Below are 414,464 nucleotides of genomic sequence, written 5' to 3'. Positions count from 1 at the left end.
AGCGGGAGGCCGTGGCCGGGGGACCGGTGGAGGCGGCCGGTGGCGGGTCCGGGGATGTGGCCGAGGCCGAGTCCGCTGTCGAACCGGTGCCGGTGCCGGTGCACGGGCGGTCGGGGGAGATCGGTGCCGGAGGCGAGCGGGGGGCCGTGCCGGCGTCCGGGGTCGAGCGGGAGGCCGTGGCCGGGGGACCGGTGGAGGCGGCCGGTGGCGGGTCCGGGGATGTGGCCGAGGCCGAGTCCGCTGTCGAACCGGTGCCGGTGGAGATCGGCGCCGGAGGCGAGCGGGGGGCCGTGGCCGAGGCCGGGGCCGCTGTCGGGCCGTCGGTGGACGACGGGGTCTTCAAGGTACGGCTCGCCAACTTCGAGGGGCCGTTCGATCTGTTGCTCCAGCTGATCTCGAAGCACAAGCTGGACGTCACCGAGGTCGCTCTGTCCAAGGTCACCGATGAGTTCATGGCGCACATCCGGGCGATGGGCCCGGACTGGGACCTGGACCAGACGACCGAGTTCCTGGTCGTCGCGGCCACGCTGCTGGACCTGAAGGCGGCCCGGCTGCTGCCCACCGCAGAGGTCGAGGACGAGGCCGACCTGGCGCTGCTCGAGGCCCGGGACCTGCTGTTCGCGCGGCTGTTGCAGTACCGGGCGTACAAGCAGATCGCGGACATCTTCAACCAGCGGCTGGAAGAAGAGGCCCGGCGCTACCCCCGCACCGTGGGACTGGAACCCCACCACGCCGAACTCCTCCCCGAGGTCGTCATCAGCATCGGCGCGGAGGGCTTCGCCAAGCTCGCGGTCAAGGCGATGCAGCCCAAGCCGAAGCCCCAGGTGTACGTCGACCACATCCACGCACCGCTCGTCTCCGTGCAGGAGCAGGCCGGGATCGTGATCGGACGCCTGAAGGAGCTCGGCGAGGCCAGCTTCCGCACGCTCGTCGAGGACACCGACGACACGCTGACCGTGGTGGCCCGCTTCCTCGCGCTGCTGGAGCTGTACCGGGAGAAAGCCGTCGCCCTGGACCAGGAGACCGCGCTCGGCGAGCTGATCGTGCGCTGGACCGGCGGGGCCGGGGACACGACACCGATGGTCACCGACGAGTTCGACCGACCGCCCGAGGAGCCGAAGGAGGAGAAGAAAGCGTGAGCGAGGACACCGCAGAGCTCCCGGCAGGGCCGCGCACCGTCGCCGACCTCGAGCTCAAGCCCGCCCTGGAGGCGGTCCTGATGGTCGTGGACGAGCCCGCCACCGAGGAACACCTGGCGAAAATACTCCAGCGGCCCCGGCGGCAGATCGCGGACGCGCTGCGCGAGTTGGCCGACGAGTACACCGTGCAGGGCCGCGGCTTCGAGCTGCGCCTGATCGCCGGCGGCTGGCGCTTCTACACCCGCCCCGAGTACGCCGCCGCCGTCGAGGGCTTCGTCCTGGACGGCCAGCAGGCCCGCCTCACCCAGGCGGCACTGGAGACCCTGGCCGTCGTCGCCTACCGGCAGCCGATCAGCCGCAGCCGCGTCTCGGCCGTGCGCGGAGTGAACTGCGACGGCGTGATGCGCACCCTCCTTCAGCGCGGTCTGGTCGAGGAGGCGGGCACGGAACCCGAAACAGGTGCGATCCTGTACAGGACGACGAACTACTTCCTGGAGCGGATGGGCCTGCGCGGCCTGGACGAGCTCCCGGAACTCGCGCCCTTCCTCCCGGAGGCTGAGGCGATCGAGGCCGAGACCCAGGAAGCCGTACCGTCGTTCGATCCGGACGCCCCGGACCCGGACGACGGTCCCGGGACGAACATGCCCAACACGACGACGACGGAACTTTGATGCGAAGCAGCGGTAGCGGCAGCGGCAGGAACGGCGGGCGCGGTAACCACCGCGGCGCGGGCAACAACAGGGACGAGCGGCAGGGAGAGGGCCGTCCCCGCAAGCCCCGCCCCGAGGAGCGCCGCTACGACGTAGGCCCCGGCGCGACCAAGGACGGCCCCAAGTCCGGGCGCGGCGGCGCGGCGCGCGGCGGCGCCAAGGGCGGCCCGAAGCAGCCCCAGAAGGGCGGCCGTACGGACCCCGCGCGCTCCCGCGAGTACGAGACCCGGGTCGAGGAGCGCAACCGCGAGCGGTACGCGGGCAAGAAGGACATCAAGCTGCCCAAGACCTTCCCCGGCGCCGAGCAGGAGGGCGAGCGGCTTCAGAAGGTCCTCGCGCGGGCGGGCTACGGCTCCCGGCGTGCCTGCGAGGAGCTGATCGACCAGGCCCGTGTCGAGGTGAACGGCGAGATCGTCACCGAGCAGGGCAAGCGGGTCGACCCGGAGAAGGACGAGGTCAAGGTCGACGGCCTGACGGTGGCGACCCAGTCGTACCAGTTCTTCGCCCTCAACAAGCCCGCCGGTGTCGTCTCCACGATGGAGGACCCGGAGGGCCGCCAGTGCCTCGGCGACTACGTCACCAACCGTGAGACGCGCCTGTTCCACGTCGGCCGTCTGGACACGGAGACCGAGGGGGTCATCCTCCTCACCAACCACGGCGAGCTGGCCCACCGGCTGACCCACCCCAAGTACGGCGTGAAGAAGACCTACCTCGCCGCCATCGTCGGCCCGATCCCGCGCGACCTGGGCAAGCGCCTGAAGGACGGCATCCAGCTCGAGGACGGCTACGCCCGCGCGGACCACTTCCGCGTCGTGGAGCAGACCGGCAAGAACTACCTCGTCGAGGTCACCCTCCACGAGGGCCGCAAGCACATCGTGCGCCGCATGCTCGCCGAGGCCGGCTTCCCCGTCGACAAACTCGTCCGCACCGCCTTCGGCCCCATCACCCTGGGCGACCAGAAGTCCGGCTGGCTCCGCCGCCTGTCCAACACGGAGGTCGGCATGCTGATGCAGGAGGTCGACCTCTAGGGTTGGTGCCGTACAGCGCGGCAGGGGGAGGACGTCGGCATGAGCACCAGCACGGTCACGGGGAAGCGCCCCGCCACCGGGGCACTGATCGGGCTCGCCCTCGGGGACGCGCTCGGTTTCCCGACCGAGTTCAACGACGTGCCGTCGATCCTCGCCAAGTGCGGGCCGTGGCGGGAGATGGAGTTGCCCAGCCGGGCCTTCGTCTCCGACGACACACAGATGACGCTGGCACTGGGGCGCGGGCTCAGGACGGCGATGGACCGGGGCTTCCTCGCGCCGAAGCGGCTGGAGAGGCCGGTGCGCGAGGAGTTCGTGGAGTGGTACCGGTCGCCGGAGAACAACCGCGCTCCGGGCCGCACCTGCCTGACCGCCTGCGACCTGCTGAAGGAGGACGGGCGGCACTGGCAGGAGGCCAGTCAGGTCGGGTCCAAGGGATGCGGGGCCAACATGCGCGTGGCGCCCGTCGGGCTCGCGCCGGGGCTGAGTGACGAACAGCGCGCGGGGGCCGCCCAGTTGCAGTCCGCGCTGACGCACGGGCATCCCACCGCGCTGGCCGCGTCCGACCTCACCGCGCACGCCGTACGCCTGCTCGCGCAGGGGGCCGAGCCGGGCGGGCTGGTGGCGCTGCTGCGCTCGTACGCCGAGGGCAGCCGCACCCGCTACGACCACACCTGGCTCGGCGACCTGTGGACCCGAGCGCATGATCCGAGCCCCGAGCACTTCATCGCCCGCGGCTGGGACGAGTGCCTGGCGATACTGGAACGGCTCGATCAGGCCGTGGGCACCGTCTCACCGGAGGACGATCCCTGCCTGGCCACCGGCGAGGGCTGGATCGCCGAGGAGGCGCTGGCCACCGGCCTGCTGTGCTTCCTGCTCTTTCCCGAGGAACCGGTCACCGCGCTGCGCCGGGCCGCCTGCACCTCCGGCGACTCCGACTCCATCGCCTGCCTCACCGGGGCCTTCGCGGGTGCGTATCTCGGTGCGGGCGCCTGGCCGGCCGAGTGGGCGGAGCGGATCGAGTACCGAGGTGAGCTACTGGAGCTGGGAGCGCTCTGGGACGCTTAGGTCATGATCGACGATCTCGACATGGACCTGACGCCTGTCATAGCCGAGCAGCCCGACCCCCTGCTGTTCGCCACGGTCTCCGGCGCGCACCTGTACGGCTTTCCCTCGCAGGACTCCGACCTGGACCTGCGGGGCGTCCATCTGCTGCCCGCGGCCGATCTGGTGGGGCTGCGGGAGCCGGAGGAGACCCGGACGCGGATCTGGGTGCGGTACGGCGTGGAGATGGACCTCGTCACGCACGATCTGCGCAAGTTCGTACGGCTGATGCTGCGCCGCAACGGCTATGTGCTGGAGCAGCTCCTCTCGCCCCTGGTGGCGCACACCACCGACGCGCACCAGGAGCTGGCCGCGCTCGCGCCCGGCGTGCTGACGAGCCATCACGCCCACCACTACCGGGGGTTCGCGGCGACGCAGTGGCGGCTGTTCGAGAAGACCGGCGAGCTCAAGCCGCTGCTGTACACCTTCCGGGTCCTGCTCACCGGCATCCACCTGATGCGCAGTGGCGAGGTCCAGGCCCATCTGCCGACCCTGCTCGACCTGGACACCGGCTCGGACGCGCCCGCGTACCTGCCCGACCTGATCGCGGCGAAGGCGGAGCGGGAGCACGGCGGCGCCGAGGTGGACCACGCGCGCGTGGCCGCCGACGCCGAGAGGCTGCACGCGGTGCTCGACGAGGCCCAGGCCGCCTCAGTCCTGCCCGACGCGCCCACCGCGTACGACGCCCTGCACGACTTCGTCGTCCGGGTCCGCCTGGCCGGCTGAGGCGCGGCGGGTACGGAGCAGGAAGTCCTCCACCCGGCGGCGGTCCGGCTCGGCCGGCAGCGGGGTGCGGTGCGACCACTCGTCCGTCTCCGCCCCCAGGCGGGCCATCCAGGCCTCGGCCTCCGGCCAGGAGACCTCGCCCCGCTTCACCGCCAGCAGCGCCTCGCGCCGGTCGCCGACGTCGATCGTCAGCTCGCCCGTGCGCAGCAGGTCGCCGGCGCTCATCAGCAGCCGCAGCAGATGCATCGCGTGCTTCCAGCGCGGGGCGCCGTGGGTGCGGACGTCGGCCTCGAGCTTCCTGCGCTGGCCCAGGGCGTACCGGGTGAACGAGTCGTGGACCCGGCGGGAGAGGAACGCCCCGCGCAGCGACAGCAGTTCGCGGCCGGTGTCGTCGATGTGCTCCACCAACGGCGAGTGCAGGCACTCCAGGACGTTCGGGTTCGCGCGCAGGGCCAGCTCGCAGAGGCGCTCCAGCTCCCAGCTGAACCGCTCCTCGCCCGGGCCGTCCACATGCGTCGGCGGCTTCTCGAAGCGCCAGAACAGGGGAGTGGGAGCGACGAAGACACCCCTGCGGTCGGTGTCGCTGCCCTCCGTGGCCAGCCCGAAGGCGCGCGACCCCATCACGCAGGAGTAGATCGTGTGGTCGCGTACCAGGTCCTCGGGGTGCATGGCCGGGAGCGTACGCGGATCCTCAGGCCAGGCGGATGGATTTTCCGTCCACCGTGATCTTCTTCGGGGGCAGCGGCCTGGTGGCCGGGCCGTGGGCCACCGTACCGTCGGCGACGTCGAACCTGCTGCCGTGGCAGGGGCAGTCGATGGTGCCGTCCGCGATCCGCTTCACCGTGCAGCCGCGGTGCGTGCAGACCGCGGAGAAGGCCTTGAACTCGCCCTCCTTCGGCTGGGTGACCACGACCTTCCGGTCCGCGAAGACCTTCCCGCCGCCCACCGGGATGTCACCGGTCGACCCCAGATCCGTCCCGCCGGAGGTGTTCGCCGAGGACGAGGAATGGTCGTTGCCGCATCCCGCGCATCCCACCGCGAGCGCAGCCGCACCCGTTGCGAGGAACGTGCGCCGCGCCGAACCCTGGATCATGTCGTCACTCCGAACGTGTGGACAGTGAAGGAACCGAAGAGGAAGCAATCCAGAACAGACTGTCACATACCACGCATTTCGCGCGTCTCAGCGGGCGGGCGCCGGACACCGGATGGGCGAGGGCTGACTACGCTGGACGGGCCAAGAACCGAAAACGCACGTCAGCAAGGAGCAGCGCCGTGGCGGTACGAGCGGTCCGGGGGGCCGTCCAGCTGGAGAGGGACGAGGCCGGACACATGGACGAGCAGGTCGGAGCCCTGCTCACCGCCGTCCTGGAGCGGAACGGGCTGACGGCCGACGATCTGATCAGCATCTGGTTCACGGCCACCCCCGACCTGCACAGCGACTTCCCGGCGGCCGCCGCCCGCAAGCTCGGCATCGTCGACGTGCCGCTGATCTGCGCCCAGGAGCTGGACATCGAGGGCGCCATGCCCCGCGTGGTCCGTGTCCTCGCGCACATCGAGTCGGACCGGCCCCGCGCCGACATCGCCCATGTCTACCTCGGCGCCGCGGCCGCGCTGCGCAAGGACATCGCCCAGTGAGGACCGCACTCGTCATCGGCACCGGGCTCATCGGCACGTCCGCCGCGCTCGCCCTCTCCCAGCGGGGCGTCGTCGTCCACCTCGTCGACCACGACCCCGAGCAGGCCCGCACGGCCGCCGCGCTGGGCGCCGGCACCGACGAAGCCCCCTCCGGTCCCGTGGACCTCGCGATCGTCGCCGCCCCGCCCGCGCATGTCGCGGCCGTCCTCGCCGACGCCGTACGCCGGGGCGTGGCGCGCGGCTACGTCGACGTGGCCAGCGTCAAGGGCGGCCCGCGCCGCGAGCTGGAGGCGCTCGGCCTCGACCTCTCGTCGTACATCGGCACGCACCCCATGTCGGGCCGTGAGAAGTCCGGCCCGCTGGCCGCGACCGGCGACCTGTTCGAGGGCCGCCCCTGGGTGCTGACGCCCACCCGGGACACGGACACCGAGGTGCTGAACCTCGCCCTGGAGCTGGTCTCGCACTGCCGGGCGGTGCCGGTGGTGATGGACGCCGACGCCCACGACCGGGCGGTGGCGCTGGTGTCCCACATGCCCCACCTGGTCTCCAGCATGGTCGCGGCCCGTCTCCAGCACGCCGAGGAGGCGGCCGTACGGCTGTGCGGGCAGGGCATCCGGGACGTGACCCGGATCGCCGCCTCGGACCCCGGGATGTGGATCGACATCCTGTCCGCGAACCCCGGTCCGGTCGCCGACCTGCTCACCGACGTCGCCACCGACCTGGAGGAGACGGTGCAGGCCCTGCGCGCCCTTCAGTCCTCCGACGAGGCCAAACGGTACGAGGGCACCGCCGGGATCGAGGACGTGCTGCGGCGCGGCAACGCGGGGCAGGTCCGGGTGCCCGGCAAGCACGGGTCCGCTCCGCGGGTGTACGAGACCGTGGCCGTGCTGATCGACGACCAGCCGGGTCAGCTGGCCCGCATCTTCGCGGACGCCGGCCGGGCCGGGGTCAACATCGAGGACGTACGGATCGAGCACGCGACCGGGCAGCAGGCCGGCCTGGTCCAGCTGATGGTCGAGCCGAAGGCGGTGCCGGTGCTGACGGCCGCGCTGCGCGAGCGAGGGTGGGCTCTGCGGCAGTAGGCGGGCGGCGGGCATGCGCGTCCAGACGAGTGACCCGTACCCAGTAACCTTGTGCAGGGCGCTCTCGCTCCCCGCACCCCGCTCCCCGCACCGCACCAGGAAGGTGTCCCCGTGGAAAACGGCGCCCCGACCGCCAAGCCCGTGATCGTCGCGATCGACGGTCCCTCCGGCACGGGCAAGTCGAGCACGTCGAAGGCCGTGGCCGCGCAGCTCGGCCTGAGCTACCTGGACACCGGTGCCCAGTACCGGGCGATCACCTGGTGGATGGTGAACAACGGCATCGACCTGGAGGACCCGACCGCGATCGCGGCCGTCGCCGGGAAGCCGGAGATCGTCTCCGGCACCGACCCGTCCGCCCCGGCCATCACGGTCGACGGCGTCGACGTGGCCGGCCCCATCCGCACCCAGGAGGTCACCTCCAAGGTCAGCGCGGTCAGCGCGGTGCCCGAGGTGCGGTCCCGGATCACCGAGCTCCAGCGCTCGCTGGCCGCCTCCGCGGAGACCGGCATCGTCGTCGAGGGCCGGGACATCGGCACGACCGTGCTGCCGGACGCCGACCTGAAGGTCTTCCTCACCGCCTCTCCGGAGGCCCGTGCCGCCCGCCGCAGCGGCGAGCTCAAGGGCGTGGACATCCACGCCACCCGCGAGGCGCTGATCAAGCGGGACGCGGCCGACTCCAGCCGCAAGACCTCGCCGCTCGCCAAGGCGGGCGACGCGGTCGAGGTGGACACCACCGAGCTCACCCTCGCACAGGTCATCGAGTGCGTCGTCACGCTCGTCGAGGAGAAGCGGGCCGGGAAGTGACCCAGCTGTCCGTTCCTTCCGAGAAGGGCGCCGAGGTCGGGCGGCGCATCGGCGTCGGCCTGATGTACGGGCTGTGGAAGCCGCGCGTGCTCGGCGCCTGGAAGGTGCCCGCGACCGGCCCGCTGATCTTCGCCGTCAACCACTCCCACAACATCGACGGCCCGATGGTCATGGGCGTGGCGCCCCGGCCCACGCACTTCCTGATCAAGAAGGAGGCGTTCGTCGGCCCGCTCGACCCGTTCCTGCGGGGCATCGGCCAGCTGAAGGTGGACCGTCACACCACCGACCGCACGGCCATCACGCAGGCGCTCGGCGTGCTGGAGCACGGGGGAGTACTGGGCATCTTCCCGGAGGGAACCCGGGGTGAGGGCGACTTCGCCTCGCTGCGCGCCGGGCTGGCGTACTTCGCGGTGCGCAGCGGGGCGCCGATCGTGCCGGTCGCCGTGCTGGGAAGTTCCGAGCGGCCGGGACGGTTGGTAAAGGGGCTGCCTCCGCTGCGCTCCCGCGTCGACGTCGTCTTCGGCGACCCGTTCGAGGCGGGCGACGGCAGCGGGCGGCGTACCCGCAAGGCGCTGGACGACGCGACCGAACGCATCCAGAAGCAGCTCACCGCACACCTGGAAAACGCCAGGCGCCTCACCGGGCGCTAGGCCACACTGAGTAGTGGATCAGTCGGGACAACCCGGGCGATCCACCGATCACCACGAATGAACGACGAGGTACGGACTCCATGAACGACCACATCCAGCCCGACGGCTCGGCCGAGCACGAGTACGAGCACGGGGCGCTCGGCGACGCCGAGTACGCGGAGTTCATGGAGCTCGCCGAGGGGGAGGGCTTCGACCTCGAGGACGTCGAGGGCGCCATCGAGGCGGCGGGCCACGGCCCGCTGCCCGTGCTCGCGGTCGTCGGCCGCCCCAATGTCGGCAAGTCGACTCTGGTGAACCGGATCATCGGCCGCCGCGAGGCCGTCGTCGAGGACAAGCCGGGCGTCACCCGCGACCGGGTCACCTACGAGGCCGAGTGGGCGGGCCGCCGCTTCAAGGTCGTCGACACCGGCGGCTGGGAGCAGGACGTCCTCGGCATCGACGCCTCCGTCGCCGCCCAGGCCGAGTACGCGATCGAGGCGGCCGACGCGGTCGTCTTCGTCGTCGACGCCAAGGTGGGCGCGACCGACACCGACGAGGCGGTCGTCCGGCTGCTGCGCAAGGCCGGCAAGCCCGTGGTGCTGTGCGCCAACAAGGTCGACGGCCCGAGCGGCGAGGCCGACGCGGCCTACCTGTGGTCCCTCGGCCTCGGCGAGCCGCACCCCGTCTCGGCCCTGCACGGCCGCGGCACCGGCGACATGCTGGACGCCGTCCTGGAGGCGCTGCCCGAGGCGCCCGAGCAGAGCTTCGGCACCGCCGTCGGCGGCCCGCGCCGTATCGCGCTGATCGGCCGCCCGAACGTCGGCAAGTCCTCGCTGCTCAACAAGGTCGCGGGCGAGGAGCGCGTCGTCGTCAACGAACTGGCGGGCACGACCCGTGACCCGGTCGACGAGCTGATCGAACTGGGTGGCGAGACCTGGAAGTTCGTCGACACGGCGGGCATCCGCAAGCGTGTCCACCTCCAGCAGGGCGCCGACTACTACGCCTCCCTGCGTACCGCGGCCGCCGTCGAGAAGGCCGAGGTCGCGGTCATCCTGATCGACGCTTCCGAGAACATCTCGGTGCAGGACCAGCGCATCGTGACCATGGCGGTGGAGGCGGGCCGTGCGGTGGTCCTCGCCTTCAACAAGTGGGACACCCTCGACGAGGAGCGCCGCTACTACCTCGAGCGGGAGATCGAGACCGAGCTCGGCCAGGTCGCCTGGGCGCCGCGGGTGAACGTCTCGGCGCGTACCGGCCGGCACATGGAGAAGCTGGTCCCGGCGATCGAGACGGCCCTGGCCGGCTGGGAGACCCGGGTGCCGACCGGCCGCCTCAACGCCTTCCTCGGCGAGCTGGTCTCGGCCCACCCGCACCCGATCCGGGGCGGCAAGCAGCCGCGCATCCTCTTCGGCACCCAGGCCGGCACCAAGCCGCCGCGGTTCGTCCTCTTCGCCTCCGGCTTCATCGAGGCGGGCTACCGGCGCTTCATCGAGCGGCGGCTGCGCGAGGAGTTCGGCTTTGACGGCACGCCGATCCACATCTCGGTGCGGGTGCGCGAGAAGCGCGGCGCGAAGAAGAAGTGACCGACACGGCGAGAGGGCGGTCCCTGACTCGATCAGGGGCCGCCCTCTCGCCGTTCGTACGTCAGGCTCCCCGGCGCGGGCCCGGTGGGAGCGCCGCGGGGACGTGGTGCATCCCGGTGTCGTGCTGTCGTCCGAGCGTCCCGATCCGCTGCCAGGACGGCTGGTGCTGCCCGGTGCCATGGCGGGCGCTGTAGGCGCCCGCGCTGTACGCGCTGTACGAGTTCGAGCCGTACGAACCCGTGCCGGTGCCGTGCGGGGCGTTCCCGAAGGCGGTGAACCCGAACTCCTCCTCCCCGCTTCGGTCGCCCGGCAGCGTCCGGAAGGTCCTGACCCACTCCGCGTAGAGCGTGTCGTAGATCGGCGTGGCCGATGTCCGGCCGGGCGCCTCCTGCCCCGACCGTGCGGACGGAATGGGGGAGAAGGACGGGCGGCGGGGGGGAACGTCGTATGTGTGCACGTATGTCCAAACGACCCCGGGCCTTCGGGGATGCGGCTCGGAAGCGTGCCATTAGGGGTGCGGGAACGCTGTCAGGTGCCCGCGAGCGGCAGCGCGGCCGCGACCAGCTTGCCGTTGGCCGCCGCCTTGTCCAGCGCGTCCCGCAGCAGGTCCTCCCGCGGCTGGCGCCCGATGGAACCGACCGGCGCCGCGAACATCAGCACCTGCTGGTGCTTGTTGGCGGCGGCCCGCCACCCGTCCGTTACCTGAAGCGGCTGGTGCGCCTGCCACCAGGCCACCGGCTGCCCGCCGTTCGTGCCCGGCTGGAGCACCGCGTGCAGCTGACCCGCCGCCAGCAGTACCGACCACCCGTGCAGCACCGGCGGCACGACGGCGAGCTCGGTCACCGGCATGAACCCCTGCTCGATGAGCAGGGGCAGGAAGTCGTCCCCGGCTCCGGTGGTGCCCGGGCGCACGATCGGCGCGGTCGGCTCCACGACGAGCGCCGGGTGCAGCTCCCCGGCGATCAGCACCAGTCCGCTGGTCACCCCGAGCACGGCCTGCTCGGGCGCGGCCTTCTCCGGCCGGCCGCCGGAGGCGTGCGCCTCGCCGCTGATGGAGCGGACGGCGCCCTGCAACTGTTCCTCGGTGACCTGGACGACCTGCGAGGGCAGGCAGCTGGCGTGGGCGAAGGCGAGGACGGCGGTCTCGTCCCCGACGAACAGAACGGTGCTGGTGCGCTCCTGCTCGGAGTCGCCCGGCGTGCGGCAGGACGTGCAGTCGTAACTGCCCGGGGTGTTCTCTCCGGCGAGCAGCCGGTCGGCTTCTTCGTCGCCGATCTCGGCGCGTACGGCGTCGCTGACGTCGAGCATGCGCGGCACGGGTGGCTCCCTCGGGATGCGGTGCTGGGTCGGCCGGGTGGCTCCCGGCCCATGAGTTCCGGGGGTTCCGGGCTCATGAAGAAGACAACGGGCGATCTGTGGCGGGAGTCACGCCCCAAGGGGAACGGAATCGAACCATCCACCGCACAGGGTCACAGCCGGTGCGGAATCGTCTACTCCCCGTCAACTAGGCGCGCTGTCAAGGAAGTTGATCCGGTGAAGTGGGTCACAGATCGCTCGGGCGCTTGGTCGACAAATCAGGAAATCAGCGAATGAAGTGGGTGACCGAAAATCGACGATACCCGCGGTAACGTCGAACTGGCCTGCGACAACACGGAGTTGGTTGATACCGCCCGGTCGGGCTCCTTACATTCCTCGGCCGTGTGCAACTTGCACCGCTCGGGAACGTTCGCCGGCCGCGCCGCTCAGGCACCACCGCGGCGCCGGTCACGGCGGACAGGGCGGAGCGTGCGTACCGCGTCCATACGCGGAACCGCGTCCCGCTCGGGGGGATCCCGGGTCCGTGGAGAGGGAATTACATGTCCGAATGTGCCGATACCACCCGTAGCACCGCTCGTAAGGACAGCGCCCGCAAGGGCCGTACGGCGGCGGTCCTCGCCGGGGCGGCGCTGCTCGCCCCGCTCGGACTGCTGGCCGCGACCGGCGACGCCGACGCGGCGGACAACGGAGTGTGGGACCGCATCGCCCAGTGCGAGAGCGGCGGCAACTGGCACATCAGCACCGGCAACGGCTACTACGGCGGACTCCAGTTCTCCGCCTCGACCTGGCGCGCGTACGGCGGCACGGCCTACGCGCCAACAGCCGACCAGGCCTCCAGGGAACAGCAGATTGCCGTCGCCACCAAGGTCCAGAGCGCCCAGGGCTGGGGCGCCTGGCCGGTCTGCTCGGCCCGCGCCGGAGCCTCCGGCGCCGCACCGGCGGCCGCCTCCACCGGCACCACGGCCACCACGAAGTCGGCCCCGTCGGCCCCGTCGAAGCCGGCGAAGGAGCCGCAGCGCTCGACGGGCCACACCAACCGCAGCTCGTCCCGCAGCGCGTCGCACGGGAACTACACCGTCCGCGAGGGCGACACCCTGAGCAGGATCGCCGAGCGGCACGGGACCACCTGGCAGCGGATCTACGCCGCCAACAAGTCCGTCATCGGCGGTGACCCCGACCTGATCGTGCCCGGTCAGCGACTCGAGGTCTGAGCCGACCCCGGACCGAACGACAGCCGCTGTCCTCATGAGCCCAGCATGAGGACAGCGGCTGTCCGCATCGGCTGGCAGACTCGCATCCATGTTGGAGACCTCGGCACGCCTGCTGCGCCTGCTCTCGCTGCTCCAGGCCCACCGCGAGTGGTCCGGCGCCGAACTGGCCGAACGGCTCGGCGTCACCCCGCGCACGGTCCGCCGGGACGTGGACCGGCTGCGAGAGCTGGGCTACCCCGTGAACGCCAGCCCCGGCACCGGCGGCGGCTACCAGCTGGGTGCGGGGGCCGAACTGCCGCCGCTGCTCCTGGACGACGACGAGGCGGTGGCCGTGGCGGTCGGGCTGCGCACCGCCGCCGGGCAGGGCATCGAGGGCATCGGCGAGACCTCCGTGCGGGCCCTCGCCAAGCTGGAGCAGGTGCTGCCGAGCCGGCTGCGCCGCCAGGTGGGCGCCCTCAACGCGTTCACCGTGCCGATGCTGCGCGGACCGCATCCCTCCGCCGTCGACCCGGCCGTCCTGACCGAACTGGCCAACCTGTGCCGGGACGCCGAGCGCCTGCGCTTCGACTACCGCGCCCTCCCCCACCCCCGAACCGACTCGAGCGGGGGGACCCCCACCGGCACCCCCGGCCGCCGCACCGTCGAGCCGCACCGCCTGGTGTGTACCGAGCGCCGCTGGTACCTGGTCGCCTGGGACCTCGACCGCGCCGACTGGCGGACCTTCCGCGTCGACCGCATCACGCCCAGGCCGCCGCACGGCCCGCGCTTCATCCCGCGCGAGCCGCCCGCCGAGGACCTCGCCGCCTACGTCTCCCGCGGGGTCTCCACGCGCGCGTACGCCGCGCAGGCCGCCGTCCGGCTGCTGGCGCCCCTGGCGGAGGCCGCCCAGCGGATCTCGCCGTCCGCCGGGACGCTCGAGCCCGACGGGGCGGACGCCTGCGTCCTGCGCGCCGGCGCCGCGAACCTGGACGTGATGGTGGTGCACGTGATGATGCTCGGCTTCGACTTCGAGGTGCTGGAGCCCGCAGGCCTCACCGAGGCCATCAGATCGGCCCGCGACCGGCTCTCACGGGCTCTGGGAGAGGTTGCTCCGCGCGGGTGTTCTGTGCCGGATCAGTGAATTTCCTATGCGGTGTCAGCTTGTGCGGCAGTGCCTGGAATCGGAATGGAACGGAAGTTTCCACCGGGCTGTGCCGGGCTATTCGACACGCCGGACCGGCGCGCGGGAATTTCGTTCGATTACCCCGGTAAGCCGTGCGGAAACCCCCGTTCGCGTGACGGAGTTCGGCCGAATCGGGCGTCGTGATCCTGTGACAGAAGTGTGACGGGGAAGGGACGCGCGGCTAGCGTGGCCGTATGGCACCGATTCCCACTCCGTCAGCGGAGCCCCAGGACAGTCCGGAAGGGTACGTCGGCCTCGACGCGGCGCGTGCCGAGCGACTCGCGCGCGAGAGGGGGTGGTCGACGGTGCGGTCGCTGCCGCCGGGCGCGATCATCACGATGGAGTACCGGGCGGGACGGCTGAACTTCGAGGTGCGCGACGGCCGGGTGGCTCGCGCCTGGAAGGGCTGAGAGCCACTCCGAGCCCGCGAGCGGCACGGCGAAGGCCTTGGGTCCTGCGGACAGGACCCGGGGCCTTCGCTCAACGGGGGTGGCTGTGCGTACCGGCCCCGCTGCTTCGCCGGCGGTCAGCCGCCCGTGACGGGGCGGGCCGCCGGGGCCGCACCGCGCGGGACGCGCTCCGGGTGCGGCGGGCGGCGGTTGCCCGCCGGGGTGACCGGGGGGCGCTCCGAACGGGCGGCGTGCGGACTCGGCGTCCGGTGGACCGGGGTCCGGGGCGAGTGGGCCGAGGAGACCGGCTCGCGGGCCGGAGCCGCCCGCTCGGCGGGCGCGGTGCGCGGCTTGAGCGCCACCGGGGTGACCGGGATCGGCGCGGGCGCGGTACGGCCGAGGCGGGCGCGCCAGCGGTCGCGCAGGTCGAACAGGGCAGCCTCGGTCCGGGCGATCGTCGGCTCGCACCACGGCAGCGCCAGCAGGATCAGCAGCCCCGCGGCCCAGCCCAGCAGCACGTCGCTCAGCCAGTGCGTACCGAGATAGACGGTGGCCATCCCGACGCCGAGCGAGGTCACGGCCGAGATCGCGGACAACCAGCGGCGGGCCCTCGGGGTGGAGGCCAGATACGCCAGAATGCCCCACGTCACCACCGCGTTGGCGGTGTGGCCGCTGGGGAATATATCGCCGCCCAGACCCATCTCGTTCGAGCCGATGATCGTGGCGTAGTGCGGTCCGAGACGGCCCATGCCGATCTTGGCGGCGCCGACCGTGATGTTCAGCAGCAGCAGCGAGGCGCCGAGGGCCATCAGCGGGCGGAGCGTGTGCTGCCGCCAGGAGCGCCAGCCCAGCCAGGCCGCGACCATCACGGCGGTGGGGCCGCGCTGGCCGAGCACCACGTAGTAGTCGACGAACCAGTGGATGCCCGACCACTGCTGGTACGGCCGGAAGAACATGACCTGCCAGTCGAGCCGGACCAGCCAGGAGGTGGTCACCACGGCCCACACGATCGCCAGGTAGAAGGCCAGGGTCGCCGAGAACAGGACGACCCGGTGCCGGCTCATCCTCGGCACATCGATGTGGGCCGGCCGTTCCGGCTCACGGTCCAGCCTGGCGAACACCCGGTCCAGACGACGGGTGAGCTTTCGTTCGGTACGCACCCAATCGACGTTACAGCGGGTGAGCTCTCAAGCCGGTCCAATCAGCGGCTTTGTGATGACGATGTGATGTGGGAAACCTCTCAGGAGGGCTGTCAATTACGAGGATTCGACAATCGTCTCCGATCGTATCCGGCAATTCCTTTGATCATGCCGGGTGTTACTTATATAGCGCTTATGAATTCGTTCACCGGGTGATGGGGTGGAATTCTCCGGGTGCTCATCGGACGGGCCGGAACGATCACGGGGGACCGGAACCGTTCAGCCAGAACGCCCCGTAGACCGCGGCGGCCACCGCCAACAGGCCGGTGACCAGCGCGGATCGGGACGTACGCGACCGGGCGAGGGCCGTCGCGAGGGGCAGCAGCAGCGGAAAGGCCGGCAGCAACAGACGCGGCTTGGAGCCGAAGTAGCTCGACGCGCACAGGGCGAGCGCGACGACGACGCCCGTGTACACCAGCAGCGGCAGCGGTTGGCGCTGCCGTACGCCGATCAGGTACAGCCAGATCACCAGACCGACGCCGATGATCAGTCCGGCCCCGGCGAGGGCCGACGGAAATGACGTGAACTTGTCGGCCACGAAGCGGGCGAAGGCATATCCGCCGTCGAAGCCGTTCCGCCAGCCGGCCTGGACGTCCAGATAGCCGAGCGGACCCCTGCCGGTGCGATGGCCGACCCAGAGGACATAGGCGGCGGCGCCGAGGGGAGCGAGGAACATGCCGAGGGCGCGGGACCCGACGAGTGCGCCGGTGGTGAGCCGAGGGGAGTGCGGTGTGGCGGCTGCGCCGTCCGTCGCGTCAGAGGCGCGCTCCCCGCTCCGTGCGCCGTGCGTGGCGGCCGTGCTCCGATCCCGCACGAACGAGACCACTCCGGCCGTCCACACCGCCGCGACCACGGCGAGCCCCACCGGCCGGGTCAGCCCGGCCAGCGCCGCCAGCGTGCCCGCGGTCACCCACCGGCCGGTCAGCACGGCGTACAGCGACCAGGCCGCGAGAGCCGTGAACAGCGACTCGCTGTACGCCATCGACTGCACGATCCCCACCGGCAGCACCGCCCACAGCAGCACCGCGCAGACCCCGGTGCGCCGGCCGTACCCGTGGTCCGCCACCGCGAAGATCCCCCAGGCCGCGGCGAGCGAGGCGAGCAGGCTGACGACGAAGCCGGCGTCGGCGTACGACAGCGGGGTCAGCGCGTGCAGCAGCCGCTCCAGCCAGGGCAGCAGCGGAAAGAAGGCCAGGTTGGAGTGGACGTCGCCGTTGGGCAGCCGCACCTCGTAGCCGTAGCCCAGGTCGGCGACCCGCGTGTACCAGAGGGCGTCCCAGCGGGCGGTGAGCAGCGTGTACGCGCTCTTGCCGCGCGCCGCGCTCCATGCCACCAGGACGAGCAGGCCCAGGGCGCGGACGGCGGCGTACCCGAGGAGGGCCGGGGCCGCCCGGCGCAGGGGTGTGACGCGGGGTGGTGCCACGCGCGTTGCAAGGTCGGTCACGGGCCCGATTATCGGCCCGGCGCGGAACCGGACTTCCCACCGGGGCGCGGTCAAGGGAAGGAGAAGTGGTGTACGCCACATGTTTCCGCGGTGAGGGTGAGAGGTCCGCCACGTGTATGCGGAGCGAACTCGCGTACGCTGACGTGTCACTCGCGTTCGTATGCGCGGGCCGGAGATCCCACCGCTCCTCCGGCCGAAGTCACGGGACACCCCCAGCCCGTGAGCCCGCCGAACCCGAGGAAACTTCTGGGAGGTACGTGCATGTCCGGGACGACCACGGCCGCGTCCGCGCTGCGCCGTCGGGCGGCCGGGGCCGGTGCCAACCGCTGGGTCGTCCTCGTCGTCCTGTGCGTCAGCCTGCTCCTGGTCGCCCTCGACGCGACCGTGCTGCACGTGGCGGTGCCCGCCGTCACAGAGGACCTCAGGCCCGGCGCCATCGAACTGCTGTGGATCGTCGACGTCTACCCGCTCGCCTGCGCCTCGCTGCTGATCCTCTTCGGCACGCTCGGCGACCGGGTCGGCCGCCGGCGGATCCTGCTGCTCGGGTACGCGCTGTTCGGCGTCGCCTCGGCCGTCGCGGCCTTCGCGCCGAGCGCACAGCTGCTGATCCTCGCCCGGGCACTGCTCGGCGTCGGCGGCGCGATGATCATGCCGGCCACGCTGTCCATCCTCCGCCAGGTCTTCCCCGACCGGCGGGAGAGGGCGCTGGCGATCGGCATCTGGAGCGCGGTGGCCGCGGTGGGGGCGGCGGTGGGGCCGCTGCTCGGCGGTTTCCTGCTCGAGCACTTCTGGTGGGGTTCGGTGTTCCTGGTGAACATCCCCCTGATGCTGGTCAGTCTGCCGGTCGGGCGGCTGCTGCTGCCCGAGTCGACGGGTGAGCGGAACGGTCCCTGGGACGTGGTCGGCGCGCTGATGGCGGCCGCCGGGCTGTTCGGGGTGGTGCTGGGGGTGAAGCGGCTCGGGGGCGGCGAGCCGGTGGCCGACGTGCTCACGGTGGCGCCGCTGGTGGTGGGCGCGGGGCTGCTGTTCCTCTTGGTACGGCGTCAGCGGCGGCGGCCGTATCCGCTGGTGGATCTGCGGATGTTCGCGCGGCCGGCGTTCAGCACGGCGGTCGGGTGCATCGTGCTGGCGATGCTCGCGCTGGTGGGGCTGGAGCTGATCGCGGCGCAGTACCTCCAGTTGGTGCTGGGGCTGTCGCCGCTCGCGACCGGCCTCAGGCTGCTGCCGCTGACCATCGCGGCGATGGCGGCCGGGCTGGCGGGGGCGCGGATGCTGCGGCGGTTCGGGCCGCGGCGGATGGTGTGCTTCGGGTTCTGCCTCACGGCGGCGGCCGTGCTGACGCTGACCGGGATGGGCGGGCGGGACAACACCGGGCTGCTGCTGGCCGGGTTCGTGCTGCTGGGATTCGGGCTGGAGACGACGCTGTTCGGGGCGTACGAGTCGATGCTGAGCGAGGCGCCGGCCGAGCAGGCCGGTGGGGCCGCGGCGATCGGGGAGACCTCCTACCAGCTCGGGGCCGGGATCGGGATCGCGCTGCTCGGCAGTGTGATGAACGCGGCGTATGCGCCCGGGCTGGCGTCCGTTCCGGGCGTGCCGGCGCCCGCGGCGGCCTCGGCGGGGCATTCGCTGGGGGAGGCGTACGAGGTTGCCGTGCAGCTGGGCGGGGGCGCGGGGGGTGCGCTGCGGAGGGCGGCGCGGGAATCCTTCGTGCACGGGCTGCACGTGACCTTGCTGGTGAGCGCGGGGCTTTTGCTGCTCGGGGCGGTGATGGCGTTGCGGTTGCCGCGGGTGATGCAGTGCGAGGGTGTTTCTGGTGAGGTGCCCGCGCCCCGTGAGCCTGAGAGGTCCCGCGTGTCCGCCTGACGCCTTGGTCTCCCACCCACGCACCACCTGTGCGGGTTGGTTGAGGGGTGGGGCTCTCCTGTGGGGATTGCTCGTCGTCGGCGACTGCCGCGGTGAGTCCGGCTTTCGCCCGAGCGGGTTGTGTCGCACGGCGCCACGGTCAGCCGCGGGCGGCGGGGAACCCCCACGGGAGACGTCCACCGCCCAGCCAACCCGCACGGGGTGGTGTGCCGGTGGGAGAGTGTGGGGTGGACTGGCCAGGCCGTACGTCGTAACGTCGGGGCAGAAATCTGGCTAGCGGTGCTAGTTTTACCGGAGGGTCCATGTCCGCGTCCTCGAAGTTGCCCCCGTTCGACCCGGCCGACCCGCTCGGCATCGACGATCTCCTGGAACCCGAGGATCTGGCCGTCCGGGAAACCGTGCGTGCCTGGGCCGCGGACCGTGTGCTGCCGTATGTCGCCGAGTGGTACGAGAAGGGCGAGCTGCCCGGCATCAGGGAGCTGGCGAGGGAGCTCGGCGGGATCGGGGCGCTCGGGATGTCCCTCACCGGGTACGGCTGCGCCGGGGCGAGCGCCGTGCAGTACGGACTGGCGTGCCTGGAGCTCGAGGCCGCCGACTCGGGGATCAGGTCCCTGGTCTCGGTGCAGGGGTCGCTCGCCATGTACGCCATCCACCGCTTCGGCGGCGAGGAGCAGAAGCAGGCCTGGCTGCCCCGTATGGCCGCCGGCGAGGTGATCGGCTGCTTCGGGCTCACCGAGCCCGACCACGGCTCGGACCCCGCCTCCATGCGGACGTACGCCAAGCGCGACGGCGGGGACTGGGTGCTGAACGGCCGGAAGATGTGGATCACCAACGGCTCCGTCGCCGGAGTGGCCGTGGTCTGGGCGCAGACCGACGAGGGGATCCGCGGATTCGTCGTACCCACCGACGCCCCCGGCTTCTCGGCGCCCGAGATCAAGCACAAGTGGTCCCTGCGGGCCAGCGTCACGAGTGAGCTCGTCCTCGACGACGTGCGGCTGCCCGCCGATGCCGTACTGCCGGAGGTCGTCGGGCTGGGGGGCCCGCTCAGCTGTCTCTCCCACGCCCGCTACGGCATCGTCTGGGGCGCCATGGGCGCGGCGCGGTCCTGTTTCGAGGCCGCCGTCGACTACGCGAAGTCACGGGAGCAGTTCGGTCGGCCCATCGGGGGCTTCCAGCTCACCCAGGCCAAACTCGCCGACATGGCGGTCGAACTGCACAAGGGGATTCTGCTCGCCCACCACCTGGGGCGGCGCATGGACGCCGGCCGCCTGCGTCCCGAGCAGGTCAGCTTCGGCAAGCTCAACAACGTCCGCGAGGCCATCGACATCTGCCGGACGGCGCGGACGATCCTCGGTGCCAACGGGATCTCGCTCGAATATCCCGTGATGCGGCACGCGACCAACCTCGAGTCGGTGCTCACCTACGAGGGCACCGTCGAGATGCACCAGCTCGTGCTGGGCAAGGCGCTCACCGGGCTCGACGCCTTCCGCTGACCCCGGGAGCGGGGCAGGGCCGGTGAGCGGCCCTGCCTCAGCTCTGGTTGAAGAAGCCGTCCGAGCGGTGGGACCTGGCCTCCCCGCTGACGATCTCGGTGTCCGCGGGCGTCAGCAGGAACACCCGGTTGGAGACGCGGTCGATGGAGCCGCGCAGGCCGAAGATGAGCCCGGCCGCGAAGTCGACCACGCGCTTGGCGTCGGCGGGCTCCATGGCCGTGAGGTTCATGATGACCGGTACCCCTTCCCGGAACAGCTCGCCGATGGCCCGGGCGTCCCGGAAGCTGTCCGGGGTCACCGTGCCGATCCGGCGGCCCCTCTCCTCGGCGACGTCCGTCGCCACCTTCACCCGCGGGTCGGTGACCCAGGCATCCCCGGGCTCGCTCCCCTCGGAGTAGTCGTCGTCGTAGTAACGCTCGTCATCGTTGTCGTCGACGAGGCCGAGCCACGCACTCGCCTTGCGTACCGATCCCATGGACGCCTCCTCTCACAGCGGTCTTCGTTGCTTCCGCATCCCTATGGTCATCCATGATGCGGACGGCGCGCCAAGTGGATAGACGCCGCGCGGGGGGTTTGTGACGGTACTGGTGCACAGCGAATCCGTCGAGAGCCCGTGTGCCCCAAGGGTCCTGCTCTACACGACTGCTGACTGAGAGTGAAATATTATTGTCACCGGCGTACGGGTGACGCGTGGTACGTACGGGTGAGGGTGGGGGCTGCTCCGAACCGACTGTCGGTCGATACGATGCCGCAGCTCAACGTCGCGTCACATCACGGGGGATCATCGTGTTCGGAATCGTCAGGCCCTGTAGTCACCGTCTCGGTGAAAGTCTCAAGACGGAGTGGCTGGCCCATTTGTGCGGGTTGTGCCTCGCATTGCGCGGGGACCACGGGCAATTCGCGCGCATAGTCACCAACTATGACGGGCTTCTCATATCTGTTCTGACGGAGGCTCAGGCGCGGCAGGGCGGCCGTCTGCGGCGTACCGCCGGGCCGTGTCCGCTGCGCGGGATGCGCACCGCCTCCGTGGCCCAGGGTGAGGGTGCCCGGCTCGCGGCGGCCGTCTCGCTGGTGCTGGCCTCGGCCAAGGTGCGCGACCATGTCGCCGACGGCGACGGACTGCTGGCCCGGCGGCCGGTCGCGCTCGCCGCGCGCCGGGTCGCCGTCAACTGGGGACGCGCGGGTGCCCGTACCGGCGCGGACATCGGGTTCGACACCGCCGTGCTCGTCGACGCCGTGGACCGGCAGCTCGGCATCGAGTCCCTCGCGGGCCCGGGAACGCCGATCCTGGCCGTCACCGAGCCCACCGAGACGGCGACCGCGGCCGCCTTCGCGCACACCGCCGTGCTGGCCGGGCGGCCGGGCAACGCCGAACCGCTCGCCGAGGCCGGCCGGCTCTTCGGACGGCTGGCCCACCTCCTGGACGCCGTGGAGGACCGCGCCGCCGACAGCGAGTCCGGCGCCTGGAACCCGCTCACCGCGACCGGCACCTCGCTCACCGAGGCCCGCCGGCTCGCCGACGACGCACTGCACGGCATCCGGCTCGCCCTGCGCGAGGCCGAGTTCGACGACGGGAAGCTGGCGCACCTGTTGCTCGTGCATGAACTGCGCCGCTCGGTGGACCGGGCGTTCGACACCCGGTCCTGCGGGCACGCACCCGAGGCCTCCTTCGGACCGCCCCCGGGCCCGCACGCGCCCCAGGTGCCGGGAAACCCCTACGGCAACCCCTTCGGCGGTGAGCCGCCGCGCCCGGAGAAGCGGGGTTTCTGGGCGGGCTGTGCCGCCGCCCTCGGGCTGTGCTGCACCTGCAAGATGTGCTGCGCAGACGAGTACGAGGGCCCCTGGTCGCGCAAGAAGCGCGAGGGCTGCTGTAGCGACTGCGACTGCTGCGACTGCTGCGACGCCTGCCAGTGCTGCGAGTGCTGCGAGTGTCTCTCCTGCTGCGACTGCGGTCTGTGACGCTCTCTCAGTTCCTCAGCTCCGGCGGGGAGATCCGCGACCGGTCGATCGCCGAACCCGTCGTACCCCACTTCTTCAGGATCTTCCCGTACGTGCCGTCCGCGATGAGCTTGTTCACCGCGGCCCGGAAGGCCGGTGCCAGCTTCGTGCCCTTCTTGAAGGCGAAGCCCACGTCGAGCCGGTGGTACTCGTTGAGGAACTTCAGTCCCTGCTGGTGGGCGACGGCGTAGCGCAGGCCGTTGATGGTGGACATCACGATGTCGCTGCGCCCCTGCTGGAGGGAGGACCAGATGGCGCTGGACTCGGCGTAGGTCTGCACGTTGTAGGCCTTCTTGCCCGCGTCGGCGCAGACCTTCTTGTTGTCCTCCAGTGTCGCCTCGAAGGTCGTGCCGGCGCCGGTGGCGACGTTCAGGCCGCACAGCTGCTTCAGGTCGGTGACCTTCGACAGTTTGCTGTCCTTGCGGGTGGCGAAGCCCTGGCCGTCGTTGACATAGGTGACGAAGTCGATGGTCTTGCGGCGTTCGTCGGTGACGCCGAAGTCGTACTTGCCGCTGTCAAGGGCGGGCAGGATGGCCTCGAAGCTCGCCTGCTCCACCTTGAGCTTGATGCCCAGTACCTTCGCCACGGCCTTGGTGAAGTCGACGTCCTGGCCGGTCAGGGTCTTGCCGTCGGCCAGGTAGGTGGTGCCGGGCGGGGTGCCGTTGACGCTGACGGCGACGGTCAGGCTCTTCACCCCTGAGGGCAGCAGCTCGGCGGCCGACGTGTCCTTGCCGATGCCGGAGGCGATGTCCGTGGTGGGGACCTTGTCGGCCTCGGCCGCGGCGCCCACCGCGTCGGTGGAGTCACCCGAACCGGAGCCGCATGCCGTGAGGAGCAGCGTCGCCGAGGCGATCAGGGCAAAAGGTGCGAAATGGCGTTTACGGGTACGCGTGGGCCTGTGCATCGTGTGCTGTCTCCTGGAAAAGGAAGGCAAGCGGGGGCGCGAGGGGAGGGGTGCGCGTGTGAAGGCGAAGAGGGAGAGACGCGGAAGACGCCCGACCGATCAGGGGATCAGGGCGCGCAGTGGGGTCGGCTCAACAGGAACAGGACCACACACGACCGAAGTCGATGTGGGAGCGGGTGACCAGCCACTGCTGTGGATGCATGGGCCAAGTGGAACAGGCATCCGGTTCCCCGTCAACCGACTTGAGACGTACCGCTCACATCATGGACAGCCTTGACAGTGAGGGGAAACGGCCCCGTACAGTCGACGCACGGCCCTGCTGAGGGGCTCGGCCGTAGCGCGCCGTGCGGCGCGCCCGTGTGAAGGCATCCACCCGTGTTCCATCTGCGTCACGGAGCCTTCCCATGTCTTCCGACACCCTCGCCAAAGTCCCCGCCGCGCCGGACATACCGGAGCAGGCCGACACCCCGCGGATCGTTCCGCAGCGGCGGCTCGGCCAGTGGACGGCCGCCGCCGTCGTCCTCGCCCTGCTCGGCCTCGCGGTCAACTCGGTCCTCCGCAACGAGGCGTTCCAGTGGGACGTCGTCGCCGCATACTTCAGCTCCGACTCCATCCTGCGCGGCCTGTGGCTCACGCTGTGGCTGACCGCGGTGGTGATGGCCCTCGGCTTCGGCCTGGGCACCCTGCTCGCCGCGTTCCGGCTCTCCGCCAACCCCGTCCTGCGCGCCGTGAGTTGGGGCTACGTGTGGCTGTTCCGGTCGATCCCGATCCTGGTGCAGCTGCTGCTGTGGTTCAACATCGGGGCGCTGTACCCGCACATCCTCGGGGTGAGGACGGTCGACCTGCTCAGCCCGGTCGCCGTCGCGATCATCGGGCTCACCCTGCACGAGGCCGCGTACGCCGCCGAAGATGGGGGTCCCCCCGCTCGAGCGAAGCCGAGAGTGGGGGAGCGCGGCGGCATCCTCTCCGTCGACCGCGGCCAGATCGAGGCCGCCCAGGCGCTCGGCCTGAGCCGCCGGCGCCGCTGGTGGCGGATCGTGCTGCCGCAGGCCATGCGCTCCATCGTGCCGCCCGCCGGGAACATGCTGATCGGCACCCTCAAGGGCACCTCCATCGTCAGCGTCATCGCCGTCAACGACCTGCTGTTCTCGGCGCAGTTGATCTACCACCGCACCTACCAGGTCATCCCGCTGCTGATGGTCGCCACGATCTGGTACACCATCGTCACCTCGGTGCTCGGCGTCGGCCAGCACTATCTGGAGAAGCACTACGCGCGCGGATCGGAGCGCACCCGATGAGTGCGTCCAGACCGGCACTGGTGATCGTCGGGGCCGGGCCGCGGGGGACCGGTCTCCTGGAGCGCATCGCCGCCAACGCGCCCGAGCTGTACGCCGGCGCGGGCCTCGACATCCACCTCGTCGACCCGCATCCGCCGGGCGCCGGACGCGTCTGGCGGGCGGCGCAGTCCCCGCTGCTGTGGATGAACTCGCACGCCGAGGACGTCACCATGTTCACCGACGAGACGGTGGAGATGGCCGGGCCGGTGCGCGAGGGCCCCACCCTCCACGAGTGGGCGGGCCTGGACGGACGCACCTTCGCGGACCGCCGGAGCCAGGGCGACTACCTGCGCTGGGTGTACGACCAGGCAGTGGCCGACCTGCCGCCGGGCGTCACCGTCCACCACCACCCCCGCCGCGCCCTGCGCGTCAGCGGCTCGCCCGAGGGCCGCCAGCAGGTGTGGCTGGAGGGCCGCCCGCGCCCGCTCCTCGCCGATCTCGTCGTCCTCGCCGTCGGCCACCTCGACGCCGAACCCGACGCGGAACAGGCCGGTCTGACGGCGTACGCCCGTGCGCACGGCCTGGTGCACCTCCCGCCCGACTACACCGCCGACAGCGACCTCACGGCGCTGAAGCCCGGCGAACCCGTCCTCGTCCGGGGCTTCGGGCTCGCCTTCGTCGACCTGATGGTGCTGCTCACGGAGGGACGCGGCGGGCGGTACGAAGGGGACGCCTACCTCCCCTCGGGCCGCGAGCCGGTCCTGTACGTCGGCTCGCGGCGCGGAGTCCCGTACCACTCGAAGATCGGCTACGACTGGACCGGCGAACGCCCCCCGCTGCCCCGCTTCTTCGGGCCCGCCGAGGTCGGTGAACTGCGCGCGCGGCCGGAGGGCTTCGACTTCCGCCGGGACGTGTGGCCGCTGGTCGAGAAGGAGCTCGGCTTCGCCCACTACCACCGGCTGTTCACCGCCCACCCCGAGCGGACGGCCATCGCCTGGCGGGACTTCGAGGAGAAATACGCCGCGGGGGACGCCGCCGCCATCGAGGCCCTCGTCGCCTCCGCCGTACCGGACCCCGGCGACCGGCTGGACCTCGCCGCGCTCGACCATCCGCTGGACGGGGTGCGGTACGGCTCGCACGAGGAGTTCCAGGACGGGCTGCGCGAGTACATCGAGGGCGACCTGGGCCGACGGCACGACGCCCGGCACAGCGCCGACCTGGCGGTCTTCCTCGGGCTGCTGTCCGTCTACGGTCAGCTGATCCGGCTCGGCTCCGTCGGCCCCTGGTGGCACGGCTTCTTCAGCTACCTCGCCTCCGGGCCGCCCGGACCCCGGCTGCGGCAGATGCTCGCCCTGTCCCGGGCGGGACTGCTCCGGTTCGCGGGCGCAGGCCTGACCGTCGCCGCCGAGGACGGGGTGTTCCGGGCGTCGAGCCCCACCGTGCCCGGCTTCTCGGTCGAGGCACGGGCGCTGGTGGAGGCACGGCTGCCCGAGCCCACCGTCGGCCGGGCCCGCGACAGCCTGCTGCGCGAACTGCATGCCGACGGGGCCGCCGAGACCCCCGACGGGCTGCTCCGGGTGGACCCCGGCGACGGGCGGATCCTCGACCGGGATGGCCGGCCGCACCCCCGGCGCTTCGCTCTCGGCCCTTACACCGACGGCCGTACCCCGGGTGCCTTCACCCGGCCGCGCACCGGCGGGCCCGCCTTCCGGCAGAACGACGCCACCGCCCGGGCCGTGCTGGGCTTCCTGCGGGACCTGGCGCGTCCCGCCGCCGCGTGACCCGGGCCCACCACAACTTCCGCCAGCAAGGGATTCACTCGTTGACCTCCTCATCGCCGTGAACGACGGGGATTCCTTCCCTCGCGGGTCGGGCTTTCTGCTTCACAGCCCGCTGCCGCCTGGGGTTACCAGCGAAGGGACGGTATGCCGCCCACGGTCTTGCACAAGCTCCACAGACCTGACTTCCCGCCGGCCCGGCGGTAGACCCGACGGCTTGGTCATCGCCGCCTGACACGACGCGAAGTATCGCAATCCGCACGCTGCGCGACCGGCGATCCCCGGATCTGTTTCCTCCCCGGCTTGAAGGCCTGGGTTTCCACGCAAGGAGTTTCGATGAGCGACATCGTCGACATGGTCGACATCAGGTCCGTCCACAAGAGCTTCGGCTCGCTCGAAGTCCTGAAGGGCATTGACCTGCGGGTGCGCGCCGGCGAGGTCACCGTCGTGCTCGGGCCCTCCGGCTCCGGCAAGTCGACGCTGCTGCGCACCATCAACCACCTGGAGAAGGTGGACCGGGGCACGATCAGCGTGGACGGCGCCCTGATCGGCTACCGGCGGTCCGGCGACAAGCTGCACGAGCTGCCCGAGCGCGAGGTCCTCAGGCAGCGCACCCGGATCGGCTTCGTCTTCCAGAACTTCAACCTCTTCCCCCACCTCACCGTGCTGGAGAACGTCATCGAGGCGCCGGTCTCCGCGCTGAAGCGGCCCCGCGGGCAGGCGGTGGAGCAGGCCGGCCGGCTGCTCGCCCGGGTGGGACTGGCCGACAAGGCCGACTCCTACCCCAAGCAGCTGTCGGGTGGTCAGCAGCAGCGGGTGGCCATCGCCCGCGCGCTCGCCCTGGAGCCGAAGCTGCTGCTCTTCGACGAACCGACCTCCGCGCTCGACCCCGAGCTGGTCGGCGAAGTCCTCGCCGTCATCAAGGACCTGGCCGCCCAGGGCACCACGATGATCGTCGTCACGCACGAGATCGGCTTCGCCCGCGAGGTCGCCGACACCGTCGTCTTCATGGACGGCGGCCGGATCGTCGAGCAGGGCACACCTGCCGACGTACTCGACCGGCCGCGGCACGAGCGGACACGGGCGTTCCTCTCCAAGGTCCTCTGATCCGGGGCCTCCACAAGCCCCCAGGTCCCCGAGAAAGGGTCCCGCCACATGAGCTCATCGCACGGCCGGGCGCTGCTGCACCTGGCCGCCGCCGTCGACCTGCCGTCGACGTACGACGCCGGTTCCCATGTGGAGCTGGCCCGGCTCGCCGAGAGCGGCGGGCTCGACTTCGTCACCCTCGACGACACCTTCGCCCGCCCCGACCCGGACGCGTTCGCCGTGCTGTCCCGGGTGGCGCCCGCCACCCACCGGATCGGCCTGGTCCCGACCGTCGCGGCCACGCACACCGAGCCCTTCCACGTGCGGGACGCCGTCGCCGCCCTCGACCGGGTCAGCCGCGGCCGGGCGGGCTGGCGGATCGACGTCTCGCCAGACGAGGGCGAAGTGGCCGAGACGGCCGCACGGTTGTGGGACAGCGCGCCCGGGTCCCCGCAGGGCCACCCCGTCCGGGTGGTCGACGCCACCGAGGGGCCCGCCGTGGCGACCGCGGCCCGGCACGCCGACGTCGCCCTGGTCCGCGCCGCCGACCCCAGGCAGGTCGCGGCCGTACGGGACCGGCTGCGGGCGTCGGCCGCCGAGTCCGGGCGGGACCCGGGCAGCCTCCGGGTCCTGGCCGGCCTGATCGTCGACCTCGGCGACGGCGAGCACGCGGCCGAGCCGGGCCACGGCGGGGGCGGCCCCCGGCAGACCGTGCGGGGCCCGCTGTACCGGGGTGGCCCCGTCGACCTCGCGGAGCTGATCGCCGCCTGGCACGCGGACGGCGTCGCCGACGGTTTCCACCTCACCCCGGCCGAACCGCGCCGTGACCTGGAGCGGCTCGTCAACGGCACCGTCGCGCTGCTCCAGCACCGCGGCCTGTTCCGCACCTTCTACCCGGGCAGCACGCTCCGGGAGCACCTGGGCCTGGCCCGGCCCGCCCGTCCGGTGCGGTCCAGCCCGGTATGGAATGGCTGAACCCACATGGAATTGTTGATCAGCATATGGAAGGTTTGAGCACATGACGACGGACGCATCCGACGGCTGGAAGAGGTGGCACGCGGACCGTGTGGACGCGGTGTCCGCGCCCTACGGGCCGCTCGCGCTCATCGGCACGCACTGGATCGAGGATTATCCGGAGGGGCGACTTCCGGACATCCCCGGCACCTGGGCCGTGGACGGTGACGCGGTGCTGCTCACCGCCACCGGGGCCGACGGCCTCACCGTGGACGGCCGGCCCTTCTCCGGCGCGATACGCCTGGCCGCCGACGGCGGGCCGGAGGAGTCGTCCCGGGTCGCGCTCGGCGGGCGGCGGCTGGTCGTGCTGATACGGGAAGGAGTCTGGGGAGTCCGGGACTACGACCCGGACGCCGAGGGCCGCCGAAGCTTCCGGGGCATCGAGGCCACCTCGTACGACCCGCGCTGGTCGGCGCCCGGGCGCTTCACACCGTACGACGGGACGCGCACCGTCCGGGTCGCGGCCGCGGACGGGGTCGAGCGCGGGCTCGGTCTCGCCGGTGAGCTCGCCTTCGCCCTGGACGGGCGGGAGTCGACGCTCCAGGTGGCGCGGCAGGCGAGCGGTGCGCTGTGGGCGGTGTTCGCCGACGCCACCAGCGGCGACACCAGTTACCGGTTCCGGTTCCTGTACCCGGCCGCACCCGACGCCGACGGCCGCACCACCGTCGACTTCAACCGGGCCGTGCTGCCGCCGTGCGCCTTCGCCGACCACTTCCTGTGCCCGCTCCCGCCACCGGGGAACACGCTGGAGGCCGCCGTCGAGGCGGGGGAGCGGCGACTGCTCTGAATCCGCCGCCCTCCGGGGGGAACTGGCAGGGCGTCAATCACCTGAATCGCATCAAGAACACACACAGACGACACGGATCGCACACAGCCGCACGGCCGAAAGGCGCCCTTGCGCCTACCGGCCGTTCGGCCGAATACTCCCCCACAGCGCTTGTCAGGGGCACGGCATGCCCGAAATCCGGGTGTTGACACTCCCTGGCTGCGCCTCACGGGCCCCGACCCCACGCGGGCCCCCGACTTCCCCTGGGAGGGAACGAAAAGTGAGGATCAAGCGCAACACCCCGCGCAGCCCCATCGCGAGACGGACCCGGCTGATCGCCGTGTCCACCGGCTTCGTGGCCGCGGCCGCTTTCGCCGTCCCCACCGCGAGCGCGAGCGACGCCCAGACCTTCAGCACCGCACAGCTCAGCACGGTGAGCGGTTCCGTGCTCAAGGCGGACATCCCCGGCACGGCCTGGGCCGTCGACAGCAAGACCAACCGGGTCGTCGTCACCGTCGACAACACCGTCTCCAAGGCCGAGATCGCCAAGATCGAGCGGCAGGCGGGTGCCAACGCCGGTGCCCTGACCATCAAGCACACCGCGGGCAAGTTCAACAAGCTGATCACCGGCGGCGACGCCATCTACGGCGGCTCCTACCGCTGCTCGCTCGGCTTCAACGTGCACAGCGGGAGCACGTACTACTTCCTGACCGCGGGCCACTGCGGTGAGGTCGCCTCGACCTGGTACAGCAACTCCGGTCACACCACGACCCTGGGCACGAACGTCAGCTACAGCTTCCCGGGCAACGACTACGCGCTGGTCCGCTACACCAACTCCTCGATCGCGCACCCGAGCTCGGTCGGCAGCCAGACCATCTCCAGCGCGGCCACGCCGTCCGTGGGTACGACGGTGTACCGCCGCGGCTCCACCACCGGCACCCACAGCGGCCGGGTCACCGCACTGAACGCCACCGTCAACTACGGCAGCGGTGACATCGTCTCCGGCCTGATCCAGACCACGGTCTGCGCCGAGGGCGGCGACAGCGGCGGCCCGCTGTACGGGGGTTCCGTGGCCTACGGTCTGACCTCCGGCGGCAGCGGCGACTGCACCTCCGGCGGTACGACCTTCTTCCAGCCGGTCACCGAGGCGCTGAGCGCCTACGGCGTGAGCGTCGGCTGACGATCCCTCCGGGTCGGCTCCGGGAGAGCCCCCGCGCGCGAACCCGCGTGCGGGGGCTTTTCCTTGCGCGGCGGGGGCGAAAACAAGCCACGGCTTGATGTCACTGTCCGCTGAAGGTTACTCGCGCGTAGTGTTTGCAGTGCGAATTCCTCTGGGCGGCCGTCGGCGGTCAAGGAGGAAGGGGGCGCGCGGCGCCTTGGTACGCGCGTCCTGAAGTCGACCTTGTGTGCTCCCTGTGCGGTTCGGAAGAGTAGGCGCCCGTCAACCAGCCTTCCGGTCCGCGGGTTCCCCACGACCCCCGGACCGACCCCCCACAGGAGGACGTGAGTTGAAGCACCGACGCATACCCGGGCGGCGGGCGGTCGTGGCAGGTGCGGGTGTCGCCGCACTGGTCGCCGCGGGAGTCACCTTCCAGAGTGCGAACGCCAGCGAGCCCGCGAAGACCGCTGCGCCGCAGACCCTTTCGGCCCCGGCGGCCGGAAAGCTCGCCACCACGCTCGTCGGCGACCTCGGCGCCGACGCCGCGGGCACCTACTACGACGCGAAGGCGAAGAGTCTCGTCGTGAACGTGCTCGACGAGACCGCCGCCAAAACCGTCGAGGCGGCCGGCGCCAAGGCCAGAGTCGTCGCGAACTCCCTCGCCGAACTCGACGGCGCCCGCACGACGCTGAAGCAGGACGCCACCATCCCCGGCACCTCCTGGGCCACCGACCCGGTCAGCGACAAGGTCGTCGTCACGGCCGACAGGACGGTCTCCGGGGCGCAGTGGGCCAAGCTCACCAAGGTGGTCGACGGACTCGGCGGCACGGCCGAACTCAAGCGAAACGCCGGGGAGTACAAGCCCTTCCTGGCGGGCGGCGAGGCGATCACCGGCTCGGGCGGGCGCTGCTCGCTCGGCTTCAACGTGGTCAAGGACGGGCAGCCGTACTTCCTGACCGCGGGGCACTGCACCGATGCCATCTCGACCTGGTCGGACTCCTCCGGCGCCGTGATCGGGAAGAACGAGCAGTCCAGCTTCCCGGGCAACGACTACGGCCTGGTGAAGTACACCTCGGGCACCGACCACCCGAGCGAGGTCGACCTCTACAACGGCTCCGCCCAGCGGATCACCGCCGCGGCCGAGGCCACCGTCGGCATGAAGGTCACCCGCAGCGGCTCGACCACCCAGGTGCACTCCGGCACGGTCACCGGTCTGAACGCCACGGTGAACTACTCGGAGGGCACCGTCAGCGGCCTCATCCAGACCGACGTGTGCGCCGAGCCCGGTGACAGCGGCGGCTCGCTCTTCTCGGGCAGCAATGCGATCGGCCTGACCTCCGGCGGCAGCGGCGACTGCACCGCCGGCGGCGAGACGTTCTTCCAGCCGGTCACGGAGGCGCTGTCGGCCACGGGCGCCCAGATCGGCTGATCCCCGAGCGCACCGGATCGGCTGATCCGCCGAGCGCACGGCCTCCGGAAGTCCCGCCCCACGCGCGAGGGGCGGGACTTTCCGTGTTTGCGCAGGTGGGACGCGCCGGAACGTATGTCGCACACTTGTTCGGGGATGGGGGTATGGTGGGGGTGAGAGTAGGGAACTGATGTTCGAGAGCCGGTCGGGGCTCACGAGGGCGGGAGGTGCGTGTGCCGGGTTTCACGCATCTGCACACCGTCTCCGGGTTCTCCCTGCGCTACGGCGCATCGCACCCCGAGCGGCTGGCCGAGCGCGCCTCCGAGCGGGGCATGGACGCCCTCGCCCTCACCGACCGCGACACCCTCGCCGGCACGGTCCGCTTCGCCAAGGCCTGCGCCAAGGCGGGCGTCCGCCCGCTGTTCGGCGCGGAGCTCGCGGTGGGGGAGCCTGAGGGGCGGGACAGCGCCGAGCGCCGAGACACTGCCGTGTCGACGGAGCGCCGCCGTACCCCCGTCCGCGGCGGTGCCTTCATCGACGAGTCGACACCCCGCGTGACCTTCCTCGCCCGGGACGGGGCCCGTGGCTGGGCCGACCTGTGCCGGCTGGTCACCGCCGCCCACACCGCCGAGGGCACCCCGCTGCTGCCCTGGTCCGACAACCACGCCGACGGTCTGACCGTCCTGCTCGGCCCTGCCTCCGACGTCGGCCGCGCCCTCGCCGCGGGCCGTCCCGACCGGGCCGTGAAGCTCCTCGTGCCCTGGCGCGAGGTCTACGGCGACGCCCTGCGCCTGGAGGCCGTCTGGCACGGCCGCGAGGGCACCGGTCCCGGTTCCCTGCGCCTGGCCGCCCGCACCGTCGGCTTCGCCGCCGAGCAGCGGATCCGGCCGGTGCTCAGCAACGCCGTCCGGTACGCCGACCCCGGCCAGGGTCCGGTCGCCGACGTTCTGGACGCCGCCCGCCGCCTGGTCCCCGTCGACCCCACCAAGGAGCTGGACTCCGGTGAGGCCTGGCTGAAGGACGCGGAGGCGATGCTGCGTGTGGCCGAGCGGGTCGTGGAGGCCGCGGGCTACCGGCGCGAGGCAGCCCACCGCCTGCTGGAGCAGACCCGGGCGACGGCCGCGGAGTGCCTGGTCGACCCCGAGGACGACCTCGGCATCGGCACCGTCCACTTCCCCGAGCCGCACCTGGTCGGCGCCGGCCGCCGCACCGCCCAGCGGGCGCTGGCCTCGCGGGCGGCGGCGGGCATGGTGCTGCGCGGCTACGGCACCCGGCGCGCCTACTGGGAGCGGATGCACCGGGAGCTGGACATCATCGCCCACCACGGGTTCGCCTCGTACTTCCTGACCGTCGCCCGAGTGGTGGACGACGTGAGGGAGATGGGCATCCGGGTCGCCGCGCGCGGTTCCGGCGCGGGCTCCCTGGTCAACCACCTGCTCGGCATCGCGCACGCCGATCCGGTCGAGCACGGGCTGCTGATGGAACGCTTCCTGTCCAAGGAGCGGGTCGTGCTGCCGGACATCGACATCGACGTGGAGTCCGCGCGCCGGCTGGAGGTCTACCGGGCGATCATCGACCGGTTCGGCGGCGAGCGGGTCGCGACGGTCGCGATGCCGGAGACGTACCGGGTCCGCCACGCGATCCGGGACGTGGGCGCGGCCCTGTCCATGGACCCGGCCGAGATCGACCGCGTCGCCAAGTCCTTCCCGCACATCCGGGCACGCGACGCCCGCGCGGCCCTCGACGAACTGCCCGAGCTCAGGGAACTGGCAGGGGAGTGCCAACGGGAAGGGGAGAAGTACGGACGGCTCTGGGAACTGGTCGAGGCCCTCGACGCCCTCCCGCGCGGAGTCGCCATGCACCCCTGTGGGGTGCTCCTCTCCGACGCCTCCCTGCTGGCCCGCACCCCGGTCATGCCGACCAGCGGCGAGGGCTTCCCCATGTCGCAGTTCGACAAGGACGACGTGGAGGACCTCGGCCTGCTCAAACTGGACGTGCTGGGCGTGCGGATGCAGTCGGCGATGGCTCACGCGGTCGCGGAGGTGAAGCGGGCGACGGGCGCCGAGGTGGACCTGGACGGAGTGCCGCCCGGCGACCCGGCGACGTACCGGCTTATCCGTTCCGCCGAGACGCTGGGCTGTTTCCAGATCGAGTCGCCGGGCCAGCGGGACCTGGTGGGACGCCTCCAGCCGGCGACCTTTCACGATCTCGTCGTCGACATCTCCCTCTTCCGGCCCGGTCCGGTCGCCGCCGACATGGTGCGGCCGTTCATCGAGGCCCGGCACGGGCGGGCGCCCATCCGCTATCCGCACCGCGACCTGGAGCGGCCGCTGAAGGAGACGTACGGGGTCGTCGTCTTCCACGAGCAGATCATCGACATCGTCGACATCATGACCGGCTGCGGGCGCGGCGAGGCGGACCGGGTGCGGCGCGGGCTGTCGGATCCGGAGTCGCAGGGGCGGATCAGGTTCTGGTTCGCGCAGCACGCGGCGGCGAACGGCTATGACGCGGAAACGATTCAGCGGACTTGGGAGATCATCGAGGCCTTCGGCTCCTACGGCTTCTGCAAGGCGCACGCGGTCGCCTTCGCCGTACCGACCTACCAGTCGGCCTGGCTGAAGGCGCATCACCCGGCCGCCTTCTACGCGGGGCTGCTCACGCACGACCCCGGGATGTACCCCAAGCGGCTGCTGCTGGCGGACGCGCGGCGGCGCGGGGTGCCGGTGCTGCCGTTGGACGTGAACGTGTCGGGGGTCGCACACCGGATCGAACTGGTGTCTGAATCAGGGGTGTGGGGGCTGCGGTTGGCCCTCTCCGACGTGCACGGCATCAGCGAGGCCGAGGCGAAGCGGATCGCCGACGGGCAGCCGTACGCCTCGCTGCTGGACTTCTGGGAACGGGCCCGCCCGAGCCGGCCGCTGGCCCAGCGGCTGGCCCAGGTCGGCGCGCTGGACGCCTTCGGCGCCAACCGCCGCGACCTGCAACTGCACCTGTCCGAGCTGCACCGGGGCGCCCGGGGCGCGGGCGGCGGCCAACTGCCGCTGGCCGGCGGGCGGAAGACCGCCCCGGCCGGGCTGCCCGACCTCACCTCGGAGGAACGGCTCAGCGCCGAGCTGGGCGTGCTGTCCATGGACGCCTCGCGCAACCTGATGGACGACCACCAGGAGTTCCTCCAGGAGCTGGGCGTGGTCTCGGCACGCCGGCTGCGCGAGGCGCGGCACGGCGAGACGGTGCTGGTCGCGGGCGCCAAGGCGGCCACCCAGACCCCGCCGATCCGGTCCGGCAAGCGGGTCATCTTCACCACGCTGGACGACGGCACGGGCCTGGTCGACCTGGCCTTCTTCGACGACTCCCACGACGCCTGCGCGCACACCGTCTTCCACTCCTGGCTGCTGCTGGTGCGTGGAGTGGTGCAGCGGCGCGGCCCGCGCAGCCTCAGCGTGGTGGGCTCGGCGGCCTGGAACCTGGCCGAGCTGGTCGAACTGCGTGCCGAGGGCGGCCTCGACGAGGTGGCGGCACGGCTGGCGGAACCCGTTCCCCAGCGGCGGGGGGACTCGGCCGAGGGCCGGACGATCCGCATGCCCACGGGGTACGAGATGCACCCCTGGGCCGATCTGCGTCCCGCGGGCGAGGGCCCGGCGGGTGGGAAGAAGCTGTGGCACCAGAGTCCGGGGAGTGCGGGATGACGATTCTCTGCGTACGTTTCCAGCTGCCGCCGACGCACGAGGCGGCCCTGCCGGAGCTGCTCGGCCTCCTCGAGGAGTTCACTCCGGTCGTCGAGGCCCTGCCTCCGGACGGCGCCCTCGCCGATCTGCGCGGCGCGGAGCGCTACTTCGGGCGCGCCGCCGTCGAGCTGGCGGCGGTGATCCGGGTCCGGGCCCTCGCGCTGTACGGCGTCGACTGTGTGATCGGCGCCGGGCCGGGCCCGCTGCTGGCCCGCATGGCACTGCGCGACGCACGGCCCGGGACGACCCGCGCGGTCCCCGCGGACCAGGACGCCATCAGGGAGTTCCTCGCCGACCGCCCCGTGGCCGCGCTCCCCGGCGTCGGCGCCGCCACCGCCCGCACCCTGTGCGAGTACGGCCTCGACACCCTGGGCCGGGTCGCCGCCGCACCCCTGTCCACGCTCCAGCGGCTGGTCGGTGCCAAGGCGGGCCGCGACCTGCACGAGAAGGCGAACGGGATCGACCGCGGCCGGGTGGTCCCGAACGCGGTCTCCCGGTCACTGGCCGCCGAACGCCCCTTCCGGCTGGACGAACTGGACCCCGTCCGCCACCGCGGGGCGCTCCTGTCCGCCGCCGACGAACTGGGCGCCCGGCTGCGCGCCGTGGAGAAGGTCTGCCACACCCTGACCCTCACCGTGCGCTACGCCGGCCTCCCCCACTCTCGAACAGGCTCGAGCGGGGGGACCCCCAACTCGACGACCCGCAGCCGCACCCTCAAGGAGCCGACCGCGCACTCCGCGGCGCTGACCAGGACGGCTTATGGCATGTACGAGTCCCTCGGCCTCCAACGCGCCAGGGTCCGCTCCCTCACCCTGCGCGCCGAGGGCCTCACCCCCGCCGGCCAGGCTCCCTACCAGCTGACCTTCGATCCCGTGGACGAGAAGGTCCGCCGCATCGAGGAGGTCGCGGACCGCGCGCGAGCCAAGTTCGGACCCCGGGCCGTGATGCCGGGGGCGCTGGCGGTCAGTTGGCCCACGGCGGCGTGATGCGGGTGCCGTCGGCCAGCTCGGCCTCCAGACCGACGGAGGTGGTGACCCAGGAGATCGCGGTGTGATCGGTGGGGTTCTCGACGGCGAGGGTGGCGCCGGGGTTGACGATCGCGGTGTCGCCGGCCGTGATCCGCTCGGTGCGGCCGTCGAGTGTGATGAGCAGTTCGCCGATGAGCAGGTGGAAGATCTCCTCGCGGTTGACGGTGTGGGCCGGGGCCTTCGTCCCCGCGGGTATCTCTCCCCGCCAGGCGCACAGCTCCTCGGCGCCGGTGAGCGGGGTGGCGTACGAGACGAAGCGGGCACCGTGGATCTCGTGGGTGGTGGCCTCGGACGAGCGGATGACGGGCATGGGTGTCCTCTGAATCCTCTGGGTCGGCTGGATCGAAACTGGTCAAGTAGCTTGACTACCTGTCTCCATGGTCAAGCTGCTTGACCATTTCGTCAAGGGTGTTTGAATTCCTCCGTGCAGAACTCCGAAGCCATGGCCCTGTCCGCCGCCCTGCTCGCCGTCGCCGGTGACCTCACGCAACGCATCAACGACGGGGTCGTGGCCCGGGGTTTCGAGGGGATGCGGCCCGCGCACGGCTTCGCCTTCGCCCGGCTCGCCCCGGACGGGGCGACGGTCACCGAGCTCGCCGCGCATCTGGGGGTCACCAAGCAGGCCGCCAGCCAGCTCGTCGACGAGATCGTGCGCAAGGGGTACGCCGAACGGCGGCCACATCCGGGGGACGCCCGGGCGCGGCTGATCGTGCTGACCGAGCTGGGGTGGGCCTGCACCCGGGCGGCGGAGGAGGCGGCCGCCGAGGTCGTGGGCGAGTGGGCCGAACTGCTGGGTGAGGGTGAGGTTCGCGTGTTGCGTGATCGTTTGGGGCGTATCGCGCCCTACGGTCCGATCAGGCCAGCCTGGTGACGGCCCGCTCGAAGGCGAGTGGACCGCCGACTATCACTGGAAGTTTTTACTGACGCGTAACTTCACACAACTGCTACCCGTCCGTAACTTGACGAGCGAACAGCATCCCGTGATCCGGATCACAGGGCGTAAGGCCGTCGAACTCCCTTGAGCCGCAAGGAGATCACCCGATGCTGCCCTGGAAGCGTGTACTCAGACCCCTGGCCGCGCTGCTCCTGACCGCCGCCGTCGCCATCGTCCCCGCCGCCACCGCCCACGCCTCGACCGCGCCGAGCTGGGGGTCCCCCCGCTCGAACGAAGCCGAGAGTGGGGGAGGTTGGAACGACTACTCGTGCAAGCCCTCCGCCGCCCATCCCCGCCCCGTCGTCCTGGTCCACGGCACGCTGGGGAACTCCATCGACAACTGGCTGTCCCTCGCGCCGTACCTGAAGCACCGGGGGTACTGCGTCTACTCCCTCGACTACGGACAGCTGCCCGGCGTCCCCGTCTTCTACGGGCTCGGCCACATCGACAAGTCGGCAGAGCAGCTCTCCTCCTTCGTCGACAAGGTGCTCGCCGCGACCGGCGCTGCCAAGGCCGACCTCGTCGGTCACTCGCAGGGCGGCCTGATGCCCCGCTACTACCTCAAGTTCCTCGGCGGAGCCGCCAAGGTGAACGCCCTCGTCGGCCTCGCCCCCGACAACCACGGCGCCACGCTGAGCGGCCTCACCAACCTGCTGCCGTACTTCCCCGGCGCCGAGGACCTGATCAAGGCCACCACCCCCGGCCTCGCGGACCAGATGCCCGGGTCCGACTTCCTCACCAAGCTCAACGCGGGCGGCGACACCGTCCCCGGAGTGCGGTACACGGTCATCGCCACCAAGTACGACGAGGTGGCCACGCCTTGGCGCAGCCAGTACCTGAGCGGCTCGGACGTCACCAACGTCCTGCTACAGGACCTGTGCTCGCCCGACCTCTCCGAACACGTGGCGATCGGACTCTTCGACCGCATCGCCTTCCACGAGGTCGCCAACGCCCTCGACCCCGCCCACGCCACCGCCACGACCTGCGCGTCGGCGTTCAGCTGACCACCGCCGGGGCTTGTCCGGCCTGAGCCGCCGGACAGGCCCCGGAAACCGCCTCGGGCGCGTTGACGGATGGGTCGAATCCCGTGGGGCGAATCCGAAACTAGCGCCAAGGAACCGCGAAATCGCCTGCTGAGAGCCGGTTCCGGAGATCCTTATGCTCGCCTTAAGGAAGCGCTGAGGCTGCGCTCAGGTAGGTACCGTGCGCCACATGACGAACGAACGGATCCGCCCGGCCGGCACCGCCGACGTCCCGGCCGTGAAGGCCGTGACCGACGCGGCCTACCAGCACTACATCGCGCGCATCGGTGTGGTGCCGCAGCCCATGGAGGCGGACCACGCGGCGAACGTGGCCGCGGGGAAGGTGTTCGTGGCGGAGGAAGCCGCCACCGGCCGGGTGACCGGCCTGGTCGTGCTGGAGGCGCGCGAGGACCATCTGTTCCTCGACAGCATCGCCGTCCACCCGGACGCCCACGGCAGGGGCGTCGGGCGACGGCTGCTGGAGTTCGTCGACGCACGCGCGCGTGAACTGCGTCTGCCCGAGGTCGGGCTCTACACGAACGCGATGATGTGGGAGAACCAGGAGATCTATCCGAGGTTCGGCTACGAAGTCACGGAGCGACGCGTCGACGGACCGGACGACCGACTCCACTACCGCAAGCGGCTGGACTGACGCGGCCTCGCCTCGGGTCAGCCGTCCGGCCACCATGTGCGGGCGATGTCCTTGCGCACCTCGGGGCGGCCCGCGGGGAGCTCCTCGGACTCGTCGTGGACGCGGCGGGTATCGGGCCTCTTCAGGGGCTTGTGCACGGTTACGCGGCGCATGGCGGCCTCCTTCAGTGCCTACCGAGTTCCGTGTGGTCACGGAGGTAGACCCTTTCGGGGAGAGTTCCTCATCGGTCGGGGTCTGTCAGTGGCGGCTGTCACGATTCGGATGTCAGTGGCGGGTGTCACGCTTGGGGCATGGCAAACAAGAGTGATGACGCGACCGCGGTGAGTGTCGACTGGGACACCGAGGCCGCCGGATTCGACGAGGAGCCGGACCACGGTCTGCGCGACCCGCAGGTCCGTGCCGCCTGGGCGGCCCGGCTCGATGGCTGGCTCCCGGGCCGGCCCGCCGACGTCCTGGACCTCGGCTGCGGCACCGGCAGCCTCTCGCTGCTCGCCGCCGAGCGGGGGCACCGCGTCACCGGTGTCGACCTGTCCCCGCCGATGGTGGAACTGGCCCGCGCCAAGCTGGCCGGCCGTGACGCGGTGTTCCTGCTCGGTGATGCGGCGGCACCCCCGGTCGGGGAGCAGCGCTTCGACGTCGTGCTGGTACGGCATGTGCTGTGGGCGCTGCCCGACCCCGCCCGCGTTCTGCGGCGCTGGCGCGGACTGCTGCGCCCGGGAGGACGGTTCGTGCTGGTGGAGGGCGTGTGGGGGACGGTCTCCCCGGTCGGCATGGCCGCGGACCGGCTCGTCGGCCTTCTGGAGCCGGTCGCCGGACAGGTGCGCGTGGAACGGCTGTCGGACGACACGGCGCTGTGGGGGAAGGACGTCGACGACGAGCGGTACGCGGTGGTGGCGACGCTGTGAGCCCTGGCAGGCCTCAGGCCAGCAGGGCGTCGAAGCCGCCCCCGCGGGCCAGGGTCTCCAGTTCGTCGAGTGCGGCCAAGGCCGCCGCGGCGGCCTGCGGGTCCCGCTCCGACAGTCCGCTCCCGGCGAACTCGTCCTCGTCCAGCCGCCGTACGTCGCCGCCGTCGGCGGAGCGCCACAGGTCCAGGTCGAGGTCCTCGACGACCAGCTCCGTCCCGGAGACGACCGCCGGGCGGGTGATGTCGCAGTACCAGCCCTTCACGCCACCGTCCGCGGCACGGACCTCCTTCACCGCGTACCAGCGGTCACGCCAGTAGTACTCGGTGAAGACGTCACCGGGCTCGAAGCGCACGAAGCCGAAGTCGCGGACCCCCGCGCCCGCCCAAAGAGCCCGTACGGCGACCCGGGTGCCGTCGTCCCCGATGAGCTCACCCGCGTAACGGATCTTCGTCCGGCCGCCCTTGACGAGCACGACCTCCACCACCGTTGCCGCGTCAGCCGAGTTCGCGGACATGGCGCACCTCCGTCGCGCAGACCTCGTACCCGAACCACTTGTTGATCGCCAGCATCGGGCCGTTCCCTGCGTCGTTGCCGGTGAACGCCTCGGTGCACCCGGCCGCGCGGGCCCGGTGCAGGGAGTCGTTCTTCGCCAGCTTGGCCAGGCCCCGGCCGCGAAAGGCGCGCGCGGTGCCGGTCATGACGGTGCCGTAGCGGGTGCCGCCGTCCGTGCGGGCCACGCTGAAGGCGACGGGGCGGCCCTCCACCACGGCCACCGAGGTCAGTTCGCGGCTGACCAGCGGGTGGTTCCAGCTCTCTTCGAGCCAGGCCTCGTAGTCCGTGAACTCGTAGGCGATGTCGCTCGGCTCGTCGGACATCGTCTCCGCGTCCAGCTCGAACAGCGGACGCGGATCGTCCGCGAAGTCGGCCCCGGTACGGAGCTCTACGCCCGGCGGGAGTTCCGCGAGCGGCGGCAGGCTGCCGTTCGCCAGGTCCAGCCGGAGGAAGTGCGCGGAGCGGCTGGGGCGATAGCCGTGCCGCTCGGCGAAGCCGCGGTTGCCGGGCTCGTCCAGCACCCACGCGAACAGCTTCCTCGCCCCGCGCTCGGCCAGGTGTTCCTCGGCCGCACGGACCAGGAGCGAGCCCGCACCGCGGCGCGTCCGCCCCGGGTGCGTGTACACGTTCACGTAGCCCACGCCGGGCTCCGGGCTGTCGTGGACGATGCCGACCTGGGCCGTGCCGATGATCTCGCCGTCCTCCTCGGCGACGAGCGGGCGGTAGTGGCCGTCGGGGTGGGCGTGGGTGAGGTCGTAGGCGATGGAATCGGGAGTGACCAGGAAGAAGGGGAGTCCGAGCCGCCGGACGAGGGCGAAGCCCTCGGTGTCGGCCCGGACGTCGGGACGCAGGTCGCGCACGATCACTGTCATGGGGCCGCACGGTATGCGGCAGCCGCGCCCGGATGCCTCTCATTTTCCGGCGGGTACGAGAGAATCGGCCCGTGACCTTGAAGATCCACATCGACGACAGCGCGCCGCCGTACGAGCAGGTGCGCTCGCAGATCTCCGAGCAGGCCCGGTCCGGTGAACTGCCGGTGGGATACCGGCTGCCGACCGTGCGCGGGCTGGCCGAGTCGCTGGGGCTCGCGGTGAACACGGTGGCCAAGGCGTACCGGGCCCTGGAGACGGACGGGGTGATCGAGACGCGGGGCCGCAACGGAACGTTCGTCGCCGCCGCGGGCTCGGCGGCGGTCCGGGAAGCGGCGGCCGCGGCTCAGGCCTACGTCGAGCGGGTGCGGCGGCTCGGGCTGGACGAGGCTGCGGCGCTCGCCGCCGTGCGGGATGCCCTGCGGGCGGCTTATGGGGAGGAGTGAGGGGAGTTCGGCACCGCCGGGCAGCCTCGTCGTGGCTGAGCGCCGCTGCGGCGGATACCGGGTTCCGGCGACATTCAGTGCCGGCTGAGTGCCGGTCGCTCCGGCGTGCGGGTCGCCGTCAGGCCCGCCTTCGTCGCCGCCGTGGCGAAGGTCACCGCGTCGGCCACTGCCGCGCCGCCCGGGTCGTTGTTGAAGTACGCGTAGACGTCGTGGGTCCTGGACCAGGTGGTGGCGACGCGGTCGACCCACGTCTCCAGGGAACGCCGGCCGTAACGCGGCCACGGCTGGGCGCGGCCCTCGTGGAAACGGACGTACCCCCAGTCGGCGGTGCGCCAGAGCGGGGTCACCGGGCGGGCCAGGACATCAGCCCAGCACAGGGCGGCGCCCCGGGACTCCAGTACCCGACGGACCCGGGGCGTCCACCAGGAGTCGTGGCGCGGCTCGACCGCGACCCGCGTGCCGGAGGGGAAGCGGGCGAGGCAGGCGTCCAGCAGGTCAGGGTCGGCGCGCAGGGTCGGCGGGAGTTGGAGCAGGACCGGGCCCAGGCGGTCACCGAGGCCCGCGGCGTGGGACATCAGGCGGTGCACCGGCTCCTCGGGGTCCTTCAGACGCTTGATGTGGGTGAGGTAGCGGCTGGCCTTGACCGCGACCACGAAGCCCGGCGGCACCCGGTCCCGCCAGGACTCGAAGGTCTCCCGCGACGGCAGCCGGTAGAACGCGTTGTTGATCTCCACCGTGGCGAAGAGCCGTGTGTACTCCTCCAGCCACAGCCGCGTCGGGACCCCGGCCGGGTAGACGAGGTCCCGCCAGTCCTTGTACTGCCACCCCGAGGTACCGACGAACAGGGTCATACGTCCATCAAAGCACTACAGATACAGCCCCGCGTCCGCCCCGTCCCGCGCCCCCGGCACCGACGTCGGTGACGTGCCCCGGCGCAGCGCGTACAGCTCCGCCAGCGTCGCCCCGTCCCGGCCCACGGCCTCCTCCTGGTCGCCGGCCTCACCGCCGAGCCAGGCCACCGACTCCTGGCGGGTCAGCCTGCCGACCTCGATACGGGCGAGGCAGCGGCCGGGCCGGACCACCGCCGGGTGCAGGCGCTCCAGGTCCTCGTTGGTGGTGACGCCCACCAGGACGTTGCGGCCCTGGCCGAGCAGGCCGTCGGTCAGGTTCAGCAGTCGGGACAGGGCCTGGCCGGCCGTGTGCTTGGCCTCGCCGCGGATCAGCTCGTCGCAGTCCTCCAGCAGGAGCAGCCGCCAACGGCCCTTGCCCGCCGTGTCCTCCTCACCGATCGCGATGTCCATCAGATAGCCGACGTCGGAGAAGAGCCGCTCCGGGTCGAGCACGCAGTCCACCTGGCACCAGTCCCGCCAGGAGCGGGCGAGCGTGCGCAGCGCCGAGGTCTTGCCGGTGCCGGGCGGGCCGTGGAGCAGCAGCAGGCGGCCCGCGATGTCCTCGGGGGTGGTCTTCATCAGGTCGTCCATCGCCTCGGCCACCGGTGCGGTGTAGTTGGCGCGGATCTCCTCCCAGGTACCCGCGGAGATCTGGCGGGTGGTGCGGTGCGGGCCGCGCCTGGGGGAGACGTACCAGAAACCCATCGCCACGTTCTCCGGCTGCGGCTCGGGCTCGTCGGCCGCGCCGTCCGTCGCCTCGTTCAGCACCTTCGCCGCGAGGTCGGCGCTGGTCGCGGTCACCGTGACGTCCGCGCCCCGGTTCCAGCGGGAGACCAGCAGGGTCCAGCCGTCACCCTCGGCGAGGGTCGCGCTGCGGTCGTCGTCGCGGGCGACGCGCAGCACGCGGGCGTCGCGCGGCAGCAGGGTCACGCCGGAACGGACGCGGTCGATGTTGGCGGCGTGCGCGTACGGTTGCTCGCCCGTCGCGAAGCGGCCGAGGAACAGCGCGTCGACGACGTCGGACGGCGAGTCGGAGTCGTCGACGTTGAGCCGGATCGGCAGAGCGTCGTGTGGGTTCGCAGACATGCCGCCATGATCCGGCACAGGACCGCCCGGCGCACCCGGTTTCCCCCGTGCCGCCCCCTCCGTCCTGTTACAAAACGGTGCTCTGCGGGATATCTGCCCCCGGAGCCCTCTCTCCTCCTACTGTTGTCCTTGATGGGACGTCATGGGTGGAATTCGGATTCTCGGCGGTGGCGGCTCACCGCCCTGCTCGGTGTGGGCGTGGCCGCTCTGGCCCTGGTGGTGACCCTGATCAACACGCTTCCCGGCAGCGGGAGCACCGCGGGGACCTCGCGCGACGGCGACAAGGTGCACGGCACTCCGGCCACCCCGGCGAAGCGGCCGGAGCCGTATGTGGGCTGGGGCTTCACCCACACCCAGTACAGCGCCGACGAGGGCAGCGGGACGGCGACGAAGCGCGTGGCGGAGCGGCTCTCGCAGAACGGCGGGCTGCCGCAGAACCAGCACATCATGGGCTGGGGCGCCGACAACCCCGAGCCGGTCAAGGGCCGTTACGACTTCACGGCGATGGACCGGCGCATCGACTTCGTCCGCGCATCCGGCGGCACCCCAGTGATCACACTGTGCTGCTCACCGGACTGGATGAAGGGCGGCAAGGCGGGCGTCGACAACACCGACTGGAGCCGGTCGGCCCTGGAGACCGCCCCGACACCCGCCCACTACCAGGACTTCGCCGACCTGACCGCGACCGTCGCCAGACGCTATCCGGACGTACGCCACTTCATCGTCTGGAACGAGTTCAAGGGCTTCTGGAACAACGCCGAGGGCCGCTGGGACTACGAGGGATACACCCGGCTGTACAACCTGGTCTACAAGGCGCTGAAGAAGGTGGACGCGGACATCATGGTCGGCGGCCCGTACCTGGTCATGGACAGCGTCGACCCCCGCCAGAAGCAGGACGCCTCCACCGCCCTGCGGGGCGCCTGGGGCGCCATGGACCAGCGGGTCCTGGACGCCTTCGGCTACTGGAACGCGCACAAGGCCGGCGCCGACTTCGTGGTGGTCGACGGCTCCAGCTACACCAAGGACGACGACCTGCTGCCGAACGAGTTCGCGGCGACCGACAAACTCACCGCCGTGAGCGAGTGGGTGCGGCGGCAGACCCACGACCTGCCGCTGTGGTGGGCCGAGTACTACGTCGAACCCGCCGACGGCAACGACGACCGCTCGGGCTGGTCCGAACAGCATCGGGTCGCCGTCCAGGCCACCGGCATGATCGCCATGGTCAAGGGCGGCGCCGATTCCGGCTTCTACTGGAACCCGGAGGAGGGGAAGGGGACCGACTGCCCCGGCTGCCTGTGGACGCCGACCGACACCTCGGGCGGCGGCGCGGAGCTCGCCATGTACGGCCTTGTCGAGCGGTTCGGGAAGGCCTTCCCGCCGGGGAGCAGGTACGAGACCGTCTCCGTCGCCCCGGACGACGTGCCCAACGTGCGTGTCCTCGCCACCGACAAGACCGTCCTGGTGGTCAACACCCTGGACCGGCCGATCAGCGCGAAGGTGGACGGGAAGCGGTTCGACATGCGGGCGTACGAGGTGAAGTGGCTCGCCCGGTGAGCCGGACGAGCCACGCGGCTGACTTCACCGTCACTTCATCGTCATGAACCGCTGCACCAGCGAGGCCAGCAGCACCGCGAGCAGCGGCAGCGAGAACCAGAAACTGCCCTGGAGCAACCGCAGTTGCCGCACCCCGGGCCGCACCGCGACCCGGACCATCTCACGCGCGGTGAGCAGCAGCACCAGCGCGACGGCGGCGAGAGCGCCGACCACCGACCACGGGGTCCAGGTCACCTGCGGCCCGATCGGTCCGGGATCCGGCTTCGGCACCTTGCCCGCGGGCTGCTTGCGCAGCGCGTACATGGTCACGTCGTCGTTGGTCAGGACCCGCGTCAGCTCCTGCCGGTCGTCGAGGTTGCGGATCAGCCGGGACTCCCAGGCCGCCGGGTAGCCCACGTCCATGCGCAAGTACGTGACCTGGCTCTTGTTGATCATCAGATACGAGTGGGGTCCCGCGTCCTTGAGCGCCTTGACCAGTCCCGACACCAGCACCGGATCGGTCGGTGCCGGCGTCGGCACGTAGTTCACGCGCTCCATGTCCTTCGCGCCCCACGGCATCGCCGGGGTCACGTTGTTCACCGTGTCGTTGCTCAGCCACAGCAGGCGAACCGTCGGCCTGTCGTGGGCGTAGACGTAGTCCATGGCCGCGACCTCGCCGGGCCGGATCCGTTCGAACGCCTCGTTGCCCCAGCGGGCCATCAGGAAGCCGCCCATGAGCAGCAGACCCGCCAGCAGCGCCGCGAGCGGGGCCAGGCGGCGGCGGTCCTTCTCGCTTTCCCCCGCGGTGGCGCCGGTGCGCGGGAAGAGGGCGAGACCGGCCAGCAGACCGGCGCCGGGAAGGGCGAACATGAAGACACGCAGGGCCATCTCACCGCCGTACGACTGCATGCCGAAGCCCAGGAACGGTACGAAGGTGAGCACCAGCAGCGACCGCTCGCGGTACCTGTTCCAGCGGCGACGCAACCAGCCGAGGCAGGCCAACGCCATCACCCCGCCGGCCAGCAGCACCCGCGCGTACAGGACCAGTTTGTGCGTCGGGTCGCCGCCCTGGATACGACCGGACACGGACGTCGACACATTGCTGCCGACCCCGCCGACCCCGCCGAACAGCTCGTCGAAGTGTCCGGACCAGTAGGGCTCGGCCATGAAACCGACCCACACCGCGACCAGCACCGCGAACAGCATGGGCAGCCCGCGCAGTTCCGACTTGCCGATCAGCACCAGCGCCGCGAGCACACCGAGCATCACGAACGGGGTGAGCTGGTGCGCGGGGACGCTCGCCGCGTACAGGCCGATCAGCACCATGAGCAGCACGGCCCGCTGCCGTCGGCCGGCCGGCTCGACCTCCGCCTCGCCGGGGCGGAACCTGCCCCACAGCGCGTGCGGGGCGCGGAACCAGACCAGGAGGACCGCCACGAACACGAGGTACAGCAGATAGGTGAAGCCCTGCGGGGAGAAGTAGTCCTGGCCGACCCAGCCGCTGAGCACGAACACCCACACGCCGGTCCACTTGGCCCGCCAGCTCGCCCGCAGCGAGCGGGTCAGCAGGAACATCGGGGCCAGGTAGGCGAGTTGGACGGCCAGCGGCCACCAGCGGATGATCTCCGTGAAGTCGGTGATGCCGCAGGCCCTGCCGATGAACGCGGCCGCCGCGAAGAAACCCGGCCAGCTCCAGCGGGCGTCCAGGTCCGGTACGGCCGACCCGGTGCGGTCGATGTAGTCGATGAACCCCAGGTGCTGCCAGGCTGTCGCGAACCGAGGCTCGGTCTCGATCACGGCGGGCAGCGCGTGCAGGGACACCACCGTCGCCAGCAGCGTCACCAGCAGCAGCGCCCGGTGCTCGCGGGCCGGCCGGAGCAGCGCGGCGAACACCACGACCAGCAGTGCCGCGCCGACCAGCGTCGGCAGCGGCAGTACGGAGATCAGGCCGAGCCCGCCCATCCCGTCCAGGCCGGCCTCGTCGAGCCGCAGCGCCGGCACCCAGTACAGCAGGATCGCGGCGATCAGCAGACAGCCGAGGAGGACACCGGTGCGGGTGGGCAGGAGGCGTTCGCCGAGCGAGCGCGGTGGCCGCGGCGGTTCCGGTACGGCCGGCGGTGGGGGAGCCGGTGCGAACGACGGTGGGGGAGCCGGTGCGAACGGTGCGACCGCCGCCGACTCCGACTCCGCCTCCCTCAGCAGTGAGGCCTCGGCGGGGCCCAGCGACGCCTCCGCGCCCGGCTCCCTCTCCCACTCCCGTGGCAGCAGCGCCCAGGCCGGCCGGTGGTCGGCGGGCACCACCGGTGTGCCGGCCGGCGGGGTACCCGGTCCGGGGCGCACGTCGGGGCGGCGTTCCTGGTGGTCGAAGTCGACGTGGATGCCGAGGGCGAGGGTGTCGCCGTCCAGCGCCCAGGCCGGTCCCCGCCTGCGCGGCTCGGACGCGGCGGGGACCTCGCGCGCCCCCAGGTCGGCGAGGTCCCCGTCCGGCGCCGCCGCCTCGGGGACGGTGTCCGGCGCGGCCCTGACGGTCTTGAACAGCTTCGGCGCCGCGATCGCCACGATCACCGTGAGAGAGGAGATCTCGGCCACGCCCGCACCGGTGAGGCCCATGCGGGGGAGCAGCAGCAGCGTCAGCCCGAGCACCAGCACGCACAACAGGCCCTGAAGCCAGGCCAGTCCGGCGGTGCGGCTCTGGGCGCGCAGCACCGCGAAGTACGTCTCCATCACCACGCGCAGCAGCGCGCCGACCGCGAACCAGCGCAGCAGCGGGGTCGCCGCGTGCGCGTACCCCGCGCCGAAGACGCCTAGGATCCACGGCGCTCCGAGGAACAGCAGCCCGCAGATCGGCAGCATGATCCGCGCCATCCGCTTCAGCGCCGCCCGGGTGTTGGCGGCCAGCCGCCCCGGTTCGTGCGAGCCCTCGACGGTCAGGGACGCGCCCATGTTGATGGCGAGCAGGTTGACCGTGCCGCCGATGGTGGTGGTGATGTAGAAGTACGCGTTGTCCTCGGAGCTGACCTGCGCGGCGATGATCACCGGGACCAGGTAGACCACGGCGAGGGAGAACAGCGAGCCGGTGTAGTCCCCGGCGAGGAACCTGCCGATCTCCTTCACCGAGGGCGGCTGGGCGTGCTCCGGGGTCGCCTTCACCTGCCGGGGCACCAGCCGCCGGAACACCAGCAGGCCGAGCGGCACCACGGAGGTGGCGATGGCCAGCACCCAGGAGACGAAGACGCCGGTCGTCGGCATCGTGGCGGCGAGTCCCACCAGCAGCGCCAGCTTCACCGCGGAGAAGACCGTGTTGCCGACCGGCACCCAGGGCGCGCTGCGCAGACCGGTCAGCACGCCGTCCTGGAGGGTGAGCAGGTTCCAGGCGGCGATGGCCATGATGAAGCCGAGGCCCTTGATGGACCCGTGCAGAAACCGGTACGACGGCCCCCAGGTGTCGAGGGTCAGCAGGAAGACCCCGGCCGCGAACGCCACGACGACCGAACTCGCCAGGTACGTACGGGCGATGAGGCGTCCGGTGGAGCGCCCCGACACCGGGATGAACCGGGCCAGGGCGCCCGTCAGGGTCACCGCGGTCAGCCCGGCGAGGAGTTTCATCGCAGCGATCGCGGCCGAGCCCTGGCCCACGGCGGACTCGGAGTAGTAGCGGGCGGCCACCAGCCAGTAGCCCAGGCCCAGGACCGCGGAGATGCCGGTGTTCAGCATCAGCGCGTAGGCGTTGCGGAACAGTTGGTCGCCGCCCGGGGACCGGCCGCGCCCGGGCAGGCGCAGCCGGCGCCCCGGCTGCTCGGGCGCCGCGGTGGCGGTGGTCGCGGCCTCGGTGGTGGTCGTGTCAGACACGGGAACGGATGGCCTTCCGGCGGACCTGGCGGGCTCTGCGGACAACGGCGTACCCCTTGGTGAGGGCACGGTCCCGGGCGAAGGTACGGGCGATCGAACGGCCTTCGAGCAGCCGCGCGAACTCCTCCGCGTCCGTGCTGCGGCGCACGGTGACGCGCCGCAACGCGTACGGGCCCTGGCGGCGGCGGGCGAGCGCGTTGCCGACGGCGAGGGCCTGGGCGAACCCGGCGGCGCGCACGGCCCGGCGCACCCGACGGCTGGAGTAGCCGTACGGGTAGGCGAAGGAGGCGGGCACGGTGCCCAGTTCGTCGGCGACGATCTCCTTGCAGCGGACCAGCTCGGAGCGCAGCGTGTCGTCGTCGAGCTGGTCGAGCTGCGGATGGGTGTGGCTGTGCCCCCCGATCTCCACGCCCGCGCCCGCGAGGTCCCGCACCTGGTCCCAGTCCAGCATGGTGTCCAGGCCGCCCCCGGTGTCGTACGCGCCCCGGATCCAGCCCGTCGAGACGAACAGTGTGGCCGCGAAGCCGTGCTTGGCGAGCACGGGCAGCGCGTGCCGGTGGACGCCCTCGTAGCCGTCGTCGAAGGTGATCAGAACCGGGCGCGCGGGCAGCGGCCGCCCCGACCGCCAACTCGCCGCCAGCTCGGCCGTACCCACCGGGGTGAGCCCCAGGTCTCCGACCATCGCCATCTGCTCCACGAACGCCTCCGGCGCGACCGACAGGCCCCGGGTGGCGTCGTTCGGCGCGGTCGCGACCGAGTGATACATGAGGATCGGCACGGGCCGCACGCCACTCACGAGCCCGCCCCCGCATCCGACGCGGGCGCATCCGACGCGGGCGCCTCCGACGCGGGCGCCGGGTCTGCCGGACGGGCCGGCCGGGGGCGGTGTGGCCGTCGTGGCTCCGGCCTCCGGCGTGGGTGTTGTGGCTGCCGGCCGGGCCCGCAGAGGTGCCTCCAACAGAGGCGTCGTACCTGCCGCTCCGGCCGACGCGGGCGCCTCCGGTGTGCTCGGACCTTCCGGGTTCGGCCCGTTCGGCGTGGCGCATTCCACGCCGGCCGGTGCGCTCGGTTCCGCGACTCCCCGCGGAACGGGTTCCGCCGCTGCTCGCGCGCGTGTCTCCGTCCCGGCCCGCTCGGCGGGGTTCGTGTCGGTCGGTGGGACGGTCGCTGGTCCGGTCCATGTGGCCGGTGCCGCCTGGGGCGGCGGGGCCGTCACGGGCCGGGTGGTTCGGGGCGTCTCGGCCGGAGGTACGGAGAACGTCATGCGGCCGCGTCGGGCGCGTACGCTCCCCACCGCGTAGCCGCCCGCCGCCGTGAGTACTCCGGCGACGATCGCGCCCGCCCGGCCCGCGCCGCCCGGGCGGGCCAGCAGGGCGTCCCGCAGGCCACGGGCGACCCCCGCGGGCAGCACCCGGGTGGCGTACCGGCGTTCAGACTCCAGACCCTTGTCCGCGCCGACGCTGCGGGCGACCAGGGCCTTGGAGAGGCCCTCGGCGTAGGCGCGGGTGCGGAAGTAGGCGAAGTGCTCGCGCGCCCCGGGCACCCGGTGGTGGATCACCGCCCGGTCGTCGATCAGCAGGATCGCGTCGGGCCGGGCACGGCTGAGCCGGATGCACAGCTCGGTCTCCTCGCAGCCCAGCGGGCGCCGGTCGCCGTCCCGGCCGATGCCGGTGGCGAAGCCGCCCGCCGCGTGGAAGGCCGTACGCCGGAAAGAAGCGTTTCCGCCCAGGACGTTGCGCACCCGGACCCGCCCGGCAGGCAGCCCCCGGTAGGTGCAGCCGACCACCCAGTCGAACTCCTCCGGGAACCAGGCGGGGCGCCGCCCCGACGCCCACACCGGCTCCGTACGGCCGCCGACGGCCATCACCCGGGGATCGGCGTACCCCTCGGCGAACCGCCGCAGCCAGTCCCGCTCGGCCACGGCGTCGTCGTCGAGGAAGGCGATCACCTCGCCGCCCGAGGCGGCGATACCGGTGTTGCGGCCCGCGGACAGGCCGCGGGGGCCCGCGTTGGCGAGCACCCGCACGTCACCGGCCTCCTTGTACTCCTTGGCCAGCCGGTCCAGGAGCATCGGATTGTGGTCGACGACCAGGAGCGTCTCCAGCGCCGGATACGACTGCGCGCGCACCGAGGAGACCGCCGCGAGGATGTCCTCCCAGCGGTCCTCGGTATACACGCAGATCACGACGGAGATGTCGGGATCGCTCAAGACACCTCACCCTGCCCGGCGTTCAGCATCGGAGAGTTGTGGGCGGCCATACGGCGCAGGGCACGGCGGTTGGAGCGCTCCCTCAGGATCACCTTGAGCACCCGCAGCCCGTCCCGGACGGCCCGCAGATTGCTCGTGCCGTGGATGCGGAGGTACTCGTGGCTCGGGATCTCCTGCACCTTCAGCCCCGCCTTGACCACCCGGATGTTCATCAGGGTCTCGACCTCGAAGCCGGTGCAGTCGAGGTCGATCTTGTCCAGGCAGTGCCGCCAGAACGCGTTGTACCCGTAGCAGAGGTCGGTGTAGCGCGCGCCGAACTTGCGGTTGACGACCGCGCACAGCGCCCGGTTCCCGAGCTTGCGGATGAAGGTCATGTCGTCCGTGCCGCCGCCGTTGGCGAAGCGCGAACCCTTGGCGAAGTCCGCGCCGGAGACCAGCGCGGACACGTAGCTGACGATCTCCTGCCCGTCGGCGGAGCCGTCCGCGTCGACCATCACGATGATGTCGCCGGTGCACGCCTCGAACCCGGTGATCAGAGCATCCCCCTTGCCCTTGCCCCGCTGTTCGACGACCTTGACCTTCGGCCACAGTCCGCGTGCGACCTCCACGGTGTCGTCCGTGGAATTGCCGTCCACGAGAACGACCTCGTGAATCCAGTCCGGCAGCGTCTTGAAGACGTACGGGAGATTCTCCGCCTCGTTCATGGCGGGAATCACCACGCTCACCGGCGGCGCGATGGCCAGGTGAGAGGAGACGGGCCGGTATGTGGTGGCGATGAAAGGATCTTTGCCCGGATTGGGCGGGTGAAGAACGGAACTCATGAGTCGGTGTCCCTCTCGTCCGGTGGGCCGCCCGCCCCTGGGCGGCCCGCTCTGTGTCCGGTTCGAAAGGGGGGTTCTCACTCACGGCACGGCGAACGGATCTCCGAGCACGCGGGTGAGCTGGCAAAGCTGGCCGGCCTGCCGCAAAACGGCAGCCGGTCGCGCGGCACGGCTCGGTCACCCAATGCGGTCACCGAGCACGGCACCCCCCTACCGCGCCCCGCGCCGGAACGTCGTGGCCCTGAGCCCTCCCCTGGAGCCGTTGTCGACGGACCGATGCGGGTGAGATGTCTGACGGTATTGACGATTGAACCCGTATGGCAAGGCCTGGACCGAAGCCTCACGTTTTTGTTGGTTTAGTCATTACATGTGTTTCGAACGGATCTTTCCCATCCGTTTGAGAATTCTGTCCGCCGGTTCGAACAGTTCCGGCCGCGACATCACCGTGTTGCGCAGCGCCCGGACCGGGGCGCGCCGCACCCGGTGTCCGACCGCCATCGGGTGACGCCTGGTCACCCACCCTTCGGACACGGCGATTTCGCGTGTCTTCAGGGAGTCCTTGTATTCCTTCTGGCCCCGGCCGAGATCGAGATGGGCGATGCCGTCCGCGGCGGCCGCCTCGGCCATCCGCAGGTGCAGGACCAGCCCCGGTGAGTACTTCGCGAACGCCGGGTCGTACGCCGGGAACCAGCAGGCCAGTATCCGTTCGGTGCGCAGCCCGAAGTGGGCGGCGACCGGCCGGCCGTCCGCGTACAGCACCGACAGAATCCCGGCGAACGGTTCGGAGCGGGTGTGGAAGAGCCGGGTCACCAGCCGGGTGATCCACTCGTGCGCGAAGCGGTCGCTGCGCCCCGTCCGGCGGTACTGCGCGGACTTCCACGCCATCAGCGTGTTCAGGGCCTCGGGGTCACGCTCGTCGTGGACGTAGCGTACGGCGCCCGCGTCCCGGCCGAGCTTCCGCTCCTTGGCGAGCGTGCTCCGGGTGAACTTCGGTGCATGGGCGCGAAGTTGGCTCAGATAGACCTCGTAGCCCCGGTCGACGTCCATGACCGGGGACGGGAAGGTGCCGGAGGCCGAGGCCTCGAACGGCTGCTGGCCCTGGACCAGGTGGTCGAACTCCCACAGCACGAGCCCGCAGGCCCGCAGTAACTCATGGGCGTCCCAGCTGAAGCCGGGCCGGTGCACCAGGCCCTGGCAGTCCGAGACGCCGAGACCGACGGCCCGGCCGACGCCGGTGGCGGATCTCTGGTACGGGAAGAAGGCGGCGGGCTCGCCGTCCTCGTGGACCACCGCGATCCGCACGCCGCGTCTGACCCGGCCCACCGCGAGCGCGAACTCCGGGGACAGGAACGGGTTCGCCAGTTCGGGGGTCCCGTGCAGATGGGCCTTGGCCTGCATCGCCGTCCAGGCCGCCCGGTCGGCGGCGCTCAGTTCACCGGGGCGGTACACCCTGATGTCCATGTCACACGCCCTGTCTTCTCGCCGTACGGCCGTGCGGCAGCCGCAGCAGGACCAGCAGGAGAAGGAGGAGGCTGAGCGCGGTCACGACGACGACCCCGCCGCGCACCGACCAGCGGTGCACGGCCAGCATGCCCTGCGTCACCAGCATGTTCACGACCACCGCACCGGCCACCGAGGCGAGTGAGCGGCCGAACGGATCCAGCCCCCGCAGTGCCGCCGCGATGGCCGCGGCCGGGGCCGCGAGCAGGAAGAACAGCACGCACGGGCCGCGCAGGAACCAGTGCGAGCCGGTGAGCGCGAGCAGCGCGCCGACCCCGCCCACGGTCGTGGCGGCCCCCGCGAGCAGCGGCGACAGGTCCCTCCCCGGCCCTGGTCGCGCACGCTCGGCGCCGTCCGTTGCAGCTGACTTGATGCGTATGTTCTGCATTGGCGACTTTGCCCCCCGAAGCGCCGGATGCCGGGCTTCAATGTCGCGCAGCCCCGAGGGGGCCGTCAAGATGCGGAGGCCACTCATACGGCATCTTGTCCGGCTTTAAACATGCCCTGGGGCGACGCTTGAAGGTCGCCTGTGTGTCGGCTTGCCGAACGTAAACAAACAGGCAGGGAACGTACGAAACCGTTCCTGTTGAGGCGTCAAAAGTCTTGGCATGAACACTTCCCGTCAACACGCGTAGTTGCTACGACGGTTGAGGCAGAGATCCTGCTAAAGGGAGGTTCCATGAGACGTTCCCGGTTTACGGCATTCGTGACCTCACTCCTCCTCGCCACCGGCCTCACCCTCACCGGGGCCGCCACGGCGCAGGGGTCCCCCCTCGCCGCGACCGGCGGTTACGTGGCGCTCGGCGACTCCTACTCCTCCGGAGTGGGATCGGGCAGCTACATCAGCTCCAGCGGCAGCTGCGACCGCAGCACCAAGGCGTACCCGTACCTGTGGAACGCCGCGCACGCCCCGTCCTCGTTCGCCTTCAACGCCTGCTCCGGCGCCAGGACGGACGACGTCCTCGCCAACCAGCTCGGCTCGCTCAGCACCTCCACCGCCCTTGTCTCGATCACCATCGGCGGCAACGACGCCGGCTTCGCCGACGTCATGACAACCTGTGTGACCGGATCCGACAGCACCTGCCTGTCCCGCATCAACACCGCGAAGGCATACGTCGACTCGACGCTGCCCGGCAAGCTCGACAGCGTCTACTCGGCGATCAGCAGCAAGGCCCCGTCCGCCCGTGTGGTCGTGATCGGCTACCCCCGCTTCTACAAGCTGGGGGCGACCTGCATCGGCCTCTCCGAGACCAAGCGCGCCGCGATCAACGACGCGGCCGACTACCTGAACACCGCAGTCCAGAAGCGCGCGCTCGACCACGGCTTCGTCTTCGGCGACGTCCGCACCACCTTCTCCGGCCACGAGCTGTGCTCCGGCAGCGCCTGGCTGCACAGCCTCAACCTGCTCGACATCAGCGAGTCGTACCACCCGACCGCGTCCGGCCAGTCCGGCGGCTACCTGCCCGCGTTCACCAACGCGGCCTGATCCGCTCAGGGAGAGGCGGAAGGCGAGGAGGAGGCCCCGTCCGACGGGGTCTCCGTCGTCGCGCAGGTCACCGAGAACGGCACCTGGTCGGACGTCGTACGCACCGGGCTGCGCACCTCGACGCCGATCGCGTTCTCGACCGTCCCGCTCTCCGAGTACGTCGTCACGACCACCTTGTCCTGCTTGGACTTCCCGCCGCCCGCCGGGAACGACAACGTCTTCCACCCCGCGTCCGAGACCGAGCCGTTCTTCCCCACCCACCGGTACTGGACCTGAGCGGGCAGCCGGCCCACCGTGAACGTCGCCGTGAACGCGGGCGCCTGAGCGCTCGGCGGCGGACAGCTCCCGGAGTACTCCGTGTGCGCACCGGTCAGGGTGACGTGCACGGACTGGGCCGGGGCAGAGCTCGCCGGGCTGCTGCTTCGCGAGGGCGGCGGGGCACCCTTGTCGGAGTCGGTGCTGTGGGTGGGGGCCGGGGAACTGAGGCTGCTGTCCTTGTCCGTGCTCGCGCCACCGCTGTTCTTGTCGTCCTCGCCGCCGCGGTCGAGCAGCGCGTACGTCAGTCCGGCCAGTGCCAGGGCGACCGCGACCAGGCCCGCGACCAGGACCACGGCGGCACGCCGGTTGCGGTCCGGCTCCGGCGAAGACGCTGTGGCGGTGCGGGACGGCACGGGTCTCGGCGGCGTCGGGGACGACGGCTGCATCGGGGACGACGGCTGCATCGGACGGGTCGGGGCCGTCGGAGCGTACGACCCCACGGGCACGGTGTCCGCGCGCGGCGCACCGCCCGCGGCGACGAGCCGCAGGTCCTGCTCGGCCAGTTCGGCAGGCAGCCGCTCGGCCGGATCCTTGCGCAGCAGCCCCTCGATGACCGGGGCGAGCGGTCCGGCCCGGCGCGCCGGCGGCAACTCCTCGTCGACGACCGCGCGCAGTGTGCTCAGCGGCGTGTCGTGACGGAACGGGGAGCTGCCCTCGACGGCCGCGTACAGCAGCACGCCCAGCGACCAGAGATCCGACTCGGGACCGGGCGTGCGCCCGAGCGCCCGCTCCGGGGCGAGGAACTCGGGCGAGCCGATCACCTCGCCGGTCATGGTCAGCGCGGAACTGCCCTCGACCGTGGCGATGCCGAAGTCGGTGAGCACCACCCGGCCGTCGTCGGCCAGCAGCACGTTGGCCGGCTTCACGTCCCGGTGCAGCACCCCGGCCGCGTGGGCGGCGCGCAGCGCGGCCAGCACCTCGGCGCCGATGTGCGCGGCGCGCTGCGGGGACAGCGGACCTTCCGCCTCCAACTGGTCGGCGAGGGACAGCCCGCGCACGAACTCCATGACGACCCAGGGCCGGCCGCCCTCCATCGCCACGTCGTACACCGTGACCACATTGCGGTTCGCGACCCGCGCCGCCGCCCAGGCCTCGCGCTCCAGCCGGGCGTACATCCGCTCGACGTCGGGTCCGGGCAGCCCGTGCGGGGCCCGCACCTCCTTCACCGCGACCTCACGGTGCAGTACCTCGTCGCGGGCCCGCCACACGGTTCCCATCCCGCCCTCGCCGAGCGGGGACAGCAGACGGTAGCGGCCGGCGATCACACGTTCACTGCCCGGCTGTTCGGACACGGGCGCCCCCAATCGCATCGGCACGTTCTCGCGACTTACGTGCCCTGCTGCTACTTTGCTCCCGTCGCGGCAGGACATGCCGGAGGGACAACACCGTGTGACCGGTCGAGTGTCCGTGAACCGCAACCCATCGGGTTGGAATCCCCCTCTTCCGGAGGAGGAGGATGTCAAGAAAGTAGCTCAGCCGAGCGCGGATGCCGCCCCCCTGAGTACCAATCCGGCCCCGAGGGCCAGGACAACCAGCGCAGACCCCAGGGGGGCGGCCCGGCGGGCCAGGGCGGCGACCGGGTGAGCAGTCAAGCGGGGGCGCCTGTTCAGCACCCGGTTCATCCCGCTACCCAGCTTGACGACGGCGAACCCGGCCGCGGTGAGTGTGAGCGCCAGCCCGACGCCGTACGCGACGACCAGCAGCAGACCGAACCACGCCTGCCCGAGGGCCGCGGCGCCCACCAGCACCACGACGGCGGACGGGCTGGGTACGAGCCCGCCGGCGAACCCGAGCAGGACCGTGCCGCGCAGGGTGGGGGCGGTGGCGTGGGTGTGGGTGAAGCCGCCGTGGGTGTGCTCGACGGCGCCGTCGTGATGGTGGTGCTCGTGGTCATGGTCGTGCTGGTGGTCGTGGTCGTGATGGTGGTGCTCATGGGTGTGGCCGTGCTCATGGGTGTGGCCATGGCCGTGCGCCTGCTGCCGGTTGCGCAGCGCCCGCCGTACGAGGTTCGCTCCCGCGACGGTCACCAGGAGGCCGCTCGCGATGCCCAGCCAGGCGATCACCGAGGGGGTCGCGGCCGAACCGGCGGTGACGAGGAGACCGAGGGCCACCACGCCCAGGGTGTGGGTGACCGTGACCGAGGCGGCCAGGGGAAGCACGTCCCGCATGCGGGCCCGGCCGCCCCGGGCGGCAGCCGTCGCGGCCATCAGGGTCTTGCCGTGGCCCGGCGCGAGGGCATGCATCGCGCCGAGGCCGATCGCGATGAGCAGGGCCAGGGAGGCGAAGCCGACGGTGAGGTCGTGGCGGGCGACGAGGTCGTCCAGCGCGCGGGTCCAGCGGTCGGCGCCGCGGGGCAGGATGGAGGAGGCGGGGGCGTCCTGGCGCTCCTCGGCGAGAGCCGGTCCGCCGGGCCGCGCGTGCACGGAGGCGGTGATGGTGTCGGCCGGGGAGGAGAGCAAGTCCTTCGGGTACGCCGTCAGTTCGTGGGAGACCGACGTCTTCGGCACGTCCGACGCGGTGAGCGTCATCCGGTCGCCGCGCGCGGTGATCTCCCGCCAGCCCGGTCCCGTGGTCGTGCCCGCGCTGTGGAAGCCGAGGGCCACGGTGTCGCCCTTGGGGAGCGGGGCGGTGAACCGGCACTCCACCCGCAGGGTGTTGAGCCCTGCCTGGCCGGGCCGCAGCTTCGCGTGTGCCGTGCCGGTCGCCAGGGCGGTCTTACGGCCGTCGACGGTCAGCCTGCTGCCCTCGGCGGCCGTGGCACACCGCTGCCGGGCCCACTCGGTCAGGCCCAGCCGCTCGATGTCGGGCTTGGCCTGGGTGGCCGGGATCTCGGCGAGGTCCTCGAAGTGGTCGACGCGGAGCTGTCCGGGGGCGGCGACGAGACCGTCGTAGCGGTTGACGGTGAAGTTGCCGAGCGGGTGGGCGCTCGCTGCCGTGGTGGGCAGGAGCACGAGCGCGCCGGCGGCCAGGGCGGCGGCGAGGAGGCGGCGGGGCTTCACTTGGCCGCCTCCAGCGCCTTGTGGGCCTCGCGGGCGCCCAGCGGGGAGAAGCCCGGGTTGAGCTTCAGGGCCGCGGTGAGCGAGGCGCGGCCGTCCTTCCGGTGGCCGGTGGCCAGTTCGATCATGCCGCGGTGGTAGAGGAAGGAGGCGTTGTGGTAGCCGGTGGCGGTGGCCCGGCGGGCGTGGTCGAGGGCCTCCTGGTCCTTGCCGTTGACGTGCAGGGCCCAGGCCAGGGCGTCCGCGGTGTGCACGGTGTGGCGCCGGGCCCACTCGGCACGGGCGGCACGCAGGGCGGCGGCCTTGTCACCGTGGTCGGCGGCGGCCAGCGCGGTGTCGAGGTCGGCGTTGACCCCGTTGGCGCGGGCGAGGGAGATCCAGGCGTCGACGAGGGCGTACTGGTCCTCGGCCTTGGCCTTGTCGCCGTCCTGGCCGCGTGCCTCGTACAGCTCGCCGAGTTCGACGAGGGGGCCGGGCAGCGGATACCGCGAGACGACGAGCTCCATGCCCTTGATCGCGGCGGCCCGGTCACCGCTCGCCGCCTGGGCACGGGCGCGGCCCTCCAGGGCGGGGAGGTAGTTCTCGTCGGCGGCCAGGGCGCGCGCGTAGTGGTGCAGGGCCGTCTTGTAGTCGCCCTGGTTCCAGGCGAGCTGGCCGAGCTGGGCGGAGACATAGGCGATGTCGCCGCGCGAGGTGGCGGTGGACAGGGCCTGCTCCAGCACCCGGCGGGCCGTCTTCACGTCGCCGCGCAGCTCGTGCACGTACGCGTACCGGGTGAAGACGGGCACTCCCGGCTTGCGCTCGTCGGCCGTGTCGGCGGCCTTCGACGCCTCGTCGTACCGGCCGAGTTCGACGAGCGCGTCGATACGGGAGGACAGGGCGCGTTCGCTGTAGGGGTTCTGCTTCAGCGCCCGGTCGGCGTAGGTGAGGGCCTCGGCGAACTGGTGCCGGGCGGCGGCGAGCGCGGCGAGGCCCGCCAGCGCCTGGTCGTTGTCCGGAGCCAGCCGCAGTGAGCGCTTCAGGGCCTTCTCGGCCTGCGGATACCGGGAGGGGTCGCCCTTGGTCCGCGCCTGCTCGTCGTAGGCCAGCCCGAGGGTGGCCCAGCTGCCGTAGTCCTTGGGCTGGGTGCGCAGATGGGCCTGGAGGGAGGCGATGGTCGCGTCGAGGTCACCGCTCGCCAGCAGCCCGGGGGAGACGGCGCTGGAGGCCGCCACGGGCGCGGGCGAACCGTCCCGCGCGGCACCGAAGGCGATCGCCCCGCCGGTCAGCGCCACCGCCAGCAGCGCCGCGCACCCGGCGAGCCGAGCGGCCCGCCACCGCCGCCCGGCGTCCCCGACCCGCCGCACGGCAGCAACCCGCACATCCGCCCCGGCCTCCGGCGTGGCAGCGGTGGACCCGGTTCGGGAGTCGTGAGGTTCCGGCCCGGAGACCTCGCCGTGGGGCTCGGCCCCGGGGGCCGGCGTTCCGGCGCGAAGGGTGGCGGTTTGGGTGCCACCGGTCGGCGATCCGGCTTCCGCGTCGGCGGGTTCGGCGTCCGTGGCGACGGTGCCTGCCTCGGCGGCGGTGGATGCGGCTCGGGAGTCGTGGGGTTCCGGCTCGGCGGGGACCGGCCCGGAGACCTCGCCGTGGGGCTTGGCCCCGGGGGCCGGAGTACCGGCTCCGGCGTCGGCGGAGTCGCCGTCCGTGGGCGCGGGGACCGCGTCGGCGGCGGGCTGCGTTCCGGCCTCGGCGGACTCCGCCGCGGCAGTGGACTCGGTTTCCTGACCAGGGAGTTCACCCCGCGGGGCGGGGGATGTCCCACCGGTGGGCGGGAGTTCGTCCCCGTCCGCCTCGGACACGGAGTTGTCGTTCGTGCGCGGGGACATGCCCTCTCCTGGGTCGCCTGGTCGTTGCGGGAAGTCGTGGGGCGGCGCGGCCCGCGCGGTGGGGGAATGAATGCGCGGGCCGCGCCAGTCGGTGGGGGTGGGGCGTGGGTCAGTACGGGCGCTGGATGCGCCGGCGCCACCAGGCCACGGCCGCGCCGATCAGCAGGATTCCGGCCGCGCCGGAGGCCGCCGACCCGGCGATCAGGACCTTGTTGTCGGTGGCGCTGCCGCCCGAGCCCGCCGGCTGGAGCGCGTCACCGAGCTGGCTGCGGACGTCGGCGCCGCTGGTCGTGCCCTTGGCGAGCTTGCCGCGCGAACCCGGGGTCGGCTCGGCCACGTACGGGAAGTACTTCTCGAACTTCTTGTCGTTGGCGTTGACCGCGTCGCTCAGGTCGTTCTTGGCGCCGACCAGTTCGCCCTCCATGACCTGGAGCGCCTCGTCGATCACGTCGTCGGTGAGCCGACGGCCGTTCGGGAAGCCCGCGTTGTCACCGTCGAGCACACCGAGCCGCTTGGGGTGCATGGCCGGCTTGATCGAGGTGTTGAGGCGCAGCTGCTCCGAAGCCTTCACGTTCGGCGGCTGGTTGAGGCCCTTGACGCCCTTCAGGAACACGTCGACCAGGTCGTTGCGCGGCTCACTCGGAGCGTCGATCTTGTAGATCGACTGGATCAGCTTCGGCAGCTCGGGGTTGGTCACGTTCTTCAGGAACTGCGCGTCGTACGCCGGCGAGGACGCGTTGAACTTGTCCTTGTCCTTGAGCGGGTTGACGACCTCGTTCACCAGCGGGTTGCCCAGGCGCGAGACCTGCGAGTAGTAGCCCTGCGCGTTCTTGCGCTGCGTGGTCGACCAGATGCCGACGATCGGCTGCTTGTCCGACTCGCGGATCATGTCGTTGGGCACCTGGAGGGCGATCGTGTTGACGTTGTAGCCCTTGAGCGTGTCCCGGCCGACCTCGCTGAGGTTCCCGCCGTACAGCAGGTCGAAGACGCGCAGGTCCAGGAAGAACGGGTCGTCCGCCTGCCCGGCGAAGGTCTGGGCGCCGTTCGACGTCTTGTAGATGGCCTGCGAACGCAGCTTCGCGTAGTCCGGCATCGACGCCTTGCCGACGTCCGACGGGGCCACCGGGACGTCGTCCGCGACCCGCGACTTGTACACCTGCTTGCCGTACTTCAGCTTGATCAGGTCGATGTCGTACGTCTGCGTGACGTTGAGGTCGGGGTCGTTCAGGCTGTCGACCTGACCGGTGTTGTAGAGGAAGGTGTTCTCGTTCTTCCTGTGGGTCTTGAAGGTGTAGCGGAAGAGCAGGTCGTCCTGGGCGTCACCGTTGTTGTCGACATGGAGGTCGTACTGGGCGTCGTCCGCGAACGTGAAGAAGTTCGGTCCGCCGGCCGGGTCCTCCATCGGGATCCAGTTCGCCACGATCGTCGTCGTGTCCGGCTTGTCCGGGCTGACGAACGCGTACACGTCCGTGTTGTCGTACTGCGGGGTCCCCGAGATCAGCGGGGCCTCCCGGTGGCTGGAGGCGGAGGCCGCCCCGGGTTCCAGCGTGGCGACGCCGGCGGCTGCGAGCCCCCCGGCGGCCAGCGCTCCACAAACGAGGGTGACAAGGCCCTTGCGTCCCGCACCGCTCCTGGAAAAGTGAGGTGTCATGCCGTCCGTCCTCAGTCCCAACTTGCTTGACGGACGGGTATACGGAGCTGAGGCCCGGTTCGGATTGGTCTCGAAGAAAAAATCTTTTCCGAGTTCCTGACCCGCGTTTTCGGCCCTCGGATACGTAAGCCCTGCTGGAGGTGTGTCCGTTGGGCAGGGGCGGTGTGACGGGAGCTGGTGTGGCGGGATGGGGCCGGTGCGGCCGTGGAGAGGGGGACGGGGTGGAGGCGGACGAACTCCTGGTGCGCGTGGCGGGCGGTGACCAGAAGGCGTTCGAGCAGTTGTACGGCATGGTGTCCGGGCCGGTGTACGGACTCGTGCGCCGTGTGCTGCGCGATCCCGCCCAGTCGGAGGAGGTGGCCCAGGAGGTGCTGCTCGAACTCTGGCGCTCGGCCGCCCGGTTCGACCCCGCCAGGGGCAGCGCCCTGTCCTGGGTCCTGACCCTCGCCCACCGTCGCGCCGTCGACCGCGTGCGCAGCGCCCGCGCGGCCGGCGAACGGGAGCAGCGCGAGGCACTGCGCGCCTCCGGACCCGCCTTCGACCATGTCGCCGAGGAGGTCGAGGCGGGGCTGGAGCGCGAGTGGGTACGGCGCTGCCTGGACCGACTCACCGCCCTGCAACGGCAGTCCGTCACCCTCGCCTACTACGACGGTTACACCTACCGTGAGGTGGCCGAGCGGCTGTCGCTGCCGCTGGGTACGGTCAAGACGCGGATGCGCGACGGACTCACCCGGCTGCGCCAGTGCCTGGGAGGTGCCGCATGAGCCTGCTCGACCGGCTGCTGCGCCGCGAGGACCTGCACTCGCTCGCCGCCCCCTATGCCCTGGACGCCCTGGAACCCGCCGAGCGCGTCCGCTTCGAGAAGCACCTGAGGACCTGCGACCGCTGCACCGCCGAGGTGCGCGCACTGGCCGAGGACGCCGTGCGCCTGGCCTGGTCCACGGCCGCCCCGCCGCCGGCCGCGATGCGCGACCGGGTGCTGGCGGCGGTCCGGGCCACCCCGCAGGACCGGGCCCAGGCGCCGGTCCGGGAACACGCGCCCCAACTCCCGCCGCACGTCTGGGGTGCGCAGCCCCCTCCGGCCCGCACCCGTGCGCCCCGCTCGCGCCCCCTCTTCGTCCCGTTCGCCACCGTCACGGCCGCCGCCGCGCTCGTCGTGGCCGGGCTCTTCGCGGTCCAGGCCAACCGGACTCAGGACCAACTCGATGCCGCGCGGGCGCAGTCACGTGAGATCGCCCACGTTCTGTCCGCCTCGGACGCCCGCGCGACCAGTGGCAAGGACACGCAGGGACGAACTATCGGAGTGATCGCTTCCGCATCGGAGGGCCAGGCCGTCGTCACGCTCAGCGGATACAGCGCTCCGCCCAGCGGACGGGTGCACCAGCTCTGGCTCATGCGCCCCGGCGTGCAACCGCGCTCCCTAGGGCTCTTCGACGGCGACACGCCCCTGATCGCGACGGGTCTGGGCAAGTCCGCGACGTCACTCGCCGTAACCGTGGAACCCGACGGTGGGTCAGCACGGCCCACCACGCAGCCAATTGCCCAACTCGCGTTGAAATCGGTCGGATTCGGAGAGTAATCGTCAACCCCCTTGCTGGGTAGGTGAATCCTGCGACCGTGATACACGCATGCCTCGTCGGGGCGATAGGGTTACCCTGCCCGGGCCGGGTGGACTCGTACGGGTGGGGAGTGACATGGAGCAGATAACAGTGCGCAGCAGGGCGCGGGTCCCTGCGATCAGCTGCGGGAGCAGCGCGACCAGCTCGCGCCTGGACCGCCATCTGTCGGTATTGGCGGGTCCCGCCATACCGCAGCGGGAGACGGTCGAGGCCACCTCGCTGATGCGTGAGCTGACCGCACGTGAGCCCGCGCACGAGCGCAGCGGCAGGGGTGCCCGGGTCCGCCGGGTCTCGCTCTTCGCCCCCCTGCGCCGACTGCGCCGCTCGCTGTTCGGCGGCAACAAGCACTGAGCCCCGCCCGCGTTCAGGCGATCACACCGTCCCGGCGCAACGCTGCGATCTCGTCGTCCGTCATCCCCACGGCACGCAGCAGCGCACCGGTGTGCTGTCCGAGCGCGGGCACGTCACCCATCCGAGCCTCGTCCCCGCCCGGCAAGGTGATCGGCGGCAGCAGTGACCGCAACGGCCCGACCGGCGAACCCACCTCCCGCCACCGCTCCCGGGCCGCCAGCTGCGGATGCTCCGCGACTTCCCACAGGTCCCTCAGCCGGGCACACGCGATGCCCGCCGCCTCCAGGCGCGCCAGTGCCTCGTCCGCCGTCAGCGCGCCCAGCGCCTTGGCGACGAGCCCATCGGTGCGCTCCCGGTTCGCCACCCGCGCCGGGTTCGTCGCGTACGCGGGATCCGTGCCCAACTCGGGCTGCCCGATGACCTGCTCGGCCAGTCGCCGCCACTCCCGGTCGTTCTGCACCGACAGCAGCACCCGCCCGCCGTCCGCCGTCGGATAGGCGTCGTACGGCGCGATGACGGCATGCGCCAGCCCGGTGCGGACCGGGGGAGTGCCGCCGTGCATGGTGTGGTGCAGCGGATGGCCCATCCACTCGGCGAGCGAGTCCAGCATCGACACCTCCACCGGCCCGCCGCGCCCGGTCGTCCCGCGCCGCACCAGCGCCGCCAGCACCCCCGAGAAGGCGTACATGGCCGCCGCGATGTCCGCCGCCGGGATCCCCGCCTTCACCGGCTGCTCCGGCGTCCCGGTCACCGACACCAGCCCCGCCTCGCACTGCACGAGCATGTCGTACGCCCGCTTGTCCGCGTACGGGCCCGACGCGCCGTACCCCGAGATGTCCACCGCGACCAGCCGCGGGTGGGCCGCGCACAGCGTGGCCGCGTCGAGGCCGAGCCGGGCCGCCGCGCCCTGCGCGAGGTTCTGCACGAACACGTCCGCGTCCGCGACCAGCCGCCGTACGAGATCCAGGCCGCGCGGGTCCTTCAGGTCCAGCGCGATGGACTCCTTGCCGCGGTTGCACCACACGAAGTGTGAGGCCAGCCCGCGCGCCGCGGAGTCGTAGCCGCGCGCGAAGTCGCCGCCGTCGGTCCGCTCCACCTTGATGACCCGGGCGCCCAGGTCGGCGAGCTGCCGGGTCGCGAAGGGCGCGGCCACGGCCTGTTCGACGGCGACGACTGTGATGCCCTCCAGGGGCAGGGGGAGTCGGTCCATGGGGTGGATCATCACCCGTGACCGGCGGCTTTGTCAGCCGTGCGCGTAGCGGCGGACCGCGAGCGGTGCGAAGAGGGCGATCAGCACGGCGCACCACACCAGTGACCCCGCGACCGGATGCGCCACCGGCCAGGCCGCGCCCTCGGGCACGGGTGCGTTGCCGAACAGGTCCCGCAGCGCCGTGGTCACCGCGCTGATCGGGTTCCACTCGGCGAGCGTGCGCAGCCAGCCGGGCAGGTTGCCGGTCGGGATGTAGGCGTTGGACAGCAGCGGCAGCATGAAGGTGGCGCCGCCCAGCTGGCCGGCCGCCTCCTCGCTGCGGGTCAGCAGCCCGAGGAAGATGCCCACCCAGGTGCAGGCGAACCGGAACAGCAGCAACAGCGCGACCGCGCCCACCGCGGCCGGCGCCGAACCCTCCACCCGCCACCCCATGGCCAGTCCGACCAGCAGGAACGGCACCGTCCCGGCGGCCGTGGTCACGAGGTCGGCCAGCGCCTGCCCCAGCGGGACGGCGGCCCGGCTCATCGGCAGCGTGCGGAAGCGGTCCATCACGCCCCGGTGGGTGTCCTGGGCCGCCTGGAACATGCCCGTCATGATCCCGCCGGCGGCGGTCGCCACCAGCAGTCCGGGGACGAGGAAGGAGCGGTACTCCGCGCCGGGCATCGCCAGCGCGCTGCCGAAGACGTAGCCGAAGAACAGCAGCATGCTGATCGGCATCGTCTGGCTGAGGATCAGCAGTCCGGGGTTGTTGCGGCCCCGGCGCAGCTGGCGTCCCAGCATCGCGCCGCCGTCGTACGCCAGCATGCTCATGCCGCGGCCTCCTCGAGGTCGGTGCGGTCGGTGCGGTCGGTCAGACGCAGGAACACGTCGTCGAGGGTCGGGGGCCGCAGGCTCGCGTCGAGCAACGGCAGGCCGGCCGCGTCGAGTTCGCGGACCAGGCGGGGCAGGGTGAGCGTGATGTCGGTGGTGACGGCGCCGACGCTGTGCCGCTCGTGGTCGCACACCGGCTGTCCGCCGGTGATCCGGTCGAGCACGGCGGCGGCCTTCTCCAGACTGCCGGCATCGGCGACGACGACCTCCGCGTACACCCCGATCGCCGCCTTCAGCTGGGCCGGTGACCCCTGGTGCGCGACCCGCCCCCGGTCCACCAGGGCGATGTCGTCGGCGAGTTGGTCGGCCTCCTCCAGGTACTGGGTGGTGAGCAGCACGGTCGTGCCGTCCGCCTTCAGCTCGCGCACGGCGTCCCAGATCCGGTTCCGGCTGGCCGGGTCGAGCCCGGTCGTCGGCTCGTCGAGGAACAGCACGTCCGGGCGGCGTATCAGGCTCGCCGCGAGGTCCAGGCGGCGCCGCATCCCGCCCGAGTAGGTGGACGCGGGCCGGTCGGCGGCCTCGGTCAGGCCGAAGCGGTCCAGCAGCTCCGCGGCCCGCTCGGCGGGGCCCCGCACCCGGTGCAGCCGGGCGAACAACCGCAGGTTCTGCCGCCCCGTGAGGTCGCCGTCGACCGACGCGTACTGCCCCGTGACGCCGATCCGCCGCCGTACGGCCGCCGCCTCCCGTACGAGGTCGTGCCCGGCGACCCGCGCCGAGCCCGCGTCGGGCCTGAGCAGCGTGGTCAGCAGCCGCACGGCCGTCGTCTTCCCGGCCCCGTTCGGGCCCAGCAGCCCGCAGACGGTGCCCTGCGCGACGGCCAGATCCAGCCCGCGCAGGGCGTGCACAGCGCCGAAGCGCTTCTCCAAGCCTTCACTAAGTACAGCGTACGTAGAAGTCATGCGTCGACCATAGCGCACTACGTACGGTGTACGTAACTAAGATGGTGGGGCGAGGTGATGATCGATGGCAGGCCGAGGGGCCGTACCCGAAGTGATCTGGGCGCGCCCCGAGCGCGCCGGGCGAGGTCCGCGGCCGGCGCACACCCGCGCCGAGATCGCGGCCGCCGCCGTACGGATCGCCGATGCCCAGGGGCTGGACGCGGTGTCCATGCGGCATGTCGCGGCCGAACTGGGCTGCGGCACGATGTCGCTGTACAACTACGTCCCCCGCAAGGAGGACCTGTACGAGCTGATGGTGGACGCGGTCAGCGGCGAGCACGAGCTGTGGGAGCCGGCCGGCGACTGGCGCGCCGACATGCTCCGGGTCGCCCACCAGACCCGCGGCCTGCTGCACCGCCACCCCTGGATGCCGCGCCTGATGTCCCCCGTCTACGGCTTCAGCCCCAACGCCCTGCGCTACATCGAGCACTGCCTGGCCTGCCTGGACCCGCTTCCGGCCGCCTGCGGCACGAAGATCGAGCTCGTCGCGATGCTGAACGGCGTGGTGACCACCTACGTCCGCAACGAACTGGACACCGCGGAGCGTGCTCGCTCCCTGCCCTGGTCCGAGGACGAGGAGAACGCGGTCCGCATCGCCTACCTGGGCAGCCAGATCGCCTCCGGCGCGTATCCGCGGATGGCGGCGGCCTTCATGTCGGACCCGGGTCCGATCGACATGGAGGCGGTGTTCCAGCGGGCGCTGGAACGGGTGCTGGACGCCTTCGACCCGGACCGGGGTGGCCACTGACCGACCCGTGGTCCGCTAGATCAGCGCGAACTGGCCCTCCGGGCCCTCCTCGTGGTGGTCGAGGACGGAGGCGGGGCGGTGGGACCACTCCGGGGCCGGGAGTACGCCCGCCTCGCGGAGGTCGGTGGCCGTGGCCGGGGCCGTCGGCTCCAGCTCTTCCTGTCGGGGCTTCAGCTCCGCCAGGAGCGCGAGCACGGTGATCAGTTCCAGCAGCTCCGACGTCCAGGCCTGCGGCCAGGAGCCGGGGCGGACCGCGGCGAGGGTGCCGGGCTCGGCGGGGGCGGTGCGGACCGCGAACCACTGCTCCAGGACCCGGACCCCGGCGACCTCGAAGTCCCATGCCTCCGGGGGTACCGGCGAGATGCGGCCCTCGTCGACGTGCAGGGTCTCCTCGTCGCGGTCGTAGTGGAGGGTGAGCGGGCGGGCGGGCAGGGGCGCGCGGACGTAGGGGCGGCGCCCGCCGGGGAGTTTGGGGCGTTCGCCGTCGCGGCGCATCAGCCGGAGCAGGCGGTGGCCCAGCCGCACGCCCCTGGCCCAGAGTTCGGCGTCGCCGGTGAGCGGGACGGTGAGGTCCGGGCGGGTCGTGGCCAGGATCCAGGCGAGCACGTCCAGCGGGGCCGGGGACAGGCCCAGACGGTCGGCCAGGAAGGCCGGCAGGCCCGGCGCGAGATTCGGTTCCTCGCCCCCCGGCCGCCGGTACAGCGGGCGGATGCGGCCGGGGCGCAGGAGGGGCAGGCGGGAGGTCGCCAGGAGGGGCGAGCCCAGAGCGGGGCTGTCGCCGGCCGTCTCCACGGTGAAGACCTGGTGCTCGTCGGCCACCCGCCACAGCTCGGGGCGGGCCGCGTCCAGCAGGCGGTGGTCGGGGATCAGCCACTGCTCGTCGAAGGGGGCCGCGAGCACGCGCACCGGTTCCGGGCAGGGGCCCGAGGCCCGCACCAGCTTCTCCGTGCCGCTGGACTGGCCGGGCAGCTGCCCCACCGCCGAGTGCGGCGTCCGCGAACGCGTCGGCTCGAACAGGGCCTCCCGGTCCGGACCCTCGGCCTTCAGCAGGGCGTCCCAGCGGGCTTTCAGGGAGCCCGGATCGGGTGCCGTCGGCCAGGCGCGGCCCGGCCGCAGCGGTGCGACGGACCACGGCATGAGGTCCGCCAGCAGCGGAGCGTCGTCGTGCGTCACGCTGGGCATCGTACGGCAGCGCCCGGAACGGGCGAGGGCCCGTATTGGACACACGGTTCCCCCCGCACGGGCGCGCCGCGCCACGACGAACCCGTGGACGCCCGACGGGGCATCGCGGTCTCCGCGCGGACGCGCCCCGTCACGACGAACCCGTGGACGGCCGACGGGGCATCGCGGTCTCCGCGCGGGCGCGCCCCGCCACGGTGAATCCGTGGACGGCCGACGGGGCATCGCGGTCTCCGCGCGGGCGCGCCCCGCCACGGTGAATCCGTGGACGCCCGACGGGGCATCGCGGTCTCCGCGCGGGCGCGCCCCGCCACGGTGAATCCGTGGACGCCCGACGGGGCATCGCGGTCTCCGTGCGGGCGCGCCCCGCCACGGTGAATCCGTGGACGCCCGACGGGGCATCGCGGTCTCCGCGCGGGCGCGCCCCGTCACGACGAATCCCGAACCCGTAGACGGCCGACGGCGCATCGCGGCCCCGTCAGCGGAGCGCTTACGCGTCCAAGGTCACCGTGAAGGAGAAGCGGTCGCCCCGGTAGTGGATGACCGCCACGTCGAGGGCGCGGCCCTCGGTGTCGTAGGTGATGCCGGTGTAGTGCAGGATCGGGCTGAGCAGGGGGACTTGGAGCAGTCGCGCGGTGTCGGGGTCGGCCAGCCTGGCCTCCACGGTGTCCGTGATGCGGCTGATGTCCACCCCGACGACATCCCGCAGCACCTTGGTCATCGGCCAGCGCACCAGGTCGTCCAGCTCGATGCGCTCGGCCAGTTCGGGACGGATGTGGTTGCGGGCGTGGTTGGTCGGCTCGCCGGTCTTCTCGTCGCTGCGCAGCCGGTGGTACGTCGCCACCTCGGCGAGGTCCGGGAAGTACTCGGCGAGTTCGGCCGGCACGGTCGTCCTGCCGTGGTCCAGCAGTTCGGTCGCCATGCCGGACTGCTGGGCCACGATCGCGTCCACCGAGCCCAGCAGCCGCACGGGAGCACCCCGCAGGGCGTCCGGCTCGATGAACGTGCCGCGCCGGCGGTGCCGGGTGATCAGCCCCTCGTCCTCCAGCTCCTTCAGCGCCTGCCGCATGGTCAGCACGCTGACCCCGTAGTGCTCCGCCAGCCGCTCCTCGGTGGGCAGGCGGAGCGGGTCCCGGGGCGAGCGGCCGAGTATCGAGGCGCGCAGCGACTGCGACACCTGGTACCAGAGCGGCAGCTTGCGGTTCAGGACGATGGAGTCGGGGGCGAAGGAGGTCACGGGCTATCCGTACCTGTCGGGAACCGGTCAGCGCAACGGACGGAAGTGCCGCTCCAGGCCCCGCCACACGTCGTCGTACCCCTGCTGGAGATGGTCGGCGTGGGCCGCGTGCGGCGTGAGTGTCACAGGCCAGCGCGTCTCGAACATGAACGCGAGCCCGTCGTCGACCTTCTGCGGCTTCAGTTCGGCCGCGCTCGCCCGGTCGAAGGTCTCCCGGTCCGGGCCGTGCGCCGACATCATGTTGTGCAGCGAGCCGCCGCCCGGCACGAAACCCCCTTCTCCGGCAGTCTTCGCGTCGTAGGCGCCCTCGATCAGGCCCATGTACTCGCTCATCACGTTCCGGTGGAAGTACGGCGGCCGGAAGGTGTCCTCGCCCACCAGCCAGCGCGGCGCGAAGACCACGAAGTCGACGCCGGCCAGGCCAGGGGTGTCCGAGGGCGACGTCAGCACCGTGAAGACGGACGGGTCGGGGTGGTCGTAGGAGACCGTGCCGATGACGTTGAAGCGGCGCAGGTCGTAGACGTACGGCACATGGTTGCCGTGCCAGGCCACCACATCGAGGGGCGAGTGGCCGTATGTCGCCGACCAGAGGTTGCCGCAGAACTTGTTCACCACCTCCACCGGGCCCTCGACGTCCTCGTACGCGGCGACCGGGGCCTGGAAGTCACGGGCATTGGCCAGTCCGTTGGCGCCGATCGGGCCGAGGTCGGGGAGGCGGAAGGGAGCGCCGTAGTTCTCGCAGACGTAACCGCGGGCGGTCGGGCTCTGCCCGCCGTCCGATGCTGTGTCGAGCAGCTCCACCCGGAAGCGCACCCCGCGCGGCACCAGCGCCACATGTCCCGGCTCCGCGTGCAGCAGCCCGAACTCCGTGCGCAGCAGCAGCCCGCCGCGCTCCGGCACGATCAGCAGCTCCCCGTCGGCGTCGCTGAAGACGCGGTCCATCGAGGAGTTGGCGCGATACAGGTGCACGGCCATGCCGGCGCGCTGGGCCGCGTCGCCGTTGCCGCCCAGGGTCCACAGGCCCGCCAGGAAGTCCGTCCCGGCCGGCGGCTCGGGCAGCGGGTTCCAGCGCAGCCGGTTCGGGTCCGGCACGGTCTCGGTGAAGGGGGCCGTACGGATCGCGCCGTTGTCGGTGCGGACGAAGGAGGGGTGGGCGGCCGAGGGACGGATCCGGTACAGCCAGGAGCGGCGGTTGTGCGCCCTGGGCTCGGTGAACGCCGTGCCGCTGAGCTGTTCCGCGTACAGGCCGAGCGGTGCTCGCTGCGGCGAGTTGCGGCCTTCGGGCAGGGCTCCGGGCACCGCCTCCGAAGCGTGCTCGTTGCCGAATCCGGACAGATAGGCCAGTGCCTCCGCGGTCTTCCGCGCGTCCCCGCTCATGATCGCTCCCTTGCGAACCTGATTCCTATGTATCACCGTAGGATTGCGTTTTCGCGGGCGCAAGAGGGAACCGGCGTCCTACGGGGCCCTGAGTCCTACGCGGGTCCTCCGGGAGAGGTAGGGCCGGAACCAGACTTCAGAAGGATCCGCGCCCCGGCGCGCTGTCCTAGAGTCCCGGGCATGTCGTGGAAGCGGGGGCTGCTCGCCGCGCTCGTCGTCTGTGTCCCGCTGCTGCTGGGACCGGCGGGTTGCGGCACGAGCGACGCGAACGAGAGGAAGGACGGGGAGTCACCATCACCGGTGGGCAGACTCCTCGACGAGACGGACCGGGAAGGACGGCACTACCGTGAGGTCGGCAAGGACAAGGCGCCCTATGTCGGTATCGAGGTCACGCCCGACGCCGGCGGCAGCTGGGACGTCCGGCTGACCGTCCGCAACTTCCGCTTCTCCGCGCCGGGCGCGAAGGCGGAGGCGGTCGCCGGGCGGGGGCTGGCCCACCTCTTCGTCGACGGCGGCCAGGTCACCCGGCTGCGCACCCCCGGATACCGGCTCGCCGCCCGACTCGTCCCGCACGGCACCCACCACGTCACCGCCCGCCTGTACGCCGACGACGGCACGGTATGGGCGGTGCACGGCAAGCCGGTGGAGAGCACGGCCGACATCACGGCGTCCGGGGCGGAGTCGTCACCGAAGTCGTCATCGGCGCCGTCACCGTGACCCGGGCGAGATGAGTGCGTCGGCCATCCGTCTCCGTACCAGGGGGCGAGGTTCACCGGAGTCCGGCGGGAAGGCATCATGAAGCCCGTGCCCCACGATGCGACATCGCTGCGTCGCGCGCCCGTGCAGCGGCGCAGCGCCGAACGGCTGACCAGGATCCTCGACGCCTGCGCCGACCTCCTCGACGAGGTCGGCTACGACGCCCTGAGCACGCGGGCCGTGGCGCTGCGCGCCGGTGTGCCCATCGGCTCCGTCTACCGCTTCTTCGGCAACAAGCGGCAGATGGCCGACGCGCTCGCACAGCGCAACCTGGAGCGGTACTCCGAGCGTGTCACCGAGCGCCTGAAGGACGCACGGCGGGGGGACTGGCGGGCGGCGATGGACGCCGTCCTGGACGAGTACCTGGCCATGAAGCGCACCGCGCCCGGCTTCTCCCTCGTCGACTTCGGCAACCAGATCCCGGTCGGCGCCCGGCACGCCGAGCCCAACCACCGCGTCGCGGACCGCCTCACCGACCTCCTCTCCGGCTATCTCGGCCGCGACCCCGACGACGACCTCAGCCGCACCTTCCTGGTGGCCGTGGAAGCCTCCGACACCCTGGTCCAGCTCGCCTTCCGGGTGGACCCGGACGGCGACGAGGCGATCATCCGGGAGATCCGGGAGCTGCTGAGGGCGTATCTGGGGCGGGTGCTGGACTGAGGCGCTGCCCGTGGCTCAGCGCCGACGTCGCCGCGGACGCAGAGCGCTGAGCGTCGCGCACGCCGACGCTCCGAGCAGCATCCCGCCCCACGCCACCCCGCCCGGCCGATGCGCGAGCGTCGCGTAGGTGAAGGCGCCAAGGCCGCCGCCCACCAGGAAGAACGCGAAGCCGCGAAGCGCGAACCGCCATCTCGGGCGGTCCATGTCCGAGGTCATGACGGCATTGTGCACGCTCCGGGCGTCGGGCCCCGGGCCGGGCCGGGGGTCGAGGCGGTGTCGAGCCGGCCACTCCTTCACTCAGCCCCTCCCCATTGTGCATACCGGTCGGTATGCTCGGGTCGCCGAGGCGCCAGCGCCGCCGCCATCCCATCGGGAGGACCCGTGTCCCGCACCGCCCTGCGAATCTGCCCCCTGTGCGAGGCCACCTGCGGCCTGACGCTCACCATCGACGGGACCCGGGTCACCGGTGCCCGGGGCGACCGCGACGACGTGTTCAGCAAGGGGTTCATCTGCCCCAAGGGCGCCTCCTTCGGTGCCGTCGACGGCGACCCGGACCGGCTGCGCACACCCCTGGTCCGCAGGGACGGCGAACTGCGCGAGGCGAGCTGGGAGGAGGCCTTCGACGCCGTCGCCGCGGGGATCCGGCCCGTCGTCGAGCGGTACGGGGCGGACTCGGTCGGCGTGGTCCTCGGCAACCCCAACGTGCACACCATGGCCGGCGGTCTGTACCCGCCTGTCCTGGCCGGCGCGCTGCGCACCCGCAGCCTGTTCACCGCCTCCACGGTCGACCAGATGCCCAAGCACGTCTCCAGCGGGCTGCTGTTCGGCGACGCCAACGCCATCCCCGTGCCGGACCTCGACCACACCGACCACCTGCTGCTCATCGGCGCCAACCCGCTGGAGTCCAACGGAAGTCTGTGCACCGCCCCCGACTTCCCCGGCAAGCTCAAGGCGCTCAAGGCCCGCGGCGGCACGCTCATCGTCATCGACCCGCGCCGCACCCGCACCGCCAAGCTCGCCGACCGGCACATCGCGATCCGCCCCGGCACCGACGCGCTGCTGCTCGCGGCGATGGCGCACGTCCTCTTCGAGGAGGCCCTCGTCGACCTGGGGGACCTGGCGCCGCACGTGGCCGGGGTCGGCGAACTCGCCGAAGCCCTGCGGGACTTCACCCCCGACACCGTGGCCGACGCCTGCGACGTGCCGGCCGACGGGATCCGTACCCTCGCCCGCGAACTCGCCGCCGCCCCCACCGCGGCCGTCTACGGCCGCATCGGCAGCTGCACCGTCCCGCACGGCACCCTCGCCAGCTGGCTCGTGGACGTCCTCAACATCCTCACCGGCAACCTGGACCGCCCCGGCGGTGCCCTCTTCCCGCAGGCGGCGACCGACAAGACGCCCCGCCCCGCCGGACCCGGCCGCGGGTTCGCGCTCGGCCGCTGGCACTCCCGGGTACGCCGGCACCCCGAGGCGAAGGGCGAGTTGCCGCTCTCCGCGCTCGCCGAGGAGATCGACACCGCCACCGAGGAGGGCGAGCCGATCCGCGCCCTCATAGCCGTCGCCGCCAACCCCGTGCTGTCCGCCCCGGACGGCGACCGGCTCGACAAGGCACTGGACTCCCTGGACTTCATGGTCAGCGTCGACCCCTACCTGAACGAGACCTCGCGCCACGCCCACGTCGTACTGCCCCCGCCCCCGCCCTCGCAGAGCCCGCACCACGACTTCGCCTTCAACACCCTCGCCGTACGCAACCAGGTCCGCTACACCCGCCCCGCCGTCCCCCTGGAGCCCGGCCGGATGGCCGAGACCGAGATCCTGGCCCGGCTGATCCTCGCCGCGACCGGCATGCACGGCGCCGACCCGGCGGCCGTCGACGCCATGGTCATCGACCAGACCCTCGGCAAGGCCGTCCAGGACCCCCACTCACCGGTGCACGGCCGCGACCCGAAGGAACTCGCCGCACAGCTCACCGGCGACACCGGCCCCGAGCGGCGGCTGGACATGATGCTGCGCCTCGGCCCCTACGGCGACGGCTTCGGCGTACGAGCGGACGGGCTGAGCCTGGCCAAGCTCCTCGAACACCCGCACGGCATCGACCTCGGCCCGCTGCGCCCCCGCCTGCCGCAGCCGCTGAAGACCAGCAGCGGCAAGGTCGAGCTGCTTCCGCGGCCCATCGCGGACGACCTGCCCCGCCTGCGCGAGGCCCTGCACGAGCGCGCCGACGGGCTCGTCCTGGTCGGCCGGCGCCATCTGCGGTCCAACAACAGCTGGATGCACAACGTGCCCGCCCTCACCGGCGGCACCAACCGCTGCACCCTGCACATCCACCCCGAGGACGCCGAACGCCTCGGCGTGCTGGACGGGGCGGCGGTCCGCGTCAAGGGCGCCGGGGGAGAGGTCACCGCCCCGGCCGAGGTCACCGACGGCGTACGCCCCGGCGTGGTGAGCCTGCCGCACGGCTGGGGGCACAACCGCCCCGGTACCCGGATGAGCCACGCCGCCACCGACCCCGGCGTCAACGTCAACCAGCTCCTCGACGGCAGCCTGCTCGACCCGCTGTCGGGCAACGCGGTCCTGAACGGAGTGCCCGTCGAGGTCGCCGCCGTGACCGAAAAGCTCACCCCCGTGACCTGAGCAAAGCCGTGACCTGGCATTTTGCGCTTATTGCTCGCAGGTCAACGTCTTGTTAACGCCGTTTGAACGGACCTAACGTCAACGCACCGCCTGCCCGGTGGAATGTTCAAGGGCGAACGTTAGGTATCCACTCATGCTGACCATCCTCGGCTTCGCCATGATCGCGACCTTCCTGGTCCTGATCATGCTGAAGAAGATGTCGCCGATCGCGGCGCTCGTGCTGATTCCCGCGCTGTTCTGCGCGTTCGTCGGCAAGGGCGCCAAGCTCGGCGACTACGTCCTCGACGGCGTCACCAGCCTCGCGCCCACCGCGGCGATGCTGATGTTCGCGATCGTCTACTTCGGTGTGATGATCGACGTCGGCCTCTTCGATCCGATCGTCCGGGGGATCCTCAAGTTCTGCAAGGCCGACCCGCTGCGGATCGTCATCGGCACCGCCGTACTCGCCGCGATCGTGTCGCTGGACGGCGACGGCTCGACCACCTTCATGATCACCGTCTCGGCGATGTACCCGCTGTACAAGCGCCTGAAGATGAGCCTGGTCGTGATGACCGGTGTGGCCGCCATGGCCAACGGCGTGATGAACACGCTGCCCTGGGGCGGCCCGACCGCCCGCGCCGCGACCGCGCTGAAGCTCGACGCCAGCGACATCTTCGTGCCGATGATCCCCGCCCTCGCCGCGGGCCTGCTGTTCGTCTTCGCCCTCGCCTACGTCCTCGGCCGCCGCGAGCGCAAGCGGCTCGGTGTGCTGACGCTGGGCGAGGTGCTGGCGGAGGAGCCGGAGCCGGAGACCGTCCTGGTGGGCGCCGGTTCCGGCAAGGGCGCCGCTTCCGGCAAGGGCGGCGAGTACGGCAAGGCCCCCGTGCACACCGGTGGCGCGGGCGCCGGCACCGACGCGGACGCCCCCGAGGACGAGGAGGACGGTCTTCAGGGCCTCGACCCGGAGCGGCCGACCCTGCGGCCCAAGCTGTACTGGTTCAACGCGCTGCTCACCGTCGCCCTGCTCACCGCCATGATCATGGAGTGGCTGCCGATCCCGGTGCTGTTCCTGCTGGGCGCGGCCCTGGCGCTGACCGTCAACTTCCCGCACATGCCCGACCAGAAGGCCCGCCTCGGCGCACACGCCGAGAACGTCCTCAACGTCTCCGGCATGGTCTTCGCCGCCGCCGTCTTCACCGGCGTCCTCCAGGGCACCGGGATGGTCGACCACATGGCCAAGTGGCTGGTGGGCAACATCCCCGACGGCATGGGCCCGCACATGGCCTTCGTCACCGGCGTGCTGAGCATCCCGCTCACGTACTTCATGTCGAACGACGGCTTCTACTTCGGCATCCTCCCGGTGCTCGCCGAGGCCGGCCACGCGCACGGCGTCTCCTCCCTGGAGATCGCCCGCGCCTCCCTCGTCGGCCAGCCGCTGCACATGTCCAGCCCGCTCGTCCCGGCCGTGTACGTGCTGGTCGGCATGGCGAAGGTGGAGTTCGGCGACCACACGCGGTTCGTGGTCAAGTGGGCGGCGCTCACCTCGCTGGTGGTACTCGGCGCGGGAATCCTGTTCGGCATCATCTGATCTCCCCATCCGGTCTCCCAGGGAGGAAACGTCCATGGCGCCCGGTGGGAACCGCGGCTGGCTGCTCCGCCTCGTCATCGCCTTCGGCTTCGCGCAGGGGGCGGTGTCGATGGCCCGGCCCGCCGTCTCCTACCGGGCCCTCGCGCTGGGCGCGGACGAGCGGGCGGTCGGTGTGATCGCGGGCGTGTACGCCCTGCTGCCGCTCTTCGCGGCCGTACCGCTCGGCCGCCGGACCGACCACGGCCGCTGCGCGCCCCTGCTGCCCGTCGGCGTGGTCCTGATATCCGGCGGCTGCGTCCTCAGCGGCCTCGCCGGCTCGCTGTGGGCGATGGCCCTGTGGAGCGGGGTGATGGGCCTCGGTCACCTCTGCTTCGTGATCGGCGCCCAGTCGCTGGTGGCCCGGCAGTCCGCCCCGCACGAGCAGGACCGCAACTTCGGCCACTTCACCATCGGCGCCTCGCTCGGCCAGTTGACCGGGCCCGTCGCGGCGGGTGCGGTGATCGGCGGTCCCGACATGGCGGGCTCCAGCGCGCTGGCCCTCGTGGTGTCGGGGGCAGTCGCGGCGGTCGCCTTCACCTCCCTGTGGCGCATCGAGGACCGTACGGCCGTCCCGTCCCGCGGCGCGGGGGGCGAGCGGGTGCCGGTCGGCCGCATCCTGCGCGCCAGGGGCGTGCCGGCGGGGATGCTCATCAGCCTCTCCGTGCTGTCGGCCACCGACATCCTCACCGCCTATCTGCCGGTGGTCGGCGAGCACCGGGGTATCGCGCCGTCGGTGGTCGGCGTCCTGCTCAGTCTGCGCGCCGGCGCCACCATCGCCTGCCGTCTCGTCCTCACCCCGCTGCTGCGGCTGCTCGGCCGCTCCCTGCTGCTGACGGTGACCTGTGTGCTGGCGGCCGTGCTGTGCGCGGGTGTCGCGCTGCCGGTGCCGGTGTGGGGGCTCGGGCTGATGCTCGTCGCGCTCGGCTTCTGCCTCGGGGTCGGTCAGCCCTTGTCCATGACGACGGTCGTCCAGGCCGCTCCCGACGAGGCCCGCTCCACCGCGCTCGCGCTGCGCCTGACCGGCAACCGCCTCGGCCAGGTCGCCGCACCCGCCGCCGCGGGGCTGGTCGCCGGGGTCGCGGGGGTGGCCGCGCCGTTCGTGATGCTCGGGGCGCTGCTGCTGCTCTCGGCGGGGGGTGCGCTGCGTGGCCCCCGGGCCCCGGAGGCGGTGCCCCGGACGGCGGCGCCCGCCGTGCGGGAGGGCCGTACGGGGCCTGCGTTGCGCCGCCCGGGCGACACCTGACGGCGCGTCGGGCGCCGCTGCCACGAGGGCCGGGGTGGTTGTGAAAGAGAGTCAGATGAAAGGTCGATTTGTATGAAAATCGTCTGACTCGGAGGAGTACCCATGCCCACCTTGACACTCCCACCTGCCATCGGCACCCGGCTCGGAGTCGGTGCCCTCACCGTCCTCACCGCGGCGGGAGCCACCTGGCTGGCGGCGCCGAGCGCCGTGGCCCAAGGGGAGGCGGGTGACATCAGGATCCACCGGGTGGGCGTGCCCTTCGGCGTCTCGAAGGACGACCCCGTGGTCTGCCGGTTCTACCTCGACGCCGTCAACTTCGACACGCTGCCGAGCGTCGCGTACACCATTGTGGCTCAGCCGCCGCTGCCCACCAGTGCCACCGTGACCGGGACCATCGCGCTCGGCCCGGGCTCCGGTGCCGGGCACACCGACCCGTTGGGGCTGGCGGACGGGCAGTACCGGCTCACCTGGACCGCGGGCGCCACGCCGAGGGAGAAGATCTTCCGCGTCGACTGCCACGGCCAGCCGGACCACGGGCCCGGCGGGGACCCCGGCCGCATCGAGGACCACGGGCATGACGCGGTGGCCGCCCCGCACGAGGGTGACGGTCCGCGCGACGAGGGCGACGGGGCGCGCGGCGACGGCGACGGGTCGCGCGGCGACGCCGATGGTCCGCGGGGCGGTGTCCACGCGGGCGGTGGCGGTCTCGTCGACACGGCCGGGGCGTACACCCCGCTGACCGCGGCCGCTGCCGTGGGTCTGGTCGTGGTCTGCGGAGCCGTGTACTTCCGGCTGATCCGCCGGCGCCCCGATGGTGCCGCGTAGGCGCAGACGCAGGCCCTGGCACCGGACCCGCGCCTACCGCCTCGCCAGGACGGCCGTGCTCGTCACCGTCCTGGTGACGGTGGTCCGCTGCGGCGGGCACGAGGAGCCCGCCGGCCCGGCCGGGGCCGGCGGGCCCACGCAGGCCGGGCGGGCCGCACCCCCGCCCCAGCCCCTGCCACGATCACCGGCGACCACCTTGCGGGTCCCCTCGCTGGGCGTGGACGCGCCGATCGTCGGTGTACGGCTCGGCCCCGACCGCCAACTGGAGACGCCGCCGCTGGACAGGCCCAAGCTCGTCGGCTGGTACCAGGACGGGCCCACCCCCGGTGAGACGGGCACGGCCATCGCCGTCGGCCACCGCGACACCCGGACCGGCCCCGCGGTCTTCGCCGCCCTCGCCCAGGTGCCCTCGGGCAGCCGCATCGAGGCCGGGCGCGCCGACGGCCGCACCGCCGTCTACACCGTGGACCGCGTCCGCGTCTTCGACAAGGACGACTTCCCCGACAAGGAGGTGTACGGCCCGAGCCGCCGCCCCGAACTGCGGGTCCTCACCTGCGGCGGCCTCTACAACCGCAGAACGGGCTACACCAGCAACGTGGTCGTCTTCGCCCACCTGACCGCAACCCGATGACCTCCGGCGGTTCACGGACCACGCCGGCCGCCGGTTTCCGGTGCGGCTGACCGGCTGTACTCGGCACCGCCTGCCGACGGCCTCGTCGCGGCGCCTTGGCCCGCGTGCCGGGGGCAGGTGCTTCGGGTGCTCGTGGGCGGGCGTCCGCAGCGGCTGGGCGCGCGGGCTGCGCTGATCCGGTGGCGGGGGCCGGCCGGTGGTTTGCGGTGCGGGGCGCCGGCTGCACTTGACGCTCCTGCCGCCAGGCCTGCCGACGGCCTCGTCGCAGCGCCCTGGCCGGCGGGGGTCATCCACCGATGGCCTCCGGCATGGCGCGGCGACGGCGTGCCGGGTCGCAGGCTTGCGGACCGTCGGTCGGTGGGCGCACGCTGCGCCGCTCGGTGTGGCTTGCCGCAAGGTCCCGAACCGCCGCGGTGACAAGGGCCCCGTGCTGAATCGTGCCGTCCGCTTTCTCGCCTGGCGGACCGGCTCGCCCGATCTCGGCCGATCCCTTCCCCCGGGTGCACACATTCCGTTAACTTCCGTGACTCACAGGCCTCTTACGACCGCCCCCGGGGACAGCTGCCATGACACGCGCCATCTCCCTGCACGATGTGAGCAAGACCTACGCGCGAGGTGTCCGCGTGGTGGACCGGTTGTCGCTGGACATCACGCCGGGGGAGTTCCTCGTGCTGCTCGGGCCGTCCGGCTGCGGCAAGTCCACCGTGCTGCGAATGATCGCCGGGCTGGAGGAGATCGACGAGGGCGAGCTGCTGCTCGACGGCGAGTACGCCAACGACCTCGTCCCGTCCGACCGGGACATCGCGATGGTCTTCCAGAACTTCGCGCTCTACCCGAACATGACCAGCCGCGACAACATCGGCTTCCCGCTGCGCATCGAGACCCCCGGCGCGGACCCCCGCACCCGCGTGGACGCCACCGCCCGCATGCTCGGCATAGAGGACCTGCTCGACCGCTTCCCGAGCCAGCTCTCCGGCGGCGAACGCCAGCGGGTCGCCATGGGAAGGGCCATCGCCCGCCATCCCTCGGCCTTCCTGATGGACGAGCCCCTGTCCAACCTCGACGCCAAGCTGCGCAACCATCTGCGCGCCGAAATATCCCAGCTCACCCGCGAGTTGGGCGTCACCACGGTGTACGTCACGCACGACCAGGCCGAGGCCATGTCGCTCGGCGACCGGGTCGCCGTCCTGCGCGGCGGTCTCCTCCAGCAGGTCGGCACCCCGCGCGAGGTGTACGCGCTCCCGCGCAATGTCTTCGTCGCCGCCTTCATCGGCACCCCCCGCATCAATCTGATACGCGGCCTGGTCCGCGCCCCGCTGGACGGCGCGATGACCATCAGCCTCGGCAAGCAGGCCCTGCCCCTGCCCGAACCCCTCTGCCTGGACCACCGCCTGCTGCGCGTGCAGCAGGGCCGGGAGGTGATCGTCGGCCTGCGCTCGGAGGCCGTCCGCATCGCCAAGCACAAGGCCGCCCGCCCCGGGGAGGTGCCGATCACCGGCCTGGTGCGGCACCTGGAGTTCCAGGGGCACGAGATGCTGGTCCACTTCGACACCGGCTCACGGCCCGCCGTCGTACCGGAGCTGGAGGCCCCGCGCCCGGTCGCCCGACCCGCCCGGCGCCGCCGCAGGGAGGGCCCTGGCGTCCTGGACCGGCTGAGGGAACGGGCGAGCTCACTGCGTGCCGGCCCGGTGGTGGTCCTGGAAAATCCGGCCGGTGCCGACCCCGGACCCGAGCCGCCGGAGGGCCGGCTGCCCGGCGACCTGGTCGTGCGCACCACGCCCGATCTTCAGCTCCGCCACGGCATGCAGATCCCCCTGCTCGTCGACCTCGCCCACCTGTTCGTCTTCGACCAGCACGGCGACCGGATCTCCCCGTCCCCCGCGCGACTGCCGGACCTGGAAGAGTGAGCCCCGAAAAGGGCGTGCTGGCGCACGAAAACTATCGCCGCTAGTTTGTGAGCCGTACGGCGGCCCACGAGCCGGACGACACGCCCCGCCGGGAGGAAGCAGCATGAAGCCACACGACGGCCTCTACATCGACGGCGCCTGGCGCCCCGCCGCCGGCGGCGACCTGATCGAGGTCGTGAACCCGGCCGACGAGCAGGTCATCGGTCATGTCCCGGCGGCCTCCGCCGAGGACGTCGACACCGCCGTACGAGCCGCCCGCGCCGCCCTCCGGGCCTGGGCCGCGACGCCCCCGGCCGAGCGGTCCGCCCGCCTGGCCGCGCTGCGGGACGTGCTCGTGGCGCGCCAGGAGGAGATCGCCGAGACGGTCACCGCGGAACTGGGCTCGCCCCTGAAGCTGTCGCAGGCCGTGCACGCGGCCGTGCCGATCGCCGTCGCGGGCTCGTACGCCGAGCTGGCCGCCACCCACCCCTTCGAGGAGAAGGTCGGCAACTCGACCGTCCACCTCGAACCGGTGGGCGTGGTCGGCGCGATCACCCCCTGGAACTACCCCCTGCACCAGATCGTCGCCAAGGCCGCCCCGGCGCTGGCCGCGGGCTGCACGATCGTCCTGAAGCCCGCCGAGGACACCCCGCTCACCGCCCAGCTCTTCGCGGAGGCCGTGCACGAGGCGGGCGTACCCGCCGGGGTGTTCAACCTGGTCACCGGTCTCGGCCCGGTCGCCGGCCAGGCCCTCGTCGAGCACCCGGACGTCGACCTGGTCTCCTTCACCGGATCCACCGCCGTCGGCAGGCGGATCGGCGCGGTGGCAGGCGGCGCGCTGAAGAAGGTCGCCCTCGAACTCGGCGGCAAGTCCGCCAACGTGATCCTGCCGAGCGCCGACCTCGCCAAGGCGGTCAACGTCGGCGTCGCCAACGTGATGACCAACTCCGGCCAGACGTGCAGCGCCTGGACCCGCATGCTGGTGCACACCGACCGGTACGAGGAGGCCGTGGAACTGGCCGCGACCGCCGCCGCCAAATACGGCGACCGCATCGGCCCGGTGGTGAACGCGCGGCAGCGCGACCGCGTGCGCGGCTACATCGAGAAGGGCCTCGCCGAGGGCGCCCGCCTGGTGGCCGGCGGCCCCGAGGCCCCGCGCGAGCGCGGCTACCACGTCAGCCCCACCGTCTTCGCCGACGTCACCCCGGAGATGACCATCGCCCAGGAGGAGATCTTCGGCCCGGTCCTCACCGTCCTGCGCTACGAGGACGAGGAGGACGCCCTGCGCATCGCCAACGGCACGGTGTACGGCCTCGCGGGCGCCGTCTGGGCGGGCGACGAGGCCGAGGCGGTGGACTTCGCCCGCCGCATGGACACCGGCCAGGTCGACATCAACGGCGGCCGCTTCAACCCCCTCGCCCCCTTCGGCGGTTACAAGCAGTCCGGGGTCGGCCGCGAACTCGGCGCCCACGGACTCACCGAGTACCTCCAGACCAAGTCCCTCCAGTTTTAAGGAAGCCGCGAGTCATGGCCGTACGAGCCGCTGTCCTGCCCGCCATCGGCGCACCCCTGGAGATCACCGGCATCGAGCTCCCCGACCCGGGCCCCGGGCAGGTGCGCGTCCGCCTCGCCGCCGCCGGCGTCTGCCACTCCGATCTGTCACTGTCCAACGGCACCATGCGCGTACCGGTCCCGGCGGTCCTCGGCCACGAGGGCGCGGGCACGGTGGTGGCCGTGGGGGAGGGCGTCACCGACCTGGCCCCCGGCGCACCCGTGGTCCTCAACTGGGCCCCGGCCTGCGGCAGTTGCCACGCCTGCACGCTGGGCGAGGTCTGGCTGTGCGGCAACGCCCTGAACGGCGCCGCCGACGTGTACGCCCGTACCACCGACGGCACCGAGCTCCACCCCGGCCTGAACGTCGCCGCGTTCGCCGAGGAGACGGTCGTCTCCGCGTCCTGCGTACTGCCCCTCCCGGACGGCGTCCCGCTCACCGACGCGGCCCTCCTCGGCTGCGCCGTCCTCACCGGCTACGGCGCCGTCCACCACTCGGCCGGGGTGCAGCCGGGCGAGACGGTCGCGGTGTTCGGCGTGGGCGGTGTCGGCCTCGCCACCCTCCAGGCGGCCCGGATCGCCGGAGCCGCCCGGATCATCGCCGTGGACGTCTCCCCCGGGAAGGAGGAACTGGCCCGCGGCGCGGGCGCCACCGACTACGTCCTCGCCTCCGAGAACACCCCGCGCGAGATCCGCGCCCTCACCGGCAAGCAGGGCGTCGACGTCGCCGTGGAGTGCGTGGGCCGCGCGGTCAGCATGCGCGCGGCCTGGGAGTCCACCCGCCGGGGCGGCCGTACGACGGTCGTCGGCATCGGCGGCAAGGACGAGCAGGTCACCTTCAACGCCCTCGAGATCTTCCACTGGGGCCGCACCCTGTCCGGCTGCGTCTACGGCAACTGCGACCCGGCCCGTGACCTGCCCGTGCTCGCCGAGCACGTACGGGCGGGCCGCCTGGACCTCGGCGCGCTGGTCACCGAGCGGATCGCCCTCGACGGCATCCCGGCGGCCTTCGACAACATGCTGGCGGGCAAGGGCGGCCGGGCCCTGGTGGTGTTCTGAACCAGGTCAGGACACCCGCTCGGGTCGCTGCTCCGGCTCGGCGGCAGCGACCCGGGACGCCCGCGCCCGGGACCGGGACACCGCCACACCCGCCAGACACAGCGCCCCGCCCGCCAGCGTCAGCAGTCCCGGCACCTCGCCGAGCGCCAGCCAGGACATCAGCACGACCAGCGCGGGCACCGCGTACGTGGTCGCGCCCATGCGGCTCGCGGTGGTGCGGGCGAGGGCGTACGCCCAGGTCGTGAAGGCCAGCGCGGTCGGGAAGACACCCAGGTAGACCATGTTGAGCGTGGCCGAGAGCGGGGCGTCGGCCGCGTCGTGCACCAGCCGCCCGGCGAACGGCAGGCAGACCACGGCCCCGACGAGACACCCCCACGTCGTCACCTGGAGCGCGCTCGCCCGGGCCAGGGCGGGCTTCTGGGCGACCACCCCGGAGGCGTACGCGACCGCCGCGAGCAGGCACAGCGCCACCCCGAGCAGCGAGGAACCGCCCCCGCCGGACATCGACAGCCCCACGGTCACCGCGCCGGCGAACGACACCGCCATCCCCGCCAGCAGCCGCGGCGGCATCGGATCGCCGAGCAGCCGCGCGCCGAGCAGGGCGATCAGCAGCGGGCCGATGTTCACGACCAGGGCTGCCGTACCCGCGTCGACCTGCTGCTCGCCCCAGTTCAGGACCACCATGTAGCAGCCGAACCAGAGCAGCCCGGATATCGCGATCCCGCGCCAGGCCGACCTCGGCGGCAGCCCCTCCCGCCGGACCAGACAGATCAGCCCGAGCGCCAGCGCTCCGGACAGCAGGCGTCCGAGCGCCAGCGCGCCCGGCGAGTACGCGGCGCCCGCGCTGCGGATCGACACGAAGGCGGAGGCCCACAGCACGACGGTGACGACGGCCGCGCCGGCGGCGAGCACCTCGGGGCGACGGGCGGCCGGGGACGGGGTGGGGTTCATCATGCTCCTCAGGCTAGGGACGGGCGGGGCGAAGGGCTGGCGGAAATCGGACGGAGTGCGGGGCCGCTCCGACGCGGGGCGAGTCGACCTGCCCAGGGGCGGGGGCAACTGCGCGACGGGCCCACGCGCACCCGCACCCGGCACCCGCACAGCCCCCACCCCCGTGACGCCCCGGCAGGGCTAGCACAGCGCGCCCTCCGCTATCCCCAGCAGTTCGGACAGCGCCCGCTCGCCCGACGCGGTCACCTTCACCGCGCGCTCCGAGCCGATGCGCACGCACCAGCCCGCGTCCAGGGCGTGCCGGCACAGGGCCGCGCCCGCGACGCCCGCGAGGTGGGGGCGGCGCTCGGTCCAGTCGAGGCAGGCGCGGGCCAGCGGCCGGCGGCCCCCGCGCTCCAGGCCGATGCCGACCGAGCCGAACCACTTCAGACCGGCGTCCGTGAGCGCGAACCCGGTCTCCTGTTGCAGCAGCCCGCGCGCGGTGAACGCGTCGGTGACCGCGATGCCCAGCCGGCCGGCGAGGTGGTCGTAGCAGGTACGGCCCCGGGCCATGGCCGACCCGGCGCTGGACTCCCGCAGGGTGTGCGGGCGCCGGGCGGCGGGCGCGACCTGGGCGGCCAGGTCCTCCACCAGCTGCGCGACCCGCGTGCCGGCCAGCCGGACATACCGGTGCCGGCCCTGCCGTTCCTCGGCGAGCAGCCCTCCGGCGACCAGCTTGCCCAGGTGCTCGCTGAGCGTCGACGCGGCGACCCCGGCGTGCCGGGCCAGCTCACCGGCCGTCCAGGCCCGCCCGTCCAGCAGCGCCAGCAGACACGCGGCCCGCGTCTCGTCGGCGATCAGCCCGGCGAGCGCCGCGAGGCCCCGTGCCTGGGGGTCCTTGGTGGTCATGCCTTCCAGCATGCGGCACCGACACTTCGGTGACCGCCGAAGTGTCGCCCGCCCTTGCGGCTACTCACCTCGGCCGACCTGCTCGTACTGCCGCACCAGCCCGTCCAGCAGTGCCGTCAGGCCCGTCTCGAAGGCCCGCTCGTCGATCTTCTCCGGCTGGTCGGCGAGCCGGTGGGCCTGGCCGAGGTGGGGATAGTCCGCGGGGTCGTACGCGCTCTCGTCGTCCACGAAGCCCCCGGCGAAGGAGCCCAGCGCGGAGCCCATGATGAAGTACCGCATCAGCGCGCCGATGGAGGTGGCCTGCGCCGGGGGCCAGCCCGCGTCCACCATCGCGCCGTAGACGGCGTCGGCCAGGCGCAGCGCGGCCGGGCGGCGGCCGGGGCCGCGGGCCAGCACCGGGACGATGTTCGGATGGTCGCGCAGGGCGGCCCGGTAGGAGACGGCCCAGTCGTGCAGCGCGGTCCGCCAGTCCCGGCCGTCCTCGAACATCGACAGCTCGACCTGGGCGCTCACCGAGTCGGCCACCGCCTCCAGGATCTCGTCCTTGGTGCGGAAGTGGTTGTAGAGCGAGGGCCCGCTCACGCCCAGTTCGGCGGCGAGCCGGCGGGTGGAGACGGCCGACAGGCCTTCCGCGTCCACGAGTTCCCGTGCCGTCGCGACGATCCGGTCGGTGCTGAGGAGGGGCTTGCGCGGTCGGGCCATGGCGCACATAGTAGGGCTGCGCACTGAAACTAGCAGTGCTAATTTAAATGTGCAGCTTTCAAATGAGGTGATCTCGTGGTGTACCTGGGGCTCAGTGAGGAGCAGACCGCGGTCCGGGAACTCGCCCAGGACTTCGTGGCACGTGAGATCACCCCGCACGTGGTCGCCTGGGACCGGGCCGAGGAGGTCGACCGCGGCATCGTGAAGCAGCTCGGTCAGCTCGGTTTCCTCGGTCTGACCATCGACGAGGAGTACGGCGGCTCCGGCGGCGACCACCTGGCGTACTGCCTGGTCACCGAGGAGCTGGGCCGCGGCGACTCCTCCGTGCGCGGAATCGTCTCCGTCTCGCTCGGCCTGGTCGCCAAGTCGATCGCCGCCTGGGGGGACGAGGAGCAGAAGCGGCGCTGGCTGCCCGGGCTCACCTCCGGCGAGTACGTCGGCTGCTTCGGCCTGACCGAGCCGGGGACCGGGTCCGACGCGGGCAACCTCGCCACCCGCGCGGTGCGCGAGGGCGGAGACTACGTCATCAACGGCACCAAGATGTTCATCACCAACGGCACCTGGGCCGATGTCGTCCTGCTCTTCGCCCGCTCCACGGACGCCCCCGGCCACAAGGGCGTCTCCGCCTTCCTCGTGCCCACCGACACCCCGGGCCTGACCCGCCGCGCCATCCACGGCAAGCTCGGCCTGCGCGGGCAGGCGACCGCCGAACTGGTCCTCGAGGACGTGCGGGTACCCGCCTCCGCGATGCTGGGCGAGGAGGGCAAGGGCTTCTCCGTCGCCATGTCCGCCCTCGCCAAGGGCCGGATGTCGGTCGCGGCGGGCTGCGTCGGCATCGCCCAGGCGGCGCTGGACGCGGCGGTCCGCTACGCCGGGGAGCGCGAGCAGTTCGGCAGGAGCATCGCCCACCACCAGCTCGTCCAGGAACTGATCAGCGACATCGCCGTCGACGTGGACGCGGCCCGGCTGCTGACCTGGCGGGTCGCCGATCTCGTCGACCGCGGCCTGCCCTTCGCCGTGGAGTCCTCCAAGGCCAAGCTCTTCGCCTCCGAGGCGGCCGTCCGCGCCGCGAACAACGCCCTCCAGGTCTTCGGCGGTTACGGCTACATCGACGAGTACCCGGCGGGCAAACTGCTGCGCGACGCCCGGGTGATGACCCTCTACGAGGGCACCAGCCAGATACAGAAGCTGCTCATCGGGCGGGCGCTGACGGGGGTTTCGGCGTTCTGAGTACCGACCTGAGTACTTCGGCGGATGTGGCGCGGGCCACGTCCGCCGATGCTTCTCTCCATGAGTGACACATCGGGCAAGCAGCAGAACACGGCCGCCTTCTACGGCCAGGCCGTCGCGTCCTTCTCCATCGCCATGGCGGCGACCGCGATCGGCATCTTCAAGCTGAGCGCCGACGCCTGGGTGCGGGCCTTCCTCGGTATCGCCGTCCTGTACCTGGTCACCTCCGCCTTCACCCTGGCCAAGGTGATCCGGGACCGGCAGGAGTCGGCCGAGCGGGCGTTGAGCCCGTTCGAGAAGCTCTGAGCGGGCACACTAAGCGCTCGCTCAGCTTCGGCGGTATGGTGGAGCTCCTGTACCGAGAGGGGCGAACGAGCGATGAGTACGGCGGAGGAGACGGCCGGCGGCGAGATCGAGCCGTGGGAAGAGGTCACCCCTGACGCGGCGCGGCGACTGCTCGTCGCCGCCGTGGAGGCCTTCGCCGAGCGCGGCTACCACGCGACGACGACCCGCGACATCGCCGGCCGCGCGGGCATGAGCCCGGCCGCGCTCTACATCCACTACAAGACGAAGGAAGAGCTCCTCCACCGCATCAGCCGGATCGGCCACGACAAGGCCCTGGAGATCCTGCGCACGGCGGCCCGGGGCGAGGGCAGTGCCACGCAGCGGCTCGCCGAGGCGGTGAGCTCCTTCGTGCGGTGGCACGCCGGGCGGCGGACGACCGCCCGGGTCGTGCAGTACGAACTGGACGCGCTCGGGCCGGACGCCCGCGCCGAGATCCTCGCGCTGCGCCGCCAGGTGGACGCGGAGGTGCGCGGGATCATCGACGAGGGCGTGGCCTCCGGCGAGTTCCAGGTGCTCGACGTGCACGGCACCACCCTCGCGGTGCTGTCCCTGTGCATCGACGTCGCCCGCTGGTTCAACGTGGACGGTCCCCGCACGCCCGAGGAGGTCGGCGCGCTCTACGCCGACCTCGTGCTGCGGATGGTCGGGGCCGGGTAGGACCGCTCGGCCCGCTCAGAGGTAGTAGCGGGCCACCGACTCCGCGACGCAGACCGGCTTGTCGCCGCCCTCGCGCTCCACGGTGAAGGCCACGGTGACCTGGACGCCGCCGGTGACGTCCTCGACGCCGGTGATCTGCGCGGTGGCGCGCAGCCGGGAGCCGACGGGTACGGGGGCGGGGAAGCGGACCTTGTTCGTGCCGTAGTTGACGCCCATCTTCACGCCCTCGACCTTGATCAGCTGGGGGCCGAAGAGCGGCAGCAGCGACAGGGTCAGATACCCGTGCGCGATGGTCGTCCCGAACGGGCCGGCGGCGGCCTTGTCCGGGTCGATGTGGATCCACTGGTGGTCGCCGGTGGCGTCCGCGAAGAGGTCGATCCGCTTCTGGTCGACCTCCAGCCAGTCGGTGTGGCCCAGCTGCTCGCCCACGGCCGCCTTCAGCTCGTCGGGGGAGGTGAAGATCCTCGGTTCCGCCATGTCCAGGGCCTCTCGCGTCACGGTGTCGATGGCATGCCTAAGCGACTGCTTAGCATGGTCGGTGCGGGAGGCGATGTCAACGACAGGCGTCCGGTGGGGGTCGGTAGGCTCGGGGGAGTGCCCCAGATCCCCGAGAAGATCCACGAGCTGACCGTCGGCCAGCTGTCCGCGCGCAGTGGTGCCTCCGTCTCCGCCCTGCACTTCTACGAGTCCAAGGGCCTCATCAGCAGCCGGCGCACGCCCGGCAACCAGCGCCGCTACACCCGCGACGCGCTGCGCCGCGTCGCCTTCGTGCGTGCCGCCCAGCGCGTCGGCATCCCGCTGGCCACGATCCGCGAGGCCCTCGCCGAACTACCCGAGGAGCGCACCCCCACCCGCGAGGACTGGGCCCGCCTCTCCGAGGCCTGGCGCTCCGAACTCGACGAGCGCATCAAACAGCTGAGCCGCCTCCGCGATCACCTCACCGACTGCATCGGCTGCGGCTGCCTCTCCTTCAGCGCGTGCGTCCTGTCCAACCCGGACGACGCGTTCGGTGAACGGCGGGCGGGCTCCCGGCTGCTGGTGGAGTCCCCCCGGCACTGAGCCGGACGGGTGGCGGCCGCGGTGCCGGCGGGGTCGGATGGGCACCGCGGCCGGCTGGGGGCGGCAGCCCCCGCCCCCCGCCGGGCGGCACGGGTGGGCGCGGCGGCACCCTGTAGCGCCGGGGCGCGTCCCTTGCCCCGGGCGCCGGCCCCGGGCAATCGATCGGCCGCCGGCCGGCTCACTCGTACTCCGTCCCACCCTTTCGCGTCAGATAGGCCGGGCTGACCGCCTTGGCGATCGCCCGTCCCCCGGTCACGGGGCTGTACCGTTCCACCGCGGGCCGGATCACGACTCCCTCCCGCAGATGCAGCTCCCGCCCGGACACGGTCTCCCGCCCGCCGGCGAGCTCCAGCACCCGCTCGATGTCGTACGCCCCCTCGAACAGCCGTGGCACCAGAGGCAGTTCCCGCTCCAGCGACTCCGTCGCGTCGAGCCAGCGCACCGCCCCGTCGACCTCGGCGGACACGTCGAACGCCGCGTACCCGAGCGTCTCGCGCCGCCCGTCGGCCCCGTAGGTCAGGTCCTGCACGCCCGAGCCGTACACCTCCCCGAAGATCCCGACCCGTCGCGCCCCCAGCCGCCGAGCGAGCCGCGCGGCGACCTCGGCGACGCCGTGTCCGCGCACCGCCCGCCAGTACAGGTTGCGCGGGTCCTCCTTGAGGGCCAGGGACTTGGCGCCGAATCCCTTGGAGGAGACATACACCCGGTCCTCGTCGGCGACATACGTCAGCAGGCAGGCCGAGCCGTGCAGTTTCTCGGTGAGCACCACCGGCTCGCCCGGCGTGAAGATGCCGGGGTAGCGCTGGATGTTCTCGATGTCGACCCAGGGCAGCAGCTCGGGCGCGGACTCCACGTCGCCGTCCATGGTGGACGGGACCGGCGGCACCCACTTGGTGATGCCCAGCAGCTCCGCGAAGTCGGTGCCCTCGGCCGCGGCCCGCGCCAGGTCGACGTCGGCCAGCGCCTTCGGCCGGCACACGATGCCCTGTGACAGTTCCCCGCGCAGCCGCACGGCCTTGACCCGGTCGTGGTTGCCGCCCGCGAGCCGCCCGGTCAGGCCCAGCTCCTCGATCAGCCCGGTCGGGAGCACGGACTGCTCGGGAATGTAGACGGCGGCCTCACCGGTGCGGTACGCGCCCTTGGCGACGACGGCACGGTACAGGCCCACCTGGGCCAGCTCGAGTGCGTCGGCGTTGGGGTGCTCGTGGACGGTCAGCACTTCGGCGGTGACGCGCAGCGTCGACATCGGGACTCCTGAGGTCGGTCTCTGAGGTCTGCTCAGACGGCTTTCATCGACCCCAACTGTCCGGGCGGGAAAGGGGTGGAGCGACCGGATTTGGGACTGCTAGGGTCCCGGCCGCAGTGCCTCCGTCACCAACTGGGCGTTGGACAGCGCCCGTTGGCCGTCCGGCAGGAGAAGCGTGTCCTCCAGCCCGATCCGCGTCGCCAGCCCCAGCCGTCCCGCCAGCCGCAGCACCGGCCACGCCCCGCCCTCCTCGCCGTGCAGCAGCACCGGCCGGCCGTGGGTCCGGCCGAGACCGGACAGCAGGGAGCGCGCCGACGCCTCAGCGGTGTCCGGATCGGGGTCCGTCACCTCGGCCAGTATGCGCAACACCCTCGGGCGGAGCGGTGACGCCGCGAAACGGGTCGCCCCGTCCGTCCCGGACCAGATCCCCGCTTCCACGCCGACGCCCATGCTGATCAGCTGCTCGGCGATCTCCTCCGCGCCCGGCTCGTGCCAGTTGACCGAGGCGAAGTCGGGCAGCACCGACCAGCCGCGCACCCGGTCGAGCCGGACCGCCGGATCGGGGGCGGCCCAGGCACCGGTGGTCACACCGACCGGCACCGACACCCGCGCCCGTATCGCCTCGACGGTCGCCGCGACCACGCGCGGGGACAGACTGTCCTGGCCGCACGGCGTCCTGGGGTGGACGTGCACCTCCGTGGCCCCCGCCGTGACGGCCTCGGCCGCCGACTCGGCCATCGTCTCGGGAGACAGCGGCACGCACGAGCCGTCGGCGCCCCCTCGGCGCCCGTTGAGACACACCTGCACCATGCCTCCATGGTGCCGGTCACCACTGACAACGGCCCCGTCACAGAAGGGGGGTGCGGCATCCCCGACACACCCCCGCTCGGTCAGGCCGATATCAGCAGCCGCCCGCGCCTGGAGTACGCCAGGGCCTCGGATGTCAGCACGGGACGGGGCACGAGAATCCCGCAGTCCGCGCAGACCGGGCCCGACGAGGGTTCGTGGTCCAGGTCGTACTTCCAGGCGAGGCGGTCCCCGTCGCACACCGGGCAGGCCGAGCCCGGTTCGCGCTCCAGGGCCGCGATCAGGCGCCGCAGCACCTCCGCGAGGGGTTCATCGGGGTGGACCCGGGGGTCGTCGCACCAGGCGACCCCGAAGCCGCCCCAGGTCAGCCGGTGCCAGTCGTCCACGCTGCCCGGCCGGCGCAGCCCGTCGTGCTTCTCCTTCTTGCGGCGCTCGGCGAACTCCACCTCATAGGCGAGCCAGACCGCCCGGGCCTCCTCCAACTCCTCCAACGCGGCCACGAGCCGCGCCGGGTCGGGGGAGCGGTCCTCGGGACCGAACCCGGCCCGGGAGCACAGATGGTCCCAGGTCGCCCTGTGCCCGTACGGAGCGAACCGCTCGAGGCACTTGCGCAGCGAGTAGCGCCGCAGCGCCAGATCGCACCGCGGATCGCGCACCTGTCTCGCCAGACTCCGGAAACCGGCCATCGCCCTGCACCTCCGTCACATCTGCACCTGTACTTCGGTCACTTCGGCGTCGTCGTACGGAGTCCACGTACCGACGTCGACGAGTAGACGTATCGACACACGATCCGGCTCCATACGTTTTCCGATGCCCTCCCATAAGGCGCCCCGGGTTGACCGCCCGGCGAATCCCGAACGTGACTCCAAAAAGTGACGCATGTTCATCTTCAATCTCGGGGATACCGGCGGTAACGTCTGCGCACCCCCACTCCCCAGGAGCTGCCATGGCACGGCGCGTCCCACGCACCACACTCGACAGACTGAGAACTCCTCGCAGGTTCCACGGGTTCCTGAAGTCGGCCTCGATATGCGTTCTCATCGCCGGTCTTGTGTCTCCGCTGACCCAGGCGACCGCCAGCGCGGCCACGGCCTCCAACGACTACTGCGGCGGCCAGTGCTCCGACATCCTGCCGCCCGGCGAGAACGGCAACGCCACCCTCGCCCAGATCCTGCTCAACCAGGCGTTCGGCACCCAGCCCAGCCACGCCGAGGACCAGCTCGGCCCGTACGCCAACCTCGCCACCGGCTACTCGACCCTCACCGACTCGACCATCAATACGTTCTTCAACGACGCTTCGTTCGGCGTGCCCTCCGACCAGGTCGCCTCGACCGAGAAGCCGGCCGGCCGCAGCGACGTGGCGATCGTCCGCGACAAGAAGACCGGTGTGCCGCACATCACCGGTACCACCAGATACGGGACCGAGTTCGGCGCGGGCTATGCCGCCGCTGAGGACCGGCTGTGGCTCATGGACGTCTTCCGGCACGTCGGCCGCGGCCAGCTGACCACCTTCGCGGGCGGCGCCGCGTCCAACCAGGGCCTCGAGCAGGAGTTCTACCGCAACGCGCCGTACACCGAGGCCGACCTCCAGGCCCAGATCGACAACGCCGTCGCGAAGAACGGAGCCCGCGGCCGGCAGGCCCTCGACGACGCCAACGCCTATCTCGCGGGCATCAACTCCTACATCGACGCCTCCGACAGCGGCCGTTACTTCCCCGGCGAGTACGTCCTGACCGGCCACAAGGACGCCATCACGAACGCCGGCACCATCGACCACTTCAAGATCACCGACCTGGTGGCGCTGGGCTCGGTGGTCGGCTCGCTGTTCGGCTCCGGCGGTGGCGGCGAGGTCAACAACGCCCTGTCCCTGATCGCCGCCCAGTCCAAGTACGGCGTGGCGGAGGGCACCAAGGTCTGGGAGTCGTTCCGCGAGCGCAACGACCCGGAGGCCGTCCTCACCGTCCACAACGGCGAGAGCTTCCCGTACGCCTCCGTCCCGGACGACCCGCGGGGCGAGGCCCTGCCCGACGCCGGCTCGGTGACCCAGGAGCCGCTGGTCTACGACCGTACGGGCAGCGCGGCCACCTCCAGTGCCACCAGCGCCTCGGCCACGGCGGCGAAGACGACGCTGAGCTCGGCCAAGCGCGGCATGTCCAACGCCCTGGTGGTGAGCGGCAAGTACACCAAGAGCGGCCATCCGATCGCCGTGTTCGGCCCGCAGACCGGCTACTTCGCCCCGCAGCTGCTCATGCTCCAGGAGATCCAGGGCCCGGGCATCAGCGCCCGCGGCGCCTCCTTCGCCGGTCTGAGCATGTACGTCGAACTCGGCCGCGGCCAGGACTACTCCTGGAGCGCGACGACCTCCGGCCAGGACATCATCGACAGCTACGCTGTCGAGCTGTGCCAGGACGACTACCACTACCTGTACCACGGCACCTGCACGGCCATGGACAAGATCGAACAGAAGAACGCCTGGACCCCGACGACCGCCGACGGCACCGCGGCGGGCTCGTACACGATGCGGGTGTGGCGCACGAAGTACGGGCCGGTGGAGTACCGGGCCACGGTCGGCGGCAAGAAGGTCGCCTACACCACCCTGCGCTCCTCCTACCTGCACGAGGCCGACTCGATCATCGGCTTCCAGATGCTGAACGACCCGGACTTCGTCAAGGGTCCGGCGGACTTCCAGGCCGCGGCCCAGCACATCAACTACACCTTCAACTGGTTCTACGCCGACTCCCAGCACACCGCGTACTACAACAGCGGCGACAACCCGGTGCGCGCGAGCGGCGTCGACGCGGAGTTCCCGGTGTGGGGGCAGGCGGCGTACGAGTGGAAGAACTGGGACCCGTCGACCAACACGGCCGACTACACCCCGGCCTCCGCCCACCCCAACTCCATCGACCAGGACTACTACATCTCCTGGAACAACAAGCAGGCCAAGGACTACACCACCGCCTCCTGGGGCGACGGGTCCGTGCACCGCGGCAACCTGCTCGAGGACCGGGTGAAGAAGCTGGTCGCGGCGGGCGGGGTGACCCGTACCGCGCTGGCGAAGGCCATGGCGGACGCGGCCCTCGCCGATCTGCGGGCCGAGGACGTGCTGCCGAAGCTGCTGAAGGTCGTCAACAGCTCCACGGTCACGGACTCCACGGCCGCGGCGGCGGTGACCAAGCTCCAGGCCTGGGTGACGGCCGGCGCCAAGCGCACGGAGACCTCGGCGGGCTCCAAGACGTACGCCGACGCCGACGCCATCCGGATCCTGGACGCCTGGTGGCCGCTGCTGGTGAAGGGCGAGTTCGAGCCCGGACTGGGCAGTGATCTCTACACCGCCTTCACCAGTAACCTGCCCGTCGACGAGGCGCCGTCCGCCGGGCACGGCCCCACCGGTTCGCACGCCGGAAGCTCCTTCCAGTACGGCTGGTGGAGTTATGTCGACAAGGACATCCGGGCGGTGCTCGGTGAGTCCGTGCAGGGCGGCCTCGCGCAGAAGTACTGCGGTGGCGGCAGCCTCAGCTCCTGCCGGGACATCCTCATCAGCACGCTCAAGACGGCGGCCGGAATGACCGCGGCCCAGGTCTACCCGGGCGACGACCAGTGCTCGGCCGGCGACCAGTGGTGCGCCGACTCGATCGCCCAGCGCGCCCTGGGCGGCATCAAGCACGGCAAGATCAGCTGGCAGAACCGCCCGACCTTCCAGCAGGTCGTGGAGTACACCTCTCACCGGTGACACCGGGGTGCCGGCGGCGGGGTCAGGTGACGCGCCCCGCCGCCAGCACCACCCGGGCCAGCTCCGGGTGCACGATGTCGCTGTGCGCGCCCGCCGGCGGTCCGCCGTGCCGGACGACCGCGGCCGCGTCGACGTTCACGCATCCCGATCCGGGCAGCGGACCGCCCAGCGCCTCGGCCAGCGTCAGCGCGCGCGTGCCCGGCACCGCCTGCACCCCGTCGTGGCCCATCGCGCCCCACTCGGGGCCCAGTACGTGCCCGATGTCGAAGCACGTCACCGACCGCGCGTCGTCCGCCATGCGGGAGGCCAGCGGGTAGAACGTGCCCAGGGCCGCGTCGTGGTGCGAGTAGCAGCACACCACCGGTCCGTCGACGCGCTTGTGCAGATCCCGCAACGCCCCGGCCGCGCGCGGGTCGTGCGGCAGTTCGGCCGCGAAGGCGTAGTGCGAGAAGGCCCCTTGGAGCAGCGTCACGGACTTCACCGCGCGCACCCCCTGGGGCAGTCCGCGCAGCGCGAAGGACACCAGCCGGCCGCCGAAGCTGTGCCCCACCAGATGCACCCGCACCCCGGGCGCCGCACCGGCCAGCCGCCCGATGACCGGGCCCAGTCCATGCTCCCCGACGGTGCCGGCCCGCCGCTTCATCGCGTAGTACGTCGCCTGGCGCAGCAGCTCGCGTGCCCCGTGCCACGGGTTGGGCAGCGAGAACCCCTCGGCCGGGCCCGAGGACTCGAGTGCCGCCAGGGCCTGCCCGAACTCCTCGCACGCCGCCGCCGTGTCCCCGCAGAGCATGCCGGGCTCGCCGTCCGCCGCGGTGTCCGTCGCGCACAGCGCCTGCGGCCCGTCCGGGGCCACCTCCACCAGGAGCCGCACCAGCCGCCCGAACTCCTCCAGTGCCGCCTCCTCACGGGGCTGCCGGTCCAGCAGCCCGGCGATCTGGTCGACCACGGTGGTCCGGTCGGGGAAGGTCCGCAGCAGCGCCTGCCGGGTGTCCTTGTCGAGCGCGGGGCGCGGCGCGGCCTCGGCCTCCACGGCCGCCACGGACTTGGGGAAGTCCGGGATCGGCTCGTCCGAGAACCGCATCGAGGGCCACACCACGCCCACGTACCCGATCCGGGCCTTCGGCGCGAGCCCGGGAATCGGTGCGAAGAAGTGACGGTAGAGCGCGGTCGCGTCCGAGCGGTCGTTGTTCCAGCCGTGCGAGAAGACGATCAGGTCGTGGACGCCGTGGCCCGCGACCTCCGCGAGCAGCCGGTCCCGTTCCCGGCCGTCCACGTCCCCGTCCGCGTCGAAGGTCAGCTCCCAGTAAGGAGTCACACTCATCGCAGGATCCGCCATGACAGGCCCCCTCGTCCCCCGAAGTGGTGCGATGTGGGCGCATCGTCCTACCGGAGGACGGGGTTGGCCATACGTCGCGGCTCACCGGTAGCGGAGGTATTCCTTCCGGATCCGCCGGAACGCCGTCAGCTCCTCCTGCCAGGCGCCGGCCACCTCGTCCGTGCCCGCGCCGGCGTCGATCATCGTGCGGACCCGCGCGGAGCCCGTGAGCTTGTCGATCCAGTTGTCGGACCGCCAGCCGAAGCCGCTCCAGACCCGCTTCGCGGTCACCAGGAGCGCGATCCCGGTGCGGACGGGGTCGTACGCGGCCCGGTCGTGCACATAGATCTGTACCCCGCCGACGGTCTTGCCCTGGAACTTGGAGAACGTCGGCGCGAAGTACGCCTCGCGGAAGCGCACGCCCGGCAGTCCCAGTGCGTTCACCGTGGCCGCCCACCGCCCGTCGATGCCCTCCGCGCCCAGCAGTTCGAAGGGCCGGGTCGTGCCGCGGCCCTCCGACAGGTTCGTCCCCTCGAACAGGCAGGTCCCCGAGTACACCAGGGCCGTGTCCGGCGTCGGCATGTTCGGGCTCGGCGGCACCCAGGGCAGACCGGTGGTGTCGAAGAACTCCGACCGCCGCCAGCCCGTCATGAGTACGGTCTCCGGCGCGACCCGGCCGCCCAGGAACTCCGCGTCGAACAGCCGTGCGAGCTCGGCCACCGTCATTCCGTGCGCCTGCGCGATCGGCTGCCGTCCGACGAAGGTGGCGAACTCCCTGTGCAGCACCGGTCCCACGGCCGACCGCCCGGTCACCGGGTTCGGCCGGTCCAGTACCACGAACCGCTTGCCCGCGAGCGCGGCGGCCTCCATGCAGTCGTACAGGGTCCAGATGTACGTGTAGAAGCGCGCCCCGACGTCCTGGATGTCGAAGACGACGGTGTCCACGCCCGATGCGGTGAAGACGTCGGCCAGCGGCTGCCCGCTCTTGAGGTAGGTGTCGTAGACCGGCAGCCCCGTCGCCGGGTCGTCGTAGCGGCCCTCGGAGCCGCCCGCCTGCGCGGTGCCCCGGAACCCGTGCTCGGGCCCGAAGACCGCCGTCAGCCTGACGCGGGGGTCCGCGTGCATGACGTCGACGATGTGGCGGACGTCCCGGGTGACGCCGGTCGGGTTGGTGACGATGCCGGCCTTCTGGCCGGACAGGAGGGTGTAGCCGTCGGCTGAGAGGTGGTCGAATCCGGTTCGCACATGCTTGCCGGGTTCGGTCGCGACGGGTGCCGCGGGCACTGCTGCCATCGTGGCCGATGCGAGAAGGCTCCGTCTGGCCAGGCGCATGGGTGACCTCCGTGAAGTGTGGAAGGCGCATGCCGAGTGTGGCCGGGTCACCCTTCCCTTTACACATACCGACTGGTTAGTCTGACGCGGCAGAGCCGAGTCGCGTCGTGTCGAAGGAGACCGATGGTGGAAGCCGTGCAGGATGCGGGAGTGGTCGTCACCGGAGCGGGTGGTGGCATCGGGGCCGCGCTGGCCCGCAGGTTCGCCGCCGAGGGGGCCCGGGTCGTGGTCAACGACCTGGACGCCGGGCGGGCCGAGGCCGTCGCCGAGGAGATCGGCGCCATCGCGGTGCCGGGCGACGCCTCCGCGATCGTCGGCGACGCCCGGGACGCGCTCGGCGGCACCGTCGACGTCTACTGTGCCAACGCCGGCGTCGCGTTCGAGGACGCGGGTGCCGGAGAGCCGCTCGACGAGCGGTCCTGGGCGCTGTCCTGGGACGTCAACGTGATGGCTCACGTCCGCGCGGCTCACGCGCTGCTGCCCGATTGGCTGGAGCGCGGTCGCGGCCGGTTCGTCTCCACCGTCTCGGCCGCCGGCCTCCTCACCATGATCGGCGCCCCCTCCTACAGCGTCACCAAGCACGGCGCGCTGGCCTTCGCCGAATGGCTGTCGCTCACCTACCGCCACCGGGGCCTGAAGGTACACGCGATCTGTCCGCAGGGCGTCCGCACCGACATGCTGGCCGCGACCGGCAGCGCGGGCGACATCGTGCTGAAGCCCACCGCGATCGAGCCGGAGGACGTCGCGGACGCCCTGTTCAAGGGCATCCATGAGGACCGCTTCCTGATCCTGCCGCACCCCGAGGTGGCAGAGTACTACCGGGCGCGGGCCACCGACCCCGACCGCTGGCTCGGCGGCATGAACCACCTCCAGCGCAAGTGGGAGGAGGCCCGGTGACCGGTTCCCGTTACGCGGCCAAGCCCTGGCTGGGCCTCCTCGACGACGCCCAGCGCGCCCCGATCGACCCCGCCGACTCCCTCGTGCACGCCCTGCGCCGCGTGGTCGGCGAGACCCCGGACCGCACGTTCCTCGCCTACTTCGACGCCCGTCTGACCTACCGCGAGGCCGACGAGCTCAGCGACTCCGTCGCAGGGCACCTCGCCGCCCGCGGACTCAGGCGCGGCGACCGGGTCGCCGTCCTGCTCCAGAACTCCCCGCACTTCGTGCTCGCCCTGCTCGGCGCCTGGAAGGCGGGCGCGACCGTCGTCCCCGTCAACCCGATGTACAAGTCCGGCGAGGTCTCCCACGTCCTGCGGGACGCGGAGGTGACCGCGCTGATCTGCGCCGACCGGGCCTGGGAGGCGTACCTGCGGGACACGGCCGCCGGCTCGCCCGTGCGGATCGTGCTCACCGCCTGCGAGCTGGACTTCCAGACCCGCGACGACGCGCGCGTGCTCTCCTTCGAGCGGCTGCCCCAGGCCCCGGACGCAGACGACCTCGCGACGGTCGCCCGGCAGGGCGACAAGGCACCCGAGAACCGTGACCCGGTCCCGGACGACATCGCCCTGATCAGCTACACCTCGGGCACCAGCGGCACCCCCAAGGGCGCCACCAACACGCACGGCAACATCATGTACAACGCCGAACGCCAGCGGACCGGACTCGGTCTGCCCGAGGCACCGGTCTACTTCGCGATGGCACCCCTGTTCCACATCACCGGGATGGTCTGCCAGCTCGGCGCCTGCCTGAACAGCGCGGGCACGCTGGTGCTGGCCTACCGCTTCGAACCCGGGGTCGTCCTGGACGCGTTCGCCGAGCACCGGCCGCACTACACGGTCGGCCCCTCGACCGCCTTCATGGCACTGACCGCCCACCCGGCCGTCACCCCGGACCACTTCTCCTCCTTCCGCGTCATCTCCTCGGGCGGCGCGCCCCTGCCGCCCGCGCTGGTGGAGAAGTTCCGGGCGGGCTTCGGGCCGTACATCCGCAACGGCTACGGGCTGACGGAGTGCACCGCGCCCTGCGCGAGCGTGCCGCCCGGCCGGGAGGCGCCCGTCGACCCGGTCTCCGGGACACTGGCCGTCGGCGTGCCCGGCCCCGACACGGTCGTACGGATCGTCGACGACCAGGGCGCGGAAGTGCCCTTCGGCGAGCAGGGCGAGATCGTCGTGCGCGGCCCGCAGGTCGTGCCCGGCTACTGGCGGCGGCCCGACGCCACCGCCGAGACCTTCCCCGGCGGTGAACTGCGCACCGGTGACATCGGCTTCATGGACGAGCAGGGCTGGCTGTACGTCGTCGACCGCAAGAAGGACATGATCAACGCGTCCGGCTTCAAGGTGTGGCCGCGCGAGGTCGAGGACGTCCTCTACACCCACCCGGCGGTGCGCGAGGCGGCCGTGGTCGGGGTGCCGGACGGCTATCGTGGCGAAACTGTCAAGGCGTACATCAGCCTGCGTCCCGGCGCCGAGACGGACCCCGGCGCACTGGCCGCCTACTGCAAGGAGAGACTGGCGGCCTACAAATACCCGCGTCAGGTGGAGATCCTGCCCGACCTGCCCAAGACGGCGAGTGGGAAGATCCTGCGTCGGGAACTGCGCTCCCGCGCGCACGACAGTCAGTAGAACTACAGAAAGGCAGGTGGCGGCAGTGCCCAGGACGACGGACGGAGACGGAACCCCCGTCCCGCAGCGGTTGCTCGCCGCCGCCACTCGGCTCTTCGCCGAGCAGGGCTATGACCGCACCTCGGTGCAGGAGATCGTGGAGTCGGCCGGCGTCACCAAGGGGGCGCTGTACCACTACTTCGGCTCCAAGGACGACCTCCTGCACGAGGTGTACGCGCGCGTGCTGCGGGTGCAGCAGGAGCGCCTGGACGCGTTCGCGAACGCCGACGAGCCCATCGAGAAGCGGCTGCGGGGGGCGGCGGCCGACGTGGTGGTCACCACCATCGAGAACCTCGACGACGCGATGATCTTCTTCCGCTCCATGCACCACCTGAGCCCGGAGAAGAACAAGCAGGTGCGCGCCGAGCGCCGGCGCTACCACGAACGCTTCCGTGCGCTGATCGAGGAAGGCCAGCGGGAGGGCGTCTTCTCCACGGCGACCCCCGCCGACCTCGTGGTGGACTACCACTTCGGTTCCGTCCACCACCTGTCGACGTGGTACCGGCCGGACGGGCCGCTCAGCCCCCAGGAGGTCGCCGACCACCTCGCCGACCTGCTGCTGCGGGCGCTGCGCCCGTAGCAGGACGGCTGCGGTCATGACAGGGCAGCGGTAAGGGGCGGTCGCCATGGCGACCGCCCCTTACCCGTGCCTCACAGGTACTTCTTCAGCTCCCGCCGCGCCAGCGACCGCTGGTGCACCTCGTCGGGGCCGTCCGCGATCATCAGGGTGCGGGCACCCGCGTACAGCTCGGCGAGCGGGAAGTCCTGGCTCACGCCGCCCGCGCCGTGCAGCTGGATCGCGCGGTCGATGATGTCGACGACCGCGCGGGGCGTGGCGATCTTGATGGCCTGGATCTCCGTGTGGGCGCCCCTGTTGCCGACGGTGTCCATCAGCCAGGCGGTCTTGAGCACCAGCAGCCGCAGCTGCTCGACCGTCACCCGGGCGTCGGCGATCCAGTTGTGGACCACGCCCTGCTGGGCGAGCGCCTTGCCGAAGGCCGTGCGGGAGACGGCCCGCCGGCACATCAGCTCGATCGCCCGCTCGGCCATGCCGATCAGCCGCATGCAGTGGTGGATGCGGCCGGGACCGAGCCGGGCCTGCGCGATGGCGAAGCCGCCGCCCTCCTCGCCGATCAGGTTGGACACCGGCACGCGCGCGTGGTCGAAGACCACCTCGGCGTGGCCGCCGTGGGAGTGGTCCTCGTAGCCGAACACCTGCATGGCCCGCTTGACGGTGACGCCCGGGGTGTCGCGGGGGACCAGCACCATGGACTGCTGGCGGCGGATGTCCGGCCCGTCCGGGTCGGTCTTGCCCATCACGATGAAGATCTTGCAGTCCGGGTTCATCGCCCCGGAGATGTACCACTTGCGGCCCGTGATGACGTACTCGTCCGTACCGTCGGTGGCTCGCTCGATGAGCGTGGTGATGTTGGTGGCGTCCGAGGAGGCCACGTCCGGCTCGGTCATCGCGAACGCCGAGCGGATCTCACCGGCGAGCAGCGGCTCCAGCCACTGCTTCTTCTGCTGCTCGTCGCCGAACTGCGCCAGCACCTCCATGTTGCCCGTGTCGGGCGCGGCGCAGTTCAGCGCGGTGGGCGCGAGGTGCGGGGAGCGGCCGGTGATCTCGGCGAGCGGCGCGTACTGGAGGTTCGTCAGCCCCGCTCCGTACTCGGCGTCGGGCAGGAAGAGGTTCCACAGGCCCTGCCTGCGGGCCTCGGCCTTGAGCTCCTCCACCACGGCCGGGGTGTCCCACGGCGAGGCCAGCGCGGCCCGCTGCTCCTCGGCGACCGGCTCGGCCGGGTAGACGTACTCGTCCATGAAGGCGAGGAGCTTGGCGCGCAGTTCCTCCGTGCGCGCGTCGAATGCGAAGTCCATGCCGGTCAGCCTTCCTGAAGAGTGGTCAGTCCGTGGTGGATGAAGACGGGGACGAGCTCGCCGATCCGGTCGAAGCCGCGCCCGACCGTCTGGCCCAGCGTGTACCGGTAGTGGATGCCCTCCAGGATCACGGCCAGCTTGAACCAGGCGAACGCCGTGTACCAGGAGACGGCCGAGACGTCCCGTCCCGAACGCGCGGCGTACCGCTCGATCAGTTCGGCCGGGGACGGGTGCCCGGGGGCCTCGGCGGTGGTGGAGACCGGCGACTCGGGCATGCCCAGCGGCTGGCTGTACATCACCAGCAGGCCCAGGTCGGTGAGCGGGTCGCCGAGGGTGGACATCTCCCAGTCGAGGATCGCCCTGATCGTGTCGTCCGGGCCGATCAGGACGTTGTCGAGGCGGTAGTCGCCGTGCACGACGGTGGGCGCGGGGGAGTTCGGCAGCTGCCGGCCGAGAGAGGCGTGCAGCTCGTCGATCCCGGCCAGCTCGCGGTTGCGCGAGGCGTCCAGCTGCTTGCCCCAGCGGCGCAGCTGCCGGTCCAGGAAGCCCTCGGGCCGGCCGAAGTCCGCCAGGCCCACTTCGGCGGGGTCCACCGCGTGCAGTTCCACCAGGGTGTCGACCAGGGACAGCACCGCGTTCCGGGTGCGCTCCGCGCCGAGCGGGGCGAGCTGGTCGGCGGTGCGGTAGGGGGTGCCCTCGACGAACTCCATCACGTAGAACGGGGACCCGACCACCGCCCCGTTCTCGGGGTTCTCGCACAGCAGCACCGGGCGCGGCACCGGCACGTCCGTCGGGTACAGCGCGCTGATCACGCGGTGCTCGCGCTTCATGTCGTGCGCGGTGGCCAGCACATGGCCCAGCGGGGGCCGGCGTACGACCCACTTGGCGGTGCCGTCGGAGACCGCGTAAGTGAGGTTCGACCGTCCGCCCTCGATCAGCCGGCCCGTCAGCGGGCCGGTCACCAGGCCGGGCCGCTCCTGGTCGAGCAGGCCGCGCAGCCGGTCGAGATCGAGTCCGGGCGGGTGGTCGGGGCTCATATGTCGCTCCTACGAACGGGTGAACAGGATACGACTCATGATGCCGACCGGTCGGTATGTCGTCCAGTAGGAGGGCCAAACGTGATGGGTGCCACGATAGGCCGACCGGCGGGTCAGTGGTCGTCCGGTGGCTGGTGAAGCGCGGTCATGGCGCTCACCTTCGGGGGTACGGGAGGACGTGGACGTCGACGACACCGACGGCGTTGACGACACCACAGGCTGCCACGCAAACGACTCATATCGGATCATCCCGCTTGCGTGGCGTCCGCGTACCCCGGAGGGTCGGTGACATGAAGGGCATCCACTACAGCCGCTACGGCGGAGCCGAGGTCCTCGAGTACGGCGAGCTGCGCGATCCCAAGGTCGGTCCCGACTCGGTCCTGGTGAAGGTGCGCGCGGCGGCCGTCAACCCCGTCGACTGGAAGTGCCGCGAGGGCTATCTGGACGCCATCCTGGACGCCGTCTTCCCGGTCGTCCCCGGCTGGGACGTCTCCGGGGTCGTCGTGCAACCGGGGGCGGCCGTCACCGAGTTCGCCGTCGGCGACGAGGTCATCGGCTACGTCCGCGAGGACTTCCTCTCCCGGGGCACCTTCGCCGAGTACGTGGCCGCCCCCGTGCGCACCCTGGCCCGCAAGCCGCGCAACCTCACCTACGAGGAGGCGGCCGGGCTGCCGCTGGCCGGACTCACCGCCTACCAGGTGCTCGTCAAGACGCTGGAGGTCAAGCGCGGCGAGACCGTTCTCGTGCACGCGGCCGCCGGCGGGGTCGGCTCGATGGCCGTCCAGCTCGCCGCCCACTTCGGGGCCCGGGTCATCGGTACGGCGAGCGAGCGCAACCACGACTTCGTGCGCGGCCTGGGCGGCGAACCGGTGACGTACGGCGACGGCCTGGCCGAACGGGTGCGGGGCCTCGCCCCGGAGGGGGTGGACGCGGTCTTCGACACGGTCGGCGGCGACGCGCTCAAGGCCTCGGCGAACCTGCTCGCCCCCGAGGGCCGGCTGGCGTCGATCGCAGACCCGGAAGTCGTCGGCTACGGCGGCCGCTACTGCTTCGTACGCCCCGACGCGGAGGACCTGGGCCGCCTGTCCGAGCTCGCCGAACAGGGTGTGGTGTCGGTGCATGTGTCCGAGACCTTCCCGCTGGAGCGGGCGGCGGACGCGCACCGGCTGAACCAGGAGGGCCGGACCCGGGGCAAGATCGTGGTGACCGTGGACTGGTCGGAGGGGGCGGAAGAGGATTCCGTTCACTAGCGGGCTTCGGGCGCCGGCCCTACACGACGAGCGCGGCGGCGCACACCGCCATCGCCACCGTGCACAGCACCGCCGCCAGGGCGTGGCGGGGGGTGAGCGCGGCCATCCGCCCGGCCGGGTTCGCGAGCGCGCGGATGCGGTGGTGGGCGACCAGCAGGAAGCCCACCCAGAGGGCGCCGCACAGGGCGCAGGCCACGATCCCGGTGGCCGACGCCCCACCGTGCAGCGCGGCCCGCAGCGCCAGCACGGAGGCGACCGCGTACGACAGCGTCGTGCGCCGCCAGGCAAGCCGGGTCCGTTCCGGTTGCAGCCCGGGATCCCGGCCGGGGTCCCGCCCGGTCGTCACCCGGCCCACCCGGCCAGCACGACCACGACCATGGCGATGGCCACCACCGCGACGACCAGGCTCAGCACCGCGGGGAACCGCGAGGCGGGCAGGTCCTCGCCCCGGCGCATGGCACGCTCGCAGCGCACCCAGTGGTTCACCGCCCTGAGCGAGCACAGCACACCCGCCGCGAGCAGGGCCAGCGCCAGCCCGACGCGCCAGCCCCAGCGCAGACCGGGCAGGAACTGGTCCACCGCGAACCCGCCGCCGATCAACGCCAGCGCGGTCCGCAGCCAGGCCAGGAAGGTGCGCTCGTTCGCCAGCGAGAACCGGTAGTCGGGCGTACTGCCCTCCTCCCGCACCTGCTCCGGCGCGAACCACAACCGGACGTTCCGTACGAACTCGATCACGCGGCCGACCCTACCGGTGTGTCATGGGGCCGCTCGGAACGCCCTCAGCCGCTCGTACGCCGCCAGCCCGTCCGGCACCCACTCCCACTCGCCGAGCCGCCGCTCCACCTCCTCCTCGGGCAGGAAGTCGTACCAGGCCACCTCCTCCACCTGTGGCCGCACCGGCGTCTCGCAGCGGACCTCGTACACCGCCGACCACCAGCTCTGCCCGGCCCCGTCGTCGTACAGGAACTTGAACAGGAACGACGGCCGGGGCAGCCCGCTCACCCCCAGCTCCTCCTCCGCCTCCCGCAGCGCCGCGTCGTCGTAGGACTCGCCCGCCCCGACCACGCCCCCGACGAACATGTCGTGCAGGGAGGGGAACACCAGCTTGGTCGGCGTACGCCGGTGGACGAAGAGCCGGCCGGCGGAGTCCCGGGCCTGGATGAACACGCAGCGGTGGCGCAGTCCGCGCGCGTACGCCTCCCCGCGCGGGTACTGCCCGATGACCTGGTCGTTCTCGTCGACGATGTCGAGGATCTCGTCAGCAGCGTTCATGGCCCCCATGAAAGCAGGGCGGCCCCGCCGGGGGGCCGGGCCGGGTCAGTGCGGCTGGAGGTCCCGCGCCCGCTCCTGCTCCGCCGTGCCGCGCGGCATCGCCGGGTGCAGCCCCAGCAGCATGATCCCCGTGACGATCGCCGCGAGGCCGGCCGCCTCCCAGGCCAGCGCCCCGGTGTCGGTGCGCAGCCGGTCGCCGAGGAAGCCCACCCCGCACAGGATCCCGGCCAGCGGCTGGGTCGCGGTGAGCGCGGGCAGCGACATGCGCAGCGGGGCGGTCTCGAACGCGCTCTGCACGAGGAGCAGCCCGGTCACGCCGAGCGCGACCACCCCGTAAGGCTGCCAGCCGGTGAACACCTCGGCGAGCCCGCCCTCGGAGAAACGCTCCCCGCTCACCCGGGTCAGCGCGTCCTGCACGCCGTACAGAAGCCCGGCCGCGCAGGCCAGCAGGACCGGGCCCCAGCTCAGCCTCGAACGTTTGGCGTACGTCGTCAGCACCAGGGCGACGCCCACCATCACGCCGATGATCAGCCAGTGCCGGAACGGGTCGGCGACGGCGATCCCGCCGCGCGGCTGACCGGCCACGATGAACGCGGTCACGCCTCCCGCGAGGAGTGCGAGCCCGGCCCAGCCCTGGTGGCCGAGGACCTGCCGGGTCCGGTACCGGGACAGGGCGAGCGCGAACAGCAGGTTGGTGGCGAGCAGCGGTTCCACCAGGGAGATCTCACCCTGGCCCAGGGCGATCGCGCCCAGGACCATGCCGGCCACCATCAGTCCTATGCCGCCCAGCCAACTGGGCACTCTCATCAGGTCGAGCAGCAGCCGGAACGACAGGAAATCGCTGAGCGGTGCCTTCTGGGCGGCGGCCTGCTGGAGCACGAACCCGAAGCCCAGGCAACAGGCCGCGCTCACGGCGAGAATCAGAACCAGAACCGACACGCTGCGTACCTCGATCATCCGGCCGGGCCACGGAGTGCGTAGTGGCCGACTGTAGCGCTCCCGGGTCGGCGTTGCCCCTGGGAGTACCCGGAACCGGGCAGTTGACTCGGTCACGCTGCCCGGGGGGACGCGTGCACGGCGGCGATACCTTACTGCCATGGTCCGTTGGCCGGGCCGGTGGCGCCATGGCACACGCCACAGGGTGACCTGCGACGCGCTGTCCCGAGTGGCGCTCGCGGGGGCCGAGTGGATCACAACTGGCCCAGGGAAAAAGGCGGTTGACGCGAGTAACACCTCGCCGTCGCTTGACGGAAACTGTTGGCTGAGGGTTTGCTGTGAGTGATCGGTCGATGCCGGCCCGCCACCCGCCCGGGCGCCGACGACGAGCCCCGCCCCCGAGGAAGGCCCCCCGCTGTCCCCAAGCCGCTCCCGCACACCCCGGGCCACCACCGACACGCGGTCCGCCGGCCGGCCGGATCCCATGCCCGACCCTCCCCGCGACGCCGCTGATGGGCGCGGGGACGAGCAGCCGGACTCCGCGCCCGGGTCGTCCTGCGGCCCCGTACTCGCCACCCGGACCGGCGGCGCGGCCGAGTCTGCGTCCGGCAGTCGGTCGGAGGCCGCGTCTGTGCCGGCGGCCGGCGGCGAGTTGAGCCGCGGGTCCGGGGCCGCGGCCGGTGGCGGATGGGGCGTCGGGAATGCGGGCGGGTCGGGCGCGTTGGGCCCCGGGGCCGTGTCCGCGGTCGGCGGCGGGTTGGACTTCGGGAGCGTGTCCTCAACCGGTGGCGTGTCGGGCGGCCGGCCGGAAAACGTGTCGGAGCCCGCCTCGGCGCCTGACCGAGGCGCCGCCCCCGCCTTCGATCCCGCCCACGACGACACCGAACTGGTCGCCGCCCGCGCCGCCCTGGCGCAGGGTCGTCGTCAGGCCGCCCGCGCGCTTCTGCTGCGCACCGGGGACGACTGGGACCGGCGCGGACACCGCATCGCCGTCCTCGCCCAGAACCCGTACGCCTCCGCCTGGGCCCGCGACTGGCTGAGCGCCGAGCCCCGGTCCGCCGACGCCGCCGCGCTCCTCGCCCTGGCCCTCGTCCACCGCGCCCGGCGTGGCAAGGAGGGGCGCGGCCCGGCCCGGGACGCCTGCCGTGCCGCGGCCGCGCTGGCGCCCGCCGACCCCACCCCATGGCTCGGCCTGCTCTTACTCGAGCGGGCCACCGGCAGCGACGACACGGTGGCCCGGATCTTCGGCGAGGTGCGTGACCGGCACCCCGAGCACCACCATGCCCACCACCTGATGGTCGCCCGGCTCGCCGAGCGCGACACCGACCGCGGCCCGGACCCGCTGCACGAGGTGTACGGGTTCGCCGACCACGTCGCCGCCCGGGCCCCCGCCGACTCCCCGCTCGCCCTCCTGCCCGTCGTCGCCCGCGCCGAGCGCTACCGCGTACTGGCCACGGCCGGCCTGGAGCCCCCCGACCCGGCTGGCTCCGCCCACTGGACGGGGAGCCGCGCCCGGCAGGCGACACGGGCCGCGTTCGACTGGTGGCTGGAGTGGGAGCACGACGACCATCCGCGCCGTCACGTCGACCTGAACTTCCTCGCCCACGCCATGGCCTGCCAGGAGCGGACCGCCGAGGCCGCCGCCCTGTTCCGGCGCATCGGCCGGCACGCCACCCCGGCCCCCTGGTCGTACCCCTGCCACGACCCGTGCACAGCCTTCCGCCAGGCCCGCAGCAAGGCCCTCGGCAGTTGACACGGCTCGCGCCGACACGGCTCGCGTCCGACGCGTCTCCATGAGACGTACATGAGAAGTGATTACGGAATCCTGACGGGAATCCGTGATCACTGGTCCGCCGGGCCGCAAGAGTGCTCGAATGAAAAGGTGAACCCCGAACAACCCGAGGACGAAGGCCGCCCCCTCGGCCGCCGCGTCTTCCTCGGCACTCTCGGCCTGGGCGCCCTGGGCGTGTTCGCCGCGCCCACCCTTCAGCGCGGCATGGAGTCCTTCCTGGGCACGGTGTCCGGCAAGGACCCGACCGGCCTGACCGGCCTCCTGCCGAACGGCGGCGGCTTCCGCTACTACTCGGTGGCCGCCTCCGTCCCCCACAAGGGCCCCACGGACTACCGGCTCAAGATCGACGGCCTCGTCGACCACCCCCACACCTACACCCTGGCCGACCTGCGCGCCCTGCCGCAGACCCGGCTGGTCAAGGACGTGCAGTGCGTCACCGGCTGGCGCGTCCCGGGCACCCCCTTCGAGGGTGTCCGCCTCGCGCACCTGCTGGAGACGGCCGGCGTGCGCGAGGGCGCCAAGGCGATCCGTTTCACCTGCTTCGACGGCACGTACACCGAGAGCCTCACCCTGGACCAGGCCCGCCGCCCCGACATCCTGGTCGCCCTGCGCATGCAGGACAAGGACATCGGCCACGACCACGGCGGCCCGGTCCGCCTGTACGTGGCGCCCATGTACTTCTACAAGTCCGCCAAGTGGCTCTCCGGCATCACCGTCACGGACCGCGTCCAGGAGGGCTACTGGGAGAAGCTGGGCTACGACGTCGACGCCTGGGTCGGCCGCTCGAACGGACGGACCGATGAGCCTACGAGCTGAGACCCCCGCCCCTCCGAGCGCGCGGATCCACCGCTTCAGCCGGGCCGAGCTGTGGGTGCACCGGACGACGGCCGTGCTGATGGGCGTGTGCGTCGCCACGGCGGCCTGCCTCTACATCCCCCAGCTCGCCATCCTCGTCGGCCGCCGCGAGCTGGTCGTGCGGATCCATGAGTGCGCCGGCCTCGCCCTGCCCGCACCGGTCCTGCTCGGCCTCGTCTCCCGCGCCTTCCGCGCCGACCTCGGCTTCCTGAACCGATTCGGCCCGCACGACCGGCTCTGGCTGCGCGCCGCGCTGCGCCGCGACCGGCGGCCCGAAGCCCGCCCGGCGGCCAAGTTCAACGCCGGGCAGAAGATCTACGCCGCCTGGATCGCCGGGGCGACGCTGGTGATGCTCGGCACCGGCCTGATGATGTGGTTCACCCACCTCACCCCGCTGATGTGGCGCACCAGTGCCACCTTCGTGCACGACTGGCTGGCCCTGACCATCGGTGTCGTCCTCGCCGGCCACATCGGCATGGCCCTGGCCGACCCCGAGGCCCGCCGCGGCCTGCGCACCGGTTCGGTGAGCCGGGAGTGGGCGGAACGCGAACATCCGCTGTGGCGGCCCTGATCCACGGCCCGTCCGGCCTGTCAGCCCTGTTCGGCCTCTTCGGCGTGCTGGACCGTGGCCAGCCGTGCCAGCCCGTCGTCGCCGTGGCCCGAGGCCACCAGCCGGTCGGCGGCCCGCCTCGCCGACGCCAGCGCGCCCACGTCCAGGCCGTGCCCGGCGGCCGTGCCGACCAGGTGCGTGAGCGCCGTCGCCGCCGAGGCGACGGTGGAGCGCTCACCGGGGAAACGCCCCGTGGCCAGCTGTTCGGCCCAGCGCGGCGCCATCTCCGTCAGGAGGCCGCCGATACCGGCGGCGTACGGCGCCAGTTCACCGGGAGCGATGCCTTCGGCGCCGGCCAGTGCGAAGGCGTGTGCCAGGCCGTTCACGGAGGTGGCGAACAGGTCGAGCAGCGCCACCTCGTGGGCCACGGCCCGGCCCGGGTCCGCGCCGACGTACCTGCCCGTGCCCCCGAGCGCGGCGATGACCTCCCGCACGGCCTCGTAGACCTCCGCCTGCCCGCTGTAGAGCACAGCGGCCGACGGTGTCCCGATGGCCGGGGTCGGGGAGAGGATCGCGCCGTCCAGATACGGGATGCCGTGCCCGTCCGCCCACCGGGCCAGGGCCCGGGCCCGCGCCGGCTCCCCGCTGCCGAGGTTGACCAGCACACGACCGGTCCAGTCGCCCGGCGGCGGGTCGAGGACAGCCCGTACGGCGGCGTAGTCCCGCAGGCAGGCGACGATCACCCGCCCGCCCCGCACGGCCTCCGCGACACCGCCGGCGACGACGGCACCCCGCCGGGAGAGGCCGTCGGCCCGGCCCGGGGTGCGGTTCCACACCGTCAGCGGGTGACCGGCGTCCAGGAAGGCGGTGGCCAGGGCACGTCCCATGGGGCCAAGGCCCAAGAGGGAAACGGGAGTTGCAGTTGTGGATGATGGCGTCGAAGTCGTCATGCGGCAATGCTGGACAATCACGTTGACGTGAGAGTCAAGTCCCTGTTGCACTCGGTCCCATGAGGATCGGGGAACTCTCCCGGCGCACCGGCGTGAGCCCGCGCGCCCTGCGCTACTACGAGGAACAGGGGCTGCTGACCCCGGCCCGCCGCCCGAGCGGGTACCGCGAGTTCGAGGAGCGGGACGTCGCGACCGTCCGGCGCATCCAGATCCTGCTCTCCGCGGGGCTCGGCACGTCCGCCATCGCGGAGATCGTGCCCTGCGCCGACGACCCGGACGTCGTCCTGGTCGGCAAGTGCCCCGAACTCCTGGACGGCATCGCCCGGGAACGGGACCGCATCACGGCGACGATCGAGGACCTGACGGCGGCCCGCGACATCCTTGACTCCCTGGTCGGCCGGCCCCTGGACGGCACGTTCACAGGACGCTCGTCATTCCGCCGTCGACGTACAGCACCTGCCCGCTGACGAAGTCCGCCGCGGGGGAGGCGAGGAACAGCAACCCGCCCACCAGGTCCTCGGCACGGCCCCACCGGCCGGCCGGGGTGCGCTGCCGCACCCAGGCGCTGAACTCCTCGTCCGCGACGAGGGGTTGTGTCAGCTCGGTCTCGATGTAGCCGGGGCCGAGGCCGTTGACCTGTACGCCGTGCGGACCCCAGTCGGCGCACATGCCCTTGGTGAGCATCTTCAGCGCCCCCTTGGTCGCCGCGTACGGCGCGATGCCGGGGCGGGCCACCTCGCTCTGGAGCGAGCAGATGTTGATGATCTTGCCGTGGCCGCGTGCCGTCATCCGCCGGGCGGCCTCCCGGCCCACCAGGAACGCGCTGGTGAGGTTGGTGTCCAGGATGCGGTGCCAGTCGGAGTCGGTGAACTCCAGCAAGGGTGCGCGCAGTTGCATGCCCGCGTTGTTGACCAGGATGTCCAGCGGACCCACCCGCTCCTCGACCTCCGCTGTTCCGGCGGCCACAGACGGGCCGTCGGTCACGTCGAACGCGGCCGTGTGCACCCGGTCGCCGGGCAGTCCGGCCGCGGCCTCGGCGAGCCGGTCGGCGTCCCGTCCGTTGAGGACCACCGTGCACCCGGCCTGAAGCAGACCGCGGGCGAGGGCGAGCCCGATGCCCCGGCTGGAGCCGGTGACCAGAGCCGTGCGGCCGCCGATGTCGAAGAGGGGGTGAGCCGTCATCGCCGTACTCCTAGATCACGAGGGACAACAGCAGGACCAGTCCGCCGGCGACCACCGAGATGATCGTCTCCATCACCGACCAGGTCTTGACCGTCTGGCCGACGCTCAGCCCGAAGTACTCCTTGACCAGCCAGAACCCGGCGTCGTTGACATGGCTGAAGAACAGCGAGCCGGCGCCGATGGCGAGGACGAGCAGCGCGGTGTGCGTGGTCGACATGTCGGCCGCCAGCGGGGCGACCAGGCCGGCCGCCGAGACGGTCGCCACCGTCGCCGAACCGGTCGCCAGCCGGATCGCCACCGCGATCAGCCAGGCCAGCAGCAGTGCGGGGATCGACCAGTCCTTGGAGATGTCCAGGATCATCTGGCCCACACCGCAGTCGATCAGCGTCTGCTTGAAGCCACCGCCCGCACCGACGATGAGCAGGATGCCCGCGATCGGCATCAGGCCCTTCTCGACGGTCTGCGAGATCCGCTCCTTGGAGAACCCGGCCGGCCGCCCAAGCGTGAACATGCCGACGATGACGGCCGCGAGCAGGGCGATCAGCGGGGAGCCGACGACGTCGAAGACACGCTGGGTGGTGTTCGCGGGGTCGTCCACGACGAGGTCGACCAGCGCCTTGGCGAGCATGAGGACGACCGGCAGCAGCACGGTGGCCAGCGTGGGCACGAAGCCGGGACGCCGCTGAAGTTCCTCGGAGGCGCGCGGCGGCAGCATCCGGTCGGGAACCGGTACGTCCACCCAGCGGGCGGCGACCTTGGAGAACAGCGGGCCGGCGATGATCACCGTGGGGACGGCGACGAGGATGCCCAGCGCCAGCGTCACGCCCAGGTTGGCCTTGACGGCGTCGATGGCCACCAGCGGTCCGGGGTGCGGCGGCACCAGCCCGTGCATCACGGACAGGCCGGCCAGCGCCGGGATGCCGATCCGCATCAGCGAGTAGTTGCCGCGCTTGGCGACCATCAGCACCACCGGGATCAGCAGCACGATGCCGACCTCGAAGAACAGCGGCAGACCGATCACCGAGGCGATCAGCACCATCGCCCACGGCATCGCCCGGCCGCCCGCCTTGGCGAGGATCGTGTCGACGATCTGGTCCGCGCCGCCGGAGTCGGCGAGCAGCTTGCCGAGTATCGCGCCGAGGGCAATCAGCACACCGACACCGGCCACCGTGGTGCCCAGGCCGGTGGTGAAGCTGATGATGGCCTTGTCCAGGGGCGCGCCGGCGACCGCCCCGAGCGTCAGTGACCCGATGGTCAGCGCCAGGAAGGCATGGAGCTTGAACTTGGTGATGAGCAGGACGATGACGGCGATGCCCGCCAGGACGGCGATGCCCAGCTGTGCGTGGCCGGCCGAGGTGATCGGCGCAGGCGCATCCGCTGCCAGCATCTCGACGCTGAGTCTGGTCACGGTTTCCCTTGCAGTTACGGGGGACGGGGGAGGGGGTGTGGGGGGTGGGGTTACCGGGTTACCGGGAGGCCGGGTCGGGGAGCTTGTCGAGCGCCGTCACGGCCCGTTCGGTGATGGCCTCCGGGCCACCGGAGACGTCGACGACGACGCCCGCCTCGTCCGCCTGGAGCGGCTCGAGGGTGGCGAACTGGGAGTCGAGCAGCGCGGTGGGCATGAAGTGGCCCTGACGGTGCGTCATGCGGTCCTCGATGAGCGACCGGTCGCCCGCCAGGTGCACGAACACGATGCCGGGAGCCGCCGCCCTGAGCCGGTCGCGGTACGACCGCTTCAGCGCCGAGCAGCTGACCACCCCGCCGAGCCCGGCCCGCCCGTGCGCCCACGCGCCGATGGCGTCGAGCCACGGCCACCTGTCGGCGTCGCCGAGCGGGATGCCGGCCGCCATCTTGGCGATGTTGGCCTCCGGGTGGAAGTCGTCGCCCTCGGCGTAAGGGACGCCGAGCCGGGCGGCGAGCAGCGGACCGATCGTGGTCTTGCCCGTGCCGGCGACGCCCATCACCACGACGACGTGGGGGGTACGCATCTCTGCCTCGCTGTCTTCGTCGACATCTGACGTCAAACGGACGCCGACGACACTGAACCGATTAGGTACGACTAATTCAAGAGTCTGTGACATATAAGTCTGACTTTTTGGCTCGGTGATCCACCGCGTACGCTGAGTGCATGACCACACCGGGCCGGGGGCTGCACGGCCATGTACTGGACACCCTCGGCCCCGCCATCACCGCGGGCGAGTACCCTCCGGGCAGCGTTCTGCGCACCGACGAACTCGCGCAGAGCTTCGATGTGTCACGCTCGGTGATGCGCGAGGCGGTGCGCGTGCTGGAGTCGATGCACCTGGTCGAGTCCCGCCGCCGCGTGGGCGTGACGGTCCGCGCCAAGTCCGAGTGGAACGTCTACGACCCGCAGGTCATCCGCTGGCGTCTGGCGGGCGCCGACCGCCCGCACCAGCTGCGCTCGCTGACCGTCCTGCGTTCCGCGGTCGAACCGGTGGCGGCGGCCCTCGCCGCGAGGAACGCCACGGCCGAGCAGTGCGCCGAGCTCACCGAGTGCGCCCTCGGCATGGTGGCCAACTCACGCGGCCGGCGGCTCGAGGAGTACCTCGTGCACGACGTCGCCTTCCACCGCGTGATCCTCACCGCCTCCGGCAACGAGATGTTCGCCCGCCTCGGCGACGTCGTCGCGGAGGTCCTCGCGGGCCGCACCCACCACGAGGTCATGTTCGAGGACCCCGACCCGGCCGCCGTCACCCTCCACGTCCAGCTGGCCGAAGCGATCCGCGCCGCCGACGCGCCCCGCGCCGAACAGCTGACCAGGGAGATCACTGTGGGCGCCCTCCACGAACTGGACATCCTGGTGCCCTGATCCCGCACCTGCCGGACAGGCCCTAGCGGTACCGCGCGACCACCACGGTGTATACGCAGGCCAGGAAGACACCGACGGCAGCGATCAGCGCGCAGCAGAGGAGCCCCGAGACGCCGGTGATCGCCGCCCAGCCGAACCGCGTCGCGCGTCGGGCCCGCCGGACCGCCTCGCGGTGATCATCGTCGTCGTACCAGTCACGACCGTCGTCGTACCAGTCACGACCGTCGTCGTACCAGTCACGACCGTGGTCGTACCGGTCCCGATCAGTCATCCGGGAATTCCCCGTCGACGTACATCCACGCCCCGTCCACTCGCTCGAACCGGCTCCGCTCGTGCAGCGAACCACCCCGGTAGGAGGCCCGGAAGGTCACCGTCCCGGTGGAGTGGAAGGCCGACCCGTCCGTGGTGTCCAGCACCTCCAGCCCCGTCCACTTCATCCCCGGATCGAGGTCGAGCCGCGCGGGCCGTGTCCGTGGATGCCAGGTGCGCAGCAGATAGCCCGCGTCACCCTTCACGAACGCGCTGTACCGCGACCGCATCAGCGCCTCGGCGGTCGGCGCGGCGGCACCGATGGGGGTCCCCCCGGTCGAGTCTGTTCGAGACCGGGGGAGATAGCGGCCGCAGCACTTCTCGTACGGCTCGGGCAGCCCGCACGGGCAGGAACGCGAGGTCATGGACGCCATTGTGCAGCACCCTTCAGACCCCTTCAGACGGCGACCCGCGTGTCCGGCAGGGGCAGCGGCGGCAGCCGGGTCTCGTGCAGCCAGGCGGTGAACAGATCGTGCAGCGGCTCGTCCGCGAACCGCGCGGCGTGCGCGGTGAAGGCCGCCGTCGACGCGGAACCACCCCGGTGCAGCCGCGTCCACTCGCGCAGCATCCGGAAGAACGCCTCGTCCCCCAGCGCACAGCGCACCGCGTGCACGGCGAGGCCGCCGCGTTCGTAGAGCCGGTCGTCGAACATCAGCTTGCGGCCCGGGTCGGCCAGCCGCAGGTCCTGCGGCAGCGAGGACAGCAACCGGTGCGCCGAAGCGGCGTGTTGATGCGCGCTGCGGCCGCCCGAGCGCTCCGACCACAACCACTCCGCGTACTTGGCGAAGCCCTCGTTCAGCCAGATGTGCCGCCAGTCGGCGATGGACACGCTGTTGCCGAACCACTGGTGCGCCAGCTCGTGCGCGACCAGCCGCTCCGAACCCCGCGCCCCGTCCACGTGGTTGGCGCCGAACAGCGACAACCCCTGCGCCTCGACGGGCACATCGAGCTCCTCCTCCGTGACCACCACGGCGTACTCGTCGAAGGGGTACGGGCCGAACAGCTCCTGGAACAGCTCCATCATCGCGGGCTGACGGGCGAAGTCCCGGGAGAAGCGGGCCAGCAGATGCGCCGGTATGTGCCCGTGCTGCGGGACGCCCCCCGGTCCGGGGTCGCCGAGCAGCACCGTCTGGTACTTGCCCATCGCCAGCCCGACGAGATAACTGGACGTGGGCGCGGACTGCTCGTACACCCACGTGGTCGTCGAGGCCTTCGTCGTACGGGTCAGCAGACGCCCGCCCGCCACCACCGCGTACGCCGACGGCGTGGTGATCGAGATCTGGTACGACGCCTTGTCGGAGGGCCGGTCGTTGCACGGGTACCAGGACGGCGCGCCCACCGGCTGGCTCGCCACCAGCGCCCCGTCCTCCAGCTCCTCCCAGCCGATCTCGCCCCACGGGCTGGTGACCGGCTTGGGGTTGCCCGACCACTGCACCTCGACTGTGAACGCGGCCCCGGCGCGGACCGGCTTCGCGGGGCGGACACGCAGCCTGCCGGCCCGGTGCGTGTAGTGCGGCTGACGGCCGTCCACCCGGACCCGGCCCACCCGGAAGTCGGCCAGGTTCAGCTGGAACTCGGTGAGCGGCGAACGGCCCGCTATGGCGTTGATACGGGCCGTGCCCGACAGCCGGTTCGGACCCGGGCGGTAGTCCAGCGCGAGCTCGTAGCGGTGCACCCGGTACCGGAAGTCACCGTTGTCCGGGAAGTACGGGTCCTGCCCCGCCGACTGCTGAACTGCCACCGCTGTTTCCGCTCCCTGCGCCGCGCTGCCACTCCGTGCCGGAACACCGCTCGTAACACCGTTCGCCTCCAGGGCGCCGAAGCCGGCGTCGGGAGGGCGATCGTGCTCGACCCTTCGGGCCTCCGCGCGTTCGCCCTCCCGACGCCGGCACGCCCCTTCGGCGGGCTCCGAGTGGCCCGCCCTCAGGGACGCCATGCCTCGATCGGGTTGCCGAGCCAGCGGGTGCCGTCCGGAACGGACTCCGCGGCCATGACGAGCGACGCGGGACCCAGCGTCGTACGGGCCCCGACCGTGCTGCCGGGCAGCACGATCCCGCCAGGGCCCAGCGTCGCGCCCTCACGGAGGACCACAGTATCCGTCCTCAAGATCCGGTCGTGGAAGAGGTGCGTCTGGAGCACGCAGCCACGGTTCACGGTGGCCGCGTCCTCCAGGGTCACCAGGTCGGTCTCGGGCAGCCAGTAGCTCTCCACCCACACCCCCCGCCCGATCCGCGCGCCCAGCCCGCGCAGCCACGCGGTCATCACCGGCGTACCCGGCACCGAACCGGCCAGCCACGGCACGGCCACCACCTCGACGAAGGTGTCCGCCAGCTCGTTGCGCCACACGAAGCCGCTCCACAGCGGGTGCTCACCGCTGCGGTGCCGGCCCACGAGCAGCCACTTCGCGGCGACCGACACGAGCCCGGCCGCCGCACCCGCGGCGAGCAGCACCAGCCCGGACAGCAGCGGGGCCCAGACGCCCAGCAGGCACAGCGCCGCCACCGTCAGCCCGGCCAGCGCCGCCGAGCACAGCACCGGCACGATCCGGCACAGCTCCACCAGACCACGCGCCCACAGCAGCCAGGCCGGCGGGTCGTACGTACGGCTCTGGTCGCCGGCGCTCGCGCTGCGCGGCAGCTTCACCGGCGGCAGCCCCAGATAGGAGCTGCCCTTCTTCGCCTTCTTCGGGGTCGCCGACAGCACCCCCACCAGCCCGCCGTCCGGCACGGACCGGCCCGGCGCGGTCATCCCGGAGTTCCCCAGGAAGGCCCGCCGCCCGATCTCCGCGCGGCCGATCCGCAGCCAGCCACCGCCCAGCTCGTACGGCGCGGTCAGTGTGTCGTCCGCCAGGAACGCGCCCTCACCGACCGTGGTCAGGCTCGGCAGCGCGAGCACCGTGGACACCTCGGCGCCCCGCCCGATCCGCATCCCGAGCAGCCGCAGCCACACCGGCGTGACCAGCCCGGCGTACAGCGGGAACAGCGTCTCCCGGGACCGGTCCATCAGCTGCGTGACGGTCCACGCCTGCCAGCCGATCCGGCCGTGGGTGGGGTGCATGCCTTCACGCAGACCCAGACTGAGCAGCCGTACGGCGACGAGGATCAGCAGCGCGTACGCCAGCCCGAAGGCCAGCGTGGCCGGGACGAGCGCGAGCGCCGCACCCCGCAGGGCCGCGCCGAGCCCGGCGCCGGGCGCCACGAACAGCCCGGCCACGGCGAGCGCGGCGACACCCGCGGCCACCGGCAGCAGGCTCAGGGAGGCACCCGTCACGCCGTACACGAACCGCCAGCGCGCGCCCCGCGGCGGCCGCTCCTTCGGCCAGTTCCGCTTGGCCTTGCCGAGCTTGACCGCGGGCGCGCCCGCCCAGCGCTGACCGGTCGGGATCTGGCCGGTGACCGCGGAACCGGGCGCCACCTCGGCCCGCTTGCCGACCCGGGCACCCGGGAAGAGCATGCTGCGGGTGCCGACGACGGCGTGCGCGCCCACCTTGACCGGGCCGACCTCCAGGCGGTCGCCGTCCAGCCAGTACCCGGACAGATCGACCTCGGACTCCACGGCCGCGCCCCGGCCCAGCTTGAGCATGCCGGTGACCGGCGGCAGCGAATGCAGGTCCACGTCCTGCCCGACCTTGGCGCCCAGCGCCCGCGCGTACCGCTCCAGCCAGGACCCGGTCAGCGAGGTCGCCCCGCTGAACTCGGCCAGCCGCTCGGCGGTCCACAGCCGCAGGTGCACGCCGCCGCCGCGCGCGTAGCGCCCGGGCCGCACACCGCGCAGCAGCAGCCGCGCCCCGCCCGCGGCGATCGCCAGCCGGCCCGGTGGGCTGAACAGCAGGACGGCACCGGCCGCGACCAGCCACCACGGGGCGGTCGGCAGCCAGGAGTACCCGGGCAGCAGATTCCCCAGCGCGGCCAGCGCCACCGTCCAGCGCAGGCCCAGCAGCGTGAACAGCGGTACGAGCAGCAGCAGCTGGATCACCTTGGCGCGCGTCGGCACCGGGGCGATCGTGCGGTGGGCGCCGTCGTCCTGCGCCGACTTCTCCAGGCGGCGGGTCAGCTTGCGCAGGGTGGGCTGCTGGTAGATGTCGAGGACGGCGGCGCTCGGGTAGCGGGTGCGCAGCCGTGTCGTCAGCTGGGCGGCGGCCAGGCTGCTGCCGCCGATCGCGAAGAAGTCGTCCGAGGTGGTCACCGGGATGCCGAGGACTTCCGTCCACTGCTCGGCGAGCCAGGCCTCGGTGCCGTAGAGCTGCTCGGCCGGACCGCCGGTCTCCAGGCCCTCCAGCGGCCAGGGCAGCGCGTTGCGGTCCACCTTGCCGCTGGTCCGGGTGGGCAGGTCGGCGACCGGCGCGAGCAACGGGACCAGCGCCGCGGGCAGCTCGGCGCGCAGCTTCTCGACGGCCGCCGCGTGGTCCCAGCCCTCCTGGGTGACGATGTAGCCGACCAGGAGCTGATTGCCGCTGCGGGCGGTGCGCACGGCGGCGGCCGCCCCCGCGACGCCGGGCAGCGCCTGGAGGGCGGCATCCACCTCGCCGAGCTCGATGCGCCGCCCGCCGAGCTTGATCTGCTCGTCGGCCCGCCCGAGGAACACCAGCCCCTCGGGCTCGGCCTTGACCAGGTCACCGCTGCGGTACGCCCGCTCCCAGCCCAGCGACCGAAGCGGCGCGTACTTCTCCGCGTCCTTCTCGGCGTCGAGGTACCGGGCGAGCCCCACCCCGCCGATCACCAGCTGGCCGCTGCCGCCCATCGGCACGGGCTCCCCGGCCTCGTCGACGACGGCCAGCTCCCAGCCGTTCAGCGGCAGCCCGACGCGGACCGGCTCCTCGCCCGACATCAGCGAGGCGCAGGCGACGACGGTCGCCTCGGTGGGCCCGTACGTGTTCCAGACCTCGCGGCCTTCCGTCACCAGCCGCTGCACCAGCTCGGGCGGGCAGGCCTCGCCGCCGAAGATCAGCAGGCGTACGTCGCCCAGGGCCTCCGGCTCCCACAGGGCCGCCAGCGTCGGCACCGTCGAGACGACGGTGATCTCCTGCTCGACCAGCCAGGGCCCGAGGTCGGCACCGCTGCGGACCTGCGACCGGGGCACCGGGACCAGACAGGCCCCGTACCGCCACGCCAGCCACATCTCCTCGCAGGACGCGTCGAACGCCACCGACAGCCCCGCCATGACCCGGTCGCCGGGCCCGATCGGCTCCTCCGTGAGGAACAGTGCGGCCTCGGCGTCCACGAACGCGGCGGCGCTGCGGTGTGTGACGGCGACGCCCTTGGGCTTCCCGGTGGAGCCGGAGGTGAAGATGATCCACGCGTCGTGCCCGACGCCCGGCCGGGCGGCCGGGACATCACTGCGCCCGGTGACGGCCAGCTCGTGCCCGGCCCCGACGACGGCCCGCACCTGAGCCTCCCCGAACACCAGCTCGGCCCGCTCGTCCGGGTCCTCGGCGTCCACGGGAACGTAGGCGGCGCCCGCGGCGAGCACGGCGAGGATCGCGACGTACAGATCGTTGGTGCCGGACGGCACCCGGACGCCCACCCGGTCACCGCGGCCGACCCCGGCGGCCGCGAGCCGACGCCTCAACAGCTCGACCTCCGCCGCCAGTTCACGGTAGGTGAGCTGCGTCGTGCCGTCGTCCAGGGCGAGTTCGTCCGGATACGAGCGCACGGACGCGTCGAAGATGTCCACGAGCGTGCGCGGAGAGGCCGCCTGGCCCCCGGAGAAACGTGCCGTGTCGCCGAACCGTTCGCGGATCTCTTCGTCGAGCAGGCCAAGAGCACTGCTCTCGTGTATGGCTGCCATCGGTCCTCGCGTCTCGATCCCGGAAGCCTCCGGGGCGCTGGCGGGTCCGCAGGTCTGCCTGGGGTTGTCCGGCTCCAGCTCCGTAACAAGCCGGAAATATTAGTACGACGGTAGGCTTCGGGCCTGTTCACGGCCACTTGGATGGGCCGTACGGGGGATGCGTGAGAGCCGGTCAGAAGCCGGTGACCTGGCGGTCTTCGGTCAGGACGAGAGATGGCCCACACGGGGCGCCCGGGACCGCGAAATTCCCGTCGCGCGGCCCGGGAACGGACCACGACAATGACGCGATGATCGGCAGACGCATCACCTACCGCACGGCAGACGGCAAGCGAGTACCCGGGACCTGGCGACACGCCTTCATCCGCAACTTCGACTATCACCTCACCGACTTGTTCATCTACGCGGACGGACTCGTCGACTGCTGGGGCCTGGTGACCCTCGAGGAGTTCGAGGAGAAGCTGCGCAGCGGCTGGGTCGCCACCGAACTCCCGGAAGGCGCCAGGGCGTCCGGGCACGAGCTGGCCGCCTGGCGGTTCAGCGAGCCGCAGACCTGGCTCACCCCCGAACTGCTGCTCGCCGAGATACGCGACACCATCGACGAGCTCAACGGCCGCCCGGATTCGACGGATCGGTGCCTCGAGGCCGTCGACGCGTTCCTGGCCGACCGGACCGAGGAGAAGCGGGCCGCGGCACGGGCCGCCTACCTCGCCATCCCCGAGACGCGGCGGCACTACGCGCTCGGGGACATGGACCGCAAGGACCGACCGCTCCAGGCCCTGGTGGCCGGACCCGGCGGGCGCATGGAGTGGCCCGACGCGGTGGTCACGCGGGAGCTGTACGACGAAGCGGTCGCCTACTTCGAGGACCGGGCGAGATGGATCGCCGAACGGCCCTCACGCGTCCCGGCGGACGGACCCGCGACCCCGGTCGCCCCCGCGATCCACCTCTACGAGAGCTACCCGGTGAAGGCATCGGACGATCCGGGTTCCGAAGCCCTCCGCAACGACTACCCGGCACCGGTCGACATCGAGGGCGTCACCTATCCCTCCGCCGCCCACGCGTACTGGGCCCTGTCGACCGACGACGCCGAAGCGCGCGCGGCGATCACCGAGGCGGACACCTTGTTCACCGCCAAGAACCTGGCGGCCCGCGCCGGCCGGCGCGACGGCTGGGAGCAGGCCCGTACGGCCGTGATGGCCGGCCTGCTGCGGGCCAAGTACGCCCAGCACCCGGCCCTGGCCCGGATTCTGCTGGCCACGGGCGACGCGACCCTCGTCTACGACGACAGCGACTCCGGCTTCTGGGGCGACAACGCCGGCCGCGGCCGGAACTGGACCGGCCGCCTCCTGGAACTCGTCCGCTCGGAACTGCACGCTGCGCGGACGGCCGCGCCACAGCCCTGACATGCGAAAGACCCCTGCTCAGCAGGGGTCTCAGCTGGTGTCCGAGGGGGGACTTGAACCCCCACGCCCGATAAAGGGCACTAGCACCTCAAGCTAGCGCGTCTGCCATTCCGCCACCCGGACAAGGTGTCTGTCGTGCGGGGTTTCCCCCCGCGGCGACGAAGGAAACATTACCAGGCTTTCAGGGGTGGCCGATCACACCCTGTTCCCGGCCGCGTCCGGCGTGAACGGCGTGTGACGGACCGGGGCCGGTCTTGGGGCGGCACCGGGCGGGGAGGCAGGATGAGGAGGACCGACCAGCAGTCACAGCGGGAGGAAGCAGCGTGAGCGAGACGGACACGGCCAAGGGCGTCACCGGCGAGGACGAGGTCGTGGACCTCTGCCGCGAGCTGATCCAGATCGACACCAGCAACTACGGAGACCACTCGGGCCCGGGCGAGCGCACGGCCGCCGAGTACGTCGCCGAGAAGCTCGCCGAGGTGGGGCTGGACCCGACGATCTTCGAGTCCCACCCGGGACGGGCGTCGACGGTGGCCCGCATCGAGGGCGAGGATCCTTCCCGGCCCGCGCTGCTGATCCACGGCCACCTGGACGTCGTACCCGCCAACGCCGCCGACTGGACCCACGACCCCTTCTCCGGGGAGGTCGCCGACGGGTGCGTGTGGGGGCGCGGCGCCGTCGACATGAAGGACATGGACGCGATGACGCTGGCGGTCGTCCGCGACCGGCTGCGCAGCGGGCGCCGGCCGCCGCGCGACATCGTCCTGGCCTTCCTCGCGGACGAGGAGGCGGGCGGCACCTACGGGGCGCGGTACCTCGTCGACAACCACCGTGACCTCTTCGACGGCGTCACCGAGGCGATCAGCGAGGTCGGCGGGTTCTCGTTCACGGTCAGCGAGCAGCGGCGGCTGTACCTGATCCAGACCGCCGAGAAGGGCATGCACTGGATGAAGCTGACCGTGGCCGGCACCGCCGGACACGGGTCGATGATCCACCGGGACAACGCGATCACCGAGCTGTCGGAGGCCGTGGCACGCCTGGGCCGCCACAAGTTCCCGGTGCGGGTCACCAAGACCACCCGCGCCTTCCTCGACGAGCTCGGCGACGCGCTCGGCACCGAGCTGGACGCCGAGGACATGGAGTCGACGCTCGCCCGGCTCGGCGGCATCGCCAAGCTGATCGGCGCGACCCTGAGCAACACGGCGAACCCCACGCAGCTGGGCGCCGGTTACAAGGTCAACGTCATTCCGGGCGAGGCCACCGCGCACGTCGACGGGCGCTTCCTGCCGGGGCACGAGGAGGAGTTCCTCGCCGACCTCGACCGGATCCTCGGGCCGAAGGTGAGGCGGGAGGACGTGCACGCCGACAAGGCCGTCGAGACCAGCTTCGACGGGGCACTGGTGGAGGCCATGCAGTCCGCGCTCGTGGCCGAGGACCCGGCCGCCAAGGCGATCCCGTACATGCTCTCCGGCGGCACGGACGCCAAGTCCTTCGACGACCTCGGCATCCGGGGCTTCGGCTTCGCGCCGCTGAAGCTGCCGCCGGAGCTGGACTTCGCGGGCATGTTCCACGGTGTGGACGAGCGGGTGCCGGTGGACGGGCTGAAGTTCGGCGTGCGGGTGCTCGACCGGTTCATCGACGCGTCCTGAGGTACGCGTCGTGAGGTACGCGTCGTGAGGCAAAGGGCCGAGCTATTCGGGCGCCCGTACGAGGTCGACTGAGAAGAGTGAATGCGACGATAAGCTCGTAGCTCGATTACTCCCTCCTCGTTACATGTAATGCGATCAGCAACACGGGATCGCTTTTGCCAACAAGGAGGAATAATGCTCAAGAAGGTCGTCGCTGCTGCGGCTGCCACCGGTGGTCTGGTTCTCGCGGGTGCGGGCCTGGCCGTCGCCGACTCGGGTGCTCAGGGTGCCGCCGTGCACTCCCCGGGTGTCGTTTCCGGCAACGTCGTCCAGGTGCCGGTGCACGTGCCGGTGAACGTGTGCGGCAACACCGTCAATGTGATCGGGCTCCTGAACCCTGCCTTCGGCAACACCTGCATCAACAAGTGACGTCGTCTCTCTGAGGGACGTCCGTGCGGTCGGCCCCGGAGCGCGCGCCATGCGCTCCGGGGCCGACCGGTCTTTTCGGGAAATGCAGGATGTGAAGGCAGGGGGAATTCAGTAATGCGACAGGGTACCCGTAAGGGCCTGATGACTGTGGCGGCCGCCACCGGCGTGATCGCCGCCGCGAGTGGCTACGCCCACGCTGACGCGGGCGCGAGCGGCTCCGCGTCCAACTCGCCGGGCGTACTGTCCGGCAACACCGTCCAGGCGCCGGTGCACGCGCCGGTGAACGTCTGCGGCAACACCGTGAACGTCGTCGGGGTACTGAACCCCGCGATGGGCAACCATTGCGTCAACCACGGCGGTTCCGGCGGTTCCCACGCGCGCGGACATGCCAGTGGCTCGCCCGGCGTCGGCTCGGGGAACCACGTCCAGGTGCCGATCGACGCGCCGGTGAACGTGTGCGGCAACAGCGTCGACGTCGTGGGGGCCTTCAACCCCGCGGTGGGCAATCATTGCGCCGACCACGGCGGTGGCAGTGGCTCCTCGGGCGGGTACGGCGGTTCCGGTCACGGCGGTTCCGGCGGTTCTCACGCGGGCGGTCACGCCGGTGGCTCGCCCGGTGTGGGCTCGGGGAACCATGTCCAGGTGCCGATCGACGCGCCGGTGAACGTGTGCGGCAACAGCGTCGACGTCATCGGCGCCGGCAACGCCACCGTGGGCAACGACTGTGCCAACGGCGGGGGTGACGGCGGCGGCCACGGGACCCCTCCGGGGGGTGGCGGCGGTACGACTCCGCCCGGGCAGCCGGGGAACCCGGGTCAGCCGGGGCAGCCGGGTAATCCCGGCCAGCCGGGACACCCGGGTCATCCTGGCCAGCCGGGCACGCCGGGCCACCCCGGCAACCCGCAGCACCCGGGCACACCGGGCACGCCGGGACGGCCCGGCCACCCCGGTGGACCGGGCGGCTCCTCGCACGTCGGCCAGCAGGGCGGACGTGCCGCCGCCCAGTCGTCGGCCGCCGCGCAGCTCGCCCACACCGGCAACGACCTGCCGCTGGGCATCGCCCTGCCCGCGGGCGCCGGCGTGCTGCTGGCGGGCGCGATGCTGTACCGCAAGGCGCGGGCCTCGGTGTGACGCACGTCCGGTGACCCCGGCGGCCGGGAAACGGAGCGGGCCCCGCCATGCGGGGCCCGCTCCGTCTCAGTCGCTCTGCCTCACCACGTGGCGCGCACCTGGCGGATGATCCGTCGGCGCAACCGCACCCTGCGGCTGCCGTCGCGCAGCAGGCTCAGTCGGTCCAACTCCCAGTTTCCGTACTCGGCATGGTCCGTCAGCAGGCGTGTGGCCTCCCTGCGGGAGACCCCGCGAGGCACGTACACGTCGACAAATTCGTATTCCGGCATCGCATCTATTGTGCGGGCTGGGGCCCGGTACGGATAGCGTCTGCACTATGTCTGATGCTGCGCAGCCCACCGCTGCCGAGGTACGCGCCGCCGCCGAGGCGGTCAAGACCGCGCTCGACCGCCACCTGGCGGCGGTCGAACGCAGGTCGGGTGAGGACGACCCGGCCGTCTACGAAGCGTTCAACCAGCTGGCGGCGGCCGCCGAGGCGTACGACGAGCTGCTCTACGACCGCTACGACGAAGTGACCCCCTTCGAGATCCCCGCCGCGGAGGACTCGCTGCCGCCGTACGCGGGCCCCGAGGAGCCGAACGCGATCAGCGTGCTGATCCGCCGCGACTACGCCGTCGCGGAACCCCAGCGGCTCCAGGCGCAGGCCCAGCGGGTCGAGGCGGCGGACTACGACGACGGCATGGATGTCTCCGGCACCGTCCACGGCGCGCTGGGCGTCCTGTTCGGCGAGTTCGAACCCGACGAGATCGCCTCCCGGCACAAGGAGTTCGGCCTGGAGGAGGGCGACTCCACGCTCTGGGTCACCGCCGCCGACGAACCCGCCGAGCCCGGCGAGTGGCTCGAGGCGCCCTTCGAGCAGATCGATCCGCAGCGGGTGGTCTGCCGGTTCGACGTCAGCGCGGTGTTCGACGAAGAGACGGACGACGATCACGACGATCACGACGACCACCACGACCACGACGACCATGACGACAACGACGGGGCCGACGACTTCGAGGACGCCCTCGACCTCGACGGGGACGAGGACCTCGAGCCGCTGGACGCCGAACGCTGATCCGGGCGGCGGTGCCGTACGGCCCTCGGGCCGGTCCGGCACCGCCGCGACCGGTCAGTCCGCCGCCGGGACCTGCGTTCTCAGCAGCACCGGCAGGCGCGTCGTCCGTGGCTTGGCCGGAATCTCGGCGACGGCCTTGGGCAGGGCCTGCTCGACGCCCTGCACCACGGACAGATGCCGGCTCGCCCGGCCGAAGGCCGTGTACACCCAGGGCCGGCTGAGGGCCTGGGCGGCGTCGCCGGGCAGCACCACGACCACCGCGGGCCACCGCACACCGACCGCCTGGTGCGCGGTCAGCGCCCACCCGTGCCGCACGGACTGTTCCACCCGTTCCCTCGGTACGACGACGGAGGCGCCCGCGCACGACAGGTGCAGCCCGTCGGCGTCGGCCTTGACCACCTGGCCGGGCAGCGTACGGCCCGGGGCGGGGGAGTAGGCGATCCGGTCGCCCGGGTCGAAGCCACCGAAGCGGCCGGGGCCCGGGTTGAGCCGCTCCTTGAGCGCCGTGTTCAGCGCCCGGGTGCCCGCGGCGCCCCCATGGCCGGGGGTGATCACCACCGTCTGCTCGGGCGGCACTCCGATGGCCCGGGGCACGGAGTCCGCGACCAGCTGCACGGTCCGGTGCACGGCCTCGCCCGCGTCCCGGACCGGCACGATGACGATCTCCTTGCCGGGCGCCTCGACCTGGTTCAGCTCGCCGACGCCGATGCCGGAGACCAGCTCGCCGAGCGGGCCCGGATCGGGGACGCGGGAGGCGACCTGCGGGCACGCGCGCGCGGCCAGCAGGTCGGCGAAGACCCGGCCGGGCCCGGCCGACCACAGCACGCCCGGGTCCCCGGTGAGCACGAGGCGGGCCCCGTCGGGCAGCGACTCCACGATCATCGCCGCGCTCTCCACATCGAGCTGCGGGGCGTCCAGCACGATCAACAGATCCAGGTCCAGGCTGCCCTCGGCGTCCCGGCCGGGTCCCTCGGCGCCGGCCAGCAGACCGGGAACGGTGACGACGGACTCGACGCCCTCTCCCTCGTCCCCGGCGCCGAGCAGGGCCGCGAACCGGTGCCGTCCGTCCGGCGTGTGGCAGGCCGCCACGGCCCGCAGTCCGGCCGCCCGGGCCGCGGTCAGCAGGGCCGCCGGTTCGGCGCGCGCCGCCTCACCGCCCGTGTGCAGCACCAGACCGTGCCCGGCGACGGCCCGCACCAGCTCCGCGGCGGCGCCGGACGCGGCCACCGCCTGCCACTCCTCGGCGGCCTCCTTGGGCAGCGAGTTGACCAGACGGGCCAGCCCGTCGGCGAGGCTCTCCTCGGCGAGCGCGTACCGCTCCAGGCCGACGAGCACGCGCACCGGCCGCTGCTCGTCGCTCTCCTCCCCGTCCTCCCCCTCCGCCGGCCGGGCCGGGGCGCCGGGCTCCTCCAGCGCGTCCTGGAAGACCAGGGCCTCGCCCTCCGCGAGGGCGCTCTGCACGGCCGCGTCCGGATCGGGCACGCCCTGCCGGCCCAACGCGGCGGTGAGCGCGGGCAGTTCCAGGGCGGTGTGTCCGGCCAGGGCCGCCTGCTCCAGCAGCCAGCCGGTCACCGCGCGCACCCGCCGCTCGTCGTCCGGGCCGCACTCCGCGCCGAGCAGCGCCCGCGCGAACCCGTCGGCCTGCTCGGGACGCACCCCGGCGACCCGCAGCAGCTGCCAGGGGTCCTCCCGCAGCACGGCGTCGGCACCCTCGCCGAGGGCCGCGGCGACCTGCGGCGCGAGCGCCTCGGGCGCGCCACCGTCGGTCAGCACGCGCCCTACGGCCGCGACGGCGTCCGGCGGGGGTGCGGCGGGTGCGGCGGCGGCCGGGGCGGGCTGCGGACGCCGCACGGGTTCCGGGGCGGGCCGCCGTGGCGCCGGCGCCGACTCGCCGAACACGGTGGCAGCGGGCTTCTCGCCGCTCTCCACCGCCCGCACGGCCGCCAGCAGCTCGGCGGCCTTCCCACTGAGCTTGATCCCGCCGGCGATCGGCCCCGCCTTCTCGGCCTTCCGCCGCTCGATCCGCTCCCGCTCGACCCGCTGCGCCGCCAACTCGGCCTCCGCCTCGGACATCTGGGAGGCCGCGTCCCCGGCTTCCTCGGCCGGCCTACCCGTGCCCCCGGCGCCGGCATCGGAGGCAGCGGCCTCTCCAGCCCCTTCGCCGATCCCGGTCCCGCCGGGCGGGCCGTCCGGGTTTCCGGCGCCTCCCGCCGATTCGTCGGAGCCCCGGGCGCTGCCCGCCTCGGGCGAGGCGTCCTCGGGCGCCGAGGCGTCCTCGGGCGAGGCCGCCTCGGCGTCCGCTCGTCCGGCGGGTGCGGCGGGGTTCCCGGCTTCCTCCGCCGATCCGTCGGAGGCTCCCGTGGTCTCCGGGTCCGTGCTCACAGCGTGCTCCAGTCGTGATCGGGATAGCGGTGCACAGGCGCCGACACGTCGTCGAGCGCCCGGCAGATCTCGTCAGGAAGACTAAGGGCCTCCACTGACAGCGCGGCCGTGAGCTGCTGCGCGGTGCGTGCTCCGACGATCGGGGCGGCCACGCCCGGCCGGTCGCGGACCCAGGCGAGGGCGACCTGGAGCGGGGTCACCGCCAGCCCGTCCGCCGCCGTCGTCACCGCCTCCACGATGCGGGTCGCCGTGTCGTCGAGGTACGGAGCGACGAACGGCGCCAGGTGCTCCGAGGCGCCCCTCGAGTCCGCGGGAGTGGAGTTGCGGTACTTGCCCGTCAGCACTCCCCGCCCGAGCGGCGAGGACGGCAGCAGCCCCACACCGAGGTCGAGCGCGGCCGGCAGCACCTCGCGCTCGACTCCGCGCTGGAGCAGCGAGTACTCCAGCTGCGTGGCCGCCAGCCGGGTCCGCGTCCCCGGCGCCGCGAGCTGCCAGGTCGCCGCCTTCGCCAGCTGCCAGCCGCAGAAGTTGGAGACGCCCACGTAGCGGGCGCGCCCACTGCTCACCGCCAGGTCCAGCGCCTGGAGCGTCTCCTCCAGCGGGGTGTCCGGGTCGAAGGCGTGGATGTGCCACAGGTCGACGTAGTCCGTGCCGAGGCGGGCCAGGGAGGCGTCGAGCGCGGCGAGCAGGTGACCGCGCGAGCCGTCGAAACGCCGGTCGGGTTCGGGCACGCTCCCCGCCTTCGTCGAGATGACCAGGTCCCGGCGCGGCACGAGCCCTTCCATGAGCTGCCCGAGCAGATACTCGGCCTCGCCGGCGCCGTACACGTCCGCGGTGTCGACGAGGGTCCCGCCCGCCTCCCAGAACGCCTTCAGCATGTCCGCGGCGTCGTGCTCGTCGGTGTCCCGGCCCCAGGTGAGGGTGCCCAGCCCGATCCGGGACACGCGCAGGCCGGTACGGCCCAGATGCCTCTGCTCCATGCTGGCCGAGATTACTGGCCAGAACTGGGCCGTGGGTCGCCTGTGGATAACCGATTTCCCACCCTGACCGGAGCCCACGGGCACCCCGCGCGACCCCATCGCCCGCCCACCCGCGCTAGGGTCGCCCCGACAAGGACGTTACTGATGGGTAAGGGGAATCGGCCATGCAGCTCGGGATCAACCTCGGCTACTGGGGCGCGGGAATGGACGCGGACAACCTGGCCGTCGCGCAGGAGGCCGACCGGCTCGGCTACGCCGTCTGCTGGGCCGCCGAGGCCTACGGCTCCGACGCGGCCACCGTCCTCTCCTGGGTCGCCGCGCAGACCGAACGCATCGACGTGGGCTCCGCCATCTTCCAGATCCCGGCCCGCCAGCCCGCGATGACCGCGATGACCGCCGCGACGCTCGACTCGCTCTCCGGCGGCCGCTTCCGGCTCGGCCTCGGCGTCTCCGGGCCGCAGGTCTCCGAGGGCTGGTACGGCGTCAAGTTCGACAAGCCGCTCGCACGGACCCGCGAGTACGTGGAGATCGTACGGAAGGCGATGACCCGCGAGCGGCTGTCGTACGAGGGCGAGCACTGGACCCTCCCGCTGCCCGGCGGCCCGGGCAAGCCGATCAAGCTGACCGTGCACCCGCAGCGCGAGCACATCCCGCTCTACATCGCCGCCATCGGGCCGAAGAACCTCGAGCAGACCGGTGAGATCGCCGACGGGGCGTTGCTGATCTTCCCCTCGGCCGAGCACCTCGAGGACACCACGATCAAGTACCTGCGCGCGGGCCGGGAGAAGGCGGGCAAGACCCTCGACGGCTTCGACGTCTGCCCGACCCTGCCGCTCGCCGTCGGCGAGGACACGGACGTGCCCCGGCTCGCGGACGTCTTCCGCCCCTACACCGCGCTGTACGTCGGCGGCATGGGCAGCGCCAAGCAGAACTTCTACAACCAGCTCGCCCGGCGCATGGGTTACGAGAAGGAGGCCGCCGAGGTCCAGGAGAAGTACCTCTCCGGGGACAAGCAGGGCGCCGCGGCGGCGATCCCGCACGACCTCATCGACAAGACCACCCTGCTGGGCTCCGTCGACCGCATCGCCGACCGGATGAAGGCCTACGCCGCCGCCGGTGTCACCACGCTCAGCCTCGCCCCGGCCGGCTTCACCCTCGAGGAGCGACTCGCCTCCCTGCGCGCCGGCGGTGAGGCCCTGGAGCGCGCCGGTCTCGCGTAGCGGGCTTCCGCGGCCGTGGTGGGGGCTCGGGGGGTCTTCCCCGCCACGGCCGTCAGGAGGAACAACGCGCCGGGGCCCGCGCGGTTACGCTCCCGCCGCGACCCCGATGCTCCTTCTTCCGGCCCAGTCGGCCGCCGCAACTGTTGCGGCACCCGCGATGCCGCATTTGACTCGTTCTTTGCGGAAACCTGCGGAAAGGTGCCCCCATGCTTTCGGCGAAGAGTGTGTTCCAGGAGATCCTCGACAACGACGAGTCCTTCCGGCTCTTCTGCTCCATCGCGGCCAGCGGCGAGGCACAGGGGGGCTGGGAGAACGGACGGATCGCCGCGCTCGTCCCCGAGGGCGAACAGGCGCTCGTTCCCAAGATCACACGGCACGGCGCCGACGAGGACAAGCACGGACGGATCTTCAACGCCCTCATGCGCAAGCGCGGCCTGGAACCGGTCCCCGTCCCGCCCGAGACCGACTACACGATGCTCCTGGAGCGGCGAGGCATCGGCCTCGCCCACGACAGGCTCCGGCGGGGCGAACCGCTGAGCGTGCAGGACATCATCGTCTACCTGGCACACAGCCGGGTCACCGAACAGCGCGCCGCCGAGCAGATGCTGCTGCTCCGCAAGCACTTCGCCGACCACCCCGAGGTGGGCAGGGCCGTCCGCGTGATCTCCCACGACGAGGACGACCACCTCGCCTACACCCACGAGGAACTGCTGCGCTTCGCGGCCTCCGGCTACGGCCGGCTGATCCAGCGCACCCTGCGCGAGTGCGCGCTCGCCGAGATCCGCGTGCACCGGGACGTCAGTCTCGCCGTCGTGCCCCGGATGGGCGGCCTCCTCGGCTGGTCCAGGGCCAGGCGCGCGGTGCTCGCGGCGGGCATCCGCGCCGTCTACCTCTACGAGCGCGCCGCGGGCTGGCGGCGCATGGTGTCCCTGCGCATGCCCGAGCGCCGCAACCCCCTGGGCGGCCCCGCGACCACCGCCCCCGAGTTCGCCTGAGGCGCCCGGTCACAGCCAGCCGCGCCGCTTGAACAGGCGGTACATCAGGATTTCCAGGGCGGCCATCACCAGGATCACGGCCGGGTACGACCACACCCAGTGCAGCTCGGGCATGTGGTCGAAGTTCATGCCGTAGATTCCCGCGATCAGCGTGGGGACCGCGGCCATCGCCGCCCACGCGGAGATCTTCCGCATGTCGTCGTTCTGCCGGATGCTGGTCTGCGCCAGATGGGCCGACAGGATGTCCGAGACCAGCCGGTCCAGGCCCTCCACGGACTCGTTCACACGCGTGAGGTGGTCCTGCACGTCCCGGAAGAAGGGCCGGGCCCTGTCGTCCACGAAGGGCACCCCGCCCTCGCCCGTCGGCACCGTGCCGGCCAGCCGTGTCATCGGCAGGGCCAGCGGAACCGTCGCCCGGCGGAACTCCAGGACCTGCCGCTTGAAGGTGTAGATCCGGGAGGCGGTGTTGCGCGAGCCGGCCAGGTCCGGCGAGAACACCTCCGCCTCCAGCTCCTCCATGTCGGTCTGAAGCTCGGTCGCCACCTCCAGGTAATGGTCGACGGTGGCGTCGGAGATCGCGTACAGCACCGAGGTCGGCCCCTTCTCCAGCAGCTTCGGCTCGTCCTCCAGCCGGCGCCGCACGGCCGCCAGCGGCGAACCGGCGCCGTGCCGGACGGTCACCACGAAGCCGTCCCCGACGAAGACCATCACCTCGCCGGTGGAGACGGCGTCGCTCTCCGGTTCGTAGGCGACCGGCTTGAGCACCATGAACAGCGAGTCGTCGTACACCTCGAGCTTGGGCCGCTGGTGGGCGTTGAGGGCGTCCTCCACCGCCAGCGGATGCAGCCCGAACTCCTCGGTGACCCGGTCGAACTCCTTCTCCGACGGCTCGTGCAACCCGATCCAGACGAACCCGCCCGCCGCCCGCGCCACCGCCAGCGCGTCGGACAGGTCCTCGGGACCCTCACTGCGGAGCCCGTCCCGGTAGATGGCACAGTCGACGATCAAGAACCCCAACCTCCCATCGCCCACGCGCCGCGGCCAGGGCCTGTACGAGGGCTTGTACCCGGCTTGCCGAGAGCATGCACCGACGTGCACCTCAGCCGCTGCCGCGGCGGGCGAGAGTCCCGTCCTCCCGGCGGACGACGGGACTCTCGCAGCAGGCCCCGGGCCGCCTGCGCCTACGCTGGTCCGCATGCCCACGTTGATCCTCGTAAGGCACGGACGCTCCACCGCCAACACCGCCGGACTGCTCGCCGGCTGGACGCCCGGCGTCGCCCTGGACGAGCGCGGGGCCGCGCAGGCCGCCGCGCTGCCCGGGCGGCTCGACGGGCTGCCTCTCTCGGAAATCGTCAGCAGTCCGCTCCAACGCTGCCAGGAGACCCTCCAGCCGCTGCTGGACGCCCGGCCGGGCCTGCGCCTGCACACCGACGAACGGATCGGGGAGTGCCACTACGGCGACTGGTCCGGCCGCAAGCTCGCCGAACTCAAGGACGAGCCGCTGATGGAGGTGGTGCAGACGCACCCGTCGGCGGCCGCGTTCCCCGGCGGCGAGTCCATGCGCGCGATGCAGACTCGCGCGGCCGAGGCCGTACGGGAGTGGAACGCGCGCGTGGAGCGCGACCACGGCGCCGACGCCGTGTACCTCATGTGCTCGCACGGTGACATCATCAAGTCTCTCGTCGCGGACGCGCTCGGGCTGCATCTCGACCTCTTCCAGCGGATCTCCGTGGAACCGTGCTCCATCACCGCGATCCGTTACACCCGCCTCAGGCCGTTTCTCGTTCGTCTCGGGGACACCGGGGATTTCGCCTCCCTTGCGCCGCGCGAGGAACCCACGGGGGATGACGCACCGGTGGGAGGTGGTGCGGGCGCACCGTGATCGTCGGGCGCAGTAGGGTGAAGCGTCGCGTTCGCACACACCCCCCCACGCACTCCCGATTCGCACTCTCGATCCAATGGAGACAGGACGTGTCCCGTCAGGTGTTCCTCTACGACCCACCGGACCGCTTCGTGGCCGGCACAGTGGGCCTGCCCGGGCGCCGTACGTTCTTCCTCCAGGCCTCCGCCGGCCCCCGGGTGACCAGCGTGATCCTGGAGAAGACCCAGGTCGCCGCGCTCGCCGAGCGCATGGACGAGCTCCTCGACGAGGTCGTACGCCGCAGCGGCGGCCAGGCCCCGGTGCCCGCGGTGGCCCCGTCCGAGGTCGCCGACACCGAACCGCTGGAGACTCCGATCGAGGAGGAGTTCCGCGTCGGCACCATGGCACTGGCCTGGGACGGCGAGGAACAGCGGATGATCGTCGAGGCCCAGGCACTGGTGGAGCTGGACGCCGACTCCGAGGAGGACCTCGCGGAGGCCGAGGAACGGCTGCTCCAGGACGAGGAGAACGGCCCCCCGATGCTGCGGGTCCGGCTCACCGGCTCGCAGGCGAGGGCCTTCGCCAAGCGCGCCCTCGACGTCGTGAACGCCGGGCGGCCGCCGTGCCCGCTGTGCAGCCTCCCGCTCGACCCGGAAGGACATGTATGTCCGCGCCAGAACGGATACCGCCGCGGAGCGTGACCGGCGCCGCCCTCCTCGCCGAGGGGGAGCTGACCGTGCGCGGACGCATCCGCGACGCCTCCAACGCGGCGCTGTACTGCACGGTGGCCTTCGACGGCCAGGAGGCCGCCTGCGTGTACAAGCCGGTCGCCGGGGAACGCCCGCTGTGGGACTTCCCCGACGGCACCCTCGCCGAGCGCGAGGTGGCGGCGTACGAGGTCTCCGAGGCGACCGGCTGGGACCTGGTGCCGCCCACCGTGCTGCGCGACGGACCGTACGGCGAGGGAATGGTCCAGTTGTGGGTCGAGGCGGCCCCCGACGCCGAACTGCTCGCCCTGGTGGACGGTGAGGAGCCGGAGCCGGGCTGGAAGGCCATCGGCTTCGCCGAGGTCGGTGAGGGACGGACCGCGCTGCTCGTGCACGCCGACGACGAACGGCTGCGGCGCCTCGCGGTGCTGGACGCCGTGATCAACAACGCCGACCGCAAGGGTGGCCACCTGCTGCCCACCCCCGGGGGACGGCTGTACGGGATCGACCACGGGGTCACCTTCAACGTGGAGAACAAGCTGCGGACCCTGTTGTGGGGCTGGGCGGGGGAGCCCCTCACCGGCGAGGCCGTCGGCGTCCTCAAAGGTCTCAAGGACGCCATGGCCGACGGAGGCCTCCTGGGCGCGCGACTGGCCGGGCTGATCACGGCCGCCGAACTGGACGCCACGCGCGCGCGGGTCGACGCGCTGCTCACCTCCGGCAAGCATCCGGAGCCGAGCGGTGAGTGGCCGGCGATTCCCTGGCCACCCGTGTGAGCACACCGAAGGCCGGAACACAAGATCGCCTTTCCGGCCATCCGGCCTGGTCCGGTTCGGTCACGGCACTTGCGGGCGGTTAGGCTCATGTACATGCATGCCTGGCCCGCTTCCGAGGTCCCCGCCCTGCCTGGTCAGGGTCGCGACCTGAGGATCCACGACACCGCGACCGGTGGTCTCGTCACCCTTGACCCCGGTCCCGTCGCCCGTCTCTACGTCTGCGGCATCACCCCGTACGACGCCACGCACATGGGGCACGCGGCGACCTACAACGCGTTCGACCTGGTGCAGCGCGTGTGGCTCGACACCAAGCGGCAGGTTCACTACGTCCAGAACGTCACCGACGTCGACGACCCGCTGCTCGAGCGGGCCGAGCGGGACGGCGTCGACTGGGCCGCCCTCGCCGAGAAGGAGACGGCCCTCTTCCGCGAGGACATGACCGCCCTCAGGATGCTTCCGCCGCGGCACTACATAGGGGCCGTCGAGGCGATACCCGGCATAGTCCCGCTCGTGGAGCGGCTGCTCGACCTGGGCGCCGCCTACGACCTCGAGGGCGACACCTACTTCTCCGTGGAGTCCGACCCGAACTTCGGCAGGGTCTCGAACCTCGACGCCGCGGCCATGCGGCTGCTGTCCGCCGAGCGCGGCGGCGACCCCGACCGGCCCGGCAAGAAGAACCCGCTCGACCCGATGCTGTGGATGGCCGCCCGCGAGGGCGAACCCAGCTGGGACGGCGGCTCGCTGGGCCGGGGCCGGCCCGGCTGGCACATCGAGTGCGTCGCCATCGCCCTGGACCACCTCGGCATGACCTTCGACGTCCAGGGCGGCGGCTCCGACCTGGCCTTCCCGCACCATGAGATGGGCGCCTCGCACGCCCAGGTGCTCACCGGCGAGTTCCCCATGGCCCGGGCGTACGTGCACGCGGGCATGGTCGCCCTGGACGGCGAGAAGATGTCGAAGTCCAAGGGCAACCTGGTCTTCGTCTCCCAGCTGCGGCGCGACGGAGTCGACCCCGCCGCCATCCGGCTCACCCTCCTCGCCCACCACTACCGGGCCGACTGGGAGTGGACCGACCAGGTGCTGGCGGATGCTGAGGACCGGCTCGGGCGGTGGCGCGCCGCCGTGTCCCGGCCCGACGGACCGTCCGCCGAGACGCTCGTCGAGGAGATCCGAGAGGCCCTCGCGAACGACCTCGACGCCCCGGCCGCCCTGGCCGCCGTCGACCGGTGGGCCGCGCTCCAGCAGGAGCGGGGCGGCACCGACACCGGCGCCCCCGGCGTCGTCACCCGGGCCGTGGACGCGCTGCTGGGCGTGGCCCTGTAGCCCGCCGCTTCCCGGGGCCGTCGTACGGCGAAGGGGCGGCACGCGTGATGCGTACCGCCCCTTGCGCAGGTTCCCCGCGTATCAGTCCTCCGAGGAGTCGTCGTCCTCGGAGTTCGGCTTGGGCGGCTTCGGCGGCCGGGTGCGGCCGCTGGGGTTGTCCCTCAGATACGAGGACGGCGACCCGTCCCCGCCGTCCGCCGTCGCGTGCCCGCCAGGCGGGTTGACGTCCCGGCGCCGCAGATACCGCTCGAACTCACGGGCGATCGCCTCGCCCGACGCCTCCGGCAACTCGGCGGTGTCCCGGGCCTCCTCCAGCGTCTGCACGTACTCGGCGACCTCGCTGTCCTCGGCGGCCAGCTGGTCCACACCCACCTGCCAGGCCCGCGCGTCCTCCGGCAGCTCGCCCAGCGGGATACGCAGGTCGAGCAGATCCTCCAGACGGTTGAGCAGGGCCAGCGTCGCCTTCGGGTTGGGCGGCTGCGACACATAGTGCGGGACCGCCGCCCACAAGGACACCGCCGGGACACCCGCGTGCGTGCAGGCCTCCTGAAGGACGCCGACGATGCCCGTCGGACCCTCGTACTTGGTCTCCTCCAGGTCCATCCGGCGGGCCAGGTCCGGATCGGACGTGACCCCGCTGACCGGGACCGGACGCGTGTGCGGGGTGTCACCGAGCAGGGCGCCCAGGACGACCACCAGTTCAACCCCCAGCTCGTGCGCGAAGCCCAGCAGCTCGTTGCAGAACGAGCGCCAGCGCATGGAGGGTTCGATGCCGCGGACCAGCACCAGGTCGCGTGGCTTCTCGCCGCCGACCCGCACCACCGACAACCTTGTCGTCGGCCAGGTGATCTTGCGCACTCCGCCGTCCATGAACACCGTGGGGCGGTTCACCTGGAAGTCGTAGTAGTCCTCGGCGTCCAGCGCCGCGAACACCTCGCCCTTCCACTCCCTCTCCAGATGCGCGACCGCGGTGGAGGCGGCGTCGCCGGCATCGTTCCAGCCCTCGAACGCGGCCACCATGACCGGGTCGATCAGCTCGGGAACCCCCTCGAGCTCGATCACCCAGCGCCTCCTTCCGACGTGCCCTCGCGTACGTCCCAACCTTACGGCGTCCGACGGGGGCGCCCGCAGCCCCCTTGCGCGGGGTGGTGCACGGATCACTGCCCCGATCGACACCCCTGGACACCCCCAGGCCGAACGCATCCTCACGGTTCCCGCGCGGGTTCCGCACAGGGCTCTCACAGGCCCCTGTCACAGGGTGCTGCGCAACCACTGCTCCACGCTCGCGATGTGCACGGTCGCCCACGAGCGTGCCGCCTCCGCGTCCCGGTCGCGCAGGGCCGCCAGGATCGCGCGGTGCTCGCGCAGGGTGCGGCTCACCGCGTCCTCCTGGGTCAGACCGCGCCAGATCCGGGCCCGGGTGGTCGGCCCCGACAGGCCGTCCAGCAGCGAGCACAGCACCGAGTTGCCGGAGCCGCGCACGATGCCCCGGTGGAACTCCAGGTCGCAGGCCACGAGTTCCTCCACCGAGGGCGCGGCACCCAGGGCGTCCAACTGCGCGCTCAGCGCGTCCAGTTGCTGTTCGCTGATCCGCGAGGCGGCCATCGCCGTGGCGGCCGGCTCCAGGATTCGGCGCACCGCCAGGAACTCCAGGACCGTGTCGTCGCGGTGGAAGTCGACGACGAAGCTCAGCGCCTCCAGCAGCAGTTGCGGATCCAGGCTGGTGACGTACGTCCCGTCGCCCTGCCGCACGTCCAGGATCCGGATCAACGACAGCGCCCGCACGGCCTCCCGCAGGGAGTTGCGCGAAAGCCCCAGCTCGGCGGCGAGCTCGCTCTCCTTCGGCAGCCGGTCGCCGGGCCGCAGCGCACCGGAGACGATCATTCCCTTGATCTTCTCGATCGCCTCGTCGGTGACCGCCATGGCGGGCCTCCTGTCGCTCAGACCTCCGATGTGTCAGCACATTATGGGGGCAGATCACCAGGTCGGCGCTCGCGAGCGGGCGCACGCGAAAGGGGCGGCTCCATCGGCGTGGAGCCGCCCCTCCCGGTTCCCGGCCCCGGTGCGGCGAGGGCCGGTCAGCGATGCCGGCCCTGGTCAGGGAAAGAGCCGGTCACCGTGGCCTACTTCTTGTCGAGCAGGTCCTGCACCTTTGCGCGGACCTCGTCCGTGGCCAGGCCGCGGATCGTCAGCGTCGTACGGCGGCGCAGCACGTCGTCCGGCGTCTCGGCCCACTCGTGGTCGCGGGCGTAGACGACCTGCGCCCAGATCTCCGGGGCGTCCGGGTGGACGCGCTCGGCCAGCTCCGGGTTGTCGTTGGCCAGCCGGGCGATGTCGAAGGCCAGCGAGCCGTAGTGGGTGGCCAGGTGCTTGGCGGTGTCGGCGGCCATGCGCGGGCCCGGCGCCGGGTGGTCCACCAGCAGGCGGTGGGCCACCGCGCGCGGGTTGGCGACGCCCGGCAGCGGCAGCTTCTTCGGCAGGGAGGAAATCGGCTCGAAGTCGTCGCCCAGCGGCTGACCCGGCAGCGCCTCCAGCTTCTGCATGACCGTCCGGCCGATGTGCCGGAAGGTCGTCCACTTGCCGCCCGCGACGGACAGCATGCCGCCCCTGCCCTCGGTGACGACCGTCTCGCGCTTCGCCTTCGCAGTGTCGCCCGGGCCGCCCGGCAGCACACGCAGTCCGGCGAAGGCGTAGGTGATCAGGTCGCGGCTGAGCTGCTGGTCCCGGACGGAGAACGCGGCCTCGTCCAGTATCTGGGTTATGTCCTTGTCGTTGACCGCGACGTCCGCCGGGTCACCCTCGTACTCCTCGTCGGTGGTGCCGAGCAGCAGCATGTCCTCCCAGGGGAGGGCGAAGGTGATGCGGTACTTGTCGATCGGCGTGGCGAGCGCGGCCTTCCAGGGGGAGGTGCGCTTGAGCACCAGGTGCGCGCCCTTCGACAGGCGGATGGACGGCGCCGCGTTCGGGTCCTCCATCCTGCGCAGGTGGTCGACCCACGGGCCGGTCGCGTTCAGCACGAGACGGGCGTTGACGCCGAACTCGTCACCGGAGGTGCGGTCGCGCAGGTCGGCGCCCGTCACCCGGCCCTTGGTGAAGCGCAGACCGGTGACCTCGGCGTGGTTGAGGACGGCCGCGCCCGCGTCGACGGCCGCGCGGACCGTCATCAGCGCCATGCGCGAGTCGTTCATCTGGTCGTCGCCGTACACGGCCACGGCCTTGAGGTTCTCGGTGCGCAGCTCGGGCACGTCCTGCGCGGCCTTCGCCGGGCTCAGCAGGTGGCCGACGCCGTCACCGAAGGCGGAGAGCGCGGAGTAGGCGAACACGCCCGCGCCGAGCTTCGCCGCGCCGTGCGGGCCCCCCTTGTACACGGGGAGGTAGAAGGTGAGCGGGTTCGCCAGGTGGGGGGCCACCTGGCGGGAGACCGCACGGCGCTCGAAGTGGTTCTCCGCCACCAGCTTCACCGCGCCGGTCTGCAGGTAGCGCAGACCGCCGTGGAGCAGCTTGGAGGAGGCGGAGGAGGTGGCGCCGGCGAAGTCGCCGGCGTCGACCAGTGCCACCCTGAGGCCCGACTGCGCGGCGTGCCAGGCGGTGGAGATGCCCAGGATGCCGCCGCCGATCACGAGAAGGTCGTACGACGCCTTGGAGAGCTGCTCCCTGGTCTCGGCCCGGCTCGGGAGGGAGCCGGAGGCCGGGTGTGTCCCCAGGGCAGGTACGGACTGCAGGGTGGACTGACTGGTCATTTCTGGTACTTACTCCTCGTCAGAGCTGTCTGAGCCGTCTCGAGCCGCTCAGCTCTCGTCCTCGATCCAGCCCATGGTCCGCTCGACGGCCTTGAGCCAGTTCTTGTACTCACGGTCGCGGATGTCCGCGTCCATCTGGGGGGTCCACTCGGCGGCCCGGCGCCAGTTGGCGCGCAGTTCGTCCGTGCTGGACCAGAAGCCGACGGCCAGGCCGGCGGCGTAGGCGGCGCCGAGGCAGGTGGTCTCGGCGACCATCGGGCGCACCACCGGTGCGTCCAGAACGTCGGCGAGGGTCTGCATCAGCAGGTTGTTGGAGGTCATGCCGCCGTCGACCTTCAGGGCCACCAGCTCGTCGCCGGAGTCCTTGACCATGGCGTCGGCGATCTCGCGGGTCTGCCAGGCGGTCGCCTCCAGGACCGCACGGGCGAGGTGCGCCTTGGTGACGTACCGGGTCAGGCCGGCGATCACACCGCGGGCGTCGGAGCGCCAGTGCGGGGCGAACAGGCCGGAGAAGGCCGGTACGAAGTAGGCGCCGCCGTTGTCCTCGACCGAGAGCGCGAGCGTCTCGATCTCGGCCGCGGTGGAGATCAGGCCCATCTGGTCCCGCATCCACTGCACCAGGGAGCCGGTGACGGCGATCGAGCCCTCCAGCGCGTAGACCGTCGGCTGGTCGCCGATCTTGTAGCCGACCGTGGTCAGCAGGCCCGCGTAGGAGTTGATGATCTTGTCACCGGTGTTCATCACCATGAAGGTGCCGGTGCCGTAGGTGGACTTGGTCTCGCCCTCGGAGAAACAGGTCTGGCCGAACAGGGCCGCCTGCTGGTCGCCGAGCGCGGAGGCGACCGGGATGCCGCCGAGCAGGTCGCCGAGCTTGCCGCCGGTGACCTCGCCGTAGATCTCGGCGGAGGGGCGGATCTCCGGCAGCATCGCCAGCGGGACGCCGATGGACTCGGCGATCTTCTCGTCCCACTGCATGGTGTGCAGGTTCATGAGCAGGGTGCGGGAGGCGTTGGTGACGTCGGTGACGTGCCGGCCGCCGTTGACACCGCCGGTCAGGTTCCAGATGACCCAGCTGTCCATGGTGCCGAAGAGGATGTCGCCCGCCTCGGCGCGCTCCTTGAGGCCCTCGACGTTGTCGAGCAGCCAGCGGGCCTTGGGCCCGGCGAAGTAGGCGGCCAGCGGCAGGCCGGTCTCGCGGCGGAAGCGGTCCTGGCCGACGTTGCGCCCCAGCTCCCGGCACAGGGCGTCGGTGCGGGTGTCCTGCCAGACGATGGCGTTGTGGACGGGCTCACCGGTGTTCTTGTCCCACAGCACGGTGGTCTCGCGCTGGTTGGTGATGCCGATGGCCTTGATGTCGTCGCGGGTGATGCCGGCCTTCTGGATGGCTCCGGCGACGACCTCCTGGACGTTGGTCCAGATCTCGTTGGCGTTGTGCTCGACCCAGCCCGGCTTCGGGAAGATCTGCTCGTGCTCCTTCTGGTCGACGGAGACGATGCGGCCGTCCCGGTCGAAGACGATGCAGCGCGAGGAGGTCGTGCCCTGGTCGATGGCGGCGATGAACGGGCCGGCAGTGTGAGCGTCGGTCACTGTGTGCTCCTGAGGAATCCGTGGTTAAGGGGCGTTACGTACGGCGCGTGCTCGTAGGTCTCGGCCCGGGCCGCCCGTGGGCGGCCCGGGGGCTCACTAAGCGAATGCGACGTTGTAGATGCCTGCGGCGATCGCCCCGCCGATCAGCGGACCGACCACCGGGATCCAGGCGTAGCCCCAGTCGGAGCCGCCCTTGTTGGGCAGAGGCAGGAGGGCGTGCACGATACGCGGACCGAGGTCACGGGCGGGGTTGATCGCGTAGCCCGTGGGGCCGCCGAGGGACAGGCCGATGGAGACGACCACCAGCGAGGTGATCAGCGCACCCAGGGTGCCCAGGCCGTTGCCCTTGTCGTTCAGGCCCTGCGTGAGGACGGCGAGCACCAGCACGACGGTGCCGATGATCTCCGTGGCGAGGTTCTGCACCGCGTTCCGGATCTCCGGACCGGTGGAGAAGATGCCCAGGACCGGGCCGGCGCCCTTCTCCTGGGCCTCGACGGCCTTGGCCGCCGTGGCCTGCGCACCCGGACCGCCGACGATCTCCTTGTCGGTGAGGTGCGCCCGGAACTGACCGTAGTAGGCCACCCAGACCAGGCTCGCGCCGATCATGGCGCCGAGCAGCTGACCGCCCCAGTATGTGGGGAGGTTGCTGAAGTCCTTGTCCTTGATCGCGAGTGCGAGGGTCACGGCCGGGTTCAGATGGGCGCCGGAAAGCGGCGCCGAGGTGTAGACAGCCGTCAGAACGGCGAAACCCCACCCGAAGGTGATGGCGAGCCAGCCGGCGTTACGGGCCTTTGAGGCCTTCAGCGTCACGGCGGCGCAGACGCCACCGCCGAGCAGGATGAGTATGGCGGTACCGATGGTCTCGCCGATGAAGATGTCGGAGCTGGACACCCGCGACTCCTTTGTCCTTCGTCCAGGGAAGCCGAACCCCGGGTCCCTCCGGGGGTTCAGCGCCCTCAGGGGTGAGAGCGATGCCGGCCCTTGGCGTTGTCACACTCTAGCGCGTATTGCCGGTAGGTGTTCGACAATGCCGACCGATGGACGGGAGTCTTGCTCCGGCCTCAGGCACGCGTCAAGAGTTCTGTTATCGAATATGCGATCGTTATTGATCGCGGTGAATTATCGATCTGCGGGCGCGTGAAGCGTGGGTATGCCTGTTATGTCCTTTTCAGGGTATGGCGGGAGCCGGAACGCCGCTCAGCGTCCCGGTCCATACCCCGTTGCCCTCCGCGGCCTCCCGCGCGGCCTTCTCCGGCGCGCCCGGCGCTCAGAACCGTCCGGCACCCAGGTCCCGCGACACCGCGCGGGCACAGTCCCGCACCGCGGCGATCAGCTCGGGACGCAACTCTCCGTCGCGGCACAATCGCTCCACGGCGCCGGTGATCCCCACCGCGCCCACCGGCATCCGCCGCCGGTTGTGGATGGGCGCGGCCACCGAGGCCACGCCCTCCCAGGTCTCCTCCACGTCGGCCGCGTAGCCACGCGCGCGCGTCAGGTCGAGGATGTGCTCGAAGTCGGCCCAATCGCACGTCGTGCGATCCGTGAAGGCCTTCCGGTCGGCCTCCAGCGCCTCACTGTGCGCGACCGGGTCGTACGCCGACAGCACCTTGCCCAGGGCGGTGGAGTGCAGCGGCTGCATGGCCCCGATCTCCAGCACCTGCCGGCTGTCGTCGGGCCGGAAGACGTGGTGCACGATCAGGACGCCCTGCTGATGGAGCACGCCCAGGTAGACGCTCTCCCCGCTGGAACGGGCCAGGTCGTCGGTCCACACCAGGGCGCGCGCCCGTAGTTCGTGCACGTCCAGATACGTAGTCCCCAGGCGCAGCAGCTCGGCGCCCAGCTGGTAGCGCCCGGAGGCGTCGTCCTGCTCCACGAAACCCTCCTGCTGGAGGGTGCGCAGAATGCCGTGGGCGGTGCCCTTGGCGAGGCCCAGCGAAGAGGCGATGTCCGACAGGCCGAGCCGTCGCTCGCCGCCCGCGAGCAGCCGCAGCATCGCGGCCGCCCGTTCGAGCGACTGGATGTTCCGTGCCATCGCCGTACAGCCTCCGTCCGCTTCGTCCGTCACCGTGCACGTCAACTGACGCCGTTCGGCAATGTCGAACACTACCGGTCCATGACGACCGCCCGCTAATGGTCGGTCGGTACTTGTTACGTCACCCGTGGCCCGGACGTGACTCACAGGCCACACGCGTCCGCCTCGTGGACGCCATGCCCATCCAAGCCCACTCCCGGTTACGCTGGCGCCGTGCGTCTTCCCCGGGCCTGCCCGGGAAGCCGCATAGCCGACAGCCGTCGCATCCCAGGGAGCCCCTTAATGGCCTCGTCGCCGCTGACCCCTTCCACCGACAGCCGGACCCGCGTGTCCGCGCTCCGAGAGGCACTCGCCACCCGCGTGGTGGTCGCCGACGGAGCCATGGGCACGATGCTCCAGGCGCAGGATCCGACGCTCGAGGACTTCGAGAATCTCGAGGGTTGCAACGAGATCCTCAACCTCACCCGTCCGGACATCGTCCGCTCGGTCCACGAGGCGTACTTCGCGGTGGGCGTCGACTGCGTGGAGACCAACACCTTCGGCGCAAACCTCACCGCTCTGGGGGAGTACGACATCCCCGAACGCACCGCGGAGCTGTCCGAAGCCGGAGCCCGCATCGCCCGGGAGGTCGCCGACGACTTCGGCGCACGCGACGGTCGGCAGCGGTGGGTGCTGGGCTCAATGGGTCCCGGTACGAAGCTGCCCACCCTCGGCCACACCACCTTCGGCGCCATCCGAGACGCCTACCAGCAGAACGCCGAGGGCCTGCTCGCCGGCGGTGCCGACGCCCTGCTGGTGGAAACCACCCAGGACCTGCTCCAGACCAAGGCATCAGTCGTCGCGGCCCGCCGCGCCATGCGCACAGCCGGCTACGACGTGCCGCTGATCGTGTCGGTGACGGTGGAGACGACCGGAACCATGCTGCTGGGCTCGGAGATCGGCGCGGCGCTGACGGCGCTGGAGCCGCTGGGCATCGACATGATCGGCCTGAACTGCGCCACCGGCCCGGCCGAGATGAGCGAGCACCTGCGCTACCTCACCCGGCACTCCCGTATCCCGCTGTCCTGCATGCCGAACGCGGGCCTGCCGGTCCTGACCAAGGACGGCGCCCACTACCCGCTGACGGCCCCGGAGCTGGCGGACTCCCACGAGACCTTCGTCCGCGACTACGGCCTGTCGCTGGTCGGCGGCTGCTGCGGCACCACGCCCGAGCACCTGCGCCAGGTCGTCGAACGCGTCCGCGACGTCACTCCGCCCGAGCGCGCACCGCAGCCCGAGCCGGGCGCGGCCTCGCTCTATCAGTCGGTTCCGTTCCGGCAGGACACCGCTTACCTGGCGATCGGTGAGCGGACCAACGCCAACGGGTCGAAGAAGTTCCGGGAGGCCATGCTCAATGGCCGCTGGGACGACTGTGTGGAGATGGCGCGGGAGCAGATCCGCGAGGGCGCGCACATGCTCGACCTCTGTGTGGACTACGTCGGCCGGGACGGTGTCGCCGACATGGAGGAACTGGCGGGCCGCTTCGCCACCGCCTCCACCCTGCCGATCGTGCTGGACTCCACCGAGGTGGAGGTCATCCGCGCGGGTCTGGAGAAGCTGGGCGGGCGTGCGGTCATCAACTCCGTCAACTACGAGGACGGCGACGGCCCCGAGTCCCGCTTCGCCCGGGTAACCCAGCTGGCCGGGGAGCATGGCGCGGCGCTGATCGCGCTGACCATCGACGAGGAGGGCCAGGCCCGGACCCCGGAGAAGAAGGTCGAGATCGCCGAACGGCTGATCGCGGATCTGACGGGCAACTGGGGCATCCACGAGTCGGACATCCTCATCGACACCCTGACCTTCACCATCTGTACCGGTCAGGAGGAGTCCCGCAAGGACGGTATCGCCACGATCGAGGCGATCCGGGAGCTCAAGCGCCGCCACCCCGACGTACAGACCACCCTCGGCCTGTCGAACATCTCCTTCGGTCTGAACCCGGCCGCCCGGATCCTGCTGAACTCCGTCTTCCTGGACGAGTGTGTGAGGGCGGGTCTGGATTCGGCGATCGTGCACGCGTCGAAGATCCTGCCGATCGCCCGCTTCAGCGAGGAAGAGGTGCAGACCGCTCTCGACCTGATCCACGACCGCCGCACCGAGGGCTACGACCCCCTCCAGAAGCTCATGCAGCTCTTCGAGGGCGCCACGGCGAAGTCCCTGAAGGCGGGCAAGGCCGAGGAACTGGCCGCCCTCCCGCTGGAGGAGCGGCTCAAGCGCCGCATCATCGACGGTGAGCGCAACGGCCTGGAGGCCGACCTCGACGCGGCCCTCGAGACCCGGCCTGCCCTGGACATCGTCAACGCGACGCTGCTCGACGGGATGAAGGTGGTCGGTGAGCTGTTCGGCTCCGGCCAGATGCAGTTGCCGTTCGTGTTGCAGTCGGCCGAGGTGATGAAGGCCGCGGTCGCCTATCTCGAGCCGCACATGGAGAAGTCGGACGCCGAGGGCAAAGGCACGATCGTGCTGGCCACGGTGCGCGGGGATGTCCACGACATCGGCAAGAACCTGGTGGACATCATCCTGTCCAACAACGGCTACAACGTGGTCAACCTGGGCATCAAGCAGCCCGTCTCGGCGATCCTGGAGGCGGCCGAGGAACACCGGGCCGACGTCATCGGCATGTCGGGGCTGCTGGTGAAGTCCACCGTGATCATGAAGGAGAACCTGGAGGAGCTCAACCAGCGCGGCCTGGCGGCCGACTACCCGGTCATCCTGGGCGGTGCCGCCCTCACCCGGGCCTACGTCGAGCAGGATCTGCACGAGATCTACCAGGGTGAAGTCCGCTACGCCCGGGACGCGTTCGAGGGCCTGCATCTGATGGACGCGCTGATCGGGGTCAAGCGGGGCGTGCCGGGGGCGAAGCTGCCGGAGCTGCGGCAGCGCCGGGTGCGGGCGGCGGCCGGCGTCGAGGTCGAGGAGCGGCCCGAGGAAGGGCACGTCCGCTCCGATGTCGCCACCGACAATCCGGTGCCGGCCCCGCCGTTCTGGGAGACCCGGGTGGTCAAGGGCATCCAGCTGAAGGAGTACGCGAGCTGGCTGGACGAGGGTGCGCTGTTCAAGGGGCAGTGGGGGCTGAAGCAGGCCCGCACCGGTGCCGGCCCGACGTACGAGGAACTCGTCGAGACCGAGGGCCGCCCGCGCCTGCGCGGCCTGCTGGACCGGCTCCAGACGGAGAACCTGCTGGAAGCGGCCGTGGTCTACGGCTACTTCCCGTGCGTGTCCAAGGACGACGACCTCATCATCCTCGACGAACAGGGCAACGAGCGCACCCGGTTCACCTTCCCGCGGCAGCGGCGCGGTCGGCGGCTGTGCCTGGCTGACTTCTTCCGCCCGGAGGAGTCCGGCGAGACGGACGTGGTCGGTCTACAGGTGGTCACCGTCGGCTCCCGGATCGGCGAGGAGACCGCCAAGCTGTTCGAGTCCAACTCCTACCGCGACTACCTCGAACTCCACGGGCTGTCCGTGCAGTTGGCCGAAGCCCTCGCCGAGTACTGGCACGCCCGCGTCCGTTCGGAACTGGGCTTCGCGGGGGAGGACCCGAGCGACATGGAAGACATGTTCGCACTGAAGTACCGCGGCGCCCGCTTCTCCCTCGGCTACGGAGCCTGCCCCAACCTGGAGGACCGCGCCAAGATCGCCGAGCTTCTCCAGCCGGAGCGCATCGGCGTGCACCTGTCGGAGGAGTTCCAGCTGCACCCCGAACAGTCCACGGACGCGATCGTGATCCACCACCCCGAGGCAAAGTACTTCAACGCCCGCTGAGCCCGTTCGAGCCACGGGGCCGGCCCCTCCGAGCGACGGGCCCCAAGCGGTGAACAAGGCGTTTCATCAGCGAGAGTCGTACACTGGTCGATCCACCGCAGGCCGGTTCCCGCATGGGAACCGGCCTGATCGTCCCTTCAGGAGGTGCGCCCGATGACCAGCACGGTCCCCGCGCTCGGAACCCGTACGGCGGAAGGCTCAGCCCTCCAGGCGGTGCTGCTCGACATGGACGGCACCCTGGTGGACACCGAGGGCTTCTGGTGGGACGTCGAAGTGGAGGTCTTCGCCCGTCTCGGCCACATCCTCGACGAGTCCTGGCGTCATGTCGTGGTCGGCGGGCCCATGGCCCGCAGCGCGGGCTTCCTCATCGAGGCCACCGGCGCCGACGTCACCCTCGCCGAGCTCAGTGTGCTGCTGAACGACGGATTCGAGGACCGCATCGGGCGCTCCCTGCCGCTGATGCCGGGCGCCGCCAGACTGCTCGCGGAGCTGTATGAGCAGCAGATCCCGACGGCCCTGGTCTCCGCCTCGCACCGCCGCATCATCGACCGGGTGCTGGCCTCGCTCGGGCCCCAGCACTTCTCCCTGTCCATCGCCGGCGACGAGGTGTCGCGCACCAAGCCGCACCCGGACCCGTATCTGCTCGCGGCCGCCGGACTGGGCGCGGATCCGGCCAGATGCGCGGTCGTCGAGGACACCGCGACCGGGGTCGCAGCCGCCGAGGCCGCGGGCTGCCACGTGGTCGCGGTGCCCTCGGTCGCCCCCATCGCCCCGGCCACCCGGCGGACCGTCGTGACCTCCCTGGAAGAGGTCGACCTGGCATTTCTGCGCGGCTTGATGACGGAAATGCACTAGCCGTTCACCCAGCGTGCAAAGTCCATTGGACAAAATCCCGCCGTAGTACACCCGAGCGCGTACAGCGAAATTGGAAGCGGGCCGCGCGACCGAATTCCACCACTGAACAACCGAGTTGGAAGTGTGACGTTCATCACCTCTCCAAGGGTCGACACTCGCGCCGATGTGTGCTGCTCACCCTCGTTCAGGGGGAACTCGCGCGTCCTTGTGTCCCGATTCATGGAACGCTGCACTAATCCTGCCGCTGTCGGGTTTTCGGTGTGTCCGCGCCCGGTTTCACTGCGTGATGGGAACTCAACTCCGGCGGCTGTGAACCGTCCTGCAAGCGCGGACTAATCTCATGGCGAGAACATCGCCCTTACCCCGTGATCCGCCGCAACACCCATGCATGCCGGTTACACGGATTCGAACAGCCCTGGAGAAACCCGAGCATGAACCGCAAGACTTTGGTGCTGCCGGCCGTAGCCGGCCTGCTCGCGCCGGTTCTCGCCGCGTGCGGCGGAGACAGCAGCGGGAGCAAGAGCGGCGACGCCATCGTTGTCGGCACCACGGACCGGTTCACGGCCACCAAGGACGCACCGGCCCCGCTCGACCCGGCCTACGCCTACGACGTCGGCACCTGGAACATCCTGCGTCAGACCGTGCAGACCCTGATGATCCAGCCCAAGGGCGAAGGCGACCCCGTACCCGAGGCCGCCGAGAGCTGCGGCTTCACCGACAGCGGCAACGAGCGCTACGCCTGCAAGCTGCGCGACGGCCTGAAGTTCGCCAACGGCGACGCCATCACCGCCGGGGACGTGAAGTACTCGATCGAGCGTGCAATGCGCATCAAGGCCGACAGCGGTGTGTTCGCCCTGCTGTCGACCGTCGACACCGTCGAGACGCAGGGCGATCGCGAGGTGATCTTCCACCTCAAGACCGCCGACGCCACCTTCCCGTACAAGCTGTCCACCCCGGTCGCGGGCATCGTGAACCCGAAGGACTACGCCAAGGGCAAGCTGCGGGACGGCTTCTCGATGGACGGCTCCGGCCCCTACACCTTCTCGGCGGACGTCAAGGACGACGCCATCGACAGCATGACCTTCAGCAAGAACCCCAACTACAAGGGCAGTCTGAAGGTCAGCAACGACAAGGTGCAGATGCGCTCCTTCGCCGACGCCGACGCCATGAGCGCCGCGATCGACAAGGGTGACATCGACGTCATGACCCGCACCATGTCGCCGGCCCAGATCAACAAGCTCGACGCCGGCACCGACGAGAACGTCGACCTCGTCGAGATGCCGGGCCTGGAAATCCGCTACCTCGCCTTCAACACCAGCGCGTCCTCGGTGAAGACCAAGGCGGTCCGCGAGGCCATGGCCCAGGTCATCAACCGCGGCGAGCTGGTCTCCAAGGTGTACGGCTCCCAGGCCGAGCCGCTGTACTCGCTGGTCCCGGCCACCGTCACGGGCCACTCCAACTCGTTCTTCAACAAGTACGGCGACCCCAGCGTCACCAAGGCCAAGTCGCTGCTGGTCAAGGCCGGCATCGTCACCCCGGTGAAGCTGACCCTGCACTACACGACCGACCACTACGGCCCCGCCACCAAGCAGGAGTTCGAGGTCCTGCAGAAGCAGCTCAACAACAGCGGCCTGTTCGACGTCAGCATCCAGGGGTCGCCCTGGTCCACCTTCCGGCCCGCCGAACAGAAGGGCAAGTACGACGTCTACGGCATGGGCTGGTTCCCGGACTTCCCGGACGCCGACAACTTCCTCGCGCCGTTCCTCGACAAGGACAACACCCTCGGCTCGCCGTACGTCAACGCCAACATCCGCAACACCCTGATCCCGCAGTCCCGCCGCGAGGCCGACCGGCTCACCGCCTCCAAGAGCCTGACGGCGATCCAGGACACCGTCGCCGACGACGTCCCGATCCTGCCGCTGTGGCAGGGCAAGCAGTACGTCGCCGCGCGGAACGACATCACGGGCACCTCCTACGCCCTGAACTCCTCCTCGACGCTTCAGCTGTGGGAGCTCGGCCGCGGTGTGAGCAACTGACGCCTCGCTTTTCCCCCGGGGCCGGTGACCGCGGCCCCGGGTTCACGAGAACCGACGCAAGGGCACCGCAGTGAACATGCGCACTCAGTGGCCGGTCCTGCCCGTCATAGCGGGGCTGGCCTCCGGTCTGCTGACCGGCTGCGGCTCGGGGAGCGGTGATTCCGGGGGCAGCGGCTCCTCCGTGGTGATGGGGATGTCCGACGACGTCCTCGCCACCGATCCCGCCTCCGGTTACGACCCCGGCTCCTGGCTGTTGTTCAACAACGTCTTCCAGTCGCTGCTGGCCTTCCCGAAGGGCGGGACGGAACCTGAGCCGGAGGCGGCCAAGGAGTGCGCCTTCAGTGACACCCAGGCCAAGGTCTACAAGTGCACCCTGAAGGACGGCCTCCAGTTCAGCAACGGTGACGCCCTCACCTCCGAGGACGTGAAGTTCTCCTTCGACCGCATGCTGAAGATCAACGACGCGGCCGGTCCCGCGATCATGTTCCCGATGCTCGTCAAGGTCGAAACCCCGGACGCCAAGACGGTGGTGTTCCGGCTGAAGGTGCCGGACGCCACCTTCCCCAGCAAGATCGCCTCCGGTGCCGGCTCCATCGTCGACCACAGCCAGTACGACGCCGACGCGCTGCGCAAGGACAACAAGGCCGTCGGCTCCGGCCCCTACCAGCTGGACTCCTTCGGCAAGGACGAGGCCGTCTTCTCCGTCAACCCGCACTACAAGGGCACCGCCGAGGTGAAGAACTCCGGCGTGACCCTCAAGTTCTTCCACGGCAAGCAGGCCGAGCTGAAGGACGCCCTCGTCCACGGCAAGGTCGACATCGCCTACCGCGGTCTGACCGCCGGCGCCATCGCCGACATCGAGAAGCAGGACGACAGCAGCGGCATCGAGGTCATCGAGGGCAGCAGCGCCGAGGTCCAGCACCTCGTCTTCAACATGGACGACCCCGTGGCCGGAAGGCTCGGCGTCCGCAAGGCCATGGCCTACCTGATCGACCGCGACGCCCTGATCAGGAACGTCTACGAGGACACCGCGACCCCGCTGTACTCGATCGTCCCGGCCGGCATCACCGGCCACAACACGGCCTTCTTCGACACCTACGGCGCCCGCCCCTCCAAGGCCAAGGCCACCGCCGCCCTGCACGCCGACGGCATCACCGGCAAGGTGAGACTCACCCTCTGGTCCACGCCCTCCCGCTACGGACCCGCCACCGACCAGGAACTGAAGGCGATCGCCGCCCAGCTCAACGCCAGCGGCCTGTTCACCGCCGACGTCAGGTCCGTCGCGTACGACCAGTACGAAAAGGACGTCGTCAAGGGCAAGTACGGCGTGTACGTCAAGGGCTGGGTGCCCGACTACCCGGACGCCGACAACTTCACCTCGCCCTTCTTCGGCAAGGGCAACGTGCTCAGCAACCACTACACCAACAGCACGATCACCGGCTCCCTCATCCCGCGCACGGCCGCCCAGAGCGACCGCGCCGCCACCACCCCGGAGTTCGCCCGGCTCCAGAACATCGTCGCCGAAGAACTGCCCGTCCTGCCGGTCTGGCAGGCCAAGCAGTACGCGGTCGTCCGCGACGGGGTCTTTGGCCTGGCGTACTGCCTCGATGCCTCGACCGTGTTCCGCTTCTGGGAACTCAGCAAGGGCTGACAGCCGGTCGCCGGCGCACGAAGCCGACACACGAAGGGCGCCCCCTCCCTCGGGAAGGGGGCGCCCTTTGCCGGTCGTACGGCCCGCTACTGCGCGCCGGGGCGCACCAGCCCGCTCTCGTACGCGTACACCGCCGCCTGCACCCGGTCCCGCAACCCCAGCTTGGTCAGCACATGACCCACATGCGTCTTCACGGTCGTCTCGCTGACGAACAGGTCGGCGGCGATCTCGGCGTTCGACAGTCCTCGCGCCACCAGCTTCAGCACCTCGACCTCCCGGTCGGTCAGGGTGTGCAGCGTGTCCGGCACCGGCTCGTCCCCCGACGGCAGATGCGTGGCGTACTTGTCCAGCAGCCGGCGCGTGATGCTCGGCGCGAGCATCGCCTCCCCGGCCGCCACCACCCGGATGGCCTGCACCAGCTCGGTGGCGGGCGCGTCCTTGAGCAGGAAGCCGCTCGCCCCGGCACGCAGCGCCTCCACCACGTACTCGTCCAGGTCGAACGTGGTCAGCACCAGCACCTTCGCCGGGCCGTCCCGACCGGGACCGGTGATCTGCCGGGTCGCCTCCACCCCGTCCATCCGCGGCATGCGGATGTCCATCAGCACCACATCCGGCTGCAGGGCGCGCACCTGGTCGAGGGCCTGGAGGCCGTCTCCGGCCTCGCCGACGACCGCGATGTCCTGCTCCGCCTCCAGGATCATCCGGAACCCGGTGCGCAGCAGCGGCTGGTCGTCGACCAGTAGGACGCGGATGGCCACGTAAGTCTCCTTCGCTAGTCCGGCCCCATTCTGCCCTGCGGCACGGCCCGCGACTCGGCCGCCCTCACCGGCAGCGGATACGGCGGGGGAGTGCCACCGAACTCCGGACAGTGCGCCTGGTGATCGCACCAGCCGCACAGCTTCGTCGGCCGCGGCCGCCACTCACCGGTCTGCGTCGCCTCCTGGATCGCCTCCCACAGCGCCAGCAGCTTGCGCTCCACCCGCTCCAGGTCGGCGAGGACCGGGTCGTACGTCAGCACGTCACCGCTGCCGAGGTAGACCAGCTGGAGCCGGCGCGGGATCACGTTCTTCAGCCGCCAGACGACCAGGGCGTAGAACTTCATCTGGAACAGCGCGCCCTCGGCGTACGCGGGTCTCGGCGCCTTGCCCGTCTTGTAGTCGACGATCCGCACCTCGCCGGTCGCCGCCACGTCCACCCGGTCGATGATCCCGCGCAGCCGCAGCCCCGACTCCAGCTCCGCCTCCACGAACAGCTCGCGCTCGGCCGGCTCCAGGCGGGTCGGGTCCTCCAGCGTGAACCACCGCTCGACCAGCCGCTCGGCCTCGCCCAGCCAGCGGGCCAGCCGCTCGCCCTCCGGATCGTCCGCGAACAGCTCGACAACCTCCGGCCTGGTCTCCCGCAGCCGGTCCCACTGGCCGGGGATCAGCGACTTGGCACGGGGCGCGGTCCGCTCGGTCGCCGGCGCGTCGAAGAGCCGCTCCAGCACCGCGTGCACCAGCGTGCCCCTGGTCGCCGCCTCGCTCGGCTTCTCCGGCAGCCGGTCGATCACCCGGAACCGGTACAGCAGGGGGCACTGCATGAAGTCACTCGCCCGCGAGGGCGACAGGGAAGCGGGCGGTACGACGGGGCGCCCGGCCGCCGTGTCCGCCGGGGCGACCGTGGCCGCCGTGTCCGGCACAGACGTCTCCGCCCCACCCGTGAGCAGCGGATCCGCTTCCGCGCCCGCGCCGCCCCCGGCTTCCGCCGTGCCCTCGATGCTGCTGTCCATGACCACAGACCATACGGCCCGCCACTGACAGTCACCCAGCCGCGGGCCGCACCTGTGGACAACGCCGGGCAGAACGCAGGGGGTGCCGGGGCGGAACGCGCGACGACGGCCGCATACCATCGACCTCGAGACCCTTCCGCCCGGCACCCGGCAGACGCGGAAGACGCTTCGAACGAGGGGACACCGTGGACGTGAGCGGCGCGAGCGGGCAGCCGCGGTCCGGCAACGACGAGCCGGCCGAGCACCCCGCGGGTCCTACGGCCCCGGCCACCGGCCCCGGCCCCGGCCCGCACGAGACGCCTGCCGCCATCGGCCGAACCCCCGACCCGGACGGAGCGCCGGGCCCCGCCCCCGCGGCTGACGAGCGGCAGAGCGACTCCACCCCGTCCCGTCCGGAGTCCGGCGAGGAAACCCCCGACGCCCCGGCGGCCACCCCGCGTGACGAGCCCGACGGCGCCCCCGCCGCCCGCCCGGACGCGGCCGAGCCGCCCGCCCCCGCGGCTGACGAGCGGCAGAACGACTCCACCCCGTCCCGTCCGGAGCCCGGCGAGGACGTCCCCCGGCCGCACGCCGCGCCTCCGCCCACCCATCCGCACCCGGGCGACACCACCAGCCGCTCCGAAGCCCACACCGGTACCAGGAGGGGCCGCCCGCCCCGGCGCCCCCGCGAACCCGGCGGCGGACTGCTCATGGGACGCCCCTTCGGCGTGCCGGTGTACGTCGCACCCAGCTGGTTCCTCGTCGCCGCGCTGATCACCTGGGTGTTCGGCGGACAGCTCGACCGCGTGCTGCCCGAACTCGGCGCCGCCCGCTATCTCGTCTCCCTCTTCTTCGCCGTCGCCTTCTACGCCTCCGTCCTGATCCACGAGCTCGCCCACACCGTCGCGGCCCTCCGCTTCAAACTCCCGGTCCGCCGCATCCAGCTCCAGTTCTTCGGCGGGGTCTCCGAGATCGAGAAGGAGGCCGAGACCCCCGGACGGGAGTTCGTCCTGGCCTTCGTCGGCCCGCTGCTATCCCTCGTCCTCGCCGGGCTGTTCTACCTCGCCATGCTGCCCGTCGAACCCGGCACCGTCCCCGGCGTCCTGCTGGCCGGTCTCATGGTCTCCAACCTCATCGTGGCCGCCTTCAACCTCCTGCCCGGCCTCCCCCTCGACGGCGGCCGCATGCTCCGCGCCGTCGTCTGGAAGATCACCGGCAAACCCATGAGCGGCACGATCGCAGCCGCCTGGTTCGGCCGCGCCCTCGCCGTCACCGTCCTCATCGGCCTCCCGCTGCTCACCCAGTCCGGCGCGCTCGGCTCCACCGCCGAGGACAACGTCGGCATGGACACCGTCACCGACGCCCTGCTCGCCGCGATCCTCGCCGCGATCATCTGGACCGGCGCCGGCAACAGCCTGCGCATGGCCCGGCTCCGCGAACACCTGCCGGAACTACGCGCCCGCAACCTCACCCGCCGCGCCGTCCCCGTGGAGACCGACACCCCGCTGTCCGAGGCCCTGCGCCGCGCCAACGCCGCCGGCGCCCGCGCCCTGGTCGTCGTCGACGCCGACGGCAACCCCCTCTCCCTCGTCCGCGAGGCCGCCATCGTCGGCGTACCCGAACACCGCCGCCCCTGGGTCACGGTCAGCGGCCTCGCCCAGGAACTCACCGACGGCATGCGCGTCTCCGCGGAACTGGCCGGCGAGGGCCTCCTCGACGCCCTGCGCGCCACCCCCGCGACCGAGTACCTCGTCGTGGAGGACACCGGCGAGATCTACGGCGTCCTGTCCGCCGCCGACGTGGAACGGGCCTTCGTCAAGGCGATGGCCCGGCCCACCCCGCAGTCCTCCTAGGAGCCCCGCAGGTGGTCGGCGGCCCCTGTAAACGCCGGTAGGCTGGTCACATGTCCGAACCGACCGGTGCCGCCCGCAGGCGCGGGCCCTTCAAGGTCGGGGACCAGGTACAGCTGACCGACCCCAAGGGCCGCCACTACACGTTCACGCTCGAGGCCGGGAAGAACTTCCACACCCACAAGGGTTCCTTCCCGCACGACGAACTGATCGGCGCTCCCGAGGGCAGCGTTGTCCGCACCACCGGAAACGTCGCCTACCTCGCGCTGCGCCCCCTGCTCCCCGACTACGTCCTGTCCATGCCCCGCGGGGCAGCCGTCGTCTATCCCAAGGACGCGGGGCAGATCCTCGCCTTCGCCGACATCTTCCCCGGCGCGCGCGTCGTCGAGGCCGGCGTCGGCTCCGGCTCGCTCAGCAGCTTCCTGCTGCGCGCCATCGGCGACCACGGCATGCTGCACAGCTACGAGCGCCGTGAGGACTTCGCCGACATCGCCAAGCAGAACGTCGAGCGCTACTTCGGCGGCCCCCACCCGGCCTGGCAGCTCACCGTCGGCGACCTCCAGGACAACCTGTCCGACACCGACGTCGACCGAGTCATCCTCGACATGCTCGCCCCCTGGGAATGCCTGGAGGCCGTCTCCAAGGCACTGGTGCCCGGCGGCATCCTGTGCTGCTACGTCGCCACCACCACCCAGCTCGCCCGGACCGTGGAGTCCATCCGCGAGATCGGCTGCTTCAACGAGCCGACCTCCTGGGAGACCATGATCCGCAACTGGCACATCGAGGGCCTGGCCGTACGCCCCGACCACCGGATGATCGGTCACACCGGCTTCCTCCTCACCGCCCGCCGCCTCGCCGACGGCGTCGAGCCGCCCATGCGCCGCCGCCGCCCCGCCAAGGGCGCCTACGGCGAGGACTACGCCGGCCCCAACGCCGACGGAGGCGCCGGCCGCTGAGCCGCCACCTTCCGATCGTCCCTTCTGCGGCATTGCCACCCCTGTGACGGCATTTGCCGCCCAGTCGCACCAACGCGCGGGTGCCACGGCGAAGTTCCCAGGACTCACCCGGAACTCCGCCAGGGCGCCCGCGCGTTGACGGAGCAACAGGAACCGAGCGCCCTGCGGGCCGAGGAACCCCTGACCCTGCCGTTCCCCCGAACTGTGACGTGTGGCACCATGCTGGCCACCCCCACCGGCACAGCCCTCACAGGAGACGCTCCTAGTGCAGCAATCCGCCGTACCGGAACTCGCTCACGCCCACCCCCGTCCGATCCACTGGCTCGCCACCGCCACGGCCGTCGCCGGTGTCGTGGCCTTCTCCTCGGTCCTCCAGCCCGGCTCCGCCACCGCCGCCCAGCCGAGCACCGGCACCGAAGCGAAGTCCGCTCCCGTGGCCGCCGCACCACCCACCACCGCAGGCGTCGCCTTCCCCCTCGCATGCGGACGCGTGAAGGCCGTGGTGGCCAAGAAGGCGACCGGGGACCTCGACGGCGACGGCAACCCCGAGACGGTCGCCGTGGTCCACTGCGACTCCGCCATGGGCACCCCGCCCGACGGCGTCTACGTCCTCACCCGCGCCGCCGACGCCGAGAAGCCCCGCGTCGTCGCCACCCTCGTCGACCCCAAGGACCGGCTCAACGTCACCGACTTCACCGTCCGCGCCGGAGCCGTCACCGCCACCCTGCTCGGCTACTCCTCGTCCGACGTACCGAGTTGCTGCCCCGACCTCAAGACCCCGGCCAAGTGGCAGTGGAAGGGGAACGCGTTCGTCCGCTCCTCGCCCGACCAGGCCCACAGCGTCTGAAATCGGCCCCCCGCGCGCGGACCATGTGAGAAATCAGACAATGCTCACGGCATGTGCCCGAAAGATCACTCCACGTCAGGGCCGTAAACCTCCACCTTGTCCAAAACCCGACGCACATGGATGCAGTCGCCCGGACACTCCTTCGCGGAATCCACCACATCCGTGAGAAGCGGCAGCGGCACGGGCGTTGCGGCCCCCCTGGCCTGCAACAGCTCCTCGTCCGGGCCCTTCACGTAAGCCAGGCCGTCGATGTCCAGCTCGAACACCTCCGGGGCGTACTGGGCGCAGATACCGTCGCCCGTACAGAGATCCTGGTCGATCCAGACCTCCAGCGCCTCGCCGTCGCTTCGGGTCTCCTGTTGCACGGTCATCTCTCCTGCCGTTTGAACGCCGAGCCGACGGGAATCCGGCCAGCTCTGACGGGTGTTGAACGCCTCGACCCTACCTGCGGCGGCTTCCCAATCATGTTCGGTGGGTATTCCCCTGATGCGAGGGAGAGCGCAAGGGTGAAGATCGGACACTCCTTGACAGTCTTTGTGATCTAGGGGTTTCAATCGACACCCACCCAGGTAGGGTCTGGAAGCGTCCAGCTCCCCTTGGAGGAGGTGAGGACCGTGGCAGCCCACGACGACGACATGAACCGCGGCATCCGCCCGGGACGAGGGTCCGACGACCCGGCCGGGCAGATCGCCTACCTTGAGCAGGAGATCGCCGTCCTGCGACGCAAGCTCGCCGACTCTCCGCGACACACGAGGATTCTCGAAGAGCGGATCGTCGAGCTGCAGACGAACCTGGCCGGCGTGTCCGCCCAGAACGAGCGACTCGCCAACACACTCCGCGAGGCCCGCGACCAGATCGTGGCCCTCAAGGAAGAGGTCGACCGGCTCGCCCAGCCGCCGGCCGGCTTCGGCGTCTTCCTGCAGGCCATCGAGGACGGCACCGCCGACATCTTCACCGGCGGCCGCAAGCTCCGGGTGAACGTCAGCCCGAGCGTCGAACTCGACGACCTCAGGCGCGGCCAGGAAGTAATGCTCAACGAAGCGCTCAACGTGGTCGAAGCCATGGAGTACGAGCGCGTCGGGGACATCGTCACCCTCAAGGAGATCCTCGAGGACGGCGAGCGTGCCCTGGTGCTCGGGCACACCGACGAGGAACGGGTGGTACGGCTCGCCGAGCCGCTGCTGGACGTCACCATCCGCCCCGGCGACGCCCTGCTGCTCGAACCCCGCTCCGGCTACGTCTACGAGGTGGTCCCCAAGAGCGAGGTCGAGGAACTCGTCCTCGAAGAGGTGCCCGACATCGGCTACGAGCAGATCGGCGGCCTCGGCGGCCAGATCGAGGCCATCCGCGACGCGGTCGAGCTCCCCTACCTCTACCCGGACCTGTTCAAGGAGCACGAACTGCGCCCGCCCAAGGGTGTCCTGCTCTACGGACCCCCCGGATGCGGCAAGACGCTCATCGCCAAGGCCGTCGCCAACTCGCTGGCCAAGAAGGTCGCCGAGGTCACCGGCCAGGCCGCCGGCAAGAGCTTCTTCCTCAACATCAAGGGCCCCGAGCTCCTGAACAAGTACGTCGGCGAGACCGAGCGGCAGATCCGCCTCGTCTTCCAGCGAGCCCGGGAGAAGGCCAGCGAGGGCACTCCCGTGATCGTCTTCTTCGACGAGATGGAGTCCCTCTTCCGCACCCGAGGCTCCGGCGTCAGCTCGGACGTGGAGAACACCATCGTCCCGCAGCTGCTCGCCGAGATCGACGGCGTGGAAGGCCTGCAGAACGTGGTCGTCATCGGCGCCTCCAACCGCGAGGACATGATCGACCCCGCCATCCTGCGGCCCGGCCGGCTCGACGTGAAGATCAAGATCGAGCGTCCGGACGCCGAAGCGGCCAAGGACATCTTCGGGAAGTACCTCACCGAGCGCCTCCCGCTCCACGGGGACGACCTCGGCGAGCACAGCGGCGACAGGTCCACCACGGTCCAGAGCATGATCCAGAGCGCGGTCGAGCACATGTACGCCGAATCCGAGGAAAACCGCTTCCTGGAGGTCACCTACGCCAACGGCGACAAGGAAGTCCTCTACTTCAAGGACTTCAATTCCGGCGCCATGATCGAAAACATCGTCGGACGCGCCAAGAAAATGGCGATCAAGGACTTCCTCGAACACAACCAGAAGGGACTCCGCGTCTCCCACCTCCTCCAGGCCTGCGTGGACGAGTTCAAGGAGAACGAGGACCTCCCGAACACCACCAACCCCGACGACTGGGCCCGCATCTCCGGAAAGAAGGGCGAACGGATCGTCTACATCCGCACCCTCATCACCGGAAAGCAGGGCGCGGACACCGGACGCTCCATCGACACGGTGGCGAACACCGGGCAGTACCTGTAAAAACAGGGCGGCTGCGGGTGCCCTCCACGGGTACCCGCAGCCGACTGCTTTTCGGGCACGGCCGGAGCACGCAAATGACGCAAATGATCTCCCCACCAGTGCAAAGGCGTTCTAGGCTCTTTCCTACCGCCGAGTCGCGCAGTGCGGGGACGGGCACCGCACACGCACCGGAGCGCCAGCGGTACTTGAGCGGCGTCCACGACCGAGGGCGCCGCCGGGCAAGGAGGGCCGCATGACTGTACGGCGAGTAATGGGCATCGAGACGGAGTACGGCATCTCCGTCCCCGGCCACCCCAACGCCAATGCCATGCTCACCTCATCCCAGATCGTCAACGCCTACGCCGCGGCGATGCACCGGGCCCGCCGGGCCCGCTGGGACTTCGAGGAGGAGAACCCGCTGCGGGACGCCCGAGGCTTCGACCTCGCCCGCGAGGCCGCCGACTCCAGCCAGCTCACCGACGAGGACATCGGCCTCGCCAACGTGATCCTCACCAACGGCGCGCGCCTCTACGTCGACCACGCACACCCTGAATACAGCGCCCCCGAGGTCACCAACCCCCGCGACGCCGTCCTCTGGGACAAGGCCGGAGAGCGGATCATGGCCGAGGCCGCGGAACGGGCCGCCCAGCTCCCCGGAGCCCAGCCGATCCACCTCTACAAGAACAACACCGACAACAAGGGCGCCTCCTACGGGACGCACGAGAACTACCTGATGAAGCGGGAAACCCCGTTCTCGGACATCGTGCGCCACCTCACGCCCTTCTTCGTCTCCCGCCAGGTCTTCGCAGGTGCCGGCCGTGTCGGCATCGGCCAGGACGGCCACGAACACGGGTTCCAGCTCAGCCAGCGCGCCGACTACTTCGAAGTCGAGGTGGGCCTGGAGACGACGCTGAAGCGCCCGATCATCAACACCCGGGACGAGCCTCACGCGGACGCGGAGAAGTACCGCCGCCTGCACGTGATCATCGGCGACGCCAACCTCTCCGAGATCTCCACCTACCTCAAGCTCGGCACGACCGCCCTGGTCCTGTCCATGATCGAGGACGGCTTCATCGCCGTCGACCTGGCCGTCGACCAGCCCGTGCGCACCCTCCACCAGGTCTCCCACGACCCGACGCTCAAGCGCCTGGTCACTCTGCGCAGCGGCCGGACACTCACCGCCGTCCAGCTTCAGATGGAGTACTTCGAGCTCTCGCGCAAATACGTCGAGGAACGCTTCGGCGCGGACGCCGACGAGCAGACCAAGGACGTCCTGTCCCGCTGGGAGGACACCCTCAACCGGCTCGAGCACGACCCCATGAGCCTCGCCGGGGAGCTCGACTGGGTGGCCAAACGGGAGCTCATGGAGGGCTACCGCCGCCGTGACAGCCTCGACTGGGACGCCGCCCGGCTGCATCTGGTGGACCTCCAGTACGCCGACGTACGGCCCGAGAAGGGCCTGTACAACCGTCTGGTGGCCCGCGGGCGCGTCAAGCGACTCCTGGACGAGGCCGAGGTCGACCGGGCCCGTACGAAGCCGCCAGAGGACACACGGGCCTACTTCCGCGGGCGCTGCCTCGAGCAGTACGCCGACGACGTCGCGGCGGCCTCCTGGGACTCGGTGATCTTCGACCTGCCCGGCCGGGACTCGCTCCAGCGCGTTCCAACCCTCGAACCACTTCGCGGAACGCGAAATCACGTCAAGGAACTCCTGGACCGCTGCCGCACGGCGGAAGACCTGGTCAGGGTCCTGTCAGGCGGCTGAGCGGGGCTTTCCGGGTACTCGGACCGCCCCGGGCGGGCAGGGTGGAAATCCCGCCGTCCGGGAATCATCGAGGTGGCCCCCGTACGTTGGAGAAACTGCGGGGCCGATGTCGGACCCGGCTTGTAGGGTCTGATCATCACCGATCGGCAGGAATGCCGACCTGTCGACCATGTCGGGCGAACTGAGCGGGGTGAGGGTTATGGCGACCAAGGACACCGGCGGCGGCCAGCAGAAGGCGACGCGCTCCACCGAGGAGGTCGAGGAGCAGGCGCAGGACGCGCAGGCTTCGGAAGACCTCAAGGAGCGCCAGGAGAAACTGAGCGATGACGTGGACTCCGTCCTGGACGAAATCGATGATGTGCTCGAGGAGAACGCCGAGGACTTCGTTCGGTCATTTGTCCAAAAGGGTGGAGAGTAGTACTAAATGTCCACTTTGGGTGCCGAGAAGCGATGCTCGGCATGCAAGCGGACGCTCCCCATCAGCGCATTCGCGGCCAACAGGTCCGAGCTCGACGGGCTTCAGGATCGTTGCCGCGAATGCGGGGCGGAGGCCTGCCGACGCGGCCTCGAAGCCGAGGGCATGAAAAGGGCGTGCCGCGCTGTCGCGGGACGCGAGCGTCACCTGAAGCGCCACTACGGCCCCACCCAAGCCGACCGTGATGCGTCGGCCGCCTCTCGGGCGGGGCTCTGCGTGATCTACCGGATGGCTCCGGCCGCACATGTGGATCACTGCCACAAGACGGGTAGGGTCCGTGGCGTACTGTGCTTCAACTGCAATTCGGCCATCGGCAAGTTGGGGGACGACCCCGACGCCGCTCGGCGGGCCGCTGCCTCTCTGGAAGGAATCTCGTGGAAGCCAATACTCGTGGCACCGGGCGTCTACCAGCTGCCTTCCTGACGCCTGGATCCTCCTCCTTCATGGATTTTCTCTCCGAGCACCAGCCCGAGATGCTGCCCGGCAACCGGCAGCTGCCCCCGACCCAGGGCGTGATCGAGGCGCCGCACGGCACCACGATCGTGGCCGTCACCTTCCCGGGCGGCGTGGTGCTCGCCGGTGACCGCCGGGCCACCATGGGCAACGTCATCGCGCAGCGGGACATCGAGAAGGTGTTCCCGGCCGACGAGTACTCGGCCGTCGGCATCGCCGGTACCGCCGGTCTCGCCGTGGAGATGGTCAAGCTCTTCCAGCTCGAGCTGGAGCACTTCGAGAAGGTCGAGGGCGCCCAGCTGTCGCTGGAGGGCAAGGCGAACCGGCTGTCGACCATGATCCGTTCCAACCTCGGCATGGCCATGCAGGGCCTGGCCGTGGTGCCGCTCTTCGCCGGTTACGACGTCGACCGCGAGAAGGGCCGCATCTTCTCCTACGACGTCACGGGCGGCCGCTCCGAGGAGCACGGCTACGCGGCGACGGGCTCCGGCTCGATCTTCGCGCGCGGTGCCATGAAGAAGCTGTTCCGTGAGGACCTGACCGAGGACCAGGCCACGACCCTCGTGGTGCAGGCGCTGTACGACGCGGCTGACGACGACTCGGCGACCGGTGGTCCCGATGTCGCCCGCCGGATCTACCCCATCGTCACCGTGATCACCGAGGACGGCTTCCGCCGGCTCACCGACGACGAGGGCTCCGAGATCGCCCGCGCGATCCTGGAGCGGCGGCTGGAGCAGCCCGACGGCCCCCGGGCCGCCCTTCTCTAGGCCGCGGCCCGTGTTGTCCAGGTGATCGAGTGACTTCCACAGAAAGGGACGGATAACCGGTGTCGACGCCGTTCTATGTCTCACCCCAGCAGGCCATGGCCGACCGGGCGGAGTACGCCCGCAAGGGCATCGCCCGTGGCCGCAGCCTCGTGGTGCTCCAGTACGCCGACGGCATCGTCTTCGTCGGTGAGAACCCGTCCCGCGCGCTGCACAAGTTCAGCGAGATCTACGACCGGATCGGCTTCGCGGCCGCCGGCAAGTACAACGAGTACGAGAACCTGCGGATCGGTGGCGTGCGCTACGCCGACCTGCGCGGTTACACCTACGACCGGGACGACGTCACGGCCAGGGGTCTGGCCAACGTCTACGCCCAGACGCTGGGCACGATCTTCTCGAGTGCGGCCGAGAAGCCGTACGAGGTGGAGCTGGTGGTCGCCGAGGTGGGGGAGACCCCGGAGGGTGACCAGATCTACCGCCTGCCGCACGACGGTTCGATCGTCGACGAGCACGGTTCGGTCGCGGTCGGCGGCAACGCCGAGCAGATCAGCAGCTTCCTCGACCAGCGTCACCAGGACGGTATGTCGCTGGCCGAGGCGCTCAAGCTGGCGGTTCAGGCCCTCTCCCGCGACACCAACGGCAGTGAGCGGGAGATTCCCGCCGAGCGCCTGGAGGTCGCGGTGCTGGACCGTACGCGGCCGCAGCAGCGCAAGTTCAAGCGGATCGTCGGCCGGCAGCTCTCCCGGCTGCTGGCGGTCAACGGCGCGAGCACGGAGGCGGAGAGCGCCGAGGAGGACAGCTCCGAGGAGGAGTAGGTCCTCGTCCCGCACGTCGCCGCCACGCGCCCCGGTCGACCCTTTCGGCCGGGGCGCGTGGCGTCAGGTGGCGCCTGGTGCCGCCGTGGAGCCCCGTACCACCAGTTCCACCGGTATGTCCCCGCCCTCCGGCCGCGAGCCCTCCAGAACCGCGAGGAGGGCACGCATGCCGCGTTCGCCGAAGAGCTCGGCGTCCAGGCGGACGGTGGTCAATTCGGGGTCGATGGCGGTGGCGAGGGCGAGGTCGTCGAGGCCGGTGACGGACATGTCGTCCGGGATGCGCAGGCCTAGGCGGCGCAGGGCCTTGTAGGCGCCTGCGGCGAGTTTGTCGTCGTCGCAGACCAGGGCGGTGGGGTGGGGGCCCGGGCCGGTCAGGGCGGCGGTGGTGGCGGCGAGGGCGCCTTCGATGGAGATGGGGGCGTGGACGGTGCGGATGTCGGTGCCGGGGACGGCGCCGACGTGTGCGGCCAGCTCACGCGCGCGTACCTCGAAGGTCCAGGAGGCGACGTCCGCGGCGAGGTGCAGGAAGCGCCGGTGGCCGAGTCCGAGCAGGTGTTCGGCGACCTGTCGTACGCCGTCCGCGATGTCCAGATTGACCGTGGCGGCGCCGAGGCTGCCGTCGGGGTCGCTGTCGAGCATGACGAGGGGGAGTTGGTCGCCCCGGATGGCGGTGAGGGCGTCGGCGGCCATGGAGGAGGCGATGACGCCGTCGAGGGCCGCCTGGGCGGAGGCGAAGGGGTCGCGGGCGGGTCCGATGCCCTCGGGGGAGGGGTAGAGGACGACGCCGAAGCCGTGCTGGGCGGCGACGCGGGCGGCACCCGTGTAGACGCCGGCGAAGAATTCGGTGGTGAGTGCGGGCACGACGAGGAGGACGGTGCGGGTGCGGCCGAGGCGCAGGTTGCGGGCGGCGAGGTTGGGCCGGTAGCCGAGGTCGCGTGCGGCTTCCCGGACGCGTTCGGCGGTGGCCGCCGACACCCGGCCGCGCCATTTGTCGCCGAGGACGAGTGAGACGGCCGCTTGTGAGACCCCGGCGGCCTGGGCGACGTCACGGCTTGTCGGGCGCGTGTTGCTGGGTGCCACCGTGGGTGCGCTCCTTCGGCTGGTTCGTTGCCCCCGTCCGTCGTCCGGACGCGTGAACAGCGCACATGGTACGTATGGAAAGTCGACGTCATACGTAAAACCTCGAGTCAGTCGATGGCCGCGGTGGCCTCGGCCCTGATGAAGGAGCCCTGGCTCGCCCGTCGGCATTCGCCGGCCCGGCCGCCGCACGGCCGGGATCACGGCCGACGCGGCCATGCGCATCGCGTCACGGTGCGAGTTGCGCCGGGGAAACAGCAGAAGCCTGGGTGCCCGCACGCGGAACCGTATCCAGCCGGGACTGCCCGGCCAGGAGGATGAGAATGCTGACCGCGAGACCCAGCACGCCGCACGCCGCCGCCCATCTCGGACCGCCATGCTCCAGGACCAACCCGACGGCGGCGGCCCCGAGCGCCGTGCCCGCGGTCATCAGCGTGACGAGCCAGGCGAACGCCTCGGTGACGGTGCCCGCTGGGGCGAGCGCTCCTACCAGGACGAAGGAGACCGTCAGCACCGGTGCGAGGAACAGCCCGGTCAGCAGCATCAGGCAGGACATCCATGGTGGCGAGGGCACCAGGCACAGGAGTGCATAGCCCGGTGCCAGGCCGACGGACAGCAGCAGAGTCCTGCGCGCAGGCCGGACCGGCCAGCGGCGTACAGCGCCGTAAGCAAGTCCCCCGACCAGAGCGCCGAGGGCGTTGAGAGCCAGGAGTGTCGGGGCGCCCCCGGGAATCCGGTGGTCCTCCGCATAGGCCACGACGACGACATTGAGCGTGCCGAGCGCAACGCCCACACCGGTGAGGCTGACCAGCAGGACCACGAGCCCCTGGCTGCGCAGCGGGCCGAGCCAGTCGCTCTTGCGGGCAGGTGCCCGCCAGGCTCGGACGGGTTCGGCGGTGGCGACCACGAGCACACCCGCGAGCCCCAGCAGCGCGGCGGCCCACAAGGATTCCACCGGTGAGGCCACGGAGACACAGCCGGCGACGATCAGCGGCCCGCCCACGAAGATCAGTTCCTGGGAGGCGGAGTCCAGGGCGTAGGCCGACTCCAGCTTCTCGGCGGCGACGACCGTCGGCCACAGTGCCCTCAGACAGGGCTCCAGCGGCGGCGATGCCGCACCCGCCAGGACGGCTCCGGCAAGGACGGAAGCCTGCCGGCCCGGGGCCGCCGCGATCACAAGGAACCCGCAGCCCGCCAGTACGGCTGCCGGCAGCAGCACCAGGGCCTGGCCGACGCGGTCCACCAGCCGGCCGAGCAGCGGCCCTCCTACGGCGGTGGCGATGGCAAACGCCGCAACGGCGAATCCGACGAACCAGTACGGTGCGTCTGCGTTGCGCAGCGCCAGGGGGATCGCGATCGCAGCCATCCCGCTCGGCAGCCGCCCGACAAGGGTGCCCGACAGCAGCCGGGATACATGCGGACTCCGCAGGAGGCTCACGTAACTCATCGCGCACCTTGATCGAGGACGGGAACCGAGGCCTCATCGGCCAGGTGCACATGGCTGGCACCCCAGCGTCTGGCGGGGACGGCCGGGCTGAGGATGTTCGTCATCAAATGTCCCTGTCCACAGAAAACGGGCAGTGAGGTACCGGCTGCCGTGCATGCGGAACCGTGATCGTCGTATGACCTCACCTGACTAGGTTATACGTAACACTTGGATGGGCAACTCTTTTCCCGTCAACTTCGCCATCGAGCGCACGCGCCGACACGCGGCCGGCTGATGGCGGCGCCGGGCCTCTGGGTGCGCTGGTGGACGGCACGGTGTACGGGGCGCGGCGGTGGGCCGGTGTGCCCGAGCGGCGACTGAGGGTGCTGGTCGGTCTTCTGGCGGTGTGTCACCTGCCGCCGATGCTGAGGCCGGATTCGCCGCGCCGGGTGTGGCGCGTGCGGTGTCGTTGCTGGTCCTGGTGGCCACCGGGCGGGTCCTCGCAGCTCCCGCCGGGGGTGCGGTCGTTGCGGCTTCACCGGAAAATGATCCAAATCGTGCTGCCGAACCCCGTTTCAGCTCGGGGGATCGGGCGTAATGTTCACTCATGGACCGCCGCATTTTCGGGCTGGAGAACGAGTACGGCGTCACGTGCACGTTCAGGGGACAGCGCCGCCTGTCGCCTGACGAGGTGGCGCGGTACCTCTTCCGCCGTGTCGTGTCATGGGGCCGCAGCAGTAATGTCTTTCTGCGAAACGGCGCCCGCCTCTATCTCGACGTGGGGTCACATCCGGAATACGCGACACCCGAATGTGACAATGTGACCGAACTGGTCACCCACGACAAGGCGGGCGAGCGCATTCTCGAAGGACTCCTGGTGGACGCGGAACGACGCCTGCACGAGGAGGGAATCGCGGGCGACGTCTACCTCTTCAAGAACAACACGGACTCGGCGGGCAACTCCTATGGTTGCCACGAGAACTATCTGGTGGCCCGGCACGGGGAGTTCTCCCGGCTCGCGGACATCCTCATTCCGTTCCTGGTCACCCGGCAGCTGCTGTGCGGCGCCGGCAAGGTGCTCCAGACCCCGCGTGGCGCGGTGTACTGCGTCAGTCAGCGGGCGGAGCACATCTGGGAGGGCGTCTCCTCGGCGACGACCCGCTCCCGGCCCATCATCAACACGCGCGACGAGCCGCATGCGGACGCCGAGCGCTACCGCCGCCTGCATGTCATCGTGGGCGACTCGAACATGTCCGAGACGACCATGCTGCTCAAGGTCGGCGCCACCGACCTGGTGCTGCGCATGATCGAGGCGGGCACGGTGATGCGGGACCTCACCCTGGAGAACCCGATCCGGGCGATCCGCGAGGTCAGCCACGACATCACCGGCCGGCGCAAGGTGCGGCTGGCCAGCGGCCGCGAGGCCTCCGCGCTGGAGGTGCAGCGGGAGTACTACGAGAAGGCCGTGGACTTCTGCGAGCGCCGCGGCATCCGTACCGGCACGGTCGAGCAGGTGCTGGAGCTGTGGGGCCGCACGCTGGACGCGATCGAGACCGAGGACCTCGACCGTATCGGCACCGAGATCGACTGGGTGATGAAGTACAAGCTCATCGAGCGGTACCGGGCCAAGCACAACATGACGATGTCGCATCCGCGGGTCGCCCAGATAGACCTCGCCTACCACGACATCCACCGTCGTCGTGGCCTGTACTACCTGCTTGAGAAGAAGGGCCAAGCCACCCGGATCTGCAACGACTTGAAGATCTTCGAGGGCAAGTCGGTTCCTCCGCAGACCACTCGGGCGCGGCTGCGCGGTGACTTCATCCGGCGGGCGCAGGAGCAGCGCCGGGACTTCACGGTCGACTGGGTGCACCTGAAGCTGAACGACCAGGCGCAGCGGACCGTGTTGTGCAAGGACCCGTTCCGTTCGGTGGACGACCGGGTGGAGAAGCTGATCGCCGGAATGTGAGCCGGGCGTTCACACCGAGTGTTTGTGGGCCAAGCGTTTCTGCACATCAATGCGGGAACGTCACACGGGCGCCGTACGTTTTCCGTACGGCGCCCGTGTCACGCCGTAGAGTTGCGCGCACGCCATCCACAAGATCGACCGATTACGAGGCTCCCCCCGTGCGCCGACGCTCCCTCCTCCTTGCCGCCGTACCCGCAGGACTGGTCACGCTCGCCGGTTGCGGCGACGGCTCGTCCGAATCGAGCAAGGCCTCCGCGTCGCCGTCGCCGTCGGCCTCCGCCTCCTCCGCTCCGCCGCCGAAGATCGTGGATGGGCCGCTGCCCGCCATCACCGCGGGCACGAAGTTCGGCGAGAAGCCGACGGTGGCGAAGGGCACGGGGGAGCCGTCGAAGAACCTGGCGGTCAGGACGGCGATCGCGGGCAGCGGCCGCACGGTCGCGGAGAACGACTTCATCGTGGCGAACTACCTGGGCCAGATCTGGGCCACGGCGAAGGTCTTCGACAACTCCTACGACCGTAAGGCGCCCCTGGTCATGCAGCTCGCCCAGGGCAGCATCATCGACGGCTGGCGGTACGCCCTGGCGGGCAAGAAGGTAGGCAGCCGGATCGAGATGGCCGTCCCGCCGACCTGGGGATACGGCAAGTCCGGTAACCCGGACGCGGGCATCAAGGGCACCGACACGCTGGTCTTCGTCGTCGACCTGGTGGACTTCTTCAACTCCAAGAGCTCCAGCAAGGGCAAGCCGGTCGCGCAGAACGACGCAAGTCTGCCGAAGATCGGCACCAAGACGGACGGCAGTGCCCCCTCGGTCGACATCCAGCAGCCGGATCCGCCGAAGAAACTCGTGTCGAACTACGTCCTGGAGGGCGACGGGCCCGAGGTCAAGGCGAGCCAGACCATTTTGTGTCAGTTCCAGGGCTTGGTCTGGAAGAAGGGCAACAAGGGCAAGCCGTTCGTCGCGACGTACGGCACCGGGCGGCTGAGCCAGCTCTCCCTGGAGCAGATGCAGCAGGTCGTCAAGGGCCTGGCCGATGGAGTCACGGGCAAGAAGGTGGGCAGCCGGGTCCTGATCGTGGTGCCCCCGGACCAGGGCTACGGCGACAACCCGCCGAGCGGCAGCCCCATCAAGAAGGACTCCACGCTGGTGTTCACCGTGGACATCCTGGCGGCGATGTAGCGCGCGGCGTGTGGTCCGCTCGCCGCGGGCGCGAGCGGCCCGGAGATGAAAGACTGTCCGCGTTCCGAGTCGTACACAAGCAGGAGCTCTAGACGTGAACATCGAGAAGCCCGAGATCGACTTCCCGGGCGGCGAGCCCCCGGCCGACCTCGAGATCAAGGACATCTGGGAGGGGGACGGCGAGGTCGCCGCGGCCGGTGACTTCGTCAAGGTTCACTACGTGGGCGTCGCGTTCTCCACCGGCGAGGAGTTCGACGCCTCCTGGAACCGCGGCACCCCGCTGGACTTCCAGCTCGGTGTCGGCCAGGTCATCCAGGGCTGGGACAAGGGCGTGCAGGGCATGAAGGTCGGCGGTCGCCGCCAGCTGGTCATCCCCGCGCACCTCGCGTACGGCGACCGGGGTGCCGGTGGCCGGATCGCCCCGGGCGAGACGCTGATCTTCGTCTGCGACCTGGTGGGCGTTGCCAAGCGCTGACCGCTCCTGGTCGAACGAGGGCCCGTGCTGTCCGCATGGGCCCTCGGTTTTGCACCGGCTTTCGCCGCGACGCTCCGGAGCGGTACGGTCATCGGTTGGAACCACCATAGGGAAGGCGAAGGGCGTCGATGGCCATTGCCAAGGCCGAGCGGCTGATGAACCTGGCGCTGTGCTTGCTGGGGACACGTCGGCCGCTCAGCAAGCGCGAGCTGCGTGACTCCATCGAGGCCTACGTCGAGGCGGGGAGGCCGGACAAGGGCACGGCGGGATCCGACGACTCCTTCAGCCGGATGTTCGAGCGCGACAAGGACGACCTGCGCGAGCTGGGACTGGTGATCGAGACCGTCGAGAACATCGACGGTGAGGTCGGCTACCTGGCCCGCCGCGACAGCAACCGTCTGCCGCCCATCACCTTGGACGCCGAGGAGGCCGCCGCCCTGGGCCTGGCCGCCAAGGTCTGGCAGCAGGCCCGGCTGGCCGGCGCGGCCAGTGGCGCCCTGCAGAAGCTGCGCGCGGCCGGCCTGCCCGAGGACGTCGACCCGTACGAGGCGCACGGTGCTCTGGAGCCGCGCATCCCGGTGCACGAGGCCGCCTTCGAGCCGCTGATGCTGGCCTGCCGCGACCGCCGCCCGGTCGTCTTCGACTACCGCAAGGCCTCCGCGGCCCACCCGGAGCCCCGGCATGTGGAGCCGTGGGCGCTGGAGTGCTGGCGCGGTCACTGGTACCTGGCGGGCTGGGATCGCGACCGGGGCGCCGAGCGCGTGTTCCGGCTGTCGCGGATCACCGGGAAGGTGCGTACTCGGGGCAACGGTTTCACCGCCCCGGTCCCCGACGTGGTCACCGTCCGCGAGACCGTGGCGAGCTGGGCGGGCGAGATCGCGGATCGCACGGCCCTGATCCGGCTGCGTTCGGACGCCGGTTACCCCCTTCGGGCGAAAGCCACCTCGGTGCGGGAACTCGGAGACGGCTGGGACGAGTTGGAGATTCCGTACGGGCACGGTCTGGACGCCTGGCTGGTGGAGTTCGGTCCGGACGTGGTGGTCCTGGAGCCCGCCGAGCTGCGGGCCGACGTGGTGGACCGGCTGCGTGCCGTGGCCAAGGGCTGAGGGGGAAGCAGAACAGTGGCAGGCAAACCGGTCCGGTCCGTGAACGCCATCGACCAGACCCGGCGGATGCTCTCCCTGGTGACGTATCTGCGTGAGCGCCCCGGCGCCCGGGTCGCGGACGTGGCGCGCGCCTTCGGGATCACCGAGGACGAGCTGGTCTCGGATCTCGACGTGTTGCCCATGTGCGGCACCAGTTTCCGTGGCGGCGACCTGCTCGACATCGACACCGACGGCGAGCGCATCTGGTGGCACAACCCCGCGGCGCTCGGCGCGGACGCCGCGGAGCCGCTCAGGCTCGCCGCCGACGAGGCCACCGCCCTGCTCGTGGCCGCCCGGGCCGTCGCCACCCTGCCCGGCCTGCGGGAGGGCGACCGGCAGGCGCTGCTGCGGGCGACGGCCAAGGTGGAGGCCGCGGCCGGCGAGGCGGCCGGCGCCAGCGCCCGGCTGTCGGTGACCTTCGAGTCCGAGGGCGGTGTCTTCGCCGATGTCGACCGGGCGATCTCCGAGCGCCGTCGGCTGTGGATCCGCTACTACTCGCCCGCCCGGGACGAGCTCACCGAGCGCGAGATCGACCCCATCCGCCTGGTCAGCGTCGGCCACACCTATGTCGAGGCCTGGTGCCGCCGCTCCGAGGCCCGGCGTACCTTCCGGCTCGACCGGGTCGCCGAGATCAGGATCCTCGACGAGCCGTCGGCGCCGCCGGAGATAGAACTGCGGGACCTCTCCGAAGCGCTGGTGCAGCCCGCCGCCGAGGACCCGGAGGTCGTTGTCGAGGTCGACCCCGGTGGCCGCTGGGTGGCCGAGTACTACCCGCACGACAGCGCGGATGAGCTTCCCGACGGCGGACTGCGTATCACCTTGCGTACCCCCGATCCGGCATCGCTCAGACGTCTGGCGCTGCGGCTGGGCCGCGACGGCCGGATCGTGTCGCCGCCCGAGTTGGCCGCCAGCGCCCGCCAGGCGGCGACCGAGGCGCTCGTGGCGTACGACGCGCCGCAGGCGTGACGAATGCTGTGCCTGGCGTTCATGACCGGCGGGAGTGAGCCGCGGGGGGCGCGCCGGCTGTGGCGCCCCGGAGGCGGACCACCAGAAAAAGAGGAGCTGGGGCTTTGAGCGAGTCCGCGGGGTCCGGTGCGAGGGACATGACGGTCGCGGCGGCGTTCGGCGGGATGAAGAGAGTCGTCCCCGTGGTGTTCAAGGCGGGCTGCCCGGACTGCCGGGGCCGCTTCGAGCTCTCCGCGAGCGCTCTGCGCCTGGCGATCGGCGCCAGCAGCCGTACGACGTTCTACTCCTTCACCTGCCCCGAGTGCGGGGTGTCCGTCCGCAAGCCCGCGGGGGAGCGCATCGTCGAGCTGCTGACCGGGGGCGGGGTCAGGACCCTGCGGCTGCACTCCACCGTCTAGGCTCGGCGTCATGTTCTGGCCGATGTTCGCGGTAGCTGTGGGTTTCCTGGGACTTGCCGTCCTCGGTGTGCTGGCCGTCCGGGTCTTCCTGGAGGCGCAGCGCCTCGGCAGGCAGGTCACGGACTCCGCGAGCCGTATCAACAGGGCCGCCGAGGACCTGGAGCGGGCGTCCGCGAGCGCCGCCCGCGCTGCCGACTCGCTGTGAGGGCTGCTGTGGCGGTCCTGTGAGTCTTGAGGCGCAAGCGTTTTGGGTCACTTCGCCCTGTCACGCGGGCCGCTGCGGCGGGTACGCTGCTGGTCGCGGCCCGGCAACGAGGCACGGTCCGCAGAGCAGGAATACGCACGGGGATTGTTCCACGTTCACCCCCGGGCGTTACGATCGCTGTCAGAACGATGTTCGGACATGTGTCCGACTGGTCGGACAGGCCCGTCGCCCCGCCTCGGTGAGAAGGTGAAGATTTATGTTCCGCAACGGACTTGAGCCGTGGCACCTGCTGATCCTCGTTGTGGTCATCCTCCTCGTGTTCGGTTCCAAGAAGCTGCCGGACATGGCGCGCTCGCTCGGCAAGTCCGCCCGCATCCTGAAGAGCGAGGCGAAGGCGATGAAGGAGGAGGGCAAGCAGTCCGGCACCGCCGAGTCCGCCGAGGAGCCCGCTCCCGCTCCCGCTCAGCGCACGATCCAGGCCGCGCCCGGCGACGTGACCAGCTCCCGCCCGGTCAACGAGCCGACGGACACGACCCAGCGCTGACGCGAGGACCGGGGACACCCGGTCCGCTGCACGAGATGAGGATGTGGGTTGCCCAAGTCCGCCCGCAAAAAGGAGAGGGATCCCGAGGGCCGGATGCCGCTCGCGGATCACTTGCGTGAGCTGCGCAACCGGCTTGCCAAGGGTGTCCTGGCGATCCTCGCCGTCACGATCGTCGCGGCCTTCTTCTACAGGGACATCATCGATGTCATCACCAGGCCGATGCTCGACGAGATCGGCTGTGGCCAGTCCTTCGGGGAACTGGCCGATGCCAAGAACGTTCACTGCGCGCACATCACCGTCAGTGGCCTGCTGGCTCCGTTCACCCTGGCCCTGAAGGTCGCCCTGATGGCCGGTGTCGTCCTTGCGTCGCCGGTCTGGCTGTACCAGCTGTGGGCGTTCGTCGCGCCGGGCCTGCACCGCAACGAGAAGAAGTACGCCTACGCCTTCGTCGGCTTCGGCTTCCCGCTCTTCCTCACCGGTGGCTACCTCGCGTTCCACGTGCTGCCCACCACGGCCAAGGTGATGATCGGCCTCACACCCGACGGTGCCGAGAACCTGTTGCCGCTGGACGACCTGCTGGACCTGGTCACCCGCATGATCGTCGTCTTCGGTCTCGCCTTCGAGATGCCCTTGCTGCTGGTCATGCTCAACCTCACCGGCGTGCTGTCCGGGCGGCGCATGCTGGGCTGGTGGCGCGGCATGGTCATCGGGATCACCGTCTTCGCGGCCGTGGCCACACCCAGCCCCGACCCGATGACGATGCTGGCGCTGGCGGCGCCGATCTGGGGGCTCTACTTCATCGCCGTGGCCATCGCGTTGCTCAACGACCAGCGCCGGGCGCGACGCGAGGCCGAGGGCCCGGCCGACGACGAGGCCTCCGAGCTGGATCTCACGCCGGAGGCCATCGGCGAGGTCGAGCCGGTCTCCGCCGGCCGGACGGTGCCCGAGCAGGCGGGCCCGGACCGGGTCAACGGATATGACGACGTGACCTGACCGTCCCTTCATTCGGCTCACGAGCGGTGCCCGCGTCCCCGAGGACGCGGGCACCGCTCGTCGTGGTTGTCCCACGTTCCGGATAATGATCGTCCTGTTGTCAGTGGGGCCCGGTAACCTCGAATGCACGATGACAGAGGACCTCTCACCGGCCGAGCGGTACGCGGCAGCCCGCAGGCGGGCAGCCGAGCAGGCCACCGCACTCGCGTCCTTCCGCGAGATGTACGACTTCGGCCTCGACCCCTTCCAGATCGAGGCCTGCCAGGCGCTCGAGGCGGGGAAGGGCGTGCTGGTGGCCGCCCCCACCGGCTCGGGCAAGACGATCGTGGGCGAGTTCGCCGTCCACCTCGCCCTTCAGCAGGGCAAGAAGTGCTTCTACACGACACCCATCAAGGCGCTGTCGAACCAGAAGTACTCCGACCTGTGCCGCCGCTACGGCACGCAGAAGGTCGGCCTGCTGACCGGCGACAACAGCGTGAACCCCGACGCCCCGGTGGTCGTGATGACCACCGAGGTGCTGCGCAACATGCTGTACGCGGGTTCGCAGACCCTCCTCGGCCTCGGGTACGTGGTCATGGACGAGGTGCACTACCTCTCCGACCGCTTCCGCGGCGCCGTCTGGGAGGAGGTGATCATCCACCTGCCCGAGTCGGTGACCCTGGTGTCACTGTCGGCGACTGTGTCGAACGCCGAGGAGTTCGGCGACTGGCTGGACACCGTCCGCGGCGACACCGAGGTGATCGTCTCCGAGCACCGGCCCGTGCCGCTGTTCCAGCACGTACTCGCCGGGCGGCGGATGTACGACCTGTTCGAGGAGGGCGAGGGCCACAAGAAGGCCGTCAACCCCGACCTCACGCGGATGGCTCGCATGGAGGCCAGCCGCCCGTCGTACCAGGACCGCCGACGGGGCCGCGCCATGCGCGAGGCCGACCGCGAGCGGGAGCGCAGGCAGCGTTCGCGGGTGTGGACGCCGAGCCGGCCGGAGGTCATCGAGCGACTCGACTCCGAGGGCCTGCTGCCCGCCATCACCTTCATCTTCAGCCGCGCAGGCTGCGAGGCCGCCGTCCAGCAGTGCCTGTACGCGGGCCTGCGCCTCAACGACGAGGAGGCGCGGGAAAAGGTGCGTGCCCTGGTCGAGGAGCGCACGGCGTCCATCCCCACCGAGGACCTGCACGTCCTCGGCTACTACGAGTGGCTGGAGGGCCTCGAGCGCGGCATCGCCGCCCACCACGCCGGCATGCTGCCGACCTTCAAGGAGGTCGTGGAGGAACTGTTCGTCCGCGGCCTGGTCAAGGCGGTCTTCGCCACCGAGACCCTCGCGCTCGGCATCAACATGCCCGCCCGCTCGGTCGTGCTGGAGAAGCTCGTCAAGTGGAACGGCGAGCAGCACGCCGACATCACCCCGGGCGAGTACACCCAGCTCACCGGCCGCGCCGGCCGCCGGGGCATCGACATCGAGGGCCACGCGGTGGTGCTGTGGCAGCGCGGCATGAGCCCCGAGCACCTGGCGGGCCTGGCGGGCACGCGCACCTACCCGCTGCGCTCCAGCTTCAAGCCGTCGTACAACATGGCGGTCAACCTGGTCGAGCAGTTCGGCCGGCACCGCTCGCGCGAACTGCTGGAGACCTCCTTCGCGCAGTTCCAGGCCGACAAGTCGGTCGTGGGAATCTCCCGGCAGGTGCAGCGCAACGAAGAGGGGCTGGAGGGCTACAAGGCCTCCATGACCTGCCACCTCGGCGACTTCGACGAGTACGCGCGGCTGCGCCGCGAACTGAAGGACCGGGAGACCGAACTGGCCCGGCAGGGCGCGTCCCAGCGGCGTGCCGAGGCCGCGGTCGCCCTGGAGAAGCTCAAACCCGGCGACGTCATCCACGTACCGACGGGCAAGTACGCGGGGCTGGCGCTGGTGCTCGACCCGGGTCTGCCCGCCGGCCGTTCCAACGGTCACCGCGGCTTCGAGCACCACGACGGCCCGCGTCCGCTGGTGCTGACCGCCGAGCGGCAGGTCAAGCGGCTGGCGTCGATCGACTTCCCGGTGCCGGTCGAGCCGCTGGAGCGGATGCGGATCCCGAAGTCCTTCAATCCGCGCTCGCCGCAGTCCCGCCGGGACCTCGCCTCCGCGCTGCGCACCAAGGCCGGGCACATCCCGGCGGAGCGCGCCCGCAAGAAGCGCTCGCAGGCGGCCGACGACCGCGAGATCGCGCGGCTGCGCACGGCGATTCGCGCGCATCCGTGTCATGGCTGCAACGACCGTGAGGATCACGCCCGTTGGGCCGAGCGGTACCACCGGCTGCTGCGGGACACCTCGCAGCTGGAGCGGCGGATCGAAGGTCGTACGAACACCATCGCGCGGACCTTCGACCGGATCGTCGCCCTGCTGACCGAGCTGGACTACCTGCGCTCCGACGAGGTCACCGAGCACGGCAGGCGGCTCGCCCGGCTGTACGGCGAACTCGACCTGCTGGCCAGCGAATGCCTGCGCGAGGGCGTCTGGGAGGGCCTGGCTCCGGCCGAACTCGCCGCCTGTGTGTCGGCGTTGGTGTACGAGGCCCGGGTCGGCGACGACGCGATGGCGCCCAAGGTGCCGTCGGGCAAGGCCAAGGCGGCGCTGGGGGAGATGGTCCGGATCTGGGGGCGGCTGGACGCTCTGGAGGAGGAGTTCCGGATCACCCAGACCGAGGGCGTCGGCCAGCGCGAGCCCGACCTCGGCTTCGCCTGGGCCGCGTACATGTGGGCCAGCGGCAAGGGGCTCGACGAGGTGCTGCGCGAGGCGGAGATGCCGGCGGGGGACTTCGTGCGGTGGTGCAAGCAGGTGATCGACGTACTCGGGCAGATCTCGGCCGCTTCTCCAACGGAGGGCTCGACGGTGGCGAAGGTCGCGCGTAAGGCCGTCGATCAGTTGTTGCGAGGCGTGGTGGCCTACTCGTCCGTGGGGTGACGGATCGGCCGGCGGGTGCCGGCCTCTGTACGAGGTGACGAGGCGATGTCCCCGGCTTCCTGTGCGCTCGGCTCGCACAGGAAGCCGGGGACATCGCTGTCGGCTGAGCCGGTATTCGTCACCGCTCTGACGGCTCTTCACTCGTTACGGTGAGTTATCCCCGCACGCCTGTTCTCGGCTACGTTCGGTGTGCGATTGTTGGCGCAGAGTGCAAATGGGCCCGAGCGTACTCCTGTGGCGTGGGCGATTTCAGGCGCTCGCCGAATATGACACGGCGATGATCCGGTCGGACTAAGCTCGCCCGCGGCGCACCGAGTTGAGACGAATTCGTGCGCTTGTTCCTAAAAACACCGAAGATCCAGACTGCTCCAGGAATCTTCCCTCCGATAGCTCCCCCGACACCCCGCCGATTAGTCACAGAGGCATACATGGTGAGTGTTCAATCCCCTCCCGGTGGCCGCGAACTGTCCTACGTGCGCGTGCTGTTGCTGCCGGCCATATTGATGGCCGCGGCGACCGGAGCCGCCGTCGCCGTGGTCGCGGCGCCGGCCCGGACCGCGGTCGGCCTGTGCGGCGCCGTCGCCACACTGCTGGTGATCACGGCGGCGGTCGAAGCGGTGCGCCGCGGTCGCAAGCTCCATGAGGTGCGGGCGGAACACGCCCGTCACATCGCGTATCTGGAGCGGCGCCTCGCCGCCCAGGAAGCCGATCTCCTCCGCTTCCGCACGGAGATCGTGCCGACCGCGCTGTACCGGCTGCGCGCCGGTGAATCCCCCAGAGAGGTGATTCACAAGGTCCTCGACGCCGACCCGGAACTGCGTCACCTCCCCGACGCCCTGCGCGACCTGCTCAAGGCCCTGCTGAAGGTCGTGGACGAGGAAGAGACGGCGCGCGACGCGGCGCAGCAGGCGTTCGTGAACATCGCCCGCCGCGTCCAGGCCATCGTCCACCAGCAGGCCAACGAACTCCGCGAGATGGAGGAGGACCACGGCCGCAACCCCGAGGTCTTCGACGACCTGCTGCGCATCGACCACGGCACCGCGCTGATCGGCCGCCTCGCCGACTCCATCTCCGTCCTCGGCGGCGGCCGCCCCGGCCGTCAGTGGCCCAACCCCGTGGCGCTGTACAGCGTGCTGCGCGGCGCTATGTCCCGGATCCTCGAATACCGCCGGATCGACCTGGCCTCCATCGCCCATGTGAACATCAAGGGCACCTGCGTCGAGCCGGTCATCCACGCCGCGGCCGAGCTCCTCGACAACGCCACCCGCTACTCGCCGCCCCAGACCAAGGTGCACGTCACCGCCACCGAGGTGCAGACCGGCGTCGCCATCGAGATCGAGGACGCCGGAGTCAGCCTCAACGAGGAGGCCCGGGCCCGGATCGAGAACATGCTGGAGGCGGCCAAGGCGGGCGTCGACCTACAGACCCTCGGCACCACCCCGCGCCTCGGCCTGGCCGTCATCGGCCGACTGTGCTCGACGTACAACATGCAGGTCTCGCTGCGCGCTTCCGCGTACGGCGGCGTCCGAGCCGTCCTCATCGTGCCCAGCAGCATGATGACCACCGAGCCGGCCCCCGGCCTCGCCCACGGCATCGGCGCCACCGCCGTGCCCAAGGCCGAACTCGGCGCACTCGAGGGCCCCAAGCGCGCTCCCAAGAAGCGGCGCCCCACCAGCCCGCGCATCCCCGCCGGGATCTCCATGGAGGACGATGTCCCCGAGGTCACCGAGTGGACCGCCGGCGGCCTGCCGCAGCGCCGCAGCAGGATGAAGATCCCGCTCAGCCAGCGCCTCGCCGAACAGGCCGCCATCGAGCGGGCCGAACGCGAGGGCAATCCCACCATCTGGTCGCAGCACAAGCCCGGACCCGAGCCCGAGAAGAAGAAGGACGACCGCGAACCCGGACTGTGGGTCGAGGCCTTCTGGGAGGGGCTCAAGAAGGACAACCCGGGCCACCCGACCGACTTCACGCGGAACCCGACCGCGTACCTGCACCTGATCAACGACGATTCGGCCACCCACCACACCGAGGCCGACGAGGAGGGGGACCTCAAGTGATCCAGCAGCGAGCGAACTTCGACTGGATGCTCAAGGAGCTCGCCGACGGCGTACCGGGCATCGAGATGATCGTGGTGCTCTCCGCCGACGGCCTGCGCATCGCCCGCTACGGCGGCGAGCCCGACGCCGCCGACCGCGTCGCCGCGGCCTGCGCCGGCGTGCAGAGCCTGGCCGGCGCCGTCGCCCAGGAACTCCCCGGCAGCGACGGCGACATGAAGCTGGTCGTCATCGAGATCGACGGTGGCTACTTCTACCTGATGGCCGCCGGCGCCAACGCCTACCTCGCGGTCCTCGCCGACGTCGTCTGCGAGCCGGGCCGGATGAGCGGCATGATGCGCGACCTGGTCGTCCGTATCGGCGCCCATCTCACCAGTCCGCCCCGGCGGAACGGGCAGACCGTATGACTCCTCCGCAACGCAAACGGCGAATCCCGCAACCGGAACCACTGCCGGAACCCCTCGAGGCGGGCGAGCGGACGGGCACCAAGAAGAACCCCGAGCGCTTGTACGTCATCACCGGCGCCACCGACGGGGGACGCGCCGAGCTGGACCTGGTGACGCTGATCGTGGCGCGCGCCGACCCACCGCCCTCCGTCCCGCCCGAGCAGTCGGTGCTGCTCCGGCTCTGCACCGCCCCCCTGTCCGTGGCCGAACTCTCGGCCTACCTCAACCTGCCCTTCAGCGCGATGACCGTACTGATCACCGAGATGATCACGGCCGAACTGGTGCAGGCGCGCGTTCCGATCGTCCGCCAGGCGCTGCCCGACCGTTCACTCCTCGAAGCGGTGATGCATGGACTTCAAAAGCTCTGACACCATCCCGGGCCCACGGACCGCGGATCATCTGCCGCACACGGCCCAGGCCGCGGTGAAGATCGTGATCGTGGGCGGCTTCGGAGTCGGCAAGACCACCATGGTCGGCTCGGTCAGCGAGATCAAACCGCTGACCACCGAAGAGACCATGACTCAGGCCGGCATCGGTGTCGACGACAACTACGGCTCCGAGACGAAGACGGCCACCACCGTGGCCATGGACTTCGGCCGCATCAGCATCACCGACAAGCTGGTGCTCTACCTCTTCGGCACGCCCGGCCAGGAGCGCTTCTGGTTCCTGTGGAACGGACTCTTCGAAGGCGCCCTCGGCGCCGTCGTGCTCGTCGACACCCGCCGTCTGGAAGTCAGCTTCGACGTCATAGGGCGACTGGAGGAGCGCGGCGTGCCCTTCGTCGTAGCCGTCAACTCCTTTGCTGACGCGCCTCGTTACCCCATCGAGGAGCTGCGCACCGCACTGGACCTGCCGCCGGAGATCCCCATCCTCGAGTGCGACGCGCGCCGCCGGGCCTCCAGCCGCGACACGCTGATGACCCTCATGCGCTTCCTGCACTCGCTCGCCATGACCGGCGCCCTCACCTGACCCCCTCCCGACTCTCCCGACACCCCGGATCCATCCCTCGGAGCGACCACTGTGACGCCTGAATCCCACTCCCCGACCGGCACGGACGATCCCACGCTCGGCCCGCCCCCCGGCTGCCCCGTGCACGGCGTCGGGCCCGGGGGACTGCGCCGGCTGTACGGCCCGGACGCGGACGACCTGGGCGAGCTGTACGACAAGCTGCGGGCGGACTACGGCCCCGTGGCGCCGGTGCTGCTGCACGACGACGTGCCGATGTGGGTGGTCCTCGGACACGCCGAGAACCTGCACATGGTGCGCAGCCCCTCGCAGTTCACCCGGGACAGCCGCGTCTGGACGCCGCTGGCGGAGGGCATGGTCAAGCCCGACCACCCGCTGATGCCGCACATCGCCTGGCAGCCCATCTGCTCGCACGCCGAGGGCGACGAGCACCAGCGGCTGCGGGCGGCCGTCACCGGCGCCATGTCGACCATCGACCACCGCGGCATCCGCCGCCACATCGGCCGCTACACCCAGGTGCTGGTCAACGAGTTCTGCGGGGCGGGCCGCGCCGACCTGGTCGGCCAGTTCGCGGAGCACCTGCCGATGGCGGTGATGTGCGAGATCCTCGGCATGCCCGAGGAGTACAACGACCGCATGGTGCAGGCCGCCCGCGACGCGCTCAAGGGCACCGAGACCGCCATCGCCAGCCACACCTACGTCATGGACGCGCTCAGCCGGCTCACCAGCCGCCGTCGTGCCCGGCCGGACGAGGACTTCACCAGCCACCTCATCACCCACCCGGCCGGGCTGACCGACGACGAGGTCCGGGAGCACCTGCGCCTGGTGCTCTTCGCCGCCTACGAGGCCACCACCAACCTGCTCGGCAACGCGCTGCGCATGGTCCTCACCGAGCCGGGCTTCCGCGCCCAGCTCAACGGCGGGCAGATGACGGTGCCCGAGGCGGTCGAGCAGTCCCTGTGGGACGAGCCGCCGTTCAGTGCCGTCCTCGGCTACTTCGCCAAGCAGGACACCGAGCTGGGCGGCCAGCGGATCCGCCGGGGCGACGGGCTGCTGTTCGCCCCGAGACCGGGCAACGTGGACCCTCGGGTACGCCCCGACCTGTCCGCCAACATGCAGGGCAACCGCTCCCACCTCGCCTTCGGCGGCGGCCCGCACGAATGCCCCGGCCAGGACATCGGCCGTGCCGTCGCCGATGTCGGTGTCGACGCGCTGCTGACCCGCCTGCCGGACGTCCAGCTCGACTGCGACGAGGAGGAGTTGCGCTGGCGGTCGTCGATCGCCTCACGGCACCTGGTGGAACTGCCGGTGCGTTTTGAACCGAAGCCGCAGCAGGACGTGATGCTCAAGCCCAGCCCCGCGCCGATCCCGCCGCAGCGCGCCACCTGGCAGGTCGGCACCACCCGTACGGAGCCCGCACCGGCCCCCGCCCCCGTCTCCGCCCCCGAAGCCGAGGTGGCGGCGACGCCGCAGCAGGCTCCCGCGCCCGCCGAACCGGCCCGCCGGCGCGGCGTGTGGCAGCGCCTCAAGCGGTGGTGGCGCGGCCACTGACCGGTCTGCCGGCCGGGCCGCCCGCCTTCGGCCGGCTGCCTACCCGGCGGCCCACTCGGCGGGCGACGACCAGGCTTGCAGCACCCGGCCACTGACGAAGCGGCGCTCCGTCCCCGTGACCGGATCGGTGAACTCCAGCCTCCGCGCGAGCAGTTGCAGCGGGCGCCGGAAGTCACCGGCCGGTACGGGGCCGGTCACCTCCGGGTACAGCGGATCGCCGAGGAGGGGCACGCCCAGGGAGCTCATGTGCACCCGCAGCTGATGCGTCTGGCCGGTGGCGGGGACCAGCCGGTACCGGCCCAGCCCGTCCCGCTCGCGGTGCTCGGCCAGTTCCACCAGAGTCACCGCGTTCGGCTCGCCCGGCACCTCTTGCGCGGCCGGGATCCCGCGCTCCTTGACGATCCGGCTGCGCACGGTCCGGGGCAGGGCCAGACCGGGGACGTACGGGGCGACCGCCTCGTACTCCTTGCGCACCTGCCGGTCGCGGAACAGCGACTGGTAGGCGCCCCGGTGCTCGGGCCGTACGGTGAACAGCACCAGCCCGGCCGTCAGCCGGTCCAGACGGTGCGCCGCCGTCAGCGTCGGCAGGCCGAGTTCGTGCCGGAGGCGGGCCAGGGCGGTCTGGGCGACATGGCTGCCGCGCGGGGTCGTGGCGAGGAAGTGCGGCTTGTCCACGACGACGATCCGCTCGTCCCGGTACACGACCTCCAGCGGGAACGGCACCGGCACCTCGTCGGGCAGCTCGCGGTGGAACCACAGGTACATCCCCGGTACGTACGGGGCGTCGGCGGCCACCGACAGGCCGTCCGCACCGACGACCAGTCCCGCGTCCAGCATTCCCGCGACCATCCCGGGGCCGGCCCCGCTGAGCCGCTCCACCAGATGCTCACCCACCGTGGCCCACGCCCCGCCGAGCGGCAGCCGCACCCGCACCGGATCCACCCCGTGACGCTGCGGCAGGGGCGAGGGCGGGGTGCGCGTCTTGCGTCTCATCAGGGCACCAGCGTAGGCGCTGGACCCGGACGCCGAGTCGCCCGGCTCAGGCGGCCGCGCCGCCCTGTCAGGCAGGCCTGGACGGGCACCGCCTTCGTCACGGCGGCACCTGTCATGGGTGCCCGGACGCGCCGGTGGCGGCACCCCCAGGGGCGCCGCCACTCGCGAAGTGCCCTGCTCAGGCCGCGGCCGCGCCGCCCTCCTGCTCCGCCTCGATGCGTGCGTTCCAATCCCGCTTGGAGGCCTGCCAGCCGTCCTCGTTGTGGCCCAGACGCCAGTAGCCGGAGATCGACAGGTCCTCGCGCGGGACGGCGAGCTCGACGCGCAGCAGCCGGCGCAGTTCCTTCACGAAGGCCGCCTCGCCGTGCACGAAGGCGTGCATCCGGCCCTCGGGGAACTCCAGTGCCCGTACCGCCTCGACCAGCGCCGCGCCGACCGGCCGGTCACCGCGGTGCAGCCAGACGACCTCCACGCCGGAGTCGATCTTCTGCTCCTCCCCGGGTCCGGAGACCTCCACGAAGGCGTGCGCCCTGACGCCCTCGGGCAGCGCCTCCAGGGAGCGGGCGATCGCGGGCAGAGCACTCTCGTCACCGGCGAGCAGATGCCAGTCGGCGCTCACGTCGGGCGCGTACGCCCCGCCGGGGCCCATGAAGCGCACGGTCTCGCCCGGCTGGACGCGCGCCGCCCACGGCCCGGCCAGGCCCTCGTCGCCGTGGATCACGAAGTCCAGCGCCAGCTCGCGCTGTTCGGGATTCCAGGCGCGCACCGTGTACGTCCGGGTCACCGGCCACTGCTCGCGCGGGAACTCCGCACGGATCCGCTCCATGTCGAAGGGCTCGGGATAGGTCACGCCCTCGGCGGGGAACAGGAGCTTCACATAATGGTCGGTGCAGGTGTCCGCGGCGAAGTCCGCCAGACCCTCACCACCGAGCACCACCCGCTGCATGTGCGGGGTCAGCCGCTCGGTGCGCACGACCTGGGCGGAATGGGGCTTCCGCGGCTTGCGTCCCGGACGTTCTGCCATGACGGCCTCCCGGCTCCATTGTTAGGCGCTCCATTGGTTAGGTTCACCTAAGTTAGCATCCGGGGCAAGCGAACACCCCTTCCTTCGGAGCTGGATGAGAGGGTACTGGGAGGCCATCGCGCGCGTCAGGCCCCGAGCGTCGTCAGGAGCCGCTGGAGGGAACCGCCCAGTCCCCAGCGCGCCGACAGCTCCTCAAGACCCGCCGCGTCGCGCGGTGCGCTCGGCAGTTCCGTGTCGACGTCCGGCAGGGGGACGTCGGCGGCGACCCGGACGACCGTCGGCGCGACGGTGACGTACGGGCGGGCCTCCTCCAGCCGCTTGCGCTGCGACGGCGTGAGCCTGGCCCCGGGGTCGCCGACCGCCGCCATGATCCCGGCCAGGTCGCCGAACTCGGCGAGCAGCTTGGCGGCCGTCTTCTCGCCGATGCCGGGCACGCCCGGCAGCCCGTCGCTCGGGTCGCCGCGCAGCAGCGCCAGATCCGCGTACCCGCTGCCGTCCACCCCATACTTCTCGCGCAGCCACGCCTCGTCGGTCAGTTGCAGCGTGCCGACGCCCTTGAGCGGGTACAGCACCCGCACCCCGCGGGCGTCGTCCACCAGCTGGTACAGGTCGCGGTCGCCGGTCACGATGTCGACCGGGCCCTTGGCGCGCGCGGTGAACGTGCCGATGACGTCGTCCGCCTCGTACCCCTCGACCCCGACCCGGGCGATGCCGAGCGCGTCCAGGACGGCCTCGATGACCGGTACCTGCGGGGAGAGCGTGTCCGGGACCTCCTCTTCGTCCGGTCCGGCCTCGTGGACCTCGGCGACGCGGTGCGCCTTGTAGGAGGGGATCAGGTCGACCCGCCACCGGGGGCGCCAGTCGGCGTCCATGCACGCCACCAGGCGGTCCGGCCGGTGGTCCTTCACCAGCCGGTCGATGAAGTCCAGCAGCCCGCGCACGGCGTTCACCGGCGTGCCGTCCGGCGCCTTCACCGAGTCCGGCACGCCGAAGTAGGCGCGGAAGTAGAGGGAGGCGGTGTCGAGGAGCATCAGTCGTCCGGTCACGCCTCGCCATCATGCCGTACCGGGCGGGTCTGTGAACTGGGCCACTGTTGTGTTTGCCTCCGGGGCGCTTGGGCAGGTGCCGCCTCCGAGCGGCGATAGTTGCTCTTTTCAACGAGAGGTACGTGTGTCAGCCAGCCTTGAGGCCGAGCATCTGTACAAGGTGTTCGGCAGACGACCGGACCAAGCAGTGGAAGGACTCCGGCGGGGAGCCGACCGGGAGGAGCTGCGCGCCGACGGCACCACCGCCGCCGTGATCGACGCCTCCTTCACCGTGGACCCCGGCCAGATCTTCGTCGTGATGGGTCTGTCCGGATCCGGCAAGTCCACCCTGCTGCGGATGCTCAACGGTCTGCTGGAGCCGACCGCCGGGCAGGTCCGCTTCGGCGACCGGGACCTGACCGCGCTCACCGACCGCGAACTGCGCGAGGTCCGCGCACGGAAGATCAGCATGGTCTTCCAGCACTTCGCGCTCTTCCCGCACCGCAGCGTCCGCGACAACGCCGCCTACGGCCTCGCCGTGCAGGGCGTGCCCCGCGCCGAGCGCGAGCGCCGCGCCGACGAGGCGCTCGCCCTGTGCGGCCTGGCCGGCTGGGAGGACTCCTGGCCCGACGAGCTGTCCGGCGGCATGCAGCAGCGCGTCGGCCTCGCCCGCGCGCTCGCCACCGACGCCGAGCTGCTGCTGATGGACGAGTCCTTCAGCGCGCTCGACCCGCTGATCCGCCGCGACATGCAGGACCAGCTGCTGACGCTTCAGCAGACCCTGAAGAAGACGATCGTCTTCATCACCCACGACCTCAACGAGGCCATGCGCCTGGGCGACCGGATCGCCGTCATGCGCGACGGACGGATCGTGCAGACCGGCACCGCCGAGGACATCCTGATCCGTCCCGTCGACGACTACGTCGCCTCCTTCACCAAGGACGTGGACCGCTCCCGCGTTCTGACCGCCGCCGCCGTCATGGACACCGAGCTGCGCGGCGACGAGGCGGACTGCGGCTGCCCGGCCGCCACGCCGGACACGCCGTTCACCGAGCTGTGCGCGCTCAGCGCCCGCCTCCCACACCCGGTCGCGGTCCGCGACGACGCACGCACGCTCGTGGGCGTCGTACCGAGGCAGCGCCTCGTCGGCTTCCTCGGCGACGCACCGGGCGAGCCCACCGTCTGCGACGGCGGACAGGGCAAGACGAAGAAGGTGACCGCCGGTGCCTAGGATCCACCTCGGTGACTGGGTCGACTCCGGCGTCAACTGGCTGGTCGCCCATCTGTCCTGGCTGTTCGACGCGATCCGCGCGGTCGTGGAGGGCATGTACGACGGCATCTACGCCGTTCTGACCGCACCCGAGCCGCTGCTCCTGGCGGGCATCCTCGCGGTGCTCGCCTGGTGGCTGCGCGGGCTGGTCGCGGGGGTCCTCGCCTTCGCCGGGTTCGCGCTCGTCGACTCGCTCGACCTGTGGGACCGGGCGATGTCGACGCTCGCCCTGGTCCTCGTCGCCACGGTGATCGCCCTGGTCATCTCCGTCCCGCTGGGCATCTGGGCCGCCCGTTCCAAGGCGGTCAGTGCGGCCGTGCGCCCCGTCCTGGACCTGCTCCAGACCATGCCGTCGATGGTGCTGCTGATCCCGGCCATCCTGTTCTTCGGCCTGGGCACCGCCGCCGGCGTCATCGCCACGCTGATCTTCGCCCTCGCGCCCGGCGTCCGCATGACCGAGCTGGGCATCCGGCAGGTCGACGCCGAGCTGGTCGAGGCCGCCGAGGCGTTCGGCACCTCACCCCGCGACATCCTGCTGCGCGTCCAGCTGCCGCTGGCGCTGCCGACCATCATGGCCGGCGTCAACCAGGTGATCATGCTGGGCCTGTCGATGGTCGTGATCGCCGGCATGGTCGGCACCGGCGGCCTCGGCGGCGCCGTCAACGAGGCCATCGGCCGGCTCGACATCGGCTTCGGCTTCGAGGCGGGCGTCGGCATCGTCGTCCTCGCCATCTACCTGGACCGGGTCACCGGCGCCCTCGGCACCCAGCTGTCGCCGCTGGGCCGCCGCGCCGCCGCGAAGGCCCGCGCGGCCGCCGGCACCAGGGTCTGGGCCCACCGCCCGCGCCCGGCGGTCGCGGTCGTCGGCGTGGTCGTACTGGCCCTGGTGGCCGGCGGCATGGGGGTCTTCGGCTCCTCCGGCACCTCCCAGGCCTCCGCCACGGACGTCGGCAAGGGCAAGGAGGTCCGGATCGGCTACATCCCCTGGGACGAGGGCATCGCCTCCACGTACCTCTGGAAGGAGATCCTGGAGGAGCGCGGCTTCAAGGTGACCACCACCCAGTACGCCGCCGGCCCCCTCTACACCGGCCTCGCCACCGGCCAGCTCGACTTCCAGACCGACTCCTGGCTGCCCACCACCCACGCCGAGTACTGGAAGAAGTACGGCAAGCAGCTCGACGACCTCGGCAAGTGGTACGGCCCCACCTCCCTGGAACTGTCCGTCCCGTCGTACGTGAAGGACGTGAACTCCCTGGCGGACCTCAAGGCGCACGCCTCCGAGTTCGGCGGGAAGATCATCGGCATCGAGCCCAGCGCCGGCATGATGGGCCTGCTCAAGAACAAGGTCCTCAAGGAGTACGGCCTGACGGGCGCGTACGAGGTCGTCGACGGCTCGACCCCCGCGATGCTCGCCGAGCTCAAGCGCGCCTACGCCAAGAAGCAGCCGGTCGTCGTCACCCTGTGGTCGCCCCACTGGGCGTACAGCGACTACGACCTGAAAAAGCTCAAGGACCCGCGGGGCGCCTGGGGCAAGGGCGACGGCGTGCACACCATCGCCCGCAAGGGCTTCGCCGCCGACAACCCCGAGGCCGGCAGGTGGCTGCGGAACTTCTCCATGACGGAGCAGCAGCTCACCGGCCTGGAAGCACAGATCCAGAAGGCCGGCGAGGGCAAGGAGCAGGACGCCGTCCGCACCTGGCTGAAGCAGCACCCAGGGATGGTCGACAAGTGGGCCCCGGTCGCCGGCCAGGGGACGAAGAGCCGGGCGGCCGGGTGACCTGACAGCACCCGGATCCGCCCGCGCGAGGGGTGGGCAGCACCGTTCCAGGTGCCGTCCACCCCTCGTGGCGTACGGGGCGCGGTGGACGGAACGAGCCCGGATACTCCTACGGAAAGAATCCGGCCAACCACAGAGCGCTACGGCCTTACCCAAACCTCGCCGTCCTCCCGGCCCGCGCCCCGGATGCGTCACTGTCGGCCAACTCCGCACCACGCTACGGGACTTCACCATCCGGCAGCACGGCCCCGATCGGAGGCCGACGGCGGCTCGTGCGCTGGCGCGATCTATGGGGGTGACGCCGGCTCCGCGTGACATCGATGTGACGGCCGCGTGAAACGGTTTGCCGAACATGCGTAGGGTGCAGAGAAGTCATCAGAAGTGGTGCCCCCGATGCGGGGCACCCGGTCGGAACCGCGGCGAGCGAAGGAGGGAGCCGGAGCGATGGGCGACCACAAAGAACAACAGCCCCTCCGGGTGGGTGCGGCCGTCCGGCGGCGCCGCCGCGCGCTGGAGCTCACCCTCGCCGTCGTGGCCGAGCGCAGCGGCCTGTCCGTCCCCTTCCTGAGCCAGATCGAGAACGACCGGGCGCGCCCCAGCAGAGGCTCCCTGGAGAAGGTCGCCGACGCCCTGCGCACCACCGCCGTCGAGCTGCTCGCCGCCGCCGACCCGGCGTGCAGCGTGGACGTCGTCCGAGCCGAGGACACCGAGAACGGCTTCGACCCGCGGGTGCGCTCGCTGGTGCGCGGCCACCACCAACTGCACGCCTCGGAATTCACCGGCGACCACGACGCCGGCCGCGAATTCCAGCACCGCAACGACGAGTTGATGTACGTCGCCGACGGCGCCGTGGAGATCGAGGCGGAGGGCCGCGCCTACCGCCTCGGCCGTGGCGACACCCTCTACCTGACCGGTGGCGTCCGCCATCGCTGGCGGGCCACGGTCCCCGACACCCGGGTGATCGTCGTCGCGGTGGCGGAACACATCGAGGCGGTCAAGGACCGCGCTCGTTAGGGTTCGCCGCGTGCGGGTCGTCTCCCTCGTGCCGTCGCTCACCGAGGCGGTGGCCGTCACACTGCCCGGCGTCCTCGTCGGCGCCACGGACTGGTGCGGCCATCCGGCGGACCTCGAGGTCACCCGTGTCGGCGGTACCAAGAATCCCCGGCTCGACCGCATCACCGCCCTCGCCCCCGATCTGGTGATCGCCAACGAGGAGGAGAACCGCGCGCCGGACCTCGACGCCCTGCGCGCGGCGGGACCGACGGTCCTGGTCACCGAGGTACGGGACGTACCGCAGGCCTTCCGGGAGCTGGAGCGGGTGCTGACCGCGTGCGGGGCGCGGACCAGGCCGCGGTGGCTGGACGAGGCCGAGACGGCCTGGGCGGCGCCGCCGGCGCCGGACCGCCGAACGACGGCGGTCGTGCCGATCTGGCGGCGCCCCTGGATGGTGCTGGGCCGGGACACCTTCGCGGGCGACGTGCTGGCCCGGCTGGGCGTCGACCACCTGTACGCCGGCCACCCCGACCGCTATCCCCGCATCCCCCTCGACGAACTGCGGGCCGCCGCCCCCGACCTGGTCGTCCTCCCCGACGAGCCGTACCGCTTCACGGCGGACGACGGTCCCGAGGCTTTCCCCGGTCTGAGCTGCGCACTTGTCAGCGGACGGCACCTGACCTGGTACGGGCCGTCACTGGCCGAGGCGCCACGGGTACTGACCGGGGCCCTGCGAGCAGCCGTCCGCTGACCAGCCCGCGCACCGTGCCGACGCCCGCCACGAGCCACGCCGCGACCAGCAGCGCGTACAGCCCGACCGCGAGGGCCTCGTAGGCGGCGAGCCCGGTGTGCCGGGCCAGGACGGCGGAGCCGGTGACACAGGTGCCCACCGGGAAGGTGAACGCCCACCAGGTCATCGCGAATCCCATGCCGTGCCGCCGGGCCCGCACCACGTGCGCGGTGGCGAGCGCCAGCCACAGCAGCGCGAAGCCCATGACGGGCACCCCGTACAGGACGGCGAGGGCGCCGAAGCCCCGGCCGTAGGGGGCGGGCAGGACCCCGGGCGCGAGGTCGGCGATGTTGCCGACGGCGGTGGTGGACTGCCCGAGCGGCCCCAGCACCAGGAAGAGTGCCGGGGTCAGCGCGAGGGGGAGCGGCCCCGCGGTGATCAGCCGGGCGAAGACCAGCGGCAGCATCAGCAGCGTCGCGAGCAGGCTCAGCCCGAACAGCGCGAAACAGGCGAGCAGCAGCGTCTCCCGGGGCTGTCCCGGCGGCAGGTGCGGCACCAGCTGCGGCCCGAGCGCGGCCGACACCATGGGCGCGACCAGCGGCAGCAGCCACACCGGGGTGGCCTGTCCCGGCTCGACGCGGTGACGTACGGCCATGAGGTACGGCACGGCGACGGCGGCCGCCAGCCCGACGGCCGTACCGGCCGTGAACAGCACGGCGTCGAGGGCCACCGCCCGCTCGGTGCCGATCCAGTCCCGGCCGACCCCCAGGGCACCGCCGCCGACCGCCAGCAGGGCCATCGCGAGGCAGCCGTAGAACGGGACCGTCGCCGGGTCGAGGAGGTCGGCGCGGGCCTGGTCGCCGTGGTGGGCCCAGTGCAGGGCGCGGGCGGCGAGGAGGACCACCAGCATGACGAGCGAAAGCACCCAGGCGCCGGCGCACAGCGGGCGCAGACCGTCGACGTGGACGGGGAGCGCGGCACCGGCGGTTCCCACCACCGCGGTGCCCATCACGGAGGCGTACCAGTTGGGGCCGAGGTGGCGGACTGCCGCTGCGGTGACCATGAACCAACGGTCGCGCGAGCGGACGGCGACGACCAGGGAGTTCGCCTCTATGGGGGCATAAGCTGGTCTTATGAGCGAGGCGAGTGGTGCGGCGGAGGAACGACGAGGGGCCGGATCACTGGCGTACCGGGTGCCCGAGCTGGGCGCGCTGGAACTGCTGCTGGCGGTCGCGCGGCTGGGCAGCCTCGGGGCGGCGGCCCGGGAGGTCGGCATCACCCAGCCCGCGGCCAGCAGCCGGATCCGGTCCATGGAGCGCCAGCTGGGCGTGGCCCTCGTGGACCGCTCGCCGCGCGGCTCCCGGCTGACGGACGCGGGCGCCCTCGTCACCGACTGGGCGCGGCGGGTGGTGGAGGCGGCGGAGGCCTTCGACGCGGGCGCGCAGGCGCTCAGGGACCGCCGGGACTCACGGCTGCGGGTGGCGGCCAGCATGACCATCGCCGAGTACCTGCTGCCGGGCTGGCTGATCGCGCTGCGCGCCCGGCGGCCCGACACCGCGGTGTCGCTGCTCGCCGGGAACTCGGCCGCGGTGGCCGAGCGGCTGCTCGCGGACGAGGCCGACGTCGGCTTCGTGGAGGGGCTGTCCGTGCCGTCCGGCCTGGACTCCGCGGTGATCGCCCACGACCGGCTGATCGTGGTGACGGCACCCACCCACCCCTGGGCCCGCCGCCGGCGCCCCCTCGCGGCACAGGAACTGGCGTCCACCCCGCTCATCCTCCGGGAGAAGGGCTCCGGCACCCGCCAGGTCCTGGACGCGGCCCTGGGCGGCCTGGCCCGCCCGCTGATCGAGCTGTCCTCCACCACCGCCGTCAAGGCCTCGGCGGTCAGCGGCGCGGGCCCCGCGGTACTGAGCGAACTCGCGGTGGGCGACGAACTCTCCTTGCGCCGGCTCGTGAGCATTCCGGTGGACGGCGTCGCGCTCCGGCGTGACCTGCGCGCGGTCTGGCCGACGGGCCACCGCCCGGTGGGCCCCGCCCGAGACCTCCTCTCCCTGACCCGCTCCCGCCCTGCCCGCCCGGCCTGAGGCGCCCCCGGGCACCAGCCCCACGTCCCGTGGCGGCCGGCCGAGCTGCGGCTGGTCCTCGACGCCGTCGGCGAGCTGAGCCGCGGCCTCACCCCGTCGCCGGTCGCCGCCCCGCCCGTCGCCGAGGCGATGGCCGGCAGCTTCGACGGCTGGCGGCAGCTGCTCGACGGGGAACAGGGCGATCTCACCGGGCGGCTCGACCCCTGGGCCGTCGCCCGGCTGCCCGAGCTCGCCGAACTGGCCGGCTGGCCCGGGGCCGCCTCCGGCGAGACCCTCGCCCATGGCGACCTGCGGGCCGACAACATCCTCCTGACCGGCCAGGAGAACGGCCGCGGCGTCGTCTTCGTCGACTGGCCGCACGCCGTGCGCGCCGCGCCGTGGTTCGACCTGCTGGTGATGCTGCCGTGCGTGCGGGCCCAGGCCGGGCCGGATCCGGAGGAGTTGTTCACCGCGCATCCGGTGGGCCGGGACGCCGATCCGGCCGCGGTCACCGCCACCCTGGCCGCCCTCGCCGGCTACTTCCTGAGCCACTCGCTCCAGCCCCCGCCCCCGGGCCTCCCCACGGTGCGTGCCTTCCAGCGCGCGCAGGGAGAGACGGGCCTGGCGTGGCTCAGGAAGCGGCTCGACGCCGGCTCAGGGGTGGTGCGGGGCTGACGAGCCGGACGCCGCCCGGATCAGCGCCCGGACGACCCGGAGGTCCTCGCCCATCTCCGGATGCCACTGCACGCCCAGCACCCAGCCGGCGGACGGCAGTTCCACGGCCTCCACCGTGCCGTCGGCCGCATACGCCGAGGGGACGAGGCCCTCGCCGAGGCGGTCCACGGCCTGGTGGTGGTAGGTCGGCACGGTCGTCTCCTCCGGCACGGCCTCGGCGTACAGGGTTCCCGGAACCGGCTTGACCGGGTGACCGCCGAACACGCCGACCACCTCCGCGTGCCCGTCGAGGTGCTGCACGAGCGTGCCGCCGAGGGCCACGTTCAGCAGCTGCATGCCCCGGCAGATGCCGAGCAGCGGGACGCGCGCGGCCAGTGCAGCGTCGACCAGGGCGAGTTCCCAGGCATCCCGCTCGGGCGCGGGCGGCCCCGTGCGCGGGGAGCGTTCGGCGCCGTAGCGGGCGGGGTCGACGTCCGGGCCGCCCGCGACGACCAGGCCGTCCAGCCGGGCCACCGTGGCCGCCGCGTGCGCGGGGTCGTCCGGCGGAAGCATCGCGGCCAGCCCTCCGGCCCGCTGCACCAGACGCGGATAGGCGGCGGGCAGCAGGGCGGCCTCCAGCTCCCAGACGCCCCAGCGCGCCCCCGTCTCCAGGTACGTGCTCACACCGATCAGCGGTCGTCCGGTCACGCGGGCCTCCCAGCGGTCCAATGGTTCACGTGCACACCTTTGCAGGGTCTGCTCAAGCCAGGAAGCCCCGCAGCAGCGCCGCCGTCCCCGCACAGTGCTCCCGCATCATCTCCCGCGCGCCGTCCGCGTCCCCGTCCAGCACCGCCTCGACCAGCGCGGTGTGCTGGCGCTGCGAGTGCTCCAGGTTGCGGACCAGCAGCGGGATGCAGTCCAGCAGGTCGTTCACCCTCGCCCGGACCGCCGCGTACTGCGCGGTCAGCGTCGGCGAGCCGCACAGCTCGGCCAGCGTGAGGTGGAGCAGGGTGTCCAGGCGGCGGTAGTCGGCGAGCGGCGCGTCGTGCGTGCGGGCCAGCGCCTCGCGCAGCCGGTCCGCCTGCTCACCGGTCAGCCCGTGCGCCGCGCACAGACCGGCCGCGCCCACCTCCAGCACCTCACGGAAGCGGAGCACGTCCTCGATGTCGACCTCGGCGATCCGGCGCCGCAACTCGTCCTCGCCGCCCGCGTCCGTGCGCGGCAGCACGAACGTGCCGCCGTACCGCCCGCGCCGGGACTCCACCAGGCCCTGGTCCTGAAGCACCTTCAGCACCTCGCGCAGGGTCACCCGGCTGATGCCCAGCCGCTCCGCCAGCTCCCGCTCGGCGGGCAGCCGCCCCCCGCCCGGCACCAGGCCGAGCCGGACCACCTGGAGGATCTGCTCCAGCGCCTCCTCGAAGCCGTTGCCCGCCCGCACCGGCCGCAGCACCGGCGTGAGCCGGTCGCCGAGACCGCCGTCGGCATCCACTGACATCCGGCCGTGCCCCCTTCCCAAGCAATGGTTCTCGGCAATACCTTATGGCTCCCGGCCCGGCCGGAAAAGCGCTGAGAAGCGCGAAGAAGCCGAAGGAGGCTCTCCCGTGGCAGACCGCACACCCCCGCTCGGCGTCGAGGAACTGCACGCCCTCGTCGCAGGCGGTGAGATCGACACTGTCGTCCTGGCCTTCCCCGACATGCAAGGGCGGCTCCAGGGCAAGCGGTTCGCCGCACGCTTCTTCCTCGAAGAGGTCCTCCAGCACGGCACCGAGGGCTGCAACTACCTCCTCGCCGTCGACACCGAGATGAACACCGTCGACGGCTACGAGATGTCCTCCTGGGACCGCGGGTACGGCGACTTCGCCATGCACCCCGACCTGTCCACCCTCCGCCGCGTTCCCTGGAACGAGGGCACGGCCATGTTGATCGCCGACCTCGCCTGGAGCGACGGCTCCCCGGTCGCCGCCGCCCCCCGCCAGATCCTGCGCCGCCAGCTGGAGCGGCTCGCCGAACTCGGCTACACCGCCCAGGTCGGCACAGAGCTGGAGTTCATCGTCTTCAAGGACACCTACGAACAGGCCTGGGACGCCCATTACCGAGGGCTCACCCCGGCCAACCAGTACAACATCGACTACTCGGTCCTCGGCACCGGCCGCATCGAGCCGCTGCTGCGCCGCATCCGCAACGAGATGGCCGGCGCCGGCCTGACCGTCGAGTCCGCCAAGGGCGAGTGCAACCCCGGCCAGCACGAGATCGCCTTCCGCTACGACGAGGCCCTCGTCACCTGCGACCAGCACGCCATCTACAAGACCGGCGCCAAGGAGATCGCCGCCCAGGAGGGCATGTCCCTCACCTTCATGGCCAAGTACAACGAGCGCGAAGGCAACTCCTGCCACATCCACCTCTCGCTCGCCGACGCCGACGGCACCAACGCGATGGCCGGACCCGAGGGGATGTCCGAGGTCATGCGCCACTTCCTCGCCGGACAGCTCGCCGCGCTCCGCGACTTCTCCCTGCTCTACGCCCCGAACATCAACTCCTACAAGCGCTTCCAGTCCGGGTCCTTCGCCCCCACCGCGGTCGCCTGGGGCCACGACAACCGCACCTGCGCCCTCAGAGTCGTCGGTCACGGCCGCTCCCTGCGCTTCGAGAACCGCCTGCCCGGCGGCGACGTCAACCCGCACCTGGCGGTCGCGGGGCTGGTGGCGGCGGGACTGTACGGCATCGAGCAGAAGCTGGAACTGCCCGACGCCTGCCCCGGCAACGCCTACACCGCCGATTTCGCGCACGTGCCCACCACCCTGCGGGAGGCCGCCGACCTCTGGGAGAACAGCCCGATCGCCCGGGCCGCCTTCGGCGACGAGGTCGTCGCGCACTACCGCAACATGGCGCGCGTCGAACTCGACGCCTTCGACGCCGCGGTCACCGACTGGGAGCTGCGCCGCTCCTTCGAACGCATGTGAAAGGTCATCACGTGTCCGACCCGCACGAGCTGAAGGTCCTCAACCCCGCCACCGAGGAGGCCGTCGCCACCGTCCCCGCCGCCACCGCGCAGGACGTGGACGCCGCCGTCGCACGCGCCGCGCGGGCCCAGACGAAGTGGGCCGCCCTCCCGCCCGCCGACCGGGCCCGGCTGCTGCGCCGCTTCGCCGACACCGTCGACGCCCATGTCGAGGAACTGGCCCGGCTGGAGGTCCGCGAGGCCGGCCACACCCTCGGCAACGCCCGCTGGGAGGCCGGCAACGCCCGCGACCTGCTGCTGTACGCGGCCGGCGGTGCCGAACGCCTGCTCGGCAGGCAGATCCCGGCCCCCGGCGGCTGGGACGTCACCTTCCACGAACCCCTCGGCGTCGTCGGCGTGATCGCCCCCTGGAACTTCCCCATGCCCATCGCCGCCTGGGGTTCCTTCCCGGCCCTCGCCGCGGGCAACGCCGTCGTCCTCAAGCCCGCCGAGACCACCCCGCTCACCGCCCTCCGCCTGGCCGAACTGGCCCTGGAGGCGGGCCTGCCCGAGCAGCTCTTCCAGGTGCTGCCCGGATACGGCCACACCGCGGGACGCGCCCTGGTCGACCACCCCGACGTCGCCAAGATCGTCTTCACCGGCTCGACCCGCACCGGCCGCGAGGTCATGGAGCGCTGTGCCCGGCTGGTCAAGCCGGTCACCCTGGAACTCGGCGGCAAGAGCCCGAACATCGTCTTCGCCGACGCCGACCTCAAGTCCGCCCTCGACCCCTTCTCCTTCCTGGACAACTCCGGCCAGGACTGCTGCGCCCGCACCCGCATCCTCGTCCAGGAGACGGTGTACGACGCGGCCCGCGACTTCCTCGCCGACGCGCTGGCCGCCGTGACCGTGGGCGACCCGGCCGACGAGAGGACCCAGATGGGCCCGCTGATCTCCCGCCGGCAGCTCGACCGCGTACGGTCCTACGTCCCCGAAGCCGCCCCGGCCCTGCGCGGCAGCGCACCTGACGGACCCGGCTTCTGGTTCCCGCCGACCGTGCTCACCGGCGAACGGCCCGACTCCGCCGCGGCCCGCGAGGAGATCTTCGGCCCGGTCGCCGTCCTCCTGCCCTTCACCGACGAGGAGGACGCGATCCGCCTCGCCAACGACACCCCGTACGGCCTCTCCGGCTCCATCTGGACCCGCGACGTCGGCCGCGCGCTGCGCGTCTCCCAGGCCGTCCGCGCCGGCAACCTGTCCGTCAACTCCCACTCCAGCGTCCGCTACTGGACACCCTTCGGCGGCTTCAAACAGTCCGGCCTCGGCCGCGAACTCGGCCCCGAGGCCCTGACCGCCTTCACCGAAACCAAGAACGTCTTCATCAGCACGGAGGCCTGAGCCGCACATGACTGCCGAAAACATCTGCCGCCGCCTGGTCGGCCGCACCGCCGTCGTCACCGGAGCCGGCAGCGGCATCGGCCTCGCCACCGCGCGCCGGCTCGCCTCCGAGGGCGCGCACGTCGTCTGCGGCGACGTGGACGAGGTCCGCGGCAAGGCCGCCGCCGAGGAGGTCGGCGGCCTCTTCGTGAAGGTCGACGTCACCGACCCGGAGCAGGTCGAGGCCCTCTTCAAGGCCGCCCACGACACCTACGGCAGTGTCGACATCGCCTTCAACAACGCCGGCATCTCCCCGCCCGACGACGACTCCATCCTGGAGACCGGCCTGGAGGCCTGGAAGCGCGTCCAGGAGGTCAACCTCACCTCCGTCTACCTGTGCTGCAAGGCCGCCATCCCCTACATGCGCCGCCAGGGCAAGGGCTCCATCATCAACACCGCGTCCTTCGTCGCCCGCATGGGCGCGGCCACCTCGCAGATCTCCTACACCGCCTCCAAGGGCGGCGTCCTCGCCATGTCCCGCGAACTGGGCGTGCAGTTCGCCCGCGAGGGCATCCGCGTCAACGCCCTCTGCCCGGGGCCGGTCAACACGCCCCTGCTCCAGGAGCTGTTCGCCAAGGACCCCGAGCGGGCCGCCCGCCGCCTGGTGCACATCCCGGTCGGCCGGTTCGCCGAGGCCGAGGAGATCGCCGCCGCCGTCGCCTTCCTGGCCAGCGACGACTCCTCCTTCGTCAACGCCACCGACTTCCTGGTGGACGGCGGGATCTCGGGCGCGTACGTCACTCCGCTCTAGGCCGTTCCCGGGTGCTCCCGGAGTACCGGGGCACGGGTCACAGGAACGTGTGGCCCTCGCCCCGGTACGTCGGCACCGTCGCCGTCACCGCGTCCCCCTCGATCAGGTGCAGCACGTCGAACCGCTCGCACAGCTCACCGGCCTTCGCGTGCCGGAACCACACCCTGTCGCCGATCAGTAGATCGTCGGCGGGCGAGCCGAGCAGCGGGGTCTGCACCTCGCCGGGCCCCTCCTGGGGGTCGTACCGCAGCCCCTCCGGCAGGTACGGCACCGGCAGCCGGTCGCGGCCGGGAGCCCCGGAGGCGGGATAGCCGCCGCCGAGCACGGTGACGACGCCCACACCCGGCCGCCGCACCACGGGCATGGCGAAGAGGGCGGCGGGGCGGCCGGTGAACGACGTGTAGTTGTCGAACAGGCGCGGCACGTACAGACCCGAACCGGCCCCGATCTCCGTGACGGAGGACTCCGCCGCGGTGTGCTGCACACTGCCCGTGCCGCCGCCGTTGACGAACTCCAGCCCGGGCACCACCGCCCGGACCGCCCGCACCACCGCGCCCCGCCGCTCGGCCAGTTCCCGGCGAGCGGTGGCCTGCATCAACCGGACGGCGCGGGAACGGAAGGGACGGCCGGCGATCGCGTCCCCGACCCCGGCTATGTGCCCCTCGTACGCCATGATCCCCACCAGCCGGAAACCCGGCCGCCGGCTCACGGCCCGCGCCACGTCGGCCACCTGGGCGGGGGAGTGCAGCGGCGAACGGCGCGCCCCCACCCGCACCCGCCCGCCCAGCAGCTTCAGAGAGGTGTCCAACTCCAGGCAGACCCGCACGACTTCACGGCCACCGGCACGGGCGGCGTCGATCAGATCCAGCTGGGCGAGGTCGTCGATCATCACCGTGACGGCGGCGGCGAGCTTGGGATCGCCGGCCAGCTCCGCGTAACCGGCACGGTCGACGGACGGGTACGCGAGCAGCACGTCGTCGAAGCCGGAGCGGGCGAGCCACAGCGACTCGGCCAGTGTGAACGACATGATGCCGGCGAACCCGTCCTTCGCCAGCACCCGCTCCAGCAGGGCACGGCAGCGCACGGACTTGCTGGCCACGCGGATCGGCTTGCCGCCGGCCCGCCGGACGAGATCGTCCGCGTTGGCGTCGAAGGCGTCCAGGTCCACGATCGCGAGAGGGGCGTCGAGATGGGCGGTGGCCCTGTCGTAACGGGCCCGGTCGGAGGCGCGCGCAGTCATGCACGAAGCCTGCCAGACAGGATTACCGCAGGGTAGGGGGACGTTCCGGGCAGATGCCCCGGGCTCGTGGACTGGTTCCCGTTCGACCGTGGTCAAGCCGTAGAGTGACGCGCACACGCACAGTGGAACCACCCCGGCCGCTTGCTCTGCGCCGGGATGCCGGTCCGCGCGTGCGGGTATGCGTAATGGCACGAGGAAGCGGGGGGTGCATGAGCACGGAAGCGCGGCACGCCCCCGTCCCGCCACGCCCCTCCCACAACCCCGCCCCGTCGGGCGCCGACGCGCGGCAAGGGGAGTCGCGGCCGGAGGGCGCACGGGACAACGCCCCCACGCCGGATCCCGCCGCGAACCCGCCACACGGCCGCACGGCGACGACCGACGCGGCCCCCGACCGCACCGGCCCCGGCGACAGCCCTTCGACTGCTCCGCGTCCGGCGGGCGGCGGTGCTGCGTCCGGTTCGCGTCCGGCGGGGGGCGGGATGCCCTCCGGTTCTCGTCCGGGGGACAGTGGTGCTTCCGAGGTTGGGCGTCCGGCGGGTGGCGGTGCTGCGTCCGGTTCGCGTCCGGCGGGGGGCGGGATGCCCTTGGGTTCTCGTCCGGCGGGCAGCGGTGCTTTTGAGGTTGGGCGTCCGGCGGCAGGCAATGCTGCGTCCGGTTCGCGTCCGGCGGGCGGCGGTGCTTTTGAGGTTGGGCGTCCGGCGGCAGGCAATGCTGCGTCCGGTTCGCGTGCGACGGAGGGCGGAGCCCCCTTGGGTTCTCGTCCGGTGGGCGGCAGGGCTTCCGCAACCGGGCGTTCGGTGGTCGGGGATGGCCCCTCTGCTTCGCGTCCGGCGGGCGGTGCCGTCCCGGCAGGTGCGCGTGCGGTGGACGAGAGCGCCGCTTCGGGTTCGCGTCCGGCGGGCGGCGGCGCGTCTTCGGGTTCGCGTCCGGCGGGCGGTACCGCCAGTGCTTCCGCGGGGTCGCGTACGGCGCCCGGCGACGGCTCCTCCGGCACGCGTACGGCGACCGGCGGGGCGGCTGCCGGCTCGCGTCGGCCGAGTTCGCCGGTGCGGCCGAACTCCGGTGTGCCGGGGGCCCGGAGCGCGGGGGACGGGAAGGCCACCCGCCCCGGCTCGGGCGGCCCGGGCCCGCGGCCGGATTTCCCCTATGTCCGTCCTGCCTTCGCGGCGCGCAACCCCGGCCCGACGGCCCCCACGGCCCCGCCCCCACCCGCCTCGGCGCGTTTCCCCGACGCCCCGCCGACCGTAGGCCGTGAGCCGCGCAAGACCGGCACCCCCGCGGCGGACCGAATCCCGCCCCGGCCCGGTCACCGCCCCACCGTGCCGCCCCGGCCTGCCGGCCCCCCGGCCGAAACCCCCTCGGAGACGACTGCCCAGCTGCGCCGGACCCTGTCGGCGACGAAGCCCGGCGCGGCGAGCGGTGACGCATCCCGCGCGGCCGCCCAGAACACGCACACCCCGACCGCCACGGCGCCCGTACCGGCCCCCGACCCCGCCCTCTCCTGGAGCGCGGCGGTGCCGCCCGTCGTGACCTTCGGGCAGGCCGAGGGGTACGACGAGCGCGGGCGCCCCCGGCCGCTGGGCGCGCGGGTGCGGCCCCGCACCGCCACTGCCGCCGCCTGTGTCGTCCTCGGACTCGGGCTCATCGGCGGTGCGGTGACCGGGAGTTGGCTCACCGGGGACGGCGGGAGCACCGGACCCGGGAAGGGCTACGCCGCGGCCGCCGACCTGTGGCACAGCGTGCCCGTCGACCAGCTCTTCCCGCCCACCGTGGAGGGCACCGGCGCGGGCCCCGGCGGCGCCGACCGCACCTGGATACGGATCGCCGTCGCCCCGGACAGCGGCTGCGCGAACGCCTTCGACCCGCTTCTCGAAAAGGCGCTCGCCCCCGTCGGCTGCCGGAGGCTGCTGCGCGCCACCTACACCGACGCCACCCAGAGCTACGTCACCACTGTCGGCCTGCTCTTCACCAAGGCCGACACCGCCGCCATGAGCTCCCTGGCCCGCCGCTTCCAGAGCGAGGGCCTCGGCGCCCGGACCGACCTGATGCCCCGTCCGTACGCCGTGAAGGGCACCGCCGCCGCGGCCTTCGGCGACAAGCAGCGCGCCTCCTGGACCATCTCCGTCCTCACCGACGCCCCGGTGGTCGCCTACGCCGTCTCCGGCTGGGCGGACGGCCGCACCGTCGACGACCCGCAGCCCGCGGCGGAGGCCATACGCTCCGGCGCCACCTCGGCCCCCGCCCAGGCGGGACTCGGCAACGAGGCGCAGGGCCTGGCCGACCGCATCGAACGGCGCCTGCGCAAGACCGTCAGCTCGGCCACGGAGAGCCCCTCATGAACCGTACGACCGGCGGCGCGGCCCTGAGCCTTCTCCTCGCCGGATCGATCGCCCTCCTGCCGTCCACCGTGGCGTACGCCGACGGCATCCGCGCCCAGCAGTGGGCCCTGTCGGCGATGCACACCCAGGAGGCCTGGCGCACCACCAAGGGCAAGGGCATCACCGTCGCCGTCCTGGACACCGGCGTCGAGGACGACCACCCGGACCTGGTGGGCAACGTCCTGCCCGGCAAGGACATGATCAAGTTCGGCGCCCAGCGCGGCGACCGCACCTGGGCCCGGCACGGCACCGCGATGGCCGGCATCATCGCCGGCCACGGACACGGTCCCGGCGACGGCGACGGCGTCATGGGCATCGCCCCCGAGGCGAAGATCCTCCCCGTCCGCGTGATCCTGGAGGACGGCGACTCCGCCCGCGGCAAGGCCCGCGCCACCCGCGGCAACGCCCTCGCCGAGGGCATCCGCTGGGCCGCCGACCAGGGCGCCGACGTCATCAACCTCTCCCTCGGCGACGACTCCGTCTCCGCGCATCCCGAACCCAGCGAGGACGAGGCCGTCCAGTACGCCCTGAAGAAGGGCGCCGTCGTCGTAGCCTCGGCCGGCAACGGCGGCAAGAAGGGCGACCACATCTCCTACCCGGCCGCCTACCCGGGCGTCATCGCCGCGACCGCCGTCGACCGCTACGGCACCCGCGCCGACTTCTCCACCCGCCGCTGGTACGCCACGGTGAGCGCCCCCGGCGTCGACGTCGTCATCGCCGACCCGGACCACAAGTACTACGAGGGGTGGGGGACGAGCGCGGCCTCCGCCTTCGTCTCCGGCGCCGTCGCGCTGATCAGGGCCGCCCACCCCGGCCTGACCCCGGCCCAGATGAAGAAGCTCCTGGAGGACACCGCCCGGGACGCACCCAGCGGCGGCCGCGACGACTCCCGCGGCTTCGGCATGGTCGACCCCGCCGCCGCCATCCAGGCCGCCGCCCGCCTCGAACCCGAGGGCATACGGACCGCGTCCCACGGCGACAAGTACTTCGGCTCCGGCCCGGACACCGCCGAGGCCACCGGCGGCGCGTCGAGCTGGGCGGGACCGCTGGCCGGCAGCACCGGCGGGGTGCTCCTGGTGGCGGCGGGCGTCCTGTGGCGCCGGCGCCGCGAGGAGCGGGTGCAGGACGGCTGCTGAGGCCGCCGCCCGTCACCCCTGCTCGGACGCCGCGGACGAGGCCGACGACGTGGCGTCGTCCCCGGTGAACACCGACACCGTCGCCTTCGCCGCCGCCTCGACCAGTGAGATGCCCGTCGCCTGGCCGGCGTTGCCGTTCGACAGCACGGCGACCAGGTAGTCGTCGCCGCCCGCCGTGACGCGTCCGATGCTGTTGACGTCCCACAGGCCGGTCGTGCTGCGGGCCAGCCAGCCGTTCTTCAGCGCCCACGCGGAGCCGTCGGCCGCGGCCGAGACACCCCAGTCCTGGTCCGGCTCGATGGCCTTCATCAGCCCCTGGACATACGCCTGCGAGGCCTTGCTCAGCTTCGAGTCGTCCCCGAACACCTGCTGGAGGAGAACGAGTTGGTCCGCCGCGGTGGTCTGGGTCAGCCCCCACAGCTCGCCGTCGCCGCCCGTGGTGTCCGTGAGCCCGAACCGCTTGTTCGCCGCGTCGAGCCCGTCCGCCGTCCCGATGGCGTGCCACAGGGCCGTCGCGGAGTCGTTGTCGCTGTTCTCGATCATCTTCGTGGCGTACGCCTTCTCCGTCGCCGTGAGATGCCGGCCCGCGTCCTGGGCCTGCAACAGCAGCGTCGCCAGGATGTCGACCTTGACGATGCTCGCCGTGTCGAAGAGGGCGTCGCCGTGCGTGGCGCTCTCACCGGAGTCGAGGTCCAGCACGGCTGTCGACACGTTCGCGGCCGACGGCACGGCGACCGCCTTCATGGCCTTCGCCAGCAGCGCCTTCCGGCCGGCCGACGCCTCCGCCGCGGATTCCACCGCTTCCTCCCCACCCGTCGGGGCCGAGGAAGAGGCCGACGGTGACGCCGCCGAGGATACGGGGCCGGTGTGCGCCCGCCCCTTCACGTACACGGTCCCCGCGGCCGTGCCGCCGGCTATCGCGACGGCGGCCAGCGCGGTGCACAGGAGCGGACGGCGCCGGGACGGGCGAGCGCGGCGGCGTCGGCGGGCTCTGGGAGACTCCATGCCCGCGATGCTCGGGGCGGGGACTGTGCGCCCCGTTAGACGGAAGTAAGAACTGCGTCAGGGAAAACTGAGATTCCTGTGAAAGCCGTGACGGTGGGGTTTCAGGGGCCGCACAAGCCCAGCAGCTTCCCCCCTATAGGGTCGGTGACCGTGGCGAACAAGAACATTCCCGACTCCGGCTTCTCCGAAGACGACGGCTCCGCCGACCCCCGGCTGAGCGCCGCGCTGACGGCGTGGGCCGAGGACCGCACCGCCGTCGGACCCGTCCTGGAGGCGCTCAAGGGCGCGCGGCTGCTGGTTCCGGTGGTGGCGGTGCTGGGTGAGGTCGAAGAGGACGAGAACGGGCTGCGCCGCGAGAAGACCAGCGACATGGCCGTGCCGACCCTGAAGGCCGGTTCCCGTACCGCCCTGCCCGCCTTCACCTCCACCGACTCGCTGGCCCGCTGGGACGCGGGGGCCCGGCCGGTCGCCGTACCCCTGCACCAGGCCCTCCAGGCCGCCGCGCACGAGAAGGCGGACACGATCGTGCTGGACATGTCCGGTCCGGTGCCGTTCGAGCTGACGGGCCCCGCGCTGCTCGCGCTGGCCGAGGGCCGTACAACGACCGACCCGCTGGCCGACCCGGCCGTCGTCGAGGCCGTGCGCACCGCCGTGGCCGCCGAGCCCGCCGTACTCCGCGCCCACCTCGGCCCCGGCCGGGCGGACGGCACGCTCGCCCTGGTGCTCGACGCGGCCGTCGCCCCCGACGAGGCCGCACGCGCGGTGGCCCGGCGCCTGGCCGCCGACGACACGCTCAGGGCCCGCCTGGTGCGCGGTCTCGACCTGGCACTGCTGCCGGCCGGGACGACGCCTCCGGGCGAGCCCCTGTTCGTACGTGGATGATGCGGCGCGGGCCGGACTAGCCGTAGACCGGGCCGGTGTACTTCTCACCGGGGCCCTGGCCCGGCTCGTCCGGGACGATCGACGCCTCGCGGAACGCCAGCTGGAGCGACTTCAGGCCGTCGCGCAGCGGCGCCGCGTGGAAGGAGCTGATCTCGGTGGTGCTCGCGTCCAGGAGACCGGCGAGGGCGGTCACCAGCTTGCGGGCCTCGTCCAGGTCCTTGTGCTTGTCGCCCTCCTCGGTCAGGCCCAGCTTCACGGCGGCGGCGCTCATCAGGTTGACGGCGACCGTCACGATCACCTCGACCGCCGGGACCTCGGCGATGTCGCGGGTCATCTCGTCGAAGTCGGGCTGCTCGGCGGGGCCGGAGGGGGAGGTCTCACTCATGCCCACACGATAAGCGGTCGCGTGCGGCGCCTTCCCGATTAGCCCTCCCCGGCCGTTGCTGCTAACCTTGTGTAACGACCGGCTGGACACTTGCGTGTCCGGCCCACAAGTGGAGGCTCCGATCTCCCACCCGACCGTCCCCCGGACGGCGGGTCACCCCGGTCAGGCGGCCACCATCGTTCCGTACGGACGATGGAGTCGCCCGAAAGTGCGCCCCGCGTTCACCGCGGCGGTGCTCCGGTAGTCATTGGAGCCCCGCCTGTGATCGTCCGGGGCATTTTTTGTGCCTCGGCGCGGTTAGGTCTTAACGCTTACAGACGTTACGCGGCTGTCCGCCAGACCGTCGCGTGGTGCTACCGAGGAGGATCCATCAGCGCCGAGCCCCGCATCAACGACCGGATTCGCGTTCCCGAGGTGCGACTTGTCGGTCCCAGTGGCGAGCAGGTGGGCATCGTCCCCCTGGCCAAGGCACTGGAGCTTGCGCAGGAGTACGACCTGGACCTGGTCGAGGTCGCGGCGAACGCCCGTCCGCCCGTGTGCAAGCTCATGGACTACGGGAAGTTCAAGTACGAGTCGGCCATGAAGGCCCGTGAGGCGCGCAAGAACCAGGCGCACACGGTCATCAAGGAGATGAAGCTCCGGCCGAAGATCGACCCGCACGACTATGACACCAAGAAGGGTCACGTCGTTCGGTTCCTCAAGCAGGGCGACAAGGTCAAGATCACGATCATGTTCCGTGGTCGCGAGCAGTCCCGGCCCGAGCTGGGCTACCGACTGCTACAGCGTCTCGCGGAGGACGTCCAGGACCTCGGTTTCGTCGAGTCGAACCCGAAGCAGGACGGCCGAAACATGATCATGGTTCTCGGTCCGCACAAGAAGAAGACCGAGGCGATGGCCGAGGCCAGGCAGGCGCAGGAAGCCCGCAAGGCGGATGCGAAGGCCAACCCCGGTCGGTCGCAGAACCCTGCCGAGGCCGATGCCGAGGCCGATGTCGAGGCCGATGTCGAGGCCGAGGCCGAGGCCGAGGTCGAGGCGCCGTCCGAGGCACCTGCCGAGGCGTGATCCCGGGGGACGCGAGTCCCCAGGATGTAACCGAAACTAGAGCGACGCTCCACCGTGCCCGGTTTTTCGCAACCGGGCATCGGAGCGCCACCGACGAGGAGAGAACGGCGCTATGCCGAAGAACAAGTCGCACAGCGGTGCCAGCAAGCGCTTCAAGGTCACCGGCTCCGGCAAGGTGCTCCGTGAGCGCGCCGGCAAGCGCCACCTGCTCGAGCACAAGTCGTCCCGCGTGACGCGTCGCCTCACCGGCAACGCCGAGATGGCCCCGGGCGACGCCGCGAAGATCAAGAAGCTTCTCGGCAAGTGACGCGGCGGCGCCGACCGAGCGCCGTACGTCTCGACCGGGACCCAATCGTTTCCGGGTCGTGTGAGTACCCCCACGGCCCCGCTACAAGGAGTTAACAAGTGGCACGCGTCAAGCGGGCAGTCAACGCCCACAAGAAGCGCCGGGCGATCCTCGAGCAGGCTTCCGGCTACCGCGGTCAGCGTTCGCGTCTGTACCGCAAGGCCAAGGAGCAGGTCACCCACTCGCTGGTCTACAACTACAACGACCGCAAGAAGCGCAAGGGTGACTTCCGTCAGCTGTGGATCCAGCGCATCAACGCCGCTGCCCGCGCCAACGGCATCACGTACAACCGCTTCATCCAGGGTCTGAAGGCCGCGAACGTCGAGGTCGACCGCAAGATCCTGGCCGAGCTGGCCGTCAACGACGCGAACGCGTTCGCCGCGCTCGTCGAGGTCGCGCAGAAGGCGCTGCCGTCGGACGTCAACGCGCCGAAGGCCGCGTGACGCTGCGCCGACTTCAGCAGTCGTGACTACAGGACCCGCAGGCTGACGCCTGCGGGTCCTCCTGTTGCCCGGCAGCGGCACCCCGCCTGCCGCGGTCGTGGCTGAGCGCCGCCGCGGCGGAGAAGAGGCGCCGCAGCAGACCGACACCGACCCGTACTCACGAACATCCGAAGGTGACCCCATGCCCCCCGCAACCCCCGAGCTGATCTCACCCCGTTCCGCACGTGTGGCCGCCGCTCGGCGGCTGGGCAAGCGGAACTTCCGGGGGAAGGACCGGCTGTTCCTCGCGGAGGGGCCGCAGGCCGTGCGGGAGGCGGCCGGGCATCGGGCCGGCGGGCAGGCGACGCTCGTCGAGCTGTTCGCCACCGTCGAGGCCGCGGAGCGGTACGCCGACATCATCGGCGAGGCCCGAGCCGCGCACGCCCGCGTCCACCTCGCCTCCGAAGAGGTCATCGCCGACATCTCCACCACCGTCACCCCGCAGGGCCTCGTCGGTGTCTGCCGGTTCCTCGACACTCCGTTCGAGGACATCCTCGCCACCCGCCCCGAACTGGTCGCCGTCCTCGCGCACGTCCGCGACCCGGGCAACGCCGGCACCGTACTGCGCTGCGCCGACGCCGCCGGCGCCGAGGCCGTCGTACTGACCGACGCCTCCGTGGACCTGTACAACCCGAAGGCGGTCCGCGCCTCCGTCGGGTCCCTGTTCCATCTGCCCGTGGCTGTCGGCGTGCCCGTCGAGGAGGCCGTGGCAGGGCTCAAGAGCGCCGGCGTACGCATCCTCGCCGCCGACGGCGCCGGCGACCGCGACCTCGACGACGAGCTCGACAAGGGCACGATGGGCGGCCCCACCGCATGGGTGTTCGGAAACGAGGCCTGGGGGCTCCCGGAGGAGACCCGCGCGCTCGCGGACGCCGTCGTACGCGTCCCGATCCACGGAAAGGCCGAGAGTCTGAACCTCGCCACGGCCGCCGCCGTATGTCTCTACGCGTCAGCCCGTGCGCAGCGCGCCTCCGGAGGGTGCCGCTCCGTCACCCACAGCTAGTAGGGTGACCAGCTCGGGGCCCTGCGCCGTCTGAGAGGTGGGGTACGGGGATGAGTGTCGTCGGCACCAGCACGGCGCCGGAAGGGCGGGACGTGCGACGCACACCCGCGTCCCGGCACGCCGACCTCACCGAGCTCGGCATAGACCCGGACGACCTGCCCGACGGTCTCGTCGTCGCCGACGAGGACGGCCGGGTCATCTGCTTCAACACCGCCGCCGAACGCATCACCGCGGTCCGCGCCGCCGACGCCCTCGGGCAGCGCCTGGAGAAGGCCCTGCCCTTAGAGGACCTGGAGGGACGGCGCTGGTGGCAGCTCACCGACCCCTACGGCGGGCTCGCCATCCGGGTCCGGCAGCCCGAGCGCAACCTCCTGCTCCCCGGTGTCCGGGAGGTCCTCGTCTCCGTCCGCTACGTGCGCGCCGAGCCCACCGGACCCGTCCGCCGCGTCGTCGTCACCCTCCGCGACACCGAGGCCCGCCGCCGCACCGAACGCAGCCACGCCGAGCTGATCGCCACCGTCGCCCACGAGCTGCGCTCTCCGCTCACCTCCGTCAAAGGCTTCACCGCCACCCTGCTCGCCAAGTGGGAGCGGTTCACCGACGACCAGAAACGGCTGATGCTGGAGACCGTCGACGCGGACGCCGACCGCGTCACCCGGCTCATCGCCGAGCTGCTCGACATCTCCCGCATCGACTCGGGGCGCCTGGAGGTCCGCCGCCAGCTGGTGGACATAGGCGCCGCCGTCGGACGGCACATCCAGGCCTACGTCGCCGCCGGACAGCCCGCCGACCGCTTCCTGCTCCGCATCGAGCAGCCGCTGCCCGCCCTCTGGGCCGACCCCGACAAGGTCGACCAGGTGCTCAGCAACCTCATCGAAAATGCCGTGCGGCACGGCGAGGGAACCGTCACCATTGACGTGACGCCCTCGGCATCCCCGCGCGAGGGCGAGGAAACCGGCACGTCGGTCACGGTGAGCGACGAGGGGCCAGGCATCCCGGAGGAGTCCATGAACCGCGTCTTCACCCGCTTCTGGCGGGGCAGCAAGCGCGGCGGCACCGGCCTCGGGCTCTACATCGTCAAGGGCATCGTCGAGGCCCACGGCGGCACCATCACGGTCGGCCGCGCCCCCGGCGGCGGCGCCGAGTTCCGATTTACGTTGCCCGTGGGCGCGCCGGCGTTTGAATTCGAGCTGCCACGCAGTGTCGGATAGAGCGGTGGTGGGCGACGGGAGGGCCTGAGCCGCCCGCGGGCGCATCCGCGTTCCCCGACCCCGTTAGACTCGGCCATTGGCACCTTTGTGTCCAAAACCAGAGACGGATCGTCCAGGCCCGGGTCCAGGTCAAGACGGGGCACACCAGCCAGCCAATCGGAAGCACGGGAAGAGATGTCGGCACCGAATAAGTCGTACGACCCTGTAGAGGTCGAGGCGTTGAAACCGGAAGAGATCGAGCGCATGCGGGACGAGGCGCTCGCCGCCTTCGCCGCCGCGGACTCCCTCGACGCGCTCCACGAGGCCAAGGTCGCCCACACCGGCCCCGCCTCCCCGCTGGCCCTCGCCAACCGCGAGATCGGCGCCCTGCCCCCGCACGCCAAGGCCGACGCCGGCAAGCGCGTCGGGATGGCCCGCGGCGCCGTCAACAAGGCGCTCGCCGGCCGCCAGACCGAGCTGGAGGCCGAGCGCGACGCACGGGTGCTCGTCGAGGAGGACGTCGACGTCACCCTGCCCTACGACCGCGTCCCGGCCGGCGCCCGCCACCCGCTGACCACGCTGTCGGAGCGGATCGAGGACATCTTCGTGGCCATGGGCTACGAGGTCGCCGAGGGCCCGCAGGTCGAGGCCGAGTGGTTCAACTTCGACGCCCTCAACATCGGCCCGGACCACCCGGCGCGCGGCGAGGCCGACACCTTCTTCGTGCAGGGGCCCGACGGCGGCACCGAGTCCGGCGTGGTACTGCGCACCCACACCTCGCCGGTCCAGATCCGTTCCCTGCTGGGCCGTGAACTGCCGGTCTACGTGATCTGCCCCGGCCGCGTCTACCGCACCGACGAGCTGGACGCCACGCACACGCCCGTCTTCCACCAGGTCGAGCTGCTCGCCGTCGACGAGGGCCTGACCATGGCCGACCTCAAGGGCACCCTGGACCACATGGTCCAGTCGCTGTTCGGTGAGGGCATGAAGACCCGGCTGCGGCCGAACTTCTTCCCGTTCACCGAGCCGAGCGCCGAGATGGACATGCTCTGCTACGTCTGCAAGGGCGAGTCCGTCGGCAACCCCGACCGGCCCTGCCGCACCTGCTCCAGCGAGGGCTGGATCGAGCTCGGCGGCTGCGGAATGGTCAACCCCAAGGTGCTGACCGCTTGCGGCGTCGACCCGGAGAAGTACAGCGGCTTCGCCTTCGGGTTCGGCATCGAGCGGATGCTGATGTTCCGCCACAACGTCGAGGACATGCGAGACATGGTCGAGGGTGACGTCCGGTTCACCCGGCCGTTCGGGATGGAGATCTGATGCGGGTCCCGCTTTCTTGGCTGCGGGAGTACGTCGACCTGCCGGCGACTCAGACCGGGCGCGACGTCCAGGCCAAGCTCATTTCGGCCGGTCTCGAGGTGGAGACCGTCGAGCAGCTCGGCGCCGACCTCAAGGGGCCGCTGGTCGTCGGCCAGGTGCTGACCATCGAGGAGCTGGAGGGCTTCAAGAAGCCGATCCGCTTCTGCACGGTCGACGTCGGCCAGGCCAACGGCACCGGCGAGCCCCAGGAGATCGTCTGCGGCGCCCGCAACTTCGCCGTCGGCGACAAGGTCGTCGTGGTCCTGCCGGGTGCCACCCTGCCCGGCGGCTTCTCCATCGCCGCCCGCAAGACGTACGGCAGGACGTCCCACGGCATGATCTGCTCGAGCGACGAGCTGGGCATGGGCGACGACGGCAACCACGGCATCATCGTGCTGCCGCCGGAGACCGAGGTCGGCAAGGACGCCATCGAGCTGCTGGAGCTGGTCGACGAGGTCCTCGACATCGCCGTCACCGCCAACCGCGGCGACTGCCTGTCCATCCGCGGTGTCGCACGCGAGACCGCCATCGCCTACGGCCTGCCGCTGCGCGACCCGGCGCTCATCGACGTACCCGGCCCGAACGCCTTCGGCTACCCGGTCCAGGTCTCCGACCCGCACGGCTGCGACCGCTTCACGGCCCGCACGGTCACCGGCCTGAGCCCCGAGGCGCGCTCCCCGATCTGGCTCCAGCGCCGGCTCCAGAAGGTCGGCATGCGCCCGATCTCGCTCGCCGTCGACGTCACCAACTACGTGATGATGGAGCTGGGCCAGCCCCTGCACGCCTACGACCGGCAGCTGGTCCAGGGCACGATCGGGGTGCGCCGGGCCGAGGAGGGCGAGAAGCTCGTCACCCTCGACGGCGTCGAGCGCAAGCTGCACGCCGAGGACCTGGTCATCACCGACGAGCGCGGTCCGATCGGCCTGGCCGGCGTCATGGGCGGCGCCAACACGGAGATCGCCGAATACGAGGCCCCCGAGAACGGCGCGAACGCCACGACCGACGTGGTCATCGAGGCGGCTCACTTCGACGCCGTCGCGATCGCGCGCACGGCCCGCCGCCACAAGCTGCTGTCGGAGGCGTCCCGTCGCTTCGAACGCGGCGTCGACCCGCAGGCCGCCGCTGCCGCCGCCCAGCGCACGGTCGATCTGCTGGTGCTGCTCGCGGGCGGCACCGCCGAGGCGGGCGTCACCGAGGTCGTCGCGCCGTCCGCGCCGCACACCATCACCGTCCCGGCCAACCACCCGGACAAGGTCGCGGGCGTCGACTACGGCCGCGAGACGGTCGTACGCCGCCTCCAGGACGTCGGCTGCGACGTCTACGGGCAGGACGAGCTGATCGTCAACGTCCCGTCCTGGCGTCCCGACCTCGCCGAGCCCAACGACCTGGCCGAAGAAGTCATCCGCCTCGAGGGCTACGAGAACCTGCCCTCCACGCTGCCCAAGCCTCCCTCGGGCCGCGGCCTGACGCGCCGCCAGCGGCTGCACCGCCGGGTCGGCCGGGCGCTGGCCGGCGTCGGCTACGTCGAGGCGCCGAACTACCCCTTCGTCGCCGAGCAGATCTTCGACCAGCTCGGACTGGAGGCCGACGACCCGGCCCGCCGCGTCGTCAAGCTGGTCAACCCGCTCAGCGACGAGGAGCCCGCACTCCGCACGACGCTGCTGCCGGGCCTGCTGGGCGCCCTGCGGCGCAACGACGGCCGGGGTTCGCACGACCTGGCGCTGTTCGAGACGGGCCTGGTCTTCCACCCGCGCGAGGAGCAGCGCGTCGCCGGGCACCTGCCCGTCGACCGGCGCCCCACCGATGAGGAGCTCGCGCAGCTCGACGCCGTGCTGCCCGAGCAGCCGCGGCACGTGGCCGTCGTCCTCGCCGGGGCCCGCGAGCAGGCCGGCTGGTGGGGCAAGGGCCGCCCCGCGGACTGGGCCGACGCCGTCGAGGCCGCCCGTGCCGTCGCCCGCGAGGCCGGTGCCGAGCTCATCGTCCGCAAGGGTCAGTACGGCCCCTGGCACCCGGGCCGCTGCGCCGAGCTCGCGGTCGTGGTGGACGGCACCGAGCGGGTCGTGGGCCACGCGGGTGAGCTGCACCCGCGCGTGCTGAAGGCTCTGGGCCTGCCCGAGCGCAGCTCCGCCATGGAGATCGACCTGGACGCCCTGGAGACGGTCGGCGACGGCACCCCGCAGGCGCCGCGCATCTCGACCTTCCCGGTCGCCACGCAGGATGTCGCCCTGGTGGTCGACAAGCCCGTGCCGCACGCGGACGTCGAGGCCGCGCTGCGCGAGGGCGCCGGTGAACTCCTCGAGTACATCCGCCTGTTCGACGTGTACGAGAACGCCGAGCAGCTGGGCGAGGGCAAGAAGTCCCTGGCGTACGCGCTGCGGTTCCGCGCGGGTGACCGGACGCTGACCGTGGACGAGGCCTCCGCCGCCCGCGACGCCGCGGTCGCTCTCGCGGGCGAGCGCACGGGAGCGGTGCTGCGGAGCTAGCCGTGAAGCGCCCCCCACGGGGCGCTTCACCTGCATAAATGCAGGAGTCCGCTGAGTGCTCACTCATTCGGGTGAGAACTCCGGGCGATCCGGCCCTCTCGGGCCATGGCGTCGACAGAATCGGACCGGCCTCTCGGGGCCGGTCCGATCTGCTCCGTCAGGGCCTGCATGGGGGGCCACCGGCATGATCCGTATCAAGGCACGCGCACCCACCCGACAGGGGTACGCACGCCGACCCGACCGCCGGCGGCTGCGCCGCGCGCTGGCGCTGGCACTGCCGACGGGCCGGGGCGCCCTGGCGATCGGCTACAAACCGACCTGCCCGCCGGCCCAGCAGGACGGGCTCGGTGCCCGGATCGCCACCAGCGCCGTGCTCTTCGCGGTTGGCACCGGCCTGATCGTCCACGACCGCCGGACACTCCTGCGCGAGCTCAGACAGGCCCGCCGGGTCGCGGGTGCCGCGCAGAGCGTGCTGCTGCGGACACCGCCGCCGCGCGTGGACGGCCTGAGCGTCGCCGCCGCGCAGCTCTCCGCCGACCGCGGGGCGGCCATCGGCGGCGACCTCTACGAGGCGGTGGCCACCGAGCATGGCGTACGCGTGGTCATGGGCGATGTGCGCGGCCACGGCCTGTCCGCCATAGGCACCGTCGCCGCCGTCCTCGGCAGCTTCCGCGAGGCCGTCCACGACGAGCCCGCCCTCGACCAGGTCCTGCGGCGCCTGGACCGCACCCTGGCCCGTCATCTCCGCGCGCGGGCCCGGACCGAACACCCCTCGAGCGGCCTGGAGCCGGACGCACCCGTCGCCGAGGAGTTCGTCACCGTACTGCTCCTGGAAATCACCCACGACGGCGAGATCCACGCCCTGAACTGCGGCCATCCATGGCCGTACCTGCTCAGCGGGGCCCGGATCGAGCCCCTCGTGCGAGCGGATCCCCTCCCGCCGCTCGGCCCCTTCCCGCTCCCGTCCGATCTGCCCGCGCTCCACGGCGGCCGTCTGCTTCCCGACGAGACCCTGGTCCTCTTCACGGACGGCGCGGAGGACGCGCGCGACGCCCGGGGCCGGTTCTTCTCGCTGCCGACGGTGCTGGCGGAAGCCGCGGGCGGTCGCTCCGCGACGCCGCAGACGATCCTGCGCAAGGTCTTCACAGCCCTGCACCGCCACACGAACGGCACCCCGGCGGACGACGTCGCCCTGCTCGTACTGCGCAACGACCGCCAACCCCGTCCCTGGACCGCGGGTGCCGAAGCCGACGGCCAGGCCACCGCTTTTCGAGGGGGAGCCGGCGGCCCGGCCGGCCTCTTGCGAGGCAGTTAAGTCAAACCGGCCGGACACACTGAGCGACACCGTGCACACAGCCCGGATTCGCGCACTCCGTTCACACCCCGTGTGAAGACGGACCCACTACGCTGACGCTCACCGAGCCACCCGGGGGGCCTTGATGCAGCCCAACACTCTGCTCGACGCGATCCTCGACGAGGCCGGGATCTCGCACGCCGGTCTCGCCGCCCACGTCAACCAGGCGGGCCGGGCGCGTGGTCTCGCGCTCCGGTACGAACACACCGCCGTCGCACGGTGGTTGAAGGGGCAACGGCCACGCGGCCAAGTGCCCGACCTGATCTGCGAGGTGCTCGCCGCCCGGCTGCAACGGCCCGTCACCCTCGACGACATCGGCCTCGGCGTGCCCGGCGAACCGGGCGTCCCGCACGGCACCTCGCTCTCCGGCTTCGTCGAACGCGCCACCGCCCTGTGGCGCTCCGACGAACAGCAGCGCCCGCACATCCTCGGCGCCCCCGCGGTCACCGGCACGCCCGCCGTGATGCCGGTGTGGGAGTGGGAGAACCCGCCCGAGGACGTGGACGTGTCCCGCGGCGGCCGGCACCGGGTCACCCCGGCCGACCTCGAGATGCTGCGCGCCGCCCGCGCCCATTACGAGCAGATGTACCGCAAGGCCGGCGGCATAGCGACCCGCACCCGCATCGTCGGCTTCCTGAACGCCGAGGCGGCCCCGCTGCTGCGCGGCAGCTACACCGACGCCACCGGCCGCCAACTGCACCGGGCCACCGGCGGGTTGGTGGCGATCGCCGGCATCTGCGCGTACGACTCCGACGCGCACGGGCTCGCTCAGCGCTACTTCCACCAGGCGCTCAGGCTGGCGAAGGCCAGCGGTGACCGGGGACTTGGCGCCTACGTGATCGCGCTGCTGGTCAACCAGGCGCTGTTCATGCGGGAGTACCGGCAGGCCGTCGCCTTCGCGGAGGCCGCGCTGCGCGCCGCCGGCCGGCACATCACCCCCGCCCTCGCCTCCGACCTGTACGCGATGCAGGCGAAGGCGTACGCCCACCTCGGCGACGGTACGAGCGCCCTGTCCTGCATCCGGCGGGCGGAGACGGCCGCCGAACGCATCCGGCGCGGGTACGAGCCCGACGAGACCGGCTATGTCCAGCCGGGCCTGGTCAACGTGCAGGTGGCCGAGGCGCTGCTCAGCCTCGGAGAGCTCGCCGCCGCCCGGGAGCACGCGGCGGCGGCCGTGGACAACCCGGCCCACGACCGGGGGCGGGTGCACCGGCTCGCCATGCTCAGCACCATCGAAGTCCGCCAGGGCAACGCGGACAAGGCGGTGGCCACGGCCGTGCAGATGGCCGAGCAGGCCCGGGGCATGGAATCCCAGCGGCTGCGGGACAGACTGCGCGCGGTACGCGAACACCTCGTGCGCAGTGGCGGTGCGGGCACCGCCGAGGCCGCCGAACTCATCGACGGGGCACTGCGCGTACCGCTGTAGGTTCAGGAGACACGCTGCTGCGATATTGCCACTTACTCGGCGGAAGGTGGCAGAACCGTGCAGTGGACGAAACAGAACGAACAAACTGTGTACGAAAACCGCTGGTTCAGCGTCAATCTCGCAGATGTCGAGCTGCCGGACGGCCGGCACCTCGACCACTTCCTCATACGGCTGCGGCCCGTGGCCGTGGCCACGGTGGTCAACGAGGCCAACGAGGTACTCCTGCTGTGGCGCCACCGCTTCATCACGGACAGCTGGGGGTGGGAACTGGCCGCGGGGGTGGTCGAGGACGGCGAGGACATCGCGTGCGCGGCCGCCAGGGAACTCGAGGAGGAGACCGGCTGGCGGCCGGGACCCCTGCACCACCTCATGAGCGTGGAGCCGTCCAACGGCCTCACGGACGCCCGGCACCACATCTACTGGGCCGACGAGGGCGAGTACGTCGGACATCCCGTGGACGACTTCGAGTCGGACCGCAGGGAATGGGTCCCCCTCAAGCTCGTTCCCGACATGGTCGCCCGGGGGGAGGTCCCGGCCGCCAACATGGCGGCCGCGTTACTGCTGCTGCATCACCTCAGGCTCGCCGATGACTAGGGCCTGACCGGGCGGGCCAGGGCGCAGGGAAGTAGCGGTGCCTCACCAGCACGGGTGAGCGGGGTCCGGCGCGTCCAGGTGCAAGGCGGAGGAGGGAGGCGACGCGATGGGGTCCCCCCGCGCGAGCGCAGTCGAGCGTGGGAGAGTCGGCGAGTGACGACAAAGCCGGTGGGGGCACCGCCCGCTCGAGCGAAGCCGGGAGTGGGGGGAGGGCGCGCCAGACCCCGCGTCTGCGTCCTGGCCGGCCGGACAGGTCCTAGTGGGCCAGCGCCTGCCAGATCGTCACGACGAGCGCTCCCAGTGCCGTGAGCGCCGCGACCGAGGGCAGTGGCCAGCGTGCGTGTTCCAGCGAGATCATGCGGGTGTTCAGCTCGTCCAGTTCCTTGGCGGTCTCCTCGGTGCGGTGACTGAGCAGGGCAAGCCCGCCCTCCACACGGGCGTAGGCCACGTCCAGGCGGCGACGTAACTCTGCGAGTTCTCCATGGACCACGGGATGCTCCGGGTCGGCGGTCACGGATCCACTCCTTTCCGTAGTCGAACGTGGTTCTTCCGCATCCCTTGCATGCGCATGATGAGTGAACTCGCCTGGTGGGCGCGTGGGGAGAGTGTGCGACGGGCATATGCGTGCCCGGCGCGCACACGGGGAGTGAAACAGATGGGCCCGGCACCCCATCCGGTGCCGGGCCCACGGGGCATCGCTCGTCGTCATCAGCGGTACGGGATCAGCCGTACGTGTAGAAGCCGGACCCCGTCTTCCGGCCCAGCCGGCCCGCCTCGACCATGCGCTGGAGCAGCGGGGGAGCGGCGTACAGCGGCTCCTTGTACTCCGTGTACATCGAATGGGCGATGGAGACGATGGTGTCCAGGCCGATCAGGTCGGACAGCTTCAGCGGGCCCATCGGATGGGCGCAGCCCATCTCCATGCCGTTGTCGATGTCCTCGCGGCTCGCGATGCCCGACTCGAACATGCGGATCGCGGACAGCAGATAGGGCACCAGCAGCGCGTTGACGACGAACCCGGAGCGGTCCTGGGCGCGGATGGAGTGCTTGCCGAGCACCTTCTCGGCGAAGAGCTGGGCCCGGCCGAGGGTCCCCTCGGAGGTGGTCAGCGCCGGGATCACCTCGACGAGCTGCTGCACCGGGGCCGGGTTGAAGAAGTGGATGCCGATGACGTGGTCCGGGCGCGAGGTGGCGACCGCGAGCTTCACGAGCGGGATGGAGGAGGTGTTGGAGGCGAGGATCGCGTCCGGCCGGGTCACCACCTGGTCGAGCACCTGGAAGATCTCGGTCTTCACCTGCTCGTTCTCGACGACGGCCTCGATCACCAGGTCCCGGTCGGCGAACTCGCCGAGGTCGGTGGTGAAGCTCAGCCGCGCCTGCGTGGCGTCCCGCTCCTCCTCGCTGATCTTGCCGCGCTCGGCGGCCTTGGTCAGGGAGTTGAACAGCCGGGTGCGGCCGATCTCCAGGGCCTCGCCGGTGGTCTCGGCGACCTTCACGTCCAGTCCGGCGCGGGCGCACACCTCGGCGATGCCCGCTCCCATCTGGCCGCAGCCCACCACCCCGACCCGCGCAATGTCTCCGGCGATGTCCGTCACGTCGTCCCCTTCGCTGCTCAACGGCTGAGGCAGGTGCTCCGGGTTCCGCTCCTGCTCCGATCGTGCACGTTACTCCCAAGTATCGATGATCGATCGCCCGGGTAGGGGCATCCTTGGGCCCGAGACGATCCGTGACGGAGCGGATCCGCAGCGTATGGGGGTACCTCCATGGGGTCCATGAGGCAGGTGTCACGGCGCGCGTTCGCGCTGGCGGCGCTGTCCACGCTGACGATGGCGCAGGGCGCGTCGGCCGCACCGCGCCGCCGTCACGCGGCCACCGAGATGCGGGGCGTGTGGCTGGCGACGGTCAGCAACCGCGACTGGCCCTCGCGCCCGGGCCTCACGGCGGCCGAACAGCGCACGGAGCTGATCGCCCACCTCGACCGGGCCGTCCGCGACCGCCTCAACACCGTGGTCTTCCAGGTGCGGCCCACCGCGGACGCCCTGTGGCCCTCGCCCTACGAGCCGTGGGCGCAGTACCTGACCGGCACGCAGGGCAAGGCGCCCGGCTGGGACCCGCTGGGCACCGCCGTCGCCGAGGCGCACGCGCGGGGGCTGGAGCTGCACGCCTGGTTCAATCCGTACCGGATCGCCAACCACACCGACCCGACGAAGCTCGCCGCCTCGCACCCCGCCCGCCGGCACCCGGACTGGGTCGTGCCGTACGGCGGCAAGCTCTACTACAACCCGGGCCTGCCCCAGGTGCGTGCCTTCGTCGAGGACGCGATGCTGGACGCGGTCGCGAAGTACCCGGTCGACGCCGTCCACTTCGACGACTACTTCTATCCCTATCCGGTCGCCGGGCAGACCTTCGACGACGACGCCGCGTACGACGCGTACGGCGGGGACTTCGACAACCGGGCCGCCTGGCGCCGCGACAACATCGACCGGCTGGTGCGGGAGACCGCGGCCCGGATCAAGGAGCGGCCCGGCACCCGGTTCGGGATCAGCCCCTTCGGGGTGTGGCGCAACGCCACGACCGACGAGCGGGGCTCGGACACCCGGGCGGGCGTGCAGACCTACGACGACCTGCACGCGGACACCCGCAAGTGGGTCCGCGAGCACTGGATCGACTACATCGTGCCGCAGCTCTACTGGAACATCGGCTTCGCCGCCGCCGACTACGCCAAGCTCGTCGCCTGGTGGGCGGACGTCGCCAAGGGCACGAAGACACACCTCTACCTCGGCGAGGCGCTGTACAAGGCGGGTGCCGCCGGGCAGCCCTCGGCCTGGCAGGACCCGGTCGAGCTGTCCCGGCACCTGACCCTCGCCGCCCAGTACGCGAAGGTGCGCGGCCACGTCTTCTTCGCCGCGCAGGACATCGCGAAGGACCCGATCGGGGCGATGGCACGGGTGGTCGCCGACCACTACGGGCAGCCGGCGAAGCCACCGCGCTGAATCCCTACTGCCGTGTCTGGTGTTCCTGTTCCCGGTGCCGGACCTGGCAGTCCGGGCCGGGGGACATCACGGCCTCGTGACCGTCCGGGAAGCGGACGCGGTACGGCGGGGTGCCCTCCGTACCCATCACCTCGACGACTATCGAAATCTGGTCGTGCTGGCCAACCACCCTGCCGTGCTGGACAAGCTGGTCGCCCACGGATGCGCGCATCTGCAGGTCCTCCTCACGATCGCGACCGTTGGGTGACGGCGATGCACACGAGCACGGCGGCGGCCGTCAGCGGAGCGGCCGCCGTAAGGTGCTCGCCCAGCAGCAGCACCGACCACACCAGTGTGAGCAGCGGCTGCGCCAACTGCAACTGGCTGGCCCGCGGGATCCCGATGGCCGCCATGCCCCGGTACCAGACGACCAGCCCGAGGAACTGCGAACCCGCCGCCACCCACAGCACCCCGGCCACGCCGTGCGCGGTCAGGCGCACCGGTTCGTACGACAGCGCCAGCGCGGCGGCCGGGACGGTGAGCGGCAGGCAGAACACCAGCGCCCAGCCGATCACCTGCCAGCCCGGCATCACCCGGGCCAGCCGGCCGCCCTCGGTGTAGCCGGCCGCGCACACCAGCAGCGCGGCGGCCAGGTAGCCGTCGGCTGTCGTCAGCGCGCCGCCGCTCTGCTGCACGGTGAAGGCGAGGACCGCGCCCGCGCCCGCGAGGGCCGCTGCCCAGAACGTACGGGAGGGCCGGGTGCCCATGCGCAGGGCGGAGAAGAGCGCGGTGGTCAGCGGGAGCAGGCCGACGACCACGGCGGCGTGCGCGGTGGTGGAGGTCTGAAGGGCGAGGGTGGTCAGCAGGGGGAAGCCGAGCACCACTCCGGCGGCGACGACGGCGAGACCCGGCCAGTGCCGGCGGGCGGGCGGGGGTACGCGCAGGGCCAGCAGGCAGGTGCCCGCGATGGCGGCCGCGAGAACGCTGCGCACCGCCACCAGCGACCAGGGCCCGAACCCCTCCAGGCCCCAGGCGGTGGCCGGGAAGGTGAGGGAGAAGGCGAGCACACCGAGGGCGGCCTGGAGGGTGCCGCCGAGACCGGGACCGGGACGCTGCCGACGAGTGGTGACCGCTATCGTTGGTCCGGCAGTAGCGCTACTCTGTACTCTCATGCAGCAGCGTAACAGCGTCGTCGAGCTGGCGAATCAACTGAGACGGGAGCTCGACCGCTACCCACCAGATGGAAAGCTCCCGTCGAGCCGGGCTCTGGTAGAGCGATACCGGGTGAGCCCGGTGACCGTCTCGCGGGCGCTGGCACAGCTGGTCGCCGAGGGACTGGTCGTCACCCGGCCCGGTGCCGGAGCCTTCCGCGCCCACTCGCGCGCTGCGCCCCCGGCCACCGGGGACACCTCCTGGCAGGAGGTCGCGCTCAGCGCCGACGGCGCCGCCGAACTCGTCCCGCGCACCGTCGACGCCTCGGGGGTCACGGTCTCCCTGGCCGCCCCGCCGCCGGGCGTGCTGGAGTTCAGCGGTGGCTATCTGCACCCGTCGCTCCAGCCGGAGCGGGCGATGGCCGAGGCCCTGGCCCGCGCCGGGCGGCGCCCCGGCGCCTGGGGCCGCCCGCCGCTGGAGGGGTTGCCGGAACTGCGGGAGTGGTTCGCGCGCGGCATCGGCGGGGCCGTCACCGCCGCCGAGGTGCTGATCGCGGCGGGCGGTCAGTCCGCGCTGGCCACCGCGCTGCGCGCGCTCGCCCCGCCCGGCGCGCCGGTACTCGTCGAGTCGCCCACCTACCCCGGCATGCTGGCCATCGCCCGTGCCGCCGGACTGCGCCCGGTGCCCGTACCGGTGGACCCCGACGGGGTGCGGCCGGAACTGCTCGCCCGCGCGTTCCGGGCGAGCGGCGCCCGGGTGTTCGTCTGCCAGCCCCTGTTCCAGAACCCCACCGGAGCCGTGCTCGCCCCGGAGCGGCGCGCAGAGGTGCTCGGCATCGCCCGGGAGGCGGGCGCCTTCGTGGTCGAGGACGACTTCGTACGGCGCCTGGTGCACGCGGACGCGGGCCCGCTGCCGCGCCCGCTGGCCGCCGACGACCCCGACGGCGTCGTCGTGCACGTCGGCTCGCTGACCAAGGTGACCTCGCCCAGCTTCCGGGTCTGCGCCCTGGCCGCCCGGGGGCCGGTGCTGGAACGCCTGCGCGCGATCCAGGTCGTCGACTCCTTCTTCGTGCCCCGCCCGTTGCAGGAGGCGGCCCTGGAACTCGTCGGCTCGCCCGCCTGGCCCCGCCATCTGCGCACCGTCGCGACCGAGCTGAAGGCCCGCCGGGACGCGATGACCACCGCCCTGCGCCGCGACCTGCCCGAACTGGCCCTGCCGCACATCCCCTCGGGCGGCTACCACCTCTGGCTCCGCCTCCCCGACGGCACCGAAGAGTCCGCCCTCACGTCCGCCGCCCTGCGCGCGGGCGTGGCGATCACCCCCGGCCGCCCGTACTTCAGCGCCGAGCCCCCGGCGGCCCACCTCCGGTTGAGCTTCGCGGCGGTCGCCGGGACGGGGGAGATCGCGGAGGGGGTACGGCGACTGCGGACGGCGTGCGACGAGGTGCTCCAGGGCACGGTCACGCTCCCGGAGACGACCTCCAGCGACTCGAACAGCTCGGGTGTCGGACGGACGCCGGTCATCCGGTGAGCGAGGGCGCCGCATCCGCACGCCCGCATCTGCGTGAGGCCCGCGTTGATGTTGCGGAAGTGCGAGACCACCGTACGACCGGCGCAGACCGGGAGCATCACCTCGCGCCTGACACCGACATAGCCGTTGGACAAGTACTCCGGCCTGATGGAGGCGTACTGTGCCACGCTCGTCAGGGGACTCAGTGCTCGTCGAGCCACGCGTAACCGGCGGCCGTCGTGGTGTCGGTCTTGGGTGCAGCATCGCAGCCGCCGCTGACAACGCCCCCGCACCCAGGGGCGAATCCGTTCGACACCGGCGCTCCCGCCCTGCGAGTCTCCCGGCATGACCGACACACCCGCCCTCCCCGAAGGCTACGAGTTCTCCGCCGACTCCGGCCGCGTCGACGTCGACCGCGTCCACGGCTGGCTGTCCACCGACGCGTACTGGGCGATCGGCCGTCCCCGCGAGAAGCAGGAGCGCGCGATGGCCGCCTCGCTGAACTTCGGGGTGTACGACACGGCCTCGGGAGAGCAGGTGGCGTACGCGCGCGTGGTGACCGACGAGGCCCTGTTCGGCTGGCTCGCGGACGTGTACGTCGACCCGTCGGTGCGGGGCAAGGGCGTCGGGACGGCGATGGTCGGCGCCATCCGCGAGCACCTGCGGCCGTACGGGCTGCGCCGCCTCGTGCTCGCCACCGACGACGCCCACGGCGTCTACGAGAAGCTGGGGTTCCGGCCGCTGGACCGTCCGGACCAGTGGATGGTGCACAGCTTCGGGCAAGGTCCCGCATGCCCTCGGTAACTCCCGGGTAACGCCCTCTTGACCTGCTTACTTACGCGGCTCACCATCACCGCATGCAACTTCGGGTCACGTTCGTCGCCACAGCACGCAGCGCCCCGCTGCTCGCCGAGCGCTTCGAGGACGACCGGCCGCTGGACCAGGCCGGCTGGGACGAGGTGCAGCGGGTCGCGGGGGAGCTGCTGCCGCTCGCGGCGGCCGAGCTGCGCTACTGCTCGCCGACGCCGCGCAGCCGCGCCACCGGCGACGCGCTGGGGTACGCCCCGCTGGTGCAGCTCGCCCTGCGGGACTGCGACATGGGCCGCTGGCGCGGGCTCACCCTGGGGGAGGCGATGGCCCGGGAGCCGGAGGCGGTGGACGCCTGGCTCGCCGATCCGCGCTCCACTCCGCACGGCGGCGAGTCCCTGCTGGCCTTCATCTCCCGCGTCGGCGGCTGGCTGGACACCCGCCCCGCCGACGACGGCGGCCGCATAGTCGCCGTCGCCGAGCCCGCGGTGATCCGCGCCGCCCTGGTCTACGCCCTGAAGGCACCGCCCTCGACCTTCTGGAACATCGACGTCCGCCCCCTGTCCACCACCACCGTCATAGGCCACGCCGGCCGCTGGAACCTCCGCTTCGACGGCATACCACCCCAACGCACCCGCACGTGAGGAGCACGGCCGGGCCATGAGCCCGTCGTATTCGGCGCGGAGCGCTGGAATCCCTCGTCGACGGGGCGCAAGCGCAGCGCCGCGCACGAGGTCGCTCGGCGGGATCGCCCGTCTGCCCGGGGCAAGCGCGACCCGTGGGCGAACCGCGGGTCCGCCGTGTCCGGCGCCGGCCGCGGCAACCGCCGGTTCGACGGCATATCGGCGCAATGCACGCACGCACGCGCGCGTGGGCAGCGCAGCCCACCTGCGGGCCCTGGCCATGAGTCCGGAGCGGCTCAGCGCACGCGCGCGTAGTCCGTGGTGAGGACGAGGTCCTTCGCGGGACCGCCCACCCGCCACACCGTCCGCCAATGGTCTGCGTCCCGGACCGTGAACTCGCCACGGTAGAGGTCCGCCGCGCACGGATGCCCGGCGACGTAGCGTCCGGACCTGAGGTCCAGCTCGTGGAAGGGCCGCCCGTCGGCGAACCGCACGTCGGCCGTGCCCGGCTCCGCGCCCCGCAGGAACCGCAGCGTGCGCTCGGCCGGCCGCGGGACACCCTGCCAGGTGAAGGTGCCGGCTTCCTCGTGCAGCAGGCCGCCGCCCTCCAGCGGGCCGAAGAGAGCGATCCCCCGGAACAGCCCCTCGTCACCGCTCGCCAGATCCCGCACGGTGCGCTCCACATGCCACCGCCCGGCCAGATGCCCGAGCACGTCCGCCACGGGCCAGAACTCGCCCATCGTCATCCCCGCTTCGGCCGGCGGCGCCACCCGTCCGGGGAATCGGCCGGCGCCTTGCGGTCGGCCTGGGACTGGATCTCGTAGTGCGAGGCGTGACTGGTCGTGCGGAAGGCCTCCTCGTACGCCGCCAGGGCCGCGCCCACGCCCGCCCCCGCGGCCCCCCGACGCCGGATCAGCCGGGCCGGCCAGGTGAAGAAACCCAGGACCGCGGTGAGACCGGCGAGCAGGACCAGGTACGGCAACAGCGCATCCATGCCGTCGACGATACGTTCCCGCCCCATTGACGCGCTCATGCCTCCTGCCTATCTTGCGTTCGAAGTGCTGACCGCCGTCCGATATTTCGACCGTCCGTCAACGGCTGCAACGACTGCATCGACCGCAACGACCCAGAGCCGCGGAGTATCCATGTCACGCACCACCCGCAATCGCCTCAGACTCGGCCTAGGGGCAAGCGCTTTCCTCCTGGCCGTCGGCCTCGTCCCCGCCCCCGCGCACGCCGAGGACGTCACCGACTACGCGATCACCGTCGACCCGAGCGCCAAGGGCGCCGAGATCGACGACACGATGTACGGCGTCTTCTTCGAGGACATCAACCGTGCCGCCGACGGCGGCCTGTACGCCGAACTCGTCCAGAACCGGTCCTTCGAGTACTCCACCGACGACAACAAGTCGTACACCCCCCTGACCGCCTGGACGGTCGCCGGCACCGCGCAGGTCGTGAACGACTCCGGCCGGCTCGACGAGCGCAACCGCACCTACCTCTCTCTGGGCGCCGGTTCCTCGGTCACCAACTCCGGATACAACACCGGCATCGCCGTCGAACGGGGCGAGAAGTACGACTTCTCGGTGTGGGCCCGCGCGGCGAGCGGCACCGCCCTCACCGTCGCCCTCCAGGACGCCGACGGCACGCTGGCGACCTCCCGCAGGGTGGCCGTGAAGGGCGGCTGGGCCCAGTACAAGGTCACCTTCACCGCGACCCGCACCAGCACCACCGGCCGCCTGACCGTCGCCGCCTCCGACGCGGCGGCCCTCGACATGGTGTCCCTGTTCCCGCGCGACACCTACAAGCACGAGCCGAACGGCCTGCGCAAGGACCTCGCCGAGAAGATCGCCGCCCTGCACCCCGGCTTCGTGCGCTTCCCCGGCGGCTGCCTGGTCAACACCGGCTCCATGCAGGACTACAGCGAGGCCTCCGGCTGGCAGCGCAAGCGCTCCTACCAGTGGAAGGACACCATCGGCCCGGTCGAGACGCGTGCCACCAACTCCAACGTCTGGGGCTACAACCAGAGTTACGGCCTCGGCTATTACGAGTACTTCCGCTTCGCCGAGGACATCGGTGCCATGCCCCTGCCCGTCGTTCCCGCCCTGGTGACCGGCTGCGGCCAGAACAAGGCCGTCGACGACGACGCGCTGCTCAAGCGGCACATCCAGGACACCCTCGACCTCATCGAGTTCGCCAACGGCCCGGTGACCTCCACCTGGGGCAAGAAGCGCGCGCAGATGGGCCACCCCAAGTCCTTCCGCCTCACCCACATCGAGGTCGGCAACGAGGAGAACCTCCCGAACGAGTTCTTCGCCCGCTTCAAGCAGTTCCGCGCCGCCATCCAGGCGAAGTACCCGTACATGAAGGTGATCTCCAACGCGGGCCCGGACGACTCCGGTTCCACCTTCGACACGGCCTGGCAGCTCAACAAGGACGCCAAGGTCGACATGGTCGACGAGCACTACTACAACAGCCCGCAGTGGTTCCTCCAGAACAACGACCGCTACGACTCCTACGACCGCAGCGGCCCCAAGGTCTTCCTCGGCGAGTACGCCTCCGGCGGCAACGCCTTCAAGAACGGCCTCGCCGAAGCCGCGTACATGACCGGCCTGGAGCGCAACGCGGACGTCGTCGAACTCGCCTCCTACGCCCCGCTGTTCGCCAACGAGGACTACGTCCAGTGGAGCCCGGACATGGTGTGGTTCAACAACCACGCCTCCTGGGGCTCCGCCGACTACGAGGTCCAGAAGCTCTTCATGAACAACGTGGGCGACCGGGTGGTGCCCTCGACGGCGACGGGCACACCGTCGCTGCTCGCCCCCATCACCGGCGCGATGGGCCTGTCCACGTGGAACACCAGTGCCGCCTACGACGACGTCAAGGTGACCGACGCCGACGGCAACACGCTGCTCACCGACGACTTCTCCGGCGACGCCGCGAAGTGGACGCACACCGGAACCGGCAGCTGGAGCGTCCAGGACGGGAGTTACGTCCAGACGGACACCGCCGCCGAGAACACCATGGTCTCCGCCGGCGACACCGCCTGGCACGACTACGACCTGCGTGTGAAGGCCACCAAGAAGTCCGGCAAGGAGGGCTTCCTCGTCGCCTTCGGCGTCAAGGACACCGGCAACTACTACTGGTGGAACCTGGGCGGCTGGAACAACACCCAGAGCGCCGTCGAACAGGCCGTGGACGGCGGCAAGTCCACGCTGATCTCCAAGGCGGGGTCGGTGGAGACGGGCCGTACCTACGACGTCGACGTGAAGGTGCGCGGCCGTCAGGTCACCCTCTACCTCGACGGCCAGGAGTGGGGCAGCTTCACCGACGACAAGCCGGCCGAGCCCTTCCGGCAGGTCGTGACCCGGGACGCGAAGACCGGTGACCTGATCGTCAAGGTGGTCAACGCCCAGTCCTCGGCGGCGCGTACGGCCATCGACCTGGGCGGCGCCAAGGTGTCCTCCAAGGCTCGCGTGACCACGCTGGCCGCCGCGCCCGACGCGGTGAACACGGAGACGGCCACCCCGGTCATCCCGGTCAAGTCCACCTGCTCGGGGATCGCCGGCAAGTTCACGTACACCTTCCCGGCGAACTCCGTCACCTTCCTGCGGATCAAGCAGAGGTAGCCGCGCTCCCACCCGCGGGCTGCTGTCCCAGTGGCAGCAGCCCGCGCTCGGCGAAGACCTTCTTCGCGGCGAAGGTCGCGTTCAGCGCCCGCGGCATGCCGCAGTACACGGCCGAGTGCAGCAGCGCCTCGACTATCTGCTCGGGCGTGAGACCCACATTGAGGGCCGCGTTGACGTGCACGTCCAGCTGGGCCTCGCAGCCGCCGAGCGCGGTGAGCGCGCCCAGGGTCACCAACTGGCGGTCGCGCGGGGCGAGTCCGGGGCGGTCGTAGATCTCCCCGAAGGCCCAGGTGACGACCTGGTGGCCCAGTTCGGGGCTGATGTCGGCGAGTGAGTCGACGACCCGCTGGCCGGCCTCGCCGTCGACCCTCTTCAGGACCTCCAGGCCGTGGGCGAAACGCTCTTCACGGGTGGTGCTCTCGCTCATGTCGGGTCTTCCGTTCCCGGCTGCCCGGGCTCCTGGCTCAGCAGCCGTTCGTAGGTTTCGATCTTGTCGTCCAGCGCCGCCGCATTGCGCCTGAGCACCCGGATCCGCTCCATCAGACCGGCCCGGTGCTCGCGGAGCATCGCCAGCCGGTCGGCGACGGTCTCCTCGCCCCTCGACCGCAGCCGTGCGTAGCGCTGCATGTCCGCGATCGGCATGCCCGTCTCGCGCAGCCGAAGCAAGAACTCAAGCCAGGCCAGGTCGGCCGTGTCGTACCGGCGCTGGTTGCCGGTGCTGCGGCCGACCCGCTCGATCAGGCCGGCCTTCTCGTAGTAGCGCAGCGTGTCGTGCGAGAGGCCGGTGCGCTCGGCGACCTGCGCGATGGTCAGAGAGGTCTCCCGGTCCCGCGGGAGAGGCTGTCCGCTGGTCATGGCAAGAACGGTAGAACCTGGAGCGCGCTCCAGGTCAAGCGGCGCTGCCGTCGGCGCTTCGGCCGCGCCCGTCAACCGGCCGGTAATTTACTGGACATCTCTTATTCAGCTGAAAGTCGGAAATCCGTTCCGTGAAGCCTCGGTTCGCATATTCGGAATTCCCTCACTCACTTTTCGGTGATGACACAACCGTTCTCAAATACGGCCCGTCTAAGGGGATGGATCGACGAATTCAGCTGGGGGGCTTTCCGAGAATGCGACGCACCATCCTGCCCGGGGGCGGCGGCAATGTCCGGCGGGCCGCCTCCCTGCTCGCGGCGGCCCTCACCGTCACCGCGTTGTGCGCCGGCGACGCCATCGCCCGCAGCTACCCTTTCGGCCCCCGGACCCGGAGCGTCAACGACCTGGGCAACCAGTACGTGCCCTTCCACGCACACCTGTGGGACCTGCTGCACGGACGCGCCGACGGCGGGCTCCTCGTCAACTGGCAGTCGGGCTTCGGCTCCAGTTTCCTGCCCGACTTCGGCACCTACCTCAGCAGCCCGTTCGCCTTGCTGGTGGCGGTGTTCCCGCGGGACCGGATCGACCTCGCGGTGTACGTGATCACCGTGCTGAAGACGGGGTGCGCGGCCGCCGCCATGGCCTTTCTGCTGCTCACCCTGCGCCCGGGCCGCTGGTGGGCCGCGGGACTGCTGGGCGCGTCCTACGCCCTGTGCGGCTGGAGCGTGGCAGCCGCCTCGTACAACCCGATGTGGCTCGACGGACTCATCGCCCTGCCACTGCTGTGCCTGGCCGGCGAATGGACGCTGACCGGACGGCGTCCGCTGCTCGGTGTGCTGGTCGTCGCGGCCGCCTGGATCGCCAACTTCTACACCGCCTACATGGCCACCGTCGGCGCCGGGCTGGTGCTGCTGCTCCGGCTGCTGCTCGCCGGCCTGCCGCGCCGGCGGGCGCTCGCGGCGGCGGGCCGCGCCGGCCTCACCTTCGCGCTCGGTGTGGGCCTGGCCGCACCGCTGGCGACGGTGGTGTACTTCGGCTCCAAGCACGCCTCCCCGGGCAGATTCCAGGAGTTCGTCCCGGCGACGGGGGAGGACCTGGCGGCCCGTCTGCTGCCGACGACGTACAGCTTCGGCACGCCGGCCGTCTACGTGGGCATCACGGCGCTGCTGCTCGCCCTGGCCCTGCCGTTCCACCGGGCGGTGCCCCCGGCGGTGCGCACGGGGTGGACACTGCTGGTGGTCGCGGTGACGCTGTCGATGCAGTGGAACCCGACCCATCTCGCCTGGCACGCCTTCACCGCACCGCAGGGCAGTCCGTACCGCCAGGCCTTCGTCCTGTGCGCGCTGCTGGTGATCGCCGCGTGGCACTCACTCTCGTACGGTCCGCCCGACCGGCGCGCACTGCTCACCGCGAGCGCCCTGCTCGTACTGATCGTGGCCGTCGCGAGCCGGAGCCATCTGGTACGCCCGTACGCCTGGCCGGTGCTCCTGCTCGCCGCCGTGGGCGCGCTGGGCGGGCTGGCCCTGCTCGCCGGCGCGCACGGCGGGCGGCTCGCCGGCGGCACGCGCCGCACCGTGCTGACCGGGCTGACCGTCGCGCTGCTCGTCGGTGCGCAGTTCGGGGAGGCCACCGCCAACTCCGCCGCGACCACCCGGCAGCGGTACGCGAGCATGGACGACTACGCCCCTTGGGGAGAACGGCAGCGGCAGCAGTCGGAGGCGATCGCCAGGGCCGACGGCTGGCCCCGCTACCGTACGGACCCGGGCCGGGAACAGACCGTCGGCAACGACCCGTTGCTGGTGGGCGGCCAGGGCGCCCAGTACTACAGCAGCCACACCTCCGACGTCCTCTTCCGCACGCTCACCGCCCTCGGGGCCGGCTGGACCTCGGGCGGCCGGAGCCCGCAGAGCCTGGACAACGCCGTCACGGACGTGATCTTCTCCATCGGCGCGCGGGTGCACTCCCCGCCGGACCCGCATCAGAAGTGGCCACCCCAGGACGGCAGGCGGCTGACTCTGTCCCGGCGGGACGTACCGCCCCTGGTCACGGTGCGACCGTCCGGCACCGCCGCACACCGGCCCACAGGGGTCTCCGCCTTCGGGCCGTCGCCGTACCGCAATCAGGAACTGCTGCTCGGCACCCACGTCTACACCGTGCCCCGCCTCACGGTGCGGACCGCCACCGGCAAGCCCCCGCACGGCGGCGATGCCGGGCATCCCGGACTGCTCGTCAGTGCCCCGGCCCCCGGGACAGTGCGGAAGCCGACGATCACGGCCCGGTGTCCGGCCGGCAGCGAGGTGTTCCTGTGGGCGCCGCGCTTCTCGGGCACGGCGCGGCTGGCCGGTGACTTGACCGGCCGGCCGGCCGCACGGTTCAGGTCCGAGCCCTCCGGCGCCAGGATCGCCGCCATGCAGCCGCTCGGCAGGGTCCCGTCCTCCGGACGCCTTCGCGTCGAACTGGCACCCGAGCGGGCCGGCCGCATACCGAACGGCGCGGTCGGCTGCCTGGACACCGCCCGGCTGCACAACGCCGTCGCACGGCTCTCGACCACCGGCGCCACCCGGGTGCGCGCCTCCGACGGCACCATCCGGGCCGAACTTCCCGCGGGCAGCACGGGCACCGCGGTCGTGGCGGTCCCCCGGACAGCGGGCTGGCGCTGTGCCGCGGGGGACGCCGCCGCGGCACCGGCCAGGGAGTACTACGGTCTGATCGGGGTCCCTCTCGACGGCTCCTCGACCAGCATCACGTGCACGTTCCGCCCACCCGGGCTGCGGCTCGGCACGACCGTCGGGGCCGCCTCGCTCCTCACCCTGATCCTGTTCGGCGTCCTCGGCGCCGTCCGCAGGCGGCGGCGTGCCACGGAACCGGCGGTGCCGATATCCACGACCGCTCGGCCACGGGAGCGGATGACCGGCGTCGGCTGACCGCGGCATCGGTGATTTCCTGCTGAATTTACTTGGGTGCCCTTTTCCGCAATGCGGGTTTCGCCCGGCAATTGGAATTCTTCGAGTACGGTGACGTACCGGGGGCGTACCGGGGTAATTACTGAGGCGGACTGACCGCCATGGAGGACGAGATCACCCGCCTCGCAGAGCTGCCCGAACGGGTTACGCGCGGGAGCCGCCGCGATCAGCGGCTCCAGTACGCCCGGACCCCAGGGCGGTCAGCGCGGGCTGACGTCCCCGAGGTCGTCCTCCCGGTGCGGTCGGCCGCGCTCAGGCGGCCGGGCGGGGTGCTGAACGGCCTCTGGCCGGTGGGGCACCTGGCCGAGGTGATCCGCGATCTCGCCGACCACGGGCAGGCGGTGCTGTCGGCCGCCGTGGCGCCGGTGGCCCCGGCGTCGACTGGGACGTCGACCGCGGCCGCCCCTGGCCCGAGATCGTCACCATTGCCGTGACTGGACACTCCTGACCGCCGAGGCCGTGGCGATGGCACCGGACCGGGTGGCGACGATCAGCTGGATCGACGTGGCGGATCTGTGAACACGGGGTGAAATGTCATCGATTCGCCGTTTCATCCCGTTTAGCATGCTGACTGCTCACGGGTTCCGCGGACAGGACGGGGTTGGCGAGGTGCCTTTCGCGGAGTCGGCCGGTGGCGGCGAACCGGGACCCCCGAGGACGGCCCCGACGGCCCCGGCGGCCGCACGGCGCTCCGTGGCACCCCTGCTCGCCGTGTGCGCCGGATACTTCATGGTCATCCTGGACGTCACGATCATCAACGTCGCCGTGCCCGTGGTGGGCCGGGACCTGTCGGCCTCGCTCACCGGCATCCAGTGGATCACGGACGGGTACACCCTGGTCTTCGCCGGGTTCCTGATGACCGGTGGCGCGCTGGGTGACCGGCTGGGCAACCGGCGCGTCTTCTGCTCGGGCGTGGTGGTGTTCACGGTGGCCTCGGCCGCGTGCGCGTTCGCGCCGAACGCCCCCTTCCTCGTCGGGGCCCGCCTGGTGGAGGGGCTCGGCGCGGCGCTGATCGTCCCCGGCTCCCTCGCCCTGCTCCAGGAGGCCTATCCGGCGCCGTCGGCCCGCTCACGTGCCTTCGGTCTGTGGGGGTCGATGGCGGGCATCGCGGCCTCCGCCGGGCCGCTGCTGGGCGGGCTGCTGGTGTCCACGGTGGGCTGGCGGTGGGTGTTCGTCATCAACCTGCCGGTCGGCGTGGCCTGCCTGCTGCTGACGTCGCGGTACGTCGCTCCCTCGCCGCGGAACCCCGACCGGTCCCTGGACTGGCCCGCGCAGTGCGCCGTGGTGGCGGGCGTGGCCCTGCTGACCGCCGCGCTGAACGAGGCCGGACGTCGCGGCTGGTCCGATCCCGCCGTTCTCGCCGGGCTGGGCCTGGCCGTACTGGCCGTCGCCGCGTTCGTGCTGCGCGAGCGGCTCGCCCGGTTTCCCGCCCTTCCGCTGCGACTGCTGCGCTCACGCACGATGAGCGGTGGGGCCGTCATCGGCCTGCTGTTCAACTTCGGCTTCTACGGCATGGTGTTCACCGCCAGCCTGGACTTCCAGCACCAGCGCGGCCTCAGCGCCCTCGAGACCGGACTGGCGCTGTTCCCGGCGGTGGCGATGACCACGTTCGCCTCCGTCCTGTCCGGGCGGATCACCCGGCGCACCGGTGACCGTCCGCTGGTGGTCTCCGGCATGCTCCTGGGTGCCCTCGGGCTGGCCGGCTGGGCCGCGGCGGGTCTGGACCCCGCCTATCCGCTGCTGGTGGCCCCGATGATGGCCACCGGCTTCGGTACGTCCTTCGCGCTCACCGGTTCGACCGCCACCGTGATGGCCGCCGCGCCCCCGGCGTACGCGGGGGCCGCCTCCGCCCTGTTCAACACCACCCGCCAGGTCGGCAGTGCCATGGGCGTGGCGCTCGGCGGCAGTCTGCTCGCCACCAGCACCGACTACGGGGCCGGACTGCGCACCAGCATGATCATCGGGGCCCTCGCCTACCTGACGGCCGCCGCTCTCGCGTGGCGGTGCGTGCCGGCCAAGGCCGACATTGCATAAACGTGCAGCGAAACGTATAGTCATGCCATCCAGAGGAGGGTGACATGGCGGTACGTGCGGCGGTGGCCGGAGCGAGCGGATACGCGGGCGGAGAAGTCCTGCGGCTGCTCCTCGCGCACCCCGAGGTCGAGATCGGTGCCCTGACCGGCAACTCCAACGCCGGGCAGCGGCTCGGCGCGCTCCAGCCACACCTGCTGCCGCTGGCCGACCGGGTGCTGACCGAGACCACACCCGAGGCCCTCGCGGGTCACGACGTCGTCTTCCTCGCCCTCCCGCACGGGCAGTCCGCCGCTGTCGCCGAGCAGCTGGGACCCGATGTGCTCGTGGTCGACATGGGCGCCGACTTCCGGCTGAAGGACCCGGCCGACTGGGAGCGGTTCTACGGCTCCCCGCACGCCGGAACCTGGCCCTACGGCCTCCCCGAACTGCCGGGTGCCCGCGCCGCGCTGGAGGGGTCCAAGCGCATCGCGGTACCCGGTTGCTACCCGACGGCCGTCTCCCTCGCGCTCTTCCCGGCCTACGCCGCCCACCTCGCCGAGACCGAGGCCGTGATCGTCGCCGCCTCCGGCACCTCTGGCGCGGGCAAGGCGCCCAAGCCGCACCTGCTGGGCAGCGAGGTGATGGGCTCCATGTCGCCGTACGGCGTCGGCGGCGGTCACCGGCACACCCCGGAGATGATCCAGAACCTCAGTGCGGCGGCGGGGGAGCGGGTCACCGTCTCCTTCACGCCCACGCTCGCGCCGATGCCCCGCGGGATCCTCGCCACGTGCAGTGCGAAGGCGGTCCCCGGCGTGACCGCCGAGTCCGTGCGGGCCGCGTACCAGAAGGCCTTCGCCGACGAGCCGTTCGTGCACCTCCTCCCCGAGGGGCAGTGGCCCGCGACCGCGTCCGTCCAGGGTTCCAACGCCGTTCAGGTGCAGGTCGCGTACGACGAGACGGCGGGGCGCATCATCGCGATCAGCGCCATCGACAACCTGACCAAGGGCACCGCGGGCGGTGCCGTGCAGAGCATGAACCTCGCCCTGGGGTTCGACGAGACCACCGGGCTTTCCACGATCGGAGTCGCACCGTGAGTGTCACGGCAGCCAAGGGATTCACGGCGGCTGGTATCGCCGCCGGGATCAAGGAGAACGGCAACCCGGACCTGGCCCTCGTGGTCAACACCGGGCCGCGCCGCGCCGCCGCGGGCGTCTTCACCTCCAACCGCGTCAGGGCGGCACCGGTGCTCTGGTCCGAGCAGGTGCTCAAGGCCGGGCAGGTGTCGGCGGTCGTCCTCAACTCCGGTGGCGCCAACGCCTGTACGGGACCGAAGGGCTTCCAGGACACCCACGCCACCGCCGAGAAGGCCGCCGAGGTCCTCGGCCGGGGCGCCATCGAGATCGCCGTCTGCTCCACCGGCCTCATCGGTGTGCTCCTGCCCATGGACAAGCTGCTGCCGGGCGTGGAGAAGGCCGCCGCGCAGCTCTCCGAGCACGGCGGTGAGAAGGCCGCCATCGCCATCAAGACCACCGACACCGTCCACAAGACGTCGGTCGTGACCAAGGACGGCTGGACCGTCGGCGGCATGGCCAAGGGCGCGGGCATGCTCGCCCCTGGCCTCGCCACCATGCTCGTCGTCCTCACCACCGACGCCGACCTGGACAACGCCGGCCTGGACAAGGCCCTGCGGGCCGCCACCAAGGTCACCTTCGACCGCGTCGACTCCGACGGCTGCATGTCCACCAACGACACCGTGCTGCTGCTCGCCTCCGGCGCCTCCGGAATCACCCCGGAGTACGAGGAGTTCGCCGCGGCGGTACGCGACGTCTGCGCCGACCTGGGCCGGCAGCTCATCGGCGACGCCGAGGGCGCCAGCAAGGACATCAAGGTCGAGGTGGTGGGCGCCGCGACCGAGGAGGACGCCGTCGAAGTGGGCCGTTCCATCGCCCGCAACAACCTCCTCAAGTGCGCCCTGCACGGCGAGGACCCCAACTGGGGCCGCGTCCTGTCCGCCATCGGCACGACGTCCGCCGCCTTCGAACCCGACCAGCTCAACGTCGCCATCAACGGCGTCTGGGTGTGCAAGAACGGTTCGGTGGGCGAGGACCGCGACCTCGTCGACATGCGCTACCGCGAGGTCCACATTGTGGCGGACCTCGCGGCAGGCAGTGAGTCCGCGACGATCTGGACCAACGACCTCACGGCCGACTATGTCCACGAGAACAGCGCGTATTCCTCGTGACGTGCCCGCTTGGCTGTCGCGGGGACCGCTCGTCCCGGACGAGTCCGGGATGAGTCTTACATCGCCTCCGCCCGCCCGGCGGCTGATCCGAGATCTTCCCGAAAGTCGGCTATGACGGTCAATCACCCAGAAGAGCGAAAGTCCGCGACCCGTAAGCACACCGCTCTGCCCAAGGCCCAGATCCTCATCGAGGCGCTGCCCTGGCTGGTCCGGCACAACGGCAAGACCGTCGTCATCAAGTTCGGCGGCAACGCCATGATCGACGACGAGCTGAAGGCCGCGTTCGCCCAGGACGTCGTGTTCCTGCACCATGCCGGCCTGAAGCCCGTCGTCGTGCACGGCGGCGGCCCGCAGATCAGCGCCGCCCTCGACAAGCACGGCATCGTCAGCGAGTTCAAGGCCGGGCTGCGCGTCACCACCGAGGACGCCATGGATGTCGTACGCATGGTGCTCGCCGGACAGGTGCAGCGCGAACTGGTCGGGCTGCTCAACCAGCACGGGCCGCTCGCCGTCGGCCTCACCGGCGAGGACGCGCACACCATCACCGCCACCAGGCACCAGCCCGAGATCGACGGGGAGTTGGTCGACATCGGGCGGGTGGGCGAGATCACCGAGATCGACACGGGCGCCATCGAGGCGCTGCTCGCCGACGGCCGCATCCCGGTCGTCTCGTCGATCGCCCGATCCCAGGACGACGGACATGTCTACAACGTCAATGCTGATACGGCGGCTGCGGCTCTCGCTGCGGCACTGGGCGCCGAAACCCTCATGGTCCTCACGGACGTCGAGGGCCTCTACGAGGACTGGCCGCACAGCGACGAGGTGATCAGCCGCCTCACCGCTTCCCAACTGGAGGAACTGCTGCCGGAGTTGTCCTCCGGCATGGTGCCGAAGATGGAGGGCTGCCTGCACGCCGTGCGGGGCGGCGTGCAGACCGCGCGCGTCATCGACGGCCGGGTCCAGCACTCGATCCTGCTGGAGATCTTCACCGACGAGGGCATCGGCACGATGGTCGTGCCCGACGAGCACGAGGGGGAGTCATGAGCAACGAGGAACTGACCGCACGGTGGCAGGGCGCGCTCATGAACAACTACGGCACGCCGCGACTGCCCCTCGTGCGCGGTGCGGGCGCGAAGCTGTGGGACGCCGACGGCAAGGAGTACGTCGACTTCGTCGGCGGCATCGCGGTCAACGCGCTCGGCCACGCCCACCCCGCCGTCGTCGAGGCCGTGAGCGGGCAGATCGCCTCCCTCGGTCACGTCTCCAACCTGTTCGTCGCCGAGCCGCCCGTCGCCCTCGCCGAGCGGCTGCTCCAGCTCTTCGGCCGGGACGGCAAGGTCTTCTTCTGCAACTCCGGCGCCGAGGCCAACGAGGGCGCCTTCAAGATCGGCCGGCTGACCGGGCGGACCCACATGGTCGCCACCCAGGGCGGCTTCCACGGCCGGACCATGGGCGCCCTCGCGCTCACCGGCCAGCCCGGCAAGCAGGAGCCCTTCCTGCCGCTGCCCGGCGACGTCACCCACGTGCCGTACGGCGACGCGCAGGCGCTGGCCGCCGCGGTCACCGAGGAGACGGCGCTCGTCGTCATCGAGCCGATCCAGGGCGAGAACGGGGTCGTGGTACCGCCCGCCGGGTACCTGAAGGCGGCCCGCGCGATCACCGCGGCCACCGGATCGCTGCTGGTCCTCGACGAGGTGCAGACCGGCGTCGGCCGTACCGGCAGCTGGTTCGAGTACCAGGCCCACGAGGGCGTCCTGCCGGACGTCGTGACCCTCGCCAAGGGGCTCGGCGGCGGACTGCCGCTCGGCGCCACCGTCGCCTTCGGCCGCGCCGCCGAACTGCTCCAGCCGGGCCAGCACGGGACGACCTTCGGGGGCAACCCGGTCGCCTGCGCCGCCGGACTCGCCGTTCTCGACACCATCGCCGGCGAAGGGCTGCTGGACAACGTCAAGCGGCAGAGCGAGAAGTTGCGGAGCGGAATCGAGGCACTGGGCCACTCGTTGATCGACCATGTCCGGGGTGCGGGCCTGCTCCTGGGTATCGTGCTCACCGAGCCACTCGCGCCCCAGGTGCAGCAGGCGGCTCAGGAGGCCGGTTTCCTGGTGAACGCGCCCGCCCCCGACGTCGTCCGGCTGATGCCGCCGCTGAACCTCGGCGACGACGAGGCGGACGCCCTTCTCCGGGCCCTGCCCGGCATCCTCGACGCAGGTCACGGGGACGGACGATCCGAAGAATGAGGCGACGATGAGTCAGGCGCAGGACCACGAGCAGCCCGGAGGGCCTGCCGTGCCGCAGACCCGAACCGCCCGCCACCGCCGGATCGTGGACATCCTCAACCGGCAGCCGGTGCGCTCGCAGAGCCAGCTGGCGAAGCTGCTCGCCGACGACGGGCTGAGCGTCACCCAGGCGACGCTCTCCCGGGACCTCGACGAGCTGAACGCGGTGAAGATCCGCAACACCGACGGCGACCTGATCTACGCGGTGCCGAGCGAGGGGGGTTTCCGCACGCCTCGCGCTCCGCTGGGAGAGTCGGCGAAGGAGGAGCGGATGCGGCGCCTGTCGCAGGAGCTGCTGATCTCCGCGGAGGCTTCGGCGAATCTGGTGGTCCTTCGCACCCCGCCCGGTGCGGCCCAGTTCCTCGCCTCGGCGATCGACCAGGCGGAGCTGCACGACATCCTCGGGACGATCGCGGGTGACGACACGTTGCTGCTCATCAGCCGGGAGCCGACGGGTGGGCAGGCCTTGGCGGACCACTTGCTGCGGCTGGCTCAGAACGGCCACTGAGTGGGGCGGCGGCTGTGGTCTGCCGACTGCGGGTGGGCGGGGGCTGATCGCGCCCACGCGACCGGAGCCGCACATCGGCACGGCCGCGCGCCCTTGAGGTGGGTGCAGTCGACGCCCGCCCAGTCGCTCGGCCTGCCCAGCTGCCGGGTAGTCGTGCCGTTGCTGAGGCTGAGGTGGTGGCGGCTGATCGCGTCCACGCGGCGGAGCCGCACATCGGCACGGCCCCGCGCCCCTGAGCGGCCGGAGCCGCACATCGGCACGGCCCCGCGCCTCTGAGGTGGGGACAGTCTTCCGTGCCGAGCCGCTCGCCCACCCAGGTGCGGGCAGTCGTGCTTCCCCCGGTGCCTCAAGGGCCTGGGGGCCCAGGCGGCACGGGTGGGCGGTGGGGGTCTTCCCGCTCGAGCGAAGCCGACGGTGGGGGAGGCACCCCGCCGACGCGGGCGAGTGACATCCCCGCCCGAGCAGCAACCCCGGTCGGCTGGGGGCCCCGTTCAGCCCAGACGCGCTGCCAGGCCCCCGGTACACCGCACTTCATCTCCCGCGGTGATCAGTAAAGCCTCCACACCCGGCAGGGACTCCAGCCAAGCCAGCCCCTCCCGCGAGCCCATCGCGAAGGCGGCTGTGGCCCAGCAGTCGGCCCAGGTCAGGCGGGGGCCGACCACGGTCACCGCGACCAGGTCGGTGACCGCCGACTTCCCGGTCCGCGGGTCCATGATGTGCGCGCCCCGCTCCGCCGTACCGGACGTGGCCACGGCCAGCTCCTCCACCCCGGTGGAGGAGATCACGGCCGCCAGACCACCGGGCCGCAGCGGGTCCGACACCCCGACCCGCCAGGGCCGGAGCGGCTCGGGCGCGCCGAGCATCTGGACGTCCCCGCCGCCGTTGACGCTGACGCCGGTCACCCCGGTCGCCTCCGCGATCCGCCGCGCGCAGCGCTCCGCGGCCCAGCCCTTGACGATCCCGGTCGGGTCCAGCCGGCCCCCGTACGTCATGCTGAACCAGCCGCCGCTCACCCGCTCCGCCTCGGCGCCCAGTTCGAGCACCTCGGCGACCTCCGGATCGCAGTCGGCCACGGTCACCTCGCCCCGCGCCAGCCGTGACACCTGGCTGTCCTCGCGGTAGGTGCTGAACACCTCGTCGACCCGGTGCAGCCCGGCGACCGCCTCGTCGAGGGCCGAGCGCACGGCATGCGGTTCCCCGCCGCGGACGTCGAAGGAGAAGACCGTCCCCATGACCTCCTCCGCGTGACGCACCGCGGCGGGAGCTTCGGGTGATTCCGCCACCGTGTCAGCCACCGGCCTGGTCCAGCGCGGACTGGAGGGACTGTTTGTAGCCGGTGCTGGTGTACGTCGCGCCCGACACCGAGTCGATGTTCGCGTTCCCGGCGGCCACCGCCTCCTGGTTGAGCTTGGGCACGGACAGCGCGGTCTTCTGGTCGCTGGTGCCGCCCTTGGGCGCCTGCACCGCCTCCGCCTTGGTCACCTTGCCGTTCGCGACGGTGATCCGGACCTGGACCGGCCCGTACTGGGTCTGGGCGACCTTGCCGGTGAGCGTACGGCTCGCCTGGGCCGCACCGCCGGAGGACGACGACCCGCCGCCGCTCTGCGAGGACGACGCCTTCACCTTGTCCAGCGCCGACTGGAGCGACTTCTTGTACCCGGTGCTGGTGTACGTCGCCCCGGACACCGAGTCGATGTTCGCGTTCCCGGCCGCCACCGCCTCCTGGTTGAGCTTGGGCACGGACAGCGCGGTCTTCTGGTCGCTGGTGCCGCCCTTGGGTGCCTGCACCGCCTCCGCCTTGGTCACCTTGCCGTTCGCGACGGTGAGGCGGACCTGGACCGGGCCGTACTGGGTCTGGGCCACGTCACCGGTGACGGTGCCGGTCCCGGCGGCCGCCGCGCCTCCCTGCGGGGACTCCTGTCCCGCCGCGGTCTGCTGCGGGGCCGCACCGGCCGCCGACGCGGAGGCCGGGTCCGAGGCCGGCTTCAGCGACAGCAGCAGTACGACGCCGGACACGGTGGCGGCGGTGGCGAGCACGACGCGCCGAATGGGGTGGCTCTTCCTCATCGTTCCTGAGCTCCTGATTTCCCGTGGGTTTCCCGACGATTCCCGTCGCTCACATCTCGAACGACTCGTGATGGATGCGGCGGGCGGGAACCCCCGCGCCGCGCAGTGCTTCGTACACTCCCTGCGCGAACCCGGGCGGGCCGCACATGAAGACGTCGTGGTTCTCGACGTCCGGGATCTTCCGCTGGAGGTTCTCCGCGGAGATGTCCGGCCGCTCGCCCTCGGGGCTGTTGACCGCGTACATGAGCCGGGCGCCGCGTTCCTTGGCGATGGTGGCCAGCTCGTCCCACAGGGCGAGGTCCTGGGTGGTGTTGGCGCGGTAGAGGAGCGTGATGTCCCCGGCGCCGCCCGGCAGCGTCTCGAACAGGGTGCGCATCGGTGTGATGCCGACCCCGCCCGCGACCAGCAGCACCTTGCCGCGGCTGCGGCGCTGGGCGGTCATCGCGCCGTACGGGCCCTCGGCCCACACCCGGGTGCCTGGCGTCAGCTCGCGCAGCCGGGCGGTGTGGTCGCCGATCGCCTTCACGGTGATCCGCAGCATGTCCGGGCGGGGCGGCGCGGACAGCGAGTACGGGTGGGAGCTGAACCGCATGCCCGGCGCCAGGAACCGCCACCGGAAGAACTGCCCGGCCTGGGCGCCCATCCGGTGCAGCTTCCGCCCGCTGATCAGCACCGACACGATGCCCGGGGTCTCCTCGATGACCGCCTGCACGCGCATGCGGTGACGGAGGTTCAGCCGGATCGGGATGAGGATCCGGTACCAGATCACCAGCGCGGTGACCGTGCCGTACAGGCCGTACCAGAAGGTCTTCGCGGTGGGCTCGAGGGCGAAGTCGTTGCCGGTGGTGATCTGGTGCCAGAACGTCAGGTACACCGCCGCGTACGTGAGCAGGTGCACGTGGTACCAGCCGTCGTACGGCAGCCTGCGGCGGACCACGCCGACCGAGGTCAGCCCGATGACCACGAACAGGCCCGTGCCGATGGCGGCCTTGCCCATGTCCGGCAGCTGGTTGATGGAGTCGATGGTCTGCTGGACGATGTCGCCGAGCGACTTGCCCGCCTGGAGCGCGTAGCCCCACATGATCAGGAAGACGTGGGCGAAGACGAGGCAGAGCGTGTAGCGTCCGCTCATCGCGTGCCAGCGAGCCACCCGGTCGGACCCCACCCGCCGCTCCAGCGCGGGTACCCGGGCCATCTGGAGCACCACCAGGGCCATCAGGTAGCCGGCGAGCATACCGGTGATCCGGCCGGCGTTGAGGATCTTGCTGTTGTCGTCGGCGATGGACGGCGTGTTGTGCCACCACAGCCACAGCACGCCCGCCGCGCCCGCCCAGACGGCGAGCAGCAGCGGGACGGCCGGGGAGCGGCGCGGACGGATGCGGCGCATCGTCTGGCGGCGGGCGGCACGCCCGCCTGCGATCGTGGTGGTCACGGTTCCTCCGTGGGGACTTGACCCTTGGCGCCCACAGATACGTGCCGTGACGCGGGAGTGTTCAGAAACCCGCCGAGTCCAGTGCGGACTGGAGTGACTGGCGGTAGCCGTCGCTGGTGTACGTGGCTCCCGAGACGGTGTCGATGTCGGCGCTCTGCGCGGCCAGCGCCTCGCGCCGCAGCTGGGGTATGGCGTAGCTGTTGATCTCCTGGTCGCGCGGGTTCTCCGTCGGGTAGGTGACCGCGGTCACCTCGGTGAGCTTGCCGGCCTTCACCGTGATCCGGACCTGGACGGGGCCCCAACGGGTCTGGATCGTGTCGCCCGTGGCGGTCTTGGTGCCGGTGGAGCTCGATCCGCTGGACCCGCTGGACCCGCTGGAGCCGCCGGGGGACGAGCTCGCGCTGCTCGACGGCGCCGGGGCCGACGCGCTCACGGCGATGCCGGGGCTCTCGTGCGGCTTCAGCGACAGCAGCAGCACCATCCCGGAGACGGTGGCGGCACTGGCCAGCACGATGCGGCGCAGGGGGCGGTTCTTCTTCAATGCGTGCACTTCTACTGCCTCACAGCTCTTCCGGCTCTCACAGTTCGAACGACTCGTGGTGGATGCGGCGGTCCGGCACCCCGGCGGCGCGCAGCTCCCGGTACAGCTCCTGGGCGAAGCCGTGCGGCCCGCAGATGTAGACGTCGTGCTCGGCGAGACCGGGGACCGTGGCGGCCAGCGCCGCGGCCGTGAACCTCGGGCGCTCTCCCTGCGGCCCGTTGAGCGCGTACAGCACCTTCGCCCCGCGCCAGTTCGCGATCGCCTCGAGCTCGCCGCCGAGGGCGAGGTCCTCGGCCGTACGGGCCCGGTAGAGGAGGGTGACGTCGCCGGGCAGCGTCTCGAACAGCGTCCGCAGCGGGGTGATGCCGACGCCGCCCGCGATCAGCAGCGACCGGTGGGTGGTCGCCCGGTCGGCGGTCAGGGAGCCGTACGGGCCCTCCGCCCACACCCGGGTGCCCGGACGCAGCAGGGGGACGGCCGCGCTGTGGTCGCCCAGCGCCTTGACCGTGATCCGCATCAGGTCCGGGCGGGGCGGCGCGGACAGCGAGTACGGCGTCGACGCCCAGCCCATGCCCTCGCCGAGGAACCGCCACCGGAAGAACTGCCCCGGCCGCGCGCCCAGCTCGTCCAGCCGTCGCCCGCGCACGACGACCGAGTACACGCCCGGCGCCTCCTTGTGCACCGACTCCACCCGCAGCCGGTGCCGCCGGTTCAGCCGCACCGGCGCGAGGATCCGGTACCAGACCACCAGCGCGGCCACGCCCAGGTACAGGGCGTACCAGGCGGCCGTGGACACCGGCTTGCCGTTGAAGTCGTTGCCCAGCGACAGCTGGTGGAAGAAGGCCAGGAAGACGGCGGCGTACGTGAGCAGGTGCACGTAGTACCAGAACTCGTAACTGGTCCGGCGGCGCACGGCCCGTGCGGAGGTGATGCCGACCGCGAACAGGATCACCGTGCCGGCCGTCGCCATCAGCATGTCCGGATAGTCCAGGATCACGGTGAGCGCCTCGTGCACGATGGAGGCGCGGTCCTGGGCGGCGTACCCGGTCAGGATCAGCACGACGTGCGCGAGCAGCAGGCAGATCGTGTACCGGCCCGCCATCGCGTGCCAGCGGGCCACCCGGTCCGAGCCGATCCGCCGCTCCAGCAGCGGCACCCGGGCCATCAGCCCGACCAGCACCGCGCAGGAGTACCCGCACAGCAGCCCGGCGATCCGCCCGGCCCCGGTCAGCCAGCCCTCGGTGCCGACCACCGAGCCGGTGTCCGTCCACCACAGGACCAGCACGGCCGCCGCCCCCGCCCAGAGCAGGGCGAGCAGCGGGCCCGCGGGGGAACTGCGGGGAGCGGGCAGCACGGGCGGTGCCGTCCGCTGCTCGTACACGGTGGTCATGAGTGGGGTCCTTTCTGCCGTTCGGTACGCAACTGTGCGCGGCGGACCTCTGAGACAGCTCTGAATGGGCCCGCTCCCAGCCCACTCAGAGGAAACTCAGAGCTTCGGCGGACCTCGGGCACCCTGGGCAGGGGTGATCCTGGAAGGGCGATGAACACGACCCGCTCCGGCCGCCCGGCCCTCACCCGACCCGACGGCACCCCGCTGCGCGTCCTCGTCGTCGACGACGACCCCGACCTCGCCGAGGTGCTCACCGGCGCCCTGCGCTACGAGGGCTGGGAGGTGCGCGCGGCCGGGGACGGCACATCGGCGCTCACCACCGCGCGCGAGCTGCTGCCCGACGCCGTCGTCCTCGACGTGATGCTCCCGGACACCGACGGCTTCGCCGTGCTGCGCAGCCTGCACCGGGTGAAGCCCGACGTCTGTGTGCTCTTCCTCACCGCCCGGGACGCGGTGGAGGACCGCATCGCGGGCATCACGGCGGGCGGCGACGACTACGTCACCAAGCCGTTCAGCCTGGAGGAGGTCGTCGCCCGGGTGCGCGGCCTGCTGCGCCGCGCCGGAATGGCCCGGCAACTGGACGAGGGACCGCGGCTGATCGTGGGTGATCTGGTCATGGACGAGGAGTCCCACGAGGTGACCCGGGGTGGGGAGCTGATCGAGCTGTCCCCGACCGAGTTCGAGCTGCTGCGCTTCCTGATGCGCAACCCGCGCCGCGTGCTCAGCAAGGCGCAGATCCTCGACCGGGTGTGGTCGTACGACTTCGGCGGGCGGGCCCACGTCGTCGAGCTGTACATCTCCTACCTGCGCAAGAAGGTGGACGCGGGCCGCGAGCCCATGATCCACACGGTGCGCGGGGCGGGCTATGTGCTCAAGCCGGTGATCACGTGAGGTTTCTCCGCCGACCGCTCCGACCGCTCCGCGTGCCGCGTCCCCGCACCCTGCGGGCCCGGCTCACCGTCGGACTTGTGGTGCTGCTGGCGGTCAGCTGCGCCGCCGTCGGGCTGGCCGCGGTGGTCGAGCTGAACGGCTTCCTCACCCAGCGCCTCGACGAGCAGCTCGACCAGGTCGGCACCCGGTTCCCGGCGAGCCTCGAGCACGGCGGCAGGCTGCCGGACGACCACGACGGCGACGAGCACGGCGACGACCGCCGGCAGGCGACCGGCACGTTCGGCGCACGCCTGGTGAACGGGAAGGTCACCAACGCGGCGGTCGTGCGCCCCGGCGGCATCGAGAACGTGCTCGGCAAACTGACCGAAAGGGACGGCAAGCGGCTCGCGGCGGTCGGCACCGACGGCAGGGGGCACACCGTCGAGCTCTCCGTGCTGGACGACTACCGGGTCGTCGCCGCCCCGGGCTTCGACGGCGACGTCCTGATCTCCGGGCTGCCCTTGGAGCCCGTGCAGGCCACCGTCCACCGGCTGGAACTGGTCGCCGGGATCGTCTTCGGGCTCGCCCTGGCCGCCACCGGCGTGATCGGCGCGCTCTGGGTGCGCTGGTCGCTCAGGCCGCTGAGCCGGGTCGCGGCGACCGCCGCCCGGGTCAGCGAACTCCCGCTCGCCAGCGGGGAGGTCACGCTGCCGCCGCGCGCTCCCGAGTCCGACCCGCGCAGCGAGGTGGGCCGGGTGGCGGCGGCCTTCAACCGCATGCTGGGCCACGTCGAGGACGCCCTGACCAAACGGCACGCCAGCGAGGAGCGGCTGCGGAGTTTCGCGGCCGACGCCAGCCACGAGCTGCGCACCCCGGTCGCCTCGGTGCGCGGCCACGCGGAACTGGCCCTGCTGCACCCCGTGCCGGTGCCGGCTGAGGTCAACCGGGCCCTGGTGCGCATCGCCGCCGAGTCCTCCCGCATGGGCGAGATGGTCGACGACCTGCTCCTGCTCGCCCGCCTGGACGCCGGCCGCCCGCTGGAACGCCGCCCCGTCGACCTCACCCACCTCGTCCTCGACGCCGTCACCGACGCCCGCGCGGCCGGTCCGGGCCACCGCTGGACCATGGAGCTCCCCGAGGACCCGGTGACCGTGACCGGCGACGCCCACCGCCTCCACCAGGTGCTGGCCAACCTGCTGGCCAACGCCCGGCTGCACACCCCCGCCGGCACCAAGGTGTCGGTGTCCCTGGAGACCGACGGCGCGGTGGCCCGCCTGGAGGTCCACGACGACGGCCCCGGCGTCCCTGAAGAGGTGCAGCCCGGCGTCTTCGAACGCTTCACCCGAGCCGAACACCGCCGCCGCACGGACGCCTCCGGCGGCGGAGCGGGGCTGGGCCTGGCGATCGTCGCGGCGGTGGTGGAGGCGCACGGAGGCACCGTGGGGCTGGAGAGCCGACCGGGGAGCACGACGTTCACGGTGCGGTTGCCGCTGGGTGACGTCAGTACCGGGTGAGAGCCAGCTCCCCGCTCCCCGTGCCCGTGGCGATGTGCGGCCCGCGCGCGGGATCCACCCACTGGAGAATCCGCCGCATGGCGTCCTGAGGCACCGACACACAACCGGCCGTCGCCCCGGCGCCGTCGACGTGCAGGAAGATGCCGGCGCCGCGGCCCCGCTCGGGGTGCTCGTAGTTGAAGCCGATGACGAGGGCGTGCGCGTACTGCGTTCCGTAGTCGACGAGGTGCTCGGACTCGGTGGCCCGGCAGTCGGCGGGCAGGGGCTCGGTCCAGCGGTTGTAGGCGCTGGAGTCGTTGTCCTGGCACCACCAGGAGTCCGCGTGGACCGGGCGGTAGGGCATCCTCGTCCCGTCCGGCGCCGCCTTGGTGCCGAAGGCGAACGGCAGGTCGTAGAGCCCGGTGGGCGTCGTGTTCGTGCCCTGGGTCCGGGTGGCTCCCTCGACGAGTCCGCGGGCGCCGAAACGCGCCGGTGCGGAACCCACCTGCTCCCAGCGCCCGTCCCGCAGATCCCACCAGAGCAGCCTGCCCGTCGTGGAGTCGGCGCCCGGCGCCTGAGCCGTGATCAGCTGGGTGCCGCCGCCGGTGTCCGCCATCCGGGCGGGCAGCGGGTCCGGGTCACCGCGGGGCGCGGCACCGAGCAGAAGGAGGGACACGGACGCGAGGGCGACGGCACCGGGGCGCATGGCTCAGACGGTAGGGCCTGTCCGGTGGATCAGGGCGTAGGACACGGGCGGTGCCTCATCGGTGTGGGCGTGCCAAGCCCCGCGTCTGCGGCATGATCCGCCGGACGGGCCCTACGAGGGCGGCAGCGGCAACGGCAGCCCGGGCAGGCCGTCCAGGCTGCTGGCCACGTGGTCCTTCTTCCGGAAGTACTCGCTCAGCGAGGTGTCGTCCTCGCGCGCGAAGCGCTTTCCGTGCAGGTCGCGATCCGTCTCGTAGGCCATGAAGGGCACCGCGTACCCGCAGGTGTCCCGGACGAGCTCGGCGTGCACGACGATGATCGCGCGCAGGCCGTGCGGGGTCGGGTCGATGTCCGGGAAGTGGGTGAGCAGTTCCCGGAAGCGGGGGTCGTCGCGGAAGACCGGCTCGCCCCGGCCGTGCACCCGCACGATGTTCGGCGGGCCCTGGAAGGCGCACCACATCAGGGTGATCCGCCCGTTCTCCCGCAGATGGGCGATGGTCTCCGCGTTGGACCCGGCGAAGTCGAGATATGCCACAGTGTGCTCGTCGAGCACCGCGAAGGAGCCCTTGAGGCCCTTGGGGGAGAGGTTGACCGTGCCGTCGCCGGAGAGGGGAGCGGTCGCGGTGAAGAAGAGGGGCTGTTCCTCGATGAACGTACGGAGCCTGCCGTCTATGCGCTCATAGGTCTTTCCCATGACTGGTGATTATCGGCGAATTCCTTTCGACTGTCTAAGGAATGCGCGGCTCGGCCGCGGCCGCCCCGGCCGGCGCTCACTCGGGGCGGCCACGGCTGCCTGTCACGTCACTTGGTGAGCGTGCAGGCGGCCAGGGAGTCGAGGCCGGTCGGCTTGGTCGACGTACGGCCGATGGCGATGGCGATGCGGTCGATCGTGGACTTCCGCTTGTCGGCCAGCGGGCCGAGGATCGCGTTCTGCACGAAGTTCGGGCCGCCCTGGCCGACGGAGTTCGCGAGCCGCTTGTTGGCCTCGTCGATCTGCGTCTGGAGCAGGGTGATGTTGCGGTCCACCTCGGCCTGCGCGGAGGCCGGGACCGCCGGGAGCTGCGACTTCACGTCGGGGCAGGTGATGGTGCCCGCGGCACTGGAGCCGGTGCTGCCGGTCTCGCCGCCCGCCTGCTGGGTGGCCGCCGCGGAGGCCGTGGCCGTGGCCGCGCTGCTCGCGGCGCTCGACGCGGAGCCGTTCGCGTTGCCGCCGGCCGCGTTGGTGCCGCCCGCGTTCAGCGTGCACGGCGCGAGAGCGTCGAGGCCGGCCGGCTTGGCCGCGGTGCGCCCGATCGCGGTGGCGATGCGGTTGATGGTGGAGACGCGCTTGTCCTTCAGGGGGCCGAGGATGGCGTTGTTCACGAAGTTGGGTCCGCCCTGGCCCACCGTGTCCACCAGCCGCTTGTCGGCCTCGTCGATCTGCGTCTGGAGCAGGGTGATGTTGCGGTCCACCTCGGCCTTCGCGGACGCCGGGATCGCGGGCAGCTTCGAGGCGACGTCCGGGCAGGTGATGGTGCCGGGGCTGGCGAGGGTGCGCGCGTTCGTGACGTCGTTGCTCTTGTCGGGGGTCCCGGCGAGGGCGGAGCCCGCGATCACCGCGCCGGACAGCACGACGGCGGCAGCGCCGCCGATGACCGCCACGCGACGCTTGTTGTACTTCGGAAGAGCCCTGGACATGCGGATGCCTCACTTGGGTCAGAGGTGGGTTTAACCAACGCGGGGTTTACAAACGCGGCGCCAGCGTTCGGTGATCAGTACGAGAAAGCGGTTTCGTCTGTTCAACGCGCTCGCAGAAGTCTCCGAGATTGACGAATCATGCAGAGTGCTGCATACTCATGCATGTCAGCGAATGCACTGTGAGGAGAAACCCGTGACCGAGCGCGTCGTACTCGCCTACTCAGGCGGTCTGGACACCTCCGTCGCCATCGGCTGGATCGCCGAGGAGACGGGCGCCGAGGTCATCGCCGTTGCGGTCGACGTCGGCCAGGGCGGCGAGGACCTGGACGTCATCCGCAAGCGCGCGCTCGCCTGCGGTGCGGTCGAGGCCGAGGTCGCCGACGCCAAGGACGAGTTCGCCGACGAGTACTGCCTCCCGGCGATCAAGGCCAACGCCCTCTACATGGACCGCTATCCGCTGGTCTCCGCCCTCTCCCGGCCGACGATCGTCAAGCACCTCGTCGCCGCCGCCAAGAAGCACGGCGCCACCACGGTCGCCCACGGCTGCACCGGCAAGGGCAACGACCAGGTCCGCTTCGAAGCCGGCATCGTCGCCCTCGCCCCCGACCTCAAGTGCATCGCCCCGGTCCGCGACTACGCGATGACCCGGGACAAGGCGATCGCCTTCTGCGAGGACAAGCAGCTCCCGATCGCCACCACCAAGAAGTCCCCCTACTCCATCGACCAGAACGTCTTCGGACGCGCGGTCGAGACGGGCTTCCTGGAGGACATCTGGAACGCCCCGATCGAGGACATCTACGAGTACACCTCCAACCCGGCCACCCCGCGCGAGGCCGACGAGGTGATCATCACCTTCAAGGAGGGCGTCCCGGTCGCCATCGACGGCAAGCCCGTCACCGTCCTCCAGGCCATCCAGCAGCTCAACGAGCGCGCCGGCGCCCAGGGCATCGGCCGGATCGACATGGTCGAGGACCGCCTCGTCGGCATCAAGTCCCGCGAGGTGTACGAGGCTCCCGGCGCGATCGCCCTGATCACCGCCCACCAGGAGCTGGAGAACGTCACCGTCGAGCGCGAACTCGCCCGCTACAAGCGGCAGGTCGAGCAGCGCTGGGGCGAACTGGTCTACGACGGCCAGTGGTTCTCCCCGCTCAAGCGCGCCCTCGACGGCTTCATCGACGAGGCCAACCAGCACGTCTCCGGCGACGTCCGGCTGACCCTGCACGGCGGTCGCGCGGTCGTCACCGGCCGGCGCTCCGAGTCGTCCCTGTACGACTTCAACCTCGCCACCTACGACACCGGCGACACCTTCGACCAGGCCGCGGCCAAGGGCTTCATCGACATCTACAGCCTGTCGTCGAAGATCGCCGCGCGGCGTGATCTGGCAGGCGGAGCCTGACGTGGGCCTCGCGTAACGCCGGTCGAGCGCGGCTTCGCGCAACGCCATCGGCCACCTCGCACGCACTAGCCTGACAACCGCCTCCCCATTCACGTCGTGGGGAGGCGGTGGCACATCCACACCTCCGAGGAGCAACCCAAGTGAGCAGCAACAGCGGTGACGTACGGCTCTGGGGCGGCCGTTTCGCCGACGGTCCCGCCGAGGCCCTGGCGAAGCTGTCCGCGTCCGTCCACTTCGACTGGCGGCTCGCGTCCTACGACATCGCCGGTTCCCGCGCCCACGCGCGCGTGCTGCACAAGGCGGGGCTGCTCACCGAGGACGAGCTGACCCGGATGCTCGCCGGGCTCGACCGGCTCGAGGCGGACGTGGTGTCGGGCGACTTCGTGGGCACCATCGCCGACGAGGACGTCCACACCGCCCTGGAACGCGGCCTGCTGGAGCGCCTCGGCCCCGACCTCGGCGGCAAGCTGCGCGCGGGCCGTTCCCGGAACGACCAGGTGGCGACCCTCTTCCGGATGTACCTGCGTGACCACGCCCGCGTGATCGGCGGCCTGATCGCCGACCTCCAGGACGCCCTGATCGGCCTCGCCGAGGCCCACCCGGACGTGGCGATGCCCGGCCGCACCCACCTCCAGCACGCCCAGCCCGTGCTCTTCGCCCACCACGTCCTGGCCCATGTGCAGTCCCTGTCCCGGGACGCCGAGCGGCTGCGCCAGTGGGACGAGCGCACGGCGGTGTCACCGTACGGCTCCGGCGCCCTGGCGGGCAGCAGCCTCGGCCTGGACCCGGAGGCGGTCGCCAAGGACCTCGGCTTCGAGCACGGCAGCGCCGGCAACTCCATCGACGGCACGGCCTCCCGGGACTTCGTCGCCGAGTTTGCCTTCATCACGGCGATGATCGGGGTCAACCTGTCCCGAATCTCCGAGGAGATCATCATCTGGAACACGAAGGAGTTCTCCTTCGTGACCCTGCACGACGCGTTCTCCACGGGCTCGTCGATCATGCCGCAGAAGAAGAACCCCGACATCGCGGAGCTGGCGCGCGGCAAGAGCGGCCGTCTGATCGGCAACCTCACCGGACTCCTGGCCACCCTCAAGGCCCTGCCCCTCGCCTACAACCGCGACCTCCAGGAGGACAAGGAGCCGGTCTTCGACTCCTGCGACCAGCTGGAGGTGCTGCTCCCCGCGTTCACCGGCATGATCGCCACCCTCACCGTCAACCGCGAGCGCATGGAGGAGCTGGCCCCAGCCGGCTTCTCGCTCGCCACCGACATCGCGGAATGGCTGGTCAAGCAGGGGGTACCGTTCCGTGTTGCGCACGAGGTGGCCGGCGAGTGCGTGAAGGTCGCCGAGGCCGAGGGCAAGGAGCTGGACGAGCTGACGGACGAGCAGTTCGCCAAGATCAGCGCCCACCTCACCCCCGAGGTCCGCACGGTTCTCAACGTCCCCGGCGCCCTCGCCTCCCGCAACGGCCGTGGTGGTACGGCACCCAGCGCGGTCGCCGTCCAGCTGGCCGAGGTCAAGGCGGACGTGGCGGCGCAGCACGCGTGGGCGGACGCCAAGAAGTAGCAGGTCGTCACGCATACCCGGGGCATCGCGGGTTAGGTTGGTCCGGAGCCGGATGGAGCCGACCGAACGGAGCCCGCGATGCCCTTCGCGCGACTGGCCTCAGCAACGACTCCCACCTGCCACATCGGCCTGGGCCTCGCCGCCGTCGGCCGGCCCGGCTACATCAACCTCGGCCGTGAGCAGGACCTCCCCGCGGACCGGACCGTCGAGGCCCTGCGCGAGCGCACCCACGAGCTCCTGGACGCCGCCTACGCCCAGGGCGTCCGCTACTTCGACGTGGCCCGCTCCTACGGCCGTTCCGAGGAGTTCCTCGCCGGCTGGCTGAGTGCCCGGCCGGACGTCGCCGACGTCGTCGTCGGCAGCAAATGGGGCTACACCTACACCGCGGGCTGGTCCACCGACGCCGAACGACACGAGGTCAAGGATCACGGCCTCGCCACCTATGAGCGGCAGCGCGCCGAGACCGACGAGCTGCTCGGCGACCGGCTCGACCTCTACCAGATCCACTCGGTGACCCCGGACAGCCCAGCCCTCACCGACAAGGAACTGCACGCCAGGCTCGCCGAGGCCGCCGCGCAGGGACTCACCGTCGGCTTCTCCACCAGTGGCCCGGCCCAGGCCGACGCCATCCGCGCCGCCCTCGCCGTGACCGTCGACGGCGAGCCCCTCTTCCGTACCGTCCAGTCGACGTACAACGCGCTGGAGACCTCCGCCGACCCCGCCCTCGCCGAGGCGCACGAGGCCGGGCTCACCGTGATCGTCAAGGAGGGTATGGCCAACGGCCGGCTCGCCGAACCGCATGCGCCCGAGGAGCTGAAGGCCGTGGCCGCGGAGACCGGTCTGGGCTGCGACGCGGTCGCCCTGGCGCTGATCCTCCGCCGGCCGTGGGCCGGGGTGGTCCTCTCCGGCGCGGCCACCCTGAACCAGCTCGCCTCCAACCTGCACGCCGCCGCCGTGGACCTCGACGAGGACCAGCTCACCCGTCTCGCGACTCTCGTCGAGGAGCCGCGGGCGTACTGGGAGCGGCGCGGAGAGCTGCCCTGGCACTGATCGAATCGCCTGCCTGACCGGCGGTGATGAGAAGCCGCCGTGAGGCGTTCATGCCTCTTGTGAGACATCAACGTCTCATATGGGGTATGTTTGTCTCATGGCTGTCGATCGTGCCCACGTGCTGCGCAACGCAGCCGCGCTGCTGACCCGCAGATCCACCGCGACCATGGACGAGGTCGCCAAGGCCGCCGGGATCAGCCGTGCCACCCTGCACCGCCACTTCGCCGGGCGCGACGCGCTCGTACGGGCACTGGAGGCACTCGGCATCGAGGAGTGCGACGCCGCGCTGGACAGCGCACGGCTCGACGAGGGGCCGGCCCAGGACGCCCTGCGCAGGTTCGTGAAGGAGATCGAACCGGCCGCCGGACTGCTCGCCTTCCTCTACACCGAGAACCACCTCTTCGAGGGCGAGGAGCAGAACGAGGGCTGGTCCCGGCTCGACGACCGCGTCTCCGCCCTGTTCCGGCGCGGCCAGCTCAGCGGTGAGTTCCGCATCGACCTCACCCCCGCCTGGCTGACCGAGGCGCTCTTCGGGCTGCTGGCCTCCGGCGTCTGGGTCGTACAGAGCGGCAAGGGCGCCCCCAAGGACTTCCACCACATGATCGTCGAGCTGTTGCTCGGCGGTGCGCTACGGAGAGAGGAATCATGACGGGCACCCTGCGGCCGGCGTCCATGACGCGGGAGGCGGAGAAGCGCCCGGGCCGCTGGCTCGCGCTCTCGGTCCTCGTGCTCGCCGTGCTGCTCGTGGCCGTGGACGCGACCGTCCTCGGCCTCGCCACCCCGTACATCAGCGAGGACCTCGAGCCGACCGGCACGCAGCTGCTGTGGATCGGCGACGTCTACTCCTTCGTCATCGCCGGGCTGCTGGTCTCCATGGGCAGCCTCGGCGACCGCATCGGCCGCAAGCGGATCCTGCTCGGCGGCGCGACCGTGTTCGGCGCGATATCCGTCCTCAACGCCTACGCCACGACGCCGGAGCTGCTGATCCTGGCGCGGGCGCTGCTCGGCGTCGCCGGTGCCACCCTGATGCCCGCCACACTGGCCCTGATCCGCAACCTCTTCCACGACCCGCGCGAGCGGAGCCTCGCCGTCGGCATCTGGGGCGCCACCGCCTCCGCCGGCACGGCGGTCGGCCCCATCGTGGGCGGTTTCCTGCTCGAGCACTTCTGGTGGGGCTCGGTCTTCCTGATCAACCTGCCCGTGATGGCGGTCCTGGTCCTGGTCGGCATCCGGACGCTCCCCGAGTCCCGCAACCCCGACCCCGGCCCCTGGGACCTGATCAGCGTCGTCCTGTCCCTGGTCGGCATGATCGCCCTGGTGTACGCGGTGAAGGAGGCCGCCACCCACGGCTTCACAGGTGCGACGCTCGGCGCGGGCCTGCTGGGCGCGGCGGCCCTGTACGGGTTCGTACGCCGCCAGCTCACGCTCCCGGCCCCGCTGCTGGACATGCGCCTCTTCCGCAACCGGGACCTCAGCGGCGCGGTCCTGGCCGACCTGCTCACCATCCTCGGCCTGTCCGGGCTGGTGTTCTTCCTCTCCCAGTACCTGCAACTCGTACAGGGCAGACACCCGTTCGAGGCGGGCCTCGCGGAACTGCCCGCCGCCGTCGGCGCGGTGGCGGCCGGCCTGGTCGCGGGCCGCGCGGCCCGGCGCTTCTCGGTCCGGTCCGTGGTCTCCGGCGGCCTCGCGGCCATGGGCCTCGCCCTGGCCGCGCTGACGACGCTGAGCCAGTCGACCGGCTACCCGGTCCTCGGCGCCGCGCTCCTGGTCGTCGGCGTCGGCGCGGGCTTCTCCTTCACCGTCACCGCCGACGTCATCCTCGCCGGAGTCCCCAAGGAACAGGCGGGCGCCGCCTCCGCGGTCTCCGAAACGGCCTACGAACTCGGCGCCGCCCTCGGTATCGCCCTGCTCGGCTCGATCATGACAGCCGCGTACCGCGACTTCACCGGCCCGGCCGGCACCCCCGAGGGGGCGCACGAGTCACTGGGCGCGGCGGTGGAGGCGGCGACGACCATGCCCCCGCACCCGGGGGAGGCCCTGCTCGACGCGGCCCGCGACTCCTTCGTCCACGGCCTGCACCTCGCCTCGGGCACGGGCGCGGTGGTCCTGCTGGCGACAGCGGTGGGCGCGTGGTTCCTGCTGAAGGGGCAGCGACTGGAAAACGCGGGGTGACAGGAGCGCCCCACAAGGGGCGCGGGGAACTGCGCGATCAGCCCCCACGCGTCCGCACCTGACGACTGCCGAACCGCCGGAGGCGTCAGGCGGCCTTCGCCTTGGTGGCATACATGTCCACGTACTCCTGCCCCGACAGCAGCATGACCTCGGTCATCACGGAGTCGGTCACGGCGCGCAGCACGTACCGGTCCCGGTCCATCCCCTCGTACCGGGAGAACTCCATCGCCTCACCGAAGCGAACGGTGACCCGGCCCGGCCGCGGAATACCCCGGCCCCCCGGCTGAAGCTTGTCCGTGCCGATCATCGCGAACGGCACCACCGGCGCCCCCGTCATGAGCGTGAGCCGGGCGATACCCGTCCGCCCCCGGTAAAGGCGTCCGTCGGGTGAGCGCGTGCCCTCCGGGTAGATCCCGAAGATCTTCCCCTCCTCCAGGATCCGCCGCCCGGTCATCAGCGCGGCCACGCCCCCACTCGCGCCGTCCCGGTCCACCGGGATCATGCCGACGCCGGTGAAGAACCAGGCCATCAGCCGGCCCTTGAGGCCCTTGCCGGTGACGTACTCGTCCTTGCCGATGAAGAACACCTGCCGCTTGGTCACCAGCGGCAGCACGATCGAGTCGATGAACGTGAGGTGGTTGCCGGCCAGGATGACCGGGCCGTCGCCCGGGATGTGCTCCACGCCCTCCACCTGTGGGCGGAACATCAGGCGCATGATCGGTCCGAGCACTGCCTTGATGAGCGCGAAGCGGGACAACGGGTCCTCCGATGTCAAGGGGTCGGTATGTGTATGTGCAGGTGAGGACGATACTCGCGGCTCGCTGCGAAGCGCACATCGGGAGCGTCCGGTTCACCGATGTCTTACGCACTGTTGACGCGGGTTTACCTGCGGCACCGCACCGACGGCTGCCCGTAACGCCACCGCGACGATGTGACGGACCTCGCTCCAGGGCCTTGTTTCGGCGGGTACCCGGGGCCCGCCGGCCGAAGCCGACGGATCGTCACATCTTGCCCTCGATACGCCATCTGGCGTCACCCACCTGTTCGGACCAGTGTCTCCCGCGGGCCATGTCCACGCACCTACCATCGGCCCGCACCTACGGCGCACGGCAGGAGGGCCCTCATGGAAACCCGGGACTCGAACGGTCAGGTCTCGAACGAGCGGGACGCGAACGCGCGGCCGCACGGCACCGGACGGCGGGCACTGCTCGGCGCCGCGGTGCTCGGCGCGGGCGGAGCGGTCCTCGGGCTGCCCGGCGCGGCCAGAGCCACGGAGGCGAAGGCGAGCGGGGGCAGGGGCCTCAAGAGCCTGCCCGTGCCGACGATCATCGGACACCGGGGCGCCAGCGGCTACCGGCCCGAGCACACCTTCGGCTCGTACCAGCTGGCCCTGGACCTCGGCGCGGACGTCGTCGAGGCGGGCGACCTGGTGCCCACCAAGGACGGTCACCTCGTCTGCCGCCACGAGCCGGAGATCGGCGGCACCACGGACGTCGCCTCCCACCCGGAGTTCGCCGACCGCAAGACCACCAAGGTCCTCGACGGGGTCTCCACCACCGGCTGGTTCACCGAGGACTTCACGCTCGCCGAGCTGAAGACGCTGCGCGCGGTCGAGCGCATCCCGGCCAACCGCCCGCACAACACCCTCTACAACGGACGCTGGGAGATCCCCACCTTCGAAGAGGTCCTGAAGTGGCAGGACGAGCAGACCCGCAAGCGCGGCAAGCAGGTGTGGATCTACCCCGAGACCAAGCACCCCACCTACTTCCGGCGGCTCGGCCTCGGCCTCGAGGAGCGGGTGGCCAAGCTGCTGCGCAAGCACGGCAAGGACAAGCGGACCTCGCCGGTCATCCTCCAGTCCTTCGAGCCGAGCAGTATCCAGCGCCTGAACACGCTGGTGGACAACCCTCTCGTCGTCCTCCTCTCCACGGCGGACAGCCGCCCCTGGGACTTCGTCGCGACGGGCGACCCGCGCACGGTCGCCGACCTCATCACGCCGAAGGGACTCAGGGAGATCGCCGGTTACGCGCAGGGCATCGGCCCGACCCTGGACCTGGTCATCCCCAAGGACGCGAGCGGCAAGCTCACCACGCCGACCACGCTCGTCAAGGACGCCCACGCGGTGGGTCTGATCCTGCACCCGTACACCATGCGAAACGAGAACCCCTTCCTGCCGGCCGAGTTCCGCAAGGGCACCGACGCGGACGCCTACGGCGACTCCTTCGGCGCGTTCAAGACGTACTTCGCGACCGGCATAGACGGTGTGTTCACCGACAACGCGGACACCGGTGTGCTCGCTCGCGCGGACTTCGTCAACGGCTGACCCGCCCGGCACCCCGTTCGAGGGGACTCGCGGCCGTCCCGGCAACCTGCCCCGGGGCGGCCGCGTCGCACTGCATATGACGCACGACCTGGTTGCCTCCCTGCGCCCGCTCCTGACCGCCGAGGCCTCCGCCGAGGCATATGCCGCCGGGACCGAAGCGGGAGACCTGGAGCAGGCGGTCTGGCTCCGCCTGCTGGAGCGGCTGGAGTCCGACGGGCCGCCGCTCGATCCGCAGGACTGGCTGCGCAAGGCCGTCCGCGCCGAGGCGCGCCGCAGCCGTCGTACGACCCGTCACGAGCGGCCGTACGACGGTGATCCCGCCGACGACCGCGACCCGGAGCAGCTGGCCCTCGCCGCCGCCCGGCGCCGCGCCCTGCGCGACGCGGTGCGCCGGCTGCCGGGCCGCTGTCCGCGGCTGATGGCGGCCCTGCTGTCGTCGCGGGACCTCACCTACCGGGAGATCGCGGGGGAGTTGGGTATCTCACAGGGCAGCCTCGGTCCGGAACGTTCCAGATGCCTGGGATGTCTTCGACGATTGCTGACGCCGGAGGTTGCGGCCCGCGAAGTGCGGGGATAGGAGTGAGGAACGACTGGTGATCAGGTGAGCGGGAGGCGTGCGCGCATGGGCATGAGCGTGACCATCTCGGTGGCGACCGAGCAGGATGCAGAGCAGATCTTCAAGCTCCAGTACCTGTCTTTCCAGAGCGAAGCCGCGCTGTACGGCAACTACCGCATCGACCCGCTCGTCCAGACCCTCGAATCGGTCCGCCAGGAGGTCGCCTCCGACTGCGTCTTCGTCGCTCGGCTCGGCGAGGAGGTGGTCGGCTCGGTGCGCGGCCGGATCACCGAGGACGGCGCGGCCTGCATCGGCAGGCTCTGTGTCCACCCGCGCCTCCAGGGTCACGGCATCGGTGCCCGTCTGCTGCGCGCGGCGGAGGAGGCCCTGGCGCAGGAGCGCGGTGTCAAGAGGTTCCGCCTGCACACCGGACACCGCAGCGAGGGCAACCTCCGTCTGTACCGTCGGGTCGGCTACCAGACGGTGGGCACGTCCAGGGGCGCCGACGGCGTGGAGATGATCGTCCTGGAGAAGTCGGCCGGGACGTACGCGGCTACTGCGTGACCGTGCGCGACTTCCGCAGCCAGTAGATGGCGGAGAGCGGCAGCAGCACCGGAATGAACACGTAGCCCATGCCGTAGTCGGACCAGACGGTCGCGTCCGGGAAGGCCGACGGCTCGACCAGGGTCCAGGTACCCACGACCAGTACACCTGCCAGCTCGGCGGCACAGCACACCAGTGCCGCCCTGCGGGCGGTCTCCCCGCCGCGCACCAGCGTGTACGTGATGAAGCCGTAGACCACGCCCGCCACCGCCGACAGCGAGTAGGCGAGCGGCGCCCGGCCGAAGTCCGTCGCGATCTGGTAGGCGGAACGGGACACGGCCCCGACGACCATCACGCCGTAGAACCAGACGAGCAGCATCCCCGGCCCGCTGATGAGCCGCGTCCGCGCCGGCTTGTCCTCCACGGTGGCCATTGTCACCTTCCCCAGATGTCATAGAGCCGCACCTCGAGCACGGCCAGCACCACACCGCCGGCCGCGACCGTCACCGAGCCCCAGCGGGTCCGCTCGGCCAGCGACATGAACCCCGCCGCCGGCACGCACGCGAACGCGCCCAGCAGATAGGCCACGAAGATCGTCGTACCCTGCTCCGGCTTCTCGCCCCGCGCCAGCTGCACGATCCCGATCACCAGCTGCGCCACGGCCAGCAGGGAGACCACGGCCATCCCGATGAAGTGCCAGTCCTTGGTCGGCTGGTCCCGGTAGGCGGCCCACCCGCACCAGGCGGCGAGCAGCAGCGCGGCGACGCCGGTCACCAGCGTCAGGGCATTGAGCATGCGGTGACCCTATTACGGACCAAACGGCCCGATGCGCGCGGGCCCACCCGTCGGCCGGGGCGTGCGGGGCCCATAGGGTCCGGACCATGATGATCGACGCGCAAGCCCTCCTGTTCGACAACGACGGCACTCTGGTCTCCTCCCTCGACTCCGTGGAACGCTGCTGGACGCGGTGGGCCCGGGAGTACGGGATCACGGCCGAGGCGTTCGGGCGGGTCGAGCTGCACGGGCGGCCCGCGGTGGAGATCGTCGCCGACCTGCTGCCCGCCGGTCTCGTGCCGGAGGCCGTCGCGCGGGTCGAGCAGCTGGAGGTCGAGGACGTACCGAACGGCGGTGTCCACCTGCTGCCCGGCACCGAGGACTTCCTCGGCTCGCTGCCCGCCGACTCGTGGGCCGTCGTCACCTCCGCCACCCGTCGGCTCGCGGAGGCCAGGCTGGACGCCGTCGGTATCCGGCCCAAGACGCTGGTCGCCGCCGACGACATCACACGCGGCAAGCCCGACCCCGAGCCCTACCTGCTCGCCGCCCGCCGCCTGGGCGTGGACCCGGCCCGCTGCGTCGTCTTCGAGGACGCCCCCGCGGGCCTCCAGGCGGGCCGCGCCGCCGGGATGACCACCGTGGCATTGACCACAACACACCAGGCCCACGAACTGGTCGCCGACCTGGTGGTCGAGAACCTGTCGGCCCTGTCCGCACTGGTCACCGACGGGGGAATCCGGATATCCGCCCGCGGCTGACCCCGCACCGGCCCCTGTCCGCGGCTGTCCGGCATGCGGACAGCCGCGGCCTGTCAGGACCGTACGTCTGGTTTACTGATCGCATGACCACGACGAGCTGCCGCACCCCTGCGACCGAGGCGACCATGCCGCCCGGTGCTCGTTGTATGTGTCGCATGTGCCGAATGTGCGCCTTCTAGAGGGCCCCCGCACCACCCCCGAGCTCGCGCCCCGAAGCGAGCCGCCGTGGCACGTTCGTACGCCGTGAGCCGTACGTGACCTGAGCCGCGCCCCGCGCACATGTTCTCCCCCGGTTCCATCGCCACCGCGAGAACCGTGCCGCGTCCCTGAACGAACGCACCCGTGCCCGGGCACATCCACGCCCGCGCACTCGACAGTGACGGAAACCCACGTGATCACCACATCGGGCCTCACCAAGGTCTACCGATCCCGCGGCCGCGAGGTCACCGCCCTCGACGGCGTCGACCTGCACGTCCGCGAAGGCGAGGTGTACGGCGTCATCGGACAGTCCGGCGCCGGCAAGTCCTCGCTGATCCGCTGCGTCAACCTGCTGGAGCGTCCCACCGCGGGCACGGTGACCGTCGCCGGGCAGGACCTCACCGCCCTCGCCGGGCGCGGACCGCGCGCCGGCAAGGAGCTGCGCCAGGCCCGCAGCCGGATCGGCATGGTCTTCCAGCACTTCAACCTGCTGTCCTCGAGGACCGTCCAGGACAACGTCGAGCTGCCGCTCGAGATCCTCGGCAAGTCGGGGAAGGAACGTTCCCGCAAGGCGCTGGAGCTGCTCGACCTGGTGGGCCTCGCCGACAAGGCCAAGGCCTACCCGGCCCAGCTCTCCGGCGGCCAGAAGCAGCGCGTCGGCATCGCCCGCGCCCTGGCCGGAGACCCCAAGGTGCTGCTGTCCGACGAGGCCACCAGCGCCCTCGACCCGGAGACCACCCGCTCGATCCTGGCGCTGCTGCGCGACCTCAACCGGCAGCTCGGCCTGACCGTCCTGCTCATCACCCACGAGATGGACGTCGTGAAGTCGATCTGCGACTCCGCCGCGCTCATGGAGAAGGGCCGCGTCGTCGAGTCCGGCACGGTCAGCGAACTCCTGGCCACCCCGGGCTCCGAACTCGCCGCCGCGCTGTTCCCGGTGGGCGGCGAGGCCGCCGGCGCCGACCGCACCGTCGTGGACGTCACCTTCCAGGGCGAGGCCGCCACCCAGCCGGTCATCTCCCAGCTCGCGCGTACCTACAACATCGACATATCGATCCTCGGCGCCGCCATCGACACCGTCGGCGGCCTCCAGATCGGCCGCATGCGCATCGAACTGCCCGGCCGCTACGAGGACAACGTCGTGCCGATCGGCTTCCTGCGCGAGCAGGGACTCCAGATCGACGTCGTCGGCAACGAGGGCCAGGAGCCCGCACTTGTGAAGGAAGGTGCCAAGTGACCTGGTCTGCGATGCAGCCCCTGCTGTCCCAGGCGTGTTGGGACACGCTCTACATGGTCGGCTGGTCCACGCTGATCGCCGTCGTCGGCGGGCTTCCGCTCGGCATCCTGCTCGTCCTCACGGACGGGGGCGGACTGCTCCAGAACGTCGTCGCGAACAAGGTCATCGGGCAGATCGTGAACGTCGCCCGCTCCATGCCGTTCATCATCCTGATGGTCGCGCTGATGAACTTCACGCGCTCGATCACCGGAACGACCATCGGCCGTGAGGCCGCCATCGTGCCGCTCGCCATCGGCGCCATCCCCTTCTTCGCGCGCCTGGTCGAGACGGCTGTCCGGGAAGTGGACGGCGGGCTCGTCGAGGCCGTGCAGTCGATGGGCGGCAACACCTGGACGATCGTCCGCAAGGTGCTCGTACCGGAGTCCCTGCCCTCCCTGATCTCCAGCACCACCACCACGATCGTCGCGCTCATCGGCTACTCCGCCATGGCCGGCACCGTCGGCGCCGGGGGCCTCGGCGACATCGCCATCCGCTACGGCTACCAGCGCTTCGAGACCCAGATGATGTGGATCACCGTGGCGATCCTCGCCGTCGTCATCTCCCTCATCCAGTTCGCCGGCGACTACGCGGCCCGCTCCCTGCACCACCGGGGCGGCCGCTCCGGCCCCGCGCCGAAGCTCCGCCTGCTGAAGGCCAGGGAGCCCGCGGCCGCCGACGTCAGCAAGGTCGCCTGAACACCCCTCTGGGACTCCCCGCACGTCCACCCGTCACCAGACCACCACCCCTCAACGACGGCGCTTCACGCCGCCACCCCTTGATCCAAGGGGTCGCACCACCATAGGAAAGGCACTTTTCGTGCGTAACACCGCCAAGATCACCACCGCCGTACTCGCCGCCGGAGCCCTCACCTTCGGGCTCACCGCCTGCGGCTCGGACAAGGACTCCTCCGCCGCCGACTACAGCGGCCCGCTGGTCGTCGCCGCCAGCCCCACCCCGCACGCCGAGATCCTGAACTTCGTCAAGGACCACCTGGCGAAGAAGGCGGGCCTCGACCTCCAGGTCAAGGAGTTCCAGGACTACATCGTGCCGAACACGGCGACCGAGGACGGCTCGGTCGACGCCAACTACTTCCAGAACCAGCCCTACCTGGACGACTTCAACAAGAAGCGCGGCACCCACATCGTGCCCGTCGTCACGGTGCACCTGGAGCCGCTCGGCCTGTACTCCCACAAGATCAAGAAGGCCGACGCGCTCAAGAGCGGTGCGACCATCGCCGTCCCGAACGACGCCGTGAACGAGGCGCGCGCCCTGAAGTTGCTCGCCGCCAACGGGCTCATCACGCTCAAGGACGGCGCGGGCAACGAAGCGACCCCGCAGGACATCTCCAAGAACCCCAAGAACCTCAAGTTCAAGGAGGTCGAGGCGGCCCAGACGGTGCGCTCCCTGGACGACGTGGACGCCGCCGTCGTCAACGGCAACTACGCCATCTCCGCCGGGATCAAGCCCGCCAAGGAGGCCCTCGTCCTGGAGTCCGCGAAGAACAGCCCGTACGGCAACTTCCTCGCGGTGAAGAAGGGCAACGAGAAGGACCCGCGCGTGAAGAAGCTCGCGAAGCTCCTGACCTCGCCCGAGGTGAAGAAGTTCATCGAGGACAAGTACCAGGGTTCGGTCATCGCGTCGTTCTGATCCCATATCGCCACGCACGGGGTCCACTCCCTCACAACGAGTCGACCCCGTTGTGCTGTTCGGTGCTTTCATGCTGCATGCTGGGCAGTTCAGCAGGCCCTCAAGGTTTTCCGAAGGTTACGGAGCGGCGCATGACTAGCACCTTCCCCAACATCTCCATCAGCACGGAGCGGTTGGTGCTGCGGCCCCTCGACGAGGACGACGTGGCTGCCCTGGCCGAGATGATGAACGACGAGCAGGTCGGGGCCTGGACCGATGTGCCCCAGCCCTACACCGAGGACCAGGCCCGCCGCTGGATCACCCGGTACGCCCCCGCCGAGCGCGCCGCGGGGCGCGGTCTCGACCTCGCGGTCACCGAGTTCCTCACCCAGCGACTGGTGGGCATCGTCCAGTTGACCAAGACCAACTGGCACGTACGGTCCACCGAACTGTCGTACATCATCGCCCCCTGGGCCCGTGGCGAGGGCTACGCCTCCGAGGCCGCCCTCGCCACCGCCCAATGGCTGCTCGGCGACCAGAAGTTCGAGCGCATCGAACTGCGCACCGCCGCCGACAACACCGCCTCCCAGCAGGTCGCACAGAAGATCGGCTGCATCAGCGAGGGCGTCCTGCGCAACGCCTGCATAGCCCACGTCCGCGCCGAGGACGGCACCTGGACCGACGTCCGCACCGACTTCATAGTGTGGAGCCTGCTCCCGGAGGACCTGGAGGGCGCGGGCGAACAGCTCGCCGACACCAGTGGTTTCACGTCGTTCTCCGACTGGAACTGACGGGAACAGACCGGACGGGCCCCACGGCGACACCGCCCACCGCGCGCCCGACAGCTCCACCAGGTACTCTCACGGGACCCGCCTGTGGGCACCCGTACGCTGACGACCTGCGAAGACCTGGAGACTGACGACGATGGCCGACCGGGTCACGGTGATCGGCTGGGACGGCTCGCCGCTGACCGCCGCGGCACGTTCCGCGCTCGGCGCCGCCTCTCTCGTGGCGGGCGCGGCCCACCATCTGGCGCTCCCCGAGGTCCCCCGCACCGCCGAGCGCGTCCGCCTCGGCAGCGTGGCCCTGGCCGCCCGCCGCATCGCGGCCCACCGCGGCACCGCGGTCGTGCTCGCCGACGGCGATCCCGGGTTCTTCGGCGTCGTACGGACCCTGCGCGCACCGGAGTTCGGCCTCGAGGTCGAGGTCGTGCCCGCCGTCTCGTCCGTGGCCGCCGCCTTCGCCCGCGCGGGCATGCCCTGGGACGACGCCCAGGTGGTCGTCGCACACCGGCGCACCCTGCGACGCGCGGTGAACGTGTGCCGCGCCTACACCAAGGTCGCCGTCCTCACCTCACCCGGCGCCGGCCCCGCCGAACTCGGTCTGCTCCTCGAGGGCGTCCACCGCACCTTCGTCGTCTGCGAGGAACTGGGCACCGAACGCGAGCAGGTCTCGGTCGTCACCTCCGACAACGCCGCCGACCACACCTGGCGGGACCCCAACGTCGTCATCGTCATCGGCGGCCCGGCGGGTCCCGCCGCCCCGGGTGACGGCTGGATCGCCGGCCGTGGACCGGGCACCGGCCCGCGAGGCTGGGTGCTGCCCGACGAGGCGTACGGCGGCGGGCTCGGCGAGGGAGAGACGGATCTGCTCCGCGCCGCCCAACTCGCCCGTCTGGGACCGCGCGTCGGCGACCTGGTGTGGGACATCGGCTGCGGCAGCGGCGCGTTCGCCACGGAGGCCGGGCGCGCCGGCGCCGCCGTCATCGCCGTCGACCGGAACCCGGAGGCCTGCGCCCGCACCGAGGCGGCCGGACGGAGCTTCGGGGTGCAGCTCCAGATCGTGCGCGGCACCGCCCCGCACGTCCTGGAGAACCTGCCCGAACCGGACGTCGTCCGCGTCGGCGGCGGGGGAGCGGCCGTGGTCTCCGCGGTCGCCGACCGCCGGCCGCAGCGCATCGTCACGCACGCCGCGACCCGCGACGCGGCCGAACTCATCGGCCGCGACCTGACCGAGCACGGCTACCGGGTCGAGTGCGCCCTCATGCAGTCCGTCGAACTCGACACGAGGGCCTGGACGGAGACGGAACGGAGTGTCGCGTTCCTGCTCAGCGGGGTACTGCCCGATCGCGCCCCGTGATCCGCTCGTCGTACCACGCGCGGTAGGCTGGCCGATCGTTGTACCGCACCAGGTGGCCCGGAAATTCGTTCGTCAATGTCCGGAAAACTCGCCCGGTTTGGGGTGGGTGTGGTACGGCAGAACCGGAGGACGCGCAACGTGGCGCAGTCCACAGCGGCCTGTCGCGGATCAAGCTGTCACGACGGCGGCATGCCCGCGACAATGGCCACTGAATGGCTTTGTCGCCTTTTCCGGGCGGGCCGTTCGTGCCGCTGGGCACGCACGCTCGTTCTTCACTACGGGGCGGTCGGTGCGCCGTTCCGGGTGAGCTGGTCGTAGGAGCACTAACCGATGGGCGAGGGGTACGCATGACGGACACCGGCCAGGTCCCGGCCGAGGGACTGCCGGAGAGCGCAGGCATGGTGGAGCAGCCGGGCGCCCCCGCGCACGGCGCGTACACCTACCTCTCCGAGACCACCGCCGAGGACGAAGACCTGCTGCTGCCCGGTGCCCAGGGCGCGTGGGGCAACGAGGTGCCGCCGCCTCCTCCGGAGCCGGTCTTGGAGACCGTCCACGAGCCGGGCCCGCACGAGACGGACGGGCGCGACAGCGGCTCCGTCGACCTCGGCGGCGTCCGCCCGCTCGACTCGGGGCCCGTGTCCGTCCCGCCGTCCCCGATCCTCTCGGTGCCGCACGACCCCGCGGCGGCCCCGGCGACCCCGCGACGCCCGTTGCACCTCGGGCCGCCGATCCCCGACGCCTCCGCCAGCCCGGTCCGCTCCCTCGCCGACCGCGGCCCCGCCGGCGCGCCGGTACGGCAACCCGGGCCGCCGGCCCCCGGCCCCGAGTACCTCGACGCGCAACCGCTGCGCGACCTCGCTCCGCAGGGCGCGGTGCCGTGGGGGGCGGCGCAGGGGGCACCCGGCGCTCAGGTGAGCGCACAGGCCCCGGCTGCCGAAACGGTTGTTCCAGAGCCCGAGCCGGCGGCGCCCGAGCCGCCCACCGGCCCCGCCGACGCGGCCCAGGCCGCCGTGGCCCGGCTCGCCACGCAGGCCGCCATGGCAGGTGCCACGACGGAGGTCGTCGCCGCCGCCGCTGCCGCCGCCCAGGTGGCGGCGCAGGAAGTGGCCGCCGGGGTCGTCGCTCAGGGGCCGGACACGGCGCAGGACGTCCCGGGGCATGACCCGGCGTACGCCGTGGCCGAGGAACAGGACGGCGAGGCCGCCGTCGCCCCGGAGGCCGCGCAGGGCCCCGAGAGCGTCCCGGTCCCGGAAGGCGCGCAGGCCCCCGACGGCGTGCCGGACTCCGCGACCCCGGAGGCTCCGGAGACTGTGGCCGCCCCGCAGGCTGACCATGAGCCGCAGGCGGCCCAGGCCCCGGAGGCCGTGCCGGGCCCCGAGGCCGCGGAGGCGTCCGGCGAGGCAGTCGTGGAGGTCCAGGAGGCCGTGCACGAGGAGGCCGCGCACGCCCCGGCGACCGCTCCGGCGCCGACGGAGGCGCGGATGCAGGTGGCTCGGGCCCAGTCCCCGGAGACCGAGCAGGCCGCCGAGCCCGCCGAGCCCGCCGAGCCCGCGGTCCAGCAGACCGCCGAGGTCGGCGAAGGCGCCGACGTCGCGCAGACCGCCGACGGCCCCCGGGCCCCGGAGGGTGTTCAGCCGCTCGAGGGCACGGAGTTGCCCGAGGCGGGTCGGGCCCAGGCCGCCCCGCTGGTCGAGGAGGCCCCGCAGGCCCCCGTCGACACCCCGGCAGGCGAGCCCGCCACGGAACCGGCCGAACCGACCGGTCCCGGCGCTGTTCCCGTCCCGGAGTCGCCGCAGGCCGAGTCCGTCCCCGCCGCTCCGGAGGGCGCACCGGCCGAGCCCACCGGCGCCGACATCCCCGCGCAGGTCCAGGGCCCGCAGCTCGGCCACCCCCAGGCCGGCGATCAGGCGCAGCCCGCCACACTCGTACCGGAGCAGCCGCAGGCCGTCGAGGCGGAGCAGCAGCCCGACCAGCGCCCGGACGCGCAGCCGCAGGAGCTCCAGGCCCCGGAGGCGACCCCGGCGGAGCCGGGTACCCCCGACGCCATCACCGAGGACACCGCCCACGCCGAGGACACCGCCCACGCCGAGGACACCGCCCACGCCGAGGACACCGCCCACGCCGAGGACGGCACCGGCCCGGAGACGGCACCCGCCCAGCCGGTGGCCGACCCCGCCGCCCCGCCCGTCCAGGCGCCCGAGCCCGTCGCCGAGCCCCTGACCCCGGCCGCCGAGCAGGCCCCGGCCCCCGGCGACCCCGCCGCCGCGCCGTCCGGCAGCGTGCCGGCGCAGGCGCAGGCGCAGCCGGACCAGCCGCTGGGCCGGTTCGTGCCAGTGCAGGGCTCGGTGCCCACCACCCCGCACCTCGCCCCGACCCCACCGCACCCCCTCGTCCTCCCGCAGGACGGGCCGCCGGCGGCTGAGCCCGTCGCCACGGTCCCCGCACCCCGAGAGGCCGACTCCGCGCCGGCCCACCCGGGCGAGGCGCCCGACCCCGAAGTCGTACAGCACGCGGAGGACCTGGACACCAGGGCCGCCGACCAGGAAGAGAGCACGGCCGAAGTGGCAGAAGCACGACAGTCCACCGGCCCGGCCGCGCCCGGCTACGAGGACGCCGAGCGCGAGGCCGTGCTCAGGGTGATGCGCGAGCGCCGCGACATCCGCAACGGCTTCCGCAACGACCCGATCCCGCACGAGGTGCTGCTCCGCGTCCTGGAGGCGGCCCACACCGCGCCCTCCGTGGGCCACTCGCAGCCCTGGGACTTCGTCGTCATCCGGTCCGCCGAGACCCGGCGCAGCATGCACGAACTGGCCATGCGCCAGCGCGACGCCTACGCCAAGTCCCTCCCGAAGGGCCGGGCGAAGCAGTTCAAGGAACTGAAGATCGAGGCCATCCTCGACACGCCGGTGAACATCGTCGTCACCGCCGACCCGACCCGCGGCGGCCGCCACACCCTCGGCCGGCACACCCAGCCGCAGATGGCGCCGTACTCCGCGGCGCTCGCCGTCGAGAACCTCTGGCTCGCCGCCCGCGCCGAAGGCCTCGGCGTCGGCTGGGTCAGCTTCTTCGACGAGCGCGAGATGGTCCGCGCCCTCGGCCTGCCCGAGCACCTGGAGGTCATCGCCTACCTGTGCGTCGGGTACGTCGACGAGTTCCCGGACGAGCCCGAGCTGATGCAGGCCGGCTGGTCCAAGCGGCGCCCGCTGTCCTGGGTCGTGCACGAGGAGACGTACGGCCGTCGCGCGCTGCCCGGCGAGGACCCGCACGACCTGCTCGCCGAGACCGTCTCGCAGATCCGCCCGCTGGACGCCAAGGCGCTCGGCGAGGCCTGGGAGCGGCAGAAGCGCATGACCAAGCCGGCCGGCGCGCTCGGCATGCTGGAGATCATCTCCGCTCAGCTGTCCGGCCTGTCCCGGCAGTGTCCGCCGCCGATCCCCGAGCCCGCCGCCGTCGCGATCTTCGCCGGTGACCACGGCGTGCACGCCCAGGGCGTCACCCCCTGGCCGCAGGAGGTCACCGCGCAGATGGTGGCGAACTTCCTCGGCGGGGGAGCGGTCTGCAACGCCTTCGCCGGCCAGGTGGGCGCCGAGGTCTGCGTCATCGACGTGGGCGTGGCCGCCGACCTGCCCGCCACGCCCGGCCTGCTGCCCCGCAAGGTCCGCGCGGGCACCTCGGACATGACCACCGGGCCCGCGATGACCCGCGAGGAGGTCAAGCAGGCCATCGAGGTGGGCATCGAGACGGCCCGCGACCTGGTGGCGGCCGGCAACAAGGCGCTGCTCACCGGCGAGATGGGCATCGCGAACACCACCGCGTCCGCCGCGCTGATCTCCGTCTACACGGGCGCCGACCCGTCCGAGGTGACGGGCCGGGGCACCGGCATCAACGACGAGACGCTGGCCCGCAAGACCGAGGTGGTCCGCCGCGCCCTCGACCTGCACAAGCCGGACCCGGCCGACCCCATCGGCGTCCTCGCCGCGATCGGCGGCTTCGAGCACGCGGCCATGGTCGGCCTGCTCCTCGGCGGCGCCTCCCTGCGTACGCCGGTGATCCTGGACGGCGTCAGCGCCGGTGCCGCCGCGCTGGTCGCCCGCGCGATCGCCCCCGAGGTCCTCGCCGCCTGCATCGCCGGCCACCGCAGCGCCGAGCCCGGCCATGTGGCCGCCCTCAACAAGCTGGGCCTGCGCCCCCTGGTCGACCTCGACCTGCGTCTGGGCGAGGGCACGGGCGCGCTGCTCGCTCTGCCGCTGGTGCAGAGCACGGCACGGGCGATGCACGAGGTGGCGACGTTCGATTCGGCGGGGGTAACGGAGAAGTAGGGGCCACAGCAGAGGTGGTCCGGTGTTCAGCTGCCGGACCACCCAAGCCGTCTGACCCGCCCGCACCTTAAAATCCGCACGTCAGGGCCGCTCCAATGGCGCAGCGCCCACTGCACGCCCGTACGAGGAGCCGCAGCCTCATGGCCGAACACCCCGCCTACCCCGTAGGCCTCCTTCTCTCCGGCCGCCGCGTGGTCGTCCTCGGCGGCGGCCAGGTCGCCCAACGCCGCCTGCCGGCCCTCATCGCGGCGGGCGCGGACGTCCTCCTCGTCTCCCCGGCGGCCACCCCTTCGGTCGAGGCCATGGCGGACGCGGGTGAGATCACCTGGGAGCGGCGCCCCTACGCCGAAGGCGACCTCGCCGACGCCTGGTACGCCCTGATCGCCACCAGTGACCCCGGGGCCAACACCGCCGCCTCCGCCGAGGCGGAGCGCCACCGCGTCTGGTGCGTCCGCTCCGACGACGCCGACGCGGCGACCGCCTGGACCCCGGCCACCGGCCACAGCGAGGGCGTCACCGTCGCCGTGCTCACCACGGACGCCCGCGGCCGCGACCCCCGCCGCACCGCCGCGATCCGCGACGCGGTCGTCGAGGGCCTGCGCGACGGCACCCTGGTCGCCCCACACCACCGCACCCGCACCCCGGGCGTCGCCCTGGTCGGCGGCGGCCCCGGCGACCCGGACCTGATCACCGTGCGCGGCCGCCGTCTCCTCGCCGAGGCCGACGTCGTGATCGCCGACCGGCTCGGCCCGCGCGATCTGCTCGCCGAACTCCCGCCGCACGTCGAGGTGATCGACGCGGCGAAGATCCCGTACGGCCGTTTCATGGCACAGGAGGCCATCAACAACGCGCTGATCGAGCACGCCAAGCAGGGCAAGTCCGTCGTCCGGCTCAAGGGCGGCGACCCCTACGTCTTCGGCCGGGGCATGGAGGAGGTGCAGGCGCTCGCCGAGGCCGGGATCACGTGCACGGTCGTGCCTGGCATCTCCAGCTCGATCTCGGTGCCGGGAGCGGCGGGCATCCCCGTCACCCACCGGGGGGTCGCCCACGAGTTCACGGTGGTCAGCGGCCATGTCGCCCCTGACGACGAGCGTTCCCTGGTCGACTGGCCGTCGCTCGCCAAGCTGACCGGCACCCTTGTGATCCTGATGGGCGTCGACAAGATCGGGAAGATCGCCGAGACGCTCGTCGCCCACGGCAAGTCCCCCGAGACGCCCGTCGCCCTGGTCCAGGAAGGCACGACCGCCGCTCAACGCCGCGTGGACGCGACGCTCGTGACGGTCGCCGACACCGTCCGCGCGCAGGACGTGAAGCCCCCGGCGGTCATCGTCATCGGCGAGGTCGTCGCCGTGGGCCCGGCCCCCTCCGCACCCCCCTCCAAGTAACCGCCGGTAACACAACCCGTTCCGAGCCGTTGGCACCGCACCCAGGACAAGGCAGTATCACCCTGTGGCCGATCTCATCACCGTTGAGGACCCCGCCGACCCGCGCCTGCGCGACTACACGGGCCTGACCGACGTCGAGTTGCGGCGCAGACGAGAACCGGCCGAGGGCCTGTTCATCGCCGAGGGCGAGAAGGTCATCCGGCGGGCCAAGGAGGCCGGCTACGAGATGCGCTCGATGCTGCTCTCGGCCAAGTGGATCGACGTCATGCGCGACGTCATCGACGAACTCCCGGCACCCGTGTACGCGGTCAGCCCCGAACTCGCCGAACAGGTCACCGGCTACCACGTGCACCGCGGCGCCCTCGCCTCCATGCAGCGCCGACCGCTGCCGACGGCGGCCGAACTGCTCCGCAGCGCTCGCCGGGTCGTGGTCATGGAATCCGTCAACGACCACACCAACATCGGCGCGATCTTCCGCTCGGCCGCGGCCCTCGGCATGGACGCGGTGCTCCTCTCCCCGGACTGCGCCGACCCGCTCTACCGCCGCAGCGTGAAGGTCTCGATGGGCGCCGTCTTCTCCGTGCCGTACGCCCGTCTGGACACCTGGCCCAAGGGCCTGGACTCGGTCCGCGAGGCCGGTTTCACCCTCCTCGCGCTCACCCCGGACGAGAAGGCGAAGAGTCTGGACGAGGCGGCCCCGCACCGGATGGACCGCGTCGCGCTCATGCTCGGCGCCGAGGGCGACGGCCTGTCCACCCAGGCACTGGTCGCCGCCGACGAATGGGTGCGCATCCCCATGTCCCACGGCGTCGACTCCCTCAACGTGGGCGCGGCGGCCGCGGTCGCCTTCTACGCGGTGGCCACCGGCCGCCCGGACGCGTAGGAGCGAACGTGCGGGACGCGCTCGTCGCCGTACTCCGGCGTGGCCCGGCGGCCGCGCGTCGGGGACTCGCCGGAGGGGCTGCGCGATCTCCAGCCCGTCCGGCGTGTGAGGACGAGGCCCGTTCAGCGCCGAAGCGGGGGCCTGTGGGCGCAGCCCCCAGGGCGGGGTCGAAGGGGCGGCAGCCCTTGGAGACGGGAAGGGTAGAGGCGGCGGGGGGCGAAAAACGCCACCGCCCACCCACCGTCACCCGATGACCGTCCGCTACTCCCTGACGTCCGGCGGCGCCAGAGGCACGCGCGCGTGTTGTGCGTGTACGACGCTCCCGGTGCCGCCGAGCCCGTGGGCGGGCCCCTGACAGCCCTGGGCCGCCGCGATGCCGAGCGCGACCAGCAGGGTCACCACCACGAACACGAACAGCCGCTGCCGCAGCAACCGCGGGTTGGCGGGCCGCAGCCCGGTCCCCGTGGGACGCTGCCGCTGCTGTCCGGCCCCGCCCCGCGGAACGGGACGGCCCCCGCCGCCGGGCCGGGGCGTGTTGCGCGAGGCCGGGGTCGTCCGGGCGCCGCCGGTCCGCGCACCGCCCGTGCGTGCCGTGTCCGGCCGCGGCACACCGCCGGCCCGCGGGGCACCGCCACCGCGGACCGGCGTGGCGCCCCGCACGGGAGTCCCGCCGCGCGACGCCGGAGCGCCCGGCGAGGACTGCGGACGCCGCTGGGCGCGCTGCTGATCCGGATAGGTCTCGGTGAGCCGCCCGGTGGGCCGGTCCGCCTCGGCGGCGCGCGGCGCGGGCGGCCGGACGTCGGCCAGGCCCTGGGCCTCGCGCGCCGCGATCTCCTTCAGCCGCAGCGACAGCTGGAGCGTGCTCGGCCGGTCCTCGGGGTCCTTCGCCAGACAGGCCCGGACGAGCGGCGCGAGCGCGTCCGGGACACCGTGCAGGTGCGGCTCCTCGTGCACCACCCGGTACAGCATGACCTCGGAACTGCCGTGTCCGAAGGGGGAGTCACCGGCCGAGGCGTACGCCAGCGTCGCCCCGAGCGAGAACACGTCCGTGGCCGGGGTGACCGCGGCACCGCGCACCTGCTCGGGCGCGAGGAAGCCGGGGGAGCCGACCGCCGTGCCGACGTGGGTCAGCGTCGAGGCCCCCGTGGACCAGGCGATACCGAAGTCGATGATCCGCGGCCCCTTCGGGGACAGCAGGATGTTGGAGGGCTTCAGATCACGGTGCACCACGCCGGCCTCGTGCACGGCGACCAGTCCCTCGGACAGGGCGGCGCCGATCGAGGCCGCCTGCGCCGCGCCGAGCGGGCCCTCGTCGGCGACCTTGTCGTGCAGGGAGGGCCCGGGTACGTACTGCGTGGCGAACCACGGCCGGTCCGCCTCCAGGTCCGCCGCCACCAGCCGGGCCGTACACCCGCCCCTGATCCGCCGGGCCGCCGAGACCTCACGCGCGAACCGGGACCGGAATTCCTGGTCCTCCGCCAGGTCCGGCCGGATGACCTTCAGGGCGACCCGCTGTCCCTTCTTGTCCGAGCCCAGATAGACAACGCCCATCCCGCCCGCGCCGAGCCGTCTGTGAAGCCTGAACGAGCCGACGACGCGCGGGTCCTCGCGCCTCAGGCGCATCATCGCCATGTTCATCCCCGCTGCCCGGTCCGTGTGACGTGGCACAGCTTACGTTTCCACGGCCCGCTGCGCGCAGAGGCCGCGCCCTCTCGCCCCGATGGATTGTCAGTGCCGGACGGGAGACTTGAGGAGGGGTCAGGGGGGCGTCGGGTTTTGCTCCCTTGACCGCACAGTGACCTCAACCATCCATCCCGGAAGGGGGATTGGACGCGTCAACGGTGACCGCGTGGAGATAGTCGTGGACGCGGGGGACGCGACGCGGACGTACGAGGTGGTGGCCGGCCGGGCGGGCCGCCGTGTGGAGACGGCGGTACGACGAGGCGTGGTCGACGTGAGCGAAGTCACTCGGTGGGGGTCCTCCCACGCCCTCTTCAGGCAGTGGGGGAGGGGACTGCGGCCCGCACGGCCCGCTTCATGGCCAACCGGGTCCTGGCCCTGGTCGAGCAGCCGGTGCCGCGCGAGGACAGCTCGGAAAAGCGGGGGCACTCCGGGCACCCCCTCCGGGAAGACCCCGAGACCTAGGACCGCTTCTCCACCCAGGGGAGTACATCGCAGGTCATGGCTCATCCTCCGGGAGGCCCGTCATTCGGTACGAAGGCATGACGCCCGCCGCCCGCCCGCCCGCCTAGATTTGAGGTCAAGCGGCGGGTGCAGCACTCGTCCCCCGAGGTCAAGACACCCGCCGCTGCCAACGACAACTGAAACGGTCAGGAGAGGGACCATGGCCCACACGGCTCCGCGGACATTCATCCGCACACAGGCACGCACCGCGCGCTCCCGCCGTACCGGCCGTCGCCACCCCTTGGTGGCGACCGCGATGGTCCTCCCCCTGGCGGCCCTGCTCGTGTACGCCTTCGGCGGCTGGGAAGCAGTGGTCACACAGGCGTCGTCCGTGGGCGTGATGCTGGGGCGCTGAGCGGCGACCCCAGGCCCGGAAGAGCGGTCCGGGCGGGGACATCCACCCATGAAACCCCGTGGGGACGGGGGTGCGGCGGACGGCACAAATGCCGGCGCAGCTGGGGAGCTGCGCCGGCATTGCTGTGTCCGGGCCCCGAACCGGCCGCTCGACCACAGCTGCCGTCGGCAGCCGCCGTGGCTGCGGGCAGTCGTGCCGCAGCGGCACCCCGTCAGCGCCGGGTTGCGCGACCCTCGCCCCGGCGGCAATCCCGGGCACAGGCCGCCGCCGGCCCACCGCACGCGCGTACCCTCGCCGAAGCACCCGCCCCCGCCGGAAGGACCTCGTGACCGCAGACGTACTGCTGCCGCAGCTGACCGCGAAGGCCGGAGCTGTCGCCCACCCGGACGGAGAACCCTGCGGATGCGGAACCGCGTCCGCCACCCTCGCCGACCGCCCCGACGCCACCGTCGTCCGCCACGCCGGCACCGTCGCGAAGGCCCACGCCCCGGACACGGACCCCGCCGAGCTGGCCCTGCGCCTCGAGACGGCCGCCCGCCTCGCGGACGTACTCCTCGCGCCGATCGTCCGGACCCCGGTCACCGTCGACGACCGGCTCGTCACCTTCTGGCCGTACGGCACCCCCGTGGACCGGGACGACCCGGACGCCGCCCCCTGGGAAGCCGCCGCCACCCTCCTCGCCCGTCTGCACCGCGCGCCCGCCCCCGCCTCCGCACCCCTGATGCGCGGCCCCGCCAAGGCCGTCCGCGCGCTGGCCCGTCTGCGGCGGGCCCTGGCCGGGGAGGACCACCCGGCCGCGGGCCCCGTCCTGCGCGCCTGGGCCGCCCTCCCCGCCTGGGCCCGCGCCGAGGCCCCCATGCCCGGCACCAGCACCCTCTGCCACGGCGACCTCCACCTCGGCCAGCTCGTCCGCCACCCCGCCCCGGACGGTCCGTGGCGGCTCATCGACGTCGACGACCTCGGCGTGGGCGTCCCGGCCTGGGACCTGGCCCGCCCCGCCGCCTGGTACGCCTGCGGGCTCCTCCCCCCCGACGAGTGGCTGCGCTTCCTCACCGCCTACCGCACGGCAGGCGGTCCGGCCGTGCCCCCGGACGGCGACCCCTGGCCCGCGCTGGACGTCCCTGCCCGCGCCCTCACCGTCCAGACCGCCGCCCTGGCGATCGCCAAGGCCCGCGCCGCGGACCGTCCCCTGGACGAGGTGGAGCAGTCCGTCGTCGACGCCTGCGCACGGATGGGTTCCGTACCGCCCGAGTTGTCGCACGGATTCCCGAAGTAAGGTGCAACCGACCAGGGCCGCACGGAGTCTGTCCTGGGGAAACGCGAAGCAGGATTGACCGGCGAGGAGTTGAGCCGACCCATGCAGTGTCCTAAGTGCCATGCGCCGATGCACACGTACAACCGCAACGGCGTCCAGATCGAGCAGTGCAGCGGTTGCCGTGGCATCTTCCTCGACTACGGCGAACTGGAGGCTCTCACCCGCCTCGAGTCCCAGTGGTCCCAGCCCGCCCCACCGCCCCCGGCCGCCCCGCAGGCCTACCCGGCGCCGCCCGCCCCCGCCTGGGGCGCCCCGCACGGCGGCGGACACGGCGGCGGCCACTACGGCGGACACGGCGGCCATCACCGCCACAAGAGCTTCGGCCACATGCTGTTCTCCAGCTGAGCCCACTGGGTCCACCGGGCCCACCGGACCCACGACGAAGCCCCCGGCCGTACGAGACGGCCGGGGGCTTCGGTGTGCGTGGACGATACTGGGATTGAACCAGTGACCTCTTCCGTGTCAGGGAAGCGCTCTCCCGCTGAGCTAATCGTCCGGGGGTGCTACGTGCGCGATACTGGGATTGAACCAGTGACCTCTTCCGTGTCAGGGAAGCGCTCTCCCGCTGAGCTAATCGCGCTGGGGCGGATCTTGCCGTAGGAGCTGGAAGATCCAGTGGACGATACTGGGATTGAACCAGTGACCTCTTCCGTGTCAGGGAAGCGCTCTCCCGCTGAGCTAATCGTCCTTGGAGGTGGAGACGGGATTTGAACCCGTGTAGACGGCTTTGCAGGCCGTTGCCTCGCCTCTCGGCCACTCCACCAGGAGTGTAAGGGGACCGGGAAGACCCCTCTCCTTCGAGCGGACGACGAGGCTCGAACTCGCGACCTCAACCTTGGCAAGGTTGCGCTCTACCAACTGAGCTACGTCCGCCTGTCGTTTCGGACCGCTTCCGCGGCCCGGCGACGTGTTGAACTCTAGCGGATTCCCGGGCCAGTACAAAAACGCGTTTGCGCAGCGTGCTGCGCTGCGCCCGGCGGGCGCCATGGTCAGGGCACCTGCGAGGACACGCCCGGGTCACCCGTCCGGGACCCGCCATAGACTCGGCTGCGTGCTCCACCTGCCTCCTCTCGCCCGTTTCGGCGACCGTCTCGCCACCGGCCTCCTCGACGTCACCAGTGATCCGGCGGCCCTGGACTCCACCGGTTTCTGGGCCGTCTGCGCCGACTTCGAGGGCCGTCTGACCTGCGCCCGCTTCGCGGACGTACGCGAGCACCCGGTGCCCGCGCCGGTGCCGGGGAGGTGGCGGGGCCCCGCCGTGGGCGCTTGGACCTCGTCGCTCGACCGTGCCGCGTACACGGAGGCGGTACGCCGGATACGCGCGTACATCGCGGCGGGTGAGGTGTACCAGGCCAACCTCTGCCGCGTCCTCACCGCGCCTGCCGCGCCCGACGCCGACGTGGACGCCCTGACCGCCCTGCTGGCGCGCGGCAACCCGGCACCGTATGCAGGAACGATTCGGCTGCCCGGGCACGGCGTCGAGATCGCCACCGCCTCGCCCGAACTGTTCCTGCGCCGGAACGGGCGGACCGTGGAGTCCGGACCGATCAAGGGCACCGGGCGCACCGAGGCCGACCTCCTGGAGAAGGACTACGCCGAGAACGTGATGATCGTGGACCTGGTCCGCAACGACATCGGGCAGGTCTGCGCCACCGGCAGCGTCACCGTCCCCGACCTCTGCGCCGTGGAGAAGCACCCCGGCCTGGTCCACCTCGTCTCCACGGTCCGCGGCGAGCTGCGCGACGGAGCCGGCTGGCCGGAGCTGCTCGACGCCGCCTTCCCGCCCGGCTCGGTCACCGGCGCGCCCAAGTCGAGCGCCCTGAGGATCATCGACACCCTGGAGACGGCACCCCGCGGCCCGTACTGCGGCGGGATCGGCTGGGTCGACGCCGACCGGGGCGTCGGAGAGCTGGCCGTGGGCATCCGCACCTTCTGGATCGACCGCGCGGAGGGTGTCCTGAGATTCGGCACCGGCGCCGGCATCACCTGGGGTTCCGATCCCGAGGGGGAGTGGCGGGAGACCGAGCTGAAGGCGTCCCGGCTGCTCGCGGTAGCGTCGGGGGCGTACGAGGAGAGTGGAGGGGCTGTTTCATGAGGATCTGGCTGGACGGCGGGCTACAGGACGTGGAGACCGCCCGTGTCTCCGTCTTCGACCACGGGCTGACCGTGGGCGACGGCATCTTCGAGACGGTGAAGGCGGTCCACGGCAAACCCTTCGCGCTCACCCGGCACCTCGACCGGCTGAGCCGCTCGGCCCGGGGCCTGGGCCTGCCCGACCCCGACCACGACGAGGTCCGCCGGGCCTGCGCGGCCGTCCTCGAGGCCAACCCGATGCCGCTCGGCCGGCTGCGCATCACCTACACCGGCGGCCACGGCCCGCTCGGCTCCGACCGCGGCGAGCACGGCCCGACCCTGGTGGTCGCCCTCGGCGAGACCGGCCGCCGCGCCGACTCCACCGCCGTGATCACCGTCCCCTGGACCCGCAACGAGCGGGGCGCCCTCACCGGCCTGAAGACCACCTCGTACGCCGAGAACGTCGTCGCCCTGGCCCGCGCCCACGAACAGGGCGCCTCCGAGGCGCTGTTCGCCAACACGGTCGGCCGGCTGTGCGAAGGTACGGGCTCCAACGTCTTCGTCGTACTGGACGGCGAGATCCACACCCCGCCGCTCGCCTCCGGCTGCCTCGCCGGCATCACCCGCGCCCTGACCGTGGAGTGGACCGGCGCGAAGGAGACCGACCTGCCGCTGGACGTCCTGGAACGGGCCGACGAGGTCTTCCTCACGTCCACGCTGCGGGACGTACAGGCCGTGCACCGGGTCGACGGCCGGGAACTGCCCGGCGCCCCAGGTCCGGTGACCGCCAAGGCGATGCGGGTCTTCGAGGAGCGGTCGGGGGCCGACCTCGATCCCTGACGGGCGCGAATATCCGGCTGATCCCTCGCCGCGGTCCGGGTAGAACAGGTGTGATGACCACGACTCTGCGGCCGACCGAGCCGCTCCAGCGCGCCGCCGACGGGGCGTTGTCCCGCCACTTCCGTGTGTGCGTGAACAGCCGTCCCGTCGGCGAGCTACGCCTGTGCACACACCCCACCTTTCCCTCCGTGGCCCAGATCCACGACCTGCGCATCGACGAACCGGACCGTCGGCGCGGCCGGGGCACGGTTGCCGCGCTGGCCGCCGAGGAGGTGGCGCGCGGCTGGGGCTGCGGGCAGACCGAGATGACGGTGCCCGCCGACGCCGAGGGCGCGCTGCGGCTCGCCACGGTGCTCGGCTACGTCCACCGGAACCGCGGCATGGTCAAGCCGCTCGGCGACACCCCGCCGGAGCTGCCCGCGGGCAGCCGGAGCAGGCCGATGACCGAGGCCGAGTACGTGCCGTGGCGCGAGCACGGCGAGGTGGGCTACATCCACGACTGGACCAGCCGCGGTGTGCCCGAGGACGAGGCCGTGGCCAAGGCGCGCGCCGACTATGCGCAACTGCTGCCGGACGGGCTCGCGACCGAGGCCGCGGTGCTGAGCGTCCTGGAGCACGAGGGCACCAGGGTCGGCGCCCTGTGGCTGTCGGTCTCCAGGGAGACCGCCTTCGTCTGCGACGTCGAGACCGACGAGGCCGTCCGCGGCCGGGGCCACGGACGCACCCTGATGCTGCTGGCGGAGCGGCAGTCGGTGGCCGCCGGCCGACGTGCCCTCGGCCTCAACGTGTTCGCCGGCAACACGCCGGCCGAGCGGCTGTACGACTCGCTCGGTTACCTGCCGGTGAGTCACACGATGTACAAGCCCCTGCTCTGAAATCAGGCCTCGCCGGCCTCGCCGGTCAGCAGCCGGTCCGCGATCTCCTCGACGCGCTCGCGCAGCCCCTCCTGGCTCTTGCCGCCGTCGAGGCGTTCGCCGCCGATGACGTAGGTCGGGGTGCCCGTGACACCGATGGCCTTGCCCTCGGCCTGGTCGGCGTCGACGATCAGGATGTGCCGGCCGTCGATCAGGGCGGTGTCGAACTCCTCGGCGTCCAGCCCCAGTTCCCGGGCGACCTCGACCAGGAAGGCTTCTCCCTCACGGTTCAGCTCCTCGACGCGGCCCAGCACCGCCTCGACGTACTCCCAGCCCCGCCCCTGCTCCAGCGCCTCCTCCGCGGCCTGGGCGGCGGCGAAGGCGTGCTTGTGCTTCTCCAGCGGGAAGTGCCGCAGCCGCAACTCCAGCCGGTCGCCGTAGCGGGCGCGCAGGGCGCGCAGGTCGTCGAGGGCGCTGCGGCAGTCCGGGCACTGGAGTTCGCACCAGACGTCCAGCACGGGCACGGCGGTGCCGGCGGGGGAGGAGTCGCTCATGCACACCAGTCTCCCAGGCCGGACCCCGCCGACCCAATCGGGACCGTAGGGCACGAGCGGCGCCTGAGGACGATCGCCACCTGCGGCACGATCGGCCGGACCGGCCGGACCGGCCTCAAGGAGGAGGGGACCCGGAGATGTCCCTGATGTCGGGCCGGGGCATGGCCCCGCGGGTCCGTGACGGTGCACGATAGAGGTGCAGAGGGACGTTGTGCCTTGGTGGCGCCGTGCCGCGGTACTGCAACGTTCCCCGCACCTGCCCCGCCCGACCCAGCCGCCTGGAGGACCGGATGATTGCCGAGACAGTCTGTTCCGCCGTGTCCGCGGCCGGCCTGGGCATCGCGGTGGTCACGGCCTACCGCAGGCGCTTCCTGGCCGCGGCCCGGATCGCCGCGTACTCGCTCGTGCCGGTGGGGCTGGTGATGACCGGCGTCGTCGGCTGGCTGGCCGACACCGCGTTCAGCCCGACCGCATGGGCGGGCTTCGGGGTGCTGGGCGTGGCCTGGGCCCTGTTCGCGACGACCCGGGTCGTGGAGCGCCGGCGCGGGGGCACCCGGGCCGAGCGCAAGGCGGCCAGGGCCGCGAGCCGCGAGGCGGTCGCGCCGGCGGCCTCGGCGCCCTCCCTCGGCCCTGCCACGCGTCCGGCCGCCCGTCCCGCCGCGGCACCCCGCGCCGGCGGCACCGCCGACGACTTCAGCGACATCGAGGCCATCCTCAAGAAGCACGGCATATGACCTGGCACGTAAGTCCCTGAGGGAACAGAGATCGTCCCCGGCCCGTCCGGAAACGATCACTGCCCGGCCGGAAGCGAACCGGACATCAAGATTTCGGCGAACTCCCGTTCATTCCGGGCGTGCTGATCGCGGACGGGGCGGCCTGTGGTCCATCATCGCCGCGAGATGCTGGACACGTCAGAGAGCGAGGCCGCGCCGCCGAAGGACGAGCCGCGCGGGTGCCTCTTCGCCCTTTCCCAGCCACCGTTGATGATCTTCCTTGCGGTGATCGGGTGTCTGCTCCTCATGGCTGCGCTGCACGATCTGCTGTTGCTGTGAGCCGTACACGCCCGTCCCCGGCGTCACCCGCCGGGGGCGGCGTCGGCATCGGACCGCGTCGGCATCGGACCGCGTCGGCATCGGACCACGCCGGAGCTCAGCCCGTCGCCTCTTTCCGCCGGGCCCGGTAGGCGGCCACATGCAGCCGGTTCCCGCAGGTGCGGCTGTCGCAGTAGCGGCGCGAGCGGTTGCGGGAGAGATCGACGAAGGCCCGCCGGCAGTCGGGCGCCTCGCAGCGTCGCAGCCGCTCCTGCTCCCCGGCCACCACGAAGAAGGCGAGCGCCATCCCGCAGTCCGCGGCGAGATGGTCGGCCACGGAGGCGCCGGGGGCGAAGTAGTGCACATGCCAGTCGTAGCCGTCGTGATCGGTCAGCCGGGGAGTGGTGCCCGCGGCGGCGACCAGATCGTTGATCATCCCGGCGGCTTTGCGGGCGTCCGGTGCGGCGAAGATCCCCGCGAACCGCCCGCGGACCTTGCGCACCGCGGAGAGGTCGAACTCCGAGAGCACCCCCACATCGCTGATTTCGTACTTTCGTACGAAATCGGCCAGAGCTGCGACGTCCGGCAGCCCGTCCGCCGCCGAGTCGTCCTCCGGCACGGTGTTCACCAGAGCCACCACGGTGTCGAGGGCGCACCGGGTGTCGTGGGTGATCAGCACGTTTCGCTCCCTGCCTGGGGGGTCGGGCGGACGCCCGCCGATGCTGGCCGATGGTAGCGACATCCACGGCCTCCGCACCGGGCCCCGCCCCACGTCGGCTGCCGAGAGAACGGCCGCGCGGCGGCGTGGGTTCCCGTCACGCCCGAAGGACAGACCGCTCGCCCCGCTCGACAGACCGCTCGACAGGCCGAGGGGACCGCAGGGCGGATGAGCGCGCACACCGACGCCGTCCCCGTGAACACGCACGGTGACGGCGCCGGTCATGCCGTATGCGGTTGTCCTGGCCCGAGAGCCGACCGAACCGTCTCCCCGAGTGGACGGCGCCGGCCGGCTTCGACCCGCGACCTAGCTTTCCGCCAGGATGTGCGAGAGCTCCTGATCCAGATCGAAGTGCCGGTGTTCCGTGCCGGGTGGCACGGCCGCGTCCGTCCGCTTCAGGAAGGACTCCAGGGCCCGCGCCGGGGCCTCGAGCAGGGCCTCCCCCTCCGGGGAGCTCAGGGCGATGCACACGACGCCCTGACCGTGGCTCCGGGACGGCCAGACGCGGACGTCGCCGGTGCCCGTGGGACGGTGAAGCCCCTCGGCGAGGAGGTCGCGGGCGAACACCCACTCGACGGTCTCCTCGGCTCCGGTGTGGAAGGTGGCGTGCACGGCGTAGGGGTCGGCCGTGTCGTACCGCAGGCCTGCGGGGACAGGCAGGGAGGACTCGCTCGACACAACGAGGCGCAGGTGCAGCTCGCAGCTGACCGTGGTGTTCATAAGCGCCAGGGCCTTTCGCTCAGTGTGCGCTCGGGGATTCGCACGTCGGCGAAATCGACATGCCACCTACGGTGCCGTTGTAAACCCCTCTGAGTGTTTTGCGTGTGTTTACGTAACTCTTCCGGCCGAGAACCAATCCGCGAGGTACGTCCATTCCGGTGACAGGTTTCACTCCGGTAGTGTTTGGTCGTATGAATACGGGGAGTAACGATCCGGGCGAAGTCGCCATGGCGGCGGACAAGGCGGAGGCGATGACGGACGGGGCGCGGGACGAGCGGGGACTCGGCTCGAAGGCGCCGGACTTCATCAAGGCTCGGCGCGCACTGCACCTGAGCTGGCAGGTCGGGGTCTTCGTCATCGGGCTGGCGGTCGTGGCGGCGGGGATCGTCATGCTGCCGCTCCCCGGGCCGGGCTGGGTCGTGATCTTCGCCGGCATGGCCATCTGGGCGACCGAGTTCGTCTGGGCCCAGCTGGTCCTCCGCTGGACCAAGCGCAAGGTCACCGAGGCGGCCCAGCGGGCGCTCGACCCCAGGGTGCGCCGTCGGAACATCATCCTGACCTCGGTCGGCCTGGCGATCGTGGGCGTCCTGGCCGGGATCTACCTGTGGAAGTTCGGCCCGGTGATGCCCTGGAAGATCAGGGACCAGTGATCCGTCCCGGGGCCCGGCCCTACCGCTCGCCCCGGCTGCCCATGGTCCGTCGCACCCCTGACATGGGGTAATGTTCTTCCTGCGCCCGGGCGATTAGCTCAGTGGGAGAGCGCTTCGTTCACACCGAAGAGGTCACTGGTTCGAACCCAGTATCGCCCACACCCGGAACCACGGCCCACCTGCGAGAGTGCAGGTGGGCCGTGGTCGTATGCGCCTCGGGCCCGCGGCGGACCCGCCGAGGCCGACGGCGCCGCAGTCTCAAGAAAATCCTGTCCGAATCATTGACGCACCCCGAGCCCCTCCGTACCTTGTGCCAGCAAGCGCTTACTTGAAACGATTCATGCACGCGGTGACGAGGCTGCGGGGAGGCCCAACAGTGATGATCGGCAGGAACTTCGAGAGGCGTACGATCCTGAAGGCGGCCGGGGCGGGGGCGGCCGCGCTCGGGCTGGGGGCGACGGCGGGGTGCGGGGGCGACAGCGGCTCCGGAGACGGCACGGTGACGCTCCGTTATGCATGGTGGGGCGGCGAGCCGCGCACCATCGCCATCAAGAAGACGATCACGCTCTTCGAGGAGAAGTACCCGAAGATCAAAATCAAGCCTGAATTCACCGACTACGAGGCGTTCTGGGAGAGGTTCCAGACCCAGGCCTCCGGTGGAAATCCCCCGGACGTTTTCCAGAATGCGGTCGGATTCCTGCGCAAGTACGACAAGCGCGGAGTTCTGATGGATCTCAAGACGCAGGCGGACGCGGGGAATCTGAGCCTGAAGAACTTCCGTAACGGCGTTCTGACGGTCGGCCAGGCCGACGGCAAGCAGCTCGGCGTTCCCGTCGGCGCCAACACGATGGCACTCGTCATCGACCTCAAGGCCTTCAAGAAGGCAGGTGTCGAGGCGAAGTTCGGCTGGACCTGGGACGACTACTTCGATGCGCTCCAGACGATCCAGGACAAGCTGAAGATCGCCGGTGACACCGGCTACTTCAGCATCATGTACCTCTACGACCTGTATCTGCGCCAGAACGGCAAGGCCTTCTTCACCGACAGCGCTCTCGGCTTCACCGAGGACGATCTGACGCAGTGGTGGGAGGACGGCTACAAGCGCGTGAAGTCCGGGCTCGTCGCCGACCCGAAGAAGATCGAGCAGGTCAAGCCCAAGTCAGGACTCTCCGCGGGCCTCGCCGCGTCCGAGTTCACCTGGGACAACTTCTCCATCCGCTACGAGGGCGAGGGCGATTCCGACTACGGACTGGCGCCGATCCCCACCGTGAACGGCAAGGACACCGGCCAGTACCTCGGCTCGCTGATGCTCAGCGCCTTCGCCGGGACCAAGCACCCCAAGGAAGCCGCCCAGTTCATCGACTTCATGGTTCACGACCCCCGGGTCGGGAAGATCATGGGCTACGACCGCGGCATCCTCGCCACGACCGAGCAGTACGACGCGTTCAAGCCCACCGATGCCGACAACAAGGGCGTCGCGGCGTACGAGGAGGTGGTCGCCAAGGCCGGTGTCCTCGGGAAGATCACCCCGCACCCGTCCGGTGCCGACATCGTCGAGGCGGCGTTCCTGCGGATCGGCGGCGAGGTCGCCCAGGGCAAGACCAAGCCGGCCGACGCCGCCAAGACGCTGTTCAGCGAGGCCAAGGCCGCGTTCGCGGGCTGAGGGGACGTACCACCATGACGCTCCTCAAGGAAGCGCCCGCGCGCCCGGCCGGGAAACGGTCCGCCGCTCCCGCCGCCGGGCGGCGCGGGCGGCGCCGCGAGAACATCGCCGGCTATCTCTTCATGTCGCCGTGGATCGCGGGGTTCCTGCTGCTCACGGCGGGGCCGATGATCGCGTCGCTGTACTACGCGTTCACCAGCTACAACCTGTTCACGCCGCCGAAGTGGGTCGGCCTCGACAACTTCACGACGATGTTCCACGACCCGCGCTGGCAGAAGTCGGTGCAGGTCACGTTGAAATACGTCATCGTGGCCACACCGCTGAAGCTGCTGCTCGCGCTCGGCGTCGCGCTGCTGCTCGCGCAGAAACGGCGGGGACAGGCGCTGTACCGGGCCGCGTTCTATCTGCCCTCGCTCATCGGCGCCAGCGTCTCCGTGGGTTTCGTGTGGCGGGCGCTGTTCTCGGACGACGCGATCGTGGACCGTACGCAGAAGATCTTCGGTCTCGACGTGGGCGGCTGGATCGGCAACCCGGACTACGTCATCTACGCCCTGGTCGCCCTGAGCATCTGGCAGTTCGGCGCGCCGATGGTGATCTTCCTGGCCGGTCTCAAGCAGGTCCCGCGGGAGCTGTACGAGGCCGCCGAGGTGGACGGGGCCGGTCCCTTCCGGCGGTTCTGGAACATCACGCTGCCGATGATCTCCCCCGTGCTGTTCTTCAACGTGCTGCTGGAGTCCATCCACGCGTTCCAGGTGTTCGGCTCCGCGTACGTCGTCTCGGACACCCGGTGCGGGCCCGCCGACGCCACGCTCGTCTACACCTGTTACCTCTACCAGAAGGGCTTCAAGGAGGCCCAGATGGGCTTCGCCGCCGCGATGGCCTGGACGTTGGTGGTCGCGGTCGCCCTCGTCACGGCGGTCCTGTTCTGGTCGCAGAAGAAGTGGGTGCACTACGAGGAGGCCGCCAAGTGACCACCGCCACCAGCCCTGCCGTGCGGACCACGAACGAGCGGCGGCGCGTCGGATCGATCGCCTGGCACATGGGCGCGCTCGTCGTCCTCGCCGTCGTCCTGTATCCCGTGATCTGGGTCGTCGGCGCCTCGTTCAAGCCGAGCAAGGACATCATCGCCAGCCTCGACCTGCTGCCGGCCAAGCCGGTCTGGGCGAACTTCTCCGGGCTCGCCGACGGTATCTCCGGCCTCTCCATCAGCGGCTTCTTCATGAACTCGCTGATGTACGCGGGCCTCGCCGTGGTCGGCGTGGTGCTGTCCAGCTCGCTGACCGCGTACGCCTTCGCCAAGATCCGGTTCGCCGGGCGGAACGTGCTGTTCACGCTGATGATCGGCACGCTGCTGCTGCCGTATCACGTTCTGCTCATCCCGCAGTACGTGATGTTCCGCAAGCTGGAACTCGTCGACACACTGGTGCCGCTCGTGGCAGGAAAGTTCCTGGCCACAGAGGCGTTCTTCGTCTTCCTGATGGTGCAGTTCATGCGCGGGCTGCCGCGCGAGCTGGACGAGGCCGCCAAGCTCGACGGCTGCGGGCACCTGAGGACCTACTGGTCCATCGTGCTGCCGCTGAGCCGCCCCGCCATCATCACCAGCGCCATTTTCACCTTCATCAATGCGTGGAACGACTTCATGGGGCCGTTGATCTACCTCAACACTCCCTCGAAATACACCGTTTCGCTCGGTCTGATGATGTTCCGCGACCAGGAGGGCATCTCCGACTACGGCAGCATGATCGCGATGTCGCTGGTGGCGCTGGTGCCGGTCATCGCCTTCTTCATGACCTTCCAGAGGTACCTGATCGACGGCATGGCGACCTCCGGACTGAAGGGCTGAGGGGGACGCCATGGCCGAGGCACGCGTCAAGGCACGCAAGAAGTCCGTGTTCTCCGAGCGGTTCGCGGTTTTCGCCGAGTGTCTGCTGACCGGGGTGTGGATCGCGGTCGCCTCGCTCGGAGTCGTCACGTACCCGGCCGCCTTCGCCGCCGGGGCCCGGCACCTGCGGCGCCGTGCGGCCCATCACGGCGGTGGCTGTCGTGAGTTCACCGTGGACCTCCAGACGGCGTTGCGCGGCGGCTGGGCCGTCGGGCTCGCCGGGTGGGCCGCGGCGGCCCTGGTGTGGGTGGATGTCCAGGCGGTGCGGGCCGGGCTGCCCGGTGGCCCGCTCGTCGGGGCGGTGGGGCTGTTCGCGCTGATCGGCACGGCCGTCGCCGGGATGCGTGCGGCGGCCGTCTGGGCTCCGGGCGACACCTGGCGGGCCCTGCTGGCCGCAGCCGGCCGGCGTACGGTCCTCGACCCCACCGGGTCCTTCCTGCTCGTCGGCGGCATCGTCCTCGTCGCCTGTTCCGCCCTGCTCATCGCGCCGCTTGCGGTCCCCGTGCTCGGGGCCGTCGCGGCGGCGGCGGTGGCCGTGGAGGAGCGGTACCGCCACCGCTGACCGGCGGCGCCCTCGATCGGGGTCGGCGCCCTGGGTGCCTCATGCCCCTGATCAGTCGCAAACCTCAAGACTTCCCGTACGGAAAGGACAGGTCGAACTCTCATGTCTCCCATCCCCCGCAGATCCCTCCTCAAGGCGGCCGCGGTCGCCGGAGCCGCCGCCCAGTTCAGCTGGGCGCTGGGGGCGAGCGACGCGCAGGCCGCGCCCGGAGCGGCAGCCGACGGCGCGGACCCGGTGACCCTCGACTGGCTGGAGGACGGCGGCCTCGGGGCCGCACCGGGCTCCACGGTCGGCGTGCCCTGGCCGATGGGCGCGTACCAGGAGGACCAGACCTTCGCGATCACGGACGCCGACGGCAAGGACGTCCCCGTACAGTCCTGGCCGCTCGCCCACTGGCCCGACGGCTCCCTCAAGTGGACCGCTCATGCGGTGAGTTCCGGCTCCGGCAAGCTCACCGTCAAGGCCGGTACGCCCGAGGCCCCCGCCAAGAAGGTCACCGTGGACAGGAGCGGCGGCACCATCGACGTGTCGACCGGCGTCATCACCGCGAAGATCGGCAAGAACGGCTCCACGATCGTCAAGTCCGTCACCCGGGGTTCGACGGAGATCGCGAGGAACGGGCGGCTGGTGCTCATCCGCCAGCCCGAGATCGAGGACGAGGACCAGGGCACCGTCAAGACCGAGCGCTTCGACGGCGCCATCTCCTCGGTCACGGTCGAGCAGGAGGGCCCGGTACGCGCCGTCGTCCGTATCGACGGCAAGCACCGCAAGGGCGACCGCGGCTGGCTGCCCTTCTCCATCCGCCTCTACTTCTACGCGGGCGCCGACTCCTTCCGGATGGTGCACACCATCACCTACGACGGCACGCTGGAGCCCGGCAAGGCCAGTGGTGACTTCATCCGCGGCCTCGGCGTCCGCTTCTCCGTGCCGATGCGGGACGCCGCCTACGACCGGCACATCCGCATCGGCGGCGAGGGCACCGGCCTGCTGCGCGAGGCCGTCCAGGGCATCACCGGCCTGCGCCGCGACCCCGGCGCCGCCGTCCAGGCCGCCCAGTACGCGGGCCAGAAGCTGCCCGACCCCTCCACCTGGGACCAGCGGGTCACGACCCGCCTCCAGTACATCCCGCACTGGGGCGACTACACCCTCTCCCAGCTCTCCGCCGACGGCTTCACCCTGCGCAAGCGCACCAAGAAGGGCTACGGCTGGATCGGCGCCGGCGGCGGCAAGCGGGCGTCCGGCTTCGGGTACGTCGGCGGCGCGAGCGGCGGACTCTCCTTCGGGCTGCGCGACTTCTGGGAGAAGTTCCCCGCCCAACTCGACATCCGCGACGCCCACACCGACGAGGCCACCGTCACCCTCTGGCTCTGGTCACCCGAGGCCCAGCCCATGGACCTGCGCTTCTACCACGACGGCATGGGCCAGGACACCTACGCCGAACAGCTCGAGGGCCTCAACATCACCTACGAGGACTACGAGCCGAAGTTCGGCACCCCCTACGGCATCGCCCGCACCTCCGAGCTCCTTTTCTGGGCCAACGACTCCACCCCGAGCGCCGACACCCTCGCCGGCCAGGTGAACGCCGTACGCGTACTGCCGCAGCTCGCCGCCCCGCCCAAGCAGCTCATCAAGGCCAAGGTCTTCGGCCCCGGCCTGTACTCCGAGCCCGACCGCTCCACCGCCGCCAAGGCGAAGATCGAGGACCACCTCGACTTCCTCTTCACCTACTACAAGGACCAGGTGGAGATGCGCCGTTGGTACGGCTTCTGGGACTACGGCGACATCATGCACACCTACGACACCGCACGGCACGTGTGGCGCTACGACATCGGCGGCTACGCCTGGGACAACTCCGAACTCTCGCCCGACCTCTGGCTCTGGTACGCGTACCTCAGAAGCGGCCGGTCCGACATCTTCCGCTTCGCCGAGGCCATGACCCGCCACACCGGCGAGGTGGACGTCTACCACCTCGGCGAATGGGCGGGCCTCGGCACCCGGCACGGTGTGCAGCACTTCGCCGACAGCGCCAAGCAGCAGCGCATCGCCAACACCACCTACCGCCGCTTCTACTACTTCCTCACCGCGGACGAACGGGTCGGCGACCTCATGCACGCCAACGTCGACTCCGACGAGACGTTCCTCGTCCTCGACCCGCAGCGCAAGGTCCGCACCGACCCCTACACGCCCGACCGGCACGCACTGTCGATCGGCTTCGGCACCGACTGGAGCGGCCTGGTGTCGGCCTGGCTGACGGAGTGGGAGCGCAAGGGCCCCAAGTGGGAGAAGGCCAAGGCGCGCGTACTGTCCACGATGGAGGGCATCGCCGCCCAGCCCAACGGCTTCGTGCAGGGCAGCGGCCTGTACGACCTCGACACCGGCAAGTTCGCCGTGGCCGGCGCACCGGTGGTCTCCGTCTCCCACCTGTCGGCCGTTTTCGGCCTGGGCGAACTGTGCGCCGAGCTCATCCACCTGGTCGACATGCCGAAGTTCAAGGAGGTCTACCTCGACTACTGCCGCTACTTCAACGCCACCAAGGCCGAGCAGAAGGCCCGTTACGGCTCCGACTTCGGCTCCCTGCTGCTCTTCCAGGGCCACTCGCGCCTCGACGCGTACGCCGCCGTCCAGACCGGCGACGCGACACTCGCCCAGCGCGCCTGGACGAAGTTCTACAGCTCCGACGGCTACACCGAGTCCTCGCCGTGGAAGACGGAGCGGCTGAGCGGCCCCGCCACCCTGGTACCCGGCAGCGAGGCGAGCTGGGTGTCCACCAACGACACCGCGCTCTACGGCCTCGCGGCCATCGAGAACCTGGCCCTGCTCGGCGACAGGATGCCGTCCTAGGGTGCGATGGGGGAGCGCCGTCGCACGGGCGGCGGCGCTCGTTCCCCGAGTGTGGTCCGCGTCACGGCGAGCCGCATGAGTACGCGTACCTAGTTCGACGCGCCACCAGGGCAGACTCTGCCCATGGACTGGTCCCACTACCGCTTCCGCAGCCTGTGGTCCCTGCCCGCACCGCCCGCCGCCGTGTACGAGGCACTGGAGCGGGCCGAGGAATACCCCCGCTGGTGGCCCCAGGTGCGGGCGGTGACCCGGCTCGACGACACCACCGGCGTCATCACCATCCGCTCCGTCCTGCCGTACGACATGACCTTCACCGCGCGCGAGACGCGCCACGACCCGGCGTCCGGAATCCTCGAGGCCACCCTGTCCGGCGACATCGAGGGCCGGGCGTGCTGGACCGTCACCCCGCACGGCTCCGGATCCCTGGCCCGCTACGACCAGGTCGTCGACGTGCGCAAGCCACTGCTCAGACGGCTGGCCGTGCCGGGACGGCCGCTCTTCCGCGCCAATCACCGGCTGATGATGCGGGCCGGGCGGCGCGGACTGCTGCGGTACCTGGAAGCGGTTTGAAGGAAGCCCGCCCGGGCCTGTATTGTTCAGTGCGTTCCCGGGCGATTAGCTCAGTGGGAGAGCGCTTCGTTCACACCGAAGAGGTCACTGGTTCGAACCCAGTATCGCCCACCGGGAGAGGGCCGGTCCGCAACCGCGGACCGGCCTTCGTCATGCCGCCGCCGGCAGCTCCGGGCGCAGCGGCCACGACGGGTCCACCTCCTCCGGAGAGCCGCTGCGCGCGAACCACGCCTGTAGCCCGCGCGCCTGTGCCGCGTGCCAGCCGACCTGGAGGGCGTGCAGCTCGGTCGGCGTCAGCCGCTCCAGCCGGGTCGCGAAACGGCGACCCACGGCGCGCACGACCTCCAGCGCCGCCAGTGCGTCCGCCCCCGCGTCGTGCGCGCCGTCCAGCGTCACGCCGTAGTGCGCGCACAGGTCGGTCAGCGTGCGGCGGCCCTTGCGGTAGCGGTCCAGGTGCTTGTCCAGCACCCGGGGATCCAGCACCCGCAGCGGCGACGCCTCGAACCAGCGCTCCAGCGAGGACGCGCGATGGCGGCGCAACTCCCGGTCCAGCAGCGTGAGATCGAACGGCGCGTTCATCACCACCAGCGGACGGCCCAGCGCCGCGTGCTCCGCCAGCTCCTCGGCTATCTCGTACATCACCGGCGCCGGCCAGCGGCCGTTGCGCTGAAGATGCTCATCCGTCAGCCCGTGCACCGCCGTCGCCCCCTCGGGCACCGGGACACCCGGGTTCACCATCCAGCGCCGCACCCGGGGCCGGGTGCCCGGGGCGTCCTGGACGACGACGGCGGCGGACACGATCCGGTCGGTCTCGACGTCCACGCCCGTCGTCTCCGTGTCGAAGGCGGCCAGCGGCCCCTCGTACCAGCACGTCATACGACCACAACTCCTCGTTCACCCACGGCAGCTGACGCACCGTCTTCTGCCTGTTTGGTGATACCCGGGCTGTTTGCGCCGTACGCCGGAAGGACACAACAGGAGTACGGGTCTTTGCAGTTCAGCGGCCCGCAACGGGGAAATCCTTGGCGTGGAAGGCTGTTCGTCATGGCGATAGCGCAGCCCGAGCGGGGCGGGCTGCTGCCCGAACGCACGGGCCCTCTTCGCGGCACACTCGCCACCACCGCCTGCATGGAGACACTGCAGGTCGGTTATCTGCACGCGGTCGCCGCGGCGGCGGGCTGCTCGCTGTCCCAGCCGTTCCCGGACAACGGCATCGACTGGCACGTCAGCCACAGCGCACCCGGGCACACCGTCGACGACGAGGTGACCATCAAAGTCCAGCTGAAGTGCACCTACCAGATCGCCCCCAACCCTCCGGGCCGGTTCTTCTCCTTCACGCTCGACAACGACCACCTGCGCAAACTCGCCCGCACACCCGTCTCTGTGCACAAGATCCTCGTCGTGATGCTCGTGCCGAGGTCCCAGGAGGACTGGCTGCGCGCCAGCCACGACCGCCTCGACCTCAGGCACTGCTGCTACTGGATCAACCTCGCCGGCCACCCCGTCACCGGACGGCACCGGACCACCGTGCGAATTCCGACCTCGCGCATCTTCGACGACCGGGCGTTGTGCGAGATCATGACGCGGGTCGGGACGGGAGGCAGACCGTGACGCACCGCCCCCTCGACGAGCCCCTGCGGCAGGTCAGGCCGCATCCCGACGGTCCCGCCGCCGCCCCCTGGGACCGTCCCCCCGACCCCGCCGACGTCGATCCGGCCGTCCTTGGCGCCCTGCTGCACCGGCACGGCTGGCAGCGGCGCGGCGGAGCCGCCGGACGCTACGGCCGCTGGACCCCGCCGGGCCCGGGCGGCGACGGCACCAGCCTGCTCGTGCCCGAGAGCCGCGCCTTCCCCGACAGCGACGACCTGCTCGGCGAGGCGCTCCTCGCCCTCACCCGCAGCGGCACGCCCTCCGCCCGCGAGGTTCTCGTCGCCCTCGCCGTCCCCAGCGACGAGATCCACTGGTGGCGGGACGCGCCGAGCGGCCCCGTGGGCGCCGCCCCCTGGACCGTCGAGGAGCAGCTGCGCACCGCCGCCCGCCAGACGCTCCTCGCGGCCGCGCTCGCCACACGCGCGCGTGCCGGCTACCACGGGGCCCGGCACCGCCGGCCGGCCGCCGCGCTGCTGGAGCACGTCCTCGTCGGCCCGGCCGCCTCGGGCCGCCCCCTGACCGCCTTCGTCCCCGTGGGCACCGCACGCCCCCTCGCCGTACACCTCCACCAGGCCCTGTACGCCGCCCGCGAGGCGATCGACTACCAGCGGGCCACCGGCGGCATGGACGCCTTCGACGGCGCCGTCGAAGCGGGCGTCAGCCGCGAGCTGACCGACGCCCTCATCGCCCTCGTGCGCGGGTCGGAGGGCGCCCGGATCGCCGTCGAGTGGGCGCCCGCCGCCGGTGTGCCCGAGGGCTGCGCGGCCTCGGCGGAACCCGTCGAGTTCTCGCCCGGCGACCTGCCCGCCCTGCGCGAGGCCGGAGCCCGCTATCTGCGCGAGGAACCCGCGGTGCCGGTGCGGATCACCGGCACGGTGGTGCGGATGCGCAGGCCGGGACCGCGCGGCGAGGGCACCGTACGGCTGCGGGTGATCGCCGGCGCCGAGGTGCCGCATGTCCGCGTCACCCTGGGCGAGGAGGACTACCGGATCGCCGGGCACGCCCACCTCGTCGGACTGCCGGTGCGGGTGCGGGGGCGGCTGGAGAGCCGGGGCGGCTTCCGCAGGCTCACCGGTGCCTGCGAAGTCGTACCGGTACAGGTGGACGACGCCGAGCGGGACCAGCTGCTCAAGTCACTGCACGAGAACCTCGACTTCTTCGGGGAGGCGGGCGGGGCGGAGGAGTGAGGGTGAACCGTTTCGCGGTCGGCGGCCCGAGGTCGGTACGATCGCAGTCATGCGCGCGCCCCTGGTATGGCGCCGCATCCCATCTTCAGTCAGGAGAGACCGGTGTCAGACGTCCGTGTGATCATCCAACGCGATTCCGAGCGGGAAGAACGCGTGGTGACGACGGGCACTACGGCCGCCGAGCTCTTCGCCGGCGAGCGCTCGATCATCGCCGCGCGTGTCGGCAACGAGCTGCGGGACCTCGCCCACGAGGTCCGGGACGGTGAGACCGTCGAGGGCGTCGAGATCTCCTCCGAGGACGGCCTGAACATCCTGCGCCACTCCACCGCACACGTCATGGCGCAGGCCGTGCAGGAGCTGTTCCCCGAGGCCAAGCTGGGCATCGGCCCGCCCGTCAAGGACGGCTTCTACTACGACTTCGACGTCGAGAAGCCGTTCACGCCCGAGGATCTCAAGGCCATCGAGAAGAAGATGCAGGAGATCCAGAAGCGCGGGCAGCGCTTCTCCCGCCGTGTCGTCACCGACGACGCCGCCCGCGAGGAGCTGGCGGACGAGCCGTACAAGCTGGAGCTGATCGGCCTCAAGGGCTCCGCCTCCTCCGACGACGGCGCGGACGTCGAGGTCGGCGCCGGTGAGCTGACGATCTACGACAACCTGGACGCCAAGTCCGGCGACCTGTGCTGGAAGGACCTCTGCCGCGGTCCCCACCTGCCCACCACCCGGAACATCCCGGCGTTCAAGCTGATGCGCAACGCGGCCGCCTACTGGCGCGGCAGCGAGAAGAACCCCATGCTCCAGCGCATCTACGGCACCGCCTGGCCGTCCAAGGACGAGCTCAAGGCCCACCTCGACTTCCTCGCCGAGGCCGAGAAGCGCGACCACCGCAAGCTCGGCAGCGAGCTCGACCTCTTCTCGATCCCCGAGCAGATCGGCTCCGGCCTCGCCGTCTTCCACCCCAAGGGCGGCATCGTCCGCCGCGTGATGGAGGACTACTCGCGCCGCCGTCACGAGGAGGAGGGCTACGAGTTCGTCTACACCCCGCACGCGACGAAGGGGAAGCTCTTCGAGACGTCCGGGCACCTGGACTGGTACGCCGAGGGCATGTACCCGCCCATGCAGCTCGACGAGGGCGTGGACTACTACCTCAAGCCCATGAACTGCCCGATGCACAACCTGATCTTCGACGCGCGCGGCCGCTCCTACCGTGAACTTCCGCTGCGCCTCTTCGAGTTCGGCACCGTGTACCGGTACGAGAAGTCGGGCGTCGTGCACGGTCTGACCCGCGCCCGGGGCTTCACGCAGGACGACGCGCACATCTACTGCACCCGCGAGCAGATGTCGGAGGAACTCGACAAGACGCTCACCTTCGTCCTCGGCCTGCTGCGCGACTACGGCCTGACCGACTTCTACCTCGAGCTGTCCACCAAGGACCCGGAGAAGTTCGTCGGCTCCGACGAGGTCTGGGAGGAGGCCACGGAGACCCTCCGCCAGGTCGCCGAGAAGCAGGGCCTGCCCCTGGTCCCGGACCCGGGTGGCGCCGCCTTCTACGGCCCGAAGATCTCCGTCCAGACCAAGGACGCGATCGGCCGTACCTGGCAGATGTCGACCATCCAGCTCGACTTCAACCTGCCGGAGCGCTTCGACCTCGAGTACACCGGTCCGGACGGCTCCAAGCAGCGCCCGGTGATGATCCACCGCGCCCTCTTCGGCTCGATCGAGCGGTTCTTCGCCGTGCTGCTCGAGCACTACGCGGGCGCCTTCCCGGCGTGGCTCGCCCCGGTCCAGGCGGTCGGCATCCCGATCGGGGACGCGCACGTCGAGTACCTGGAGAAGTTCGCCGCCGCGGCGAAGAGGAAGGGGCTGCGGGTCGAGGTGGACTCCTCCTCGGACCGTATGCAGAAGAAGATCCGTAACGCCCAGAAGCAGAAGGTGCCCTTCATGGTCATCGCGGGCGACGAGGACATGTCGGGCGGCTCGGTCTCCTTCCGCTACCGCGACGGCTCCCAGGAGAACGGCATCCCCTTCGACGAGGCCATCGCGAAGATCGCGCGGGTCGTCGAGGAGCGGACGCAGGTCTGACGTTCAGGCTCCAGCGGGCCTCCGGGGAGCTTGGGTTCCCCGGAGGCCTGTCGTGTTCCTCCAGGCCATATGCTGCCTTGCATGACGAGTGAGCCGGAGCAGCAGATCGGAGTGGGGACGCAGGACGCGTTCCAGCGCCTGTGGACGCCCCACCGGATGGCCTACATCCAGGGCGAGAACAAGCCGAGCGGCCCGGGTGCCGGCGACGGCTGCCCCTTCTGCTCGATCCCGGCCAAGTCCGACGAGGACGGGCTGGTCGTCCGGCGCGGTGAGCACGTGTACGCGGTGCTCAACCTCTACCCGTACAACGGCGGTCACCTGATGACCGTGCCCTACCGGCACGTCGCGGACTACACCGAACTCACCGGTCCGGAGACCGCCGAACTGGCCGAGCTGACCAAGCAAGCGATGACGGCCCTGCGCGCCGCCTCCGGCGCGCAGGGTTTCAACATCGGCATGAACCAGGGCACCGTGGCGGGCGCCGGCATCGCCGCCCACCTCCACCAGCACATCGTGCCCCGCTGGGGCGGCGACACGAACTTCATGCCGGTGGTCGGCCACACAAGAGTGCTGCCGCAACTGCTGGCGGACACCCGCAAGATGCTGGCGGAGGCCTGGCCGACGGCCTGAGAGCGCAGGGTTGGTTCCTGGGGTCGGAGCCCCCGGGAACTACGCCTCGTACAGATCCGCCTTCTTGGGGGTCGGATCCTGCACCTGCCCGCTGAGGAACGCCGACCGCGCGCCGAACTTCTCCACGTCCACGCCGTTCTCCCGCAGCACCTTGATCGCCGACGAGTGCACCACCCGTAGCACCGGCGTGGCGGCGCGCAGCGCGTCGTCGGCCATGAACCGGTGGCGCCACGGCTTGTCCGCCCAGACGTGCCGGAGGCCGAACGGCTCGGGCAGCACGAGCGTGCCGCCGAGCCAGTTCAGCAGCGGCGGGTACCAGGTCAGCGGTGCCCGCGCGGCCAGTCGTACCACCTCGTCGGCGTCGACCAGCGGCAGCTTGATCGTGCGGGACTCCCAGGGCTTGAAGGACTTGGCGACCGATTTCGTCGGCGCCTCCGGCTTCGAGGTGAACAGCGAGTGCACCGGTCCCAGCGCGTGCCCGGTCACCTCGATGCGCAGCGTCTCGTGCAGCACGGTCACGGTGATCAGCATGGTGATGATCAACTGCCCGTCCCACAGCGTCCACTGCACCCCGAGGTAGTGCCGGTCGCCGCTGCCGAACTGCTGCTTGTTGCAGATGTCCTGTATGGCGTGCGACTTGACCTGGTACGCGTCGACGTCGGTGCCCTCCGGCCGGGAGACAGCCTTGGCGTTCTCACCGGTCGGCGTGACGATCCAGTGCCGGATCGAGGGCTTGGGGAAGCCTCCGGTGTTCAGCGGGCCGCGCTCCAGCATGCGCAGCTGGTCGTGGATCGCGCGGATGACGTCCCAGCTGCGGAAGGGGTGGATCTCCCGGGCGGCGTCGGCGGGGACCAGGTCCTCGGCGAGCTGCCAGGCACCCCAGCGGGTACCCATGCCGAGTATGCCCTTGGGCCCGGCGTAGAAGACGGAGTTGGACTGCTGCTCGGCACTGAGCTTGGCCAGGGACTGGCGCAGCTGCTCGGCGGCGGTCTGGGCGGGGCTGCTGGGCACCGACTCGGGGATCTTGGCGCCGACGCTGCTGCCGGCGAGCAGACCGTCCCAGCGCCCGCGCAGGTCGTGTGCGGTGCGCTCGCAGATGCGCTTGGCCCAGAACCAGCCCAGCACCGGAGCGACCACGGCCGCGCGCGCGTACCAGGCCCAGAACCCGTGGAACGGCATGCGCACCAGGAACAGCGCGGCGAGCGCTCCGACGGCGACGAGCAGGGTGGTGCCGAGGGCGCCGGCCCGCCTGTCGGTGAGCTTGGCGATGGTGGAGCGGATCTGGAACACGAGCAGCCACACCAGGAGCCCGGGCAGGAAGATCAGGCCGCACACCACCATGACGGCGCTCAGCCGGTTGTCGCGGTCCCGGCGGATGGCGTTGGCCGCGAGGCAGTGCTCGACGACGACCTGGGGCTCGGTCCCGAAGGACTGGATGAGCGCGTTGCGGCCGGGGGCGAGCATGCGGTCGGCCACGGCCCGCGAGAAGGCCTCGCCGAGATTCGGCTTGAACAGGGAGATCCTGCCGTCGTTGACGGTCGACTCATGCCATTCGTTGTTGGCCTTGAGTATCTCCGTGACACCGCTGTCCCGGTAGGCCGCCGAGGCCAGGGCGAAGGTCGCCGCCTGGCTCCCGTCCCCCGAGATGGGCACCTGTGGCCCGTCCCATTCCGTTCCCACCGACATTCCCGCCCCCGATCGCCGCGGCCCCGCTCCTGCGGCCTTCCCGACTTCCTTGCTCCGCACACCTCTTGATCAGGACACCTGGGGATCAGGCGCGTCCGTGTTGATCACGTCATCAGCGTATCCGCAGGCACCGACATTCGTCGGCGGACGGCCGAAGCCGCCCGCCGACGAGGCAACGGCACCCGTCTACGAGCCGTCCTCGGCCTCCTGACGGATGCGTTCGGCGATCTGCGGCGGCATCGGTTCGTGCCGGGCGTACGCCCGGCTGAAGCGGGCGGTGCCGTGCGACAGGGACCGCAGATCGACCGCGTACCGGCCGATCTCGATCTCCGGTACCTCGGCCCGTACGAGGGTGCGTCCGGTGCCCACCTGTTCGGTGCCGACCACCCGGCCGCGCCGCCCGGACAGGTCGCTCATCACGGGGCCCACGTAGTCGTCGCCGACCAGCACGGTGACCTCGGCGACCGGTTCCAGCAGGTGGATCTTCGCGTCGGCGGCGGCCTCCCGCAGGGCGAGCGCGCCCGCCGTCTGGAAGGCGGCGTCGGAGGAGTCCACCGAGTGCGCCTTGCCGTCCAGCAGCGTGATCCGCACGTCGATCAGCGGATATCCGGCGGCCACTCCCTTGGCGGCCTGCGCCCGTACGCCCTTCTCGACCGACGGGATGAACTGCCGGGGCACGGCACCGCCGACCACCTTGTCCACGAACTCGATGCCCGAGCCACCGGGCAGCGGCTCCACCTCGATCTCGCAGATGGCGAACTGACCGTGCCCGCCGGACTGCTTCACGTGCCGTCCGCGTCCGGCGGCCCTGGTGCCGAAGGTCTCACGCAGGGACACCTTGTGCGGTACGACGTCGACCTGGACGCCGTACCGGCTGCGCAGCCGCTCCAGGGCCACGTCCGCGTGGGCCTCGCCCAGGCACCACAGCACCACCTGGTGGGTGTTCTGGTTCTGTTCGAGCCGCATGGTCGGGTCCTCGGCGACCAGCCGGGACAGGCCCTGGCTGAGCTTGTCCTCGTCCGGTTTGCTGTGGGCCTGGATGGCCAGCGGAAGCAGCGGGTCCGGCATCTCCCACGGCTCCATCAGCAGCGGGTCGTCCTTGGCGGACAGGGTGTCCCCGGTCTCGGCGCGGTTCAGCTTGGCCACGCACGCGAGATCGCCCGCGACGGCGTGGCTGACCGGGCGCTGCTGTTTGCCGAACGGTGTGGACAGGGCGCCGATGCGCTCGTCCACGTCGTGGTCCTCGTGGCCGCGGTCGGCCAGCCCGTGCCCGGAGACGTGCACCGTCTCGTCGGGACGCAGGGTGCCGGAGAAGACGCGGACCAGGGAGATGCGGCCGACGTAGGGGTCGGAGGACGTCTTGACGACCTCGGCGACCAGCGGTCCGCCGGGATCGCACGGCTTGAGTTCGCGCGGTTTGCCGTCGGGCGTGGCGACCCGGGGCTGCTCGCGCTCCAGCGGGGTCGGGAAGCCGCCCGTGATCAGCTCGAGCAGCTCGACCGTGCCGAGACCCTGTCTGGCGCCCTCGGCCGCGGGGGCGGCCGCCAGGACGGGGAAGAACACACCGCGCGCGACGGCCCGCTCCAGGTCCTCGATCAGCGTCTTGACGTCGACCTGCTCACCGCCGAGATAGCGGTCCATGAGGGTCTCGTCCTCGCTCTCGGAGATGATCCCCTCGATGAGCCGGTTGCGGGCCTCCTCGATCCGCGGCAGCTGGTCCTCGCCCGGCTCGGACTCCTTGCGCTCCCCGGAGGAGTAGTCGAACAGCTTCTGCGACAGCAGTCCGGTCAGGCCGGTCACGGGCGCGTGGCCGTCGGGGCCTTCCGGGCCGTGCAGCGGCAGGTACAGCGGGAGCACGGCGTCCGGGTCGTCGGCGCCGAACGCCTCCGCGCAGACCCGGGTCATCTCCGAGAAATCCGCGCGCGCCGCCTCCAAATGGGTGATGACGATGGCGCGCGGCATGCCGACGGCCGCGCACTCCTCCCACACCATCCGGGTCGAGCCGTCCACCCCGTCCGAGGCCGAGACGACGAAGAGGGCCGCGTCCGCCGCGCGCAGACCGGCCCTGAGTTCCCCGACGAAGTCGGCGTATCCGGGGGTGTCCAGAAGGTTGACCTTGAACCCGTCCCATTCGACGGGCACCAGGGAGAGCTGTACCGAGCGTTGCTGCCGGTGCTCGATGTCGTCGTAGTCGGAGACGGAGCCGCCGTCCTCCACGCGGCCCGCCCGGTTCACCGCTCCCGCCGTCAGTGCGAGAGCCTCCACCAGAGTCGTCTTGCCCGACCCGGAGTGGCCGACCAGCACCACATTCCGTACGGACGTGGGGTGGTCGGCCGCCGTAGCCCTGCCGGCGGCCCCGGGGTGTGTGTGCGCCTTGTCGCCCATGGTCTTGCCTCCCGTGCACGGTGAGGTCACTGTGGGCGCGGACACGCGGCACCGCGTGCACTGACGGCTCCGGCGACGCCCGCGGTCCTTCGAGCTTTCCACTCCCGTCACGTTGCGTCCATACGAGGAACTCACGAGGTATACCGATCGCGTCACCGGACGGCGGTTGTGAGCCATGCGCCCGATCCGGTCAGCGGGTGCGGGTGCCCGGCCGTCGCCCACGCGCGCGCGTGGCTACGATGGGCCAGCCGGAGGCCAGCAGGGGCCGCGGCGCCACCGACCGTCGGGAAGGCCATGCTGAACAAGTACGCGCGTGCATTCTTCACGCGTGTCCTCACACCGTTCGCCGCGTTTCTCATCCGGCGGGGGGTCAGCCCCGACACGGTCACGCTGATCGGCACCGCCGGAGTGGTCGCGGGCGCGCTGGTCTTCTACCCCCGGGGCGAGTTCTTCTGGGGCACGGTCGTGATCACACTGTTCGTCTTCTCCGACCTGGTCGACGGCAACATGGCCCGCCAGCTGGGGCGCTCCAGCCGCTGGGGCGCATTCCTGGACTCCACCCTCGACCGGGTGGCCGACGGCGCCATCTTCGGCGGCTTCGCCCTGTGGTACGCGGGCCAGGGCAATGACAACGTGCTGTGCGCGGTGTCGATCTTCTGCCTGGCCAGCGGTCAGGTGGTGTCGTACACCAAGGCCCGCGGCGAGTCGATCGGACTGCCGGTCGCCGTCAACGGGCTCGTGGAGCGCGCCGAGCGGCTGGTGGTCTCGCTGGTGGCGGCCGGTTTCGCGGGCCTGCACAAGTTCGGCGTCCCGGGCATCCAGTACCTGCTGCCCGTGGCCCTGTGGATCGTCGCCGTCGGCAGCCTCGTCACGCTGATCCAGCGGGTCGTCACGGTCCGCCGGGAGTCCGCCGAGGCGGAGGCGGCGGCCGGGCCGGACAACGCGAACGCCTCCCAGGGGAGCGAGGCGACGCAGTGACCGCCGGGGATCGGCTGACCGCCGCGCTGTACGGGCTCGGCTGGAACACCGTCAAGAAGCTCCCCGAGCCGGCCGCGGTACGCCTCGGCCGCGCCATCGCCGACCTCGCCTGGAAGCAGCGCGGCAAGGGCGTGCAGCGGCTGGAGAGCAACTACGCGCGCGTGCTGCCCGACGCGACCCCGGAGCGCCTGGCCGAGCTGTCACGGGCGGGCATGCGCTCGTACCTGCGCTACTGGATGGAGTCCTTCCGGCTGCCCGCCTGGAGCGCCGAGCGGGTCAAGGCGGGCTTCGACGCCAAGGACCTGCACTTCCTGACCGACGGCCTCGCCGCCGGGAGGGGTGTCGTCCTCGCGCTTCCCCACCTGGCGAACTGGGACCTGGCCGGGGCCTGGGTCACCACCAAGCTCGAGACGCCGTTCACCACGGTCGCCGAGCGCCTCAAGCCGGAGAGTCTGTACGACCGGTTCGTCGCCTACCGCGAGGGCCTCGGCATGGAGGTGCTGCCGCACAGCGGCGGCTCCGCGTTCGGCACGCTGGCCCGGCGGCTGCGGGACGGCGGCCTGGTGTGCCTGGTCGCCGACCGTGACCTGTCCGCGTCCGGTGTGGAGGTGACGTTCTTCGGCGAGACCGCGCGGATGCCCGCCGGTCCTTCCCTGCTCGCCCAGCAGACCGGGGCGCTGCTGCTGCCGGTCACGCTCTGGTACGACGATTCGCCCGTCATGCGGGGCCGCGTCCACGCCCCGATCGAGGTGCCCGAGTCAGGCACGCGGGCCGAGAAGACGTCTGTCATGACACAGGCGCTGGCCGACGCCTTCGCCACGGGGATCGCCGACCATCCGGAGGACTGGCACATGCTGCAACGGCTGTGGATCAAGGACCTTGATCCCACGCGTTCTCCCGCCGGGGGGACCGGGTGAGGATCGGCATCGTCTGCCCGTACTCCTGGGACGTGCCGGGCGGCGTCCAGTTCCACATCCGTGATCTGGCCGAGTATTTCATCCGGCTCGGCCACGAGGTCTCCGTGCTCGCCCCCGCCGACGACGACACCCCGCTCCCGCCGTACGTCGTCTCGGCCGGCCGCGCGGTGCCGGTGCCGTACAACGGTTCGGTGGCCCGGCTGAACTTCGGCTTCCTCTCCGCGGCCCGCGTACGGCGCTGGCTGCACGACGGCGCGTTCGACGTGATCCACATCCACGAGCCGACGTCACCGTCGCTGGGCCTGCTGACCTGCTGGGCGGCGTCCGGCCCGATCGTGGCCACCTTCCACACCTCCAACCCCCGCTCGCGCGCGATGATCGCCGCGTACGCGATCCTCCAGGCCGCACTGGAGAAGATCAGCGCGCGGATCGCGGTCAGCGAGTACGCCCGCCGCACGCTGGTCGAGCATCTCGGCGGGGACGCGGTGGTCATCCCCAACGGCGTCGACGTCGACTTCTTCGCCCGGGCCGAGCCCAGACCCGACTGGCAGGGCGACACCATCGGCTTCATCGGCCGCATCGACGAGCCCCGCAAGGGCCTGCCGGTGCTGATGAGGGCCCTGCCGAAGATCCTCGCCGCCCGGCCGCAGACCCGGCTGCTGGTGGCCGGCCGCGGGGACGAGGAGGAAGCCGTGGAATCGCTGCCGGCGGAGCTGCGCAAGCGCGTGGAGTTCCTCGGCATGGTCAGCGACGAGGACAAGGCCCGCTTCCTGCGCAGCATCGACCTGTACATCGCGCCCAACACCGGCGGCGAGAGCTTCGGCATCATCCTCGTCGAGGCCATGTCGGCGGGCGCGCCCGTCCTCGCCTCCGACCTGGACGCCTTCGCCCAGGTCCTCGACCGGGGCGCGGCCGGCGAACTGTTCGCCAACGAGGACGCCGACGCCCTCGCCGAAGCGGCCGTACGGCTCCTGAAGGACCCGAAGCGCCGAGCCGAACTACGCGAACGCGGCAGCGCCCACGTGCGGCGCTTCGACTGGTCCACGGTCGGCGCGGACATCCTCTCGGTGTACGAGACGGTGACGACCGGCACGGCGGCGGTGGCCGCGGACGAGCGCGCCTCGGGCCTACGGGCACGACTGGGACTGGCACGGGACTGACGCGAGCCGTCCAGCCGGCCGGACGTGACCAGCCCGCCCGGCGTTCGAGGACGAGGCCGTTCAGGCCGAAGCGGGGGTCTGGGGGCGGCAGCCCCCAGTGCCCGGCCAATCCCACGCCCCGCACGACACCCCGCTGAACCCGGCGGAGCGCACCGGTAGCCTTGCCGCCCGTGACCGCAACACTCATCTGGATCCTCGTCGCGCTCGTCGCGATCGGCCTGTACCTGAGCTGGACCGCGGGCCGGCTGGACCGGCTGCACGCGCGTATCGACGCCGCGCGCGCCGCGCTCGACGCCCAGTTGCTCCGGCGGGCCTCCGTGACCCAGGAACTGGCCACCTCCGGGGTGCTGGACCCCGCCGCCTCGATCGTGCTGTACGAGGCCGCGCACGCCGCCCGGCAGGCCGAGGAGGAGCAGCGGGAGGTCGCCGAGAGCGAGCTGAGCCAGGCGCTGCGGGCGGTGTTCGCGGACGCGCAGCAACTGGAGGTGGTCCACGATGCGCCCGGCGGAGAGGCCGCGGCCCGGGAGCTGACGGAGGCCGTCCGCAGGGTTCCCATGGCACGCCGCTTCCACAACGACGCCGTGGGTGCCGTCCGCAGACTCCGCGAGCACCGCAAGGTGCGTTGGTTCCGTCTGGCCGGCCACGCACCGTTTCCGATGGCCTTCGAGATGGACGACGAGCCGCCGGCGGTCCTGACGGACCGTTCGAGGGCGTGAGTGTCGCATTCAGGCCACCCGCACGACGGCGAAGCGCACGCGTTTCCCGTCGCCTCGATGATCGTTTCCGCAGACCACCGGCGATCTTGCCGGTGTCTGTGGCCGGGCTGAGAGCCCTCTGTGACGTGAGTGAAAACCAGATGGATCATGCCCTCCGATCGTGTGTACGGTGCAATCGGTAGCCGATCGGCTGCCGTTCGTGACTGAGGAGGGTGTTATGAACGAGCACAGCGAGCTCTCGAACCCCGAGCCGTACGAGCCGCCGACCCTGGTGGAGGTCGGGGAGTTCAACGAGGACACCCTGGGCTTCATCGGCTGGGGCAATGACATCTTCGGCCACTACTCGGGCGGCTTCTGACCACCGGTTGCCGGTTCTCGGAGAGCTGAGCGAATGAGTAGCACCGGGTTCGTGGTACTGCCGGACACGGCGGCCGCGGACGAGGCTCGCGCGGCCGTTCCATGGGAGTCGCCGCAGGAGTTCTCGCACGCCTCGGGGCGGCCGTGGCTGGTGGGCCGGTGGTCAGCCGGTGACATCACAGCCGTCGCCGCGGGCCGGGTGCGCTTGGCGGTGATCGGGGTCTGCCCGGTCACCGCCTCCCGGCTCACCGAACTCGCCGCCCGGGTCCGGAGGGTGTCCGACGTGGACGAGCTGGCGGCGGCCCTGCCCGGCTCCTGCCATGTGGCGGCATCGGTCGACGGAGAGGTCCGCTTCCAGGGGAGCGCGACCGGACTGCGCCGGGTGTTCCACACCAGGCTGAACCAGGTGGACGTGGCCGCCGACCGGGCCGATGTGCTCGCGGCGATGACCGGCGCCGGGATCGACGAAGCGACGCTGGCCCTCCGCGTGGCCACGGGAGGATTCCTGCCGCCCCCGCTGGCCGACCGGCCGCTGTGGTCCGGGATCTCCGCGCCGGCGCCGGACCACTGTCTTGTGTGGGAGCCGGACCGGGTGCGCGAGGTGAGATGGTGGCAGCCGCCGGCTCCTGAACTGTCCCTGGCGGCGGGCGCCGAAGCCGTCCGGAACGCCCTGGTCGCCGCCCTCGGCGAGCGTGCCCCCGCCCGCGGCCGGCTGAGCTCGGACCTGTCCGGCGGCATGGACTCGACGTCGCTGTGTTTCCTCGCCGCCCGCAGTGTGCCCGACCTGGTGACCTTCCGGTGGGGTGAGGCCGAGGCCGGCAACGACGACGCCGCCTTCGCCGCCCATGCCATCGGCGTCCTGGACCGCGCCGAGCACCTCGTCGTACCCCCCGGCGAACTCCCGCAGCTGTTCACCGACGTGAACGAGCCGGTGGACCCGGAGGAGCCCTATCCCTTCGTCCGCACCATCGCGCGCACCCGCCACACGGCGCGGCTGCTGGCCGGCACGGGCTCGCGCCGGCACCTCGCCGGACATGGCGGGGACGAGCTGTTCACGCCGTTCCCCGGCTACCTTCACGGACTGCTCCGGCGCCGCCCGCTGACCGCCCTGCGGCATGTCCGGGGCTACGCCGCCCTGAAACGCTGGCCCGTGCTGCCCACCCTGGCCGCGCTGGCACGCCCGGGTGACGAGGCCGCCTGGTGGCGGGCCCAGGCCGACGGGCTCACCGCCCCGCCCCCGCCACGACGCCGGCCCGCACTCGGATGGGGCGTGTGGCCGATGCGGGCACCGGCGTGGGCCACCGGCACGGCGATCGAGGCGACCCGTGAAGCCCTGCGGCACACCGCGAACCATGTGCGGCCGCTCTCCACCGACCTGGCCCAGCACCAACTGCTCCTCGCGATACGCTCCAGCGCCCCCTGGTACCGGTCGCTGGCCCGGGTGTTCGCCGACGCCGGTGTGCAGCTCGACTCCCCGTTCTTCGACGACCGCGTGGTCGAAGCCGTCCTGGCGGTCCGCGTGCACGAACACGCCGGGCCATGGCGGTACAAGCCGCTGCTGGCCGAGGCGATGCGCGGCATCGTGCCGCCGGCCGTGCTGGGCCGCTCCACCAAGGGCGAGTTCAGCGACGAGGCCAACCGGGGGCTTCGCCACAACCTGCCCGGGATCCTCGAACTGTTCGACGACTCGGCCCTGGCCGCCCACGGACTGATCGACCCCGGCGAACTGCGCGCTCGGCTGCTGGCGCCGCAGCCGGACAACGCCACGAGGAACGCGCTGGAACCCCTGATCGGCTGCGAGACCTGGCTGCGCGCCGCCACCCGACCCGCCCCTGCTTGGAGGTTCGACGCCCGTGCGTCTTCATCCTGACGTGGTCAGCACCGAGACCGACGACGGCACGGTACTGCTCAACGAACGCACCGGACGGTACTGGCAGCTGAACAACACCGGCGCCCGCGTGCTCCGGGGGCTGCTGGACGGGCGGGAGGCCACCGGCATCGCCGCCGACCTCGCGGACCGGCACGGCATCGACCTCCAGCAGGCCGAGCGCGACGTGACCGCCGTGATCGAGCGCCTGAGCGGAGCGAAGCTGGTGGTCTCGTGAGCATGTCCGTCGCGCTGGCCGAACGGCGCAGGCTTCCCCCGCACCGCCGTGTGGTTCCCCTGCTGGTCGTGGGCGTCGCCCGGCTGCTGGCCAGGGTCAAGCCCGCCCGGCTGCGTGCCGTCCTGGAGTTCGCCCGCCGCGGCGCGGCACCGGCGACGCTCGACCAGGCGCTCGCGGCCCGCGAGGCGGTCGTCTCCGTCAGCCTGCGCTGTGCCGGGCAGGGCTGTCTGCAACGCTCGATCGCCACAGCCCTCCTCTGCCGCGTACGCGGTGCCTGGCCCACCTGGTGCACCGGCGTGCGCACCCACCCCTTCGCCGCCCACGCCTGGGTCGAGGCCGAGGGCCAACTCGTCGGTGAGGGCCACCCCAAGGGCCATTTCAAGACACTGATGTCCATCGCGCCGGTGTCCCACGACCGGGAGCGCTGACCCCGCGCGGGGAGAGGGGAACCGCGGGCGGGCCGCCCGAAAAGGATCCACCGGCTTGCCATTGGCCCTTGCTGTGGCCTGGTCCACTCCCGTTTCCTCTGGGAAGCAGTAATCGTCTTCCCTTCAGTGAGGTCACCCGTGTCCACCATCGAGAACCAGGCTCCCGAGACCGGCACCGCCCGTGTGAAGCGCGGCATGGCCGAGCAGCTCAAGGGTGGCGTGATCATGGACGTCGTCACGCCGGAGCAGGCGAAGATCGCCGAGGACGCGGGCGCCGTCGCCGTCATGGCGCTGGAGCGGGTCCCTGCCGACATCCGCAAGGACGGCGGCGTGGCCCGCATGTCCGACCCGGACATGATCGAGGGCATCATCGACGCGGTCTCGATCCCGGTCATGGCCAAGTCCCGCATCGGCCACTTCGTCGAGGCCCAGGTACTTCAGTCGCTCGGCGTGGACTACATCGACGAGTCCGAGGTCCTCACCCCGGCCGACGAGGTCAACCACTCCGACAAGTGGGCCTTCACCACCCCCTTCGTCTGTGGTGCCACCAACCTGGGCGAGGCCCTGCGCCGCATCACCGAGGGCGCCGCGATGATCCGCTCCAAGGGCGAGGCCGGCACCGGCAACGTCGTCGAGGCCGTTCGCCACCTCCGCCAGATCAAGAACGAGATCGCCAGGCTGCGCGGCTTCGACAACCACGAGCTGTACGCCGCCGCCAAGGAGCTGCGCGCCCCGTACGAGCTGGTCAAGGAGGTCGCCGAACTCGGCAAGCTCCCCGTGGTGCTGTTCTCCGCCGGTGGCGTGGCCACCCCGGCCGACGCCGCCCTGATGCGCCAGCTCGGCGCCGAGGGTGTCTTCGTCGGCTCCGGCATCTTCAAGTCCGGCGACCCGGCCAAGCGCGCCGCCGCCATCGTCAAGGCCACCACCTTCTACGACGACCCGAAGATCATCGCGGACGCGTCCCGCAACCTCGGCGAGGCCATGGTCGGCATCAACTGCGACACCCTCCCCGAGACCGAGCGCTACGCCAACCGCGGCTGGTAATCCACCTCCCTAGGACTGCACGTACATGACTGACGCACCTGTCGTAGGCGTCCTGGCCCTCCAGGGCGACGTACGGGAGCACCTCATCGCCCTGGCCGCGGCCGACGCCGTGGCCAGGCCGGTGCGGCGCCCCGAAGAGCTCGCCGAGGTGGACGGCCTGGTCCTCCCCGGCGGCGAGTCCACGACCATCTCCAAGCTGGCCGTCCTCTTCGGGGTGATGGACCCCCTCCGCGCGCGCGTGCGGGACGGCATGCCCGTCTACGGCACCTGCGCGGGCATGATCATGCTCGCCGACAAGATCCTCGACCCGCGCTCGGGCCAGGAGACCGTCGGCGGCATCGACATGATCGTGCGCCGCAACGCCTTCGGCCGGCAGAACGAGTCCTTCGAGGCGGCGGTCGACGTCAAGGGCGTCCAGGGCGATCCTGTGGAGGGCGTCTTCATCCGCGCCCCCTGGGTGGAGTCCGTCGGCGCCGGGGCCGAGGTGCTCGCCGAGCACGAGGGCCACATCGTCGCGGTCCGCCAGGGCAACGCGCTGGCCACCTCCTTCCACCCGGAACTGACGGGCGACCACCGCGTGCACGCGCTCTTCGTCGACATGGTGCGCGCGAACCGGACGCCGGAGTCCTTGTAGGATCTCTGGGGGTCCTCCCAGCCGTTAAGGTCTGGGGGAGTTCACACGTAGATGGGTTACGCGAAGGAGACAGGCAGATGTCCGGCCACTCTAAATGGGCCACGACGAAGCACAAGAAGGCCGTGATCGACGCCAAGCGCGGCAAGCTCTTCGCGAAGCTCATCAAGAACATCGAGGTCGCGGCGCGGATGGGCGGCGTCGACCTCGAGGGCAACCCGACCCTCTACGACGCCGTCCAGAAGGCCAAGAAGCAGTCGGTGCCCAACAAGAACATCGACTCCGCCATCAAGCGCGGTGGCGGTCTCGAGGCCGGCGGCGCCGAGTACGAGACGATCATGTACGAGGGTTACGGCCCGAACGGCGTCGCCGTGCTCATCGAGTGCCTCACGGACAACCGCAACCGCGCCGCCTCCGAGGTCCGCGTCGCCATGACCCGCAACGGCGGCTCCATGGCCGACCCGGGCTCGGTGTCGTACCTGTTCAACCGCAAGGGCGTCGTCATCGTCCCCAAGGGGGAGCTGACCGAGGACGACGTGCTCGGTGCCGTCCTGGACGCGGGCGCCGAGGAGGTCAACGACCTCGGCGAGAACTTCGAGGTGATCAGCGAGGCCACCGACCTGGTCGCGGTCCGCACCGCGCTCCAGGACGCCGGCATCGACTACGACTCCGCCGAGGCCAACTTCGTCCCGACCATGCAGGTCGAGCTGGAGGAGGAGGGCGCCAAGAAGATCTTCAAGCTGATCGACGCCCTCGAGGACAGCGACGACGTGCAGAACGTCTTCGCCAACTTCGACGTCAGCGACGAGGTCATGGAGAAGGTCGACGCCTGAGCCGACGCTCGCCCTCGCACGGGCCGACGGGACACACCCGTCGGCCCGTTGCCATGTCAGCCGTTGTCGGTGGCACCCGATAGCCTGCACAAACAGGCGATCGAGAGGGAGGGGGCGCGGTGCGCGTACTGGGGGTGGACCCCGGGCTGACCCGGTGTGGTGTCGGCGTCGTCGAGGGGGTCGCGGGGCGACCGCTCACCATGGTCGGCGTCGGGGTCGTACGGACGCCCGCGGACGCCGAGTTGGGGCACCGTCTCGTCGCCATCGAGCAGGGCATCGAGCAGTGGCTGGACGAGCACCGGCCCGAATACGTAGCCGTGGAGCGGGTGTTCAGCCAGCACAACGTCCGGACCGTGATGGGCACCGCCCAGGCCAGCGCCGTCGCCATGCTGTGCGCCGCCCGCCGGGGCATCCCCGTCGCCCTGCACACCCCCAGCGAGGTCAAGGCCGCCGTCACCGGCAGCGGACGCGCCGACAAGACCCAGGTCGGCGCCATGGTCACCCGCCTGCTCCGGCTCGACGCGCCGCCCAAGCCGGCCGACGCCGCCGACGCCCTCGCGCTCGCCATCTGCCACATCTGGCGCGCCCCCGCGCAGAACCGGCTCCAGCAGGCCGTCGCCCTGCACGCAGCCAAAGCACCGACACTGAAAGGCCGTACGGGATGATCGCCTTCGTGAGCGGACCGGTCGCCGCCCTCGCCCCCGACTCCGCGGTGGTGGAGGTGGGTGGCATCGGCATCGCCGTCCAGTGCACCCCGAACACCCTCTCGGGGCTGCGGATGGGCCAGCAGGCCAAACTGGCCACCTCCCTGGTCGTGCGCGAGGACTCCCTGACGCTGTACGGCTTCGCCGAGGACGACGAGCGCCAGGTCTTCGAGCTGCTCCAGACCGCCAGCGGCGTCGGCCCCAGACTCGCCCAGGCGATGCTGGCGGTGCACACGCCGGACGCGCTGCGCCGGGCCGTCGCCACCGCTGACGAGAAGGCCCTCGTCGCGGTCCCCGGCATCGGCAAGAAGGGCGCCCAGAAGCTGCTGCTGGAGCTGAAGGACCGCCTCGGCGAGCCGATCGGCGCCCCCGCCGTGGGCACGCCCGTCACCCAGGGCTGGCGCGACCAGCTGCACGCGGCCCTCATCGGCCTCGGGTACGCCACCCGCGAGGCCGACGAGGCGGTGACCGCCGTGGCCCCGCAGGCCGAGGCCGCGGATGGCACGCCCCAGGTGGGCCAGCTGCTGAAGGCCGCCCTACAGACCCTCAACCGCGCCCGCTGACCGCCACCACCACCCCGAGGCACACCACATGAACTGGGACGAGACGACCGACCCCGCCGCCCCCGAGCGGCTGGTGGGCTCTGTCGCCGACCGCGAGGACCAGGCCGTCGAGGCGGCCCTGCGCCCCAAGGACCTGGGCGAGTTCATCGGCCAGGAGAAGGTCCGCGAGCAGCTCGACCTCGTGCTGCGCGCCGCCCGCGCGCGCGGGGCGACCGCCGACCACGTGCTGCTCTCCGGCGCCCCCGGCCTCGGCAAGACCACCCTCTCGATGATCATCGCCGCCGAGATGGGCGCTCCGATCCGCATCACGTCCGGCCCCGCCATCCAGCACGCCGGCGATCTCGCGGCGATCCTCTCCTCCCTCCAGGAGGGCGAGGTCCTCTTCCTCGACGAGATCCACCGCATGTCCCGGCCCGCCGAGGAGATGCTCTACATGGCGATGGAGGACTTCCGGGTCGACGTCATCGTCGGCAAGGGCCCCGGTGCCACCGCCATCCCGCTCGAACTGCCCCCCTTCACGCTGGTCGGCGCCACCACGCGCGCGGGCCTGCTGCCGCCCCCGCTGCGCGACCGCTTCGGTTTCACCGCGCACATGGAGTTCTACGGACCGGCCGAGCTCGAGCGCGTCGTGCACCGTTCCGCGAGCCTTCTCGACGTCGAGATCGACGCCGAGGGCGCGGCGGAGATCGCCGGCCGCTCCCGCGGCACGCCCCGCATCGCCAACCGCCTGCTGCGCCGGGTGCGGGACTACGCGCAGGTCAAGGCCGACGGGTTGATCACCCGCGAGATCGCCGCGGCGGCCCTCGCCGTGTACGAGGTCGACGCGCGCGGCCTGGACCGGCTCGACCGGGCGGTCCTCCAGGCACTCCTCAAGCTGTTCGGCGGCGGTCCGGTCGGCCTGTCCACGCTCGCCGTCGCGGTGGGGGAGGAGCGGGAGACCGTGGAAGAGGTCGCCGAGCCCTTCCTCGTACGCGAGGGCCTGCTCGCCCGCACCCCGCGCGGGCGGGTCGCCACGCCCGCCGCATGGGCGCATCTCGGCCTCACCCCGCCCGGCTCGGCAGCGGGTGGCACATCTGGTGGAACCGGACAACAGGACCTGTTCGGGGCGTGACGGCGCGGTCATCGGCGGGGGCATTGGCCGGGGGAGGAACCCAGGTGCCATGCTGAGCGTTGTTCCATGTGCGCGGACTCGCTTAGACTCCGCCGATGCCGCCTTCGCGGGCGGCGCCAACCACACCCCCAAAGACCAGGCCGCTCTCCGTCGCGGTCGCGCGAAGGAAATCCCGTCCCGTGAATACCTTGACCCTTCTCCCGTTCATCGTGCTCATCGCGGCCATGTTCCTGATGACGCGCTCGGCCAAGAAGAAGCAGCAGCAGGCCGCCAGCATGCGGAACGAGATGCAGCCCGGCTCCGGCGTCCGCACGATCGGGGGCATGTACGCGACGGTCAAGGAGGTCAACGACGACACGGTCCTCCTCGACGCCGGCCCGGGTGTTGATCTCCTCTTCGCCAAGAACGCGATCGGCGCCGTCCTGACCGACGACGAGTACAACCGCATCGTCCACGGCATCGAGCACGACCTGAAGTCCGACACCGACGTCGTCCCGGACGACGCCTCCTCCCTCACCGAGACCGACGCCGCCGCCGATGCTGCCGCCGCCTCCGACGACAAGGCCGTCGACCTCGGTAAGAAGGACCTGTCCGAGGAGAAGGCCGACGAGGCCGAGGCCGCCGAGGCCCGGACCGACGAGGCCCGGGACGCCGAGGCGAAGGCGGACGAAGAGCCGAAGAAGACCGACGGCGACTCCGACGCGAAGTAGTCACGTCCCGGGGAGCGCGGCGCGATAGGTTCGCGGCCGGCGCACCCCGGGCGCGTCTGTTTTCCGCACGGAATCCCGACACCATGTCATGGCCGACCGCGTCCCGACCGGGCGCGGGGCGGCCCGAGAGGGAGTACGAGAAGGTGGCAGCACCTAAGAGGGGCCGGAGCGCGAGTGCCCAGAGCAAGCCAGGGCGCTCGCTGGCCCTCATCCTGATCGCCATTGTGGCGCTCACCGGAGGCATGTTCGCCTCCGGAAACACCACTCCGCGTCTCGGCATCGACCTCGCCGGCGGCACGAGCATCACGCTCAAGGCGAAGGCCGACCAGGGATCCGCGATCAACCAGGCCAACATGAACACCGCGGTCGACATCATGAACCGCCGTGTCAACGGCCTGGGCGTCTCCGAGGCGGAGGTGCAGACCCAGGGGAACGACCACATCATCGTTAACATCCCCAAGGGCACCAACTCCAAGGAGGCCCAGCAGCAGGTCGGCACCACCGCCAAGCTGTACTTCCGCACGGTCCTCGCCAGCGAGCCCAGCGGTGTCGCCGCCTCGCCGAGCCCGTCGCCGAGCGCGTCCTCCAGCGGCAGCGGTTCGCCGAGCCCCTCGAGCAGCGCCTCCTCCAAGGAGAAGGCGTCCTCGCCCTCCTCCGCGTCCCCGACCGCCACCTCGCAGGGCCGCGCGGTCAGCGACGCCCTGAAGGCCGACGCCACGCCGTCGTCCTCGGCCTCCGCGAAGTCCTCGGCCTCACCGAGCCCCTCCGCCTCGTCGAGCTCCTCGGGCAGCGCCACCGACAAGACGGCCGCCAAGCTCCAGGCGCAGTACACCGCCCTGGACTGCTCCAAGCCCGCCGACCGGGCCAAGGCCGGCACGAGTGCCAAGCCCGGCGAGTCGACCGTGGCCTGCGGCAAGGTCGACAAGACCTGGTTCAAGTACCTGCTCGGCCCGGCCGCCGTGGACGGCACCGAGGTGAAGAAGGCCCAGGCGGTCTTCGACACCCAGGGCGGCTCCGGCTGGCAGGTCCAGATGACGTTCACCAGCAGCGGCACGAAGAAGTTCGCGGACGTCACCGCCCAGCTGGCCAAGAGCCAGGAGCCGCAGAACGAGTTCGCCATCGTCCTCGACGGCGACGTCGTCTCCAGCCCGCGCGTGCAGCAGGCCATCACCGGCGGCCAGGCCGAGATCTCCGGCAGCTTCACCCAGCAGGAGGCGCAGAGCCTCGGGAACATGCTGTCGTACGGCGCCCTGCCGCTCTCCTTCAAGGAGGAGACCGTCACCACGGTGACCGCCGCGCTCGGCGGTCAGCAGCTGCACGCCGGTCTGCTCGCCGGCGCCATCGGCCTCGCCCTGGTCGTGATCTACCTGATCGCCTACTACCGCGGTCTGTCGCTCGTGGCCATGGCCTCACTGCTGGTCTCCGCGATCCTCACCTACGTGATCATGTCGCTCCTCGGCCCGGCCATCGGCTTCGCGCTGAACCTGCCGGCCGTCTGCGGTGCCATCGTCGCCATCGGTATCACCGCGGACTCGTTCATCGTGTACTTCGAACGCATCCGGGACGAGATCCGCGAGGGCCGCACGCTGCGTCCCGCCGTCGAGCGGGCCTGGCCGCGCGCCCGGCGCACGGTCCTGGTCTCCGACTTCGTGTCGTTCCTCGCCGCAGCGGTGCTGTTCACCGTGACCGTCGGCAAGGTGCGTGGCTTCGCGTTCACGCTCGGCCTGACCACCGTGCTCGACGTGGTCGTCGTCTTCTTCTTCACCAAGCCGCTGATGACACTGCTCGCCCGCCGCAAGTTCTTCGCGAACGGCCACAAGTGGTCCGGCCTCGACCCGAAGAGCCTGGGTGCCAAGCCGCCGCTGCGCCGCACCCGCCGTCCCGCCGGTCCCGCCGCCGGCCCTGTCGACCCGAAGGAGGCGTGAGCGATGTCGAAACTCGGCGACCTCGGCGCGCGACTGCACCGCGGCGAGATCAGCTACGACTTCGTCGGCAAGCGCAAGATCTGGTACGGCGTCTCGATCCTGATCACCATCACGGCCATCCTCGGCCTGGCGGTGCGCGGCCTGAACATGGGCATCGAGTTCAAGGGCGGCGCGGTCTTCACGACGCCGACCCACATGAGCACCTCGGTGGCCAAGGCGGAGGAGTACGCGAAGGAAGCCTCCGGCCTCGATGCCGTCGTGCAGAGGCTGGGCAACGGCAGCCTGCGTATCCAGATCGCGAGCATCGACACCGACCAGGCCGACAAGGTCTCGGCGAAGCTGGCCCAGGACCTTGGCGTCTCGCAGAACGACGTCACGGCTGAGTCGGTCGGCCCCAGCTGGGGCGAGCAGATCGCCACCAAGTCCTGGCAGGGTTTGGCGATCTTCATGGTGCTCGTGGCGATCTACCTGGCGATCGCCTTCGAGTGGCGGATGGCGGTCGCGGCCCTGGTCGCGCTGGTCCACGACATCACCATCACGACCGGTATCTACGCCCTGGTCGGCTTCGAGGTCACGCCCGGTACGGTCATCGGTCTGCTGACGATCCTCGGTTACTCGCTCTACGACACGGTCGTCGTCTTCGACAGCCTCAAGGAGCAGACGAAGGACATCACCAAGCAGACCCGCTTCACCTACAGCGACATCGCCAACCAGTCGATCAACAGCACCCTGGTCCGCTCCATCAACACCACGGTGGTCGCACTGCTGCCGGTTGCGGGCCTGCTGTTCATCGGCGGCGGCTTCCTCGGCGCCGGCACGCTCAACGACATCTCGCTGTCGCTGTTCGTCGGTCTCGCGGCCGGCGCGTACTCCTCGATCTTCATCGCCACGCCGCTCGTCGCCGACCTCAAGGAGCGCGAGCCGCAGATGAAGGCCCTCAGGAAGCGTGTCCTCGCCAAGCGGGCCCAGGCCGCCGCCGAGGAGGGGCTGGCCGGGACCCGGTCCACCGTCGTCGACGAGCCCGACGACGACGCCGCAGCGGCCGTCGTGGGCCCGCGCAACCAGCCCGCGTCCCGCAGCCGGGGACGGGGCCGACCCTCGGGGAAGCGCCGATGACCGACATCCAGGAACTGCTGCTCAGCCGTATCCGGGACGTCGAGGACTATCCGGAGCAGGGCGTGATGTTCAAGGACATCACCCCGCTCCTGGCGGACCCGGCGGCGTTCACCGCGCTGACCGACGCGCTGGCGGAGCTGACCGTGCGGCACGGCGCGACGAAGATCGTCGGCCTGGAGGCCCGTGGCTTCATCCTCGGAGCCCCGGTCGCCGTCCGCGCGGGCGTCGGCTTCGTCCCCGTGCGCAAGGCGGGCAAGCTTCCCGGAGCCACCCTCAGCCAGGCGTACGACCTGGAATACGGCTCCGCCGCGATCGAGGTGCACGCCGAGGACCTGACCGCGGGTGACCGTGTGATGGTCGTCGACGACGTCCTCGCCACCGGCGGTACAGTCGAGGCTTCGCTCCAGCTGATCCGCCGGACGGGCGCCGAGGTCGCGGGTGTGTCCGTGCTCATGGAATTGGGCTTCCTGAACGGCCGCGCCCGCCTGGAGCCGGCCCTGTCCGGCGCTCCGCTGGACGCGATACTCCAGGTCTGAGTGACAGGATGCGACGAGGGCGGACACCGCGGTGGCGCGGTGTCCGCCCTCTGTCGTGAGGAGTCCGTGCCACTTGACCCGCAACCTTGGCCGGTGTCTTTCGCAGCAGATCCCCGCGATCTTATTGATTTGCCCGATGATCATGCCCCTCAGGGGGAAATGTGAAGGCTTTTGTCAAGCGAGCAGGGATGGTCTGCGGTCTGGGGGTGGGGGGTGTCGCGCTGGCCGTGACTCCGGCATTCGCTGCGAACACCTTTGTGGTGACCACCGACGACAACCCCGGCGGCTACGCCGAGTGGCACGCCGATGGCGACCGCTGGTCGGTGTGCGACTGGCAGGAGGACGGCCTGCGTGCGTCCGGGACGCTGACCTGGAACGGAGGCAGCAAGCGGATGGACGACGCCGACGGCGGAAGCGACACCAGCCCCTGCTGATTGATGTCTGAGTCAACTCACCGTTCGACCTGACCCCTCGGACGGGCGGAGGCGGGCCCGGAGCGATCCGGTGTCCGCCTCGTGTGTTTTCTCCCGCACGACGTGGTTCCCAGCAGCCTGGAGGCGTGCCCGGAGCTCGGGATCGCTACGATGGGGATTCCGGAGCCTGACCGGGGGACCCGGATCGCGCACGAGGAGCCCTCTTGCCAGACGAGGCCCAGCCACTGACCGCCGCCAAGCCCGAGTCCGCCTCGGCGTCCGCGGCCAAGCCCGCGCCGAACGCGCCCCACGCGAAGAACGACACCCGCGGGCCGGTCGAACACGCCCAGTCCGCGCCCGTGGAGAAGTCGGCCGACACCGTGCGCCCCAAGCCGGCCCCGCCCGAGCGTGACGCGCACTCCCCGGCGGCCCGTCAGCCCACCGGACAGCCCGCGCGCTCCGGCTCCTCAAACCGCGTCCGCGCCCGCCTCGCCCGGCTGGGCGTCCAGCGCGCCAACCCCTACAACCCGGTCCTGGAGCCCTTGCTGCGCATAGTCCGCAGCAACGACCCCAAGATCGAGAGCGCCACCCTGCGCCAGATCGAGCGCGCCTACCAGGTCGCCGAGCGCTGGCACCGCGGCCAGAAGCGCAAGAGCGGCGACCCGTACATCACGCACCCGCTGGCGGTCACCACCATCCTGGCCGAGCTGGGCATGGACCCGGCCACCCTGATGGCCGGCCTGCTGCACGACACCGTCGAGGACACCGAGTACGGCCTCGATCAGCTGCGCCGCGACTTCGGCGACACCGTCGCGCTCCTCGTCGACGGCGTCACCAAGCTGGACAAGGTCAAGTTCGGCGAGGCCGCGCAGGCCGAGACCGTGCGCAAGATGGTCGTCGCCATGGCCAAGGACCCGCGCGTCCTGGTCATCAAGCTAGCCGACCGCCTGCACAACATGCGCACCATGCGCTACCTCAAGCGCGAGAAGCAGGAGAAGAAGGCGCGCGAGACACTGGAGATCTACGCGCCGCTCGCCCACCGGCTGGGCATGAACACCATCAAGTGGGAGCTGGAGGACCTCGCGTTCGCGATCCTCTATCCCAAGATGTACGACGAGATCGTGCGGCTCGTCGCCGAGCGGGCGCCCAAGCGCGACGAGTACCTGGCGATAGTGACCGACGAGGTCCAGGCCGACCTGCGCGCCGCCCGGATCAAGGCGACCGTCACCGGCCGCCCGAAGCACTACTACAGCGTCTACCAGAAGATGATCGTGCGAGGCCGCGACTTCGCCGAGATCTACGACCTGGTGGGCATCCGTGTCCTCGTCGACACCGTGCGCGACTGCTACGCGGCCCTGGGCACGGTGCACGCGCGATGGAACCCGGTCCCCGGCCGGTTCAAGGACTACATCGCGATGCCCAAGTTCAACATGTACCAGTCGCTGCACACGACGGTCATCGGGCCCAACGGCAAGCCGGTCGAACTCCAGATCCGTACCTTCGACATGCACCGCCGCGCCGAGTACGGCATCGCCGCGCACTGGAAGTACAAGCAGGAGGCCGTCGCCGGTGCCTCCAAGGTCCGCACCGACGTGCCCAAGGCCGGCAAGAAGGACGACCACCTCAACGACATGGCGTGGCTGCGCCAGCTGCTGGACTGGCAGAAGGAGACGGAGGACCCGGGCGAGTTCCTGGAGTCCCTGCGCTTCGACCTGTCCCGCAACGAGGTCTTTGTCTTCACCCCCAAGGGCGACGTCATCGCGCTCCCGGCCGGGGCCACCCCGGTCGACTTCGCCTACGCGGTGCACACCGAGGTCGGCCACCGCACCATAGGGGCGCGGGTCAACGGCCGCCTCGTACCGCTCGAGTCCACCCTGGACAACGGCGACCTGGTCGAGGTCTTCACCTCCAAGGCACCCGGCGCGGGCCCCTCCCGCGACTGGCTCGGCTTCGTGAAGTCGCCGCGCGCCCGCAACAAGATCCGGGCCTGGTTCTCCAAGGAGCGGCGCGACGAGGCGATCGAGCAGGGCAAGGACGCCATCGTCCGCGCCATGCGCAAGCAGAACCTGCCGATCCAGCGCATCCTCACCGGTGACTCACTCGTCACCCTCGCGCACGAGATGCGCTACCCGGACATCTCCGCGCTGTACGCGGCGATCGGCGAGGGCCATGTCTCCGCGCAGAGCGTGGTGCAGAAGCTCGTCTCCGCGCTCGGCGGCGAGGAGGCGGCCACCGAGGAGATCGACGAGTCGGTCCCGCCGTCCCGCGGCCGCGGCCGCAAGCGCCGCTCCAGCGCCGACCCGGGCGTCGTCGTCAAGGGCGTCGAGGACGTGTGGGTCAAGCTGGCCCGCTGTTGTACGCCGGTCCCCGGCGACCCGATCATCGGTTTCGTCACGCGCGGTAGCGGCGTATCGGTTCACCGCAGCGACTGCGTCAACGTGGAGTCACTGTCCCGGGAGCCGGAGCGCATCCTCGACGTCGAGTGGGCGCCCACCCAGTCCTCGGTCTTCCTGGTCGCCATCCAGGTCGAGGCCCTGGACCGCTCCCGCCTGCTGTCGGACGTCACCCGCGTCCTGTCCGACCAGCACGTCAACATCCTCTCCGCGGCCGTCCAGACCTCCCGCGACCGCGTGGCCACCTCTCGCTTCACCTTCGAGATGGGCGACCCCAAGCACCTCGGGCACGTCTTGAAGGCAGTGCGGGGCGTGGAGGGCGTGTACGACGTGTACCGCGTGACCTCGGCGCGCAACCGGAACTAGCAGCCGGCCCGGTCCATCCGGCCCGGGTGCCACCGGGCAGGACGAGAGGGCCCCGTACACCGTCGTACGGGGCCCTCACACGTGCGTGGGAGGCTCGTCAGCCGCCGAACTCCTGAAGACCCTTCAGCGCCTGGTCCAGGAGCGCCTGACGGCCCTCCAGCTCCTTCTCGAGCTTGTCGGCCTTGGCGGCGTTGCCCTGGGCGCGGGCCTGCTCGATCTGGCCCCTCAGTTTGTCCACGGCGGACTGGAGCTGGCCGGTGAGACCCTCGGCACGCGCGCGTGCCTCCGGGTTCGTCCGGCGCCACTCGGCCTCCTCGGACTCCTGGAGCGCCCGGTCGACGGCGTGCATCCGGCCCTCGACCTTGGGCCGCGCGTCGCGCGGCACATGGCCGATGGCCTCCCAGCGCTCGTTGATCGAGCGGAAGGCGGCCCGCGCGGCCTTGAGGTCCGTGATCGGCAGGAGCTTCTCGGCCTCCTCGGCCAGCTCCTCCTTCAGCTTCAGGTTCTCCGCCTGCTCCGCGTCCCGCTCGGCGAACACCGAGCTGCGGGCGGCGAAGAACACGTCCTGGGCACCGCGGAAGCGGTTCCACAGGTCGTCCTCGTGCTCGCGCTGGGCGCGGCCCGCGGCCTTCCAGTCCGCCATCAGCTCGCGGTAGCGGGCCGCCGTCGGCCCCCAGTCCGCCGAACCGGACAGCGCCTCGGCCTCGGCGACCAGCTTCTCCTTGGTCTTGCGGGCCTCCTCGCGCTGCGCGTCCAGCTGCGCGAAGTGCGCCTTGCGCCGCTTGGAGAAGGCCGAGCGGGCGTGCGAGAAGCGGTGCCACAGCTCGTCGTCCGACTTGCGGTCCAGACGCGGCAGACCCTTCCAGGTGTCCACCAGGGCACGCAGCCGCTCACCGGCCGCCCGCCACTGGTCGGACTGGGCCAGCTGCTCCGCCTCGGTGACCAGGTCCTCCTTGGCCTTGCGGGCCTCGTCGGACTGCTTGGCCCGCTGCGCCTTGCGCTCCTCACGCCGCGCCTCGACCGTCTCCACGAGCTTGTCGAGGCGGCCCCGCAGAGCAGCCAGGTCACCGACCGCGTGGTGCGCGTCGACCTGCTCCCGGAGGTGTTCGATGGCGGTCTGCGCGTCCTTCGCCGACAGGTCGGTGGTCTGCACTCGCTTCTCGAGGAGGCCGATCTCGACAACCAGGCCCTCGTACTTGCGCTCGAAGTAGGCCAGCGCCTCCTCAGGGGAGCCGGCCGCCCAGGAACCGACGACCTGCTCGCCGTCGGCCGTACGCACGTACACGGTCCCCGTCTCGTCGACGCGGCCCCACGGGTCGCTGCTCACAGCGCCTCCTCCACATGATGCCTGCGGGGGGCCTCAGCTCCCCCGGGCATCGTCCACAGTTTCGTCACGGCCAACATAGGCGACCAGCGGGTGGCCTGTCCGCATCCAGCGCGACCGAAATTCCGCTGGCCGCCGCCTCGGCCATCAGGACTTCGTGACCGTCGCCTTGTTGATCACGACGGTCGCGTTCGGAGCGCCGTCACCCTGGCCCGTGCTCTCACCCGCGGCTGCGATCTTCTTCAGAACCTTCAGGCCCGCCGCGTCGACGGTACCGAACGGTGTGTAGCTGGGCGGCAACTGACTGTCCCGGTAGACCAGGAAGAACTGGCTGCCACCGGTGTGCTTCTGCCCCGTGTTCGCCATGGCGATCGTGCCCGCGGGGTAGACGTTGCCCTTCAGGCTTTTGTCCTTGAGGTTCTCATCGGGAATCGTGTACCCGGGACCACCGCTGCCCGTGCCCGTCGGGTCGCCGCACTGGAGCACGTAGATGCCGTTGGTGGTGAGCCGGTGGCACTTGGTGTGGTCGAAGTAGCCCTTGCCCGCGAGGAAGTCGAACGAGTTCACGGTGTGCGGGGCCGCCGACGTCTTGAGGGCGATGCCGATGTCGCCGCACGTCGTCGCCAGCTTCATCGTGTACTTCGCCGACGTGTCGATGGTCATCGCCGGCTCCTTCTTCCAGCTCAGCTTCTGCACAGAGCCCTTGGCGGCCTTCTCGCACGGGTCCGGAGCCTTGCTGGGTGCCGAGGCGCTGGGCGTGACGTTCGAACCGGCGTTGCTCGCCTTGTCGTCGTCGTTCTTCAGCACCCCGGTCGTGTACAGCGCGACGCTGCCGATCACGATCACGCCGAGCACCGACGCGATCACGGAGTTGCGCATGCGCGCCTTGCGCCGCGCGCTGGTGCGCCGCTGCTGCTGCCGCAAGAACTTCTCCCGGGCGAGCTGACGCCGCCGCTGCTCCTGGCTGACCACCGGGTTCTCTCCTCATGCGTGTCGTGTTGTCGACCGGTACGCGTGCGTCCTGTGAGCCGACGGATGCGTGTAGCCCCGTACCGTATATGGGTTCGCTGAGGAAACGGCAGCGCCGGTAGGCTTCGACAGCAGCTGTAGCCGCCTGTAGCCGACACAACGAAGGACGATCGTGCTCATTGCCGGGTTCCCCGCCGGGGCCTGGGGGACGAACTGTTATCTCGTCGCCCCCGCCGCCGGTGAGGAGTGCGTGATCATCGACCCGGGCCACCAGGCCGCCGGCGGAGTCGGGGAAGCGCTGAAGAAGCATCGGCTCAAGCCCGTCGCCGTCGTCCTCACCCACGGCCACATCGACCACGTGGCCTCGGTCGTCCCGGTGTGCGGAGCGCACGACGTACCGGCGTGGATCCACCCTGAGGACCGGTACATGATGAGCGACCCCGAGAAGGCGCTGGGCCGTTCCATCGGCATGCCGCTCATGGGTGAGCTGACGGTGGGGGAGCCGGACGACGTCAAGGAGCTGGCCGACGGCGTCAAGCTGGAGCTGGCGGGTCTGGAGCTCTCCGTGGCGCATGCCCCGGGCCATACCAAGGGGTCGGTGACCTTCGGCCTGCCCGAGGCGGCGGACATCCCGCCCATCCTCTTCTCGGGCGACCTGCTGTTCGCCGGCTCCATCGGACGCACCGACTTCCCCGGTGGCTCCATGGACGACATGCTCGAGTCCCTGGCCCGCGTGGTCCTGCCGCTCGACGACTCCACCGTGGTGCTGCCCGGTCACAACGACTACACGACCATCGGCCAGGAGCGCGCCACCAACCCGTATCTGCGGCAGGTGGCCGCCGGCCTGGGAGCGGACGGAGGACCCTCCGCTCCCCGACGAGGAATGTGACGAGAGACTTCCCGTGAGCACCTTCAAGGCCCCCAAGGGCACGTACGACCTCATTCCGCCGGACTCCGCGAAGTACCTGGCGGTTCGCGAGGCCATCGCCGCGCCGCTGCGCAACTCCGGCTACGGCTACATCGAGACGCCCGGCTTCGAGAACGTCGAGCTCTTCGCGCGCGGAGTCGGTGAGTCGACCGACATCGTGACCAAGGAGATGTACGCCTTCGAGACCAAGGGCGGCGACCGGCTGGCCCTGCGCCCCGAGGGCACGGCCTCCGTACTGCGGGCGGCGCTGGAGGCCAACCTGCACAAGGCGGGCAACCTGCCGGTCAAGCTCTGGTACTCCGGCTCCTACTACCGCTACGAGCGCCCGCAGAAGGGCCGCTACAGGCACTTCTCGCAGGTCGGCGCGGAGGCCATCGGGGCCGAGGATCCGGCGCTGGACGCCGAGCTGATCATCCTGGCCGACCAGGCGTACCGCTCGCTGGGGCTCAGGAACTTCCGCATCCTGCTGAACTCGCTCGGCGACAAGGAGTGCCGGCCGGTGTACCGGGCCGCGCTTCAGGACTTCCTGCGCGGCCTGGACCTCGACGAGGACACCCTGCGCCGCTCCGAGATCAACCCGCTGCGCGTCCTGGACGACAAGCGGGAGTCGGTCCAGAAGCAGCTCGGGGACGCGCCGCTGCTGCGTGACTATCTGTGCGACGCGTGCAAGGCGTACCACGAGGAGGTGCGCGAGCTGATCAGCGCGGCGGGCGTGGCCTTCGAGGACGACCCGAAGCTGGTGCGCGGGCTGGACTACTACACCCGGACGACCTTCGAGTTCGTGCACGACGGTCTGGGCTCCCAGTCCGCGGTGGGCGGCGGCGGCCGCTACGACGGGCTGTCCGAGATGATCGGCGGCCCCGCGCTGCCGTCGGTGGGCTGGGCCCTCGGCGTCGACCGTACGGTGCTGGCCCTCGAGGCGGAGGGCGTCGAGCTCGACCTTCCCTCGGCGACCAGCGTCTTCGCGGTGCCGCTCGGGGAGGAGGCCCGGCGGGTGCTGTTCGCCAAGGTCACCGAGCTGCGCAAGGTCGGCATCGCGGCGGACTTCTCCTACGGCGCCAAGGGACTGAAGGGCGCCATGAAGAACGCCAACCGCAGCGGGGCGCGGTACACGATCGTCGCCGGTGAGCGTGATCTCGCCGACGGTGTCGTCCAGCTCAAGGACATGGAGTCCGGCGAGCAGACGGCGATCGGCGTCAACGAGATCGTGGCCGAACTGGAGTCACGGCTGAGCTGAGCCCGCGGGGGCGGGGGGTCTGTTCCTCGCCCCCGCCGCCCCTGCCCTTCCCACCCTCCAGGGGCTCCGCCCCTTCAACCCCACAGGGGGCTCCGCCCCTTCAACCCCACAGGGGGCTCCGCCCCCTGGCCCCCTGCCGTTCGCCCACCCTGGGGCTCCGGAGTGTTGTTCCGGCTGGGGCTTTGCCTCTGGGTCTGCGGGGGTTCGCCCATTTTGGGGCTTCGCCGTGTTGTTCCTGCCGGGGCTTTGCCCTCGGGTCTTCTGGGATTCGCCCATCTTGGGGCTCCGCCCCTGCAACTCCGCCTGAGATTCTGCCCCTTGGGCACCGGCGTTGGTTCACCCTGGGACTCTGCCCTTTCGGCCCCGCCGGGGGTCCCGCCAGCTGGACCCCCGGCCGTGCCACCTTGGCCTCGGCCCCTTCAACCGTGCCGGCGGCTCTGCCCCTTGGACTGCGGGCCTTTGCCTCACGGGGGCTTCGCGCCCTGGTCCCAAGCCTTTACCCACCCTAGGGGCGGACCGCTGGGTGCCCAGGTCCCTTGCCCGCCGTTCGGGCCTGCCACCCTGGGCTTCGGCCTTCTGGGTGTTGGCTCGTCGGGTGCCCGGCTCCCATTGCTCGCCTCTGCACCGCGTGTGGGTCACAGGGTGCTCCGTCGCCTCGGCAGCGGCAAGGGCGGAGCCCCCCCCGGTGGGGTCAGTCGAGGAGGCCGTGGCGCATTGCCGAGGTGACTGCCGCGGTTCGGTCGTCCACGCCCAACTTGCCGAAGATGCGCAGCAGATGGGTCTTGACCGTCGACTCGCCGATGAACAGCCGTCGGCCTATCTCGGCGTTGGTGCAGCCCTCGGCCACCAGGCGCAGTACCGCCGTCTCCCGGGAGGACAGGCGTGGGCGCTCCGGCTTGGCGCGGAGCTGGTCCACCAGGCGGGCCGCCACCGATGGGGCCAGCACCGTTTCGCCGCGGGCGGCGGCCCGTACCGCGTCGGCCAGTTGGCCCCGGGGCAGGTCCTTGAGGAGGTAGCCCGCGGCCCCGGCCTCGACCGCCCGAAGGATGTCGCGGTCCGTCTCGTACGTCGTCAGGACGATCACCCGGCAGGGCAGCCCGGCCTCGCTCATCCGCTCGATCGAGTCGACCCCGTCACCGCCCGGCATCCGCAGGTCCATCAGCACGATGTCGGGCCGCAGCTCGGCCGCCAGCGCCTCCGCCTGCGGCCCGTTGGTGGCGTCGGCGACGACCTCCAGGTCGGGCTCGGCGCTGAGCATCGCGCGCAGGCCCTCCCGGACGACGGGGTGGTCGTCGGCCAGGACGATCCGGATCACGGGGTGTCACTCCTCACGGTGGCGGGGACGGGCAGGCGTACGGTCACCCTCGTGCCGTCGCCCGGCACGCTGCGGACCGAGGCGGTCCCGCCCACCTCGGCGGCCCGGGCCCGCAGCCCCGCCAGCCCGTACCCGGCGCAGACGGCGGCCGGATCGAAGCCGTGTCCGTCGTCGTGGACGGAGACGGTGAGCGCCGCGTCCGCGTATGTCAGTTCGATGGCGACCACCGCCGACGCTCCCGCATGCCGGCGGGCGTTCGTCAGAGCCTCCTGGCAGGAGCGCAGGGCGACCACCTCGGGGCCGGCCGGCAGCGGGCGCATCGGACCGGTCACCTCCACGGTCGCCCCGTGCCGGGCCGCGAGCCGGCGCAGCGCGTCGGGCAGCGAGGCGCCGTCGAGGTCGGCCGGTGCGCCCCCGGCCACCAGGGCCCGGGCCTCGGCGAGGTTCTGGCGGGCCGTGGCGTCCATCAGCGCCAGATGGCGCCGGGCCTGCGGGAGGTCGTCGTCCAGCTCGGCCTCGACCGCCTGGACGAGCATCAGCAGGCTGGTGAAGCCCTGCGCGAGGGTGTCGTGGATCTCCCGCGCCATCCGCTCCCGCTCCGCCAGCGCGCCGTGCGCCGCCGACAGCCGGGCGATCTCGTGCCGGCTGGCGTCCAGCTCGGCGATCAGTTCGGCCCGCTCCCCGCTCTGCTCGATGATCCGGATGATCCAGCTGCCGATCACGACGGAGAAGGCGAGGGTGACCCCGGCGAACACCGCGTTGGCGAACAGGTCCCGGCCGTCCGGCCGCCACAGCAGCGCCCAGCCCGCCACCGGCACCAGGTTGATGACGGTCACCGCCACCAGCGCCCGCCGCATCCTGAGCGTCATGAAGCACTGGGGGACGAGCGCGAACGCCATCAGCCGCGTCTCGCCGACCAGGACCGCCGACGGCAGGAACAGGGCGATGGCCACACCGAGGTAGCGCAACGTCCGCCGTTCCTCCGGCGGATCCTCCTGGACCAGCGTGCGGCCCACCACGGCGTACCAGGGCACCAGCGGGACGAGCAGTCCGGCGGCGACCATGCGGACGGGCCACCCGGGATGCCTCGCGGCGAGCACGAAGGCGAGGGTGGCCACCCAGGCGACCGCGAAGTACAGGTCCCAGAGGCGGATCGCCCGGTCCCAGGCATGCGCGTCCCGGGCCGAGCCCGGGTCCGTCATCCGGTGCGCCGGTCCCGCCAGCGGAAGGTCAGCAGACACAGCGCCAATCCTGCGGCGCACCAGGCGGCGAGCACCAGCGCGATCCGCCCGAACTCCCAGCTGCCCGCCTGCTCCAGCACTCGCGCGGAGTCGGGCAGGAACACCCCCCGCAACCCCTGGCACAGCCACTTCAGCGGGAACAGGGCGCCCACGTCCAGCATCCAGCCGGGGATCGTGGCCACGGAGATGTACACCCCGGAGACGAACTGGAGCACCAGGAACGGCAGCACGACGACCGAGCTGGCGCTCTGCGCGGACCGGGGCACCGAGCTGATCGCGATGCCGAGCAGCGCGCACGCGGTCAGCCCGAGCACGAAGATCCACCCGAAGTCGAACCAGCGGCCCGGGTCCGACGGGAGGTCGACGCCGTACAGGGTGGTGCCGACGAGCAGCAGGATCACCGTCTCCACCACGCCGGTGAACAGAACGAGCCAGATCTTCCCCAGGAAGTACGCCGCCGGCGGCATCGGCGTGCCGCGCAGCCGGCGCAGCGCCTTCTGGTCCCGCTCCACGGCGATCGAGATACCCAGCGACTGGAAGCTCGTCGACATGATCCCGGAGGCCATCATCGCGGGGACGTACAGCTGGGAGGCGGTGACGCCGCTGCCGCGCACGTCGTCGTGGAAGATCGACGCGAACAGGAAGAGGAAGACGACCGGGAAGGCGAAGGTGAACACCACCTGGTCGCGCTGCCGGAAGAACTGCTTGATCTCCAATGCGCCGCGGCTGAGGCCGAGGGACCAGGTAGTCATCGGGTGGCCTCCTGTCCGGTCAGCCGGAGGTAGACGTCTTCCAGCGTGGGTCGGCTCACCGCCAGGCCCGGGATCTCGCCGTCGAAGCGCTCCATGAGCGCCGAGACCGTCCTCGTGGGCGTGTCGGTGTGCTCCGTGCGCGCGGAGCCGTCGGGATCCGTCCAGGTCACCGTGGCGCCGGTGCCGTACCGTTCGCGCAGTTCGCCGGGCTCGCCCTCGGCGACGACCCGGCCCCGGGCGACCACCGCGAGCCGGTCCGCGAGGGCCTCGGCCTCCTCCAGGTAGTGCGTGGTGAGCACGATCGTCGTGCCCTCGTCGGCCAGCAGCCGGATCAGGTCCCAGAACTGGCGGCGGGCCGCCGGGTCGAAGCCGGTCGTCGGCTCGTCCAGGAGCAGCAGTTCGGGGCCGCCGATCACGCCGAGCGCCACGTCGAGGCGGCGGCGCTGACCGCCCGAGAGGCCCTTGATCCGGCTGTCGGCCTTGGCCCCCAGCCCGACCAGGCCGATGACCTGCTCCGGGTCGCGCGGGCGGGGGTAGTAGCGGGCGAAGTGCCGTACCGTCTCGCGGACCGTCAACTCGGCGGGCGCCGATTCGTCCTGCCAGACGATTCCCACACGGGATCGCCACGCGCGCGTGGCGGTCGCCGGATCCGCCCCCAGGACGGAGACCTCGCCGGCGTCCCGGGTGCGGTTGCCCTGGAGGATCTCCACCGTCGTGCTCTTGCCCGCGCCGTTCGGCCCGAGCAGGCCGAACACCTCCCCGCGCCGGATGCCCAGATCGATGCCGTCCACCGCGGTCACGTCCCTGTACTGCTTGCGCAGCCCCCGTACGTGCACCGCGAATCCGTTCGCGTGTGCTGTCATGCCCTCGAGCTTCGGCCGGAACCGAACGCTCCGGGACGACCGTGCGTACCTCCTTATGTCCACCGAACGGTGGACACAGCCTGCGTGCGGCACAATGACCGTGCCCGAAGAAGGTCCAACCCCTCAGTGACGGATCGGCGTGATGAGCAAGACGACAGTCAAGGACGTCTCCACGGAGCCCGGGCCGGACGAGGCCGACGCCGTGCCGCGCACGGTGGGCGGCAGCCGTGCGTTCGCCCTGCTGCTGATGATCACCGGCGCGGCCGGACTGCTCGCCGCGTGGGTCATCACGATCGACAAGTTCAAGATCCTCGAGGCCAAGGTCGCGGGCAAGACCTTCACCCCCGGTTGCAGCCTCAACCCGGTCGTCTCCTGCGGCAGCGTCATGGAGAGCAAGCAGGCCGCCGCCTTCGGTTTTCCGAACCCGATGCTCGGCCTGGTCTGCTACGGCATCGTCATCTGCGTCGGCATGAGCCTGCTCGCCCGGGCCCGCTTCCCGCGCTGGTACTGGCTCACGTTCAACTTCGGCACGCTCTTCGGCGTGGCCTTCTGCACCTGGTTGCAGTTCCAGTCGCTGTACCGGATCAACGCGCTGTGCCTGTGGTGCTCGCTGGCCTGGGTCGCCACGATCACGATGTTCTGGTACGTGACGTCGTTCAACATCCGCAACGACTTCCTGCCCGCGCCGCGCTGGCTGAAGGGCTTCTTCGACGAGTTCACCTGGGTGATGCCGGTGCTGCACGTCGGCATCATCGGCATGCTGGTCCTGACCCGCTGGTGGGACTTCTGGACCAGCTGACAGCCCCGAGGGGATTGTCAGTGGGGTGACTTAGGGTTTCTTGCGTGGAACCCGACCTGTTCACCGCCGCAGCAGAAGAACGCCAGGAGAAGGACCCCGCCGCGAGTCCCCTGGCGGTGCGCATGCGCCCGCGCACCCTCGACGAGGTGGTGGGCCAGCAGCACCTGCTCAAGCCCGGCTCGCCCCTGCGCCGCCTGGTCGGCGAGGGCGCGGGCGGCCCCGCCGGACCGTCCTCGGTGATCCTCTGGGGGCCGCCCGGCACCGGCAAGACGACCCTGGCGTACGTCGTCTCCAAGGCCACCGACAAGCGCTTCGTGGAACTGTCGGCCATCACCGCGGGCGTCAAGGAGGTCCGCGCGGTCATCGACGGCGCGCGCCGGGCCACCGGCGGGTTCGGCAAGGAGACCGTCCTCTTCCTGGACGAGATCCACCGCTTCAGCAAGGCCCAGCAGGACTCCCTGCTTCCCGCGGTGGAGAACCGCTGGGTCACCCTGATCGCGGCCACCACCGAGAACCCGTACTTCTCGGTGATCTCCCCGCTGCTGTCCCGCTCCCTGCTGCTCACCCTCGAACCCCTCACCGACGACGACCTGCGGGGTCTCGTCCGGCGGGCCCTGACCGACGAGCGCGGTCTGGGGGGCGCCGTCGCCCTCCCCGAGGACACCGAGGACCACCTGCTGCGCATCGCCGGCGGTGACGCCCGCCGCGCCCTGACCGCCCTGGAGGCCGCCGCGGGGGCCGCGCTCGACAAGGGCGAGACGGACATCGCCCTGGCGACGCTGGAGGAGACGGTCGACCGGGCGGCGGTGAAGTACGACCGGGACGGCGACCAGCACTACGACGTCGCCAGCGCGCTCATCAAGTCCATCCGGGGATCGGACGTCGACGCCGCGCTGCACTACCTGGCCCGGATGATCGAGGCCGGCGAGGACCCCCGCTTCATCGCCCGCCGCCTGATGATCTCCGCCAGCGAGGACATCGGCCTGGCCGATCCGAACGCCCTGCCGATCGCGGTCGCGGCCGCCCAGGCCGTCGCCATGATCGGCTTCCCCGAGGCCGCCCTCACCCTCAGCCACGCCACCATCGCCCTCGCCCTGGCCCCCAAGTCGAACTCCGCGACCACCGCGATAGGCGCCGCCCTGGACGACGTACGCAAGGGCCTGGCCGGCCCGGTGCCGGCGCACCTGCGGGACGGGCACTACAAGGGCGCGGCCAAGCTCGGGCACGCGCAGGGCTACGTGTACCCGCACGACCTGCCCGAGGGCATCGCCCAGCAGCAGTACGCGCCGGACGCCATCAAGGAACGCGAGTACTACACGCCGGGCAGGCACGGCGCCGAGGCGAGGTACGCGGACGCCGTCGAGTGGACCCGCAAGCACCTCGGTCGCAAGCGGTCCTGAGCACCCTGTAGACTGCCCCGAAGTGCTGAGTCCCGTGCCGTCAGAGCGGGACAGCCAGCCGGAGATCCAGTCCTTCGTGGACCGGCTCCAGGAGCGTCGCGCACCGTCGAACGGTGTCGCGGGCAGCCCACCACCACCCGGACCTCCGGGAAGGGTCGGTGGGCCACTCGCGTGCTGCACGTATGTGCCCAGACCGGGGGAGCGGCTGCCCACCCCGTCCGTCAGGACGAGGAGGGATTCCCCGGCTGCGGATGCGACCTCCCTCGACACTGACAAGCCGGAAATTCAGAAAAGAGACAGAGACAGTGGCGAACCAGTCCCGCCCCAAGGTCAAGAAGTCGCGTGCGCTCGGCATCGCGCTGACCCCGAAGGCCGTCAAGTACTTCGAGGCCCGCCCCTACCCGCCGGGTGAGCACGGCCGTGGCCGCAAGCAGAACTCGGACTACAAGGTCCGTCTGCTCGAGAAGCAGCGTCTGCGCGCGCAGTACGACGTGTCCGAGCGTCAGCTCGTCCGCGCCTACGAGCGTGCCTCCAAGGTCCAGGGCAAGACCGGCGAGGCCCTGATCATCGAGCTCGAGCGCCGTCTCGACGCGCTGGTCCTGCGTTCGGGCATCGCCCGCACCATCTACCAGGCCCGCCAGATGGTCGTCCACGGCCACATCCAGGTCAACGGCCAGAAGGTGGACAAGCCGTCCTTCCGCGTGCGCCCGGACGACGTCATCCAGGTCCGCGACCGCTCCAAGGACAAGACGCTCTTCCAGATCGCCCGTGAGGGTGGCTTCGCCCCCGACGGCGAGACCCCCCGCTACCTCCAGGTGAACCTCCGCGCCCTGGCGTTCCGCCTGGACCGCGAGCCGAACCGCAAGGAAGTTCCGGTCATCTGCGACGAGCAGCTCGTCGTCGAGTACTACGCCCGCTGATCACCAGCCGGGTGTAGCACCTCAGCGTCAGCCCGCCGTCTCCCCGCCCTTCCGGGCGGGCGAGGCGGCGGGCTTTCGTGATTGTCCGGCCCCGGGAGGTAATCCGGTACGGAGCGCCACCCCCGGCGCGATAGGCTCGGTGCACGACTTTCTCGATGTCCAGAGCACGTTTCAGGGAGCGGGTGCGCACAGTGTCCGGTGGAGAAGTGGCCGGAATCCTGGTGGCCGTCTTCTGGGCGATCCTGGTCTCCTTCCTCGCCGTCGCGCTGGCGAGGCTGGCCCAGACGCTCAAGGCGACCACCAAGCTCGTGGCGGACGTGACCGACCAGGCCGTCCCGCTGCTGGCCGACGCCTCCACGGCGGTGCGCTCCGCGCAGACCCAGATCGACCGGGTCGACGCGATCGCCTCCGACGTCCAGGAGGTCACGTCGAACGCCTCCGCGCTCTCGACCACCGTCGCCTCCACCTTCGGCGGCCCCCTGGTGAAGGTCGCGGCCTTCGGCTACGGCGTGCGCCGGGCCCTGAGCGGCCGCAAGGAGGACGTGCCCGCGAAGTCGCCCCGGCGTACCGTGATCGTGGGCCGCACGGTTCCTGCCGCACGACGCAAGCGGAAGTAAGGACTGAGACCGAGCGATGTTCCGCCGTACGTTCTGGTTCACCACGGGTGTCGCCGCCGGTGTGTGGGCCACCACCAAGGTCAATCGCAAGCTGAAGCAGCTGACCCCCGAGAGCCTCGCCGCCACTGCGGCCAACAAGGCCCTCGAGACCGGCCAGCGCCTGAAGGACCGCGCGGTCGGCTTCGCGCTCGACGTCCGCGACAACATGGCGCAGCGGGAGGCCGAGCTCGGAGACGCACTGGGCATCGGTGAGGATCCCGAACTCCCCGCGCCCCGGCGGTATGACGCCATCGAGAACAACCGCAGCAACCCGAAGTACATCGAGAACACGACGTACTCGTACAACCGGAATGAGGACCACTGATGGAGTCGGCTGAGATTCGCCGCCGCTGGTTGAGCTTCTTCGAGGAGCGCGGTCACACCGTCGTCCCTTCGGCGTCGCTCATCGCGGACGACCCGACTCTGCTCCTCGTCCCGGCCGGCATGGTGCCCTTCAAGCCGTACTTCCTGGGCGAGGTCAAGCCGCCCTTCGCCCGCGCCACCAGCGTGCAGAAGTGCGTGCGCACCCCCGACATCGAAGAGGTCGGCAAGACCACCCGCCACGGCACGTTCTTCCAGATGTGCGGCAACTTCTCCTTCGGCGACTACTTCAAGGAAGGCGCCATCAAGTACGCCTGGGAGCTGCTCACCACGCCCCAGGACAAGGGCGGTTACGGCCTGGATCCCGACCGCCTGTGGATCACCGTCTACAAGGACGACGACGAGGCCGAGCGCATCTGGCACGACGTCGTCGGCGTGCCCAAGGAGCGCATCCAGCGCCTGGGCATGAAGGACAACTACTGGTCCATGGGCGTCCCCGGCCCCTGCGGCCCCTGTTCCGAGATCAACTACGACCGCGGCCCCGAGTTCGGCGTCGAGGGCGGCCCCGCCGTCAACGACGAGCGGTACGTGGAGATCTGGAACCTCGTCTTCATGCAGTACGAGCGCGGCGAGGGCATCGGCAAGGACAACTTCGAGATCCTCGGCGAACTGCCGAGCAAGAACATCGACACCGGCCTCGGCCTGGAGCGCCTCGCCATGATTCTGCAGGGCGTGCAGAACATGTACGAGATCGACACTTCCATGGCCGTCATCAAGAAGGCCACCGAGCTGACCGGCGTGGCCTACGGCGACGCCCACCACTCGGACGTCTCCCTGCGCGTGGTCACCGACCACATGCGTACCTCCGTGATGCTCATCGGCGACGGCGTCACCCCCGGCAACGAGGGCCGCGGTTACGTCCTGCGCCGCATCATGCGCCGCGCCATCCGCAACATGCGCCTGCTCGGCGCCACCGGTCCGGTCGTCAAGGACCTGATCGACACGGTCATCGGCATGATGGGCCAGCAGTACCCGGAGCTCGTCACCGACCGCGAGCGCATCGAGAAGGTCGCCGTCGCCGAGGAGAACGCCTTCCTCAAGACGCTCAAGGCCGGCACCAACATCCTCGACACCGCCGTCACCGAGACCAAGGCCTCCGGTGGCACGGTCCTGGCCGGCGACAAGGCGTTCCTGCTCCACGACACCTGGGGTTTCCCGATCGACCTCACCCTCGAGATGGCCGCCGAGCAGGGCCTCTCGGTGGACGAGGAGGGCTTCCGCCGCCTGATGAAGGAGCAGCGGGAGCGCGCCAAGGCCGACGCCCAGGCCAAGAAGACCGGCCACGCCGGTGCCGGTGCCTACCGGGAGATCGCCGACAAGACCGGCGAGACCGACTTCATCGGCTACACGGACACCGAGGGCGAGAGCACCATCGTCGGCATCCTCGTCGACGGCGTCTCCTCCCCGGCCGCCGGCGAGGGCGACGAGGTCGAGATCGTCCTGGACCGCACCCCGTTCTACGCCGAGGGCGGCGGTCAGATCGGCGACACCGGCCGGATCAAGGTCGACTCCGGTGCCGTCATCGAGGTCCGCGACTGCCAGAAGCCGGTCCCCGGCGTGTACGTCCACAAGGGCGTCGTCCAGGTCGGCGAGGTGACCGTCGGCGCCAAGGCCCACGCCTCGATCGACCACCGCCGCCGCACGGCCATCGCCCGCGCCCACTCGGCCACGCACCTCACCCACCAGGCCCTGCGCGACGCCCTCGGCCCGACGGCCGCCCAGGCCGGTTCCGAGAACCAGCCCGGCCGCTTCCGCTTCGACTTCGGCTCGCCGTCCGCCGTACCGACGGCCGTGATGACCGACGTCGAGCAGAAGATCAACGAGGTGCTCGCCCGCGACCTCGACGTCCGCGCCGACATCATGGGCATCGACGAGGCCAAGAAGCAGGGCGCCATCGCCGAGTTCGGCGAGAAGTACGGCGAGCGGGTCCGCGTGGTGACCATCGGCGACTTCTCCAAGGAGCTGTGCGGCGGCACGCACGTGCACAACACCGCCCAGCTGGGCCTGGTGAAGCTGCTCGGCGAGTCCTCGATCGGCTCCGGTGTGCGCCGTATCGAGGCCCTGGTCGGCGTGGACGCCTACAACTTCCTCGCCCGTGAGCACACGGTCGTCGCCCAGCTCCAGGAGCTGATCAAGGGCCGTCCGGAGGAGCTGCCGGAGAAGGTCTCCGCCATGCTCGGCAAGCTGAAGGACGCCGAGAAGGAGATCGAGAAGTTCCGCGCCGAGAAGGTGCTCCAGGCCGCCGCCGGCCTCGCCGGGTCCGCCAAGGACGTGCGCGGCATCGCGCTTGTCACCGGCCAGGTCCCGGACGGCACGACCCCCGACGACCTGCGCAAGCTGGTCCTCGACGTGCGCGGCCGCATCCAGGGCGGGCGGGCCGCTGTGGTGGCCCTGTTCACGGTGAACAACGGCAAGCCGCTCACGGTCATCGCCACCAACGAGGCGGCCCGCGAACGCGGCCTCAAGGCCGGTGACCTGGTTCGCACGGCCGCCAAGACCCTCGGCGGCGGCGGTGGCGGCAAGCCGGACGTCGCCCAGGGCGGCGGCCAGAACCCGGCCGCCGTCGGCGAGGCCGTCGACGCCGTCGAGCGGCTCGTGGCGGAAACGGCCAAGTGAACTCCGGGAACCCCGAGAACACGGCAGGCGGTGAGGGCCGGGTCATGCGCCGAGGACGCCGACTCGCGATCGACGTCGGGGACGCCCGTATCGGGGTCGCCTCGTGCGACCCTGACGGGATCCTCGCCACACCGGTGGAGACCGTCCCCGGGCGGGACGTCCCGGCCGCTCACCGCCGGCTGAGGCAACTGGTCGAGGAGTACGAGCCGATCGAGGTCGTCGTCGGTCTCCCTCGCTCCCTCAAGGGGGGCGAGGGCCCGGCCGCCGCCAAGGTCCGTCGCTTCGCCCAGGAACTGGCGCGCATGATTCAGCCGGTCGGGGTCAGACTCGTGGACGAGCGGATGACGACCGTGACGGCCACTCAGGGGCTGCGCGCCTCCGGCGTGACGTCCAAGAAGGGCCGTTCTGTCATCGATCAGGCGGCCGCCGTGATCATTTTGCAACAGGCCTTGGAATCCGAACGGGTGTCAGGTAATGCACCCGGCGAGGGCGTCGAAGTGGTCATCTGATCGCGATACGGTAACGTTCCGCGCGATGCGACGGTTCTCGAACAGCCGCCGCACAGCAAGAGGCGGAACGGAAGCGGGCCCCAGGAGCCGCGTGACCGCCCGCCTCGCGGCTCTAGGGGATCGATGACTGAGTATGGCCGGGGCCAAGGCTCCGAACCGTGGCATCCGGAGGACCCGTTGTTCGGGGACGACGGATGGGAAGGGCAGCAGCAGGCCCATGTGGGCCGGCAGTCTGTCTACGGCGGCCAGCCGCAGCATGTTTCGCAGGAGTCGCAGTACGGCGACTGGGGCCAGCAGCAGCACGGCGGGTACGACCAGCAGCAGTACGAGTACCACGACGGGCAGGGTCACCAGCACTACGGCGCGCAGGGACAGCAGCAGTACGGCGCGCAGGGACAGCAGCAGTACGACGCGCAGGGACAGCAGCAGTACGACGCGCAGGGACAGCAGCAGTACGACCAGCAGTACGCCGGTCATACCCAGGAGCAGTACCACCAGGGCGGCGGCTGGGACGCCACCGGCACCCACGGACACGTGCCCTACGCCGCGGATCCGGGCGACCCCTACGGCCAGCAGCCGGTGGCGTACGGCGGGGAGCAGCCCGACTTCTACGGCACGCCCGACGCCTACCCCCCGCCGGAGCCCCCGGGCCAGCGGCGCCCCGAACCGGAACCCGTGGCGGAGCAGGAGACGGAGACCGGCTGGGACCCCGGTCCCGACCAGGGCGAACACGCCTTCTTCGCGGGAGACGACCAGGACGACGACGAGGACGACGCCGCACAGAGCCGGCGCTCGCGCGGCGCGGGCGGGAAGGGCCCCAAGCAGAAGAAGGGGCGCAACGGCTTCGCCTGCCTGGTGGTGTGCCTGGTGTTCGGCGGCGGCCTGGCCGGTGTCGGCTACTTCGGCTGGCACTTCTACCAGGATCGTTTCGGCGCGGCGCCGGACTACGCGGGTGACGGGAACGGCGAGCAGGTCTCGGTCGTCATCCCGAAGGGCGCCGGCGGCTATGTGATCGGGCAGAAGCTGAAGGAGGCGGGCGTCGTCGAGAGCGTCGACGCGCTCGTCTCCGCGTTGAACGCGAATCCTGGTGGCAAGGGCGTCCAGGACGGCGTCTACACGCTGCAGAAGCACATGTCGGCCGCGAGCGCGGTCGAACTCATGCTGAGCCCGAAGAGCCACAGCAACCTGATCATCGCCGAGGGCATGCGCAACGTGAAGGTCTACTCGTTGATCGACCAGCGCCTCGGGGTGGCACAGGGCACCACGGCGAAGGTGGCGAAGAACGACTACCGCAAACTGGGCCTGCCCGACTGGGCGCTGAGCCATCCCAATCTCAAGGACCCGCTGGAAGGATTCCTCTATCCGTCCAGCTACGCGGCGGCGAAGGGGCAGAAGCCCGAGGATGTCCTGAAGAACATGGTCTCCCGGGCCAACGAGACGTACCAGGAGCTCGGCCTCGTGCAGAAGGCCAAGTCCCTGGGGCTCGACAACCCCTGGCAGTTGCTGACGGTGGCAAGCCTCGCCCAGGCCGAGGGCACCAGCCATGACGACTTCCGCAAGATGGCCGAGGTCGTCTACAACCGCCTCGTACCCGGTAACCCGCAGACCAACGGCAAGCTCGAGTTCGACTCCACGTACAACTACGTGAAGAACCAGAGCAAGATCGACCTGTCCATCGCCGAGCTGCGCAAGTACGACAACCCCTACAACACGTACTTCGCCAGGGGCCTGCCGCCGGGCCCCATCGACAACCCCGGCGAAGAGGCCCTCCAGGGCGCACTCGACCCGACGCACGACGGTTGGTACTACTTCATCTCGATGGACGGCAAGACCAGCGAATTCACGAAGACGCTCGCGGAACACGAGAAGCTGGTCAACGAATGGAATGCGTCGAGGAAGAAGGGCTGAAGAGCCGACAGCGCCACCTGGCGGGCCGTTCCGGCCGTGCGGATATGATCCGCGCAGGCCGTCAGGCCGCCAGGCTCAAGGACAGGTTCCCATGACACAGAGGGCAGTCGAAGCCCGCCGGGCCGCCGTGCTCGGCAAGCCCATCGCCCACTCGCTCTCCCCGGTGCTGCACCGGGCGGCCTACGGCGAACTCGGCCTGGCCGACTGGTCGTACGACCGTTTCGAGGTCGACGAGGCCGGACTGCCTGGCTTCTTCGACGGGCTCGGGCCCGAGTGGGCGGGGCTGTCGCTGACCATGCCGCTGAAGCGGGCGGTCATCCCGCTGGTCGACGAGATCAGCGAGACGGCGGCGTCCGTGGACGCGGTCAACACCGTCGTGTTCACCGAGGACGGCCGCCGCCTCGGCGACAACACCGACATCCCGGGCATGGTCGCCGCCCTGCGCGAGCACGGCATCGAACAGGTCGGCTCCGCCGCCGTGCTCGGCGCGGGCGCCACCGCCTCCTCTGCCCTGGCCGCCCTGGCCCGCGTCTGCACCGGCGAGGTCGTCGCCTACGTCCGCAGCGAGGCCCGCGCCGCCGAGATGCGCCACTGGGGCGAGCGGCTCGACGTCGACGTCCGCACGGCCGACTGGGCCGACGCGGCCGAGGCGCTGCACGCCCCGCTGGTGATCGCCACCACCCCCGCGGGCACCACCGACGCACTCGCCGCCGCCGTACCGGAGCGGCCCACGACCCTGTTCGACGTGCTCTACGACCCCTGGCCCACCGAGCTCGCGGCACGCTGGTCCATGTTCGGCGGCGCCGTCGTCAGCGGCCTTGACCTGCTGGTGCACCAGGCCGTGCTTCAGGTGGAGCAGATGACCGGTCGCGCGCCGGCCCCGCTGGAGGCCATGCGCAGGGCCGGGGAGGAGGCGCTCGCCGCTCACTGACGTCCGCCGCCGCGTCCGCCTTCTGGACCGGGAGCCGGGGACGGTCCCGGACGTGGGAGGATCGGAGGTGGCGGGCCGGCGCCGCGCATCCGGTCGCGCCGCCCTCGTACGCGAGGACGCGCATACGCAGGGCAGTACCCGGGCGCGAGCACTGAGGAGCACCGTTGAGCAGGTTGCGCTGGCTGACCGCGGGGGAGTCCCACGGTCCCGCACTCGTCGCCACGCTGGAGGGCCTTCCCGCCGGCGTGCCGGTCACCACGGAGATGGTGGCGGACCACCTCGCGCGGCGGCGCCTCGGCTATGGACGCGGTGCGCGTATGAAGTTCGAGCGGGACGAGGTCACCTTCCTGGGCGGCGTCCGGCACGGTCTCACCCTCGGCTCCCCGGTCGCGATCATGGTGGGCAACACCGAGTGGCCCAAGTGGGAGCAGGTCATGGCGGCCGACCCGGTCGACCCCGAGGTGCTGGCGGGCCTGGCCCGCAACGCTCCGCTGACCCGGCCCCGGCCCGGCCACGCCGACCTCGCCGGCATGCAGAAGTACGGCTTCGACGAGGCCCGCCCGATCCTGGAGCGCGCCTCGGCACGTGAGACGGCGGCCCGGGTGGCGCTGGGCGCGGTGGCCCGGTCGTACCTGAAGGAGACGGCCGGCATCGAGATCGTCAGCCACGTCGTGGAGCTGGCCTCGGCGAAGGCTCCGGCGGGCGTGTATCCCACGCCGGCCGACGTGGAGAAGCTGGACGCCGACCCGGTGCGCTGCCTGGACGCGGACGCGTCGAAGGCGATGGTCGCGGAGATCGATCAGGCCCACAAGGACGGCGACACCCTTGGTGGTGTGGTCGAGGTGCTCGCCTACGGAGTCCCGGTCGGCCTCGGCTCGCACGTGCACTGGGACCGCAAGCTGGACGCCCGGCTGGCCGGCGCCCTCATGGGCATTCAGGCGATCAAGGGCGTCGAGATCGGCGACGGCTTCGAGCTGGCCCGGGTGCCCGGCTCCAAGGCGCACGACGAGATCGTCAACACGCCCGAGGGCATCCGCCGCGTGTCCGGCCGCTCCGGTGGCACCGAGGGCGGCCTGACCACGGGTGAGCTGCTGCGGGTGCGGGCCGCGATGAAGCCGATCGCGACCGTGCCGCGCGCTCTTCAGACCGTGGACGTCACCACCGGCGAGGCGACCCAGGCGCATCACCAGCGTTCCGACGTGTCCGCGGTCCCGGCGGCCGGCATCGTCGCCGAGGCGATGGTCGCGCTGGTCCTCGCGGACGCGGTGGCGGAGAAGTTCGGCGGCGACAGCGTGGCCGAGACCCGCCGCAACGTGCGCTCGTACCTCGACAACCTCGCGATCCGATGACGGGTCCGTCGATCGTGCTGGTCGGTCCGATGGGTGTCGGCAAGTCCACGGTCGGACTGCTGCTGGCCGAGCGGCTGGGCGTCGCCTACCGGGACACCGACGACGACATCGTGGCCGCCGAGGGCCGGACCATCGCCGAGATCTTCGTGGACGACGGCGAGCCGGTCTTCCGCGCCGTGGAGAAGCGGGCGGTGTACCGGGCGCTCACCGAGCACGACGGCGTGCTGGCGCTGGGCGGCGGCGCGATCCTCGACGAGGACACCCGAGGCCTGCTCGCCGGGCACCGCGTGGTCTACCTCTCGATGGACGTCGAGGAGGCGGTCAAGCGCACCGGCCTCAACGCGGCCCGTCCGCTGCTCGCCGTCAACCCGCGCAAGCAGTGGCGCGAGCTGATGGAGGCGCGGCGGCACCTGTACGAGGAGGTCGCCACGGCGGTCGTACCGACCGACGGCCGCACGCCCGAAGAGGTCACCCAAGCCGCCCTGGACGCTTTGGAGTTGAAAGAAGCATGAGTGAGGCAGTGACGCGGATCCAGGTCGCCGGCACCGCGGGCACCGACCCGTACGAGGTGCTGGTGGGCCGCCAACTCCTCGGCGAGCTGGCCGGGTTGATCGGCGACCGGGTCAAGCGCGTCGCGGTGATCCACCCCGAGGCCCTCGCCGAGACCGGTGACGCGCTGCGCGCCGACCTCGCCGAGCAGGGCTACGAGGCCGTCGCGATCCAGGTGCCGAACGCCGAGGAGGCCAAGACCGCCGAGGTCGCCGCCTATTGCTGGAGGGCGCTCGGCCAGTCCGGGTTCACCCGCTCCGACGTCATCGTGGGCGTCGGCGGCGGCGCGACCACCGACCTGGCCGGGTTCGTGGCCGCGACCTGGCTGCGCGGTGTGCGCTGGATCGCCGTCCCGACGACCGTGCTGGCCATGGTGGACGCCGCGGTCGGCGGCAAGACCGGCATCAACACGGCCGAGGGAAAGAACCTGGTGGGTGCCTTCCACCCGCCGGCCGGTGTGCTGTGCGACCTGGCCGCGCTGGAGTCGTTGCCCGTCAACGACTACGTCTCCGGACTCGCCGAGATCATCAAGGCCGGCTTCATCGCCGACCCGGTGATCCTGGAGCTCATCGAGTCCGACCCCGAGGCCGCGCGCACCCCTGCCGGGCCGCACACGGCCGAGCTGATCGAGCGGTCGATCCGGGTGAAGGCGGAGGTCGTCTCCTCCGACCTGAAGGAGTCCGGCCTGAGGGAGATCCTCAACTACGGCCACACGCTCGGCCACGCCATCGAGAAGAACGAGCGCTACAAGTGGCGGCACGGCGCCGCGGTGTCGGTCGGCATGCACTTCGCCGCCGAACTCGGCCGTCTGGCGGGCCGGTTGGACGACGCGACCGCCGACCGCCACCGCACGGTCCTGGAATCGGTCGGGCTGCCGCTGCACTACCGCTACGACCAGTGGCCCAAGCTGCTGGAGACGATGAAGGTCGACAAGAAGTCCCGCGGTGACCTGCTGCGCTTCATCGTGCTCGACGGCCTCGCCAAGCCGACCGTCCTGGAGGGACCGGACCCGGCGGTGCTGCTGGCCGCCTACGGCGAAGTGGGGCAGTAAGCGGCGGCACGGTACGTCCTCACCTGCTCCTTCCGCCCGATTCACCTCGCGGGACGGGCACTTCGCACCGCCCCCGGCCGTTTCACCGAACGACGGCCGGGGACGGTACCGTTCGGTAGGGAGCGGGGACAGCCCCGCTGCCGGCGTCAATTGCGGGTACGGACGAGACGGAGTGGCACCGGATGCAGCACGCAGTGGGGTCTGAGCTGCCGCCGCCCCACCAGCCGGGGCAGGGACCGGTCGCCGGCTGGGCGCCGACCGCACATCACCCGGGTGCACACCACCCGGGATCCCACCAGGGCCCCGCGCCCGTGCCCCCGCCGCCCCCGGCGCCGGGCTTCACCGGCACCTCCGCCGGACCGGTGCCGCCCGCGCCCGCGCAGCCCCCGGCCCCGGTCCCGCAGTCTCCGGCCCCGCAGCACCCGCCCGTGCCGCCGGTCGCCGACACCACCGGTCATGTGCCGTTGCCGCCCGGCGGCCCGGTCGCCGTGCCCAGCCCGCCACCCACCGCGGCCCCGGACCCGTCCGCCACGACCCTGGCCGTGCTGCTGATCGGCCCCGCCGGTGCCGGGAAGACGAGTGTCGCCAAGTACTGGGCGGACCACCGCCGGGTCCCCACCGCCCACATCAGCCTCGACGACGTACGCGAATGGGTCCGCTCGGGCTTCGCCGACCCGCAGTCCGGCTGGAACGACCACTCCGAGGCCCAGTACCGCCTGGCCCGCCGCACCTGCGGCTTCGCCGCGCGGAACTTCCTGGCCAACGGCATCTCCTGCGTCCTCGACGACGCCGTGTTCCCGGACCGCCCCGTCGTCGGCCTCGGCGGCTGGAAGCGGCACGTCGGCCCCGGTCTGCTGCCCGTGGTCCTCCTCCCGGGCCTGGACATCGTCCTGGAACGCAACGCCGAACGCACCGGCAACCGCCGCCTCACCGACGAGGAGGTGGCCCGCATCCACGGCCGCATGGCCGGCTGGTACGGCTCGGGCCTGCCGATCATCGACAATTCACAGCTGGACGTGCCGAGCACGGCCCGTGTCCTCGACGAGGTGCTCGCGAGGGCCATAACAAGCCCACCGAGCTGGTGACCACGGGCTGACCGAACCCCACTCGGCCCCCACAAACAGCGCGAACCGGGCAGAACTCCTACGCTCGTCTCATGTCAGAGGTGTACGCGACCCGCCGATCCCGGCTGAGGGAACGCTGCAACGCGGCCGGTACCGCGGCAGCGGTCATCTCCCGCCCCGCCAATGTGCGCTACCTGGCGGGCGCCGCCCCCCAGGACGCAGTTCTGCTCCTCGGCAAGCGCGAGGACCTCCTCGTCTGCGCCGCCCCCCCGGACGACCGCCCCAGCGAGGGACGGCCGGACGAGAACCTGCGCCTGCAGATCCTGCCCTCACCCGGTGGCGACGCCGCGGTCGCGGCGACCGACCTCGCCGTGGCCCAGGGAGCCGACGTCCTCGCCGTGGAGGAGCACCATCTCACCGTCACCCGGTACAGAGCCGTCTCATCCGTCGCGCCCCGCCTCCGCCTCGCCGACCTCGGCGTGGCCGTGGAGCAGCTCAGGGTGGTGAAGGACGAGGAGGAGATCTCCTGCCTCCGCATCGGTGCCGAGATCGCCGACCAGGCCCTCGGTGAGCTGCTGGAGTCCATCCTGGTCGGCCGCACCGAACGGCACCTCGCCCTGGAGCTGGAGCGGCGCCTGGTCGACCACGGCGCGGACGGGCCCGCCTTCGCGACCTCCGTCGCCACGGGCCCGAACGCCGGCCGGCGCGGGCACCGGCCCACCGACCGGCGGGTCGAGGAAGGCGACTTCCTGTCCGTCTGCCTGGGGGCCACCTACCGCGGATACCGCTGTGAGATCGGCCGGACGTTCGTCATCGGTACCTCGCCGGCCGACTGGCAGATCGAGCTGTACGACCTCGTCTTCGCCGCGCAGCGCGCCGGACGGGAGGCCCTGGCGCCCGGTGCGGCCTACCGTGAAGTGGACCGCGCCGCACGCCAGGTGCTGGACTCCGCCGGGTACGCGCAGGGCCTCCCGCCACTCGTCGGACACGGGGTGGGACTCGAAATCGACGAGGACCCGCAGTTGGCTCCCTCGGCCATGGGTAAACTGGACGCTTGCGTGCCGGTCACCGTCGAACCGGGGGTCCACCTCCCGGGCCGGGGCGGCGTCCGGATCGATGACACGCTCGTCGTACGCCCCGAGGCGGACGGCGGACCCGAGCTACTCACCATCACGACCAAGGAGCTGCTCGCGCTCTAGCCTCGCGCTGTGCGCCTGCCCCGGGGTCGTACGTCAGTCCAGGAGATTCCGCAACCGTGGCTTCCACGAACGACCTCAAGAACGGCATGGTGCTCAAGCTCGAAGGCGGCCAGCTGTGGTCCGTCGTCGAGTTCCAGCACGTCAAGCCCGGCAAGGGCCCGGCCTTCGTGCGCACCAAGCTCAAGAACGTGCTCTCCGGCAAGGTCGTCGACAAGACCTTCAACGCCGGCGTCAAGGTCGAGACGGCCACTGTCGACAAGCGCGACATGCAGTTCTCGTACATGGACGGCGACTACTTCGTCTTCATGGACATGGAGACCTACGACCAGCTCCTGGTCGACCGCAAGGCCGTCGGCGACGCCGCCAACTTCCTCATCGAGGGCTTCACGGCCACCGTCGCGCAGCACGAGGGCGAGGTGCTCTTCGTCGAGCTGCCGGCCGCCGTCGAGCTCGTCATCCAGGAGACCGAGCCGGGCGTGCAGGGCGACCGCTCCACCGGCGGCACCAAGCCCGCGACCCTGGAGACCGGTCACCAGATCCAGGTCCCGCTCTTCATCACCACCGGTGAGAAGATCAAGGTCGACACCCGTACGAGCGACTACCTCGGCCGGGTGAACAGCTAACCGTGGCTGCCCGCAACACGGCCCGCAAGCGCGCGTTCCAGATCCTCTTCGAGGGCGACCAGCGCGGCGCCGATGTCCTGACGGTCCTCGCGGACTGGATCCGGCTCTCCCGGGACGACACCCGGCAGCCGCCGGTGAGCGAGTACACGATGCAGCTGGTCGAGGGCTACGCCGAGCGTGCGAAGCGCATCGACGAGCTGCTCGCCCAGTACTCGGTCGGCTGGACGCTCGACCGGATGCCGGTCGTCGACCGGAACATCCTGCGCCTGGGCGCCTACGAGCTGATCTGGGTGGACGAGACCCCGGACGCCGTCGTCCTGGACGAGATGGTGCAGCTCGCGAAGGAGTTCTCCACGGACGAGTCGCCCTCGTTCGTCAACGGCCTGCTCGGCCGGCTCAAGGAGCTGAAGCCCTCGTTGCGCCGCGACGGGGCCTGACGCGACGAGGCCTGAGAGGCACCGCGACACGAACGCCGGAGGGCCCGCAGCACGACTGCTGCGGGCCCTCCGGCGTTCCGCCTTCTGCATGTGAGCAGCGGGCGGCACGTTTCTGCTGAGGCGCTGAGGGGCTCAGCTCTCTTCGTGGGTCGCCACGGCACGGCGCGCGTCCGCGTCCAGCACGCCCCAGCTGATCAGCTGCTCGGTGAGGACCGAGGGCGACTGGTCGTAGATGACGGCGAGGGTGCGCAGGTCGTCCTGCCGGATCGACAGCACCTTGCCGTTGTAGTCACCGCGCTGCGACTGGATGGTCGCGGCGTACCGCTGAAGCGGGCCCGCCTTCTCGGCCGGCACGGTGGCCAGCCGCTCCAGGTCCAGGACGAGCTTCGGCGGCGGCTCGGCGGCGCCGCCCGGCGTGGTACCCGGCAGCAGCTCCTGCACGGGAACACCATAGAAATCGGCCAGCTCGGCAAGGCGCTGCACGGTCACGGCGCGGTCGCCGCGCTCGTAGGAACCGACCACCACGGCCTTCCAGCGACCCTGGGACTTCTCCTCGACACCGTGGAGGGAAAGGCCCTGCTGGGTGCGGATGGCCCGGAGCTTGGCCCCGAGCTGTTTGGCGTATTCGCTGGACATATAGCTCCCCGGACACTGTGTCGACGCGGCTGGCTGTGTTTCCAGCCGCGCGGCTGGTAACTCACTGTGAGGTTACGCAGCGTTACTCTTCTGCGTCAAGCCGAATGGTCCGCAGCGACTCTTCCGTGGTGGCGGCGACGCGTTGCGCCAAGGGGGTGATCGGGGGTGTACGGGGGACCTGCTACCGTGGATGGCGCAATTCCGACGTCCTTTAAGGTCCGTCCCGTGAGGCGGAGAAGGAGGTCCGTTTCGTATGGACAAGCAAGACAAGCAAGACAAGCCGGACACGCAGGCGTCCGATGCGCGGCCCGTTCTCGAAGGCCCCGACATCGCGCGCGTCCTGACCCGCATCGCCCACGAGATCGTCGAGCGCGCCAAGGGCGCCGACGACGTGGTGCTCCTCGGCATTCCGACCCGGGGCGTCTTCCTCGCCCAGCGGCTGGCCGCCAAGCTCGAGCAGATCACCGATCGCAAGGTGCCCGTGGGGTCGCTCGACATCACCATGTACCGCGACGACCTGCGCATGCACCCCCCGCGCGCGCTGGCCCGCACCGAGATCCCCGGTGACGGCATCGACGGCCGTCTGGTCGTCCTCATCGACGACGTGCTCTTCTCCGGCCGCACCATCCGTGCCGCCCTCGACGCCCTGAACGACATCGGGCGCCCGCGCGCGGTGCAGCTCGCGGTCCTCGTCGACCGCGGTCACCGCGAACTGCCCATCCGCGCCGACTACGTCGGCAAGAACCTCCCCACGTCGCTGCGGGAGACGGTCAAGGTCCAGCTCGCCGAGGAGGACGGTCGCGACACCGTGCTGCTCGGTGTGAAGCCGACCGCCCAGCAGTAGCACGCGCGCGTGCGGCCCCTCGGGCCGTACGCCCCCTCGCCGTGCCCCTGTCTGCCCGGAATCTCCCGAATCCGAACTGCCTTACGGAGCCTGACAGATGCAGCGTCATCTCATCTCGGCCGCCGACCTCACCCGCGACGACGCCGTCCTGATCCTCGACACCGCCGAGGAGATGGCCCGGGTCGCCGACCGGCCCATCAAGAAGCTGCCGACCCTGCGCGGCCGCACGATCGTCAACCTCTTCTTCGAGGACTCCACCCGGACCCGGATCTCCTTCGAGGCCGCCGAGAAGCGCCTCTCCGCGGATGTGATCAACTTCTCCGCCAAGGGATCGTCGGTGTCGAAGGGCGAGTCCCTGAAGGACACCGCCCAGACCCTGGAGGCCATGGGCGTCGACGCCGTCGTCATCCGCCACGGTGCCTCCGGAGCCCCTTACCGCCTGGCCACATCCGGCTGGATCGACGCCGCCGTCATCAACGCCGGCGACGGCACCCACCAGCACCCCACCCAGGCCCTGCTGGACGCCTTCACCATGCGCAGACGGCTGGTCGGCCGGGATGCCGGGATCGGCCAGGACCTGTCCGGCAAGCGCATCACGATCGTCGGCGACATCCTGCACAGCCGGGTCGCCCGCTCCAACGTCGACCTGCTGCACACCCTCGGCGCCGAGGTCACCCTGGTCGCGCCGCCCACGCTGGTGCCGGTCGGCGTCGAGACCTGGCCGTGCGAGGTGTCGTACGACCTCGACAGCACGCTGCCGAAGTCCGACGCGGTGATGATGCTCCGCGTCCAGCGTGAGCGCATGAACGCGGCCTTCTTCCCCACCGAGCGCGAGTACTCACGGCGCTACGGCCTCGACGGCGACCGCATGGCGCGGATGCCCGAGCACGCCATCGTGATGCACCCCGGGCCGATGGTCCGCGGTATGGAGATCACCGCCGAGGTCGCCGACTCCGAGCGCTGCACCGTCGTCGAGCAGGTCGCCAACGGCGTCTCCATCCGGATGGCCGTCATGTACCTGCTGCTCGGCGGCAACGAACCCGCCGTCACCCACGCCCGCACCATCGAGGAGAAGTAAGACCCATGAGCAAGATCCTGATCCGTGGTGCGAAGGTGCTTGGCGGCGAGCCGCAGGACGTGCTGATCGACGGCGAAGTCATCGAGGCGGTCGGCACCGGGCTGTCCGCCGAGGGAGCAGAGGTCGTCGAGGCCGGCGGCAAGGTGCTGCTGCCGGGACTGGTCGACCTGCACACCCACCTGCGCGAGCCCGGCCGCGAGGACTCCGAGACCGTCCTCACCGGCACCCGCGCGGCCGCTTCCGGCGGCTACACGGCCGTGTTCGCCATGGCCAACACCTTCCCGGTCGCCGACACCGCCGGCGTGGTCGAGCAGGTCTACCGGCTCGGCCAGGAGCACGGCTACTGCGACGTGCAGCCCATCGGCGCCGTCACCGTCGGCCTGGAGGGCAGGAAGCTCGCCGAGCTGGGCGCGATGCACGAGTCGGCCGCCGGGGTCACCGTCTTCTCCGACGACGGCAAGTGTGTCGACGACGCCGTGATCATGCGCCGGGCGCTCGAGTACGTGAAGGCCTTCGGCGGAGTCGTCGCCCAGCACGCGCAGGAGCCCAGGCTCACCGAGGGCGCCCAGATGAACGAGGGCGTCGTCTCCGCCGAGCTGGGGCTCGGGGGCTGGCCGGCCGTCGCCGAGGAGTCGATCATCGCCCGGGACGTGCTGCTCGCCGAGCACGTCGGCTCCCGCGTGCACATCTGCCACCTGTCGACCGCCGGAAGCGTCGAGATCGTCCGCTGGGCCAAGTCCCGCGGCATCCAGGTCACCGCCGAGGTCACCCCGCACCACCTGCTCCTCACCGACGAGCTGGTGCGCAGCTACAACCCCGTCTACAAGGTCAACCCGCCGCTGCGCACCGAGCGGGACGTGTACGCCCTGCGCGAGGCGCTCGCCGACGGCACGATCGACATCGTCGCCACCGACCACGCCCCGCACCCGCACGAGGACAAGGACTGCGAGTGGGCCGCGGCCGCGATGGGCATGGTCGGTCTGGAGACCGCGTTGTCGGTGGTCCAGGAGACCATGGTGGACACGGGCCTGCTGGACTGGGCCGGCGTCGCCGACCGGATGTCCGTCGAGCCCGCGCGGATCGGACGGGCCGGCGGCCACGGCCGGCCCGTCTCGGCAGGTGAGCCCGCCAACCTCACCCTCGTCGACACGGCCTACCGTGGCCTGGTGGACCCCGCGGGCTTCGCCTCGCGCAGCCGCAACACCCCGTACGAGGGACGTGAGCTGCCGGGCCGTGTCACCCACACGTGGCTGCGGGGCAAGGCCACGCTCGTCGACGGGAAGCTCACGTGACACCTGCAACTTGGCTCGCGGCCGGACTCGCGACCGGACTGGCGGCCGACAAGAAATCGGCCGATGTGACCGACTGGACCGCCCGCATCGGCTGGCTCGTCGGACTCGCCCTCTTCGTCGCGCTCGTCTACTGGCTGATGCGCGAGGGCTGGAAGTGGCGCGGCACCCTCCAGGGTGACCTCCCGGAGTTGCCGACCGCGCCAGACGAGACCGGCTCGGCGAAACTGAGCATGACCGGCCGCTACCACGGCTCCACCACCGCCGGGCAGTGGCTGGACCGCATCGTGGCGCACGGCCTGGGCACCCGCAGCCGGGCCGAGCTCACCCTGACGGACGCGGGCCTGGACGTCGTACGCCCCGGGGCGGCCGACTTCTTCGTCCCCGCCGCCGCGCTGCGCGAGGCCCGGCTCGACAAGGGCATCGCCGGCAAGGTCCTCACCGAGGGCGGGCTGCTGATCGTCACCTGGCAGCACGGCGACCGGCTGATCGACTCGGGGTTCCGCTCGGACCGGGCTGCCGAGCACCATGAGTGGGTCGCCGCCCTCAACTCCATGATCAAGACAACCAGCACGGAAGGCGCCGAACGATGACGACCTCCACCAGGGGAACCGCCTCCCAGAGGCACAAGGCGGCTCCCGCCGTACTCGTCCTGGAGGACGGCCGGATCTTCCGCGGCCGCGCCTACGGGGCCGTGGGGGTGACCTTCGGCGAGGCCGTGTTCTCCACCGGCATGACCGGCTACCAGGAGACCCTCACCGACCCCTCCTACCACCGCCAGGTCGTGGTGATGACCGCCCCGCACGTCGGCAACACCGGCGTCAACGACGAGGACCCCGAGTCCAAGCGCATCTGGGTGGCCGGTTACGTGGTGCGCGACCCCGCGCGCGTGCCGTCCAACTGGCGATCGAGGCGCTCCCTGGACGAGGAACTCGCCGCGCAGGGCGTCGTCGGCATCTCCGGCATCGACACCCGCGCCCTCACCCGCCACCTGCGCGAGCGCGGCGCCATGCGCGTCGGCATCTTCTCCGGCAACGCCCTGCCCGACGAGGGCACCATGCTCGCCGAGGTCCGCCAGGCCCCCGAGATGAAGGGCGCCGACCTCTCCGCCGAGGTCGCGACCCAGGAGGCGTACGTCGTCCCCGCGGTCGGCGAGAAGAAGTTCACCGTCGCCGCCGTCGACCTCGGCATCAAGGGCATGACCCCGCACCGCATGGCCGAGCGCGGCATCGAGGTGCACGTGCTGCCGGCGACCGCGACCGTCGAGGACGTCTACGCCGTGAACCCGGACGGCGTGTTCTTCTCCAACGGCCCCGGCGACCCGGCCACCGCCGACCACCCGGTCTCCGTCATGCAGGGCGTCCTGGAGCGCGGCACCCCGCTGTTCGGCATCTGCTTCGGCAACCAGATCCTCGGTCGCGCCCTCGGCTTCGGCACCTACAAGCTGAAGTACGGCCACCGCGGCATCAACCAGCCCGTGCAGGACCGTACGACCGGCAAGGTCGAGGTCACCGCGCACAACCACGGTTTCGCCGTCGACGCCCCGCTCGGGAAGGCGACCGAGACCCCCTACGGCCGCGTCGAGGTCTCCCACGTCTGCCTGAATGACAACGTGGTGGAGGGTCTCCAGCTCCTCGACCGCCCGGCCTTCAGCGTCCAGTACCACCCCGAAGCGGCAGCGGGCCCCCACGACGCCGCCTACCTGTTCGACCGCTTCGTATCCCTGATGGAGGGCCAGCGTGCCTAAGCGCACCGATATCCAGTCCGTCCTGGTCATCGGCTCCGGCCCGATCGTCATCGGCCAGGCCGCCGAGTTCGACTACTCCGGCACCCAGGCGTGCCGTGTCCTGAGGGCCGAGGGGCTGAGAGTCGTACTCGTCAACTCCAACCCGGCGACGATCATGACCGACCCGGAGATCGCCGACGCCACCTACGTCGAGCCGATCACCCCGGAGTTCGTCGAGAAGATCATCGCCAAGGAGCGGCCCGACGCGCTGCTGCCCACCCTGGGCGGCCAGACGGCCCTCAACACCGCCATCTCGCTGGACGAGAACGGCGTCCTGGACAAGTACGGCGTCGAGCTGATCGGTGCCAATGTCGAGGCCATCCACAAGGGCGAGGACCGCGACCAGTTCAAGGAGGTCGTGGAGGAGGTCCGCAGGAAGATCGGGCACGGTGAGTCCGCCCGGTCCGTGATCTGCCACACCATGGACGAGGTGCTCGCCGGTGTCGAGCAGCTCGGCGGCTACCCGGTCGTCGTCCGCCCCTCCTTCACCATGGGCGGCGCCGGCTCCGGTTTCGCCCACGACGAGGACGAACTGCGCCGCATCGCCGGCCAGGGCCTCACGCTCTCCCCGACCACCGAGGTGCTCCTGGAGGAGTCCATCCTCGGCTGGAAGGAGTACGAGTTGGAGCTGATGCGCGACAAGCACGACAACGTCGTGGTCGTCTGCTCCATCGAGAACTTCGACCCCATGGGCGTGCACACCGGCGACTCGATCACCGTCGCACCGGCGATGACGCTGACCGACCGCGAGTACCAGATCCTGCGTGACATCGGCATCGCCGTCATCCGCGAGGTCGGCGTCGACACCGGCGGCTGCAACATCCAGTTCGCGGTGAACCCCGAGGACGGCCGTGTGATCGTCATCGAGATGAACCCGCGCGTGTCCCGCTCCTCGGCCCTGGCCTCCAAGGCGACCGGCTTCCCGATCGCCAAGATCGCGGCCAAGCTCGCGGTCGGCTACACCCTCGACGAGATCCCGAACGACATCACGCAGGAGACCCCGGCATCCTTCGAGCCGACCCTCGACTACGTGGTCGTCAAGGCCCCGCGGTTCGCCTTCGAGAAGTTCCCGCAGGCCGACTCCACGCTGACCACCACCATGAAGTCGGTCGGCGAGGCCATGGCCATCGGCCGCAACTTCACCGAGGCCTTCCAGAAGGCGCTGCGCTCGCTGGAGAAGAAGGGCAGCCAGTTCGCCTTCACCGGCGAGACCGGCGACAAGGCCGCCCTGCTGGCGGAGGCGGTGCGTCCTACCGACGGCCGCATCAACACCGTCATGCAGGCCATCCGCGCGGGCGCCACGCCCGAGGAGGTCTTCGAGTTCACGAAGATCGACCCGTGGTTCGTCGACCAGCTCTTCCTGCTCAAGGAGATCGCGGACGAGCTGGCCGAGGCGCCCGAGCTCACCGCCGAACTCCTCGCCGAGGCCAAGCGGCACGGCTTCTCCGACCAGCAGATCGGCGAGATCCGCGGACTGCGCGAGGACGTCGTCCGCGAGGTCCGGCACGCGCTGGGCATCCGCCCGGTCTACAAGACCGTCGACACTTGCGCCGCCGAGTTCGCCGCGAAGACGCCGTACTTCTACTCCTCCTACGACGAGGAGACCGAGGTCGCGCCGCGCGAGAAGCCCGCGGTCATCATCCTGGGCTCCGGCCCGAACCGCATCGGCCAGGGCATCGAGTTCGACTACTCCTGCGTCCACGCCTCCTTCGCGCTGAGCGACGCCGGGTACGAGACCGTGATGGTCAACTGCAACCCGGAGACCGTCTCCACGGACTACGACACCTCCGACCGCCTGTACTTCGAGCCGCTCACGCTCGAGGACGTGCTGGAGATCGTGCACGCCGAGCAGCAGGCCGGTCCGGTCGCGGGCGTCGTCGTGCAGCTGGGCGGCCAGACCCCGCTCGGCCTGTCGCAGGCACTGAAGGACAACGGCGTGCCGATCGTGGGCACCTCCCCGGAGGCCATCCACGCCGCCGAGGACCGCGGCGCCTTCGGCCGGGTCCTCGCGGAGGCCGGCCTGCCCGCCCCCAAGCACGGCACGGCCACCACCTTCGACGAGGCCAAGGCCATCGCCGACGAGATCGGCTACCCGGTCCTGGTCCGGCCCTCGTACGTGCTCGGCGGGCGCGGCATGGAGATCGTCTACGACGAGACCCGGCTGGCCACCTACATCGCCGAGTCGACCGAGATCAGCCCCTCCAGGCCGGTGCTGGTCGACCGGTTCCTCGACGACGCCATCGAGATCGACGTCGACGCCCTGTACGACGGCGAGGAGCTGTACCTCGGCGGCGTCATGGAGCACATCGAGGAGGCCGGCATCCATTCCGGCGACTCGGCGTGCGCCCTGCCCCCGATCACGCTGGGCGGCTTCGACATCAAGCGGCTGCGCGCCTCGACCGAGGCCATCGCGCGCGGGGTGGGCGTCCGCGGCCTGATCAACATCCAGTTCGCGATGGCGGGCGACATCCTCTACGTCCTGGAGGCCAACCCGCGCGCGTCCCGTACGGTCCCCTTCACCTCGAAGGCGACCGCGGTGCCGCTGGCCAAGGCCGCCGCCCGGATCTCGCTGGGCGCGACCATCGCCGAGCTGCGCGAGGAGGGCCTGCTGCCGAGGCACAGCGACGGCGGCGAGCTGCCCCTGGACGCGCCGATCTCCGTCAAGGAGGCGGTCATGCCGTGGTCCCGCTTCCGCGACATCCACGGCCGGGGCGTCGACACCGTCCTCGGTCCGGAGATGCGCTCCACCGGCGAGGTCATGGGCATCGACTCCGTCTTCGGCACCGCGTACGCGAAGTCGCAGGCCGGGGCGTACGGCCCGCTGCCCACCAAGGGCCGCGCGTTCATCTCGGTCGCCAACCGCGACAAGCGCTCGATGATCTTCCCGGCGCGCGAGCTGGTCGCCCACGGCTTCGAGCTGCTCGCCACCTCCGGCACGGCCGAGGTCCTCAAGCGCAACGGCATCAACGCCACGATCGTGCGCAAGCAGTCCGAGGGCACCGGCCCGAACGGCGAGCGGACCATCGTCCAGCTCATCCACGACGGCGAGGTCGACCTCATCGTCAACACCCCGTACGGCACCGGTGGCCGCCTCGACGGCTACGAGATCCGTACGGCGGCCGTGGCCCGGTCCGTGCCCTGCCTGACGACGGTCCAGGCGCTCGCCGCGGCGGTCCAGGGCATCGACGCCCTGAACCACGGTGACGTGGGAGTCCGTTCGCTCCAGGAACACGCGGAACATCTGACCGCGGCCCGCGACTAGCAGCCGACGAGGGGGACACCGGGAACGGTGTCCCCCTCGTCATGAGGCTTCACGAGGACATCTGGACATGTACAAGTACTTCTTCCGTCTGGTTTTCAAACGGATGGATCCCGAGAAGGCCCACCACCTCGCCTTCCGGTGGATCCGGCTCGCCGTCCGCATCCCGGTGCTGCGCACCTTCGTCGCCGCGGCCCTCGCGCCCCGCTACAAGGAGCTGCGCACCGAGGCCTTCGGGCTGCGCATGCACGGCCCCTTCGGTCTCGCCGCCGGCTTCGACAAGAACGCGGTCGCCATCGACGGCATGTCGATGCTCGGCTTCGACCACGTCGAGATCGGGACGGTCACCGGCGAGCCGCAGCCCGGCAACCCCAGAAAGCGGCTGTTCCGGCTCGTCGCGGACCGCGCGCTGATCAACCGCATGGGCTTCAACAACGACGGCTCGCTGGCCGTCGCGGCCCGCCTCGCCACGCGTGAACCGGTCTTCAGGACGGTCGTGGGCGTGAACATCGGCAAGACCAAGGTGGTCCCGGAGGCCGAGGCGGTCGGCGACTACGTGAAGTCGGCCGAGCGGCTGGCCCCGTACGCGGACTACCTGGTGGTCAACGTCTCCTCCCCGAACACGCCCGGGCTGCGCAACCTCCAGGCCACCGAGGCGCTGCGGCCGCTGCTGAGCGCCGTGCGCGAGGCCGCCGACCGGGCCGTGCCGGGGCGCCGCGTGCCGCTGCTGGTGAAGATCGCGCCGGATCTCGCCGACGAGGACGTCGACGCGGTCGCCGACCTGGCCGTCGAACTCGGTCTGGACGGGATCATCGCCACGAACACCACCATCGCGCGCGAGGGGCTCGGTCTGAAAGCCGAACCCTCGCTGGTGAAGGAGGCCGGCGGGCTGTCGGGGGCGCCTTTGAAGGCACGCTCCCTGGAGGTGCTGCGCCGCCTGTACGCGCGCGTGGGCGACCGCATCACCCTGGTGGGCGTCGGCGGCATCGAGAACGCCGAGGACGCCTGGCAGCGCATCCTGGCGGGCGCCACGCTGGTCCAGGGCTACAGCGCCTTCATCTACGAGGGGCCCCTCTGGGGCCGCGCCATCCACAAGGGACTGGCCGCCCGCCTGCGCACCAGCCCGTACGCCACCCTCGCCGACGCGGTCGGCGCCGACGTGAGGAAGCCCGCATGACGTCCTACGAGCCCTTCGGTGGCCGCCTGAGGCGCGCCATGGACGAGCGCGGTCCGCTGTGCGTCGGGATCGACCCGCACGCCTCCCTGCTCGCCGAGTGGGGCCTGAACGACGACGTCGCCGGGCTCGAGCGGTTCAGCCGCACGGTCGTCGAGGCGATGGCCGACCGGGTCGCCGTCCTGAAGCCGCAGAGCGCCTTCTTCGAGCGCTTCGGCTCGCGCGGCATCGCCGTCCTGGAGGCGTCGGTGCGGGAGGCGCGCGAGGCCGGCGCACTGGTGGTGATGGACGCCAAGCGCGGCGACATCGGCTCGACCATGGCCGGGTACGCCGAGGCGTTCCTGCACAAGGACGCCCCGCTGTTCTCGGACGCCCTGACCGTCTCGCCCTACCTCGGCTACGGCTCCCTGAGCCCGGCCGTGGCGCTGGCCCGGGAGAGCGGCACGGGCCTGTTCGTGCTGGCGCTCACCTCCAACCCCGAGGGCCACGAGGTGCAGCACGCGGTCCGCGCGGACGGACGCAACGTCGGCGCGACGATGCTGGGCCACCTGGCGGCGGAGAACGCGGGGGAGGAGCCCCTGGGGTCCTTCGGCGCGGTCGTGGGCGCCACGCTGGGCGACCTGTCGTCGTACGACCTCGACATCAACGGCCCGCTGCTCGCCCCCGGCGTCGGCGCCCAGGGGGCGACGCCGGCCGATCTTCCCCGGGTGTTCGGACCGGCGGTGCGCAATGTCGTGCCGAACGTCAGCCGGGGTGTTCTGCGTCACGGTCCCGAGGTCGGCGCGCTGCGCGCGGCGGCGGAGCGGTTCGCGGACGAGATCCGGGTCGCCGTGACGGGTGCCTGAGTCCGTGCCGGGCCCATGCCGGTCCCTGTGGAGTCCTCCGATGAGTGCTCCGGCGGGGGGCTCGGGGACGACTTGAGTGTGAATACATCCTCAAATCGAGGGCATTATGTCTGAAATGTCCGACCTGGCGGAGGCTGACCAGGACTTTTCCGCTGTTCTCGCTGACTCTGGCGGACTTGCCCGCTAGTCTCCGAGCAGAGTGAACGGGCAAGCGTGTTGCTCGTGGCTCCCCAGGTGTGGGGCGACTAGGTTCCTCACCGGTCCGTATCCGACAGTTCGACATCCGAGGTGACGTAGGCGTGGCTCTTCCGCCCCTTACCCCTGAACAGCGCGCAGCCGCGCTCGAAAAGGCCGCCGCGGCTCGCCGGGAGCGGGCCGAGGTCAAGAATCGACTCAAGCACTCCGGCGCCTCTCTTCACGAGGTCATCAAGCAGGGCCAGGAGAACGACGTCATCGGCAAGATGAAGGTCTCCGCCCTGCTCGAGTCCCTCCCGGGCGTGGGCAAGGTCCGCGCCAAGCAGATCATGGAGCGACTCGGGATCTCCGAGAGCCGCCGCGTGCGTGGCCTCGGTTCCAACCAGATCGCCTCTCTGGAGCGCGAGTTCGGGAGCACCGGCTCCTGAGCGCCGGACAGTCCGGGACCGGCGTCCCGGGCAACCCGGTATTGCTGGAATAATCGCTGCATGGCTGCAACATTCCGGGGGACGACCCCCGAGCCCCCGGACGTACGTCCGCGGCTGACCGTGCTCTCCGGTCCCTCCGGGGTCGGCAAGAGCACGGTCGTCGCCCATATGCGCAAGGAACACCCCGAGGTCTGGCTCTCGGTGTCGGCGACCACCCGCAAGCCGCGCCCCGGCGAGAAGCACGGTGTCCACTACTTCTTCGTCACGGACGACGAGATGGACAAGCTGATCGCCAACGGCGAGCTGCTGGAGTGGGCCGAATTCGCCGGCAACCGCTACGGCACGCCTCGGCAGGCCGTGCTGGAGCACCTGGAGGACGGGGTGCCGGTCCTCCTGGAGATCGACCTCCAGGGCGCCCGGCAGGTCCGGGAGTCCATGCCCGAGGCGCAGCTGGTGTTCCTGGCTCCCCCCTCCTGGGAGGAGCTCGTGCGCAGGCTCACCGGCCGGGGCACCGAGCCGCCCGAGGTGATCGAGCGTCGCCTGGAGGCGGCCAAGATCGAGCTGGCGGCCGAGCCGGAGTTCGACGAGACCCTGGTCAACACCTCTGTCGAGGACGTGGCGCGCGAGCTGCTAGCCTTGATGGAGGTTGTGTGATCGTGAAGATCGCCATCAACTGATTCTTTCCCATCCATCGGAAGGTAGAGCGTGTCCTCTTCCATCACCGCGCCCGAGGGCATCATCAACCCGCCGATCGACGAGCTCCTCGAGGCCACCGACTCGAAGTACAGCCTCGTGATCTACGCGGCCAAGCGGGCCCGTCAGATCAACGCGTACTACTCGCAGCTCGGCGAGGGCCTCCTCGAGTACGTCGGTCCGCTCGTTGACACCCACGTCCACGAGAAGCCGCTCTCCATCGCCCTGCGCGAGATCAACGCGGGTCTGCTGACCTCCGAGGCCATTGAGGGCCCGGCGCAGTAGTACTTTCACATCGCAGGTGACTTTTCCACAGGCCCGGCAGGCCGACTGCCGGGCCTGTGGTGTGTGATGGTCTCGTATGTTGCCGAGCCGGGGAGAGACGGTGGACAAGCCGAAGGTCGTTCTGGGGATCAGTGGCGGCATCGCCGCGTACAAGGCGTGCGAGCTGCTGCGCAGGCTGACCGAGTCCGGGCATGACGTCCGCGTGGTCCCCACAGCCTCCGCGCTGCACTTCGTCGGCGCCGCCACATGGTCCGCCCTCTCCGGCAACCCCGTCTCGACCGAGGTCTGGGACGACGTCCACGAGGTGCCGCACGTCCGCATCGGCCAGCAGGCCGACCTGGTGGTCGTCGCCCCCGCCACCGCCGACATGCTCGCCAAGGCGGCCCACGGTCTCGCCGACGACCTGCTGACGAATACGCTGCTCACCGCCCGCTGTCCGGTCGTCTTCGCCCCCGCCATGCACACCGAGATGTGGGAGCACCCGGCGACTCAGGAGAACGTGGCGACGCTGCGCCGTCGGGGCGCCGTCGTGGTAGAACCGGCGGTCGGCCGCCTGACCGGCGTCGACACGGGCAAGGGACGGCTGCCCGACCCCGCAGAGATATTCGAGGTCTGCCGCCGGGTCCTCGCCCGGGGCGTGAAAGAGCCGGATCTCGCCGGCCGGCACGTCGTCGTCAGCGCCGGCGGCACCCGTGAGCCCCTCGACCCGGTCCGCTTCCTCGGCAACCGCTCCTCCGGCAAGCAGGGCTACGCCCTCGCTCGCACGGCCGCCGCGCGGGGCGCCCGGGTGACGCTGGTCGCGGCGAACACCGGCCTGCCGGACCCGGCCGGCGTGGACGTCGTCCCCGTGGGCACGGCCCTCCAGCTGCGTGAGGCGGTGCTGAAGGCGGCCTCCGACGCCGATGCCGTGGTCATGGCCGCCGCCGTGGCCGACTTCCGTCCCGCGACCTACGCGGCTGGGAAGATCAAGAAGAAGGACGACCAGGACCCCGAGCCGATAACCCTCGTGCGGAATCCGGACATCCTCGCGGAGATTTCGGCCGAACGGCCCCGGCCCGGACAGGTGGTCGTCGGCTTCGCCGCCGAGACGGACGACGTCCTCGCCAACGGCCGGAAGAAGCTGGTGCGCAAGGGCTGCGACTTCCTCGTCGTGAACGAGGTGGGGGAGCGCAAGACCTTTGGTTCCGAGGAGAACGAGGCGGTCGTGCTGGGTGCCGACGGCAGCGAGACACCCGTGCCGCACGGCCCCAAGGAAGCTCTCGCCGAGATCGTCTGGGACATCGTGAGCGGGCGGCTGGGCTGATCGTCAAGGGCTTTGTTTCCGCCGTTCGCCGGCAGCGTCAAAGATGACATTGCGGCAGCGTCAAAGATGACATTGTCGCGTGGCGGCCCTGGCCAAGGCCGCCGCGCATTGGGCAGAATGCCCGTGCCGCAGGTCACAGGGCTCCCGAGAGGCGAGACAGGTGGCCCGTCGGCGGAGTGCGACCGATAAACTGTTCTCGGACGATGCCGGGCGCAGCCCCCGCGTCGTCCGCCAATGATCAGCCAGCAGTCGCTGCAACCCCAGGGAGCGTTGTGTCCCGTCGCCTGTTCACCTCGGAGTCCGTGACCGAAGGTCACCCCGACAAGATCGCTGACCAGATCAGCGACACCATTCTCGACGCGCTTCTGCGAGAGGACCCGACCTCCCGGGTCGCAGTGGAGACGCTGATCACGACCGGTCTGGTGCACGTGGCCGGCGAGGTCACCACCAAGACTTACGCGGACATCGCGACCCTGGTCCGCAACAAGATCCTCGAGATCGGTTACGACTCCTCGAAGAAGGGCTTCGACGGCGCCTCCTGCGGTGTGTCCGTCTCGATCGGCGCGCAGTCCCCGGACATCGCGCAGGGCGTGGACACGGCCTACGAGTCCCGGGTCGAGGGCGATGAGGACGAGCTCGACAAGCAGGGCGCCGGCGACCAGGGCCTGATGTTCGGCTACGCGTCCGACGAGACGCCCACTCTGATGCCGCTGCCGATCTTCCTGGCGCACCGTCTGTCGAAGCGCCTGTCGGACGTCCGCAAGAACGGCACCATCCCCTACCTGCGCCCGGACGGCAAGACGCAGGTCACCATCGAGTACGACGGTGACAAGGCCGTCCGCCTCGACACGGTCGTGGTCTCCTCGCAGCACGCGAGCGACATCGACCTGGAGTCGCTGCTCGCGCCCGACATCCGTGAGTTCGTCGTCGAGCCCGAGCTGAAGGCTCTCCTCGACGAGGGCATCAAGCTCGAGACCGAGGGCTACCGCCTGCTGGTCAACCCCACCGGCCGCTTCGAGATCGGCGGTCCGATGGGCGACGCCGGCCTGACCGGCCGCAAGATCATCATCGACACCTACGGCGGCATGGCCCGCCACGGCGGCGGTGCCTTCTCCGGCAAGGACCCGTCCAAGGTGGACCGCTCGGCGGCGTACGCGATGCGCTGGGTCGCGAAGAACGTCGTCGCCGCGGGCCTGGCCTCCCGCTGCGAGGTCCAGGTGGCCTACGCCATCGGCAAGGCCGAGCCGGTCGGTCTGTTCATCGAGACCTTCGGCACCCACAAGGTCGAGCCCGAGAAGATCGAGAAGGCGATCGACGAGGTCTTCGACCTCCGTCCGGCCGCCATCATCCGCGACCTCGACCTGCTCCGCCCGATCTACGCCCAGACCGCGGCCTACGGCCACTTCGGCCGCGAGCTCCCCGAATTCACCTGGGAGCGCACGGACCGCGTGGACGCGCTGCGCGAGGCTGTGGGCCTGTAGGTCCGGCACGGCTTCTCGCCGGGGCCCGGCCTCCCTCTGGGGGGCCGGGCCCCGGCATTTCACCGTGGTGATCATGGCCCGCGCCGGTTGTCAGTGGAGTTTGGTAAGAATGCAAGCGTGAGCAGCGAGAACGGGCAGGGGGACGGCGGGACCGAAGGGGCCCCGGCGGCGGAGCAGCTCGCGCTCATCCGGGAAGGTGTCCGGCAGGGGAAGGCGAAGGCGCCGCGCGCCAAGCCGAGGACCTGGCGGGGGGCCGCGCTGGCCAAGGAACTGCCGGTGGCGCGGGTGCTGGTCGACAAGGGCGTGCTCCACCTCGACCGGCACTTCGACTACGCCGTGCCCGAGGAACTGGACGAGCAGGCGCGGCCCGGGGTGCGCGTCCGGGTGCGGTTCGGGGCCGGCCGGGGCCGGGTGCGGGGAGGGCGCCGCGAGGGCGGGGGACTCATCGACGGGTTTCTCGTCGAGCGGCTGGCCGAGTCGGACTACGCCGGGCCGCTGGCGGCGCTGGCCCAGGTCGTCTCGCCCGAACCCGTGCTGAGCGAGGAGCTGCTCGGGCTCGCGCGGGCCGTCGCCGACCGCTACGCGGGCAGCCTCGCCGACGTGCTCCAGCTGGCCGTGCCGCCGCGCAGTGCGCGGGCCGAGCAGCGGCCGTCGCCGGCACCGCTGCCGCCGCCCGCGGCGCCCGACGCCGGGTCGTGGGCCAGGTACGAGCGCGGGGCCGCATTCGTCGAGTCGCTGGCCTCCGGGGGCGCGCCGCGGGCCGTGTGGAACGCGCTGCCCGGACCCGGGTGGAGCGAGGAGCTGGCACGAGCCGTGGCCGCGACGCTCGCCTCGGGGCGCGGCGCGCTCGTCGTCGTACCGGACGGGCGGGCCGCCGCCCGGGTCGACGCCGCGCTCACCGCACTGCTCGGCGAGGGGCGGCACGCGCTGCTCACCGCCGACGCCGGACCCGAGAAGCGGTACGCGCAGTGGCTCGCCGTGCGACGCGGGTCGGTGCGGGCCGTGGTCGGGACACGGGCCGCCATGTTCGCGCCCGTGCGGGATCTCGGGCTCGTCGCCGTCTGGGACGACGGGGACGACAGCCACAGCGAGCAGCACGCCCCGCAGCCGCACACCCGTGACGTGCTGCTGCTGCGCGCGGCGCTGGACAAGTGCGGCTTTCTGCTGGGCAGTTGGAGCTGCACCGTGGAGGCGGCGCAACTCGTGGAGAGCGGCTGGGCCCGGCCCCTGGTCGCGGGGCGTGAGCAGGTGCGGCGGACCGCGCCCCTGGTGCGCACCGTCGGGGACGGCGAGCTGGGGCGCGACGAGGCCGCCCGCGCCGCCCGGCTGCCGACGCTCGCCTGGCAGGCCGCCCGGGAGGGACTGCGGCACGGGCCGGTCCTGGTGCAGGTGCCCCGGCGGGGGTACGTGCCCCGCATGGCCTGTGCGCAGTGCCGGGCGCCCGCGCGCTGCCGGCACTGCTCCGGGCCGCTCGAGGCGCAGGACGCCGGGGCTCTGCGCTGTGGCTGGTGCGGACGCAAGGAGGGCGCCTGGCACTGCCCGGAGTGCGGGAGCTTCCGGCTGCGTGCCCAGGTGGTCGGGGCGCGGCGGACCGCCGAGGAACTGGGCCGGGCCTTTCCCGCCGTACCCGTGCGGACCTCCGGCCGTGAGCACGTGCTGGACACGGTGCCGTCCGCGCCCGCGCTGGTGGTGAGTACACCGGGAGCCGAGCCGGTCGCCGAGGGCGGCTACGCGGCGGCCCTGCTGCTGGACGGCTGGGCCATGCTCAGCCGGCCCGACCTGCGGGCAAGTGAGGACGCGCTGCGGCGCTGGATCGGGGTCTCGGCGCTGGTGCGCCCGCAGGGCGAGGGCGGGACCGTGGTCGTCGTCGCCGAGCCCACGCTGCGGCCCGTGCAGGCGCTGGTGCGCTGGGATCCTGTCGGGCACGCGGTGCGGGAGCTGGCCGAGCGGGCCGAGCTGGGGTTTCCGCCGGTGTCGCGGATGGCAGCCGTGACGGGGACGGCGCAGGCCGTCGCGGAGTTCCTGGGTACGGTCGAACTGCCGGCGGACGCCGAGGTGCTGGGGCCCGTGCCGGTGCCGGACACCCTTCCCGGACGGCCCCGGCGGCCGGGAGCACCGCCTCCCGGGGAGCACTGGGAGCGGGCGCTGGTCCGGGTGCCGCCGGGCAGCGGGGCCGCTCTCGCGTCCGCGCTGAAGGCGGCGCAGGCCGCGCGGATGGCGCGGGGGAGCGGGGAGGCGCCGGTACGGGTGCGGATCGACCCGCCGGATATCGGGTGAGTCCGTCACCGGGTGAGTCCGCGGGCGGGGTGCGGGCGAGGTGGGCCGGACATACGGCCGCCCTCCCGGATGCGTGTGCCGGGAGGGCAGGGTGAGGACGGAGCGGAGCGCCCGGGCGTCAGCCGTTGCGCGGTCCTGGGAAGGCCGTGGTCCTGGCCTCTTCGCGGAGCGTGGGGCTGCCCGCGGTCGGCTGGGTGGGCATCGAACGGGCCGCCGGGACCGTCGGCATCGCGGGCAGACCGGTGTTCACATTGAGCGTGCGGGTGCCCGACGGCTCCGTCGAGCGTTCGGCGTCCGCGGCCGCCTGGGTCGCGGCGCGGCGGGCGCCGTAACGGCGGTGGACCGCCTGCTTGGTGACCCCGAGCGCGGAGCCCACCGCGTCCCACGAGAAGCCGAGTGAGCGGTCGAAGTCCACGGCGGCCGTGACCAGGGTTTCGACACTGTCCCGGAGTTCCTGGGCGAGACGGACCGTCGGGGCGGGGGCGCGTCCGTAGACGACGAAGCCCGTGGAGGGGCCGGGGCGGCGCGGGCGGTAGACGTTGCCCAGCTGAGCGGTGAGCGTGCGCAGTGCGTCCACCTGCCGGCGGACCCGCTCGATGTCCCGCACCAGCAAGTGCAGGCTGGCCCGGGCCTGGGCGTCGTGGGTTGCGTGGTCGGCCATGAACAAGCCTCTCGAACCGGCGTTGAAAGGAATTGGGCCGCGAAAGCGCCCCGATGTTGTCAACTCTGTCTTGACCAACGCGTGTGCGCTCCGCTGGTAACGGGGTGGGGGCGTGTGGGCGTTTGCGTACGCCGTTCTCCCACCCGCGCACCACCCGTTTCCAGTTGGCCGGGAGGCTGGGCTCTCCGGTGGGGGCGGTCGGTGATCACGGCATAGACTTGTGCGTTGCCCGTCAATCGCCGCCCGAGAGGCCCGTTGCCACCCATGAAGCTCGTCTTCGCCGGTACCCCCGAGGTCGCCGTTCCCGCTCTGGACGCTCTTCTCGCCTCCGGGCGGCACGAGGTGGCCGCCGTCGTCACGCGCCCCGACGCGCCGGCCGGGCGGGGACGCAGGCTGGTCGCCTCTCCCGTGGCCGAACGCGCGGCGGAGGCCGGGATCGAGGTGCTGAAGCCCGTCAAGCCGCGGGACCCGGAGTTCCTGGAGCGGCTCAGGGAGATCGCGCCCGACTGCTGCCCCGTCGTCGCCTACGGCGCCCTGCTGCCCAGGGTGGCCCTCGACGTGCCCGCGCACGGCTGGGTCAACCTGCACTTCTCGCTGCTGCCGGCCTGGCGCGGGGCGGCTCCCGTGCAGCACGCCGTCATGGCGGGGGACGAGATCACCGGGGCGTCCACCTTCCTCATCGAGGAGGGGCTGGACTCGGGCCCGGTCTACGGGACGGTCACCGAGGAGATCCGGCCCACCGACACCAGCGGTGATCTGCTCACCCGGCTGGCGTTCGCGGGCGCCGGGCTGCTCGCCGCCACCATGGACGGCATCGAGGACGGCACGCTGAAGGCCGTACCGCAGCCCGCCGAGGGGATCACCGTCGCCCCCAAGATCACCGTCGAGGACGCCCAGGTCGACTGGTCGGCCCCCGCGCTCCGCGTGGACCGGGTCGTCCGCGGCTGCACCCCGGCGCCCGGGGCCTGGACCACTTTCCGCGGCGAGCGGCTCAAGCTCATCCAGGTCAGGCCCGTGCCGGAGCGGACGGACCTCGCCCCGGGGCGGCCGGCGGTCGGCAAGAACAGCGTGCACGTCGGCACCGGTTCGTACGCCGTCGAGCTGCTGTGGGTGCAGGCCCAGGGCAAGAAGCCGATGCGCGCGGCGGACTGGGCCCGGGGTGTGCGCATCGCGGACGCGGAGACGCTGGGCTGAGGCGCCCGCCCCGCCTTCGCCGGTGCCGGCCGGACGTACGCTGGACACCGCACCCCCATCCCACACCCGGAGCACCTTTTTCGTGAGCGACCAGCCCCGTCGGCCCCGCAAGCCCGCCAAGCCCTACCGCCGTCCCCAGAAGGACCCCGTCCGCATCCTCGCCTTCGAGGCGCTGCGTGCCGTGGACGAGCGGGACGCGTACGCCAACCTCGTACTGCCGCCACTGCTGAGGAAGGCGCGGGAGAAGGGCGACTTCGACGCCCGGGACGCGGCCCTGGCCACGGAGCTGGTGTACGGGACGCTGCGCCGGCAGGGCACGTACGACGCCGTCATCGCCGCCTGCGTCGACCGGCCGCTCAGGGAGGTCGACCCGCCCGTCCTCGACGTGCTCAGCCTCGGTGCGCACCAGCTGCTCGGGACGCGGATCCCGACGCACGCCGCCGTGTCCGCCTCCGTCGAGCTGGCCCGGGTCGTGCTGGGGGACGGTCGGGCGAAGTTCGTCAACGCGGTACTGCGCAAGGTGGCGCAGGACGACCTCGACGGCTGGCTGGCGAAGATCGCGCCGCCCTACGACGAGGATCCCGAGGACCACCTCGCCGTCGTGCACTCCCACCCCCGCTGGGTCGTCTCCGCGCTGTGGGACGCGCTCGGCGGCGGCCGGGCCGGGATCGAGGACCTGCTGGCGGCCGACAACGAGCGGCCCGAGGTCACCCTCGTCGCCCGGCCCGGGAGGGCCACGACCGAGGAACTGCTCCGCGAGGAGGCCGCCGTGCCCGGCCGCTGGTCGCCGTACGCCGTGCGGCTCACCGAGGGCGGGGAGCCGGGTGCCGTCGAGGCGGTGCGGGAGGGCCGGGCCGGGGTGCAGGACGAGGGCAGCCAGCTCGTCGCCCTCGCGCTGGCGAACGCGCCGCTGGAGGGGCCGGACGAGAAGTGGCTCGACGGATGCGCCGGGCCCGGTGGCAAGGCCGCGCTGCTCGGCGCGCTCGCCGCCGGACGCGGGGCGACGCTGCTCGCCTCCGAGAAGCAGCCGCACCGCGCCGGGCTGGTGGCCAAGGCGCTGGCCGGCAACCCCGGGCCGTACCAGGTGATCGCCGCCGACGGGACCCGGCCGCCGTGGCGGCCCGCCAGCTTCGACCGGGTGCTGGTGGACGTGCCGTGCACCGGCCTGGGCGCCCTGCGCCGACGGCCCGAGGCCCGCTGGCGGCGACGCCCGGAGGACCTGGAGAACTTCGCGCCGCTCCAGCGCGCCCTGCTGCGCGGCGCGCTGGACTCGGTGCGGGTCGGCGGCGTCGTCGGCTACGCCACCTGCTCGCCGCACCTCGCCGAGACCCGGGCCGTCGTCGAGGACGTGCTCAAGCAGCACCCGGACACCGAGCTCGTCGACGCCCGCCCCCTCCTGCCGGGCCTCCCGGCACTCGGCGAGGGCCCCGACGTGCAACTGTGGCCACACCTGCACGGCACCGACGCGATGTACCTGGCCCTCATCCGCCGAACCGGCTGACCCGCTGCCCCGCCGGACCGGCAGACTCGCACGGCCGCGGGACCGCTGGTGCGCCGGCGTACGGGGTTGCGTGGCGTGCTGGGCCGCTCTGCTGACTGGCCTGTTGAACTGCCGGGGCGGCTGGCCGCGCTGGGCCGCCGGATGAGCTGATTCGTGCGGCCGTGGGGTCGGCTGGTGCGCCGGCGTGAGGGGGTTGGGTGGCGTGCTGGGCGGCCGGACTGGACGGCGCGTTCATCCGCCGGGCCGGCTGACCCCCGCGGCGTCGACGATCGTCGCGATCCGTTCGTGCCGGACCCGGTCGGGGCCCCCGTGCCGCGGCAGCCGTCCGCGTGACCGGACTCAAGGCCGTGACCAGCCGCTTCGAGCGCCGGCCGCCGTGGGCCGGGAGTTCTGCGAGGCGCCTGGGAGCCGGGCCGGACGTCCCGTGGGAGTCCCAGGTCCGTACCGGCGCGAACAACCGTGCAAGAACATGGCAGGCTTGGGGCATGGCCGTGCAGATCAACCCCAGCATCCTGTCCGCCGACTTCGCTCGCCTCGCGGACGAGGCGAAGGCGGTCCAGGGAGCCGACTGGCTCCACGTCGACGTGATGGACAACCATTTCGTCCCGAACCTCACGCTCGGCGTGCCGGTCGTGGAGTCCCTGGCCCGTGCGACGGACACGCCCCTGGACTGCCATCTGATGATCGCGGACGCGGATCGCTGGGCGCCGCAGTACGTGGAAGCGGGTGCCTCGTCCGTCACCTTCCACGTCGAGGCGGCCGCCGCGCCCGTCCGGCTCGCCCGCGAGATCCGGGCTAAGGGCGCCCGTGCCGCCATGGCGCTCAAGCCCGCGACGCCCATCGAGCCGTACGAGGACCTGCTGCCCGAGCTCGACATGCTGCTGATCATGACAGTCGAGCCGGGATTCGGCGGTCAGGCGTTCCTGGACATCATGCTTCCCAAGATCCGCCGCACCCGCGAGCTGATCGACAAGCACGGGCTCGAGCTGTGGTTGCAGGTCGACGGGGGCGTCTCGGCCTCGACGATCGAGCGGTGCGCGGACGCCGGAGCGGATGTCTTCGTCGCCGGTTCGGCCGTCTACGGGGCGAAGGACCCGGCAGAAGCAGTACGTGCACTACGCACCCAGGCGGAGGGGGCGACCGCCAAAGCGTCCTGGGCCTGCGACCACTAGACGGCCCTTGGGCCACAGCTACGTGAACGGCGCCCATCAGGGCAGATCAAGCGCCTCGAATCTGCAAGGATGAACGGCGAATCCAGAGTGTGAACAGCAGTGAGGAGATCGCCGTGTCGGGTATGTCGGCGGGCCGGTCAGCCATGCGGATGGGACCCGCTGAGCTGGTGCAGGCGGCGGCCATGGCCCGCCGCTTCTACCTCGAGGGCAAGTCCAAGATCCAGATCGCGGAGGAGTTCGGCGTCAGCCGCTTCAAAGTGGCCCGGGTACTTGAGACTGCCCTCGAAAGGGACCTCGTACGCATCGAGATCCGAGTCCCGGCCGAACTGGACGCCGAGCGCTCCGACGCGCTCCGCGCCCGCTACGGCCTCAGGCACGCCGTCGTGGTCGAGTCCCCGGCCGAGGCCGAGGAGACCCCCGACCCCGAGAACCTGGGGGAGGTCGCCGCCGACCTGCTCGGTGAGCTCGTCAACGAGGGGGATGTGCTGGGACTTGCCTGGGGCCGTTCCACCATCCACATGGCGGCGGCGCTCGACCGGCTGCCACCCTGCACGGTGGTACAGCTGACGGGCGTGTACGACGCCGGGACCGCCGAACGCGGCTCGGTCGAGGCGGTCCGCCGCGCCGCCCAGGTCTCCGGCGGCGACGCGCACCCCATCTACGCGCCGATGCTGCTGCCGGACGCGGCCACCGCAGCGGCGCTGCGCCACCAGACCGGGATCGCCCGCGCCTTCGAGTACTTCGACAAGGTCACGGTCGCCTGCGTCTCCATCGGTTCCTGGGAGCCGGGCATCTCGACGGTCCACGACATGCTCAGCGACGAGGAGCGGGCGCACTACGCCTCGCTGGGTGTCGCCGCCGAAATGTCCGCGCACCTCTTCGACGCCGATGGCCGCCGGGTCGGCCGGGACCTGGGGGAGCGGTGCATCACGGTCAAGGCCGACCAGCTCCGCCGCATCCCCGAGGTCGTGGCGATCGCGGGCGGGCAGCGCAAGGCGGCGGCGATCGACGCGGTGCTGCGCTCGGGGCTCGTGACCAGCCTGGTGACGGACACCTCCGCGGCGGACTACCTGATGGCCGCGGGCCCGACGCCGAAGTCCGCCCTGAACCGCTCGGACCCCGACGGTGCCTGACGGCTGCGATCACTACGACATGGGCGGTTGTGCCGGGATGACGGAACGCGTGGTCACACTCGACCTCGCCGGGGTCACGGACAAGGCGGCCCTGATGGACCGCTGCGTCCGCGCCCTGGGCCTGCCCGACTGGTTCGGCCACAACTGGGACGCGCTCGCCGACAGCCTGTCCGACCACACGGTCTGGCCCGAGGACGCCGGCGAGCGCGGCCTGCTGATCGTCGTACGCAACTGGCAGACGTACGCGCAGGCCCGAGCCGAGGAGTGGAAGATCGCACGGGAGGTGTTCACCGAGGCGGCGGACCGGACCCCGGCGCTCTCCGTGGCACTGACCCTTCCGGTGGCCGACGGACTTCACTGATCCGGGGTTGCCGCACCGGAGCTGCGGAAGGTCAGATTCGAGAAGTCCCCCCTGGAACACGGGACCGTGCTGCGTGCCCCCGCTGTTTCCTCGACGAGACGGCGGAGTTCGTCGGCCGCGTCGGGATCCTGCTGGAGAAGACGGCGCAGCCGAAGCCGGACCATCGCCGTGATGTCGGAGGAGAGGTCCTCCTCGGGCGAAGAGCCGTACCAGACGCTGCTTCACCTGGTCCTATGCGTCGGTGACCATGAGGCCGACCACCGCCGTCGCCCCGGTTCCCACGAGTGCTGCCAATTCCGCGTCCACCGTGCTCCTTCCGTAAAACGCCCAAGACCGGGAAGTGACCGGCGGTGCCGGTCGTGGGACTGCCCGTTGGAGGTTCCTCCTAGAGGTCCTCTGACCAGCCTGGATGTTCTGTCGGGGGATGGGACGGCGGACGTCATGGGAGAATGAAGTACGTGCTCCTTCCCCCTGGCTGACCTGTCCGGGGGCCGCCTCCGATCGACTGGGATGTGCAGCACGTGCGTTTCCTCAATGACATCCGGCCCGCGTACGACCTGACGTACGACGACGTGTTCATGGTGCCGAGCCGCTCCGCGGTGGGCTCACGTCAGGGCGTGGACCTCAGCGCCCCGGACGGCACGGGTACCACCATCCCGCTCGTCGTCGCCAACATGACCGCCATCGCCGGCCGTCGCATGGCGGAGACGGTGGCCCGCCGCGGCGGCCTGGTGGTCGTCCCGCAGGACATCCCGATCGAGGTTGTCACCGACGTCATCTCCTGGGTGAAGAGCCGCCATCTGGTCCTCGACACCCCGATCGTGCTGGCCCCGCACCAGACCGTCGCCGACGCGCTGTCCCTGCTGCCCAAGCGGGCGCACAACGCGGGTGTCGTCGTCGATGACGATCACCGGCCCATCGGTGTCGTCACCGACCGGGACCTGACCGGCGTCGACCGCTTCACCCAGCTCGAAGTGGTCATGTCCAAGGACCTGCTGCTGCTCGACGCCGACATCGACCCCACCGAGGCCTTCAACCGGCTCGACGGCGCCAACCGCCGCTATGCCCCGGCCGTCGACAAGGACGGCAGGCTGGCCGGCATCCTCACCCGCAAGGGCGCCCTGCGCGCGACCCTGTACACCCCCGCGACCGACGCGCGGGGCAGGCTGCGCGTCGCCGCCGCCGTCGGCATCAACGGCGATGTGGCGGGCAAGGCCAAGCAGCTGCTGGACGCGGGCGTGGACACGCTCGTCATCGACACCGCACACGGCCACCAGGAGTCGATGATCAGCGCGATCAAGGTGGTCCGCGCCCTCGACCCGCAGGTGCCGATCGTGGCCGGCAACATCGTGGCCGCCGAGGGTGTGCGTGACCTCGTCGAGGCGGGCGCCGACATCGTCAAGGTCGGCGTCGGCCCCGGCGCCATGTGCACCACCCGCATGATGACCGGTGTGGGCCGCCCGCAGTTCTCCGCCGTCCTGGAGTGCGCGGCGGAGGCGAAGAAGTACGGCAAGCACGTCTGGGCCGACGGCGGCGTCCGGCACCCGCGCGACGTGGCGATGGCTCTCGCGGCCGGCGCGTCGAACGTGATGATCGGCTCGTGGTTCGCGGGCACCTACGAGTCGCCGGGCGACCTCCAGCACGACGCGAACGGCCGCCCGTACAAGGAGTCGTTCGGCATGGCCTCCGCGCGCGCGGTGCGCAACCGCACCTCCGAGGAGTCGGCGTACGACCGCGCCCGCAAGGCGCTGTTCGAGGAGGGCATCTCGACCTCCCGCATGTTCCTCGACCCGGCCCGCCCAGGCGTCGAGGACCTGATCGACTCGGTCATCGCGGGCGTCCGCTCCTCCTGCACCTACGCCGGCGCCGCCTCCCTGGAGGAGTTCGCCGAGAAGGCCGTCGTCGGCATCCAGAGCGCCGCGGGCTACGCCGAGGGCAAGCCGCTGCACAACAGCTGGAGCTGACCGGGTGCAACGGTCGACAACCGGTGCGCAACGAATGGGCACCCCTTCGCGAGGAACGCAATGATCGTGCGGGGATGCGCAAGGTCGCTGCATTACGCCCGTGAAGGGTCGGCTCATAGGGTGCTCACCTGTACGTGGTGTGGCGGGGACCCCGCTCGTCGGATCCCTGCCCTCGCAGGGATGCCGCCGGTCCCCGCCGCCCTGACCGGCAGCGATGAAGGAGCCCACGCGTGCTCGACCAAGGCGCACCCCCGCACGACAGCAGAGCCACCGCCCCCGCGTCCCCGGGCGTCGCCGCGCGCCTGATGCGTCGCAAGCCCGTGGAACGCCTGGTCGCGGAGGGTGGGCAGGGTGAGGGGGGCACCCTCAGGCGCTCCCTCGGACTGTGGCAGCTGACCATGATCAGCATCGGTGCCACGCTCGGCACCGGCATCTTCGTCGTCCTCGGCGAGGCCGTCCCCAAGGCCGGTCCCGCCGTCACGCTGTCCTTCGTGATCGCCGGTCTCACGGCGCTCTTCTCGGCCCTGTCCTATGCCGAGCTGGCCGGCACCATCCCGGTCTCCGGCTCCTCGTACTCGTACGCATACGCAACGATGGGCGAGCTGATCGCTTGGATCTGCGGCTGGTGTCTGGTCCTGGAGTACGGCGTGTCGGTCGCCGCCGTGGCCGTCGGCTGGGGCGAGTACCTCAACGAGCTGCTCGACGGCACCATCGGCGTCACCATCCCCAACGCCCTGTCGGCCCCGCCCGGCGACGGGGGCGTCTTCAACCTGCCCGCGCTGATCGTCGTACTCCTCGCCATGGCGTTCCTGCTCGGCGGCGCCAAGGAGTCCGCACGCGCCAACACCGTCATGGTGTGCGTGAAGATCGCCGCGCTGGTGCTGTTCTGCGCCATCGGCGTCCAGGGCTTCCGCTCGGGCAACTACGAGAACTTCATGCCGCTGGGCATGACCGGCGTGAGCGCGGCCGGCGCGACGCTGTTCTTCTCGTACATCGGCTTCGACGCCGCCTCGACCGCCGGTGAGGAGGCGAAGGACGCGCAGCGCGACCTGCCGCGCGCCATCATGCTGTCGCTGGTCATCGTGACCGCGCTGTACGTCCTCGTGGCGGCCGTCGCCGTCGGCGCCAAGCCCTGGCGGCGGTTCAACGACTCGGAGGCCGCCCTCGCCCAGATCATGCGCGACGTGACCGGGCAGACCTTCTGGGGCACCCTGCTCGCCGCCTGCGCGGTCATCGCCATCGCGAGCGTCGTGCTGACCGTGCTGTACGGCCAGACCCGCATCCTCTTCGCGATGTCCCGGGACGGCCTCGTGCCCAAGGTCTTCGCCAGGGTCCACCCGGAGACCGGCGCGCCCCGCGCCAACACGGTGATCGTCTCCCTGTTCTGCGGTGTCCTGGCCGCCGCCATCCCGCTGGGCCAGCTCGCCGACGCCACCAGCATCGGCACGCTGTTCGCCTTCGCGCTGGTCAACATCGCCGTCGTGGTGCTGCGCCGGACCCGTCCGCAGATGCCCCGCACCTTCCGGGTGCCGCTGTCGCCGGTGCTGCCGGTGCTGGGCCTCGCCCTCTGCGTGTGGATGATGGGCAGCCTGTCGGCTGTCACCTGGGTGGTCTTCGGTGTCTGGATGGTGGTGGGGCTCGTGTTCTACTTCGGGTACGGCTACCGCCGGTCCCGACTCGCCACACCCGCATCATCCGAGAAGTGATCGACCCACTGTGCTGAATCAGCTCGACGAACGCATCGTGCACGCCCTCGCCGAGGACGCCCGCCGCTCCTACGCGGACATCGGGCAGATGGTCGGCCTGTCCGCGCCCGCCGTGAAGCGGCGCGTGGACCGGCTGCGCGCCACCGGAGCGATCACCGGCTTCACCGTACGGGTGGACCCGGCGGCGCTCGGCTGGGAGACCGAGGGGTTCATCGAGATCTACTGCCGGCGCAACACCTCGCCGGAGACGATCCAGCGGGGCCTCGAGCGCTACCAGGAGGTCGTGGCCGCGTCCACCGTCACCGGGGACGCGGATGCGATCGTCCAGGTCTTCGCCTCCGACATGCGCCACTTCGAGCGGGTGCTGGAGCGGATCGCCGGGGAGCCGTTCGTGGAGCGGACCAAGTCGGTACTGGTGCTGTCGCCGCTGCTGAGACGCTTCTCGTCGGGGTCACCGACCTGACCCCGGCCGGGCGCCGGGGCCCTGGCGACGGTGCCCCGAGCCCCCGGGCGCCTCACGCCGTCCGGTGCTCGATCGCCGACAGCAGGCGCCGCATGCCGACCGCGTGGCCGCCCGTGCCGATCACCAGCCGCCGGTAGAGCGCGCCCAGGGGCCCGGGGAAACGTGCCCGGGTCTCCGCGCGCACCCGCGAGCGCCCCGGGCCCGCGGGTGCGAGGCGGAGGGTCAGGGCGTACGTCGAGAAGCGGTGCCGGCCGACGAGCACCAGTTCACGCCCGGGATCCGCGGCGGCCACCCGGAAGCCGGGGAAGACGGACCCCACGGCCGGTGGCCGGGGACCGGACGCCGTGAGGTCGGCGCACCCGACCAGGCGGGCGTAGCGCGCCGCGCCGGAGCGGCTGAAGGAGTGGTCGAGGGCTTCGCCGATGCCGCGCCAGAGGGCCTCAGGCTCCGCGTCGACGACCACCGTGTGCTCGTCGACGTACGGCAGTGCGGTGGTCCGGGCGTCGTCCACCGAGAACCTCCTCAGCCGGCCGTCTTGCGCGCGAGGGCATTGTTACCGATCGAGTTGTGCACGCTGAAGCTCACGGCGTCCGAGCGGTAGCGGTCGTCCGACCACTCCACCGGGCGGCCCTCGCGGGTGGTGGTCACCCGGCGGACCCGGAGCAGCGGGCTGGTGCGGCGGATGCCCAGCAGTTCGGCGTCCTGGGCGCCCGCCGCGACCGCGTCGATGACGTGCTCCCCGTAGGCGAAGACCAGGCCCGTGTCGTCGTACAGGCGCTGGGTGACCGAAGGACAGTCGGGCTCGATCGCCTCGACCGCCGGAGCGATCCAGTCCGCGTACACCGTCCGCTCCAGCAGCACCGGCTCGCCGTCCAGGCCGCGCACCCGCAGTACGTGCAAGACGGTTGCCCCGCCGGGCACTTGGAGGCGGACTGCGTCCTCCTTCGTCGCGGGGCGGTGTTCCTGTGCCACGACGTGTCCGGTCGCCTCCCGGCCCATCGCCCGCGCCCACTGCGCGAAGCTGCGCAGTTCCTCGAAGCTCTGGCTGCGGCGGCTGGCGAGGACCACCCTGCGGGCGCCCTGGCGGGAGCCGATGAGCCCCTCGGCGGTGAGGGCCGCGACGGCCTGCCGGACGGTGCCGCGCGACACGCCGTAGTGCGCGGCGAGCTCGGTCTCCGAGGGCAGCCGGCTGCCGACTGTGTACTCCTCGCGGTCGATCGCCTGCCGCAGTTCGTCGGCGATCTCCTCGTGTCGCGCCGTCATGCTTCCCCTCTGAGTAGGTTGCTGTGCACAGCGTGACCAGCCTAATCGAGACCTGAGCGTGATCCGAAGCAGTCTGGATTGTGCAGCCAGGACGGGTCCAAAGTTTCATCGCGGTTTACAGACAGGACACTCGCGCCGGGCGTACTGTGACGCAACTTGTTCAGACAAGTTTCTCGCGCCACCCACCCTCGTGCGTACTCCTGGAGAGACCGTGACCGTGTCCCTGCCGAGAACTGCTGTCCTTGGCGGCTCCCTCGCCGCCGTCGCCGTGTTGGCTCTCAGTGCCTGCGGCGCCGCCCCCGACGACGCGTCGGCCACCGCCGACGGCAAGAACGCCGCGACCGCCACCTCCGCCGCCGACTTCGGCGGCATGGACGCGCTGGTCAAGGCGGCCAAGAAGGAGGGCACGCTGCACGCCATCGCGCTGCCGCGCGACTGGGCCAACTACGGCGCCCTCATCGACGGCTTCCGGAAGAAGTACGGCATCAAGATCGAGGTCGAGAGCCCCGACGGCTCCAGCCAGGACGAGATCAACGCCGTGACCTCCCGCAAGGGCCAGGACCGGGCCCCCGACGTGCTCGACCTCGGCAGCTCCTTCGCGCTCAGCGCCGCCCAGCAGGGCCTGCTCGCGCCGTACAAGGTGGCCGCGTACGGCGACCTCCCGGCCGCGCAGAAGGACGCGCAGGCCCGCTGGTACAACGACTACGGCGGCTACATCTCCATCGGCTGCGACGCCAAGCGCGTCAAGACCTGCCCGACCACCTTCGAGGACCTGCTCAAGCCGCAGTACAAGGGCCAGGTCGCGCTCAACGGCAACCCCACCAAGTCCGGTTCGGCCTTCGGCGGCGTGTACGCGGCCGCCCTCGCGAGCGGCGGCTCCTTCAACGACATCCAGCCCGGCCTCGACTACTTCGCCAAGCTGAAGAAGAACGGCAACTACACGCCCGTCGAGTCGACCCCGGCCACCGTCGAGAAGGGCGAGACGCCGATCAGCATCGACTGGGACTACCTGAACGCCGGTTACGCCGACGAGTTCAAGTCCAAGGGCGTCGACTGGAAGGTCGCGGTTCCGGCCGACGGCCAGTTCTCCCAGTACTACTCCCAGGCCATCAGCAAGGACGCCCCGCACCCGGCGGCCGCCCGCCTGTGGCAGGAGTACCTCTACAGCGCCGAGGGCCAGAACCTGTGGCTCAAGGGGTACGCCCGTCCGGCCCTGATGACCGCCATGGAGAAGGCCGGCACGCTCGACAAGGCGGCCGCAGCCAAGCTCCCGAAGGTGTCCGGCACGCCCTCCTTCCCGACCGAGGCCCAGCAGGACAAGGCCAAGACGGTCATCGCCCAGGGCTGGTCGAAGGCCGTCTCGGGATGACCACCGCTTTCACCAGGCCGGCCACGGCGCCCGTCGCTTCCCCGAAGCGGCGGCGCCGCGCCCCCGGCTGGCTCGCCGTCGTCCCGCTGCTGGTCTTCACCGCCATCGCCTTCGGGATCCCCGCCCTCGCCATGCTGAACGGCGCCTTCACCGTCAAGAACCTGGCCACGGGCGCCACTTCATACACCGCCGGGAACCTGACCGCGTCCCTGCGGGGCCCCTACCTCACCGCCCTGACCGGCAGCGTCAAGCTGTCCGCCGTCTCGGCCGCCCTCGGGACCCTGCTCGGGCTGCCGCTCGCGCAGGCCGTCGTGTCCTCGCGCTCCCGGGCGCTGCGCGAGGCCGTGCTCACCGCCTCCGGAGTGCTCGCCAACTTCGGCGGCGTGCCGCTGGCCTTCGCCTTCGTCGCCACGCTCGGCAACGCCGGCGTGCTGACCGTGCACCTGGGCCTCGCGGACAAGGGCTGGGACCTCTACAGCTTCTGGGGACTCGTGCTGGTCTACCTGTACTTCCTGATCCCGCTGATGGTCCTCACCATCACCCCCGCCCTGGAAGGCCTGCGCTCCCAGTGGCGCGAGGCGGCCCGGAACAACGGCGCCACCGCCGTGCAGTACTGGCGGCACGTGGCCCTGCCCGTCCTCGCGCCGTCCCTGCTCGGCGGCCTGATGCTGCTCTTCGGCAGCGCCTTCGCCGCGTACGCCACCGCCGCCGCGATGGTGGGCAGCGCGGTCCCGCTGGTCACCCTGCAGATCGCCGACGCCATCTCCGGCAACGTGCTGGTCGGCCAGGAGAACGTGGCGCTCGCCCTCAGCCTCGACATGGTCCTGGTCGCGGGCCTGGTCATGGCGGTGTACCTGCCCCTGCAACGACGGAGCGCCCGATGGCTCGACGCCTGACCCCCTGGCGCTGGGCCGTCCTCGGCCTGGCCGCGCTGTACTTCCTCGTACCGCTGGGCGCGTCCGTGATCTTCACGGTGGACGTGCCCGGCCAGGGCGTCACCTTCGACGCCTACACCCAGATCGTCTCCGCCGACGGCTTCGTCTCCAGCCTGCTGCTCTCGCTGGAGCTGGCCGCCGCCACCATCGCCGTCGTCCTGCTGCTGATGGTGCCCGCCGTGGTCGCGCTGCGGCTCGGCGCGCCCCGGCTGCGGCCGGTCGTCGAGGTCGTGTGCTCGCTGCCGCTGGTCGTGCCGCCGATCGCCTTCGTCGCGGGGATCGCCACCGTGCTGAAGTGGGGCCCCGACCATCTGTCCCGGACGCCGCTGTTCCAGACCTTCGTGGCCGTCCAGAACCCGGACTTCCCGGTCGTACTCGTCCTCGCGTACGTCGTCATGGCCCTGCCGTTCGTGTACCGGGCGCTGGACACCGGGCTGCGCGCCATCGACGTCCGCACCCTCGTCGAGGCCGCCCGCAGCTGCGGCGCCTCCTGGCCGCAGGCCCTGGTGCGGGCCGTACTGCCGAATCTGCGCGGGGCACTGCTGAACGCGGCGTTCCTCACGCTGGCGCTGGTGCTCGGCGAGTTCACCGTGGCCCGGCTGCTCGGCTTCCAGCCCTTCGCCGTGTGGATCTACAACGTCGGCGGCTCGCAGGCCCAGATGTCCGTCGCCGTGTCCGTGCTGAGCCTGCTCGTCACATGGGCCCTGCTCCTCGCGCTCGCCGGTGCCGGCGGGCGTACCCGAACCGCTTCGTCCCGGGGATGAACCAATGACCGCCACCACGCTTGAGAAGGCCACCACGGACAAGGCCGCCACCGTCGAATTCAGGGGTCTGCGCCGGGAGTTCGGGTCGACCGTCGCCCTCGACGGACTCGAACTCGCCGTGCGGCCGGGCGAGTTCCTGGCGCTGCTCGGTCCGTCCGGCTGCGGCAAGACCACCGCCCTGCGCATGCTCGCCGGGTTCGAACACCCGGACTCCGGCGCCGTGCTGGTGGACGGCGAGGACGTCACACACGTCCCGGCCCACCGCCGTGACGCCGGGATGGTCTTCCAGTCCTACAGCCTCTTCCCCCACCTGAGCGCCCTGGACAACGTCGCCTTCGGGTTGCGCATGCGCAAGGTGCGCACGTCCGAACGGCGGTCCCGGGCCGCGGAGTTGCTGGAGCTGGTCGGACTCGGCGACAAGGGGGCGCGGTTCCCGCACCAGCTCTCCGGCGGCCAGCAGCAGCGCGTCGCGCTGGCCCGCGCCCTCGCCCTTCGCCCGCGCGTGCTACTGCTCGACGAGCCGCTGTCGGCGCTGGACGCGAAGGTGCGCCTGACCCTGCGCGAGGAGATCCGCAGGCTCCAGCAGGAACTCGGCATCACCACCCTGTTCGTCACCCATGACCAGGAGGAGGCGCTGTCCGTCGCCGACCGGGTCGCCGTCATGCGGGCGGGCCGGCTCGAACAGTGTGCCGCTCCCGCTGAGTTGTACGGCCGTCCGGCCACCGCCTTCGTCGCCGAGTTCGTCGGCACGATGAGCCGGATCCCGGGACGGCTCGGGCAGGGGCAGGTCGAGGTGCTCGGGCAACGGCTGCCGGTCGACGGGGAGGCACCGGCCGGATCCGACGTCGATGTGCTGGTGCGGCCCGAGGCCGTCGAGGTGCGGGCCGACGAGGAGGGTGACGCCCGGGTGCTCGCCACGGCCTTCCTGGGCGCGGTCGTCCGGGTCACCGTACGGCTCTCGGACGGCACCGAGGCGAAGGCCGACCTTCCCGCGCACGAGGCCGTCGGGCTCGGCGCCGGAGCCACCGTGCGGGTCTCGCTGCCGCAGCGGCCCGTGCTGGTCGCCGAACGTACTCGCTGAATCCCCCTGAATGTCCCCCGAGTCCCCCCGCCGCCCCCACCTCCCATGGAAGAGAGAAACGTGACCCCCCACCCCCGGCTCCCCCTCCAGGCCGTCCTGTTCGACATGGACGGCACGCTCGTGGACACCGAGCGGCTGTGGTGGGAGGCGGTGGAACACGTCGCCGCCCGGCCCCTGACCGAGGCGGACCAGCCCGACGTGCTCGGCCGCCCGGTCGAGCACACCGCCGCCTGGCTGGCCGCGGCCACCGGTACCCCGGCGACCGACCTGGCCGCCGTGCTGCACGAGGAGTTCACGCACCGCGTCCACACCGGCGTGGTGCCCCGCCCCGGTGCCCTCGACCTGCTGGACGCCCTGGCCCGCGCGGGGGTGCCGACCGCCTTGGTCACCGCGTCCTCGCGGGCCGTCGCCGACACCGTGCTCACCGCCCTCGGCGCCGGTCGCTTCGCGGTCTCCGTCACCGCCGACGACACCGGCCGCACCAAGCCCGCCCCCGACCCCTACCTCGCCGCCTGCCGTGCCCTCGGCGTCGACCCGGCGGCCTGCGTGGCCGTCGAGGACACCGAGACCGGAGTCGCCTCCGCCGAGGCCGCCGGGTGCGCCGTACTGGCCGTGCCCTCGCTCGCGCCGATCGGCGCGGCCCCCGGACGGACCGTGCGGGACAGCCTCGTCGGCGTCACACCCGAGGAGCTGGGAGGCATGATCGCGCCCGAACTGCGGGTCATGAGCTGGAACCTGTGGCTCGACGGCGCCCGGATCGACGACCGCCGGGCCAAACAGCTCAAGGCCGTCCTCGAGTCCGGCGTGGACGTCGTCGGGCTCCAGGAGACGGGCGGCACTGCCGCTCAGGAACTGGCCGAGGCCCTCGGCTGGCACCACCACCGCGCGGGGGAGAATCTCGGAGTCGTCAGCCGCCACCCCATCACCGCCCGCTTCGGCGACCCGGACGTCGGTTTCTACGGAGCCGCCGGGGTCCGGATCGAGGTCGCGCCGGGCCGCGAGGTCGACGTGTGGACCGCGCACCTGTACTACACGCCGTACGGGCCCTACGAGGCGGACTTCGACGGGCTCCCGGCGTCCGAGCTGGTCGCCCACGAAGAGGTGCGGCTCGGCCAGATGCGGGACACCCTGAGCAGGATCGCGGGGACGGGCCTGCCGGCCGTGCCCGTGGTCCTCGTCGGAGACTTCAACTGCCCCTCGCACCTGGACCGGCCCGATGTCGAGTGGCCGGTGACGAAGGCCGCCGAGGAGGCGGGGCTGAGGGACTCCTTCCGGGAGGCCCACCCCGACCCGGCCGCCGAACCCGGTCACACCTGGTCGCCGATCCATCCTGTTCACGAGGACGGCAGCGGACGGCCCGAGCCGCAGGACCGGATCGACTATGTGCTGCACCGCGGCCTGACCGTGCTGGACTCGCGGACCCTCGTCACCGGCACCCCGCGTCCCTGGCCCGACGTCGCCGGGAACGACTGGCCCTCCGACCACGCGGCGGTGGTCACCACCTTCGCCGTACCCGGCCACTGACCGTGGGTTACCGCAGGTCACCCTTGCGGGCACCCGGAAGATCCCCTAGGTTGTGCCGCACTTTCTACCGACTGGTAACACCGGCAGGTAACCATGCGCTGGCCCCTGGGCCGTCCCTCCACCGTCCGCGCCCGGATCGTGTCGCTCGCGCTCGCGCCGGTCCTCGCGCTGATGACCCTGTGGAGCTTCGCCATGGTGTCGGTCACCGGTGACCTCCGTGCCCTGATCCGGCTCCAGGGGGTGTACGAGGATTTCGGCACCCCGGTCGACACGGCCGTCGGCCAGATCCAGATCGAGCGGCGGCTGTCGGCCGCGTACCTGGGCGCCGGCCGTGACACGGCCGCCGTCGGCGATCTGCTGGCTCAGCAGCGCCGCACCGACCGCGCGGTGGACGCCATGCGCGAGGCGATCCGGAACGGCGACCGGGACCGGCTCACCGACCGGCAGCGGCAGGTCCTCGATGCGATGGTGCACGCCACCGACGGGCTGGAGAAGCTGCGGGAGCGGGTGCTGTCCCGCTCGGTCTCCTGGGACCGGGCGGTCGCCGAGTACGACGCCCTCGTGGAACCCGGCTTCGACGTCCAGTCCACCCTCACCGCGCTCCAGGCCGGCCGGCTGGCCCGGGAGGCGCAGGTCGTCATCGAGCTGGTGCGGGTGCGGGAGTTCGTCTCGCGCGAGGGCGCCCTGGTCGCCGGGGCCCGAGCGGCCGGAACCCTGACCGACCGGCAGTACGACACGCTCACGGCGACGATCGAGGACCGGCGCGTCTTCGAGTGGACGTACGTGCCGGACCTGCCGTCCGACTCGCGGGCGATGTTCCAGGAGTTCCAGCGCGGCGATCTGCACCGGGACCTGGTACGCGGCGAAGACGCGCTGCTGCGGGCGGACGCGGCGCACGCCGGGAAGGCGGTCGCCGCCGGCACATGGCGGACCACCACCGACCGGGCGGTCAAGCGGTACATGCTCCTGTGCACCCGCGCGGCCGAGAACTCCGCCGCGCGTGGGCGGGCCTTCGCCTACCGGGAGCTGGCCAGGGCGGCGGTGGTCGGGCTGGTCGGTCTGGCCGCCGTGGGACTGTCGCTGTGGTTCGCGGTGCGCGGGGCCCGGCGCGTCTCACGCCGGCTGGAGACGCTGCGCGACGCCGCCGATCTGCTGACCACCCGGCAACTGCCCGACGTGATGCGGCGGTTGAGCGCGGGCGAGGAGGTCGACGCGGTGACGGAGGCGCCGCCGCTGGCCGCCGACGAGGTACGGGCCGACGAGATCGGCCAGGTCAGCCGGTCCTTCAACACCGCGCGCCTGGCAGCCGTCGAGGCCGCCGTCGAGCAGGCCACCCTGCGGCGCGGGCTGTCCGCGGTGCTGCTCAACATCGCGCGCCGCAGCCAGGCGCTCGTGCACCGGCAGCTGAAACTCGTCGACACGCTGGAGCGGCGCACCGAGGACCCCGACATCCTGCGCGAGCTGTTCCGCATCGACCACCTCACCACCCGTATGCGCCGGCACGCGGAGAGCCTGATCATCCTCTCCGGAGCGGCCCCCGGCCGCCGGTGGCGGCGGCCGGTGCCCGTCGCGGACGTCGTGTCGTCGGCGGTGGGCGAGATCGAGGACTACGCGCGGGTCGTGGTCCCGCCGATGCCCGACACCGGCGTGGCGGCCGACGCCGTCGCCGATGTCGTCCATCTGCTGGCCGAGCTCCTGGAGAACGCCACGGTGTTCTCCCCGCCGCACACCCTGGTGACGATGCGCACCGGCCGGGCGCGGGGCGGCTTCGTCCTGGAGATCGACGACCGGGGTCTCGGCCTCGACCCGGACCGGCGCGACGCGGCCCACCGCACCCTCACCGACCCCGACGCCTTCGACCCGACCCGCCACGACCGGCTCGGCCTGTACGTGGTGGGACGCCTCGCGGGCCGGCACGGCATCGAGGTCACGCTGCGGGACTCGCCGTACGGCGGGACGACGGCCGTGGTCCGGTTGCCGCCGGGGGTGCTGGCCGGAGCAGAAGCGGAACCGGCAGCGGAACCGGGAGCGGAGGCGGAGGCGCGGAGGCCGGCCGCGAGCCCGGACGGACCGGGCCCCGACGGCGCCACCCCGCACGCTTCCGACCCCGGCATTCCCGCCCAGAGCACTCCCTCCCAGAGCTCTCCCGCCCTCCCCACCCGCGTCCGCCAGGCCTCCCTGGCCGCCCCCCTGCGCGAGGACGCCCCGCCCCGTGAAGCTCCCTCGCCGCGGGAGGCCGACGCCGAAGAGATGCGGGCCGTCTTCGGCGCCTTCCAGCGAGGCCTGGACCGAGGCCGCAGAGGACTGCCCGCGACCACCGACCCCGACGAAGGGACGCATGCCGACGATGCCCGGTGACCAGCAGAACCCCGAGTCTCCCGGCCCGGCCCCCGGTCAAGCGCCCGGCACGGACCTCGGCTGGCTGCTCGACGACCTCGTGGCCCGGACCGAGCACGTGCGCCAGGTCGTGCTGCTCACCGCCGACGGGCTGCCGCTGAGCTGTTCGGAGGGCATGCGCAGACGGGACGTCGAGCACCTCGCCGCCGTCTGCTCCGGCTTCCACGGCCTGGCCCGTTCGGCGGGGGACCGGTTCGCGGCGGGTGAGGTGCGGCAGACCATGGTGATGCTCGACGACGCCTACCTCTTCATCACCCCGGCGGGGCACGGCAGCCGCCTGGCCGTGCTCAGCGAGGCACAGAGCGACGTCGGACAGCTCGCCCACGAGATGGCGCTGCTGGTCCGCCGCCTCGGCCGCCACCTGGACGCCGCGGCACGGTCGGCCTCCTGATCCGCGGTGACCGACGAGCACTGGTACGAGGACGAGACCGGGTCGATGGTGCGCCCCTACACCGTGACCCGGGGCCGCACCCGGCCCTCGGACCGGCATGCCATCGATCTGATGTCCCAGGTCACCGCCGTGCCCGCGGACGTCGCACAGCCGGGCGTCGACCACGCCCGCACCGCCCTGCTCGACCTGGTGCGCCGCGGCCCGCGCCCGGTCGTCGAACTGGCCGCGGACGCCGACCTGCCCCTGACCGTCGTCCGCGTGCTGCTCGGCGACCTGGCCGAGGCGGGACTGGTGCGCATCGACGAGCCGCGCCGACTCTCCCCGACGGGCCCGGCCGCCGACCCCGAACTGCTCCGGGAGATCGTCGAGCGTCTGCGGGAGCTGTAGCCCCCCGGGGACCATCGCCACGCGCAACGAATCGCCGCCCGGCCCGTGGTGCGCGCAACGAACCGCTCACCGGCGCGCAACGGCTTCTTCTTGTCCGGCCGAGCCCGGCGACCGTACCGTCTAATTGACCCCAGGACCCCCTCTGCCCCGGTGAGGACCACGCATGCGCACCGCCCTGCTCCAGAGCTCCGGCCGCCCCGGCTTCCCCGCCGAGAACCTCAAGGTCCTCGACGCCGCCGCCGGCCGTGCCGCCGCCGCGGGTGCCGAGCTGCTGGCCGCGCCGGAGATGTTCCTCACCGGGTACGCGATCGGCGACGCCATCGAGCGCCTGGCCGAGCCCGCCGACGGCGCGGCGGCGGACGCGATCGCGGAGCTGGCCGCCCGGCACGGCCTGGCGATCACCTACGGCTACCCCGAACGGGACGGCGACACGGTCTACAACTCCGCCCAGCTGATCTCCGCCGACGGCACCCGCCTCGCGAACTACCGCAAGACGCACCTCTTCGGCTGCTCCGAGCGCGACCACTTCACCCCGGGCGAGCAGTCGCTCGTCCAGGCCCGGCTGGGCGGCCTGACCGTAGGCATCATGATCTGCTACGACGTCGAGTTCCCGGAGAACGCGCGCGCCCACGCCCTGGCCGGCACCGACCTGCTCGTCGTGCCGACGGCGAACATGCACCCGTTCCAGTTCGTCGCCGAGGCCATGGTGCCGGTGCGTGCCTGGGAGAACCAGATGTACGTCGCGTACGTCAACAGGGTCGGCGCCGAGGGCGAGTTCGAGTTCTTCGGGCTCTCCGCCCTCGCCGGCCCCGACGGCATCGCCCGCACCCGCGCCGGCCGCGGCGAGGAGTTGGTGGTCGCCGACGTCGACCCCGCCTTCCTGGCCGCCTCCCGTGAGGCGAACCCGTACCTGAAGGACCGGCGTCCCGGTCTGTACGGGTCCCTCGTCTGAGCCGCCGGAAAAGCCTCCCCCTGTTTCACCTCTCGCGCAAGGAGTCCGTACCCCATGACGTCCACGGTGCCCAACGCCGTCGAGCACGCAGACGAGCAGCAGCCGCCGATCACCATGTTCGGTCCGGACTTCCCCTACGCCTATGACGACTTCCTCGCCCACCCGGCGGGCCTCGGCCAGATCCCGGCGACCGAGCACGGCGCCGAGGTGGCGGTCATCGGCGGCGGCCTGTCCGGCATCGTGGCCGCCTACGAGCTGATGAAGATGGGCCTCAAGCCCGTCGTCTACGAGGCCGACCAGCTCGGCGGCCGGCTGCGGACGGTCGGCTTCGAGGGCTGTGACCCGTCGCTGACCGCCGAGATGGGCGCGATGCGCTTCCCGCCGTCCTCCACCGCCCTCCAGCACTACATCGACCTGGTGGGCCTGGAGACCCAGCCCTTCCCCAACCCCCTTGCGGAGGCGACGCCCTCGACCGTCGTCGACCTCAAGGGCGAGTCGCACTACGCCGAGACGATCGACGACCTGCCGCAGGTCTACCGCGATGTCGCCGACGCCTGGAACACGTGCCTGGAGGAGGGCGCCGACTTCTCCGACATGAACCGCGCCCTGCGCGAGCGGGACGTGCCGCGCATCCGCGAGATCTGGGCGAAGCTGGTCGAGAAGCTGGACAACCAGACCTTCTACGGATTCCTCTGCGACTCCGAGGCCTTCAAGTCCTTCCGCCACCGCGAGATCTTCGGCCAGGTCGGCTTCGGCACCGGCGGCTGGGACACCGACTTCCCCAACTCCATCCTGGAGATCCTGCGGGTCGTCTACACCGAGGCCGACGACCACCACCGCGGCATCGTCGGCGGCTCCCAGCAGCTCCCGCTGCGGCTGTGGCAGCGCGAGCCGGAGAAGATCGTCCACTGGCCGCACGGCACCTCGCTGGCGTCCCTGCACGTGGACGGCGAGCCCCGCCCGGCCGTGACCCGGCTGCACCGCACCGCGGGCAACCAGATCACGGTGACGGACGCGAACGGTGACATCCGCACGTACAAGGCGGCGGTCTTCACCGCCCAGTCCTGGATGCTGCTGTCGAAGATCGCCTGCGACGACTCGCTCTTCCCGATCGACCACTGGACGGCGATCGAGCGCACCCACTACATGGAGTCCTCGAAGCTCTTTGTGCCCGTGGACCGGCCGTTCTGGCTGGACAAGGATGAGGAGACCGGCCGGGACGTCATGTCGATGACGCTCACCGACCGGATGACCCGCGGCACCTACCTCCTCGACGACGGCCCGGACAAGCCCGCCGTCATCTGCCTCTCCTACACCTGGTGCGACGACAGCCTGAAGTGGCTGCCGCTGTCCGCGAACGAGCGGATGGAGGTCATGCTGAAGTCGCTCGGCGAGATCTACCCGAAGGTCGACATCCGGAAGCACATCATCGGCAACCCGGTGACCGTCTCCTGGGAGAACGAGCCCTACTTCATGGGCGCGTTCAAGGCCAACCTGCCCGGCCACTACCGTTACCAGAGGCGCCTGTTCACGCACTTCATGCAGGACCGGCTGCCCGAGGACAAGCGGGGCGTCTTCCTCGCCGGCGACGACATCTCCTGGACGGCCGGCTGGGCCGAGGGCGCAATCCAGACCGCGCTGAACGCGGTGTGGGGCGTCATGCACCACCTCGGCGGCGCCACCGACCCGGGCAACCCCGGTCCCGGTGACGTCTACGACGAGATCGCCCCTGTCGAACTCCCGGAGGACTGACCGGCGTTCACACCCCCGCCGCGCGCGCCTTCTCGTAGACCTCCGCGGCGACGTCCTTGAGCTCCTGGGCGTCCCGTGTGCCGTGCTGGAGGTCGATGAAGATCTCGTCGAGACCGACCTCGGCGTGCGCGGCCAGGTCCTCCACGATCTGGTCGACGCTGCCCTGGAAGGGCCGCCGGTCCGCCCCGTCGTAGCCCTGCGCCTGGTACTCCGCGTTGGTGCGCAGAACCGTCTGGATCGGTTCGGTGCGCCCACGTTCTGCGGCCAGCTCCTGGAGGTCGCGCCACTGTGCGGCGAGGGTGTCGGCACCCATGCCCGCCGGCATCCAGCCGTCGGCGTGGTCGACGAGGCGGCGCTTGGCCTTCCCGGCGCCGGCCGCCAGCAGGATCGGGATGGGCCGGGCCGGCTTGGGACCGACCACGGCCGGGGCGATCTTCGTGATCCGCCCGCCGTACGACACCGGGTCCGGGCCCCAGACCGCGCGGCACACCTCGATCAGCTCGTCCAGGACCTGCCCGCGCTCCTCGAAGGGCCGTACCGACGCGGCCGCGTACTCGTCGAACGACCAGCCGGTGCCGAGGCCCGCCACCACCCGGCCGCCGCTGGCCGCGTCCAGGGTGGCGAGGGCCTTGGCCAGCTGGAACGGCACGTGCAGCGGGGCGACCAGCACGCTGGTGCCCAGCCGCGCCCGCTCGGTCGCCGCGGCGGCGAGGGTGAGGGTGACCAGCGGCTCGGCGACACCGCGGTAGCCGTCCGGCCAGGGGAGGCCCTCGATGCCGTACAGGCCCTGCGTGGCGGGATCGGGGACGAGGAGCCGCTCGTACACCCACAGGCTCTCGTAGCCGATCCGCTCGGCGGTGCGCGCCACGTCGGGCACGTCCCGCCCGAGGTCGTACTGCTTGTTCTGGGGAAGGCCGAGTCCGAGCCGCGTCGCCATACCCTGCGCTCCTTTGCAGAAGGTCGGTTGGTGTCGAACGTACAACGTTCACACAGGAGTTGAGGGCGCGAAGCCCCCGCGTGGCCGGATCAGTCCGGTAGCGGCGTGAGCAGCATGCGGCCCGCGAAGCCGACGGCCGAGTCCAGGCGGTCGGTGAATTCCTCGGCCAGGTCCTCGAACCGGCGCAGCGCCCACAGCGCCCGCGCGGCCGACCAGGTGGCGTCCCGGGCGCGCTCCAGGCTCCAGGAGCCCAGCAGATGGGTGAGCGGGTCGGCGATCTGGAGCAGGTCGGGGCCCGGCATCAGATCCTCGCGGATGCGCTCCTCCAGCGTCACGAGGAGGTCGCCCACGCGGTCGAACTCGTCCTCCAGGTCGGCCGGTTCGCAGCCGAGGGCACGACAGGTGTCCACGACGGCCAGCGCCAGGTCGTGCCCGATGTGCGCGTTGATGCCCGCGAGGGCGAACTGAAGCGGTCGTACGCCGGGGTGGCGGCGGAGCTGGAACAGCGGCCGCCAGCAGGCCGGCGGACGGCGGTCGTCCGCGACCGCGTCGACCGCGGCGAGATACCGCTCGGCGAACCGCACGTCCAGCGCGGTCGCGGCCCGTGCGTCCGCGAACGCCCCGGTGTGCAGGCGTCGTTCGACCTCCTCGGTGACGGCCAGGTAGACGCGGTTGAACACCGCGATCCCGTCGCGCGCGGGCAGGGTGCCGTCCAGGGCGCGCATGCGGGAGACGACGGTCTCGACGGAGGGGGTGAGGTGTTTCAACGGCGCCATGGGGGAAGGGTCCCAGCCCCGGACCGACGGGGGAGCCGACGGGCCCGGCGCTTCCCCGGAACGGGGGAACGCGGGCGCTTTTGGGGAAGGCGGGAACAGCACCCTGTCAGGCTTACGCGCCCGGCCTCCGGCCGCCCGCGGGGCCCGGCGCCCACACGCCCTTCGCCGCGCCGCGATGGCGGCGGTGGCCTGGGCCGTGGTCGCCGGGGGCCACGGTGACGGGGGTGGTCGCGGCTTTCGGTGACGGGCGCCATGCCGCCGATGCCGGCCGTCGTCCGGTTCGCCGGCTGTGCCCTGGCGACCATGGCGGTCCGGTCGCGACCGCGATGGCGGCGGTGGCCTGGGCCGTGGTCGCCGGGGGCATGGTGAGGGGGATGGTCGCGGCGTTCGAGGACGGACACCGCGCCGCCGACGCCGGGTCCAGGGCCGAGGCGGGCGCCGCGCCGGCCCTCGGCGCGCTCATCGGGTCCCGCGCCGCCGACGAGGGCCGCCGTCCGGTTCGCCGACTGCGCCTCGGCGGTCATCGAGGCCCGCGTTCGGGCGCGGCGGGGCCTTCCGGGGCTGTGGCCCGCCTCCCCGCGTACGGCGCATGGACCGACGCCTCCGCCCGGCTCGCGCCTGGGGCTCACGCCTCCAGTTCGGTGCGGGCCGCCGCGTCCTCGTCGTAGGACGACGTGCCCTCGTCCAGCAGTGGCTCCTGCGGCTTGAGGTGGGCGGGGGCGAAGGCCCGCAGGGCGTGGTAGCCGGTGATGGTGACCAGCGTGCCGAGTGCGATGCCGCTGAGCGAGAAGGTGTCGGTGAACTTCATCGTCACGTTGCCGACGCCGATGATGATGCCCGCGGCGGCGGGGACGAGGTTGAGCGGATTGCGCAGGTCGACCCCGGCATTGGTCCAGATCTGGGCGCCGAGCAGGCCGATCATGCCGTACAGGATGACGGTGATGCCGCCGAGCACACCGCCCGGGACGGCGGCGACGACCGCGCCGAACTTCGGGCAGACGCCGAAGAGCACCGCGAAGCCCGCGGCAGCCCAGTAGGCGGCCGTCGAGTACACCCGGGTCGCGGCCATCACGCCGATGTTCTCGGAGTACGTGGTGTTGGGCGGGCCGCCCACGGCGGTGGACAGCATCGACGCGACGCCGTCGGCCGAGATCGCCGTGCCCAGCTTGTCGTCCAGCCGGTGGCCGGTCATCTCGCCGACCGCCTTGACGTGCCCGGCGTTCTCCGCGACCAGGGCGATGACGACCGGCAGGGCGACGAGGATGGCCGACCACTGGAAGGACGGCCCGTGGAACGACGGCAGCCCGATCCAGTCGGCCTTGCCGACACCGGAGAGGTCGAGGCGCCAGTGGTCGGTGACCTTGCCGCTCGCGTCCACCGAGTGGATCTTGCCGAAGATCCGGTCGCAGGCCCAGGAGAGGCCGTATCCGAAGACCAGCCCCAGGAAGATCGCGACCCGGGACCAGAAGCCGCGCAGCCCGACGACGGCCAGACCGGTGAAGAGCATCACCAGCAGGGCGGTCCACTGGTCCTGCGGCCAGTAGGTGGAGGCGGTCACCGGGGCCAGGTTGAAGCCGATCAGCATGACGACCGCGCCGGTGACGATCGGCGGCATCGTGGCGTGGATGATCCGCGCCCCGAAGCGCTGCACCGCCAGCCCCGCCAGGAACAGCGCCGCGCCGACGACGAAGACCGCGCCGGTCACGGTCGCGCTCGTGCCCCCCTGCGCCCGGATCACCGCGGCCACGCCCACGAAGGACAGCGAGCAGCCGAGATAGCTCGGCACCCGGCCGCGTGTGGCGAGCAGGAAGATCACGGTCGCGACGCCGGACATCATGATCGCCAGATTGGGGTCGAGGCCCATCAGAACGGGGGCGACGAAGGACGCCCCGAACATCGCGACCACATGCTGGGCGCCGAGGCCCACCGTGCGCGGCCAGGACAGCCGTTCGTCGGGGCGTACGACCGCTCCGGGCACGGGCGTGCGCCCGTCACCGTGCAGCTTCCAGCGGACGCCGAGGTCCATGGTGAGGCTTCGCTTTCCTAGTACGTGAAGTCGGTCCGGACCATTGTCACGGGTAGCTGGCGGTTCTACGCTCACACGGTCCTACTCATGAACTGCGTTCACATACTTGATCGGAGTGTCTTGATGAGTGGAAGATCCGGATTCCGTGCGGCCGTGCTGTCGGCGGCCGCGGCGACCTTCGCCGCCGTGCTCGTACCCGTCGCCCACGCGGCACCCGAGGTGCCCCGGACGGTGGTCCTCGACGGCACGCGCCTCCAGCAGACCCGGGCCCTCCTGGACCATGGCGACCCGCGGCTCGGGCGTGCGCTCAAGGCCCTGACTGCCCGCGCCGACGCCTGGCTCGGCCAGGGGCCCTGGACGGTCGTCGACAAACCGAAGCCGGCGCCCGGCGGCGACGTCCACGACTACCTGAGCCAGGCCCCGTACTGGTGGCCCACCACGGCCCCCACCGCCGACAACCCCTGGGGGTGCCCCTACGTCCAGCGCGACGGACAGCGGAACCCGGAGGTCGACAGCGGCACGGACCGGCAGGACGTCGAGAAGGTCTTCGACTCCACGTACGACCTCTCCCTGGCCTGGTACTACACCGGCAGGCGGAGCTACGCCGAGAAGGCCGTGCAGATCCTGCGCACCTGGTTCCTCGCTCCGGCCACCCGGATGAACCCGAACCTGAACCATGCCCAGTTCATCCCGTGCAAGTATGACGGCCGGGCCATCGGCATCATCGACTTCTCGCAGTCCTACACCAGCGTCCTCGACGCACAGGCGGTCCTCGCCGCGGGCGCCCCCGGCTGGACCGCGAAGGACCGGTCTGCGATGGGGAAGTGGAACTCCGACTTCCGTGACTGGCTGAAGGGCAGCGACTTCGGCGCGCAGGAGGGGGCCGCCGCCAACAACCACGGCACGTTCTACGACATGCAGCTCGCCGCCCTCGCCTGCGCGACCGGCGACAAGGCCCTGGCGCGCCGGACCGTCCTCGACGCGCGCGCCAAGCGGATCGACCCGCAGATCGCCGCCGACGGCAGCCAGCCGCAGGAGCTCGCGCGCACCCGGAGCTGGCACTATTCGACCTTCGACCTGGTCGCCTACACCCGGCTCGCGGCCATCGGACGCCATGTCGGCGTGAATCTGTGGGGCTACCGGGGGCCCGAGGGGCAGGGCCTGTTCAAGGCGGTCGACTACCTTCTCCCCGCCGCCACCGGGGCCGCCGCCTGGGCGCACCCCGAGCTGGAGTTCTACCGGTACGCGGCGAGCGACGTCGTGCACGCCGCCGCCGACGCCGGGGACCAGGCGGCCCAGAAGGCCGTGCCCGAGCTTCAGGCCCCGCCCGGCGGGGACCTCTGGGCGCTGCGGCCCGCCGCCGAGCAGCTGGACTCGATAGCGGGCTGACCGCCCCGGACGGGGCTGCTGAGCGCTCGCTTAGGATGAGGGCCCAAGTGTCCTCAGGGGTCCGGGTTTCCCGCACCACCCCGTCCAGCCACGCTCAGGAGCCCCACCCGTGACCGCCGAAGCCCCGCCCGTCCCCGCCCTGTCGTACGGCCGGCTGATCCCCGTCACCGTCCACTTCGACGACCTGGACGCGCTCGGTCTGCTGCACAACGCCCGCTACCCGCTGCTGGCCGAGCGCGCCTGGACCGAGCTGTGGCAGGCCCACGGCGTCCGCTTCGACGGGGACTGGGTGGCCGCCGGGGACGCCTGCAACGCCGTCAAGGAGCTGCGGATCACCTACGAGGCACCGGTGACCAGCCCGGGCACCTACGCCGTCCACCTCTGGCTGGAACGGCTCGGCACCACCGGACTGACGTACGGCTTCCGCTTCTGCTCGGCCGACGGGACGGTCACCTACGCGCACGGCACCCGGGTCCTGGTCCGGCTGGACGCGGCCACGCTGCGCCCCACCGCCTGGACCGACGGCTTCAGGGCTGTCGGTCGGGAACTGCTGCGACCCGCGGACTGACCTCCGGCGAGTTCCGCCGGCCGCCGCCCAGCACCCCCGCGAAGACGGCGAGGCCGCAGGCCAGCGCCGTCACCAGGCAGAACGACACCACCAGGCTGGTCGCCTGCGCCACCCCGCCGATCAGGCTGGGCGCGATCAGGCCCGATGTGTACGTGATGGTCGCCACGCCCGCGATCGCCTGACTGGGGTTCGGGCCGCTGTGGCCGGCCGCGGCGAAGCACAGCGGGACGACGACCGCGATCCCGAGACCCATCAGCGCGAACCCGGTCATCGCCACCGCCGGATGCCGCGCGACGACGATCAGCAGGCCGCCGAGGACGGCGAGGACGCCGCCGGCGCGGACCGTGCGGACCGCCCCGAAGCGGTTGACCACCGCGTCCCCGGCGATCCGGGCCACCGCCATGGTCAGCATGAACCCGGTCGTCGACGCCGCCGCCAGACCGGCCGAGCTGTCCAGCCGGTCGCGCAGGAAGACCGCCGACCAGTCGAGGCTCGCGCCCTCCGCGAACACCGCGCAGAAGCCCACCGCGCCGATCAGCAGCGCCGACCTGGGCGGCAGCGCGAACCGCGGCGGGGGCTCCTCGTCCTCGGCGGGCTGCACGTCCAGCACCCAGCCGCACGCCAGCACGCCGAGCAGCGTGAGCGTGACCGAAGCGGACGCGAAGTGCAGGCGGGCGTCCGAGCCGAGGTGCGCGGCGAGCGTGCCGGCGGCCGAGCCGACCAGGGCGCCGGCACTCCACATGCCGTGCAGCCCGGACATGATCGACTTGTCCAGCCGGCGCTCCACCTCCACGCCGAGGGCGTTCATCGCGACGTCGGCCGTGCCGGCGGTCGCTCCGTAGACGAACATCGCCAGGCACAGCGTGTACAGGTTGGGGGCGAGGGACGGCAGGATCAGGGCCAGTGTCCACAGCGCGATCAGGCCGCGCAGCGCGGTACGGCTGCCGAAGCGGTGGCTGATCCGGCCGGCCAGCGGCATCGCGCAGGAGGCGCCGAACGCCGTGAAGGCCAGCGCGAACCCGAGCTGCCCCGTGCTCAGCGAGGCGTGGTCCTGGATCCAGGGCACGCGGGTGGCGAAGGAACCGGTGACGGCGCCGTGCACGGCGAAGACGGCCGCCACGGCGTACCGGGCGCGCCTGGCCGTTCGCCGGTCGTCCTGCTCGGTGACAGCGCTGGTCACGTGACTCATGTTCCGATCCCTCCCTGGTCGGACGCACCCCGCCATTGCACCGCCGTAAACTATCAGGGTCCCTGCCTGATAGATAGCGGCTTTCCACGCCATCCGATCCCGCGGATCTGGGAGGATTCCGGTCATGCCCGCATCACCGAGCACCGCCCGGGCCATCAACGACCGGCTCGCCCTGCGGCTGCTTCAGCAGGAAGGCCCGCTGACGGCGGGGCAGTTGAAGCAGCTGACCGGACTGTCCCGGCCGACGGTCGCCGACCTCGTCGAACGCCTCACGGCCTCCGGCCTGATCACGGTGGTCGGGGAGTCGGGCGAACAGCGCCGGGGCCCGAACGCCCGGCTGTACGGCATCGTCGCCGACCGGGCCCACCTGGCGGCGCTCGACGTCCGCACCGAGAGCGTCTCCGTGCTGGTGTCCGACCTGCTCGGCCGGGTGCTCGCCGAGGCCTCCGTGCCGATCGGCGGGGACGCCGGGACCGGACCGGTCGAAGAGCAGGCGGTGGAGCAGGCGGTGGCGCTGGTGGAGCGGGCGGTGAAGGAGGCCGGGGCCGACCGGCTGCACACCGTCGGCATCGGCGCGCCCGGTCTGATCGACCCCGGTACGGGTGAACTGCGGAACTCGGCGGGGCTGCCCGGCTGGCACCGCAGTCTGGTCGCCGCGCTCCAGGAGGGCTTTCCGGAGGCCCGCGTCAGCGTCGAGAACGAGACCAACCTCGCCGCCCTGGCCGAGCAGCGGGAGGGTGCCGCCCGGGACCGGGACACCTTCGTCCTGCTCTGGCTCGGCCACAGCCCCGGCGCGGCCGTCGTCCTCGACGGCACCCTCCGCCGGGGCGCCTCCGGCGGCACGGGCGAGATCGGCTTCCTGCCGGTCCCGGGCACGGCCGTGCTGCCCACGGCGACCGACTGCTCGGGCGGCTTCCACTCCCTGGTCGGGGCGGCGGCCGTCGCCGAACTGGCAGGGGAGTACGGGCTGTCGGGGACCGGCGAGGAGGAGGCCGGCGCGGCCGGCGCGGTACGGGAGGCGGCGGCCGTCGGCCGGGACGGACCTCCGGCAGCCGGCCCTTTCCTCGACGCCCTTGCCGGCCGTATCGCCCTCGGCGTCGCCTCCGTCGTCGCCATCCTGGACCCGGGGTGCGTGGTCCTCGGCGGCGAGGTCGGCCAGGCCGGGGGCGAGGCGCTCGCCGCGCGCGTGGCGGAACACATCGGCCGGATGTCACCCCTGCCCACCGTGGTGCGCGCGAGCGGCCTGGGCGGCACGGCGGTACTCCGCGGGGCCCTGCTGACGGCCCGGGAACGCGCCCAGGACGAACTGTTCGCACCGCCGGGGCGGTAGCCCGCCGGGCTCGGCACGGCACCGGGGCACCCGCCGGTGCCGGCCCGCCGGGGCGTCTCGGATGGTGGCGACCGGGAGCGTCGGCGTGCCGGGTCTGTCCCGGACGGGGAGTCAGCAGCGGTGGTTCCCCGTGCGGGGCCCGCGCGCTCACCGCCGGAGTGCGGGTCCGTGGAGCCGCTCCCCGGCGCGGCTCACCGCGGAGCCGCGCCGCGCGGGGCACCGGACCGCAAGCAGGGCCGAGCACGCCGGACGTGGCCATCTCAGGCCCGATCACTGAGCGACTCCAGCCTCGTACCACCGGAGTGCTGGACCGCCGGCCGGCCCCCGCGTGCGCGCCGTGAGAAGGCCGGCCCCCCGATCCGCGCCCGCCTGGATGCCAACCGCGGGCGCCCCAGCCCGCCGAGGCTCCGCCGAATCCAAGCCGACGGCGCGCGCCCTAGCCCGCCGAGCCGTCCGCGAACCGCCGCCCCAGGTACTCCTCGAACGTGCCCTTGCCCACCGCTCCCTGTGGTGTGAGGTGGCCACCCTCGCGGAAGGCGTGGAAGGTCTTGCCGGGGAGGGAGAGGTTCATGGTGGGGCGTCGCCGGCCCGTCGCCTTCAGGTAGGCGCGGGCCAGCGACTGGAACGAGCGCACCTCGGGGCCGCCCATGTCGGACACCCGCCCCGCTGGTGCCCCGGCCGCCAACTCAGCCAGGCGCGCGGCGACTTCCGCCACCTCGATCGGCTGGTCGGAGACCCCGGAGGGGAGAAGCAGCACGGGCGGCTTGGCCAGCGTCTCGAGCAGTTGCGCGACCAGGTCGTGGAACTGCGTCGTCCGGAGCACGGTCCAGCCCAGACCCGACTCCTCGATCAGCCGTTCGACGGCGAGCTTCGCCTTGTAGTAGCCGAGCGGCACCCGGTCGACGCCCACGATGGAGATGTACACAAGATGACCCACCCCCGTCCGGCGGGCCGCCGCGATCAGGTTCGCCGCCGCCCGCTCGTCACCGCCGCGCGGCGTGCTCGCGCAGTGCACGACGGTGTCGGCGCCCGCCACGGCCGCGTCCAGTCCCCGCCCGCCTTCGCGCAGATCGACGGCGTACGGCTGGGCGCGGCGGCTGAGCACCCGCACCTCGTGCCCGTCCGCCCGCAGCCGCTCCGTGACGGGCCGGCCCAGGGTTCCGGTACCGCCGGTCACCAGGATCGTGGTCATGCTGTCTTCCGTTCTTCCGGACACCGGACGCCGCCGGGTGGGGCGCCCCTCAGCAGCTGAGACCACGCGACCCCCGTACGACGTGACAGCCCTCGGCGGCGTACTTCACGAGCGCGCCAGCTGACGCCGTACGAAGAGCAGCTTGTCCGGGTTCAGAATGGCCTGCATCTGCGTGACGAGTCCGTCGTGGAACTCGAAGGAGACCGTGCCGATGAGCAGGTCGCCCGCCCAGACGGCCAGCGCGCTGTCGCCGTTGACCTCGGCCACCGTGAGCTCGGTGCCCCCGGGGGACCGTCGGGTGATGCCGGCCAGGAAGCGGAGGACCTTCTCCCGTCCCTCGATCGGCCGCAGGGCGGCCCTGACCTTGCCGCCCCCGTCGCTCCACCAGGTCACATCGGCCGCGAGCAGTTTCTCCAGCCCGGCCAGATCGCCGTCGCGGGCCGCGGCGACGAACGAGGAGACGAGTTCCTCCCGGCGCTCGGGCGAGGGCTGGAAGCGGTCCTCCGGCACGGCCACCCGGTGCGCCGCCCGCCGGTAGAGCTGGCGGCAGTTGGCCTCGCTCAGGTCCAGCACGCCGGCGATCTCCCGGTGTCCGTATCCGAACGCCTCCCGCAGTACGTACACCGCCCGCTCGGTCGGCGTCAGCCGCTCCAGCATGACCATCAGCGCCATCGACAGGTCGTCCCGCCGCTCCGCGGACTCCAGCGGTCCCAGAGTGCCGTCGGAGGTGGCCACCGGCTCCGGCAGCCAGGGGCCCACGTACTGCTCGCGCCGTGCCCGGGCCGAAGTGAGCCGGGTGAGGCAGAGGTTGGTGACGACCTTGGCCAGCCAGGCCGCCGGATGCTCGATGTCCGCGCGGTCGGCACGGCTGTAGCGCAGATAGGCGTCCTGGACCGTGTCCTCGGCCTCCTCGGCCGAGCCGAGCATCCGGTAGGCCAGGCCGAACAATCGCGGGCGGTGGGCTTCGAACACGTCGGTGAACGATGCGGTCATACGGCCACCCTGCCAGAGCGCGACCCGGCGGCGGGCAAGGGCCGTCGTCACCACCGCCGGGCCCGACCGAACCCTAAAAGGACTAGACCAGAGCGTCAATAGTATGGACCGACAGCGGTTCGGTGGCCTGTGAGCCACTCCACATTGATCACCCGCATGGGTGACGGTCGGGCGTGGCAGACTGGCCCTGTACCAGAAGCAGCGCACTCCGGGGTCGGTGAAAGTCCGAACCGGCGGTTACAGTCCGCGACCCGGTCGCTTCCAGCGACCGGTTGACCAGGTGAAATTCCTGGACCGACGGTTAAAGTCCGGATGGGAGGCAGTGCGCGGCGGGCGGGCATGCACGTGTGCGCGCCGCCGTCTGGGCTCGTCCGTAACGGGCGGGTCCCGTCCGGCGTAGGCGTTCCCGGTGTGCTCGACCGTTCATTCTGTCGTCATCGACAGCCCCGGAGTCCGTGCCCGAATGAGGCAGGAGGACCCGGGAAGTGTTCACCGGAATCGTCGAAGAGCTGGGTGAGGTCACCGCCGTCGAGAACCTCGGCGACGCCTCCCGCTTCCGGCTGCGCGGCCCCGTCGTGACCGAGGGTGCGAAGCACGGCGACTCCATCGCCGTCAACGGAGTCTGTCTCACCGTCGTCGACCACGAGGGCGACGAGTTCACCGCCGACGTCATGGCCGAGACCCTCGACCGCTCCAGCCTGGGCGCCCTCTCCGCCGGATCCCGGGTGAACCTCGAGCGCCCCACCGCGGTGGGCGCCCGCCTCGGCGGCCACATCGTGCAGGGGCACGTCGACGGAACCGGACAGGTCCTGGAGCGCAAGCCCTCCGACAACTGGGAGATCATCAAGATCTCGCTCCCCGCGGACCTCTCGCGCTACGTCGTGGAGAAGGGCTCCATCACCGTCGACGGCATCAGCCTCACCGTCGTGGACGCCGGCCCGGACTACTTCACCGTCAGCCTCATCCCCACCACCCTCGCCCTGACCACGCTCGGCCTCAAGCAGCCCGGCGACCCGGTCAACCTCGAGGTCGACATCGTCGCCAAGTACGTCGAGCGACTGCTGGCGGCGGGTCAGGGGGCCGGGCGGTGAACGGGCTGAACTCCGAGGCGTTCACCCTCCTCGGCCAGCACATCCTCTGGTCGGACATGATCGGCAACATCCTCGGCCTGATCGCCCTGGCACTCGGCTGGCGACGCTCGCTGTGGACCTGGCCGGTCCAGTTCCTGTCCGGTCTCGTCCTCTTCGGAGCCTTCTACGGTCATCTGACCGGAAGCGCCGGCAAGCAGGCCGTGGTCATGGCGGTCGCCTTGTACGGCTGGTGGCAGTGGAACCGCAACAAGGGCCGGGCCGAAGACGGCGGCGACGGTCACATCGTCCCGCGCTTCGCCACCTGGCCCGAGCGCGCCGCCATGCTCGGCGCCGCCGCCGTCGGCACGGTCGCGGTCGCCCTGCTCTTCAAGGCCTACCCGTCCCTGTCCTGGGACCCCTGGCCGGACGCCTACATCTTCGTCGGCACCATCGTCGCCATGTACGCCCAGGCGCGCGGCATGGTCGAGTTCTGGTTCGCCTGGCTCCTCGTCGACCTCGTCGGCGTGCCCCTGAACTTCGCCAACGGCTACGCCTTCTCCGGCTTCGTCTACGTCATCTACGGCGCGCTCGTCCTGTGGGGCATGCGCGACTGGTGGCTGCGCTCCCGCCAGGGCTCGCGGCCCGCTCTGGAAGGAGCACCCGCATGACAGCGGCACCGATCCTGTACAGCACGGACGGCTTCGAGGACTTCGCGCTCGACCCGGTCGAGCAGGCCATCGCCGACATCGCGGCCGGGCGTCCGGTCGTGGTCGTCGACGACGAGGACCGGGAGAACGAGGGCGACCTCGTCGTCGCCGCCGAGAAGGCGACGCCCGAGATCGTCGCCTTCATGATGAGCGAGTGCCGCGGACTGATCTGCGCCCCCATGGAGGGCGAGGAGCTGGACCGGCTGCGGCTGCCCCAGATGGTCGATGACAACACCGAGTCGATGAAGACGGCGTTCACCGTCTCCGTGGACGCCTCCGCCGCGCACGGCGTGACCACCGGCATCTCCGCCTCCGACCGGGCCACCACGCTCCAGCTGCTGGCGAGCGGCGACGCCGGACCCACCGACTTCGTCCGCCCCGGCCACGTCTTCCCGCTGCGCGCCAGGCCCGGTGGCGTCCTGGTCCGCGACGGCCACACCGAGGCCGCCGTCGACCTCGCCCGGCTCGCGGGGCTCCGCCCGGCCGGCGCCATCGTCGAGATCGCCGGCGAGGACGGCCGTATGCTCCGGCTGCCCGAGCTGATCCCGTTCGCCCGCAAGCACGGTCTGACGATCATCTCCATCGAGGACCTGATCACCTACCGCCGCAGCTCCGAGCCCACCGTCCGGCGCGAGGCCGAGACCCGGCTGCCCACCGCCCACGGCACCTTCACCGCGTACGGCTACCGCTCCGCCGTCGACGGCGTCGAGCACGTCGCCCTGGTCCACGGCGACCTCCGCGACGGCGAGGACGTCCTGGTCCGGATCCACTCCGAATGCCTCACCGGCGACGTGTTCGGCTCCCTGCGCTGCGACTGCGGCCCCCAGCTGGACACCTCGCTCGAGCGGATCCAGGCCGAGGGCCGGGGAGTCGTGGTCTATCTGCGCGGGCACGAGGGCCGCGGCATCGGGCTGCTGTCCAAGCTGCGGGCGTACGAGCTCCAGGAACAGGGGCACGACACCCTCGACGCCAACCTCGAACTCGGCCTGCCCGCCGACGCCCGCGACTACGGCGCCGGCGCGCAGATCCTCACGGACCTCGGCGTCCGCAGCCTGCGCCTGATGACCAACAACCCCGAGAAGACCGAGGCGCTGCTGCGCCACGGCCTCAAGGTCACCGGCCGCGAGCCGATGCCCGTACAGGCGGGCGAACACAACCTCCGCTACCTGCGCACCAAGCGCGACCGGATGGGCCACGACCTGCCCTGGCTGGACACGCCCGCCGTGCCGGCCTCCACGGCCGCGTCCGCGGCAGCATCTGTGGCCGCGTCCGCGGCCACCTGTGGCAACCAGTAAGAGAAAGCACTTAGGAGAGACGTGAGCGGCAAGGGTGCACCGGAACTGTCCGTACGCAACGCGAGCGACCTCAGGGTCGCGGTCGTCGCGGCGCAGTGGCACGACAAGGTGATGGACGGTCTGGTCGACGGCGCCCTGCGCGCCCTCGGTGAGCTGGGGATCGACGAGCCCACGCTGATCCGGGTCCCCGGCAGCTTCGAGCTTCCGGTGGCCGCGAAGGTCCTGGCCGGACGCGGCTACGACGCGGTCGTCGCCCTCGGTGTCGTCATCCGCGGCGGCACCCCCCACTTCGACTATGTGTGCCAGGGCGTCACCCAGGGCCTCACCCAGGTCTCCGTGGAGACCGGAGTCCCCATCGGCTTCGGCGTGCTGACCTGCGACACCGAGGAGCAGGCTCTGGACCGGGCCGGTCTCGCCGGCTCGAACGAGGACAAGGGGCACGAGGCCGTGACCGCCGCGGTGGCGACCGCGGTCACGCTTCGCTCAGTATCTGAACCGTGGCACTAGGTCGTGCGGCACACCGCGTAGAGTGGGCGCCACCATGTCCAAGAAGACGTTCGAGGAGCTCTTCACCGAGCTCCAGCACAAGGCCGCCCACGGCGACCCCGCCACCTCCCGCACCGCAGAGCTGGTCGGCAAGGGTGTCCATGCCATCGGCAAGAAGGTCGTCGAGGAGGCCGCCGAGGTCTGGATGGCCGCCGAGTACGAGGGCAAGGAGGCGGCCGCCGAGGAGATCTCGCAGCTGCTCTACCACGTCCAGGTGATGATGGTCGCCCGCGGGATCTCCCTGGACGAGGTCTACGCCCACCTCTGAGCCGCACCGCACACCTGTCCGAACAGAACGAGCAAAGGAAGCCGACCTCATGCTGCGCATCGCCGTCCCCAACAAGGGTTCACTGTCCGGCCCTGCGGCGGAGATGCTGCATGAGGCCGGCTACCAGCAGCGCCGCGAGTCCAAGGAACTGCGCATCGTCGACCCGGAGAACGAGGTCGAGTTCTTCTACCTCCGCCCCCGCGACATCGCGATCTACGTCTCCTCCGGCCGCCTCGACATCGGCATCACCGGCCGCGACCTGCTGATCGACTCCGGCGCCAACGCCGAGGAGATCCTCCCGCTCGGCTTCGCCCGCTCCACCTTCCGCTTCGCCTCCAAGCCGGGCACCGCGAACGGCATCGAGGACCTGACGGGCAGGACGGTCGCCACCTCCTACGAGGGCATCGTCGCCAAGCACCTCGCTGACAGCGGCGTCGACGCCTCCGTCGTCCACCTCGACGGTGCCGTGGAGACCGCGATCGAGCTGGGCGTGGCCGAAGTCATCGCGGACGTCGTCGAAACGGGCACCAGCCTGCGCAACGCGGGCCTCGAGGTCTTCGGCGAGCCGATCATGAAGTCCGAGGCGATCGTCATCCGCCGGGCCGGCTCCGACAGCGAAGAGCCCAAGGTGCAGCAGTTCCTGCGCCGCCTCCAGGGCGTCCTGGTGGCGCGGACCTACGTGATGATGGACTACGACTGCCGCGTAGAGCAGCTCGAGAAGGCCGTCGCGCTCACGCCGGGCCTGGAGTCCCCGACCGTCTCCCCGCTGCACAACGAGGGCTGGGTCGCCGTCCGTGCCATGGTCCCGGCCAAGGAGGCCCAGCGGATCATGGACGACCTGTACGAGATCGGCGCCCGGGCCATCCTGACCACCGCGATCCACGCCTGCCGTCTCTGACCGGCAGGAGAGGCAAGCAGGGGTAAGCAGAGATGTCCGACCTTCCCGACCTTCCCGTCACCTTCCGGCCGGGACACACCCGCGTGATCCTGCTCACCGCGGGATTGGCGATCTTCGTGGTGATCTCGGGGATCGCGATGCTGCTGGAGCACCTCGGTCCGGGGGAGCGGCTCAGCTTCGTCCTCACCGGCGCGCTCCTCTTCGGCGTGCTGGCCCAGCTCGCCCGGGTGAAGGTCGTCGCCGACGACACCGGCGTCACCGTGGTCAACATCGCGAGCAAACGGCGCCTGGACTGGGCGGAAATCCTCCAGGTGAACCTCCGTCCGGGCGATCCCTGGGTGTTCCTCAACCTCAGCGACGGCACCAGCCTGCCCGCGCTCGGCATCCAGCCGGGCATCGCCAAGCAGCGTGCCATCGCCGACGCGCGTACCCTCCGGGCGCTCGCCGAGGCCCGCTCGACGGCCCACGTCACTGAAGATCAGGGCTGACTCGGGGAGCTCGACCCTGCCGTATCGGCCCGTGTCTTGATTAATCTGGTGACGGAGGCGTTTTCGCTGCGCCCCCACCCCTGCGTGCCGCCCGGCGCACAGGGGTTCCTGCTACCCGAGGAGTGACTCCCTCCGGCGATGGACGGATCGTCCTGTAGTACCTGCGCCGCCCCCTCCCGACATACCGGGGAGGCGGCGGCATCATGACCACCCCCCTGCTGCTCCTCGGAGCGGCGTTCCTGCTGATCCTCGCGAACGGGTTCTTCGTCGCGGCCGAGTTCGGCCTGGTGACGGTCGAGCGCCCCGAAGCCGAGCAGGCCGCCGCCGACGGCGACAAACGCGCGCGTACGGTCGTCGAGTCGCTCAAGGAGCTGTCCTTCCAGCTCTCCGGCACCCAGCTCGGCATCACCATCACCTCCCTCGTCGTCGGCATGCTCGCCGAACCGGCCCTGGCCGAGTTGCTGCACGGCCCCTTCGCGGCGGTCGGCATCCCCGGGGGCGCCGTCTCCGGTGTCGCCGTGGTCGCCGGCATGCTGCTCGCCTCGGCGATCCAGATGGTGATCGGCGAACTCGTACCCAAGAACTGGGCGGTGTCCAAGCCCTTGCAGGTCGCGCGGTTCGTGGCCGGCCCGCAGCACCACTTCGCCCGCCTGTTCCGACCGGTGATCGCCGCGCTCAACACAGTCGCCAACCGGCTCGTACGGGCCCTGGGCGTCGAGCCCGCCGAGGAGCTGGCCTCCGCCCGCACCCCCGGCGAACTCGTCTCCCTCGCCCGCCACTCCGCCCAGGCCGGCGCCCTGGAGCAGGACACCGCCGATCTGTTCGTCCGCACCCTGTCGCTGGGCGAGCTGACCGCGCAGCACGTCATGACCCCGCGCGTGAAGGTCAGCGCCCTCCAGTCCTCGGCCACCGCCGAGGACGTGGTCAACCTCACCCGCGCCACCGGCCTGTCCCGCTTCCCCGTCTACCGGGAGAAGATCGACGAGATCGTCGGCATGGCCCACCTCAAGGACGCGCTGGCCGTCCCCGTGCACGACCGGCTGCGCACCCCCGTCGGCAGCATCGCCCGCCCGGCGCTGCTCGTCCCCGAGACGCTGCCCGTCCAGCCCCTGCTGGCCCGGCTGCGCAGCGAGCAGCCCATCGCGGTCGTCGTCGACGAGTACGGCGGCACCGCGGGCGTCGTCACCCTGGAGGACATCGTCGAGGAACTGGTCGGTGAGGTCCGCGACGAGCACGACGGCCAGCTGGTGCCGCAGCTCGCCGCAGTCCCGCCCGAGGACGGCAATCCCGCCTGGGACGTCGACGGCAGCTGCCGCGTGGACATCCTCCAGCGCATAGGCCTCGACGTGCCCGAGGGCCCGTACGAGACCGTCGCGGGCCTGGTCGCCGACCTGCTCGGCCGCATCCCGGCCCCCGGCGACAAGGCGGAACTGCCCGGCTGGCGGCTCTCCGTGCGCCGGGTCGGCCACTACCGCGCCGAGCGGGTCCGCCTGGTGCGCACGGCCCCCGCGGTGAACGTCATGGAGGCCGCCCGATGAGCGTCCTGCAACTGGTCTTCGCCGGGCTGCTCGTGCTCGCCAACGGCTTCTTCGTCGGCGCCGAGTTCGCCCTCGTCTCCGTACGCCGCAGCCAGATCGAGCCGCTGGGCACCGCGCGTTCCCGCCAGGTGCTGTACGGCCTGGAGCGGCTGCCGCAGATGATGGCCGCCGCCCAGTTCGGCATCACCGTCTGCTCGCTGACCCTGGGCGCGGTCGCCGAACCGACGGTGGCGCACCTGCTCGAGCCGGTGTTCGAGTGGATCCACCTGCCGGAGGGGACGATCCACCCGCTCGGGTACGTCATCGCCCTCGCCGCCGTCGTCTTCTTCCACCTCGTCATCGGCGAGATGGTCCCGAAGAACCTCGCGATGGCCGCCCCGGAGAAGGCCGCGCTGTGGCTCAGCCCCGGTCTGGTCGCCTTCGCCCGTCTGTGCCGGCCCATCACCGTGGCCCTCGGCGCCTGTGCCCGGGGCATCCTGCGGCTCTTCCGCGTCGAGCCCAAGGACGAGGTCGAGGCCGTCGTCACCAGCGAGCAGCTCAACCGCCTGCTGGAGGACTCCGGCCAGGCGGGCCTCCTCGACCCCGAGGAGCAGGAGCGCCTGGAGGACGCGCTGGAACTGGGCTCGCGCCCGGTCACCGATGTGCTGCTGGGCCGCGAGTCGCTGGTGACGGTGACTCCTTCGGTCACTCCGGGACAGATCGTCGAGCTGACCGCGCGCACCGGCTACTCCCGCTTCCCGGTCGCGGCGGAGACCGGCGCCTTCATGGGCTATCTGCACGTGAAGGACGTACTCGACCTGGAGGAGTCGGACCGGGCCGTGCCGCAGCACATCTGGCACCCGATGACGACCCTGCGGGCCGAGCTGCCGCTCGACGACGCGCTCACGGTGATGCGGCGCGCGGCCACCCACCTGGCCCAGGTGGCGGACGCCTCCGGCAAGGTGCTCGGCCTGGTCGCGCTGGAGGACGTGCTGGAACTGCTGGTCGGCGAGGTACGCGACCCGGCCCACCGGGAAGCCCCACAGCCCAGGGTGAGCGAGCCGCGGGTGAACGGGGAGCCGGAGGAGGCGCTGGCGAGTTAGCAGTGACCGGTGCCGGCGCGGGCGAGAGGTTTCGCTTGCCCGCGCTGGCGGGGTGACGCTGCGCCCAGTGGGTCACATGGCCGACGGATCCTGCGGCCCCCGCCCCGACAGCACCTCGCCGTACGCCTGCATCAGGTCGGGAAGCCGCAACGTAGCCAGGTCGTCCCGGGTCAGCGTCCCCGGATACGTGGACAACCGCAGATCCCGGTACGCGCAGCTCTTCTCGTACAGCGTCCGCAGGAACCGCCCGTTCCCCAGTTCGTCGATCCACCCCTGCTCGACGACATGCCCGGCGATCGACCGCAGCTCGTCCAGTGCCTCCTCGTCCCAGACGTCGCCGTTCTCCGCGGCGAGCACCTCGCCGATCGAGGTGAGTTCGAGGGGCCGGTAGGAGGGGAAATCGACGCGGGTGGTGAAGCGGGAGGACAGCCCCGGATTGGCGGCCAGCAGCCGGTCCATGCCCTCCGGATAGCCGGCCAGGATCACCACCAGGTGGTCGCGGTTGTCCTCGGCCCGCTTGAGCAGCACCTGAAGGGCCTCGTCGCCGTACGCGTCGCCCTTGCCGTAACCCGAGTTGGACAGCGAGTACGCCTCGTCGACGAACAGCACCCCGCCGATCGCGGAGTCGATCAGCTCGTTGGCCTTCACGGCCGTCTGGCCCAGGTACTCCCCGACCAGGTCGGCCCGCTGCGCCTCCACGAGATGGTCGCCGCCGAGCAGGCCGAGGGCGTAGAAGACCCGGCCGAGGATGCGGGCGACGGTGGTCTTGCCGGTGCCCGAGGGGCCGGAGAAGACGAAGTGCCGTTTCGGCGGCTGGACCGGCAGCCCCTGCCCGGCCCGCAGCCGGGCCATGTTCAACTGCGCCGACAACGCCTTGACTTGGCGCTTCACGGGCTCCAGTCCCACCATGCGCTCCAGCTCGGTGAGCGCCTCCTCCAGCAACGCGGGGTCGGTGGGCCCGGCGGGCAGCGGCGAGGACGGCATGGCGGTCTTGGCGCGCACCGCCGGATCGGTCACCGACGGCATCGCACCGGCCGGCGGCAGGTCGGCGTCCGTCAGCCGCAGGTCGCGGCCCTCCGTCCCGAAGAGCGGGTCGAGCACGTCGGGGCCGTCGACGGTGTCCTGGCCGACTCCGGTGAGTGTGATCGCCGCGAGGTCGACCGCGTCGTCGTACCCGTCGCCCTCGGCTATGGCGGCGAGCCGGGCGGCGGTGTCCATGAAGGCCGGATCCACGCGGTGCACCGCCCGGTACAGGGGGAGCGCGGCGGCGCTGCGGCCGGTGCCCTCGTGCGCCCGGGCCAGCCAGTACCTGAGCTCCTTGCGCTGCGGCTGCTCGCTGCGGCAGCGCATGAGGGCCGCCGACAGCAGCGGCTCGGCCTGCCCGTACATCTCCAGACGGACCCGGGCCATGCCGCCGAACAGGCCCGTCTCGATACCGAGCAGGGGGTCGTCGAGCAGCGGGTCGGTGTGCCGGACCAGCTGTTCCCAGTCCTTGACCAGGTAGGCGCGGCAGGCGTGCAGGAAGCGGACCTGCGGGTCGGTGTCCACCGGCGGCAGCCCGGCGAGGGCCCGGTCCAGCTCCGGGACGTGGCGGCCGTCCAGCCAGTGCGAGGCGTGCGCGAGCAGCAGGTCGCGCGGGCTCTCGAGCACCGGCTGCACCCACCAGCCCAACCAGTACCAGGAGTTGAGGGCGCGGCGGTGCCGGGCGCGCTGCTCCCCGAAGCGGTCCCGGTGCCGGTACATCCTGAGCAGGGCGGTCGTCGTGTCGACGCGCAGCGCGTGCAGCCCGAGCCAGCCGTCGGCCATCCCGGGATCCATCCGCACCGCGATGCGGAACTCCTCCTCCGCCTGCGGATAGGCCCCCATGGTGTAGGCGTCCACACCTCGCAGCCAGGCGAGGTCGGCCGGGGCCTCGGGGCCCCGCGTGCCGAAGTCCATCACGTCCCCCACAAACCGTGCCCCCGTAGGTTCACCACCGGACCCTCGCCCGGCGGCAGCCTTGGTCGAACCGCTTTACCGCGGACCGGAGTTGCAGGTGCGCGAAGCAGCAGTTCGATGGTCGCACCGAGGGCATCGTACCCGCGTGGCATCCCCCCGCCGAAGGGTGCGGCACGAGCCGTTCGACGAGGTGGGAGCAGACGGGGCGCACACAAGAATGGTGACCCTGGGTGAGTGAATGGCGGCGCACGGCGCCCGGAAAACGGGCCGCGGGCAGAACGAAGCCCCCGATCACGGGGGAACAACCGGGGGCTTCGCGTAGGTGGGCGGCTCCGAATGGCCGCACATTGAGAACGTAAGACCTGTACGGCCCCCCGGTCAAGCCGAGTTGAGGCACTCGAACAAGTTCCCAGACGAGGGTCTTCACAACTTCAGCACACTGCGGACGGTCCGTCACCCTGGGTGACATCTTGGTCCGGTCCAGGAGTCACGGCAGGTCCCGGCAGCACCTCATACCCCTCCTGTGACTGCCGTACCAGCAGATCGGCGTACGGCCGCGAGGGGTCGGCGGCGAAGTGCGCGCGCTCCGCCCCGACCCATCCGGCCCAGAAGTCCCGCTGCTCCGCCCCGTCCCGCAGTCGTCCTCTCGTCCAGGAGTCCTTCCGGGGCAGTTCCATCCACAACAGTCGCGCGAGGTGCGGGCGCAGGGCGCGGCGGCCGGCGCCGACCCCTTCGACGAGGAGCACGGGCGCGGGCGGCAGCGCGCGGGGCGGGCCGAAGTGCCGGGCGCGCCAGTCGTACGGCGTGTAGTGCGCGGTCTCACCGCGGCCGAGCGGCTCGATCACCTGGGCGAGCAGACGCCCGGTCCAGTCGAAGAGTTCCTCGTGGGTGGCGATGTCGTCCAGATGCAGCACCGGCGCCCCGCCCAGCGCGGCGGCCAGCCGTCCGGCGAACGTGGACTTGCCGGAACCGGCGTGCCCGTCGACGCCGACGATGCGGACCGGCCCGCAGGAGGGAGGCAGTGCGCGCAGCCGGGAGGCGAGGTCGTGAATGGTGATTCCTGAGGTGTGGTGCGGTGTGGGGGGTTTTCCGGAAACATTCTAGTAGCAGCCCATAGCGGCAGTGCCGGCGGTCCGCAAAAAGGTCGCACCTTGAACCATCGGCTGGCGGCCAGTCAATCTCGCCGATTAATACCGAATCTGCTGACCGATATGTCGAATTCGGCGTTCCCGCTGTGCCCGCCGCTGAGTAAGGTGCCTCCTGCGCAACTGCGATGCGTCGTACGGGGACGGACAGGGGTAGATGGCCGCGGAGTTATTCGAAGGGCAGTATGTGTGGCATCCGGCGGCCGACGACCGCGTGCTCGCGAGCGTATGCGTCGATGTGCGCGCCGGACGTTATCGAAGTGCCCACGAAGCCCTGGCCGAGACGGGCACGGACTTCGGTCTGCGGGCCCACCGCTCCCTCGTCCTGGCCTCCGAGGCCGCCGGCACCGACCTGGTGGAGCGCTGGCTTGCCGAGGAGCCGACGCCCGAAGCCGCACTGATGTGGGCGCGGGTGGCCGTGCAGCGGGCGCTCAGGGCCGCCGACGCCCGGGACGAGCGGGCCGAGGCCCTGGAACGGATCGCGCTGGCCGCCTGCGACCGGGCCGCCGCCCTGGTCCCGGCCGACCCCACACCCTGGGTCGCCAAGCTGGCCATGACCCGGCTGCACCGGCTGCGCGACCCCGCGCCGCACGGGCTGCTCACCGCCCCGCCCGGCCCCTGGCGGCTGTTCGCGCACGTGCTGTCCCTCGACCCGTGGCACCGCGAGGCCCACCACCGCTTCCTGTCCTTCTTCTTCACGCGGTACGGCGGCTCGGTCAACGCCGCCTGGGACGTGGCCGCCTTCCTCAGCCAGCGGGCGCCCGCCGACTCCCCGCTGCGGCTGCTGCCCCTGGTCGCCCTGGTGGAGAGCTACAACCCGACCCAGCTGCTCGCCGACCGCGTCTGGGAGCAGCCCCAGTGGCGCTCCACGGCACTCGCGATCTACCACAACTGGCTGCCCACGGTGGCCGGTTACCGCCACACCCCGGTGCTCGACCTGGCCTACCTCGCACACGCGCTGGTCATGGCCCAGCGCGAGTTCGAGGCCCGGGCGGTCTTCACGGCGATGGGCCCCTACGCCTCCCGCATGCCCTGGAGCGCCTTCGGCGACCCCGAGGAGCAGCTCTCCCGGGCCCGGCGCGTCTGCGGCCTGCCGGTGCCGGGGCCCGCCTGACCGTCCGACTTCCTGCTCGTCCCCTACCCAGAGAAAGGTCGATCTGTGTCAGAACGGATATCGACCCCACGGGCGACAGCCCGCGGGGGAGAGGACCCGGTCGCGCTCGACGACGACGCGACCCTGCACGCGATGGGTTATCCGCGGAAACTCACCCGCCGTTTCCAGGCGTTCGACAATTTCGCGATCTCTTTCACCATCATCAATATCATCTCGGGAATTTTCTCGTCCTTCGGCTACGGAATGAATGCGGGCGGCCCCCGTATTCTGGTGTTCGGCTGGATCGGCGTCTCGATAATGGTGCTCTTCATCGGCGCGGCCATGGCCGAGGTGGCCTCGGCCTATCCGACGAGCGGGGCGCTGTATTTCTCCGCCGGTAAACTCGCCAAACGTCACAAGGGCGCCTGGTCCTGGTACACCGGCTGGCTGAACTTCGTGGGCCAGATCGGCGGCACCGCCGCCACGGGCTACGCGGCGGCGACCTTCATCCAGGCCTTCATCGCCCTCCAGTGGGACTCCTACGAGCCCACCGTCCACCAGACGGTCCTGATCACGGCCGTGATCATCGTGCTTCAGGGGCTGGCCAACACCTACACCGTCCAACTGGTCGCCGTCCTCAACCGGATTTCCGTGTGGTGGCTGCTGATCGGACTCGTGGTGATCGCGACCACACTGATCGTGATGCCGGATCACCACCAGTCGGCGTCCTTCGTGACGCATTTCGTGAACAACACCGGTTTCACCAACGGCCTTTACGGCGGGATGCTCGGGCTGCTGGTGACCAGTTGGACCTTCACCGGCTTCGACGGCAGCTTCCACATGTCCGAGGAAACCGTCCAGGCGACGGTGAACGCGCCCAAGGGGATCACCCGTTCGATCGGGTATTCGGCGATCACCGGACTGATCCTGATGCTGGCATTGGTCTACAGCATTGGTGACTACGCCAAGGTGGCGGGTTCGTCCGCGCCGCCCGTCCAGATCCTCATCGACGGTCTCGGCATGGGGTGGGCCAAGGCGCTGCTGCTGATCGTGATCGGCGCGATGCTGTTCTGCGGCCTCGCCAACCTCACCAGCAACACCCGGCAGATCTTCGCCTTCTCCCGGGACGGCGCCATGCCCGGCTCCCGCTGGTGGCACTCGGTCTCCCCGCGCACCCGTACACCGGTCAAGGCGGTGTGGCTGGCGGTGGGCTGCTCGCTCGTGCTGGTGCTGCCGGGCTGGTGGTCGCACACGGCGTTCACGGCGATCGTCAGCGTCAACGTCGTCGGGCTGTTTCTCGCCTACGCCGTGCCCATCTTCCTGCGACTGCGGCTCGGCGACGAGTTCCAGCCCGGGCCCTGGCACCTGGGCCGCTGGGGCCGCCCGATCGGCTGGCTGGCCGTGGTCTGGATCCTGCTCAGCAGCGTGCTGTTCATGCTGCCGCAGGCCTCCCCGATCACCGTCGACTCCTTCAACTACGCGCCGATCGCGCTGGCCGTCGTCCTGCTGGTGGCCACGGTGTGGTGGTTCGCCACGGCCCGCCGCCGCTTCCAGGGCCCGGTCAGCTACGGCCGCCCGGACGAGGTCGCGGCGATGGACCTCGTCTGACCCTCGCACCACCGGCCCCGGCGCGCGCACCTCACAGGCGCACGCCGGGGCCGTTCCAATGTCGCGGGACCGCCAGTGGACGAGACCAATATTCATGGCGTGGCGCGGGCGGAAGTGCTGGCAGGGGCATGTCGCCTGCTTCATAGTTGGCGCACAGCCGTGCATCGGACCGCCCGAAACCAGACGCCTGGGGGTCTTCCGCCCATGAGCACAGCCGAACAGCCGTCCCGCAGAACCGTCCTGGCCGCGGCCGTCGCCGCCGCGGTGGTCTCCGGAGCCGGCCCCGCGGTCGCCGCGTCGGGGGACGACGCCGAGGACTCCGGCCACACCCCGGGCGGCCACACCCCTGCCCGCCCCGTCGACTACCACGCCTGGACCTCGTACTCCGACTGGCGCGGCGGCGCGCCGAACGGCACCCGCGCCGCACCGGGCCCCCGCCCGGGGCTCGTGATCGGGACCCCCGTCGGCAGCGCCGACTACACGGACCCGCACACCGGCACGACGGCGACCTGGGAGTACGCCACCTGGACCTCGCCGGTGCACCGGCTCTCCGTCCCCGCCACCGAGACGATCGCCTCCTGGAACGCCCACACCCCGGCGGGCACCTGGCTCCAGGTCGAGCTGGAGGGCACGTACTCCGACGGCACCGGCACGCCCTGGTACGTGATGGGCCGCTGGGCGGCCGGCGACCAGGACATCAAGCGGACCTCGGTGGACGACCAGACCGACGGCAAGAGCACGATCTGGACCGACACCTTCGCCATCGACGACGCCACCACCGGCCTGCGCCTGGTGTCCTACCGGCTGCGACTGACCCTCTACCGCAAGCCCGGCACCGCGCTCACCCCCATCGTCCGTCGGCTCGGTGCCATGGGCTCCGACATCCCCGACCGCTTCACCGTCCCGGCCTCCACGCCCGGCCTGGCCCGGGAGCTGATCGTCCCGCGCTACTCGCAGGAGATCCACACGGGCCAGTACCCCGAGTACGACAACGGCGGCGAGGCCTGGTGCAGCCCCACCTCCTCGCAGATGATCATCGAGTACTGGGGCGGCCGGCTCACCCCCGAGCAGCTGTCCTGGGTGGACCCGTCCTACACCGACCCACAGGTGTGCCACGCGGCCCGTTCCACCTACGACTACCAGTACGCCGGCTGCGGCAACTGGCCGTTCAACGCCGCCTACGCGGCCACCTTCCGGGGTCTCCAGGGCGTGGTCACCCGGCTCGGCTCGCTCACCGACCTCGAAACGCTGATCGCGGCCGGCATCCCGGCCATAACGTCCCAGTCCTTCCTCAAGACCGAGCTGACAGGCGCCGGTTACGGCACCTCGGGCCACCTGATGACCGTGATCGGCTTCACCGCCGAGGGGGACGTGATCGCCAACGACCCGGCCTCGCCCGGCGACGCGGCGGTACGGCGTGTGTACCTGCGGCGGGAGTTCGAGAACATCTGGCTCAGGACCAAGCGGTACAACGCGAGCGGCAAGGTCGTCTCCGGCACGGGCGGCGTCTGCTACCTGTACTTCCCGTACCGTCCGTCCCGCCGCCAGCGCAGGGCGCTGGCGGAGGTGGGGGTGTGCTGAGCGGCGGCCTGTGACCAACGTCTCCGCCACGAAAGCCGCCGTCGGTGGCAAGGTGGACAGAACGGTGGGGGGAGTCCACCCGGCACGACAGACCTCAGCGAGACACCATGACCACACACACAGCCACCGCCGCCCGCTCCCGGACCCGCACGGGCGGCCCGCAGGACGACGGCCCCAAGATCCTCGAGCACGTCATGGGCTGGGTGCTGGTCGCGGTGATCGCCATGCTCGTGACCCAGCTCGGCCTGCTGTGACCTGAAGGCCGGTGACCGCTGCGGCCTGAAGGTCGGTGACCGCTGCGGCCTGAAGGCCCGGCGGGGGAAGGGCTGTTCATCGAAGCGCAAGATGTTGTTCTGACATACTGCCGATGTCCCGCAGCCCGTTGAGACCAGGGTCCGAATTGAATATGAGGCAACAGGGTGCCGCCGTCCGTCCCCGGGCGCGCGGTACCGAGCGTTCCGCGGCTCGTCGTGCCGAACTCATCGCCATCGGGCGGAAGTTGTTCGCCGACACGTCCTACGACGCGCTGTCCATGGACGACATCGCCCGGCAGGCGCATGTCGCCAAGGGCCTGATCTACTACTACTTCCGGTCCAAGCGCGGCTACTACCTGGCGATCATCCAGGACTCCGTCGCCGGCCTGGTCACCCACGCCGCGAGCGGTCTCGACATCCCGGCCGTGGACCGCGTCCACCGCACCATCGACAGCTATCTGCGCTACGCCGAGCACCACCAGGCCGCCTACCGCACCATCGTCAGCGGCGGAGTCGGCTTCGACACCGAGGTGCACGCCATCCGGGACGGCGTGCGCGAGGCGATCGTGACCACGATCGCCGAGGGGGCGTACGGCCGCAGCGACGTCGCGCCGCTGGCCCGCATGGGCCTGCTCGCCTGGGTGTGCAGCGTCGAGGGCGCCACCCTGGACTGGATCGACCACCCCGACCTGTCCCGCGAGACCATGCGCACGCTCCTGGTGAAGACGCTGGGCGGCGCCCTGCGCGCCATCGAGGAACTGGACCCCGCCTACCCGGCCCCCGCACCGGCCCGCCGGGACGCCTGACGCTCATGAGGACGGACCACGGGGACTAGCTCATCGTCCCCTGGTTCGAGCCAATTTTCCCGGGCCGGGAATTCTGGGGTGGCTTATTGAAGTGAGCGGTCGTTAACTGGTGACGAGAGGTCGCTGATCGGGCATACTCACAGCGCACAGCCGCTGGTCAGCGGCTTCCGAGACCCGGGAGCGCGCGCATCGGCCGGACCTGACACACCAGGCGGCGCCGCCCCACCCAAGGCGCACGTCCGCCGATGCGCCCGACAGGGAGGAGAGCGTCGCCATGCCCGACCGCGCCCCGCAGCCGGTGGACCGGCAACTGCCCACGGACGAGGCCCGGGACCTGATCTCGCTCGTCCGCGACATCGCGCAGCGCGAGATCGCGCCCAAGGCGGCCGAGGAGGAGGACGCCGGACGCTTCCCGCGAGAGACGTTCACCCTGTTGTCGCAATCGGGCCTGCTGGGTCTGCCGTACGACTCCGAGTACGGCGGCGGTGACCAGCCGTACGAGGTCTACCTCCAGGTCCTTGAGGAGCTCGCGGCGGCCCGCCTCACCGTCGGTCTCGGCGTCAGCGTGCACACCCTGGCCTCGTACGCCCTCGCAGCCCGCGGCACCAAGCAGCAGCAGGTCGAGCACCTGCCCGCGATGCTCGGAGGCGGGCTGCTCGGCGCGTACTGCCTCTCCGAGCCGTCGTCGGGCTCGGACGCGGCCTCGCTGCGGACGAAGGCGGTCCGGGACGGCGACGAGTGGGTGATCACCGGCACCAAGGCGTGGATCACGCACGGCGGCATCGCCGACTTCTACACGGTCATGGCCCGCACCGGCGAGGAGGGCCCGCGCGGGATCACCGCGTTCCTGGTGCCCGGCGACGCGGAGGGCCTGAGCGCCGCTGCGCCGGAGAAGAAGATGGGCATGAAGGGCTCGCCCACCGCCCAGGTGCACTTCGACGGTGTCAGGGTCTCCGACGAGCGCCGCATCGGCGAGGAGGGCCAGGGCTTCGCCATCGCCCTGTCCGCGCTCGACTCCGGCCGACTGGGCATCGCGGCCTGCGCGATCGGTCTGGCCCAGGCGGCGCTGGACGAGGCGGTCGCCTACGCCACCGACCGCCGGCAGTTCGGCCGTCCGATCGCCGACTTCCAGGGCCTGCGCTTCATGCTCGCCGACATGGCCACCCAGGTCGAGGCGGGGCGCGCCCTGTATCTGGCGGCGGCCCGGCTGCGGGACGCCGACCGGCCGTTCGCCAAGCAGGCGGCCATGGCCAAGCTGCACTGCACCGACACCGCCATGCGCGTGACCACCGACGCCGTACAGATCCTCGGCGGATACGGCTACACCGCGGACTTCCCGACGGAGCGCTACATGCGCGAGGCCAAGGTCCTTCAGATAGTCGAGGGCACCAACCAGATCCAGCGGATGGTCATCGCCCGTCACGTAGCGGGGCCGGAGGGACGCTGAACTGCCCGAGGGCGACCGGCGGGGCCGCCAGCCTGACCCACTCCGGGTCGTGGCGGCCCGGCAGGGTGCGACCCCGGTCCGCCCAGGCGCGCATCAGATCACGGTAGATGGGCGGGTCCTGCGGCGAGGGCGCCGGAACCGGTCCCGCGGGCGGGGGAACGAACACGCGGTACTGACGCCCGGTCGCCGATTGTGTGGGGGTCATACCAGGGCAACGCCCGCACCGGCGGGCAGGTCACCGCCCCGGGGAATCGGGAGTGCGTTCGCGGCCGTCCCACTCCGGGGCTGTTCTCCGGCGACGGTCCGACGTGCCGTCAGCCAAGCGCCGCCAGGGAGGTGCCGTGCCCGAGGACCGTCCCGTACCTGCGTCTTCCACGTCCTTGACCACGAGGGGCGCGCGCTGCTGATCGCGGGCCTCGGGGTACCCGAACCTGGGCGTGATCGACGCCCGCGCCACCCTGCGCACGGGCGACACCCTGCACGCCGTCCGGGCCTCGGACGCGCTCGGCGAGGACCGGACGCGGCTCGCCGTCGGCCCGCTCAGGATCGAGGTCGAGGAGCCGCTGCGGCGGCC

Annotated in this window: 381 protein-coding genes, 8 tRNA genes, 6 pseudogenes and 1 riboswitch (1 of these 396 running past the window's edge); of the genes and pseudogenes, 266 read left to right on the top strand and 129 right to left on the bottom strand. The window is 71.5% G+C overall.

The features are described from left to right. Positions 1 to 176 precede the first annotated feature (176 nt). The 5 genes from ACWGJM_RS04850 to ACWGJM_RS04830 are packed head-to-tail and all read left to right on the top strand — an operon-like array spanning position 177 to position 4,704. Positions 177 to 1,139 (top strand): segregation and condensation protein A, encoded by a 963-nt coding sequence (locus ACWGJM_RS04850; protein ID WP_453410260.1) that lies wholly within the window; start codon positions 177 to 179, stop codon positions 1,137 to 1,139. Then, complete coding sequence (scpB, locus tag ACWGJM_RS04845; RefSeq protein WP_361440346.1) at positions 1,136 to 1,810, top strand: SMC-Scp complex subunit ScpB; 675 nt, start codon at positions 1,136 to 1,138, stop codon at positions 1,808 to 1,810. The genes ACWGJM_RS04850 and scpB overlap by 4 nt, the downstream gene beginning before the upstream one ends. Continuing rightward, positions 1,810 to 2,877, top strand: coding sequence for a pseudouridine synthase (locus ACWGJM_RS04840; RefSeq protein WP_453410231.1), 1,068 nt, complete (start codon positions 1,810 to 1,812; stop codon positions 2,875 to 2,877). The genes scpB and ACWGJM_RS04840 overlap by 1 nt, the downstream gene beginning before the upstream one ends. A 39-nt stretch (positions 2,878 to 2,916) precedes the next feature. Further along, entirely contained in the window at positions 2,917 to 3,942 is a 1,026-nt protein-coding gene (locus ACWGJM_RS04835) for an ADP-ribosylglycohydrolase family protein (protein WP_453410230.1), read from the top strand. Positions 3,943 to 3,945: 3 nt separating this feature from the next. Further along, a complete protein-coding gene (locus tag ACWGJM_RS04830) occupies positions 3,946 to 4,704 on the top strand; it encodes a nucleotidyltransferase domain-containing protein (protein WP_453410229.1) in 759 nt (252 codons plus the stop codon). Here the strand turns inward: ACWGJM_RS04830 and ACWGJM_RS04825 are convergent. Together ACWGJM_RS04825 and ACWGJM_RS04820 are read right to left on the bottom strand one after the other, a co-directional pair. Then, a complete protein-coding gene (locus ACWGJM_RS04825) occupies positions 4,630 to 5,373 on the bottom strand; it encodes a nucleotidyltransferase domain-containing protein (protein ID WP_453410228.1) in 744 nt (247 codons plus the stop codon). The genes ACWGJM_RS04830 and ACWGJM_RS04825 overlap by 75 nt on opposite strands. 22 nt (positions 5,374 to 5,395) lie before the next feature. After that, entirely contained in the window at positions 5,396 to 5,797 is a 402-nt protein-coding gene (locus tag ACWGJM_RS04820; RefSeq protein ID WP_453410227.1) for a Rieske (2Fe-2S) protein, read from the bottom strand. A gap of 179 nt (positions 5,798 to 5,976) precedes the next feature. On the opposite strand from ACWGJM_RS04820, the gene aroH reads away from it, so the two are divergent. The 5 genes from aroH (at position 5,977) to der (ending at position 10,437) form a co-directional block, all read left to right on the top strand. Next, positions 5,977 to 6,339 (top strand): chorismate mutase, encoded by a 363-nt coding sequence (gene aroH / locus ACWGJM_RS04815; protein ID WP_361440361.1) that lies wholly within the window; start codon positions 5,977 to 5,979, stop codon positions 6,337 to 6,339. After that, complete coding sequence (locus ACWGJM_RS04810) at positions 6,336 to 7,421, top strand: prephenate dehydrogenase (protein WP_453410226.1); 1,086 nt, start codon at positions 6,336 to 6,338, stop codon at positions 7,419 to 7,421. The genes aroH and ACWGJM_RS04810 overlap by 4 nt, the downstream gene beginning before the upstream one ends. A 111-nt stretch (positions 7,422 to 7,532) precedes the next feature. Then, the gene (cmk, locus tag ACWGJM_RS04805; RefSeq protein ID WP_453410225.1) at positions 7,533 to 8,225 is read left to right on the top strand and encodes a (d)CMP kinase; all 693 of its coding nucleotides are present in this window, start codon (positions 7,533 to 7,535) and stop codon (positions 8,223 to 8,225) included. Positions 8,226 to 8,287: 62 nt separating this feature from the next. Beyond that, a complete protein-coding gene (locus ACWGJM_RS04800) occupies positions 8,288 to 8,875 on the top strand; it encodes a lysophospholipid acyltransferase family protein (RefSeq protein ID WP_453410259.1) in 588 nt (195 codons plus the stop codon). An 80-nt stretch (positions 8,876 to 8,955) separates the two neighbouring features. Then, positions 8,956 to 10,437, top strand: coding sequence for a ribosome biogenesis GTPase Der (gene der / locus ACWGJM_RS04795; protein ID WP_453410224.1), 1,482 nt, complete (start codon positions 8,956 to 8,958; stop codon positions 10,435 to 10,437). A gap of 61 nt (positions 10,438 to 10,498) precedes the next feature. Here der and ACWGJM_RS04790 read toward each other — a convergent pair whose 3' ends face one another. Together ACWGJM_RS04790 and ACWGJM_RS04785 are read right to left on the bottom strand one after the other, a co-directional pair. Then, positions 10,499 to 10,894, bottom strand: a complete 396-nt coding sequence (locus ACWGJM_RS04790; RefSeq protein WP_453410223.1) for a hypothetical protein — start codon at positions 10,892 to 10,894, stop codon at positions 10,499 to 10,501. 71 nt (positions 10,895 to 10,965) lie between these two features. After that, positions 10,966 to 11,754 (bottom strand): hypothetical protein, encoded by a 789-nt coding sequence (locus ACWGJM_RS04785; RefSeq protein WP_453410222.1) that lies wholly within the window; start codon positions 11,752 to 11,754, stop codon positions 10,966 to 10,968. A 539-nt stretch (positions 11,755 to 12,293) separates the two neighbouring features. Here ACWGJM_RS04785 and ACWGJM_RS04780 point away from each other — a divergent pair. From ACWGJM_RS04780 to ACWGJM_RS04770, 3 genes are all read left to right on the top strand, one after another. Further along, positions 12,294 to 12,965, top strand: a complete 672-nt coding sequence (locus ACWGJM_RS04780; protein ID WP_453410221.1) for a transglycosylase family protein — start codon at positions 12,294 to 12,296, stop codon at positions 12,963 to 12,965. An 88-nt stretch (positions 12,966 to 13,053) separates the two neighbouring features. Next, on the top strand, positions 13,054 to 14,085 hold the full coding sequence (locus ACWGJM_RS04775; RefSeq protein ID WP_453410220.1) for a helix-turn-helix transcriptional regulator: 1,032 nt from the start codon (positions 13,054 to 13,056) through the stop codon (positions 14,083 to 14,085). A gap of 236 nt (positions 14,086 to 14,321) precedes the next feature. Continuing rightward, positions 14,322 to 14,537 carry an I78 family peptidase inhibitor gene (locus ACWGJM_RS04770; RefSeq protein WP_361440382.1) on the top strand — a complete coding sequence of 72 codons (216 nt, stop codon included), beginning with the start codon at positions 14,322 to 14,324 and terminating at the stop codon, positions 14,535 to 14,537. 116 nt (positions 14,538 to 14,653) lie between these two features. Here ACWGJM_RS04770 and ACWGJM_RS04765 read toward each other — a convergent pair whose 3' ends face one another. After that, the gene (locus ACWGJM_RS04765; RefSeq protein WP_453410219.1) at positions 14,654 to 15,676 is read right to left on the bottom strand and encodes a phosphatase PAP2 family protein; all 1,023 of its coding nucleotides are present in this window, start codon (positions 15,674 to 15,676) and stop codon (positions 14,654 to 14,656) included. Between the two features lie 238 nt (positions 15,677 to 15,914). Next, positions 15,915 to 17,159 (bottom strand): mannosyltransferase family protein, encoded by a 1,245-nt coding sequence (locus ACWGJM_RS04760; protein ID WP_453410218.1) that lies wholly within the window; start codon positions 17,157 to 17,159, stop codon positions 15,915 to 15,917. A 261-nt stretch (positions 17,160 to 17,420) separates the two neighbouring features. Here ACWGJM_RS04760 and ACWGJM_RS04755 point away from each other — a divergent pair, with 261 nt between their 5' ends. Both ACWGJM_RS04755 and ACWGJM_RS04750 read left to right on the top strand, forming a co-directional pair. Next, entirely contained in the window at positions 17,421 to 19,022 is a 1,602-nt protein-coding gene (locus ACWGJM_RS04755; protein ID WP_453410217.1) for an MFS transporter, read from the top strand. A gap of 302 nt (positions 19,023 to 19,324) precedes the next feature. Beyond that, positions 19,325 to 20,515: an acyl-CoA dehydrogenase family protein gene (locus ACWGJM_RS04750; RefSeq protein ID WP_453410216.1), complete on the top strand. Its 1,191-nt coding sequence runs from the start codon at positions 19,325 to 19,327 to the stop codon at positions 20,513 to 20,515. A gap of 37 nt (positions 20,516 to 20,552) precedes the next feature. Here ACWGJM_RS04750 and ACWGJM_RS04745 read toward each other — a convergent pair whose 3' ends face one another. After that, positions 20,553 to 20,990, bottom strand: a complete 438-nt coding sequence (locus ACWGJM_RS04745; RefSeq protein WP_453410215.1) for a cell division protein SepF — start codon at positions 20,988 to 20,990, stop codon at positions 20,553 to 20,555. Between the two features lie 311 nt (positions 20,991 to 21,301). Here ACWGJM_RS04745 and ACWGJM_RS04740 point away from each other — a divergent pair, with 311 nt between their 5' ends. Continuing rightward, the gene (locus ACWGJM_RS04740) at positions 21,302 to 22,474 is read left to right on the top strand and encodes a DUF5685 family protein (RefSeq protein ID WP_453410214.1); all 1,173 of its coding nucleotides are present in this window, start codon (positions 21,302 to 21,304) and stop codon (positions 22,472 to 22,474) included. Positions 22,475 to 22,481: 7 nt separating this feature from the next. Here the strand turns inward: ACWGJM_RS04740 and ACWGJM_RS04735 are convergent, their stop codons facing one another. After that, positions 22,482 to 23,417: a transporter substrate-binding domain-containing protein gene (locus tag ACWGJM_RS04735; RefSeq protein ID WP_453410213.1), complete on the bottom strand. Its 936-nt coding sequence runs from the start codon at positions 23,415 to 23,417 to the stop codon at positions 22,482 to 22,484. Positions 23,418 to 23,821: 404 nt separating this feature from the next. Here ACWGJM_RS04735 and ACWGJM_RS04730 point away from each other — a divergent pair, with 404 nt between their 5' ends. The 9 genes from ACWGJM_RS04730 (at position 23,822) to ACWGJM_RS04690 (ending at position 36,616) form a co-directional block, all read left to right on the top strand. Further along, on the top strand, positions 23,822 to 24,715 hold the full coding sequence (locus ACWGJM_RS04730) for an amino acid ABC transporter permease (RefSeq protein WP_453410212.1): 894 nt from the start codon (positions 23,822 to 23,824) through the stop codon (positions 24,713 to 24,715). Beyond that, positions 24,712 to 26,475, top strand: a complete 1,764-nt coding sequence (locus ACWGJM_RS04725; RefSeq protein WP_453410211.1) for an FAD/NAD(P)-binding protein — start codon at positions 24,712 to 24,714, stop codon at positions 26,473 to 26,475. Before ACWGJM_RS04730 ends, ACWGJM_RS04725 begins: the two co-directional genes overlap by 4 nt. Before the next feature lie 333 nt (positions 26,476 to 26,808). Further along, on the top strand, positions 26,809 to 27,579 hold the full coding sequence (locus ACWGJM_RS04720) for an amino acid ABC transporter ATP-binding protein (RefSeq protein WP_453410210.1): 771 nt from the start codon (positions 26,809 to 26,811) through the stop codon (positions 27,577 to 27,579). A gap of 48 nt (positions 27,580 to 27,627) precedes the next feature. Further along, on the top strand, positions 27,628 to 28,533 hold the full coding sequence (locus ACWGJM_RS04715) for an LLM class flavin-dependent oxidoreductase (RefSeq protein ID WP_453410209.1): 906 nt from the start codon (positions 27,628 to 27,630) through the stop codon (positions 28,531 to 28,533). A gap of 43 nt (positions 28,534 to 28,576) precedes the next feature. Next, complete coding sequence (locus ACWGJM_RS04710; protein WP_453410208.1) at positions 28,577 to 29,359, top strand: DUF1684 domain-containing protein; 783 nt, start codon at positions 28,577 to 28,579, stop codon at positions 29,357 to 29,359. Positions 29,360 to 29,618: 259 nt separating this feature from the next. Beyond that, positions 29,619 to 30,518, top strand: coding sequence for a S1 family peptidase (locus ACWGJM_RS04705; RefSeq protein ID WP_453410207.1), 900 nt, complete (start codon positions 29,619 to 29,621; stop codon positions 30,516 to 30,518). A gap of 328 nt (positions 30,519 to 30,846) precedes the next feature. Then, complete coding sequence (locus tag ACWGJM_RS04700) at positions 30,847 to 31,926, top strand: S1 family peptidase (RefSeq protein ID WP_453410206.1); 1,080 nt, start codon at positions 30,847 to 30,849, stop codon at positions 31,924 to 31,926. 212 nt (positions 31,927 to 32,138) lie between these two features. Continuing rightward, positions 32,139 to 35,591 carry a DNA polymerase III subunit alpha gene (locus tag ACWGJM_RS04695; RefSeq protein ID WP_453410205.1) on the top strand — a complete coding sequence of 1,151 codons (3,453 nt, stop codon included), beginning with the start codon at positions 32,139 to 32,141 and terminating at the stop codon, positions 35,589 to 35,591. Next, positions 35,588 to 36,616: a DNA polymerase Y family protein gene (locus ACWGJM_RS04690; RefSeq protein ID WP_453410204.1), complete on the top strand. Its 1,029-nt coding sequence runs from the start codon at positions 35,588 to 35,590 to the stop codon at positions 36,614 to 36,616. Before ACWGJM_RS04695 ends, ACWGJM_RS04690 begins: the two co-directional genes overlap by 4 nt. Here the strand turns inward: ACWGJM_RS04690 and ACWGJM_RS04685 are convergent. Further along, positions 36,594 to 36,968, bottom strand: coding sequence for a cupin domain-containing protein (locus ACWGJM_RS04685; protein ID WP_453410203.1), 375 nt, complete (start codon positions 36,966 to 36,968; stop codon positions 36,594 to 36,596). The two genes, ACWGJM_RS04690 and ACWGJM_RS04685, sit on opposite strands and share 23 nt — an antisense overlap. Before the next feature lie 114 nt (positions 36,969 to 37,082). On the opposite strand from ACWGJM_RS04685, the gene ACWGJM_RS04680 reads away from it, so the two are divergent. From ACWGJM_RS04680 to ACWGJM_RS04670, 3 genes are all read left to right on the top strand, one after another. Next, entirely contained in the window at positions 37,083 to 37,529 is a 447-nt protein-coding gene (locus tag ACWGJM_RS04680) for a MarR family winged helix-turn-helix transcriptional regulator (RefSeq protein WP_453410202.1), read from the top strand. A gap of 170 nt (positions 37,530 to 37,699) precedes the next feature. After that, a complete protein-coding gene (locus ACWGJM_RS04675; RefSeq protein WP_453410201.1) occupies positions 37,700 to 38,596 on the top strand; it encodes an esterase/lipase family protein in 897 nt (298 codons plus the stop codon). A gap of 208 nt (positions 38,597 to 38,804) precedes the next feature. Next, on the top strand, positions 38,805 to 39,266 hold the full coding sequence (locus ACWGJM_RS04670) for a GNAT family N-acetyltransferase (protein ID WP_453410200.1): 462 nt from the start codon (positions 38,805 to 38,807) through the stop codon (positions 39,264 to 39,266). Positions 39,267 to 39,283: 17 nt separating this feature from the next. Here the strand turns inward: ACWGJM_RS04670 and ACWGJM_RS04665 are convergent, their stop codons facing one another. Continuing rightward, entirely contained in the window at positions 39,284 to 39,418 is a 135-nt protein-coding gene (locus ACWGJM_RS04665; RefSeq protein ID WP_453410199.1) for a hypothetical protein, read from the bottom strand. Between the two features lie 138 nt (positions 39,419 to 39,556). On the opposite strand from ACWGJM_RS04665, the gene ACWGJM_RS04660 reads away from it, so the two are divergent. Next, positions 39,557 to 40,171, top strand: coding sequence for a class I SAM-dependent methyltransferase (locus ACWGJM_RS04660; RefSeq protein ID WP_453410198.1), 615 nt, complete (start codon positions 39,557 to 39,559; stop codon positions 40,169 to 40,171). Between the two features lie 13 nt (positions 40,172 to 40,184). On the opposite strand, the gene ACWGJM_RS04655 is transcribed toward ACWGJM_RS04660, so the two are convergent. Beyond that, the gene (locus ACWGJM_RS04655) at positions 40,185 to 40,685 is read right to left on the bottom strand and encodes a DUF402 domain-containing protein (protein ID WP_453410197.1); all 501 of its coding nucleotides are present in this window, start codon (positions 40,683 to 40,685) and stop codon (positions 40,185 to 40,187) included. Next, positions 40,666 to 41,595: an N-acetyltransferase family protein gene (locus ACWGJM_RS04650; RefSeq protein WP_453410196.1), complete on the bottom strand. Its 930-nt coding sequence runs from the start codon at positions 41,593 to 41,595 to the stop codon at positions 40,666 to 40,668. Before ACWGJM_RS04650 ends, ACWGJM_RS04655 begins: the two co-directional genes overlap by 20 nt. Before the next feature lie 71 nt (positions 41,596 to 41,666). Between ACWGJM_RS04650 and ACWGJM_RS04645 the strand changes: the two genes are divergently transcribed. Next, positions 41,667 to 42,038 carry a GntR family transcriptional regulator gene (locus tag ACWGJM_RS04645; protein WP_453410195.1) on the top strand — a complete coding sequence of 124 codons (372 nt, stop codon included), beginning with the start codon at positions 41,667 to 41,669 and terminating at the stop codon, positions 42,036 to 42,038. A 74-nt stretch (positions 42,039 to 42,112) separates the two neighbouring features. On the opposite strand, the gene ACWGJM_RS04640 is transcribed toward ACWGJM_RS04645, so the two are convergent. Both ACWGJM_RS04640 and ACWGJM_RS04635 read right to left on the bottom strand, forming a co-directional pair. Further along, the gene (locus tag ACWGJM_RS04640; RefSeq protein WP_453410194.1) at positions 42,113 to 42,889 is read right to left on the bottom strand and encodes a DUF72 domain-containing protein; all 777 of its coding nucleotides are present in this window, start codon (positions 42,887 to 42,889) and stop codon (positions 42,113 to 42,115) included. Between the two features lie 15 nt (positions 42,890 to 42,904). Continuing rightward, positions 42,905 to 44,014, bottom strand: a complete 1,110-nt coding sequence (locus ACWGJM_RS04635) for a DUF5925 domain-containing protein (RefSeq protein WP_453410193.1) — start codon at positions 44,012 to 44,014, stop codon at positions 42,905 to 42,907. 132 nt (positions 44,015 to 44,146) lie between these two features. On the opposite strand from ACWGJM_RS04635, the gene ACWGJM_RS04630 reads away from it, so the two are divergent. Further along, positions 44,147 to 45,568: a GH39 family glycosyl hydrolase gene (locus ACWGJM_RS04630; protein WP_453410192.1), complete on the top strand. Its 1,422-nt coding sequence runs from the start codon at positions 44,147 to 44,149 to the stop codon at positions 45,566 to 45,568. A 30-nt stretch (positions 45,569 to 45,598) separates the two neighbouring features. Here the strand turns inward: ACWGJM_RS04630 and ACWGJM_RS04625 are convergent, their stop codons facing one another. The 6 genes and pseudogenes from ACWGJM_RS04625 to ACWGJM_RS04600 all read right to left on the bottom strand — a co-directional run bounded on the left by ACWGJM_RS04625 (position 45,599) and on the right by ACWGJM_RS04600 (position 54,314). After that, on the bottom strand, positions 45,599 to 49,396 hold the full coding sequence (locus tag ACWGJM_RS04625; RefSeq protein ID WP_453410191.1) for a lipopolysaccharide biosynthesis protein: 3,798 nt from the start codon (positions 49,394 to 49,396) through the stop codon (positions 45,599 to 45,601). Next, entirely contained in the window at positions 49,389 to 50,162 is a 774-nt protein-coding gene (locus tag ACWGJM_RS04620; protein WP_453410258.1) for a polysaccharide deacetylase family protein, read from the bottom strand. The genes ACWGJM_RS04625 and ACWGJM_RS04620 overlap by 8 nt, the downstream gene beginning before the upstream one ends. Positions 50,163 to 50,633: 471 nt before the next feature. Continuing rightward, positions 50,634 to 51,605: pseudogene (locus ACWGJM_RS04615) on the bottom strand (glycosyltransferase family 2 protein); the annotation flags it as partial. After that, positions 51,602 to 52,426, bottom strand: a complete 825-nt coding sequence (locus tag ACWGJM_RS04610; protein WP_453410190.1) for a glycosyltransferase family 2 protein — start codon at positions 52,424 to 52,426, stop codon at positions 51,602 to 51,604. The pseudogene ACWGJM_RS04615 and the gene ACWGJM_RS04610, both read right to left, overlap by 4 nt. Before the next feature lie 363 nt (positions 52,427 to 52,789). Continuing rightward, positions 52,790 to 53,887, bottom strand: coding sequence for a GNAT family N-acetyltransferase (locus ACWGJM_RS04605; RefSeq protein WP_453410189.1), 1,098 nt, complete (start codon positions 53,885 to 53,887; stop codon positions 52,790 to 52,792). Position 53,888: 1 nt separating this feature from the next. Continuing rightward, positions 53,889 to 54,314, bottom strand: a complete 426-nt coding sequence (locus tag ACWGJM_RS04600) for a hypothetical protein (protein WP_453410188.1) — start codon at positions 54,312 to 54,314, stop codon at positions 53,889 to 53,891. Positions 54,315 to 54,605: 291 nt separating this feature from the next. Between ACWGJM_RS04600 and ACWGJM_RS04595 the strand changes: the two genes are divergently transcribed. Next, the gene (locus ACWGJM_RS04595) at positions 54,606 to 55,412 is read left to right on the top strand and encodes an SGNH/GDSL hydrolase family protein (protein WP_453410187.1); all 807 of its coding nucleotides are present in this window, start codon (positions 54,606 to 54,608) and stop codon (positions 55,410 to 55,412) included. Positions 55,413 to 55,417: 5 nt separating this feature from the next. On the opposite strand, the gene ACWGJM_RS04590 is transcribed toward ACWGJM_RS04595, so the two are convergent. From ACWGJM_RS04590 to ACWGJM_RS04575, 4 genes are all read right to left on the bottom strand, one after another. Next, entirely contained in the window at positions 55,418 to 57,040 is a 1,623-nt protein-coding gene (locus ACWGJM_RS04590; protein WP_453410186.1) for a serine/threonine-protein kinase, read from the bottom strand. 162 nt (positions 57,041 to 57,202) lie between these two features. Continuing rightward, entirely contained in the window at positions 57,203 to 58,729 is a 1,527-nt protein-coding gene (locus tag ACWGJM_RS04585) for a HoxN/HupN/NixA family nickel/cobalt transporter (RefSeq protein ID WP_453410185.1), read from the bottom strand. Next, on the bottom strand, positions 58,726 to 60,591 hold the full coding sequence (locus ACWGJM_RS04580) for a tetratricopeptide repeat protein (RefSeq protein ID WP_453410184.1): 1,866 nt from the start codon (positions 60,589 to 60,591) through the stop codon (positions 58,726 to 58,728). Before ACWGJM_RS04580 ends, ACWGJM_RS04585 begins: the two co-directional genes overlap by 4 nt. A gap of 109 nt (positions 60,592 to 60,700) precedes the next feature. Next, the gene (locus ACWGJM_RS04575; RefSeq protein WP_453410183.1) at positions 60,701 to 62,242 is read right to left on the bottom strand and encodes a DUF4331 domain-containing protein; all 1,542 of its coding nucleotides are present in this window, start codon (positions 62,240 to 62,242) and stop codon (positions 60,701 to 60,703) included. Positions 62,243 to 62,463: 221 nt separating this feature from the next. On the opposite strand from ACWGJM_RS04575, the gene ACWGJM_RS04570 reads away from it, so the two are divergent. The 3 genes from ACWGJM_RS04570 to ACWGJM_RS04560 all read left to right on the top strand — a co-directional run bounded on the left by ACWGJM_RS04570 (position 62,464) and on the right by ACWGJM_RS04560 (position 64,212). Next, positions 62,464 to 63,006: a sigma-70 family RNA polymerase sigma factor gene (locus ACWGJM_RS04570; protein WP_453410182.1), complete on the top strand. Its 543-nt coding sequence runs from the start codon at positions 62,464 to 62,466 to the stop codon at positions 63,004 to 63,006. Beyond that, a complete protein-coding gene (locus ACWGJM_RS04565; RefSeq protein ID WP_453410181.1) occupies positions 63,003 to 63,821 on the top strand; it encodes an anti-sigma factor in 819 nt (272 codons plus the stop codon). Before ACWGJM_RS04570 ends, ACWGJM_RS04565 begins: the two co-directional genes overlap by 4 nt. Positions 63,822 to 63,936: 115 nt before the next feature. Further along, complete coding sequence (locus tag ACWGJM_RS04560) at positions 63,937 to 64,212, top strand: hypothetical protein (protein WP_453410180.1); 276 nt, start codon at positions 63,937 to 63,939, stop codon at positions 64,210 to 64,212. Positions 64,213 to 64,225: 13 nt separating this feature from the next. Here the strand turns inward: ACWGJM_RS04560 and ACWGJM_RS04555 are convergent, their stop codons facing one another. From ACWGJM_RS04555 to ACWGJM_RS04545, 3 genes are read right to left on the bottom strand one after another with little or no spacing between them, the layout of a single operon-like run. Further along, positions 64,226 to 65,422 (bottom strand): CaiB/BaiF CoA transferase family protein, encoded by a 1,197-nt coding sequence (locus ACWGJM_RS04555; protein WP_453410179.1) that lies wholly within the window; start codon positions 65,420 to 65,422, stop codon positions 64,226 to 64,228. 33 nt (positions 65,423 to 65,455) lie between these two features. Beyond that, positions 65,456 to 66,232 carry an ABC transporter permease gene (locus ACWGJM_RS04550; protein WP_453410178.1) on the bottom strand — a complete coding sequence of 259 codons (777 nt, stop codon included), beginning with the start codon at positions 66,230 to 66,232 and terminating at the stop codon, positions 65,456 to 65,458. After that, positions 66,229 to 67,191 (bottom strand): ATP-binding cassette domain-containing protein, encoded by a 963-nt coding sequence (locus ACWGJM_RS04545; protein WP_453410177.1) that lies wholly within the window; start codon positions 67,189 to 67,191, stop codon positions 66,229 to 66,231. The genes ACWGJM_RS04550 and ACWGJM_RS04545 overlap by 4 nt, the downstream gene beginning before the upstream one ends. 64 nt (positions 67,192 to 67,255) lie before the next feature. Here ACWGJM_RS04545 and ACWGJM_RS04540 point away from each other — a divergent pair, with 64 nt between their 5' ends. Beyond that, entirely contained in the window at positions 67,256 to 67,978 is a 723-nt protein-coding gene (locus ACWGJM_RS04540; RefSeq protein ID WP_453410176.1) for a TetR/AcrR family transcriptional regulator, read from the top strand. A 15-nt stretch (positions 67,979 to 67,993) separates the two neighbouring features. Here ACWGJM_RS04540 and ACWGJM_RS04535 read toward each other — a convergent pair whose 3' ends face one another. The 3 genes from ACWGJM_RS04535 to hmgA form a co-directional block, all read right to left on the bottom strand. After that, complete coding sequence (locus tag ACWGJM_RS04535; protein WP_453410175.1) at positions 67,994 to 69,160, bottom strand: type ISP restriction/modification enzyme; 1,167 nt, start codon at positions 69,158 to 69,160, stop codon at positions 67,994 to 67,996. Between the two features lie 487 nt (positions 69,161 to 69,647). Then, on the bottom strand, positions 69,648 to 70,394 hold the full coding sequence (locus tag ACWGJM_RS04530) for a GntR family transcriptional regulator (RefSeq protein ID WP_453410174.1): 747 nt from the start codon (positions 70,392 to 70,394) through the stop codon (positions 69,648 to 69,650). Positions 70,395 to 70,421: 27 nt separating this feature from the next. Beyond that, the gene (gene hmgA / locus ACWGJM_RS04525) at positions 70,422 to 71,771 is read right to left on the bottom strand and encodes a homogentisate 1,2-dioxygenase (protein WP_453410173.1); all 1,350 of its coding nucleotides are present in this window, start codon (positions 71,769 to 71,771) and stop codon (positions 70,422 to 70,424) included. Between the two features lie 180 nt (positions 71,772 to 71,951). On the opposite strand from hmgA, the gene ACWGJM_RS04520 reads away from it, so the two are divergent. Together ACWGJM_RS04520 and ACWGJM_RS04515 are read left to right on the top strand one after the other, a co-directional pair. Beyond that, positions 71,952 to 72,488 carry a hypothetical protein gene (locus tag ACWGJM_RS04520; protein ID WP_453410172.1) on the top strand — a complete coding sequence of 179 codons (537 nt, stop codon included), beginning with the start codon at positions 71,952 to 71,954 and terminating at the stop codon, positions 72,486 to 72,488. Between the two features lie 78 nt (positions 72,489 to 72,566). Next, positions 72,567 to 73,187 (top strand): TetR family transcriptional regulator, encoded by a 621-nt coding sequence (locus ACWGJM_RS04515; protein ID WP_453410171.1) that lies wholly within the window; start codon positions 72,567 to 72,569, stop codon positions 73,185 to 73,187. A 15-nt stretch (positions 73,188 to 73,202) separates the two neighbouring features. Here the strand turns inward: ACWGJM_RS04515 and ACWGJM_RS04510 are convergent, their stop codons facing one another. Beyond that, complete coding sequence (locus ACWGJM_RS04510; RefSeq protein WP_453410170.1) at positions 73,203 to 73,403, bottom strand: hypothetical protein; 201 nt, start codon at positions 73,401 to 73,403, stop codon at positions 73,203 to 73,205. A gap of 165 nt (positions 73,404 to 73,568) precedes the next feature. On the opposite strand from ACWGJM_RS04510, the gene ACWGJM_RS04505 reads away from it, so the two are divergent. The 8 genes from ACWGJM_RS04505 to ACWGJM_RS04470 all read left to right on the top strand — a co-directional run bounded on the left by ACWGJM_RS04505 (position 73,569) and on the right by ACWGJM_RS04470 (position 84,622). Continuing rightward, complete coding sequence (locus tag ACWGJM_RS04505; protein ID WP_453410169.1) at positions 73,569 to 75,821, top strand: molybdopterin oxidoreductase family protein; 2,253 nt, start codon at positions 73,569 to 73,571, stop codon at positions 75,819 to 75,821. A 133-nt stretch (positions 75,822 to 75,954) separates the two neighbouring features. After that, on the top strand, positions 75,955 to 77,388 hold the full coding sequence (locus ACWGJM_RS04500) for a CitMHS family transporter (RefSeq protein WP_453410168.1): 1,434 nt from the start codon (positions 75,955 to 75,957) through the stop codon (positions 77,386 to 77,388). A gap of 34 nt (positions 77,389 to 77,422) precedes the next feature. Then, entirely contained in the window at positions 77,423 to 78,670 is a 1,248-nt protein-coding gene (locus ACWGJM_RS04495; protein ID WP_453410167.1) for an MFS transporter, read from the top strand. A gap of 102 nt (positions 78,671 to 78,772) precedes the next feature. Then, positions 78,773 to 79,495: a hypothetical protein gene (locus ACWGJM_RS04490; protein WP_453410166.1), complete on the top strand. Its 723-nt coding sequence runs from the start codon at positions 78,773 to 78,775 to the stop codon at positions 79,493 to 79,495. After that, the gene (locus tag ACWGJM_RS04485; RefSeq protein ID WP_453410165.1) at positions 79,482 to 80,126 is read left to right on the top strand and encodes a class F sortase; all 645 of its coding nucleotides are present in this window, start codon (positions 79,482 to 79,484) and stop codon (positions 80,124 to 80,126) included. The genes ACWGJM_RS04490 and ACWGJM_RS04485 overlap by 14 nt, the downstream gene beginning before the upstream one ends. 566 nt (positions 80,127 to 80,692) lie before the next feature. Beyond that, a complete protein-coding gene (locus tag ACWGJM_RS04480) occupies positions 80,693 to 82,033 on the top strand; it encodes an ABC transporter ATP-binding protein (RefSeq protein ID WP_453410164.1) in 1,341 nt (446 codons plus the stop codon). A 103-nt stretch (positions 82,034 to 82,136) separates the two neighbouring features. Beyond that, a complete protein-coding gene (locus ACWGJM_RS04475) occupies positions 82,137 to 83,525 on the top strand; it encodes an aldehyde dehydrogenase family protein (protein WP_453410163.1) in 1,389 nt (462 codons plus the stop codon). Positions 83,526 to 83,539: 14 nt separating this feature from the next. Beyond that, positions 83,540 to 84,622 carry a zinc-binding dehydrogenase gene (locus ACWGJM_RS04470; RefSeq protein WP_453410162.1) on the top strand — a complete coding sequence of 361 codons (1,083 nt, stop codon included), beginning with the start codon at positions 83,540 to 83,542 and terminating at the stop codon, positions 84,620 to 84,622. Between the two features lie 6 nt (positions 84,623 to 84,628). On the opposite strand, the gene ACWGJM_RS04465 is transcribed toward ACWGJM_RS04470, so the two are convergent. The 3 genes from ACWGJM_RS04465 to ACWGJM_RS04455 all read right to left on the bottom strand — a co-directional run bounded on the left by ACWGJM_RS04465 (position 84,629) and on the right by ACWGJM_RS04455 (position 87,163). Further along, positions 84,629 to 85,573 carry a DMT family transporter gene (locus tag ACWGJM_RS04465; RefSeq protein ID WP_453410257.1) on the bottom strand — a complete coding sequence of 315 codons (945 nt, stop codon included), beginning with the start codon at positions 85,571 to 85,573 and terminating at the stop codon, positions 84,629 to 84,631. A gap of 180 nt (positions 85,574 to 85,753) precedes the next feature. Continuing rightward, positions 85,754 to 86,461 (bottom strand): ArsR/SmtB family transcription factor, encoded by a 708-nt coding sequence (locus tag ACWGJM_RS04460; protein WP_453410161.1) that lies wholly within the window; start codon positions 86,459 to 86,461, stop codon positions 85,754 to 85,756. A 60-nt stretch (positions 86,462 to 86,521) separates the two neighbouring features. After that, positions 86,522 to 87,163 (bottom strand): TetR/AcrR family transcriptional regulator, encoded by a 642-nt coding sequence (locus tag ACWGJM_RS04455; RefSeq protein ID WP_453410160.1) that lies wholly within the window; start codon positions 87,161 to 87,163, stop codon positions 86,522 to 86,524. Positions 87,164 to 87,241: 78 nt separating this feature from the next. On the opposite strand from ACWGJM_RS04455, the gene ACWGJM_RS04450 reads away from it, so the two are divergent. The 3 genes from ACWGJM_RS04450 (at position 87,242) to ACWGJM_RS04440 (ending at position 89,395) form a co-directional block, all read left to right on the top strand. Continuing rightward, positions 87,242 to 88,393 (top strand): acyl-CoA dehydrogenase family protein, encoded by a 1,152-nt coding sequence (locus tag ACWGJM_RS04450; RefSeq protein WP_453410256.1) that lies wholly within the window; start codon positions 87,242 to 87,244, stop codon positions 88,391 to 88,393. A 60-nt stretch (positions 88,394 to 88,453) separates the two neighbouring features. Next, a complete protein-coding gene (locus ACWGJM_RS04445) occupies positions 88,454 to 88,699 on the top strand; it encodes a YiaA/YiaB family inner membrane protein (RefSeq protein ID WP_453410159.1) in 246 nt (81 codons plus the stop codon). 72 nt (positions 88,700 to 88,771) lie between these two features. Beyond that, positions 88,772 to 89,395 (top strand): TetR/AcrR family transcriptional regulator, encoded by a 624-nt coding sequence (locus ACWGJM_RS04440; protein ID WP_453410158.1) that lies wholly within the window; start codon positions 88,772 to 88,774, stop codon positions 89,393 to 89,395. Positions 89,396 to 89,410: 15 nt separating this feature from the next. On the opposite strand, the gene ACWGJM_RS04435 is transcribed toward ACWGJM_RS04440, so the two are convergent. Next, entirely contained in the window at positions 89,411 to 89,872 is a 462-nt protein-coding gene (locus tag ACWGJM_RS04435; RefSeq protein WP_453410255.1) for a MaoC family dehydratase, read from the bottom strand. Between the two features lie 117 nt (positions 89,873 to 89,989). Here ACWGJM_RS04435 and soxR point away from each other — a divergent pair, with 117 nt between their 5' ends. Beyond that, complete coding sequence (gene soxR / locus ACWGJM_RS04430; RefSeq protein ID WP_453410157.1) at positions 89,990 to 90,454, top strand: redox-sensitive transcriptional activator SoxR; 465 nt, start codon at positions 89,990 to 89,992, stop codon at positions 90,452 to 90,454. A gap of 178 nt (positions 90,455 to 90,632) precedes the next feature. Here the strand turns inward: soxR and ACWGJM_RS04425 are convergent, their stop codons facing one another. From ACWGJM_RS04425 to ACWGJM_RS04415, 3 genes are all read right to left on the bottom strand, one after another. Beyond that, complete coding sequence (locus ACWGJM_RS04425) at positions 90,633 to 91,700, bottom strand: RNA ligase (ATP) (RefSeq protein ID WP_453410156.1); 1,068 nt, start codon at positions 91,698 to 91,700, stop codon at positions 90,633 to 90,635. Positions 91,701 to 91,799: 99 nt separating this feature from the next. After that, entirely contained in the window at positions 91,800 to 92,510 is a 711-nt protein-coding gene (locus tag ACWGJM_RS04420; protein ID WP_453410155.1) for a 3-keto-5-aminohexanoate cleavage protein, read from the bottom strand. 80 nt (positions 92,511 to 92,590) lie between these two features. Then, positions 92,591 to 93,193, bottom strand: a complete 603-nt coding sequence (locus tag ACWGJM_RS04415; protein ID WP_453410154.1) for a hypothetical protein — start codon at positions 93,191 to 93,193, stop codon at positions 92,591 to 92,593. Between the two features lie 260 nt (positions 93,194 to 93,453). Here ACWGJM_RS04415 and ACWGJM_RS04410 point away from each other — a divergent pair, with 260 nt between their 5' ends. Further along, a complete protein-coding gene (locus tag ACWGJM_RS04410) occupies positions 93,454 to 96,237 on the top strand; it encodes a penicillin acylase family protein (protein ID WP_453410153.1) in 2,784 nt (927 codons plus the stop codon). Positions 96,238 to 96,259: 22 nt separating this feature from the next. Here the strand turns inward: ACWGJM_RS04410 and ACWGJM_RS04405 are convergent, their stop codons facing one another. After that, entirely contained in the window at positions 96,260 to 97,573 is a 1,314-nt protein-coding gene (locus ACWGJM_RS04405) for a serine-threonine protein kinase (protein ID WP_453410152.1), read from the bottom strand. Positions 97,574 to 97,654: 81 nt separating this feature from the next. Continuing rightward, positions 97,655 to 98,884: an exo-beta-N-acetylmuramidase NamZ family protein gene (locus tag ACWGJM_RS04400; protein ID WP_453410151.1), complete on the bottom strand. Its 1,230-nt coding sequence runs from the start codon at positions 98,882 to 98,884 to the stop codon at positions 97,655 to 97,657. 123 nt (positions 98,885 to 99,007) lie between these two features. Between ACWGJM_RS04400 and ACWGJM_RS04395 the strand changes: the two genes are divergently transcribed. Genes ACWGJM_RS04395 through ACWGJM_RS04385 form a run of 3 tightly spaced genes read left to right on the top strand, consistent with a single transcriptional unit; the run spans position 99,008 to position 102,064 of the window. Then, a complete protein-coding gene (locus tag ACWGJM_RS04395) occupies positions 99,008 to 99,781 on the top strand; it encodes an SDR family oxidoreductase (RefSeq protein WP_453410150.1) in 774 nt (257 codons plus the stop codon). Continuing rightward, the gene (locus tag ACWGJM_RS04390; protein ID WP_453410149.1) at positions 99,778 to 101,445 is read left to right on the top strand and encodes a class I adenylate-forming enzyme family protein; all 1,668 of its coding nucleotides are present in this window, start codon (positions 99,778 to 99,780) and stop codon (positions 101,443 to 101,445) included. Before ACWGJM_RS04395 ends, ACWGJM_RS04390 begins: the two co-directional genes overlap by 4 nt. A 25-nt stretch (positions 101,446 to 101,470) precedes the next feature. After that, positions 101,471 to 102,064, top strand: a complete 594-nt coding sequence (locus tag ACWGJM_RS04385; RefSeq protein ID WP_453410148.1) for a TetR/AcrR family transcriptional regulator — start codon at positions 101,471 to 101,473, stop codon at positions 102,062 to 102,064. A gap of 71 nt (positions 102,065 to 102,135) precedes the next feature. Here ACWGJM_RS04385 and ACWGJM_RS04380 read toward each other — a convergent pair whose 3' ends face one another. Both ACWGJM_RS04380 and ACWGJM_RS04375 read right to left on the bottom strand, forming a co-directional pair. Next, complete coding sequence (locus tag ACWGJM_RS04380) at positions 102,136 to 103,359, bottom strand: acyl-CoA dehydrogenase family protein (RefSeq protein ID WP_453410147.1); 1,224 nt, start codon at positions 103,357 to 103,359, stop codon at positions 102,136 to 102,138. A gap of 5 nt (positions 103,360 to 103,364) precedes the next feature. Then, on the bottom strand, positions 103,365 to 104,396 hold the full coding sequence (locus ACWGJM_RS04375; RefSeq protein ID WP_453410146.1) for a phosphotransferase family protein: 1,032 nt from the start codon (positions 104,394 to 104,396) through the stop codon (positions 103,365 to 103,367). Between the two features lie 290 nt (positions 104,397 to 104,686). On the opposite strand from ACWGJM_RS04375, the gene ACWGJM_RS04370 reads away from it, so the two are divergent. Next, complete coding sequence (locus ACWGJM_RS04370) at positions 104,687 to 105,646, top strand: NADP-dependent oxidoreductase (RefSeq protein WP_453410145.1); 960 nt, start codon at positions 104,687 to 104,689, stop codon at positions 105,644 to 105,646. A gap of 19 nt (positions 105,647 to 105,665) precedes the next feature. Here the strand turns inward: ACWGJM_RS04370 and ACWGJM_RS04365 are convergent, their stop codons facing one another. The 4 genes from ACWGJM_RS04365 to ACWGJM_RS04350 are packed head-to-tail and all read right to left on the bottom strand — an operon-like array spanning position 105,666 to position 107,875. Continuing rightward, entirely contained in the window at positions 105,666 to 105,992 is a 327-nt protein-coding gene (locus ACWGJM_RS04365) for a DUF202 domain-containing protein (protein ID WP_453410144.1), read from the bottom strand. Further along, entirely contained in the window at positions 105,989 to 106,381 is a 393-nt protein-coding gene (locus ACWGJM_RS04360; RefSeq protein ID WP_453410143.1) for a YidH family protein, read from the bottom strand. Before ACWGJM_RS04360 ends, ACWGJM_RS04365 begins: the two co-directional genes overlap by 4 nt. A 21-nt stretch (positions 106,382 to 106,402) precedes the next feature. Then, a complete protein-coding gene (locus tag ACWGJM_RS04355; protein ID WP_453410142.1) occupies positions 106,403 to 106,918 on the bottom strand; it encodes an NUDIX hydrolase in 516 nt (171 codons plus the stop codon). A gap of 45 nt (positions 106,919 to 106,963) precedes the next feature. Then, the gene (locus ACWGJM_RS04350) at positions 106,964 to 107,875 is read right to left on the bottom strand and encodes a DMT family transporter (protein WP_453410141.1); all 912 of its coding nucleotides are present in this window, start codon (positions 107,873 to 107,875) and stop codon (positions 106,964 to 106,966) included. 793 nt (positions 107,876 to 108,668) lie between these two features. Here ACWGJM_RS04350 and ACWGJM_RS04345 point away from each other — a divergent pair. From ACWGJM_RS04345 to ACWGJM_RS04335, 3 genes are all read left to right on the top strand, one after another. Further along, positions 108,669 to 109,607, top strand: a complete 939-nt coding sequence (locus tag ACWGJM_RS04345) for a hypothetical protein (protein ID WP_453410140.1) — start codon at positions 108,669 to 108,671, stop codon at positions 109,605 to 109,607. 129 nt (positions 109,608 to 109,736) lie between these two features. Then, a complete protein-coding gene (locus tag ACWGJM_RS04340) occupies positions 109,737 to 110,462 on the top strand; it encodes a molybdopterin-dependent oxidoreductase (protein ID WP_453410139.1) in 726 nt (241 codons plus the stop codon). Further along, positions 110,446 to 111,072: a cytochrome b/b6 domain-containing protein gene (locus tag ACWGJM_RS04335; RefSeq protein WP_453410138.1), complete on the top strand. Its 627-nt coding sequence runs from the start codon at positions 110,446 to 110,448 to the stop codon at positions 111,070 to 111,072. Before ACWGJM_RS04340 ends, ACWGJM_RS04335 begins: the two co-directional genes overlap by 17 nt. Positions 111,073 to 111,092: 20 nt before the next feature. Here the strand turns inward: ACWGJM_RS04335 and ACWGJM_RS04330 are convergent, their stop codons facing one another. Beyond that, positions 111,093 to 112,001 carry an NAD(P)-dependent oxidoreductase gene (locus tag ACWGJM_RS04330; protein ID WP_453410137.1) on the bottom strand — a complete coding sequence of 303 codons (909 nt, stop codon included), beginning with the start codon at positions 111,999 to 112,001 and terminating at the stop codon, positions 111,093 to 111,095. Between the two features lie 59 nt (positions 112,002 to 112,060). On the opposite strand from ACWGJM_RS04330, the gene ACWGJM_RS04325 reads away from it, so the two are divergent. Beyond that, on the top strand, positions 112,061 to 112,468 hold the full coding sequence (locus ACWGJM_RS04325; RefSeq protein ID WP_453410136.1) for a MerR family transcriptional regulator: 408 nt from the start codon (positions 112,061 to 112,063) through the stop codon (positions 112,466 to 112,468). Here the strand turns inward: ACWGJM_RS04325 and ACWGJM_RS04320 are convergent. Genes ACWGJM_RS04320 through ACWGJM_RS04310 form a run of 3 tightly spaced genes read right to left on the bottom strand, consistent with a single transcriptional unit; the run spans position 112,419 to position 115,171 of the window. Beyond that, positions 112,419 to 113,183, bottom strand: a complete 765-nt coding sequence (locus tag ACWGJM_RS04320; RefSeq protein WP_453410135.1) for an SDR family oxidoreductase — start codon at positions 113,181 to 113,183, stop codon at positions 112,419 to 112,421. The two genes, ACWGJM_RS04325 and ACWGJM_RS04320, sit on opposite strands and share 50 nt — an antisense overlap. Positions 113,184 to 113,193: 10 nt before the next feature. Beyond that, complete coding sequence (locus tag ACWGJM_RS04315) at positions 113,194 to 114,591, bottom strand: GntP family permease (protein WP_453410134.1); 1,398 nt, start codon at positions 114,589 to 114,591, stop codon at positions 113,194 to 113,196. Between the two features lie 58 nt (positions 114,592 to 114,649). Further along, positions 114,650 to 115,171, bottom strand: a complete 522-nt coding sequence (locus ACWGJM_RS04310) for a gluconokinase (protein ID WP_453410133.1) — start codon at positions 115,169 to 115,171, stop codon at positions 114,650 to 114,652. A 140-nt stretch (positions 115,172 to 115,311) separates the two neighbouring features. On the opposite strand from ACWGJM_RS04310, the gene ACWGJM_RS04305 reads away from it, so the two are divergent. Next, positions 115,312 to 116,013, top strand: a complete 702-nt coding sequence (locus ACWGJM_RS04305; protein WP_453410132.1) for a FadR/GntR family transcriptional regulator — start codon at positions 115,312 to 115,314, stop codon at positions 116,011 to 116,013. Positions 116,014 to 116,035: 22 nt separating this feature from the next. On the opposite strand, the gene ACWGJM_RS04300 is transcribed toward ACWGJM_RS04305, so the two are convergent. The 4 genes from ACWGJM_RS04300 to ACWGJM_RS04285 all read right to left on the bottom strand — a co-directional run bounded on the left by ACWGJM_RS04300 (position 116,036) and on the right by ACWGJM_RS04285 (position 122,109). Beyond that, on the bottom strand, positions 116,036 to 116,284 hold the full coding sequence (locus ACWGJM_RS04300; protein WP_453410131.1) for a hypothetical protein: 249 nt from the start codon (positions 116,282 to 116,284) through the stop codon (positions 116,036 to 116,038). Further along, a complete protein-coding gene (locus ACWGJM_RS04295) occupies positions 116,277 to 116,687 on the bottom strand; it encodes a YchJ family protein (RefSeq protein ID WP_453410130.1) in 411 nt (136 codons plus the stop codon). The genes ACWGJM_RS04300 and ACWGJM_RS04295 overlap by 8 nt, the downstream gene beginning before the upstream one ends. 32 nt (positions 116,688 to 116,719) lie before the next feature. Then, entirely contained in the window at positions 116,720 to 118,063 is a 1,344-nt protein-coding gene (locus ACWGJM_RS04290; protein ID WP_453410129.1) for a M1 family metallopeptidase, read from the bottom strand. 182 nt (positions 118,064 to 118,245) lie between these two features. After that, positions 118,246 to 122,109 carry a Pls/PosA family non-ribosomal peptide synthetase gene (locus tag ACWGJM_RS04285; protein WP_453410128.1) on the bottom strand — a complete coding sequence of 1,288 codons (3,864 nt, stop codon included), beginning with the start codon at positions 122,107 to 122,109 and terminating at the stop codon, positions 118,246 to 118,248. A gap of 287 nt (positions 122,110 to 122,396) precedes the next feature. Here ACWGJM_RS04285 and ACWGJM_RS04280 point away from each other — a divergent pair, with 287 nt between their 5' ends. Then, positions 122,397 to 123,512 (top strand): NADAR family protein, encoded by a 1,116-nt coding sequence (locus ACWGJM_RS04280; protein WP_453410127.1) that lies wholly within the window; start codon positions 122,397 to 122,399, stop codon positions 123,510 to 123,512. 35 nt (positions 123,513 to 123,547) lie between these two features. Here the strand turns inward: ACWGJM_RS04280 and ACWGJM_RS04275 are convergent. Further along, positions 123,548 to 123,635, bottom strand: a tRNA-Leu gene (locus ACWGJM_RS04275). Positions 123,636 to 123,835: 200 nt separating this feature from the next. Here ACWGJM_RS04275 and ACWGJM_RS04270 point away from each other — a divergent pair. From ACWGJM_RS04270 to ACWGJM_RS04260, 3 genes are all read left to right on the top strand, one after another. Next, complete coding sequence (locus ACWGJM_RS04270; protein WP_453410126.1) at positions 123,836 to 125,161, top strand: M20/M25/M40 family metallo-hydrolase; 1,326 nt, start codon at positions 123,836 to 123,838, stop codon at positions 125,159 to 125,161. A gap of 174 nt (positions 125,162 to 125,335) precedes the next feature. Then, positions 125,336 to 125,569 (top strand): chaplin ChpH, encoded by a 234-nt coding sequence (chpH, locus tag ACWGJM_RS04265; RefSeq protein ID WP_320773918.1) that lies wholly within the window; start codon positions 125,336 to 125,338, stop codon positions 125,567 to 125,569. Positions 125,570 to 125,683: 114 nt separating this feature from the next. Continuing rightward, positions 125,684 to 126,700: a chaplin family protein gene (locus tag ACWGJM_RS04260; protein WP_453410125.1), complete on the top strand. Its 1,017-nt coding sequence runs from the start codon at positions 125,684 to 125,686 to the stop codon at positions 126,698 to 126,700. A gap of 80 nt (positions 126,701 to 126,780) precedes the next feature. Here ACWGJM_RS04260 and ACWGJM_RS04255 read toward each other — a convergent pair whose 3' ends face one another. Continuing rightward, complete coding sequence (locus ACWGJM_RS04255) at positions 126,781 to 126,969, bottom strand: DUF5703 family protein (RefSeq protein ID WP_453410124.1); 189 nt, start codon at positions 126,967 to 126,969, stop codon at positions 126,781 to 126,783. A gap of 47 nt (positions 126,970 to 127,016) precedes the next feature. Here ACWGJM_RS04255 and ACWGJM_RS04250 point away from each other — a divergent pair, with 47 nt between their 5' ends. Next, positions 127,017 to 127,754 (top strand): hypothetical protein, encoded by a 738-nt coding sequence (locus ACWGJM_RS04250; protein ID WP_453410123.1) that lies wholly within the window; start codon positions 127,017 to 127,019, stop codon positions 127,752 to 127,754. A gap of 54 nt (positions 127,755 to 127,808) precedes the next feature. On the opposite strand, the gene ACWGJM_RS04245 is transcribed toward ACWGJM_RS04250, so the two are convergent. Both ACWGJM_RS04245 and ACWGJM_RS04240 read right to left on the bottom strand, forming a co-directional pair. Then, entirely contained in the window at positions 127,809 to 130,136 is a 2,328-nt protein-coding gene (locus ACWGJM_RS04245) for a helix-hairpin-helix domain-containing protein (RefSeq protein ID WP_453410122.1), read from the bottom strand. Further along, positions 130,133 to 131,116, bottom strand: coding sequence for an aldo/keto reductase (locus ACWGJM_RS04240; protein WP_453410121.1), 984 nt, complete (start codon positions 131,114 to 131,116; stop codon positions 130,133 to 130,135). The genes ACWGJM_RS04245 and ACWGJM_RS04240 overlap by 4 nt, the downstream gene beginning before the upstream one ends. Positions 131,117 to 131,280: 164 nt before the next feature. Here ACWGJM_RS04240 and ACWGJM_RS04235 point away from each other — a divergent pair, with 164 nt between their 5' ends. Continuing rightward, positions 131,281 to 132,336 (top strand): LLM class F420-dependent oxidoreductase, encoded by a 1,056-nt coding sequence (locus ACWGJM_RS04235; RefSeq protein ID WP_453410120.1) that lies wholly within the window; start codon positions 131,281 to 131,283, stop codon positions 132,334 to 132,336. 206 nt (positions 132,337 to 132,542) lie between these two features. Next, positions 132,543 to 133,331 carry a ferritin-like domain-containing protein gene (locus tag ACWGJM_RS04230; RefSeq protein WP_453410119.1) on the top strand — a complete coding sequence of 263 codons (789 nt, stop codon included), beginning with the start codon at positions 132,543 to 132,545 and terminating at the stop codon, positions 133,329 to 133,331. A gap of 9 nt (positions 133,332 to 133,340) precedes the next feature. Here the strand turns inward: ACWGJM_RS04230 and corA are convergent, their stop codons facing one another. Further along, the gene (gene corA / locus ACWGJM_RS04225; protein ID WP_453410118.1) at positions 133,341 to 134,339 is read right to left on the bottom strand and encodes a magnesium/cobalt transporter CorA; all 999 of its coding nucleotides are present in this window, start codon (positions 134,337 to 134,339) and stop codon (positions 133,341 to 133,343) included. 187 nt (positions 134,340 to 134,526) lie between these two features. Here corA and ACWGJM_RS04220 point away from each other — a divergent pair, with 187 nt between their 5' ends. From ACWGJM_RS04220 to mshC, 4 genes are all read left to right on the top strand, one after another. Continuing rightward, entirely contained in the window at positions 134,527 to 135,213 is a 687-nt protein-coding gene (locus tag ACWGJM_RS04220; protein ID WP_453410117.1) for a histidine phosphatase family protein, read from the top strand. 89 nt (positions 135,214 to 135,302) lie between these two features. Next, positions 135,303 to 135,893, top strand: a complete 591-nt coding sequence (locus ACWGJM_RS04215; protein ID WP_453410116.1) for a DUF3090 domain-containing protein — start codon at positions 135,303 to 135,305, stop codon at positions 135,891 to 135,893. After that, the gene (locus ACWGJM_RS04210; RefSeq protein ID WP_453410115.1) at positions 135,857 to 136,675 is read left to right on the top strand and encodes an SCO1664 family protein; all 819 of its coding nucleotides are present in this window, start codon (positions 135,857 to 135,859) and stop codon (positions 136,673 to 136,675) included. The genes ACWGJM_RS04215 and ACWGJM_RS04210 overlap by 37 nt, the downstream gene beginning before the upstream one ends. Before the next feature lie 93 nt (positions 136,676 to 136,768). Beyond that, positions 136,769 to 137,998: a cysteine--1-D-myo-inosityl 2-amino-2-deoxy-alpha-D-glucopyranoside ligase gene (gene mshC, locus ACWGJM_RS04205; protein ID WP_453410114.1), complete on the top strand. Its 1,230-nt coding sequence runs from the start codon at positions 136,769 to 136,771 to the stop codon at positions 137,996 to 137,998. 81 nt (positions 137,999 to 138,079) lie between these two features. Here mshC and ACWGJM_RS04200 read toward each other — a convergent pair whose 3' ends face one another. The 6 genes from ACWGJM_RS04200 to ACWGJM_RS04175 all read right to left on the bottom strand — a co-directional run bounded on the left by ACWGJM_RS04200 (position 138,080) and on the right by ACWGJM_RS04175 (position 145,357). After that, complete coding sequence (locus ACWGJM_RS04200) at positions 138,080 to 139,060, bottom strand: PAC2 family protein (RefSeq protein ID WP_453410113.1); 981 nt, start codon at positions 139,058 to 139,060, stop codon at positions 138,080 to 138,082. Between the two features lie 189 nt (positions 139,061 to 139,249). Further along, entirely contained in the window at positions 139,250 to 139,921 is a 672-nt protein-coding gene (locus ACWGJM_RS04195; RefSeq protein ID WP_453410112.1) for a FadR/GntR family transcriptional regulator, read from the bottom strand. A 200-nt stretch (positions 139,922 to 140,121) separates the two neighbouring features. Further along, positions 140,122 to 141,738, bottom strand: coding sequence for an FAD-dependent oxidoreductase (locus tag ACWGJM_RS04190; RefSeq protein WP_453410111.1), 1,617 nt, complete (start codon positions 141,736 to 141,738; stop codon positions 140,122 to 140,124). A gap of 48 nt (positions 141,739 to 141,786) precedes the next feature. Next, positions 141,787 to 143,325 carry a glycerol kinase GlpK gene (gene glpK / locus ACWGJM_RS04185; RefSeq protein ID WP_453410110.1) on the bottom strand — a complete coding sequence of 513 codons (1,539 nt, stop codon included), beginning with the start codon at positions 143,323 to 143,325 and terminating at the stop codon, positions 141,787 to 141,789. Between the two features lie 96 nt (positions 143,326 to 143,421). Continuing rightward, a complete protein-coding gene (locus tag ACWGJM_RS04180) occupies positions 143,422 to 144,216 on the bottom strand; it encodes an MIP/aquaporin family protein (protein WP_453410109.1) in 795 nt (264 codons plus the stop codon). A 376-nt stretch (positions 144,217 to 144,592) separates the two neighbouring features. Next, a complete protein-coding gene (locus ACWGJM_RS04175; protein WP_453410108.1) occupies positions 144,593 to 145,357 on the bottom strand; it encodes an IclR family transcriptional regulator in 765 nt (254 codons plus the stop codon). A 282-nt stretch (positions 145,358 to 145,639) separates the two neighbouring features. Here ACWGJM_RS04175 and metH point away from each other — a divergent pair, with 282 nt between their 5' ends. The 4 genes from metH to ACWGJM_RS04155 all read left to right on the top strand — a co-directional run bounded on the left by metH (position 145,640) and on the right by ACWGJM_RS04155 (position 153,697). After that, positions 145,640 to 149,155, top strand: coding sequence for a methionine synthase (gene metH / locus ACWGJM_RS04170; RefSeq protein WP_453410107.1), 3,516 nt, complete (start codon positions 145,640 to 145,642; stop codon positions 149,153 to 149,155). A 153-nt stretch (positions 149,156 to 149,308) separates the two neighbouring features. Continuing rightward, a complete protein-coding gene (locus tag ACWGJM_RS04165; RefSeq protein ID WP_453410106.1) occupies positions 149,309 to 150,010 on the top strand; it encodes an HAD family hydrolase in 702 nt (233 codons plus the stop codon). Between the two features lie 431 nt (positions 150,011 to 150,441). Then, positions 150,442 to 152,046 (top strand): ABC transporter substrate-binding protein, encoded by a 1,605-nt coding sequence (locus tag ACWGJM_RS04160; RefSeq protein WP_453410105.1) that lies wholly within the window; start codon positions 150,442 to 150,444, stop codon positions 152,044 to 152,046. Between the two features lie 70 nt (positions 152,047 to 152,116). Continuing rightward, positions 152,117 to 153,697, top strand: a complete 1,581-nt coding sequence (locus tag ACWGJM_RS04155; protein ID WP_453410104.1) for an ABC transporter substrate-binding protein — start codon at positions 152,117 to 152,119, stop codon at positions 153,695 to 153,697. A gap of 86 nt (positions 153,698 to 153,783) precedes the next feature. On the opposite strand, the gene ACWGJM_RS04150 is transcribed toward ACWGJM_RS04155, so the two are convergent. Both ACWGJM_RS04150 and ACWGJM_RS04145 read right to left on the bottom strand, forming a co-directional pair. Beyond that, entirely contained in the window at positions 153,784 to 154,455 is a 672-nt protein-coding gene (locus tag ACWGJM_RS04150) for a response regulator transcription factor (protein ID WP_361205373.1), read from the bottom strand. A gap of 14 nt (positions 154,456 to 154,469) precedes the next feature. Continuing rightward, the gene (locus ACWGJM_RS04145) at positions 154,470 to 155,465 is read right to left on the bottom strand and encodes a RecB family exonuclease (RefSeq protein WP_453410103.1); all 996 of its coding nucleotides are present in this window, start codon (positions 155,463 to 155,465) and stop codon (positions 154,470 to 154,472) included. 185 nt (positions 155,466 to 155,650) lie between these two features. On the opposite strand from ACWGJM_RS04145, the gene ACWGJM_RS04140 reads away from it, so the two are divergent. The 3 genes from ACWGJM_RS04140 to ACWGJM_RS04130 all read left to right on the top strand — a co-directional run bounded on the left by ACWGJM_RS04140 (position 155,651) and on the right by ACWGJM_RS04130 (position 159,097). After that, on the top strand, positions 155,651 to 157,297 hold the full coding sequence (locus tag ACWGJM_RS04140) for a site-2 protease family protein (protein ID WP_453410102.1): 1,647 nt from the start codon (positions 155,651 to 155,653) through the stop codon (positions 157,295 to 157,297). Positions 157,298 to 157,347: 50 nt separating this feature from the next. Further along, complete coding sequence (locus tag ACWGJM_RS04135) at positions 157,348 to 158,250, top strand: tRNA (adenine-N1)-methyltransferase (RefSeq protein ID WP_390736950.1); 903 nt, start codon at positions 157,348 to 157,350, stop codon at positions 158,248 to 158,250. 265 nt (positions 158,251 to 158,515) lie between these two features. Then, positions 158,516 to 159,097, top strand: coding sequence for a hypothetical protein (locus ACWGJM_RS04130; protein WP_453410101.1), 582 nt, complete (start codon positions 158,516 to 158,518; stop codon positions 159,095 to 159,097). 65 nt (positions 159,098 to 159,162) lie between these two features. On the opposite strand, the gene ACWGJM_RS04125 is transcribed toward ACWGJM_RS04130, so the two are convergent. Continuing rightward, positions 159,163 to 159,468 carry a ferredoxin gene (locus ACWGJM_RS04125; RefSeq protein WP_453410100.1) on the bottom strand — a complete coding sequence of 102 codons (306 nt, stop codon included), beginning with the start codon at positions 159,466 to 159,468 and terminating at the stop codon, positions 159,163 to 159,165. 243 nt (positions 159,469 to 159,711) lie between these two features. Here ACWGJM_RS04125 and arc point away from each other — a divergent pair, with 243 nt between their 5' ends. From arc to prcA, 6 genes are all read left to right on the top strand, one after another. After that, positions 159,712 to 161,478, top strand: a complete 1,767-nt coding sequence (gene arc, locus ACWGJM_RS04120; RefSeq protein WP_453410099.1) for a proteasome ATPase — start codon at positions 159,712 to 159,714, stop codon at positions 161,476 to 161,478. 232 nt (positions 161,479 to 161,710) lie between these two features. Beyond that, complete coding sequence (dop, locus tag ACWGJM_RS04115; RefSeq protein ID WP_453410098.1) at positions 161,711 to 163,222, top strand: depupylase/deamidase Dop; 1,512 nt, start codon at positions 161,711 to 161,713, stop codon at positions 163,220 to 163,222. A 199-nt stretch (positions 163,223 to 163,421) separates the two neighbouring features. Continuing rightward, the gene (locus ACWGJM_RS04110) at positions 163,422 to 163,640 is read left to right on the top strand and encodes a ubiquitin-like protein Pup (RefSeq protein ID WP_011027899.1); all 219 of its coding nucleotides are present in this window, start codon (positions 163,422 to 163,424) and stop codon (positions 163,638 to 163,640) included. Between the two features lie 6 nt (positions 163,641 to 163,646). Beyond that, positions 163,647 to 164,120 carry an endonuclease VII domain-containing protein gene (locus ACWGJM_RS04105; protein ID WP_453410097.1) on the top strand — a complete coding sequence of 158 codons (474 nt, stop codon included), beginning with the start codon at positions 163,647 to 163,649 and terminating at the stop codon, positions 164,118 to 164,120. Beyond that, complete coding sequence (prcB, locus tag ACWGJM_RS04100) at positions 164,072 to 164,917, top strand: proteasome subunit beta (RefSeq protein ID WP_453410096.1); 846 nt, start codon at positions 164,072 to 164,074, stop codon at positions 164,915 to 164,917. The genes ACWGJM_RS04105 and prcB overlap by 49 nt, the downstream gene beginning before the upstream one ends. A gap of 59 nt (positions 164,918 to 164,976) precedes the next feature. Next, positions 164,977 to 165,729 carry a proteasome subunit alpha gene (gene prcA / locus ACWGJM_RS04095; RefSeq protein WP_453410095.1) on the top strand — a complete coding sequence of 251 codons (753 nt, stop codon included), beginning with the start codon at positions 164,977 to 164,979 and terminating at the stop codon, positions 165,727 to 165,729. A 63-nt stretch (positions 165,730 to 165,792) separates the two neighbouring features. Here the strand turns inward: prcA and ACWGJM_RS04090 are convergent, their stop codons facing one another. Together ACWGJM_RS04090 and ACWGJM_RS04085 are read right to left on the bottom strand one after the other, a co-directional pair. Further along, on the bottom strand, positions 165,793 to 166,809 hold the full coding sequence (locus tag ACWGJM_RS04090) for a LacI family DNA-binding transcriptional regulator (RefSeq protein WP_453410094.1): 1,017 nt from the start codon (positions 166,807 to 166,809) through the stop codon (positions 165,793 to 165,795). A 226-nt stretch (positions 166,810 to 167,035) separates the two neighbouring features. Beyond that, the gene (locus ACWGJM_RS04085) at positions 167,036 to 168,253 is read right to left on the bottom strand and encodes an MFS transporter (RefSeq protein ID WP_453410093.1); all 1,218 of its coding nucleotides are present in this window, start codon (positions 168,251 to 168,253) and stop codon (positions 167,036 to 167,038) included. A 290-nt stretch (positions 168,254 to 168,543) separates the two neighbouring features. Between ACWGJM_RS04085 and ACWGJM_RS04080 the strand changes: the two are divergent. The 16 genes and pseudogenes from ACWGJM_RS04080 to ACWGJM_RS04005 form a co-directional block, all read left to right on the top strand. Then, positions 168,544 to 168,830 (top strand): annotated as a pseudogene (locus ACWGJM_RS04080) (MFS transporter); the annotation flags it as partial. A gap of 9 nt (positions 168,831 to 168,839) precedes the next feature. Continuing rightward, a complete protein-coding gene (pafA, locus tag ACWGJM_RS04075) occupies positions 168,840 to 170,201 on the top strand; it encodes a Pup--protein ligase (RefSeq protein ID WP_055622880.1) in 1,362 nt (453 codons plus the stop codon). Positions 170,202 to 170,359: 158 nt separating this feature from the next. After that, entirely contained in the window at positions 170,360 to 171,379 is a 1,020-nt protein-coding gene (locus tag ACWGJM_RS04070; RefSeq protein ID WP_453410092.1) for an FKBP-type peptidyl-prolyl cis-trans isomerase, read from the top strand. Positions 171,380 to 171,473: 94 nt separating this feature from the next. Continuing rightward, a complete protein-coding gene (locus ACWGJM_RS04065) occupies positions 171,474 to 171,854 on the top strand; it encodes an FKBP-type peptidyl-prolyl cis-trans isomerase (protein ID WP_355930588.1) in 381 nt (126 codons plus the stop codon). A gap of 128 nt (positions 171,855 to 171,982) precedes the next feature. After that, complete coding sequence (locus ACWGJM_RS04060) at positions 171,983 to 172,960, top strand: helix-turn-helix transcriptional regulator (RefSeq protein ID WP_453410091.1); 978 nt, start codon at positions 171,983 to 171,985, stop codon at positions 172,958 to 172,960. A 15-nt stretch (positions 172,961 to 172,975) separates the two neighbouring features. Further along, the gene (locus ACWGJM_RS04055) at positions 172,976 to 173,965 is read left to right on the top strand and encodes a helix-turn-helix transcriptional regulator (RefSeq protein ID WP_453410090.1); all 990 of its coding nucleotides are present in this window, start codon (positions 172,976 to 172,978) and stop codon (positions 173,963 to 173,965) included. A 104-nt stretch (positions 173,966 to 174,069) separates the two neighbouring features. Next, the gene (locus ACWGJM_RS04050) at positions 174,070 to 174,363 is read left to right on the top strand and encodes a hypothetical protein (protein WP_453410089.1); all 294 of its coding nucleotides are present in this window, start codon (positions 174,070 to 174,072) and stop codon (positions 174,361 to 174,363) included. Positions 174,364 to 174,373: 10 nt separating this feature from the next. Beyond that, positions 174,374 to 174,568 (top strand): hypothetical protein, encoded by a 195-nt coding sequence (locus tag ACWGJM_RS04045; protein ID WP_453410088.1) that lies wholly within the window; start codon positions 174,374 to 174,376, stop codon positions 174,566 to 174,568. Between the two features lie 256 nt (positions 174,569 to 174,824). Beyond that, the gene (tatA, locus tag ACWGJM_RS04040) at positions 174,825 to 175,112 is read left to right on the top strand and encodes a Sec-independent protein translocase subunit TatA (RefSeq protein WP_453410087.1); all 288 of its coding nucleotides are present in this window, start codon (positions 174,825 to 174,827) and stop codon (positions 175,110 to 175,112) included. Between the two features lie 48 nt (positions 175,113 to 175,160). Continuing rightward, positions 175,161 to 176,105 (top strand): twin-arginine translocase subunit TatC, encoded by a 945-nt coding sequence (tatC, locus tag ACWGJM_RS04035; RefSeq protein ID WP_453410086.1) that lies wholly within the window; start codon positions 175,161 to 175,163, stop codon positions 176,103 to 176,105. A gap of 85 nt (positions 176,106 to 176,190) precedes the next feature. Continuing rightward, positions 176,191 to 179,043: a DEAD/DEAH box helicase gene (locus tag ACWGJM_RS04030; protein ID WP_453410085.1), complete on the top strand. Its 2,853-nt coding sequence runs from the start codon at positions 176,191 to 176,193 to the stop codon at positions 179,041 to 179,043. A 428-nt stretch (positions 179,044 to 179,471) separates the two neighbouring features. Further along, positions 179,472 to 181,100, top strand: coding sequence for an ATP-binding protein (locus tag ACWGJM_RS04025; RefSeq protein ID WP_453410084.1), 1,629 nt, complete (start codon positions 179,472 to 179,474; stop codon positions 181,098 to 181,100). Further along, positions 181,097 to 181,504 carry a roadblock/LC7 domain-containing protein gene (locus ACWGJM_RS04020; RefSeq protein WP_453410083.1) on the top strand — a complete coding sequence of 136 codons (408 nt, stop codon included), beginning with the start codon at positions 181,097 to 181,099 and terminating at the stop codon, positions 181,502 to 181,504. Before ACWGJM_RS04025 ends, ACWGJM_RS04020 begins: the two co-directional genes overlap by 4 nt. Further along, a complete protein-coding gene (locus ACWGJM_RS04015) occupies positions 181,501 to 181,911 on the top strand; it encodes a DUF742 domain-containing protein (RefSeq protein WP_453410082.1) in 411 nt (136 codons plus the stop codon). The genes ACWGJM_RS04020 and ACWGJM_RS04015 overlap by 4 nt, the downstream gene beginning before the upstream one ends. Then, positions 181,892 to 182,512: a GTP-binding protein gene (locus ACWGJM_RS04010; RefSeq protein WP_453410081.1), complete on the top strand. Its 621-nt coding sequence runs from the start codon at positions 181,892 to 181,894 to the stop codon at positions 182,510 to 182,512. The genes ACWGJM_RS04015 and ACWGJM_RS04010 overlap by 20 nt, the downstream gene beginning before the upstream one ends. A 51-nt stretch (positions 182,513 to 182,563) precedes the next feature. Further along, a complete protein-coding gene (locus ACWGJM_RS04005; RefSeq protein ID WP_453410080.1) occupies positions 182,564 to 184,060 on the top strand; it encodes a cytochrome P450 in 1,497 nt (498 codons plus the stop codon). A 39-nt stretch (positions 184,061 to 184,099) separates the two neighbouring features. Here ACWGJM_RS04005 and ACWGJM_RS04000 read toward each other — a convergent pair whose 3' ends face one another. The 3 genes from ACWGJM_RS04000 to ACWGJM_RS03990 all read right to left on the bottom strand — a co-directional run bounded on the left by ACWGJM_RS04000 (position 184,100) and on the right by ACWGJM_RS03990 (position 187,123). Continuing rightward, complete coding sequence (locus ACWGJM_RS04000; RefSeq protein ID WP_453410079.1) at positions 184,100 to 185,053, bottom strand: RluA family pseudouridine synthase; 954 nt, start codon at positions 185,051 to 185,053, stop codon at positions 184,100 to 184,102. Between the two features lie 178 nt (positions 185,054 to 185,231). Beyond that, entirely contained in the window at positions 185,232 to 186,077 is an 846-nt protein-coding gene (locus ACWGJM_RS03995; protein ID WP_453410078.1) for a siderophore-interacting protein, read from the bottom strand. Positions 186,078 to 186,202: 125 nt separating this feature from the next. Then, positions 186,203 to 187,123, bottom strand: coding sequence for a 5'-3' exonuclease (locus ACWGJM_RS03990; RefSeq protein ID WP_453410077.1), 921 nt, complete (start codon positions 187,121 to 187,123; stop codon positions 186,203 to 186,205). A gap of 124 nt (positions 187,124 to 187,247) precedes the next feature. On the opposite strand from ACWGJM_RS03990, the gene ACWGJM_RS03985 reads away from it, so the two are divergent. The 4 genes from ACWGJM_RS03985 (at position 187,248) to ACWGJM_RS03970 (ending at position 191,893) form a co-directional block, all read left to right on the top strand. Continuing rightward, the gene (locus ACWGJM_RS03985; protein ID WP_453410076.1) at positions 187,248 to 188,333 is read left to right on the top strand and encodes a quaternary amine ABC transporter ATP-binding protein; all 1,086 of its coding nucleotides are present in this window, start codon (positions 187,248 to 187,250) and stop codon (positions 188,331 to 188,333) included. Next, positions 188,326 to 190,149 carry an ABC transporter permease/substrate binding protein gene (locus ACWGJM_RS03980; RefSeq protein WP_453410075.1) on the top strand — a complete coding sequence of 608 codons (1,824 nt, stop codon included), beginning with the start codon at positions 188,326 to 188,328 and terminating at the stop codon, positions 190,147 to 190,149. The genes ACWGJM_RS03985 and ACWGJM_RS03980 overlap by 8 nt, the downstream gene beginning before the upstream one ends. A 444-nt stretch (positions 190,150 to 190,593) precedes the next feature. Continuing rightward, positions 190,594 to 191,163 (top strand): helix-turn-helix domain-containing protein, encoded by a 570-nt coding sequence (locus tag ACWGJM_RS03975; RefSeq protein ID WP_453410074.1) that lies wholly within the window; start codon positions 190,594 to 190,596, stop codon positions 191,161 to 191,163. Positions 191,164 to 191,173: 10 nt separating this feature from the next. Then, positions 191,174 to 191,893, top strand: a complete 720-nt coding sequence (locus ACWGJM_RS03970; protein WP_453410073.1) for a helical backbone metal receptor — start codon at positions 191,174 to 191,176, stop codon at positions 191,891 to 191,893. On the opposite strand, the gene ACWGJM_RS03965 is transcribed toward ACWGJM_RS03970, so the two are convergent. Then, complete coding sequence (locus tag ACWGJM_RS03965; protein WP_453410072.1) at positions 191,805 to 192,935, bottom strand: TDT family transporter; 1,131 nt, start codon at positions 192,933 to 192,935, stop codon at positions 191,805 to 191,807. The two genes, ACWGJM_RS03970 and ACWGJM_RS03965, sit on opposite strands and share 89 nt — an antisense overlap. 70 nt (positions 192,936 to 193,005) lie before the next feature. On the opposite strand from ACWGJM_RS03965, the gene ACWGJM_RS03960 reads away from it, so the two are divergent. Together ACWGJM_RS03960 and ACWGJM_RS03955 are read left to right on the top strand one after the other, a co-directional pair. Beyond that, positions 193,006 to 193,956 (top strand): LysR family transcriptional regulator, encoded by a 951-nt coding sequence (locus ACWGJM_RS03960; protein ID WP_453410071.1) that lies wholly within the window; start codon positions 193,006 to 193,008, stop codon positions 193,954 to 193,956. 9 nt (positions 193,957 to 193,965) lie between these two features. Further along, positions 193,966 to 194,610 (top strand): annotated as a pseudogene (locus ACWGJM_RS03955) (phosphotransferase); the annotation flags it as partial. Here ACWGJM_RS03955 and ACWGJM_RS03950 read toward each other — a convergent pair. After that, positions 194,590 to 195,297 (bottom strand): gamma-glutamyl-gamma-aminobutyrate hydrolase family protein, encoded by a 708-nt coding sequence (locus tag ACWGJM_RS03950; protein ID WP_453410070.1) that lies wholly within the window; start codon positions 195,295 to 195,297, stop codon positions 194,590 to 194,592. The pseudogene ACWGJM_RS03955 and the gene ACWGJM_RS03950 sit on opposite strands and share 21 nt — an antisense overlap. A gap of 52 nt (positions 195,298 to 195,349) precedes the next feature. Beyond that, complete coding sequence (locus ACWGJM_RS03945) at positions 195,350 to 196,084, bottom strand: FadR/GntR family transcriptional regulator (RefSeq protein ID WP_453410069.1); 735 nt, start codon at positions 196,082 to 196,084, stop codon at positions 195,350 to 195,352. A 106-nt stretch (positions 196,085 to 196,190) separates the two neighbouring features. Here ACWGJM_RS03945 and ACWGJM_RS03940 point away from each other — a divergent pair, with 106 nt between their 5' ends. The 3 genes from ACWGJM_RS03940 to ACWGJM_RS03930 are packed head-to-tail and all read left to right on the top strand — an operon-like array spanning position 196,191 to position 199,715. Then, positions 196,191 to 197,549 carry a glutamine synthetase family protein gene (locus ACWGJM_RS03940; RefSeq protein ID WP_453410068.1) on the top strand — a complete coding sequence of 453 codons (1,359 nt, stop codon included), beginning with the start codon at positions 196,191 to 196,193 and terminating at the stop codon, positions 197,547 to 197,549. An 11-nt stretch (positions 197,550 to 197,560) separates the two neighbouring features. Next, on the top strand, positions 197,561 to 198,925 hold the full coding sequence (locus tag ACWGJM_RS03935; protein ID WP_453410067.1) for an aldehyde dehydrogenase family protein: 1,365 nt from the start codon (positions 197,561 to 197,563) through the stop codon (positions 198,923 to 198,925). Between the two features lie 7 nt (positions 198,926 to 198,932). Next, positions 198,933 to 199,715 (top strand): 3-oxoacyl-ACP reductase, encoded by a 783-nt coding sequence (locus tag ACWGJM_RS03930; protein ID WP_453410066.1) that lies wholly within the window; start codon positions 198,933 to 198,935, stop codon positions 199,713 to 199,715. A gap of 37 nt (positions 199,716 to 199,752) precedes the next feature. On the opposite strand, the gene ACWGJM_RS03925 is transcribed toward ACWGJM_RS03930, so the two are convergent. Then, the gene (locus ACWGJM_RS03925; RefSeq protein ID WP_453410065.1) at positions 199,753 to 200,955 is read right to left on the bottom strand and encodes an amino acid deaminase/aldolase; all 1,203 of its coding nucleotides are present in this window, start codon (positions 200,953 to 200,955) and stop codon (positions 199,753 to 199,755) included. Between the two features lie 1,319 nt (positions 200,956 to 202,274). Here ACWGJM_RS03925 and ACWGJM_RS03920 point away from each other — a divergent pair. Together ACWGJM_RS03920 and mycP are read left to right on the top strand one after the other, a co-directional pair. Beyond that, the gene (locus ACWGJM_RS03920) at positions 202,275 to 203,294 is read left to right on the top strand and encodes a hypothetical protein (protein WP_453410064.1); all 1,020 of its coding nucleotides are present in this window, start codon (positions 202,275 to 202,277) and stop codon (positions 203,292 to 203,294) included. Beyond that, positions 203,291 to 204,469 carry a type VII secretion-associated serine protease mycosin gene (gene mycP, locus ACWGJM_RS03915; protein ID WP_453410063.1) on the top strand — a complete coding sequence of 393 codons (1,179 nt, stop codon included), beginning with the start codon at positions 203,291 to 203,293 and terminating at the stop codon, positions 204,467 to 204,469. Before ACWGJM_RS03920 ends, mycP begins: the two co-directional genes overlap by 4 nt. 12 nt (positions 204,470 to 204,481) lie before the next feature. On the opposite strand, the gene ACWGJM_RS03910 is transcribed toward mycP, so the two are convergent. Then, a complete protein-coding gene (locus tag ACWGJM_RS03910) occupies positions 204,482 to 205,474 on the bottom strand; it encodes a serine hydrolase (RefSeq protein ID WP_453410062.1) in 993 nt (330 codons plus the stop codon). 150 nt (positions 205,475 to 205,624) lie between these two features. Between ACWGJM_RS03910 and ACWGJM_RS03905 the strand changes: the two genes are divergently transcribed. Continuing rightward, on the top strand, positions 205,625 to 206,356 hold the full coding sequence (locus tag ACWGJM_RS03905) for an SseB family protein (protein WP_453410061.1): 732 nt from the start codon (positions 205,625 to 205,627) through the stop codon (positions 206,354 to 206,356). Positions 206,357 to 206,372: 16 nt separating this feature from the next. On the opposite strand, the gene ACWGJM_RS03900 is transcribed toward ACWGJM_RS03905, so the two are convergent. Further along, positions 206,373 to 206,741: a DUF1844 domain-containing protein gene (locus tag ACWGJM_RS03900; protein WP_132853700.1), complete on the bottom strand. Its 369-nt coding sequence runs from the start codon at positions 206,739 to 206,741 to the stop codon at positions 206,373 to 206,375. A 369-nt stretch (positions 206,742 to 207,110) separates the two neighbouring features. Between ACWGJM_RS03900 and infC the strand changes: the two genes are divergently transcribed. From infC to ACWGJM_RS03850, 10 genes are all read left to right on the top strand, one after another. Continuing rightward, positions 207,111 to 207,803, top strand: coding sequence for a translation initiation factor IF-3 (infC, locus tag ACWGJM_RS03895; RefSeq protein WP_453410254.1), 693 nt, complete (start codon positions 207,111 to 207,113; stop codon positions 207,801 to 207,803). Positions 207,804 to 207,915: 112 nt separating this feature from the next. Beyond that, positions 207,916 to 208,110: a 50S ribosomal protein L35 gene (gene rpmI, locus ACWGJM_RS03890; protein WP_004933563.1), complete on the top strand. Its 195-nt coding sequence runs from the start codon at positions 207,916 to 207,918 to the stop codon at positions 208,108 to 208,110. Positions 208,111 to 208,208: 98 nt separating this feature from the next. Then, the gene (gene rplT / locus ACWGJM_RS03885) at positions 208,209 to 208,592 is read left to right on the top strand and encodes a 50S ribosomal protein L20 (protein WP_006141703.1); all 384 of its coding nucleotides are present in this window, start codon (positions 208,209 to 208,211) and stop codon (positions 208,590 to 208,592) included. A gap of 181 nt (positions 208,593 to 208,773) precedes the next feature. After that, the gene (locus tag ACWGJM_RS03880; protein WP_453410060.1) at positions 208,774 to 209,634 is read left to right on the top strand and encodes a TrmH family RNA methyltransferase; all 861 of its coding nucleotides are present in this window, start codon (positions 208,774 to 208,776) and stop codon (positions 209,632 to 209,634) included. Positions 209,635 to 209,684: 50 nt separating this feature from the next. Continuing rightward, a complete protein-coding gene (locus ACWGJM_RS03875; RefSeq protein ID WP_453410059.1) occupies positions 209,685 to 210,845 on the top strand; it encodes an ATP-binding protein in 1,161 nt (386 codons plus the stop codon). A gap of 174 nt (positions 210,846 to 211,019) precedes the next feature. After that, positions 211,020 to 212,141, top strand: a complete 1,122-nt coding sequence (gene pheS, locus ACWGJM_RS03870) for a phenylalanine--tRNA ligase subunit alpha (protein ID WP_453410058.1) — start codon at positions 211,020 to 211,022, stop codon at positions 212,139 to 212,141. After that, positions 212,141 to 214,663 carry a phenylalanine--tRNA ligase subunit beta gene (gene pheT, locus ACWGJM_RS03865; RefSeq protein WP_453410057.1) on the top strand — a complete coding sequence of 841 codons (2,523 nt, stop codon included), beginning with the start codon at positions 212,141 to 212,143 and terminating at the stop codon, positions 214,661 to 214,663. Before pheS ends, pheT begins: the two co-directional genes overlap by 1 nt. A 184-nt stretch (positions 214,664 to 214,847) precedes the next feature. Then, positions 214,848 to 215,978 carry a PP2C family protein-serine/threonine phosphatase gene (locus tag ACWGJM_RS03860; RefSeq protein WP_453410056.1) on the top strand — a complete coding sequence of 377 codons (1,131 nt, stop codon included), beginning with the start codon at positions 214,848 to 214,850 and terminating at the stop codon, positions 215,976 to 215,978. A 124-nt stretch (positions 215,979 to 216,102) separates the two neighbouring features. Beyond that, positions 216,103 to 217,443, top strand: a complete 1,341-nt coding sequence (locus tag ACWGJM_RS03855; protein WP_453410055.1) for a transcriptional regulator — start codon at positions 216,103 to 216,105, stop codon at positions 217,441 to 217,443. Positions 217,444 to 217,500: 57 nt separating this feature from the next. Next, positions 217,501 to 218,037, top strand: coding sequence for an NUDIX hydrolase (locus tag ACWGJM_RS03850; RefSeq protein ID WP_453410054.1), 537 nt, complete (start codon positions 217,501 to 217,503; stop codon positions 218,035 to 218,037). 256 nt (positions 218,038 to 218,293) lie between these two features. On the opposite strand, the gene ACWGJM_RS03845 is transcribed toward ACWGJM_RS03850, so the two are convergent. Together ACWGJM_RS03845 and ACWGJM_RS03840 are read right to left on the bottom strand one after the other, a co-directional pair. After that, a complete protein-coding gene (locus ACWGJM_RS03845) occupies positions 218,294 to 218,551 on the bottom strand; it encodes a hypothetical protein (RefSeq protein ID WP_453410053.1) in 258 nt (85 codons plus the stop codon). 208 nt (positions 218,552 to 218,759) lie between these two features. Further along, positions 218,760 to 219,632, bottom strand: coding sequence for a 3-hydroxybutyryl-CoA dehydrogenase (locus ACWGJM_RS03840; protein WP_453410052.1), 873 nt, complete (start codon positions 219,630 to 219,632; stop codon positions 218,760 to 218,762). 177 nt (positions 219,633 to 219,809) lie between these two features. On the opposite strand from ACWGJM_RS03840, the gene ACWGJM_RS03835 reads away from it, so the two are divergent. Beyond that, positions 219,810 to 221,030, top strand: a complete 1,221-nt coding sequence (locus ACWGJM_RS03835; protein WP_453410051.1) for a glycoside hydrolase family 10 protein — start codon at positions 219,810 to 219,812, stop codon at positions 221,028 to 221,030. Between the two features lie 4 nt (positions 221,031 to 221,034). Here ACWGJM_RS03835 and ACWGJM_RS03830 read toward each other — a convergent pair whose 3' ends face one another. Both ACWGJM_RS03830 and ACWGJM_RS03825 read right to left on the bottom strand, forming a co-directional pair. Continuing rightward, positions 221,035 to 221,241, bottom strand: coding sequence for a DUF1918 domain-containing protein (locus tag ACWGJM_RS03830; RefSeq protein WP_453410050.1), 207 nt, complete (start codon positions 221,239 to 221,241; stop codon positions 221,035 to 221,037). Positions 221,242 to 221,254: 13 nt separating this feature from the next. Next, positions 221,255 to 222,181: a DMT family transporter gene (locus ACWGJM_RS03825; protein WP_453410049.1), complete on the bottom strand. Its 927-nt coding sequence runs from the start codon at positions 222,179 to 222,181 to the stop codon at positions 221,255 to 221,257. On the opposite strand from ACWGJM_RS03825, the gene ACWGJM_RS03820 reads away from it, so the two are divergent. Then, positions 222,180 to 223,691, top strand: coding sequence for an aminotransferase-like domain-containing protein (locus ACWGJM_RS03820; RefSeq protein ID WP_453410048.1), 1,512 nt, complete (start codon positions 222,180 to 222,182; stop codon positions 223,689 to 223,691). The genes ACWGJM_RS03825 and ACWGJM_RS03820 overlap by 2 nt on opposite strands. A gap of 53 nt (positions 223,692 to 223,744) precedes the next feature. On the opposite strand, the pseudogene ACWGJM_RS03815 reads toward ACWGJM_RS03820, so the two are convergent. Then, a pseudogene (locus ACWGJM_RS03815) lies at positions 223,745 to 224,017 on the bottom strand (hypothetical protein); the annotation flags it as partial. Between ACWGJM_RS03815 and ACWGJM_RS03810 the strand changes: the two are divergent. Together ACWGJM_RS03810 and ACWGJM_RS03805 are read left to right on the top strand one after the other, a co-directional pair. Continuing rightward, positions 224,016 to 224,474 carry a GNAT family N-acetyltransferase gene (locus ACWGJM_RS03810; RefSeq protein WP_453410047.1) on the top strand — a complete coding sequence of 153 codons (459 nt, stop codon included), beginning with the start codon at positions 224,016 to 224,018 and terminating at the stop codon, positions 224,472 to 224,474. The pseudogene ACWGJM_RS03815 and the gene ACWGJM_RS03810 sit on opposite strands and share 2 nt — an antisense overlap. Positions 224,475 to 224,527: 53 nt before the next feature. Next, positions 224,528 to 225,121 (top strand): histidine phosphatase family protein, encoded by a 594-nt coding sequence (locus tag ACWGJM_RS03805; protein ID WP_453410046.1) that lies wholly within the window; start codon positions 224,528 to 224,530, stop codon positions 225,119 to 225,121. 275 nt (positions 225,122 to 225,396) lie between these two features. Here the strand turns inward: ACWGJM_RS03805 and ACWGJM_RS03800 are convergent, their stop codons facing one another. Together ACWGJM_RS03800 and ACWGJM_RS03795 are read right to left on the bottom strand one after the other, a co-directional pair. Next, entirely contained in the window at positions 225,397 to 225,840 is a 444-nt protein-coding gene (locus tag ACWGJM_RS03800) for a DUF6314 family protein (RefSeq protein WP_453410045.1), read from the bottom strand. 2 nt (positions 225,841 to 225,842) lie between these two features. Then, on the bottom strand, positions 225,843 to 226,133 hold the full coding sequence (locus tag ACWGJM_RS03795) for a hypothetical protein (protein WP_453410044.1): 291 nt from the start codon (positions 226,131 to 226,133) through the stop codon (positions 225,843 to 225,845). Positions 226,134 to 226,245: 112 nt separating this feature from the next. Between ACWGJM_RS03795 and ACWGJM_RS03790 the strand changes: the two genes are divergently transcribed. After that, entirely contained in the window at positions 226,246 to 228,729 is a 2,484-nt protein-coding gene (locus ACWGJM_RS03790; protein WP_453410043.1) for an alpha-L-arabinofuranosidase C-terminal domain-containing protein, read from the top strand. Here ACWGJM_RS03790 and ACWGJM_RS03785 read toward each other — a convergent pair. Next, positions 228,716 to 229,156: a carboxymuconolactone decarboxylase family protein gene (locus ACWGJM_RS03785; RefSeq protein ID WP_453410042.1), complete on the bottom strand. Its 441-nt coding sequence runs from the start codon at positions 229,154 to 229,156 to the stop codon at positions 228,716 to 228,718. The genes ACWGJM_RS03790 and ACWGJM_RS03785 overlap by 14 nt on opposite strands. Further along, positions 229,153 to 229,584 carry a MerR family transcriptional regulator gene (locus ACWGJM_RS03780; protein ID WP_453410041.1) on the bottom strand — a complete coding sequence of 144 codons (432 nt, stop codon included), beginning with the start codon at positions 229,582 to 229,584 and terminating at the stop codon, positions 229,153 to 229,155. Before ACWGJM_RS03780 ends, ACWGJM_RS03785 begins: the two co-directional genes overlap by 4 nt. Before the next feature lie 254 nt (positions 229,585 to 229,838). Between ACWGJM_RS03780 and ACWGJM_RS03775 the strand changes: the two genes are divergently transcribed. The 8 genes from ACWGJM_RS03775 (at position 229,839) to ACWGJM_RS03740 (ending at position 239,586) form a co-directional block, all read left to right on the top strand. Beyond that, a complete protein-coding gene (locus tag ACWGJM_RS03775) occupies positions 229,839 to 232,508 on the top strand; it encodes a YfhO family protein (protein WP_453410040.1) in 2,670 nt (889 codons plus the stop codon). A 140-nt stretch (positions 232,509 to 232,648) separates the two neighbouring features. Beyond that, positions 232,649 to 232,981 (top strand): hypothetical protein, encoded by a 333-nt coding sequence (locus ACWGJM_RS03770; RefSeq protein WP_453410039.1) that lies wholly within the window; start codon positions 232,649 to 232,651, stop codon positions 232,979 to 232,981. Positions 232,982 to 233,156: 175 nt separating this feature from the next. Continuing rightward, positions 233,157 to 234,581 (top strand): MFS transporter, encoded by a 1,425-nt coding sequence (locus ACWGJM_RS03765; protein ID WP_453410038.1) that lies wholly within the window; start codon positions 233,157 to 233,159, stop codon positions 234,579 to 234,581. Positions 234,582 to 234,625: 44 nt separating this feature from the next. Next, positions 234,626 to 235,654: an N-acetyl-gamma-glutamyl-phosphate reductase gene (gene argC, locus ACWGJM_RS03760; RefSeq protein WP_453410037.1), complete on the top strand. Its 1,029-nt coding sequence runs from the start codon at positions 234,626 to 234,628 to the stop codon at positions 235,652 to 235,654. Further along, positions 235,651 to 236,802 carry a bifunctional glutamate N-acetyltransferase/amino-acid acetyltransferase ArgJ gene (argJ, locus tag ACWGJM_RS03755; RefSeq protein WP_453410036.1) on the top strand — a complete coding sequence of 384 codons (1,152 nt, stop codon included), beginning with the start codon at positions 235,651 to 235,653 and terminating at the stop codon, positions 236,800 to 236,802. The genes argC and argJ overlap by 4 nt, the downstream gene beginning before the upstream one ends. A gap of 111 nt (positions 236,803 to 236,913) precedes the next feature. Next, positions 236,914 to 237,846: an acetylglutamate kinase gene (argB, locus tag ACWGJM_RS03750; protein WP_453410035.1), complete on the top strand. Its 933-nt coding sequence runs from the start codon at positions 236,914 to 236,916 to the stop codon at positions 237,844 to 237,846. Continuing rightward, complete coding sequence (locus ACWGJM_RS03745) at positions 237,843 to 239,039, top strand: acetylornithine transaminase (RefSeq protein WP_453410034.1); 1,197 nt, start codon at positions 237,843 to 237,845, stop codon at positions 239,037 to 239,039. Before argB ends, ACWGJM_RS03745 begins: the two co-directional genes overlap by 4 nt. Before the next feature lie 7 nt (positions 239,040 to 239,046). After that, entirely contained in the window at positions 239,047 to 239,586 is a 540-nt protein-coding gene (locus tag ACWGJM_RS03740; protein ID WP_453410033.1) for an arginine repressor, read from the top strand. A gap of 491 nt (positions 239,587 to 240,077) precedes the next feature. On the opposite strand, the gene ACWGJM_RS03735 is transcribed toward ACWGJM_RS03740, so the two are convergent. The 5 genes from ACWGJM_RS03735 to ACWGJM_RS03715 form a co-directional block, all read right to left on the bottom strand. After that, on the bottom strand, positions 240,078 to 240,881 hold the full coding sequence (locus tag ACWGJM_RS03735; RefSeq protein WP_453410032.1) for an FAD:protein FMN transferase: 804 nt from the start codon (positions 240,879 to 240,881) through the stop codon (positions 240,078 to 240,080). Next, a complete protein-coding gene (locus tag ACWGJM_RS03730; protein WP_453410031.1) occupies positions 240,874 to 241,653 on the bottom strand; it encodes an FMN-binding protein in 780 nt (259 codons plus the stop codon). Before ACWGJM_RS03730 ends, ACWGJM_RS03735 begins: the two co-directional genes overlap by 8 nt. Before the next feature lie 49 nt (positions 241,654 to 241,702). Further along, positions 241,703 to 243,085, bottom strand: a complete 1,383-nt coding sequence (locus ACWGJM_RS03725; RefSeq protein ID WP_453410030.1) for a ferredoxin reductase family protein — start codon at positions 243,083 to 243,085, stop codon at positions 241,703 to 241,705. A 61-nt stretch (positions 243,086 to 243,146) separates the two neighbouring features. Further along, a complete protein-coding gene (locus ACWGJM_RS03720; protein ID WP_453410029.1) occupies positions 243,147 to 243,635 on the bottom strand; it encodes an FMN-binding protein in 489 nt (162 codons plus the stop codon). A gap of 28 nt (positions 243,636 to 243,663) precedes the next feature. Beyond that, positions 243,664 to 245,016, bottom strand: coding sequence for a ferredoxin reductase family protein (locus ACWGJM_RS03715; RefSeq protein WP_453410028.1), 1,353 nt, complete (start codon positions 245,014 to 245,016; stop codon positions 243,664 to 243,666). Positions 245,017 to 245,166: 150 nt separating this feature from the next. Here ACWGJM_RS03715 and ACWGJM_RS03710 point away from each other — a divergent pair, with 150 nt between their 5' ends. Together ACWGJM_RS03710 and ACWGJM_RS03705 are read left to right on the top strand one after the other, a co-directional pair. Beyond that, positions 245,167 to 245,907: a response regulator transcription factor gene (locus ACWGJM_RS03710; RefSeq protein WP_453410027.1), complete on the top strand. Its 741-nt coding sequence runs from the start codon at positions 245,167 to 245,169 to the stop codon at positions 245,905 to 245,907. Between the two features lie 32 nt (positions 245,908 to 245,939). After that, complete coding sequence (locus ACWGJM_RS03705) at positions 245,940 to 247,400, top strand: sensor histidine kinase (RefSeq protein ID WP_453410026.1); 1,461 nt, start codon at positions 245,940 to 245,942, stop codon at positions 247,398 to 247,400. On the opposite strand, the gene ACWGJM_RS03700 is transcribed toward ACWGJM_RS03705, so the two are convergent. From ACWGJM_RS03700 to ACWGJM_RS03690, 3 genes are all read right to left on the bottom strand, one after another. Continuing rightward, positions 247,387 to 248,085: a L,D-transpeptidase family protein gene (locus ACWGJM_RS03700; RefSeq protein ID WP_453410025.1), complete on the bottom strand. Its 699-nt coding sequence runs from the start codon at positions 248,083 to 248,085 to the stop codon at positions 247,387 to 247,389. The genes ACWGJM_RS03705 and ACWGJM_RS03700 overlap by 14 nt on opposite strands. 111 nt (positions 248,086 to 248,196) lie before the next feature. Further along, positions 248,197 to 248,778, bottom strand: coding sequence for a pyridoxamine 5'-phosphate oxidase family protein (locus tag ACWGJM_RS03695; protein ID WP_453410024.1), 582 nt, complete (start codon positions 248,776 to 248,778; stop codon positions 248,197 to 248,199). Positions 248,779 to 248,885: 107 nt separating this feature from the next. Beyond that, complete coding sequence (locus ACWGJM_RS03690) at positions 248,886 to 249,761, bottom strand: hypothetical protein (protein WP_453410023.1); 876 nt, start codon at positions 249,759 to 249,761, stop codon at positions 248,886 to 248,888. Positions 249,762 to 249,954: 193 nt separating this feature from the next. Here ACWGJM_RS03690 and ACWGJM_RS03685 point away from each other — a divergent pair, with 193 nt between their 5' ends. The 5 genes from ACWGJM_RS03685 to ACWGJM_RS03665 all read left to right on the top strand — a co-directional run bounded on the left by ACWGJM_RS03685 (position 249,955) and on the right by ACWGJM_RS03665 (position 255,947). Further along, positions 249,955 to 251,157 (top strand): argininosuccinate synthase, encoded by a 1,203-nt coding sequence (locus tag ACWGJM_RS03685; RefSeq protein ID WP_453410022.1) that lies wholly within the window; start codon positions 249,955 to 249,957, stop codon positions 251,155 to 251,157. A gap of 140 nt (positions 251,158 to 251,297) precedes the next feature. Then, the gene (argH, locus tag ACWGJM_RS03680; protein ID WP_453410021.1) at positions 251,298 to 252,725 is read left to right on the top strand and encodes an argininosuccinate lyase; all 1,428 of its coding nucleotides are present in this window, start codon (positions 251,298 to 251,300) and stop codon (positions 252,723 to 252,725) included. A 78-nt stretch (positions 252,726 to 252,803) separates the two neighbouring features. Next, positions 252,804 to 253,775 carry an aldo/keto reductase gene (locus tag ACWGJM_RS03675; protein WP_453410020.1) on the top strand — a complete coding sequence of 324 codons (972 nt, stop codon included), beginning with the start codon at positions 252,804 to 252,806 and terminating at the stop codon, positions 253,773 to 253,775. A 97-nt stretch (positions 253,776 to 253,872) separates the two neighbouring features. Beyond that, positions 253,873 to 254,424: a TetR/AcrR family transcriptional regulator gene (locus ACWGJM_RS03670; protein WP_453410019.1), complete on the top strand. Its 552-nt coding sequence runs from the start codon at positions 253,873 to 253,875 to the stop codon at positions 254,422 to 254,424. Further along, complete coding sequence (locus ACWGJM_RS03665; RefSeq protein WP_453410018.1) at positions 254,421 to 255,947, top strand: MFS transporter; 1,527 nt, start codon at positions 254,421 to 254,423, stop codon at positions 255,945 to 255,947. Before ACWGJM_RS03670 ends, ACWGJM_RS03665 begins: the two co-directional genes overlap by 4 nt. Positions 255,948 to 256,032: 85 nt before the next feature. Here the strand turns inward: ACWGJM_RS03665 and ACWGJM_RS03660 are convergent, their stop codons facing one another. Next, positions 256,033 to 256,704 (bottom strand): lysophospholipid acyltransferase family protein, encoded by a 672-nt coding sequence (locus ACWGJM_RS03660; protein WP_453410253.1) that lies wholly within the window; start codon positions 256,702 to 256,704, stop codon positions 256,033 to 256,035. A gap of 366 nt (positions 256,705 to 257,070) precedes the next feature. Here ACWGJM_RS03660 and ACWGJM_RS03655 point away from each other — a divergent pair, with 366 nt between their 5' ends. From ACWGJM_RS03655 to ACWGJM_RS03645, 3 genes are all read left to right on the top strand, one after another. Continuing rightward, entirely contained in the window at positions 257,071 to 258,270 is a 1,200-nt protein-coding gene (locus tag ACWGJM_RS03655; RefSeq protein ID WP_453410017.1) for a glycerophosphodiester phosphodiesterase, read from the top strand. 76 nt (positions 258,271 to 258,346) lie between these two features. Then, positions 258,347 to 258,847 (top strand): RNA polymerase sigma factor, encoded by a 501-nt coding sequence (locus tag ACWGJM_RS03650; protein ID WP_453410016.1) that lies wholly within the window; start codon positions 258,347 to 258,349, stop codon positions 258,845 to 258,847. Between the two features lie 45 nt (positions 258,848 to 258,892). Continuing rightward, positions 258,893 to 259,390, top strand: coding sequence for a GNAT family N-acetyltransferase (locus ACWGJM_RS03645; protein WP_390736874.1), 498 nt, complete (start codon positions 258,893 to 258,895; stop codon positions 259,388 to 259,390). Here ACWGJM_RS03645 and ACWGJM_RS03640 read toward each other — a convergent pair. Next, entirely contained in the window at positions 259,380 to 259,802 is a 423-nt protein-coding gene (locus ACWGJM_RS03640) for a hypothetical protein (protein ID WP_453410015.1), read from the bottom strand. The two genes, ACWGJM_RS03645 and ACWGJM_RS03640, sit on opposite strands and share 11 nt — an antisense overlap. 2 nt (positions 259,803 to 259,804) lie before the next feature. After that, a complete protein-coding gene (locus tag ACWGJM_RS03635; RefSeq protein WP_361440975.1) occupies positions 259,805 to 260,164 on the bottom strand; it encodes a hypothetical protein in 360 nt (119 codons plus the stop codon). 86 nt (positions 260,165 to 260,250) lie between these two features. On the opposite strand from ACWGJM_RS03635, the gene ACWGJM_RS03630 reads away from it, so the two are divergent. The 9 genes from ACWGJM_RS03630 to ACWGJM_RS03590 all read left to right on the top strand — a co-directional run bounded on the left by ACWGJM_RS03630 (position 260,251) and on the right by ACWGJM_RS03590 (position 272,727). After that, the gene (locus tag ACWGJM_RS03630; RefSeq protein WP_453410014.1) at positions 260,251 to 260,901 is read left to right on the top strand and encodes an HAD family hydrolase; all 651 of its coding nucleotides are present in this window, start codon (positions 260,251 to 260,253) and stop codon (positions 260,899 to 260,901) included. Between the two features lie 391 nt (positions 260,902 to 261,292). Then, on the top strand, positions 261,293 to 262,336 hold the full coding sequence (locus ACWGJM_RS03625) for a methionine ABC transporter ATP-binding protein (protein WP_453410013.1): 1,044 nt from the start codon (positions 261,293 to 261,295) through the stop codon (positions 262,334 to 262,336). Further along, a complete protein-coding gene (locus tag ACWGJM_RS03620) occupies positions 262,333 to 263,070 on the top strand; it encodes a methionine ABC transporter permease (protein ID WP_453410012.1) in 738 nt (245 codons plus the stop codon). Before ACWGJM_RS03625 ends, ACWGJM_RS03620 begins: the two co-directional genes overlap by 4 nt. Positions 263,071 to 263,191: 121 nt before the next feature. Further along, positions 263,192 to 264,022 carry a MetQ/NlpA family ABC transporter substrate-binding protein gene (locus tag ACWGJM_RS03615; protein ID WP_453410011.1) on the top strand — a complete coding sequence of 277 codons (831 nt, stop codon included), beginning with the start codon at positions 263,192 to 263,194 and terminating at the stop codon, positions 264,020 to 264,022. A 131-nt stretch (positions 264,023 to 264,153) separates the two neighbouring features. Further along, positions 264,154 to 264,792 carry a GNAT family N-acetyltransferase gene (locus ACWGJM_RS03610; protein ID WP_453410010.1) on the top strand — a complete coding sequence of 213 codons (639 nt, stop codon included), beginning with the start codon at positions 264,154 to 264,156 and terminating at the stop codon, positions 264,790 to 264,792. Positions 264,793 to 264,925: 133 nt separating this feature from the next. After that, positions 264,926 to 266,140, top strand: a complete 1,215-nt coding sequence (cbiE, locus tag ACWGJM_RS03605; protein WP_453410009.1) for a precorrin-6y C5,15-methyltransferase (decarboxylating) subunit CbiE — start codon at positions 264,926 to 264,928, stop codon at positions 266,138 to 266,140. Between the two features lie 347 nt (positions 266,141 to 266,487). Beyond that, positions 266,488 to 270,459 carry a nicotinate-nucleotide--dimethylbenzimidazole phosphoribosyltransferase gene (gene cobT, locus ACWGJM_RS03600; protein ID WP_453410008.1) on the top strand — a complete coding sequence of 1,324 codons (3,972 nt, stop codon included), beginning with the start codon at positions 266,488 to 266,490 and terminating at the stop codon, positions 270,457 to 270,459. A 140-nt stretch (positions 270,460 to 270,599) separates the two neighbouring features. Beyond that, the gene (cobA, locus tag ACWGJM_RS03595) at positions 270,600 to 271,844 is read left to right on the top strand and encodes a uroporphyrinogen-III C-methyltransferase (RefSeq protein ID WP_453410007.1); all 1,245 of its coding nucleotides are present in this window, start codon (positions 270,600 to 270,602) and stop codon (positions 271,842 to 271,844) included. Between the two features lie 64 nt (positions 271,845 to 271,908). Continuing rightward, positions 271,909 to 272,727 (top strand): TrmH family RNA methyltransferase, encoded by an 819-nt coding sequence (locus ACWGJM_RS03590; protein WP_453410006.1) that lies wholly within the window; start codon positions 271,909 to 271,911, stop codon positions 272,725 to 272,727. A gap of 261 nt (positions 272,728 to 272,988) precedes the next feature. On the opposite strand, the gene ACWGJM_RS03585 is transcribed toward ACWGJM_RS03590, so the two are convergent. Beyond that, complete coding sequence (locus ACWGJM_RS03585) at positions 272,989 to 274,365, bottom strand: serine/threonine-protein kinase (RefSeq protein ID WP_453410252.1); 1,377 nt, start codon at positions 274,363 to 274,365, stop codon at positions 272,989 to 272,991. Between the two features lie 211 nt (positions 274,366 to 274,576). On the opposite strand from ACWGJM_RS03585, the pseudogene ACWGJM_RS03580 reads away from it, so the two are divergent. The 4 genes and pseudogenes from ACWGJM_RS03580 (at position 274,577) to ACWGJM_RS03565 (ending at position 276,926) form a co-directional block, all read left to right on the top strand. Next, positions 274,577 to 274,872: pseudogene (locus ACWGJM_RS03580) on the top strand (hypothetical protein). A gap of 199 nt (positions 274,873 to 275,071) precedes the next feature. Beyond that, positions 275,072 to 275,266 (top strand): hypothetical protein, encoded by a 195-nt coding sequence (locus ACWGJM_RS03575; RefSeq protein WP_361441009.1) that lies wholly within the window; start codon positions 275,072 to 275,074, stop codon positions 275,264 to 275,266. 325 nt (positions 275,267 to 275,591) lie between these two features. After that, positions 275,592 to 276,542, top strand: coding sequence for a phosphotransferase family protein (locus tag ACWGJM_RS03570; RefSeq protein ID WP_453410005.1), 951 nt, complete (start codon positions 275,592 to 275,594; stop codon positions 276,540 to 276,542). Between the two features lie 81 nt (positions 276,543 to 276,623). Next, a complete protein-coding gene (locus tag ACWGJM_RS03565; RefSeq protein WP_390736860.1) occupies positions 276,624 to 276,926 on the top strand; it encodes a TFIIB-type zinc ribbon-containing protein in 303 nt (100 codons plus the stop codon). A gap of 79 nt (positions 276,927 to 277,005) precedes the next feature. Here the strand turns inward: ACWGJM_RS03565 and ACWGJM_RS03560 are convergent. The 5 genes from ACWGJM_RS03560 to ACWGJM_RS03540 form a co-directional block, all read right to left on the bottom strand. Continuing rightward, a tRNA-Val gene (locus ACWGJM_RS03560) sits at positions 277,006 to 277,077 on the bottom strand. Between the two features lie 12 nt (positions 277,078 to 277,089). After that, positions 277,090 to 277,161 (bottom strand) — tRNA-Val (locus ACWGJM_RS03555). Positions 277,162 to 277,197: 36 nt separating this feature from the next. Next, positions 277,198 to 277,269: transfer RNA gene (locus tag ACWGJM_RS03550), tRNA-Val, on the bottom strand. A gap of 1 nt (position 277,270) precedes the next feature. Then, positions 277,271 to 277,344 (bottom strand) — tRNA-Cys (locus ACWGJM_RS03545). 37 nt (positions 277,345 to 277,381) lie between these two features. Continuing rightward, a tRNA-Gly gene (locus tag ACWGJM_RS03540) sits at positions 277,382 to 277,454 on the bottom strand. Positions 277,455 to 277,632: 178 nt separating this feature from the next. Between ACWGJM_RS03540 and ACWGJM_RS03535 the strand changes: the two genes are divergently transcribed. Genes ACWGJM_RS03535 through ACWGJM_RS03525 form a run of 3 tightly spaced genes read left to right on the top strand, consistent with a single transcriptional unit; the run spans position 277,633 to position 280,369 of the window. Next, complete coding sequence (locus tag ACWGJM_RS03535; protein WP_453410004.1) at positions 277,633 to 278,676, top strand: chorismate-binding protein; 1,044 nt, start codon at positions 277,633 to 277,635, stop codon at positions 278,674 to 278,676. Then, the gene (locus ACWGJM_RS03530; RefSeq protein ID WP_453410003.1) at positions 278,673 to 279,494 is read left to right on the top strand and encodes an aminotransferase class IV; all 822 of its coding nucleotides are present in this window, start codon (positions 278,673 to 278,675) and stop codon (positions 279,492 to 279,494) included. The genes ACWGJM_RS03535 and ACWGJM_RS03530 overlap by 4 nt, the downstream gene beginning before the upstream one ends. 53 nt (positions 279,495 to 279,547) lie before the next feature. Then, complete coding sequence (locus tag ACWGJM_RS03525) at positions 279,548 to 280,369, top strand: GNAT family N-acetyltransferase (RefSeq protein WP_453410002.1); 822 nt, start codon at positions 279,548 to 279,550, stop codon at positions 280,367 to 280,369. Positions 280,370 to 280,371: 2 nt separating this feature from the next. Here the strand turns inward: ACWGJM_RS03525 and ACWGJM_RS03520 are convergent, their stop codons facing one another. Next, positions 280,372 to 280,902: a DsbA family protein gene (locus ACWGJM_RS03520; RefSeq protein WP_453410001.1), complete on the bottom strand. Its 531-nt coding sequence runs from the start codon at positions 280,900 to 280,902 to the stop codon at positions 280,372 to 280,374. 290 nt (positions 280,903 to 281,192) lie between these two features. Between ACWGJM_RS03520 and ACWGJM_RS03515 the strand changes: the two genes are divergently transcribed. After that, positions 281,193 to 281,636, top strand: a complete 444-nt coding sequence (locus ACWGJM_RS03515) for a hypothetical protein (protein WP_453410000.1) — start codon at positions 281,193 to 281,195, stop codon at positions 281,634 to 281,636. 165 nt (positions 281,637 to 281,801) lie between these two features. After that, positions 281,802 to 281,954, top strand: coding sequence for a hypothetical protein (locus ACWGJM_RS03510; RefSeq protein ID WP_167747935.1), 153 nt, complete (start codon positions 281,802 to 281,804; stop codon positions 281,952 to 281,954). Between the two features lie 97 nt (positions 281,955 to 282,051). Here ACWGJM_RS03510 and ACWGJM_RS03505 read toward each other — a convergent pair whose 3' ends face one another. After that, the gene (locus ACWGJM_RS03505) at positions 282,052 to 282,612 is read right to left on the bottom strand and encodes a CGNR zinc finger domain-containing protein (RefSeq protein WP_453409999.1); all 561 of its coding nucleotides are present in this window, start codon (positions 282,610 to 282,612) and stop codon (positions 282,052 to 282,054) included. A gap of 345 nt (positions 282,613 to 282,957) precedes the next feature. Continuing rightward, the gene (locus ACWGJM_RS03500; protein WP_004002642.1) at positions 282,958 to 283,371 is read right to left on the bottom strand and encodes an SsgA family sporulation/cell division regulator; all 414 of its coding nucleotides are present in this window, start codon (positions 283,369 to 283,371) and stop codon (positions 282,958 to 282,960) included. 191 nt (positions 283,372 to 283,562) lie between these two features. Between ACWGJM_RS03500 and ACWGJM_RS03495 the strand changes: the two genes are divergently transcribed. From ACWGJM_RS03495 to ACWGJM_RS03455, 9 genes are all read left to right on the top strand, one after another. After that, on the top strand, positions 283,563 to 284,021 hold the full coding sequence (locus tag ACWGJM_RS03495) for a TIGR02611 family protein (RefSeq protein ID WP_453409998.1): 459 nt from the start codon (positions 283,563 to 283,565) through the stop codon (positions 284,019 to 284,021). An 87-nt stretch (positions 284,022 to 284,108) separates the two neighbouring features. Then, positions 284,109 to 284,180, top strand: a tRNA-Val gene (locus tag ACWGJM_RS03490). 220 nt (positions 284,181 to 284,400) lie between these two features. Continuing rightward, positions 284,401 to 285,684: an ABC transporter substrate-binding protein gene (locus tag ACWGJM_RS03485; protein ID WP_453409997.1), complete on the top strand. Its 1,284-nt coding sequence runs from the start codon at positions 284,401 to 284,403 to the stop codon at positions 285,682 to 285,684. Between the two features lie 14 nt (positions 285,685 to 285,698). After that, positions 285,699 to 286,655 carry a carbohydrate ABC transporter permease gene (locus ACWGJM_RS03480; protein ID WP_453409996.1) on the top strand — a complete coding sequence of 319 codons (957 nt, stop codon included), beginning with the start codon at positions 285,699 to 285,701 and terminating at the stop codon, positions 286,653 to 286,655. Beyond that, entirely contained in the window at positions 286,652 to 287,527 is an 876-nt protein-coding gene (locus tag ACWGJM_RS03475) for a carbohydrate ABC transporter permease (RefSeq protein WP_453409995.1), read from the top strand. The genes ACWGJM_RS03480 and ACWGJM_RS03475 overlap by 4 nt, the downstream gene beginning before the upstream one ends. A gap of 10 nt (positions 287,528 to 287,537) precedes the next feature. Further along, a complete protein-coding gene (locus tag ACWGJM_RS03470) occupies positions 287,538 to 288,128 on the top strand; it encodes a hypothetical protein (protein WP_453409994.1) in 591 nt (196 codons plus the stop codon). A gap of 102 nt (positions 288,129 to 288,230) precedes the next feature. Then, positions 288,231 to 290,969, top strand: a complete 2,739-nt coding sequence (locus tag ACWGJM_RS03465; protein WP_453409993.1) for an exo-rhamnogalacturonan lyase family protein — start codon at positions 288,231 to 288,233, stop codon at positions 290,967 to 290,969. A gap of 123 nt (positions 290,970 to 291,092) precedes the next feature. Then, positions 291,093 to 291,539, top strand: coding sequence for an SRPBCC family protein (locus ACWGJM_RS03460; RefSeq protein ID WP_453409992.1), 447 nt, complete (start codon positions 291,093 to 291,095; stop codon positions 291,537 to 291,539). Positions 291,540 to 291,578: 39 nt separating this feature from the next. Beyond that, a tRNA-Val gene (locus ACWGJM_RS03455) sits at positions 291,579 to 291,650 on the top strand. 39 nt (positions 291,651 to 291,689) lie between these two features. On the opposite strand, the gene ACWGJM_RS03450 is transcribed toward ACWGJM_RS03455, so the two are convergent. After that, positions 291,690 to 292,415: an exonuclease domain-containing protein gene (locus ACWGJM_RS03450; RefSeq protein ID WP_453409991.1), complete on the bottom strand. Its 726-nt coding sequence runs from the start codon at positions 292,413 to 292,415 to the stop codon at positions 291,690 to 291,692. Between the two features lie 168 nt (positions 292,416 to 292,583). On the opposite strand from ACWGJM_RS03450, the gene ACWGJM_RS03445 reads away from it, so the two are divergent. The 4 genes from ACWGJM_RS03445 to ACWGJM_RS03430 all read left to right on the top strand — a co-directional run bounded on the left by ACWGJM_RS03445 (position 292,584) and on the right by ACWGJM_RS03430 (position 297,085). Beyond that, entirely contained in the window at positions 292,584 to 293,150 is a 567-nt protein-coding gene (locus tag ACWGJM_RS03445; RefSeq protein WP_453409990.1) for a DUF4365 domain-containing protein, read from the top strand. Continuing rightward, positions 293,147 to 294,376 carry a hypothetical protein gene (locus ACWGJM_RS03440; RefSeq protein ID WP_453409989.1) on the top strand — a complete coding sequence of 410 codons (1,230 nt, stop codon included), beginning with the start codon at positions 293,147 to 293,149 and terminating at the stop codon, positions 294,374 to 294,376. The genes ACWGJM_RS03445 and ACWGJM_RS03440 overlap by 4 nt, the downstream gene beginning before the upstream one ends. Positions 294,377 to 294,478: 102 nt before the next feature. After that, complete coding sequence (gene thrS / locus ACWGJM_RS03435; RefSeq protein WP_453409988.1) at positions 294,479 to 296,455, top strand: threonine--tRNA ligase; 1,977 nt, start codon at positions 294,479 to 294,481, stop codon at positions 296,453 to 296,455. 69 nt (positions 296,456 to 296,524) lie between these two features. Then, positions 296,525 to 297,085, top strand: a complete 561-nt coding sequence (locus tag ACWGJM_RS03430) for an HIT family protein (RefSeq protein WP_453409987.1) — start codon at positions 296,525 to 296,527, stop codon at positions 297,083 to 297,085. 39 nt (positions 297,086 to 297,124) lie between these two features. On the opposite strand, the gene ACWGJM_RS03425 is transcribed toward ACWGJM_RS03430, so the two are convergent. Both ACWGJM_RS03425 and ACWGJM_RS03420 read right to left on the bottom strand, forming a co-directional pair. Further along, positions 297,125 to 298,771, bottom strand: coding sequence for a hypothetical protein (locus ACWGJM_RS03425; protein ID WP_453409986.1), 1,647 nt, complete (start codon positions 298,769 to 298,771; stop codon positions 297,125 to 297,127). A 186-nt stretch (positions 298,772 to 298,957) separates the two neighbouring features. Next, positions 298,958 to 301,156 (bottom strand): elongation factor G-like protein EF-G2, encoded by a 2,199-nt coding sequence (locus tag ACWGJM_RS03420; protein ID WP_453409985.1) that lies wholly within the window; start codon positions 301,154 to 301,156, stop codon positions 298,958 to 298,960. 294 nt (positions 301,157 to 301,450) lie between these two features. On the opposite strand from ACWGJM_RS03420, the gene pgsA reads away from it, so the two are divergent. From pgsA to relA, 20 genes are all read left to right on the top strand, one after another. Next, positions 301,451 to 302,134, top strand: a complete 684-nt coding sequence (gene pgsA / locus ACWGJM_RS03415) for a phosphatidylinositol phosphate synthase (protein WP_453409984.1) — start codon at positions 301,451 to 301,453, stop codon at positions 302,132 to 302,134. Continuing rightward, positions 302,131 to 303,051: a phosphatidylinositol mannoside acyltransferase gene (locus ACWGJM_RS03410; protein ID WP_453409983.1), complete on the top strand. Its 921-nt coding sequence runs from the start codon at positions 302,131 to 302,133 to the stop codon at positions 303,049 to 303,051. The genes pgsA and ACWGJM_RS03410 overlap by 4 nt, the downstream gene beginning before the upstream one ends. Then, a complete protein-coding gene (locus tag ACWGJM_RS03405; protein WP_453409982.1) occupies positions 303,048 to 304,211 on the top strand; it encodes a glycosyltransferase family 4 protein in 1,164 nt (387 codons plus the stop codon). The genes ACWGJM_RS03410 and ACWGJM_RS03405 overlap by 4 nt, the downstream gene beginning before the upstream one ends. A 170-nt stretch (positions 304,212 to 304,381) precedes the next feature. Next, positions 304,382 to 304,927 carry a hypothetical protein gene (locus ACWGJM_RS03400; RefSeq protein WP_453409981.1) on the top strand — a complete coding sequence of 182 codons (546 nt, stop codon included), beginning with the start codon at positions 304,382 to 304,384 and terminating at the stop codon, positions 304,925 to 304,927. 217 nt (positions 304,928 to 305,144) lie between these two features. After that, positions 305,145 to 305,285, top strand: a complete 141-nt coding sequence (locus ACWGJM_RS03395) for a lasso RiPP family leader peptide-containing protein (RefSeq protein WP_453409980.1) — start codon at positions 305,145 to 305,147, stop codon at positions 305,283 to 305,285. A gap of 33 nt (positions 305,286 to 305,318) precedes the next feature. Further along, the gene (locus ACWGJM_RS03390; protein ID WP_453409979.1) at positions 305,319 to 307,154 is read left to right on the top strand and encodes a lasso peptide isopeptide bond-forming cyclase; all 1,836 of its coding nucleotides are present in this window, start codon (positions 305,319 to 305,321) and stop codon (positions 307,152 to 307,154) included. Next, positions 307,138 to 307,389, top strand: a complete 252-nt coding sequence (locus ACWGJM_RS03385) for a lasso peptide biosynthesis PqqD family chaperone (RefSeq protein WP_453409978.1) — start codon at positions 307,138 to 307,140, stop codon at positions 307,387 to 307,389. The genes ACWGJM_RS03390 and ACWGJM_RS03385 overlap by 17 nt, the downstream gene beginning before the upstream one ends. Beyond that, complete coding sequence (locus tag ACWGJM_RS03380; protein WP_453409977.1) at positions 307,386 to 307,817, top strand: lasso peptide biosynthesis B2 protein; 432 nt, start codon at positions 307,386 to 307,388, stop codon at positions 307,815 to 307,817. Before ACWGJM_RS03385 ends, ACWGJM_RS03380 begins: the two co-directional genes overlap by 4 nt. Positions 307,818 to 307,955: 138 nt before the next feature. After that, positions 307,956 to 308,861, top strand: a complete 906-nt coding sequence (pdxS, locus tag ACWGJM_RS03375; protein ID WP_453409976.1) for a pyridoxal 5'-phosphate synthase lyase subunit PdxS — start codon at positions 307,956 to 307,958, stop codon at positions 308,859 to 308,861. 25 nt (positions 308,862 to 308,886) lie between these two features. Continuing rightward, positions 308,887 to 309,495, top strand: coding sequence for a pyridoxal 5'-phosphate synthase glutaminase subunit PdxT (gene pdxT / locus ACWGJM_RS03370; protein WP_453409975.1), 609 nt, complete (start codon positions 308,887 to 308,889; stop codon positions 309,493 to 309,495). 77 nt (positions 309,496 to 309,572) lie between these two features. Further along, the gene (locus tag ACWGJM_RS03365; RefSeq protein WP_453409974.1) at positions 309,573 to 310,325 is read left to right on the top strand and encodes a YebC/PmpR family DNA-binding transcriptional regulator; all 753 of its coding nucleotides are present in this window, start codon (positions 309,573 to 309,575) and stop codon (positions 310,323 to 310,325) included. 119 nt (positions 310,326 to 310,444) lie between these two features. Then, positions 310,445 to 310,990, top strand: a complete 546-nt coding sequence (gene ruvC / locus ACWGJM_RS03360) for a crossover junction endodeoxyribonuclease RuvC (RefSeq protein ID WP_453409973.1) — start codon at positions 310,445 to 310,447, stop codon at positions 310,988 to 310,990. Further along, positions 310,987 to 311,592, top strand: coding sequence for a Holliday junction branch migration protein RuvA (gene ruvA / locus ACWGJM_RS03355; protein ID WP_453409972.1), 606 nt, complete (start codon positions 310,987 to 310,989; stop codon positions 311,590 to 311,592). The genes ruvC and ruvA overlap by 4 nt, the downstream gene beginning before the upstream one ends. A 28-nt stretch (positions 311,593 to 311,620) precedes the next feature. Further along, the gene (gene ruvB / locus ACWGJM_RS03350; RefSeq protein WP_453409971.1) at positions 311,621 to 312,703 is read left to right on the top strand and encodes a Holliday junction branch migration DNA helicase RuvB; all 1,083 of its coding nucleotides are present in this window, start codon (positions 311,621 to 311,623) and stop codon (positions 312,701 to 312,703) included. A gap of 179 nt (positions 312,704 to 312,882) precedes the next feature. Then, the gene (gene yajC, locus ACWGJM_RS03345) at positions 312,883 to 313,413 is read left to right on the top strand and encodes a preprotein translocase subunit YajC (protein ID WP_453409970.1); all 531 of its coding nucleotides are present in this window, start codon (positions 312,883 to 312,885) and stop codon (positions 313,411 to 313,413) included. Positions 313,414 to 313,556: 143 nt separating this feature from the next. Continuing rightward, positions 313,557 to 315,338 (top strand): protein translocase subunit SecD, encoded by a 1,782-nt coding sequence (secD, locus tag ACWGJM_RS03340; protein WP_453409969.1) that lies wholly within the window; start codon positions 313,557 to 313,559, stop codon positions 315,336 to 315,338. A 3-nt stretch (positions 315,339 to 315,341) separates the two neighbouring features. After that, the gene (gene secF, locus ACWGJM_RS03335; RefSeq protein ID WP_453409968.1) at positions 315,342 to 316,454 is read left to right on the top strand and encodes a protein translocase subunit SecF; all 1,113 of its coding nucleotides are present in this window, start codon (positions 315,342 to 315,344) and stop codon (positions 316,452 to 316,454) included. After that, on the top strand, positions 316,451 to 316,990 hold the full coding sequence (locus tag ACWGJM_RS03330) for an adenine phosphoribosyltransferase (RefSeq protein WP_453409967.1): 540 nt from the start codon (positions 316,451 to 316,453) through the stop codon (positions 316,988 to 316,990). The genes secF and ACWGJM_RS03330 overlap by 4 nt, the downstream gene beginning before the upstream one ends. Before the next feature lie 260 nt (positions 316,991 to 317,250). Further along, on the top strand, positions 317,251 to 317,424 hold the full coding sequence (locus ACWGJM_RS03325) for a hypothetical protein (RefSeq protein ID WP_453409966.1): 174 nt from the start codon (positions 317,251 to 317,253) through the stop codon (positions 317,422 to 317,424). A gap of 203 nt (positions 317,425 to 317,627) precedes the next feature. Beyond that, positions 317,628 to 320,162 (top strand): GTP pyrophosphokinase, encoded by a 2,535-nt coding sequence (relA, locus tag ACWGJM_RS03320; protein WP_453409965.1) that lies wholly within the window; start codon positions 317,628 to 317,630, stop codon positions 320,160 to 320,162. A gap of 97 nt (positions 320,163 to 320,259) precedes the next feature. On the opposite strand, the gene ACWGJM_RS03315 is transcribed toward relA, so the two are convergent. Both ACWGJM_RS03315 and ACWGJM_RS03310 read right to left on the bottom strand, forming a co-directional pair. Further along, positions 320,260 to 321,489, bottom strand: a complete 1,230-nt coding sequence (locus ACWGJM_RS03315; RefSeq protein WP_453409964.1) for a DUF349 domain-containing protein — start codon at positions 321,487 to 321,489, stop codon at positions 320,260 to 320,262. A gap of 144 nt (positions 321,490 to 321,633) precedes the next feature. After that, on the bottom strand, positions 321,634 to 322,458 hold the full coding sequence (locus tag ACWGJM_RS03310) for a peptidylprolyl isomerase (protein ID WP_453409963.1): 825 nt from the start codon (positions 322,456 to 322,458) through the stop codon (positions 321,634 to 321,636). Positions 322,459 to 322,627: 169 nt separating this feature from the next. On the opposite strand from ACWGJM_RS03310, the gene ACWGJM_RS03305 reads away from it, so the two are divergent. Further along, complete coding sequence (locus ACWGJM_RS03305; protein WP_453409962.1) at positions 322,628 to 323,344, top strand: MBL fold metallo-hydrolase; 717 nt, start codon at positions 322,628 to 322,630, stop codon at positions 323,342 to 323,344. 13 nt (positions 323,345 to 323,357) lie between these two features. Beyond that, complete coding sequence (gene hisS, locus ACWGJM_RS03300; protein WP_453409961.1) at positions 323,358 to 324,620, top strand: histidine--tRNA ligase; 1,263 nt, start codon at positions 323,358 to 323,360, stop codon at positions 324,618 to 324,620. 691 nt (positions 324,621 to 325,311) lie between these two features. Here hisS and ACWGJM_RS03295 read toward each other — a convergent pair. From ACWGJM_RS03295 to ACWGJM_RS03280, 4 genes are read right to left on the bottom strand one after another with little or no spacing between them, the layout of a single operon-like run. Further along, entirely contained in the window at positions 325,312 to 325,935 is a 624-nt protein-coding gene (locus tag ACWGJM_RS03295) for a response regulator (RefSeq protein ID WP_453409960.1), read from the bottom strand. Continuing rightward, positions 325,932 to 327,137 (bottom strand): sensor histidine kinase, encoded by a 1,206-nt coding sequence (locus tag ACWGJM_RS03290; protein ID WP_453410251.1) that lies wholly within the window; start codon positions 327,135 to 327,137, stop codon positions 325,932 to 325,934. Before ACWGJM_RS03290 ends, ACWGJM_RS03295 begins: the two co-directional genes overlap by 4 nt. Beyond that, entirely contained in the window at positions 327,134 to 327,928 is a 795-nt protein-coding gene (locus ACWGJM_RS03285) for an ABC transporter permease (protein WP_453409959.1), read from the bottom strand. Before ACWGJM_RS03285 ends, ACWGJM_RS03290 begins: the two co-directional genes overlap by 4 nt. Next, positions 327,925 to 328,791, bottom strand: a complete 867-nt coding sequence (locus ACWGJM_RS03280) for an ABC transporter ATP-binding protein (RefSeq protein ID WP_453409958.1) — start codon at positions 328,789 to 328,791, stop codon at positions 327,925 to 327,927. Before ACWGJM_RS03280 ends, ACWGJM_RS03285 begins: the two co-directional genes overlap by 4 nt. Before the next feature lie 142 nt (positions 328,792 to 328,933). On the opposite strand from ACWGJM_RS03280, the gene ACWGJM_RS03275 reads away from it, so the two are divergent. The 16 genes from ACWGJM_RS03275 (at position 328,934) to nusB (ending at position 345,183) form a co-directional block, all read left to right on the top strand. Beyond that, complete coding sequence (locus ACWGJM_RS03275; protein ID WP_453409957.1) at positions 328,934 to 329,590, top strand: vitamin K epoxide reductase family protein; 657 nt, start codon at positions 328,934 to 328,936, stop codon at positions 329,588 to 329,590. Between the two features lie 44 nt (positions 329,591 to 329,634). Further along, complete coding sequence (locus tag ACWGJM_RS03270) at positions 329,635 to 330,990, top strand: replication-associated recombination protein A (protein ID WP_453409956.1); 1,356 nt, start codon at positions 329,635 to 329,637, stop codon at positions 330,988 to 330,990. Between the two features lie 305 nt (positions 330,991 to 331,295). Continuing rightward, entirely contained in the window at positions 331,296 to 331,910 is a 615-nt protein-coding gene (rpsD, locus tag ACWGJM_RS03265; protein WP_453409955.1) for a 30S ribosomal protein S4, read from the top strand. A 155-nt stretch (positions 331,911 to 332,065) separates the two neighbouring features. After that, entirely contained in the window at positions 332,066 to 332,527 is a 462-nt protein-coding gene (locus tag ACWGJM_RS03260; protein ID WP_453409954.1) for a DUF948 domain-containing protein, read from the top strand. Between the two features lie 16 nt (positions 332,528 to 332,543). Beyond that, positions 332,544 to 332,891 (top strand): hypothetical protein, encoded by a 348-nt coding sequence (locus ACWGJM_RS03255; protein ID WP_453409953.1) that lies wholly within the window; start codon positions 332,544 to 332,546, stop codon positions 332,889 to 332,891. Beyond that, positions 332,891 to 335,563: an alanine--tRNA ligase gene (alaS, locus tag ACWGJM_RS03250; RefSeq protein ID WP_453409952.1), complete on the top strand. Its 2,673-nt coding sequence runs from the start codon at positions 332,891 to 332,893 to the stop codon at positions 335,561 to 335,563. Before ACWGJM_RS03255 ends, alaS begins: the two co-directional genes overlap by 1 nt. 44 nt (positions 335,564 to 335,607) lie before the next feature. Next, positions 335,608 to 336,072 (top strand): Holliday junction resolvase RuvX, encoded by a 465-nt coding sequence (gene ruvX, locus ACWGJM_RS03245; protein WP_453410250.1) that lies wholly within the window; start codon positions 335,608 to 335,610, stop codon positions 336,070 to 336,072. A 123-nt stretch (positions 336,073 to 336,195) separates the two neighbouring features. Continuing rightward, positions 336,196 to 337,980: an endolytic transglycosylase MltG gene (gene mltG, locus ACWGJM_RS03240; RefSeq protein WP_453409951.1), complete on the top strand. Its 1,785-nt coding sequence runs from the start codon at positions 336,196 to 336,198 to the stop codon at positions 337,978 to 337,980. Positions 337,981 to 338,071: 91 nt separating this feature from the next. Further along, on the top strand, positions 338,072 to 338,911 hold the full coding sequence (locus ACWGJM_RS03235; protein WP_453409950.1) for a shikimate dehydrogenase: 840 nt from the start codon (positions 338,072 to 338,074) through the stop codon (positions 338,909 to 338,911). A gap of 164 nt (positions 338,912 to 339,075) precedes the next feature. Then, on the top strand, positions 339,076 to 340,260 hold the full coding sequence (gene aroC / locus ACWGJM_RS03230) for a chorismate synthase (protein ID WP_453409949.1): 1,185 nt from the start codon (positions 339,076 to 339,078) through the stop codon (positions 340,258 to 340,260). Then, positions 340,257 to 340,772 (top strand): shikimate kinase, encoded by a 516-nt coding sequence (locus tag ACWGJM_RS03225; RefSeq protein WP_453409948.1) that lies wholly within the window; start codon positions 340,257 to 340,259, stop codon positions 340,770 to 340,772. The genes aroC and ACWGJM_RS03225 overlap by 4 nt, the downstream gene beginning before the upstream one ends. Then, entirely contained in the window at positions 340,769 to 341,860 is a 1,092-nt protein-coding gene (gene aroB / locus ACWGJM_RS03220; RefSeq protein WP_453409947.1) for a 3-dehydroquinate synthase, read from the top strand. The genes ACWGJM_RS03225 and aroB overlap by 4 nt, the downstream gene beginning before the upstream one ends. 182 nt (positions 341,861 to 342,042) lie before the next feature. After that, positions 342,043 to 342,945: a Pro-rich N-terminal domain-containing protein gene (locus tag ACWGJM_RS03215; protein WP_453409946.1), complete on the top strand. Its 903-nt coding sequence runs from the start codon at positions 342,043 to 342,045 to the stop codon at positions 342,943 to 342,945. A gap of 71 nt (positions 342,946 to 343,016) precedes the next feature. Beyond that, positions 343,017 to 344,123 carry an aminopeptidase P family protein gene (locus ACWGJM_RS03210; protein WP_453409945.1) on the top strand — a complete coding sequence of 369 codons (1,107 nt, stop codon included), beginning with the start codon at positions 343,017 to 343,019 and terminating at the stop codon, positions 344,121 to 344,123. Between the two features lie 56 nt (positions 344,124 to 344,179). Continuing rightward, a complete protein-coding gene (efp, locus tag ACWGJM_RS03205) occupies positions 344,180 to 344,746 on the top strand; it encodes an elongation factor P (RefSeq protein WP_361804794.1) in 567 nt (188 codons plus the stop codon). A gap of 2 nt (positions 344,747 to 344,748) precedes the next feature. Next, positions 344,749 to 345,183, top strand: coding sequence for a transcription antitermination factor NusB (gene nusB / locus ACWGJM_RS03200; protein ID WP_453409944.1), 435 nt, complete (start codon positions 344,749 to 344,751; stop codon positions 345,181 to 345,183). A 132-nt stretch (positions 345,184 to 345,315) separates the two neighbouring features. Here the strand turns inward: nusB and bldD are convergent, their stop codons facing one another. After that, entirely contained in the window at positions 345,316 to 345,819 is a 504-nt protein-coding gene (gene bldD / locus ACWGJM_RS03195) for a transcriptional regulator BldD (RefSeq protein ID WP_086170636.1), read from the bottom strand. 253 nt (positions 345,820 to 346,072) lie between these two features. Between bldD and pyrR the strand changes: the two genes are divergently transcribed. From pyrR to ACWGJM_RS03125, 14 genes are all read left to right on the top strand, one after another. Beyond that, positions 346,073 to 346,663: a bifunctional pyr operon transcriptional regulator/uracil phosphoribosyltransferase PyrR gene (gene pyrR, locus ACWGJM_RS03190; RefSeq protein ID WP_453409943.1), complete on the top strand. Its 591-nt coding sequence runs from the start codon at positions 346,073 to 346,075 to the stop codon at positions 346,661 to 346,663. Between the two features lie 97 nt (positions 346,664 to 346,760). Further along, entirely contained in the window at positions 346,761 to 347,741 is a 981-nt protein-coding gene (locus tag ACWGJM_RS03185) for an aspartate carbamoyltransferase catalytic subunit (RefSeq protein ID WP_453409942.1), read from the top strand. Positions 347,742 to 347,746: 5 nt separating this feature from the next. After that, entirely contained in the window at positions 347,747 to 349,033 is a 1,287-nt protein-coding gene (locus ACWGJM_RS03180) for a dihydroorotase (RefSeq protein ID WP_453409941.1), read from the top strand. Further along, on the top strand, positions 349,030 to 349,623 hold the full coding sequence (locus ACWGJM_RS03175) for a PH-like domain-containing protein (RefSeq protein WP_453409940.1): 594 nt from the start codon (positions 349,030 to 349,032) through the stop codon (positions 349,621 to 349,623). The genes ACWGJM_RS03180 and ACWGJM_RS03175 overlap by 4 nt, the downstream gene beginning before the upstream one ends. Then, a complete protein-coding gene (gene carA, locus ACWGJM_RS03170; RefSeq protein ID WP_453409939.1) occupies positions 349,620 to 350,777 on the top strand; it encodes a glutamine-hydrolyzing carbamoyl-phosphate synthase small subunit in 1,158 nt (385 codons plus the stop codon). Before ACWGJM_RS03175 ends, carA begins: the two co-directional genes overlap by 4 nt. Further along, positions 350,770 to 354,078 (top strand): carbamoyl-phosphate synthase large subunit, encoded by a 3,309-nt coding sequence (gene carB, locus ACWGJM_RS03165; protein ID WP_453409938.1) that lies wholly within the window; start codon positions 350,770 to 350,772, stop codon positions 354,076 to 354,078. Before carA ends, carB begins: the two co-directional genes overlap by 8 nt. Before the next feature lie 67 nt (positions 354,079 to 354,145). Continuing rightward, a complete protein-coding gene (locus ACWGJM_RS03160) occupies positions 354,146 to 355,252 on the top strand; it encodes a quinone-dependent dihydroorotate dehydrogenase (protein ID WP_453409937.1) in 1,107 nt (368 codons plus the stop codon). Continuing rightward, entirely contained in the window at positions 355,249 to 356,094 is an 846-nt protein-coding gene (gene pyrF / locus ACWGJM_RS03155; protein ID WP_453409936.1) for an orotidine-5'-phosphate decarboxylase, read from the top strand. The genes ACWGJM_RS03160 and pyrF overlap by 4 nt, the downstream gene beginning before the upstream one ends. A 299-nt stretch (positions 356,095 to 356,393) precedes the next feature. Further along, positions 356,394 to 356,717 (top strand): integration host factor, encoded by a 324-nt coding sequence (locus ACWGJM_RS03150; protein WP_003977346.1) that lies wholly within the window; start codon positions 356,394 to 356,396, stop codon positions 356,715 to 356,717. A 60-nt stretch (positions 356,718 to 356,777) separates the two neighbouring features. Beyond that, positions 356,778 to 357,371: a guanylate kinase gene (gene gmk / locus ACWGJM_RS03145; protein WP_453409935.1), complete on the top strand. Its 594-nt coding sequence runs from the start codon at positions 356,778 to 356,780 to the stop codon at positions 357,369 to 357,371. 51 nt (positions 357,372 to 357,422) lie between these two features. Continuing rightward, positions 357,423 to 357,695, top strand: coding sequence for a DNA-directed RNA polymerase subunit omega (rpoZ, locus tag ACWGJM_RS03140; RefSeq protein WP_005319902.1), 273 nt, complete (start codon positions 357,423 to 357,425; stop codon positions 357,693 to 357,695). A gap of 100 nt (positions 357,696 to 357,795) precedes the next feature. Beyond that, positions 357,796 to 358,998, top strand: coding sequence for a bifunctional phosphopantothenoylcysteine decarboxylase/phosphopantothenate--cysteine ligase CoaBC (gene coaBC / locus ACWGJM_RS03135; RefSeq protein WP_453409934.1), 1,203 nt, complete (start codon positions 357,796 to 357,798; stop codon positions 358,996 to 358,998). Positions 358,999 to 359,270: 272 nt separating this feature from the next. After that, entirely contained in the window at positions 359,271 to 360,479 is a 1,209-nt protein-coding gene (gene metK, locus ACWGJM_RS03130; RefSeq protein WP_453409933.1) for a methionine adenosyltransferase, read from the top strand. Between the two features lie 117 nt (positions 360,480 to 360,596). Further along, a complete protein-coding gene (locus tag ACWGJM_RS03125; RefSeq protein ID WP_453409932.1) occupies positions 360,597 to 362,756 on the top strand; it encodes a primosomal protein N' in 2,160 nt (719 codons plus the stop codon). Between the two features lie 118 nt (positions 362,757 to 362,874). Here the strand turns inward: ACWGJM_RS03125 and ACWGJM_RS03120 are convergent, their stop codons facing one another. Then, a complete protein-coding gene (locus tag ACWGJM_RS03120) occupies positions 362,875 to 363,417 on the bottom strand; it encodes a hypothetical protein (RefSeq protein WP_453409931.1) in 543 nt (180 codons plus the stop codon). A 264-nt stretch (positions 363,418 to 363,681) separates the two neighbouring features. Between ACWGJM_RS03120 and fmt the strand changes: the two genes are divergently transcribed. From fmt to ACWGJM_RS03080, 8 genes are all read left to right on the top strand, one after another. After that, positions 363,682 to 364,611, top strand: coding sequence for a methionyl-tRNA formyltransferase (fmt, locus tag ACWGJM_RS03115; RefSeq protein ID WP_453409930.1), 930 nt, complete (start codon positions 363,682 to 363,684; stop codon positions 364,609 to 364,611). A gap of 82 nt (positions 364,612 to 364,693) precedes the next feature. After that, positions 364,694 to 366,112, top strand: coding sequence for an RsmB/NOP family class I SAM-dependent RNA methyltransferase (locus ACWGJM_RS03110; RefSeq protein WP_453409929.1), 1,419 nt, complete (start codon positions 364,694 to 364,696; stop codon positions 366,110 to 366,112). Between the two features lie 485 nt (positions 366,113 to 366,597). Continuing rightward, on the top strand, positions 366,598 to 367,284 hold the full coding sequence (gene rpe / locus ACWGJM_RS03105; protein WP_453409928.1) for a ribulose-phosphate 3-epimerase: 687 nt from the start codon (positions 366,598 to 366,600) through the stop codon (positions 367,282 to 367,284). Between the two features lie 89 nt (positions 367,285 to 367,373). Then, positions 367,374 to 368,417 carry a sugar-binding transcriptional regulator gene (locus ACWGJM_RS03100; RefSeq protein WP_453409927.1) on the top strand — a complete coding sequence of 348 codons (1,044 nt, stop codon included), beginning with the start codon at positions 367,374 to 367,376 and terminating at the stop codon, positions 368,415 to 368,417. 37 nt (positions 368,418 to 368,454) lie between these two features. Next, positions 368,455 to 368,778 (top strand): barstar family protein, encoded by a 324-nt coding sequence (locus ACWGJM_RS03095; RefSeq protein WP_453409926.1) that lies wholly within the window; start codon positions 368,455 to 368,457, stop codon positions 368,776 to 368,778. A 521-nt stretch (positions 368,779 to 369,299) separates the two neighbouring features. Then, a complete protein-coding gene (locus ACWGJM_RS03090) occupies positions 369,300 to 370,742 on the top strand; it encodes a GuaB1 family IMP dehydrogenase-related protein (protein ID WP_453409925.1) in 1,443 nt (480 codons plus the stop codon). Positions 370,743 to 370,972: 230 nt separating this feature from the next. Next, positions 370,973 to 372,448, top strand: coding sequence for an amino acid permease (locus ACWGJM_RS03085; RefSeq protein WP_453409924.1), 1,476 nt, complete (start codon positions 370,973 to 370,975; stop codon positions 372,446 to 372,448). Positions 372,449 to 372,458: 10 nt separating this feature from the next. Beyond that, complete coding sequence (locus ACWGJM_RS03080; protein WP_453409923.1) at positions 372,459 to 372,911, top strand: Lrp/AsnC family transcriptional regulator; 453 nt, start codon at positions 372,459 to 372,461, stop codon at positions 372,909 to 372,911. A gap of 52 nt (positions 372,912 to 372,963) precedes the next feature. Here the strand turns inward: ACWGJM_RS03080 and ACWGJM_RS03075 are convergent, their stop codons facing one another. Both ACWGJM_RS03075 and ACWGJM_RS03070 read right to left on the bottom strand, forming a co-directional pair. Then, positions 372,964 to 373,422 (bottom strand): hypothetical protein, encoded by a 459-nt coding sequence (locus ACWGJM_RS03075; protein ID WP_453409922.1) that lies wholly within the window; start codon positions 373,420 to 373,422, stop codon positions 372,964 to 372,966. Positions 373,423 to 373,433: 11 nt separating this feature from the next. Then, positions 373,434 to 374,174, bottom strand: a complete 741-nt coding sequence (locus ACWGJM_RS03070) for a GntR family transcriptional regulator (protein WP_453409921.1) — start codon at positions 374,172 to 374,174, stop codon at positions 373,434 to 373,436. A 211-nt stretch (positions 374,175 to 374,385) separates the two neighbouring features. Here ACWGJM_RS03070 and ACWGJM_RS03065 point away from each other — a divergent pair, with 211 nt between their 5' ends. The 10 genes from ACWGJM_RS03065 to ACWGJM_RS03020 all read left to right on the top strand — a co-directional run bounded on the left by ACWGJM_RS03065 (position 374,386) and on the right by ACWGJM_RS03020 (position 385,726). After that, a complete protein-coding gene (locus ACWGJM_RS03065; RefSeq protein WP_453409920.1) occupies positions 374,386 to 375,543 on the top strand; it encodes an ABC transporter substrate-binding protein in 1,158 nt (385 codons plus the stop codon). Beyond that, on the top strand, positions 375,540 to 376,439 hold the full coding sequence (locus ACWGJM_RS03060) for an ABC transporter permease (protein WP_453409919.1): 900 nt from the start codon (positions 375,540 to 375,542) through the stop codon (positions 376,437 to 376,439). Before ACWGJM_RS03065 ends, ACWGJM_RS03060 begins: the two co-directional genes overlap by 4 nt. After that, positions 376,424 to 377,242: an ABC transporter permease gene (locus ACWGJM_RS03055; protein WP_453409918.1), complete on the top strand. Its 819-nt coding sequence runs from the start codon at positions 376,424 to 376,426 to the stop codon at positions 377,240 to 377,242. The genes ACWGJM_RS03060 and ACWGJM_RS03055 overlap by 16 nt, the downstream gene beginning before the upstream one ends. Before the next feature lie 4 nt (positions 377,243 to 377,246). Then, on the top strand, positions 377,247 to 378,323 hold the full coding sequence (locus tag ACWGJM_RS03050) for an ABC transporter ATP-binding protein (protein ID WP_453409917.1): 1,077 nt from the start codon (positions 377,247 to 377,249) through the stop codon (positions 378,321 to 378,323). Positions 378,324 to 378,368: 45 nt separating this feature from the next. Continuing rightward, positions 378,369 to 379,847 carry an HAD-IA family hydrolase gene (locus tag ACWGJM_RS03045; protein WP_453409916.1) on the top strand — a complete coding sequence of 493 codons (1,479 nt, stop codon included), beginning with the start codon at positions 378,369 to 378,371 and terminating at the stop codon, positions 379,845 to 379,847. A 93-nt stretch (positions 379,848 to 379,940) separates the two neighbouring features. Then, entirely contained in the window at positions 379,941 to 382,205 is a 2,265-nt protein-coding gene (locus ACWGJM_RS03040) for a nitrate- and nitrite sensing domain-containing protein (protein ID WP_453409915.1), read from the top strand. Then, positions 382,186 to 382,635: a roadblock/LC7 domain-containing protein gene (locus tag ACWGJM_RS03035; protein WP_453409914.1), complete on the top strand. Its 450-nt coding sequence runs from the start codon at positions 382,186 to 382,188 to the stop codon at positions 382,633 to 382,635. The genes ACWGJM_RS03040 and ACWGJM_RS03035 overlap by 20 nt, the downstream gene beginning before the upstream one ends. A 6-nt stretch (positions 382,636 to 382,641) precedes the next feature. Further along, positions 382,642 to 383,022: a DUF742 domain-containing protein gene (locus tag ACWGJM_RS03030; protein ID WP_453409913.1), complete on the top strand. Its 381-nt coding sequence runs from the start codon at positions 382,642 to 382,644 to the stop codon at positions 383,020 to 383,022. Positions 383,023 to 383,185: 163 nt separating this feature from the next. Further along, a complete protein-coding gene (locus tag ACWGJM_RS03025) occupies positions 383,186 to 383,974 on the top strand; it encodes a carbon-nitrogen hydrolase family protein (RefSeq protein WP_453409912.1) in 789 nt (262 codons plus the stop codon). 54 nt (positions 383,975 to 384,028) lie between these two features. Beyond that, positions 384,029 to 385,726 carry a flavin monoamine oxidase family protein gene (locus tag ACWGJM_RS03020; protein WP_453409911.1) on the top strand — a complete coding sequence of 566 codons (1,698 nt, stop codon included), beginning with the start codon at positions 384,029 to 384,031 and terminating at the stop codon, positions 385,724 to 385,726. A 7-nt stretch (positions 385,727 to 385,733) separates the two neighbouring features. Here the strand turns inward: ACWGJM_RS03020 and ACWGJM_RS03015 are convergent, their stop codons facing one another. Then, positions 385,734 to 386,663 carry an LLM class F420-dependent oxidoreductase gene (locus ACWGJM_RS03015; RefSeq protein ID WP_453409910.1) on the bottom strand — a complete coding sequence of 310 codons (930 nt, stop codon included), beginning with the start codon at positions 386,661 to 386,663 and terminating at the stop codon, positions 385,734 to 385,736. 89 nt (positions 386,664 to 386,752) lie between these two features. Then, positions 386,753 to 387,439: a DUF5995 family protein gene (locus tag ACWGJM_RS03010; protein ID WP_453409909.1), complete on the bottom strand. Its 687-nt coding sequence runs from the start codon at positions 387,437 to 387,439 to the stop codon at positions 386,753 to 386,755. A 224-nt stretch (positions 387,440 to 387,663) separates the two neighbouring features. Between ACWGJM_RS03010 and ACWGJM_RS03005 the strand changes: the two genes are divergently transcribed. Further along, positions 387,664 to 388,107, top strand: coding sequence for a hypothetical protein (locus ACWGJM_RS03005; RefSeq protein WP_453409908.1), 444 nt, complete (start codon positions 387,664 to 387,666; stop codon positions 388,105 to 388,107). On the opposite strand, the gene ACWGJM_RS03000 is transcribed toward ACWGJM_RS03005, so the two are convergent. After that, entirely contained in the window at positions 388,065 to 389,465 is a 1,401-nt protein-coding gene (locus ACWGJM_RS03000) for a uracil-xanthine permease family protein (protein WP_453409907.1), read from the bottom strand. The two genes, ACWGJM_RS03005 and ACWGJM_RS03000, sit on opposite strands and share 43 nt — an antisense overlap. A gap of 123 nt (positions 389,466 to 389,588) precedes the next feature. On the opposite strand from ACWGJM_RS03000, the gene ACWGJM_RS02995 reads away from it, so the two are divergent. Further along, the gene (locus ACWGJM_RS02995) at positions 389,589 to 390,854 is read left to right on the top strand and encodes an alginate lyase family protein (RefSeq protein WP_453409906.1); all 1,266 of its coding nucleotides are present in this window, start codon (positions 389,589 to 389,591) and stop codon (positions 390,852 to 390,854) included. A 109-nt stretch (positions 390,855 to 390,963) separates the two neighbouring features. Beyond that, positions 390,964 to 391,422, top strand: a complete 459-nt coding sequence (locus ACWGJM_RS02990; RefSeq protein ID WP_453409905.1) for an acyl-CoA thioesterase — start codon at positions 390,964 to 390,966, stop codon at positions 391,420 to 391,422. Here ACWGJM_RS02990 and ACWGJM_RS02985 read toward each other — a convergent pair. After that, a complete protein-coding gene (locus ACWGJM_RS02985) occupies positions 391,382 to 392,611 on the bottom strand; it encodes an MFS transporter (RefSeq protein WP_453409904.1) in 1,230 nt (409 codons plus the stop codon). The two genes, ACWGJM_RS02990 and ACWGJM_RS02985, sit on opposite strands and share 41 nt — an antisense overlap. A 124-nt stretch (positions 392,612 to 392,735) precedes the next feature. On the opposite strand from ACWGJM_RS02985, the gene ACWGJM_RS02980 reads away from it, so the two are divergent. After that, a complete protein-coding gene (locus ACWGJM_RS02980; protein ID WP_453409903.1) occupies positions 392,736 to 393,941 on the top strand; it encodes an ROK family transcriptional regulator in 1,206 nt (401 codons plus the stop codon). 436 nt (positions 393,942 to 394,377) lie between these two features. Here ACWGJM_RS02980 and ACWGJM_RS02975 read toward each other — a convergent pair whose 3' ends face one another. Both ACWGJM_RS02975 and ACWGJM_RS02970 read right to left on the bottom strand, forming a co-directional pair. Further along, the gene (locus ACWGJM_RS02975; RefSeq protein WP_453409902.1) at positions 394,378 to 395,133 is read right to left on the bottom strand and encodes an SDR family oxidoreductase; all 756 of its coding nucleotides are present in this window, start codon (positions 395,131 to 395,133) and stop codon (positions 394,378 to 394,380) included. A gap of 105 nt (positions 395,134 to 395,238) precedes the next feature. After that, positions 395,239 to 396,126 (bottom strand): RNA polymerase sigma-70 factor, encoded by an 888-nt coding sequence (locus tag ACWGJM_RS02970; RefSeq protein ID WP_453409901.1) that lies wholly within the window; start codon positions 396,124 to 396,126, stop codon positions 395,239 to 395,241. Between the two features lie 199 nt (positions 396,127 to 396,325). Beyond that, positions 396,326 to 396,456, top strand: a riboswitch (FMN riboswitch). A 155-nt stretch (positions 396,457 to 396,611) separates the two neighbouring features. Between ACWGJM_RS02970 and ACWGJM_RS02965 the strand changes: the two genes are divergently transcribed. The 9 genes from ACWGJM_RS02965 to ACWGJM_RS02925 all read left to right on the top strand — a co-directional run bounded on the left by ACWGJM_RS02965 (position 396,612) and on the right by ACWGJM_RS02925 (position 404,018). Beyond that, the gene (locus tag ACWGJM_RS02965) at positions 396,612 to 397,217 is read left to right on the top strand and encodes a riboflavin synthase (RefSeq protein ID WP_361804923.1); all 606 of its coding nucleotides are present in this window, start codon (positions 396,612 to 396,614) and stop codon (positions 397,215 to 397,217) included. After that, on the top strand, positions 397,214 to 397,864 hold the full coding sequence (pnuC, locus tag ACWGJM_RS02960; protein ID WP_453409900.1) for a nicotinamide riboside transporter PnuC: 651 nt from the start codon (positions 397,214 to 397,216) through the stop codon (positions 397,862 to 397,864). Before ACWGJM_RS02965 ends, pnuC begins: the two co-directional genes overlap by 4 nt. Beyond that, positions 397,861 to 399,198: a bifunctional 3,4-dihydroxy-2-butanone-4-phosphate synthase/GTP cyclohydrolase II gene (locus tag ACWGJM_RS02955; protein ID WP_453409899.1), complete on the top strand. Its 1,338-nt coding sequence runs from the start codon at positions 397,861 to 397,863 to the stop codon at positions 399,196 to 399,198. The genes pnuC and ACWGJM_RS02955 overlap by 4 nt, the downstream gene beginning before the upstream one ends. Positions 399,199 to 399,219: 21 nt before the next feature. Further along, positions 399,220 to 399,705: a 6,7-dimethyl-8-ribityllumazine synthase gene (gene ribH, locus ACWGJM_RS02950; protein ID WP_453409898.1), complete on the top strand. Its 486-nt coding sequence runs from the start codon at positions 399,220 to 399,222 to the stop codon at positions 399,703 to 399,705. A gap of 34 nt (positions 399,706 to 399,739) precedes the next feature. Continuing rightward, positions 399,740 to 400,012, top strand: coding sequence for a phosphoribosyl-ATP diphosphatase (locus tag ACWGJM_RS02945; RefSeq protein ID WP_360975984.1), 273 nt, complete (start codon positions 399,740 to 399,742; stop codon positions 400,010 to 400,012). 49 nt (positions 400,013 to 400,061) lie between these two features. Then, on the top strand, positions 400,062 to 400,910 hold the full coding sequence (hisG, locus tag ACWGJM_RS02940; RefSeq protein ID WP_453409897.1) for an ATP phosphoribosyltransferase: 849 nt from the start codon (positions 400,062 to 400,064) through the stop codon (positions 400,908 to 400,910). Between the two features lie 32 nt (positions 400,911 to 400,942). Beyond that, positions 400,943 to 401,398, top strand: a complete 456-nt coding sequence (locus ACWGJM_RS02935) for a PH domain-containing protein (protein WP_453409896.1) — start codon at positions 400,943 to 400,945, stop codon at positions 401,396 to 401,398. Between the two features lie 203 nt (positions 401,399 to 401,601). Further along, a complete protein-coding gene (locus ACWGJM_RS02930) occupies positions 401,602 to 402,936 on the top strand; it encodes a hemolysin family protein (RefSeq protein WP_453409895.1) in 1,335 nt (444 codons plus the stop codon). Next, entirely contained in the window at positions 402,933 to 404,018 is a 1,086-nt protein-coding gene (locus ACWGJM_RS02925) for a hemolysin family protein (protein ID WP_453409894.1), read from the top strand. The genes ACWGJM_RS02930 and ACWGJM_RS02925 overlap by 4 nt, the downstream gene beginning before the upstream one ends. A gap of 72 nt (positions 404,019 to 404,090) precedes the next feature. Here ACWGJM_RS02925 and ACWGJM_RS02920 read toward each other — a convergent pair whose 3' ends face one another. Together ACWGJM_RS02920 and ACWGJM_RS02915 are read right to left on the bottom strand one after the other, a co-directional pair. After that, on the bottom strand, positions 404,091 to 405,956 hold the full coding sequence (locus ACWGJM_RS02920; RefSeq protein ID WP_453409893.1) for an AAA family ATPase: 1,866 nt from the start codon (positions 405,954 to 405,956) through the stop codon (positions 404,091 to 404,093). A 431-nt stretch (positions 405,957 to 406,387) separates the two neighbouring features. Further along, a complete protein-coding gene (locus ACWGJM_RS02915; protein ID WP_453410249.1) occupies positions 406,388 to 407,008 on the bottom strand; it encodes a uridine kinase family protein in 621 nt (206 codons plus the stop codon). A gap of 250 nt (positions 407,009 to 407,258) precedes the next feature. Here ACWGJM_RS02915 and ACWGJM_RS02910 point away from each other — a divergent pair, with 250 nt between their 5' ends. The 7 genes and pseudogenes from ACWGJM_RS02910 to ACWGJM_RS02880 all read left to right on the top strand — a co-directional run. Further along, a complete protein-coding gene (locus ACWGJM_RS02910; protein WP_453409892.1) occupies positions 407,259 to 408,215 on the top strand; it encodes a hypothetical protein in 957 nt (318 codons plus the stop codon). A gap of 45 nt (positions 408,216 to 408,260) precedes the next feature. Beyond that, a complete protein-coding gene (locus ACWGJM_RS02905) occupies positions 408,261 to 409,802 on the top strand; it encodes an amino acid permease (protein ID WP_453409891.1) in 1,542 nt (513 codons plus the stop codon). A gap of 204 nt (positions 409,803 to 410,006) precedes the next feature. Continuing rightward, entirely contained in the window at positions 410,007 to 411,383 is a 1,377-nt protein-coding gene (locus ACWGJM_RS02900) for a peptidase C39 family protein (protein WP_453409890.1), read from the top strand. Between the two features lie 107 nt (positions 411,384 to 411,490). After that, positions 411,491 to 411,637 carry an SCO1431 family membrane protein gene (locus tag ACWGJM_RS02895; RefSeq protein WP_453409889.1) on the top strand — a complete coding sequence of 49 codons (147 nt, stop codon included), beginning with the start codon at positions 411,491 to 411,493 and terminating at the stop codon, positions 411,635 to 411,637. A 152-nt stretch (positions 411,638 to 411,789) separates the two neighbouring features. Then, positions 411,790 to 412,443: a TetR/AcrR family transcriptional regulator gene (locus tag ACWGJM_RS02890; RefSeq protein WP_453409888.1), complete on the top strand. Its 654-nt coding sequence runs from the start codon at positions 411,790 to 411,792 to the stop codon at positions 412,441 to 412,443. Positions 412,444 to 412,717: 274 nt separating this feature from the next. Further along, positions 412,718 to 413,890: an acyl-CoA dehydrogenase family protein gene (locus ACWGJM_RS02885; protein WP_453409887.1), complete on the top strand. Its 1,173-nt coding sequence runs from the start codon at positions 412,718 to 412,720 to the stop codon at positions 413,888 to 413,890. Between the two features lie 364 nt (positions 413,891 to 414,254). After that, a pseudogene (locus tag ACWGJM_RS02880) lies at positions 414,255 to 414,464 on the top strand (hypothetical protein); its annotated part runs 67 nt beyond the window's last position; the annotation flags it as partial.

This window comes from Streptomyces sp. NPDC054834 (assembly GCF_053611185.1).
This window is presented reverse-complemented; position numbering and strand designations above follow the sequence as displayed.

Excerpts from the sequence above, each read along its gene's own strand:
- ACWGJM_RS04840 (WP_453410231.1), top strand. The coding sequence starts at position 1,810 with ATGCGAAGCAGCGGTAGCGGCAGCGGCAGGAACGGCGGGCGCGGTAAC.
- ACWGJM_RS04835 (WP_453410230.1), top strand. The coding sequence starts at position 2,917 with ATGAGCACCAGCACGGTCACGGGGAAGCGCCCCGCCACCGGGGCACTG.
- ACWGJM_RS04830 (WP_453410229.1), top strand. The coding sequence starts at position 3,946 with ATGATCGACGATCTCGACATGGACCTGACGCCTGTCATAGCCGAGCAG.
- ACWGJM_RS04825 (WP_453410228.1), bottom strand. The coding sequence starts at position 5,373 with ATGCACCCCGAGGACCTGGTACGCGACCACACGATCTACTCCTGCGTG.
- ACWGJM_RS04820 (WP_453410227.1), bottom strand. The coding sequence starts at position 5,797 with ATGATCCAGGGTTCGGCGCGGCGCACGTTCCTCGCAACGGGTGCGGCT.
- ACWGJM_RS04800 (WP_453410259.1), top strand. The coding sequence starts at position 8,288 with ATGTACGGGCTGTGGAAGCCGCGCGTGCTCGGCGCCTGGAAGGTGCCC.
- der (WP_453410224.1), top strand. The coding sequence starts at position 8,956 with ATGAACGACCACATCCAGCCCGACGGCTCGGCCGAGCACGAGTACGAG.
- ACWGJM_RS04780 (WP_453410221.1), top strand. The coding sequence starts at position 12,294 with ATGTCCGAATGTGCCGATACCACCCGTAGCACCGCTCGTAAGGACAGC.
- ACWGJM_RS04775 (WP_453410220.1), top strand. The coding sequence starts at position 13,054 with ATGTTGGAGACCTCGGCACGCCTGCTGCGCCTGCTCTCGCTGCTCCAG.
- ACWGJM_RS04770 (WP_361440382.1), top strand. The coding sequence starts at position 14,322 with ATGGCACCGATTCCCACTCCGTCAGCGGAGCCCCAGGACAGTCCGGAA.
- ACWGJM_RS04755 (WP_453410217.1), top strand. The coding sequence starts at position 17,421 with ATGTCCGGGACGACCACGGCCGCGTCCGCGCTGCGCCGTCGGGCGGCC.
- ACWGJM_RS04750 (WP_453410216.1), top strand. The coding sequence starts at position 19,325 with ATGTCCGCGTCCTCGAAGTTGCCCCCGTTCGACCCGGCCGACCCGCTC.
- ACWGJM_RS04745 (WP_453410215.1), bottom strand. The coding sequence starts at position 20,990 with ATGGGATCGGTACGCAAGGCGAGTGCGTGGCTCGGCCTCGTCGACGAC.
- ACWGJM_RS04735 (WP_453410213.1), bottom strand. The coding sequence starts at position 23,417 with ATGCACAGGCCCACGCGTACCCGTAAACGCCATTTCGCACCTTTTGCC.
- ACWGJM_RS04730 (WP_453410212.1), top strand. The coding sequence starts at position 23,822 with ATGTCTTCCGACACCCTCGCCAAAGTCCCCGCCGCGCCGGACATACCG.
- ACWGJM_RS04725 (WP_453410211.1), top strand. The coding sequence starts at position 24,712 with ATGAGTGCGTCCAGACCGGCACTGGTGATCGTCGGGGCCGGGCCGCGG.
- ACWGJM_RS04720 (WP_453410210.1), top strand. The coding sequence starts at position 26,809 with ATGAGCGACATCGTCGACATGGTCGACATCAGGTCCGTCCACAAGAGC.
- ACWGJM_RS04715 (WP_453410209.1), top strand. The coding sequence starts at position 27,628 with ATGAGCTCATCGCACGGCCGGGCGCTGCTGCACCTGGCCGCCGCCGTC.
- ACWGJM_RS04710 (WP_453410208.1), top strand. The coding sequence starts at position 28,577 with ATGACGACGGACGCATCCGACGGCTGGAAGAGGTGGCACGCGGACCGT.
- ACWGJM_RS04690 (WP_453410204.1), top strand. The coding sequence starts at position 35,588 with ATGACGATTCTCTGCGTACGTTTCCAGCTGCCGCCGACGCACGAGGCG.
- ACWGJM_RS04685 (WP_453410203.1), bottom strand. The coding sequence starts at position 36,968 with ATGCCCGTCATCCGCTCGTCCGAGGCCACCACCCACGAGATCCACGGT.
- ACWGJM_RS04675 (WP_453410201.1), top strand. The coding sequence starts at position 37,700 with ATGCTGCCCTGGAAGCGTGTACTCAGACCCCTGGCCGCGCTGCTCCTG.
- ACWGJM_RS04670 (WP_453410200.1), top strand. The coding sequence starts at position 38,805 with ATGACGAACGAACGGATCCGCCCGGCCGGCACCGCCGACGTCCCGGCC.
- ACWGJM_RS04665 (WP_453410199.1), bottom strand. The coding sequence starts at position 39,418 with ATGCGCCGCGTAACCGTGCACAAGCCCCTGAAGAGGCCCGATACCCGC.
- ACWGJM_RS04660 (WP_453410198.1), top strand. The coding sequence starts at position 39,557 with ATGGCAAACAAGAGTGATGACGCGACCGCGGTGAGTGTCGACTGGGAC.
- ACWGJM_RS04655 (WP_453410197.1), bottom strand. The coding sequence starts at position 40,685 with ATGTCCGCGAACTCGGCTGACGCGGCAACGGTGGTGGAGGTCGTGCTC.
- ACWGJM_RS04650 (WP_453410196.1), bottom strand. The coding sequence starts at position 41,595 with ATGACAGTGATCGTGCGCGACCTGCGTCCCGACGTCCGGGCCGACACC.
- ACWGJM_RS04640 (WP_453410194.1), bottom strand. The coding sequence starts at position 42,889 with ATGACCCTGTTCGTCGGTACCTCGGGGTGGCAGTACAAGGACTGGCGG.
- ACWGJM_RS04635 (WP_453410193.1), bottom strand. The coding sequence starts at position 44,014 with ATGTCTGCGAACCCACACGACGCTCTGCCGATCCGGCTCAACGTCGAC.
- ACWGJM_RS04630 (WP_453410192.1), top strand. The coding sequence starts at position 44,147 with ATGGGACGTCATGGGTGGAATTCGGATTCTCGGCGGTGGCGGCTCACC.
- ACWGJM_RS04620 (WP_453410258.1), bottom strand. The coding sequence starts at position 50,162 with ATGTATCACTCGGTCGCGACCGCGCCGAACGACGCCACCCGGGGCCTG.
- ACWGJM_RS04610 (WP_453410190.1), bottom strand. The coding sequence starts at position 52,426 with ATGAGTTCCGTTCTTCACCCGCCCAATCCGGGCAAAGATCCTTTCATC.
- ACWGJM_RS04605 (WP_453410189.1), bottom strand. The coding sequence starts at position 53,887 with ATGGACATCAGGGTGTACCGCCCCGGTGAACTGAGCGCCGCCGACCGG.
- ACWGJM_RS04600 (WP_453410188.1), bottom strand. The coding sequence starts at position 54,314 with ATGCAGAACATACGCATCAAGTCAGCTGCAACGGACGGCGCCGAGCGT.
- ACWGJM_RS04595 (WP_453410187.1), top strand. The coding sequence starts at position 54,606 with ATGAGACGTTCCCGGTTTACGGCATTCGTGACCTCACTCCTCCTCGCC.
- ACWGJM_RS04590 (WP_453410186.1), bottom strand. The coding sequence starts at position 57,040 with ATGCGATTGGGGGCGCCCGTGTCCGAACAGCCGGGCAGTGAACGTGTG.
- ACWGJM_RS04580 (WP_453410184.1), bottom strand. The coding sequence starts at position 60,591 with ATGTCCCCGCGCACGAACGACAACTCCGTGTCCGAGGCGGACGGGGAC.
- ACWGJM_RS04575 (WP_453410183.1), bottom strand. The coding sequence starts at position 62,242 with ATGACACCTCACTTTTCCAGGAGCGGTGCGGGACGCAAGGGCCTTGTC.
- ACWGJM_RS04565 (WP_453410181.1), top strand. The coding sequence starts at position 63,003 with ATGAGCCTGCTCGACCGGCTGCTGCGCCGCGAGGACCTGCACTCGCTC.
- ACWGJM_RS04560 (WP_453410180.1), top strand. The coding sequence starts at position 63,937 with ATGGAGCAGATAACAGTGCGCAGCAGGGCGCGGGTCCCTGCGATCAGC.
- ACWGJM_RS04555 (WP_453410179.1), bottom strand. The coding sequence starts at position 65,422 with ATGGACCGACTCCCCCTGCCCCTGGAGGGCATCACAGTCGTCGCCGTC.
- ACWGJM_RS04550 (WP_453410178.1), bottom strand. The coding sequence starts at position 66,232 with ATGAGCATGCTGGCGTACGACGGCGGCGCGATGCTGGGACGCCAGCTG.
- ACWGJM_RS04545 (WP_453410177.1), bottom strand. The coding sequence starts at position 67,191 with ATGACTTCTACGTACGCTGTACTTAGTGAAGGCTTGGAGAAGCGCTTC.
- ACWGJM_RS04540 (WP_453410176.1), top strand. The coding sequence starts at position 67,256 with ATGGCAGGCCGAGGGGCCGTACCCGAAGTGATCTGGGCGCGCCCCGAG.
- ACWGJM_RS04535 (WP_453410175.1), bottom strand. The coding sequence starts at position 69,160 with ATGCCCAGCGTGACGCACGACGACGCTCCGCTGCTGGCGGACCTCATG.
- hmgA (WP_453410173.1), bottom strand. The coding sequence starts at position 71,771 with ATGAGCGGGGACGCGCGGAAGACCGCGGAGGCACTGGCCTATCTGTCC.
- ACWGJM_RS04520 (WP_453410172.1), top strand. The coding sequence starts at position 71,952 with ATGTCGTGGAAGCGGGGGCTGCTCGCCGCGCTCGTCGTCTGTGTCCCG.
- ACWGJM_RS04515 (WP_453410171.1), top strand. The coding sequence starts at position 72,567 with ATGAAGCCCGTGCCCCACGATGCGACATCGCTGCGTCGCGCGCCCGTG.
- ACWGJM_RS04510 (WP_453410170.1), bottom strand. The coding sequence starts at position 73,403 with ATGACCTCGGACATGGACCGCCCGAGATGGCGGTTCGCGCTTCGCGGC.
- ACWGJM_RS04500 (WP_453410168.1), top strand. The coding sequence starts at position 75,955 with ATGCTGACCATCCTCGGCTTCGCCATGATCGCGACCTTCCTGGTCCTG.
- ACWGJM_RS04495 (WP_453410167.1), top strand. The coding sequence starts at position 77,423 with ATGGCGCCCGGTGGGAACCGCGGCTGGCTGCTCCGCCTCGTCATCGCC.
- ACWGJM_RS04490 (WP_453410166.1), top strand. The coding sequence starts at position 78,773 with ATGCCCACCTTGACACTCCCACCTGCCATCGGCACCCGGCTCGGAGTC.
- ACWGJM_RS04485 (WP_453410165.1), top strand. The coding sequence starts at position 79,482 with ATGGTGCCGCGTAGGCGCAGACGCAGGCCCTGGCACCGGACCCGCGCC.
- ACWGJM_RS04480 (WP_453410164.1), top strand. The coding sequence starts at position 80,693 with ATGACACGCGCCATCTCCCTGCACGATGTGAGCAAGACCTACGCGCGA.
- ACWGJM_RS04475 (WP_453410163.1), top strand. The coding sequence starts at position 82,137 with ATGAAGCCACACGACGGCCTCTACATCGACGGCGCCTGGCGCCCCGCC.
- ACWGJM_RS04470 (WP_453410162.1), top strand. The coding sequence starts at position 83,540 with ATGGCCGTACGAGCCGCTGTCCTGCCCGCCATCGGCGCACCCCTGGAG.
- ACWGJM_RS04465 (WP_453410257.1), bottom strand. The coding sequence starts at position 85,573 with ATGAACCCCACCCCGTCCCCGGCCGCCCGTCGCCCCGAGGTGCTCGCC.
- ACWGJM_RS04460 (WP_453410161.1), bottom strand. The coding sequence starts at position 86,461 with ATGACCACCAAGGACCCCCAGGCACGGGGCCTCGCGGCGCTCGCCGGG.
- ACWGJM_RS04455 (WP_453410160.1), bottom strand. The coding sequence starts at position 87,163 with ATGGCCCGACCGCGCAAGCCCCTCCTCAGCACCGACCGGATCGTCGCG.
- ACWGJM_RS04445 (WP_453410159.1), top strand. The coding sequence starts at position 88,454 with ATGAGTGACACATCGGGCAAGCAGCAGAACACGGCCGCCTTCTACGGC.
- ACWGJM_RS04440 (WP_453410158.1), top strand. The coding sequence starts at position 88,772 with ATGAGTACGGCGGAGGAGACGGCCGGCGGCGAGATCGAGCCGTGGGAA.
- ACWGJM_RS04435 (WP_453410255.1), bottom strand. The coding sequence starts at position 89,872 with ATGGCGGAACCGAGGATCTTCACCTCCCCCGACGAGCTGAAGGCGGCC.
- ACWGJM_RS04425 (WP_453410156.1), bottom strand. The coding sequence starts at position 91,700 with ATGTCGACGCTGCGCGTCACCGCCGAAGTGCTGACCGTCCACGAGCAC.
- ACWGJM_RS04420 (WP_453410155.1), bottom strand. The coding sequence starts at position 92,510 with ATGGTGCAGGTGTGTCTCAACGGGCGCCGAGGGGGCGCCGACGGCTCG.
- ACWGJM_RS04415 (WP_453410154.1), bottom strand. The coding sequence starts at position 93,193 with ATGGCCGGTTTCCGGAGTCTGGCGAGACAGGTGCGCGATCCGCGGTGC.
- ACWGJM_RS04410 (WP_453410153.1), top strand. The coding sequence starts at position 93,454 with ATGGCACGGCGCGTCCCACGCACCACACTCGACAGACTGAGAACTCCT.
- ACWGJM_RS04405 (WP_453410152.1), bottom strand. The coding sequence starts at position 97,573 with ATGGCGGATCCTGCGATGAGTGTGACTCCTTACTGGGAGCTGACCTTC.
- ACWGJM_RS04400 (WP_453410151.1), bottom strand. The coding sequence starts at position 98,884 with ATGCGCCTGGCCAGACGGAGCCTTCTCGCATCGGCCACGATGGCAGCA.
- ACWGJM_RS04395 (WP_453410150.1), top strand. The coding sequence starts at position 99,008 with ATGGTGGAAGCCGTGCAGGATGCGGGAGTGGTCGTCACCGGAGCGGGT.
- ACWGJM_RS04380 (WP_453410147.1), bottom strand. The coding sequence starts at position 103,359 with ATGGACTTCGCATTCGACGCGCGCACGGAGGAACTGCGCGCCAAGCTC.
- ACWGJM_RS04375 (WP_453410146.1), bottom strand. The coding sequence starts at position 104,396 with ATGAGCCCCGACCACCCGCCCGGACTCGATCTCGACCGGCTGCGCGGC.
- ACWGJM_RS04370 (WP_453410145.1), top strand. The coding sequence starts at position 104,687 with ATGAAGGGCATCCACTACAGCCGCTACGGCGGAGCCGAGGTCCTCGAG.
- ACWGJM_RS04355 (WP_453410142.1), bottom strand. The coding sequence starts at position 106,918 with ATGAACGCTGCTGACGAGATCCTCGACATCGTCGACGAGAACGACCAG.
- ACWGJM_RS04350 (WP_453410141.1), bottom strand. The coding sequence starts at position 107,875 with ATGATCGAGGTACGCAGCGTGTCGGTTCTGGTTCTGATTCTCGCCGTG.
- ACWGJM_RS04335 (WP_453410138.1), top strand. The coding sequence starts at position 110,446 with ATGAGCCTACGAGCTGAGACCCCCGCCCCTCCGAGCGCGCGGATCCAC.
- ACWGJM_RS04330 (WP_453410137.1), bottom strand. The coding sequence starts at position 112,001 with ATGACGACTTCGACGCCATCATCCACAACTGCAACTCCCGTTTCCCTC.
- ACWGJM_RS04325 (WP_453410136.1), top strand. The coding sequence starts at position 112,061 with ATGAGGATCGGGGAACTCTCCCGGCGCACCGGCGTGAGCCCGCGCGCC.
- ACWGJM_RS04320 (WP_453410135.1), bottom strand. The coding sequence starts at position 113,183 with ATGACGGCTCACCCCCTCTTCGACATCGGCGGCCGCACGGCTCTGGTC.
- ACWGJM_RS04310 (WP_453410133.1), bottom strand. The coding sequence starts at position 115,171 with ATGCGTACCCCCCACGTCGTCGTGGTGATGGGCGTCGCCGGCACGGGC.
- ACWGJM_RS04305 (WP_453410132.1), top strand. The coding sequence starts at position 115,312 with ATGACCACACCGGGCCGGGGGCTGCACGGCCATGTACTGGACACCCTC.
- ACWGJM_RS04300 (WP_453410131.1), bottom strand. The coding sequence starts at position 116,284 with ATGACTGATCGGGACCGGTACGACCACGGTCGTGACTGGTACGACGAC.
- ACWGJM_RS04295 (WP_453410130.1), bottom strand. The coding sequence starts at position 116,687 with ATGACCTCGCGTTCCTGCCCGTGCGGGCTGCCCGAGCCGTACGAGAAG.
- ACWGJM_RS04285 (WP_453410128.1), bottom strand. The coding sequence starts at position 122,109 with ATGGCAGCCATACACGAGAGCAGTGCTCTTGGCCTGCTCGACGAAGAG.
- ACWGJM_RS04280 (WP_453410127.1), top strand. The coding sequence starts at position 122,397 with ATGATCGGCAGACGCATCACCTACCGCACGGCAGACGGCAAGCGAGTA.
- chpH (WP_320773918.1), top strand. The coding sequence starts at position 125,336 with ATGCTCAAGAAGGTCGTCGCTGCTGCGGCTGCCACCGGTGGTCTGGTT.
- ACWGJM_RS04260 (WP_453410125.1), top strand. The coding sequence starts at position 125,684 with ATGCGACAGGGTACCCGTAAGGGCCTGATGACTGTGGCGGCCGCCACC.
- ACWGJM_RS04255 (WP_453410124.1), bottom strand. The coding sequence starts at position 126,969 with ATGCCGGAATACGAATTTGTCGACGTGTACGTGCCTCGCGGGGTCTCC.
- ACWGJM_RS04250 (WP_453410123.1), top strand. The coding sequence starts at position 127,017 with ATGTCTGATGCTGCGCAGCCCACCGCTGCCGAGGTACGCGCCGCCGCC.
- ACWGJM_RS04240 (WP_453410121.1), bottom strand. The coding sequence starts at position 131,116 with ATGGAGCAGAGGCATCTGGGCCGTACCGGCCTGCGCGTGTCCCGGATC.
- ACWGJM_RS04235 (WP_453410120.1), top strand. The coding sequence starts at position 131,281 with ATGCAGCTCGGGATCAACCTCGGCTACTGGGGCGCGGGAATGGACGCG.
- ACWGJM_RS04230 (WP_453410119.1), top strand. The coding sequence starts at position 132,543 with ATGCTTTCGGCGAAGAGTGTGTTCCAGGAGATCCTCGACAACGACGAG.
- ACWGJM_RS04220 (WP_453410117.1), top strand. The coding sequence starts at position 134,527 with ATGCCCACGTTGATCCTCGTAAGGCACGGACGCTCCACCGCCAACACC.
- ACWGJM_RS04210 (WP_453410115.1), top strand. The coding sequence starts at position 135,857 with ATGTCCGCGCCAGAACGGATACCGCCGCGGAGCGTGACCGGCGCCGCC.
- mshC (WP_453410114.1), top strand. The coding sequence starts at position 136,769 with ATGCATGCCTGGCCCGCTTCCGAGGTCCCCGCCCTGCCTGGTCAGGGT.
- ACWGJM_RS04195 (WP_453410112.1), bottom strand. The coding sequence starts at position 139,921 with ATGGCGGTCACCGACGAGGCGATCGAGAAGATCAAGGGAATGATCGTC.
- ACWGJM_RS04190 (WP_453410111.1), bottom strand. The coding sequence starts at position 141,738 with ATGACCAGTCAGTCCACCCTGCAGTCCGTACCTGCCCTGGGGACACAC.
- ACWGJM_RS04175 (WP_453410108.1), bottom strand. The coding sequence starts at position 145,357 with ATGGCACGGAACATCCAGTCGCTCGAACGGGCGGCCGCGATGCTGCGG.
- metH (WP_453410107.1), top strand. The coding sequence starts at position 145,640 with ATGGCCTCGTCGCCGCTGACCCCTTCCACCGACAGCCGGACCCGCGTG.
- ACWGJM_RS04165 (WP_453410106.1), top strand. The coding sequence starts at position 149,309 with ATGACCAGCACGGTCCCCGCGCTCGGAACCCGTACGGCGGAAGGCTCA.
- ACWGJM_RS04160 (WP_453410105.1), top strand. The coding sequence starts at position 150,442 with ATGAACCGCAAGACTTTGGTGCTGCCGGCCGTAGCCGGCCTGCTCGCG.
- ACWGJM_RS04145 (WP_453410103.1), bottom strand. The coding sequence starts at position 155,465 with ATGGACAGCAGCATCGAGGGCACGGCGGAAGCCGGGGGCGGCGCGGGC.
- ACWGJM_RS04135 (WP_390736950.1), top strand. The coding sequence starts at position 157,348 with ATGTCCGAACCGACCGGTGCCGCCCGCAGGCGCGGGCCCTTCAAGGTC.
- ACWGJM_RS04125 (WP_453410100.1), bottom strand. The coding sequence starts at position 159,468 with ATGACCGTGCAACAGGAGACCCGAAGCGACGGCGAGGCGCTGGAGGTC.
- dop (WP_453410098.1), top strand. The coding sequence starts at position 161,711 with ATGACTGTACGGCGAGTAATGGGCATCGAGACGGAGTACGGCATCTCC.
- ACWGJM_RS04110 (WP_011027899.1), top strand. The coding sequence starts at position 163,422 with ATGGCGACCAAGGACACCGGCGGCGGCCAGCAGAAGGCGACGCGCTCC.
- ACWGJM_RS04105 (WP_453410097.1), top strand. The coding sequence starts at position 163,647 with ATGTCCACTTTGGGTGCCGAGAAGCGATGCTCGGCATGCAAGCGGACG.
- ACWGJM_RS04085 (WP_453410093.1), bottom strand. The coding sequence starts at position 168,253 with ATGAGTTACGTGAGCCTCCTGCGGAGTCCGCATGTATCCCGGCTGCTG.
- pafA (WP_055622880.1), top strand. The coding sequence starts at position 168,840 with ATGGACCGCCGCATTTTCGGGCTGGAGAACGAGTACGGCGTCACGTGC.
- ACWGJM_RS04060 (WP_453410091.1), top strand. The coding sequence starts at position 171,983 with ATGGCCATTGCCAAGGCCGAGCGGCTGATGAACCTGGCGCTGTGCTTG.
- ACWGJM_RS04045 (WP_453410088.1), top strand. The coding sequence starts at position 174,374 with ATGTTCTGGCCGATGTTCGCGGTAGCTGTGGGTTTCCTGGGACTTGCC.
- tatA (WP_453410087.1), top strand. The coding sequence starts at position 174,825 with ATGTTCCGCAACGGACTTGAGCCGTGGCACCTGCTGATCCTCGTTGTG.
- ACWGJM_RS04030 (WP_453410085.1), top strand. The coding sequence starts at position 176,191 with ATGATCGTCCTGTTGTCAGTGGGGCCCGGTAACCTCGAATGCACGATG.
- ACWGJM_RS04025 (WP_453410084.1), top strand. The coding sequence starts at position 179,472 with ATGGTGAGTGTTCAATCCCCTCCCGGTGGCCGCGAACTGTCCTACGTG.
- ACWGJM_RS04015 (WP_453410082.1), top strand. The coding sequence starts at position 181,501 with ATGACTCCTCCGCAACGCAAACGGCGAATCCCGCAACCGGAACCACTG.
- ACWGJM_RS04010 (WP_453410081.1), top strand. The coding sequence starts at position 181,892 with ATGGACTTCAAAAGCTCTGACACCATCCCGGGCCCACGGACCGCGGAT.
- ACWGJM_RS04000 (WP_453410079.1), bottom strand. The coding sequence starts at position 185,053 with ATGAGACGCAAGACGCGCACCCCGCCCTCGCCCCTGCCGCAGCGTCAC.
- ACWGJM_RS03995 (WP_453410078.1), bottom strand. The coding sequence starts at position 186,077 with ATGGCAGAACGTCCGGGACGCAAGCCGCGGAAGCCCCATTCCGCCCAG.
- ACWGJM_RS03975 (WP_453410074.1), top strand. The coding sequence starts at position 190,594 with ATGGGCGACCACAAAGAACAACAGCCCCTCCGGGTGGGTGCGGCCGTC.
- ACWGJM_RS03965 (WP_453410072.1), bottom strand. The coding sequence starts at position 192,935 with ATGGTCACCGCAGCGGCAGTCCGCCACCTCGGCCCCAACTGGTACGCC.
- ACWGJM_RS03960 (WP_453410071.1), top strand. The coding sequence starts at position 193,006 with ATGAGCGAGGCGAGTGGTGCGGCGGAGGAACGACGAGGGGCCGGATCA.
- ACWGJM_RS03945 (WP_453410069.1), bottom strand. The coding sequence starts at position 196,084 with ATGTCAGTGGATGCCGACGGCGGTCTCGGCGACCGGCTCACGCCGGTG.
- ACWGJM_RS03930 (WP_453410066.1), top strand. The coding sequence starts at position 198,933 with ATGACTGCCGAAAACATCTGCCGCCGCCTGGTCGGCCGCACCGCCGTC.
- ACWGJM_RS03925 (WP_453410065.1), bottom strand. The coding sequence starts at position 200,955 with ATGACTGCGCGCGCCTCCGACCGGGCCCGTTACGACAGGGCCACCGCC.
- mycP (WP_453410063.1), top strand. The coding sequence starts at position 203,291 with ATGAACCGTACGACCGGCGGCGCGGCCCTGAGCCTTCTCCTCGCCGGA.
- ACWGJM_RS03910 (WP_453410062.1), bottom strand. The coding sequence starts at position 205,474 with ATGGAGTCTCCCAGAGCCCGCCGACGCCGCCGCGCTCGCCCGTCCCGG.
- ACWGJM_RS03900 (WP_132853700.1), bottom strand. The coding sequence starts at position 206,741 with ATGAGTGAGACCTCCCCCTCCGGCCCCGCCGAGCAGCCCGACTTCGAC.
- rpmI (WP_004933563.1), top strand. The coding sequence starts at position 207,916 with ATGCCGAAGAACAAGTCGCACAGCGGTGCCAGCAAGCGCTTCAAGGTC.
- ACWGJM_RS03880 (WP_453410060.1), top strand. The coding sequence starts at position 208,774 with ATGCCCCCCGCAACCCCCGAGCTGATCTCACCCCGTTCCGCACGTGTG.
- ACWGJM_RS03875 (WP_453410059.1), top strand. The coding sequence starts at position 209,685 with ATGAGTGTCGTCGGCACCAGCACGGCGCCGGAAGGGCGGGACGTGCGA.
- pheS (WP_453410058.1), top strand. The coding sequence starts at position 211,020 with ATGTCGGCACCGAATAAGTCGTACGACCCTGTAGAGGTCGAGGCGTTG.
- pheT (WP_453410057.1), top strand. The coding sequence starts at position 212,141 with ATGCGGGTCCCGCTTTCTTGGCTGCGGGAGTACGTCGACCTGCCGGCG.
- ACWGJM_RS03860 (WP_453410056.1), top strand. The coding sequence starts at position 214,848 with ATGATCCGTATCAAGGCACGCGCACCCACCCGACAGGGGTACGCACGC.
- ACWGJM_RS03855 (WP_453410055.1), top strand. The coding sequence starts at position 216,103 with ATGCAGCCCAACACTCTGCTCGACGCGATCCTCGACGAGGCCGGGATC.
- ACWGJM_RS03835 (WP_453410051.1), top strand. The coding sequence starts at position 219,810 with ATGAGGCAGGTGTCACGGCGCGCGTTCGCGCTGGCGGCGCTGTCCACG.
- ACWGJM_RS03830 (WP_453410050.1), bottom strand. The coding sequence starts at position 221,241 with ATGCGCGCATCCGTGGGCGACCAGCTTGTCCAGCACGGCAGGGTGGTT.
- ACWGJM_RS03820 (WP_453410048.1), top strand. The coding sequence starts at position 222,180 with ATGCAGCAGCGTAACAGCGTCGTCGAGCTGGCGAATCAACTGAGACGG.
- ACWGJM_RS03825 (WP_453410049.1), bottom strand. The coding sequence starts at position 222,181 with ATGAGAGTACAGAGTAGCGCTACTGCCGGACCAACGATAGCGGTCACC.
- ACWGJM_RS03810 (WP_453410047.1), top strand. The coding sequence starts at position 224,016 with ATGACCGACACACCCGCCCTCCCCGAAGGCTACGAGTTCTCCGCCGAC.
- ACWGJM_RS03805 (WP_453410046.1), top strand. The coding sequence starts at position 224,528 with ATGCAACTTCGGGTCACGTTCGTCGCCACAGCACGCAGCGCCCCGCTG.
- ACWGJM_RS03800 (WP_453410045.1), bottom strand. The coding sequence starts at position 225,840 with ATGGGCGAGTTCTGGCCCGTGGCGGACGTGCTCGGGCATCTGGCCGGG.
- ACWGJM_RS03795 (WP_453410044.1), bottom strand. The coding sequence starts at position 226,133 with ATGAGCGCGTCAATGGGGCGGGAACGTATCGTCGACGGCATGGATGCG.
- ACWGJM_RS03790 (WP_453410043.1), top strand. The coding sequence starts at position 226,246 with ATGTCACGCACCACCCGCAATCGCCTCAGACTCGGCCTAGGGGCAAGC.
- ACWGJM_RS03785 (WP_453410042.1), bottom strand. The coding sequence starts at position 229,156 with ATGAGCGAGAGCACCACCCGTGAAGAGCGTTTCGCCCACGGCCTGGAG.
- ACWGJM_RS03780 (WP_453410041.1), bottom strand. The coding sequence starts at position 229,584 with ATGACCAGCGGACAGCCTCTCCCGCGGGACCGGGAGACCTCTCTGACC.
- ACWGJM_RS03775 (WP_453410040.1), top strand. The coding sequence starts at position 229,839 with ATGCGACGCACCATCCTGCCCGGGGGCGGCGGCAATGTCCGGCGGGCC.
- ACWGJM_RS03770 (WP_453410039.1), top strand. The coding sequence starts at position 232,649 with ATGGAGGACGAGATCACCCGCCTCGCAGAGCTGCCCGAACGGGTTACG.
- argC (WP_453410037.1), top strand. The coding sequence starts at position 234,626 with ATGGCGGTACGTGCGGCGGTGGCCGGAGCGAGCGGATACGCGGGCGGA.
- argB (WP_453410035.1), top strand. The coding sequence starts at position 236,914 with ATGACGGTCAATCACCCAGAAGAGCGAAAGTCCGCGACCCGTAAGCAC.
- ACWGJM_RS03745 (WP_453410034.1), top strand. The coding sequence starts at position 237,843 with ATGAGCAACGAGGAACTGACCGCACGGTGGCAGGGCGCGCTCATGAAC.
- ACWGJM_RS03740 (WP_453410033.1), top strand. The coding sequence starts at position 239,047 with ATGAGTCAGGCGCAGGACCACGAGCAGCCCGGAGGGCCTGCCGTGCCG.
- ACWGJM_RS03730 (WP_453410031.1), bottom strand. The coding sequence starts at position 241,653 with ATGAGGAAGAGCCACCCCATTCGGCGCGTCGTGCTCGCCACCGCCGCC.
- ACWGJM_RS03715 (WP_453410028.1), bottom strand. The coding sequence starts at position 245,016 with ATGACCACCGTGTACGAGCAGCGGACGGCACCGCCCGTGCTGCCCGCT.
- ACWGJM_RS03710 (WP_453410027.1), top strand. The coding sequence starts at position 245,167 with ATGAACACGACCCGCTCCGGCCGCCCGGCCCTCACCCGACCCGACGGC.
- ACWGJM_RS03700 (WP_453410025.1), bottom strand. The coding sequence starts at position 248,085 with ATGCGCCCCGGTGCCGTCGCCCTCGCGTCCGTGTCCCTCCTTCTGCTC.
- ACWGJM_RS03695 (WP_453410024.1), bottom strand. The coding sequence starts at position 248,778 with ATGGGAAAGACCTATGAGCGCATAGACGGCAGGCTCCGTACGTTCATC.
- ACWGJM_RS03690 (WP_453410023.1), bottom strand. The coding sequence starts at position 249,761 with ATGTCCAGGGCTCTTCCGAAGTACAACAAGCGTCGCGTGGCGGTCATC.
- ACWGJM_RS03675 (WP_453410020.1), top strand. The coding sequence starts at position 252,804 with ATGCCCTTCGCGCGACTGGCCTCAGCAACGACTCCCACCTGCCACATC.
- ACWGJM_RS03670 (WP_453410019.1), top strand. The coding sequence starts at position 253,873 with ATGGCTGTCGATCGTGCCCACGTGCTGCGCAACGCAGCCGCGCTGCTG.
- ACWGJM_RS03665 (WP_453410018.1), top strand. The coding sequence starts at position 254,421 with ATGACGGGCACCCTGCGGCCGGCGTCCATGACGCGGGAGGCGGAGAAG.
- ACWGJM_RS03655 (WP_453410017.1), top strand. The coding sequence starts at position 257,071 with ATGGAAACCCGGGACTCGAACGGTCAGGTCTCGAACGAGCGGGACGCG.
- ACWGJM_RS03650 (WP_453410016.1), top strand. The coding sequence starts at position 258,347 with ATGACGCACGACCTGGTTGCCTCCCTGCGCCCGCTCCTGACCGCCGAG.
- ACWGJM_RS03645 (WP_390736874.1), top strand. The coding sequence starts at position 258,893 with ATGGGCATGAGCGTGACCATCTCGGTGGCGACCGAGCAGGATGCAGAG.
- ACWGJM_RS03640 (WP_453410015.1), bottom strand. The coding sequence starts at position 259,802 with ATGGCCACCGTGGAGGACAAGCCGGCGCGGACGCGGCTCATCAGCGGG.
- ACWGJM_RS03635 (WP_361440975.1), bottom strand. The coding sequence starts at position 260,164 with ATGCTCAATGCCCTGACGCTGGTGACCGGCGTCGCCGCGCTGCTGCTC.
- ACWGJM_RS03630 (WP_453410014.1), top strand. The coding sequence starts at position 260,251 with ATGATGATCGACGCGCAAGCCCTCCTGTTCGACAACGACGGCACTCTG.
- ACWGJM_RS03610 (WP_453410010.1), top strand. The coding sequence starts at position 264,154 with ATGACTAGCACCTTCCCCAACATCTCCATCAGCACGGAGCGGTTGGTG.
- cbiE (WP_453410009.1), top strand. The coding sequence starts at position 264,926 with ATGGCCGACCGGGTCACGGTGATCGGCTGGGACGGCTCGCCGCTGACC.
- cobT (WP_453410008.1), top strand. The coding sequence starts at position 266,488 with ATGACGGACACCGGCCAGGTCCCGGCCGAGGGACTGCCGGAGAGCGCA.
- cobA (WP_453410007.1), top strand. The coding sequence starts at position 270,600 with ATGGCCGAACACCCCGCCTACCCCGTAGGCCTCCTTCTCTCCGGCCGC.
- ACWGJM_RS03585 (WP_453410252.1), bottom strand. The coding sequence starts at position 274,365 with ATGAACATGGCGATGATGCGCCTGAGGCGCGAGGACCCGCGCGTCGTC.
- ACWGJM_RS03575 (WP_361441009.1), top strand. The coding sequence starts at position 275,072 with ATGGCCCACACGGCTCCGCGGACATTCATCCGCACACAGGCACGCACC.
- ACWGJM_RS03565 (WP_390736860.1), top strand. The coding sequence starts at position 276,624 with ATGCAGTGTCCTAAGTGCCATGCGCCGATGCACACGTACAACCGCAAC.
- ACWGJM_RS03530 (WP_453410003.1), top strand. The coding sequence starts at position 278,673 with ATGAGGATCTGGCTGGACGGCGGGCTACAGGACGTGGAGACCGCCCGT.
- ACWGJM_RS03525 (WP_453410002.1), top strand. The coding sequence starts at position 279,548 with ATGACCACGACTCTGCGGCCGACCGAGCCGCTCCAGCGCGCCGCCGAC.
- ACWGJM_RS03520 (WP_453410001.1), bottom strand. The coding sequence starts at position 280,902 with ATGAGCGACTCCTCCCCCGCCGGCACCGCCGTGCCCGTGCTGGACGTC.
- ACWGJM_RS03515 (WP_453410000.1), top strand. The coding sequence starts at position 281,193 with ATGATTGCCGAGACAGTCTGTTCCGCCGTGTCCGCGGCCGGCCTGGGC.
- ACWGJM_RS03510 (WP_167747935.1), top strand. The coding sequence starts at position 281,802 with ATGCTGGACACGTCAGAGAGCGAGGCCGCGCCGCCGAAGGACGAGCCG.
- ACWGJM_RS03500 (WP_004002642.1), bottom strand. The coding sequence starts at position 283,371 with ATGAACACCACGGTCAGCTGCGAGCTGCACCTGCGCCTCGTTGTGTCG.
- ACWGJM_RS03495 (WP_453409998.1), top strand. The coding sequence starts at position 283,563 with ATGAATACGGGGAGTAACGATCCGGGCGAAGTCGCCATGGCGGCGGAC.
- ACWGJM_RS03485 (WP_453409997.1), top strand. The coding sequence starts at position 284,401 with ATGATCGGCAGGAACTTCGAGAGGCGTACGATCCTGAAGGCGGCCGGG.
- ACWGJM_RS03480 (WP_453409996.1), top strand. The coding sequence starts at position 285,699 with ATGACGCTCCTCAAGGAAGCGCCCGCGCGCCCGGCCGGGAAACGGTCC.
- ACWGJM_RS03470 (WP_453409994.1), top strand. The coding sequence starts at position 287,538 with ATGGCCGAGGCACGCGTCAAGGCACGCAAGAAGTCCGTGTTCTCCGAG.
- ACWGJM_RS03465 (WP_453409993.1), top strand. The coding sequence starts at position 288,231 with ATGTCTCCCATCCCCCGCAGATCCCTCCTCAAGGCGGCCGCGGTCGCC.
- ACWGJM_RS03460 (WP_453409992.1), top strand. The coding sequence starts at position 291,093 with ATGGACTGGTCCCACTACCGCTTCCGCAGCCTGTGGTCCCTGCCCGCA.
- ACWGJM_RS03450 (WP_453409991.1), bottom strand. The coding sequence starts at position 292,415 with ATGACGTGCTGGTACGAGGGGCCGCTGGCCGCCTTCGACACGGAGACG.
- ACWGJM_RS03445 (WP_453409990.1), top strand. The coding sequence starts at position 292,584 with ATGGCGATAGCGCAGCCCGAGCGGGGCGGGCTGCTGCCCGAACGCACG.
- ACWGJM_RS03430 (WP_453409987.1), top strand. The coding sequence starts at position 296,525 with ATGCTGCCTTGCATGACGAGTGAGCCGGAGCAGCAGATCGGAGTGGGG.
- ACWGJM_RS03425 (WP_453409986.1), bottom strand. The coding sequence starts at position 298,771 with ATGTCGGTGGGAACGGAATGGGACGGGCCACAGGTGCCCATCTCGGGG.
- ACWGJM_RS03420 (WP_453409985.1), bottom strand. The coding sequence starts at position 301,156 with ATGGGCGACAAGGCGCACACACACCCCGGGGCCGCCGGCAGGGCTACG.
- pgsA (WP_453409984.1), top strand. The coding sequence starts at position 301,451 with ATGCTGAACAAGTACGCGCGTGCATTCTTCACGCGTGTCCTCACACCG.
- ACWGJM_RS03395 (WP_453409980.1), top strand. The coding sequence starts at position 305,145 with ATGAACGAGCACAGCGAGCTCTCGAACCCCGAGCCGTACGAGCCGCCG.
- ACWGJM_RS03390 (WP_453409979.1), top strand. The coding sequence starts at position 305,319 with ATGAGTAGCACCGGGTTCGTGGTACTGCCGGACACGGCGGCCGCGGAC.
- pdxT (WP_453409975.1), top strand. The coding sequence starts at position 308,887 with ATGACTGACGCACCTGTCGTAGGCGTCCTGGCCCTCCAGGGCGACGTA.
- ACWGJM_RS03365 (WP_453409974.1), top strand. The coding sequence starts at position 309,573 with ATGTCCGGCCACTCTAAATGGGCCACGACGAAGCACAAGAAGGCCGTG.
- ruvA (WP_453409972.1), top strand. The coding sequence starts at position 310,987 with ATGATCGCCTTCGTGAGCGGACCGGTCGCCGCCCTCGCCCCCGACTCC.
- ruvB (WP_453409971.1), top strand. The coding sequence starts at position 311,621 with ATGAACTGGGACGAGACGACCGACCCCGCCGCCCCCGAGCGGCTGGTG.
- secF (WP_453409968.1), top strand. The coding sequence starts at position 315,342 with ATGTCGAAACTCGGCGACCTCGGCGCGCGACTGCACCGCGGCGAGATC.
- ACWGJM_RS03330 (WP_453409967.1), top strand. The coding sequence starts at position 316,451 with ATGACCGACATCCAGGAACTGCTGCTCAGCCGTATCCGGGACGTCGAG.
- ACWGJM_RS03290 (WP_453410251.1), bottom strand. The coding sequence starts at position 327,137 with ATGACGGACCCGGGCTCGGCCCGGGACGCGCATGCCTGGGACCGGGCG.
- ACWGJM_RS03285 (WP_453409959.1), bottom strand. The coding sequence starts at position 327,928 with ATGACTACCTGGTCCCTCGGCCTCAGCCGCGGCGCATTGGAGATCAAG.
- ACWGJM_RS03280 (WP_453409958.1), bottom strand. The coding sequence starts at position 328,791 with ATGACAGCACACGCGAACGGATTCGCGGTGCACGTACGGGGGCTGCGC.
- ACWGJM_RS03275 (WP_453409957.1), top strand. The coding sequence starts at position 328,934 with ATGAGCAAGACGACAGTCAAGGACGTCTCCACGGAGCCCGGGCCGGAC.
- ACWGJM_RS03260 (WP_453409954.1), top strand. The coding sequence starts at position 332,066 with ATGTCCAGAGCACGTTTCAGGGAGCGGGTGCGCACAGTGTCCGGTGGA.
- ACWGJM_RS03255 (WP_453409953.1), top strand. The coding sequence starts at position 332,544 with ATGTTCCGCCGTACGTTCTGGTTCACCACGGGTGTCGCCGCCGGTGTG.
- alaS (WP_453409952.1), top strand. The coding sequence starts at position 332,891 with ATGGAGTCGGCTGAGATTCGCCGCCGCTGGTTGAGCTTCTTCGAGGAG.
- ruvX (WP_453410250.1), top strand. The coding sequence starts at position 335,608 with ATGCGCCGAGGACGCCGACTCGCGATCGACGTCGGGGACGCCCGTATC.
- mltG (WP_453409951.1), top strand. The coding sequence starts at position 336,196 with ATGACTGAGTATGGCCGGGGCCAAGGCTCCGAACCGTGGCATCCGGAG.
- ACWGJM_RS03235 (WP_453409950.1), top strand. The coding sequence starts at position 338,072 with ATGACACAGAGGGCAGTCGAAGCCCGCCGGGCCGCCGTGCTCGGCAAG.
- ACWGJM_RS03225 (WP_453409948.1), top strand. The coding sequence starts at position 340,257 with ATGACGGGTCCGTCGATCGTGCTGGTCGGTCCGATGGGTGTCGGCAAG.
- aroB (WP_453409947.1), top strand. The coding sequence starts at position 340,769 with ATGAGTGAGGCAGTGACGCGGATCCAGGTCGCCGGCACCGCGGGCACC.
- ACWGJM_RS03215 (WP_453409946.1), top strand. The coding sequence starts at position 342,043 with ATGCAGCACGCAGTGGGGTCTGAGCTGCCGCCGCCCCACCAGCCGGGG.
- ACWGJM_RS03210 (WP_453409945.1), top strand. The coding sequence starts at position 343,017 with ATGTCAGAGGTGTACGCGACCCGCCGATCCCGGCTGAGGGAACGCTGC.
- bldD (WP_086170636.1), bottom strand. The coding sequence starts at position 345,819 with ATGTCCAGCGAATACGCCAAACAGCTCGGGGCCAAGCTCCGGGCCATC.
- pyrR (WP_453409943.1), top strand. The coding sequence starts at position 346,073 with ATGGACAAGCAAGACAAGCAAGACAAGCCGGACACGCAGGCGTCCGAT.
- ACWGJM_RS03185 (WP_453409942.1), top strand. The coding sequence starts at position 346,761 with ATGCAGCGTCATCTCATCTCGGCCGCCGACCTCACCCGCGACGACGCC.
- ACWGJM_RS03180 (WP_453409941.1), top strand. The coding sequence starts at position 347,747 with ATGAGCAAGATCCTGATCCGTGGTGCGAAGGTGCTTGGCGGCGAGCCG.
- carA (WP_453409939.1), top strand. The coding sequence starts at position 349,620 with ATGACGACCTCCACCAGGGGAACCGCCTCCCAGAGGCACAAGGCGGCT.
- ACWGJM_RS03160 (WP_453409937.1), top strand. The coding sequence starts at position 354,146 with ATGTACAAGTACTTCTTCCGTCTGGTTTTCAAACGGATGGATCCCGAG.
- pyrF (WP_453409936.1), top strand. The coding sequence starts at position 355,249 with ATGACGTCCTACGAGCCCTTCGGTGGCCGCCTGAGGCGCGCCATGGAC.
- gmk (WP_453409935.1), top strand. The coding sequence starts at position 356,778 with ATGGCTGCAACATTCCGGGGGACGACCCCCGAGCCCCCGGACGTACGT.
- ACWGJM_RS03120 (WP_453409931.1), bottom strand. The coding sequence starts at position 363,417 with ATGGCCGACCACGCAACCCACGACGCCCAGGCCCGGGCCAGCCTGCAC.
- fmt (WP_453409930.1), top strand. The coding sequence starts at position 363,682 with ATGAAGCTCGTCTTCGCCGGTACCCCCGAGGTCGCCGTTCCCGCTCTG.
- rpe (WP_453409928.1), top strand. The coding sequence starts at position 366,598 with ATGGCCGTGCAGATCAACCCCAGCATCCTGTCCGCCGACTTCGCTCGC.
- ACWGJM_RS03095 (WP_453409926.1), top strand. The coding sequence starts at position 368,455 with ATGACGGAACGCGTGGTCACACTCGACCTCGCCGGGGTCACGGACAAG.
- ACWGJM_RS03070 (WP_453409921.1), bottom strand. The coding sequence starts at position 374,174 with ATGACGGCGCGACACGAGGAGATCGCCGACGAACTGCGGCAGGCGATC.
- ACWGJM_RS03060 (WP_453409919.1), top strand. The coding sequence starts at position 375,540 with ATGACCACCGCTTTCACCAGGCCGGCCACGGCGCCCGTCGCTTCCCCG.
- ACWGJM_RS03055 (WP_453409918.1), top strand. The coding sequence starts at position 376,424 with ATGGCTCGACGCCTGACCCCCTGGCGCTGGGCCGTCCTCGGCCTGGCC.
- ACWGJM_RS03050 (WP_453409917.1), top strand. The coding sequence starts at position 377,247 with ATGACCGCCACCACGCTTGAGAAGGCCACCACGGACAAGGCCGCCACC.
- ACWGJM_RS03045 (WP_453409916.1), top strand. The coding sequence starts at position 378,369 with ATGGAAGAGAGAAACGTGACCCCCCACCCCCGGCTCCCCCTCCAGGCC.
- ACWGJM_RS03040 (WP_453409915.1), top strand. The coding sequence starts at position 379,941 with ATGCGCTGGCCCCTGGGCCGTCCCTCCACCGTCCGCGCCCGGATCGTG.
- ACWGJM_RS03035 (WP_453409914.1), top strand. The coding sequence starts at position 382,186 with ATGCCGACGATGCCCGGTGACCAGCAGAACCCCGAGTCTCCCGGCCCG.
- ACWGJM_RS03025 (WP_453409912.1), top strand. The coding sequence starts at position 383,186 with ATGCGCACCGCCCTGCTCCAGAGCTCCGGCCGCCCCGGCTTCCCCGCC.
- ACWGJM_RS03020 (WP_453409911.1), top strand. The coding sequence starts at position 384,029 with ATGACGTCCACGGTGCCCAACGCCGTCGAGCACGCAGACGAGCAGCAG.
- ACWGJM_RS03015 (WP_453409910.1), bottom strand. The coding sequence starts at position 386,663 with ATGGCGACGCGGCTCGGACTCGGCCTTCCCCAGAACAAGCAGTACGAC.
- ACWGJM_RS03010 (WP_453409909.1), bottom strand. The coding sequence starts at position 387,439 with ATGGCGCCGTTGAAACACCTCACCCCCTCCGTCGAGACCGTCGTCTCC.
- ACWGJM_RS03000 (WP_453409907.1), bottom strand. The coding sequence starts at position 389,465 with ATGGACCTCGGCGTCCGCTGGAAGCTGCACGGTGACGGGCGCACGCCC.
- ACWGJM_RS02995 (WP_453409906.1), top strand. The coding sequence starts at position 389,589 with ATGAGTGGAAGATCCGGATTCCGTGCGGCCGTGCTGTCGGCGGCCGCG.
- ACWGJM_RS02985 (WP_453409904.1), bottom strand. The coding sequence starts at position 392,611 with ATGAGTCACGTGACCAGCGCTGTCACCGAGCAGGACGACCGGCGAACG.
- ACWGJM_RS02980 (WP_453409903.1), top strand. The coding sequence starts at position 392,736 with ATGCCCGCATCACCGAGCACCGCCCGGGCCATCAACGACCGGCTCGCC.
- ACWGJM_RS02975 (WP_453409902.1), bottom strand. The coding sequence starts at position 395,133 with ATGACCACGATCCTGGTGACCGGCGGTACCGGAACCCTGGGCCGGCCC.
- ACWGJM_RS02970 (WP_453409901.1), bottom strand. The coding sequence starts at position 396,126 with ATGACCGCATCGTTCACCGACGTGTTCGAAGCCCACCGCCCGCGATTG.
- ACWGJM_RS02955 (WP_453409899.1), top strand. The coding sequence starts at position 397,861 with ATGACAGCGGCACCGATCCTGTACAGCACGGACGGCTTCGAGGACTTC.
- ACWGJM_RS02945 (WP_360975984.1), top strand. The coding sequence starts at position 399,740 with ATGTCCAAGAAGACGTTCGAGGAGCTCTTCACCGAGCTCCAGCACAAG.
- hisG (WP_453409897.1), top strand. The coding sequence starts at position 400,062 with ATGCTGCGCATCGCCGTCCCCAACAAGGGTTCACTGTCCGGCCCTGCG.
- ACWGJM_RS02935 (WP_453409896.1), top strand. The coding sequence starts at position 400,943 with ATGTCCGACCTTCCCGACCTTCCCGTCACCTTCCGGCCGGGACACACC.
- ACWGJM_RS02930 (WP_453409895.1), top strand. The coding sequence starts at position 401,602 with ATGACCACCCCCCTGCTGCTCCTCGGAGCGGCGTTCCTGCTGATCCTC.
- ACWGJM_RS02925 (WP_453409894.1), top strand. The coding sequence starts at position 402,933 with ATGAGCGTCCTGCAACTGGTCTTCGCCGGGCTGCTCGTGCTCGCCAAC.
- ACWGJM_RS02920 (WP_453409893.1), bottom strand. The coding sequence starts at position 405,956 with ATGGACTTCGGCACGCGGGGCCCCGAGGCCCCGGCCGACCTCGCCTGG.
- ACWGJM_RS02910 (WP_453409892.1), top strand. The coding sequence starts at position 407,259 with ATGGCCGCGGAGTTATTCGAAGGGCAGTATGTGTGGCATCCGGCGGCC.
- ACWGJM_RS02900 (WP_453409890.1), top strand. The coding sequence starts at position 410,007 with ATGAGCACAGCCGAACAGCCGTCCCGCAGAACCGTCCTGGCCGCGGCC.
- ACWGJM_RS02895 (WP_453409889.1), top strand. The coding sequence starts at position 411,491 with ATGACCACACACACAGCCACCGCCGCCCGCTCCCGGACCCGCACGGGC.
- ACWGJM_RS02890 (WP_453409888.1), top strand. The coding sequence starts at position 411,790 with ATGAGGCAACAGGGTGCCGCCGTCCGTCCCCGGGCGCGCGGTACCGAG.
- ACWGJM_RS02885 (WP_453409887.1), top strand. The coding sequence starts at position 412,718 with ATGCCCGACCGCGCCCCGCAGCCGGTGGACCGGCAACTGCCCACGGAC.